Genomic DNA, 461373 nt, shown 5'->3' with positions numbered 1-461373 from the left:
GGCGGCCTGCGACCGACGACACCCGGATCGCACTGGCGGGAATCCTCGTCGGCCTCGTCGCGACCTCGCTTCTCGGCGTCACCATGTTGCGCCGCCCGCCGTGGCCGGACCTCTACGGCGAGGTGTCGAAGCGGATTTGAGGCCTACAGCGCCACCCGCAACGCATCCACCAGGTCGCCGCGCTCCCCCACCACCACGTCGGCGAGTCCGAGCCACGACGCCATCGAGCACAACTCGACGGCCAGCGCCGCGGCGACGTGCATCGCGTCCTGACCCGGCTCGGCGAAGGCGCCCACCACGTGCAACTCGCCACGCAGGCGCTCCGCCTTCAGGTCGACGCGACCCACCAGCCGTCCGTCGAGGAGGAAGGGCCACACGTAGTACCCGTACTGCCGCTTCGGAGCCGGCGTGTAGATCTCGATGCGGTAGTGGAAGCCGAACAGCCGCTCGAGCCGAGGCCGGAAGAAGACGAGCGGGTCGAACGGGCACAGCAGCGCCGTGCCACGGTCGCGGCGCGCCACCGTCTGGCCTGCCCGCAGGTACGCCGGTGCACTCCACCCGTCCACTTCGACCGGTTCGAGTTCGCCCTCGGCGACCAGCGCGGCGATGGCGGGCTTCGCCTGCTTGGCGCCCAGCCGGAAGTAGTCGCGGATGTCGGTCTCGGTGGCCAGGCCCAGCGCGGTGGCGGCGCGCAACGTCAACTCGCGCAGCGCCTCGTCGTCGCCGACCCCGCGCGCCACCACCTCTGCGGGGAGGACCCGTTCGGTCAGGTCGTAGTGCCGAGCGAAGCCGACGCGGGTCGCCGTCGTCAGCACGCCGGACGCCCACAGCGCCTCGGCGACCCACTTGGTGTCGCTGCGGTCCCACCACGGACCCTTGCGCCCCCGCGGTTCCGATTCCAGGTGCGCCTCGATCTGCCCTGCCGTCGCGGGTCCGAGTTCGGTGACGGCGGCGACGACGTCCTCGGCGAGTTTGGCGTTCTTCCGGACGATCTCGGTGCCCCACCGGCCGTGCTCGTACTCCCGCATCCGCCATCGCATCAGCGGCCAGTCGTCGACCGACATCAGCGCGGCCTCGTGCGCCCAGTATTCGACGAGCAGCCGCGGCGACCGCACGCTGTGGCTCCACGCCGCCCGGTCCAGGACGTCGCGGTCGTACGGGCCGAGGCGGCTGAAGACCGGCGCGTAGTGCGCGCGGACCGACACCGACACCGAGTCCAGCTGCAGCACCTGCAGGCGCGACACGAGTCGGCGCAGGTGCGCGCGGGTCACCGGTCCCGAGGGCTTCGGTTCGGCGAAGCCCTGCGCGGCGACGGCGGTGCGCCGCGCCGCGTCGGCACTGAGCCTCGTCATGCCCTGACGTAGCTGGAGAAGCGGTACCGCACGCCCGAGGCGCTGGTCAGCCAGTCGCCGTCGGTGCACACCCACTGTTCGTCGAGCACGGGTGCCACCGCGTCGTCGTCCTCGCGGGGCAGGTCGACGTCGACCTCGGTGACTTCGCACCGCGTCGCCCGTGGCAGCGCCGCCACGTAGATCCGTGCCCCACCGATCACCCAGGTGTCGGGTTCGGTCAACGCCGCCTCGAGGTCCCCCACCACCGTCGCTCCATCCGCCACGAAGTCACCCTGCCGCGTCACCACGACGTTCCTGCGTCCCGGCAGCGGACGCACCGTCGCCGGCAACGAGTCCCAGGTCAGCCGTCCCATGACCACGGTCTGACCGAGCGTCAGCTCCTTGAAGCGCGCCTGGTCCTCGGGCAAGCGCCAAGGAATGCCGCCGTCGCGGCCGATCACCCCGGAGGTGGACTGGGCCCAGATCAGTCCCACGTCACGCCCACCGCTCACACGGCCACCGGAGCCTTGATGCCCGGGTGCGGGTCGTAGTTCACGATCGCCACGTCGTCATAGGTGTAGTCGAAGATCGAATCACGTTGTGCGAGAACGAGTTTCGGATAGGGCCGAGGGTCGCGGCTGAGCTGCAGCGTCACCTGGTCGACGTGGTTGTCGTAGACGTGGCAGTCGCCGCCGGTCCAGACGAACTCGCCGACCGCGAGTCCCGCCTGTGCGGCCATCATGTGCGTCAGCAGCGCGTAGCTGGCGATGTTGAACGGCACGCCGAGGAACAGATCGGCGCTGCGCTGGTAGAGCTGGCACGACAGCTTCCCGTCGGCGACGTAGAACTGGAAGAACGCGTGGCACGGCGGCAGCGCCATCCGGGGGATCTCGCCGACGTTCCATGCCGAGACGATGTTGCGCCGCGAGTCGGGGTCGCGCCTCATCAGGTCGAGGGCGGCACTGATCTGGTCGATGTGCTCACCCGACGGCGTCGGCCACGAGCGCCACTGCACGCCGTAGACGGGACCGAGATCGCCGGTGTCGCTGGCCCATTCGTCCCAGATCGTGACGCCGTGCTCCTGCAGCCAGGCGACGTTGGAGTCGCCGCGCAGGAACCACAGCAGTTCGTAGATCACCGACTTGAGATGCACCTTCTTGGTGGTGATCAGCGGGAAGCCGGCGGTGAGGTCGTAACGCAGCTGGTGACCGAACAGGCTGCGCGTGCCGGTACCGGTGCGGTCCGCCTTGGGCGTCCCGGTCTCGAGGACGAGCCTCAGGAGATCCTCGTACGGAGTCGGAATCGGCGCGGCGTTCGGCACTCGATCAGCTTACGTCGGAGGCCGGGGAGTAGAACGGACAGCATGCCGACGATCAACGACGTCATCACCACGCCCGACGGGGCCTGCCCCGTCACCCTCAGCACCCCGGACGGCGACGGTCCGTGGCCCGGTGTCGTGCTCTACCCGGACGCCGGCGGTACCCGGCAGACGTTCGTCGACATGGCCGAGAAGCTGGCGGGACTCGGCTACGCGGTCCTCGTGCCCGACGTCTACTACCGCGACGGCGACTGGGCACCGTTCGACATGGAGACGGTGTTCAGCGACACGGACGAGCGCAAGCGCCTGTTCGGGATGATCGCGCAGATCACCCCGCAGATCATGGCGAGCGACGCCGGCGCGTTCTTCGGTTACCTGGAGGCACGGCCCGAGGTGAGCGGCACCAGCTTCGGCACGACCGGCTACTGCATGGGCGGCCGCACGTCGCTCGTCGTCGCGGGACGGCTCCCGGACCGGGTCGCCGCGGCCATGTCGTTCCACGGTGGCGGTCTGGTGACCGACGACGCCGACAGCCCGCACCTGTTCGCCGACGCGATCTCCGCGACGGTCTACGTCGGCGGCGCCACGGACGACGCGTCGTTCACCCCCGAGCAGGCCGAGACGCTGGACAAGGCGCTCACCGCTGCCGGCGTCGAGCACACCATCGAGTTCTACGATGCCGCACACGGATTCGCCGTCCCCGACAACGGTCCGTTCGACGAGGTCGCCGCCGAGCGGCATTGGCGCGCGATGGAGAGCGTGTTCGGCGCCGCGTTGCGCTGAGTGCGTTTCGACGACCTGTTTTGCCACGTCGTGGCCCGGTAGGCGACGATTGGCGCGTGTACGACCAGACGTTCTCCGAATCCGACGCTCACGACGCGGGTTTCCGCATCGATCCCGTGCTCGCCCGCAGCTGGCTGCTGGTCAACGGCGCGCAGTACGAGCGGTTCGCGCCCGCGGCGCACTCCCGCGCGGACATCGTGGTCCTCGACATCGAGGACGCGGTGGCGCCGAAGGACAAGGTGGCGGCCCGTGACAACGTCACGCGCTGGTTGGGCGAGGGCAAGTCCGACTGGGTCCGGATCAACGGCTTCGGCACCCCGTGGTGGGCCGACGACCTGGAGACGCTCGCGAGCACCTCCATCGGCGGCGTGATGCTGGCGATGGTCGAGTCGGTCGACCACGTCACCGAGACCGCGAAGCGCATCCCGGGTGTGCCGATCGTCGCGCTCGTCGAGACCGCCCGCGGGCTGGAGCGCATCACCGAGATCGCCGCCACGAAGGGCACGTTCCGCCTGGCGTTTGGCATCGGTGACTTCCGCCGCGACACCGGCTTCGGGGAGAACCCGGCGACGCTGGCCTACGCCCGTTCGCGTTTCACCATCGCGGCGAAGGCCGCGCACCTGCCCAGCGCCATCGATGGGCCGACGGTCGGGTCGAGCGCCCTGAAGCTCAGCGAGGCCACCGCGGTGTCGGCCGAGTTCGGCATGACCGGCAAGATCTGTCTGACGCCCGATCAGTGCTCCACCGTGAACGAGGGCCTGTCCCCGTCCCAGGAGGAGATCAGTTGGGCGAAGGAGTTCTTCGCCGAGTTCCAGCGCGATGGCGGCGAGATCCGCAACGGCTCGGACCTTCCCCGCATCGCGCGGGCGACGAAGATCCTCGAACTCGCCAAGTCCTACGGCATCCACGAGTCGGAGTTCGGCGACGACGAAGGTCACGTGGCCGCGCCGTCGGACACCTACCACTACTAGTCGCGGGCGCGGTTCACCGTGCGTAGCGCGCGCACGATGCCTCGACTGGCGTAGATCCCCGCCACCACCGACGCCAGGATCATCACGATGAACATGAGCAGCCAGTTGGTGCGGCCGTGCGGGACGTTCCACCACACGATGGTGAACAGGATGCCGCAGAGGAACAGCACGATGTCGCGCCAGTTGCCCTGATACGACGTCGCGATCTCGCGCATCGACCGGCTCTTGTCGATGCCGGCGATGATGTCGTCGATGCGGAGGTCGATGACCCGCTGCAGTTCCGCCCGGCGTTCGGTCTGCTCGGGCGGCAGGCTCTCGAGGAGTTCCATGTCCTTCTTGATGGTGCCGCGCAGGTCCGGCGGACGCAGGTTCCCGGCGGCCACGCCCAGCAGCGCGCCGCCGGCGATGGGCGCGCCGGCGAGGGCGAGTTCGGCAAATCCAGGCATGCGGCTCCTCCGTCAGTGCGGCGAGACTCGACCGTAGCGGAGACCAGCGTCCTCGACGGGCGCTACTGCGCGAGGAAGCCGCCGTCGACGGGTAAGACGGCACCGGTGATGAACGAGGCCTCCTCCGAGGCGAGGAACGCGATGGCGCGGGCGACCTCGGCCGGCTCGCCGAGGCGACCCATCGGGTGCTGGGCCCGAACCGTAGCCAGGTAGTCGGCGCCGCCGGGCTCGTCCTGCATCTGGACGACCCGCTCGGTTCGTATCGTCCCGGGGGCGACGGCGTTCACCCTGATGCCGTGGTCGGCCCACTCGACCGCGAGGTGCATGGTCAGGCCGGTCGCGACGAACTTCGCGGGACCGTAGGCCGCCTGCCGCTTCTGCCCGGCCATGCCGGAGATCGAGGAGAGGCAGACGATGGCGCCGCCCCCGGTCGTCACCATCGCGTCGATCGCGAACTTGCAGGTGAGGAACATGCCGCGCCCGTCGATGGCCATGATCTCGTCCCAGTCCGCAACCGTCACCTCCATCGCGTCGCCGAGGGAGATGATCCCGGCATTGGCGACCAGCACGTCGAGGCGGCCGAAGCGGTCGATGGCCGCGGCGATCATCCGTCGCGCGTCGTCCTCGATCGACACGTCCCCGACGACGGTCTCGACCTCGACCCCCTGTTCCCGGAGCCCGTCGGCGAGTGCGAGCAGCGGCTCCCGTCGGACGTCGGTCAGCACCAGCCGGGCACCCTCGCGCGCGAACTGTTCTGCGGTCGCACGTCCGATGCCCATGGCCGCGCCGGTGATCACCGACGACTTGCCCTGCAGGCGTCCCGGTTCTGCGGTCATGCGCGTTCCCCCATCGGCTCAGTCCATCAGTTGGGCGGCGACCGTCGCGCCGAGGTTCCAGCACGCGTCGACGTCGGCCGCGCTCGGCCTGCCGGAGACGACGACGTCGGCGGCCGCCCGGACCCAGCCCAACCCGGAGGTGATGCCGGTCAGGGCCCGCTCCGCGCCCTCGGTTCCCTCGTTGCCGTGCAGGTAGACCCCGAAGGGTCGCCCCCGACCCGCGTCGAGCAGCTGGTAGTACGACTGGTCGAAGGCGTGCTTGAGCGCGCCGCTGAGGTACCCGAGGTTGACCGGCGTGCCCAGCACGTACCCGTCCGCGGCGAGCATGTCGACGGGCGACACGGTGAGCGCGGGGCGGCGCATCACCTCGACACCCTGGATCTCGGGCGCGGTGGCGCCGGCGACGACCGCCTCGAGCATCTCCTGGCAGTGCGGGCTCGGGGTGTGGTGGACGACGAGCAGCGTCCGGTTCACTGCGGCGTCTCGCGCGCGGTGCGCTCCATCTCGACGGTCTTCTTCATCGTCTCCCTGGCCCGACCGCGGTCTCCGGCGTAGTCGTAGGCGCGGGCCAGCCGGTACCAGCGACGCCAGTCGTCGGGGGCCGCCTCGACCTCGGCCTTGACGTCTTGGAACAGGGCGTCCGCCGCGTCGCGCTCGATCCTCCCCGACGGTCTGCGCGGCAGCTCGCTGACGTCGAGTTCCAGGCCCTCCTCGCGCATCTGGCGTGCCAGTCGCTGGTGGGTGAACCCGGCGCGCAGCGTGGCCACCATCGCCCACAGCCCGATGAACGGCATGATGAAGATCGCGGCGCCCAGGCCGATCGCGGCCGGCTTGCCCGAGGTGACGAGCAGGACCCCCGCACGTCCGAGCAGGACGAAGTAGACGAGCAACGCCACACACATGAACGCGATGAAGATCTGGATGCGCAGGGCGCGTGCGCCGTCGGAGGTCGCCATGGGCTCAGAGGTCGAGCAGTGGCTCGATGCCGACGGTGAGGCCGGGCCGTTTCGCGACGTGCCGCACCGCGAGCAGGACGCCGGGTACGAACGACGTCCGGTCCAGGCTGTCGTGCCGGATGGTGAGCGTCTCGCCCCGAGTGCCGAACAGCACCTCCTGGTGGGCGACCAGGCCGGCGAGCCGCACCGAGTGCACGGGAACGCCGTCGACGTCGGCGCCGCGAGCGCCCTCGATGCCGGTGCTCGTCGCATCCGGGTTGGGCGGCAGCCCCTTTCGCGCCTCCGCGATGAGTCGAGCGGTGCGAGCCGCGGTGCCCGACGGCGCGTCCGCCTTCTGCGGGTGGTGCAGTTCGATGATCTCGACCGACTCGAAGAAGCGCGCCGCCTGCCTGGCGAACTGCATCGAGAGCACCGCCCCGATGGCGAAGTTGGGGGCGATGAGCACCGCCACGCCGGGCGCCGCCTCGAGCCACTCGCGCACCTGGGCGATGCGCTCGTCGGTGAACCCCGTGGTCCCGACGACGGCGTGGATGCCGTGATCGACGAGGAACTTCAGGTTGTCCATGACGACGCTCGGGTGGGTGAAGTCGACGACCACGGCGGTGTCGGTGTCGACGAACGCGTGCAGCGAGTCGTCCGCGTCGACACCCGCGGTGAACACCAGGTCTTCGGCGGACTCGACGCCGTCGACGATGGTGGCCCCGACCTTGCCCTTGGCGCCCAGCACTCCGACTCGCATGCGACGAGCCTAGTGGGCGCGGAGTCGGCATTCGCGAACCGCCGTCTACCACCGGGACAGGCCATAGCATCGCCTACGTGCACGATGCCAAGATCCTGATCACGGGGCCCACCGGCCAGGTGGCGGCTCCCCTCGCCCTCGCACTCGCCCGCGACAACGAGGTGTGGGGAATCGCCCGGTTCACCGACCACCGTGCGCGGGAGACGTTGCAGCAGGCCGGGATCCGTTGCGAGACGGTCAACCTCGCCGCGGGCGACTTCAGCGCGCTACCGGCCGACTTCGACTACGTGATCAACCTCGCCGTCGCGAAGAGCGGGCGATGGGACAAGGACCTGGCTGCGAACGCCGAGTCGGTCGGCCTGCTCATGGCGCACTGCCGGGAGGCGAAGGCGTTGCTGCACTGCTCGTCGGCCGCCGTCTACGACCCACCCGACGACGAGCCCCGCACCGAACGCTCGGCCCTCGGCGACAACCACAAGCCGATGCTCCCGACCTACTCGATCTCGAAGATCGCCGGCGAGGTCGTGGCGCGGACGATGGCGCGCGCGCTGGACCTTCCGACCGTCATCGCTCGGCTCAACGTGCCCTACGGCGACAACGGCGGCTGGCCGTTCTTCCACATGGAGATGATGCTCGCGGGCACCCCCATCCCGGTGCCGCCCGGCGGTCCGGCCCGCTACAACCCCATCCACGAGGACGACGTGATCGCCACCGTCCCGAAGCTGCTGGCCGCCGCATCGGTTCCCGCGACCACGGTCAACTGGTGCGGCGAGCAGACGGTGAGCCTGCAGGAGTGGTGCACGTTCATCGGCGAACTCGTCGGCCGCGAGCCGGAGTTCGTCGAGTCCGATCAGGCGCTGCGCGGCGGACCCACGGACGTCACGCTGATGAATGAACTCGTGGGCGGCACTTCCGTCGACTGGCGGGACGGCATCCGCCGCATGGTCGCCGCCTTCCACCCGGAACTCGTCCGCGCCTGAGCGTCCCCTTCTTCAGCGAGTGTCCACTTATGTGCGCCTTCCGGCTCGTGACCGTGACGTAAGTGGACACTCGAGGACTGGAAGAGCCTGAGCGACGACTCACCCGTCGAGTTCGGCCCGAGCGGATTCGGCCTCGGCGAGTTCGGCGTCGGCTGCCTGGAGGCGGTCGGCCGCGGCGGACGCCGCCTCCTCCGCGCTCTCCAATCTGGCGGTCGCGGTGTCGACTTCGTGTTCGGCCTCGCTGAGTTGCTCGAGCAGGCGCTCGTAGCGTCGTCGAGCGGTCGCCACGATGCGGCGGTGCTCGGCGGCCTCCTTGTCCGACCGGTCATGGTCCGAGCGTGCAGCCTTCGCCTCCTGGGTGGCCTCCTTGACGCGCTTGGCAGCGGCGCGGCGGTCGGCGGCTGACGGCCCCGCGGGCTTGGCGGGCTCGGCAGGCTTGGCGGGCTCGGCGGGCTTGGCGGGTTCAGGCTGAGGCACAGGCTTGGAAGCCTTCGGCGTCGCCCGCGACACCGGCTCGACTGTCGATGGCCCGAATCCGCCGAATCCCGAATATCGTTCGGCCTTCTCGAGCCGACCGAGCCTGGCGGCCACGTCGGGGTCGGCGATCGCAGCCTGCAGCGTGTCGGTCACGTCGTCGCGCAGCGCCGCGGCGGGGTCGTCCAGACCGGCCGCGTCGAATGCGGCACGGACCAACTCGTGCACCAGCTTTCGCTGCCGAGCCGTCAGGTCGCGGACGCGGGGCCCGTCCATCTCGGCGTGCGCGGACCGCAGCCCCTCGCTGAGGTCCGCCAGCCGGGGCGCCGCGGTCTCGTCGGCGCGGACGAGCCGGTTCACCACCCACGCCGCGGTCGTCGGACGTCGAGCGGCGGCGATCTCCTTGGCGGCCTCGGTGTCGCCGCGCTTCTTCGCCGCGGTCGACAGCTCCTTGCGCCGCGCGGTGAACTCCTCGGGCCGGACGCCGTACAGCTCGTTGAGTTCGTCGGTCACAGCGGTGAGGCCCCGCGCAGGTGTTCGAAGATCAGCGAGGTCTGGGTACCGGCCACGTCGCTGTCCGAGTTGAGGTTCTGCACCACGAAGGACCGCAGGTCGTCGGTGTCGCGTGCGGCCACGTGCAGGATGAAGTCGTCGGCGCCCGCCAGGAAGTAGACCTCCATGACCTGCGGCCGCCGCCGGATGTGCTCGATGAAGCCCTCGATCTTGCCGCGGGCGTTCGACTGCAGACTCACCGAGATCATCGCCTGCAGCGACAGACCGATCGCCGAGGGGTCGATGTCCGCGTGGAAACCACGGATGACGCCCACCTCCTGCAGGCGGCGCACCCGTCCGTGGCACGTCGACGCCGCGATGCCGACGAGGTCGGCGAGCGCGCTGTTGGAGATCCGGGCGTCGGCGTGCAGCGCGGTCAGGATGCGGCGGTCCACGTCGTCGAGGTCGACCGCTCGAACATTCTTCGGGGCGACGGCACGGTCGACGGCCGATGTCGATGATTTGATGACCACGACGCGACTTTATCGAATCATCGACGCATCCATTGCGCCTTTTCTTCCCTTTCTTCACAATTTGAGGAGTCGCAACGCCAATCAAGGAGCTAACGTGCGCGTCGGAGTCCCCGCCGAAATCAAGAACAACGAGTACCGAGTCGCCATCACGCCCGCAGGCGTGGCCGAGCTGAGCAATCGTGGTCACGAGGTGCTGATCGAGGCCGGCGCCGGTGCCGGCTCGGCGATCACCGACCAGGACTTCAAGGCCGCCGGCGCGCAGCTGATCGACACGGCAGACGAGGTGTGGGCCGAGGCCGACCTCCTCCTGAAGGTCAAGGAGCCCATCGAGGCCGAATACGGTCGCATGCGCACCGGCCAGACGCTCTTCACCTACCTGCACCTGGCGGCCTCCAAGCCGTGCACCGACGCCCTGATGACGTCCGGCACCACCTCCATCGCCTACGAGACCGTGCAGACCGCCGACCGCGCCCTGCCGTTGCTCGCACCGATGAGCGAGGTCGCGGGCCGACTCGCCGCGCAGGTCGGCGCCTACCACCTGATGCGCACCCACGGCGGCCGCGGCGTCCTCATGGGCGGCGTCCCCGGCGTCGCGCCGGCCAAGGTCGTCGTCATCGGAGGCGGCATGGCCGGCGACAACGCCGCAGCCGTCGCCAAGGGCATGGGTGCCCACGTCACCGTCTTCGACCTCAACGTGAACACCCTGCGCAAGATCGACGCCGAGTACGGCGGCAGCATCGAGACCCGCTACTCCTCGACGCTCGAACTCGAGGACGCCGTCAAGGCCGCCGACCTCGTGATCGGGGCGGTCCTGGTCCCCGGCGCCAAGGCGCCCAAGCTGGTCACCAATTCGACCGTGGCGCAGATGAAGTCCGGCGCGGTGCTGGTCGACATCGCGATCGACCAGGGTGGCTGCTTCGAGGACTCGCGTCCGACCACCCACGACGATCCGACGTTCGCGGTGCACGACACCGTCTTCTACTGCGTCGCCAACATGCCGGGCGCGGTGCCGCGGACGTCCACCTTCGCGCTGACGAACGCCACCATGCCGTACGTGCTCAAGCTCGCCGACAAGGGTTGGCGCGCGGCGTGCCAGGCCGACCCGGCGTTGGCGCGGGGACTCTCCACGCACGAGGGCGCCCTGCTGTCGGAGCAGGTCGCCTCGGATCTGGCGCTGCCCTTCACGGATCCGGCGAGCCTGCTCGCCTGACGCGAGCTTCTTCCCCCTCGCCCGGTCGGTGCACTCGTGCACCGGCCGGGCGATGACATTCTTGACGGGTGTCAAGTACGGTGGGCGCATGACTCTCGCCGACGTGCTCCCCGCCGCGCCGACCACCACCGCCGACGCCCTGGCACTCTTCGATGCGTCGTCCGCCGTCACGCCCGAGTTCATGATCGGGACCTGGCACGGTGACGAGGTGCCCACCGGCCACCCCCTGGACGGGATGCTCGAGGCGAGCGGCTGGTGGGGCAAGCAGTTCGTGGACTCCGAGACCGTGCACCCGCTGCTGTTCCCGACCAAGGATCGCGCCGCGCTGTGGGCACTCAACCCGCTGCTGGCCTTCGGCGGCATGGGCGTGGCCACCAAGATCCCGGCGCTGAAGAAGCAGAACCTGCGCGGCGTGATCAACGTGCTGGACCCCGTGCTGAGCACCCGCGCCCCGAAGGCCCGGCTGCGGACCACGCGCTACCGCGGCGTCGACACCGCGACCATGCTGTACGACCAGCTGCCCATCAACGACGTGTTCCGCCAGCTCGACGACCAGACCGTGCTGGGCGCAATGGACCTGCGCGGCCTGCGCCATCCGTACTTCTTCGTCCTGCGCCGCGACGACTCGCTGCGACTGCGCTAGACGGTCACGTACGGCACGATCAGGGTGGCCAGTTCCCCGATGAGGGGGCGCATCGCCTCGGCGTCCGGGTCGTCGGACCGGGTGCGCGTCATGAACGACAGCAGCAGCCGCTGCCCATCCGGACCGTAGGCGATGCCGACGTCGTTGGTGCTCCCGTAGTCACCGCTGCCGGTCTTGTCGGCGGTCGTCCACCCGGGTCCGAGGCCCGGACGCATGCTGGACGTCTGGTTGCCGCGCATCCATCGGTCGAGCGTGCGGCGCTCGGGCTCGGCCAACGCCTCGCCGGTCAGCATCGAGCGGAAGCCCGACCCGATCGCGCGTGGTGTGCTGGTGTCGCGCGGGTCGCCAGGGACCGCCGCGTTCAACTCCGGCTCCCAGCGGTCGAGCCGGGTCCGGTCGTCGCCGAGCGTGCGCGCGAAGTCGGTGATGCGTGACGGACCACCGATGATGCGCAGCAGCCAGTTGGCCGCGGCGTTGTCGCTGCGCTCGACCGCGGCGACGCACAACTCCTCGATCGTCATGTTCCGGCCGACGCGGGTCTCGGTGATCGGAGAGTTCGGCAGGATGTCGGACTGCTCGATCGTCACCGCATCGGTGAGGTTGAGTTCGCCTGCCGCCGCCTTCTGCAGGACCCGGCCCGCGGCGTACGCCTTGAACGTCGAGCACATCGCGAACGGGTCGTCCGCGCGGTGCGCGACCGACGTCTGCGTGTCGAGGTTCTCCGCGTAGACGCCGACGTACGCGCCGTACGTGCGCTCGAGGGCACCGATGCGGTCCTCGACCGGGGGCATCGGTGGCGCGACGGGCTCCGCCGGCGCGGGCGCCTCGGAGCACGCCGCCAGCGCGGCGAGCGCACCGGCGCCGATCAGCAGGCTGCGCCGCCGCATCAGACCGCCAGGGACTTCAGCGGCTTCGGCAGTGAGCGTCGCGACCGGTGCGGGCCCAGTACCGCGGCACCGAACGGCTGCGAGAGCAGTTGTCCGGCAATGCCGTTGACCTCCTCGAGGGTCACCGCGTCGATCAGGTCCAGCGTCTCGGCGATGGATCGGTGGCTGCCATAGTTCATCTCGCTGCGACCCAGCCGGTGCATGCGCGACGCGGAGTCCTCGAGGCCGAGCACCAGACCGCCACGCAGCGAGCCCTTCGCGATGCGGCACTCCTCCTCGGTGATGCCGTCACGCGCGACGTCGGCGAGCACCTCGGTGGTGACGCGGACGACCTCGTCGAACCGCTCCGGCAGGCAGCCGGCGTACACCGACAGCGCGCCCGCGTCGGAGAACGTGTCGATGGTCGAGTACACCGAGTACGCCAGCCCGCGGGTCTCCCGGATCTGTTGGAACAGACGCGAACTCAGCCCGCCACCGAGCGCACCGTTGAGCACGGCGAGCGCCCAGCGGTGGTCCCAGTGCCTGCCCGGTGTACGCACGCCGAGGAACATGTGGGTCTGCTCGGTGTCCCGGTTGACCAGCTGCAGGGTGGGCTCGGTCGTGATCCTGCCCGTGCCCTTGCGTGGCGGGGTGGGCGCGGTGTCCGCCGCCAACCGCTGCCCGAAGTGCTTGCGGGCCAGGCGCACGACCTTCGCGTGGTCGACGTTGCCCGCCACCGCGAGAACCATGCGTTCCGGCGTATAGCGCCGGACGTGGAACGAGTGCAGTTGCGCGCGAGTCATGTCGGCGACCGACTCGACGCTGCCGATCACCGGCCGCCCCACCGGGTGGTCGCCGAACATCGCCGACAGGAACACGTCGCCGAGGGTGTCCTCGGGATCGTCGTCACGCATGGCGATCTCTTCGAGGACGACGTCGCGTTCGACCTCGACGTCGTCGGCGGCGCACCTGCCACGCAGCACCACGTCGGCCACCAGATCGACCGCGAGTTCGAGGTCGTCGTCGAGCACGTGCGCGTAGTAGCAGGTGTGCTCGCGCGCGGTGAACGCGTTCAGCTCACCGCCGACGGCGTCGACCGCCTGGGCGATCTCGACCGCCGACCGCGTCGGCGTCGACTTGAACAGCAGGTGTTCGAGGAAGTGCGCGGCACCGGCCACGCTGCGTCCCTCGTCGCGTGACCCGACGCCGACCCACAAGCCGACCGACGCCGAGTGCACACCCGGGATGTACTCCGTGACGACGCGCAACCCTCCGGGGAGGGTTGTGCGCCGTACCGAGTCAGCTGTCCGCGGTCGCGGCATCGGCAGGCGCTGCAGCCGCATCCGGGGACGAGCCGTTGGCCGGGGCCTCGGCGGCCTCGTCCTCGGCGACGAGCACCAGCGAGATCTTGCCACGGTTGTCGATGTCGGCGATCTCGACGCGGAGCTTGTCGCCGACCTTCACCACGTCCTCGACCTTGTTGATCCGCTTGCCGCGGCCCAACTTCGAGATGTGGACCAGGCCGTCGCGACCGGGCAGCAGCGAGACGAACGCACCGAAGTCCGTCGTCTTGACCACGGTTCCGAGGAACCGCTCGCCGGTCTTGGGCAGCTGCGGGTTGGCGATGGCGTTGATCTTGTCGATCGCCGCCTGCGCCGCCTCGCCGTTGCTCGCACCGACGAACACCGTGCCGTCGTCCTCGATGGAGATCGACGCGCCGGTCTCCTCGGTGATCGAGTTGATCATCTTGCCCTTCGGCCCGATGACCTCGCCGATCTTGTCGATCGGGACCTTGATGGTCGTGATGCGCGGCGCGTACGGGCTCATCTCGTCGGGCTCGTCGATGGCCTCGGCCATGACCTCGAGGATGGTGATGCGGGCGTCCTTGGCCTGCGCCAGGGCACCGGCCAGCACGCTGGACGGGATGCCGTCGAGCTTGGTGTCGAGCTGCAGCGCGGTGACGAAGTCCTTCGTGCCTGCGCACTTGAAGTCCATGTCGCCGAACGCGTCCTCGGCGCCGAGGATGTCGGTCAGCGTGACGAAGCGACGCTCCGTCTTGCCGTCGACCTCGACGTCGTCGGACACCAGGCCCATCGCGATGCCCGCGACGGGAGCCTTGAGCGGCACGCCGGCGTTGAGCAGCGACAGCGTCGACGCACACACCGAGCCCATCGACGTGGAGCCGTTCGAGCTGAGCGCCTCCGACACCTGCCGGATCGCGTAGGGGAACTCCTCGATGGACGGCAGCACCGGCATCAGCGCACGCTCTGCCAGGGCACCGTGGCCGATCTCGCGGCGCTTGGGCGATCCGACGCGACCGGTCTCACCGGTCGAGTACGGCGGGAAGTTGTAGTGGTGCATGTAGCGCTTGGACGTCTCCGGCCCCAGCGAGTCGATCTGCTGAGCCATCTTGACCATGTCGAGAGTGGTGACGCCCATGATCTGGGTCTCGCCGCGCTCGAAGATCGCACTGCCGTGCGCACGCGGGATGACGGCGACCTCGGCCGACAGCGCGCGGATGTCGGTGATGCCGCGACCGTCGATGCGGAAGTGGTCGGTCAGGATGCGCTGGCGGACCAGCTTCTTGGTCAGCGAGCGGTACGCGGCGCCGATCTCCTTCTCGCGTCCGGCGTAGGTGTCGGCGAGACGTGAGAGCACCTCGGCCTTGATCTCGTCGGTGCGGTCGTTGCGCTCTTCCTTGCCCGCGATCGTCAGTGCCTTCGACAGCTCGTCGGTGGCGACCGAGGACACCGCGTAGAACACGTCGTCCTGGTAGTCGGGGAACAGCGGGTAGTCGGCGGTCTCCTTGCCGGCGGCGGCGGCCAGCTCGGCCTGCGCGTCGCACAGGGCCGCGATGAACGGCTTGGCCGCCTCGAGCCCCTCGGCCACGACGGCCTCGGTCGGAGCCTTGGCGCCACCGGCGACGAGCTCGATGACCCGGTCGGTGGCCTCGGCCTCGACCATCATGATCGCGACGTCGTCACCGGCCTTGCGACCCGCGACGACCATGTCGAACACGGCACCCTCGAGCTGCTCGACGGTGGGGAACGCGACCCACTGGCCGTCGATGAGCGCCACGCGTACGCCACCGACGGGGCCGGCGAACGGCAGACCCGAGATCTGGGTCGAGGCCGACGCCGCGTTGATCGCCAGGACGTCGTACAGGTCCTTGGGGTCCAGGCTCAGGATGGTGACGACGACCTGGATCTCGTTGCGCAGACCCGACACGAACGTCGGGCGCAGCGGCCGGTCGATCAGGCGGCAGGTCAGGATCGCGTCCGTCGAGGGGCGTCCCTCACGGCGGAAGAACGAGCCGGGGATGCGTCCCGCGGCGTACATCCGCTCTTCGACGTCGATGGTCAACGGGAAGAAGTCGAAGTGGTCCTTCGGCGACTTGCCGGCCGTGGTGGCCGACAGGAGCATGGTCTCGTCGTCGAGGTAGGCGACGACGGCGCCGGCGGCCTGCTTGGCCAGCCGACCGGTCTCGAAACGGATGGTGCGGGAGCCGAAGCTCCCGTTGTCGATGACTGCGGTGGCTTCGTAGACGCCGTCTTCGATTTCTACTGCTGACATACGTATGTCGTCCTCTTTGATTCGTGTTCGTCTGTTTCGCGACGTCACGCTCGAGGGACCCGCTGGACTTCGTGACGGCCGTCGATCGAAGCGGCCGGATCTCGGAGATCCGGCAGCCACTACCGAAGACCGCCCATGCGGTCGGGCTCTCGGGGTGACGCACTGGAACGGTCGCGCGGTCGTGCGCGAGACGCACCTTTCGTGCCTCGAGCCGATCGGATGCCGTACGGCTCAAAACAGGTCCATGTTACATGGCGGCAGGTCGCCGACCCGCGAGGTGGCGGTCTTCGGCCTGCTCTCAGCGCACGTCCTCGACGCACACCGTGAACTGACGTTGGTCGTAGGGGTAGCCGACGCCGCTGGCGCACTGGTCGGCGTCGGCCACGTCGGTCAGGATCTCCGTGGCGCGCTGCCGGTGTGGCGCCGAGGTGTCCGTGCAGTCCACCCGGAGGGGATCCGCGTCGTTCTCAGGGTCGATGCTCATGCAGCCGCCGACCACCCAGTCGACGTCCATGCAGATGGTGTTCCCCTCGCCGCTGAACGAACTCTTCGTCGAGTAGTACGAGTCCGCGTCGGAAGGGCAGTCATCGGTGTTCTCCGTGGTCGCAATGACACGGAAGTTCGATGCAGTGCTGCCACATTCGACTCTGGTCGCCTCGGGGCGGTCGGGCGGGCCGCCCACCTTCAGGCAGTCACCCACCCGAATGTCCGCGGCAGCCGCCGACGAACAGCCGGTGAGCAGAGCGCCGGCCACTGCGGCGACGACCACGGCCGCGCGGAGACGCCCGCGCACCACCAGCGTCAGCGACGCAGGCCGAGGCGCTCGATCAGCGAGCGGTAGCGGGCGACGTCGACGGCGGCGACGTACTTGAGCAGGCGGCGGCGACGGCCGACGAGCAGCAGCAGGCCGCGACGCGAGTGGTGGTCGTGCTTGTGCGTCTTCAGGTGCTCGGTGAGGTCGGAGATGCGCTTGGTCAGCATCGCGACCTGGGCTTCGGGCGATCCCGTATCGGTGTCGTGCAGGCCGTACTGGCCGAGGATCTCTTTTTTCTGCTCGGTGGTGAGCGCCATGAAGTTACTCCATCTGTTGGTCCGCGAAGGTGAATTTCTACGCACGGCCGCCGCGAACTGCAGCGCGTGCCGGGTCGCCGGAGAGTCTAACAGGGCGGCGACGCGAGGCGAATTCGTCGCGTCGGGCCGCTCAGAGGCTGTCGGCGAGGATCGCCCGAGCCCGACTCACGTCACCCTCCATCGCGGTGATCAGCTCGTCTACCGAGTCGAACTTCTCCTGCCCGCGCACCCTTGACACGAAGTCGACGGCGACGTGCTGGCCGTAGAGGTCGGCCTCGTTGTCCAGGACGAAGGCCTCGACGGTACGGGTCCGTCCGGAGAACGTCGGGTTGGTGCCCACCGAGACCGCGGACTGGTAGCGCTCCCCCGGCGTCACAGTGCCGACGACCGGGCCGTGGCCCAGCACCGTGAACCAGGCCGCGTAGACGCCGTCGGCGGGGATGGCGGAGTACATCGGCGGTGCGACGTTCGCCGTCGGGAAGCCCAGCACCCTGCCCCGTCCGTCGCCACGGACGACCACGCCCTCGACGCGGTGCGGCCGGCCCAGCGCCTCGCTGGCCGCGGCCATGTCACCGGCGTCCACGCAGGACCGGATGTAGGTGGACGAGAAGGTGACCGACTCGTCGCGGTGGTGTTCGGCGACCAGCGAGATGCCCTCGACGGCGAAGCCGAACCGCTCGCCCGCCTTGCGCAGCATCGCCACGTTGCCCGCGGCCTTCTTGCCGAAGGTGAAGTTCTCGCCGACCACCACCTCCACCACGTGCAGCCGCTCCACCAGGAGTTCGTGGATGTAGCGCTCGGGGGTGAGCTTCATGAAGTCGGTGGTGAACGGCATGACGAGGAAGACGTCGACGCCGAGTTCCTCTGCCAGTTCAGCGCGCCGGGTGAGGGTCGTCAGCTGGGCGGGATGGCTGCCCGGGAAGACGACCTCCATCGGGTGCGGATCGAACGTCATCAGCACCGCCGGGATGTCACGCGCCCGGGCCGCCTTCACGGCATGGCTGATCAGCTCTGCGTGTCCGCGGTGAACCCCGTCGAACACTCCGATGGTGACGACACATCGGCCCCAGTCCGTGGGGATCTCGTCCTGACCCCGCCAGCGCTGCACACCTCAAGCGTACGGCGCTCGGACTCCCGCGGGCGCGCTGGATCCCCGGTTGGGGTGATGAATGCCTAAACTCGATGACCGTGAGTCCTGACGAGAACCCCCGCGACCTGTCGTCGGTCGCCCAGGACTACCTCAAGGTCATCTGGACCGCCCAGGAGTGGTCGCACGAGAAGGTCAGCACCAAGATGCTGGCGGAGCGCATCGGGGTGTCGGCGAGCACGGCCTCCGAGTCGATCCGCAAGCTCGCCGACCAGGGGCTGGTCGACCACGAGAAGTACGGCGCCGTCACCCTGACCGACGCGGGTCGACGCGCCGCGCTGGGCATGGTCCGCAGGCACCGCCTGATGGAGACCTTCCTCGTCAACGAGCTGGGGTACGGCTGGGACGAGGTGCACGACGAGGCCGAGGTGCTCGAGCACGCCGTGTCCGACCGCATGCTCGACCGCATCGACGCCAAGCTCGGCTTCCCCACCCGCGACCCCCACGGCGACCCGATCCCGGCGGCCGACGGCAACGTCCCGACCCCGCCCGCGCGCCAGCTCTCGGTGTGCAACGACGGCGACGCCGGCATCGTCGCCCGGATCTCCGACGCGGACCCCGAGATGCTGCGCTACTTCGACAGCGTCGGCATCAGCCTGGACTCCCGCCTGCGGGTACTGGCGCGCCGCGACTTCGCCGGGATGATCTCGGTCGCGGTCGAGAAGCCGGAGTCGATCGACGACGACGACGTCACGACGGTGGACCTCGGAAGCCCTGCGGCAGAAGCGATCTGGGTCGTCGGCTAGATCACCGACCGCGTGGCAACCGGTCAGGCCGGAAGCGGATCGGGTTCGGACTCGGGTCGAACCTCGGGGTGGAGTTCGACGCGCTCCACGAGGGGTGCGGGCTCGGCGAGGGGTTCGGGCTCGGCGAGGGGTTCGGGTTCCGCGAGCGCGACGTGCAGGTCGCGACGGAAGCGTGCGCTCGCCCGATCCCACCGACGACGCGCGCGATCCGGGTCGTCGTCCACGAAGTCCGCGATGAGGATGCCCCGCAGCGCGTCCATCGCGGTGTAGAGCACGTGCCGCATGTCCCTGCGGGCGGCACGGTCGGAGAGCACCTGCCCGATGGCGGCGATCATCGCGCCGCTCACGACCGGTTCGACCCGCTGGATCTGAGCGGCGAGAACCGGATCGGTCCGGCCCGCGATCCACAGTTCGATGGTCGCCACGAACAGCGGGCCCTGGTGGGCCTCCCACAGGAAGTCGAGCACCGTGGCCGCGGGGTCCGGGCTCTCGCGTACGTCGGCCAGGTCGCGGGCCACGCTCTCCGCCCGCTGCTGCGCCAGATACTCGATGGCCGCCACCACCAGGTCCTCCTTGGCACGGAAGTGATGGATCTGCGCGCCGCGCGTCACGCCCGCCACCTCGGCGACGCGGTGGGTGGTCGTACCGGCGTAGCCGTAGGTCACCAGACAGTCGACGGTGGCGTCCAGCAGCCGCTGACGCATGGCGGCGCTGCGCTCGGCCTGGGTTCGCCGGGCGCCTGCCCCCTCCGTGCCATCACGTGCGCTGACCTGCGGCCCCCTTCCCCGTGCGGGTTCGTGACAGGTTACCTCCTGAACGGCATGTAACCGGGGGCTTCCGACGACGGGGGTGCCGTACGCCGGCGCGGCCCTACTATCCGTGCATGGCGAAACTGGAGCTGTCCCGGAAGTTGGCGTTGTCCCCCGACGAGGCCTGGGCACACGCGTCGAACCTGTCGACGCTCGGCGACTGGCTCTCCATGCACGAGGGCTGGCGCTCGGACCTGCCGGAGACCCTGGAGGTCGGCACGAAGATCGTCGGCGTCGCCGGCGCCAAGGGCATGCGCAACCGCGTCACGTGGACCATCAAGAAGGTCGATCCGCCGAAGCTGCTGGAGATCACCGGCGAGGGCGTGGGCGGCACCAGGTACGCGCTCACCATGAAGGTGTCGCCGTCTGCGGAGGGCTGCGCGTTCAGCGTGAAGGTCGAGTTGGGTGGGGCTCCCCTGTTCGGGCCCATCGGGATGGGGGCCGCGCGCGCCGTCAAGGGTGACATCGAGCGCTCGGTCAGGACCTTCGAGGAGCTGTACGCCTGAGGGCTACAGCGTCGCGGGCCGGATGACCACCACCGACGTGGTCTTCGCCCCGTCGTCGGCGAGCAGGGCCACGACGTCACCCGAGGGCGCGGTGGCCGCGTACGTTCCGTCGATCCCGGCCGGCGCCAGTGCCCTGCCGTGCGTGGCCGACTCCGCCTCCTCCACCGACAACTCCCGGCGCGGGAACGCCAGCAGGCACGCCTCGTCCAGGGACAGGCTCAGCCGCGGCTCGTCGGCCAGTTGCTCGAGGGTGCGTCCCACGTCGAGGCCGAAGCCCCCGACCCGCGTCCGGCGCAGGGCCGTCAGGTGGCCGCCCACGCCGAGCGCGGCGCCGACGTCGCGCGCCAGGGCCCGCACGTAGGTGCCCGACGAGCAGTCCACCTCGACGTCGACGTCGACGAGGTCGCCGGTGCGACGGACGGCCACGACGTCGAAGCGCGAGATCCGCACCGGTCGGGCGGCCAGTTCCACCGACCGGCCCTCCCGGGCCAGCTTGTAGGCGCGCTCGCCGTCGACCTTGATCGCGCTGACCGACGACGGCACCTGGTCGATGGCACCGCGCAGGCCCGCGACCGCGTCTTCGATGGCGGCGTCGGTGACGTGGCCCGCCGGGATCGACTGCAGCAGTTCGCCTTCGGCGTCTTCCGTGGACGTGGACTGGCCGAGCCGGACGGTGGCGGCGTAGGACTTGTCGGTGGCGGTGAGGAGTCCGAGGATCTTCGTGGCACGTTCGATGCCGATGACGAGCACCCCGGTCGCCATCGGATCGAGGGTGCCCGCGTGGCCGACCTTGCGCGTGCCGAACAGGCGCCGGCACCGCCCGACGACGTCGTGGCTCGTCATCCCCCCGGGCTTGTCGACGACGACGATGCCCGGCGCAGGAGGCGCCGTCACAGCACGATCGCCGTGAGGACGAGCCCGTCGCGCACCGACCATCGGCCCCGCAGCAGCTCGAGCGGCGGGCCGTGTTCGGCCGCGGGGTCGACGAGGATGCGCGACGCGAACGTGCCCGCCGACCCCGACCCGTCGACCTCGAAGGCGATGTGCGCGTCCTCGAAGCCGAGCCAGCGGTGCGTCAGCGGGAACCACGCCTTGTACGTCGCCTCCTTGGCGCAGAACAGGATTCGGTCCCAGTGCAGTCCGCGGGCGAGGCCCGCGATCGCGTGACGCTCGGCGGGCAGGCTGACGGCGTCCAGCACTCCCGTCGGCAGCACGCCGTGCGGTTCGGCGTCGATGCCGACCGACCGGACGTCGGTGGCACGTCCCACCACCGCGCCGCGAAACCCCTCACAGTGCGTGAGGCTGCCGACCACGCCCTCGGGCCAGCACGGTTCGCCCTTGTCGCCCTTGAGGATCGGCACCGGAGCCACGCCGAGTTCGTCGAGCGCCTGACGTGCGCAGTACCTCACGGTGACGAACTCGTTGCGACGCTTGGCCACCGCGCGCTGGATGAGCGCCTCCTCCTCCGGCAGCGGCACCAGACCGTCCGGATCGGAGTACAGCTCGGCCGATGCCACCCCGGCGGGCAGGACCGCCGACAGCAGCGCGCTCATCGGGACCGCCGGTCCTTGATCTTCTGTTCCATCTTCTGGACGCTCTCCCGCATCTCGGAGGTGATCTCGAAGTGCCCGCCGAAGTCGTTCAGGTAGCCGGGCGGGTACTGCGGGTCCGGCAGGATCTGCCGAAGCCAGCGATACGGCTTGCGGCGCCGCCACTCCCGCGGGTAGCCGACCGACACCTCTTCGAACCGGACGCCGTCGTACCAGGTGGTGCGCGGGATGTGCAGGTGCCCGTACACCGAGCAGATCGCGTTGTACCGGGTGTGCCAGTCGGCGGTCGCCGTCGTGCCGCACCACATCGCGAACTCGGGATAGAACATCGCGTCGCAGGGTTCGCGCACCAGCGGGAAGTGGTTGACCAGGATGGTCGGCGTCATCCAGTCGAGGTCCTCGAGCTTCTTGCGGGTGGCGCTGACCCGATCCCGGCACCAGGCGTCGCGGGTCGCATACGGCTCCGCGGAGAGCAGGAACTCGTCGGTGCCGACGACGTTGCGCTCCCGCGCGACGGCCAGCCCCTCCGCCTTGGTCGCCGTCCCCTCGGGCAGGAAGCTGTAGTCGTAGAGCAGGAACATCGGCACGATCGTCGCCGGGCCGCCCTCCGCCTCCCACACCGGGAACGGATGCTCCGGGGTCACGATGCCCATCTCGTCGCACATGTTGACGAGGTAGTCGTAGCGGCTGCGCCCGAAGATCTGCATCGGGTCCTTGTTGGTGGTCCACAACTCGTGGTTGCCGGGCACCCAGATGACCTTCGCGAACCGCTTGCGCAGCAGGTCGAGCGACCAGCGGATCTCGTCGGTGCGTTCGGCGACGTCGCCCGCGACGATCAGCCAGTCGTCCGGCGTGGCTGGATACAGCGACTCGGTGACCGGCTTGTTGCCCATGTGCCCGATGTGCAGGTCGCTGACCGCCCACAGCGTGGGTCGCCGACGGGGCGGCTCCGAGACGGATTCTCGATCTTTGGATGTTGGCGCAGACACAACCGTCCAGCCTACTTGCGCATCGGCGGTGGCCTCACCCGGCAACTAGAACCTGTTCTCGTTTACCGTCGTGATCGGGGTCACGGACTTGTACACTCCCGGCAGGCCCAACCATCGAGGGCCACACGACCGCGAGGAGCGCACCGAATGCGACTGACCGCCAGACTGCGGGTCCTGTCCGCGGCGTGCGCACTGGTGGTCGCCGTCGTCGTGGTCGCTCAGACCAACCCGCTGACCGGCGGGGCGGGCGAGCGGGTCGATCTGCGGTCGACGTCCGCGCCGCTCAGTGGGGTGTCGTCGACGATCAAGTGGCCGGTCATCGAGACCGTCGACCCCAAGCCGTTCGATCCGTGCGCCGAGATCCCCCTCGACGTCGTCAAGCGGATCGGCATCGGCTTCACCCCGCCGATCCCCGAGGACGGGTTGCGCTGCCACTACGACGCGGGCAACTACCAGATGGCCGTCGAGGCGTTCGTGTGGCGAACCTACGAGCAGACCCTGCCCGCCGACGCCGTCGAACTCGACGTCCAGGGACACCGCGCCGCCCAGTTCTGGATCATGAAGCCCACCGAGCGCAATAGCCGGTTCTGGATCACGTGCATGATCGCCTTCAAGACCAGCTACGGCGTCCTGCAGCAGTCGCTGTTCTACGCCCCGGTGTACTCCGCCGATGACGTCGACTGCCTGCAGACCAACCTGCAGCGCGCCAACGAACTGGTTCCGTACTACACGTTCTGAGCCGCGCCCGCGATCGCGGCGTGCGTAACCTGCAGACGTGTCCTCCACTCCGAGCGCGTCGACGAGCCGTCCGCCGCTGACGGCCAGGGTCCTCGCCCGCGCCCTGTCCATCCCGTCCCCCACGACGGGTCTCGAGGTCCACCGCGGCGTGCGCGTGCCCATGCGCGACGGCGTGGACCTGATCGCCGACCACTACGAGCCGCTGACGCCGTCGCCCGCGGGCACCATCCTGGTCCGCGCGCCGTACGGTCGCGGCTTCCCGTTCGCCGCCTTCTTCGGCTCGGTGTACGCCACCCGCGGCTATCACGTCGTGTTCCAGAGCGTGCGTGGCACTTACGGATCGGGCGGCGTCTTCTCCCCCATGGTCGACGAGGTCGCCGACGGCGCCGACACCGTCGAGTGGCTGCGCCATCAGCCGTGGTTCACCGGCACGTTCGCGACGATGGGGTTGTCCTACCTCGGGTTCACGCAGTGGGCGCTGCTGATGGACCCGCCGCCGGAGTTGTCGGCCGCCATCATCACCGTGGGCCCGCACGACTTCAGCCGGGCCACCTGGGGTACCGGCGCGTTCACCGTCAACGACTTCCTCGGCTGGAGCGACATGGTGTCGCGGCAGGAGGAGGTGGGCCAGGTCCGCCAGATCGTGCGCCAGGCACGCGCGAACGCGGTCGTGAAACGCACGGCGACACAGGCCCCGATCGGCGAGTCGGGCCGCACCCTGCTCGGCTCCGGCGGGGCGTGGTGGGAGTCGTGGATCACCGATCCCGATAGCGATCCGGAGTTCTGGAACCGGGTAAGCCTGGGCGACGCGCTCGACCGGGTGAACGTCCCGGTGCTGCTGATCGGCGGCTGGCAGGACCTGTTCCTCGAACAGACCCTCGCCCAGTACGCACACCTGCGCGACCGCGGGGTGCCCACCGCGCTCACGGTCGGGTCCTGGACGCACGCCCAGGTGATGACCAAGGGTGCGCCGATCGTGCTCCGGGAATCGCTGAACTGGCTCGACGAACACCTCGCGGGCCGGCCCGCCACGCCCCGTGCGCGGGTCCACGCGCACGTGCACCGCAGCGGCTGGATAGACCTGCCCGACTGGCCGCCGGCGACCACCGCGCAGACGCTGTATCTCACTCCCGCACATGGCCTCTCGGGCACCGCGCCCGACGACGGGGCGGCTCCCTCGACGTTCACCTTCGATCCGTCCGACCCCACGCCGACCATCGGCGGCCGGCTGCTCTCCCCGCAGGGCGGGTACCGCGACGACGGTGCGCTGGCGCTCCGCAGTGACGTCGCCGAGTTCACCGGCGCCGAACTGACCGACGACCTGTACGTCCTCGGCACCCCGGTGGTCGAACTGGCGCACTCCTGCGACAACCCCCACAACGACGTCTTCGTCCGCGTCAGCGAGGTCGACGCAGCGGGACGCTCGCACAACGTGACCGACGGCTTCCGGCGGCTGGTAGGCGATTCCGCGTCGTCGGGCACCGTCCGCCTCGAACTCGACGACGTCGCCCACCGGTTCACCGCCGGGTCGCGGATCCGGCTGCTGGTGGCCGGCGGTTCCCACCCTCGCTTCGTGCGCAACCTCGGCACCGACGAACCCGTCGCCACCGGGACGCGGATGGCGACGGCCACGCACACCGTCCATCACGGCGCGGGCGGGCTGTCGACCCTCGTACTGCCGGTGGGCAGTCCCTCAGCCGACTGACGACCGGACCTGCTCGGCGACGTCGGCCAGGCGTGCGTCGTCGACGACGGGATCGCCCCACTCAGGGTCGAGCGGCAGGCCCACCCAGCTGGTGCACCCGGCGTAGTCGGGCGTGCGCACCAGCGTCCTCGGCGTGACGAGTGGCCGCACCGCGACCACGAGGACGGTGAGTCGGTGTCGGGGCCGGAAGTCGAGGCGGTCGGCACGCACGGATTCGCTGGTCCAGATGTGGTGACCGGCGATCGCGTCCAGTCCCTCCGGGCGCTCGACGGCAACGGCGCCGACGACCCTCGCGCCCGCGCGAACGACGACGGCGGCCTCCGTACTGTCCGGGGCGGACGCGTCGAGCAGGTCGCGGTGTTCCGGACGCACGCGTTCGGCGTGACCGTGCGCGATGGTCGGGAAGAACACGAACTCCGATGCCGTCAGGTCGAAGCGCTTCTCGCCGATGCCGCCCTTGCGCAGCAGGACCGTCTGCCGACCGTCGAGCATGGCGTGGACGGCGGCGCTCCACTCCTTGAGCGCGGGTGTGCTCACTCCACCCTGGCCGCGCGGGCCTCGATGCGGGCGCGCACCTCGGGCCGGCGCAGCGGTGGCACGGTCTTGGGCGGCTGACGGCGCGGCGGCAGCGCCGAGAGCAGGCGCAGGGTGGTCGCGGTGACCTCGGCGACGGCGACCTCGAACACGTCTTCGTTGGCCGCCGTCGGGCGGGTGATCCCGCTGACCTTGCGGACGTACTGCCGTGCGGCCGCCTCGATCTCTTCGTCGGTGGCTGCGGGTTCGAGGCCGCGCAGCTCGGTGATGTTCCGGCACATGCCTCAACGATAGGTCGCTACGGTGGCCTCGTGCCCGACACCACCGACGTCCTGCTGATCGACACCACCGACCGCGTGCGCACGCTGACGCTGAACCGACCGCAGGCGCGCAACGCGCTGTCGTCGGAACTGCGGACCGCGTTCTACGCCGCGCTGCACGACGCGGAGGCCGACGACGACGTCGACGTGGTGATCCTCACCGGCGCGGACCCGGTGTTCTGCGCGGGTCTGGACCTCAAGGAACTCGGTGGCAGCACCCAGCTGCCCGACATCTCGCCGAAGTGGCCCTCGATGCGCACGCCGGTCATCGGCGCGATCAACGGCGCCGCCGTCACCGGTGGGCTCGAACTGGCGCTCTACTGCGACATCCTGATCGCCTCCGAGCACGCGCGGTTCGCCGACACCCACGCCCGCGTCGGCCTGCTGCCGACCTGGGGGCTGTCCGTGCGGCTGCCGCAGAAGGTCGGCATCGGCATGGCCCGCCGGATGAGCCTGACCGGCGACTACCTGTCCGCCCAGGAGGCGCTGCGTACCGGGCTGGTCACCGAGGTGGTGCCGCACGACGATCTGCTGCCCGCCGCGCGCCGGGTGGCCGCGTCGATCGTCGGCAACAACCCGCGGGCGGTCCGAGCGCTGCTCGAGTCCTACCACCGCATCGACGACGAGCAGACCGGCGCCGGGCTGTGGCTGGAGGCGCAGTCGGCGACCCGGTGGATGCGCGAGACCAGCGGCGACGACGTGGCCGAGAGCCGGGCCGCCGTGTTCGAACGGGGTCGCGCGCAGGTGCGCTGAGCCGCTCTCCCCTCTTCGGCGAGCGTGCGTGTCTGCGGGCGACACGCCGGGCTCGACGACGACTTCACGCACGCTCGCGGAGAACGTCAGGGGCGCTTGCTGGGCAGGACCCGGTCCTGTTGGCGCCGCTGTACGGTTTCGAGCGGAGCACGGCATCGCTCGCCCGAACGTCTTCGTCGAAGATCTCGACCTTGACGTCGAAGCGGTAGCCGGCGGTGGACATGGTCACGGGTCACGGATTGAACGATTCCCAGTCGACGAGCTGTGTGGCGGTCACCGGCACTCCGCCCCGGTGACTCCCTGCCTGCCGAAGGCATCGGACCCGCGAGCGTGCGCAGAGTCAGGTGCGGACGCGGCGTGTCGCCCGCAGACTGGGGCACCCCGCTTGCGGGGAGCACGCTCGCGGGAGGAGCGCTCACCACCTCAGGCGGTGCCGGCCACCAGCCAACGGCCGGAGACGGCGCGCCATCCGACGAACGCCAGGCGCAGCACCATGAACGTGGTGAGCCCGGACCAGATCCCGAGTAGCCCCCAGCCGAACACCAGCGACAACCAGATCAGCGGCAGGAACCCGACGAGCGCGCTGGCCAGCGTGGCGTTGCGCATGAACTTCGCGTCCCCCGCGCCGAGCAGCACGCCGTCGAGCGCGAACACGACTCCCGCGACGGGCAGCTGGGCGACCAAGAACCACCACGGCACCCCGATCTCGTCGAGGACGGCACGGTCGCTGGTGAACAGCGTCGGCACCACCGTGGCGCCCAGCGCGAACGACGCGGCGAGCAGCACCCCGGCCAGCGCGGAGAACACCGTCACCCGCCACGCCACCGACTTCGCATGCGCCAGGTGGCCCGCGCCCAGCGCCGCGCCGACGAGGGACTGTGCCGCGATCGCCAGCGAATCAAGTACCAGCGCAAGGAAACTCCACAGCTGCAGCACCACCTGGTGTGCCGCGACGGCGGCAGCACCGAAGCGCGCGGCGACCGCGGCGGCCGAGACGAAGCACGCCTGGAAGGCCAACGTGCGCACCATAAGGTCGCGGCCCATGACCACCTGGGCGCGCAGGATGCCGACGTCGACGCGCCGGGGCACCCGCTCCACGAGCAGCGCGCGGCAGAACAGCAGCGCCGCCCACCACTGTCCGACCAGGTTGGCCACCGCCGACCCGGCCAGCTCGAGCCGTGGCATGCCCAGCCAGCCGTACACCAGCAGCGGGCACAGGACCGCCGACACCGCGAACCCCGTCACGACGTAGCGCAGCGGTCGCACCGTGTCCTGCACGCCGCGCATCCAGCCGTTGCCCGCCAACGAGATCAGGATGGCGGGGGCGCCGAAGATCGCGATCCGCAGCCACGGCAGCGCCTCCGCGGCGATGTCGCCACCGTCGGCGATGACCGTCACGATCGGCGTCGCCGCCACCTGCACCACCGCGACGACGACCACCCCGATCCCCACCGCGAGCCAGGTGGCCTGCACGCCCTCCCGGATGGCCGACGTGCGGTCGCCCGCACCGAAGTAGCGCGCCGAGCGCGCCGTCGTCCCGTAGGAGAGGAAGTTCAGCTGCGAGGACACCAGCGACAGCACCAGGCCGCCGATGGCGAGACCCGCGATGGCGAGCGCCCCGAGGCGACCGACCACCGCGAGGTCGAACAGCAGGTAGAGCGGTTCTGCGGCCAGCACGCCGAGCGCGGGGAAGGCGAGACCGGCGATGCGGCGACCCGTCGCCGGCGGCAGGTCGGCGGGCTCAGCCAAGTCCCGGGTCAGCCGAGGGCATGGGTTAGCGCCTTGACGACGTCGTCCGCGGGCCCGGTGGCCGAGAAGCCGGCGGCCAGACGGTGCCCTCCGCCGCCGAAGCCGCTGGCGACCGCCGCGAGGTCGACTTCCGACTTGGCGCGCATCGACACCGACCACTGCTCGGGTTCGATCTCCTTGAGCACCGCGGCCACTTCGGCCTGGGAGGTGGTCCGCACGATGTCGACGATGCTCTCCACCTCCTCGGGCCGAGCGTTGGCCAGCTCCCGGTGGGGCACGACGGCGTAGACGAAGCCGAGGCCTCCGACGGCGGCGGGCACCAGGCACGCCGTCGCCAGCACCCGAGAGAGCAGCGGGAGCCAGGAGAACGGGTGGGTGTCGAGGAGGGTGCGACTGATCGACGCGTTGTCGACGCCGAGTTCGACGAGCCGAGCGGCCAGGCGGTGCGCCCGCGCCGAGGCCCAGCGGAACGACCCGGTGTCGGTGGTGAGACCGGCGTAGAGGCAGTGCGCGACGGGCCGGTCGATCGGCTCGTCCCAGGCGTCGAGCAGCTCCGCGACCATCATCGTCGTCGAGTCGGCCGACGAGTCGACGTAGTTGGCGGTGCCGAAGAGCCGGTTGGAGGCGTGGTGATCGATCACCAGGACCTCGCGGTCGGCGTCGGCCAGACCGGCCAGGGCGCCGAGCCGGTTCACGCTCGGGATGTCGACGGTCACGACGAGGTCGGGATCACCGCGCATCTCCGACGGCGCCACCAGGAGGTGGCCACCGGGCAGCGACTGCAGGGATTCGGGCAGGTCGGCGGGTGCGGCGAACGCCACCTGGACCGACTTGCCGGACCGCTCGAGGACCAACGCGAGCGCCAGCCCCGCGCCGATGGTGTCGGCGTCGGGGAAGACGTGGCAGACGACGGCCACGCTCGCGGCTGCCCCGAGGAGGGCCGCGGCCCCGTGCGCGTCGACGCGGTTCGCCGCAGCGGGCGACTCAGTCGTCGGTTCGATCGCGGTCACGGGCGTCCTCGGGGTCGAACTCAGCGGACATCTCTCGGTCAAGCACGTCTGCCTCCCCGTCCGATTCGTCTCCCCCGGACACACGGTACGGGTCGGCCTCGCCGGCCGGTGTGGCCCCCTCGCGGATCCGCGCGAGGTCCGCATCCGCGGCCCGCGCACGGGCCAGGAGTTCCTCCATGTGCGCCGAAGTCTCCGGCACCTTGTCGAGCACGAACGCCAGCGTCGGGGTGAACCGCACACCGGTGGCCGCACCGACCTTGCTCCGGAGGATCCCCCTCGCCCGCTCGAGGGCCGCCGCCGCACCCGCATAGTCGGGTTCGTCCTGCAGCGTCTCGCCGCGGACGGTGTAGTACACCGTCGCGTCGTGAAGGTCTCCCGTGACCTTCGTGTCCGTGACGGTCACGAAGGCCAACGGGGGATCCTTGATCTCGAACTCGATGGCCGAGGCCACGACCGTGCCGATGCGCTTGGAGAGCCTGCGGGCCCGTCCGACATCGACCATCAGGTACGTGCTTTCTCGACGAGTTCGTACGCCTCGATGACGTCGCCTTCCTTGATGTCGTTGTAGGTGAGCGTCAGACCACATTCGTAGCCGTCGCGCACCTCCGTGGCATCGTCCTTCTCGCGCTTCAGCGACGAGATGGTGACGGTCTCGGCGACCACGATGTTGTCACGCAGCAGACGCGCCTTGGCGTTGCGCCGCATGATGCCCGACGTGACGAGGCAACCGGCGATGTTGCCGACCTTCGAACTGCGGAAGATCGCGCGGATCTCGGCGCGGCCGAGTTCCTTCTCCTCGTAGATCGGCTTGAGCATGCCTCGCAGCGCACTCTGGATCTCGTCGATCGCCTGGTAGATCACCGAGTAGTACCGGATGTCCACGCCTTCGCGGTTGGCCAGCTCGGTGGCCTTGCCCTCGGAGCGCACGTTGAACCCGATGATGATCGCGTTCGAGGCCGACGCCAGGTTGACGTTGGTCTCGGTGACGCCACCGACACCGCGGTCGATGACGCGCAGCTCCACCTCGTCGTCGATCTCGATCCCGAGCAGGGCCTCCTCCAGCGCCTCCACGGTGCCGGAGTTGTCGCCCTTCAGGATCAGGTTGAGCTGGCTGGTCTCCTTCAGCGCGGCGTCCAGGTCGTCCAGGCTGATGCGCTTGCGCGTCCGTGCGGCGAGCGCGTTGCGCTTGCGTGCACTTCGGCGGTCCGCGATCTGACGGGCGATCCGGTCCTCGTCGACGACCAGCAGGTTGTCACCCGCACCGGGCACCGACGTGAAGCCGATGACCTGGACGGGACGGGACGGCAGCGCCTCGGCGACGTCCTCGCCGTGCTCGTCGACCATGCGACGGACGCGGCCGTAGGCGTCGCCCGCCACGATCGAGTCGCCGACACGCAGGGTGCCGCGCTGGATGAGCACGGTGGCGACGGGACCGCGGCCACGGTCGAGGTGTGCCTCGATCGCCACGCCCTGCGCCTCCATGTCCGGGTTGGCCCGGAGGTCCAGCGACGCGTCGGCGGTGAGGATCACCGCTTCCAGCAGGGCGTCGATGTTGGTGCCCTGCTTGGCCGAGATGTCGACGAACATCGTGTCGCCGCCGTACTCCTCGGCGACGAGGTTGTACTCGGTGAGCTGTGCCCGGATCTTGCTCGGGTCGGCGCCCTCCTTGTCGATCTTGTTGACCGCGACCACGATCGGCACGTCGGCGGCCTGCGCGTGGTTGATGGCCTCCACCGTCTGCGGCATGACGCCGTCGTCGGCCGCGACCACCAGGATCGCGATGTCGGTGGCCTTCGCACCACGGGCACGCATGGCGGTGAACGCCTCGTGGCCGGGGGTGTCGATGAAGGTGACGAGCCGCTCGTTGCCCTCCAGTTCGGTGAGGACCTGGTAGGCGCCGATGTGCTGGGTGATGCCGCCGGCCTCGCCCTCGCGGACGGTGGCGTTGCGGATCGTGTCCAGCAGGCGGGTCTTGCCGTGGTCGACGTGACCCATGACGGTGACCACCGGCGGACGGAACTCGAGGTCGTCCTCGCCGCCCTCGTCCTCGCCGTAGGTGAGGTCGAACGACTGCAGCAGCTCGCGGTCCTCGTCCTCCGGCGACACGACCTGGACGACGTAGTTCATCTCGCCGCCGAGCAGCTCCAGCGTCGAGTCGTCCACCGACTGCGTGGCGGTGACCATCTCACCGAGGTTGAACAGCGCCTGCACCAGCGAGGCCGGGTTGGCGTTGATCTTGTCGGCGAAGTCCACCAGGGACGCGCCGCGGGCGAGCCGGATGACCTCGCCGTTGCCGTGTGGCAACCGCACGCCACCGACGACCGGTGCCTGCATGTTCTCGTACTCGGCGCGTTTTGCCCGCTTCGACTTGCGGCCACGACGGACCGCGCCGCCGGGACGACCGAACGCACCGGCAGCTCCGCCGCGCTGGCCGGGACGACCACCGCCGCCACCGCCGCCGGGACGACCGCGGAATCCGCCGCCGGCACCAGCCGGGGCTCCGCCGCCACCGCCGGCGCCGCCGCCGCGGTAGTTACCGCCACCGCCGGCACCGGGAGGACCACCCGGGCGACCGCCACCGCCACCGGGACCACGGCCGCCGGGAGCGGGACGCGGACCACCGGGACGACCCATGGCACCGGGTCGTGCGCCGGGCGGGCGCGGGGGCATGTTGCCGGGCGTCGCGCCGGGACGGGGACCGCCACCGGGACGCGGACCACCGGGGCCCGCTGCGGGACGGGGCCCACCGGGGCCTGCCGCGCCGGGACGCGGAGCGGGCCGTTCGACCGGCTGCTGCGACGAGAAGGGGTTGTTGCCGACGCGCGGCGTGCGCGCGGCGGGCTTGGGCGCACCGGGCCGGGGACCGGGGGTCGGGCCTGCTGCGCGGGGGGCCTCGCCGGCGGCGGGCTGTGCGGCTGCCGCAGGTGCGGCGGGCGCGGCCGGTGCTGCCGGAGGTGCCGCGGGAGCGGGCGGAGCCGCCGGAGGGGCGGCGGGCGGTGCCGGGGGCGCCGCTGCGGTGGCCGGTGCCGGCGCAGCCGGCTTGGGGCCACCTGGCTTCGGGGCCGTGGAGACGGCGCCGTCCGAGGTGGGCCGGGGGGCTGCGGGCTTGGGCGACGAGGGTGTCGCGGGTGCTGCGGATCCGTTGCCCGACGGGGCCTTGGCGGGCTTGCCGCCGCCCAGCGCCTCACGTAGCCGGCGCGCGACGGGGGCCTCCACGGTGGAGGACGCCGACTTGACGAATTCGCCTTGCTCACTCAGACGAGCGAGTACTTCCTTGCTGGTGACACCGAGTTCCTTTGCCAACTCGTGCACGCGGGCCTTGCCTGCCACTACATCTCCTGTCTGGAGACACGGCGGTGGGTGGCCGCGCCTCGGGTTTAGCTATGACGCATGGTCATCGGAACTTCACGGTGTGCTCATGTTCTTCGCTACCTGTTCTGTTGCCGGGTGGACCGTTCCGTGCCGCCCTCGAACTCGACGGCGTAGTGCTGGACCACCGCGGATGTGTCCGGCGGACCGGTGATGCGCAACGCTCGGGTGAACGCTCGCCGTCGGATCGCGGTGTCGAGACACTGCTGGTCGGGATGCAACCACGCACCCCGCCCGGGCAGATTACCCGCTGAGTCAACGGTCAGGACGTATTCGCCATTCCCGTCCGACTCGGCGGTGACACGGAGCAAGTCGACGGCCAACTCTCGTCCCCGGCACCCGATGCACGTCCGGATCGGGCCCTGGGGCCGTCCGATCGGCGTCGAGGCAGAGGTCTCGCGCTGGATCACGTCTCAGTCTAGCCTCACCCGCGCCAGACACGGAATCGCCTGGGGCTACCCGTCCCGCGCGGCACTGCGGGCAGCCCCGGGAGCCGACGGTCCGTCCGAGTCCGACGGCGCGTCGCTGCGGATGTCGATGCGCCAGCCCGTGAGACGCGCGGCGAGGCGGGCGTTCTGCCCCTCCTTGCCGATCGCCAGCGACAGCTGGAAGTCGGGCACGATCACCCGCGCGGCCCGTAGCGCCTCGTCGATGACGGTGACCGACACCACCTTCGCCGGCGACAGCGCGTTGGCGACGAAGCGCGACGGATCCTCGTCGTAGTCGATGATGTCGATCTTCTCGCCGGACAGCTCACTCATCACGTTGCGCACGCGCTGGCCCATCGGCCCGATGCACGCGCCCTTGGCGTTGAGACCCGGCATCCGGGACGCGACGGCGATCTTCGACCGGTGCCCCGCCTCACGGGCCACCGCGACGATCTCGACCGACGCGTCGGCGATCTCGGGGACCTCGAGGGAGAACAGCTTGCGCACCAGATTCGGATGGGTGCGGGACAGTTCGATGCGGGGCTCGCGGACACCGCGCGTCACGCCGATCACGTAGCAGCGCACCCGGTCGCCGTGTTCGTAGCGCTCGCCGGGGGCCTGCTCGGCCGGCCGGATCGTGCCCTCGGACCCCTTCGCCTCGGTGCCCAGCCGCACCACCACGTTGCCGCGCGCGTTCTCCCGGGCGTCGCGCTGCACCACGCCGGCGACGATGTCGCCCTCCCGGGCGGCGAACTCGCCGTAGATCCGTTCGTTCTCCGCGTCGCGGAACCGCTGCAGCATCACCTGCCGCGCGGTGGTCGCCGCCACGCGCCCGAAGCCCTCGGGGGTGTCGTCCCATTCCTGGATCAACGTGCCCTCGTCATCGGTCTCGCGCGCCATCACCCGCACCACGCCGGTCTTCCGGTCGATGTCGATGTGGGCGTCGGCCTGGTGCCCCTCGGTGTGGCGGTAGGCGGTGAGCAGCGCGGTCTTGATGGTCTCGAGCAGCTCGTCGACCGCGATCCCCCGGTCGACCTCGATGGCGTGCAGTGCGGCCATGTCGATGTTCATCGGCCCGGCTCCTCTCCGAACTGGCCTGCCAGTTCGATCTCGTGCGGGTTCGGCGGTGAGAACTCCACCTGCACGACGGCTTTGGATACTTGGTCCAGCGGCAGCTTGCGAACACCGAGCCGGCCACGACCGCCCTCGGGGACCACGACGTCCACCGCGTCGCCGTGCAGTGCGCCGAGGCGACCATCCAGGCGCGAGCCGTCGGTGAGCGTGAACTCGATCTTGCGGCCCTGGGCCCTGCGGTAGTGGCGCCGCGCGGTCAGTGGCCGGTCGACCCCACGAGAGGTGATCTCGAGATCGTAGGGGGTGTCGTCGGCGGACGCGGAGTCGTGTTCGTCGAGCAGCGCCGAGGCCGACCGGGCCAGTTCGGCCACCGAGTCGAGGTCGAGTCCGTCGTGCTCGTCGTCCGGATCGGCGACGACGACGACGCGCTGCGGCCGTGCCGAGGCCACGACGGTGACGTCCTCGATGACGTAGCCCGCACGGGCGAACTCTGGCTCGAGCAGACTCGTCACCTCGGTCGGCGATGGCAGACCGGCGGACCGTAGCGGGGCATCCGATGCCACGGCGAGACTCCTCGTGTTGAGTTGTACGGACACGACCCAGGCAGCAGCCCGGGCCGGGTGTCCACGATACGCCAGCCGGCGGGGGTGGATCGTCGATCCGGCGGGCACCGACCCACCGTCGGGCACCGGGGCGGTCACGACGGGATGGCAGGATGTCGATGTGCCGACCGCCCTCCCGTCCGTCAGCAGGCGGCGCGTCCTGATCGGAGCCGCGGCCCTCGCGGTACTGGGCAGCACGTCGGCGGCCTGCGGTTCGCGCAGCGAGCCACCGGACGTCAGCACCCTGGTCGCCCAGCTCGAGCGGGCCCGGTCGGACGCCTCGCTCGCGGCCGGCGCCGCATCCGCAGCCGACCCGACTCTCGCGGCCGCGCTGTCGGCCGTCGCGACCGAACGGACGGCGCATGCCGAGGCCCTGAGCGACGAGATCACGCGGACGACCGGGTCGCCGCCCGCCACCTCGACGTCTACGACCACCACGACCCCCACCGGCGGGCCACTTCCCCCGCCCACCGCCTCGGCCGTCGTCGCCGCACTCGCGCAGTCGGCGACCGACGCCGCCCGGGACGCCGCGGCACAGTCCGGCTATCCGGCGGGCCTGCTCGGTTCGATCGCGGCGTCGTGCACCGCCGCCCAGACCGTCGCACTCGAGGGCGTCACCGCATGACCTCCCCCACGCCGGGCACGCCGACGACACCGGTACCCCCGACCACCCGTACGACCTCCAGCAGTTCGACGCCGACCACGTCGGTCAGCCGCACGCCCGATCCCGCGCGTCCCGAGGACGGGCCCGACGGCGCGCTGTACGACGCGGTCGCCACCGAGCACGGCGTGATCTACGGCTACGGGCTGGTGTCGGCGCATTCGACGCCGGACGTCAACGACGTCGTCGCCTCGGCGATGCGGGCACACCGCGCGCTTCGCGAGGACGGCATCGCCCTGCTCGAGGCCCGCAACGTGACGCCGCCGCTGCCCGCGGCCGGCTACCAGATCCCCACGCCGGTCGAGAACCCCACCGAGGCGGCGACGCTCGCCGTCCGCATGGAGGAGGACAGCGCGGTGGCCTGGCGGGCCGTGCTGGAGCAGGCCACCTCCGGCGAGGACCGGACGCTGGCCGTCACGGGACTCACCGAGGCCGCCGTCACCGCGGCGACCTGGCGACGCGTACTCGGCGTGCCGATCACCGTCGCCTTCCCCGGCGGCAACGAGTAGGTCTAGCCGGCTGCCAGCGCCGCGGCGATGTCGGTGGCCGCCGAGTCGACCGGGATCTCGCGGTTCTCGCCGGTGAACCGGTTGCGCAGCTCGACCACGCCGTCGCCCCAGCCGCGGCCGACCACCACGATCCACGGCACGCCCAGCAGTTCGGCGTCCTTGAACTTGACGCCGGGCGAGGACTTGCGGTCGTCGAGCAGGATCTCGAGACCCAGCCGGTCGAGGTCGCGGGCCAGGCCGGTGGCGCCGGTCCGGGCGTCCTCGTCCTTGTTGGCGATGACGACGTGGGCGTCGAACGGGGAGACCTCCGACGGCCACCGGAGTCCGATGTCGTCGTGCTGCTGCTCGGCGATCACCGCGACCATGCGCGAGACGCCGACGCCGTAGGACCCCATGGTCAGGCGCACCGGCTTGCCGTTCTCGCCCAGCACGTCGGCGCTGAACGCGTCGGTGTACTTGCGGCCCAGCTGGAAGATGTGGCCGATCTCGATGCCGCGCGCCGACACCAGCGGGCCCATGCCGTCCGGGGACGGGTCGCCGTCGCGCACCTCGGCGGCCTCGATCGTGCCGTCGGGCGTGAAGTCGCGGCCCGCGACCAGCCCCACGACGTGCTTGCCCTTCTCGTCGGCACCGGTGATCCAGGCCGTGCCGTCGACGATTCGGGGGTCGACCAGATAGCGAACGCCGTTGGCCAGCAGCCCCTTCGGGCCGATGTAGCCCTTCTGGAGGAACGGGTTGGCGGCGAAGTCCGCGTCGTCGAGCAGCGCGTACTCGGCCGGCTCCAGCGCGGCGCCGAGGCGCTTGTCGTCGACCTCGCGGTCGCCGGGCACGCCGACGGCGAGCAGTTCCCATTCGCCGCCGGGCACGCGGACCTTCATCAGCACGTTCTTGAGCGTGTCCGCGGCGGTGACGTCGCGTCCCTCGAACTCGGGTAGACCGGCGCCGTTGGCCCACTCGACCAGCGTGGCGATGGTCGGGGTGTTGCCCGTCTCGTGGACCACGGCGTCGGGCAGACCGTCGATCGGCGTCGCGGCCGGCGGCCGGGTGATCACGGCCTCGACGTTGGCGGCGTAGCCGGACTCGACGCACCGCACGAAGGTGTCCTCGCCGACCTCGCTCTCGGCAAGGAACTCCTCGGACGCGCTGCCGCCCATCGCCCCCGACACCGCCGAGACGATGACGTAGCGCACCCCCAGCCGGGCGAAGATCTTCTGGTACGCCTCACGGTGAGCGTGGTAGGCGTCCTTGAGTCCCGCGTCGTCGACGTCGAAGGAGTAGGAGTCCTTCATCACGAACTCGCGCCCGCGCAGGATGCCCGCCCGCGGCCGGGCCTCGTCGCGGTACTTCGTCTGGATCTGGTAGAGCCGCAGCGGGAAGTCCTTGTAGGAGCTGTACTCCCCCTTCACCGTGAGCGCGAAGATCTCCTCGTGGGTGGGGCCCAGCAGGTAGTCGTTGCCGCGGCGGTCCTTGAGCCGGAACAGGTTGTCGCCGTACTCGCTCCAGCGGTTCGACGTCTCGTACGGTGCGCGTGGCAGCAGTGCGGGCAGCAGGATCTCCTGGCCGCCGATCGCCGCCATCTCCTCGCGGATCACCCGTTCGATCTTGCGAAGGACCCGCAGACCGAGTGGCAGCCAGGAGTACAGGCCGGGGCCGACGGGACGCACGTAACCGGCGCGGATCAACAGTTTGTGGCTGGGGACCTCGGCGTCTGCCGGGTCGTCGCGGAGCGTGCGGAGGAACAGCTCGGACATGCGGGTGATCACAGGCGACCACCTTAGCCATGTACGCGGTCAGTCCCGTCCCTGCCACGTGCACACGCACGCCTCGTTGCCCTCGGGATCGGCCAGCACCCAGAACGACGGCGCGGCCCGGTCGTCGAGCAGCGTCCCGCCTGCCGCGAGCGCGGCGTCGATCCGCGCGCGGGCGTGCTCCGGCGGCACGTCGACGTCGAGGTGGATCCGGTTGCGCTGGGGTCTGGGCTCGTCCATCTGCTGAAACCAGATCGTCGGTCCGCGGCGCAGGGGGTCCTGCAGCGCGCCGGGCGGCAGGTCCGGCGGGTGCGGCTCGTCGACGTATCCGGTGACGGCCTGCCAGAACAGCCGCACACGCGGGACGTCGAGCGCGTCGATGGCGATCTCGATGGTCTGCGGCGCGACGGCGTCACCGGCGGTGGTGTGCAGCGACGCGTCGGCCAGCGCGGCCGTGATCCGTCCCGCGAGCGACAGGTCGAGGGGCGTGACGCGACCCGCGGCGACGGTGTGCAACCGCAGCACCAGCCGATCGGCGAGCAGTTCGGCGGTGAGGTGGCCCTCGCCCTCGGGGCCGGCGGCGCGGACGGCGAGGGTGGCGGCGCGGGCGGCGTGCTCGAGCGAGCCGACCGGAACGTGGGTCGTGACCACGCCCAGGATCAGCCGCCAGCCGAGCGGATCGACGGCCTCGGCGACCTGCCCGCGGGTGAGCGCCGCGCCGTCGGACGACGTCACAGCTCGCCTGCCTCCACGGCCTCCTTGGTGTGCTGGGCGCGAGCGATGTCCTTGGCGGAGAACCCGATCCAGAAGGCGGCGACGCCCACCAGGATCGAGACGCCCGCCACCCACAGCAGCGAGTACGTGTAGCCCTCCCCAAGGGCGTCGAGTTGGGTGGGCGACATGTTCTTCACCGGCCCGGTGGTGCCGCCGAGGTACAGCGTGCGCGACTGCTGGACGGCCATGATGGCGACCAGCACGAGTGGCCCGCCGAGGTTCTGCACCATCAGGGTGATCGCCGAGACGGGCCCGATCTCGCTGGGGCCCACCTTCGCCACCGCGCACAGTGGCAGGACCACCGAGATGATGCCGATGCCGAACCCGCCGATCACGATCGGTAGGAAGAGGTTCGGGAAGTACGGGATGGTGCGGTCCAGCGTCGAGCCGTAGAGCATGGCGGCGAGGACGAACAGGCCGCCACCGATGATCAGCCAGCGCGGTGCGTACATCGGCGCGAGCTTGGTCGCGAGCACGTTGCCGACGCCCACGGCGACCGCGAACGGCAGGAAGCAGATGCCGGCCCGCAGCGCCGAATAGCCGAGCACGTCCTGCGCCAGCAGACCCACCATGACGGTGACGGTCAGCAGCACGCCGCCGCCGAGGAACCAGGCTGTGAACGTCGCCACCCGGTTGCGGTCGCTGAACACCGAGAACGGCACCAGCGGGTTGTCGGCGGTGCGCTCGACGAGGAAGAACGAGACGAAGAACACGATCGCGGCGACGGCGGCGCCGATGACCCACGGGTCGACCCAGCCGCGCGGCGGGCCCTGGGTGAACACCAGCACCGCGGACGTGCAGCCGAGGGTGGCCAGCAGTGCGCCGGTGACGTCGAGTTTCAGCCGCTCGTGATTGGTCTCGGCGATCTTGAACACGGCGATGGCGATGATGACGATGCCGACGGGCACGTTGATGAGGAACGCGAGCCGCCACGAGATCACGGTGAACAGCCCGCCCAGCACCAGGCCCATCACCGACCCGATCGCCTGCATGCCCGCCGAGACGGCCATCGCCTGGTTGCGCGCTGCGCCCACGGCATAGGTGGTGGCGATCAGCGCCAGCCCCGTCGGAGCGGACACCGCCGCACCCACGCCCTGCAGCGCCCGCGCCGCGACCAGGGTGTACTCGTCCTGCGCCAGACCACAGACCAGCGACGCGAGGGTGAACACGCCGACGCCGGACAGGAACGCCCGCTTGTGACCGATGGCGTCGCCGATCCGTCCGCCCAGCAGCAGCAGGCCGCCGAACGCGAGGACGTAGGCGGTGATGACCCAGCTCTTGCCCGCGTCGCTGAGGTCGAGGTCGGCCTGCATCCGGGGCAGGGCGACGATGACGATGGTGCCGTCCAGCGTCGACATCAGCTGCATGCCGGTGATCGCGATGATCGCGACGCCCAGCACCGACGAGGACAGCGGCGCGGTACTGCGCTCGGCGGACATGCCTGGCACCCTACCGATGAGTAAGGACGCCGTGAACCGCAGTGCGGCGCGGGCGCTAGCCGATGTCCGCCGTCGCCGCGTTGTCGCGCTGCGGCTCGAGTTCGGCGAGTCGCCCCCGCAGTGCGTCGGTCACGAGGCGCCACGCGTCCGACCCGAGGACGAGCCGCCGCGGCGGATCCGCCGAGTGACCGGCACGGATCATGGCGGCCGCGGTCCGCTCCTGGCTGTCGACCATCTCCTCGACCGTCGTCGGCGGTGTGTCGGCGGGACCGCCGCGGTAGGGCTCGCTGAGCGGCACCCGCGTCGCCGCGTCGAAGAAACCGGTGCGGACGACGCCGGGTTCGACGAGGGTGGTGCGGATGCCGAACGGCGCGACCTCCTGGGTGAGCGCCTCGTAGAAGCCCTCGATCCCCCACTTGGTCACGTGGTAGAGCGAGAACGCCGGAAATGCGAGGTGGCCGCCCATGCTCGACATCTGCATCAGGTGTCCACCGCCGAGGGCGCGCAGGTGCGGGACGACGGCGCGCGCCAACTGAATGGAGGCGGTGAGGTTGGTGGCAATCATCCGGTCGACGTGGTCGTCGGAGAGGTCCTCGGCGGTGCCGAACACGCCGTAGCCGGCGTTCGCGACGACGACGTCGATGCGCTGGTGTTCGGCGAAGGCCTCGTCCACGGTGGCGCGCAGTCCGGCGGTGTCGGTGACGTCGAGGGACCGCCGCCACAGGCGCTCGCCGTGACGGGCCGCCAGATCGTCGAGAGCGGCCTCGTCGCGGGCGGTGGCGGCCACGCGATGGCCCGCGTCGAGCAGTTGTTCGGTCAGTTCCCGGCCGATGCCGCGGGAGGCGCCGGCGATGAACCAGGTGCGGGGTGCGTCGTGCCGTGTCGTGTCGGTGGTCATGGGACTCCTTCGGGATTGTCGTTCAGGGTGTGCAACGGCCGGCCCGCCCCCGATTGATCCATTCGCGCCATGACCGTTTCGGCCCGAAGGCATACGATCGGCGCATGGGTCATGCGCCTCGCCTGGACGAGCTGACGCTCGCGGGTCTTCGGGTGTGCCGCGAGATCGCCCTGCTCGGCTCGTTCACCGCGGCCGCGCGATCCCTGGGCTACTCGCAACCGGCGATCTCGCGGCAGGTGGCCGCCATGGAGGCGGCCGCGGGTGCGCCGCTGTTCGTCCGGGAGACCCGGGGCGTGCGCCTCAGCGCCGCGGGAACCACGGTCGTCGGCCACGCCGCCCGCATCATGGCCGACGTGGAGTCACTGGGCCGCGACCTCGAGGGTCTCGCGGACCAGCTGACCGGCACGCTGCGGATGGGCGTCTTCCCCAGTGCGGCAGCGGTGTTGGCGCCGCGGGCGATCGCCCACCTGGGGGCGGATCACCCGGGACTATCCGTCACGTTGAGCGAGGGGTCGACTCCGGCGCTCCTGCGCGACCTGCGGCGAGACCGCCTCGCCGTGGCCGTCATCGGGACGGGTTCGGGCCTGCCGCACTACGACCTCGACGGGCTGACGACCCGCCGGATCTCCACGGCCGACCTGTGCGTGGCGGTGTGGGCGGACCATCGATTCGCCGAGCACGCGCGGACGACACCGGTCCCCGTCGGCGAACTCGCCACCGAACGATGGGTGGTCGGTGACGGCGCTGCCGGGGACCCGCAGTTCGAGGCGTGGCCGACGCTGCGCGAACCCGTGATCGCACACCGCGCGAAGGGATGGCCATCCCGGCTGGGGATGGTCGCGGCCGGACTCGGCGTGTGTGTCCTTCCCGAACTCGCCGCGGCGTCCGTGCCCGCTGGGGTCGTCACGGTCCTCGTCGACGATCCGGGGTGGCTGGGTCGGGTCACGCTGGCGGTGACCCGTCCCGAACCGAGCGCCGAGGTGCGTGCCGTGCTCGACGCACTGGCGACCGTCGCGGACGGCCTCGACGCTGCGCGGGCTACAGCTCCCCGGCGTCGATCGCGTCCTTGACCTCCTGCGCGTGGGCCACCTGCTCGGCGGTGTAGCCGATGAAGAGCGCCACGACGCCGACGACGATCGCGACCGCGGCCACCCACAACAGGCCGTAGGTGTAGCCCTGGTCGAGTGCGTGCAGCTGCGCGGCGTCCATGTTCTTGACCGGTCCCGTCGTGCCGCCGAGGTACAGCGTGCGCGAGGTGATGACGGCCTGGATGATCGCCAGCACCACCGGGCCGCCCAGGCTCTGCAGCATCAGCGCGATCGCCGACACGGGTCCGATGTCGTCGAACCCGACGCCCGCGATGGCCGAGATCATCAGCGGCACCACGATCATGCCGATGCCGAAGCCGCCGATCGTGATGGGCAACACCAGGTTCGGGAAGTACGGGATGTCGCCGTTGAGCGTGGAGCCGTAGAGCATTGCGGCGAGCACCAGGACGCCACCGGCGATCACGAGTATCCGCGGCGGGAAGCGCGACGCGAGGAACGACGACAGTCCGAGACCGATGCCCAGCGCGACGACGAACGGGATGAAGCCGATACCGGCGCGCAGAGCGCTGTACCCCATGATGTCCTGCACGTACAGGCCGATCAGGACGGTCAGCGTGAACATCACGCCGCCGGCGAGGAACACCGCGGCGAAGGTGGCGACGCGGTTGCGGTCGCGAAACAGGCTGAACGGGACGACGGGGTTGACCGCGGTGCGCTCGACGACGACGAACGCCCCGAAGCACAGCACGGCCGCGAGGCCGGAGCCGAGCGTCAGCGGTGTCAACCAGCCCTTCTCGGGCCCCATCGAGAAGCCGAAGACCGCTGCGGTACAGGCGAGTGTCGCGAGGATCGCGCCGGTCGCGTCGAGCTTCATGCGCTCGCGATTGGTCTCCCGCAGCGTCTTGCGCGCGAGGTAGATCATCAGGATGCCGATGGGCACGTTCACCAGGAACGCCCAGCGCCAGGACACCTCGGTGAGCGCGCCGCCGACGACGAGGCCCATTACGGATCCGACGCCGGTCATCGCCGCGAAGACGGCGGTGGCGGCGTTGCGTGCGGGGCCCTTGGGGAAGGTCGTGGCAATCAGGGCGAGGCCGGTGGGCGACGCGATGGCGGCACCGACGCCCTGCAGCAAACGGGCGACGACGAGCGAACTCTCGTTCCAGGCGACACCGCACAGGATTGAGGCGAGCGTGAACACCGCGACGCCGACGATGAAGGTGCGCTTGCGGCCGATGGTGTCACCGAGGCGACCACCGAGGAGCATCAGGCCGCCGAACGTCAGCACGTAGGCCGTGATGACCCAGCTGCGTCCGGCGTCGGAGAGGTTGAGTTCGTCCTGGATCTTGGGCAGCGCCACGATCGCGACGGTGCTGTCCATCGTGGCGAGCAGCTGCATGCCGCCGATCGCGATGACGGCGGCGAGGAAGCGGCGTGACGGCAACCACGTTGGGTACCAACTGCTTCGGGTGATCTGCGTCGGGGTGATCGGCATGGGAAGCACCTCGTCGCCGGCGTCCTGCGACTTACGGCCGGCAACGGCGCGCTCCGCGTCGTTGAGAGCGGGCATGCTCGATTACCTTACAGTAATCTTAGAATTCGTTTAGGCGCCGAAGCCCGCCACGGGCCCGATCACGATGATCGCGGGTGGTCTGATGCCCTCCGCGCGGACGTGTTCCGCGGCGTCGACGAGCGTCGTACGCAGCGTCCGCTGAGCGGGCGTGCTGCCGTGCTGGACGACGATCACCGGCGTTTCCGCTGGTCGGCCGCCTTTGAGAAGCACCTTGGCGAACAATTCGATGCGCTCGACGGCCATCAGCAGGACGATCGTGCCCTGCAGCGCGGCCAGTGCATCCCAATTCACTAACGATTCGGCATGGTCTGGCGCAAGATGGCCGCTGACCACCACGAACTCGTGGTTGACCGCCCGATGCGTCACCGGGACGCCTGCCAGAGCCGGAACTGCTATGGCACTGGTCACACCGGGCACGACGGTCACCGGAATGCCCGCATCCGCGCACGCGATGACCTCTTCGTAGCCGCGCGCGAACACGAACGGATCGCCGCCCTTGAGGCGGACGACGAACTTCCCCTCGCGGGCCCGTTCGACGAGGACGGCGTTGATGGCGTCCTGCGCCATCGCGCGGCCGTAGGGGATCTTGGCGGCGTCGATCACCTCGACGTCCGGGGCCAGCTCGGCGAGCAGCTCCGGTGGCGCGAGGCGGTCGGCCACGACGACGTCGGCCTGGGCGAGCAGTCTGCGGCCGCGCACGGTGATCAGCTCCGGGTCGCCGGGCCCGCCGCCGACCAGGGCCACTCCCCCTCGCAGCGACTCGGTATTGGAGTCGGCGATCACGCCGCTCTGCAGGGCCTCGTTGATCGCCGAGCGGATGGCCGCCGAGCGGCGGTGTTCGCCACCCGCCAGCACGCCCACCGAGAGGCCGTCGTACTCGAAGGAGGCGGGCGTGACGGCGGTGCCGTCCTGCGCCATGTCGGCGCGCACGCAGAACACCCGCCTGCGCTCGGCCTCGGCGACGATCGCGGCGTTGACGTCCGGGTCGTCGGTGGCGGCCATCGCGTACCAGGCGCCGTCGAGGTCACCGTCGCGGTAGTCGCGCAGTTCGAGCGTGATGCCGGTGGTGGCCTCGACCGCCGGGGTGGCGGCACGGGTGATCACGTGCACGTCGGCGCCGTTGGCGAGCAGCAGGGGTAGCCGGCGCTGCGCAACGGTTCCGCCACCGATGACGACGACCTTGCGACCGGCCAGTCGCAGCCCGACGAGGTAGGCGTTCTCGGTCACCCGGTGAGCCTAGAGGTTTCCGAGGTCCGCACGAAGCCGGCCGGGCCCGCGTGATCGTCGATTGTGGCGTTCACCACTCGATGCCGCGCTGGCCCTTGCGGCCCGCGTCCATCGGGTGCTTGACCTTGGTCATCTCGGTCACCAGGTCGGCGGCGTCGAGCAGTGCGGCGGGTGCGTCGCGGCCGGTGATCACGACGTGCTGGGTCCCCGGCCGCGAGGCCAGGACGTCGACGACTTCGTGCACGTCCACCCATCCCCACTTCAGCGGGTACGTGAACTCGTCGAGCACGTAGAAGTCGTGCCGCTCGTCGGTCAGGCGCCGGGCGATCTCGGCCCAGCCGTCCGCGGCCGCCGCGGCGTGGTCGACCTCGTCACCCTGCTTGCGCGACCAGGACCAGCCCGACCCCATCTTGTGCCACTCGACCGCGCCGCCGACGCCGTGCTCGTCGTGCAGTCTGCCCAGTTCGCGGAAGGCCGACTCCTCGCCCACCTTCCACTTGGCGCTCTTGACGAACTGGAACACCCCGACGTCGAAGCGTTGATTCCAGGCGCGCAACGCCATCCCGAACGCCGCGGTCGACTTTCCCTTGCCGGGCCCGGTGTGCACCGCCAGCAGCGGCGCGTTGCGGCGCGCCCTGGTGGTCAGTCCGTCGGCGGGTACGGCGACCGGTCGTCCCTGGGGCATGCGGTTCCTCCTGAGCCGTCTCGTCCTACGCTGCTTCGTGCTTGACCAGTCGGGCCAGTCCGTCCGCACGCAACTCCGCGAGCCGGACCGCGGGCGCCCCGAGCTGGCGGGCCAGGTCCTCGGCCAGGTTCAGCCGGACGTAGGAGGTCTCGCAGTCCACCACGACCGCGGCGACGTTCTCCGCGGAGAGCAGGCCGGCGGCGGTCCTGGTGCGGCCCAACGGATCCGGCCCGCCCGTGGCACGGCCGTCGGTGAGGACGACGACGAGGCTGCGACGGGCGCGGTCCCGGGCCCGCTCCCGCAGCACCACGTCGCGCGCCTTGAGCAGGCCCATCGCCAGCGGCGTCTTGCCACCGGTGTCAAACGACGCGAGACGACGGCTCGCGATGTGCACCGACGTGGTCGGCGGGAGCACGACGTCGGCCCTGTCGCCGCGGAAGGTGATGACGGCCACCTTGTCCCGTCGCTGATAGGCGTCGCGGAGCAGCGACAGCGTCGCACCGCCCACTGCGGCCATCCTGTCGCGGGCGGCCATCGATCCGGAGGCGTCGACGAGGAACACGACGAGGTTGCCCTCCCGGCCCTCCCGCACCGAGCGCCGGACGTCATCGGCGACCACCGAGAGCCGGCCGCGCCCGCTCTGGTGACCGGCGGCCGCGAGCAGGGTGCCGAAGAGGTGGACGCCGTGCCCGGTCTGCGGGTCGTCCGTTGCGGCCACGGTGGTGCCCGTCCGGTTGCGTGCCCGGGACCGTCGGCCGGGCGCACCCTCGCCGACACCCGGTACCACCAGCGCCTTGGCCCGGAACGTCGCCGACGGCGGTGCGTTCTGACGGGTTCCCGGCGGAGCGGCCGACTTCTGTTGCGCCGAATCGCCGTTGGACGGTTCGGCGGCGCCACCGCCGCCGCCGGGCGGATCGGGCTCGGGCTCGGCGTCGGTCTCGGAGCCGGCGTCGGTCTCGGCGTCGGGATCCGGGCCTGCGTCGCCGGCGGCCTCCGCCGCGTCCGACAGCGCCTCGTCGAGGCGGTCGGGGTCCAGGCCCGGATCGTCGAACGGGTCGCGCCGACGACGGTGCGGCAGTGCCAGTTCCGCGGCGATGCGGATGTCCTCCTCGGCCACGGTGCCCGCGCCGCGCCACGCCGCATGCGCCACGGCCGTGCGCGCGACGACGAGGTCGGCCCGCATCCCGTCGACGTCGAACGCCGCGCACAGCGCTGCGATGCGGCGCAGTTCGCCGTCGGGCAGCACGACGTCCGCGACCGCGGCACGCGCCGCGGCGATGCGTCGCGCGAGGTCGTCGTCGTCGGCGACGTAGCGGTCGGCGAAGCCGCTCGGGTCGGCCTCGAAGGCCAACCGTCGCCGGATCACCTCCACCCGCACGTCGACCTCGCGGGAGGCACGGACGTCGACGGTGAGGCCGAACCGGTCCAGCAGCTGCGGACGCAGCTCGCCCTCCTCGGGGTTCATCGTGCCGATGAGGATGAAGCGGGCGTCGTGACTGTGCGAGACGCCGTCGCGCTCGACGTGCACGCGGCCCATCGCGGCGGCGTCCAGCAGGACGTCGACGAGGTGGTCGTGCAGCAGGTTGACCTCGTCGACGTACAGGACGCCGCCGTGCGCGCGGGCCAGCAGGCCGGGCGAGAAGGCGTGTTCGCCGTCGCGCAGGACGCGCTGCAGGTCCAGCGATCCGACGACGCGGTCCTCGGTGGCGCCGATCGGCAGCTCGACAAGTCGGGCGTCCTCGTCGATGGCCGTCAGCACGGCGGTCAGGGCGCGGACGGCCGTCGACTTGGCCGTGCCCTTCTCCCCACGGATCAGCACGCCGCCGATCTCGGGGCGCACCGCGCACAGCACCAGCGCGAGCTTGAGCCGGTCCTGCCCGACGAGTGCGCTGAACGGGTAGCCGGCGTCAGGCACCGGTCGACCCGCTCCGGAGCATCGGGACGTGCGGTATGCCGTCGTCGAGGAACTCGTCGCCGCTGCGGACGAAGCCGTGCTTGACGTACATGTCCTCGAGGTAGGTCTGCGCGTCGATGCGGCACGGGTAGTCGCCGACCTCGGCGAGTGCCGCCTGCATCAGCCGGCTGGTGTGGCCGTGGCCGCGTTCGGTCCGCTTGGTGCACACCCGGCCGATGCGGAACACCTTCTCCCCACCGGGGTGCTCCTCCATCAGCCGCAGCGTCGACACGACGACGCCGTCGGCGTCCTCGAGCCAGAAGTGCCGCGTCTCGGCGAGCAGGTCGCGTCCGTCGAGTTCCGGGTACGGCGTCGCCTGTTCGACGACGAACACCTCGACCCGGAGTTTGAGCAGTTCGTAGAGCGTCGTCGCGTCGAGATCCTTGGCCCAGCTGCGTCGTGAGGCGATCGTCACGGTCAGGTGACGGCGTCCGCCGCAGCGAGCTGCGCCTTGGGCTCGTCGAGCTTGAGCACCTCGGTGCCGTGCGCCCAGACCTCCTCGAACAGCTTCGGCTCCTTGGACAGTTCGACGCCCAGCGAGGGCACCATCTCCTTGAGCTTCGGCTGCCACGAGGCGTACCGGTCGGCGAAGCACCGCTCCATGACGTCCAACATGGCGGGCACGGCGGTCGATGCGCCGGGGGACGCACCGAGCAGGCCCGCGATCGAACCGTCCTCGGCGGCGAGCACGGTGGTGCCGAACTCCAGGACGCCACCGGCGCCCTTCTTCCGGATGACCTGCACGCGCTGGCCGGCGATGTCGAGTTCCCAATCGGAATCCCGTGCGCTGGGTGCGAATTCACGCAACGCCTCCACGCGGTCGGCCTCACTGAGTCGCAACTGGCCGACGAGGTACTTCACCAGGCTCATCTCGGTGAGTCCGACGCCGAGCATCGAGGCCAGGTTGTTGGGCTTGACCGAGAACGGGAGGTCGGTGACCTTGCCCTGCTTGAGGAACTTCGGCGACCAGCCGGCGAACGGGCCGAACAGCAGGTAGGAGCGGCCGTTGATGACGCGGGTGTCCAAGTGCGGCACCGACATCGGCGGGGCGCCCAGCGGGGGCGCGCCGTAGACCTTCGCCTGGTGGTCGGCCGCCAGCAGCGGGTTGCCGGTGCGCAGCCACTGCCCTCCGACCGGGAAGCCGCCGAACCCCTTGGCCTCCTTGATGCCCGACTTCTGCAGCAGCGGCAGCGCGCCGCCGCCCGCTCCGACGAACACGAATTTGGCGTTGATCTTGCGCTTGAGCCCCGTCCGACGGTTGGTGACCTTGAGGGTCCAGGTCCCGTCGGACTCCTTCTTCAGGTCGCGGACCTCGTGCCCGAACAGGGTCTCCATGCCGCGCTGGGCGGTGTAGCCGATCAACTGGCGCGACAGTGATCCGAAGTCGACGTCGGTGCCGTCCTGGGTCCAGTTCAAGGCGACGGGTTCGGCGAAGTTGCGGCCGGCCGCCATCAGCGGCAGCCTGCGGACGAACTCGTCCTCGTCGTCGATGTACTCCATGGACGCGAAGAGCGGGTTGGTGACGAGCGCGTCGTAGCGCGCCTTCAGGTAGCGGGTGCTGCCCTCACCGTGCACGAAGCTCACGTGCGGGATGGGGTTGAGGAAGCTGCGCACGTCCGGCAGCACGCCGTTCGACACGGCGTAGGACCAGAACTGGCGGGACACCTGGAACTGCTCGTTGACGTGGACGGCCTTGCTGATCTCCACCGTGCCGTCGCTGCGCTGCGGGGTGTAGTTCAGCTCGCACAGTGCGGAGTGCCCGGTGCCAGCGTTGTTCCACGGGTCGCTGCTCTCGGCGGCCGCGCCGTCGAGGCGCTCGATGAGCGTGATGTTCCAGTCGGGCTCCATCAGGTGCAGCAGGGCACCCAGCGTCGCGCTCATGATCCCCGCGCCCACCAGGACGACGTCGGTCTTCACTGTCTTCGACTCAGTCACCTGAACTTTGGTCCTTCGCACTCGCGCACCCGACTCACACGGCTAACCACTCCCCAGGTTATCGGGTACCCGGACTCGCGGCGACGGCGCACGTGCCGTTCGCCGGGGACGCCGGCCGGCGGGACCGGTCACCGTCCGTACGCGCGAACCGGTCGCCTCGCCCGACGGCGTCGAGCCACGCCGGATCCCGGCCTGCCCGACCCCGGGCTGCCGGCGGCGAGTCCGAATTGGGGCAGGTCAGCGGTCTGGCGCCGCGGGCGCCGGACCGCCGGTGGCCGGCGGGGCGGGCGACCGGCCCCCGGACCCGCGCTCGCCGCGCAGTGGCGTGGTGGGGACGGCGCGTTCGTTCCTGGTGACGAAGAACACCGCACCGCCGCGGTCCTCGCCGCTGGCGCGACCGGGTCCGGCCTAGAGTTGACGCCGTGAGTGGGTCACCGTCTACCTGGGAGCCCGACGTCCTGCCCGACTACTGGCAGCAGACCCTCCCGCTGGGGCCCGACCCCGACGGCGAGGGTGATCTGGTCGCGACCCTGGTGCGTCGCGGCGCCGGCGGGCCCGCCGATCTGGCCATCGTCGCGCTGCACGGTTACACCGACTACTTCTTCCACACCGAGCTGGCCGACCGCTTCGCCGCGCGAGGCTTCGCCTTCTACGCCCTGGACCTGCACAAGTGCGGACGCTCCCGACGAGCGGACCAGACGCCGCACTTCACCACCGATCTCGAGAGCTACGACGCCGAACTCCGCCTCGCCCTCGACGTCGTGGCCGCGGACACCGGCGGTGCCCAGGTGATCGTCTACGGCCACTCGGCGGGCGGCCTGATCGCGACGCTGTTCCTCGACCGGTTGCGCAGCCAGGACGACACGGCGGCCGCGAACGTCGGTGGGCTCGTGCTCAACAGCCCGTTCTTCGACCTGCACGGACCGGCGATCCTGCGGACGGCGCCGACCTCGGCCGCGCTGATGGCGCTGGGCAGGTGGCGCAAGACGACCGTCGTCCGCAAGCCCACCCCCGGCGGCTACGGCACCACCCTGCACCGCGACTACGCCGGCGAATTCGACTACAACCTCGACTGGAAGCCCCTCGGCGGGTTCCCCATCACCTTCGGCTGGATCAACGCGATCCGGCGCGGCCACGCGCGTCTGCATCGCGGCCTCGACGTCGGCGTACCGAACCTGGTCCTGCGATCCGACCGCAGCGTGCGCGAGGCCCCGGATCCCGAGGCGATCCAGCGCGGCGACGCGGTCCTCGACGTCGCGCAGATCGCGAGGTGGGCGGGATGCGTCGGCAACCACACCACCGTCGCGCCGATCGTCGACGCCAAGCACGACGTCTTCCTGTCCCTGGCCGAACCCCGCCGGGACGCCTACCGCGAACTCGACCGCTGGCTCGACCGGTTCGTCCCGTCGGCCACCTCCGATGCCACGTCCGACCCCACGGCCGACCCCGAGCCCACCACCACCCGATCCGAACGAGGCTGACACGCGTGGAGCATTACGACCTGACCATCATCGGCACCGGATCCGGGAACAGCATCCCCGACACCGCGTTCGATCCGCGTTACGGCGACATGCGGATCGCCATCGCCGAGGAGGGCATCTTCGGCGGAACCTGCCTGAACGTCGGCTGCATCCCCACCAAGATGTTCGTCTACGCCGCCGAGGTCGCCCAAACCATCAGGCACGGTTCGCGATACGGGGTGGACGCGCACGTCGACGGCGTCCGGTGGCGCGACATCGTCGACCGCGTGTTCGGGCGCATCGACCCGATCGGCCCGAGCGGCGAGGCCTACAAGAGCAGCCTGCCCAACATCGACGTCTACCGCAGTCACACCAGATTCGGACAGACCCAGGACGACGGCCGCTACCTGCTGCGCACCGCCGACGGCGACGAGTTCACCTCCGACCAGGTGGTGCTCGCCGCGGGCTCGCGCATCAACGTGCCGCCGGCCATCCTCGAGTGCGGGGTGCACTACGAGACCAGTGACACCGTCATGCGGATGCCCGAACTGCCCGAGCACATGGTGATCGTCGGCGGCGGATTCGTCGCCGCGGAGTTCGCCCACGTGTTCTCCGCACTCGGCGTGCGGATCACGATCGTGGTACGTGGCGACGGGCTGCTGACCCACTGCGACGAGGCGATCTGCCACACCTACACCGATCTGGCCACCCAGAAGTGGGACGTGCGGACCCACGAGAACGTGGTCGGCTCCCATCACGACGGCGACCGGATCGTCCTCGAACTGGACGACGGCAAGGAACTGAGTGCCGACGTCCTGCTGGTCGCCACCGGTCGAATCCCCAACGGCGACAAGCTCGATGCTCACCTGGCCGGCATCGAGGTCACCGACGGCGGAATGGTGGTGGTCGACGAGTACCAGCGCACCACGGCCCGCGGCGTGTATGCGCTCGGCGACGTGTCGTCGGCCTGGCAGCTCAAGCACGTCGCGAACCACGAGATGCGGGTGGTGCGGCACAACCTGCTGCGGGACTGGGACGACACCGCCGACATGGTGCGCAGTGACCACCGGTACGTGCCGTCGGCGGTGTTCACCGACCCGCAGATCGCCATGGTGGGGCTGACCGAGGCCGAGGCCCGCGACCAGGGCTACGACGTCGTGGTCAAGGTGCAGCGCTACGGCGACACCGCCTACGGCTGGGCGATGGAGGACCAGACCGGCATCGCCAAGGTGATCGGTGACCGTGCCACCGGCACACTCCTCGGCGCGCACCTGCTCGGGTACCAGGCGTCCACCCTCATCCAGCCGCTCATCCAGGGCATGAGCCTGGGTCAGACGGCGGCCGAGATAGCCAAGGGGCAGTACTGGATTCACCCGGCGCTCTCGGAGATCGTGGAGAACGCCCTGCTGGGCATCGTCTGACGCGGGGACCCTACGGCGTGCCGGTCCACCGCTGCTCGATGCGGCCGAACCGCCAGACGGCCACCGCGACCAGCCAGGTGCCGACGAACAGTCCGACGATCATGAACCCGACGGCCTCCAGGTCGGCCGAGCCGATGGCCGCGAGCGGGCCGGTCTGGACGTCGAGACGGTCGGCGAGCAGTCCGGCGAGCACGATGACGCCGATGACGAGTGCGACGAACACCGACAGCACCGTGACGGTGAGGTTGTAGTACACCTTGCGGATGGGTCGAAGGAACGCCCAGCCGTAGGCGCGGGACATGAAGACGCCGTCGAGCGCGTCGAACAGGCTCATGCCCGCCGCGAAGAGGACCGGCAGCACCAGGATCGCGTACCACGGCAGCGTGAACGCGGCGGTGCCCGCGGCCAGGACCAGCAGCGCGACCTGTGTCGCGGTGTCGAAGCCCAGGCCCATCAGCAGCCCGACCGGGTAGAGGTGCCACGGCTTGCTCACCCGTCGCATCACGCGTCCGAGCAGGCGGGCGAGGAAGCCGCGGTTGTGCAGATGACGCTCGAGTTCGTCCTCGTCGAGGTCACCGGAACGCATGCGCGCCACCACCTTCGCGATGCCGACGACGGCGAACAGGTTGGTCAGGCCGATGAGGATGAGGAACGTGCCCGCGACGACCGAGCCGATCAGCCCGAGGGTCTGCAACATCGGGGAGTCCTCGTCGGAGACCGGACCGGCGAGCGCGCGGACGCCGAGCGCCAGCAGCAGCGCCAAGGCGAACACGACGCTGGAGTGGCCCAGGGAGAACCAGAAGCCCGCCGACGCCGAGCGCCTGCCCTCCCCGACGAGCTTGCGGGTGGTGTTGTCGATGACGGCGATGTGGTCGGCGTCGAACGCGTGCCGGACCCCCAGCAGGTACGCCGTGACGCCGAGTCCGACGCCGAAGACGCCAGCCGATCCGAGGGTGATGTGCTGCGGGGCGACGCCGAAGACCAGCACACCCCAGCCGAACGCGTGCAGCGCGACCACGACGGCCGACATCATGGCGATCGACCGGAGGTCGGCGCGGTCGAAGCGGGCAGTCGGCGACGCCGCCGTGCTGGACTCGACGCTCATCGGTGGAGCGTAGGCGCACTCCTCGACATCTGTCCACGTGAACAGATGTCAGTCGGAGGCGTTCAGCGGGCGGTCGCGGTGACCACCAGATACTCGGCCTCCCAGGCGCCGTCGTCCTGCTGCCACTCGGTGAGGAAGGCGAGGAAGTCACGATCCAGTGCCGCCACCCGGTCCGCGTCGTCGGCGATGAACCCGTAGGCCGCGATGGTCGGGCCGTAGTTGCGCTTCCAGTACTCACGAAATTCCAGCGCGTCGGCGCAGTGATCGAGTCGCACCGTCCTGGCACGCATCGTCAGGGCGCTCACCCGATCGCCGAACAGTTCCCGCACGTGGTCCTCGTCGCCCCACAGTGGCGGCGGACTCGCGCCCGCCGGTGGCGGAGGTGCGTACGGCTTGATCGTGGCGAACAGTCGACCGATGAAACCGCCGGGTGTCCAGTTGATCATCCCGATCGTCCCGCCCGGGCGGCACACTCGCACCATCTCGTCGGCGGCGGCCCGATGGTGCGGCGCGAACATCACGCCGACACAGGACATCACGACGTCGAACGCGTCGTCCGCGAACGGCAGCGCCTCCGCGTCGGCCTCCGTCCACTCCAGGTCGACACCGCGAGCGGCTGCCGCCGTGCGGCCCGCGGCGAAGAGTTCGGGCGTCAGATCGCTCGCAGTCACCACGGCACCGGCCACCGCCGCCGGGATGGCGGCGTTGCCCGCGCCCGCGGCGACGTCGAGCACGCGGTCGCCGGCCCCGATCCCACACGCGTGCACCAGGTCACCGCCCAGCTCGGGAATCAGCTCCGATGCCACAGCCGGGTAGTCACCGGACGCCCAGAGTGCCCGGTGCCGGGCCTTGAGTGCCCGATCGGCCTCTCGATCCTCTGCAGTGGTCATCTCGACGACTGTTGCGCACACCCGCCGCCGACGGACGGCTTTCGACGAGAACGCCGCGCTCAACCGTGGCGCGCGCCGATCCAGTGCAACAGGTCGTGCACCGTCTCGTCGGCCAACCGGTAGGTCACCGATCTGCCCTGCCGGGTGCTGGTCACCCAACCCTGCTCGCGCAGCACGCGCAGCGCCTGCGACACCGCGTTCTCCGAGCGGTGCAGCGCCGCCGCGAGGTCACCGACGCGGATGCCGGGCGCACGGTGCAGCCCGAGCAGGATCTCGAGGCGGTGCGGGTCGGACAGCAGGTCGAAGCGCCGCGCCCACCCGGCGGTGTCGACGTCGGCGAGCGCCGACGCCGCCCGCTCCACCGCCGACTCGTCCTCCACGACGTGCAATCTAGCCGCTGCCGACCTCCGGCGAGCGTGCGTGTCTGCGGGCGACACGCCGCTTGCGGACCCGACAAAGCGCACGCTCGCCGAAGGGGTCGTCAGTCGAGGAAGCCGTGCAGCAGCGCCGCCGAGCCCCACACGTGCGCGGCCATCACCTCGGCGGACCCGTCGCCGTCACCGGCGAGGATCGCCATCACGATGGCCTCGTGCTGCTCGTCGGAGTGGGCGATGTTCAGCGACAGCAGCGGAATCTGGTCGAGCAGTTCGTTGATGCGCATCCGGTTGGCCGCGACCAGCGGCACCAGCGACGGTGCGCCCGCCGCCTCGGCGATCGCGAGGTGCAGCCGGGAGTCCAGGCGGCGGTAGTCCTCCGGCGCGGCGCCGCGGACGTCGCACAGCCTGCTCCACAGGGTCTCGCGCTCGGTGGCGGTCAGCGTGCGGCTGGCGGCCATCCGCGCCGCGCCGACCTCGAGGATCTCTCGCAGCCGCAGGGCGTCGTCGATGTCGGCGCGGTCGAACCGGATGCCGTCGGCGCGTGGTGTCGGCAACTCCTCGGCGAGGAACGTACCGCCGTAGCGGCCGCGCCGGGACACCAGGTAGCCCGCGTCGGCGAGCGACTTGATGGCCTCGCGCACCGTGTCGCGGCTGACCCCGAGCCGCGTCGCCAGTACCCGTTCCGGGGGCAGCGACTCCCCCGGCGCGAGCACTCCGAGGCGGATGGTCTCGAGCAGCCGCGCCACGGTGTCCTCGAACGCGTTGCCCAACCGCACCGGACGCAGCAGATCCGATGCCGGCGCCTTCGCGTCGGGGCGCTCGGATGCCGGCTGCGGGTCCGGTGCGGTGGTCATGGCGTCTACAGCGGTGTCACGTAGTGGCCGGTGATGCCACCGTCGACCAGGAACGTCGATCCGGTGATGAACGAGGCGTCGTCACTGGCCAGGAAGGCGATCGCCGCGGCGAGCTCCTCGGGCTCCGCGAACCGGCCCATCGGCACGTGCACCAGCCGCCGGGCCGCCCGCTCGGGATCCTTGGCGAACAGCTCCTGCAGCAGCGGGGTGTTCACCGGGCCGGGGCAGAGCGCGTTGACGCGAATACCCTGGCGCGCGTACTGGATTCCGAGTTCGCGGGACATCGCCAACACCCCGCCCTTGGACGCGGTGTACGAGATCTGCGAAGTCGCCGACCCGTTCACCGCCACGAACGACGCGGTGTTGATGATCGAGCCCTTCTGCGCCGGCACCATGTGCCGCAGTGCGGCCTTGCAGCAGAAGAACACCGACTTGAGGTTGATGTCCTGCACCCGGTCCCACGCGTCGATCCCGGTGTTCTCGATCAGGTCGTCCTCCGGCGGACTGATGCCCGCGTTGTTGAAGGCGATGTCCACCGAGCCGTGGGTGTCGGCGGCGGTGTCGAACAGCGCGTCGACCGCGACCTGGTCGGACACGTCGACGGCGACGAAGGTGCCGTTGAGGTCGTCGGCGACGGACTTGCCCGCCGTCGGGTCGATGTCACCGATGACGATGGTGGCGCCCTCGGCGCGCATCCGCTTCGCCGTCGCTAGGCCGATCCCGCTGGCGCCGCCGGTGATGACTGCCACCTTGCCGGCAAGGCGCTGAGTCAGATCCATCATGTCCTTTCTAGGTGCTCTCTGAGATGGCGAAGAAGACGTTCTTAGTCTCGGTGAAGTGCAGCGGTGCATCGGGTCCCAGCTCCCGGCCCAGACCGGACTGCTTGAAGCCGCCGAACGGCGTGGTGTAGCGCACCGAGCTGTGCGAGTTGACGCTGAGGTTGCCCGCCTCGACCGCCCGGGACACCCGCATGGCGCGCGACAGGTTCTCACTCCAGATGGACCCGGACAGTCCGTAGGGCGTGTCGTTGGCCAGGGCGATGGCATCGGCCTCGTCGTCGAAGGGCAGCACCGTCACGACCGGACCGAAGATCTCGTCGGTCACGGTGCGGTCGGTGCGCGCCGGGGTGAGCACCGTCGGCGCGAACCAGTAGCCGGCACCCGAGGGAGCCGATCCGCGGAAGGCGACCGGTGCGTCATCCGGCACGTAGGACGACACCGACTCCCAGTGCGGCTTGGCGACCAGCGGACCCATCTCGGTGCCGCGTTCGGTCGGGTCGCCGACCACGACGCCCTTGACCGCCGGCTCGAGCAGCTCCATGAACCTGTCGTACACGTTGCGCTGCACCAAGATTCGGCTGCGAGCGCAGCAGTCCTGGCCTGCGTTGTCGAAGACCCCGTACGGCGCGGTGGCCGCGGCCCGCTCCAGGTCGCAGTCGTCGAACACGATGTTCGCGCTCTTGCCGCCGAGTTCGAGGGTGACGCGCTTGACCTGCGCCGCCGCGCCCGCCATGACACGCGTGCCGACCTCGGTGGAGCCGGTGAACACGATCTTGCGGACGCCCTCGTGGGTGACGAAGCGCTCGCCGACCACCGAACCGCGGCCGGGCAGCACCTGGAAGAGGTCCGGGTCCAGACCCGCCTCGACGGCGAGTTCGCCGAGCCGGATGGTGGTCAGGGGTGTCCACTCGGCCGGCTTGAGCACGACCGCGTTGCCCGCCGCCAACGCCGGGGCGAATCCCCAGGCGGCGATCGTCATCGGGAAGTTCCACGGCGTGATGACGCCGACCACCCCGAGCGGTTCGTGGAAGGTCACGTCGAGCCCACCGGCGACCGGGATCTGCTGGCCGGACAACCGTTCCGGGCTGCCCGAGTAGAACTGCAGGACGTCGCGGACGTGGCCCGCCTCCCACTCCGCGTTGCCGATGGGGTGTCCCGAGTTGGCCACCTCGAGCGCGGCGAGTTCGTCGACGTGCGCGTCGACCGTCGCGGCGAACGCCCGCAACCCGGCGGCACGCTCCGCGGGAGCGAGTCTGGCCCAGCGCTTCTGGGCAGCCGCCGCGCGGGCGATGGCGTCGTCGACGGCCGGGACGTCGAGTTGCTCGACGGTGCGCAGCACCTCCTCGGTCGCCGGGTTGATCAGCGTGCTGGTGGTGCCTGTCATCGAACTCCTTCTCCTGCATATGCGGCCGCGGCGTGCACCACGCCGGCGAACAGCCTCAGATCGTCGAGCCGCTCCTCGGGATGCCACTGCACGGCGAGCGTCCAGGTGTCCGGGTGCGTGGCGCGATCGAGTTCGACCGCCTCGATCACGCCGTCGACGCCGTCCTGGGCGGAGACGACCAGTCCGTCGCCGAGCCGGTCGATCGCCTGGTGGTGGTAGCACTGCGCGTCCGACGACTCGCCGATCAGCTCGGCGAGCCTGGTCCCCGGCACGGTGCGCACCGACGAGGTGGTGAACACGGCGTTGCCCGCCTGGTGCCGGGAGTGCCCGAGCACGTCGGGCAGGTGCTGGTGCAGCGTCCCACCGAGTGCCACGTTCAGAACCTGTGCGCCACGGCAGATTCCGAGCACCGGCAGGCGTCGCGCCAGGGCGCCGCGGAGCAACGCGAACTCCCACGCGTCGCGGTCGCGGGCGGGATCGTCGGTGGTCGGGTGGGCGGCCTGCCCGTAGGCGGCGGGGTCGACGTCCTTGCCGCCGGTGACGACCAGCCCGTCCAGTCCGTCGAGGACGCGCTCGACGATCGACTCGTCGACCGGCTGCGGCGGCAGCAGGGTGGCGATGCCCCCTGCGAGCGTGACGCCCTCGATGTAGATGGCGGGCAGGAAGCTGGCCTTGACGTCCCACACGCCGGTCGCGGCCTGCTGCAGATAGGTGGTCAGACCGACGACCGGGCGGACGTGCCGCTCAGAGGCGCTCGAAGCCACGTCGCCTCTCCCAGTCCGTGACGGCCGCGCCGAAGGCCTTGAGTTCGACGCGCGCGTAGTTGAGGTAGTGGTCCACCACGTCGTCGCCGAAGGCCGCTCGCGCGATGGTGGAGCCGTCGAGCAGCTCGGTCGCCTCGGCGAGCGAGGTCGGAAGGCGCTCGGCGCCAGAGGTGTACGCGTTGCCCTGCGTCATCTCCGGCAGCTCGAGTCCCTGGTCGATGCCGTGCAGTCCACCGGCGATCAGCGCGGCGACGGCGAGGTACTGGTTGACGTCGCCGCCGGGCGCGCGGCACTCCATGCGCATGCCGGGTCCGTGGCCGACCACGCGCAGTGAGCACGTGCGGTTGTCCATCCCCCACGCGACGGCCGTGGGCGCGAAGCTACCGTCGGCGAACCGCTTGTAGGAGTTGACGTTCGGGGCGTAGAAGAGGCTGAACTCACGCAGCGTGGCGAGTTGGCCCGCGATGAAGCTGCGGAACATCGCCGACATGCCCAGTTCGTCGTCCTCGTCGGCGAACACGGCGGAGCCGTCCTCCCCGCGGAACGAGATGTGGATGTGGCAGCTGTTGCCCTCGCGCTCGTCGAACTTCGCCATGAACGTCAGGCTCTTGCCGTGCTGGTCGGCGATCTCCTTGGCGCCGTTCTTGTAGATCGTGTGGTTGTCGCAGGTGACCAGGGCCTCGTCGTAGCGGAAGCCGATCTCCTGCTGACCGAGGTTGCACTCCCCCTTGACGCCCTCGCAGTACATGCCCGCGCCCTCCATGCCGCGGCGGATGTCGCGCAGCAGCGGCTCCATCCGCGTCGACGCCAGCATCGCGTAGTCGATGTTGTAGTCGGTGGCGGCGGTCAGGTGGCGGTAGTCGGCCTTCCAGGCGTCGCGGTACGAGTCGTCGAACACCATGAACTCGAGTTCGGTGGCGGCGACGGCACCCATGCCGCGCTCGGCGAGCCGGTCGAGCTGGGTCCGCAGGATGGTGCGCGGCGCCTGCAGGACGGGGGTGCCGTCGGTCCACGACAGGTCGGCCATGACCAGCGCCGTGGCGGGCTGCCAGGGCAGCAACCGCAGCGTCGAGAAGTCCGGCGTCATCACCATGTCGCCGTATCCGGTCTCCCAGCTCGAGATCGCGTACCCGTCGACGGTGTTGTTGTCGACGTCGACGGCGAGCAGGTAGTTGCAGCACTCGGCGCCGTGGGCGGCGACGTCGTCGACGAAGAGCCGTGCCGAGATGCGTTTGCCGATGAGCCGGCCCTGCATGTCGGTGAAGCCCACGATCACGGTGTCCACCTCGCCATCGGCGATCAAGCGCTCCAGCTCGCTTTGCGGGAGCATGCCGGGGCGGGGGTTCGTGCTGGGCGTCATTGGCTCTCCCTCATCGGACGTGCCGGAAATTCAACCATTGGACCGCCGACGCTCCGGCGAATCTCCTCCAGATTTACACGACTGTCACCGCCAAAGGTAGGACAGCCGACCAATGCGGTCCTATTCTGCCTAGGCAGTGAGCCGCGTCAAGGACCGGCCCCGATGAGCTAGCGCTCTGGAGAAGGAGTACCACCGTGCCAGAGGGTCACGAATTACTGGACGACGACGAGAAGCACCTCGCGTCGCTGGGTTACACCCAGGAGCTGAACCGGTCCTGGTCGGGATTCAGCAACTTCGCCATCTCGTTCTCGATCATCTCGATCCTGGCGGGCTGCTTCACGTCCTTCGGCCTGGGCTGGAACAACGGCGGCCCCGCCGCCATCGCCTGGGGCTGGCCGATCGTCTCGATCTTCATCCTCATCATCGGGCTCTGCATGTCCGAGCTGGTGTCCGCGTTCCCGACGTCCGGCGGAATCTACTGGTGGGCAGCCAAACTGGGCGGGCCCAAGGCCGGCTTCTACACGGGCTGGCTCAACCTGATCGGCCTGATCGCGATCCTGGCGTCGGTGGCCTACGGCGCCGCGACGTTCCTCGACCTGACCCTCGGCACGTTCAGCGAGACGTGGCTGGCGGGCTACAGCCTGACGAGGACGTTCATCATCTTCGTCGTCATCCTGGCGCTGTCGGCGACGGTCAACATCTTCTCGTCGCACCTGCTGGCCGTCATCAACAACGTCTCGGTGTGGTGGCACGTCGCGGGCGCGTCGGCGGTCATCGGAATCCTGTGGCTGGTCCCCGAGCAGCACGCCAGCTTCGGCGACGTGTTCGCCAAGACCATCAACAACAGCGGCATGTTCGGCGGGGAGACCTCCGGCATCGGCTTCCTCCTGCTGGTGTTGCCGATCTCGGCGATCCTGACCCAGTACACGATCACCGGGTACGACGCCTCGGCGCACCTGTCCGAGGAGACCAAGAGTGCGGCCGACGGTGCGGCCAAGGGCATCTGGCGGTCGATCTTCTACTCCGCGATCGGTGGCTGGATCCTGCTGCTGACGTTCCTGTTCGCCGTCAACGACTCCGACGCGGTGTCCGCGGGTGGCGGCGCGGTGGCGGGCATCTTCGCTCAGGCGATGGACTCGCCGTGGGTCGGCGTCGTGCTGCTCATCTCGACGGCCGGCCAGCTGTTCTGCACCACGGCGTGCCAGACCAGCTCGTCTCGCATGCTCTTCGCGTTCAGCCGCGACCGTGCGGTGCCGGGCCACCAGCTGTGGTCCAAGGTCAGCAAGAACAAGATCCCGGCCAACGGCGTCATCGTGACGGCGGTGCTGGCCATGATCATCACGCTGCCCGCGCTCGTCGAGGTCGACATCAACGGCGCGCCCGTCCCGGTCGCGTTCTTCGCGGTGGTGTCCATCGGCGTGGTCGGCCTGTACCTCTGCTTCGCCGTGCCGATCTACCTGCGCTGGCGTGCCGGTGACGACTTCCCGGTCGGCAAGTGGAACCTGCGCGGGCACCATCGCTGGATGGCACCGGTCGCCGTGATCGAGATCGTCGTGACGTCGATCATCGCCATGTTCCCGACGTCGTCGGGCGGCGTGCCGTGGGGTGACGCGTTCGAGTGGAAGTTCGTCAACTACACCCCGTTGCTCGTCGGCGGCGTGCTGATCCTGCTCTACGTGTACTGGCACGCATCGGTGAAGAAGTGGTTCACCGGTCCGATCAAGCAGGTCGAGGTCACCGCGTCCGGCGAAGAGGTCGTCGTCGACGGGGCGTGAGCGACGGTCACCGGGTCAGTGCACCGAACAGAGTGTCGGCGAATGCACCGTGCGACAGCGACCGTCGCGACATCGGACCCGGTGCGCCGATCACGAGCTGATAGGCGCCCACGACGACGGTGATCGCGAGCGCCGCACGGCGCTGTGCCTCCGCCTCGTCGTGGCCCAGTTCCACCAGCAGGGCCGCCACGTAGTCGAGCCGACGGTCCACCACCCGTTCCACCGACTCCCGCACGCCCTCGCGCTCGGCCTCGAGGTACAGCATCAGCTCGCCCGGGGCCACGTCACCGTCGAAGCTGCGCGTCACGCGTGACACGAGGCGACGCAACTTGTCCGCAGCGTCCTCGCCACGCTCGGATTCGGCGATGATCGCCTCGGTGCTCTCTGCTTCCCAGGCCGCGATCGCCGTCTCCAGCAGCTCGCGCCGGTCGGCGAAGTGCCAGTAGAACGATCCCTTCGACACGCCCAACGTGCGGGCGATGGCCTCCACCCGCACCGCCGACGGCCCGCCCGCCCGCAGTGCGACCAGGGCCGCTGCCGCCCAGTCGGCACGGGTGACGGTGCCCGATGGGCCTTTCGTCGGCATGGCCCGTACGGTACCGTATGGTCCGAGTTCCATACGGTGGCGTATGGAGCCTAACTCGGAGGAGTTCCCATGGCAGTTCACCCATCCCGAGCATTGACGCGCATCGGCACGGCTGCCGTCGCCACGGGCATCGGGCACGATCTGCTGGGGGCGTGGCTCTACCGCCGCCAGCTGGCGGGGATTGCGCGCGACGGCCTCGTGGACGCGGTGGAGAACGCCGACCTCCCGGCGGCCGAGCGGCACCGGCGCGAGGTGGCGCTGTGGTTCCTGACGTCGGGCGCGGCGATCGGGACCGTGGGTGCTGCGCTTCGTGGTGCACGGGCGACCGACGGAGCGGTGGTGCCCATCGGTGCGGGGCTGACGGCGATGGGCGTCATCGGCGCGGCCGTGCTGCCCAGGTCTGGATTCTGGCTGTTGATCGGCCAGGGCGCCGCCGCGCTGTCGGTGGCCCGCCGCGCTCGGCGGTGAATCGCTACCAGGTACTGGTGCGCATCACGATCTCGGCGGCCAACTGCGCCGTGGACTCGTGGGCGTTACGCCGGCCGAGCAATTCCACCAGTCGGTAGTCGCCGTAGACGAAGCGCTGACTCGCCCGCGCCACGGCCTTCGCCGCCGGCGAACTGACGAGGGCGGTGACGTTGACCTCGACCGGCGGGCAGTCCGCATCGCGGACGATGCCGGCCTGATCGGTGACGCACGGGTGTCCCCTGTCGACGACCACCAGACCGATGAAGCGGTCCAGCCGCGTCGCCGCGAGTTCCCAGGCGAGTTCCCCGCCGATGCGGTCGCCGACGAGCAACGCCCAGCGGACGCCCAACGCGTCGAGGATGCTCACCACGACCTTGGCCGACAGCCGCGGATCGGGCGCGATGACGATGGTCTTGAGCGAGGCCGTGTGCAGGCGCTGACACACGCCCTCGTAGGCCGACGGGCCCTGATTGGCCGCGCCGAGCAGCACCACCACCGACCCCTGTTCGGGGCCGGAGACGTCGACGGTCGCGGCGAACCCGTCGACGGTGAGCACTGACGAAGGCATCAGCCAACGCTACAGGGATTGATCATGTGGGGGGCCGATTTCCCGGGCTCCGCACCGCTCTCGCACCCGACGGTCAGGCGCCTCCCAAGCGGTCGGTCTGGGTGACGGCGACGTCCATAAACGTCTGCGGCAATTCGGCTTTGACGCCGATCGTCGGGTTGGGCGTCGGGAACGCCACCGCGAAGACCGCCGACGCTCCGACGTTGCCGAACCAGAAGTAGACGCTGCTCTCGGCGCCACCCAGCCGCATCGTCTGGCGGTAGGCCAGCGCGTCGGGCCGCGGCGTGGGCAACGCGGTCGTCGTCATCGGTATGCCCGGCGACGTCGGGTCGAAGTACGCCTCGAAGGCGTCGCAGCGGTCCGCCTCCGCGGCGAGGCCGTCGAGATCGAGCGGCCAGGACAGCACCGTGACGAGGATGCGGGCCCCGTCGTAGGTCACCACGTATCGCACCGCGCTGCCCGGTCCGCGCTCGGCGGACGCGGCGATGACCTCGGTCAGTCCGTTGGCGCAACCGCGGGGCTCCGACAGCATCGCCGGTGGCCCACCGGGACCGTCGGACTCGGCGGGCGCGTCCTCCACGACGTCGTACCCGACGCCGGGCGGGAAGTCCGCCGCGCCCAGCACGCCCCGGTCGAGTCGCGCGCCCGGCCACGTCGCCGTCCCCTCGACGGCGGTCCCGCATCCGGCGAGCACCGCGACCGCGGCCACCAGTGCGAGCACGCGGATGCCTGGGCCGCCCACGGGTGTCAGTCCGCCAGCGTGAGGACGTCTGCGCCGTCGTCGGTGACCACGAGGGTGTGCTCGAACTGCGCGGTCCACTTCTTGTCGCGCGTCGCGACGGTCCAGCCGTCGTCCCAGATCTCGTAGTCCAGCGCGCCGAGATTGATCATCGGCTCGATGGTGAACGTCATTCCGGGCTCGAGGATCGTGTCGACCTCGGGCTGGTCGTAGTGCAGGACGACGAGCCCGTTGTGGAAGGTGGTGCCGATGCCGTGGCCGGTGAAGTCGCGAACGACGTTGTAGCCGAACCGATTCGCGTACGACTCGATGACGCGGCCGACGACGGACAGCGCCCGGCCGGGCTTGACCGCCTTGATGGCGCGCATCGTGGCCTCGTGGGTGCGTTCGACGAGGAGGCGGTGTTCCTCGGACACGTCGCCGGCGAGGAAGGTGGCATTGGTGTCACCGTGGACGCCGTCGATGAACGCGGTGACGTCGATGTTGACGATGTCGCCGTCCTCGACGACCGTCGAGTCGGGGATGCCGTGGCAGATGACCTCGTTGAGCGACGTGCAGCAGGACTTGGGGAAGCCCTTGTAGCCCAGCGTGGACGGGTACGCGCCGTGGTCGACCATGTACTCGTGCGCGATGCGGTCGAGTGCGTCCGTGGTGACGCCGGGTGCGACGGCGCGGCCCGCCTCGGCCAGCGCGTTGGCGGCGATGCGGCCGGCGACGCGCATCCGCTCGATCACGTCGGGTGACTGCACCCATGGCTCCGAGCCCTCGCGGACGGTCGACTTCCACGCGTATTCGGGACGGTCGATGGAGGCGGGGACGTGCAGCGTCGGGGACAACTCGCCGGAACGGAGGGCGGTGCGAACAGCCATTCGACCAGCCTAATCAGTCTGCTGACGGACGCCGACGCCAGCGGGTCACGAGCTGCGGTAATGGTGTTACCGTCGGGCGGTGAGTGATCAGGAACACCTGCTGCGGCGGCTGGGCATGCGCGACGTGGAGCAGTCCCTGGCGAAAGGTGCCGAGCGACTCGTCATCGAGATGGACAACCGGCCCGACCTCGTCAACGTGCGTGGCGCCATCCAGGGCGGGCTGGTCGCCACGCTCATCGACATCGCCGCGGGACGACTCGCGGGTGACGTCGCGGGCTGCGACGTCACGACCGCGGACATGAACGTGCACTTCCTCGCCCCGATCATCGACGGGCCGGCCAGGGCCGAGGCCACGGTCGTCCGGGCGGGGAGACGCCTGATCGTCACCGCGGTCGACGTGTTCGACGCCGGCCGCGACCGGCTCGCGGCGCGGGCCACGCTGACGTTCGCGGTGCTCGCGCCCCGTTAACCGCGGCGCAGGCGGCCGATCCCCGCACGGCGGGGGCCACGGATGTCGACCGATCCGCAGACGCTGCGCCCGGTGAGCACGACGTGTGGCCTGCCCTCGGCGGGCGCGTCCTTGCGGTGGTCGCGCGCGCTGCCGACGATGACCTCGAGATCGTCGATCGACGCGCTCGCGCCCTCGGGGAGCCGGATGTCCACCGAGCCGAACTTCATGTCGAGTTCGATGACGACGATGGGGCCGGCGAAGCGCGCCCGGGTGAGGTCGAGGTCGATCGACCCCATGCGGCGCACCAGCGCCAGCCGGGTTGGGACCACCCATTCGCCGTGGCGCTTCAGCGATCCCAGGACGCCGCGCAGTTCGACGCGGTCGGTGGCCGTGGTCACGATCGCCCCGGGGCCGGGAAGGTCGCCGACGAGTGCGGCGAGTTCGGACTGCAGCCGGGCGCGACCGACGGCCGCCGAACGCTCCTCGAACTCGTCGATGTCGATGAGGCCCAGCGCCACCGCGTTGTGGAGGCGGCGCAGCGTCCCGTTGCGGTCGGCGTCCGATATGCGTAGCCCGTCGGCGCCGACGGCCACCTGCATGTGCGCGGCGTCGCCATCCATCCCGTTCGCGTCCATCCCGTTCATCAGGACGTCAACGTTACCGCCGGGCGTCCGGTGCCGGTCGGCTCAGGCGAGGTAGTCGGGCGGCAAGCCGTTCAGCATGTCCCTGGTCATCCGCACGGCGTACTCCGAACTGCCGCCGCCCACGATGAGCGCCGCGAAGGCCAGGTCGCCCCGGTACCCGGCGAACCAGGCGTGTGAGCCGCCCTCGAACTCCGCCTCACCGGTCTTGCCCCGCACGTCGCCCACGCCGTTGAGGTCCTTCGCGGTGCCGTTGGTGACGACCAGTCGCATCATCGGGCGGAGCCCGTCGATCATCTTCGGCGAGATCGGTGCTCCCGCATCCTCGATCGCCGTGTTCCGGCCTTCGATGAGCTGCGGCACCGGCGTCTTGCCCGCGGCCACGGTGGCGGCGACGAGCGCCATGCCGAACGGGCTCACCAGCACCTTGCCCTGGCCGAAGCCGTCCTCGGTGCGCTCGGCGAGGTTCACGGTAGGAGGGACCGAACCGGTGACGGTCGTGATGCCGTCGACGACGTAGTCCGGACCGATGCCGTACTGGGCGGCGGCCGCGGTCAGCCCCCGCGGGGGCATCTTGCTGGCCAGTTCGGCGAACGTGGTGTTGCAGGAACTGGCGAAGGCCCGCGACAGCGGCACGGTGCCGAGGTCGAAACCCCCGTAGTTGGGCACCGTCCGGTGGCCGATGTCGAGCTGGCCGGGGCAGCCGAGAAGTGTGTTGGGCGTGGCCATGTCGCGGTCGATCGCGGCGCCGGCGGTGACGATCTTGAACGTGGACCCCGGCGGGTAGAGGCCCATGGTCGCGGTGGGACCGTCGGCGTCCGCGGCCGCGTTCTGCGCCACGCCGAGGATCTCCCCCGTCGACGGCTTGATGGCGACGATCATCGCCTTCCGGCCCACCATGTTCACCGCGTCCTGCGCAGCGTTTTGGACCGCTCGGTCCAGGCTGATCGTGATCGACGGGGCGGGCGCACCGGCGACCTCGTTGAGGACGTCGACCTCGGCGCCGTTCTGGTTGATGCTGACGATCCGCCAGCCGGCCTCGCCGTTCACCTGGTCGGTGACCGACTTCTTGACCTGGTCGATGATGGCCGGCGCGAACCGGTCGTCGGTCGCGATCAGGTCGGGCTGCGGCGTGACGACGACGCCGGGCCGGTTGCCGATCAACGCCTGCACGCGATCGTGGTCTGCCTGATTCAGGGTGACCAGGTTCAGCGGCCGGGTGGACGAACTGGCCGTCTCCGCGAGCCGCTGCGCGTCCATGGCGGGGTCGAACGGGCGCAGGGCGTCCGCGACGGCGGTGGCGGTGGCCATCAGGTCGCCGGCGGCTGCCCTGGCATCGAGGCCGTAGCCGTACCGGTAACCCGGGACGAGGACGTCGCTGCCGCCGTGCTCGTTGACCGACGCCCGTCGCGGCGGGTCGGACCGCAGGGCGAACATCTGGTGCTCGCCGAGGCTGGGGTGCAGGCCCGCGGCGCTCCACCGGACCTCCCAGCGGCCCTCGTCGCGGACCATGTTGAGTTGGCCGTCATAGGTCCACGTGCGGTCCTTGGGCAGGTGCCACGTGTAGCGGTAGGTGATGCTGCCGGTGTCCTCGGCGTAGCGGGAGCCGATCACCTGGGCGTCGAGTGCGGTCGCCTGCAACCCCTTCCACGCCTCGTTGAGCGCGGCGCGCGCGTCGGCGGGCTTGTCGGCGAGGTCGGCGGCCCGGGCGGTGTCGCCCGTCGCGAGTGCGGCGAAGAACGCCTCTGCGGTGGGCTCGGGGCCCTGCGGCTTGGGCGTGCACGCTCCGAGCGCGCTAGCGGCGAGGACGGTGACCGTCAGCAACGCGGCTGCCCGTGATACGAATGAGGTTAGCGATGCCATTGAGGCTGATGTTAAGAGTGTGACTCACGGTTTGGGCGGAGGCGCACCGGCGTCGTCGAGATCGGTCCGTGATCGGGTGTTGATCCGGGCGAGATCGCGCGGTCGTCCGCCGTGCGGCCCGCCGAGAGTGAATCCTGCGACGCCTCACCGGCGTGTCGCGTCGTCAGTTTCACACTCGAGCGGCCGGGCCGAGCCGAAGACCTCAGTCGAGCAGGACGGTCGCGAACGTGCCGACCTGAAGGAAGCCGATCCGGTCGTAAGTGGCGCGGGCCACGGCGTTGAATGCGTTGACGTACAGGCTCGCGATGCGGCCGCCGCGGACCACCGCACCGGCGAGGGTGGCCGTGCCGGCGGCGCCGATCCCGCGGCCGCGCCAGTCGGGGTGCACCCAGACGCCCTGGATCTGTCCGACGTCGGGTGATTGCGAGCCGACCTCGGCCTTGAACACCACCTCGCCGCGTTCGAACCGCGCCCATGCGCGTCCGGCGGCGATCAGCCCGGCGACACGCCTGCGGTAGCCGCGGCCGCCGTCGCCGAGCCGGGGGTCGATGCCGACCTCTCCGATGAACATGTCGATGGCGGCGACGAGGTAGGCGTCGAGTTCGTCCATCCGCACGGGTCGCACGTGCGCGTCGACCGCGCACTGCGGGTCGCGGTCGAGCGCCATGAGCGGCTGGTCGTCGCGGACGTCCCGCGCCGTTCCCCACGCGCCCTCGAGCCGTTCCCACATGGGCAGCACCAGCTCGGCGTGCCCCACCAGCGACGAGCACCGCCGCGGCGAACTCATGGCCTTGTCGGCGAAGGCGGTGACGTCGGATGCGCTGCCGCGCAACGGGATCAGGTTCGCGCCGGCGAAGCAGAGCGATTCCCCCGGCTCCCGGCGGGTCCAGAGTTCGCCGCCGATGGCCGTCGGATCCACCCCGTGGTCGGCGACGCGGGACGCCACCATGCAGGAACCCACCGGGTCGTCGGCGAACACCCGGCGCACCGCTGCGGCGTCGCGCACCACGGTGACGCGGCGCTCGTCGGCGAGGCGGAAGAGCGGAGGAGCCGACATGGTGCTTCTTTCGACGGACGTGCGACGTTCAGCGGCGTGCGGTGACCCGGCTCACAGGGTCCTCTTCAGCTTACGGTCACCACCGGCGAACCGCTGGCACTTGCCTCCGGACCCGAGCCGGTGTTCGATTCCTCGGCGATCCGCATGGCCTCCTCGATCAGCGTCTCGACGATCATCGACTCGGGCACGGTCTTGATCACCTCGCCGCGCACGAAGATCTGGCCCTTGCCGTTGCCGGACGCGACGCCGAGGTCGGCCTCGCGCGCCTCGCCGGGTCCATTGACGACGCAGCCCATGACCGCCACGCGGAGCGGGACGTCCATGCCCTCCAGGCCGGCGCTCACCTCGTTGGCGAGGGTGTAGACGTCGACCTGGGCGCGCCCGCAGGACGGGCACGACACGATCTCGAGACCGCGGGGGCGCAGGTTCAGCGACTCGAGGATCTGGTTGCCGACCTTGATCTCCTCGACCGGCGGCGCGGACAGCGAGACGCGGATCGTGTCGCCGATGCCCTTGGACAGCAGCGCACCGAACGCGACGGCCGACTTGATGGTGCCCTGGAAGGCGGGACCGGCCTCGGTGACGCCGAGGTGCAGCGGGTAGTCGCACTTCTCGGCGAGCATCTCGTAGGCGGCGACCATGATGACCGGGTCGTTGTGCTTGACGCTGATCTTGATGTCGCCGAAGCCGTGCTCCTCGAACAGCGACGCCTCCCACAGCGCCGACTCGACGAGCGCCTCCGGGGTCGCCTTGCCGTACTTCTTCATCAGCCGGGGGTCGAGCGAGCCGGCGTTGACGCCGATGCGGATGGGGATGCCCGCGGCTCCGGCCGCCTTGGCGACCTCCTTGACCCGGCCGTCGAACTCCTTGATGTTGCCGGGGTTGACGCGGACCGCCGCGCACCCCGCGTCGATCGCGGCGAAGATGTACTTCGGCTGGAAGTGGATGTCGGCGATCACCGGGATGTTCGCCTTCTTCGCGATGGCAGGCAGCGCATCGGCGTCCTCCTGCCGGGGGCAGGCCACCCGCACGATGTCGCAGCCCGACGCCGTCAGCTCGGCGATCTGCTGCAGCGTCGCGTTGATGTCGTGGGTCTTGGTGGTGCACATCGACTGCACGGCGATGGGGTGGTCGCTGCCGACGCCGACGTCGCCCACCATGAGCTGGCGGGTCTTGCGGCGCGGCGCGAGGGTGGGAGCCGGCGGTGCCGGCATGCCCAATCCGATGGACGTGGTCACGGCAGCTCCTACTGGAAGATCCTGATGGGGTTGACCAGGTCGGCGGTGACCGTCAACAGCATGTATGCGCCCACCACGACGAGGATGACGTAGGTGGCGGGCATCAACTTGAGGTAGTTGACCGGTCCGGCGGCCACCATCCCCCTCGCGCTGCGGAACATGTTCCGCAGCTTCTCGAACGTGGCGATCGCGATGTGGCCGCCGTCGAACGGCAGCAGCGGCAGCAGGTTGATCGCGCCGAGGACGAAGTTCAGCTGGGCCAGGAAGAACCAGAACATCACCCACACGCCGTGGTCGACGGTGTCCCCGCCGATGATGCTGGCGCCGACCACGCTGATCGGCGTCTCCTTGTCGCGCTCGCCGCCACCGATGGCGTCGAACAGCGCACCGATCTTGGTGGGGATCTTGGCGAGCGACTTGCCCAGCTCGACCGCGAGGTCGCCGGTGAACGCGAACGTCGCGGGCACCGCAGACAACGGGTTGTACTGCGTCGGCCCGAACGTCGCGGGAGCGATGCCGACGGCGCCGACCCGGGTGGGCTCGGCGGCGTCCTTGCTCGTGAACCGCTGCGTGGACGTGACGTCGACGGTGGTGGTGAACTCGCGCGCGGTGCCGTTCTCGTCGCGCTCGACGGTGAACGCAGTCGGGCCGTCGAGCTTGCGCACCGCGGCCACCAACTCGTCGAAGTTGGCGACGTCGGTGTCGCCGACCCTGGTGACGACGTCACCGGCCTGGATGCCCGCCAGCGCGGCAGGGCCGGGGCCCGCGCACTCGTCTACCCGATCCTTCGTGACCTGGCTTGCGACACAAGCGGTTTCGCCGACCATCGCATTGGTGGGCTGGTTCAGGTTGGGCAGGCCCCAGGCGATCGCGATGCCGTAGATGAGGACGAGCCCGATGATGAAGTTCATGCCGGGTCCGGCGAACAGGACGGCGACGCGCTTCCACACCTTCTGCCGGTACATCGCGTACCGGGTGTCCTCGGGCGCGAGTTCCTCGACGGCGGTCATGCCCGCGATGTCGCAGAAGCCGCCGAGCGGGACGGCCTTGATGCCGTACTCCGTCTGGCCCAGCCGGTTGGGCCGCATGGTCGACCAGACGGTGGGCCCGAAGCCGACGAAGTAGCGACGCACCTTCATGCCGGTCGCCCGCGCGGCCCACATGTGACCGCATTCGTGCAGGGCCACCGAGACGAGGATGGCCAGTGCGAACAGCACGATGCCCGTTGCGAACATCATCGGGTTCCCAAAACCTCCTGTGTGGTGCCGGCCTGGGCGCCGAGGGCGCGGCGTGCCCGGTCGCGGGCCCAGTCCTGTGCGTCGAGTACGTCGTCCACGGTAGCCGGTTCCGCGGCCCACTGACCTGCGGCGTGCAACACGTCACCGATGGTCCGCACGATCGCCGGGAAGCCGATCCGCCCGGCGAGGAAGGCGGCGGCGGCCTCCTCGTTCGCGGCGTTGTAGACCGCGGTGAGGCACCCGCCTCCGGTTCCCGCGTGCCGAGCCAGGTCGATCGCCGGGAACACGGCGTCGTCGACGGGCTCGAAGTGCCAGGTCGACGCGGTGCTCCAGTCGCAGGCGCTCGCCGCGCCGGGGACGCGGGCGGGCCAGCCCAGGGCCAGCGCGATGGGAAGTCTCATGTCGGGCGGGCTGGCCTGCGCGATGGTCGACCCGTCGCAGAACGTGACCATGGAGTGCACGATCGACTGCGGGTGGACGACGACGTCGATGCGGTCGTACGGGATGCCGAACAGGAGATTCGTCTCGATCAGTTCGAGGCCCTTGTTGACCAGCGACGCCGAGTTCAGCGTGTTCATGGGGCCCATCGCCCAGGTGGGGTGCGCGCCGGCCTGCTCGGGCGTGACGGACTCGAGGTCGTCGGCCGACCACCCGCGAAACGGTCCGCCCGACGCCGTCAGCACCAGGCGGGCGACCTCGTCGGCGGTGCCGCCGCGCAGACACTGCGCCAGCGCCGAGTGCTCCGAGTCGACCGGGACGATCTGCCCGGGCGCGGCGGCCTTCAACACCAGCGGACCGCCCGCGACCAGTGACTCCTTGTTGGCGAGTGCGAGACGCGCCCCCGACGCGAGGGCGGCCAGCGTCGGTCGTAGCCCCAGCGCGCCGACGAGCGCGTTGAGCACGACGTCGGCCTCGCAGTCCTCGACCAGCCGCGTCGCGGCGTCCGGCCCGACGTGGGTGACGTCGCCGATCCGCTCGGCCGCCGCGGGATCGGCGACGGCGACGTCGGTGACGCCGGTCTCGGCGCGCTGCCGGTCGAGCAGGTCGGCATTGCCGCCACCCGCGGCGAGGCCCACGACCTCGAAGCGGTCCGGGTTCGCGGCGATCACCTCCAGCGCCTGGGTGCCGATGGACCCGGTGCTACCCAGCACCAGCACGCGCAGACGGTCGGTGCTCACCCGTCCATTGTGCCGCGCCCGGACGACCGGCCGAAATGTGACGCGAATGTGACGCGCGGCGCCGTGACCCATCCGTGTCCCGCGTCACCCCGAATCCCACGCGTCAACGACCTTGGGCGGCGACACCGCCGTCCCAGACACATTGGAGTGCACACGACATGAACAGAGCTCATCGCAGGGCCGCCGCCGCCGCAGGCCTGAGCGCAGTGGCGGTCCTGACCGTCGCCGCGTGTTCGAGCGAGACCGCCACCGACGCTTCCAGCAGCGCGAGCAGCGTCTCCTCGAGCGTCGTCAGCAGCAGTTCCTCCTCGGCCGCTCCCTCGAGTTCCGCCATGGCCGATCCGGCCGCCGACCTGGTGGGCGCCAGCTGCGCCGCGTACGCCGAGCAGGTTCCCAGTGGTCCCGGCTCCGTTGCGGGCATGGCGATGGACCCGGTCGCGACCGCCGCCTCCAACAACCCGATGCTCAAGACCCTGACGTCGGCCGTGTCCGGCAAGCTGAACCCGGGCGTCAACCTGGTCGACACCCTCAACGGTGGTGAGTTCACGGTCCTCGCGCCGACCGACGACGCGTTCGCCAAGATCGACCCGGCCACCCTCGAGAAGCTGAAGACCGATGCACCGCTGCTGAGCAGCATCCTCACCTACCACGTCATCCCCGGTCAGCTGAGCCCCTCGCAGGTCGCGGGCAAGCACAAGACCGTCGAGGGTGGCGAGGTCACCGTGACCGGCGAGGGCGAAGCCCTCAAGTTCGACCAGTCCGGCCTGGTGTGCGGTGGCGTCAAGACCGCCAACGCGACCGTGTACATGGTCGACACCGTTCTGATGCCGCCTGCCAAGTAAGACCTCCGGGGTCCCCGTGACCCCGTGATCTCGCGGACGGCGCTCGGGTGCACCCATCCCCGTGCTCGCATCCGGGCGCCGTCCGTGACCCCCGCACCACACGCTCCACCCGTTCAACGAAAGGCTCCACCCATGAAGATCGGCACCAAGACCAAGCAGGCCCTCACCGGCGCATCGATCGCCGCGCTCGCCACGGCTGGACTCCTGACCTCGACGGGTGTCGCAGGCGCCGAGCCGCCTCCCGGCCCGTTCGGCACGGGCTGCGCCGGTTACGTCGAGACCGTGCCCAGCGGACCGGGTTCCGTGGCCGGCATGGCCAAGGACCCCGTCGCGACGGCCGCATCGAACAACCCGGTTCTGACCATGCTGACCAAGGCGGTCTCCGGCAAGCTCAACCCCGACGTCAACCTCGTCGACACCCTCAACGGCGGTGAGTTCACCGTGTTCGCCCCGACCGACGCGGCGTTCGCGAAGCTCCCGGCCGCCACGGTCGAGAAGCTCAAGACCGACGCCCCGCTGCTGACCAAGGTCCTGACCTACCACGTCGTTCCGGGACGCGTGACTCCCGCCGATCTCGACGGCATGAACAAGACCGTCGAGGGCCAGGACGTCGACGTCACCGGCGTCTACGACGCGCTGAAGGTCAACGACGCCAACCTCGTCTGCGGCAACGTGCAGACGGCGAACGCGAACGTCTACCTCATCGACACGGTTCTCATGCCGCCGATGATGTAACTAGCTCCCGCTCGACGCGAGGCGGTCCGGCCCATTGGCCGGGCCGCCTCGTGTCGTCTTGCGAGAAGTCGCCGGTGCGGGCGGCGTCGACGACCGCCGCCGGTGTTTCCCCAAAGCCGAATCGGGGCACGATCACTCCCATGCCCACGTTGCTGTGGTTCCGCCGGGACCTGCGCCTGCACGACCTGCCCGCGGCACTGGAGGCCGCCAAGGGCGACGGCGCCGACGGTGACGTCCTCGCCTGCTTCGTGATGGACCCGCGGCTGCACCAGTCCTCCGGCCAGCGGCGGCTGCGCTACCTCTACGACGCACTGACCGACCTCCGTGCCGTACTCGACGGCAGGCTGCTCGTCATCACCGGCCGCCCCGAGGACCGCATCCCCGACCTCGCGAACCGCATCGGTGCCACGTCGGTCCACGTCTCGGAGGACTTCACCCCGTTCGGCGTGCGGCGCGACACGGCGGTGCGCGAGGCGCTCGCCGCGATCGGAGACGGCATACCGCTGGAGGCGTCCGGATCGCCGTACCTCGTCTCCCCCGGACGGGTCACGAAGGACGACGGCACCCCCTACAAGGTCTTCAGCCCCTTCTTCACGGCCTGGAAGCAGCACGGCTGGCGCACACCCGCCAAGACAGGTCCGAAGACGGCGTCGTGGATCGATCCGTCGTCGGTCAAGGGCGTCACGAACGAGGAGATCCCGACGGTCGACGCCGAGATCGACATCCCCGCCGGCGAGACCGCGGCTCGCAAGGCGTGGAAGAAGTTCATCGCCGACCGCGTCGCCGGCTACGCCGACGACCGCAACCGCCCGGACGTCGACGGCATCAGCCGGATGTCGGCGCACCTCAAGTTCGGCGCCATCCATCCGCGCACCATGGCCGCCGACCTCGGCAGCGGCGAGGGCGCCCAGGCGTACCTGCGCGAGTTGGCGTTCCGCGACTTCTACGCGGGCGTCCTCAACGAGTGGCCGCACAGCGTGTGGTGGAACTGGAACAGGTCGTTCGACGCCATCGAGGTCGACGAGGGCCCCGAGGCCGAGAAGCGGTTCGAGACGTGGAAGGCGGGCCGCACCGGGTTCCCGATCGTCGACGCCGGGATGCGGCAGCTCTCCGAGAGCGGCTTCATGCACAACCGCGTGCGGATGATCACGGCGTCGTTCCTCGTCAAGGATCTGCACCTGCCGTGGCAGTGGGGTGCGCGCTGGTTCCTGGACCAGCTCGTCGACGGCGACATGGCCAACAACCAGCACGGGTGGCAGTGGACCGCGGGCTGCGGGACCGACGCCGCCCCCTTCTTCCGGGTCTTCAACCCCAATACTCAGGGCGACAAGTTCGATCCCGAGGGGGCGTACGTGCGGCAGTGGGTGCCCGAGTACGGCACCGACGACTACCCGGAGCCGATGGTCGACCACAAGGCGGAGCGACTCGAGGCGCTGCGTCGCTACGAACAGATCCGCTGACCGGCGAACCCAGCCGCTACGACGGCCCGTCGTATGTCAGAATCGAAGTCAACACCGACCATGAGGAGCAACCGTGGCCAACACCGAGGTCGAGCGGTACAACGGCGTCGACGTCGAGGACGTGCCGTCGGCGAACTGGGGCTGGTCCAAGGAGAACCCGCGGATCCAGCAGATCGGCGGCATCGTCGTCGGCCTGTTCCTGCTCGCCATGCTGCACGGCAACCACACCGGCAAGGTCGAGGACATCTTCCTGATCTTCTTCGCCGTCGTCGTGTTCGGCGTCGTCATCCGCTACCAGTGGCTGCGCAAGCGCGGCTTCTCCCGCTAGCAATCGTCAGACCGCGGGCAGCACCGCCTCGAGCGGCGTCAGCCCGCCCGTGATGCCCGCCGCCTTCCGCAGTTCGGTGAACGACCGCACCATCGCATCGGTGACCTCGTGCGGGTCGTCGGTCGTCAGGTCGTCGGTCAGCACCGAGACGTTGAGCTGGTCGACGTAGCTCCAGACGGTGACGTTCATGCCGCTGCCCAGGACCAGTGGACCCACCGAGTAGATCTCGGTGATGGTCGCGCCCTCGATCGATCCCCGCTCCCGCGGTCCCGGCACGTTCGACACGGTGAGGTTCATGATGGCGCTCGACTCCATCCGCTTCGACTGCCAGCGGAACGCTTCCGGCGCGACCGCCGGTGGCAGGTAGTTCATCCACGACGGGAGAAGGCTCGGCCCCAGCAGCTGATGGTTCTCCTTCGCGATCCGCGTGGCCGTCGCCGTCAACCGCACCCGCTCGATCGGGTCGGCGACGTGCACGGCCAGCGACGGCGTCATGTAGCTGAACTCGTTGCCCACCAGACGATCCGGCCGGCCGTAGCTGACCGGCACCCCGGCGATCAACGGGACGTCGGCGGTGCCGTCGTAGCGCAGCAGGAGTTCACGCAGCGCGCCGGCGACCGTCGCGAGCACCACGTCGTTGATGGTGACGCCGAGCGCCTTCGCGACCTCCTTGACGTCGCTCAGCGCGAGCGGGGCGGTGGCGAAGCGGCGCACCGGTGACACCACGTGATTGATGAAGCACGGTGGCGGGGCGAAGTTCGCCGCGAGTTCGGGGTGCCTGCCCCGTTCGCGGGCCCGGCGACGGACGCGGGAGACGCCCCTGCCGGTCTCGACGACCAGACCCGGCAGTCGTCCGATCTGGCGCGCGTGGTCGCGGCCCGCGGCCCTGACCAGACCCGCCCACGTGCGTTCGGCGTCGGCGGTCTGAATCGGTGGCGTCGCCAGTGCGGGTGGGTCCGGCTGGATGGCCCAGGCCATCTGGTTCGCCGATGCGACGCCGTCGGCGAGGACGTGGTGCACCTTGTGGATGATCGCAATCCTGTTGTACGCCAGGCCCTCCGCGACGTACATCTCCCACAGCGGCCGGGTCCGGTCGAGCGGGGTGCTGGCGATCTCACCGATCAGCTCGTCGAGTTCACGCCTGCCGCCCGGTGCGGCCACGCGGGCGCTACGCAGGTGGTAGTCGAAGTCGATGTCGACGTTCTCGGTCCACATCGGGTGGTGCAGGCGCAGTGGGATGTCGACGAGTTGGTAGCGCAGCGGCGCCATCGCCTGCAGTCGCGCCTCGGCGATGCGGCGGAACACCTCGAAGCTGAACGCCCCGGCCATCCCCGACACGTCGACGATGCCGATCTTCAGGGTGTGCATGTGGATCTCGGGGGCTTCGCTGTACAGCAGCAGCGCGTCCACACCGTTGAGCCGCCGCACCCGATCTCCCACCGTCGTCGTCCGGTGTCTGTGTACCTCATTTCGCGCGACTTTTCTCGCGACCTTCCCGGCGAGCGTTCCGCAAGCGGCTCCAGGGTCTGCGGGCGACGCGCCGGTCACACCCCTGAGTTCGCGCACGGTCGCCGCGGGACCGCCTCCGCGACGGATGCCACCGGTGTTGACAGTGCCATCGACCGCACGTGACACTCGAGGGGTGTTTTGTAAAGTATCGCAGCCGCGGGCCACCCGGTGAACCCCGTTCGCCTCGGCGGCGGGTTCCGCTTCGGCGAGGGCCCACGCTGGTTCGAGGGCATGCTGTGGTTCTCCGACGTGCTGGGCGAGGCAGTCCACACCGTCGACCTCACCGGCGCCATGACGACGCTGCCGCTGCCCGGCCGGGCGCCGTCCGGCCTCGGTTTCCGACCCGACGGCACCCTGCTCATCGTCTCGACGCGGGACCGTCAGGTGCTGCGCTACGACGGCGACGACGTCACGCCCGTGGCCGACCTCTCCGGGCTGGTGCCCGCCGACCTGGGCGACATGGTGATCGACGAGCGAGGGCGGGCCTACGTGGGATCGCAGGCGCGCGAGGGCGGCGTGATCGTCCGCGTCGACCTCGACGACACCGCCACCGTGGTCGCCGACCGGCTGGACCTGCCCAACGGCATGGCCATCACCCCGGACGGCCACACGCTGATCGTCGCGGAGTCCACCGGGAGGCGCCTGACCGCGTTCACCGTCGACGACGACGGAGGGCTCTCCGACCGGCGCGTCTTCGCCGACGGCCTCGAGGGTCCGCCGGACGGCCTGACCGTCGACGCCGAGGGCGGCCTGTGGGTGGCGATGACGGTGGCCCAGCGATTCGACCGCATCGTGGACGCCGGCGGCGGGCGGCACGAGGTCACCGACCGCATCGACGTCGCCGGTCGTACGGCGATCGCCTGCACGCTGGGCGGATCGGAGGGCCGGACGCTGTTCCTGCTGTCGTGCATCGACGCCCGCCCCGAGCGGCTGGCCGGCTCGAAGGACTCCCGCGTCGACGCGCTGCTGGTCGACGTGCCCGCGCCCGGCGCCCTCCACCACCACCACTGAGGCGTGCGGCCCTGACTCAGAGCCGACCGCGGCGGCGGGCCAGTTCCGCCCGGATCTCGTCGGTGTGCTGGCCGAGAGTCGGTGCGCCCGAACGCGGTTCCCACGGGGTGCCGTGGAAGTCCACGGGCGTCGCCACCATCGGTTGGCTGCCGCCGTCCCCGTCGGGAACGTAGACGATGCCGCCCGCGGCGTGGAACTGGTCGTCGGCCAGGACGTCGTCGAGCGAGTTCACGGGGGACCAGAAGAAGTCGGGTTCACCCGCGAAGACCTCAGCCCACGCGTCGAGTGGTCGGGTGGCGAAGACGGCGTCGAGTACGGCGATCAGCTCGACCGCGTTGGCGGCGCGCGCCCTGGCGGTGGCGTACCGGTCGTCGTCGAGCCAGTCGGTCCGTCCCACCGCGCGGCACAGCGCGGGCCAGTGCCGGTCGCCCTGCAGCCCCACGATCCAGAACCGCCGCCCGTCGGCGGTGGCGTAGTTGTTCATGCACGGGTTGCCCATCGTCTCGCGCCGGCCGATCGCGATCTGCTGACCCGTCAACAGCAGCGTGTTGAGGTCGAAGCTCACCGTGTACGCGCCCTGGCGGTACAGCGACGTCGTGACGAGCTGTCCCTCCCCCGTCTTCTGCCGGGCGACGAGCGCGGCACAGATCGCCGCCGCCAGCGTCATGCCCGCCGAATGGTCACCCATGCCGCCGCGCTGGAACGGCGGGACGTCACCGGGCCGGGTCAGCAGGTCGGCGATCCCCGAACGGGCCCAGAAGGCGGCGACGTCGTAGGCCGCGCGGTCGGCGTCGGGCCCCTCGGCGCCGTATCCGGTGATCAGCCCGTAGACCAGTCGTGGGTTGCGCTCGGCGAGCGTGCCGAAGTCGAAGCCGAGGCGCGCCAGTGCGCCGGGACGCACGTTGGTCACGAAGACGTCGGCGTCCGCCAGCAATTCCATCGCGACCTGCCTGCCGTCGTCGCTGCCGAGGTCGGCGACGATGCTGCGCTTGGATCGGTTGTCCATCTCGAACGGCGGGTTGACGCCGGACTCGATCTGCAGCATCCGACCGAACGTGCGGGCGGGATCACCCTGCGGTGGCTCGATCTTGACGACGTCGGCACCCCAGTCGGCGAGGATGCCGCCCGCCGCTGGTGCTGCCACCCACACGCCGAGTTCGACGACCCTGATGCCGTCGAGCGGTCCGGACACGTCTGCCCTCCCTCCGGTTCGCCATCACACCGTTCGGCCACCGTCGTGACCTCGGGATACCTTACGATCACCAGTGCGTCCGTAAACGTCCCGACGCTGAAAGCGAGTGCGCAGATGACCGCCGAGCGGGCCACCCCTGACTTCGGCGACGACACGTCGACGCGTCGGCGCATCCTGTCTGCCACCACCGAGGTGCTCGCCCGCAGCGGCCAGACCAAACTCAGCCTCTCCGACGTCGCCATGCAGGCCGGGGTCTCGCGGCCGACGCTGTACCGCTGGTTCGCGTCGAAGGAGGAACTGCTCGACGCGTTCGGGGCCTACGAACAGCACATGTTCGACTCGGGCCTCAGCACGGCGACCGCCGGACTGCGCGGCAACGAGAAGCTGGACGCCGCCCTGCGCTTCATCGTGCAGTTCCAGCAGTCCTACTCCGGCGTGCGGGTCATCGACATCGAGCCCGAGGTGGTGATCGCCCAGCTGACGCGCGTGATCCCGGTGATGAGAACCCGCCTCGAACGCCTGCTGCAGGGCCCCAACCGCAGCGTCAAGGCGGCGACGGCCACCCGGGTCGCCGTGTCGCACTACATCGTTCGCGCCGACGACGACGACGCGTTCCTGGCCCAGCTCAGGCATGCGGTCGGGATCAAGGCCCCGGCACGAGACTGACGGGCTCGCCGAAACCCCTGACACTTCGTCGACTATTTGTAAAGCTAGCCGTCATGACGACAGTGCAGAGTGAATCCGGGATCCTGGCCGGCGACGAGCGCATGCTCATCGACGGCGAGCTGCAGCATACCGGCGGCGGCGCGACCTTCGACGTCATCCACCCCGCCAGCGAACAGGTCGTCGGCCAGGCCACCGACGGCACCGTCGAGGACGTGTCGCGGGCCGTCGCGGCAGCCCGTCGGGCGTTCGACGAGACCGACTGGTCGCGCGACCTCGACTTCCGCCACCACTGCCTCGTGCAGCTGCACGACGCGTTCGAGCGCAACAAGGAGCGACTGCGCCGCATCCTGATCACCGAGGTCGGCTGCCCGGTGACGGTCAGCGGATCGCAGATCGAGAGCCCCATCGAGGAGGTCACCCACTGGGCCGAGCACGGTCGGGCGTTCGAGTACCTCGTCGACACCGGCGTGCACCCCACCCAGATGGGTCCGGCGCGACGCAAGATCCACTACGAGGCGATCGGCGTCGTCGGCGCGATCACGCCGTGGAACGTGCCGTTCTACCTCAACGTCGCCGAGACGGTGCCCGCGCTGATGGCGGGAAACACGGTCGTGCTCAAGCCCGCTCAGCTCACGCCGTGGTCGGGCACCGAGTACGGCCGCATCGTCGCCGAGGAGACCGACATCCCCGCCGGCGTCTTCAACGTCGTGGTGTCCAATGCCAACGAGGTCGGGGCCGCGCTGTCGGGAGACCCGAGGGTCGACATGATCACCTTCACCGGGTCGACCGCCACGGGCCGGGCCATCCTGGCCGCGGGTGCACCCACCGTCAAGAAGACACTGCTGGAACTGGGGGGCAAGTCGGCGCACGTCGTGCTCGACGACGCCGACTTCGGCTCGGCTCTGCCGATGGCGGCGATGATGGCATGCGTGATGTCGGGCCAGTCGTGCATCCTTCCGAGCCGAATTCTGTTGCCGCGCAGCAGGTACGACGAGGGCGTCGAGATCCTCAAGAGCAGCATGGAGAACTTCCCGTACGGCGATCCATGGGATCCGGGGAACATGCAGGGCCCGCAGATCAGCGACGGCCAACGCAAGAAGGTGCTCGGGCTGATCCGCTCCGGCATCGACTCCGGCGCCCGGCTGGTCACCGGCGGCGGCATCCCCGAGCACCTGCCGACCGGCTACTACGTGCAGCCGACCCTGCTCGCCGACGTCGACCCGGACTCCCAGGTCGCGCAGGAGGAGATCTTCGGGCCGGTTCTGACGGTGACCCCCTACGACACGGACGACGAGGCCGTCGCCATCGCCAACAACTCGATCTACGGCCTGTCCGGCGAGGTGTCGGGCGGCGACGTCGACCGGGCGTTCGACGTCGCGACCCGCATGCGCACCGGCAACGTCACCATCAACGGCAAGAGCCACTTCGGCATCACCAGCCCGTTCGGCGGCACCAAGCAGAGCGGCCTGGGTCGGCGCAACGGCGACGAGGGTTACCGGGAGTACCTGGAGGCCAAGACGATCGGCATGCCGGAGTGACGTCAGACCATGCCGAGATCACCGCACTGCTCTACCGGTATGCGCGCGCCGTAGACACCAAGGACTGGGACCTCTACCGGTCGGTGTTCACCGCCGACGCCCACATCGACTACTCGTCGGCGGGTGCGGTGGTCGGAACCCTCGACGAGGTGGTCGCGTGGTTCGCGTCGAACGTCGGACTGCTCCCGTGGAGCATGCACTACGTGACGAACGTCGAAGCCGACGTCCTCGGCGATACGGCAACCGTCAGGGCGATGTTCTTCAACCCGATGCAGCTGCCCGGGATGACCGAGACATCCTCGTGCGGCGGGTATTACCACCACGAGATGGTGCGGACGTCGGACGGCTGGCGTAGTCGGCGGCTTCGCGAGGAGAACGTCTGGTTCGTCAACGGTCCGGGCCGCTGACGCGCGAGATTGAAGCAGCCGTCACGAAGTGCGAGTGGCGAGCACGGTGGCGTCAATCTCGCGAGATCAACCCCTAACCCTCCGCGGCGAGTTGCCCGCAGGCGGCGGCGATCTCGCGGCCACGGGTGTCGCGCACCGTGCACGACACCCCGCGCTCGCGGATCCGCCGGACGAACTCGCGCTCCTGGGGCTTGGGGCTGGCGTCCCACTCGCTGCCCGGGGTCGGGTTCAGCGGGATCAGGTTGACGTGCGCGAGCGGTCCGAGCGTGGCGCGCAGCTTCTTGCCCAGCAGGTCGGCCCGCCACGACTGGTCGTTGACGTCGCGGATCAGCGCGTACTCGATGGACACGCGACGCCCGGTGACGTCGGCGTAGTACTTCGCGGCGTCGAGCGCCTCGCCGACCTTCCACCGATTGTTCACCGGCACCAGGGTGTCGCGCAGTTCGTCGTCGGGTGCGTGCAACGACAGCGCCAGCGTCACGCCCAGCTGCTCGTCGGCGAGCTTGCGGATCGCGGGCGCGAGCCCCACCGTCGACAAGGTCACCGAGCGGGCGGAGATGCCGAACCCGTACGGCGCCGGCGCGATGATGCGCTTGACGGCGGCCAGCACGCGGTTGTAGTTGGCCAGCGGTTCGCCCATCCCCATGAACACGATGTTCGACAGCCGGCCGTCGTGTTCGTCGCGCATCGTCGCCGCCGCCGAGCGGACCTGCTCGAGGATCTCGGCCGTCGACAGGTTGCGCGTCAGCCCGGCCTGCCCCGTTGCACAGAACGGGCACGCCATGCCGCAGCCCGCCTGCGAGGAGATGCACAGGGTGCTGCGCTGCGGATAGCGCATCAGCACGGACTCGAGCGTTGCGTTGTCGCCCGCGCGCCACAACGTCTTTCGCGTCTCACCGGCGTCGCACTGGACCGCGCGCACCACCTTCAGCAGGTCCGGGAACAGCGCGTCGGCCACCTGCGTGCGCACCGCGGCAGGCAGGTCGGTCATCTCGTGAGGATCGGCGATGAGGCGCCCGAAGTACTGGTTGGACAGCTGCTTGGCGCGGAACGCCGGCAGGCCCAGCTCGGTGACGGCGGCGGTGTGGCCGTCGGCGTCGAGGTCGGCGAAGTGCCGCGGGGGCATCCCCCGGCGCGGTGCTTCGAAGACGAGGTCCTGTGTCATGTCTCTTCCAGTATCAACGTTGTTCGGTCATGACGTCGCGCACCGCGCGTTCGACGGTGGCGAGCACGTCGGGGTCGACGCCGGTGCGTCCGCGGACGAACACCGAGGCGCGGTTGCTCGGGGGAAGCCCCTCCGCGGGGCAGAGGCCGTCCGGCAGCCTGCCGATCATCGGCAGGAGGGCCACCCCGAGCCCGGATCGGACGGCGGCGAACAGCCCGGAGAGGTCCGAACTCTCCGCGGCGATCCGGTAGGGCACGGTGAGGCGATCGAGTGCGGCGAAGGTGGGCTCACGCAGCGTGCACGGCTCCGAGAACATCACCACCGGCAGCGGCTCGCCGGCAGGCACGGAGAAGGTGCGCCCGCTGATCCACTTCAACGCGACCATGCCCGACGCGTTCGCCGGATCGAGTCCGGACCCGTCGAGCATGACGGCCAGGTCGATCACGCCGTGCTCAATGGCGTCGGCCAGCATCACGTTGCGGTCCAGCCGGAAGCGCAGCCGCCAGTCGCCGAGCCGCTCCCCCAGTGCCGCGGTGAGTCCCGGGAGCATGACGTCGGCGCCGTGTTCGGTGGCGCCGATCAGCAGCACCCGCTCCTCGGCCGCGCCCAGGTCGGAGAGCGCCGCGTCGTGCGCGGCGAGGATGGTGCGGGCATGGGTCAGGACCCGGTGGCCGAGTTCGGTGAACGCGACGCCTCGACCGGAGCGTTCGACGACCGGACCGCCCACGACGGCCTCGACCCGGCGCACGTGCTGGCTGACCGCCGACTGGGTGACGTGCAGGACGGCCGCGGCGCGGTGAAATCCGCCACAGTCGGCGACGGCCACGACACTGCGCAGCGGCGCGATGTCCAGCACCTGACTCATGCCGCCAAACTACTCCGATCAGTAGAAACGATCAAAGAAGGGACGATGCGGGGGTGATCCACGGCACGCCGGAGGAGACCGATCAGGAGTCGTGATCGAAGCTGATCACCGTTATTCGTTGGACTGCTCGCCGAACGGGCGCGGACGATGGCCCGGTGACCCCCACCCGTATGCCGCTGCGCACCGCCGCGGTCGTGACCGTCTTCTATGCGCTGGGCTACCCGATCGGCAACATGGCGGTACACGCCATGTCGCCGATGGCCGTTCTGGTCTTCCGGTTCGGTCTCGCGGGCCTGATCCTCGGCACCTGGGCCGTCCTCGCGAAGGTGGAGTTGCCGCGCGGGCGCAAGCTCGGCCACGTCGCCGTCACCGGGCTGCTCATGCAGGCCGTGCAGTTCTGCGCGCTGTACTTCGCGATCGAGCACGGCGCGCCCGCCGTCCTGTGCGCGGTGCTGATCGCCATGAATCCCGTCGCCACGGCGCTGCTCGCCGCGACGTTCCTGGGTGACCGGCTGACCCGGGGGCGGATCGTCGCACTCCTCTTGGGTGTCGCGGCGGTGCTCGCGGCCTCGGCCAGCAGGCTGATCGAGGAGGGCGGCGTCGACCCCGCCGTGCTCCTGCTGCTCGTCGCGCTGCTCGGCCTGGCCGCGGGCGGGGTGTACCAGCAGCGGTTCTGCTCCGACGTCGACTTCCGCGCGTCGACGGCGTTGCAGAACGTCGTGGCGTTCGTGCCGGCGTCGGCCCTGGCGCTCACCACCCCCTTCGAGGTGCACGACGTCACCAAGGCCGCCTTCGCGGTGACCGGCGTGGTCCTGCTGAACGCGGTGCTGGGCGTGTCGCTCTACGTGCGGGCGATCAACCTGCACGGGGCGTCGGCGGTGGCGATGCTGTTCTGCGTCATCCCCGCGGTGGCGGGGGTGATGTCCTACGTGATGCTCGGCGAGCGCGTCGACGTGGGCGTCGGCGTGGGCCTGGTGCTCGGCGCGGCGGCGTGCTGGCTGAATGCGCGGTCCGGGTCGGGAAGGCGCTCAGGCAAGAAGCGTGAGGACGATCCAGGTCGCGACGGCGGACGGCAAGACGGAGTCGAGGCGGTCCATCAACCCGCCGTGACCGGGTAGCAGCGTCCCCATGTCCTTGATGCCCAGGTCGCGCTTGACCTGGGATTCGATGAGGTCGCCGAGCGTGCCGGTGATGACGAGCATGAGGCCCAGCGGGATGCCCACCCACGCCGGCTTGTCGAGCAGGACGGCGACGGCGAACACCGATGCGGCGGTGCCGAAGATCAGTGACCCCACGAAGCCCTCCCAGGACTTCTTGGGGCTGATCGCCGGGACCATGGGGTGCTTGCCGAACAGGACGCCCGCGGCATAGCCGCCGATGTCGGAGAAGACGACGCCGAGCATCAGGCACAGGACGCGCCACCCACCGTCCTCGGGGTAGACGAGCAGCACGCCGAACGCGCCGAACAGCGGTATCCAGGCGGTCAGGAAGATCGTCGCGGTGACGTCGCGCAGATAGTTCTCCGGGGCCTTCTTCAGTCCGCCGGACAGCAGCCGCCAGATCATGCAGACGACCACGGTGCCGCCGAAGGCGCCGAGCGCGCCCTCCTCGCCATAGGGCCAGGTCAACCAGACGATCGCCTGCCCGCCGACGATGAGCGGGATGATCGGGATCGAGTAGCCGCCCTCGCGGAGGCGCCGCACCACTTCGAACGTCGCGACGGCCATCGCGACGGCGACGACGGGCACCCAGCCGAGCGGCGCCCACACCAGGATCGCGATGACGCCGAACCCGAGGAAGGCCCCCACCGCGACCGCGGCCGGTAGGTCGCGACCGGCTCGGCCGGGCTTCTTCTCGGTGGTGGGGATCGGCGGGTCTTCGGGAGACCCGTCGTCGGGAACGGTGTCGGTGGCCACGGGGTCGGTCGCTGCAGGTCGGCGGCGCGCCTAGACCTCCAGCAGCTCGCCTTCTTTGTGCTTGACCAGGTCGTCGATCTGGGCGGTGTAGGTGGCGGTGCTCTTGTCGAGCTCCTTCTCGGCGCGACCCACCTCGTCCTCGCCGGCCTCGCCGTCCTTCTTGATGCGGGCCAACTCCTCCATCGCCTTGCGACGGATGTTGCGCACCGTCACCTTGGCGTCCTCGCCCTTGCCCTTGGCCTGCTTGACGAGGTCGCGGCGACGCTCCTCGGTCAGCTGGGGAATGGAGATCCGGATGACGTTGCCGTCGTTGCCGGGGTTGACGCCGAGGTCGGAGTTGCGGATGGCGTCCTCGATGGCGCGCAGCTGGTTGGCCTCGTAGGGCTTGATGACGACGAGCCGGGCCTCCGGCACGTTGATGCTCGACAGCTGGGTGATCGGGGTGAGCGAGCCGTAGTACTCGATCTTGATGCGGTTGAACATGCCGGGATTGGCACGGCCGGTGCGGATGGCGGACAGGTCGTCGCGCGCCACCGACACGGCCTTGTCCATCTTCTCCTCGGCCTCGAAGAGGGTTTCGTCGATCACTGGGTGTTCTCCCGTCGCTGCCGCTCGTCCATGGCGTGCTCTTCCGTCGCCTGCTTCACCGGTCGTCCGCCCGTCGTCAGGTGGTGACCAGTGTCCCGATCTTCTCACCTGCGACCGCGCGGGCGATATTTCCGTCCGTCAGGAGGTTGAACACCAGGATGGGCATCTTGTTGTCCATGCACAGACTGAACGCCGTCGAATCGGCGACCTGCAGTCCGCGGTCGATGACCTCGCGGTGGGTGATGGCGGTCAGGAGCTCGGCGTTAGGGTCGGTACGCGGGTCGGCGGTGAAGACGCCGTCGACGGCCTTGGCCATCAGGACCACGTCGGCGCCGATCTCCAGTGCGCGCTGCGCGGCGGTGGTGTCGGTCGAGAAGTAGGGCAGTCCCATGCCGGCCCCGAAGATGACGACGCGGCCCTTCTCGAGATGCCTGCGGGCGCGGCCGGGGATGTAGGGCTCGGCGACCTGCCCCATGGTGATCGCCGTCTGCACGCGGGTGTCGATCCCCTCCTTCTGCAGGAAGTCCTGCAGCGCGAGGCTGTTCATCACGGTGCCGAGCATGCCCATGTAGTCGGACCTGCTGCGCTCCATGCCGCGCTGCTGCAGCTGCGCGCCGCGGAAGAAGTTTCCGCCACCGATGACGACGGCGACCTGCACCCCGTCGCGCACCACCTCGGCGATCTGGCGGGCGACGAGCGCGACGACGTCGGGATCGAGCCCCACCTGTCCGCCACCGAACATCTCCCCGCCCAGCTTGAGCAGCACGCGGGAGTAGCCGGATTCGCCGGCCGGGTCGGCTGCCAGGACCGTCTCCGCCATCTGACTCCTTCGGGTCCGCACCACCTCGACGACCAGGGGTGCCATCGGGTGCTCTCCACGCGACGGCGCCCCCAATCCTGCCAAACGGCTGGACCGGGGGCGCGGAGGGGTCGCGGCGGTTCCGCGTGTCAGCCGAGGTGGGCGGACAGCAGCCAGGCCGCCACTGTCATGCGGCCGCCGCCCAGGTCCTCCAGACTGTCGCCGGCGAACTCCCTGAACCCGTCGAAGCTGGTGGCCACCTGGACGTGGATGCGGGCCGGACGGATGTCGTCGATCGTCCAGTGCGGCGCGACCGCGTCCCGCAGCTCCTGCTCGGTGACGGCGTTCACCGTGCCCTTCGGCATGGTCGTGCCGTCGAAGACCAGGACGACGTACGACGCACCCGGCGCGGCCGCCCGCACGATGGACCGCTGGTAGCCCTCGCGCAGCTCGACCGGCATCGAGTGGAACAGCGTGCTGTCCACGATCGTGCCGAATCGCCCGTCGTATCCGGTGAAGTCGCTGATGTCGGCGACGTCGAAGCTCGCGGTGGTCAGGCCGCGGCGAGCCGCCTCGGCACGCGCGAGGTCGATGGCGGTGGCCGACTGGTCCAGGCCGACGACCGTGACGCCCCGTTCGGCGAGCGCCAGGGCCGTGGCGGCCTCACCGCAGCCGGCGTCGAGGACGTCACCGTGGAACCGCCCCGCGTCGATCAGCGCGGCGATCTCGGGCTGCGGCTCGCCGATGCTCCACGGCGGCTTGGCGCCGAATCCGATGCCGTCGGCCTCCCCCCGGTAGGCGGAGTCGAACATCTGATCAGTGGGACGTGTCATGTCATCCGGTATATCAATGTAGTTGATATGTGTCAAGATGGTTGACATGAACGGGTCCGAGGGTCAGCCGCTGGGCTACCTCCTGCACCGGGTTGCCACCGCACTGCGCTCGGAGGTGACGACGACCGTCCTCGATCCACTGGAACTGTCGTTCCCGCAGTACATCTGCATGCGGATGCTGTCGCACTCGCCCGGACTGTCGAACGCCCAACTCGCCCGCGACGTCAACGTCTCCCCACAGGCGATGAACATGGTCGTCCGGGTCCTGCAGGAGCGCGGTCTCGTCGCGCGACCCACGACCGTGGCGTCGGGGCGGTCACTGCCCGCAGAACTCACCCGGGAGGGCACGGCGCTGCTCGAGGCCATCGACGGCGGAGTGCGCGACGCCGAGGCCAAGGTGCTGGCCCCGCTCGACGACCGCGAGCAGCGCTCGCTACGCCGGCTCCTCGCCGACCTCGCCTAGGTGGGCGCGACCGTTTCCCCGCGAGCGTGCGTGTCTGCGGGCGACACACCGCTGCGAAACCCCACTCTGCGCACGCTCGCGGCGACGTCCGGTCACGACTCCCGGGCCCGCTCGGCCACCGGGTGACCGCCGCCGTGCGCGTGGCACGCCTTGGGCGGCGACGGCGGTAGGTCGAGTGCGGGGTTGCCGTCGAAGAAGCCCACCGGCTTGAGGTGGAAACCCGTGTAGGCGCAGGGCATCACGGGCCAGTCCTCGGGCCGGACGACGTGGTGTGCGCCCAGGGTGTACCAGAGCACGACGTCGGTGTCCTCGAGCGGCGCGTCGTCGGCCACGAACTCGGGGAGACCCTGGGCATCGGCCGACTGGTACATGTAGTCGCCCGACGCGAACTTCTCGGCCTCGTCGTACTTGGTCACCCACAGGTTGTGCTGCACGAACCGCGCCCGGTCGTAGATGTAGGAGCCCTCCTGCACCATCACCGGGACGATCTCCTTGGGCACCAACTTGTAGGCCACCGGGCTGCCGAGTTCGTTCTTCTTCGTGGGGTTGGCGATCTTCCAGTAGCGTCCGGTCTTCCACTCCCAGTCCCGCGCACCCTCGGCCTCCGACGCCACCAGCGTGTCGCGGGTGATCCACGCGTTGTGGTGCGGGTTGAGTTCCGGGTCTGGCTCCGGGATCGAATCCACTTCGTACACACTGTTTCCCGGGCCGTCGACGTTCATGTCCAGCCGGAAGTTGAAGAAGTGCTGATGGTTGGGGCCGTAGATGCCGGGCGCCACCATCTTGCCCCACCTCGGCTCCTCCCCCTCGGCGATGGAGCCGGTGGTGAGGACGCCGGACAGCTTGATCTCGACCTCGATCGAGGCGTCGTTGTAGAAGTACCAGAAGAACCCGTACTCGTAGTTGCCCACGGTGCAGATCATCGACACGACGAGGCGACGCGAGCGGCGCACCTCGACCTCCTCGGTGCGGAAGTCGGTGTGCTTCCACGAGATGCCGAAGTCCTCCTCGTGCATGCAGATGGCGTTCGGGATCGTCACGGCGTTGCCGCTGGAGTCGTTCACCGTGCCGTCGAAGTAGTGGATCTCGCCGAGGCAGTCGCAGCCGAGCGTCAGCGGGTTGGCCGAGAAACCCATCCCCACCTCACCCATGTCGAACACGTTCTTGTTCCAGTGCGTGGGCGAGGTGTCCCCGTAGGGCACCACCATCTCCGACAGCGACCCGCGGTAGAGGATCGGGCGGGTCTCGCCGCGGTCGGTGTAGGTCACCTCGTGCAGCGTGATGCCCTCGCGCGGGTTGAAGCCGATCCGCAGGGACCACTTCTGCCACTGCACGTTCCAGCCGTCGACGGTGAAGCTCGGACCGTCGGGCTGGGTGATCTCGATCGGTTTGACCCCCGTGCGGAACTCGGTGAACGCCGGGCGGTTGTTCGGGTCGAACATGAACGCCTCGGAGTAGTTGCCCGCCGTGGGCGGAAGCGGCACCACCCCGTGATCCTCGATGTCGACGACCGTCATCGTGTCGAGATCGAACGTCACGATCAGCCCTTCGACCGGCCGGGCGTAACCATGCTCGGACGGCGCCGCCCGCATGAACGTCAGCGGACGGCACACCAGCGGCGAGTTGTCGTGGTGGTCCTGTGCGCCGTAGTACCCGGCGGGCCAGGGATCGATCATGGCGAGGTCGAAGTCGGTGACGCCGCGCTTGCGCATCGCCTCCTGCCAGCGCGGGTCCTCCCGCACCTTCTCCTCCACGCCCGTCATGTGCTCGACGAGGTAGGACGGGAACCGACCCGGTATCGCCTTCCAGGAGTCGATCACGCGGGCGCCGAGGTCGACGACGGCCTCGTAGATCGACTTCGCCTCCGCGTCGTACATCGAGGCGAACGCGCACCGCGGTACGTCGAAGCCGGTGTAGGTGAGATCCGCGTTTTTCGCCGGCTCGGCGAGGTGGATCATCACGAACTTCAGTGTCGGCGTGGCGTACTCCGAAGCCATGACGACCGCGGCAGCCGCCTCGATCTCGGCGCCGTCGAGTGGGTCCAGTGGGTACCGCGACGCCGGTGCGCCGGTGGTGTCGAGAACCGTGTCTTCCATCGTCATCGTGCTACACCGCTTCCGTGTCGGACTTGGCGTCCTTGTTGAGATCGAAGACCGCCAGATGCGCCAGCGAATCCTCTTGGCTTACCTTGTGCGCGGATCGTCGTCCGAAGACGTAGACGACCAGACCGAGCGCGAACATGCCCAGGCTGATGCTGCCCACCCACGTCATCCAGGTGGCCTGCGGAACGTCGATCCACGGGGTGACGAACGAGTAGTAGATGCCGCCGACGGTCCCGATCGAGCCGACCACCACGACCAGCCACACGCCGACCATGCCGCCCGGGATGCGCCAGAACTTCTCGGTGTCGTAGCGGTCGGCGTACTTCTTGCGGGCGACGACCACCGGGATCAGGAAGAAGAAGCCCGACAGCAGCCAGACCGTGCTCAGCCCGCCCTGCAGGTAGATGGTCACGTTGGCCATGCTGCTCTGCGAGTACAGACCGACCAGGATCAACGACGAGATAACGCCCTGGATCAGGATGGCCGACACCGGGTTTCGCGTCCGCGGGTTGAGATGGGTGAAGATGCGCGGCAGGTGTCGCTCCAGCCCGGACACGAAGATGAGCCGTGAGTACGCCACCTGGTAGGTCATCAGCGCCACGATGATGATGCCGGCGAGCACGACGGCGGCGACCTCCATCAGACCGGGGAAGCCGGCCACGTCCAGCATGCCGATGATGCCGGTCACCGGATCGATCTCGTCACTGGGCAGGGCCATCATCGTGCCGAGCGTGGTCAGCAGGTAGATCGCCACCAGCGCAATCGAACCCCACAGGATCATCCGCGGGCCGCTGCGTCGCACCGACAGGAACTCCGCCCCCATGTTGTAGGGCGTCTCCACGCCGAGCAGGTACAGCAGCACCGTGCCGTAGAGGAAGCCGGCCACCGCGAAGTTCGGGATGGTGGCCTCGGCCCAGCTGAAGGGCGTCGCCGAGCCGTTCTCGACTGCGAAGAGCAGACCGCAGACGAAGATCGTCAGCGTCAGCACGCCGTAGACGACGAAGACGACGTTCATGATCTTCTGGTTCGCCGCGAGTTTCGCGAGCGCGAGCCCGATCACCGTCCACAGGATCACCAGCTGCAGGATGATGCTCGTTGTCAGGCCCAGCTCGGTGTGGAAGGCCAGCAGCAGGAACTGCAGGACGACGGCCGGCGAGGACGCCGCGTTGAGGATGACCGGCACCCACGACAGGTAACCGCCGATGAAGCCCCAGGTCTCCCCCATGGTCCGGTACGCCCAGATGTACACCCCGCCCTGCCCGGGCCACAGATTGCCGAGTTCGACGACGGCCATCCCGGCGGGCACCAGGAACGTGAGGATGCCGAGCACCCACATGGGAATCGCGGTCCAGCCACCGGCGGCCATGATGGAGGAGCCGGTGACCCAGCAGATGATGAACACGTAGGCGGCGGTGAGGCCGAACGTGCTCATGACCTTGGGCAGGATCTGCTCGGGGACCAGTTCGGTGGTCATGAGCTTGTCGCGGTCGGGTGGTGGTGTGGAAGGCGTTGCCGCCTCGACGTTCTGCGTCACGTGTTCTCCTTCAGGGCATCACGGGTGGTCAGTTGACGATCTGTCCGTCTTTCATGCGGACGACACGGGTCGCTTCGTCGGCCACCGTGGGGTCGTGGGTGCTCGCGACGACGGTCACGCCGAGCGTGGAGCACAGGTCGCGCAGCATCCGGACCACCGTCTCACCGGTGCGGTGGTCGAGGTTCGCGGTCGGTTCGTCGGCCAGCACGAGCGTCGGATTGCTGATCAGCGACCGCGCGATCGCCGTGCGCTGCTGCTCGCCGCCCGACATCTTGGTCGGCTGGTGGTTGATCCGGTGGCCGAGGCCCACCAGCTCGAGCAGTTCGGTGGCGCGCGTGCGCAACGCCTTGCGGTCGTAGGGCTCGAACATCAGTGGCAGTTCGACGTTCTCGACGGCGGACAGGAACGGGATCAGGTTGTAGCTCTGGAAGATGAACCCGATGGTGTCGTGCCGCAGCGCCGCGAACTGGCTCTCCGACAGCCGCGCGGTGTCCTGGCCGCCGACCTTGACGACGCCCTTGGTGGGACGGTCGAGTCCGCCGACGATGTTGAGCAGTGTCGACTTGCCGCTGCCGCTGGGGCCCATCAGGCAGACGAACTCACCTGGCACCACAGTCAGTTCGGCCGCGACGAGTGCCTTGACGACCTCGTCGCCAAGCTTGTGCAGCTTCCAGACGTCGGAGACCTCGATGACGGGTGCGGCGTCGGCGTCGGGGTGGAAGACGGGCGTCGGACGGATCGCCTCGGTGATCTCGCCCGCGTCGTCGATGGTGGTCATGTCAGCCTCCCGTGGAGAGTGATCGGATGGGTGGCCGCGACGCTGCGTTCCACGTGGGCAGGATGCTGGTGGCGAGCGCGGCGGCGATGCTCACCGCGACGGCGATGCCGGATCCGGCCAGCAGGCCGGTCATCGAGACGCCGGTGGCCACCAATCCCAGTGCACCGAGTGCGATCCCCACGACCGCCGCGAGAGCGGCACCCGCCACGGCGCCGAGGATCGCGGCGACCATCGGCTCGACGAGCAGCGCGGCGATCACCGGTCTGCGGGGAATCCCGTTGGCGCCCAGCACCCCGAGTTCCCTGGTGCGGTGCGCGACGGTACGGGTGGTCGCGACGGCGACCTCGACTACGCCGACGAGCAGCACCGTCACGGCGATCAGCATGACCGCCCTGCCGATCTCGTCGGCGTGGCCGAGCGACGCCGACTGCGCCCTGATGCCGTCCGCCATCCCGAACACGATCACGACGAGGAACGCGCCCGTCGCGGTCGTGATGACCGGCAGCACCATCTCGCCGAGCCGGCGGCGCGCCGACAGCCACCCGTAGGCCAGTCCCTTGGTCAGCACGTCACTTACGTCCCATTCTCTTCGCGCAGGCGCTCATCGGTGTTCTCGTCTCTTCGCGCAGGCGCTCATCGGTGTCCTCGTCTCTTCGCGCAGGCGCTCATCGGTGTTCTCGTCTCTTCGCGCAGGCGCTCATCGGTCACCCAGGAGGTCGACCGGCTTCTGCTGCAGCAGCTTGTGCACCGGCACGAGGGCGCCGACGATGGCCATCGCGGGCAAAAAGGCCGCCACCATCCCCGCCGCCTGCGCCCAGGCCAGCGGCGTGGCGATGCTCGGAATGACCAGGGCGACCGCCGCTCCCGCACCGAGCACGCCCACCAGGTAGGCGACGACGAACGTGATTGCCGACTCGACGAGGAAGAAGTAGAGGACCTCGTCGGCCAGGCCGATGCTCGACATGATCCCGAACTCGCGCTTGCGTTCGGCGACCGCGGCCAGGAACGAGGACAGCGCGATGACGAAGCCGAGCGCCAGGCCGATGATCGAGATCAGACCCAGCGTCGAACTGGTCACCTTGCCGGAGAACAGCGCCGAGAACTTCTGCTCGAACGTGAGCGGACCCGAGCCGCCCACGGTGTCGTAGACGAGCCCGGTCCCGGACGGGTCGGGCAGGACCGACGGGTCCGCCGTGGTCGGCAGATCCACCGCGGCACCGAAGCGCTGCGCGAGGTCGCGCCGGTTCTCCTCACCCGGTGGCGCGAAGACGGTCCACCATCCATTGGCGCCGACGACGTCCTGCGCGAGGCTCGACGAGACGGTGACGCCGTGCCCGCCGCCGGTGACATCCGCGACCAACGACTGGCCGCCGATCACGAGGGAGTCGCCCGTCGCCACGCCCAGACGATCCGCGAGCGACGGACTGACGACGACTGCGCCACTTGCGATGTCGTCGCTGCCGCGAAGCGACACGCGCGTGCCGTCGACGTCGGTGACACCCGACGGCGTGCGGACGGTGCGCCACCCGTCGGGTAGTACGAACGTAGGCGCGGGACCGTCGGCGACGAGCGCCTCGACGTCGGAGTCGTAGTGGACGCCGGCGGCGGGCACCGCCCACAGCTGGGCCCCGTCGAGGGCGTCGGTGACCGAATCAGCCCCGGTGATCGCGAAACTGGCCGAGATGGTCCGGACGATCGTCACGCACGCGATCGCCAGCGCAATGCCCAGAACGGACAGCGTGAATCGTTCGGGCCGCCGCCGGATGTTCGCCAACGCGAACCGGACGAGGCACATGACGGTGCTTCCCGACGCCGAGGCGGCGATGTCCGGCGACCGACCGGTGGTGAGCGTAGGTGTCTCCACGTGGGCAATCGTGAAATTGACGTGTTTCACAGAAAGCCGTCGCCGGTATCCGGCAGGTTAACGACACCGGGCTCCGGTTACCGGATCGTGTCAGTCGGACAACGGATTTCGTCGCCCCATCCCGAGCCGTCAATGAAACTGGCCCCGATCCAGGGTCGCCCGAAGCACGTGACCAGCGCACACGACCACGGGCGACGCCCTGGTCCACACGACGAATCCTGTACGCGCCGTTCGCGAACGACGTCGATGCGGGTGTGCGCCACCCGACGCCGACTAGCTGTACCGGGACATGACGTTGGTGTCAGGCGTGTCGGCTTGATGTAGGGAGAACCTCCGGGTGGGGTGTGGCTTGTCGAAGGCCCATCACCTATCCGGAGGTTCTCGTGTCCCACCGTAATGCCCGCACGACCTACCTAGGCCGACTGTTGATCGTCGAGCGGTTCCATGCGGGCTGGAACAAAGCCCACATCGCGTCGTCGATGGGTATTTCGCGCCAATGCGTGCACAAGTGGATCGACAGGTTCGACGCCGAGGGCGAGGCCGGACTGCACGATCGGTCCTCGCGGCCGCACACGACCCCCACTCGCACGCCCAACGCAGTGGAGGCCCAGATCGTCGCGTTGCGTCGGGCTCAGCGGATGGGCCCCGATGGCATCGGCGCCGAACTGTGCGTGCCGGCACGCACGGTGTCACGGGTCCTGGCCCGTCACGACGTCCCGCACCTGGCGATGTGTGACCCGATGACCGGTGACCTCATCCGCGCCTCGAAGCTGACCGCGGTGCGCTATGAACGCACACGGCCCGGTGAGCTGGTGCACATGGACGTGAAGAAGTTGGGCCGCATACCCGACGGCGGCGGGTGGCGTGCTCATGGTCGAGGGTGCGCACCGGATCGAGAACGCAAGCGAGGCAACGGGTTCGACTTCGTGCACTCACTCGTCGATGATTACTCGCGGCTGGCGTACTCCGAGGTCCTAGCCGACGAGAAGGGATTGACGTCCGCAGCGTTCCTGAGCCGTGCGGCAGCCTACTTCCGCACTAAGGGCATCCCCACGATCGACTGCCTCATGACCGACAACGCCTGGGCCTACCGCTACTCACTTCGCGAGGTGTGCGCCGAGATGGGAACCCGCCAGATCTTCATCAAACCGCACTGCCCATGGCAGAACGGCAAGGTCGAACGGCTCAACCGCACGCTGCAAACCGAATGGGCCTACCGCCAGGTCTTCACCAGCAACACCGACCGTGCCGCAGCCCTTGCACCGTGGCTCGAGTACTACAACACTCGACGACGTCACAGCGCACTCGACGGCCTCCCACCGATCAGCCGGCTGACACCAACCTCATGACTCGGTACAACTAGCCGGTGAGCTGCGGCAGGCGGAACGCGTCGGCCGCCTCCAGCTCGTAGGCCAGCTCGAGCAGCGTGGCCTCCTCCCCCCACCGTGCGGTGAACATCATGCCGATGGGAAGACCCGCGGTGGACACGCCGAGCGGCAGCGAGATCGCCGGGTCGCCGGTGACGTTCTGCAGCGGCGTGAACGCGACCCAGTCCACCAGCCGGTCGATGATCTGCGCGTAGTCGGCAGTCGGGTCCAGGTGACCGATGCGCGGCGGCGGCTCCGCCAGAGTCGGCGTGAGCAGCACGTCGTAGTCGGCCACCTTCGGGCGCATGCGGCGGCCCAGCGTCGAGAGCCGCGCGATCGCGAGCGGCAACCGGTGCAGGTTGCGGCTCGCGTGGCGGTCCAGGCCTAGGGTGAGGTTGTCCAGTCTGCTGCGGTCGAAGGTCGGCCCGAACCGCTTCCGGCCGCCGCGCACCAGGGCGAACGACAGCAGCGACCAGTACAGCAGAAAGTCGTCGATGAAGGACTGCGGCACCGGTGGCCGGTCGAGGTGGTCGACGTGGTGGCCCATCCGCTCCAGCAGCTCGGCCGTGGCCAAGGTTCGATCCCGCACCTCGGCACCCGCCTCGCGGATCACCGACGTGGTGAACACGGCGACGCGCAGGCGCGTGCGCCCGGGGCCGGTGACGTCGCCGATCGGCGCGAGTCTCGGGTTGCGCCAAGCCTTCTCCATCTCGCGGTAGAGCGCAGCGGTGTCGCGCACGCTGCGCGTCACGACGCCGTCGGCGACGATGCGGATCGGCATCTCGCGCATCGTCTCGTCCTGCGGCAGCCGCCCGCGGGTGGGCTTGAGCCCGACCAGTCCGTTGCACGAGGCGGGGATGCGGATCGAGCCGCCACCGTCGTTGGCATGAGCGATGGGGACGACACCCGCCGCCACGAACGCACCCGACCCGGACGACGACGCACCCGCGGTGTGGTCGGTGTTCCAGGGGTTGCGGACCGGGCCGAGTCTCGGATGCTCGGCCGACGCGCTGAAGCCGAACTCCGACAGCTGGGTCTTGCCCAGGGGGACGAGACCGGTGGCGAGGTACGCGCGGGCGAAGTCGCCGTCGGAAACCGCGGGCCGGGGCACCCAGGCGTCGGTGCCCTCCCTCGTCGGCATGCCCGCCACCGCGACGTTGTCCTTGACGAACGTCGGCACGCCGTCGAAGGCGCCGCCGAATGGGAAGGCGGCCGAGCCGCGCGCGCGGGCCCGATCGAACGCCGCGTAGGCGAGTCCGTTGAGAACGGGGTTGACCTTCTCCACGCGCGCGATCGCCGCCTCGACGACCTCGTGGCGGGACACCGAGCCCGCGGTGATCGCGGCTGCGACACCCACCGCGTCGAGGTCACCGAGTGCGTCGTCGCCGAAGGCGGAGATCTGGGTCATGCGCCGACGGTACCAATCCGTACCGGACGGTCGAGCACGCAGATGCGAGAAGACCCCGCGCCCAAAGTGCGGGCACGGGGTCCTTCGATGCGCGGTGGACGCCGCGCAGATGCCGACTAGGCCTGGCCGACCTCGAAGCGGACGAACCGCGTCACGGTCACGCCTGCCTCGTCGAGCAGTGCCTTGACCGACTTCTTGCTGTCGGACACCGACGGCTGGTCCAGCAGCACGACGTCCTTGTAGAACCCGGTGACGCGACCCTCCACGATCTTGGGCAGAGCCTGTTCCGGCTTGCCCTCCTCCTTGGCGGTCTCCTCCGCGATCCGGCGCTCGTTGGCGACGAGATCGGCGGGCACGTCGTCGCGCGTCAGGTACTTGGCCTTGAGCGCGGCGATCTGCAGGGCCACCGCGTGTGCGGCGCCCTTGTCCGAGCCGGTGTACTCGACCAGCACGCCCACGGCGGGCGGCAGATCGGCGGAACGCTTGTGCAGGTAGGTCTCGACCTGTCCATCGAAGTAGACCGCACGGCGCAGTTCGAGCTTCTCGCCGATCTTGGCGCTCAGGTCGGCGATGAGTTCCTCGACCGTCTTGTCGCCGGCCTTGGCCGCCTTCAGTGCGTCGACGTCGGTCGCCTTGGCAGCTGCGGCCGCCGTGACGATCTGGTCGGCGACGGACTGGAACTCGGCGTTCTTCGCGACGAAGTCGGTCTCCGAGTTCAGCTCGACGAGCGCGCCGTCCTTGGCCGCGACGAGACCCTCGGCGGTCGCACGCTCAGCGCGCTTGCCGACGTCCTTCGCGCCCTTGATGCGGAGCACCTCGACGGCCTTGTCGTAGTCCCCGTCGGACTCGGCCAGCGCGTTCTTGCAGTCCATCATTCCAGCGCCGGTCAGCTCCCGAAGTCGCTTGACGTCGGCAGCGGTGTAGTTCGCCATTCTCGACTCTCCTAGGAGGATTCAGTGGTCGTTTCGGTGGGTGCGGCCTCGGCGGCGGCAGGAGCAGTCGGCGCTGACGCGGTCGCGCCGGCCAGCAGTTCCTGCTCCCACTCGGCGAGCGGCTCGACGGCCTCGGCGTCGGGCTTGTCGCTCGCGCCTGCGCCGGATCGGGCCTTCAGACCCTCGGCGACCGCGGATGCGATCACCTTGGTGAGCAGTGCGGCAGACCGGATGGCGTCGTCGTTGCCCGGGATCGGGTAGTCGACCTGGTCCGGATCGCAGTTCGTGTCCAGGATGGCGATGACCGGGATGCCCAGCTTGATCGCCTCGCTGACGGCGAGGTGCTCCTTGTTGGTGTCGACGACCCAGATGGCCGACGGAACCTTCACCATGTCGCGGATACCGCCGAGGCTGCGCTCGAGCTTGGTCTTCTCGCGCGTCAGCATCAGGATTTCCTTCTTGGTGCGACCCTCGAAGCCACCGGTCTGCTCCATGGCCTCGAGCTCCTTCATCCGCTGAAGGCGCTTGTGCACGGTCTGGAAGTTGGTGAGCATGCCGCCCAGCCAGCGCTGGTTCACGTAGGGCATGCCGACGCGGGTCGCCTCGTCGGCGATGGACTCCTGCGCCTGCTTCTTGGTGCCGACGAACATGACGCTTCCGCCGTGGGCGACGGTCTCCTTCACGAACTCGTAGGCCGAGTCGATGTAGGTCAGCGTCTGCTGCAGGTCGATGATGTAGATGCCGTTGCGGTCGGTGAAGATGAACCGCTTCATCTTGGGATTCCAACGACGGGTCTGATGCCCGAAGTGAGCGCCGCTGTCGAGCAGCTGCTTCATGGTTACGACAGCCATGGTGGCCATGTCCTCTGGTTGATCGGTTGACGTCCGGAATCGGGTGATGCCGGACCCTGGCGTCTGCTGCGTGCCGGCCCGACCAGGGTCGGGACCGTCCGGCATGCGGTTTGCAGCCTCGTGAAGTACCGGGGGCACTACGGGGCTGCGCACAGGCGCGCGAAGTCAGTCCGCCGAAGCGAACTGCGGAGATGAGTTTACACCGTTGACATGCATGCTTTCGCCACGCGAAGGCGGTCCGGTCCGTCCACAGTGCCACCGTCGTCCCCAACCGGCGGTACCGGGGCTGGCGCGCGGGGTGGCGGGACGCTGAACTGGCGGTATGCGGTGGTTCGCGGTGCTGGTGCTCGTCGGCGCGATGCTCTCGGCGCCGGCGAGGGCCGACGACGGCAGACTCGACTGGCCGCTGCGGCCCCGGCCCGCCGTCCTGCGCGTCTTCGACGCACCGAGCCCCGACTGGCTACCCGGCCACCGCGGGGTCGACCTCGCCGGCGCCGCCGGGCAACCGGTGGTCGCGGCGGCGGCGGGAACGGTGGCGTTCGCCGGCCCGGTCGGCGGCAGACCGGTCGTGTCCGTCGCCCACCCGGGCGGACTGCGGACCAGCTACGAGCCGGTACGGGCGTCGGTTCGGGCCGGGACTCTCGTCGCGGCTGGAGGTCTCCTCGGCGAACTGATGGCCGGCCACCCGGGATGCGGTGCGACGGCGTGCCTCCACTGGGGTGCGATGTGGGGTCCGTCCTCACGGGCGGCGTACGTCGACCCGCTCGGTCTGCTCGCCTCGACCCCGGTGCGGCTCAAGCCGCTGCACGAGTGACCGCGCCGAAGGTGATTGACGACCCCGTCATGGTGGGAACACCACCCGCATGGACAGCCCAGCCGCGCGATCGCACCGCACCCGACCGCTGCGCTTCGGGCTGACCACCGCGCTGCCACGGGGGCCCGAGTTCGCGGACTACGCGCTGGCCGTCGAGGACCTCGGCGTCGACGTCATGACGTTCGCCGACCACCTGGTGCCCTCGCTCTCCCCCATCGTCGGAGCCGCGGCCGCCGCGGCAGCGACGACGCGGATGCACTCCGGGACGCTGGTGCTCAACAACGACTTCCGTCATCCCGTCGAGGTCGCCCGCGAGGCGGCGACGTTGGCGGCGGTGTCGGGCGGCCGGTTCGAACTCGGCCTGGGCGCCGGTCACATGAAGTCGGAGTACGACGCGGCGGGCCTGACGTTCGAGTGGAGTTCGACGCGGGTCGACAGGCTCGTCGAGTCGGTCGAAATCATTCGCGCCCTGCTGGCCGGTGAGTCGGTCGACGTCGACGGTGACCACTACCGGATGCATGCCGACGCGGGCCAACTGGTCGCGCCGCCCACGTCACCGGTTCCACTCCTGTTGGGCGGCAACGGAGATCGTGTTCTGCAGCTGGCGGGCCGGGTGGCCGACATCGCAGGTTTCGCCGGCATCGCCCACAGTCGGGACGCCACCGAGGTCCGGATGAGCCACTTCGACGATCGCGGGTTGACCGACCGCATCGACGTGGTGCGCCAGGCCGCCGGCGACCGGTTCGAGGCCATCGAACTGCAGGCCCTCATCCAATTCGTGGTGCCGACCGTCGACCGTGCCGCGGCGGCGACCGAACTGGCCACCACCGTCAGCGGACTCACGCCCGCGCAGATCCTGGATTCGCCTTTCGTCCTGCTCGGCACTCACGACGAGATGGCCGAGACGCTCGTCGACCGCCAGCGCCGCTTCGGCATCAGCTACTGGACGGTGTTCGACGAGTTGCCGGGACGGCCGTCCGCGTTGCCGGACATCGCGAAGGTGATGACGCTGCTTCGGGCGTGAGCGTTTGCGCTACGCCCGGGGGTGCGCCTGATCGTGCACGGCGCGCAGCCGCGCGACGGTCACGTGGGTGTACAGCTGCGTGGTGGCGAGCGTCGAGTGGCCGAGCAGTTCCTGCACCACGCGGAGGTCGGCGCCGCCTTCGAGCAGGTGGGTGGCGGCGCTGTGCCGCAGCCCATGCGGGCCGATGTCGGGGGCGCCGGCGACCGCGGACATCGTCTGGTGCACCACGGTCCGGGCCTGCCGGGGGTCGATGCGGCCGCCGCGGGCGCCGAGGAGCAGCGCGGGACCGGAGGCGGGCGTCGCGAGCGCGGGCCTGCCGTCGGTCGACCACGCGGCGAGGGCACGTCCGGCGGGCTCGCCGAACGGGACGGTGCGCTGCTTGTCCCCCTTGCCCAGGACCCGCACGACGCGGCGGGAGGCGTCCACGTCGTCGACGTCCAGTCCGCACAGCTCGCTGACGCGAATGCCCGTGGCATAGAGCATCTCGACGATCAGCCGGTCCCGCAGTGCCATCGGATCACCCTGTTCGGCTCCGAGGCCGGCGGCGTCCATCGCGTCGCGTGCCTGGTCCTGGCGAAGGACCGCGGGCAGCGTGCGGTGTGCCCTCGGGACCTGGAGACGGGTCGCGGGGTCGGCGTCCATCAGCCCCTGCCGCGATGCCCACGCCGTGAAGGTCTTGACTGCGGAGGTGCGGCGCGCCAACGTCGTTCGCGCCGCACCGGACGCGGCTTGCGACGACAGCCACGACCGCAGCAGCGGCAGCGTGAGGTCCCGGGGCTTCCCGTCCGGGATGCGCCGATCGACGAAGCCGAACAGCGATCTCAGGTCACCCAGGTACGCGCGGCGGGTGTGCTCCGACCGACCCCGTTGCAGGGCGAGGTACTCGTCGAACTCCTCGAGTACCGCCTCCACGTACGCCGCCACCGGACCACCGTGGCAGAGCGAGCGACGGATGCCGGGCAGGCCGCCGCCGGTGTGACCGATTCGATACCACCGCGGCCGTGCGGCCGGGGGTCAGAGCACCCGTCGCAGCGCGTCGGCGGTCAGGTCCTCGAGCGACGGGTACCCGTCGATGCCCATCGTCAGGTCCGCCTCGGCCAGCAGCGACCGCAGCACGTGCACGACGCCGTCGGTGCCGCCCAGCGCCATGGCGTAGGCGTAGGGCCGGCCGACACCGACCGCGGTGGCGCCGAGGGCGAGCGCCTTGACGATGTCGGCGCCGCTGCGGATGCCGGAGTCGAACAGGACGGGGACGCCGTCGGCCGCCTCGACGACACCGGGCAGACAGTCGATTGCGGGGATGCCGCCGTTGGCCTGCCTGCCACCGTGGTTGGAGCAGTAGATGCCGTCGACGCCGCCGTCGATGGCGCGCCGCGCGTCGTCGGGGTGGCAGATGCCCTTGACGAGCAGCGGGAGCGTGGTCAGCGACCGGAGCCAGGGCAGGTCGTCCCACGACAGCGAGTTGCCGAACGTCGAAACCCATTGCAGGACGGCACCTTGCGGGTTCTCCTCCGGCGACTGCGCCAACCGTGAGCGGAACACCGGGTCACTGGTGTAGTTCGACAGGCAGTGTCCGCGCAGCTGCGGGAAGTTCGACGTGGACAGGTCGCGTGGCCGCCAACCCGGTACCCAGGTGTCGAGGGTGACGACGATTCCCTTGTAGCCGGCGCCTTCCGCCCGCTGCACCAGGCTCGCGGCCAGGTCGCGATCCTTCGGCGTGTACAGCTGGAAGAACCCAGGGGTGTCCCCGAATTCGGCGGCGACGTCCTCGAGGGGATCCGAGGTCAGCGTCGACACCATCAGCGGTACGCCGGTGCGCGCCGCCGCACGGGCGGCGAGGACGTCGCCGTGCCCGCCGCGATCGCAGATCCCGATGACGCCGATCGGCGCCATGAACACCGGCGAGGGCAGCGACAGGCCGAACAGGTCCACGGACAGGTCGCGTTCCGTCGCCCCGGCGAACATGCGGGGCATCAGACCCCACCGCTCGAAGGCCGTCACGTTGACCTGCTGCGTCCGCTCGTCCCCCGCCCCTCCGGCCACGTAGGACCAGACCGACGGCGACATCGCCGCCTGGGCCTTCGCCTCCAGTTCGGCGAACGCCATCGGCAGGGACGGCACGACCCCGGAGAGGCCCTGCAGGTAGATCTCTAGCTGGTAGTCACCGAACGCCATGCCACCAGCCTGCCAGCCCGCGCCGACGGACGGCCACGGAGTCGCCAGGTCCGGGTCAGAAGCCGGCCTTCTCCTCGACCTTGGCGAGTTCGGCCTTCCACTCGCGGAAGGTCTCCTCGCTACGGCCCCGGCGCCAGTAGCCCGAGATCGACGTCCACTTGGCGTCGACGCCGCGCTCCTTGCGGATGTAGGGGCGCAGATTGTGCATCACGGCTTGGGCCTCGCCGTGGATGAACACCTGCACTTGTCCGGGCAGCCACTGCGCTTCCTTGACCGCAGCGACCAGGGGTGCGTTGTCCCCCGCCTGCTCCTCCGGCACCAAATCGGCACGACCGCCGCGGTACAGCCAGCGGACCTTGACGCCCTCCGGGGCGCTGAGTTCCACCTCGTCGTCGGGACCGCTCACCTCGATGAACACCTGACCGCAGGCGGTGGGCGGCATCGCCTCGATCGCAGCGCTGATCGCGGGCAGACCGGCCTCGTCGCCTGCGAGCAGGTGCCAGTCGGCGGCGTCGTCGGGCGCGTAGGCGCCGCTGGGTCCCATGAGGAACGCGCGCTGGCCGGGCTTCGCGGCCGCGGCCCACGGGCCTGCGACCCCCAACTCGCCGTGGACGACGAAGTCGATGCTGATCTCCCGGCGCTCGGCGTCGACCTTGCGCACCGTGTACGTGCGGACGACGGGCCTGCGCTCCTGGGGCAGGGCGTCGAAGCTGGCGACGGTCAGCGGCTGCTCGAGGGCGTCGGTGTCGACGTCGTCACGCACGATGACGAGCTTCACGTAGGCGTCGGTGTAGGCGTTCGGCGTGAACGTGTCGAAGCCGTTACCGCCCAGCACCAACCGGATCATGTGAGGCGTCAGCTGTTCACTGCGCACCACCTCGAACGTATGGATTGGGCGGCCTCCCACGGTGTCCTCCACTCTCGCGATGTCGTTTTCCGACGTCACCGACTATACGAGCGGCCACGGACCTGCGGCGGTCTACGGTGCCGGCCCCTGCCCTGCTCGCCCGCGGTCGGGCGTCGGGCGGTGCATGCCCGAATATCACTCGGCCACTCCTTCGAGCCGGGTGAGATCGCGCGAGATCTGCCACCGCCCGTTCCTGCGGGCCACCAGCCCGGCCAGTTCGAGGGCGGCGAGCGGGCCGAACACGCGCTCGACGGGGACGCCGGCGGCGACGGAGATCTGGTCCGCGGTCCGGGCTGCGCGCGCGGGAAGCGCCTCGTACACCTGGCGTTCGACGTTGGTGAGGTCGTCCAGCGGACCGGTGGGGCGGTGCGGCTCGATGCCCAGCTCGCCGATCCTGCCGACGAACTCGACGACGTCCGCGGCCCGGGTGACGAGGTTCGCGCCGTCGCGCAGCAGGACGTGGCATCCCGCCGACGAGGCGGACGTGATGGGCCCGGGCACCGCGCACACGGGTCGATTGAGTGACCTCGCCCACGCGGCGGTGCTCGCCGCGCCGCTACGCAGTCCCGCCTCGACGACGACCGTCGCGCCCGACAACGCCGCCACCAATCGGTTGCGGGTCAGGAACCGATACCGTGCAGGCCGCTCCCCCGGTGGGTACTCGGTGACCACCAGTCCTTCGCGTCCGATTCGCCGCAGCATCGCCGCGTGCCCCGCCGGGTAGGGGACGTCGATGCCGCAGGCGAGAACGGCGAGCGTGACACCGCCCGCGGCCAGGGCTGCCCGGTGTGCGACCCCGTCGATCCCGTACGCGCCGCCCGACACCACCGCGACGTCGCGCTCCACCAATCCCGCCGCGAAGTCCCCGGCGACGTACTCGCCGTAGGAGGTCGCTGCACGCGTTCCGACGATCGCGCACGCGCGTTCGGCGACATCGACCAGCCTCTCGGGTCCCATCGCCCACAGCACCAGCGGTGGCTGACTCTGGGAGGCGGGGCGTTCCTCGGCCACCGCCAACGTGGAGAGCGCGTAGTGCGGCCACTCAGCGGACTGGGAGGTCACCAGACGACCGCCCAGCTTGGCGAGTGTCTCGAGATCCTCTGCTGCGCAATCGAGGTCGCGGCGAGCGACCGTGAGCTTCACCAGCTCGTCGGCGACCTCGCCCCGGCGCACCCTCTCGGCGGCGTCCTCCGGCCCGAACGTCGCGACCAAGGCCGCCAGCAGGGCGCAGGGCGGCTCCGCCACCCGGGAGAGGTAGGCCCACGCTCTCGCTTCGGCGCCGGTCATCCCATCCCCGGTCACAGCCCAGCTCCGGCGTCGCGGAAGCTGAGCGCGTCGTTGACCTGGTCGAGGCCGGGAACCGAGAGGCCGCGGAGGTCGGCCAGCGTCCACGCGACGCGCAGTGTCCTGTCCATGCCCCGCACGCTGAGCCGGCCACGATCCAGCGCGGTGACCAAGGGCTTCATCGCCGCGGCGGCGGGCTTGTATCGCCGCCTCAGCAGGGACCCGCCCACCTCGGCATTGGTGCGGAAGCCGTGTTCGCACCACCGGGCGGCCGCTGCCTCTCGGGCGGCTGCGACGCGTGCGCGGACCGCCGACGTCGACTCCCCCGCCACCTGCATCGCGACCGCGCCGGACTTGATCGGATGCATCTGCACCCGGAGGTCGACGCGGTCGAGCAGCGGCCCGGAGAGCTTGCCGAGGTAGCGGCGCTTCGTCGCCGCGGGGCACATGCAGTCCTGCGGATCCGCCGGTGCGCAGGGGCAGAGGTTCGCCGCCAGCGCGAGCTGGAAGCGGGCGGGGTAGCGCGCGACGCCGTCCCGTCTGGCGAGTCGAATCTCCCCGTCCTCCAGCGGCGTTCGCAACGCCTCGAGGACGGCGACGCCGATCTCCGCGCACTCGTCGAGGAAGAGGACCCCGCGGTGGGCCCGGCTGACGGCTCCCGGACGCGCCATGCCGGACCCGCCGCCGACCATCGCCGCCACCGACGACGTGTGATGGGGTGCGACGAACGGCGGGCGCGTGATCAGCGGCGCCTTGCCGGACAGCAGCCCGACGACCGAGTGGATGGCCGTCACCTCGAGCGACTCGTCGGACGACAGGTCCGGCAGCAGACCGGGCAGGCGCTGCGCCAGCATCGTCTTCCCGATGCCGGGCGGCCCGGTCATCATCAGGTGGTGCGCGCCCGCGGCGGCCACCTCCACGGCGAAGCGGGCGTGCGGCTGACCGACGACGTCGGACAGGTCGGCGGGCACGTCCACGGTGGCCGGTGGCGAGTCGATCCGCTCGGCGAGCCGCGTCTTGCCCTCGACCCAATCCTGCAGCTGGCGTAGGTCCCGGGCACCGAACACGTCCACGCCGTCGACCAGGGACGCCTCGGCCAGATTGTCGATGGGTACGACGATCGACTGGATCCCCTCGTTCTTGGCGGCGAGGACCGCCGGCAGCACCCCGGCGATGGGACGGACGCGACCGTCGAGCGCCAATTCGCCCATCAGCACGGTCTTCTCGAGCCGCGGCCAGTGGGTCTTGCGTTCTGCGGAGAGGACGGCCATCGCGAGGGCGATGTCGTACACCGACCCCATCTTCGGCAACGTCGCCGGTGACAGCGCAAGGGTGAGCCGCGCCTGCGGCCACGTGTTCCCGCAGTTGGTCACCGCGGCCCGCACCCGGTCGCGTGACTCCTGGAGAGCCGTGTCGGGCAGACCCACGAGGTGTACGCCCGGCAGACCCGACGTGATGTCGGCTTCGATCTCGACGAGGTGGCCCTCGAGGCCGCGCACCGCGACCGAGAAGGCGTGACCGAGTGCCATCAGCCGACTCCCCGAAGGTGGGTGAGTTCCGGCTCGGTCCCCGGCGCCGCCTTGACCCCGACGACGTCGATGCGGATCTGCGACCAGTGTCGTGACTGGTCGGCGAGCCACAGTCCGGCGAGACGGCGCAGCCGCCGCACCTTGGTCGGGGTGACGGCCTGCGCGAGCCCGCCGAACCCGTCGCCACTGCGGGTCTTCACCTCCACGAAGACCACCGCGGACGCCGCCGGCTCGAAGGCGATGACGTCGAGTTCACCCCAGCGGCACCGCCAGTTGCGGGCCAGCACGCTCCACCCCAAGGCGGTGAGGTGATCCACGGCCAATTGCTCGCCGAGCGCCCCGAGCTGGGCGCGGGTCAGAGGTTTCGTCATGCCACCGACGATGAGCCGTCGGCCGGACAGGTCGGCGTGGTGCGACGCCGTTCATCCCCAGACGCGACGTCATCCACAGGGCATGCGCGCGCATGGCCGGGGTGGTGGACCGCATCGCCTCGAGGACGATGGCCTCACCGCGCCCAACGTGCGGCCGTGGCGGCGAAACCGCCGAAATCCCGCCGTATTCGCACGTACGAGGGGGCAAGCACAGGCGTCCGCCAGCGCCACGCGCGTCGTCCCGCGCCACCGCGAGCGGGCGGATACTCCGGTTTCCCATCGGCGTGTCGCCCGCAGACACGCACGCTCGCCGGGGGACGCGCCCCCCGGAGGACGCGCCCCTCACGAAACGAGGCCGCCGCCGCAGCCCCGGGGGACTGCGGCGGCGGGGTTGCGCTCGCTACCGGCTCACAGCGCGTCGAGGAGCTTCGACAGCTGCGCCGGCGACACGGTGACGCCGCACTGGCTGCGCAGGTCCTTCAGCGGCTGGACGATCCGCTGCAGGTCGAAGTACTCGTTGGTGTTGTTGGTGAAGTAGGCCCGCACGGATGCCTCCGCCTGGGCGTCCGACTGCGACGCCGCCCGGGTCAGGACGTCGTTCGCGCCGGGATGCGTGGCGAGGTAGCCGCCCGCGGCGCTCAGCACGCCGCTGGTGGTGTTCGCGTAACCGGCCGCGTCGCACGGGGCGGCGCTGGCCGTCGGCATGGCGACGGCGCCGACCCCCGCGCCCAGCGCGCAGGTGGCCAGAACGCCGGCGAGTCCGCGGCGGACGGTGGTGTTCTTCGATGTCATCAGGTGATTCCTCGGTTCTACTGGTTGGGCAGACCCCCCGCCCGGCAGCCAAGGTACCCACGCCGAGACGAGGGAATCGCGCTACCGAAGACCCGAATCGAGCGACCCGAAAGTGTTACGGCTCAGCGGGTGACGTTGGCCGCAATTCCGCCCTATTTCCTAAGCGGGTCATGAGACGACGGCACCGCGCCTAAGAAGGTGGACTGATTCGCTCACGAAATCGTGACGACTCCGTGACCCGCCGACACGCGCCCGCGGCCGGATGCGGCTGCCGCACGGCCACAGTCGATTTCGCGCTGAGCGTAGTCGGCAGGCCCATCGATCGTCAGCGCTCGTCTGCGTCCGCCACACAGCAGGACACGGGTGCTCGCGAGATCGGCCGGAAACTCGGCGGGACCGAGCCGGGCGCACGCCGCCGACGGCACCTCGAGTGGGCCGGAGGTGGATCCGGACGGGCTGATGACGGACCCGGGACGGTTCACCCGAGAGACTCCGAGCCTCCCAGGCCGACGGGGTAATGTTCGTTAGGCAATCCTCACCTGGCATAAGAAGGGCTGGTCGTTGTCACCTCGTCGGAATCGCTGGAGTCGCATCACCGCCGTCCTCGCCACGGTCGCACTCGCGGCGGGTCTCACCGCCTGCTCGTCGTCCGAGGAGGACGACGGCCTGCTGATCTACAACGCGCAGCACGAGTCGCTGACGAAGGAGTGGATCGACGCCTTCACCAAGGAGACCGGGATCAAGGTGACCTACCGCCAGGGCGGTGACACCGAGCTGGGCAACCAGCTGATCGCCGAGGGTTCCTCGTCACCCGCCGACGTCTTCCTCACCGAGAACTCCCCCGCCATGGCGGCTGTCGAGAAGGCCGGTCTCTTCGCCGACGTCGACCAGGCCACCATCGCGCAGGTGCCCGCGCAGTTCCGGCCCGCGACCAGCAAGTGGACCGGTGTCGCCGCACGCACCACGGTGTTCGCCTACAACAAGACCAAGCTCACCGAGGCGCAGCTGCCGAAGTCGATCATGGATCTCGAGCAGCCCGAGTGGAAGGGCCGCTGGGGAGCCCCTCCCGTGAAGCCCGACTTCCAGGCGATCGTCGCGGCGATGCTCGAACTCACCGGCGAACCGGCCACCAGCGCGTGGCTGGCGGGCATGAAGTCGGGTGCCGAGATCTACTCCGACAACATCGCCACCTTGCGCGCCGTCAACGACGGTCAGGTCGAGGGCGGCATCATCTACCACTACTACTGGTTCCGAGATCAGGCGGAGACGAAGGAGATCAGCGGCAACACCGCGCTGCACTACTTCCGCAACGAGGATCCGGGTGCGTTCGTGTCGATCTCCGGCGGCGGGATCCTGGAGTCGAGCAAGAAGAAGGACGACGCCCAGAAGTTCCTCACGTTCGTCACGAGCAAGGCCGGCCAGGAGGTCCTGGAGAACGGCACGTCGTTCGAGTACCCGGTCGCCAGCGGAGTGCCCGCCAACCCGGCGCTGGTGCCGCTCGACCAGCTGCAGGCACCCGCCGTGAACCCGTCGAACCTGGACTCGCAGAAGGTCACCGACCTGATGACGAAGGCGGGCCTGCTCTAGATGGGCGGCTGAGGTGGTCACCACCGAGGTCCTGCCGACCGTCGCGGTGCCGGCCGACCCGGAATCGCCGGCCGGCCGCACCTCCCGAAGTCGACCGGGACCGTTGGTCATCGCGGTCGTCGCCCTCCTCGTGGCGGCGACATTCGTGCCGATCGGCTACGTGGTGTTCTCGATGGTGTCCCTGGGACCGGCGCGCGTCTACGAGCTGATCGCCCGGCCGCGGGTGATGGAACTGCTGGTCAACACCGTCGGACTGCTCGTGGTGACCGTGCCCGTCTGCGTCGTGCTCGGCATCGCGGCGGCCTGGCTGGTGGAGCGATCCGACGTGCCGGGCCGAGCCGTGTGGCGGCCGCTGTTCGTCGCGCCACTGGCCGTGCCCGCCTTCGTCAACAGCTACGCGTGGGTCAGCGTCGTCCCCACCCTGCACGGCTTCGGCGCCGGCGTCCTGATCGCCACGCTGTCGTACTTCCCATTCGTGTACGTACCCGCAGCGGCGACGCTGCGCCGGCTGGATCCGGCGATCGAGGAGTCCGCCCGCGCCCTGGGTTCCAGTCCGGCCGGGGTGTTCTGGCGCGTCGTGCTCCCCCAGCTGCGGCTCGCGGTGCTCGGCGGCGGACTGCTGATCGGCGTGCACCTGCTCGCCGAGTACGGCGCGTTCGCGATGCTGCGCTTCTCGACGTTCACCACCGCGATCTTCGAGCAGTTCCAGGCGACCTTCAACGGCGCCGCGGGCAGCACGCTCGCGGGGATCCTCATCCTGCTGTGCCTGGTCCTGCTCGTCGGCGAGGCCCGCGTCCGGGGCACCGCGCGCTACGCCCGGCTCGGCTCCGGTGCGCAACGCTCGATGGTCACGCACCGCCTGGGCGCGATGACGGTCCCCGCCCTCGCCGGCCTCGCCACCCTCACCGTGCTGTCGCTTGGGGTGCCGGTGTGGACGGTGCTGCGCTGGCTCTGGATCGGCGGCGCGGCGGTGTGGACCGCCGACGAACTCGTGCCGTCGGTGCTGCAGACGGTGGCGCTGGCTGCCGCCGCCGCGGCGGTGACCACGGTGCTCGCCTTCCCGTTCGCATGGGTCGCCGTGCGCTACAGCGGGTTCTTCGCGCGCTTCGTGGAGGGCTCCAACTTCGTCACCAGCTCGATGCCCGGCATCGTCACCGCCCTGGCGCTGGTCACGGTCGCGATCCGCTACCTGCCGCCGCTGTACCAGACGGTGTCGCTGGTGCTGGCCGCCTACGTGCTGATGTTCATGCCGCGCGCGATGGTGAACATCCGGTCGGGTCTCGCGCAGGTGCCGCCGGGTCTGGAGGAGGCGTCGCGCTCGCTGGGGGTGTCGCCCACGCTCAGCTTCCTGCGGGTCACGTTGCGGCTCACCGCCCCCGCCGCCGCCGCCGGTGCGTCGCTGGTCTTCGTCGGTGTCGCCACCGAACTGACCGCCACCCTGCTGCTCGCCCCCACCGGCACCAACACCCTGGCAATGCGGTTCTGGTCGCTGTCCAGCGAGCTGGCCTACGCGGGCGCGGCGCCGTACGCGCTACTGCTCATCGTCCTGGCCATCCCGGTGACGGTCGTGCTGTTCCGCCAGTCGACGCGGGTGGCCGCGCTGTGACCGCCACCGCCCTCGAGGTGGCCGGTCTGGTCAAGTCGTTCGACGCCCACACCGTGCTGCACGGCGTCGACCTCGCGATGGCGCCGGGCACGATCACCGCCGTCGTCGGCTCGTCCGGCTGCGGCAAGACCACCCTGCTGCGCCTCGTCGCGGGCTTCGAGACGGCCGATGCCGGAACGATCTCCATCGGCGGCACCCAGGTCGTCGGGGCGGGCACCAACGTCCCGGCGCACCGGCGCGACGTCGGGTACGTGGCCCAGGACGGCGCGCTGTTCCCCCACCTGACCGTCGGCCAGAACATCGCCTACGGCCTCCCGAAGCGCACCCGCGACGTCAAGACCCGCGTCGCCGACCTGCTCGGCACGGTCTCGCTCGACGCGTCCTACGCCGCCCGGCGCCCTCACGAACTGTCCGGCGGGCAGCAGCAGCGCGTCGCCCTCGCCCGGGCGCTGGCGCGTCAACCCGTCCTGATGCTCCTCGACGAGCCGTTCAGCGCGCTGGACACCGGGCTGCGCGCCTCGACGCGCAAGGCCGTCGCGGCCCTGCTCTCCGAGGCGGGGGTGACCACGCTCATCGTCACCCACGATCAGGAGGAGGCGCTGTCCATCGCCGACCAGGTGGCGGTCATGCGCGACGGACGGTTCACCAGCGTCGGGACCCCGCAGGGCGTGTACCGCGAACCCAACGACCGCTTCACCGCCGAGTTCCTCGGTGACTGCGTCCTGATGGCCTGCCGCGTCACCGATGGCGTCGCCGAGAGCGCCCTGGGCCGACTCCCCGTGCGCGGCAGGCTGATCGACGGACCGGGCACGCTCATGCTGCGGCCCGAGCAACTCGATGCCACCACGGTGTCCGACGACGATCGCGGCGACGGCATCGCCACGGTGCTGGCGTCGGAGTTCCGCGGTCACGACGTGCTGCTCACCGTCGACCTCGGTGCCGATGCCGCACCCATCACCGTCCGGCAGCACAGCGTCTCGCCCCCCGGGGTCGACGCGAAGGTCCGCATCCACGTCTCCGGGTCCGCCGTCGTGTTCGGCGACCAACCCCACCACGGGTCGGGGACGGCTGCCGAGTCGTGATGTTCGAGCGTCTCGTCGACCACCTCGCGTGCCACGGCGACGACCCCGCGATCCTGACGCAGGACCGCACGGTGACCTATCGCGCGTTGGCCGACGAGGTCTCGGCTCGCGCAAGCGAACTCGGCACGCGACGCAAGCTGGTGCTGCTCGAGACCCGCAACGACCTGACGACACTGGTGACCTACCTCGCGGCACTGGCGGGCCACCACGTCGTGCTGCCGGTGCCCGACGGCGGCGACCACACCGCCGTCATCGACGCCTACCGGCCCGACGTGATCGTCCGCGACGGCGTGCTCACCCACCGCCACCGCGGCATCCACGACCTGCACCCGGACTTGGCGCTGCTGCTGTCGACCTCGGGGAGCACGGGATCGCCGAAGCTGGTGCGGCTGTCGCGGTTCAACCTCGCCGCCAACGCCGAGTCCATCGCCACGTACCTCGACATCGGCCGAAGTGACCGTGCCGCAACGACTCTGCCGATGTCGTACTGCTACGGCCTGTCGGTGATCCACAGCCACCTGCTCCGCGGCGCCGCGATCATCCTGACCGAACGCTCGGTGGTCGACGACGCGTTCTGGGAACTGTTCCGCGCTCACCGCGGGACGACGTTCGCCGGGGTGCCGCACACCTTCGACCTCCTCGACCGGATCGGGTTCGACGACACGTGCCGGTCCGGCGGGCTGCCCCACCTGCGCTACGTCACGCAGGCCGGCGGGCGACTGTCGCCCGAGCGGGTGCGCTCGCTCGCAGACCTCGCCGGTGCGACCGGTTTCGACTTCTTCGTCATGTACGGCGCGACGGAGGCCACCGCGCGGATGGCCTACCTGCCACCGCGCCTCGCGCGCGACCACCCGGAGTCGATCGGCGTGCCCATCCCCGGCGGGACGTTCCGCATCGAACCGGTCGACGGCATGCCCGACGGCACGGGCGAACTGTTCTACCGCGGCCCGAACGTCATGATGGGCTACGCGCACGGCCTGGACGATCTCGCGCTGGCCGGGGACGTCGACGAACTGCGGACCGGCGACATCGCACGACTGCGAGGGGACGGCCTCTACGAGGTCGTCGGGCGTCGCGACCGCTTCGTCAAGCTCTACGGCCTGCGGATCGATCTGCAGCGGGTCGAGGCCGCGCTACACACCGACGACGTGACCGCCATCTGCACCGATGGCGACGGGCTCCTGCTCGTCGCCGCGGCGCAGCGGCCCGACGGCTGCGACGTCGCGAGTGCGGCCGCCGAGGCGTCCGGGCTGCCCCGTGCGGCGGTCCGGGTCGTCGACGTGGACGAGATCCCGCGGCTGCCCACCGGCAAGCCCGACTACCGCTCACTGCGGGAGCTGGCCGCCGAACGCACCCCCGCCTCGGACGCCGCACTCGACCTGCGCGGGCTGTTCGCCGACGTCCTGCAGATCGACGCGGGAGACATCGATCCCGGGCAGAGCTTCGTCGACCTCGGCGGCAACTCGCTGTCCTACGTCGCCATGTCGGTGCGCTTGGAACAGGAGCTCGGACACCTCCCGGCCGACTGGCAGCGGCTGCCGCTGCGCGAACTGGAGTCCACCCAGAAGACGAGACGGTGGTGGGGCACGACGGTCGAGACCAGCGTGGCCCTGCGCGCCGCGGCCATCGTCCTGGTGGTGGGGTCGCACGCCGAACTGTGGGTGCTGTGGGGTGGCGCGCACATCCTGCTCGGCGTGGCCGGGTACAACTTCGGCCGCTTCTGCCTCGTGCCGCTACCGCGGGCCACCCGCGCCCGCCACCTACGCAGCACCATCGCGTGGATCGCCGTGCCGTCGATCGTCTGGGTGGCGTTCGCGCTCCTGGTGACCGACGACTACACCGCGTCGAACCTGTTGTTGGCCAACAAGTTCCTCGGGCCAGACGACAGCATGACCGCCGGCCGGCTGTGGTTCGTCGAGGTGATCGTCTGGGTGCTCGTGGCGCTGGCTCTGGTCTGCTGGTCCCCGCTGGGCGACCGCATGGAACGGCGCTGGCCATTCGGCTTCGCGGTCGCCTTCCTGGCGCTGGGCATGGCGTTGCGCTGGGACGTGTTCGGCCTCGGCCTCGGCCGCGCCGCGTGGTTCACGGTGCTGGCCTTCTGGTTCTTCGCGATCGGGTGGGCCGCGTCCAAGGCCACCACCGCATCGCAGCGGCTGGCCGTGACCGCGGTGCTCGCGATCGGCGTCGTCGGCTACTTCGGCAACCCAAACCGCGAGGCGCTGGTGTTCGTCGGCCTCGCACTGCTGATCTGGTTGCCCGCGATCCGGTGCCCGTCGGCGTGCACCGTCGTCGCGGGCCTGATCGCCGAGGCGTCGCTGTTCACCTATCTCACCCACTATCAGGTGTATCCGCTGTTCGGCGAGCACACGCTGGCGGGTGTGATCGCCGCCGTGGTCGTCGGCATCCTGCTCACCCGGCTGGTCACGTGGGCACGCCGCTGGATCCGGCTGCGCCTGCACGCGCCGGTCAGGACGGCCGCGGCTCCCGCTCGGCGATGAGCCCCTCCTGCGCCAGGGTCGCGGCGATGACCCCGTCGGCGCCGATCAGACTGCCGGTGATGACGCCGCGGCCACGCGCGGCGGCCGGTGAGCGGGTCTCCAGCAGGTTCCACCGATCCGCCCGCACCGCCCGGTGGAACCAGATGGACGAGTCGGTGGTGCCGCTGCGGTGGGTGCGCGCGGCCATCGAGTGACCGTGCACCGCGAGCGCGGGGTCGATCATGTACACGTCGCACACGTAGGCCGCGATCACGGCGTGCAGCGCCTCGTCGTCGGGCACGGGCACGGTGACCCGCCACCACATCCGCCGGACGAACTCCCCCGACGACCGGTCGTCGACCATCCGGATGTCGATCTCGTCGAGCGGCATCGACGGGGCCGGGCCTGCGGGACCGCTGCGCGGCAGCGTCTCCGGATCGCCGGGCAACGTCACCGTCCCGTGCTCGGGACCCGCCATCGGCGCGGCGAACGTCACGCTGGCGGTGGTGAGGAGCCGGCCCGCCTGGGTGGCGTCGACGCGGCGCGCGGCGACGGTCCGCCCGTCGTACACGGCGGTGACCGCGTAGTCGACGCTCTCGCCCGCCTCGCCGCCGCGCAGGAACTGCAGGTGCATGGTCGTGACGGGTTTAGCCGCGTCGACGGTGCGGGTGGCGGCCGCGAGGCTCTGCGCCATGAACTGGCCGCCGAACGCGCGCTTGCCCTCCGGCCCGCTGGCCGGTCCGATCCAGGTGCCGTCGCCGGGGCCGGGCCGCACGTCGAGGAGGGTCAGGAGTGTCGTCATGCCACGGTGCCCGCGTCGATCAGCGCCCGGACCTCGGCGTCGGACATCTCCAGGCGGGACCGGAGCACCGCCGCGGTGTGATCGCCCAGTTCGGGTGCCGGCACCGCCGCGGGGTACTCGCCGTCGATCGCCAGCGGCAGGCCTGGGGCGAGGTAGGTGCCGACCCTGGGCTGGTCCAGCAAGCTGAACAGCGGGTTGTCGGTGACCTTGGGATCGGTGGCGACCTCGGCGAACGTCCGGTAGCGCTCCCACAGGATCGACGTCGTCCTCAGCGCGGTCGCGATCTCGTCGGCCGTCCGGTCGACGAACCACGTGGTGAACAGCCCCGTGAGCGCATCCCGGTGCCGGTAGCGATCTCCCTCGACCGAGAAGTTCGCACCCAGCGAATCACCCAGTGCCGCAACGGCCCTGGTGGTTCCGGTCAGCTCGGTCAGGTCCCGGAAGTGCCGCCCGGTGAGCGCCACGACCATGAACGACCGACCGTCGGCGCTGGTGAACTGCTGACCGTACTGGCCGTAGATGGAGTTCCCGATCCGCTCACGGGCCGAACCGGTGACCATCGCCTCGGTGAGGAAGCTCAGGTTGCCCGCGGTGGCCAGCGCGACGTTCTCCAACGGGATCGACACGTGCTGACCCGCGCCGGCGACGTCACGGTGCCGGACGGCGGTGGCGACGGCGAGCGCGGCGTACACGCCGCAGGCGACGTCCCAGGCGGGCAGGACGTGGTTGACCGGATCCGACAGCGCGGTCGGACCCGTGACGAGGGGGAACCCGACGCCGGCGTTGACGGTGTAGTCCACGCCCGTCCCCCCGTCGGCGCGGCCGGACACCTCCACCTGGATCAGGTCCGGCCGCAGCCTCTCCAACGTCTCGTACGAATGCCATTCTCGACCAACGACATTGGTGATGAAGACGCCCGCGTCGGCGATGAGCCGCTGGATCAGGTCCTGGCCGCCGTCGGAGCGGACGTCGACGGCGACGGACTGCTTGCCCTTGTTGAGGCCGGCCCAGTAGATGCTGACGCCGTCATCGGTGACCGGCCACCGGTGGTAGTCGGCGGCACCGCCCACCGGGTCGATCCGGACGACCTCGGCGCCGAGTTGCGCGAGCGTCATGCCCGCCAGCGGCACCGCGACGAAGCTGGAGATCTCGACGATCCGGACGCCGGCCAGCGGTCGGGCGGGATCGGGTCGGTCGGTCATGCGATCACGATATGGGGCGCGGCGGCGCGCGGGGTCACCCCCGTCGGTTCAGACGAGTGCGACGACGTCGGCGATCGAGTCGAACACGCGGCTGGGCCGGAACGGATAGCGCTCGATGTCGTCGCGGGTCGTGGATCCGGTGAGCACCAGGATGGTCTCGAGACCCGCCTCGATGCCCGCCACCACGTCGGTGTCCATGCGGTCGCCGATCATCACGGTGTCCTCGGAGTGGGCCTCGATGCGGTTGAGGGCGCTGCGGAACATCATCGGATTGGGCTTGCCGACGAAGTAGGGTTCGCGGCCCGTGGCCTTGGTGATGAGCGCGGCGACCGAACCCGTCGCGGGCAGCGGCCCCTCCGCCGACGGACCGCTCACGTCGGGATTGGTCGCGATGAACCGGGCCCCGCCGAGAATGAGCCGGATCGCCTTGGTGATGGCCTCGAACGAATACGTGCGGGTCTCGCCAAGCACGACGAAGTCGGGGCCGACGTCGGTCAGCGTGTAGCCGACGTGGTGCAGCGCCGTCGTCAGGCCGGCCTCCCCGATCACGTACGCGGAACCGCCCGGCAACTGGTCGTGCAGGAAGGCGGCGGTGGCGAGCGCCGACGTCCAGATCGCCTCCTCGGGGACGATCAGACCCGAGCGGGCCAGCCGCGCCGCCAGGTCACGCGGGGTGAAGATCGAGTTGTTGGTGAGCACCAGGAACGGTCGCTGCTTCTCGGTGAGGGTCTGCAGGAATTCGGCGGCTCCGGGCAGGGCGTGGTCCTCGCGGACCAGGACGCCGTCCATGTCGGTCAGCCAGCACTGCGGTGTGGTGCGCATGCGCTCCAGTGTGTCAGGTGCCCGCCGGCGTCAGCGGACGACGACCGCCGACGGTTCGCGCGGGGCTCCGAGGGCGTCGCGGTGCGACGGGGGCCGGCGCCCACCCTCGTCGGTGATCCCGTAGCGCTGCGCCAATTCGGCGCCGACGTGCGTCCGACCACTCAGGTCGAGCAGGTCGGGGTCGCGGTAGAGGGCGTCGATGACGTACCCGGTGAACTCGGGGGTCTCGGCGTGCTCGGCGGTGCGCGCCAACGCGCCGGGGAGTCCGTCGAATGCGCGGCGGAACTTCTCGGTGAGCAGGATGCCCATCCAGATCGAGGCGGTCGCGACCGGCGTGCCCGCGAAGTCGACGGCCATGTCGGCGGCCATCTTGTCGACGCCCGCCTTCTGCGCTCCGTACGCGGGACCGTGCATGTAGCAGACCGATCCCGGGGACGACGTGAAGGCGATCAGCCCGCGCTCGCCCCGCACCATGAGGGGCGCCGCGTGCCAGGACGCCACGTACGCCGATCGCAGCCCGACGTCCAGGACGTCACCGAGGTGGCGTGGCTTCTCCCAGAACGGTGCCGCACCGGTCAGCTCGTCGTCGATTGCGGCGGCGTTGTTCACCAGGAGGTGCAGCGCCCCGGACTCGTCGGCGACCCGCTCGAACAGCGCGGCGACCTGGTCGTCGTCGCGGTGGTCCACCGCGACTGAAATCCCGCCGGCATCGTCGTCGACCGTGCGGCCCGTCCGGTAGACCCGCCAACCCGACCTCAGCAGTGCGGTGGCGATGCCGAGCCCGGCGCCCCGGCTCGCGCCGGTCACGACGGCGACTCGTTCGGGATGTGCGCGCACGTCTACTCGGGGAGGCGCAGTTCTGGCTTCTCGACCTCTTCGATGTTCACGTCCTTGAACGTGATGACCCGGACCTGCTTGACGAACCGGGCGGGCCGGTACATGTCCCAGACCCAGGCGTCGGCGAGCCGCAGTTCGAAGTACACCTCGCCGTCGGCGTTGCGGGGCACCATCTCCACGCTGTTGGCGAGATAGAACCGCCGCTCGGTCTCGACGACGTAGCTGAACTGCCCCACGATGTCCTTGTATTCGCGGTACAGCGAGAGTTCCATCTCGGTTTCGTACTTCTCGAGATCTTCGGCACTCATCTGTTCAGTGGTCCTTCGGTCGGTAGGGCTTCCATCTTCCCTCAGCTCGTTTCGGCGTGCTGCGTCGGCTCCTTGGCGACCGGCATCGCCTCGTCCCACCCGGGGTCGCCGTCGAGCAGCGTCACCTCGTTCAACCCCGAATTCTCGCCGTCGCTCCGCTCGCCCCCGGAACCAGCCCGGCGCACGTTGACGAACGAATACCGGTGCTCACTGCAGGGGCCCAGCTCCGCCAGCGCCGCGGTGTGGGTCGGCGTGCAGTACCCCTTGTGCAGCGCGAACCCGTAGCCGGGATGGGACTTCTCCATCTCGACCATCAGGCGGTCGCGGCTCACCTTGGCCAGCACGCTCGCCGCGGCGATGCAGGCGGCCGCGGCGTCACCACCGATCACCGGCAGCGACGGCATCGGCAGGCCGGGGACCCGGAAGCCGTCGCTCAGCACGTACCCGGGTCGCACCGGCAGACCCGCCACCGCTCGGCGCATGCCCTCGATGTTGGCGACGTGCACGCCGCGCCGGTCCACCTCGGTCGAGGGGATGAACACCACGTGGTAGGCCAGCGCGTAGCGGCGGATCAGCGGGAAGAGCCGCTCCCGCTCGCGCTCGGTGAGCTTCTTCGAGTCGTCGAGGGCGGCGAGGCTCTCCAGCCGGTTGGGTCCGAGCACGCACGCCGCGACCACCAGGGGTCCGGCGCAGGCGCCGCGGCCCACTTCGTCGACACCGGCGACGGGGCCGAGATTGCCGCGATACAGGGCGGATTCGAGCGTGCGCAGACCCGATGACTTCCGGATCACCGTCCGCGGGGGCCAGGTCAGAGCCACGGGAACGTCAGTGCGAGATCTGCGGATTCACGCTGGAGACGCCGCCCCACCGTCCCGGCGGCCACGCGATGAACCGCGCCTTTCCGATGACGTTGTCGACGGGAACCGTGCCCGACATCGGATCGCCGGTGCACAGCAGCCCGCGCTGCGCGTCGGCGGGAAGGTTGGTGCAGTGCGCACGGGAGTCGGCCGAGTGCGTGCGGTTGTCGCCCATGACCCAGAGCCTGCCATCGGGCACCGTCACGGGCCCGAACTCGTTGCCGAGGCAGGGGTAGACCGCGGGGTCGGCCATCATCGTCGTCGGGTCGAGGTACGGCTCGTCGAGCTTCTTGCCGTTCACCGTCAGGCCGGTGTCCGCGCGGCACTCGACGGTCTGGCCGCCGGTCGCGATGACGCGCTTGACGAGGTCGTTCTCGTCCGGCGGGACGAAGCCGATGAAGGACAGCGCGTCCTGCAGCACCTTGACCGCGGGATTGTCCGACCGGATCGACTTGTAGCCGATGTTCCAGGCCGGCGGACCCTTGAAGACGACGACGTCGCCGGGTTCCGGAGCGCCGAAGTGGTAGGAGACCTTGTCGACCATGATGCGGTCGCCGACACAGCCCGGGCATCCGTGCAGCGTCGGTTCCATCGACTCCGAGGGAATCAGGTACGGCCGCGCGATGAACGTGAGCATCACGTAGTACAGGACGATGGCGATCGTCAGGAGGATCGCCGCTTCCCGGAGGGCGCCGCGCTTCTTCTTCGGAGGATCCGGCTCGGTCGCGTCGTCGGTCTCTGGCGCGTCGGGAGCGTCGGCGGGTCCGGTCACGCCAACAGAGTAATCACGGAGGTGATCACGACGAGGAACCCGTGCAGGCGCGCGGATGACGCGCGCCGTGCCAGAGCACCCGTCGGGGTCAGCGCTTTTCCTTGATCTTGGCCTTCTTGCCGCGCAGCTCACGGAGGTAGTAGAGCTTGGCGCGACGCACGTCACCGCGGGTGACGACGTCGAGGTGGTCGATGTTGGGCGAGTGCACCGGGAAGGTGCGCTCGACGCCGACGCCGTAGCTCTCCTTGCGGACGGTGAACGTCTCGCGCACTCCGCCGCCCTGGCGGCGCAGCACGACGCCCTTGAAGACCTGGATGCGCTCCTTGGAGCCCTCGATGACCTTCACGTGCACGTTGACGGTGTCACCGGGGCCGAAAGTCGGAATGTCGTCGCGTAGCGACGTCTGGTCGACGAAGTCCAGCGTGTTCATCTACAGACTCTTCCTTAGCGTGTGGGCGTTGATGCGGCGGTCGCGTAGCGCGACGCAGCACCGAGCCAATCCTTGTGCGTACGTTTGAGGTGTATCCCGCGGCAGGCCCAGCCCGAATCGAACACGAGCCACCCGGCCTGCGCGGACAACTGCTCAATTGTGCCAGACCGCCCCCCGACGGGCGAAATCGCGTCGGCGACGGCGAGGTGACCGGCACGGGCCGGGGTCCGCTCGCGACGCGGGCCCTCCGCACGGAGGTTAGTCTGAGTAAGTACGGACATGGGCGTGCCGGTAGCCGTCCATCGACGACGAACACCCCTGATCCGATCGCTCGAGGAGGGTCTTTGTCTGCGCGGCAGTCGACGTCACCACTGGTCACGGCAGCGGCCGTGGCGGCCGTGCTGACCCTGGTGTCCGGCTGCGGGGCACGGACCTACGGCGATGCGCCGCCGGCGCCGGGTGCACCGCCGCAGCTGACCGTCGTCGCCCCGCTGGGCGACAGGGCACCCCTTCCGGAGGCGCCGCCGGATCAGCCCGCACCCACCTTCGCCGGCCTCGAGCAGCGCGAGCAGCAGGCCGTCGCCGATGCCTCCGCGGAGGGCGCGGACGTCAGCGTCGCGATCCTCGACCGCAACACCGGTCAGCTGGTCACCAACGAGGACGGGTCGACCATCGCGATCGCGTCGGTGGTGAAGCTGTTCATCGCCGACGACCTGCTGCTGCAGGTGGCCAAGGGCCAGACCCGACTGTCCCCCGCCGACCGGCAGATGCTCGACGTGATGCTGCGGTCCTCCGACGACAGTGCCGCCGAGGTCTTCTGGAACCGCAGCGGTGGCAGCGCGATCATCAACCGGGTGGTCGCCCGCTACGGCCTGGGCGCCACCCGTCCGCCGAACAACGGGCGGTGGTTCAACACCATCAGCACCGTCACGGATCTGGTGCGGTACTACGACATGATGCTGGCCGGTACGGGAGGACTGCCGCCGGAACAGGCCAGCATCATCCTGTCCAACCTGGCGAACTCGACCCCGACGGCACCGGACGGCATGGTGCCCGGCGGGGTTTACCCGCAGCGCTTCGGGATCCCCGAGGGGCTACCCGGTGACCGCGTGGCGGTGAAGCAGGGCTGGATGTGCTGCGTGGGCTCCGACTGGATGCACCTGTCCACCGGCGTCATCGGTCCGGACCGGCGCTACGTCATGGCGATCAGCTCGATGGAACCCGCGGACGCCGACGAGGCGCGCGCCACCATCACCCGGGCGGTGCAGACGATGTTCCCCCAGGGGCACGTCTAGTCGAGGAGGTCGGGCCTGCGTCGACGGGTGCGTTCCAGCGACTGCTCGTGCCGCCAGGCAGCCACCTTGGCGTGATCGCCGGACAGCAGCACGGCAGGCACGTCGAGGTCGCGCCAGCTCACCGGCCGGGTGTAGCTCGGGCCCTCGAGCAGCCCCTCGGAATGGGAGTCCTCCTGGTGCGACGCGGGATTGCCGATGACGTCGGGCAGCAGGCGGACGGTGGCCTCGATCATGACGAGCGCCGCGACCTCGCCGCCGTTGAGCACGTAGTCGCCGATAGACACCTCCTCGACCCGCATCCGACGCGCGGCGTCGTCCGCGACCCGCTGGTCGATGCCCTCGTAGCGGCCGCACGCGAAGACCAGGTGCTCCTCGGTGGCCCACCGCTGGGCGTCGGCCTGCCGGAACGGTCGACCCGCGGGCGTCGGGACGACGAGAAGCGTGTCCGCCGTGCAGATCTCGTCGAGGGCGTCACCCCACACCGGCGCCTTCATGACCATGCCGGGGCCGCCACCGTACGGCGAGTCGTCGACCGACCGGTGCACGTCGTGCGTCCAGCGGCGCAGGTCGTGCACGCCGAGTTCGATCAGGCCAGACTCGATCGCCCGGCCCGGTAGTGCCTGTCGCAGCGGTGCGAGGTAGTCCGGGAAGATGGTGACGACGTCGATCCGCACGTCGTCCTACAGCTCGTCGATGTTCAGCAGACCGTCGGGCGGATCGATGACGACCGTCTGATCGAACAGCGACACCGACGTCACGATGGCGCCGACGAACGGCACCAGGATCTCCGCGCCGGCCTCGGTGGTCACCGACAGCAGCTCCCCCGCGGCCGTGTGCAGCACCTCGGCGACCGTCCCGACGGCGTCGCCGCCGACGGTCTCGACCCGCAGACCCTCGAGCTGGTGGTCGTAGAACTCGTCGGGATCGTCGATGGGCGGCAGGGTGCCCGAGTCGACGAGGAACAGCGTGCCGCGCAGGGCGTCGGCGGCGTTGCGGTCGGCCACGCCGTCGAAGCGCACCAGCAGCCGGCCCGCATGGTCGCGGACCGACTCGATCTCGAACTCGCGCTCCGGTCCACCGCGACCGACCCTGCCGCGCAGGATCTTTCCGGGGCGGAAGCGCGAGTCGGGATCGTCGGTGCGCACGTCGACGACGACCTCACCGGTGACGCCGTGTGCCTTCGCGACCCGTCCGACGACGAGGTCCACTACCGTTCTCCTGCTGCCGGACCTACTGGTCGGTGTCGACCACGTCGACGCGGATGCCGCGGCCGCCGATGCCGGCGACCAGCGTGCGCAGCGCCGTGGCGGTACGGCCACCGCGACCGATGACCTTGCCCAGGTCGTCGGGATGCACGTGCACCTCGACGGTCCGGCCACGGCGGTTGGTCACGAGGTCGACGCGGACGTCATCCGGGTTGTCGACGATTCCGCGCACCAGGTGCTCGACGGCGTCGACGACGACCGTGCTCATTCGGCGGCGGGCGCGTCGGTCTCGGCAGGCGCGATCTCGGCGGCGTCGGCGGCGGCCTCGGGCGTCTCGCCTGCCGTCACGGGTGCATCGGCCTCGGCGTCGGCCTTCTTGGCCGGTGCCTTCTTCTTCTTCGGCGTGGTGGCGTCACCGGTCGGCGCGTCGTCGGCGGCGGCGAGGGCCGCGTTGAAGAGGTCCAGCTTCGACGGCTTGGGCTCCTTGACCCGCAGCGTGCCCTCGGCACCGGGCAGGCCCTTGAACTTCTGCCAGTCACCGGTGATCTTCAGCAGCGCGAGGACGGGCTCGGTGGGCTGTGCGCCGACGCTCAACCAGTACTGGGCGCGCTCGGAGTCGATCTCGATGAGGCTCGGCTCCTCCTTCGGCTGGTACTTGCCGATGACCTCGATGGCGCGACCGTCGCGACGGTTGCGCGCGTCGGCGACCGAGATGCGGTACTGGGGGTTGCGGATCTTGCCGAAGCGGGCGAGCTTGATCTTGACAGCCATGTCGAACTACTTCTCCTGTGATTGCCGCGCTTGCAATTCAGCGACTCGAGCAGGTTGCCCGGTCCGGTTTTGCACTGCGCGTGTGACCGCCGCGCGGCGCATCGACAGAGATCCAGCGAGGAGCTTGCGGATCGCGCATCGAACGGTGTCGCGGGGCAGACAGCCGCCCATTGTGCCAGAACGTGCAGGCCGGACGGAAATCGCGCGACGGGCCCTCAGACGACCTTGCCTCAGACGACCTTGTCGAAGCACTTGGTCTCGACGCGACGGGTCATCCGCCAGCCGTCGGCGGTGCGGGTGAACTCGTCGTCGTACCAGAGCCCGCAGAACAGGATCTGCCCGTCAGCGCCAAGCACCATCGGGTTGAAGCACAGGATCCGCGACGTGGCGGTGTCACCGGTGACCTTGACGTCGAAGTTGCCGATCAGGTGCGAGTACGCCGGGAAGTTCGGCAGTACCTCGGCGAGCCACGTCTTGACCTCGGGGAAGGACCCGTCGATCCCACCCATCGCGCGGTAGTCGATGTAGGCGTCCGGGGTGAACACCCGGTCGAGGTCGTCGAACCGGCGCGTGTCGATCGCCGTGGAGTAGTCGACCAGCAACTGCTGGATTTCGAGGCGGTCGGAGATCTCTTCGAGGCTCAGCACGCCACCAGTTGTACCGCCGGGCGCCCCCGCCCGGCTAGGCCTGCGGGCCCTCCGCCGGCGGCCAGTGCTCGCCGAGCGACGCGTTGCCGGGTTCGGTGTGGTCGCCGCGGGACAGCGGCACCCACTGCTCGCTGGGCGCCGGCTGCCGCGACGACGGGAAGTCGCGCAGCTTGCCCGTGGGCTGCGCGTCCCACTTGGCGAACGTCAGCGGCGTCTGCATCCAGCAATGCAGCAGGTTGTAGGTGGCCTCCAGCGAGTCCAGGTGCGTCCGCTCCCAGCCGTGGCTGCCGTCGAGCCCGAACCCGACCAGCGCGGCGCGGGTTCCGGCGCCCGCCTCGATGGCGGCGGCGGCATCGGACCGGTAGTAGCGGAAGACGTCGCGCGCGTACGGGATCTCGTGCTCGTCGGCGATCCGGCACAGCTTGCGGGTGAGGTGGTAGTCGAACGGACCGTGCAGGTCGGCCATCGGGATGGTCACGCCGTCCTCGATGGAGTGCTGCCCGGGCGCGCACACCGCGTTGTCGACCGAGATCAGCTCGGCGACGTCGGGCGGCAGGCCGTGGCTGGCGCCGTGACCGACCTCCTCGGTGATGGTCACCATGATCGTGGTGCGGTGGGGCAGCACCACCTTCTTCTCGGTGACGGACTTGGCGAGCGCCAGCGCGACGGCCACGCCCGCCTTGCCGTCGAGGTGGCGCGAGACGACGAAGCCGTCCTCGGTGAGTTCGGGGCTGGTGATGAACGCGACGAAGTCGCCGACGTTCAGACCCAGCTGCTCCAGGTCGGCGCGCGAGGACACCTTGCGGTCGACCCGCACCTCCACGTGCTCCCAGTCGGTCGGCTGCGTGTCGATCTCGTCGCCGAAGGCGTGCCCACTAGCCTTGAGCGGCATGATCGTTCCGGTGATGAACGACTCGGGGTCGTCGGAGAAGATGCGCACCCGTGCGCCGGCGGCGAAGCGGGCGGAGAACGTGCCCACGGGGATCAGCTCGAGGCGGCCGTTGTCCTTCAGCTCGCGCACCATGCAGCCGATGGTGTCGGCGTGCACCACGATCGCCCTGTCGATGGTCTCCGACTCACCGGGCAGTTCCGCGTTCAGCGCGCCGCGGCGGGTGAGCGTGAACGGCACGCCCATCTCGTCGAGGATGTCGCCGATCAGCTGCATCACCGCGTCGGTCCGTCCCGACGGGCTGGGCGTCTGCAGCAGCGCGAGCAGTGTGTCGACCATCCACGCGCGGTCGTCCGCGGGCATGGCGGCGATATCGGGCACGGTGCCTCCCTCTTCTTCTCAGAGTCGGTGACGTTACCCGTGCCCGGTCAGTCCTGCTCCACCGGTCCGGGTTGCCACGCCCACGGCGTGGCGGCGGTGCGCGGGAACAGCAGATCGACGAAAGCCTGTGCGGTGGGCCGAGGTTCGTGGTTGGCGAGCCCCGGACGCTCGTTGGCCTCGATGAAGACGTACTCCTCCCCCGTCACCGCGGGAACCATCAGGTCGATGCCGGTGACGGGGATCCCGATGGCGTCGGCGGCGTCCACGGCCACCTTGGCGAGCAGCGGGTTGATGTCGTCGGTGACGTCGACGATGGTGCCGCCGGTGTGCAGGTTGGCGGTGTGCCGCACGACCAGGCGCTCGTTGGACGGCAGTACGTCGTCGAGTTCCCATCCCCCGTCTCGGACGGTGTCCTCGGTGAGCGCGTCGACGGGGATGACCGACTCGCCGTGGGTCGCGGCCGACCGCCGCCGGCTCTGTGCCTCGACGAGCTGGCGGATGGTGTGCTTGCCGCTGCCGACCACCTCGGGTGGCCGCCGGATGGCCGCGGCGATGACCTTGCCGTTGATGACGACGAGCCGCAGATCTTCACCCTCGCAACGCTCTTCGATGATCACGTCGGCGCAGTGCTTGCCCGCCCAGGCCAGGGCGCGGTCCAGGTCCTCGGGCGTGCTCACGCCGACGGTGATGCCTGCGCCCTGCTCCCCTCGGGCCGGCTTGACCACCACCGAGCCGACCTCGGCCATGAACTCGTAGTCTGCGTCGTCGAACGTCGCGGTGCGCCCGAGCGGCACCCGGATGCCCGCGTCGGACACCACCTTGCGGGCCACCCGCTTGTCGTCGCAGCGGCTCATGGCGACGGCATTGGTCAACTCCGACAGCGACTCTCGGGTCACGATGCTGGTGCCACCGTGGGTCAGGCGCAGGTAGCCGCCCTTCCCGTCGAGCACCTCGACGGCGATTCCGCGCATGATGGCCTCGTCGGCGATGATGCGGGCGTAGGGGTTCAGTTCGGCGAGCCCCTCCCCCTCCTGCACCGGCGCGAACAGCTTCTCGTTGATGGCGTTCTTGCGCTTGATGCCCAGTGCGGGCACCCGCTCGAACCCCATCCGCTCGTAGAGCGCGATCGCGCCGGAGTTGTCGTGCAGCACCGACAGGTCCATCTGGGAGCGGCCGCGCGTCGCGAACTCGTCGACGAGTGACCGGACCAGCAGACCGCCGACACCGGGCCGGGAGATCGTCGGATCGACGGCCAGGCACCACAGGCTCGACCCGTTCTCCTCGTCGGCGAACAGGTCGGCGTGGTCGATCCCGGTGACCGTGCCCACGACGGCACCGGTCTCGTCGTCGGTGGCGACGAGGTAGATCATGTGCGGCTCGGAGTGGGCGTTGTTCCACATCAGGTCGACGTCGGCAGGAACCATCCGGCACTGGACGTAGATGTGGTTGATCGCCGCGCAGTCCTCCTTGCTCTGGACCGTCCGCACCGACAGTCCCGGGACGTCCGGGGGTCGGAACTCACCGGTCCGACCGAAGTCCAGCCGGTAGGTGAAGCTCGGGTCGATGAAGAACTCGTGCGGGTGCAGCGCGACGAAGACGTGCGGGGCGTCGAGGTACATCCCGATGTCGCGCCGCCCACTGGCCTCCGCGCGCAGGGCGTTGCCGAACTGGTCGGGGTCGGAGAAGGTCTGCCCGAAGACGAGCCTGCCCCATCCGAGGTCCTGCACCACGCCGTCCGCGGAGTCGCCGTGCGACGCGACGGTCATGACACGCCGTCGACGTGGCGGGCCAGCCACAACTCCAGTAATCCGATCTGCCACAGTGGATTACCGCGTAGCGGCGTGAGGTTCCCGTTCGGGTCGGCGAGCATCTGGTCGACGGCCCCGGTGGCGAACAGATCCCGTGAGCGCGCGGCCTGGCTGTGCAGGGCGTCGCGGACCAGGTCCAGGTAGGGCCCGGCCAGGTGCTTGAGCGCCGGCACCGGGAAGTAGCCCTTGGGCCGGTCGATCACCTCGGACGGGATCACCGTGCGCGCGGCCTCCTTGAGCACCCCCTTCCCGTCGAAGGCAGTCTTCAGCTCGGGCGGGCAGGTGGCGGCCAACTCGACGAGTTCGTGGTCCAGGAACGGCACGCGTCCCTCGAGGCCCCACGCCATGGTCATGTTGTCGACGCGCTTGACCGGGTCGTCGACGAGCATCACCGTGGTGTCCAGGCGCAGCGCGCGGTCGGTCGCCGTCCCCGCCCCCGGATGCGAGAAGTGCCGCAGCGCGTAATCGCCCGATACGTCGTCGTCGAGACGCCACTGCGGCTGCAGCAGCCGGTTGACCGCGGCGTGGTCGCGGTCGAAGAACGCGGTGCGGTAGCGGGACAGCGCGTCGGCGGGATCGTCGTCGCGGGCGTGGGCCATCGGCGGGTACCAGTGGTAGCCCGCGAAGATCTCGTCGGCGCCCTGGCCGGACTGGACGACCTTGACGTGCTTGCTGACCTCCTCGGACAGCAGGTAGAACGCGACGCAATCGTGGCTGACCATGGGCTCGGCCATCGCCCCGATCGCACCCGTCAGCGACGGCAGCATGCGTGCGGTGTCGATCCGGATCTGATGGTGGTCGGTGTCGAAGTGCCGGGCGATGACGTCGGAGTACTTGAACTCGTCGCCCTCCTCGCCACCGGCGGCCTCGAAGCCGATGGAGAAGGTCTGCAGGCCGTGCTGGCCGGCCTCCGCGAGCAACCCGACGATGAGGCTGGAGTCCAGGCCGCCGGACAGCAGACAGCCGACGGGCACGTCGGCGACCAGGCGTCGTTCGACGGCGGTGCGCAGCGAGGCGAGGATGGCGTCCTGCCAGTCGCGCTCGGACCAGCCGGCCCGTTCGGCCGAGCGCTCGAAGGCGGGCTCCCAGTAGGTCTTCTCGCTGCGCGAGCCGTCGGGTTCGATCCGCATCAGCGTGCCGGGCGGCAGCTTGCGCACGCCCTTGAGGATGGTGTGCGGTGGCGGCACCACCGAGTGGAAACTCAGATAGTGGTGCAGCGCAACGGGATCCAGGTCGGTGTCAACGCCACCGGCGGCGACCAACGCGGGCAGCGAGGAGGCGAAGCGCAGGGCGCCGGTGCCGTTGCCGTCGGCGACCTCCGACCAGTACAGCGGTTTGATCCCGAGCCGGTCGCGCGCCAGCAGAACCCGTCCGCTGTCGGTCTCGGTCACCGCGAACGCGAACATCCCGAAGAGGTGGTCGACGACCTTCTCGCCCCACTCCTTGTACCCCTTGAGCACCACCTCGGTGTCGCTGTGGGAGAAGAAGCGGTAGCCCTTGCCGAGCAGTTCGCGGCGCAGTTCCGGGTAGTTGTAGATGCAGCCGTTGAAGGCGACGGTCAGACCGAGGTCCGGATCGTGCATGGGCTGGTGGCCGTGGCTCGACAGGTCGATGATCGCGAGTCTGCGGTGCCCCATGGCGACACCATCGGATGCCCACATTCCCGAGCTGTCGGGTCCGCGCGGGACCATCGCGTCGGTCATGGCGGCCACTGCCGCGAGATTGGCCGGGCGCCCTCTGGCGATCTCGCCGGCGATGCCGCACATGAATTGGTCCACCTCTCGTCGTCGGGCGACGGGGGTTGAGTGAAATCAGACGTCGAACATCAAGATCGTCACCCGCGCCGCTCGAATAGCCGAAGATCGATTCCACCAAACACGACGTTCGTCACACGCGAATCGTCGGGTTAGGCTCCTGATCCCATGGGCAAGTATGCGACCGCGCTCCTCGGCTGTCTTGTCGGCATAGGCCTCGTGCTGGCGCCGGTGACGTACGCCGACGTCGACGTGGCACCCGTCGGCGCCGTCCCCATCCCGGACGGGCCGGCTCCCGCGTGGATCGTCGCCGACATGGACACCGGGCAGATCCTCGCTGGTCGGGACCAGTACGTGACGCACGCGCCTGCGAGCACGATCAAGACGCTGCTGGCCCTGGTGACCCTCGACGAGCTGCCGCTCGACGCCACGGTGGTCGCCGATGCGCACGACACCGACGTGGAGTGCAACTGCGCCGGCGTGGAGGCCGGCCGCACCTACACGACGCAGGACCTGCTCGACGGCCTGCTGCTGGTCTCCGGCAACGACGCCGCGAACACGCTGGCCCACATGCTGGGAGGCACCGACGCCGCCGTGGCGAAGATGAACGCCAAGGCGGCGGCGCTGGGCGCGACCGCGACGCGCGCCGGCTCGCCGTCCGGGCTCAACGGCCTGGGCATCGACGGCTACACGACGCCGCACGACCTCGCGCTCATCTTCCGCTCGGCGTTGCAGAACCCCGCGTTCGCGGCCATCACCGGTTCGCCGAGCGCACCGTTCCCCGGCAAGGCCGGCCCGGTGACGCTGGTCAACCAGAACGAGATGCTCTTCCGCTACCCCGGCATGCTCGGCGGCAAGACCGGCTTCACCGACGTCGCACGCAAGACCTACGTCGGCGCAGCCCAGCGGGACGGTCGCCGCCTCGTGGTCGCGATGATGTTCGGCCTGGTCAAGGAGGGCGGACCCACCTACTGGGATCAGGCCACCAGCCTGCTGGACTGGGGCTTCGCGCAGAACCCGTCGTCGAGCATCGGCGTCCTCTAGCGACTCGAGACGCGACGGAGACCTGATCGCGCGCTGTCCGAGTCCTGGGAACCGTAGCGTCGGCGACCGTGCCGTCCCGCGACCGAACCGAGCGCGGGCGGCGTCTCGTGGCGGCGACGGCGCTCGCGCTGACCGCCGCCGTCTGCGCCCCCACCACGTCGGCGTCGGCGCAGCCCGCCATCGAACCGGCAGCCGCGATCGCCGACGGCCCCGCGAAGGCCTGGCTGGTCGCCGACCTCGACAGCGGCGCCGTCCTGGCGGCCAAGGACCCGAACGGCTCGTACGCGCCGGCGAGCACGATCAAGGTGCTGCTGGCGATGGTGGTGCTCGACAACCTCCGGCCCGGCGACTTCGCCCGCGCCAACGCCTCCCACGGCACGGTCGAGTGCTCCTGCGTCGGGTTGACGCCCAGGCAGCCGTACACCACCCGGCAGTTGCTCGAGGCGCTGCTGATGGTGTCGGGCAACGACGCCGCGAACATGCTGGCCGACATGCTGGGGGGCCAACGCGTCGCGGTGGCGGCGATGAACCGCAAGGCCGCGAGCCTGGGCGCCAGGAGCACGCGGGCCTCGTCGCCGTCGGGCCTCGACGGGCCCGGCTGGGAGTCGATCACCTCACCGCTCGACCTGGCGACGATGTTCCGTGCGGCGCTGACGTATCCGCTGATCGCGCAGATCCTGCGCCAACCGTCCGCGCCGTTCCCGGGCAAGACGATCACCGCCCAGAACGAGCTGCTGACTCGCTACCCCGGCGATCTGGGTGGCAAGACGGGTTTCACGAACCTCGCCCGCAAGACCTATGTCGGCGCCGCCCAGCGCGGGAACCGACGGCTCGTCGTGGTGCAGATGTACGGCACGGGCGACCTCTACGGTCAGGCGGTCAGCCTGCTCGACTGGGGCTTCAGCCGGGGCTGACGGCGACCTCGGCGAAGGCCCGGACCGGGAACGTGCCGAAACCCTCGACCGCCGGCGGCGCCGCGGTGAAGCGGGCACCTCGCGGCGGCACCGCGCCCAGGTTGGTCAGGTGCTCGACGACGTGCACCTCCGCGCCGAGCAGCAGGGTGTGGGCGGGCCGCTCGCCGCCGGACTCGGTGTCGTCGATGTTCACCGAGTCGATGCCGACCAGGACCGCGCCGGCGTCGATCAGGTACCTGGCGCCTTCACCGGTGAGAAAGGGAGCGCCGGTGCCGTAGGCCGCGGTGCCGAACAGGCGGTCCCACCCCGTGTGCAGGAGCACCGCCGCGCCGTGCACGTCGCGGTCGGCGAAGGTCTCGGCCCCGATGCCGCGCCGCGCCGCGTCCCAGGCGTCGGTGAGATGAAACACCTCCGCACGCAGGCCCACGAGCGTGGCGAGGTCGAGGCCGGCGAGATCGGGGCCGTCGGCGTAGCGGTGGTAGGGCGAGTCGAGATAGGTGCCGGTGTTGCCGATCATCGTGATGACGTCCATCGCGAACTCGGTGCCCGGCGCGTACCTGGTGCGCGAGTCCGCACGGGTGAGGTGTGGGGAGATGACGGGCGCAGGCAGGCCGGGGTAGGTGATCAGACCGGCACGGATCGGGTGGCTGAGGTCGATCACCCGTCGCGCGGACGCGATGTCGGCGGGCGGGTCATGGGAGTCGACGTGGGCGCGGTCCGGCATGCCGACGAGCGTAGGGGCCGCTCCGCCGGCAAGGGAGGCCCCCATCGCAGTGGCCGCAGAACTAAGGTCACCCTAACCAAGCCACCGAGGAGGCGCACGTGACCGACCAGCGCGACCTGTCACTGATCGTCGCCTTCGGCACGGACATGGGCAACTCCGAGGATGCCGCCATGACGTTCGCCGAGGGCGCCACCGCCGCCGGCATCGCGGCGGAGGCCGTCGAACTCAACCAGGTCGACCTCGCCGAACTGCAGGCCGCCACGCACTTCGTCGTCGTCTGCTCGACGTTCGGCGAGGGCGAGTTCCCCGACAACGCACTGCTGTTCTGGGAGGCACTCTCCGCCGCTGACGCCCGACGCCTCGAGCACCTGAGCTTCGCCGTCCTGGCGCTCGGCGACACGTCCTACGACTTGTTCTGCAACGCAGGCAAGTTGATCGACGAACGACTCGAGGCACTCGGCGCCACCCGTCTGGTCGATCGCGTGGACGTCGACGGCTTCTACGACGAGCCGGCCGCTGCGTTCACCGGCGACGTCGTGAAGCACCTGCAGGCGGCACGGTCCGGTCCGGCACCCTCGGGCGGCGTCGTCGAGCCCGAGAGGACGGCCCGCGATCGACACCTGCCCGTCGACGCCCGACTGGCCGTCAACCGTCTGCTGAACTCACCGCGCTCCGACAAGGAGGTACGCCACTACGAGGTGGACGTGACCGGGCTCGGGATCGCCTACGACGCAGGCGATTCCCTTGCCGTCCACGCGACCAACGATCCCGCACTGGTGGACCTCCTGCTCACCGCGATGGCCGTCGGACCCGACGACACCGTCCCCGGCTACGACGAGCCCCTGGGCGTGCTTCTCGCCGAGCGCCTGGAGATCCGGTCGCCGTCACGGGCGCTGCAGGACGTGGCGGGGGTCGCCGGCCACGGCGAGGACGTCCTCGACCTCGTGGTCCGGGCCGGACTGCCGGCCGACGTCGTCGTGGAGGCGTTGCGGCCGTTGCAGTTCCGCGACTACTCCATCGCATCGAGTGCTCTGGTGTACCCCGACCACGTCCACCTGACGGTCGCCACCGTGCGCTACGCCGCCGGCGACCGCAGACACGGTGGGGTGGCGTCGACGTTCCTCGCCGAGCGAGGCGAGACCGTACGCGTACACCTACGGCCCAATCACCACTTCCGACTGCCGGCCGCCGACGTGCCCATCGTCATGATCGGCCCGGGCACGGGCATCGCGCCCTTCCGCGCGTTCCTGCAGGAACGCCGGGCGACGGGGGCATCCGGACGATCCTGGCTGTTCTTCGGCGATCGGCGACGCGACACCGACTTCCTCTACGGCGATGAGTTGGAGTCGTTCTCGGCGGACGGGACACTCACGCGAATGGACCTCGCGTTCTCGCGCGACGGTGCGCCCGGGGACGCGAAGACCTACGTCCAGCACCGCATGCGCGACCACGCGGGCGAGCTGTTCTCCTGGCTGGAGGACGGTGCGCACGTCTACGTCTGCGGGGACGAGAAGCAGATGGCGAAGGACGTCGACGCCACCCTGCGCGACGTCGTCGCCGGACACATCGGTCCCGACGCCGCCCACGCCTACGTCAACGACCTCATCAAGGGCCATCGCTACGTGCGGGACGTGTACTAGGGCCCGAACACGCGGCCGCGCAACATGATCAGGGTCGGATGGTCGAGCACGCCGGGCGTACGGGGGTCGTCGGCGTAGCACACCAGGTCGGCCGGACCGCCGTGCTGCAGGGCGGGTCGGCCGAGCCACGCGCGGGCGTCCCAGCACGCCGCGCCGAGCGCCTCGGTCGGGGTCAGCCCCACGCCGCGCAGGGCTGCCACCTCGTCGGCGATGCGGCCGTGGGCGATCATCCCGCCCGCGTCGGTGCCGGCGAAGATGGGCACGCCGGCGTCGTGCGCGTCCGCGACCCGCCGGTGGCAGGTCGCGTAGAGGTCCCGCATGTGCTTGGCGTACGTCGGGTACTTGGCGGCGCCGTCGGCGATCCCGGGGAAGTTCTCGATGTTGACGAGCGTCGGCACCAGCGCCGTGCCGTGCTCCAGCATCAGCGGGATGACGTCGGAGGTGATGCCCGTCCCGTGTTCGATGCAGTCGATTCCCGCGCCGATCAACCCGGGCAGGGCGTCCTCGCCGAACACGTGCGCCGTCACCCGCGCACCCTCGGCGTGCGCGGCGTCGATCGCGGCCCGCAGGACGTCGTCGGACCAGAGCGGCGCGAGGTCGCCCGCCTCGCGGTCGATCCAGTCGCCGACCAGCTTCACCCAGCCGTCCCCGAACCGGGCCTGCCGGGCCACGGCCTCGGGGAGCTGCGACTCGTCCTCGAGGTCGATGGGGACGCCCGGAAGATACCGCTTGGGCCGCGCGATGTGCCTGCCGGCGCGGATGATGCGCGGTAGGTCGTCGCGGTCGTCGAGGCTGCGGGTGTCCACCGGCGACCCGGCGTCGCGCAGCAGCAGCGCACCCCGGTCGCGCTCGGTCTCGGCCTGCGCGACGGCCTCGTCGAATTCGACCGCCCCGCCGGGCCCCAGTCCGACGTGACAGTGCGCGTCGACCAGGCCCGGGATGACCCACCCGTCGTCCCCGTCGGCCCCGAACACCGTCTCCGCACCGGCGATCGGCTCGGCGCTCAGGACGCCCTCGTGGACCCACCACTGCACGGGCTCCCCATCGGGCAGCCCCCGGCCTCGGACGTGGAGCCGGCTCACCGGTTACTTCTGGCCGGGAAACTTCAGCTTCGACAGGTCGAAGTCCGCCAGGCCCGGCGGCAACTCGTCGAGGCCCTTGGGCATGTTCGACAGGTCGGGGAAGCCGGCGGGCAGGCCACCGACGCCCAGCGGGCTCTGGACCTTCGGCGGCGTGGGCCCCCGGTTGCCCTTCTTCTTGCCCGCCTGCTTGTTCTTGCCCTTCGCCGCCTTGCGCGTCGATCCCTTGCGCCCGAACGGCATTCCCATCTGGCCGGCCATCTGGGACATCATCTTGCGGGCTTCGAAGAACCGGTCGACGAGCTGATTGACCTCCGAGACCGCCACGCCGGACCCGTTGGCGATGCGCAGCCGGCGGGAGGCGTTGATGATCTTCGGATCGGCACGTTCTTGCGGCGTCATGCCGCGGATGATGGCCTGCACGCGGTCGAGTTGGCTGTCGTCGACGGCGGCCAGCGCGTCCTTCATCTGACCCGCACCCGGCAGCATGCCCAGCAGGTTGCCGATGGGACCCATCTTGCGGATCGCCAGCATCTGCTCGAGGAAGTCCTCCAGCGTCAGCTCACCCGAGCCGATCTTGGCGGCGGCCGCCTCGGCCTGGTCCGCATCGAAGACCTGCTCGGCCTGCTCGATGAGGGACAGCACGTCGCCCATGCCGAGGATGCGGCTGGCCATGCGGTCGGGGTGGAAGACGTCGAAGTCCTCCAGCTTCTCACCGCTGGAGGCGAACAGGATCGGCACGCCGGTGACCTCGCGCACCGACAGCGCCGCGCCACCGCGGGCGTCGCCGTCCAGCTTGGTCAGCACCACACCGGTGAAGCCGACGCCCTCGCGGAACGCGTCGGCGGTGGTGACGGCGTCCTGGCCGATCATCGCGTCGAGGACGAACAGCGTCTCGTCGGGGTTGACGGCGTCGCGGATCGCGCCGGCCTGCCGCATCAGCTCCTCGTCGATGCCGAGACGTCCGGCGGTGTCGACGATGACCACGTCGAAGTGCTTGGCCTTCGCCTCGGCCAGGCCCGCGGCGGCGACGGACACGGGGTCTCCCGCGGCCATCTGCTCGATGGTCTCGCCGCCCGGGGAGACACCCGGGTGCGGCGCGAACACGGCCACTCCCGCGCGCTCGCCGACGATCTTGAGCTGGGTCACCGCGCCGGGGCGCTGCAGGTCACACGCCACCAGCAGCGGGGTGTGCCCGTGCGCCTTGAGCCACTTCGCGAGCTTGCCCGCCAGCGTCGTCTTGCCGGAGCCCTGCAGGCCCGCGAGCATGATGACCGTCGGCGGGGTCTTGGCGAACCGCAGCGTGCGGGTCTCGCCGCCGAGGATGCCGACGAGTTCCTCGTTGACGATCTTGACGACCTGCTGAGCGGGGTTGAGCGCGCCGGAGACCTCCGCGCCCTTCGCTCGTTCCTTGATGCGGGCGATGAAGTTTCGGACGACGGGCAGCGAGACGTCGGCTTCCAGCAGCGCGAGGCGGATCTCGCGGCCGGTGGCGTCGATGTCGGCGTCGGTGAGGCGCCCCTTGCCACGTAGGCCAGAGAGCGCCCCGGTCAACCGGTCGGAAAGCGATTCGAACACCCGACCAGACTAACCGGGTGCGGCCCCTCAGCCGGCCTCGGACAGCTTCTTGACGGGCGGCGGCATGGGCAGCACCGCGTACATCTCCCGCTCCAGCCGGTCCCTGGCCTCGAGGACGGCCTCGGGGTCGGTGTCCTGGTCGGCGGGGACGGCAAGCCCGAACACGTCGACGACCGACGATCCGAGCGTGGTGACCTTGGCCCACGCGATGTCCAGGCCGTCCCGCTCGATCACCGCCGTGAGACGGGCCAGTAGACCGGCGCGGTCGGTGCTGCGGATCTGCACCACCAAATCCGGGGTCGGCGACTCGTCGGCCGCACCGTCGAACCAGAGGATCCGGGGTGGGGCAAGCGCCGGATTGCCCGGTACGGCGGCGGGCACCTCGCCCGCGCGCGTGGTGGGCGTGGCCCCCGCGTCGGCGTCGCGCTGCTCGAGTGCGGCGATGACGTCCAGGTCGCCGGCGAGGGCGAGGATGAACTGCTGGCGGAGCAGCTCGGCGCCCGGCGGCTCTCCGAACCGGGGCGACACCACGAAGGTGTTGATGGCGGTGCCGTCGTGGCTGTTGACCGACGCCGAGTGCACGCGCAGCGAGCCGAGTGCGAGGATTCCCGCCGCCTTGGACAGCAGCCCGCGCTGGTCGGGGGCGATCATCGTCACCTGGTAGACGTGGGCGTCGGCGGCCACCAGGTCGACGTGCACCCCACCCTGGGCGGCGAGTTCGAGGTGGCGCGGATCGATGGGATCGGGCCGCGGTAGCGGCTCGCCCGCCATGACGAGGCGGCACCGCCGGACCAGGTCGCCGATGAGCGAGGCCTTCCACTCCCCCCACACCCCTGGCCCGGTGGCCAGGGAGTCGGCCTCGGCCAGCACGTGCAGCAGTTCCAGGAGCACCGAGTCGCCGCCGAGGGCGTCGGCGACGGCGGAGATGACGGCCGGATCGGCCAGGTCGCGCCGGGTTGCCGTCTCCGGCAGCAGCAGATGGTGGCGAACGACCTTGGACAGCAGGTCGACGTCGTGGTCCCACAGACCCAACCGGGTGCCGATCTGGACGGCCAGGTCCGCGCCGATCACGCTGTGGTCCCCACCGCGTCCCTTGCCGATGTCGTGACAGAGCGCCCCGAGCACCAGGAGGTCCGGCCGTGACACCCGGGTCGTGAATGCGCTTGCACGCGAGACTGTTTCGACGAGATGCCGGTCGACCGTCCAGATGTGCACGACGTCCCGGGGCGGCAGGTCGCGGACGGCGCCCCATTCGGGGAAGAGCCTGCCCCACAGTCCGGTTCGGTCGAGCGCCTCGATCGTCGACACCGTGGCGGGACCCGCCGCCAGCAGCACCAGCAGATCCTTGAGGGCCTGCCGCGGCCACGGGGTGCGCAGTTCCGGTGCGGCCTCGGACAGCCTGCTGAGCGTCGACGACGCCATCGGCAGCCCGGTGGTGGCCGACGCGGCCGCGACGCGCAGGATCAGGCCGGGGTCGCGCGCGGGCCGGGCGCCCTTGGCGAGGATGACCTCGCCGTTGAACTCGACGACGCCCTCGTCGAGGGGGCGACGGATCGGGCGGCGCAGCGCCGCGAAACCCCGGCGCGGCAGCGCGTTCGCCGCCGTCCGCAGGCCGGCGTCGACGTAGTAGCTGATGGTGCGCGCGGCATCGGAGAGCGTGCGCGCGAGGTCGAAGCGATCGCCGATGCGCAGCGCCGCGCCGATCTCGTCGGCGTACTGGGCGAGCAGCATCTCCCGTCCGCGCCGCGACGTCCGGTGCAGTTCGGTCCGGACGTTGAGCAGGGCCAGGTGGGCGTCGCCGAGGGTGCCGGTGGGCGAGGCGAGCAGCGTGCTGGGGTACACGTCGGCGAGCTGGGCGATCGCGAGCGCGTTGAGCAGCTGCACGTCGCGCAGACCGCCGCGGCCGTTCTTCAGGTCGGGCTCCGCCCGGTGGGCGATCTGCCCGCTGCGCTGCCACCGCGCCTCGGCATGGGCGACGAGTTCGTCGAACCGCGGGGCGATGCCGGTGCGCCACTGCCGGCGGGCGCCACCAACCAGCAGGGCCGAGAGGTCCGCGTCGCCTGCGATGTGTCTGGCGTCCAGCATGGCCAGGCCCGCAGAGATGTCCTCGCCGGCGACCTGCAGCGCCTCGGGGACGGTGCGGACGCTGTGGTCGATGTGAATGTTGGCGTCCCACAACGGATACCAGAGGAGTTCGGCCACCTGGGTGACGACGTCACGCGGCATGTCGTCGTGGATCAGGGTGAGGTCGAGGTCCGAGTACGGCAGCAGCTCGCCGCGACCCAGTCCGCCCGTCGCGACGATGGCGAAGCCACTGGTCGGGGTGATGCCGATCTCGGTGGCCTTGGTGCTCAGCCAGAACTCGTGCAGGTCGAGCAACGCGTCGCGCAGCGCCGCCGAGTCCAGTCGGTGTGCGCCGCCGTTCAGCAGCTGGTCGGCCGCCTTGGCGAGATCGTGCGCCGGACGCGACGAACCCGCCGCCGGAGCCTCCCAACGAGGGGCCCCGGCGGCGGGTTCTGGTGTCTGCTTGGTCATCTCGGCCTTCCCCGGACGTGCGGTCGGTTGTCGCTCTGTGCGCGTCCGGGAGACTGCGCTGGAGATTCAGCCATGCATCAGATGGCGTCGGTCCCCCGCTCACCCGTGCGCACGCGTACGACGGTGTCCACGGAACTGACCCAGACCTTGCCGTCACCGATCTTGCCGGTGCGCGCCGCCTGGACGATGACGTCCACCACCTTGTCGACGGCGGAGTCGTCCACCAGGACCTCGACCCGAACCTTCGGGACGAAGTCGACGGAGTACTCCGCGCCTCGGTAGACCTCGGTGTGACCCTTCTGACGTCCATAACCCTGGACCTCGCTGACCGTCATCCCGAGGATGCCGGTCTGCTCCAGACCGGTCTTCACGTCCTCGAGCGTGAACGGCTTGACGATCGCAGTGATCAGCTTCATTTAGTCGATCCTTCCAAAGACACAGTCGATTGTTCCCGATCAAGCGAGTTCATAAGCAGTTTCCGCATGCTCGGTCTCATCGATGCCGGTGTCCTCGGCCTCCCGGTCGACCCGCCAACCCAGCGGCTTGACGATGAAGGCGATGATCACGGTCATGATGCCGGTGAAGATCACCGCAGACAGTGCGATGACGATCTGCACCACGAGTTGCTTGAAGTCGCCCCCGTAGAACAGACCCGGTGACCCGTCGGCGGAGTAGGCGAGGAAGCCGATGCCGATGGTGCCCCACAGGCCCGCGACGAGGTGGACGCCCACGACGTCGAGCGAATCGTCGTACCCGAACTTGTATTTCAGCCCGATGGCCAGTGCGGACAGCACACCGGCGACGGCACCGAGGATCAGCGAGCCGACCGGCGTCAGCGCGCCACACGCCGGGGTGATGGCCACCAGGCCGGCGACCACGCCGGACGCCGCGCCCACGCTGGTGGCGTGGCCGTCGCGGATGCGCTCCACCACCAACCAGGACAGCATCGCCGCCGCGGTGGCCGCGGTGGTGTTGACCCACACCTGTCCGGCGATCATGTCGGCGGCACCCTCCGAGCCCACGTTGAAGCCGAACCAGCCGAACCACAGGATCGCGGCACCCAGCATGACGAAGGGGATGTTGTGCGGCCGGAAGGCCGTCTTGCCGAAGCCCGCTCGCTTGCCCAGCAGCAGCGCGAGCACGAGGCCCGCCATACCGGCGTTGATGTGCACCACGGTGCCACCGGCGAAGTCGATGGGCGGCACGTTAGCCGTGCCCTCGTCGTCGACGCCGAATAGTTTGGCCGCGATGCCCTTCTCGCTACCCGAGAGCAGTCCACCGCCCCAAACCATGTGTGCCAGTGGGAAGTACACGAGCGTCACCCAGATGCCGCCGAACAGCATCCAGGTTCCGAACTTCATGCGCTCGGCGACCGATCCGCTGATCAGTGCGACGGTGATCACGGCGAAGGTCAGCTGGAAGGCCACCCAGACGATCGCGGGTACGGACCCGAAGCCGCCGAGGACGTACCCCGTCTGCCCGTCGGCGAGTTCCTTGGTCTCGAGGAGCTGACTGACTCCGAAGAGCGAGAAGGGATTGTCGAAGATTCCCGCGATGTCGCTCTCGCCGGTGTGCGTCGAGGAGAAGGACATCGAGTAGCCCCACAGCACGTAGATGACGCTGACCAGGCCCATCGACCCGAACGACATCATCATCATGTTCAGGACGGACTTCTGGCGGGACAGGCCGCCGTAGAAGAACGCCAGGCCCGGCGTCATGAACAGCACCAACGCGGCCGAGGTGAGCACCCAGGCCGTATCGCCGGCACTCAGCATGCCGTCGCCCGCGCCGAATGGCGCGAACATCTCGTCAGGTAAGGCTAAGAGCACTTTGTGTGAACCTCCTCGGGAAGTGCGCCGACGTGAATCGGCCTCCCGAAGAGACTCTGACGCTGTCGTTTCATCGGTGAATCACCGGTGTTTCGCCGACGTGAACGGATCGGCCCCACCTGTTACACCTGTGTTTCCACTCGGCGGACGGTGGTTCAACCCGCGCGCTCGACGACCTATCCGAGCAGGGCGTCGACGAATGCGGCCGGCTCGAACGGGGCCAGATCGTCGGGGCCCTCGCCCAGCCCGACGAGCTTGACCGGAACCCCGAGTTCCTGCTGCACGCGAAACACGATCCCGCCCTTCGCCGTACCGTCCAGCTTGGTCAGGACCACCCCGGTGATGTCCACCACCTCGGCGAACACCCGCGCCTGCGGCAGACCGTTCTGGCCGATCGTCGCGTCGAGCACGAGCAGGACCTCGTCGACCTCGGCGCGCTTGGTGACGACGCGCTTGACCTTGCCGAGCTCGTCCATCAGGCCGGTCTTGGTGTGCAACCGGCCCGCGGTGTCGATGACGACCACGTCGGCACCCGAGGCGATGCCGCGGTCCACGGCGTCGAACGCGACCGACGCGGGGTCGGCGCCCTCGGGGCCGCGCACCACGTCGGCGCCCACCCGTGACGCCCAGCTCTGCAGCTGGTCGGCCGCGGCGGCGCGGAAGGTGTCCGCCGCGCCGAGGACGACGCGCCTGCCGTCGGCGACGAGAACACGCGCCAGCTTGCCGACGGTGGTGGTCTTGCCGGTGCCGTTGACGCCCACGACGAGCAGGACCGACGGCTTGTCGTCGTGCGGCAGCGCCCTGATCGAGCGGTCCATCTCGGGATACAACTCGGAGATCAGCACCTCGCGCAGGACCGCGCGGGCGTCGGCCTCGGTGCGCACGGTGCTGCTCGCCATCCGCACCCGCAGCGCCGCGACCACGTTCTGCGTGACGACGGGTCCGAGGTCGGCGATCAGCAGGACGTCCTCGACGGCCTCCCAGGAGTCCTCGTCGAGATCGCCGCCACCCAACAGGCCGAGCATGCTGCGGCCGAGCGCACCCTGGCTCTTGGAGAGCCGGCCGCGCAGGCGTTCGAGCCGCCCCTCGGCGGGCGCGATGCCCGACAGGTCGACGGCGGGCTCGGTGGGCGGCTCGGGTTCGACGGTCTCGGGCTCGACGACGTCGGGCTCGGCCACGTCGGGCTCGATTACGTCGGGCTCGGCGACCTCGGGGGTCGCGACGACGGGCTCGGCCGGGGCCGGCGGCTCGGGCTCGACCTCGACGGGGTCGGGCAGCCGCACGTCGGCGATGGGCCGCTTCGGTGCGTCGCGCGGGACGGTGGCGTCGTCGCCCACCGCGGGCAGACCGCTGGTGTCGAGACGCGGCCGTCGTGGCGGCGCGGGGCGCTCCGCGGGCGCGGTGGGGGCGGACTGGCTGAACGTGATCCCCGTCGATGCGGTGTAGCCGCCCGACTTGTCCAGCTGGGTGGTCGTGTCGGGCGCCGACAGGCTGATGCGCCGCCGCCGGTAGCGGATCAGTCCGACGACCAGGGCGACGATGAGCAGTATCGCGACGACCGCTATCGCGATCCACACGCCAAGGGGCAGTATCTCGGTCACGGCGTCATTGTCTCAGGGGACGCCGGTCGTGCCGACCACCGGTGACCCCCGGCCCGTGTCAGCCGCCGGCCGCGGTCAGCTCGTGACCCCGCATCCGCTGCGAGATCACCTGGGTGATGCCGTCTCCCTGCATCGTCACGCCGTACAGGGCGTCCGCGATCTCCATCGTCGGCTTCTGGTGGGTGATCACGATGAGCTGCGACCGCTCGCGCAGCTGCTCGAACAGCCCGAGCAGCCTGCGCAGGTTGACGTCGTCGAGCGCGGCCTCGACCTCGTCCATGATGTAGAACGGCGACGGCCGGGCCCGGAAGATCGCCACCAGCATCGCGACCGCGGTCAGCGACTTCTCGCCACCGGACAGCAGCGACAGGCGCTTGACCTTCTTGCCCGGCGGGCGGGCCTCCACCTCGATGCCGGTGGTCAGCATGTCGTCGGGGTTGGTCAGCAGCAGCCGGCCCTCGCCGCCGGGGAACAGCGACGCGAAGACGCCGGTGAACTCGCGCTCCACGTCGGCGTAGGCCTCGGCGAACACCTGCAGGATGCGGTCGTCCACGTCGGCGATCACGTCGAGCAGGTCCTTGCGGGCGGCCTTGACGTCCTCGAGCTGGGTCGACAGGAAGTTGTAGCGCTCCTCGAGCGCGGCGAACTCCTCGAGCGCCAGCGGGTTCACCCTGCCGAGTTCGGCGAGTTCCCGCTCGGCCTTCTTGGCGCGCCGCTCCTGGGTGGGCCGGTCGAACGGCATCGGCGCGGGCTCGGTGACCTGTTCGCCGCGCTCGCGGGCCTGCTCGTACTCGGCCATCTCGAGTTCGGTCGGCGGCAGCGAGGTCTGCGGGCCGTACTCGGCGACCAGGTCGGCGACCGCCATGCCGAACTGCTCGAGTGCCTGGGCCTCGAGCTGCTCGATGCGCAGTGCGGCCTGAGCCTTGGCGACCTCGTCGCGGTGCAGCGCGTCGGTGAGGGCGGTGAGGCGGGCACCGAGTTCGGTGGTCTCCGCGCGGGACCGGGTCAGCCCCTCCGCGCGGACCTTGCGCTCCTCGGCCAGGTGGTCGCGGGTGCGGGAGGCGACGGCGACCGCCTCGGCGAGCCGGGCGGCGACCAGCCGGCCCGACTCCTCGACGACCGCGGCCACCCGGGACGCGTGCTCGCGGGCCTGCTGCGCGCGCTGGGCGCGCACCCGGGCCTCGCGTTCGGCGGCGGCGGCTCGGCGCAACGAATCTGCCCGTCCACGAACGGCATTGGCGCGCTCCTCGGCGGTGCGCACGGCCAGCCGCGCCTCGACCTCGGCAGCACGCGCTGCGTCGACGGCGACCGTCGACGCCTGACGGTCGGCCGGCTCCTCCTCCATCGTCGGCATCTGCTGCGCGTTGTGCAGCCGGTCCTCGAGGTCGGCCAGTTCCTCGACCGTCTGCGCGCGACCCGTCTCGAGTTCGTCGCGCTGGCGGAGCAGTCGCTGCCACTCCTCCTCGGCGATGCGGGCCTCCTGGCCCAGCCTGCCCAGCTGCTCGTAGATCGACGAGATCGCGGCGTCGGACTCGTTGAGCGCGGCCAGCGCATGCTCGGCGGCGTCCTGGCGCGCCTGCTGCTCGCCGAGCGCCCCGGCCAGCGCCGCCGCGAGGTCGCCCACCTGACGCTCGACGTCGCGCAGTTCGTTCGTCGACTTCTGGATGTCGGACGCGATCTCCAGGGTGCTGATCTTGCGGTCGGACCCACCGCTCATCCAGCCCGCGCCGACCAGGTCCCCGTCGACGGTGACCGCCCGCAGGCGGGGCCGCTCGGCCACGAGTCGGCGCGCCGCGTCGAGGTCGGCGACCACCACGACCTGTCCGAGCAGCGCCACGAGCGCGCCGCGCAGCCGGGCCGGCGCGTCGACGAGGTCGAGCGCCCACGTCACGCCCTGGGGAAGGTCGACCGGCGCGCCGCGGTGGGCGTCGAGGTCCTCGGGCCAGTCGCCCAGGACGATGGCGGCCCGTCCCCCGTCGGCTTCCTTCAGCGCGGCGACCGCGGAACTCGCCGCGCCGAAGTCCTCGGCGGCCAGGGCGTCGGCGGCCGGGCCGAGCACGGCGGCGACCGCGGCCTCGTAACCCTCGCGCACCCGGACCAGCTTGGCGACCGAACCGAACAGCCACGTGCCGCCGTGGTTGTCCTGCAGCCAGGCGGCACCGTCCCGACGGTCCAGCCCGACGGACAGCGCCTCGATCCGGGCGCGCAGCGACGCCACCTGACGCTCGGCACCGCGCTCGGCGGCCTGCAGCTCCGAGACGCGCTCGTCGGCGAGGCGCAGTGCGGCGACCGTGCGGTCGTGGTTCTCGTCGAGGCCGGCCTCCCCGGCATCCAGTTCGCCCACCCGGCTCTGGACGGTCTCGAATTCGGCCTTGGCCTGTTCGGTGCGGGTGGCAGCGTCCTCGATCCCCACCGCGAGGCGGGCGATGCCCTCGTCGGTGGACTCGACGCGGGTGCGCATGGTGTCGACCTGGCCGGACAGCCGGGCCAGGCCCTCCCGGCGGTCCGCCTCCGCGCGGGCGGCGGCCATGTGGGCCCGCTCGGCGTCGGCGGCGGTCTGTTCGCGCTCGGCGAGTTCCTCGCGGGCGGTCTCGAGTCGCAGTCGGCACTCCTCGAGGTCTTCGAGGAGTGCGCGCTCCTCGTCGGCGACCTCCTCGGCCTCCGCGTCGAGTTCGTCGGGATCCCTGCCCTGCGAGGTCTGGACGTCGGCGTCGAGGAGCTGGGCGCGGTCGCGGGCGATGCGGACGGTGGCACTGACCCGCTCGGCGAGCGCCGAGAGCCGGAACCACGTCTGCTGGGCCGCCTCGGCCCGTTCGGAGAGCCCGCTGACCGCCGCCTCGTGGGTGGACAGTTCGAGGCTCGCCACCTCCAGTCGGGTGGTGATCTCGTCGTGCTCCCGGCGCAGCGTCGTCTCGGCCTGGTTCGTGTCGTCGAACTCGGTCTGGCGGGTGACGATGTCGTCGGCGGCCAGCCGCAGCCTTGCGTCGCGCAGGTCGGCCTGGATGGTCTGGGCGCGGCGGGCCATCTCCGCCTGCCGTCCGAGCGGCTTGAGCTGCCGCCGGAGTTCGGTGGTGAGGTCGGTCAGGCGCGCGAGGTTCGCCGACATGGAGTCGAGCTTGCGAACCGCCTTCTCCTTGCGCTTGCGGTGCTTCAGCACGCCCGCGGCCTCCTCGATGAAGGCCCGCCGGTCCTCGGGGCGGGACTCGAGGATCTCCGAGAGCTTGCCCTGGCCGACGATGACGTGCATCTCGCGACCGATGCCGGAGTCGCTCAGGAGTTCCTGCACGTCCATCAAACGGCAACTGCTGCCGTTGATCTCGTACTCACCGGCGCCGTCGCGGAACATCCGGCGGGTGATCGAGACCTCGGAGTACTCGATCGGGAGGGCGTTGTCGGAGTTGTCGATCGTCAGCGTCACCTCGGCGCGGCCCAGCGGCGCCCGCGACGACGTGCCGGCGAAGATGACGTCCTCCATCTTCCCGCCGCGCAGGGTCTTCGCGCCCTGCTCGCCCATCACCCACGTCAGCGCGTCGACGACGTTGGACTTGCCCGATCCGTTCGGCCCCACCACGCACGTGATGCCGGGCTCGAAGCGCAGAGTCGTCGGCGAGGCGAAGGACTTGAAGCCCTTCAGCGTCAGACTCTTCAGATGCATGGGGTGCCACCTTACCGGCAGGCACCGTCACGATCCGGCGCCTGCGGATTACCTCTCGGCGAAGCCCTCGAACGGCTCTCCCGGCGGTGTCCAGTCCTCGACGACGCGGTCGACGTGGCCCGGCGTGGTGTCGCCCCGCAGCAGGTCGAGCAGCCGTTCGCACGCAGATCGCGGTCCCCGGGCCACCACGTGCACGCGCCCGTCGGCCTTGTTGGCGGCGAAGCCGGTCAGGCCGAGTTCGAGTGCCCGCGCCCTGGTCCACCAGCGGAAGCCGACGCCCTGCACGTGGCCGTGCACCCAGGCGGTCAGGCGGACCGAACCGTCCGGGTCAGCCCCGTCCGACATCGGTGACCCCGAACCGCACCTCGGTACCGCTCTTAAGGGTGCGGCCCACCGTGCAGACCTTGTCGATCGACCGCTCGACGATGGTCGTCAACTTGGCGACCTCCTCGGGGGTGAGCGCGGACAGGTCGACCTCGAGGTCCTCCACGAGCAGCGGATAGCGCTCCTGGTCGCGGTCCGCGTCGCCGGACACCCGGATGGTGGTCTGGTAGTCGTCGCCGAGCCGGGCGCGCAACGGATGGTCGCTGGACAGTCCGCTGCATGCGGCGAGGGCGATCTTCAGCAGCTCGCCCGGGGTGAAGACGCCCTCGACGTCCTCGGACCCGACGAGTACCTCGGCTCCGCGCGAGCTGCGCCCGGTGTAGCGCCGCACCCCGGTGCGTTCGACCCACAGTTCGGTCATGACGATTCCTCTTCTCTGGTCATCCGGCGAGCGTGCGCGTCTGCGGGCGACACGCCGGGTCCAAGGCGAACAACGCGCACGCTCGGCGGTCTATTCGTCGCCGACTCGGGCTCGACTCCGTGGCCCCGATTGACGTGGCCTGGGCTGGCACCGCGGGCAGTAGAACGACGAGCGGTTCATGAACTTCTCCCGTCGCATCTCGGTGCCGCACCGCCGGCAGGGCTTGCCCTCCTGGCCGTAGGCGTCCAGCGACCGGTCGAAGTAGCCGGACTCGCCGTTGACGTTGACGTACAGCGAGTCGAACGAGGTGCCGCCCTGGCTCAGCGCGTCACGCATGACGTCGGCGGCGTGGTCGAGGATCTCGGCGAGCTTGGGCTTGGTCAGCGTCTCGGCCAGCCGGGCGCCGTTGACCTTGGCCCGCCACAGCGACTCGTCGGCGTAGATGTTGCCGATTCCGGACACCACGGTCTGGTCGAGGAGTTGTCGCTTGATCTCGGAGTGCTTGCGCTTCAACACCTTCACCACCGCGTCGCGGTCGAACTCCGGATCGAGCGGGTCTCGGGCGATGTGCGCGACCGGCTCGGGCAGGTCGGTGCCGTCGACGGTGACGAGGTCGGCGAGCATCCAGCCGCCGAAGGTGCGCTGGTCGATGAAGCTGAGCGCCGTCCCGTCGTCCAGCAGCGCCGCGATCCGCAGGTGATCGGTCTTCTCGATGGGGCCGAGCAGCATCTGTCCGCTCATCCCGAGGTGCACCACCAGTGCCTCGTCGGGCCGATCCGGGCCGCCGAGCACCAGCCACAGGAACTTGCCCCGCCGACCGGTGCCGAGCACCTCGGCGCCGAGCAGCCGTGCGGTGAGATCGGCGGGTCCGGGTTCGTGACGCCGGACCGCGCGCAGGTGATGCACGCGGACGGCGGTGATCGTCCTTCCGGTGACGTGCGCGTCGAGACCGCGCCGGACCACCTCGACCTCGGGGAGTTCAGGCATCGGACGAATCAGGCATCGTCGACCGGCGGCGGGATCTGCGCGACCTCCGAGTCGAGCGCCGTCCACGCCTGCGCCGCCGCCTTGATCTCGGCGTCCTTCTTCGTGCTGCCGATGCCGGTGCCGTACTCCACGCCGTCGACCAGCACGACCGCCGTGAACACCCGGTCGTGGTCGGGGCCGTCGGAGTCGACGACGTACCGGGGTACGCCGAGACCGCGGGCGACGGTGAGTTCCTGCAGGCTGGACTTCCACTCCAGAGCGGCACCGAGGCCTGGCGCGGCGTCGAGCAGGTCGCCGAACAGTCGTAGGACCACCGCGCGGGCGGCGTCGAAGCCGTGTTCGGAGTAGACCGCACCGAGGAGCGCCTCGACGCCGTCGGCCAGGATGCTCGCCTTGTCGGCGCCGCCGGTCACGATCTCGCCGCGTCCCAGCAGGAGGAACGACCCGAGTCCCGTGTCCGCGAGCGTGCGGCCGACGGTGGCGAGCGCCTGGGTGTTGACGATGCTGTTGCGCAGCTTCGCCAGTTCGCCCTCGGGGCTGTCGGGGTGGCGCGCGATGAGGATGTCGGCGATCAGCAGTCCGAGGACGGCGTCACCGAGGAACTCGAGCCGTTCGTTGGTGGGCAGCCCGCCGTTCTCGAACGAGTAGCTGCGGTGGGTCAGGGCGATGGTCAGCTTGTCGTCGGGGAGATCGATCCCGAGGGCGTCGAGCAGCCGGGTCCGATCCGCCGTCACGCGCGGTCCCCATCTGCGCCCGGGGCGTCGGAATCGGTGGGCAGCATGGCGGCGAGCTTGGCCCACCGCGGATCGATCTGGTCGTGATGGTGGTCGGCCTCGGCGTCCGCGAGCCGGGTGCCGCAGTCGGGGCACAGCCCCTGGCAGTCGTCGGTGCAGAGCGGGGCGAACGGCAGAGCCAGGCCGACGGCGTCGACGATCGGTTGGTCGAGGTCGACGGTGTCGTCGATGACGTGTCCCACCTCGTCGGTCTCGGTGGTGGCCTCGGTCGCGCTCTCGGGATAGGCGAAGAGTTCGGTGAGGTCGATCTCCACGTCCCCGGTCACCGGTGCCAGACACCGCGCGCACTCGCCCACGGTCGGCGCCGACACCGTCCCGGTGACGAGGACGCCCTCGGACACCGCCTCGAGTCGCAGGTCCAGTTCGACCGGCGCCCCGTCGGCGATCGCGATCAGGTCGAGGCCGATCCGGTGCGGCGCAGGCACGGTCTCGTGGATTTCGTGCATCGAACCGGGCCGTCTGCCGAGACGTGAGACGTCGACGACGAACGGGGATCGGTGGTCGGGCCGCGGATGCTGCCCCTTCGTCCCTGCCATGGCCGTCAGTCTACGACCGTTAGGTGGGCGTCGGTGCCGGGCGTGGCGGTGCGACTAACGCTGGGCGTAGTCGTGGGTGCCGGCCGCGGTGCGCAGCTGGTGCCGGCCCCGACCCACGGAGCGCAACGTTCCGTTGAGGTAGTCCTCGAACTCTGCGAGCTTGCTGTCGACGTAGATGTCGCACTCGCCGCGCAACCGGTCCGCCTCGGCGTGGGCGGAGTCGATCATCCTGGTCGCCTCCATGGTGGCGGTCTGGACGATTTCGGTCTGGGCCACCAGGCGCTGCTGCTCCTTGATGCCCTCCTGTACGGCCTTCTCGTAGGCCAGGTTTCCGCTCTCGATGAGTCGGTCGGCCTCGGCCTTCGCGCGGCCCGTGCTCGCTTCGTACTCCCGCTTCGCGGTGGCCGCAACGCGTTCCGCCTCCGACCGTGCGTCGCCGACCATGCGCTCGCTGTGCTGACGTGCCTCACCGACCATGCGGTCGGCCTGCGCCTTGGCGTCGGCGAGCAAGCGGTCGGCCTCGGCACGCGAGTGGTTCAGCAGCGAATCCGCCTCTGCGGTCGCGTTCCCCACCATCGTGTCGGCGTGCTCCTTGGCGTCGCGCAGCATCGCGTCGCGTGCGTCGAGCACGTCCTGGGCGTCGTCCAGCTCGCCGGGGATCGCATCCTTGATGTCGTCGAGGAGTTCGAGCACGTCGCCTCGCGGCACCATGCAGCCTGCCGTCATCGGCACGCCGCGGGCCTCTTCGACGATCGCCCCCAGCTCATCGAGCGCTTCGAAAACTCGGTACACGGCAACACCCTCCAGGCGTAGTTGTTGAGACCAGTGTGCCTGGTGTTACTCCTGTGACTGCGTAACGACGGCGGTGTGTCGCCCGTGGTTAGGCGCGCGGACCTACTTCAGCACGGAGTCGATCGCGTCCCTGGCTCGGTCGAGCACCGACGCGACGGGCCCGACGAGGAAGTTGCGCTTCGCGGATTCGACGCCGGGGTGTGGCCGGGTGGGCGCGATCGTCTGCGCCGCCACGACCGCGGCCGCCATGCGCTTCAGGTCGGCCGCGTCGACCTCCCGCTCCAGTTTGTCGAACTCCTCGATCTCCTCACGCTCGGCGTGGTCGATCACCGCGCCGCGGTACAGGACGAGGTCGGCGATGAACTCGTCGGATCCGACGTCCATCGCGTCCAGGGCCGAGAGGTGCTCCTTGGCGTCGTGCTCCTCCTTGAGGCGGGCGTCGACGATGAGGTCCCCGCCGTCGACCTCGCGCCGGACCACCGGGTGCACCACCATCTCCTCGGAGGTCTCGTGCACTACCAGCAACTGGCGCAGTTCGGTGAAGGCGGTCTCCCGCGCCCGGGTGGTGGACGCGGAGAACACCTCCTCGAACATGTCCCGGATCAGGTTGTGCTGATCCTTGAGGAACCTGACGACGTCGTCGGTGGACTGGACGAATGTCTCGACCATGGGGAGATCTCCGGTGTGGGTGTGGTGGGGCGCCGGGGGCTGCCGACGCATGCCCCCGTGATTCCCCTCCGGACGGATCTCAACCCTTGAGCTTGGCCCGCAGCCTGTCGTTCACGGGCTTCGGCAGCAGGTCGGAGACGTCACCGCCGAGCCCGGCGACCTCCTTGGCCAGAGACGACGACACGAACGAGTAGCGGGGATCGGCGGCGATGAAGAACGTGTCGACCCCGGCGACGTGGGAGTTCATCTGCGCCATCGGCAGTTCGTATTCGAAGTCGGTGCCGCTGCGCAGACCCTTGACGATCGCCGTCATTCCCCTGGCCTTCGCGAAGTCGACGACCAGGCCCTGCCCGGCCTCCACGCGCAGGTTCGCCAGGTGCGGGGTCGACTCCCGAATGAGTTCGATGCGTTCGTCGGCGGTGAACAACCCCTTCTTGTTGGGGTTCACCAGGACGGCGACGACGATCTCGTCGAACTGGGCGCAGGCCCGCTCGAACACGTCGACGTGGCCGAGGGTCACCGGGTCGAAGGAACCCGGGCATACCGCGCCGCTCATGCCCGAAGAGGCTACGCCGGGACGGGACGCTACGCGAAGCCGTACTCGCCGAACTCCAAGCGGGTGTCGCCGTACCGTCGGTCGGGCCAGGCCGCCCAGCCCGGTGGCCAGGTGACGGGTACCGCCGAGGTCGGCCGTTCGACGATCGCGACGGCACCGTCTCCGACCCAGCCCCCGGCCGTCAGCGTCGCGAGGACGGTCTCCACCTCGCCCGTCGTGACGTCGTAGGGCGGATCGGCGAAGACGATCCCGTACGGACGTGTCGCGCTGCCCGCGAGTGCGGCGTCGACGGCCGTCCGTCGCACCGATGCGCCATGGGCGCCCAGTGCGGCGACGTTCGCCGCGATCACGTCGGCCGCCCTGCGGTCCGCCTCCACGAACGTCGCCGTGGTCGCGCCGCGGGAGAGCGCCTCCAGGCCGAGTGCGCCCGAGCCCGCATACAGGTCGAGGACGTGCGCGCCGTCGAAGTCGATCCGCGCCGACAGCACGTTGAACAGCGATTCGCGGACGCGGTCGGTGGTGGGTCGCGTCCCGGTCCCAGAACGGCTCTGCGGGACGACGATTCGCCTGCCGCCGAATCGGCCGCCGATGATGCGGGTCAGGTCGAATCCCGGGTCGCTTCGCTTCTGCCCGCCGGACCGACCACCACCAGCAGGTCCCCACCCTCGACCTGTTCGGTCGCCGAGACGGCCACCCGCTCGACCGTGCCCGCCTTGGGTGCGGTGATCGCGGCCTCCATCTTCATCGCCTCTATGGTGGCGATGGTCTGCCCCGCCTCCACCGAATCCCCTTCGGCCACAGCGACGCTCACGACGCCGGCGAACGGGGCCGCGACGTGGTCGGGGTTGGACCGGTCGGCCTTCTCGGCGGCGGGAACGGTGTCGGCCACGCTGCGGTCGCGCACCACGACGGGCCGGAGTTGCCCGTTGAGGATGCACAGCACCGTGCGCATGCCCCGCTCGTCGGGATCGGAGATCGCCTCGAGCCCGATGAGCAGCTCGACGCCGCGCTCGAGCTGGACGCGGTGCTCGTCGCCGTGCCGCAGGCCGTAGAAGAACTGGTTCGCGCTCAGCGTCGAGGTGTCGCCGTACTGCTCGCGGTGCGCCTCGAACTCGCGGGTCGGGGCGGGGAAGAGCAGTCGGTTCAGCGTCGCCTGCCGGGTGACGCCGGGCTCGCGCAGCAGCGCGTCGTCCGCCTCGGACAACTGCGGGACGGGCTTGGCCTCGGCCCGGCCCTCGAGTGCCTTGGTGCGCAACGGTTCCGGCCAGCCGCCGGGCGGGTCGCCGAGTTCGCCGCGCAAGAATCCGATCACCGAGTCGGGGATGTCGAACCGGGCCGGGTCGGCCGCGAACTCGTCGGCCGTCGCGCCCGCGCCCACGAGCGCCAGTGCGAGGTCGCCCACCACCTTCGATGACGGGGTCACCTTCACGAGCCGGCCCAGGACGCGGTCGGCACCGGCGTAGGCGTTCTCGACGTCCTCGAACCGGTCGCCCAATCCCAGCGCCACGGCCTGGGTGCGCAGGTTGCTCAGCTGTCCGCCGGGGATCTCGTGGGTGTACACCCGCCCCGTCGGCGCGGGCAGCCCCGACTCGAACGGCGCGTAGACCCGCCGCAGCGCCTCCCAGTAGGGCTCCAGGTCGCACACCGCCGCGAGATCGAGGCCGGTGTCGTACTCGGTGTGTGCGGCCGCCGCCACGATCGAGGACAGTGCGGGCTGGCTGGTGGTGCCCGCCAGCGGTGCCGCCGCGCCGTCGACAGCGCTCGCGCCGGCCCGCCAGGCGGCCAGGTAGGTGGCGAGCTGTCCGCCGGGGGTGTCGTGGGTGTGCACGTGCACCGGGAGGTCGAACCTGCTGCGCAGGGCGGAGACCAGAGTCGCCGCCGCCGGAGGTCGCAACAGCCCGGCCATGTCCTTGATTGCGAGCACGTGTGCGCCGGCGGTGACGATCTCGTCGGCCAGCCGTAGCCAGTAGTCGAGCGTGTAGAGCGTCTCGGCCGGATCCGACAGGTCGCCGGTGTAGGACATCGCGACTTCGGCCACGGTGGAACCGGTTTCGCGGACGGCGTCGATGGCCGGGCGCATCGAGTCGACGTTGTTCAGCGCGTCGAAGATCCGGAAGACGTCCACCCCGGTGCGCGCGGCCTCCTCGACGAACGCACTCGTCACCGACTCCGGGTACGGGGTGTAGCCGACGGTGTTGCGGCCGCGGAGCAGCATCTGCAGGCAGATGTTGGGGATCGCCTCCCGCAGCGCCGCCAGCCGCTCCCACGGATCCTCCTTGAGGAACCGCAGCGCCACGTCGTAGGTGGCCCCGCCCCAGCATTCGATCGACAGCAGCTCGGGGGTGAGCCTGGCGATGTGGGGCGCGACCATCAGCAGGCCGTTCGTCCGCACCCTGGTGGCCAACAGCGACTGGTGGGCGTCGCGGAACGTCGTGTCGGTCACCCCGACCGCCGGTGAGTCGCGCAGCCATTCGGCGAAGCCCTCTGGGCCCAGCGTCGTCAGACGCTGCCTACTGCCCGGCGGCGGGGTGGCCGCCAGGTCGCACACCGGGAGCTTGTCGAAGGGGTACACCGTCGACGGCCGCTCGCCGTGGGGCTTGTTGACCGTGACGTCGGCGAGGTAGTTGATGATCTTCGTGCCGCGGTCGGCGGAGGCGTGCGCGGTGAGCAGCTGGGGCCGGTCGTCGATGAACGACGTGGTGACCCTGCCCGCCCGGAAGTCGGGGTCGTCGATGACGGCCTGCAGGAACGGGATGTTGGTCGACACGCCGCGGATGCGGAACTCCGCCAGCGCGCGCTTCGCCCGCGCGGACGCGATCGAGAAGTCGCGCCCCCGGCACGTCAGCTTCACCATCATCGAGTCGAAGTGCGCGCCGATCTCGGCGCCGAGAGTGGTGCCGCCGTCCAGCCGGATGCCCGCGCCGCCCGGTGAGCGGTAGCCGGTGATCCGACCGGTGTCGGGACGGAAGCCGTTCGCGGGGTCCTCGGTGGTGATCCGGCACTGGAGGGCGGCACCGCGGATGCGGATCGCGTCCTGACTCAGGCCGAGGTCGGCCAGCGACTCACCGGCCGCGATCCGCAGCTGCGAACCCACCAGGTCGACGTCGGTGATCTCCTCGGTCACCGTGTGCTCCACCTGAATTCGCGGATTGCACTCGATGAACACGTGATGCCCGCGCTCGTCGAGCAGGAACTCCACCGTGCCCGCGCAGAAGTAGTCGATCCCGCGGGCGAATGCGACGGCGTCGGCACAGATCCGATCACGCAGCGCACCATCCAGATTGGGTGCCGGCGCCAGCTCGATCACCTTCTGGTGGCGACGCTGGACGCTGCAGTCCCGCTCGTAGAGGTGGATCACCTCACCGCGGCCGTCGGCCAGGATCTGGACCTCGATGTGCCGCGGGTTGATCACCGCCTGCTCGAGGTAGACCATCGGATCGCCGAACGCCGACTCCGCCTCCCGCGACGCGGCCTCGATCGCCTCGGCCAGCCCGTCGGGGTCGGCGACCCGGCGCATGCCGCGCCCGCCGCCGCCCGACACCGCCTTGACGAACAGCGGGAAGTCCATCGACTGCGATGCGGCCACGAGGTCCTCGACCGACGCCGACGGCTCCGACGACGCCAGCACCGGCAGGCCCGCGTCCCGTGCCGCCGCGATCGCTCGCGACTTGTTGCCGGTCAGTTCCAGGACGTGCGCGCCGGGTCCCACGAACCTGATGCCGGCCTGCTCGCACGCCGACGCGAGTTCCGGGTTCTCCGAGAGGAACCCGTAGCCGGGATAGACGGCGTCCGCGCCGGAGTGGCGTGCCACGCGGATGATCTCGTCGACCGAGAGGTAGGCGCGCACGGGATGACCGAGTTCGCCGATCTGATAGGACTCGTCGGCCTTCAGGCGGTGCGACGAGTTGCGGTCCTCGTAGGCGTAGACCGCGACCGTCGCGATGTCCATCTCGTAGGCCGCCCGGAACGCACGGATGGCGATCTCTCCGCGGTTGGCGACGAGCAGCTTGGAAATCACGGGCTACCCTAACCCGCCGTCACCCGGCCCCGGACCTAGATCAGCGTGGACCAGTAGTTCCAGAACCGGACCAGGATCATCAGGATCAGCGCGGTGAACCACAGTGCGACCAGCGACCATCGCCACTGGTGGACGACGCGGGCGACGGCATTGCCCGCCAGCGGCCGCAGGGCGATCGAGGAGACCACCACGAAGAGCGGCACCGTCACCGCCCACACGACCATGCAGTACGGGCACAGGGCGCCGATGTCGTAGAGGCTCTGCCAGATCAGCCAGTGCACGAACACGACGCCCAGCAGCGATCCGACGGCGAGTCCGGCCCAATACCACTGGGGCAGGGACACTTTGGTGACGGCGAGGACGCCGGTGACCACGACCACCGCGAACGACGCGATGCCGATGAGCGGGTTCGGGAAGCCGAACAGCGCCGCCTGCGGGGTGACCATCACCGACCCGCAGGACAGCACCGGGTTGATGCTGCACGACGGCACGTAGGCCGGGTTGATCAGGAGTTCGATCTTCTCGACCGTGAGGGTGAACGCCGCGGTGAAGCCCACCGCGCCGGCGATCAGGATCCAGATGGCGCTGGCGCGGGACACGCGCACCGGGCCACCGGTCGCCGGTCGATCGGCTACCGGGGTGGCGTCGGGCGCGGTAACGGTCACGGTGCGGCCGGCGCCTGGCCGGGCAGCGGGGCGGCGGGCACCGGGGTGGCTCCCGGCACGTCGCCGACGATCTCCTTGACCTTCGCGACGAGCGCGTCGGGTGTGGAGAACTCGTAGTCCTCGCCGTTGATCCGGACCGTCGGGGTCGCATTCACGCTCGTCGCGCCGGCGAGGCCCTCGACGAGGTTGGTGTAGCGCCCGCTGTTGACGCACTCCGGAACCGTTCCGGCCGCTCCGGCCTGCCGGGCCGTCTCGATGAGCTGCGCGTTGGTGGGGAAGTTGGTCCCGACCTCGCTGGGCTGCTGGGCGTACAGGGCCGCGTGGAACCGGGAGAAGACCTCCTTGTTCGGGGTCTTGTCCTCGTCGGCGACGCAGTAGGCGGCGGCGCCGGCCCGCGACGAGTAGTTGTCGTTGGCGGGACGGTCGAGGATGGCCACCATGTTGTAGTCGACGGCCATGGCGCCACTGGTCACCAGCGAGGTGATCGTGGGGCCGAACTGCTGCTCGAAGCGGCCGCATACCGGGCAGAGGAAGTCCTCGTAGACGCCGAGCACGACCTTCGGGTCGGTGGTGCCCTCGTTGGTGATCACGTTGCTCGACGCGACGCGGATGGCCTTCGCCTCACCGGCGGCGGGCTTGTCCTTCGCGTTGGTCACGATCACCAGGACCAGGGCCACCGCGAAGATCACCACGATCGCGGTCAACCCGACCTGAATCAGCAGATTGCGCTTGCGGTCGGCTGCCTTGAGGTCGTAGCTGGGTGTCTTCTTGGATTTCTTGGCCACGGTTGACAGGGTACCGGCGACTTCTCGCCGGTCGTCAGGCCCGTTCTGCTTCTCAGCTGCGACTCAGGTGTGCCCGCAGCGCCGACACCATGTCGGCGGTAGCGGTGGCGCTGGCGCCGCCCAGCGGGAAGAAGTTCGCGAACGCGTGCACGACCGACCCGTACACCCGGTGGTCGACGGGGACGCCCGCCGCGGCCAGTGCCTCGGCGAACTGCCCACCCTCGTCGCGCAGCGGGTCGAACCCCGCCGTCAACACCAACGCGGGCGGCAGGCCGGCGAGGTCGTCGGCCAGCAGCGGGGAGATCCGCCAGTCGTCGCGGTCGAGGGTGGCGCCGACGACGTAGTTGTCCCGGAACCAATCCATGTGCGGCTTGGTGAGGAAGAACCCCTCGGAGAACAGCGTCTTCGAACGGGTCTCCGCGGCGAAGTTGGTGGCCGGGTAGAGCAGCAGCTGCAACGCGGGCAGCGGCACGTCCGCGTCGTCGCGCGCCATCATCGACACGATTGCCGCGAGGTTCCCACCGGCGCTGTCGCCGCCGACGGCGATGCGCGACGCGTCGACGCCCAGCTCGTCGGCGTGCTCGACGGCCCAGCGGTAGGCGGCGTAGCAGTCCTCCCCCGCCGCGGGCGCCTTGTGTTCGGGGGCGAGCCGGTAGTCGATCGCCAGCACGTGCACGCCGGCGTCGCGGCAGATCAGGCGGCACAGCCCGTCGTGGGTCTCCAGGTCACCGACGACGAAACCGCCACCGTGGAAGAAGACCAGCAGGGGGGCCGCGCCGGTCGCGCCGTCGGGCACGTAGTGGCGCGCCGGGATGGGTCCGGCCGGGCCGGGCAGCTCGAGGTCGCGGGTGCCGACCGAGATGCGGGCGTCGATGGTGGCCGACATCTTGCCGAGCTGCTCGCGGGCGACGGCGACGTCGTCGCTGGCGACCAGCCCACTGGTCCCCGACGCCCTCTGGATCGCGAGGACGAACTGCAGGGTGGTGTCGAGAGTGTTGCCGTCGAGCGTCACGCGGCGGTTGCGCAGGAGAGCGCGCTTGACCGGGTCGGGGATGCGTGCGATCAGCGGCATCATCACCGCGCTCGCCCGGTTGATGGTGGCCAGCTTCCGTCGGCTCGGACGGCCTGCGCCGGGGTCGGCGATCCGCCGTGCCTCGACGGCGACCGGACTGTCGGCTGGCAGACTCTCGGTCATGGCTGAACCCTCCACTCCTGCGAGTCCCTCGATACGACTCAACGACGGTAAGTCCATCCCCGCGGTGGGGCTGGGCGTGTGGCAGACGCCGCCCGACGAGACCGAGCGCGCCGTCGGCGCCGCACTCGCCGCAGGGTACCGCCACGTCGACACGGCGGCCGCATACGGCAACGAGGAGGGGGTGGGCCGTGCGCTGGCCGCCTCGGGTCTGCCCCGCGACGACGTCTACGTGGTGACCAAGCTGTGGAACGCCGACCAGGGTTACGACGCGACGATGAAGGCGTTCGACGCCAGCATGTCCAAGCTGGGCATCGACCGCCTGGACCTGTACCTGATCCACTGGCCGATGCCCGACAAGAGCACCTTCGTGGAGACGTTCACGGCGTTCGCCGAACTGCGGGCACAGGGCCGCATCACCTCCATCGGAGTGAGCAACTTCGAGCCCGAGCACCTGCGAATCCTGGTGGACGCCACGGGCATCGTGCCCGCCGTCAACCAGATCGAGCTGCACCCGCTCCTGCCCCAGCGCGAGCTGCGGGACGTCCACGCGACGATGGGCGTGGCCACCGAGGCGTGGAGCCCGCTGGGTCAGGGCTCGCTGCTCGAACACCCCACCGTCACGGGCCTGGCCGAGGCGCACGGCAAGACGCCCGCGCAGGTGCTGATCAGATGGCACATCCAGATCGGTAACATCGTCATTCCGAAATCGGTGAACCCCGAACGGATCGTGAGTAACTTCGACGTGTTCGACTTCGAGCTGAGTGAGCAGGACCTCGGGTCCATCGCGTCGTTGGAGGACGGCACACGACTGGGTCCCGATCCACGTACGTTCAACTTCACAGGGTAGGTGACATGACCTCGGCGGCGGCGATCCCCAACGCGAGCCTCAACGACGACAACACGATGCCGGTACTCGGCATCGGCGTCGGCGAACTATCCGAGAAGGAGGCCGAGCACGCGGTGTCGACCGCGCTCGAGATCGGCATCCGGCTCATCGACACGGCGACGGCCTACGGCAACGACGCGGCCGTCGGACGCGCGATCGCCGCGTCGGGCATCCCCCGCGCCGAGATCTTCCTGACGACCAAGCTGGCCACCGAGGACCAGGGCTTCCGGGCGGCGCAGGACGCCATCCAGGCGAGCCTGGAGCGGATCGGCACCGAGTACGTCGACCTGTACCTGATCCACTGGCCCGCGGGTAACCCGGACAAGTACGTGGACAGCTGGGGCGGGTTGATGAAGCAGCGCGACGTCGGCAGCACCAAGTCGATCGGCGTCGCCAACTTCACCGCCGAGGACCTGTCCAACGTCATCGACCTGTCCTACTTCGTGCCCGCGGTCAACCAGATCGAGCTGCACCCGCTGCTGAACCAGTCGGCGCTGCGGGAGGTGCACGCCGAGCACGGCATCGTCACCGAGGCCTACGGCCCGCTCGGTGTCGGCAGGCTGATCGAGAACCCGACCGTGGTCTCGGTCGCCGAGGCGTACGGCAAGACGCCGGCGCAGGCACTGATCCGCTGGAACGTGCAACTGGGCAACGTGGTGATCTCCCGGTCCTCGAAGGCGGAGCGCATCGCCGAGAACTTCGACGTCTTCGACTTCGAGCTGACCGACGAGCACATGACCGCGCTCAACGGGCTCGACGACGGCACCCGCTTCCGTCCCGACCCGGAGACCTACACCGGGACGTAGGCCGCTACGGCGTCGGCGGCTCGTCGTTGACGCGGCGCGGTGCGGCGCGCTGCGAAAGGCTGGCCCTCAGAGCCCCGCCTCGATTTTCGCCACGGCATCCTTGGCTTCCGGGCCGCATACGCTACGAAGGTCGACTGTTCCGGCGGCGATGTTCTTCTCGATGCGGCCTTGGAGATCGCCCGACTGGACGCGGGCGTATAGGTCTGCGCCTGGACAGGCAGTGGAGGCGAAGTCTCGGTGTCCACGCACCACGTCGTCGGAGATCTTGTACGTTTGGGCGGCCCACGCGAAGGCAAGCGCTGCGCTGTCGAGTTGCGCCTCGGTGACGACCTCTTGGTCGAAATCCCCCTCGCACAAGACCAAGAAGTGCCCCGTCGGGTTGTATTCCGTTGCGGTATCGCCCACGATTTCGGGTCGGCGCAACTCGTAAATGTTGCCATTGCGGTCGACGCCGACGTGGTAGGCGATGTCGATCCAACCGCGTTCACCTTGATGGAGTCGCTGATGCTGGCGAAGACGACCGGGCGCATTCTTGTTGTCACCTAGGACGGCGCCAGTGTGGTGAATCGTCATCCGACTGATCGAGTGCGCAACCCCGCCCGGGAGTTCTGGCTTCGCGCCCCAAGACTCACGGCAGAGCAGCACGCCGGACGGGCCCGCCGAAACCGGCGGCACCTCAGACGCCGGCGCCGGCGGTACGTCTAGCGGAACCGCTGGCGGTGCATTCGTTGAAGTCGAGGAAGCGCCGGAGACGTCCGCTTGAACAGCCGACTGCTTGGCGGACATGAGTGGCTCCGCGACAGTTGCCGCAGCCGCCCCGAGTCCGCCTGCGCCAGCGAGCCACAACAGGCGACGGCGGTTCATAAGTTCGCGCCGACCGCCGGGAGTAGGAGGGACATCCATCCTCGGCACCCTACGGAACGTCCGCACGGGAGCGCCGGCAAACGGTGGGTTGGTTCGGGCAACGGGACGCCGTTGGCTTTTGTACGATCACCCTTATGCCCATTGCCGATGGTGCGGAGTTTGCCGGATATTCCATCGAGCGCTTACTGGGAACTGGGGGAATGGGCGAGGTATATCTCGTGCGGCACCCACGGTTGCCACGCCGGGAGGCGCTAAAGATCCTCCCTCCTGGCGTAAGCGCCGATGCGGACTACCGGCAGCGTTTCGCGCGCGAAGCCGATATCGCTGCGTCTTTGTGGCATCCCCACATCGTCGGCATCCACGATCGCGGCGAGCACGACGGCCAGCTCTGGATCGCCATGGACTACGTCGAAGGTACCGACGCGGCCCAGTTGTTGCGATCGAGATATCCGCTCGGTATGCCCCCACGGGATGTGATCGAGATAATCGAGGCGATCGCAGATGCGCTCGACTACGCCCATGAAAGCTACATGCTTCATCGCGACGTCAAGCCCGCGAACATTCTGATCGCTGATCAACGAAGCGGTGCGCGTCGAACGCTACTTGCGGACTTCGGAATCGCTCGCGCGGCCCACGAAGACAGGGGCCTCACCGCAACCAACATGGCGGTGGGAACCGTCGCGTATGCAGCCCCTGAGCAACTGTTGGGGCGAACTCTTGATGGCCGCGCGGATCAGTACGCCCTCGCGTGCACCGCCTACCATCTGTTCACCGGAGAACCTCCGGTTGGCACCACGTCCTCGTTGGGACGGACGCGCGGGGACCTGGCCGCCTATGACTCGGCGCTCGCCAAAGCCATGGCGAAGGAGCCATTTGACCGTTTCAACACCTGCCGGGATTTTGCCGCCGCGTTGCGTAGCGGTAGAGACGGAGCCGCCGGGCATTACAGTTCCGACGAACCGACCCAAGTCGGACACGACGTTCCGCGATCTCCGCCGACGATCCCGACGCCGCAGCCTGAGTCCCGTCTCCCGGATATCCCTCATCGAGAAAAACGCTCGCGCACTGCACTCATGGTGGCTACCGGTTTGGCGGCGCTCCTTGCCGTGGGACTCGTCGCCTTCATCGGCGCACGCTTGGGGCAATCGGGCCCGTCTGACACCGAGGCGAGTTCAACGGTTCCGACTTTGATTCCACCCGAGCCAGAGTTCCCAGCCTCAAGACCCTCGCGAACGGTGACGCAGAGCGCTCCCACCGTAACCGTCACTCAGCCAGGCCTTCCCGTACCCATTCCGCCCGCTCGGCCCGTCCCGGCCACAGCCCCTAGGCCACCCGGCGACCTTGGTCTTCGTACGGTGATGAGTTCTCCGTACTGCAACGGGCAGGGAATCGTGGTGCTGGGAAACGTCACCACCCCTGGGATGTACGAATCGGGTGTCCAACGCTTGCTGGACTTGAATCCAGGTGCGTCGTACTTGCGAACTGATCAGAGTTGTCCGTCATTGCGTCAAGCGTCTGACGAGGGCAATCCAATATATGCGGTGTATCGAACGGCCGGGTCTTCCACCGCCCAAGTGTGCAGCGCGGTTCGTGCAGCAGGTGGGGACGCGTACGGGAAGTGGCTGGACACTACGACTGACCCAGCCGACTTGATGCGGTGTTGAACAGTCAGATGAAGCTCGATCAATTGACCGCTGAGCCTGCAAGTTCCACCTTCCAGTCCTTCGAATCGGTGGGGATGTCGTCCGCTGGCGACGTTGGCGCTGGGAGTTCGAAAGCGCAGGTTCGAACCCGGTCACTCAGGACCGGGGCGTGCGGCATCCACGTCATAGTTACGACGGACCCATAGAGGCTATTCGTGGCTAGCGTGGCCTCACGGCATCTCCTCGCTGCTCTTGTCTTGTGCGTCGTTGGATGCTCATCGACGGCGACTGCGCCGGGCCCTCCGGCGAAGGATTCTTCTCGCGCGTTCCTCGCAGGCGGTCTCCCAGTCACGCAGGGACCGAGCGGACTTCGCAGCGACGCGCCCGCCACGAGCCGCGATGCCCAGAATTCCGACGGCAGTCCTACAGATCAGCTCGTCCTCACTGCTGTCGACGACGTCGAGCAGTTTTGGAACTCGGCCTATCCACGCACCTTCGACGGATCTTTTGCACCTGTTGAATCGCTGGCTTCATACGATTCGGATGACCGCTACGGTCCAGACATTTGTGGGGCCGAGAGCTATGGCGAGGTCAACGCAATGTATTGCTTTCTCGCGGACACGCTGGCTTGGGACCGGGGGGTTCTGGTTCCCACCGGACAAAGCTACTTCGGCGACGCGTCCATCGCGGTATTAGTAGCGCATGAGTACGGACACGCCGTGCAGTACGGGTCGGGCCTGGCGGGCGTATTCACCGAAACGATAGTCAAAGAACAACAGGCGGACTGCTTCGCAGGTGCCTACAGTCGCTGGGTTGCAGAAGGCAACTCACCACGGTTTCAGCTGAGCACCGGGGATGGGCTAAACCGGGTGCTTGCTGGAGTGATTACCTTGCGAGACAGCGTCTTGACCGCCAACGAGGCGGACGAGCTGGAGGATGGGCACGGAACCGCACTCGATCGCGTAAGCGCTTTTCAAATGGGATTCACCGCGGGCGCAGGCGCATGTACTGGCATCGACCTTGACGAGATTGAGCAGCGTCGAGGAGACCTCCCGATGGTCCTCGGGACAGAAGAAAGTGGCAACGTCCAACCGGGTGAGATGGCAGTAGACCAGAACACGATCCTCACTCTCATGGAGCTACTGGACGTGATATTTCACCCGATGAGTCCGCCGGGCCTATCGATGACTTTGCAAGATTGTCCAGGGTTTCCAACGAGTCCGTCGGCGTCATATTGTCCGGCCAACAACACCATCTCCGTCGACCTCCCTGCGTTGCAACAAATGTCGATCGCAGCGGATCGTAACGATTACGTCCTTCCCCAAGGTGACAACACCGCGCTTTCTCTTGTGACCTCGCGGTATGCGCTTTCCATCCAGCACGCAAGGGGTGAACCACTCGACGCGCCGGTCACCGCGTTACGAACGGCATGCCTGACCGGCATCGCACAGCGCGCAATGGCCGATCAGGTCGAGCTTGCGAACGGCCAGCTACTCATGCTGGCCGCCGGCGACATGGATGAGGCTGTGGGCGGTCTGCTCACCAATGGGCTGGCCGCAAGCACGGTGGACGGATCGACTGTTCCTGCCGGTTTCACGCGTATCGAGGCGTTCCGCGACGGTTTATTTGGGACCGAGGAGGAATGCCTCCACCGCTATTGATCGAGGCACGACCTTCGATGCATTCTGCAGTGAAATACGACAGGGGTGGACGATGGGGGGTGGCTGGGGCATCGCGCGTCGGCACTGCGGCAGGCCGCGCACTTCGCTCGTCAATTGCCCTGCCTCCGCGCAGATTCCGTGCTCTCGCAAATGCAGCTCGTTGCTCCCGACCAGCAGTGGGGCTTCGCCGGCGATGCGGGTGTCGCGGCGAAAGGTGGCTGGGGACCGGAACCAGATGGTGTGTACCTGGTGCGCCAAATCGCTCTCCTCGGCGCGGGAGCCGATTCGTTGGGGGTGGCGATCGCCGCAAAACCGTCAGATGGCAGCTTCGCGACCGGAACCGCAGTACTTGACCAGCTCGCCAACTGGGTGGGCGACCACCGCGAAGAGCTACCCAAGGGCGACTGCGGCGGTTGAACTCGGACCTCGATCGAGACAGTAGCGCGCTGAATGTTGCAACCGACGCTTCCGAACTCAAGCACGAAGGCTACGGGTTCGGCGGCTCGTCGCCGCCGCGTCGCTTCCGGGACTGCCAGAACACGATGCCTCCCGCCAGCAGGAGCCCAGCGGCCCCCGCGGCGAGGATGGACGTCGTCGAATCGGCGCCGAGCGGGCCGGTCTCGTCGGCCGGCGCGGATTCCGGCGCCGGCGCGGGCGCCGCACTCGCGGTCGGCGCGCCCGGGGCGGCGGCGACGGTGAACCGAATCGACCCCGTGACGGGATGACCGTCGGCCGACACCACGCGGTACCCGATCGTGTACTCCCCGCCCGGCAAATCAGCGTCCACCGGGGCGCTCAGCCGGGGACCGTCGACCTTCGCCGGCCCGGACACCCGGTTGGCGCCGTCGGCGGCGCTGACGGCGATGTTCGCGAAGGCGGGATTGATGTCCTCGCTGAACGTCAGGGTGACGGTGCGCGGCGCGGTCGGCAGGGACGCGCCGTCGGCGGGGTCCGAACCGGCCAGCGTGGTGTGTGCTCCGGCGCCGGCGGCACCCCACATCCCCAGCGCGAGCGCCAGCATTGTGGCCGCGATCGTGCGCGCGATGACGTTCACGTCGTCAGTCCCATCGTTCGAAGAGGTGTTCTCGGTTCCCACGCTAGGTGGTGGATGCGGGTGGGTCCGTCACTCCGCGGTCGCGCCGGCGGGATTCGACGGGCGCACGGATTCCCGAGCTGACGATGACTTTTCGACGTCGAGCAAGCGCATGAACAGGATCACGATGTTGCAGATCACGATCACCGCAAGGAAGTAGCTCGCCGGTGACGGCATCCCCGGGATCAGCAGGATGCTCACACAGGCGAACGCCAACGTGATCTTCGGCCACGTCCGGGCGAACGTCCCACGCCGCGCCAGTGCCCACGCCAAGACCAGCAGCGCCATGACGGAGATGGCGGTCACCGGAATCCACCAGTACTCGATCCACCACTGTGTCACCACGATCAACCGCCGTCCCTAGTGATCACAGCCCGCGTCCATTGGTCCGTCTCATCGTGCCCTCAACCGCAGTCGTCGAACCTCGGACGCACCGATCGTCGCCCCCGTCTGCTTCCCCAGCCTTGGTGCCCAACGCTACCTCCGACGACACCATCGGACCGTCACCATGTGAAGAGTGGTGCTGGATGCCCCCTACCCCACCGGGCAGGTCGCGGCGCCCTCGCGCAGCGCGACGGCCGACCGCTGGTCGATCGGCAGCCCGTAGCCGCGCAACACGTCGGCGAACTGCACCGAGTACTGACACCAGAACACCCGGTTGGGCGGCATCCAGTCCGCCGGTTCGGAGTCGCCCTTGTCCTGATTCGCCCGTCCCTGAACGGCAATCAGGTTCGACGGGTCGTTGGCGAACCGCACCCGCAGGTCGTCCGGCCAGTCGCGCGCACCGAGGTCCCACGCCAGTGCCAGCGGCACCAGGTGGTCGATCTGCACCGCTGCGCCGACCTGGTTGCCGCGGGTGAAGTCGATGACCGCATTGGTGTAGGGGTCGTGCAGGATGCCCGTCGCGACGGCGTTCGGGCACCGCTTGATGGACACGTAGGTCTTGTCGACGAGGTCGCGTTCGAGGATGTCGTTCCTGGTGTCGCAGCCGTTGTGACCGCCCGGCGCGGAGGTGTCGTCGGTCCACGACTCGCCGAACGCCGCCCGCCGGTAGTCGTGCGAGCGCACCCGGGTCGGGATCTCGACGACCCCGGCGAGGACGTCGACACCGGGGGCGACGGTCGGCACGTCGGCCCTCGCGACGTAGGGCGCCTGATCGTGGCCCGAGGTGGTGACCTGGATGGCCACCAGCACCGCCACGACGACCGCGGCCGCGAGCGCCCACGTCCGCGTCATGCCTTGTCCAGGTAGGTCACGCGTTCGCCGACGACGAACGGCGACGCGAGGATCTCCAGACCGGCGCCGTCGCGCTCGTCGCCGTGCTCGTAGATCGCCTCGGCGTACTCACGGGCCAGTTCGATGACGTCGCGGTGGTCCTTGAGCGACAGCAGTTTGAGCGTGATGGGCCGTCCGCTCTGCGACAGGCCCAGCACGTCGCCCTCGCGCCGCTCCTCGAGGTCGAGGTCGGCGAGCCGGAAGCCGTCGAGCGTCGCCGCGACGGCCTTGAGCCGGACGCCGGCCTTGGACCCCTCGGGGAGGTTGGTCGCCAGCAGGCACAGGCTCGGGTGCTCACCCCGCCCGATCCGCCCGCGCAGCTGGTGCAGCTGGCTGATGCCGAACCGGTCGGCGTCCATCACCAGCATCACCGTGGCGTTCGGCACGTCGACGCCGACCTCGATCACGGTGGTGCACACCAGGACGTCGATCTCCCCGGCGCGGAACGCGGTCATGACGGCGTCCTTCTCGTCGCCGGACAGCCTGCCGTGCATGAGACCCATCCGCAGCCCGCTGAGTTCCCCGGTGCGCAGCCCTTCGTACATCTCGATGACCGTCACCGGCGGTGGTCCCGCGTCGTCCCCCTTGGCGTCCTTGTCGGACTCGTCGATGCGCGAGGCGACGACGTAGGCCTGCCGGCCCGCGCCCACCTCCTCGCGGATGCGCTGCCACGCCCTCGGCAGCCAGGACTTCTGCTCCCGGATGAAGATGGCGCTGGTGGCGATCGGCTGCCTGCCGCGGGGCAGTTCGCGCAACTCGGAGGTCGCGAGGTCGCCGTACACGGTGAGCGCCACGGTCCTCGGGATGGGCGTGGCGGTCATCACCAGCAGGTGCGGGACGTACCCGGTTGCCTTGGCGCGCAACTTGTCTCGCTGGTCGACGCCGAACCGGTGCTGCTCGTCGACGACGACGAGGCCGAGGTTGCGGAACTCGACGGTCTTCTGGATCAGCGCGTGGGTGCCGACGACGATGCCGGCCTCCCCGCTGGCGATCTCGTCACGCACCTGCCGCTTCTGCTGCGTCGTCATCGACCCGGTGAGCAGCGCCACCCGGGTCGCGTGCTCGACGCCGTCGAACTCGCCCGCCCTCGCCAGGGGGCCCAGCACGTCGCGAATCGAGCGGGCATGTTGCGCGGCAAGCACTTCCGTCGGCGCGAGCAGAGCGCACTGGTACCCGGCGTCGACCATCTGCGCCATCGCGAGCAGCGCGACGATGGTCTTGCCCGACCCGACCTCGCCCTGCAGCATGCGGTGCATCGGGGTGGTCGCGGCGACCTCCGTCCGGAGCACGTCGAGCACCGTCCGCTGCCCCTCGGTGAGGTCGAAGGGAAGCTGCTCGCGCAACGCGTCGGCGATGCCACCCGCGATCGGCGGCGCAGGCGGCGCCGCGACGCTCAGCTCACTGTTGCGGCGCGCCACCAGAGCCCACTGCAGGCCCATCGCCTCGTCGAACCGGAGCCGTTCCCGTGCCCGGTCGCGGTCCTCGGCCTTCTCGGCCATGTGGATCGCCCGCAGCGCCTCGTCCTGCGACATCAGGTGATGGCGTTCGACGATGGCCGCCGGGAGTGTCTCGGCGACCGGATCGAGCACGGCGAGCACCTGGCGGATGCAGGCGTACACGTCCCAGCTCTGGACCTTGCTGGTCGCCTTATAGATCGGGAAGAAGTCGCGGTTGAAGATGTCGAGGTTGACGTCGCCGTCGGTGCTCGTCGCAGCCACCATCGACGACAGCGACGCGGTCCCGCCGACGGGTCGGTTGCCGTCGAGGATGAGGAACGCCGGGTGCGTCAACTGCATCTTGTCGCGGAAGTAGCCCACCTCGCCGGACACCATCAGCTGGGTGCCCTCGACCAGGGTGCGCTTGAGGTAGTTGACGTTGAAGAAGGTGGCGGTGACGGGCCGGTGCCGCAGCGCGATGACCAGGAACTGCTTGCCCTGCTTGGTGCGGCGGAGGTCTGACTTCTTGATCTCGTCGATGAAGGTGACGTGCTCGCCCAGCTCGGGCGGTTCGACGTCGCCGTCCTCGAGCGCCAGGGTGGCCCGGTTGTAGGTCCGCGGGTAGTGCCGCAGCAGGTCGTCGACCGTGACGATGCCGAGCTGCTCCTCGAGCGGCGTGGCCGACTTGGCGCCGATCACGTGGATCAGCGAATCCGAGAGCGCGACCACCCCTACTCCACCCCGATCAGCAGTACGTCACCTCGGTGACCCGTGTGATAGGCGACGAGTTCGGCACCGAGGTGCTCCCGTCGCACGTGTTCGCGAAGCGCTTCTCCGACACCGGGTTCCGCGTCCTCACCGGTGAGCACGGTGACCAGTTCGCCGCCGGACAGCAGCAGCAGGTCGATCAGGCCGGCACCGGCGGCGGTGACGTCGGCGCCGACGATCAGCACCTCGTCCCCCGCTATGCCGAGCCCGTTGCCGGGCCTGCACGCACCCGCCCACGTGAGCGCCTGGTCGGTGGCGACCCGCACCGATCCGTGTCGCGCGCCGCCCGCCGCCCGCGCCATCGTGTACCCGTCGTCGACCGCCGACCGCGCGGGATCGTGCACCGCCAGCGCCGCCAGGCCCTGGACCATCGACGGCGTCGGCACTGGCACCACGTCGATGCCCCGCGCCATCGCCGCGGTGCACCCGGCGACGAGTTCCTCCGCCGCGACGTACCCGTTCGGCAGCACCATCACGTGCCGGGCACCGGTGTCGGTCACGGCGCCGAGGAGGTGCTGGGCCCGGACGGGCTCGTTCCCGTCGAGACGCACCACCGCGGCGCCCTCGCCGGCGAACAGCTCCCGCGCGCCGTCACCGTCGACGACTGCGACCACGGCGCGCTCGCGCCCGGACTCCGGGGTGCCGGCCACCCGACCGGCGGTGAGGGCGGTGATCTGGATGCGCCGCAGCGTGCCGAGTTCGAGTGCTGCTTCGACGGCGGCACCGGCGTCGTCGGCGTGCACGTGCACCGAGTAGTCGGCGGCACCCTCGGGCGTACCGACGCCGCCCGCGGCGATGACGACGGAGTCACCGAGCCGTTCCAGTCGCGCCCGCAGGGTCTCCACGGCCGCGGGGTCGCACCCGCCGAGCAGGTACATGACCTCGAACTGCGGCGGACTCGCGGACGGCGCCGGCCGCTCGAGGACCGCCGGGTCGTGGCGTCGGCGCTGCGGTGCACGGCCCACGAGGGTGAGCGTCAGGGCGTCGAGCAGCACCAGCAGTCCGCGCCCGCCCGCGTCGACGACGCCGGCCCGGGTCAGCACGTCGAGCTGCTCGCGAGTGCGGTCGAGGGCGGCCTCCGCCGCGTCGGATGCGGCGGCGACGGTGACGGCCAGGTCTGAGTCAGCCGACTCCGCTGCCGCTGCCGCCGCCTGCAGCACCGAGACGATGGTGCCGGGCACCACGTCGCCGACCGACGCCGCGATCAGGCCCACGGCGTGCCGCAACGCGGCGCCGAACGCCCGGGCACCGACGTCACCGAGGACACCGTCGCGTTCGTCCGCGGCCTGCGCCGTGACCTCGGCCAGGGCACGCAGGATCTGGGAGAGGATGACGCCGGAGTTGCCCCGGGCACCGTTCACGGCCCCCTCGAACAGCGCCGCGGACACCGCCACGACGTCCGAGTCGACGTCGGCGGCATCAGCCCCCGCGCAGGCGGAACGCATCGTGAACAGCATGTTCGTGCCGGTATCGGCGTCGGCGACGGGGAAGACGTTGAGACGGTTGATCTCGTCGGCGTGGGCGGCGAGGCCGTCGACGGCGGCGTGGGCCCACGCCCGCAGGGTGGTCGCGTCGAGCACAGCAGCCATCCCACCTCCAACCGTTCGCGGTGGCCGCTAGCCTAGCCATCGACCCCGACAGCGAGCTGCGCCGATCACACCTGGGGACGCCATTTTGGCGATAACCGTGGCTGTCGGTATTCTGGTCGGGTTGTCGGGTCACCCGCGCCGCGGTCGCTGGCCCCAAGTACTGATTGAGGAGTTTCATACATGGCTGCCGTCTGCGACCTCTGCGGAAAGGGCCCCGGCTTCGGCAAGTCGGTGTCGCACTCCCATCGCCGGACCAGCCGCCGCTGGGATCCGAACATCCAGGTCGTCCGCTCGGCGGACCGCCCGGGTGGCAACAAGAAGCGCGTCAACGCCTGCACGTCCTGCATCAAGGCCGGCAAGGTCGTTCGGGGCTAACTTCCCCCACTCTCTTCACCGAGACTGCGGTGAGGTCGCGTCGGTTCGCCGATTCGCGATCTCCCCGCAGTTTCGGCGTTTCTAGGGCAGTTTCCAGTCGACGGGTTCGGCGCCCAGCTCGGCGAGCATCTCGTTCGCCCGGCTGAAGGGCCGCGACCCGAAGAAGCCGCGCGACGCCGACAGCGGTGACGGGTGCACGGATTCGATCGTCCTGCACCGAACTCCTGTGAGCATCGGCTTGAGCGTCGCCGCGTCGCGGCCCCACAGCACGGCCACCAGCGGCTGCGGTCGCTCGACGAGTGCGCGGATGGCGCGTTCGGTCACCGCCTCCCACCCCTTCCCGCGGTGCGACGCGGGCGCGCCCGGCCGGACCGTCAGCACCCTGTTCAGCAGCATGACCCCGCGCTGCGACCACGGCGTCAGGTCGCCGCTGCTGGGCGGCGGATGGCCGAGATCGCTGGCGTACTCCTTGAAGATGTTGTCCAGGCTGCGGGGCACCGGCCGCACGTCGGGCGCCACGGAGAAGCTCAGACCGACGGCGTGACCCGGTGTCGGGTACGGGTCCTGCCCGACGATGAGGACGCGCACCTCGTCGAACGGAAAGGTGAAGGCCCGCAACACGTTGTCGCCGGCGGGGAGATACCGTTCACCGCCCGCGATCTCGGCGCGGAGGAACTCCCCCATCGCACCGACCTGCTCGGTGACGGGTTCCAGAGCGCGGGCCCAGCCCGCCTCCACGATCTCGGTGAGGGGACGCGCGGCCATGGTGGGTCAACCTATCGGACCCCCGAACGGTCAGTACGACTGCCAGCCGGCACTGCCGCGCCACTGCGCGCCGTCGACGAGCACCCGGGCCGGGCCGTCGACGACCGACCCGATGCGTCGCCATCCCGCGGGCGGCGCTGCGGGGAACGTGGCGACCAGCGCGTGATCCTCGCCCCCACCGAGCACCCAGTCCCACGGGTCGGCGCCGGCGGCCTCGGCGGCCGCGGCGACGACGTCGCGATCGGCCAGGAGCGCCGCCGTGGACAGCTCGACGGTCACCCCGGACGCGGCGGCCACGTGCCCCAGGTCGGCGACCAGGCCGTCGGACACGTCGGTCATCGCGGTGGCGCCGCCGTCGGCGGCCAGGCGGCCGGACCCGTAGGGCACCTCGGGCACGAGGTGCCTGCGATGTAGCTCGTCGAATCCTCGAATCTCACCGTGCCACAACGCATATCCCGCAGCCGAGGTGCCGAGGTCGCCGATCACCGCCACGACGTCACCGACGCGGGCTCCCGAGAGCAGGACCGGCGCCCGCCCCGCCAGGTCGCCGAGCACGGTCACCGAGACCACCCACTGCGGCGCTGCCACCAGGTCACCGCCGACGATGCCCGCCCCGGTGCGCCCGGCCTCCGCCCACATCCCGTCGGACAGTGCCGTCACCGCGTCGGCCGGTGTGTCCCCGGGCGCACCGAATCCGACGACGTACGCGGTGGGCGTGGCGCCCATCGCCTCGACGTCGGCGGCGTTCTGGGCGATCGCCTTGCGACCCACGTCGTGCGGGGTCGACCAGTCGAGCCGGAAGTGCCTGCCCTCGACCAGCATGTCGGTCGACACCACGGTCCGACCGTCGGGAGCCAGGACGACGGCGGCGTCGTCGCCGGGGCCGACCTCGACGAGGCGGGTCTGGGTCCGGCGGGCCACCAATTCCTCGATGACGGCGAATTCGCCGAGCCCTGCCAGCGTCGGCCGCTCGCGGTCCGCCATCGTCGATGTGCTCCTCGCCACCCGTCCGCTTTCGTGCCCTGAACACCGACGCGACCTGCGGTACCTTTGTGCCCTGCGGCGCAGAGTCTATGCAGCGCGGAGTCTGGTGCGGCGACAGGGAGGACACACCGGGTGGTCGAGGCCTTCATGCTCATTCAGACCGAGGTGGGCCGCGCCGAGGTCGTCGCCGAGCACCTCGCCACGTTGCCCGGCGTCCTCTCCTCCGAGTACGTCACCGGTCCGTACGACGTCGTCGCGCGAGTGGGCGCGACCAGCCTCGACGACCTCAAGGCCGAGGTCGTCCCCAGCGTGCAGCAGGTGGCCGGGATCACCCGCACCCTGACCTGTCCCGTCGCCGAGGCGAGCCGGCCCTAGAGTCTCCCGTGTGACCGATGCGGAACCCGACGGCCCGCCGCGCAGCCTGCTGATCGCGGCCCTGGTGATCGCGGCGCTGGCCGTCGTGGGACTCCTCGCCGTCGCAGCGGTGCGCCACACCCCCGATCGGCCGCGTCCCGTCGCCGTCGCATCGATCCCCGCGCCGCAGGCCGACGGCGACGCGTGCCGGGCGCTGGCCGAGGCGCTGCCGACGGACCTGGGTGACTACCGCCGTGCGACGCTGGCCGATCCGGCGCCCGCGGGCGCCGCGGCGTGGCAGGCCGAGGACCGACCCGACGACGCCGTGATCCTGCGCTGCGGCCTCGAGCGTCCGGTGGACTTCGTCGCCGGCACGCCCGTTCAGGTCGTCGACCAGGTCAGCTGGTTCCGGATCGCCGACACGGGCCGCAGCACGTGGATCACGGTGGACCGGCCGAGTTACGTCGCGCTCACGCTGCCCGACGGGTCCGGCCCGACACCCATCCAGGAGATCTCGACGGCCGTCGCACGGGCGATGCCCGCGGTACCGCCGAACCCGGGTCCGCCGCGCTAGCGCAGGCCCGTGCCGCGGGCGACCGCCGTCTCCACCATGGTGGCCAGCAGCGTCGGGTAGTCGACGCCGCTCGCCGCCCACATCCGCGGGTACATCGAGATGGTGGTGAAGCCCGGCATCGTGTTGATCTCGTTGATCACCGGGCCGTCGTCGGTCAGGAAGAAGTCGACGCGGGCCAGACCCTGACCGTCGATGGCGCGGAAGGCACGGACCGCCAGCCCGCGGATCTCGTCGGCGATCCCGTCGTCGACCTTGGCGGGGACGTCGAGTTCGGCGGCGTCGTCGAGGTACTTGGTCTCGAAGTCGTAGAACCCGTCCTCGCGTCCGCGGACGCCCGCCACGCGGATCTCCCCGACGGTGCTGGCCTCGATCGAGCCGTCCGGGAATTCCAGGACGCCGCACTCGAGTTCGCGTCCGGGCACCGCGGCCTCGACGATGACCTTCGGGTCGTGCCTGCGGGCGTTGTCGATCGCCTGCGGCAGCTGGTCCCACGCGGTGACGCGGCTGACCCCGATGGACGATCCCCCGCGCGCGGGTTTGACGAACGCCGGAAGCCCGAGCCGCTCACGGTCCTCGAGCGTCACGGTCGGCTCACCCGGTCGCAGCACGACCTGATCCCCGATCGGCAGTCCCTCGGCCGCGAGCAGCTTCTTCGTGAACTCCTTGTCCATGCCGGCCGCGCTGGCCAGCACGCCCGCACCGACGTAGGGCACCCCGGCGAGTTCGAGCAGACCCTGAATGGTGCCGTCCTCGCCGTAGGGACCGTGCAGCACGGGGAACACGACGTCGACCGCGGCCAGCATCTCCCCCGCTCCGCGGCCCAGGGACAGCAGTTGGCCGCGCCGGGCGGGATCGGCGGTCAACGCCAACTCGGTGCCGGAGTCGCCACTCACGGCGGGCAGTCGCCCGTCGGTGATGGCGAGCGTCTCCGGACGTCCGTCGGTCAGCACCCAGGACCCCTCCGGCGAGATGCCGACGGCGACCACCTCGAAGCGCTCGGGGTCGAGGTTGCGCAGGATGCTGCCTGCGGACACGCACGAGATCGCGTGCTCAGAGCTGCGTCCGCCGTAGACGACGGCGACGCGGATGCGGGCAGTCACAACCTGCAGAGGCTACCGTCCCGGTCCCGGGGCGCCGTCATCCGGCGAGCGCACGCTCGATGTCGGTCAGGACGTCGTCGGTGTCCTCGATGCCCATCGAGAGTCGCGCGAAGCCCGGGGACACCGGGTCTCCCCACCTGGCGCGGCGGTCCACCGACGTGTGGATCCCGCCGAAGCTGGTGGCGGCCACCAGCAGCGCACTGCGCTCGACCAGCGCGTGCACGGCGGCGGCGTCGGCGAGTTCGATGCTGAGCAGCCCTCCGAACCGCCTCATCTGCGCTGCCGCGAGGTCGTGGGCGGGATCGTCGGGCAGGCCCGGGTAGCGCACCGAGCGGACGGCGGGGTGCGCGCGCAGCATCAGCGCCGCCGCCATCGCGTTCTGGCACTGCCGTTCGAAGCGCAGTCCCGCGCTGCCGAGGCTGCGCAGCGCGAGCCACGCCTCCAGCGGCCCGAGGATCGCACCGGACAGCAGGCGTTCGCGCTCGACCGCGGCCATCAGGTCGCCGCGGCTGCCCGCGACGTAGCCGGCCAGGAGGTCGCTGTGCCCGGACAGTGCCTTCGTGGCGCTCGCCACGACGAGGTCCGCGCCGAGCGACAGCGGCCGCTGCCCGAACGGCGTCGGGGTGGTGTTGTCGACCACCAGTACCGCGCTCCGGCGACGGCAGACCGTCGCGAGCCGGTGCAGGTCGACGACGTCGAGGGTGGGGTTGACCGGTGACTCGGCCATCACCACGTCCGCGGTCTCGGCGGCCGCGCACATGTCGTGCGCCTCGGCCTCGACGATCGTGACACCAAGCGGCGCAAGCCTTTCGGCGGCGTAGCGACGCACCTGGTAGTACCCGTCGGCCGGCACCAGCAGGGTCGTGCCCGGTCCGACGAGGACCCGCAGCGTCGAGGTGATGGCCGCCATCCCGGAGCCGAACGCGAGCGCCGCCGTGGCGCCCTCCAGGTCGGCCAGCGCCGACTCCAGTTGCCGCCAGGTGGGATTCGACGCCCGGCCGTAGGTGTCCAGGCCGGCGTCCTCGTCGCTCGAGAGGTGGTAGGCCGCCGCGGGCACCGGCGGCGGCGTGACCGGTGCGCCCGGTTCGGCCGCGGAGCCCGCGGCCCTCACGCTGCGGGTGGAGTCGCCGTACTGGCCGTCCACGTCCACTACTCCGGCTTCGTGCTGCGGCCGAGCAGCAGGGCCACCGCGGATTCGACCGACAGCCCCCGGTGGCACACCCGGTGCACGGCGTCGGTCAGGGGCATCTCGACGTCGTAGCTCGACGCGAGTGCGAGCACCGACTGCGACGAGGTGACTCCCTCGGCGACGTGCCCGCCCGTCGCGGCGAGCGCGGTCACCATGCTGCTGCCGGTGCCCAACCGCTGACCGAAGGCCCGGTTGCGCGAATGCGGCGAGGTGCAGGTGGCCACCAGGTCACCGACGCCTGCCAGTCCGGCGAGCGTCGCGCCCTTGGCTCCCAGGGCGATTCCCAGCCGCATGATCTCGGCCAGCCCGCGGGTGATGATGGCGGCGGCGGTGTTCTCGCCCAGGCCGACGCCGGCGGCCATGCCGCAGGCGAGCGCGATGACGTTCTTGCACGCCCCGCCGATCTCGGCGCCGACGACGTCGCTGTTCGTGTACGGCCGGAAGTACCCGGTGGAGAAGGCGCGCTGCAGCGCGACGGCGCGACCGGAGTCCGAGCACGCGACGACGGTGGCCGCGGGCTGTTCGTCGACGATCTCACTGGCGAGGTTGGGACCCGTCACCACCGCGATGCGGGACGGGTTGACCCCCGAGACCTGTTCGATGACCTGGCTCATCCGCAGCAGCGTGTTGAGTTCGATCCCCTTGGCCACGTTGACCAGCGTCGCGTCGCCGTCGAGGTGGGGCACCCACGCCTCGAGGTTGGCGCGCAGGGTCTGCGACGGCACGGCGAGCAACACCGTGCACGAGCCGTCGAGCGCCTCGGCCGGATCGCTGGTCGCGCGGATCGACGCGGGCAGGTCGGCGTCACCCACGTACCCGACGTTGCGGTGGGTCCGGTTGATCTCGTCTGCCAGGTCCGGTCGGCGGGTCCACAGCGTCACGTCGTTGCCCGCGTCCGCGAGCACCTTCGCCAACGCCGTGCCCCAGGCACCGGCACCCATCACGGCCGCGTTCACCACGGGAATGAATCTAGCCTGCTGGAGCATTGCTCCTCGCGTGACCGCTCGACGCCGCACCGCGCCCGTCGCCCGAGCGCGCCACGTGGTCCTACTGGCAGGATGGCACCCATGAGCGGCAACTCGGCCCGCACGTCGACCGACGTCGCGCTGATCATTGCCGTCAAGCGGCTGTCGGCGGCCAAGACGCGGCTCGCCCCGACCTTCTCCGCGAGCGATCGCGCCGCGCTCGTCCTGGCCATGCTGATCGACACGATCACCGCGGCCTCGGCGGTTCCCGCGGTGGCCACGATCACCATCGTGACGCCCGACGAGGTGGCGGCCGAGACCGCCCGCAGGTTCGGCGCCCACGTACTCGTCGACCCCACCCCCGCCGGACACGTCGATCCGCTCAACGCGGCACTGGCCGCAGCCGAGGCGGCGGTAGGTGAACAGTCGGTGAACGTGGCGGTGCTGCAGGGCGATCTGCCTGCCCTGCAGTCCCGGGAGCTGGCACAGGCGGTGTCCGCGGCCCGGGCGCACCCACGCAGCTTCGTCGCGGACCGGCACGGCAGCGGTACGGTCGCCCTGTTCGCGTTCGGCACACCCCTCGAACCGAGGTTCGGCATCGAATCCGCACGGCGGCACCAGGATTCGGGGGCAGTACCCCTGCTGCGCGAGTGGCCCGGACTGCGCTGCGACATCGACACCCCCGACGACCTCGGTGCCGCGCTGCAGCTCGGCGTCGGCACCACCACGAAGCGGACGGTGGCCGACGTGGAGGTACCGGGCGCCGATCGCTGACCTCGGCCACCTAGCCCCCGGGTCCGGCGATGGGGGATGATCGTCGGGTGACCGAAGCCGAGACTCGAACGACCGAAGCCGAGTGGACGACGTCGAACGCCGCGCCGGAGTCTCCACCCGCGACCACCACGTCCTCCGACCCGGATCTGCCCGAGCCGCTGCCCGACGACAGGTACCTCAACCGGGAGCTGAGCTGGCTCGACTTCAACGCCCGCGTCCTGGCTCTCGCCGCCGATCCCTCGCTGCCGCTGCTCGAACGCGCGAAATTCCTCGCGATCTTCGCCTCGAACCTCGACGAGTTCTACATGGTCCGGGTCGCCGGCCTGAAGCGACGCGACGAGATGGGGTTGTCGGTGCGCTCCGCCGACGGACTGTCGCCGCGCGAGCAGCTGCGCCGGATCGGCGAACGCACCCAGCAGATCGCGACCCGGCACGCCACCGTCTTCGGCGAACTGGTCCGCCCCGCCCTCGCCGAACAGGGCATCGTCATCGTCACGTGGAGCGAACTCTCCGAACTCGAGCGCGACCGGCTCTCCACCTACTTCCACGAGCAGGTGTTCCCGGTCCTCACGCCACTGGCCGTCGATCCGGCCCACCCGTTCCCCTTCGTGAGCGGGCTGAGCCTGAACCTGGCGATCACCATCCGGCTCCCCGACGACGGCACGCAGCACTTCGCCCGAATCAAGGTGCCCGACAACGTCGACCGCTTCGTCGAGCTGGCGCCCCGCGACGACGACGGCGCGACCCGCTTCCTCCCCATGGAGGAGTTGATCTCCGCCTTCCTCACGGTCCTGTTCCCGGGGCTGGAGATCGTCGAACACCACGCCTTCCGCATCACCCGCAACGCCGACTTCGAGGTCGAGGAAGACCGCGACGAGGATCTGCTGCAGGCCCTGGAGCGGGAGTTGGCGCGACGCCGGTTCGGCTCGCCGGTGCGTCTCGAGATCGCCGGCGACATGACCGAGAACATGCTCGAACTGCTCCTGCGCGAGCTCGACGTCCACCCCGGCGACGTCATCGACGTGCCGGGCCTGCTCGACCTGTCGTCGCTGTGGCAGATCTACGGCGTCGACCGTCCGGAGCTGAAGGACCCACCGTTCGTGCCCGCCACGCCACCGGCCTTCGGCGAGCGCGAGACGCCCAAGAGCATCTTCTCCACGCTGCGCGACGGCGACGTCCTGGTGCACCACCCCTACGACTCGTTCTCGACGACGGTGCAGCGCTTCATCGAACAGGCCGCCGCCGATCCGAACGTGCTCGCCATCAAGCAGACCCTGTACCGCACTTCGGGTGACTCGCCGATCGTCAGCGCGTTGATCGACGCGGCCGAGGCGGGCAAGCAGGTGGTGGCCCTCGTCGAGATCAAGGCCCGCTTCGACGAGCAGGCCAACATCAAATGGGCGCGTGCGCTGGAACAGGCGGGCGTGCACGTGGTCTACGGCCTCATCGGGCTCAAGACGCACTGCAAGACGTGCCTGGTGGTGCGGCGAGAGGGTTCGGCGATCCGGCGGTACTGCCACATCGGGACGGGCAACTACAACCCGAAGACGTCACGGCTGTACGAGGACGTGGGCCTGTTGACCGCCTCCCCGGACATCGGCGCCGACCTGACCGACCTGTTCAACTCGCTGACGGGCTACTCGCGCAAGGTGTCCTACCGCAATCTGCTGGTCGCGCCGCACGGCGTGCGCCGGGGCATCGTGGAGCGGATCGACCGCGAGGTCGCCGCCCACCGCGAGGGCGCGGACGCCCGGATCCGGGTCAAGGCCAACGCGCTGGTCGACGAGCAGGTCATCGACGCGCTCTATCGCGCCTCGCAGGCGGGCGTGCCGGTCGAGGTGGTGGTGCGAGGGATCTGCGCGCTGCGACCCGGAGCACCGGGCTTCAGCGAGAACATCGTGGTGCGTTCGATTCTCGGCCGCTTCCTCGAACACTCGCGAATCATTCACTTCCGCGCCATCGACGAGGTCTGGATCGGCAGTGCCGACATGATGCATCGTAATCTCGACCGCCGCGTCGAGGTGATGGCACAGGTCAAGGATCGACGGTTGGCCAGCCAACTCAACGACGTCTTCGAGTCGGCCCTCGATCCCGCCACCAGGTGCTGGGAGCTGAGCGCCGACGGTCGTTGGACGGCGTTGCCGCACGCGGGAGAAACGGTTCGCGACCACCAGGTATCGCTGATGGAGCGCCACCGGCACCCGTAGGACACCGTCCGTCCGACGCGGCCACACGGGCGGCGAAGATGACCTGCAGGAGTTGACGTGTCGAAGAAGGGTCCGGCGACCGGCGGTGCGGCCAAGACGGTGCTCGCCGCGGGTGCGGTGTTGTGGCGCGCCGGGGACGACGACGCGGTCGAGGTCGCGATCGTGCATCGGCCACGCTACGACGACTGGTCACTGCCCAAGGGCAAGCTCGATCCCGGTGAGACCGAACCCGTTGCCGCGGTTCGCGAGGTACACGAGGAAACCGGCTTCGCCGCCGAACTGGGCAGGCGTCTGCCGTCGGTCGCCTATCCGATCGCCAACGGCACCAAGCTGGTGCGGTACTGGTCGGCGCGGGCGATAGGTGGGGAGTTCGCCCCCAACTCCGAGGTCGACGAACTTCTGTGGCTGCCGGTCCCGGCCGCGATGAAGCGGCTCCAGTACGCGGCCGACCGGAAGGTGCTGCGTCGCTTCGCCAAGAACACGGCCAAGCACGACGTCGACACCAAGACGGTCCTGGTCGTGCGACACGCGGTCGCGGGCAGCAAGTCCCGTTACAAGGGCGACGACCGCGCACGGCCCCTCGACAAGAAGGGGCGCGCACAGGCCGAGTCGCTGGTGGGTCTGCTCCTGGCGTTCGGCGCGACGGACCTGTACGCGGCGCCCCGTGCCCGCTGCCATCAGACCCTGGAGCCGTTGGCCGAGGAGCTCGGGGTACCGGTCGTCGACGAGCCGACGCTGACCGAGGAGGCGTACGCCGCCGACCACGATGCGGGCCGGGCTCGGTTCGCCGAGATCGCCCGGGCCGACGGCACGCCCGTGATCTGTACGCAGGGCAAGGTGATCCCCGACCTCATCGCCTGGTGGTGCGAGCGCGACGGCGTGAAGCCCGACAAGTCCAGGAACCGCAAGGGCAGCACGTGGGTGCTCTCCGTCGCCGACGGTGCGCTGGTGGCCGCCGACCACATCGGCAGCCCGCTCGCCCTCGCCTGACCGCCGCCCCCCACAGACGGAAACGCGCCCCGGATCGGATGATCCGCGGCGCGTCCGCTGCCCCGACTCGGGGCAGTACTCCTGATCTAGCGGCGGCCCTTCTTGGCCGGCGCCTTCTTGGCAGCCGGTGCCTTCTTGGCCGGAGCCTTGGTGGCGGCCTTCTTGGCGGCCGGTGCAGCAGCCTTCTTGGCAGGCGTGGCAGCCTTCTTCGCCGGGGTCGCAGCCTTCTTGGCGGCGGGTGCCTTCTTGGCCGGAGTCGACACCTTCTTCGCGGGCGTCGCAGCCTTCTTGGCAGGCGTGGCAGCCTTCTTCGCCGGCGTCGCAGCCTTCTTGGCGGCGGGTGCCTTCTTGGCCGGCGTCGCTGCCTTCTTGGCCGGCGTCGCTGCCTTCTTGGCGGGCGTCGCTGCCTTCTTGGCCGGAGCGGCCTTCTTGACGGCGGCCTTCTTGACCGCGGTCTTGCGTGCCGGCGCGGCGGTGGCGCCACGCTTCACGGCGGGGCCATCCGACGGGAGCTTCTGTGCGCCAGACACAACCGCCTTGAACTGTGCGCCGGGCCGGAATGCCGGGACCGACGTCGGCTTGACCTTGACGGTCTCACCGGTGCGCGGGTTGCGTGCGACACGCGCCGCACGGCGGCGCTGTTCGAACACGCCGAACCCGGTGATCGTCACGCTGTCGCCCTTGTGGACGGCACGGACGATCGTGTCGACGACGTTTTCTACCGCGGCAGTTGCCTGCCGGCGGTCGGTGCCCAACTTGTCCGTGAGGACATCGATGAGCTCTGCCTTGTTCATGCAAAACCTCCGGAGCCAGTGGTCCGCCTTGGACCGACTAATGCCCACGGTAAACCCTCGGGCTGCAGATATCCAAGAGCCACGCCGAATTTCAGGCGTTGCTGGGACCTCATTCGGCAATCCGATTGCCCCACATGGGCTGTGGTACGCCAGTCCTAGAACTGGTTGCGGAGAGCCGATTTCGGCCGGTCTCCGACGCCGCGTCAGGCGTTCAGGGTGCGCGGCTTCCAGCTCGGCCGGGAGGCCTCGAACGCCGTGATTTCGTCCTGTTTCCGCAGCGTAAGGCCTATATCGTCGAGGCCCTCGATGAGGCGCCAGGCGGTGTAGTCGTCAATCGTGAACGGCACCATGACCGTTCCTGCGGCGATCGTCCGATCCCGAAGGTTCACAGTCAGTTCCAGCCCGGGATTCTGCTCGATCAACTTCCACAGCAGTTCCACATCATCGTGATTCACTTCGGCGGCCAAAAGCCCCGCCTTGCCCGCGTTGCCGCGGAAGATGTCCGCGAAGCGCGACGAGATCACGACGCGGAAGCCGAAGTCCATGAGCGCCCAGACGGCGTGCTCGCGGGACGACCCGGTCCCGAAGTCGGGACCGGCGACCAGGACCGAGCCCCGGTCGAACGGCGCCAGGTTCAGGACGAAGGCCGGGTCGTTGCGCCAGGCGGCGAACAGCCCGTCCTCGAAACCCGTTCGGGTGACCCGTTTGAGGTAGACGGCCGGGATGATCTGGTCGGTGTCGACGTTGGACAGCCGCAGCGGAACGCCGATGCCGGTGTGGGTGTGGAACGCATCCATGGGGTACTCCTAGCGATTCGCGGCGGCGGGAAGGTCGGCCGGTGAGGACAGGGTGCCCCGCACCGCGGTCGCCGCGGCGACCGCCGGCGAGACCAGGTGCGTGCGACCGCCCTTGCCCTGCCTGCCCTCGAAGTTGCGGTTGGACGTCGAGGCGCATCGCTCGCCCGGGGCCAGCTGGTCGGGGTTCATGCCGAGGCACATCGAACATCCGGCCTGGCGCCAGTCGGCGCCTGCGGCGGTGAAGATCTCGCCGAGGCCCTCCGATTCGGCCTGTGCGCGCACCCGCATCGAGCCGGGGACCACCAGCATGCGGACGCCGTCGGCGACCTTGCGGCCCTGCAGGATGTCGGCCACGACCCTCAGATCCTCGATCCGGCCGTTGGTGCAGGAGCCCACGAACACCGCGTCGACCGGGACGTCGCGCATCGGCGTTCCGGCGGCTAAGTCCATGTACCTCAACGCCTTCTCGGCGGACTGCTTCTCGTCGTCGTCGAACAGGGACTGGGGGTCGGGCACCGAGCCGGCCAGCGGGACGCCCTGCCCCGGGTTCGTCCCCCACGTCACGAAGGGGCTCAGCTCGGCGGCGTCGAGGTAGACCTCGGTGTCGAATTGCGCGCCCTCGTCGGTGCGCAACGCGCTCCAGGCCTCGACGGCGGCATCCCAGTCGGCACCGGTGGGCGCATGGGGCCTGCCACGCAGGTAGGCGAAGGTGGTCTCGTCCGGCGCGACCATGCCCGCCCGTGCCCCGGCCTCGATGCTCATGTTGCAGATCGTCATGCGGCCCTCCATCGACAGCGATTCGATGGCACTGCCGCGGTATTCGATGACGTGCCCCTGGCCACCGCCGGTACCGATCTTGGCGATCACCGCCAGGATGACGTCCTTGGCGCTGACGCCCTCGGGCAGCACGCCGTCGACGTTGACCGCCATCGTCTTGAACGGCCGCAGCGGAAGCGTCTGCGTCGCAAGGACGTGTTCGACCTCGGAGGTACCGATGCCCATCGCCAGTGCGCCGAAGGCGCCGTGGGTCGACGTGTGACTGTCGCCGCAGACCACCGTGGTGCCGGGCTGCGTCAGCCCCAACTGCGGGCCGATGATGTGCACGATGCCCTGCTCGACGTCGCCCATCGGGTGCAGCCGGATGCCGAATTCCGCGCAGTTGCGCCGCAACGTCTCGACCTGGGTCCGCGACACCAGGTCGGCGATCGGCTTGTCGATGTCGACGGTGGGGACGTTGTGGTCCTCCGTGGCGATCGTGAGATCGGGCCGTCGCACGGGGCGGCCGGCGAGCCGCAGACCGTCGAACGCCTGCGGACTGGTGACCTCGTGGACGAGGTGCAGGTCGATGTAGATGAGGTCGGGTTCCCTGGCGGCCCCGTCGCCGGATCCGGCGACGACGACGTGGTCGGCCCACACCTTCTCCGCCATCGTGCGTGGGCTCGTGGTCGTGACGTCCGTTGTCATGGCATTCGTTCCTTCGAGTGGTCCGCAGAGGGCGCTGCGGGTATCTCACTGGTATCTCAGTATTCGGGAAGCTAGTATCTCCCTGTGAGACAGGATAGCGGCATCGGGGTCCTCGACAAAGCCGTGGGGGTGCTGCACTCGGTGGCCGAGTCGCCGTGCGGCCTCGCCGAACTCTGCGAGCGGACGGGCCTGCCGCGCGCAACGGCCCATCGGCTCGCCGCCGGTCTCGAAGTCCACCGCCTGCTGTCCCGCGACACCGAGGGGCGGTGGCGGCTCGGACCCGCACTCACCGAGTTGGCGGGCCACGTCAACGATCCGCTGCTGGCCGCGGGCACGGCGGTCCTCCCCAGGCTGCGGGAGATCACCGGTGAGAGCGTTCAGCTCTACCGCCGCGAGGGGACGTCGCGGGTCTGCGTAGCAGCACTCGAACCGCATGCGGGGCTGCGCGACACGGTGCCGGTGGGCACCCGGCTGCCGATGACCGCGGGCTCGGGGGCGAAGGTCCTGCTGGCCTACAGCGATGCGGCCACCCAGCAGACCGTGCTCCCCCACGCCATGTTCACCGACCGCACGCTCGCCGAGGTGCGCAAGCGCGGATGGGCCCAAAGCGCCGCGGAACGAGAGTCGGGTGTGGCGAGTGTCTCGGCACCGGTGCGCGACGGGCGCGGCACCGTCATCGCCGCCGTCTCGGTGTCGGGGCCCATCGACCGGATGGGCCGCAGACCGGGCGCTCGCTGGGCTGCCGACCTGCTCGCCGCGGCCGACGCGCTGACGCGGCGGCTCTGAGCCCAAGCCGATACACCCCGGAACGCAAGGGGCGCCCGATCCGTCGTGACGGATCAGGCGCCTCTGATGCGTACCCCCGATGGGATTCGAACCCACGCTACCGCCGTGAGAGGGCGGCGTCCTAGGCCGCTAGACGACGGGGGCTAGAACTTTCTGCGACGGTCAGCATATCTCAGGCGAGAATGTCGACCTAATCATCACGGCGCACGGGAACGTTCACCGCAATGGCTGGGGTACCAGGACTCGAACCTAGAATGGCGGTACCAGAAACCGCTGTGTTGCCAATTACACCATACCCCACTGGCTGCCCATCACCGCTGGTCACGGGCCTGTTCCGCGTCGAGAACGCTGCGACGTACGTCGTTGCGCGCCGTTCGCGGGCCGACGAGCAGACTACCAAAGATTCTGAGGCCGCTCGTCACGGCACCCGTCATACCGCCGCAGCGGCGTGGTCACGGCCGGCGCGCAGCCTAATCAGGCTGCGCTCACGGCCCAGCAGTTCGAGCGACTCGAACAGCGGCGGGCTGATCGACGCTCCGGTGGCGGCCACCCGGATCGGCCCGAACGCCTTCCTCGGCTTCAGCTCCAATCCGTCGATGAGCCCGGCCTTGAGCGCGTCCTCGATCTGGGGGGTGACCCAGTCCCGCACGCCCTCGAGGGCTGCGACGGCGGCCTCGAGGACCGGCACGGCGTCGGGCTTGAGTTCCTTCGCCGCGGCCTTCTCGTCCAACGCGAACGAGCGCTCGTCGAGGAACTTCAGCAGATCCCACGCGTCGCCGAGCACGACGATGCGGGTCTGGACGAGGGCGGCCGCCTCGGCGAAGCCCGCGTCGTCCAGTCCGGTGTCGTGGCCGTGGGCGACGAAGTAGTCACGCAACCGTGCGGTGAAGTCCTCCACCGACAGCCGCCGGACGTGTTCGGCGTTGATGGCGTCGGCCTTCTTCTGGTCGAAGCGCGCCGGATTGGAGTTGACGTCGCGGACGTCGAATGCCGCCACCATCTCGTCGAGGCTGAACAGGTCGTGGTCGTCGGCGATGCCCCAGCCCAGCAGCGCGAGGTAGTTCAGCAGTCCCTCGGGGAGGAAGCCGCGGTCACGGTGCAGGAACAGATTGGACTGAGGGTCGCGCTTCGAGAGCTTCTTGTTGCCCTCCCCCAGCACGCTGGGCAGGTGGGCGAACTCGGGCACGCGCTCAGCCACCCCGATCCGGATCAGCGCCTGGTACAGCGCTATCTGACGCGGCGTCGACGGCATGATGTCCTCACCACGCAGGACGTGGGTGATTCGCATCAGCGCGTCGTCGACCGGATTGACCAAGGTGTACAGCGGATCTCCGCTGGCGCGGGTGATGGCGAAGTCGGGCACCGAGCCTGCCGGAAAGCTCACGGGTCCGCGCACCAGGTCGGTCCAGCCGAGGTCCTCGTCGGGCATCCGCAGTCGCAGTACGGGTCGACGGCCCTCGGAGGCGAAGGCGGTCCGCTGTTCGTCGGTCAGCGTGCGGTCGTGATTGTCGTAACCCAGCTTCGGATTGCGGCCCGCCGCGACGTGACGGGCCTCCACCTCCTCGGGCGTCGAGTACGCCTCGTACACCTCGCCGGCGTCGACGAGTCGGGCGATGACGTCGCGGTAGATCTCGCCGCGCTGCGACTGCCGGTACGGCTCGTACGGACCACCGACCTCCGGACCCTCGTCCCAGTCGAGGCCCAGCCATCGCAGCGCGTCGAGGATGGCCGCATAGCTCTCGACGCTGTCCCGCGCGGCGTCGGTGTCCTCGATGCGAAAGACGAATTGCCCACCGGTGTGCCGGGCGTAGGCCCAGTTGAACAGCGCGGTGCGTACGAGGCCGACGTGCGGCGTGCCGGTGGGCGACGGGCAGAACCGCACCCTGACATCTCCGGCACTCATCACTTGCCCTTGCGCACAACGGGATTGGACAGGGTGCCGATTCCCTCGATCGTGATGCTCACGGTGTCACCGTCTTCGATCGGGCCGACGCCCTCGGGTGTGCCGGTCAGGATCAGGTCGCCCGGCAGCAGCGTCATGACCGCCGACACCCATTCGATGATCGCGCCCACGTCGTGGATCATCAGCGACGTCCTGCTGTGCTGTCGCACCTCGCCGTTGACCTCGGTCCGCAGGTCGAGATCGAAGGGGTCGACGTCGGTGTCGATCCACGGCCCGACCGGACAGAACGTGTCGTGGCCCTTGGCCCGCATCCACTGCCCGTCCTTCTTCTGCTGATCTCGGGCCGAGACGTCGTTGGCGATGGTGTAGCCCAGGATGTTCTCGGCCGCGCGCGCGGCGGACACGTCCTTGCACGGCCGCCCGATCACGACGGCCAGTTCACCCTCGTGGTGGACGGGGTGGGCGTCGGCGGGCAGTTGGATCGGGACGTGCGGGCCGACGATCGCCGTGTTGGGCTTGAGGAAGATCACCGGATCCTCCGGGGCGACGCCGCCCATCTCGGCGGCGTGGGCCGCGTAGTTCTTGCCCATGCAGATGACCTTGCTGGCCAGGATCGGGGCGAGCAGCCGGACGTCGGCGAGCGGCCACGTCCGGCCGGTGAACTCCGGCGTGCCGAAGGGGTGTTCGGCGATCTCGCGGACCGTGGCCCGCGCGGCGTTCTCGGGAGTGGAGACGTCACCCTCGATGGTGACGAAGGCAACACCGTCGGGACTGGCGATTCGACCTAGACGCATTCGACCAGCCTAGTGGCCCCGGCGGGCCGCGGTCCGATGGGTCCGCCGATTCGGCAATCCCACGATTCGGGAACGAGATTCACTAGGTGAGACGGTCGTGCCACGATGGGAGGCATGCCCACGGCTCAGATCGGCACCGCGCGGCGATGGTCGATGTTGGCCATCGCACTGACCGCCACCCTGTTCGCGAACGTGTTCATCAACGGTGTGGCCTTCCTGATCCCGACGCTGCACACCGACCTGGGCCTCGACCTGGCACAGGCGGGCCTGATGTCCTCGCTGCCGAGTTTCGGCATGGTCGTCACGCTCATCGCCTGGGGATGGGTGGTGGATCTGCTCGGCGAGCGATTCGTGCTCACCGTCGGCTCGGCACTGACCGCGGCGGCAGGGTTCGCCGCCGCGACGGCGGACTCACTGACGACCATCGGCGTCTTCCTCTTCCTCGGCGGAATGGCAGCCGCCAGCAGCAACGTCGCGAGTGGCCGCCTGGTGGTCGGATGGTTCCCACCGCACCGCCGCGGTTTCGTCATGGGCATCCGCCAGACCGCACAGCCACTCGGAGTCGGCCTCGGCGCGTTGGTGATTCCGCGACTGGCCGAGCAGCACGGCATCGGAGGGGCACTGCTCTTCCCCGCGATCGTGTGTGCAGCCGCCGCGGTCGTCAGCCTCGTCGGAGTCCTGGACCCGCCCCGGCCACCGCGGGCCGAGGCCCCGGCGGCGGACCTGGCCAACCCCTACCGGGGATCGTCGACACTGTGGCGGATCCACGCCGTCTCAGTGCTTCTCGTCGTTCCCCAGTCGGTGGTGTGGACCTTCGCACTGGTGTGGCTGATGAGCGACCGCGGCTGGACGGCAGCCGGGGCGGGTGGACTCGTCACGGCGGCACAGGTCCTCGGTGCCGCCGGCCGAGTGGCGGCCGGCCGTTGGTCGGACCGGGTGGGCTCGCGCCTGCGACCGGTACGCACGATCGCCGTCGCTGCGGCGTTGACGATGGGGCTGCTGGCCGTGACCGACGCGTTCGACTCGCCGGTCGCCGTAGCCCTCCTGGTGGTCGCCTCGGTGGTGACGGTGTCCGACAACGGGTTGGCCTTCACCGCGATCGCCGAGATCTCGGGTCCGTTCTGGAGCGGCCGGGCGCTGGGTACGCAGAACACCAGCCAGCTGTTCACCACCGGAGTGGTGCCGCCGCTGTTCGGCGTGCTGATCGCCGCGTTCGGCTACCCCGCGGCATTCGCGCTCTGCGCGTTGCTACCGCTCGTGGCCCTACCGCTGGTCCCCGTCGACGCCGACTCCACGACGACCACGCGCGGCGGCGTGGAACCACCCCGCTGACGTAGCGGTACGGTGAGGCCGTGACCGAGAACCCGCCGACGCTGTACATCTTCCCGCATGCTGGAGGGTCGGCGCAGTTCTACGTACCGTTCGCGAAGTCGTTCTCCAGCAACGTCAAACGTGTCGCCGTCCAGTACCCGAGTCGCCGGGGCAGCCATGACCTCGCCTCGTTCGCGAGCATCACCGAACTCGCCGATCAGGTGTGGGGCAAGTTGTCGGCCGCGCTGGACCGCGATGCGCGCGTGGCCTTCTTCGGTCACAGCATGGGCGCGCTGGTCGCGTTCGAGGTCGCGCGCCGCTTCGAACGCGTCCACCACCCCGTCGCGGCGCTCTTCGTGTCCGCGTGTGCCGCGCCGGGCCAGGTCGGTTATGAACACGTCACAGATGACGACAAGAGCCTGCTCGCGGCCGTCGCCGAGTTCACGGGTGTCAACCCGGAGTTCCTGCAGGACGAGGACTTCGCGGCGCACATCCTGCCGACGCTCCGGGGACTCAAGGCGATCGCGAACTACGACTGCCCGCCCGACGCGACGGTGTCGTGCCCCATCTACGCGTTCGTCGGCGACGAGGACGACGTCGCGACCCTCGACAAGGCCTCGGGCTGGGCGGAACGCACCACTGCGGAGTTCACCGCGAGGGAGTTCCCCGGCCACCACTTCTACCTGACCGACCAGCTCCGCCCGCTGGTCGACGACATCGAGGCCAAGCTCTGGTCCGGCCTCGGCGAGAGCCCCGTCCAAGCCTGACGTCGAGCCGTGGACCAGGAGTCCACCGCGTCACCGTCACCGCGGGCGCCCCTGGCACCATCGCCCGTCCGTGCGTTCTCGTGTCTCGGTCGAGCGCTGCCCGGTGCGTCGCCACCGGGGCGGCGACGACCCTTCTGCGAGCGCCCGTGCCGCCACCCTCGTTCGTTCGCGGTCACCGGCGTGAGCCGTCCTGCGTGTGAAGTTATTGAGAATTTGCTGTGACTTCTGCAGCAACATTTCGATGATTGCCACGCGAGAATCGGCCCCGGTCGGGGCCTCGCCGATCCGCCTGACGGCGTGCCTCGACGGGCACCAGGTGCGCGCGTTCCGCGCCGGTTCGTGCAACGTCGGGTGTGCTTCGTCTCGACGACGTGTCACGGTCCGTCGTGGCCAGCGTGAGGGCTGTTCCAGACGTTTCTCGGGGCCGTCGGCCCGCGAATTGACGATGCTGAAACCCTACTCGTCAGTAAGGAAGATGACACGTCTCTGACGTCGTATTTCGGCAGATTCGGCCACTTTGACGACCCCGGCGCACGTGACGCCCGCCACAGCTCGGCGCACGGACCCCGCGTAGGTCGGCTTTGCTGGGCGAAGGCATGGCCGCGGTCGACCTCGGGCACCCCATATGACGTCCTCCGCGTGCCGAATGAGCAAACGTCCCGCCCCAGGTAAGGCGTGTACCAGGCCCGTCTGCACCACTTCGGCAACCGCGCACCGGGACCGCGCTGCATGGCACCGGATCGAATGATTTGCGCAGAAGTGCTAGTTTCGAACTAGAAATTTGCTACGAACTCGTCATCGGGCGAGAAACCGGTAGCCCGCGAACCCGATGACCACACGTGGGAAAGTCAGTAGGAAGGGTCTTACACATGTCCGAGATCGCGTCGTCAATCCCAGCTGCGCTCCGTCAGAACGCCCAGCAGCAGCCCTCGGCCCCGGCCTTCACCTTCACCGATTACGAGTTCGACCCGAACGGCACCTCCGACACGCTGACGTGGTCGCAGGCGTACGGCCGGGTACGCGTCCTCGCCGCGGAGATCGCGCGGTACGGAACGCCCGGCGACCGCGTCGCGATCATCGCGCCCCAGGGTCTCGACTACATCGTCGGCTTCCTCGCCGCGATGGAGGCCGGCCGCGTCGCCGTACCCCTGTCGGTACCTCAGGGAGGCAGCCACGACGAACGGGTGTCGGCCGTCATCGAGGACTGCGCCCCGGCAGTCATCCTCACCACGCTGGCCGTCTCGGACGACGTCGCGAGCTACGCACGGGAGGACCCGGCCCAGGCCCCCATCGCCGTCATCGAGATCGACGCCCTGGATCTCGACGGGCCCCCGCCCGCCGTGGCCGACTCCGCACTAGCCGGCACCAAGATCGCGCTGCTGCAGTACACCTCGGGCTCGACCCGGCGCCCCGCAGGCGTCATGGTGACCCACCGCAACATCGTCGCCAACCTGGAGCAGGTCTTCTCCGACTACTTCGAGGAGTACGGCGGCTTCCCGCCTGCAGACACCTCGCCGGTGTCGTGGCTGCCCTTCTACCACGACATGGGCCTGCTGCTGGGAATCTTCGCGCCCGTCGCCGGATGCCTGCACGCTCACGTCATCTCGCCCATGGCCTTCCTGCAGAAGCCCGCGAGGTGGGTGCAGATGCTGGCCGACAACACCAAGACCTTCTCGGCGGCACCGAACTTCGCCTTCGAACTCGCGGCCAAGCGCACCACCGACGAGGACATGGACGGCCGCAAGCTGACCGACGTACTCGGCATCATCAGCGGCAGCGAACGCATCCATGCCGCCACGGTCCGCCGGTTCGACGACAGGTTCACTGGCTTCGGCCTGCCCGACAGCGCGCTCCTGCCGTCCTACGGATTGGCCGAGGCCACCCTTTACGTGGCATCGCTGGCCCCCGGGCGCGTGCCCGAGACCGCGTGGTTCGATCCCGAGAAGCTCTCCGCAGGGCACGCCGAGCGCGTGTCCGAGGGCGCGGGAACCGAATTGATCACCTACGGCCCGATGCGCGCCAGCATGCTGCGCATCGTCGATCCCGAGACCCACGCCGAGAAGCAGGCCGGCATGTTGGGCGAGATGTGGGTCCACGGCGACAACGTCGCCGCGGGCTACTGGCGCAACACCGAGGCCACGTCCCACACCTTCGGCGGCCGGATCACCGAGCCCAATCCCCACACGCCGCACGGACCGTGGCTGCGCACCGGAGATCTCGGCGTGATGTCCGAGGGCGAACTCTTCATCGTGGGACGGATCAAGGACCTGCTGATCGTCGACGGGCGCAACCACTACCCGGACGACATCGAGGCCACCGTCCAGGAGTTGACCGGCGGTCGCGCCGTCGCGATCTCGGTGACCCGCAACGAGACCGAGCAGCTGGTGGTCGTCGCCGAGGTGAAGGGCCGGGGTGACACCGAGGAGGAGATCCAGAGCCGCTTCGACCGCATCAAGCGCGATCTGGTGTCGGCGATCTCGCGCGTGCACAGCGTGCGCGTGTCCGACGTGATGCTGGTCGGCCCCGGTTCGCTGCCCATCACGACGAGCGGCAAGGTGCGTCGCGCGTCCTGCGCCGAGTACTACGGCCGTGGTGCGTTCAGCCGCCTGGACCTCTCCGAATGACCGATGCCCTCGACGCGGCCGACCTCCGGCACTGGCTGACCGACTATCTGGTCACCACCATCGGCTGCAGCCCGGACGACGTCGACCCGAATGCGTCCTTCAACGACCTCGGCGTCGGCTCCAGGGACTCGGTGGTGCTCTCGGGCGTTCTCGCCGAACGCATCGGCCGGGCAGTGTCGCCGGTGGAGTTCTGGGAACACCCCACGATCAACTCGCTGGCACGGTTCCTCACCGAGCCGGAGCCGGAACCGTCGCTGGAACCGGCGGCCCAGCGCGGCGGCGGCTCGATCGACGAGCCCATCGCCGTCATCGGGCTCGGTTGCCGCTTCCCGGCCGGCATCGACGGCCCCGAGGGCCTGTGGCGATTCCTCGACGACGGCGGTTCGGCCATCACCGAGGTCCCCGCGGACCGGTGGACGCCCTTCGACGACGGCTCGGCCGAGGTCGCCGCGCTGTTGAAGGACACCACCAAGTGGGGGTCGTTCCTCGACGACGTCGACGCCTTCGACGCGGAGTTCTTCGACATCATGCCGCGTGAAGCGGCGAAGATGGATCCCCAGCAGCGGCTCCTGCTCGAAGTCGCCTGGGAGGCACTCGAACACGCGGGCACCGCGCCGAACACGCTGCGCCACAGCCAGACCGGCGTCTTCATCGGCGCCTGCGTCAGCGAGTACGGGTACCTCGCCTCGGCGGACCTTCCCACCGTCGACGCGTGGAACAACACCGGCGGCGCGCTGAGCATCATCGCCAACCGGCTCTCCTACTTCCTCGACCTGCGCGGGCCCTCACTGACCGTCGACACGGCGTGTTCGTCCTCGTTGGTCGCGATCCACCTCGCCTGCCAGAGCCTGCGGACGGGCGACTCCGACGTCGCGCTCGCCGGCGGCGTGAACCTGCTGATGTCGCCCGCCGTCTTCCGCGGCTTCGACCAGGCCGCAGCGCTGTCGCCGACGGGTGCGTGCCACTCCTTCGACGCCGCCGCCGACGGTTTCGTGCGCGGCGAGGGGTGCGGCGTCGCCGTGCTCAAACGCCTCTCCGACGCCCAGCGCGACGGTGACCGCGTGCTGGCCGTCGTCCGCGGGTCCGCGGTCAACCAGGACGGCAGGTCCAACGGTCTGATGGCCCCCAATCCGGCGGCACAGATGGCGGTGTTGCGCAGGGCCTACGAGAACGCCGGTGTCTCGCCGCGCGACGTGGACTACGTCGAGGCGCACGGCACGGGAACCTTCCTCGGAGACCCGATCGAGGCCCGTGCGCTCGGGACCGTCCTCGGTCGCGGCCGCCCCGCCGACGCACCGCTGCTCATCGGAGCCGTCAAGTCCAACCTCGGGCACCTCGAGGCCGCCGCGGGCATCGCCGGGTTCATCAAGACGGTGCTCTCCGTCCAGCGCGCGCGGATCCCCGGCAACCACCACTTCGACACCCCCAACCCGCACATCGCGTTCGACAAGCTCAGGTTGCAGGTCGCCGCGGCCCATCAGGACTGGCCCACCCACGGCCGGGCCCGTCGCGCCGGGGTGTCGTCCTTCGGCTTCGGCGGCACCAACGCCCACATCGTGCTCGAGCAGGCCCCCGCCGGCGTCGCCGGTGCGGCGGTCGACCTCCCCGAGATCACCACGCTGCCGATCTTCGGCAAGACCGATGCCCGGGTGGCCACGACGGCAGCCGCACTCGCCGACTGGATGACCGGTGCAGGCGCGGGCGTGCCACTCGCCGACATCGCCCACACACTGCGTCACCACCGCGATCCGTCCAACCGGGTCGCGTCGATCTGCGCCAGGGACCGGGATCAGGCTCTCGCGGGACTGCGGGCGCTCGCCGCCGGCGAGCCGGCCGACACCGTCGTGGAACCGGGCGCCGGTCCGACGCGCTCGGGGACCGTGTTCGTCTACTCCGGGCAGGGCTCGCACTGGACCGGGATGGGCCGCCGCCTCCTCGCGGACGAGCCGGCCTTCGCCGCCGCGATCGCCGAGCTGGAGCCGACGTTCGTCGAGCGGGTCGGGTTCTCGCTGCATCAGGTGCTCAGTGAGGGCGAAGAAGTCCGCGGCGACGCACGGGTGCAGCCCGTGCTCGTCGGACTGCAGTTGGCGCTCACCGCGCTGTGGCGCTCCTACGGCGTGCATCCCGACGCCGTGATCGGCCATTCGGTGGGCGAGGTCAGCGCCGCCGTGGTGTCCGGAGCACTGAGCGTGGCCGACGGCCTGACCGTCGTCGCGCACCGCTCCCGGCTGATGTCCCGGCTCGCCGGGCAGGGAGCGGTGGCGCTGCTCAAGCTCGACTCCGACGCCACCGAGGTCGCGATCGCCGACTTCGCCGACGTGAGCATCGCCGGTCGCCTGGCGCCGAACCAGACCGTGATCGCGGGCCTGCCCGACCAGGTGGACGCGGTGATCGCCGCGGTGAGCGCGCAGAACCGGTTCGCTCGGCGCGTCAACATGGAGGTCGCCTCCCACACCGCACTGATGGACGAGGTACTGCCGGAACTGCGGACGCAACTGGCCGGCCTCAGCCCGAATTCGCCTGCCATCCCGTTCTTCTCGACGGTGCAGGACCCGATGGGCGCACCGGTGCACGACGCCGAGTACTGGGCGGCGAACGTGCGCCGGCCCGTTCTCTTCGCCGACGCGGTCGTGGCGGCAGCGCGCGACCACGGCACCTTCGTCGAGATCAGCGCGCACCCGATTCTCGCCTCGGCCGTCGCCGAGACGCTCGAGTCAGATCCGCACCTGAGCATCGGCACCCTGCGCCGCGATGGGGACGACACACTCAACTTCCATCTCGGCGTGGCGACGGTGAGTCCCCTGTCACCCACCGCACCGCACCCGCCGGAGCCGCATCCGCTGTTGCCGACCACTCCGTGGCATCACGGCCGCCACTGGATCAGCGTCGCCGCGCCACGACGCATCGCCGCCGCCGCCACCGACGGGGTCCCCGCCGAGTGGTTCAGCGAGATGACCTGGCCGCAGAAGGATCTGGCCACGCCGGCGCCGCAGACCGTGGGCTCGTGGCTAGTCGTCGGCGACGACGACGTGGTGGCGGAGGTCGTCGCGGCGCTCGGCCCTCGGATCCACGTCAACGCGCTGGCTCCCTCGGCTCTCGAGGACGCCGAGCCGGCCACCCTGGTCGACGTCCTGGCCGGCACCAGCCACGTGGTCTACGCGCCCGGCGTCACGTCGTCGGGCCTCGACGCCGAGACCGGCTACCGCCTGTTCGGTTCGGCCAAGGCGCTGACGACGGCCATCACACGGTTGATGTTGCCGCCCAAGCTGTTCCTGCTGACCCGGGATGCCCAACCGATCGCCGAGGGCGACGCCGCCAACCCCGCGCAGGCGGTGCTGTGGGGCCTCGGCCGCACGCTGGCCCTCGAGCACCCCGAGATCTGGGGTGCCGTCATCGACGTCGAGGCGACCACCTCGGCGCCGGAGATCGCGCGCATCGTGCTGGCCGAGGCCACCGGAAGCGACGGAGAGGATCAGGTCGTCCATCGCGGCGGGTCCCGGCACGTGCCGCGGCTGCGTCGTGTCACGCCCGACCTGGCTGACGCGATCCCCCTGGACGGCGATCACTGCCACCTCGTCATCGGGGCGACCGGCAACATCGGCCCATACCTCATCGCGCAGTTGGCCGACATGAAGGCGTCGACCGTCGTCGCGGTGTCCCGCAATCCCGGGGAGCGACTCGACGACCTGGCTGCGGCGCTGGCGGAGAAGGGCTCGACGCTGATCACCGTCGCCGCGGACGCCGCGGACGAGGGCGACATGCGGGCACTGTTCGACCGCTTCGGCGCGGACCTCCCGCCGCTCGGTGGGATCTATCTCGCGGCGTTCGGCGGCGGACCGGTCACCCTGGCCGACATGACCGACGAGCACGTCGCCGCGATGTTCCGTCCGAAGCTCGACGTGCTGGCGCTCCTGCACGAACTCTCGCTGTCGCATGCGGTGCAGCGGTTCGTGCTGTTCTCGTCGATCTCGGGCCTGCTCGGTTCCCGGTGGCTCGCGCACTACGCGGCGACCACCACCTACCTGGACACGTTCGCCTACGCCCGCCGCGCCGCGGGTCTTCCTGCGACGACGGTCAACTGGGGCTTCTGGAAGTCGCTGGCCGACCATCAGAGCCCGGAGGAACTGAACGTGACCGTGGCGTCCGGCCTCATCCCCATGAGCGACGACGTCGCGATCGCGGCGCTGAGCACGGTCACCGCTCCGACGGCCGCGGTGCGGTCGTGCGTGGTGGCGGCCGACTGGGATCTGCTGGCGACCGCCTACCGCACGCGTGCGTCGCTGCACGTCATCGACGACCTGATCGCGGGTGCGGACGCCCCGGTGTCGGACGTGTCCGGTGGCGGCGGTCCGGTGTCGGTGCCCAGCACCGACTTCCGCCAGTCGCTGCGGGAGCGTGAGCCCGAGGGCAGGCGCGCGCTGCTGACCCAGCACGTGACCGCGCTCGTCGCGACGGTGATGGGCCTTGATTCGCCGCACTCGCTGGATCCGAAGGCCGGGTTCTTCCACTTCGGCATGGACTCCCTCATGAGCGTCACGCTGCAACGGGCGCTCACCACGAGCCTGGGCATCTCGGTGCCGGCGTCGGTGGTGTTCGACTACCCCACCGTCGAGGCCCTCGTCGGGCATCTCGCCGACACCCTGCCCGAATTCGGCGACGACACGACCGGCCCGGCCGGCGACGACGACCGGGACTACGACCACCTGTCCGAAGACGAACTCTTCGCGCTACTCTCCGAAAGGTTGGGCTCTTCTCGATGACGGCCCCGTCACAGGATCGCCGCGCGATCATCACCGAGGCACTGCGCACGATCGATGATCTGACCGCGCGTCTCGAGGTCGCCGAACACGGCCAGACCGAACCGATCGCCGTGGTGGGCCTGGGATGTCGACTCCCCGGCGGGGTCCACGGGCCCGGCCGGTACTGGGACCTGTTGAAGAACGGCGAGAGCGGTGTCGTTCGCGTCCCCGCGTCGCGCTGGGACGCCGACGAGTACTTCAACGCCGACAGCTCCGTCCCCGGCACGATCTGCACCCGGGACGGTGGCTTCCTGACCTCGTGGGAGCCGGCCGAGTTCGACGCCGAGTTCTTCGGGCTGTCGCGCCGGGAGGCCGCGGCGATGGACCCGCAGCAGCGGCTGTTCCTCGAGGTCGCGTGGGAGGCCATCGAGGACGCCGGGCTGAACCCGGACACCCTGCGTGGATCGCGCACCGGCATCTACGTCGGCATGACCACCAACGACTACTCCCTGACCTTCGCCAACAAGCTGGCGCCCCAGGACATCGATCCGCACATCCCGTTCGGCAACGCCTCGAACTTCGCGGCGGGCCGGTTGGCCTACTTCCTCGGCGTGCACGGTCCCGCCATGGTCCTGGACACCGCCTGCTCCTCGTCGCTGGTCTCGATTCACCTCGCGTGCGAGAGCCTGCGCAGGCGGGAGAGCGACACCGCTCTCGCCGCGGGCGTCAACCTGATCCTGACTCCCGACAACAGCATTGCGTGCTCGCAGTGGGGAATGCTGTCTCCCGGAGGCCAGTGCAAGTCGTTCGACGCCGACGCCGACGGGTACGTGCGCAGCGAGGGTGCCGGCGTGGTCGTGCTGAAGCGGCTCGGCGACGCCATCGCCGCCGGTGACCGCGTGCTCGCCGTCGTCCGCGGCTCGGCGGTCAACCAGGACGGACCGAGCAGCGGCCAGACCGTGCCGAGCGGACCCGCGCAGCAGGCGCTGATCCGCCAGGCGCTGGCCACCTCCGGGTTGTCCCCCTCCGACATCGACTACGTCGAGGCGCACGGCACCGGAACGGCGCTGGGCGATCCCATCGAACTCGACGCGCTCAGCGGGGTGTTCGCCGACCGTGGCGACGCAGCACCCCTCGTCCTCGGTTCGGTCAAGACCAACCTCGGCCACCTCGAGTCGGCTGCCGGCGTCGCCGGGTTCATCAAGACCGTGCTCAGCCTGCACAACGGGTACATCCCCAGGCACCTCAACTTCGAGCAGCTCACCCCGCGCGCGGGCGAGGGCGCGGCACGGTTCACCATCGCCGCGGACGGCATGGAGTGGCCCGCTCACGACGGGCCGCGTCGCGCGGGAGTCTCGTCGTTCGGCGTCAGCGGCACCAATGCCCACCTCGTCGTGGAGCAGGCGCCCCACTCGACGGTCGAACCCGTTGCGCCGCAACCCGAGCCCATCGTCAGCACCATCGTCGTCTCCGGCAAGACCGCGGCTCGGGTCGAGGCCTCGGCCGCGGCGCTGGCCGACTGGATGTCCACCGCCGGCAGCGGCGTCGCCCTGTCGGAGGTGGCCCACACCGTCAACCACCACCGGGCGCGGCACGGTAAGTACGTCACGGTGACCGCACGCGACCACCGGCAAGCCGTCGCGAGCCTGCGCGCCGTGGCGGCCGGCGGGACCGCCGACGGCGTGACCTCGCTGCGGGACCGAACCCGCGCTCCCGGAACGGTCTTCGTGTTCTCCGGGCAGGGCTCGCAGTGGCACGGGATGGGCAGGCGACTGCTCGCCGACGAGCCGGCATTCGCGGCCGCGATCGCCGAACTCGACACCGACTTCGTCACCCAGGTCGGGTTCTCCCTGCGGGAGGCACTCGAGTCCGACGCGCCGCTGCAGGGCATCGCCCGCATCCAACCCGTCCTGGTGGGCGTGCAACTCGCGCTGGCCGCGCTCTGGCGTTCCTACGGCGTCGAACCCGACGCGGTCATCGGCCACTCGATGGGCGAGGTCGCCGCATCCGTGGTCGCCGGTGCGCTGAGCCCCGCCGACGGACTCCGGGTCATCGCCACCCGCTCACGTCTCATGGCACGGCTGTCCGGGCAGGGTGCCATGGCACTGCTGGAGATGGACGCCGAGTCCGTGACGGCGCTCATCGCCGACCATCCCGGCGTCTCGGTGGCCGTGTACGCGTCACCGCGCCAAACCGTGATCGCCGGACCGCCGGAGCAGGTGGACGCGGTGGTCGACGTGGTCAGCGCCGCGGACAGGCTGGCCCGCCGCGTCGAGGTCGACGTCGCCTCGCACCATCGCACGGTGGACTCCATCCTGCCCGAATTGCGTTCTCAGCTGGCCGGTCTCGCGCCGCGGACGCCGACCGTCCCCGTCTACGTCACGACGGGTGACGCGGTCGCCGACTCCTCCGGCACGCTGTTCGATGCGGACTACTGGGCGCAGAATCTGCGCAACCCGGTGCGCTTCACGCAGGCCGTCGCCGCGGCGGCGTCGGACCACGGCTCGTTCGTGGAGATCAGCCCCCATCCGGTGCTGACCCACGCCATCGCCGACACCCTCGCCGACGGCACGCATGCCATCCTGCCCACGCTGCTGCGCGACGCCGACGAGACGGTGACGTTCCACACGAACCTCAACTCGGTCGCCGTCCCTGCGCCGCCCCATCCGGCGGAGCCGCATCCCGAGCTACCCACCACCCCCTGGCACCACACCTCGCACTGGATCACCACCGAGGGACAGGCGTTGGCGACGAACCGGGCACCGGCACCGGGAACCCTGATGGGGGAACGGTTCAGCGTCTCGGGCACCTCCCCCACGCTGCTCTGGCAGGCCAGGCTGCACCCGGACGCGACGCCGTACCCCGGTGGGCACCGCGTCCACGGTGTCGAGCTGGTACCGGCATCCATTCTCCTGCAGACGCTGTCGCTCGCGGCGCGCGAGACCGGGACGCCCGCGCTCGCCGACGTGCGGTTCGACTACCCGATCGTCCTGGATCAGCCGCGGATCGTTCAGGTGGTCGCCGACGGCGAATCGGTCACCGTGTCGTCGCGGACCGCGACGGACACCGGTTCTCAGCACTGGACCCGACATGCCGGCGCCCGTGTCTCCCCACCCCTCGACGAGCCCGCGGTCGCGACCGATCGGGCCGTCGCCGGTGCCGTCACGAACTGGGACGCGGCGTCGGTCGCCGAACTGCAGCGCACGTGGAACGTCGAAGGCCACCCGTTCCCGTGGTCGATACCGTCGTGCGAGTCCACCCCGGACGGAGCACGCGCCCAGGTCGAGCTGCCCGAGGCGTCGGCCGCCGCACTGCTCGACGCCGGGATCAGCGTCGCCCGCCTCGCGGACGCCGCGAATCCGCGGATGATGGCGCCGGCCGGCCTGGAATCGCTTGCTGTTCACGACGACCGCCTGACGGCACGGGCCTCGATCGAGGTCCTCCGACGCACGAGAAGCGACGACGAACTGATCGTCGACGTCGTCGTGCGCACGCCGGAGGGCGCCGTCTGCATCGACGTGCGCGGTCTGCGGTACGCGAGCATCGACGCGACGGCCGACACCGGCGGCGGTGACCCCCACGCGCTGGTGCACGCCATCGACTGGCAGCCGTGGGCGGGGGCCGACGTCAAGGCCTCCGCGGAGGCGGCAGGCGCGGTCGCCATCGTGGGCGACGTCGCCGCCGCTGGTGCACTGGGAGACGGACTGGTCCGCGCCGGCTTCGCCGCGGGTGACGTCGGCACCGCCCGCTACGTCGTCTACGTGGCCGGTTCGGCCGTCGGCGAATCCGACGTCGACGCCGCGACGCGCCTGACCACGGAACTCGCCGATCTCGTCGGGAACCTCGCACGGCGGCCCGACGACCAGCCCGCCACGCTGTGGATCCTCACGCGCGGCGTCCGCGAGGCCCCGTCCGACGCCGTCCTCCCCCAGAGCGCGCTGTGGGGTCTGGCCGGAGTCATCGGCGCCGAGCAACCCGAACTCTGGGGTGGTCTGCTCGACCTGCCCGCCGACCAGGAGGTCGCCGACCACGCCGCCGCGCTGGCCGCGCTGCTGCCCGTCGCCGCGAAGTCCATTCTGGCGGCGCACGACGGCGCCCTGTTCGCCCCCGCGCTCGCACCGGTGACCGGCGATCCGGTCCGCGAACCACTGCGGTGCCGGCCCGACGCGTCCTACCTCGTCACCGGCGGCATGGGTGCGCTCGGCCTGCTCATCGCCGACTGGCTCGTCGACCGCGGTGCACGACGCCTGGTCCTCGCCGGTCGCACGCCGCTGCCGCCGCGTCGGACGTGGGACGGCGACGGCGTCACCGACGCGCAGCGCGACGTCATCGCCGCCATCCGGGCCCTGGAACGCCGGGGCGCCGCCGTCGACGCCGTCACGCTCGACGTCGGGTCCGCGCAGGAGGTCCGATCCCTGCTCGATCAGCGCGACGCGGCAGGCGCGCCGCCGATCCGCGGCGTCGTCCACGCCGCGGGTGTCACCGAGAGTCAGCTCCTCACCGAGGCGACCGACGAACGGGTGCGAGCCACGATGTGGCCCAAGGTCGCCGGCGCGCGGGTGCTGCACGACGCGTTCCCGCCCGCCGATCTCGACTTCCTGTACTTCACCGCGTCCGCGGGTGCGATCTTCGGCGTGCCCGGCCAGGCCGCGTACGCCGCCGCGAACGCCTACCTGGACTGTCTCGCCCGGGCGCGGCACCACCTGGGCGGGCACACGGTCAGCCTCGACTGGGTCGCCTGGCAGGACCTCGGGTTCGCCAAGGGTGCCCAGTTGGTCGCCGCGGAACTGGCGCGGGTCGGCTCGCGTCCGGTGCACCCGGCGGAGGCCTTCGCCGCCTGGGAGTACGTCAGCGGCCTCGACCTGGCCCAAGCCGCCATGGTCCCGATGCTGGACGACGATTCGGCCACCTCCGGCGATGCGGCACTGCCGGAACGGGACTGGTCGGCGATGTCGCCGGACGAGCTGCGCGACCACCTGCAGGTGGAGTTGCGCACGGTGCTCGCGCACGAACTCCGGCTCCCCGAAGCCGAACTCGAGGTGGACCGACCCTTCGCCGAACTGGGGCTCAACTCCGTCATGGCCATGTCGGTCCGGCGGGACGCCGAACGGCTGGTGGGCATCGAGCTGTCGGCCACGATGCTGTGGAACCACCCGACGATCGCGGCGCTCGCGGCATATCTCGCGAAGCGCGTGGCACCGCAACCACAGTCGGACGACCGCCCCGCCGAGGATCCCACCGGTGCGGCACCGCTCTCGGCACCCAACGACGACCTTCTGGCGGACACCGAGGGCAGCGTGCTGGACGCGCTGTTCGACAGCGTGGAATCCGCAGGGGCAACCAGTAGAGGCAGTATCTGATGACCACCACGTTCGACAGAGTCGCGGCCATGACGGCCGATCAGCGGGCCACGCTGGCCGATCGGTTCGACAAGGCGTCGCGGATCGCCACCGCGGAGCCGGTGGCCGTCGTGGGCATCGGCTGCCGATTCCCCGGTGGCGCAGTCGGACCGGAGGGCTACTGGAACCTCCTCGCCGACGGCGTCGACGCGATCGGCGAGATCCCCGGCGACCGTTGGGACGCGGAGGCGTTCTACGACCCGGACCCGGCGACCCCGGGCCGGATGTCGTCGAAGTGGGGCGGCTTCCTCCCCGACGTCGCGGGATTCGACGCCGACTTCTTCGGCATCTCGCCGCGCGAAGCCGAGGCGATGGACCCACAGCAGCGCGTACTCCTCGAGGTGGCGTACGAAGCCCTCGAGCACGCCGGCATCGCGCCCGAGAAGATCAGCGGCACGCGGGCGGCCGTCATGGTCGGGGTGTACTACACGGAGTACCAGGGCGTCTCGGCCGCCAACCCCGACACGATCGACGCCTACAGCGCGACGGGCAACGCGCACAGCGTCGCGGTGGGTCGTGTCGCCTACCTGCTCGGGCTGCGCGGACCCGCCATCGCCGTCGACACCGCCTGCTCCTCGTCGCTGGTGTCGGTGCACCTCGCCTGCCAGAGCCTGCGGTTGAGGGAATCCGACGTCGCCCTCGCCGGTGGCGTGAACCTCATCCTCCGCCCCGAAACCCAACTCGCGCTGTCCAAGTGGGGCATGCTCTCACCCCGCGGCCGCTGCCACTCCTTCGACGCGGGCGCCGACGGCTTCGTCCGCGGTGAGGGCGCGGGCATGGTGGTGCTCAAGCGGCTGACCGACGCCATCCGCGACGGCGACCAGGTGCTGGCCGTGGTGCGCGGCTCCGCCGTGAACCAGGACGGCCGGTCCAACGGGTTGACCGCCCCCAACGCCGGGGCGCAGGAGGACGTCATCACCCGCGCGCTGGGCTCCTCGGACGTGGCCGCACGCTCGGTCCACATGGTCGAGACGCACGGCACCGGCACCTCGCTCGGGGATCCCATCGAGTTCGACGCCCTCGCAAGCATGTACGGCACGGGCGACGCACCGTGCGCCCTCGGCGCGGTCAAGACCAACTTCGGCCACCTCGAGGCGGCCGCGGGCATCGCGGGCTTCATCAAGTCGGTGCTGGCCGTCAATCGCGGCAAGATCCCGCCGAACCTCCACTTCACCGAGTGGAACCCGTCCATCGACGCGTCGGCCACACGTCTGTTCGTCCCGACCCAACTCACCGACTGGCCGGAGACCGACGGCCCCCGGCGCGCCGCGGTGTCGTCCTTCGGCCTCGGGGGGACCAACGCGCACATCGTGGTCGAGCAGGGACCCGACCCCGCGCCCGCGGGTGCCCCGACCGACGGCGTCTCCACGCTGATCGTGTCGGCCAAGACGACCGAACGCCTCGCGTCGACGGCCGCGGCGCTCGCCGACTGGGTCGACGGCGACGGCAGCCGCGTCGCCCTGCCCGACGTCGCACACACCCTGACCCATCACCGGCCGCGCCAACGCGTCACGGCGTCGGTCAGCGCTCTGAACCGCGCCCAGGCGGTCGAGGGGCTCCGGGCCCTGGCGGCCGGACGGGCCGCCGCGGGGGTCGTGCCCGCCCACACCGGCGCCCAGCGGCACCGCACCGTCTTCGTGTACTCCGGTCAGGGCTCGCAGTGGGCCGGCATGGGTCGTCAACTCCTGGCCGACGAGCCCGCCTTCGCCGACGCCGTCGCCGCCCTCGAACCCGACTTCGTCGAGCAGACCGGCTTCTCGCTGCAGCAGGTGCTTCGCGACGGTGAGCAGGTCACCGGCATCGACCGCATCCAGCCCGTCCTGGTCGGGATGCAGCTCGCGCTCACGGCGCTGTGGCGCAGCCACGGCGTCGAACCCGACGCCGTCATCGGGCACTCGATGGGCGAGGTCGCCGCAGCGGTCACCGCGGGCGCGCTGACCCCGGCCGAGGGCCTGAAGGTGATCGCCACCCGGTCGCGGCTGATGGCGCGACTGGCCGGCCAGGGCGCCATGGCGCTCCTGGAACTCGACGCGAAGGCCACCGAGGACCTGATCGCCGACCGTCCCGACGTGACCCTCGCCGTCTACGCGGCACCGAACCAGACCGTCGTCGCCGGTCCGCCTGACCAGATCGATGCGATCATCACTGCCGTGCAGGCCCGCAACAGGCTGGCCCGGTCGGTCGAGGTCGACGTCGCGTCCCACCATCCGACGGTCGACCCGATCCTGTCCGAATTGCGTTCGGCCCTGGCAGATCTGGCGCCGCGCACACCGCGGATCCCGGTGCTCTCCACCACCGGCGGTGACACCGCTCCCGCGTTCGACGCGGCGTACTGGGTGGCCAACCTGCGCAACCCGGTGCGGTTCTCGCAGTCGGTGGCGGCCGCCGCCGCCGACCACGACACCTTCGTCGAGGTCAGCCCGCACCCCGTGCTCACCCACGCCCTCACCGAGTGCCTCGACGCCGCGCCCTCGCGCGGCGACCGGTTGGCCACCGGCACCCTGCGCCGCAACGAGCACGACACCCTGACGTTCCACGCTCAGCTGTCGCTGGTCGCTCCGCCGCAGAGGTCCGACGGGGCAGGCGCCGACCAGCCCGACGGCCACTTCGCCGACGTCCCGCCCACGCCGTGGCAGCACCGCCGCTACTGGCTCGGCAGCGGGTCCGTCGACCGCACGCTGGCCGGCTCCCATCCCCTGCTCGGCAGGCACGTCGAGTTGCCGAACGGACGGGATCACCTGTGGCAGGCCGACGTCGGCACCGACGTCCTGGGCTGGCTCGCCGATCATCAGGTACACGGCCGTCCCGTGCTGCCCGCAGCCGGCTTCGCCGAGATGGCCCTCGCCGCGGGGTGCGAAGCCCTCGCCGTCGAACCGGTCGCCATCACGGTCGAGAGACTGGACGTCGAGCAGATGCTGCCACTCGACGCCGAGACCCGGGTGACCACACAGCTCACCCGCGGCGCCGACGACACGATCCGCGTCGAGATCCACTCCCGGTCGGCACGGGACAACTGGACACGGCACGCCGTCGCGCACGTCTCGCGCACCACCGCCCCGCCCGCCACGGCACCCGTCGCGCCGAGCGACAGCGGCACCGAGGTCCCGGTCAGCGACTTCTACACCGCGCTGCGCCGCACCGGGGCACAGCACAATCGCGCCTTCGCAGCGCTGACCCGGATCGTCCGCACGCCGGGGACGTCCGCCGAAGCCGACATCGAGCTGCCCGACGAGGCCACGGCCAGTCGGGGTTTCCGCATCCATCCCGTCCTGCTCGACGCGGCGCTGCAGACGTTGGCGGCAGCGATGCCGACCCAGTCCGCCGCCGACGCCGCCGAGGCCACCTACCTCCCGGTCGCGTTCGCGACCATGCGCGTCTTCGGCGACCCCGGCAGGCACGCCCGCTGCCGGGCGGAACTCAGCAGTTCCGACACCGACGACGGCGGCAAGATCGGCCACCTCGTGATCATGGACGCCGAGGGCACCCCCACGGCCGAGGTGACCGGGGTGTACCTACGCCTCGTCGAGCGGCGCACCGTACCACTGCCGTTGTCGCAGAAGGTCTTCGACACGACGTGGACACCCGTCGACGCCGTCGGCGATGCCGACGCTGCGCCCGCGGGCAGCTGGTTGCTGCTGTCGGACGGGTCCGACACGGCGGCAGCCGACTTCGCGACGGCCTTCGCCGGACCGCGCCAACGGGTCATCACCGAACGCCTGTCCGACGAGTCCGCCGTGATCGACGCCTTCGCCAGGACCGCGGCCGACCCCGACCTGCCACCGCGTGGCGTCGTCGTCTTCGTCGGACCGTCCGGCACGGCGGCGTCGGACGCCGCACTCGACCGCATCCGCGGCACGATCTCGTCGATCGCAGCCACCCTGCGCGCGACCGTCGGCGGCTGGCACGGCGCCTCCCCGCGGCTGTGGCTCGCCACCCAGCGCGCCCTCGTCGTCGCCGACCGCGAGGAGGGCGATCCGGCCGTCGCGGCGCTCACCGGACTGGTCCGCGTGATCGCCTACGAACACCCCGACGTCCACGCCACCCTGGTCGACCTCGACACCGGCGGCCCGGACGCAGCGGCGGCGCTCACCACCGAACTGCTCACCCCGGGAAGCGATGACGTGATCGCCTACCGCGGCGGACGGCGCCACGTGCAGCGGCTGTCGCGGGCCGAGCTGGGCGCCGTCGACGGTGCCGGCGCACACGGCGTCAGGGCCGAGGGCGCCTACGTCCTCACCGGCGGACTTGGTGGCCTCGGCCTCGTGATCGCGCGCTGGCTGGTCGACCGCGGAGCGGGTCGCGTCGTCCTCAACGGCCGCTCCGGACCGACGGACGAGCAGGTCGAACTCCTCGCAGAACTGCAGAGCCGCGCCCAGGTGGTCTTCGTCCCAGGCGACATCGCCGCCGCGGGTACCGCCGAACGGCTCGTCGAGGCCGCCGAACAGACGGGGTTGGCCCTGCGAGGCGTCATGCACGCCGCCGCCGTCCTGGACGACGGTCTGGTGACTGCGCTCAACGGACCGAACCTGCAACGGGTGTGGGCTCCCAAGGCCACCGGCGCGCTGCGGCTGCACGAGGCCACGGCCAGCCATGCGCTGGACTGGTGGATCGCCTTCTCGTCGGTCGCGTCGCTCTTCGGTTCGCCGGGGCAGGCCGCCTACGCGTCCGCCAACGCCTGGCTCGACGCATTCGTCGCCTGGCGGCGCGCGAACGGTCTGCCCGCCACCACCATCAACTGGGGACAGTGGGCCGAGGTCGGGCTCGCGCAGGCACTGGTCTTCGGTGCGCTGGATCCGATCAGTCCCGCCGAGGGACTCGAGGCCATGGATGCCCTGGTCGGCGCCGACGTCGGCCGGGTCGGCGTGGCGCGCCTGCGCCTCGACCGTGCCGCGGCGGCATTCCCCGAGATCCGCGATCTCGGCTACTTCGCGGGCATGGTCGCCGAACTCGACTCGCTCGACGCCGGCTCCGACTGGGCGGGGGCGGCGGCACTGAGCGACGTCGACCCCTCCGAGGTCACCGCCGTCGTGATGACCCGCCTGCGCGAACGCATCTCGGCGATCATGGGCTACTCCGACCACTCCGCGGTCGGCGAACAACAGCCGCTCATCGAACTCGGGATGGATTCGCTCATGGCGGTCCGGATCAGGAACGCCGCACGCGCAGACTTCGGAGTGGAACCCTCCGTCGCACTCCTGCTGCAGGGAGCCACCGCACGCGACGTGGCGGCCGACCTCGTCGGCCAGCTCGGACTCGGCGCGCCCGAGGCCGACGAACGACCCAACGACCTGCGGAACCGGGCGCACAAGCGCGCCACGGCCCGTCAACGTGCCGCATCGCGGCGAAAGGCAGGACAGCACGGGTGAGTAGCACCACTGAGCCCTCGTCACTGGACTCACTCGACGCGATCGCCGTCGTCGGCATGGCGGGCAAGTTCCCCGGGGCCGAATCGCTCTCGGAGTTCTGGCGCAACCTGCGCGACGGCGTCGAGTCCATCGTCGGAGTGTCCGAGCGCGACCTCGTCGCTGCAGGCGTCACCGAGGCCGCACTGGCCAACCCCGCCTACGTCAGGCGCGCGCCGCTGATGAAGGGCATCGACGAGTTCGACGCCGAATTCTTCGGCTTCACGCCGCAGGCCGCCAGGATGATGGACCCGCAGCACCGGCAGTTCCTGCAGTGCGCGTGGCACGCACTGGAGGACGCCGGTTTCGACCCGAAGACGTTGGAGAGCACCGTCGGCGTCTACGGGACCAGCTCGGCGAGCGGCTACCTGCTGCACAACCTGATGTCGCATCACGATCCACACCGGATCATGGGCCAGGGCGCCAGCTTCGACATGATCAACCTGTCGATGCAGAACGACAAGGACTACCTCACCACCCGGGTGGCCCACCAGTTCGACCTTCGCGGACCGGCGATCTCGGTTCAGACGGCATGTTCCTCGTCGTTGGTCGCCGTGCACATGGCCTGCCAGAGCCTGCTGTCCGGGGAGACCGAGATCGCGCTTGCGGGCGCGTCGTCGATCCGCGTACCGCACGACGTCGGGTACTGGCACGAGCCGGGATCCATGGCGTCGGCGAGCGGTCACTGCCGGCCGTTCGACGTCCGCGCCGACGGCACCGTCTTCGGCAGCGGCGTCGCCATCGTCGTGCTCAAGCCGCTTCAGGCCGCACTCGAGGACGGCGACCGCATCCGCGCGGTCATCCGTGGCTCCGCGATCAACAACGACGGTTCGACGAAGATGAACTACGCCGCCCCCAATGCGGCCGGGCAGGCCGAGGTCATCGCCGAGGCACACGCCATCGCCGAGGTCGACGCCTCCACCATCAGCTACGTCGAGACGCACGGGACGGGCACTCCCCTCGGCGATCCCATCGAGATCGAGGGCCTGCGCCAGGCCTTCGAGCTGTCCACCGAGACACGCCAGGGGCCCTGCGTCATCGGATCCGTGAAGTCCAACATCGGCCACCTCGAGGTGGCATCGGGCATCGCCGGTCTGATCAAGGCCGTCCTGTGCCTCGAGCACGCGGCCATCCCCCCGACCCTGCACTACACGAGCCCCAACCCGGAACTTCACCTCGACCGCGGCCCCTTCCAGGTCGCCGGCGAACTGCGCGACTGGACCTGGGACGGTCCGCGCCGCGCCGGTGTCAGCTCGTTCGGCGTCGGCGGGACCAACGTCCACGTCGTGCTGGAAGAGGCGCCGCAGGCACCTCCCGCCCGCGACTCCGGCAAGCCCGCGGTACTGCTCCTCTCGGCGCGCAGCGCCGACGGCATCGACCAGGCGCGCCACGCGCTCGCCGCCGAACTGTCCGACCCACGGGACTCCCCCGCACTGCCCGACGTGGCGTACACCCTTCGCGAGCGCCGCACGGAACGCGTGCGGATGGCGGCCGTCGTCGCCGACCGAGCCGATGCAGCACGGGTTCTGGGAAGCGCCGAGCATGACGACTTCTTCGTCGGCGAGGCAGTGTCGGGAACCGAGGGCCAGGAGGACCGGGTGGCCTTCGTGTTCCCCGGTCAGGGCGCACAGCACGTCGGCATGGCACGTGGGCTCTACGATTCCGAGCCGGTGTTCGCCGCCCACTTCGACGAGTGCGCGGCAGGGTTCGGCGCCGAACTGGGCATCGACCTCCGCGCGGAGGTCTTCGACGGCACCGCGGCCAACCTGGAGCGCACCGACCGCACCCAGCCCGCGCTGTTCTCCGTGGAGTACGCGCTGGCCAAGCTGCTCGAGTCCTACGGCGTGGTACCGGACGCCCTGGCCGGGCACAGCGTCGGCGAGTACGTCGCAGCCACGCTCGCCGGAGTGTTCGACCTGCCGACCGCGATCAAGGCGGTCTCGCTGCGGGCCCGTCTGATGCACGCCGCGCCCCGCGGCGTCATGGTCGCGGTGGCGCGGTCCCACGCGGAGATCGCCGAATACATCGGCGACGACGTCGATCTCGCCACCGTCAACGACCCCGGTAGTTGCGTGGTCGCCGGCAGCGAGGACGCGATCCGCTCCTTCCAGGAGCGACTGACCCAGGTCGGCATCTCCGCGCGCCGGGTCCGGACGTCGCACGCCTTCCACTCCCGGCTGATGGACGGGGTGGTGCCCGAGTTCCGTGCCTTCATGTCCCGCCTGACGCTGAACGAGCCCCGGATCCCGTTGCTGTCCAACGTCACCGGGACCTGGATGACCGCCGCCGAGGCGACCGATCCGGCCACCTGGGCCACCCAGATCCGGTCCACCGTGCGATTCGCCGACGAGCTGGACGTGCTGCTGTCGCACCCCTCTCGCGTCGTCGTCGAGGTGGGTCCGAGCGGCACCCTCACCTCGTCGGCGGCCCGCCACACCCGGTGGTCCCCCGATCACCGTGCGGTGCGTCTCATGCGCCACCACGCGCAGGAGAGGAACGACCGGGACGTCTTCCTGCTCGGATTGGGAGCGCTGTGGTCGGCGGACGTCGAGGTCGACTGGTCTCCCCTGGCGGGAGACACCGCACCGCAACGGGTCTCGCTGCCCGGGTACCCGTTCGCGCGTGAGCGCCACTGGGTCGAGTACGCCGGTGCCGGCACCTGGGGCAACGGGTCGACCGTCGGCGGCGCGCCCGCGTCGGCGCCCGCCGCGCACACCGGCGCGGTCGACGGCGTCGGCAACATGGAGGCGACGCTGCAGCGCATCTGGGCGCAGTGCCTGGGTCTCGGCACCATCGACGCGGGCGCCAACTTCTTCGACATCGGTGGCGACTCCCTGGTCGCCATCAGCGTGGCGATGACCGCGTCCAACGAGGGCCTGGACCTCACGCCGCAGGACGTCTACGAGAACCAGACGATCGGTGGGCTCGCGAAGATGCTCACCGCACGCTACGAGGGTGGCCTCTCCAGGCAGACCGCGGGCGACTCCGGTCATTCCCCGGTCCCCCCGAACGTCGTGGCGTTCCTCGAGCACGGACTCCGCGAGCCGGACCGGTGGCGCATACCTCTGCTGCTGAACCTCGCACCGCACGTGACGAGCGACCACGTCCGGGCCGTCCTGGCCGCGGTGGTCGATCACCACGACGCACTCCGCGTGCGGGTGGTCGAGCAAGCGGGTACGTGGGAGCAGCGCGTCGTCGAGCCCGGAGAGTTCACCGCGCTGACCACCGCGTCCCTGCCGGCGGGGCTGGCGCCGGGCAGTCCCGAGGAGCGGCAGGCCGTTCGGGACCTCGTCGACGAGCACCTCCGTGCCGGCGACGGCGTCGCCGATCCGTTGCACGCCATCCTCGTCCAGAACCCGTCCGACGGGTCGAGCCACCTGGTGCTGTCCCTGCACGGCACGGTCGGTGACGCCGCGTCCCGTGACGTCCTGCTCGGCGATCTCTTCACCGCGTTCGGTCAGCGACTCGCCGGCCACGAGATCGAACTGGCCCGCGTGGCCACCTCGTGGGAGCAGTGGTCCCAGCGCTGTGCCGCGTTGGCCACCCACCCTGCCGTGATCGAGAGTCGCGACTACTGGCTGCGTGTCGCCGGGGGCGCCACCCTCGACGTCGCACGCGCACCGGACCGCAAGCCGGGTCTCGACGACCTGGCCCGGATCTCGACGGTGCTCACCGACCTCGACACCGAACGGCTCGACGATGCGCGGCGCGAACTGCGCATACCCGTGGGTGACGTCCTGCTCGCCGCACTCGGCCGCGTCCTCGCGTCCCAGTTCGGGGACGGGGTCGCCACCATCGACGTCGAAGGTCAGGGTCGGTCGGTGCTGAAGCCGGACGTCGACCTGCGTCGCACCGTCGGCTCGATCACCACGACCTTCCCGATGGCGCTCTCGTGTGACCGACGCATGGAGGCGCGCGAACTCCTCGACGGCGTGCGCGACGGGTTGACGGCCGTGCCGCACTACGGCATCGGCTACGGGCTGCTGCGCTACGTGTTCGCGCCCACCGCACGGCAGCTCGCGGCCACGCGTCCCGCCGACGTCCTGTTCACCCACGCCGGCGCCATCCCCGACCTGCCTCCCACCGAGGACAGCGCGGTAGCCCTCGACGCCGACACCGCGATGCCGGTGCGGGACGCACCACCGGGTCTTGGTCACGCACTGGAGTTGCGGGCGTTCCGTTCCGCGGGGGTGCTCCATCTCGACTGGTGGTACGACACCGGCCGGATCGAGCCCGCCGTCGTAGAGGCGCTCTCCGCGCACTTCCCCACCGCCCTCGCCGATCTCGTCATCGACGTGATGGCCCAGGCCGGCTTCGACGCCGGCGACGAATTGGAGCTCATCGACTTGTCCTCACCTGACATCGGCAGTGAACTGCATGCGTGACACGACGGCGGCAGTCACCGTAGAGGGACTGCGCAAGACATTCGGAACGGTGGAGGCCGTTCGCGGGATCAGCTTCGAGGTGGCGCGCGGCGAGGTGCTCGCACTGCTCGGGCCCAACGGCGCGGGCAAGACCACCACGGTCGACATGCTGTCCACGTTGACCACGCCGTCCGGCGGGCGGGCGGTGGTAGCCGGTCACGACGTCGCCAAGGACCCGGCGGGAGTGCGCCAGTCGATCATGCTGACCGGCCAGCACGTCGCCCTCGACGACATGCTCACGGGTCGGGAGAACCTGATCATGTTCGGCCGCCTGCAGGGGCTCCGCAAGGCCGTCGCACGGTCGAGGGCGGACGACCTGCTCGAGCAGTTCGACCTCGTCGAGGCCTCGACGCGCAAGGTCAGCACGTACTCGGGCGGCATGCGCAGGCGCATCGACATCGCCTGCGGTCTGGTGGTGCGCCCGCAGGTCGTCTTTCTCGACGAGCCGACGACGGGCCTCGATCCCCGCAGCCGGCAAGCGATCTGGGATCTGGTGTCGGCGTTCAAGGCGGCCGGCATCGCCACCCTGCTGACGACCCAGTACCTCGAGGAGGCCGATCAGCTCAGCGACCGCATCGTGGTCATCGACCACGGCACGATCATCGCCGAGGGCACCGCCGACCAACTCAAGGAACGGACCGGGGCGACCTACTGCGAGATCGTGCCGCGCAGCGCCAACGACATGCGGGCCACCGTCGCCGCGCTGGGCCCGCTGCTCCCGGCACGCAACCGGGCCGCGCTCACCGCGGAGTCGAACAAGATCTCGATGCCCGCGCCGGACGGCGCCAACACCCTGGCCCAAGCGCTGCACCGGCTGAACGCGGCCGGCATCGAACTGTCCGACATCGCTCTGCGACGTCCGTCGCTCGACGAGGTCTTCCTGTCGCTCACCAGTGGCAACACCGTCCGGTTCCCCGAGTCGGCCGCAGGGCGGCCGACGCAGGAGAAGGAAGTCTCGTGACCTCGGCCACCGCCGGGCTCGCCGAGGGCGCGGCAGACTCGACGTCGAACGCGATGTCCCACGCGATCCCCACCAGTGATCGGCCGCCGACCTCGACCGCCACGCAGTGGTGGGTCCTGACCATCCGGGTCATCACCCCCACCCTGCGCAACGGCGAAGTCCTCACGCAGATCGCCACGTCGATCATGTTCACCGTCGGGTACTACATCCCGCTCAAGAACATCATGGGCGCGTTCGTGGTCGGTATGAGCTACGGCCAATACCTGATGCCCCTGATCGCGCTGCAGGCCGTCGCCTTCGCCGCGGTGTCGGCGGCCTTCCGGTCGGCCACCGACTCGGTCGAGGGCATCAACAAGCGCTTCAAGGCCATGGCCATCGGCTCGCTGACGCCGCTCGCGTCACGCATGTCGGCCAGTACGTACCGCTGCGTGATCGCGCTGGCGACCGCGCTGGTGTGCGGCTACGTCATCGGCTTCCGGTTCTACGGCGGCTGGCTGCACACCGTCGGCTTCTGCGCGCTGATGCTGCTGGTCGGCGTGGCACTGTCCCTGCTCGGCGACCTCATCGGCGTCAGCAACGAGAATCCGGAGGCCACCGTCCCGGTGATGCTGGTGCCGCAGTTGTTCTTCGGGCTGCTGTCGGTCGGCATGCAGCCGGTCGAACGCTTCCCCGAGTGGATCCAACCCTTCGTGCGGAATCAGCCGGTCTCGCAGTTCGTCTACGCGCTGCGTGCGCTCGCGGGTGACAGTGCCGACGTCCCGGGAACGGTGACGTGGGCCAACGTGGGACCCGCGCTGGCGTGGATCGTCGGCCTCATCGCGGTGACCCTGGTCCTACACGCTCGCGCATCCACGAGGCGGAACTGATGGCCGCGGTGACACCGATCCACGACGCCCGCCTCCACGCCGACGTCATTCCTCCGGACCCGTGGAGCGACGCGGGGCAGTCCGGCAGGCACCGGCTGCGCAGACACTGGGAGAACTCACCGCGCAGGTTCTTCGCCCACACCTGGGTGATGACCGCCCGGGTGCTGCGACGCTGGATCCGCGACACCGCCACCCTGGTCGAGTCGCTCGTCATGCCCGTCGTCCTGCTCGTCACGCTGGACATCGTGCTGGGCGACAACATCAAGGCCGTCACGGGCGACTCCGCGCTGTACGGAAGCGTCCCCCTGATGGCCATGGTGGGGGCGATGACCGGGGCGATGGTCACCGGCATCAGCCTCATGCGCGAGCGGACCGACGGTGTGCTCGCGCGGTTCTGGGTGCTGCCCGTGCACCGGGCGGCCGGCCTGCTGTCCCGGATCGCCGCCGACGCCGTCCGGATCACCCTCACGACGCTGGTCGTCATGGGAGTGGGCATGGGCCTGGGCTTCCGGTTCCAGCAGGGCGTCGGGCCCGCGGTGCTGTGGGTACTCATCCCCACCATCCTGGGACTGGCCTTCACCGGAGCGGTGATCGCGCTGTCCCTGTACGCGGCGAGCACCGTCATGGTCGAACTCAGCGAGGGCATCTGGGCGGTGCTGATGTTCTTCAGCACCGGCTTCGTCCCCCTGGCCCAGTACCCGGAGTGGATCCGGCCGGTCGTCGAGCACCAGCCGGTCAGCTGTGCGATCGAGGCGATGCGCGGGTTGTCCATCGGCGGTCCCGTGATGCGGCCGTTCCTCGAGATGCTCGGCTGGTCGGCCGGCATCCTGCTGCTGTGCGCACTTCCCCTGGCGATCGGCTTCCGTCGGGCCAGCAAGCGCGGATGATCCCGCCGCGCACGACGATCCATGGATTGGAGGTTCGATGATGTTCGCGTCGTCGGAGATTCGCAAACTCGCACCCAGCGAGGAGTGGTACGCCCAGAGCATGACCTACGGGGCGATCACGCTCGACCTGACGGGTACGTTCGACACCGCGGCGATGTCCGCGGCGTTCGATGCCCTGCTGGAGTCCCACCCCGTCCTGGCGGGGCGGCTCGAACGGGATTCCGGTGGCCGGCACACGATCGTCACCGACGACCTGATGCACCAGGGGATCTGGATCGCCTCGGCCGACTCGGACGACGTCTTCCTCGACCCCGGTGCATCGCTGATCAACCTCACCGTCAAGGCCGTGGACGGGCACACCGAGGTCACGCTGTACGTCCATCACAGCCTCGCCGACGGGCACCACCAGGCGGCGCTGCTGTTCGAACTGTTCTCCCGGTACGCCGATGCCGTCGCCACCGGCGGAACCGGTCCCGGCGGGACGGCCCCGACGCCGCAGCCGCTCGAGACGGTGCTCGACCGCCGTGGCATCGCGAAGAATCAACGCTCGGGTCTCGAGCGCTTCATGCCGGCGATGTTCGCCTACGACCTGCCGCCCGCCGCGGTCTCCGGGGCGAGCAAGCAGCCGACGCGACCGGTCCCCGCGCCCACGGGACGGGGGCGGCTCACCGCGGCCGAGACGAACGCCGTGCTCGAGTTCGGCATGGCCAACCGGCTGTTCCTCAACCCGCTGGTCTCGGCGGCCGTCCTGCTGGCGGAGTGGCGGTTGCGCAGGACGCCCGAGATCCCGATTCCCTATGTGTACGTGGTGGATCTGCGCGGTCTGGTCGAACCCCCGGTGGGCGCCATGGAGGCCACCGACCCGCTGGGCATGGCCACGTACCTGGCCCACATCGACTCCCGCACCGACATCGTCGACCTGGCCCGGGACGTCGCCGACAACTTCGCCACAGACCTCGCGGACGGGGTCGTCCAGACGTCGATGCTGCACTTCAAGCCGCAGTACGACGATGGTCCCCGCGGGCTACCCGACGTCGTGTCGTCGACCAACCTCGGTCGTACGCCGCCGCTCCCCACCCCACCGGGGCTGAGCGTGACCGATTGGCGTACGACGATCTACCGCGCCTCGACGGTCGTCGACATGTACTCGGTCGGCATCTTCGGCGAGAACCTCGCCGTCGAACACCACACGTACGCACCGGAAGCCCAGCGCTCCGTGGACGAGGTCCTGACGATCCTGCGGGACGCGGCGCTGCAACTGCACCGCTGACGCCCTACCGGGCGGCCGGACCGAACGCGTAGCGGTGGTACTGCAGCGTGTTGCGCACCGGCGGTGCGAGACGGAGCAGCGGTTTGATGGCGCGAAAGGTCCTCGACGCCTTCGCGAAGGTGCTGGCGCCGAAGAGCGTCGTGGCGGCGAGCAACCGGATGCCGCGCACGGCGTTCAGCACCTCGCTGGGATCGTTCACCGCCCAGTAGAGGGTGGAACCCGATCGGCGAATCAACGTCTGCGACTTCTGCGTTCGAATGCCGAACCAGTTGTAGAAGTCGATCTGCAGCTCACCGGAGGGAAAGCGGTCGACGATGCGCTGCAGCAGTGCCACGCCGTCGTGCTCGGTGAGGTACATGCTGATGCCCTCGGCGAGCAGTAGCACCGGACGGTCGGCGGGGATCTGGTCCAGCCAGGTCGGGTCGGTCGCCGACGACGCCACGAGCTGGTACCCGGCGCGGGTGGGATAGATCTGCTCGCGGAGGGCGATCACCTCGGGGAAGTCGACGTCGAACCACGCGACGTCCGGACCGGGATCGAGCCGGAACACCCTGGCGTCCAGGCCGCAGCCCAGATGGATGACCGTCGAATTCGGGTGCGCGGCAAGGAATTGCGCGGCCCAGATGTCGTATTGCGCTGTGCGTACGGTGATCAGCGGTGCCCAGCGCTGCGTGATGCCGAGATCGGCCCAGTCGTAGTCGATCCGGTCGATGGCCGCCTTCGCGAAGCGGTCGGCCAGCACGGGCCGGCGGAAGTCGGCGTCGAGTGCCTTGAGATACAGCGTCGTCAGCATCGTCTGCGCTGCGCCGCTGAGATCGACGGAAACCTTGCTCGTCATGCCACGAAGCCTAGTGCGCCCGAAAGCCCCTGCCCAACGGCGCCCGCGAGGCGATGGGCGGGCCCGACGCTAGCCGTCCTTCGGGTCGCTCCCGTCCTTCGCGTCCTTGCTCGCCGACCCGGATGCGTTGAGCCCGCTCTTGCCAGTCGCCTGGCCCGTCCGGCGCGTCCCGGCATCGCCTGCGGATCCGGCGGCGCCCGGGCTCCCGGAGAGACCGGCCGTGCCGCCGCCCGAGCCGCCGGTGGGTGCGCCCGCGCCACGGGTGGCACTCCCCGGTCCGGGGCGGCCGATCCCTTGGTCACCGCGACCCGACAGGCCCGCCGTGGCGGACGACGCGGTGCCGCGCCGCGTCGAGGTGCTCGATGGCGTCGACTGCGCGGTGAGGGGCGCACCGACCGCGCCCTGGGTGCCGCCGGTCGACGACGAGGTCACGCCGGACCTGCCGGCGGTCAGCGATCCGGTGGTGGGCGACCCGGCCGCTGAGGTCCGGGCGTCCAGTCCGGCCACCGATGGCGAACCGCCTGCGGTCGCCGACGCGTCGACGGTGTCACCGGCCGGCGAATCGGCACCCGGCGACTCGACGGCGGAGAACGCGGCGCGCTGCTCCCCGACGGACGACGAGGACACGAGCCTGGCCGAGTCCTGTGTCGGGATGGCCGCCGGATCCGGGACGGGCTGGCCGGTGGCGGCCGCCGCGGAGTCCGTGGCCGCCGAGTCCGTGGCCATGGCGTTCGAGTCGTCGGACGGCGCCACGGCGTCGTTGCGGCTGTAGCCGGCGTCGATCATCGCCTTGAGGTCGTCCTGCATCGGCGCGAGGAACGGGAGCAGCGTGACCAGCGGCAGTTCCCGTGGCTTGAGGAAGTACCGGGTAGTGGTGCCGTTGGTGTCGGGATCGGTGACCACGCTCGTGGGCGCCTGCTTGGAGATGTCGGCGAAGAAGGTGGCGGTGTGCAGCACCAGCATTCCGGCAACGGCGTTGGCGACCGCCAGCAGGTTGAGCGGACGGTCGGGGAAGTCGGCGAAGCCGTCGTACTCGTAACTCACGACCGTCACGTCGTAGGGGGTGTCCACGGGCGACTTGTACGTGTAGCCACTCACCGTGGTGAAGATCGGTGAGTTGGTGAACGACTCCTGGCGACTGCCGTCGCCGATGACGATGAAGTTCACGAGGTTCGGATCGGGCGCTAGATCCGGGTGCTCCTTGAAGTACCGCAGCGCCTCGTCGACCACCAGCGAGCCCGCGGACGTCCCGACGACGGTGACCGGCCCGGTGCCGCTCTTCTGGGCCTCCGCGATCTGGGCGACCAGGTTCGCGGTGCCCGTCGCGACCGACTGGTCCAGCGTCACCACCCCCAGGAACGGGCCCGCCTGGGCGGGCCAGAACACGCTCTGCCGCACCCACGGCGTGCCGGAGGCCTCGTCGGTGCCGGTGAATTGGCCACCGAGCGCCTGGCTCATCATGAACTCGGGCACGTTCGGCGCCAGAATTCCGCCCACGAACAACGCGGTGGCGGCGGTGGCGGGGGTGGTTGCGGCCATTCCCATCGCGCCAGCAATCGCCATCGCGCCGATCGCACTCGCAACCCGACCCTTGCGATGAGCCTGCGGGCAACGCTGATTGAGGGTGTCGACTCGACCATTCATGTGCGCTTACCTCACCTTAGAAAGTCCGCGGAAACGACTGCAATATCCAAACTTCTACACGACCCAATTCGCAATGTCAGCAAAACATTTGTCATCCCTTTGGTTTTGTTTTTCCGCCCGGCGAGCTAACTCCGCCGCTCGTCGGTCATGGCCTCGTCCACGACGACCGACGGCACGTCCCGGCACCCGTCCGCCCGAGCCGTGAACCGCCGTCGCCTCCAGGTGTGACCGCACGGCGGGCATCGCAGAGGCGGTTGCTGGAGGCCGTGCGGCGCCGCCGCACCGCAGGCCGTCCTCCGTTCGGCGCGGCGGGACCGGTTCGTGCCGCGACGTATCTTCGGGAATGACAGCCCTTCACGCGCCGATTCCCGCGCGCACCACCAGGAGGTCCCGACGTGACTGACGTCTCGAACGACCCGACCGAATCCCAGCCGAAGCCCCGCGTCCTACTGGTCTATTACTCCTTCACCGGGCAATCCCGGGGCGTACTCGAGGCCGCGGGTGACGTGTTCCGTGAGCGCGGGTGCGAGGTGGACGCAGCGCCGATCGAATTCACCGATCCCCGGTTCGCGGACAATTTCAGCCGATTTCCCATGAAACGGGTCTGGCGGGACATGTTCTCGGTCCTGCCCGCGCAGTCGCGAAAGGTTAGCGGGGAGATCCGCACACCGGACGAGGTGAGGACCGGCGACTACGACCTCGTGTGCATCGGATCGCCCACCTGGTGGAAGGACGCGAGCATGCCGATCCGCTCGTTCCTCCAGTCCGATGAGGCAAAGACGACCCTCTCCGGCAAATCCTTTGCTGTTTTCGTCGTATGCCGTCGGTATTGGCGCGAGAACATGGATGCGGTACGCACGATGGGCGAGCAACGGGGCGGCCGGATGCTCGGCGGGATTCACTTCACCTACCCCGGCGGCCAGGTGCGCTCGATGCTGTCCCTGACGAGCTTCCTCGGTTCCGGGCAGTACCGCGAACGGTATCTCGGAGTTCGCATTCCCCCCACCAACGTGCAACCTCAGCAACTCGACGAAGCGCGACTTTTCGCAGCACAACTGTTGGATCAGTGGTCGGCTCAGACACAAGCAAACAACTAGTAATTCGCCGTCGCGTCAATTCGGCAACCAATCACGATTGTCGACACAGGGCAGCGAGCGACTACCGTCGGGTCCCATGGCACGGACTATCGACGCCTCCTTCACGTCGGAGGCCTCCGTCGAACAGGTCGGCAATACCTTTGGCCAACGGACGTATTGGCTGGATCGCATCGCCGCGTTCGGCGGCGGCATCGTCCTGGACACGTTCGATCGCGCCGACGACGGCTCCGTCACGGTGACCACCAGCCAGGATCTCCGCCGAGACGCACTGCCGGGGGTCCTGGGCAAGCTCTACCCCGCCGACCTCACCATTCACCGGTACGAACGGTGGCGACCGACCGGCCCTCGGGAGTTCGCCGGCGACATCGACGTCCGCGCGGTGGGTGCGCCCCTGACGGGGTCGGGCACGGCTTTCCTGGCAGCCGAGGGTGTGGGTTCCCGGCTAACGTTTGCCGGAACCGTGGCGTTCAAGTTGCCGGTGGTCGGCGGAAGGATCGAGGGGTACCTTGCGACGCAGATGCGTCAGGCCATCGCCGACCTCAACTCGTTCACGGCGGCATGGATCGCCGACAACCCCCAGAGTCGGAGCGCGACGTGAGTGAAGCACCGATCTCGTCGCCGCGTCCCGTGGGACCGCACGGTCGCGTGCCCGACGCCGCCGATGCCCTTGCGCGCCTGGACATGCCACTGGACGAGGCCATGGAGACGCAGCGGGCGATCCGCCGGGTCCTCCCCGATCCCGTCGACGACGAGGTGGTGCTGCGCTGCATCGAACTGGCTCTGCGCGCACCCACGGGCGCCAACGGTCAGAACTGGGAGTTCGTGGTCGTCCGGGATCCCCGCGTCAAGGCGCGACTGGCGCGCAAGTACCGGCAGGCGTGGAAGGTGTACTGGCTGACCGCTCTTCGGCGCATCGTCAAGAGGGACGAGTCGATGGCCAAGACGGCGCGAGCGGTGCAGTGGCAGGTCGATCACTTCACCGAGATCCCGGTCCTGGTCGTCGCATGCCTGCGGTTGCCGTTGCGCGAGGGCGGGGTGCCGTTCGGACTCATGCCGCACGCATCCCTGTCCGGCTACTGGGGTTCGATCTACCCCAGCGTGCAAAACCTGCTGCTGGCTGCGCGGGCGATGGGTCTCGGCGCCTCGCTGATCACCCTGCCCCTGTGGAGCAAGGGGTCTGCGCGACGGATCCTCGGGCTGCCGCGGTCGGTCACCCCGTGCGCCGTCGTGCCCCTGGGCTGGCCACGCGGGCGGTACGGACCAACGACGCGCCGACCGGTGGGCGACATCACCCACCTCGATTCCTTCGGCCACCGGCCGTGGGCTACCGACTGATCACCCGCGGGCACGCGGTCACCAACGCGACAGATTTGCCGGTAGTTCGGTCATAGTGTCCTGAAAGTTTGCTGAGGCCCTATTTTGACCCACTGGTCAGCGGGTTTACCGCAGTGAGAGAATTTGCCAGGACTGCAAACTGACGTATAGTTTGCCCTGCTAGGTTGAGCGGGTCGGGAACGCGAAGGAATATTGAGAGGGTTGACGATGGCGTCTAGTACCAATGGCGGCAAGCACCGCAAGAACCGGACCGCGCCGACGGCGGGCCGTGATCGCGCTGCTGACCGCCGCCCCAGCGCCCCGGCAGTCGCCGTGGACGCCGGTACCGGAACCACCGGCAAGCGATCGGTCAACCCCCTGCTCGCGGCGGGAGCCGCGATCGTCGCCGCGGCCAGCCTCACGACGGGTTCGGTGGCCGCCGCCCCGGTCGCCTCGTCCGCCGCGGTATCCGTCAAGGCCACCGACGCACCCCGGGTCGTGACGACCCGGATCATCCTCACCGCGGCGTCGAGCCCGTTCAACATCCCGATCAACATCGCCATCGACATCATCAACATCCCCAAGTACGAGGTCGACGCCGTCAACTACACGTCCGCGGCCTACCTGTTCACCGGCAGTTTCTGGGTCTCGAACGCGACCAACGTCTGGGGCTCCGACCCGGGCGATCCGCCGAAGTACCGGGGCCCCGCGATGCTCTTGCTGCCCAACCCCTACATCTCAGGGCCTGTCGGCGACACGCTCACCGCGCTCGCCATCACCGAGTTGCCGGCGAACAGCCTCTGTGGCACCACCGTGTGCGCCCCGTTCGTGCCCTTCGACGCCGAGAACGCCTTCCTCACGACCGTCGGGCTGAAGCCGCTGCCGATCGTCAACAACTTCTTCACCGTCCCGATCAGCGCGCTCTACCAGGGCTACTACTACGATCCCGCCGCCACCGGGCAGCAGAGCTTCGGCGGCTACGTGCCGACCAACCCGTACGTCGACGAGAACGGCAAGCCCTACGACCTCCCCGGTACCGTCACCGCCGAAGACGGCAGCTATCTGCAGCCGTGGGCCGGTCAGACCGTGAACCTCACCGATGTGACCGCCGACGGGTATCAGGCGTTCATCGACCACCTGCAGGCCGACCCGGCCGGCAACCCGATCCAGATCCCCACGGGACAGGAGCTCGGGCGGGCCGTGACGAACCTCTTCGCGGCGGCCGTCGTGGCCTTCAACCCCTTCGCTCCCGGCATGTCGTACTGCCCGAACTGCGTGTGGCCCAACGAGATCACGCCCGAGGGCATCGTCGGCGCGCTGTCGAAGGCGGACCCGGGCAACACGCTGATCAAGGGTTGGCTGGACAACCACTCCTGGCAGTACTCGCAGGGCGCGCCGGGCGACCCCACGCCCGTCCCGTCCACCGAGGAGAGCGTCAACGCCGGCATCGGCAGTTCTCAGCAGACGAACCTGCGGTTCGACCAGATCGTCGCGCACGACGTGAAGACGATCTTCGGACAGTTCTTCGGCGACTACGGCTCACCGGCCGTGGAGAACCCCACCACGACGACCGACACCACTGGCGCGACCCCGGAGCAACTGCGCGGACTCGACGCCCTGCGTTCGCTCAAGTCCACCGACGAAACGCTCGCCGAGAAGACACCCGAGACGACGCAAAAGCCCTCGGGCCAGACGCCTTCGGCTCAGGCAATCGACGTCGCATCCATCACGACCGCGCCGCAGACCACCGGGGGCACCCAGACCACCGGGACCCCGACGACGCCTGTGGCGTCGTCCTCGGGTCTCGGCACGTCCACGGTCGGCATCGGGCAGACGCCCAAGCCGGCGACGTCGACCGACCAGGGCACCACCCCGACCACCCCGACCATCCCGACCACTCCGTCCACGACGACGGGATCGACCGGGACCGGTTCGAACGGGTCCTTCTCCTCCCGTCTCCGCGACGCGGTCGAGAAGACCATCGGCGGCAATCAGGGCTCTGCCGTGGCCGACTCGCTCGGCCTCGGTAAGAACGGGACCAAGGACAAGGGCGGCGACGACAAGACCGGCCCCAACGCCGGTACGTCGGGCAGCGGCACCACCGGCAAGCCCAGTAACGCCACCGGCGGCACTGGCGCGTCGAGCGGCACCACCGGCGGCAGCACCACCGGCAAGCCCGGCAGCACCACCGGATCGGCGGCGAGCAACGCAGGCCAGTCCGGAACCGCGGGCAAGAGCGGCGACGCCGGCAAGGGTGGCGACACCGGCAAGTCCCGCACCAACGACAAGTCCGGCCATGGGTCGGGCGACAACTAAGGGGTCACACGACGCGTGAGCGTGGAACAGTTCGACGCCATCATCATCGGGGCGGGCTTCGGCGGGATGGGTGTCGCCATCCAGCTGAAGCAGCTCGGCCTCGAGAACGTGGCCATCCTGGACCGCGAGGACGACGTCGGTGGGACCTGGCACGTCAATCGATACCCAGGTCTCACCGTCGACGTTCCCTCGACCACGTACTCCTACCGGTTCGAGCCGAACCCGTACTGGTCGCGGCTGTTCCCGCCCGGTCACGAGTTGAAGCGCTACGCCACGCACGTCGCGGACAAGTACGACCTGCGTCGCTCGATGCGCTTCAACACGACCGTCGAGGGTGCGCAGTGGGATGAGGATGCCCGGCTGTGGCGGGTGAACATCGCCGGTGGCGAGACGTTGAGCGCGCAGTTCCTCGTCGCGGCAACGGGTTTCCTCTGTCAGCCCCGCATGCCGGACATTCCGGGGATCGACTCGTTCGAGGGCCGCGTACTGCATGCCGCACAGTGGCAGGACGGGGACTCCGTCGAGGGACGTCGGGCCGCCATCGTGGGGACCGGATCCACTGGCGTGCAGCTGATCCCCGAGCTGGCCAAGGTGGCCGACGAGCTGACTGTCTATCAGCGCACCCCCACCTGGGTGCTGCCCAAGTTCGACTTCGGCTTCCCGTCCGTGGTCCAGCGCCTCTTCGCGAAGCGGCCACGCTCGCAACGCATCCTGCGGTGGTTCACCGACAACGGCATGGACGTCATGATGCTGGTCGCGATGTGGAAGTACCGGTACTTCAAGATCGTGAACTGGTCGGCGATGAACTCGTCCAAGTTCAACCAGTTCATCTGGATCCGCGACCGCGAGTTGCGCCGCAAGCTGACGCCCGACTACGACTACGGCTGCAAGCGGCCGACGGTGTCAAACACCTACTACCGCGCGTTCAGCCGGCGGCACGTGCACCTCGAGACCGAGGGCATCGACCGGGTGGAGCCCGACGGCATCGTCACCCGTGACGGCCGCAAGCGCCTCGTCGACACGCTGGTCCTCGCCACCGGGTTCGACGTGTGGGAGTCCAACCTCCCCGCGATCGAGGTCATCGGCCGTGACGGCCGCAATCTCGGCAAGTGGTGGCGCGACAACCGGTTCCAGGCCTACGAGGGCCTCTCGGTACCGGGCTTCCCCAACTTCCTCACCTCGGCCAGCCCGTACGCCTGGGTGGGCCTGTCGTGGTTCAACACCGTCGAGTACCAGATGCGCCACATCGAACGACTGATCGGCGAACTGCAGCGGCGCGACGCGACGGTCTTCGAAGTCACCGAAGCGGCGAACACCCGCTTCCTGGAACAGATGGACGAACTGCTCGAGGACTCGGTGTTCCGTCTCGGCCAGTGCACGGGGTCGCGTTCCTACTGGTTCAACCACAGTGGCGACGCCCCCCTGTTCCGGCCGACGTCGGCCCGCCGCGCCATGAAGGAGCAGGAGCGGTTCCCGCTGAGCGATTACGAATTGGCCTGACGGCCGGGTCGTCTCGTGCTCGAGGTCATCGACAAGGGAAGCGTCACCGACAGCCATCCGGTCCCGCTGCTGTTCGTGCACGGGGCGTGGCACGCGGCGTGGTGCTGGGACGAGCACTTCCTGGACTTCTTCGCCGACGCCGGATACCGCGCCGTCGCGCCGAGCCTGCGTGGCCACGGTGCCAGTACGTCGCCGAAACCGCTGCGCGCCTGCTCGATCGACGACTTCGTCTCCGACGTCGCCGAGGTCGCCGATGGCATGCCGACTCCCCCCGTCATCATCGGTCACTCACTGGGCGGTCTCGTCGTCCAGAAGTACCTGGAGTCGCACGACGCTCCGGCAGGCGTCCTGCTGGGGTCGATACCGCCCCGGGGCTCCGGTGGCTCGGCCGTGCGTTGGCTGCGCCGCCATCCGTGGCACTTCGCGAAGCTGTCGCTGACCGGTAGATCACTCCCCTACGTCAGCACCCCGAAACTCGCCAGGGAACGGTTCTTCTCACCGGACACGCCGGCCGACGTGGTCGACCGCTACGCATCCCGCCTCCAAGAGGCCAGTACGCGTGCGGGTTTCGAGTGCTTCGCCGCGGCCCGGCCCGATCCCGCGCGGATCGGCACCCCACTGCTGGTGCTGGGCGCAGAACACGACGGCGCCACGTCGCGCGGCGAGGTGCTGGCCACGGCGCGCGCCTACGGCACCCAGGCCGAGTTCCTGCCCGGGCTGGGGCACGACGTGATGCTCGAACCGGGATGGCTCGCCGCCGCCGAACGCATCGACTCCTGGCTGACGGGACGACACCTGTGACGACGCGCATCGCCCTCGTGACCGGTGCGACGAGCGGCATCGGCGAGGCGACCGCCCACCGGCTGCACGCGCGGGGGTACCGGGTGATCGCCACCGGCCGCAATCCCGACGCACTCGAACGACTCGCCGCGCGGGGCCTGGACGCGCGTTCGCTCGACGTCACCGACGAGGACGCGGTCGACCGCCTCGTGGAGTCCATCGACGCCGATCACGGCGGCGTGGAGGTGCTCGTCAACTCGGCCGGGTTCGGCCTGGCCAGTCCGCTGGAGCAGGCTGCACTCGCCGACGTCCGAGACGTCTTCGAGGCCAACGTCTTCGCGGTGCTGCACCTGTGCCAGGCGGTCCTCCCGTCGATGCGGGCGCGTGGCGGAGGCAGGATCGTCAACGTCGGCAGCACCGGCGGGCGCTTCACCTCGCCCGGCGCCGGGGTGTATCACATGACGAAGTACGGCGTCGAGGCGTTGTCGCTCGCGTTGGCGGCCGAGGTCAAGCCGTTCGGGGTGCGGGTGGTCCTGCTCGAACCGACGGGTGTGCGGACCGGGTTCTCCGCCGCGCAACTCGGGGCACGGCCCGCGGACGGATCCGACGATCCGTACCGCGACTTCAAGCGTCGCTACGCGGAGACCACGCACGCACTCGCAGAGAACCGAGCCGTCACGATCAGCGCCGACACGGTCGCGCGGGCGGTGATGAGGGCGATCGACGCCCGGAATCCCAAGGCCCGCTACGTCGTCGGCGCGTCGGGGCACGCCACCGTGCTCGCCCGGCGGCTGTTGAGCGACAGGATGTGGGACGAGGTCACCATGCGCGGCCTACGTCCCTGACATCCTCCGTCGCTCAGTCCTTGGTGAACAGGTAGATCCGGTAGGAGATCTTGCCGGTCTCCAGATCGTGGTAGACACCCGAGCCCGGCACGCCGGCGAACTGCTTGCCGAACGGACGCAGGAAGCTCGGGAGCACCCGTCGGATCAGCTCCAGTGACCGGTCGGCGTTGCGCTCCATGCCGCGCACCACGTCACCGTTGATCTCACGGCACGCCAGCTGCCGCAACGGCGCGTCGGCCAGCGTGGCCTCCCACCCCGGGACCTCGTCACGGCCACGGAAGTCGGTGTACAGGAAGTGTCCACCCGGGCGCAGCACCCGGGCCACCTCGGTCAGGAAGCGGGGCAGCTGACCGTAGGCGTGCGAGGCTTCGATGTTGACGACCGCATCGATCGAGCCGTCCGCCATCGGGAGGTCCTCGGCGTCGCCGTGCACGAAGTCGAGGCCGGGCATCTGGTGGCGGCGTTCACAGAACTCGATGCCCTCGGCGTTGAAGTCGAGGCCCGTGTAGGAGGCGGGACGCTGGGTGCGCATCAGGTACGAGGCGCCTCCCCCGTGGCCGCAGCTGACCTCGAGCACGCGTTCGCCCGCGAGGTCCACCTGGGTGGCGGTGGCGTGGTACATCTGGATCCAGTACCGGTTGTCCTCGTCGTCGGCGTCGAGCGGGATGCCCATCGCCGGGTCTTCCTCGTACCCGTAGTTGAGGAAGACGACGTCGTCGCCGTGCAGCTTGCGCGTCAGGAGCGGATACCAGTATCCGTTCATGAACTTCTTGAACACCGACGAACCGCCGATGCGGTGTGCGATGTTCGGCCGGCTCGCTTGAGTGGTCAACGGTCCTCCAGGGAATTCGGGGTGGGGGTGTCGGTGGATTCGGGGCGCGATGCGGCGCCGACGACGTGCAGCGCGCGACGTCCGAGAGGCGCTCGGCGATGCACCACCGCGCGTCCGCCGCGACCGGGAACGATCGCCACGCCGCGGTTGAGCCGACGCTCGGGTCGAGCGTCGGTGGGTTCGAACGTGAACTCGCGCAGCAGCACCCGCAGCACGACGTCCATCTCCGCGGTCGCCAGTGCAGCGCCCACGCAACGGTGTGAACCACCGCCGAAGGGGATCCACGCGTACGGCTTGGGTGCGTTGCCGACGAACCTATCGGGGTTGAAGGCGCCGGCGTCGACGAAGCTGGCTTCTTGCGCGCTCGCCAGCTGGATGCTGACGATGATGCGGGTGTTCTCGGGAATGACCCACTCCCCGAGCCGGATTCGCTGCTTGGTGATGCGCATCGTCGCGTCCAGTGCCGGCCGCGTGCGCATCACCTCCTGAATCGTGGCCTGCCGCAGTTCCGATCCCCCGGCATCGACTTCCTCGACGAGCCTGTCGAGGTACCGAGGGTGTCGGCGCAGCCGCTCGACGGCCCATGCCAACTCCGAGCCCGTGGTCTCGTGGCCCGCCGAGAGCAGGGTCAGCAGTTCGTCGGCGATGTCCTGGTCGGCGATGGGCGAACCGTCGTCGTGGCGCGCGTCGAGCAGTTTGGCCAGCACGTCGGTGCGGCTGCCCGCGTCCGCGTCGGCTCGCGCGGTAGCGATGAGCGAGTGGATGACCTCGTCGATCTCGCGACGGATCCGAGCCAACTTGGGACCGGGACTCCACCTGCCGAAGTCGCGACGCGCGATCTTCGGGAGGAAGTGCAGCGCAGATCCGATGGTGATGGCCTGCGGCACGAGTCGGCGCAGCGTCTCGAGTTCGGGTCCGTCGGCGCCGAACACGGCGCGCAGGATCGTGTTGAGCGTGATGCGGTTCATCGGTTCGAGGAGGGCGAACTCCTCGCCGTCCTGCCAGGAGGCGATCTCGCGCATCGTCTCCTCTTCGATGATGCGCTCGTAGTTGACCACCCGCTTGCCGTGGAACGGCGGGAGCACCAGCTTTCGGCGCTTCAGCTGTGCCTCGCCGGTCAGGCTGAACGTCGAACCGGGGCCGAACACCTCACCGAGGTCGGTGGGACGCTCCGCCAGATCGGCGCCCGTGCTGAACAGGTCCTTGACGGTGACGGGATCGCTGATCACCACCGTGGGGCCCCAGATCGGCAGGTTGAAGGTGTAGGCGTTGCCGTACCGCCGCCCGGCGGCGGCGATGACCTCGCACTGGGCGCCCACCAGCGCGAGTCCCTGCACCAGCTTCGGCACGGGAACGGTGGGCGGAAGCCGCACCGGTTCCGTCGTGGCCGTGGCCACCGGTCAGTCCTTGACGAAGTGGTAGATCCGGTAGGAGAGGCCGCCGCGCTCCAGTTCCCGGTACATCAGCGAGCCCGGGACCCCGGCGAACAGACGCCCGAACGGCCGGAAGACGAAGGGCAGCTTGCCGTTGACCAGTTTCAGGTAGCGATCGGAGTTGCCGTCGAGTCCGCGCAGCACCTGCGGGTTGATGATCCTCTTGGACTCCACCCGCAGCGGGGACTCGGCCAGCGCCCGCTCCCACTCCGCGAACTCGTCCTTGCCGCGGAAGTCGGTGTACAGGAAGTGACCGCCCGGGCGGAGGACGCGCTCGACCTCCTTGAGGAAGCGCGGGAAGTCCGGGTAACCGTGCGACGCCTCGACGTTCAGGATCGCGTCGTAGCTCGCGTCCTCGAACGGCAGGTCCTGCGCGTCACCGTGGACGAAGTCCAGGTTGGGGAGCTGGTGGCGCGTGCGGCAGAACGCGATGCCGTCGGGGTTGATGTCGAGTGCGGTGTACGCCGCCGGCTTCAAGGTCCGCATGACGTAGGAGGAGCCGCCTCCGTGCCCGCAGCTGACCTCGAGCACCTTCTTGCCGGTGAGGTCCACCTGGGTGGCCGTCTGGTGGTAGAGCTGGACGCTGTAGCGGTGCGGCTCGTCAGTGGGTTCGAGGGGCAGCCCCATCGGGGGGTCCTCTTCGTAGCCGTAGTTGATGAGCAGCACGTCCTCGGCGTCCCACCTGCGGCTCAGGAACGGGTACCAGTACTTGCTCATCGCCTTCTTGAACAGCGACGTCGTGCCCAGCGGCTTGATGCGCGGGGTGTTGGTGGTGGTGGTCATGAGCGGTGAACCTGCCTCGGGTGATTGAAGAGAACGACGGAAGACCTTGGCGCGCCCACCGCGCCCCGGAGCGGTGGCGACACCACGCCAGTGGCGCCGCTCGTCGGGAGCGGTGGTGGGGCTGAAACGGAACTCGCGCAGGAGGATGCGCAGGACGACGTCCATTTCCATGTGGGCGAACGCTGCGCCGATGCACCGGTTGATGCCGCCCCCGAACGGGATCCAGCCCGCAGGTGACGCCGACCCGGTCAGGAACCGGTCCGGGTTGAACGACGTGGCGTCGTCGAAGTTGTCGTCGGAGTCGTGCGCGAGTCGGATGCTGAAGACGACCGTGGTGCCCTCGGGGATGACCCACTCGCCCAGCTGCATCCGCTGTTGGACGCGCCTCATGGAGCCGTCCAGCACCGGCCGGACGCGCTGGACCTCGCGGATGGTCGCCGCGCGCAGTTCCGAACCGCCCTGATCGACCTCCTCGGTCAGTCGATCGAGCAGATCGGGATGGCGACAGAGCCTTTCGATGGCCCAGGCCAACGACGACGCGGTGGTCTCGTGACCGGAGGCGACGAGCGTCAGCAGTTCGTCGGCGATGTACTCGTCGGAGAGCACGTCACCGTCGTCATAGCGTGTCTGCAGCAGCAGCGCGAGTACGTCGCTGCGATTCTCGAGGTTCGGGTCGGCCCGCGCATCCGCGATCAGCTCGGCGACGAGTTCGTCGAAGCGCCGGCGCTGCGCGAGGAAGCGGCCACCGGGACTCCACCGGCCGAGGTTCCGTCGCATCACCTGCGGCGCGACGACCACCTGCGCGGCGAGGACCACGAGCGGCGGCAGCAGTTCGCGCAGTTCCTCGAGGATGGGTCCCTCCGCGCCGAACACGGCTCGCAGGATGGACCCGAGCGTGAGGCGCAGCATCGGCTCGAGGGTGGCGAACTCCTCGCCCTCGGGCCAGGTGGCGATCTCGCGCATCACCTCGGCCTCGAAGATGTCCTCGTAACTCCGCATGCGCTTGCCGTTGAACGGCGGCACCAGGAGTTTGCGGCGGGCCACCAGCTCGTCGCCCGCCAGGCTGAACGTGGACCCCGGGCCGAAGGCCTCGCCCAGCGAACCCGTGCCGGACGCCGGCCGCTGCGCGATGCCGGGGCTCGTCGAGAAGAGTTCCTTGACCAACGCCGGGTTGCTGATCACCACTGCCCGACCGAGAAACGGCATCTCGATGGTGAATGCTTCGCCGTAGCGGCGCGACATGGCAGCAAACATGCCTGAGTTTGCTATGAGGAAGCCAATGCCCTGGATGATCTTCGGAATCGGCGGTGCAGGTGGTAGCCGGACCCCCTCCACAGTCGCCGTCGTCATCCGTTCCTCTCGTTGATTCTTCGAAACAAAGCCGTTGTCAGCGCAGTTTACTCATGGACAACCTACCCTCTACGGGTCGGACGACGCTCGTCGCCCGGTGATCGCTCAGCCAGTTCACAGATCTGCGTCGCCGAACGCGTACATCAGGACGCGCGCCTTGCGGGCGATCGCTGGCATTCGTCGCGACATCCTTGCCGCCATTCGCCACGTCGACGGAAACGCGGCAATCTCGGGTTCGTGCAGGGCACTGGCGTCCTCGATGAGCCGGAGTCGGGGGTTCCAGCCCTCGAGATGGCGGGGGTCGGTGAAGCCGTCGAATGCCCAGGCATCCGCGAGCAGGCGGGCCATGCGCTTCTTGCTGGGCAGCCTGCCCGGCAGACGGCTCAGGCGCGACACCCTGCCGTAGTCGTAGAAGGCGAGGACGCCGGAGTGGAAGTGCTCGGCGATCCCGTCGACCACGGCTCTGAACGACGACTCGGTCAGGAAGGCGAAGAGTCCGTCGGCCACGACGAACGTCGGCCTGCCGGATGGGATGGCCTCGACCCAGCGGCCGTCGGCCAGCGACGCCGCGATGCAGTGCGAGGACGCCCGTTCCTGGAGCACCGCGTTGCGCAGCGCGATGACACGTGGGAGGTCGACGCTGTACCAGTCCACCGTGGACGGCGGACCCACTCGGGACGCGGCGCTGCTCAGGCCGGCGCCCAGGTCGACGATCACGGCGTCGGGATGGCGGGCGACGAAGGCGCCGATGCGGTCGTCGAGCATCTTGGCCCGCAGGGCGACGAATCGTTCCGTGCTGCCCAGCACGCCCAGCCCGGCGAAGTCGTAGTCGACCTGGTCGACGACCCGCCGAGCGACCTCGTCACCAAGGATCGGATGTGGTCGATCGAAGTCCAGTGCACGCGCGTACACCGTGAGAAGCGACGTCTCCTCGACGGGTGTGAGACGTCCGGGTTCCATGTCGTCAGCTAAGCACACGAAACCGAGGAGACCCCGTGCGGCGCCGTGAGGGACCGCCTAAAAGGGGTATCGACATGGCCGGAGAGGGCATCTCGCGAGACTGCATGCCCCCAATCGGGCATCCGCGGCGACGGTCACCACCGAAAACTGGCCCACTTGGTAGTCCCGCTCCGGCCATGTCGACGCCAGCCACGGTAACGGAGATCGGAGTTCTTGTAAACAGTCGTTCACCAGTGTTGGTCGTCACAGTCGTCGCGCGGCGGGCAGCAGCAGTAACGCCGCCACCAGAAAGCACAGCGCACCGACGAACGTTCCCGCCGCGGCCACGGCCGGGTCGACCGCAGCCCCGGCCGCCGTGACGAACGCCGACACCGCACTGACCGCGAAGGCGACACAGCCGGCCAGGTTGATCCACCCCGACTGCCACTCGACGCATCCCGGCGCCCAGCGCCCGACGCCGGCGTTCACCACGACCACGGCGAGGACGCCGCTCAGCAGGAACGCCGCGGACCCCGTCGCGTCCGGTGCCCAGACCAGGCCTCGCTCGGGAAGCACGGCACGGGCCCAGACGGCCGCTCCAGTACTCACGTTGAACAGCACCGTCCCACCGAACTGCGTTGCCGCCGAATACCATTCGACGGTGCCCTCGGGGGACGACCGAACCAGCTGGATCCACGCGGCGCAGGTGAAGAACCACGATCCGACGAAGCACAGCACGTTGGCCAGGGTCGCTGACGTAGGCAGGCCGGGCACCGTCGCGACGGCGAAGAACGTCGAACCCACGGCGAACGACCAGCACTGGTGTTCCAGCGTCACGGCGTCACGAAGGCGGCTCACACGGGCCCTGCCTCGAGATTGTTCGCACACCGGGTCAGCAGATCTTCCAACCGGCGGCGGTCGCCATCGACCAGTCCGTCGACCATCGACTCCTCGATGCGTAGCACCGCGTCGTGACTCGCCGCGAGACGCGACCGCCCGCCATCCGTCAGAGCCAGCGCCGTGGCCCGCCCGGACGTACGTTCGGCGTTGCGCACCAGACCCTCCGCGCGCAGCCCCGCGAGCACGTCCTGCAGCGACTGGCGCGTGACGAAGCACAGTCGCGACAGTTCCGATGCCGACGCGTCGGGATGGTCGGCCAGCGCCCGCAACGCCGTGTACTGCGCCATCGTGAGGCCGGTGGGCCGAAGTGCGGCATCGCAGTGTCGTCGCAGCGACTGTTGAACGCGCTTGATCAGGTACCCCGCACCGGACTCGACGCCATCCTTCGACATGACAGGAACCTTACATCGCGCTACGGTGCGACAGTAAGGAACCTGACAAAGGAGAACAGATGACCACCATCACGCCCCACGCCGAGCACGCCACGCTGATCAACGTCTTCACCGTCCGACCGGACCGCGCCCACGAGCTGGCCGCGCTGCTCGTCGACGCCACCGAGAAGGTCATGCAATTCGTCCCCGGCTTCATCTCGGCCAACATCCACGTCAGCACCGACGGCACCCGGGTGGTCAACTACGCGCAGTGGCGGAGCGTGGAGGCGTTCGTCGCGATGCAGTCCGACCCGACCGCGCAGATACACATGCGCGCCGCCGCGGAGGTGGCGGAGGGCTTCGACCCGCACGTCTACACCGTCGAGTCGGTGCACGAGCGGGTCTGATCAGCTCCCGAGCAGGCCGACGATCCGGTCGCCCACCGCCGAGGTCGACAGCTTCTGGTCACCGCGGGTCGCGAGGTGCTCGCCGACGGCGCGATCGACGCGGGCCGCCGCAGCGTCCTCCCCGAGGTGCTCGAGCAGCAGCGCCACCGACATGATGGCCGCGGTCGGGTCCGCGATGCCCTGGCCCGCGATGTCGGGCGCACTGCCGTGGACGGGCTCGAACATCGACGGGTTGGTCCGCGTGGCGTCGATGTTGCCGCTGGCCGCGAGTCCGATGCCGCCGGACACCGCCGCAGCGAGGTCGGTGACGATGTCGCCGAACAAGTTGTCGGTGACGATCACGTCGAACCGTCCGGGGTCGGTCACCAGGTGGATCATCGCGGCGTCGACGTGCTGGTAGGCCACCTCGACCTCCGGGTACTCGCGCCCCACCTCCTCGACGATGCGCGACCACAGCCTGCCGGCGAAGCTCAGCACGTTGGTCTTGTGGACGAGGGTGAGGTGCTTGCGACGTTTGTCCGCCCGAGCGAACGCGTCACGGACGACCCGTTCCACGCCGAAGGCCGTGTTGAGGCTGACCTCGGTGGCCACCTCGTGCGGCGTGTTCACGCGGATCGCGCCACCGGTTCCGGTGTAGGGCCCCTCGGTCCCCTCGCGCACCACGACGAAGTCGATCGACGGGTTTCCCGACAGCGGGCTCTCGACCCCGGGCAGAAGACGGGACGGACGCAGGTTCACGTGGTGGTCGAGGGCGAAGCGCAGCGTGAGCAGCAGACCACGCTCCAGGACACCGCTGGGCACGGACGGGTCGCCGATCGCACCCAGCAGGATGGCGTCGTGGCCCTTGAGTTCCTCGACCATGCCGTCGGGCAGCGTCTCCCCCGTCGCGTGATAGCGACGGGCGCCCAGGTCGTACTCGGTGCGTTCGACGCCGGGCAGGACGACGTCGAGAACCTTGAGCGCCTCGGCGATGACCTCGGGACCGATGCCGTCGCCGGCGATCACGGCCAGCTTCGTCGTCACGACAGATCCACCAGTTCCAGGGTGGACGCGTCGACGTCGCTGCGGATCGCCTCCTGGACCTCGGCGGGGACCTCGCGGTCCAGCCTCAGCATGATCGTCGCTCCGTCGCCGTCGGCGTCCTGGCTGAGCTGCGCGGCGAGGATGTTCACGCCGGCGCTGCCGAGCAGGGTGCCGATCTTGCCGAGCGCACCGGGCTTGTCGTCGTAGTTGACGATCAGGTTGTCGCCTTCGGCCCGCAGGTCGAGGTTGCGTCCGTTGACCTGGACGATCTTCTCGACGAGCTGCGGTCCCGACAGGGTGCCCGCGACGTTGACGGTCGTCCCGTCGGCGGCGACCGCACGCACGTCGACGACGCTGCGGTGGTTGGGGCTCTCGGGCTCGGTGTCGATCGTGGCCTCGACGCCGCGCTCGGCGGCCAGTGCGGGCGCGTTCACGAAGGTGACCTGATCCTCGATCACGGCGGAGAACAGGCCGCGCAGCGCGGAGAGGCGCAGCACCTCGACCTGCTCGGAGGCCAGTTCGCCCCGGACCTGGATGCACAGGTTGGTGGGCAGTTCGGCGGACAGGGCGCCCACCAGCAGTCCGAGCTTGCGGACCAGGTCGAGCCACGGCGCGACCTCCTCACCGACCACGCCGCCGCCGACGTTCACCGCGTCGGGCACGAACTCGCCCGCGAGCGCCAGACGCACGCTGGCCGCGACGTCGGTGCCGGCCCGGTCCTGCGCCTCGGCCGTCGACGCGCCGAGGTGCGGGGTCACCACGACCTGCGGCAGCTCGAACAGCGGGCTGTCGGTGCAGGGTTCGGTGGAGAAGACGTCGAGACCGGCTCCGCGCACGTGTCCGCTGGTGATCGCGTCGGCCAGGGCCTGCTCGTCGATGAGGCCACCGCGCGCGGCGTTGACGATGATCACGCCCGGCTTGGTCTTGGCGAGCGCGTCGGTGCCGATCAGCCCCGCCGTCTCCTTGGTCTTGGGCAGGTGCACCGAGATGAAGTCGGCCCGGCCCAGCAGCTCGTCGAGGGTGAGCAGTTCGATGCCGAGTTGGGCGGCGCGCGCCTGCGACACGTACGGGTCGTAGGCGGTGATGTGGGCGCCGAACGCGGCGAGCCGCTGGGCCACGAGCTGGCCGATGCGGCCCAGGCCCACGACGCCGACCGTCTTGCCGAAGATCTCGGTCCCCGAGAAGGACGAGCGCTTCCAGGTGTGGGCGCGCAACGTGGCGTCCGCGGCCGGGATCTGGCGCGCCGCCGACAGCAGCAGCGCCAGCGCGTGTTCGGCGGCACTGTGGATGTTGGACGTGGGTGCGTTGACGACCAGGACGCCGCGCGCGGTCGCCGCGTCGACGTCCACGTTGTCCAGACCGACACCGGCGCGGGCGACGATCTTCAGCTTCGGCGCGGCCGCGAGGACCTCGGCGTCCACGGTGGTCGCCGAGCGCACCAGCAGCGCGTCGGCCTCGGGGACGGCAGCGAGCAGCTTGGGCCGGTCCGGGCCGTCCACCCAGCGGACTTCTACCTGGTCGCCGAGTGCGGCGACGGTGGACTCGGCCAGTTTGTCGGCGATCAACACCACGGGGAGACTCACGCGGTCAGCCTAGTGGGCTGTAATGGAGGTCCCAAGCCGCCCTACGGAGGAGTGCACGTGGACGTCGACGTCACCGTCGTGGGCAGCGGACCGAACGGGCTCAGCGCCGCGGTCGTCCTCGCCCGCGCCGGATTGTCGGTACGGGTCGTGGAGGCGCAGCCCACCGCGGGCGGTGGAGCCCGCACACTGCCCGATCCCGAGTTCACCGGCGTCAGCCACGACATCTGCTCGGCGGTGCATCCGCTGGCGCTGGCCTCGCCGTTCTTCGCCGAATTCGACCTGCGGGCCCGGGGTGTGCGCCTCGAGGTGCCGGAGATCTCCTACGGCAATCCCCTACCCGGGCGGCCGGCGGCCATCGGTTACCGCGACATCGAGCGGACGTGCGCCGAGTTGGACGACGGCGCCTCCTGGCGGCGGCTGCTCGGCCCGCTGGCGGCGGACTGCGACGGCGTGGTGGGTCTGCTGCTCGGGGACAAGCGGTCGATCCCCCCGTCCATCCCCGCGGCGCTGCGGGTCGCTCCCCGGCTGCTGGCCCAGGGCACGCCGCTGTGGCGCACCCTGATCGGCGAGGATGCGCGAGCGCTATTCAGTGGCGTTGCGGCACATACGATCTCGCAGATGCCGTCGCTGGTGTCATCGGGTGCGGGCCTGATGCTGTCGACCCTCGCGCACGCAGTCGGCTGGCCGATCCCCGTCGGTGGCTCGCAGGCCATCCCGGATGCGTTGATCGCCGATCTCCGCGCCCACGGTGGGGAACTCGTCATCGGCGAGGAGGTGACGCGTCCACCGGGTGGCGTGGTCCTCTACGACACGGCTCCCACCGCCCTGCTCGGCATCTACGGCGACGCGCTTCCCCCGAGATACTCGAAGGCGTTGCAGCGCTACCGGTTCGGGCCGGGCGTGGCGAAGGTCGACTTCGTGCTGTCCGGCGAGATCCCGTGGACCGACCCCAGACTGGCGTCGGCGCCCACGCTGCACCTCGGCGGGACGCGCGCGCAGATGTCGCACGCGGAGGCCGAGATCGCGCACGGCAGGCACGCCGAGTGGCCGATGGTGCTCGCCGCCCTGCCACATCTGGCGGATCCCGCCCGGATCGACGACGCCGGTCGCCGCCCGCTGTGGACCTACGCTCACGTGCCCGCGGGCTCCACCCTCGATGCCGCCGAGGCGGTCACCGGGATCTTCGAACGCTTCGCGCCCGGATTCCGAGATCTGGTGGTCGGCGTCCGCAGCATCCCCGCCGCCCGGCTCGCCGACCACGACGCCAACCTCGTCGGAGGCGACATCGGAGTCGGCGGCAACAACATGGTCAGCGCGCTGACCGGCCCGACGCCGCGGATCGACCCGTGGAGCACGCCGATCCGCGGTGCCTACCTCTGCTCGTCGGCGACGCCACCGGGCGGTGGCGTGCACGGCATGGCCGGCTACTACGCCGCCCGCACGGTGTTGCGACGCGAGTTCGGGGTCAGGAGGATGCCCTCGCTCGCGCCGGGGACCGACGGGGACGGGCGGAACTGACGTCGCCGCAGAGAGCAGCGTCGCCGGAGGGTGTCACCGTGCGGTTCGTCACACCCATCCTCGGCGCTTGTCGTACCGAATGATGGGTATGTTCCGCGACGTGCCCATTCGTGCAACGGCAGACCGATGAGCGTGGCGAGCCGGACCGCGCTAGCGCGCACCCTGACCACCGCACCCGTCGCGACGCTCGGCCTCGTCACGGAGAGCGACTTCGAGACCTGGCGTCTCGCATTCCGCGACGCCGTCCTCGACAACGTGGGTGAATTCTTCGCGACCCGCTGCGCTCCCGGCCTCGTCGACACCACCGTCGACGTCACGCGCGACGTGCTCGCCGGGTTCCTGGACAGCGGCAAGTGCGTGCGCTCGACCTTCATGTACATCGGGTGGCTGTGCCGCGCCGACGACGACGAGGCCGCACTGTCCGCGGCCGGCAGCCTCGAGCTGCTGCACGTGTTCGCCCTCCTGCAGGACGACGTGATGGACGCGTCGCCGCTGCGCCGAGGCCGACCGTCGGCGCACGTCCAATTCGCCGACTGGCACCGCGGCCGCGGACTGTCGGGCTCACCGGAACGCTTCGGCGACTCGGCGGCGGTGCTCCTGGGCGACCTCTGCCTGGTCTGGGCGGAGCAGATGCTGCGCGAGAGCGGCGTGGGCGACGACGCCCTGCGGCGGGCCTGGCCCCGCTACGACCACATGCGTGCCGAACTGGCCATCGGGCAGTTCGCCGATCTGGTCAACGATGCCGCGGAACTGCCTACGCTCGAACACGTGCTCGAAGTCGCGCGCCGGAAGTCCGGCAACTACACCGTGCGCCGGCCACTCGAGGTCGGCGGGGCGATGGCCGACTGCAGTCCGCGGGTGATGACCCGCCTCGGCGCATATGGCGACGCCCTCGGCGAGGCCTTCCAGATGCGCGACGACCTACTCGGTGTCTTCGGCAGCCCCGACGTCACCGGAAAGCCGGCGGGTTCGGACCTGTCGGAGCGGAAGGCGACCAGCGTGGTCGTCGCCGCACACCAGCTCGCCGACACCACCACCCGCGCCGAGATGTCGGCGCTGATGGATGCCGACGAACTCCACGATGGTGACGTCGAACGCTGGCGCACCCTGATCGCCGCCACCGGCGCGGCGGAATGGATCGAGCAGTTGATCGACGAGAGAATCACCCGCGCACTGGACCGGATCGACACCGACCAGATCCCCGACGCCGCCCGGACCGCCCTGCTCAACATGGTGGCCGTCTGCACGGATCGGGCCGCCTGATGCGTACCGTCACCGGCGCCACCGACCACGTCGTCGTGGTGGGCGCAGGCCTGTCGGGACTGTCCGCCGCGATGCAGCTCGCGGGCCGCGGCCGGCGGGTCACCGTGCTCGAACGCGGATCACATCCCGGGGGCCGCGTGGGCCGCGCCGACGTGAACGGCTACAAGATCGACACCGGACCGACCGTCATCACCATGCCCGACATCATCGACGACGCGTTCGCCGCCGTCGGGGAGACGATGGCGCAGCGGCTCGAACTCGACCAGGTCGACCCCGGCTACCACGCGCGCTTCGCCGACGGCAGCCACCTCGTCGTCCGCAGTGACGCCGACGCGATGGCCACGGAGATCGAGAGGTTCGCCGACCGGCGTCAGGCCGACGGCTACCTCGAGATGCGCAAGTGGCTCACCAAGCTGTACGAGGTAGAGTTCGACGGCTTCATCGGGTCCAACTTCGACTCCCCCCTGTCCCTGCTGACACCGCAGCTCGCGCGACTCACCGCGATGGGCGGCTTCCGGCGCTGGGAGACCATGGTCGGCAAGTTCGTCTCCGACGAACGCCTCAAGCGCGTCTTCACGTTCCAGGCGCTCTACGCGGGCGTGCCGCCGCAGCGCGCGCTGGCCGTGTACGCCGTCATCGCCTACATGGACACCGTGGCGGGCGTGTACTTCCCGCGTGGCGGCGTACGCGCGCTGCCCGACGCGATGGCCGCGGCCGCATCGGATGCCGGAGTCGAATTCCGTTACGACACGACGATCGACTCGCTCGACGTGTCCGGTGGCCGCGTCCGCGCGGCGGTCACCGACGGCGGCGAGCGGGTGACCGGCGACGCGTTCGTGCTGACGACGGAGCTGCCCCAGACCTACCGGATGCTGGGCCACACCCCGCGCCGCGTCGTGAAGTTGCGACCGGCACCGTCGGCGGTGATCGCGCACGTGGGCTGCAAGGCGGTCGACGACCAGACGGCCGGACACCACAACATCCTGTTCGGCGACGCGTGGGACCAGACCTTCCGCGACATCATCGACGAGGGTCGTGTGATGGGTGACCCCTCGCTGCTGGTCACCCGGCCGACCGCGAGCGATCCCACCCTGGCGCCCGAGGGTCGCGACCTGCTCTACGTGCTGGCGCCGGCACCGAACACCTCCCTGGGCAAGATCGACTGGGCGGCAACGGGTTCGGAGTACGTCGAGGGCATGCTCGACACGATGCGCGATCGCCTCCCCGGTGTCGGCGAGGACGCCGAGATCCTGCACGTCGTGGATCCCTCGGACTGGGCCCGCCAGGGCATGATCGACGGAACGCCCTTCGCGCTCGCGCACAACTTCGGCCAGACCGGGCCGTTCCGTCCCGCCAACACCGTGCGCGGCGTCGACAACGTGGTGCTCGCGGGGTCGTCCACCGTTCCCGGCGTCGGCGTGCCCACCGCGATCATGTCGGGACGCCTTGCGGCGGACCGCATCACCGGGCAACCGGTCCGGCGCGCCGCCATCGAGGCGGTCCGGGGATGATCTCGTCGGAACTGGACGCCGCGGGGGTGCGGGATCCGGAGTTGCGCGAGGCCTACCGGCAGTGCCGGCAGATCAACGCCCTCTACGGGCGGACGTTCTTCCTGGCGACCCGTCTGCTGGCGCCGGAGCAGCGCCCCGCGGTGCACGCGCTGTACGGCTTCGCACGGCAGGCCGACGACATCCTCGACGACGTCGAGTCCCCGCTCACCCTCGCCGAGCGGGGCGACCACCTGCAGTCGCTCGCCACCAAGCTGTTCAACCACCTCGGTCAGGGCGACGGACAGAGCGACGATCCGGTGCTCACGGCCGTCGTGCACACCGCACGGCGCTACGACATCCCCTGGGAGTACTTCGACGACTTCCTCGGCTCGATGCGCATGGACCTCACGGTGTTCGACTACCCGGACCGTGCCCAGCTGGACCGCTACATGTACGGCTCGGCCGAGGTGATCGGTCTGCAGCTGCTGCCGGTGCTGGGCACCGTCGTGCCCCGCGAGGAGGCCGGGAAGTACGCCGCCGCACTGGGGACGGCGTTCCAGCTCACCAACTTCCTGCGCGACGTCGACGAGGACCTCGGCCGGGGCCGCGTGTACCTGCCCGCCGACGAACTCGCCGCGCACGGCGTGGACCGCGAGCTGCTGAGCTGGTGCCGTGAGAATCGCCGAACCGACGTCCGGGTGCGCAACGCATTGGCCGAGCAGCACGCCGCCACCCGGCGCATCTACGCGTTCGCCGGTCGCGGCATCGACACGCTCGCCCCGCGGTCCCGGCCGTGCGTCGCGGCCGCGCTCGACCTCTACTCGAAGATCCTGGACCGCATCGAGGAGATCGAGTTCGAGGTCTTCACGCAGCGGGCCACCGTGTCGAACCCGCGGCGCCTCGGCGTGGCCGCCACGGGCCTTACGAAGGCGTGGTGGGCGCGGGCACGAGGCGGGCGGGCCTGAGGTGTTCCGCGGGACCGGATACTGGACGACGATGGTCATCGCGGCGCTTCCCTCCCGGGGGTGTCGGCGGACCCGTACTGAACGGAGAGATGCCACGTGAGTAGAGCGACCAACGACGTCCCGGCCTCGTTCGACGCCGGCGCCCGCGCGTACGACGGACTGGTGGGTGCCAATCCCGGCTACAACGAGCACCTCCGGCTGTCCGCCGACAGGATGAACATCCCCGACCGCGGGCGCGGCCTGCGCCTGCTGGACGCCGGCTGCGGCACCGGACTGTCGACGGCGGCCCTGCTCGCCGCCGCGCCCGAGGCAGAGATCATCGGAGTGGACGGCTCGGAGGGCATGCTCGTCGAAGCCCGCGCCAAGTCGTGGCCGTCATCGGTGCGCTTCGTGCACAGCTACATCGAGAACCTGGCCGAGGCCGGGGTGGACGGTCGGTTCGACGGCATCTTCGCCGCGTACCTCATCCGCAACGTCGCCGACAGGGACGCACAGTTGCGCGAGTTCCTGCGGCTCCTCCAGCCCGGCGCCACGCTCGCCATCCACGAGTACTCGGTACGCGACTCGAAGGTCGCCGCCGTGACGTGGAACCTCGTCAGCACCGCCATCATCATCCCGTTCGGTCGTCTTCGCACCGGCGACGGCGGGCTGTACCGCTATCTCCGCCGCAGCGTCAACGAGTTCGACGGAGCGACGCGATTCGAGCAGCGGCTGCGTGACAGCGGATTCACCAGCGTCCGGAGCGAGACGATGCCCGGCTGGCAGAAGAACGTCGTGCACACCTTCCTCGGTGAGGCACCGTCGTGAACGGCCCGCGTGACGGAAGGTCCTCGGCATGAGTGCATTCCAGGAGATCAAGGCCCGCGCAGCGAAGGCTTCGCCGTTCGAGGTACTGCCGAAGCTCCCCTGGGCCGGGCAGCGGCCGACATACGGCGAGGCGTCCCCCGCACTGATCCGGTCGGCCCTGCGGCGATCGCAGGCACGGCCCAGCGGCAACTGGTACGTCCTCGCAGGCAGCGCGCAAGTGACGCGAAAGCCCCTCAGCGGCACGGTCGCCGGGGTCGAACTGGTGGCGTGGCGCGGCGAGGGCTCGGCGCTGCACGTCGGCCCGGCCGCGTGTCCGCACCTCGGCGCGGACCTCTCGACGGGCACCATCGACTGCGGTGCGCTCGTCTGCCCCTGGCACGGGTTGCGACTGTCCGGCGGACGCGAGCACGGCTGGCGCCCGTACCCGGCCCACGACGACGGCGTCCTGGTCTGGGTGCGACTGGACCGCGTCGGCGGCGAGGAGCCCACCGACGCGCCGATCCTGCCGGAACGCCCCGACCTGCCGCACATCTCGGCGGTTGCGGATCTGGTGGGCGTCTGTGAACCGTCCGACGTGATCGCCAACCGGATGGACCCGTGGCACGGATCGTGGTTCCACCCCTACTCGTTCACCCGCCTCGACGTCCTCAGCAGCCCGCCGGTCGACGACGACGACGTGCCGGAGGAGCTCGACCGGTTCCTTGTCGCCGTGACGTTCCGTCTCGGCAGGCTGGGCGTGCCCGTGATCGCCGAGTTCACCAGCCCCGAACCGCGGACGATCACCATGCGGATCGTGGAGGGCGAGGGTGTCGGCAGTGTCGTCGAGACCCACGCCACCCCCCTGGGCCCCGGACCGGACGGCCGACCGCGCACCGCGGTCATCGAAGCGGTCGTCGCGCACTCCGACCGGCCCGGCTTCGCGTACGCGCTGCGCGCCACCCCGCTGATCACGCCGCTCATGCGTCACACTGCCGCGCGGCTGTGGAAGGACGATCTGGTCTACGCCGAACGCCTGTACGCGTTGCGCAGCAAGACGTCCGGGACCTAGCCGACCAGGCTCGGCAGGCCGGCGGCGGCCAGCAGCGGAACCTGCTCCACCGCCCACGGACTGATGGCCCACCCGAGGCGGGCGGCTGCGGTCAACTCGTCCCAGTCGACCCAGCGGTGATCCATGATCTCGTCGGCGACCGGACGCACCGGCCCCTCGACGCGGGCCCAGAACACGGGGCAGATCTCGTTCTCCACCGTCCCGTCCGCGGCGACCGCGCGATACCGGAAGTCGGGCAGCACGCACACCGGATCGCTCGTGGCCACGCCGAGTTCCTCGACGGCGCGCCGGCGTACGGCGTCGGCGGGATCCTCTCCGGGCGCGGGATGTCCGCAGAAGGAGTTGGTCCACACCCCCGGCCAGGTGCGCTTGCCCAGCGCGCGTCGGGTCAGCAGCACGCGGCCACGAGCGTCGAAGAGATAGCAGGAGAAGCCGAGGTGCAGCGGGGTGTCCACGTGGTGCACGGTCGACTTGTCCGTGGTGCCGATGGAGCGGCCCGAATCATCGAGTAGAACAACCAATTCGTCGCGGGTAGCGGTCATCGACACCCCTCCTACATACCCCATGGCCTCGACCTCATGCATCTCGGCGACGAGTTCGGCGCACTCGGGAGCGTGTTGACTCCCGAGTGCGCCGACGTCGATCGCGTGACTAGGCCGTCTCGGTGATCGGCCGGTCGACCCAGCTCATCAGGTCGCGCAGCTTCTTGCCGGTGACCTCGATCGGGTGCTCGGCGTTCTGCTTGCGCAGGTCCTCGAGTTCCTTGTTGCCGCCCTCGACGTTGGCGACGAGCCGCTTGACGAAGGTGCCGTCCTGAATGTCCTTGAGGATGGCGCGCATCCGGTCCTTGGTGCCGGCGTCGATGACGCGCGGACCGGAGATGTAGCCGCCGAACTCCGCGGTGTCGGAGACGGAGTAGTTCATCCGAGCGATGCCGCCCTCGTACATGAGATCGACGATCAGCTTCAGTTCGTGCAGCACCTCGAAGTAGGCCATCTCGGGGGCGTAGCCCGCCTCGACCATGATCTCGAAGCCGGCCTTCACCAGCTCCTCGGTGCCGCCGCACAACACGGCCTGCTCGCCGAAGAGGTCGGTCTCGGTCTCTTCCTTGAACGTCGTCTTGATGACGCCCGCACGGGTGCCGCCGATGCCCTTGGCGTAGGACAGCGCGAGCGCCTCGCCCTCACCCTTGGGATCCTGGTCGATGGCGATGAGGGCGGGAACGCCCTTGCCGTCGACGAACTGCCGGCGCACCAGGTGGCCGGGACCCTTCGGGGCGACCATGCCGACGGTCACGTTGGCGGCCGGCTTGATCAGGTCGAAGTGGATGTTGAGGCCGTGGCCGAAGAACAGCGCGTTGCCGTCCTCGAGATGCGGCTCGATCTCCTTGGTGAAGATCTCGGCCTGAGCCGTGTCGGGAGCGAGCAGCATGATGACGTCGGCCCACTTGGCGACCTCTTCGGGCGTGTCGACGCCGAGGCCCTGCTCGGTCACCTTCTCGCGGCTCTTGCTGCCCTCGCGCAGGCCGACCTTCACGTCCACGCCGGAGTCGCGCAGGCTCAGCGAGTGCGCGTGCCCCTGGCTGCCGTAGCCGATGACGCCGACCTTGCGGCCCTGAATGATCGACAGGTCCGCGTCGTCGTCGTAGTACATCTCAACTGCCACTTGTCATTTCCTCTTCTCTTGTCTGGGTCTGGAGAGTTACTTGGCGGTGACCATGCCGCGCGGACCGCGGGCGAGTGTCACCATGCCGGACTGGGCGATCTCACGAATGCCGTACGGCTCGAGCAGGTTCAGCAGTGCCTGCAACTTGCCCGGGGTGCCGGTGGCCTCGACCACCAGGGACTCGGCGGACACGTCGACCACCTTGGCGCGGAACAGGTTCACCGTCTCGATGATCTGTCCGCGGGTGGCCGCGTCGGCGCGCACCTTGATCAGCGCGAGTTCCCGCGACACCGAGTTGTCCTCGTCCTGCTCGACGATCTTGATCACGTTGATCAGCTTGTTGAGCTGCTTGGTGATCTGCTCGAGCGGGAAGTCCTCGACGGCGACGACGATCGTCATGCGCGAGAGGTGCTTCTGCTCGGTGGCCCCGACCGCGAGGGACTGGATGTTGAACCCGCGCCGCGAGAACAGCGACGAGACGCGGGCCAGCACGCCCGGCTTGTCCTCGACGAGGACCGACAGTGTGTGAATGGTCGTCGTCATGCCCTACACCTGATCCACGTTGTCGAAGAGCGGCCGGATGTCACGCGCCGCCATGATCTCGTCGTTGCCGGTGCCCGCGGCGACCATCGGCCACACCTGGGCGTCGGCGCCGACGATGAAGTCGATCACCACGGGGCGGTCGTTGATCGCCCGCGCCTGATTGATCACGTCCTCGACGTCTTCGGCACGCTCGCACCGCAATCCGACGCAGCCCAGTGCCTCCGCGAGCTTCACGAAGTCCGGGATGCGGTGGCTGTGCGTCGAGAGGTTGGTCTGGCTGTACCGCTCCTTGTAGAACAGCGTCTGCCACTGCCGGACCATGCCCAGGTTGCCGTTGTTGATGAGCGCGACCTTGATCGGCGCACCCTCGACGGCGCACGTCGCGAGTTCCTGATTGGTCATCTGGAAGCAGCCGTCGCCGTCGATGGCCCACACCTCGGCCTCCGGGCGGGCGAACTTGGCGCCCATCGCCGCGGGCACCGCGTAGCCCATGGTGCCCAGACCGCCGGAGTTCAGCCACGTGCGCGGCTTCTCGTACTTGACGAACTGCGCGGCCCACATCTGGTGCTGGCCGACGCCCGCGACGTACACGGCCTCCGGGCCGGCGATGCGGCTCAGCGTCTCGATGACGTACTCGGGGCTGAGGCTGCCGTCGCTCTGCGGGTCGTAGCTGAGCGGGTAGGTGTCCCGGACGCCGTTCAGGTACGTCCACCACTCGTCCATGTCGAGCGTCTGGCCGTCCACGCCGTCCTTGCGCAGCGCACCCAGCAGCTCTGTGATGACGTTCTTGACATCACCCACGATCGGCACGTCGGCGTTGCGGTTCTTGCCGATCTCCGCGGGATCGATGTCGGCGTGGATGACCTTCGCGTCCGGGGCGAACGACGACAGCTGGCCGGTCACCCGATCGTCGAAGCGGGTGCCGAGCGCGATCAGCAGGTCGCTCTTCTGCAGGGCGCCCACCGCCGCGACGGTGCCGTGCATGCCGGGCATGCCGAGGTTCTGCCGGTGGCTGTCGGGGAACGCGCCCCGCGCCATCAGGGTGGTGACGACGGGAATGCCGGTCAGCTCGGCCAATTCGAGCAGCTGCTCGCTCGCCTCGCCGCGGATGACGCCGCCACCCACGTAGAGGACCGGCTTGTGTGCGGCCGCGATGAGCTTGGCGGCCTCACGGATCTGGCGGCTGTGCGGCTTGGTGTTCGGCTTGTAGCCCGGCAGGTCCATCACCGGCGGCCAGGCGAACGTGCACTCCCCCTGCAGGATGTCCTTGGGGATGTCGACCAGCACGGCACCGGGGCGCCCCGAACTCGCGATGTGGAACGCCTCGGCGAGCACCCGGGCGATCTCGTCGCCGTCGCGGACCAGGAAGTTGTGCTTGGTGATCGGCATCGTGATGCCCGAGATGTCGGCTTCCTGGAACGCATCGGTGCCGATCAGTCCACGGCCGACCTGTCCGGTGATCGCGACCACGGGGATCGAGTCCATCTGCGCGTCGGCCAGCGGCGTGACCAGGTTGGTCGCACCCGGACCGGACGTCGCCATCATCACGCCGACCTTGCCGTTGGCGTGGGCGTACCCGCTCGCCGCGTGCCCGGCGCCCTGCTCGTGGCGGACCAGCACGTGGCGCAGCTTGACCGAGTCGAACAACGGGTCGTAGACGGGCAGCACGGCACCGCCGGGGATGCCGAAGATCACGTCGACGTCGAGTTCCTCGAGTGAGCGGATGACGGCCTGTGCGCCGGTCATCCGTTCCGGGCCAAGCGTTGTCGGCAGCGGGGTCGACGTCGTCGAGCCGGGCCGGGATTCGGTCTCGACGACGGCCGCTGTGGGGTCGTTCGCCTGGTGCGGTGCCGGCGGCCGCGTGGTTGGTGCGCTCACGGTGTCCTCTTCAGTCCTGATCCGTATGTCTTCTGATGTTCCGGGGCAACAAAAAACCCCCGTCAGCTTTCGCTGTACGAGGGTGCGCGTCGGTGCTCGTAGTTCCCGACTGTCAGTCAGCCTGGTTACGCACCAACGCGCGAACCAATTACTACGAGGAAGCCGATGCCTTGCATGCACGCGACGGTAGTCCCTGCTCGGGTGGCAGGTCAAATTCGTCGCGATGGGAGGATGGAGGGATGAAATCGCGGTCGACCGAACCCACCGACCCGCGGACCGTCATCCGCATCTCGCCGATGGCGCTGGTCGCCGTCGGGTTCCTCACCCTCGCGCAGATGTCGCTGGTCCTCGCCGAACCCAGGTGGTTCACGGCCACCCTCGTCATCCCGCTGATCGCGGCCGTGGCCATCTTCCGCTACCGGACCGTCGCCGACGCCGAGACCGTGACCGCCCGGGGTTTCTTCAGCACGCGCACGGCCCCGTGGACCGAGATCGACGGGCTGCGCTTCGACAAGAAGTCCTGGGCGCTCGCCCGCCTGAAGGACGGGTCCGAGTTCCGGCTTCCCGCCGTCACCTTCGTGACGCTGCCGGAACTGACCGAGGTGAGCGGCGGCCGGGTCCCCAACCCCTACGTCTGACGTCGTGCGGCCCGTCAGGCCAGCGGGTTGATCCCGTTGAGCAGCGCCCAGATCGCGACGCCCGCACCGATGCCGAGGAGCAGGGCGGCCAGCGAGCCGACGAACGGCCTGCGGGCCCAGCCGCGGCCCGCGTCGAAGCCGTAACGTCCCGGCCCGGTCAGGCACAGCGCGGCGGCGACGACCAGCAGCGTGACCTGGTACTCGTGCCCGTCGGGCAGGAAGAAGGGGAACCACCCGGACTCGGGCTGCGCGACGACGGCCGCCAGTAGCGCGTTCACCAGGTAGGCCACGGCGGCAGCCGCTGCCAGCGGCGTGAACAGCCCGAGCACGAGCAGCAGGCCCGCGGCGATCTGGCCGCCGGCGCCGACGTAGGTCAGTATTCCCGAGTGCTGGTAGCCCAGGTCCGCCAGCGACTCCTGGAACCCGTCCAGACCAGATCCGCCCCACAGGCCGAGCGCCTTCTGCAGGCCGTGCGCGATCAGCAGGGCGCCGAGCCCCACGCGGATCAGCATGAGGCCGAGGTCCTGCGTGCCCCGCTTGCCCGCGGCGCGAACCCGGTCGTCGGTCAGCGGGTCGTAGCCCACCTCGGCGGGCTCGGCCTGACCGTCGTGCCGGCCACTGGGCTGTACGTAGGGCAGCGGTTCCGGGTCGCCGAGTAGCCCGTAGGCCGGCTGCGACGTCGGGGTGGAGTCGTAGCGCGGGATCGCCGTGGTGGCGGCCTCGCCGGTGTAGGTGTTCGTGGGCACGTCGTCCTCCGGGTCGACCAGGCGCGCCGACGCCGGCCGGACGGCAGAACCATCGCGGTCTTCGGGCCGTTGCCAGGCACGCGGGTCGTGTGAGGTACTGGTCACGAAACCCAGCGTAAGTGCTCCTCACCCCCGAGACGTGGATTGGCGCGGGTTGAACGGGCGCCGTTGCACACCCGTGACACGCGCGCGCCCGGTCGTCTCCCCCGTCGCTCCGCTCGCTCCGCTCGCCCCGGCGTGGCGCGTACCGCCGAACGATCCGTAACCTGGCTCGCATGAGACTGCGCCGGCCAATGCGGGGTGTGCTGGTGCTGCTGTGCGGCGCGCTGCTGATCGTGCCGGGGTGCGCGCGGTTCGACGCCGCGCAGTCCGAGCCGTTCACCACCGAGCCCCAGTTCGAGCCGCCCTCGAGCACACCGCCTCCCCCGCCGCCACCGCTACCGGGCACCCCGTTCAAGAAGGTGTGCCCGGCGCCGGGCGTCATGCAGGGCTGCCTCGACACGACGAGCGGCCTGATCATGGGCCCCGACAGCAAGTCGGCTCTGGTCGCCGAGCGACTGACCGGTGTCATCAAGGAAGTGGCGACCAACGCCGAGCCCAAGGTGAAGCTGGTGCTTCCCGTCGACCCGACGGGCGACGGCGGGCTGCTCGACATCGTGCTGTCCCCGACCTACGCGCAAGACCGGCTGATGTACGCCTACGTCAGCACGCCCACCGACAACCGGGTCATCCGGATCGCCGACGGCGACGTCCCCAAGCCCATCCTCACCGGCATCCCGAAGGGGCCCGTCAACAACGCCGGCGCACTCAAGTTCACCAGCCCCACCACGCTGATGGTCCTCACCGGCGACGCGGGCAACCCCGCGCAGGCCGCCGACCCGGCGTCGCTGGCGGGCAAGCTGTTGCGGATCGAGCAGCCCACCACCGTCAACCCCGCGCCGGAGACCACCGCGCTCAGCGGCATCGGCGGCGCGGGCGGCATGTGCACCGACCCGGCCGACGGCTCGCTCTACATCACCGACCGTGCCGCCAACGAAGACCGGTTGCAGCGCATCACCAAGGACTCCAAGGTGTCGACCGTCTGGTCGTGGCCGGCCCGGCCTGGCGTCGCGGGGTGTGCGGCCCAGGAGGGCACCGTCCTCGTCAACCTCGTCAACACCAAGCAGACCGTCGCCGTCCGGATGGCTCCCGACACCGGCGCCGTCACGGGCGAGCCGGAGGTGCTGCGCCAGGACACCCGCGGTCATGTCTGGGCGCTACAGCTGTCCCCGGACGGAAACGTGTGGGGCGCCACCATCAACAAGACCGCGGGCGACGCCGACAACTTCGACGACGTGGTCTTCCCGCTGTTCCCGCAGGGCGGGTTCCCCCGCAGCAGCGACGAGAAGACCTAAGAGGGGCCGGATCCCGGCAACCGCAGCATGAGTCGGGTCCCGCCCATGGGACTCACCTCCAGTACCGCCGTGCCACCGTGCAACTCGGCCTGCTGCGCCACCAGCGCGAGCCCGAGACCCGATCCCGACCGGGATGCCGTGGTGCCGCGGTGGAATCGGCCGAAGACCTCGGCGCGCTCCTCCTCGGGGACGCCGGAACCGTCGTCGTCCACCGTGATCTCGACACCCGACGCGGAACTGAGCACGCTGAGCCGGACCTGGGTCGCGTCACCGTGTTTGACGGCGTTCGCGATCGCGTTGTCGATCACCAGCCGCAGCCCCGCGGGCAACCCCAACATCAGCACCGTCGTGGACGACGCCAGCGACACGTCCAGACCCGGGTAGTTGCGCATCGCGTCGTGCGCGGCACGGTCCAGCAGCTCGGTGACGTCGACCGGCACGAAGTCATCGGCGGTGGTGAGCTCGCCCTGTGCCAGCCGCTCGAGTGCGGTCAGCATCGCCTCGATGCGGCCCTGGGTCCGCATCACGTCGTCGATGACCTCAGTGCGCTGTTCGGGTCCCAGGTCGAGCGTGGACAGCACCTCGAGGTTGGTGCGCATCGCGGTCAGCGGCGTGCGCAGCTCGTGGGACGCGACCGCCGCGAAGTCGCGTGCCGATTCCAGCGCGGCGCGCGTGCGCTGCTGCTCGTCGCCGATGCGCGCCAGCATGCCCTCGACCGCCTCCGAGATCTCGACCGCCTCCCACACCCCGCGCACCTGGACCTCGTCGGGGTTGGACTGCGCGTTGATCGCGCGGGCCTGCTGCGCCAGCATGCGGAAGGGGTTGACCATGATCAGCGAGATCACCCAGCCGATCAGGAGGGTGCCGAGGATGACGCTCGAGCAGATCCAGAACACCCGCCAGTGCAGCGAGTCGATCCGCGCCTGGGTGGCGGCCGTCGAGGCGCCGAGCGCGATCGAGGCGATGCCCGTGGAGATGGTCCGTACGCGGTACTCGACGCCGTCGATGGTGGTGGTGGCGTAACCGGGCGCCAGTTCGGGCAGCACGACGTCGGGCGGGATCGACACCGTGGTGGGACCGATGCGGGCGGTGCGGAAGAACCCGTCCTCCGCGGCCTCGTCACCGGGGCTGTCCAGCTGGGCGCTGCGGATCAGGGTGTTGACGTCGCCGAGGCTGCTCAGTGAGTCGAGCCGGCGGTCCAACTGACTGTTCTGGTCGTTCGTCACGCCGGTCCAGACCCACACCCCCAGGACCAGCACCAGGATGATCACGCCCACCTGGCCGACGATGACGATGGACCGCAGCGACAGCAGTCGCAGGGGTTGCCGAAGCAGGCGGTAGACCAGGTCCTGCGGCCGCAGCGACACGCGCACCCGTCCTAGCTGCAAGCCGCGATGACCATGTCGCGCACCTGCGCGGCGTCGGCCTGGCCCTTCGTCGCCTTCATCACCGCGCCCACGATCGCGCCCGCGGCAGCCACCTTGCCGCCGCGGATCTTCTCGGCGACGTCCGGGTTGGCCGCCAGCGCCTCGTCCACGGCGGCCTTGATCACCGAGTCGTCGCGCTCGACCGCCAGGCCGCGGTCGGCCACGACCTGGTCGGGCTCACCCTCACCGGCGAGCACGCCCTCGATGACCTGGCGCGCCAGCTTCTTCGACAGCGTGCCGGCCTCGACGAGCGCGATCACCGCCGCCACCTGGGCCGGCGTGATGGCCAGCGCGTCGAGTTCGACGCCGGCCTCGTTCGCCTTCTGCACCAGGAAGTTCCCCCACCAGGCGCGCGCGTTCTCGCTCGACGCACCGTGGGCGACCGTGGCCGTGACGAGTTCGACCGCACCGGCGTTGACGAGGTCGCGCATCACCTCGTCGGAGATGCCCCAGTCCTGCTGAATCCGGTTGCGGGTCAACCACGGCAGCTCCGGGATGGTGGCCCGCAGCCGTTCGACGAGGTCGGCCTCCGGCGCGACGGGCTCGAGGTCGGGCTCGGGGAAGTACCGGTAGTCCTGCGCGGTCTCCTTGCTGCGGCCCGCAGTCGTGTACCCGGCCTCGTTGAAGTGCCGGGTCTCCTGCGTGATGTGGCCACCCACGTCGAGAATCGCTGCCTGACGGCGCATCTCGTAGCGGACGGCGACCTCGACGCTGCGCAGCGAGTTCACGTTCTTGGTCTCGGTGCGCGTGCCGAACTCGGTCACGCCCTTGAGGCGCAGCGAGAGGTTGGAGTCGCAGCGCATCGAGCCCTGATCCATGCGAACGTCGGATACACCCAAGCCGCGCAACAGGTCTCGCAACGCGGTGACGTAGGCGCGCGCGATCTCCGGCGCCCGCTCGCCGGTGCCCTCGATGGGCCGGGTGACGATCTCGACGAGCGGCACGCCCGCCCGGTTGAAGTCCAGCAGCGACGTCGTCGCCCCCTCGATGCGGCCGGTGTCACTGCCCAGGTGGGTCAGCTTGCCGGTGTCCTCCTCCATGTGCGCGCGCTCGATCTCCACGCGCCACGTGGTGCCGTCCTCCAGCGGGACGTCGAGGTAACCGTCGATGGCGATCGGCTCGTCGTACTGGCTGATCTGGTAGTTCTTGGGCTGATCGGGGTAGAAGTAGTTCTTCCGCGCGAACCGGCCCCAGGGTGCGATGTCGCAGTTGAGCGCCAGCCCGATGCGGATCGCGGACTCGACGGCGGCCTGGTTGAGCACGGGCAGCGAGCCGGGCAGTCCGAGGCAGGTGGGGCACACCTGGGTGTTGGGTTCGGCGCCGAACCGGTTGGCGCAGCCGCAGAACATCTTGGTCTCCGTCGACAGCTCGACGTGGACCTCCATGCCCATGACGGGGTCGTACCGGGCGACGACGTCGTCGTAGTCGAGCAACTCGGCGGAGGCGACAGTCATGATCTCGATCCTAGTGATTGGGTCATCGTCCCCGGCGAGCAGACGTCAACTCCCCTGAACCGGCTGTGATGAGGGGAGTTGGCGTCTGCTCGCGGGGAGAACTCAGCCGAAGAACTCCGCGGCGTCGTCGTAGCGGCTCTGCGGCACCAGCTTCAGCTGGCGCACGGCGTCGGCGAGCGGCACCCGGCCGATGTCCTGGCCGCGCAGCGACACCATCGTGCCGTACTCGCCGGCGTGTGCGGCGTCGGCGGCGTTGACGCCGAACCGCGTCGCGAGCACGCGGTCGTACGCGGTGGGCGTGCCGCCGCGCTGCACGTGACCGAGCACGGTGGTCCGCACTTCCTTCTTGATCCGCTTCTCGATCTCGACGCCCAGCTGGTGGGCGACGCCGGTGAACCGGACGTGACCGAATTCGTCGATGCCGCCGTCGCGCAGCATCATCGACCCCTCGGCCGGTTTGGCTCCCTCGGCGACCACGCAGATGAAGTGGCTGTCGCCGCGGACGAACCGCTGCTTGACCAGTCGGCAGACCTCTTCGACGTCGAAGGGCTGCTCCGGGATGAGCGTCATGTGCGCACCCGACGCCAACCCGGCGTTGAGCGCGATCCAGCCGGCGTGGCGGCCCATCACCTCGACGAGCATCACCCGCTGATGCGACTCGGCGGTGCTGTGCAAGCGGTCGATCGCCTCGCTGGCCACCTGCAGGGCCGTGTCGTGGCCGAACGTGACGTCGGTGCAGTCGATGTCGTTGTCGATGGTCTTGGGCACGCCGACCACCGGCACGTTCTCCTCGGACAGCCAGTGCGCCGCGGTGAGCGTGCCCTCGCCGCCGATCGGGATGAGCACGTCGATCCCGTTGTCCTCGAGGGTCTGCTTGATCTGGTCGAGGCCGGCCCGCAGCTTGTCGGGGTTGACCCGGGCGGTGCCGAGGATGGTGCCGCCCTTGCCGAGCAGCCGGTCGTTGCGGTCGTCGTTGGCCAGCTGGATGCGTCGGTCTTCGAGCAGTCCACGCCAGCCGTCGAGGAAGCCGACGACCGTCGAGCCGTACCTGACGTTGCTGGTCCGGACGACCGCGCGGATGACCGCGTTCAGGCCGGGACAGTCGCCGCCGCCGGTGAGAACTCCAATGCGCATGCGCCCATCCTCCCCCGTCAGATCGCCGTCGGCAGCGTTCCGCGAGCCGCCTCGTAGGCGGCGCCCACGCGGTAGAGCCGATCGTCGGCCAGCGCGGGGGCCATGATCTGCAGTCCGACGGGCAGCCCGTCGTCCTCCGACAGCCCCGACGGGACCGACATCCCGCAGTGGCCGGCCAGGTTCAGCGGCAGCGTGCAGAGGTCGAACAGGTACATCGCCAGCGGGTCGTCGACCTTCTCGCCGAGGGGGAACGCGGTGGTCGGCGTCGCCGGGGACACCAGCACGTCGGCCTGCTCGTAGGCCCTGTCGAGGTCGCGGGCGATCAGCGTCCGGACCTTCTGCGCCTGGTTGTAGTAGGCGTCGTAGTAGCCGGCCGACAGGGCGTACGTCCCGATCATGATGCGGCGCTTGACCTCGGGGCCGAATCCGGCCGCGCGGGTCAACGCCATCACCTCCTCGGCGCTGTGCGTCCCGTCGTCGCCGACCCGCAGGCCGAAGCGCATCGCGTCGAAGCGCGCCAGGTTCGACGACACCTCCGAGGGGAGGATCAGGTAGTAGGCCGCCATCGAGTAGTCGAAGTGCGGGCAGTCGACCTCGACGACCTCGGCACCGAGCGCCGTCAGCTGGTCGACCGCGGCGGTGAACGACGACAGCACCCCCTGCTGGTAGCCCTCGCCACTGCGCAGCTGCTTGACGACGCCCACCCGGACGCCCTTCAGGTCTCCGGTGGCGCCGGCGCGCGCGGCACCCACGACGTCGGGAACCTCGGCGTCCACCGACGTGGAGTCACGCGCGTCGTGCCCGGCGATGACCGCGTGCAGCAGGGCGGTGTCGAGCACGGTCCGGGCGCACGGCCCGCCCTGATCGAGCGACGATGCGCACGCGATGAGCCCGTAGCGCGACACCGTGCCGTAGGTGGGCTTGACGCCGACGGTCGCGGTCAGGGCCGCGGGCTGGCGGATCGAGCCGCCGGTGTCCGACCCGATCGCGAGCGGCGCCTGAAACGCGGCGAGCGCCGCGGCACTGCCACCGCCCGACCCGCCGGGCACGCGATCGACGTCCCACGGATTGCGCGTCGGCCCGTAGGCCGAGTTCTCCGTCGAGCTGCCCATGGCGAACTCGTCCATGTTCGTCTTGCCGAGGATCGGGATGCCCGCGGCACGCAACCGGGTGGTCACCGTCGCGTCGTACGGGGAACGCCAGCCCTCGAGGATCTTCGACCCGCAGGTGGTCGGCATGTCGGTGGTGGTGAACACGTCCTTGAGTGCCAGCGGCACACCGGCCAGCGCCGACGGGAGCGTCTCGCCTGCCGCGACCGCGGCGTCGACGCGCTCCGCGGCGGCGAGCGCCTCGTCCGAACCGACGTGCAGGAAGGCGTGGTACCGGTCGTCGGTGTCGGCGATCTGGTCGAGGTGGGCCTGGGTGACCTCGACCGAGGACAGCTCGCCCGCGGCGATCCGGCCGGCCAGTGTCGCCGCGTCCAGGCGGGTCGGCTCGCTCATTCCGACTCCCCCAGGATCCGCGGGACGGCGAAGCGGCCGTCGACCGCGTTCGGCGCGGCCGCCAGCGCCTCGTCCTGGGCCAGCGACGGCAGCACCGTGTCCGGCCGCGTCACGTTCAACTCCTTGAGTGGATTGTCCGTCGTCTCCACCCCCGTCACGTCGACCGCCTGGATCTGGCCGACGTGGGCCAAGATGGCGTCGAGTTGGCCGGCGAAGCTCATCAGTTCGCCGTCGGTCAGGGAGAGCCGGGCGAGACGCGCCAGGTGGGCGACGTCATCCCGGGATATCTGCGACACGTCTACGAAGACTAGTGGGCGGCCTCGAACGCCACTCTCCCGAGTCGCTCCGCTCCCGCCCTCCGTCACATCTCCCGAGTCGCTCCGCTCCCGCCCTCCGTGAAACAGTGTGCGCGTGCCGTCATACCTACTTCGGGTCGAACTCGAGGACCGACCGGGCCGGCTCGGTTCGCTCGCGGTGGCGCTCGGATCGGTCGGCGCGGACATCCTGTCCCTCGACGTCGTCGAGCGGGCGGCCGGCTACGCCGTCGACGACCTGGTGGTGGAACTCCCGGCCGGCGCCATGCCGGACTCCCTGATCACCGCGGCCGAACGCATCAGCGGCGTGTACGTCGACAGCGTGCGCCCGCACACGGGGCTGCTGGAGGCGCACCGCGAACTCGAGTTGATCGACCACATCGCCGGCGCCGGGCCCACCCCCGCCAAGCTGCAGGTGCTCGCCGACGAGGCGCCGAAGGTGCTGCGGGTTGGCTGGTGCACCGTGCTCCGGCTCGAGGGCTCGCAGCTGCATCACGTCACGAGCAGCGGCGGTGCCCCCGAGACCCAGGCGGTCGCAGCGCCGTGGCTGCCACTCGAACGCGCCGAGGCGCTCGACGGCGATGCCGAGTGGCTGCCTCAGGTGTGGCGCGACATGGACACCGCGCTGGCCGCCGCACCGCTCGGCGACCCGTTCACCGCCGTGGTGCTCGGCCGGCCGGGCGGGCCCGCGTTCCGGCCGTCCGAAGTCGCGCGCCTGGGCTACCTCGCGGGCATCGTCGCCACGATCCTGCGGTAGCGCTACTCCCCGGCCGCTTGCTCGGCGCCGGATTCCGCGGCCGTTTCCTCGGGGACCGGCTCCGGCCCCTCCTCCAACAGACGGCGGAAGCCGTCCTCGTCGAGCACCGGCACCCCCAGTTCGATCGCCTTGTCGTACTTCGACCCTGGCGCGTCGCCGGCGACCACGTAGGCCGTCTTCTTGGACACCGATCCCGCCGCCTTGCCGCCGCGGACCAGGATCGCCTCCTTGGCCTCGTCGCGCGAGTAGCCGGCCAGCGACCCCGTCACGACGATCGACAGCCCCTCCAGCGTGCGGTCGATCGAGGCGTCCCGCTCGTCGGCCATGCGTACACCGGCGGCGCGCCACTTCTCGACGATCGCCCGGTGCCAGTCGACGGTGAACCACTCGACGACGGCGGCCGCGATCGTGGGACCGACCCCCTCGACGCCGGCCAGCCGCTCCTCGGACGCCTCCTCGATGGCCTCGAGGCTGCCGAACTCGCCGGCGAGCGCGCGGGCCGCGGTCGGACCGACGTGGCGGATCGACAGTGCGACGAGCACCCGCCACAGCGCCTGCTGCTTGGCCTTGCCGAGGTTGGCCAGTAGCCGCTTGCCGTTGGCGGACAGCTCGCCCTTCTGGGTCGTGAACAGCTGGGTGCGCAGCAGGTCGTCCTCGGTCAGGGTGAACAGGTCGCCCTCGTCGGTGATGACGCCCGCCTGCAGCAGGGCGATGCCGGCCTCGTAGCCGAGGCCCTCGATGTCGAACGCACCGCGTCCCGCGACGTGGAACACGCGCTCCCGCAATTGCGCCGGGCAGGACCGGGCGTTCGGGCAGCGGATGTCGGCGTCGCCCTCCTTCGCCGGTTTGAGCGTGGTGCCGCACTCCGGGCACTCCGTGGGCATGACGAACTCGCGCTCGGAACCGTCGCGGGCGTCGACCACCGGTCCGAGCACCTCGGGGATGACGTCACCCGCCTTGCGGATCACGACGGTGTCGCCGATCAGGACGCCCTTGCGCTTGACCTCCGAGGCGTTGTGCAGCGTGGCCAGCCCGACGGTCGAGCCCGCCACCTTGATCGGTTCCATGTACGCGAACGGCGTGACCCGGCCGGTGCGGCCGACGTTGACCCGGATGTCGAGGAGCTTGGTGGTGGCCTCCTCGGGCGGGTACTTGTAGGCGATCGCCCACCGCGGGGCACGCGAGGTGGCGCCGAGGCGGCGCTGCAGGTTGACGTCGTCGACCTTGACCACGAGGCCGTCGATCTCGTGCTCGACGTCGTGGCGGTGTTCGCCCCAGTAGGTCACCCGCTCGGCGGCCGCCGCGATGCCGGTGACCCGCGTGGTGTGGTCGGACACCGGCAGACCCCACGACTTGAGGGCGAGGTAGGCGTCGTGCAGCGTGGCCGGCGTGAACCCCTCGGTGCGGCCGAGGCCGTGGCAGATCATGTGCAGTCGGCGGCGCGCGGTGATGGCCGGGTTCTTCTGCCGCAGTGAGCCGGCGGCGCTGTTGCGCGGGTTGGCGAACGGCGCCTTGCCCTCGGCGACCAGCCCGGCGTTGAGGTCCTCGAAGTCGGCGACCCGGAAGAAGACCTCGCCGCGGACCTCGAGGACGCGCGGCACCGGGTACTCGCCGCCGGCGGTGAGACGCTCGGGGATGTCGGAGATGGTGCGGGCGTTGAGCGTGACGTCCTCACCGGTGCGTCCGTCACCGCGGGTGGCCGCGCGCTCGAGCTTGCCGTCGCGGTACACCAGCGCCAGCGCGACGCCGTCGATCTTCAGCTCGCAGAGGAACTCCGGGTCGTCGCCGATCTCACCGGTCAGCCGGGCCGCCCAGGCGGTCAGCTCGTCGGAGTCGAAGACGTTGTCCAGACTCAACATTCGCTCGAGGTGGTCGGCCGCCCCGAACTCGGTCGCGAAGCCCGCGCCACCGACCAGCTGGGTCGGCGAGTCGGGGACGCGCAGTTCGGGGTGGGCCTCCTCCAGCGCGGTCAGCTTCCCGAGGAGCGCGTCGAACTCGCCGTCGGAGATGACCGGCGCGTCCTTGACGTAGTACCGGAACTGGTGGCCGCGCACCTCGTCGGCCAGTTCCTGCCAGGCGCGGCGGACGTCCGGCGGGACGGGGTCACCCTCGGTTGCGCTCACCACGGCAGGCTAACCGAGCGCACCGACGCCAAACCCGCACCACGGAGGATCAGCGCGGCACGAGCGGCGGCGGAAGCCGTCCGGGTCGGGAAGGCTACCCTAACCAACGTCGACGAGTTCTACACTGGCTCCGTGCCGCATCCGAAGATGTTCCACGACGACGACTTCGGGCTCGCCGAGGTCCGGGAGATCGCGCTGGGCTTCCCCGAGGCGTTCGAGAAGGTGTCGCACGGCCGTCCCGTGTTCTGCGCCCCGAAGATGTTCGCGATCTACGGCGGCAGCACCCGGGAGTCGGGTGAGATGGTCACCGTTCCCAGCTGTCTGCTGTTCAAGGCCGACGACGCCGACCGGACGGCACTCGAACGGGACGAGCGCACGTTCCATCCCGCCTACCTCGGGCCCTACGGGTGGCTGGGCCTCGACTTCAGCGTGGCCGAGGTCGACTGGGAGGAGGTCGGCGAGCTGGTCGACGCGTCGTTCCGCCTCGTCGCGTCGAAGAAGCTGATCGTCCGACTCGACGAACGCTGACCCGGCGCCGACCGCGGCATGGTTCGATCGGAGGCGAGATGAGTTTCGCGAGCCCCTTCCCCCAGGTCCACGTCCCGACGACCAATCTGTACGACTACCTGTTCGGCGACCTCGCCGACGACGACGCCGACCGCGTCGCACTCGTCGACGCCAAGACCGGTGCCGAGACGACCTACCGCGAGATGGTCGTCGAGATCGACGCCTTCGCGGGTGCTCTGGCCGACCGCGGGGTCGGCGTGGGCGACGTGGTCGGATTGTTGTCGCCCAACAGTTCTGCGTTCGCCATCGCCTTCCACGGCATCCTTCGCTCCGGTGCGACCGCGACGACCATCAACGCCCTGTTCACCGCGAAGGACATCGCCAAGCAGCTCACCGACTCGAAGGCCACCGTCCTCGTCACGGTGTCCGCGCTGCTCCCCCAGGCCGCCGAGGCCGCGGAGGCGGTGGACCTCGACGCCTCCCGGGTGTTCGTGCTCGACGGCCCCGGCGCCGCCGCGGACGGTCATCCCAACGCCGAGGACCTGCTCGCCCCGGGGCTGCCGGCACCGGACGTCGAGTTCGACCCGCAGGCACACCTGGCCGTCCTGCCGTACAGCTCGGGGACCACCGGAAACCCCAAGGGCGTCATGCTCACCCACGCCAACCTGACGGCGAACGTCGCCCAGATCCGACCCCTGCAGGGGATGGCCGCCGACGATCGCATCCTCGCCGTGCTGCCGTTCTTCCACATCTACGGCATGACCGTGCTCCTCAACGCCGCCGTACACGCGCGGGCGCAACTCGTCATCATGCCCAGCTTCGACCTCGAGGGATTCCTCCAGAACATCGCCGACCGCCGGTGCACCCATGCCTTCATCGCGCCGCCGGTCGCGGTGGCGCTGGCCAAGCACCCCCTGGTCGAGCGGTACGACCTGTCCAGCCTGCGCGGCATCATGTCCGGCGCCGCACCGCTGGACGAGGACCTCGGCCGCGCCGTCGCCGACCGGCTGGGGTGCGCGGTGATCCAGGGCTACGGCATGAGCGAACTGAGCCCCGTCAGCCACGTCGCACCGTTCGACGGCGGCCGGGAGCTGGTGGGCTCGGTGGCACCGTTGAGTTCCTGCGGGTGGACGGTCCCCAATTCGGTCAGCAAGATCGTCGACGGCGAGACCGGCACCGAGATCGATCCTCCCGCATCGGGATTGAGCGACACCGGCGAACTCTGGTTCAAGGGCCCGAACGTGATGGCCGGTTACCTGAACAACGACTCGGCGACCAGGGAGACCATCGACGACGACGGGTTCCTGCACACCGGCGACCTCGCGCGGGTGGACTCGACGGGCTGCGTCTACATCGTCGACCGCCTCAAGGAGCTGATCAAGTACAAGGGCTACCAGGTGCCGCCCGCCGAACTCGAGGCCGTGCTGCTGTCACACCCCCAGATCGCCGACGCGGCGGTGATCGGCGTGCGTGACGCCGACTCCGGCGAGGAGGTGCCGAAGGCCTTCGTCGTCGTCCAACCCTCGGAGGGCGCCGCCGATCTGACGGAGGAGGCCGTGATGGAGTTCGTCGCCGGACAGGTCGCGCCGTACAAGAAGGTGCGTCAGGTCGCGTTCATCGACGCCATCCCGAAGTCGGCCGCGGGCAAGATCCTGCGCAAGGATCTGCGCACCGCGTAGCGATCACTCCCCCGCCGGGACGGGCTTGCCCGCGCCGATGAGTTCCTCGCCACGGTCGTAGTCGTCGTCCGCGTTGTAGGTGAGGACGCCCACGGCCGTGCCCGCCGAGGAGTACCAGACGGTGAAGCCGCCGTCGCGTTCCACGAACCGGCTGTCGTCGTAGCCGTCGCCCCATGCGTGGTACTTGACTGCGGCATCGCCGATCTCGGTCCAGAACCCGGGAACGGCCGACCATCGGGCCTGCTGGCCTGCGGCGGATGCGCCCGCGACCTCGCCCTGGTCCGCCGCGTCCTGCCAGTGTTCGATGACCAGCGCGCGCCCGGCGCCGTCGTTGAACGTCTTGGTGACGTCGCCCGCCGCGTACACGCGCTCGACGTTGGTGCTGGCGTCGGCGTCGGCCACGATGCGTGAGTCCTCGACGGAGATTCCGGCCTTCTCGGCGACCTCGCTGTTGGGCGACACTCCCGTCGCAGCCAGGATCAGGTCCGCGGTGATGGCCGTGCCGTCCTCCAGGCGAACGGTGTCGCCGTCGATCGACGCGACGCCGGTACCGCCGCGGTAGGTCGCCCCCGTGGCTTCGACGAGGTCCTTGATCCGCCGGCCGGCCTCGGCGCCGAGTCGCTTCTCCTGCGGTACCTCGCTGGGCGCCACCAGCGTGACGGACAGCCCGCGCATCGCGAGGGACGCCGCTGCCTCGCAGCCGATGAAGCCGGCACCGATGATCACGGCCGACGTGGCGGACCCGGCCGAGTCGCGCAGCCGGGTCGCGTCGGACAGCGACCGGAGTTGCAGGGCGCGTTCCCCGCCGGGGACGTCGAGCGGGGTGGGGCTGGCACCGGAGGTGATGACGAGCGCGTCGTAGCCGTACTCCTCGCCCGCGGCGGTCACGACGCGTCGCGCGGTGTCGATGTCGCTCACCGGCGACGCGAGGGTCAGTTCGATCGCCTGCTCGTCAAACCACTCGCGTGGATGGAGGTCCACGTCGTCGGTGTCGCCGCGCAGGAAGTCCTTGCTCAGCGGCGGCCGCTCGTACGGCGCACGGTCGTCGGCGGTCAGGATGCGGATGTGGGCGTCCGGCTGGTGCTTGCGGTAGGTCTCGGCGGCACCGATTCCCGCGGGCCCACTGCCGATCACGATCAAGCGGAGGTTCGTCATGTCGGCGGCATACCCCGGTCCGGCCGACGCGGAACCCCCGTCAGGCGGAGTCCGGATCGGCCGCGATGCCGTCGGCGACCTTCTGCGTCAACTCGGTCGCCGTGCGTGCCCACTCGACGGTGGCGGCCGCGAGACCGCATGCCGGCGTGATCCCGATCCGCTCCCGCAGGACCCGACGCGGGAAGCCCAGCCGGTCGGTGATGGATGCGGCCGCGGCCGCGACCTCCTCGGGAGCCGGGGTTCGGTCGGGTGCCGTCGTCGGCACGACGCCCAGCATCGCGGTCCGTCCGGACTCGACCCATTCGCCGATGCCGTCCAGATCGGCGGCCACGAGACGGGCCGCGTCGAACGAGACGGCGGCAAACGTGCTCTGCAGCAACAACTTCCACGGTACGTCCGCCGCACAGCAGTGCAGTGCGACGTCGCCACCGACTGTCTCGACGCACTGGTCGAACAGCCCACCGGCGAAGGTCTCGTCGATCGCCCGAACCGACGACAGGCTGGTGACGCCGGTCAGCCGGCCGGCCAGCGCGGCGGGCAGGGTGGGCTCGTCGAACTGCACGACGACGTCGGTCTCGAGCCTGCGCGAGATCTCCGAACGGTGGACCTTGACCCCCTCGGCGAGCGAGGCGGCGATGTCGCGGATCGCGCCGAGGTCGGTGATCGCCCGGTGGCCGCCCCCGAGTTCGATCTGCGCGGCCAACGTGATCGGTCCGCACGCCTGCACCTTGACGGGTCGGCCGCTGCCGCGCAGGCCGGCTTTCTCCCACGCCTCCTCGAGCGCGTCGACGTCCTCGTCGAGGAAGCTGATGGCGCGTCGCGACGCGGCACTTCGGCCCGCCGCGATGCGGTAGCCGCGAGGCACGGTGTCGACGTGGAGGTCGACCAGCAGGGCCGCCGCTCGGCCGATCATGTCCGCGCCGACCCCGCGAGCGGGCAGCTCGACCAGGTGGGTCAGACCGGTCAGTTCGCCGACGACCACCCCGGCCGCATCCCTCGCCGATACGCCGGGCCAGGAGCCGACGCCGGTCGCCGTCCCGAACACACTCATGCGTTGACGTCCACGCCGTCGACACTATTCGATGAGCCCGCAGAACGCGTTATCCTCGACCATGCCCGCCATGGTCTGCCGGCGTGCGCTCTGCCTCGCCGCGGCGCTCGTCCTGATGACGAACGTCGCGTGCACGCAATCGATCTCGGGCTCGGCGGTTCGCTCCGCGCCCGGCATCGACGACGACTCGCGGTCGCCGGTCGACGTGGACACCGTGCTGCTGGCGCAAGCTCGGATGCGGGCGATCACCGGGGGTGGCGACGACCTCACCGTCATCCCCTCGATGGACGGCAAGCAGCCCGTCGACATCGACGTGCTGGCGGACACCGCACCGCCGCCGTGCCGCTGGTACTACGTCGAGACCGAGACGTTCGGCCCGGACGTCGAGGAGTTCCACAAGACGACGTACCAGCACCCACCGAAGGGCGCGCTGATCTCCCAGGGCGCCGCCGGCTACCGCGACGCCGAGACCGCCCGCCGCGCCTTCGACGGCCTGACGGGCCGGGTGGACCTGTGCGGGGCGACGCCGTCGGGGTCGGCCTTCGTCGGCGACTGGACGGCCTCGGCCGACTCGCTCCAGACGCGCACCGGCGGCTGCGGCCGGGACTACCGCGTCAAGTCGGCTGTCATGGTCGAGGTCACGTTCTGCGGCTATCCGTCGACGGTGCCCGACATCGTGCTGTCCAACATGGTGGCCAACGTCCCGGGCTGAGACCGATGGTCAGCGGGCGACCGTCGCGATCGTGGCGCTGGCCAGCACCTCGTCGCCGTCGGGGTCCGGGCGGTACAGGACCATCGTCTGACCCGCGGCGACCCCGCGCAGCGGCGTGCGGAGGTTGGCGACCAGCCGACCGTCCCTGACCTCGACGACGGCCGGGGCCAGGCCGCCGTGCGCCCGCACCTGCACGTCGCATTCGACCGGACCGTCGAAGGGCCGGCCCGAGGTGAACACCGGCCGGTCGCCGTCGAGACGGCGGACGTCGAGGTCGGCGGCGGCGCCGACGTGCACCGTCTGGGTGTCGGCGTCGATCTTGGTGACGTAGCGCGGGGCCCCGTCGGGTCCCGGGCCCGCGATGCCGAGGCCCTTGCGCTGACCGACCGTGAAGCCGTGCACCCCGTCGTGTTCGGCGAGCACCGTGCCACCGGAGTCGACGACCGCGCCGCGCCGCACGCCGATGCGCGCGCCGAGGAACGCCTGGGTGTCCCCTGACGGGATGAAGCAGATGTCGTGGCTGTCCGGCTTGTCGGCGGTGGCCAGCCCGCGTCGGGCGGCCTCCGCGCGGATCTCGGGCTTGCCGGTGTCGCCGATCGGGAACGCGGCACGTGCGAGTTGAGCCGCCGTCAACACCCCGAGCACGTAGGACTGGTCCTTGTCGGCGTCGACGGCGCGCCGCAGCCGGCCCCCGGACAGGCGTGCGTAGTGGCCGGTGGCCAGCACGTCGAAGCCGAGCGCGACTGCGCGTGCGGCCAGCGCGGAGAACTTGATCTTCTCGTTGCAGCGCACGCACGGGTTGGGCGTCTCGCCCCTGGCGTAGGAGTCGACGAAGTCGTCGATGACGTCCTCGGCGAAGCGCTCGGCGAAGTCCCACACGTAGAACGGGATGTCGAGGATGTCGGCGACCCGACGGGCGTCGCCGGCGTCCTCCTTCGAGCAGCAGCCACGCGAACCGGTGCGCAGCGTGCCGGGGGTCGTGGAAAGGGCGAGGTGCACGCCCACCACCTCGTGGCCGGCGTCGACCATCCGTGCGGCGGCGACCGAGGAGTCGACGCCGCCGCTCATCGCGACCAGGACCCGCATCAGGAGCCGTGCCCAGCGCTGGCGAGGGCGGCCTGACGAGCACGCTCGACGGCCGCGGGCAGCACCTCCAGCGCGGCGGCCACGTCGGCCTCCACGCTGGTGTGCCCCAACGACAGCCGCAGGGATCCGCGCGCGCTGGCCGGGTCGGCACCCATCGCGGTGAGGACGTGCGACGGTTGCGCGACGCCCGCGGTGCACGCCGAACCCGTCGAACACTCGATTCCCTTGGCGTCCAGCAGCATCAGCAGGGAGTCGCCCTCGCAGCCGCGGAACGTGAAGTGGGTGTTGCCGGGCAGTCGGTCGTCGCCGGACGCGCCGTTGACCACGACGTCGTCGATGGCGGCGAGGACCCCGTCGATCAGCGCGTCGCGCAGTCCCGACACGCGGGCGCGGTAGGCCTCGAGGCCCTCCACGGCGACCTTGGCCGCAGCCGCCATCGAGACCGCGCCGGCGACGTCGGGCGTGCCCGATCGCACGTCGCGCTCCTGGCCGCCGCCGTGCAACAGCGGCACGCAGGCGGTGTCGCGGCGCAGCAGGAGCGCACCGACGGCCATCGGGCCGCCGAACTTGTGCGCGGCGATGCTCATGGCCGACAGGCCGCTCGCGGCGAAGTCGACGGGGATCTGACCGACGGCCTGCACGGCGTCGCTGTGCATCGGGACGTCGAACTCGGCGGCCACCGCGGCGAGTTCCGCGATCGGCATCACCGTGCCGACCTCGTTGTTGGCCCACATGACGGACACCAGCGCCACGTCGTCGTGCCCGTTCAGCGCCTCGCGCAACGCGGCCGGGGTCACCGACCCGTCGGCGTTCACCGGCAGCCAGGTGACCTCGGCGTCCTCGTGGTCGGCGAGCCACTGCACCGCGTCGAGCACGGCGTGGTGCTCGATCGGGGTGGTGACGATGCGGCGGCGGCGCGGATCGGCGTCCCGGCGGGCCCAGTAGATGCCCTTGACCGCGAGGTTGTCGCTCTCCGTGCCGCCCGCGGTGAAGACGATCTCCGACGGCCGGGCGCCGAGCAGGCCGGCCAGGGCCTCGCGCGCCTCCTCCATCCGGCGTCGCGCCGCCCGACCGGAGGTGTGCAGCGACGATGCGTTGCCGACCGTGGCCAGGGCGCCCGCCATGGCCTCGATCGCAGCGGGGTGCATCGGGGTGGTGGCGGCGTGATCCAGGTAGACGGCGGTCATGACCCACCCAGGATACCGGCAGGCCAGGTCACACCTAGGCGACCAGTGCGTGACCCCCCGCGGAGTGCCTGCGTGCGGCCTCCGGGCCGCCGGTGCCGCGGACCTCCGCCTCGCACCGCAGCGCGAGGTCACGGCGGTGGCCGGTGGGCAGCTGCAGGGACTGCACGCGCACGTGCGCGACGGTCCGCTGCGCGGTGATCACGCGACGGATCGACGTGAGCAGGCTGTCGTCGCCGATGAACGCGGGCACGGTCGACGCGGCGCCGTCGCGGTGGTGATAGCTCAGCCGCAGTGGCTGTACGGGGCGTCCCGCGTCGATCGCGCCCTGGAACATCGCGGGCCGGAACGAGCCGTAGCCGACGCCGCACCAGGTGGTGCCCTCCGGGAAGGCGACGACGGTGTGGCCCGCGCGCAGACGGTCGGCGACGGTGCGCACGACGTCCGGCAGCCGGCGCAGGTTCGCCCGGTCGATCGGGATGATCCGCATCAGCCGGGTGACGACCCCCAGCACCGGCCAGTCGGCCAGGTCGGCGCGGGCGACGAACGAGCCGGGCAGCACCGAGCCGATCACGAAGACGTCGACCCAGGACACGTGGCCGCTGACCACCAGCACCCCGCTCAGGTTGCGAATGGGGCCGCCGGACAGCGTGATTCGTACGCCGAGGCAGCGCAGCATCAGGCGGCAGTACACGCGCTGCACGCGCGACCTGCCGGGCATCGGGATCGCGAGCAGCGGCACCGCGGTGAAGATCAGCACGGCGCACAGCACGCGGAGGGTCGTGCGCGCCGCCACGATCGTGGGACGCGAGGCGCGTGCCGGGTCGGCGGCGACGCAGGATGCACTGCACGACGCCCGCGGCAGCCAGGGGGTGTCGATCGTGCCGTGGCTGCTCACCGGGTGGCTCCGTCGGCCATGTCGCTCACGGCGGACACCGAGCGCAATCGCTTCAGGTAGCGCACGTCGGCCTCCCGCTTGCCGAGCAGTGCGGGGAAGTCGCCGACCCCGAACTCCGGATCGTGCGCGGGGTCCCCGCACACGCGGGCGCCCAGTCGCAGGTATCCGCGCATCAGCGGCGGCAGCATGACGCGGGACGGTGGTTCGACGTCGTCGAGGCCGCGTCCGTCGATCACGACCGGACGGAAGGGCCGTACCTGGTACGGCGAGGCGTGCCGCCTGCGGACGACGTCGCGGACGCCCCGGATCTGGGCTCCCGGGGTCTCCTCGGGGCTGCCCTGCACCGGCACGGACACGCAGCCGGTCACGTAGTCGTAGCCCTGGCGGTCGAGGTAGGCGAGGATGCCCGCCCACATCAGCAGGACGACACCGCCGTTGCGGTGGTCTTTGCGTACCACCGCACGGCCCATCTCGACCATCTCGGGACGGATGGGGTCCAGTGCGGCGACGTCGAATTCCGTTGCGGTGTAGAGCCCTCCGGCGGCGATGGCACCGGGCGGGGGCAGCATGCGGTAGCACCCGACCAGTTCGCCGGAGCCGTCCTCGCGGACCAGCAGGTGGTCGCAGAACTCGTCGAACCGGTCGGCGTCGCGGCGCTGCGGGTCGCCGTCGTCCGCCAGTGTGAAGCCCGGCTCGGAGGCGAACACCTCGTGCCGGAGCCGTTGGGCGGCATCAATCAGGGTGTCGTCGGTGGACAGCAGGAGTGTGTAGCGCGGTGTGGACGGCCCGGAGGCGGCGCACGAAGTCTCGTCGGCGGCGATGAGTACGGATGATGCAGTGCTCATGGGTTGCACGGTCGCCGAGCAGTCGGGCGGGACGCCTACGACGGCGTGACGCGTCGGTGCACGCTGGATGACGAGTGGGTGCGGTCCCGCTCAGCCGACCCGCCGGTCCTTGCGCGCCTCGAGTTCGTCGTCGTCGACGATGACCAGCATCTGCTGGCCGGGCACGCACAGCATGGTCACCACGAACCGAAGCCACGAGTCGGTCCGGTTGTTGGCGTCCGAATAGTGAATGACGTCGCCGCCGGGCTCCCAGAACGCCTCGCCGGCCGTGATCACGCGGGGCGCCTCACCCTCGAGTTCGAAGAGCATCTCGCCCTCGAGGACGTACCCGAACGCGGGACCCGCCGGGTGCCGGTGCGGCGGGGCGCCGGGGTCGCCGGGCGGCCATTCGATGATCGCGGTCATCACCTCGGCGTCGGTCGGGATGAAAGGCGGGGTGACGCTCTGGATCACCGACATCGCCTTCATCAGGGCGTCGGTGCGTTCCTGGGACACGGGCACGGTTGCTCCTCCTGTCGTGGGTGGTGGTGTCGGGTCGCTGCGCCGCCGCCGTCGGCGAACGGCGTGGAACCGGTCACGAAGCTGGACCGGTCAATTCGCCTCTCACGACCGTGCGCCCAGCCAGTCGGCGAACCGGGTGGGGGCCAGCGTCGCGTCCTCGCCGGTGACCAGGCTGTCCTGTCCCACCCGGGTGCCGAAGTAGGTGGCGGTCGGGTCGACGACGACGGGGGTGTCGGCGCCCTGGGCGGCGAGTACCGCCCGGGCCATGTCGGCGAACGACATCTTCTCCGGCCCACCGAAGTCGACGGTGCCGTCGACCGGCTCGGCGACGGCGACGCGGGCCACCTCGGCGGACACGTCCGCGGCCGCGACCGGCTGGATCCTGGCGTCCGGTGCGCGCACCTCACCGTCCACCACCAGGGCCCCCGTGATCGCTTCGGTGAACTCGTGGAACTGCGTAGCGCGCACGATCGTGTGGGGGAGCCCGGAGCCGGCGATCGTGTTCTCCTGCACGACCTTCGCCCGCATGTAGCCGCTGTCGGGAAGTAGATCGGCGCCGACGATCGACAGCGCCACGTAGTGGCCCACACTGGCCTCCGTCGCGGCGGCGACCAGATTGGCCGACGAGGCGGTGAAGAACTCCAGCACCGGGTCATCCTCGAAAGACGGCGAATTGACGACGTCGATCAGAACCTGGGCACCGGCCAGTGCCTCGGCGAGGCCGTCGCCGGTGACGACGTCGGCCCCCGTGCTGCGGGATGCCGCGACGACGTCGTGGCCTGCGGCAGTGAGCAGTTCGACCACCGCGGAGCCGACGAGACCCGTGGCTCCGACGACGGTGATCTTCAGTGAATCGGTCATGTCAGTACCTCTTTCATCGTGGTGATGGCCAGGTCGATGGCCGTGCCGGCGGCGACGGTTCCCCTGACGGGGTTGAGCATCATGACGTCGTGGATCGCGTCGGCGACGCGGACGACGGTGGTCGGTACCCCGGCGTCGACGAGTGCGCGGGCGTAGGCCTCGCCCTCGTCGCGAAGGACGTCGTGTTCGGCGACGATGATCAGGGCCGGCGGGACCCGCGCGAGGTCGTCGGCGGTCGCCCGCAGGGGTGAGGCGGTGGCGTCGGCGCGCATCGCCACCTCGGGCAGGTAGCAGTCCCAGAACCACGCCATGGCCGCCGCCGTGAGGTGCGGCCCGTCGGTGAACTCGCGATAGCTGACCGTGTCCTGACCCGCGTCGGTCACCGGGTAGTACAGGGACTGGTGGACGAACGCGACGTCGCCGCGGCGGCCGGCGAGGATCGTCACGGCGGCCGCGACGGCGCCCCCGGCGCAGTCCCCGGCGATGGCGAGCCGGTCGGCGTCCAGTCCGTGCTCGACACCGTGGCGGGTGATCCAGCGGGCGGCGGCGTAGGTCTGTTCGATCGCGACGGGGTACTGGCTCTCGGGTGAGCGGTCGTAGTCGACGAAGGCGACGGCCGTCCGCGCGCCGACCGCGAGTTCCCGGACCAACCGGTCGTGGGTGGCGGCACCGCCCACGACCCAACCACCGCCGTGCACGTACAGCACCACCGGCAGCTCGTCGGTCGCACCGGCCGGCCGGATCAGGCGCACGCGGACGTCACCGTGGTCGCAGGCCACGTCGATCCACGCGTCGTCCACCGCGGGCAGCACCACCGGGCCGGCCTGGACCGCCTCGAGCGCCTCCCGCGCACCGGCGACGGCGCGTGCGGCGGGTTCGAAGGTCACCCCCGAACGGTCGCATCCCCAACCCGTGGTTCGAACCCCGGAGAGTCCGTAGTCCTTCGGGTGGCTACGGCAGACGGAGGCTGCGCAACTCGCGACGCGAGCGGATCGCCAGCTTGGCGAACACCTTGCGCAGGTGCCACTCCACGGTGTGCGCGCTGATGAACAGCTGGGCGCCGATCTCCGGATTGGTCAGCCCGACGGCGACGAGTTCGGCGATCTGACGTTCCTGCGCGGTGAGGGCCTCACCCGGACCGGCCGAGCGCTTGGCCGCCTTCTCGCCGGTGGCGAGCAGCTCCCGCCGGGCGCGGTCCGCGAAGGCGCCGGCACCCATCGCCGTGAACATCCGGTGTGCGTCGCGCAGCTGGACACGCGCATCGGTGCGGCGGTTCTCCCGGCGCAGCCACTCGCCGTAGAGCAGCCGGGCGCGCGCCAGGTGCACCGCGATGCGGGTACGGCCGAGACGGTCGATGGCCTCCAGGTATCCGTCCTCGGCCTCGGCGCCGACACCGAGCAGCGCCCGTGAGCGCGCCAGCATCCCCAGCGCCCAGTCGGTTCCCGCGGGGACGGTGCGCTCCCCGAGGAGTTCCAGGCCCTCGGCGGCGGTGGCGTCACGCCCGGCCCGGGTCGCCGCTTCGACCAGTTCGACGAGGGTCCAGCCGAGCAGGCCGATGTCGTCGAACTCGCGGGCGCGCATCGACGCGTCGAGGGCCACCTGATAGCGGCCCAGCCCGTTGTACAGCACGGCCGAGGTGTATCCGACGAGGCCGGCGATGCGGCCCTCGCCGCGACCGTCGCCGTCGCGCGTGGCCGCGTCGAGGAGCGCGGTGGTGGCCGCCTCGTCGCCGGTCCACGCGGCCAGCGCCAACCCGTGGTAGCGGATGGGCAGATGACCAGTCGCGCGGGCGATCTCGTCCGCCTCGGCGACGAGTGCGCCCGCCGTCGCGAACTCACCCTCCTGCAGGTGCAGCCCCGCCCGGCTCACCAGTGCCGACGGCAGGACGGCGAGGGCGCCGGACTCGGTGGCGATGCGTACCGCGTCGACGGCGATGCGGTGCCACGCGGCGTCGTCCCACGCCTCGTGCGCGAGCGCCTCGTGCGCGAGGGGGAAGGCCTGCCAGGACCAGGTGTCGGCGCGCACCGCGTCCAGTGCCACTGCCATCGCCCGCTGCGCCGTCGGCCCGGGACCCGCCAGCCGGGTCACCAACGCATCGGTGAGGAGGCCGCCGGGCCTGGTTCCCGTCGTGAGTCGGGCAGCCGCCACGGCGGTGTCGGCGAGCAATCCGCCACCCGCGCGACCGACGTACATCGCCGCGGCGACGGCATCGAGGTAGGTCTCGGTGGCGAGGGCCTCGTCCGTCCCGCGGACTGCCTCCGCAGTATCGACGAACCGCGTCACCGACTCGAGGAGCAGTGCCGCACTGCCCATTCCACGGCTGCGGGCAAAGGTCAGCCGAGCGCGCAGTCGAGCCACCCGCGCCCGGTCGACCACGTCGAGGGGCCCGAGGGAGGCGGCCGCGAGCAGGTCCTCGGCAGCCTCGGGTGCCGCGGCCTCGGACTTCGCCTCGGCCGCCGCGAGCGCCCGTACGCCGCGCGTGGCGGGATCCGGCGTCAGTTCGGTGGCACGGGTGAGGAACGCTGCGGCAGCGGCGATCCCGCCACGCACGCGGGCGCGGTCGGCCGATCGTTCCAGCTCCGCCGCGATGGCCTCGTCGGGTTCGCCCGCGCCGTGGGCGCGGTGCCAGGCCCGGCGGTCGGGGTCGCGGTCGGCGTCGGTCACCTCCGCCAGCGCGCGGTGTGCGGCTCTGCGCTCGTCGGCGGTCGCCGACCGGTAGGCGGCGGCGCGCACCAGCGGGTGCCGGAACCGCACCCTGGTGTCCACGTCGAGGAGCCCGGCCGACTCTGCCGAGGTCAGCTCGGCGGCGTCGAGGCCGAGTGCGTCGGCGGCGCCGAACAGCAGGGTGGGATCGCCGACCGGCTCGACCGCCGCGATCCCCAGCAGCCTGCGGGTGACGTAGGGCAGGGCGGCGATCCTGCGGAGGAAGCGTTCCTCGACCTGACCGACGACGGCTCCCGTGCCGGGTTGGTGATAGCCGCCCGCCAGCTCGGCGGGAGTCATGTCGCGGGGAAGCTCCCACAGCGCCAACGGGTTCCCGTTGGTCTCGGTGACGATCCGGTCGCGCACGCTCTCGTCGAGTCGCACCAGCGTGGCCGAGCCCAGCAGGGCGCGCGCGTCGACGTCGGCGAGGCCCGTGACCGCGATGTCGGGCAGGCCCGCCAGGTCGGTGACCGGGTCGCGCTGGGCGAACACCACGCCCACCCGCTCGGCGAGCAGTCGGCGGGCCACGAAGCTCAGCGTCAGGGCCGACGCACGGTCGAGCCACTGGGCGTCGTCGACGACGCACAGCACGGGGCGGTCCTCCGATGCCGCGGCGAGGAGACCCAGCACGGCCAGCCCGACGAGGAAGCGGTCGGGCGCCGCCCCCGACCGCAGCCCGAACGCGATCTCGACGGCCTGGCGCTGCGGCTCCGGCAGGACGACCGCCCGGTCGAGGACGGGCGCGCAGAGCTGCTGCAGCCCGGCATAGGCCAGTTCCATGTCGGACTCGACCCCGACGGTGCGTAGGACCAGACACTCAGCCGCAGAGCCGATCACGTGCTCCAGGAGCGCGGTCTTTCCGATGCCCGCCTCGCCGTGCACGACGAGAACTCCACTGGCACCGGACCGCGCCGTCACCAGCAGGTGATCGAGAGCGGCGATCTCCGCGTCCCGGCCGTACAGCCGGGTGGCCGGGTCACTCATGCGCAAGCACCCAGACGACACGAAACCCCGGCGTCACGGGACGCCGGGGTTCCGCACTGTGTCGTGTCGACCGTCGGGTCAGCCCTTGCGAGCCTTGACCGCGTCGGTCAGCTGCGGGGTGACCTTGAACAGGTCGCCCACGATGCCGAGGTCGGCGATCTCGAAGATCGGCGACTCCTCGTCCTTGTTGACCGCGACGATCGTCTTGGACGTCTGCATGCCGGCCCGGTGCTGGATGGCGCCGGAGATGCCCAGGGCGATGTACAGCTGCGGCGCAACGGTCTTGCCGGTCTGGCCGACCTGGAACTGGCCCTCGTAGAAGCCGGAGTCGACCGCAGCACGCGAGGCGCCCACGGCGCCACCGAGTGCGTCGGCGAGATCCTCGACGACCGAGAAGTTGTCCTTGCTGCCGACGCCACGACCACCGGCGACGACGACCTTGGCCTCGGTGAGTTCCGGCCGCGCGCTCTTCTGCGCGGGCTGGCGGGAGACGATCTTGGTTGCGTTCTCCGGGATCTCGGGGACCTCGACGGTGACCAGCTCGCCGGCGCCCGCCTCCGGAGCGGCCTCGACCGCGCCGGGACGCAGGGCGATGATCGGGGTCTCACCCGCGGTCGCCTCGACGGTGTAGGCACCACCGAAGACGGAGTGCACGCCGATGCCGCCGTCCTTGACGCCGACGACGTCCCACAGGACGCCGAAGCCGGTCTCGGCGGCGAGCCGTCCCGCCACTTCCTTGCCCTCGGCGGTGGAGGCCACCAGAATGCCTGCCGGACCGGCCGACTCGGCCAGCGCGGCCAACACGGCGACCTTCGGCACGACCAGGAACTGGTCCGCGGTGTCGGATTCGGCGACGTAGATCTTCGCCGCGCCCGACGCCTTCAGTCCCTCGGCGAGCTTGTCCGCGGTGCCGGGGGCGCCGACGACGACCGCCGACGGTTCGCCCAGCGAGCGCGCCGCGGTGATCAGCTCGTTGGTGATGGTCTTGAGATTTCCTTCGGCGTGCTCGACGAGCACGAGTACTTCAGCCATTGCCTGTCTGCCTCTTGTCGATTCGGTGACGTGTGAGTGGGGGGTGGGACGATCCGTTAGACCAGCTTCTGCGCGACGAGGTACTCGGCGATCTTCTGACCACCCTCGCCCTCGTCGGTGATCTTCTCGCCCGCGGTCTTCGGCGGCTTCGGAGCGACGTTCTGCACTTTGGACTCCGAGACGTCGCCACCCACGATGCCGTCCTCGACGCCGATCGCGTCGAGGGTCAGCGGGGTCACGGTCTTCTTCTTGGCGGCCATGATGCCCTTGAAGGACGGGAACCTGGCGTCCTCGACGATCTTCTCGCTGACGCTGACCACGGCGGGCAGGGTCGCCTCGAGTTCGAAGACACCGTCGTCGGTCTCGCGCTCACCGGTGATCTTGCCGTCGGCGATCTCGATGCTGCGCATGTGCGTCAGCTGCGGGACGCCGAGGTAGTAGCTCAGGATCGAGGGCAGCGAACCGCCCACGCCATCGCTGGACTCGTTGCCCGCGACGACGAGCTGAACGTCCTCGATCTGTCCGAGGGCGCTGGCGAGTGCGTACGAGGTCTGCACGATGTCGGAGCCGTGCAGCTTCTCGTCGGAGAGGTGGTAGGCCTCGTCGGCACCCATGGAGAGCGCCTTGCGGATGGCCGTCTCGGCGCCCGAGGGACCCGCGGTCAACACGACCACGTTGTACCCGGCGTCGGCGTGCTTCTCCTTGAGCTGGAGAGCGACCTCGACGGCCTTCTCGTTGATCTCGTCGAGCACCGCGTCGCTGCCGGCACGATCCAACGTGTGGTCGTCGGCGAGCTTGCGATCCTCGTAGTCAGGGACCTGCTTGATCAGGACCACGATGTTTCCCATGAGTCTGGTTCGTCCTCCTCGATGAGGCCGGCCTGCGGCCTGTTACCACGTATTTCGCGACTATTAACATATTACTCAGAAGTAAGTTGGGTAGTCGCGTAGCTTCACCATAGCTTGTCGAACTTTGCCGTTTGACCAGCCCCGAGCTGGGCTGACCATCGTGAACCCGTGACGAACGCCACCACTGGGTTAGCCTGCCTTCCAATGAGCGCGTTTTCTCCCCACCAGCCACCGGCCGCGTCGTCGCCCGAGGCGGCGCTGCCGCTGACCGGCGAACGCACCGTGCCCGGACTTGCCGAGGAGAACTACTGGTTCCGCCGCCACGAGGTCGTCTACGAGCGTCTCGCCGCACGCTGCGCGGGACTCGACGTCCTCGAGGCGGGCAGCGGCGAGGGCTACGGAGCCGACCTGCTCGCCGGCGTGGCCCGCAGGGTGGTCGGACTCGACTACGACGAGTCGGCCGTTGCGCACGTGCGGGCCCGCTACCCGCGCGTGGAGATGGTTCGGGGCAACCTCGCCGAGCTGCCGCTGCACGACGGCGAGGTGGACGTCGTCGTCAACTTCCAGGTCATCGAACATCTGTGGGACCAAGGCCAATTCGTGGCCGAGTGTGCGCGCGTGCTGCGGCCGGCGGGCGTACTGCTGATGTCGACGCCCAACCGCATCACCTTCTCCCCCGGCCGCGACACCCCGATCAACCCGTTCCACACCCGCGAACTGAACGCCGCCGAACTCACCGAACTGCTGACCGCCAACGGCTTCGAGATCGAGGCGATGCTCGGCGTCTTCCACGGCGACCGGTTGCGCGAACTGGACGCGCGCCACGGCGGCTCGATCATCGACGCGCAGATCGAGCGCGCGCTCGCCGACGCTCCCTGGTCCGACGCCCTGCTCGCCGACGTGGCGTCGATCGGCACCGACGACTTCGACCTGATCGACGCCGCCGACCGCGACGTCGACGACAGTCTCGACCTGGTCGCGATCGCGGTGCGCCGTGACTGAGCAGCCGGTGCCGGCACCCGGGATGTTCACCCTGGTCCTGCACACCCATCTCCCGTGGCTCGCCCATCACGGCCGCTGGCCGGTGGGCGAGGAGTGGCTCTACCAGTCGTGGGCGGCGGCGTACCTGCCGCTGCTGCGGGTGCTGCAGACGCTCGCCGCCGAGGACCGCAGCCACCTCGTCACGCTCGGCATGACCCCGGTCGTGACGGCGCAGCTCGACGACCCCTACTGCCTGACCGGAATGCACCACTGGCTGGCCAACTGGGAGCTGCGCGGCCGTGAGGCCGCCACCCGCCGGTCCGGTGCCGACACCGGCTACACCGAGCCGGAGGCGTTGCGCGCGTTCGGCATTCGCGAGCAGGCCGAGGCACGGCTGGCACTGGAGGACTTCGAGGTCTCCTGGCGGCACGGCGCGAGCCCGCTGCTGCGGGGGCTGATCGACACCGAGACCATCGAACTGCTCGGCGGACCGCTGTCCCACCCGTTCCAGCCACTGCTCAACCCTCGACTGCGGGAGTTCGCGCTGCGCGAGGGGCTGGCCGACGCCCACGCGCGGTTCGCCCACACCCCGCGCGGCATCTGGGCACCGGAGTGCGCCTACGCGCCCGGCATGGAGAACGGCTACGCCGCAGCGGGTGTGACGCACTTCATGGTCGACGGCCCGTCGCTGCACGGGGACACGTCCCTCGGCCGGCCCGTCTCGGGCACCGACGTCATCGCCTTCGGCCGCGACCTCCGGGTGAGTTACCGGGTCTGGTCGCCGAAGTCGGGCTACCCCGGCCATGCGGCCTACCGCGACTTCCACACCTACGACCACGTGACGGGGCTCAAACCCGCACGCGTCACCGGCCGCAACGTCCCGTCGCAGGACAAGGCGCCGTACGACCCGGAGCGCGCCGACCAGGCGATCGACGCCCACGTCGCCGACTTCGTCGAGGTCGTGCGCCGACGCCTAGTCTCCGAGTCCGAGCGCATCGGCAGGCCCGCGCACGTCGTCGCGGCGTTCGACACCGAACTGTTCGGCCACTGGTGGTACGAGGGCCCGGTCTGGCTGGAACGCGTGCTGCGCGCCCTGCCCGAGGCGGGTGTGCCCGTCGGCACCCTGTCCGACGCCATCGACGGCGGCTTCATCGGCGCGCCCGTCGACCTGCCGCCCAGTTCGTGGGGGTCCGGCAAGGACTGGCAGGTGTGGTCCGGAGATCGGGTCGCCGACCTCGTCGCTTTGAACACCGAGGTCGTCGACACCGCGCTCGCGACCGTCGACAAGGCGCTGGCGCAGGCGGCGGTGGGCTCGGCCTGGTCGCCCCGCGACGCCGTCGCCGACCAGATCCTGCGCGAGACCCTGCTGACCGTGTCGAGCGACTGGCCGTTCATGGTCAGCAAGGACACCGCCGCCGAGTACGCCCGCTATCGCGCGCACCTGCACGCCCACGCCACCCGTGAGATCGCCGACGCGCTCGCCGCGGGCCGCCGCGAGCACGCCGAGCGGCTGGCCGACGGCTGGAACCGCGCCGACGGCCTGTTCGGTGCACTCGACGCCAGGCGCTTCCCCCGATGAGCGGGCCCTCCTCTTTCGGCGAGCGTGCGTGTCTGCGGGCGACACGCCGCTCGAGAACCCGACTCCGCGCACGCTCGCGGTACCGGAGACCATCCCGATGAGAATCCTGCTGGTGTCGTGGGAGTACCCGCCGGTCGTCGTCGGCGGGTTGGGCAGGCACGTCCACCACCTCGCCACCGCGCTCGCCGAAGCCGGCCACGAGGTCGTCGTGCTGGCCCGCCGCCCCACCGGCACCGATCCCAGCACCCACCCGTCGACCGACGACGTCGTCGAGGGCGTCCGTGTGATCGCCGCGGCGCAGGATCCGCACGAGTTCGACTTCGGCACCGAGATGATGCCGTGGGTGCTGTCCATGGGGCACGCGATGGTGCGCGCGGGCCTCGGCATCAAGGTCGACGGCAGGCGCTGGCATCCCGACGTCGTGCACGCCCACGACTGGCTGGTCGCCCATCCCGCGATCGCGCTGGCCGAGTTCTACGACGTGCCGCTCGTCTCCACCATCCACGCCACCGAGGCAGGCAGGCATTCGGGCTGGGTCTCGGGCACCATCAGCCGGCAGGTGCACGCCGCCGAGTCCTGGCTGGTGCACGAATCCGACTCCCTCATCACGTGTTCGGCGTCGATGAGCGACGAGATCGAGGAATTGTTCGGGCCCGGTCTCACCGAGACCCGCGTGATCCGCAACGGCATCGACGCCGCGCTGTGGCCCTACGCACCCCGTCGGTCACGGAGCGGTCCGCCCCGTCTGCTCTACCTCGGCCGACTCGAATACGAGAAGGGCGTCCACGAGGCGATCGCCGCGCTCCCCCGCATCCGCCGCACCCATCCCGGCACCACCCTCACGATCGCCGGCGACGGCACGCAGGAGGACTGGCTCGTCGAGCAGGCGCGCAAGCACAGGGTGGTCAAGGCCGTCTCGTTCGTCGGCAAGGTCGACCATCGGCAACTCGTCACACTGCTGCACGGCACCGACGCAGCGGTCCTGCCCAGCCACTACGAACCCTTCGGCATCGTCGCGCTCGAGGCCGCCGCGACCGGTGCGCCGTTGGTGGTCTCGGACGTCGGCGGCCTCGGCGAGGCGGTGATCGACGGCCAGACCGGTCTGTCGTTCCCGCCGCGTGACGTCGCCGCTCTGGCGTCGGCGGTACGCGCCGTCCTCGACGACCCGGCCGCGGCCCAGCGCCGTGCCGTCGCCGCGCGGGAGCGCCTCACGTCGGACTTCGAGTGGCACACCGTGGCCGCCGAGACCGCCCAGGTGTACGAGGCGGCGAAACGTCGGGAGCGCGAACCACATCGGCGACGACCGATCGTCGAGCACGCCCTCCCCGACCGGTAGTCCCCGCCGCGAGCGTGCGCGAACTCAGCTCCCCACCCGGCGAGTCGCCCGCAGACTGGGGTACCCCGCTTGCGGGGAGCACGCTCGCCGGAGGAAGGGACGGGACTAGCGCGCGGCCTTCTTGCGTTCGATGTCGGCGAGCGCGGCGGCGAGTTCGGCACGTTCGGCCGCCGAGGTCTCCCACGCCAGCTTGCGGTTCTTGACCACCTTCGCCGGTGCGCCGACGGCGATGGAGAAGTCCGGGATGTCGCCCTTGACCACCGCATGGGCGCCGAGCACGCACCCCCGTCCCACCGACGTCCCCCGCAGCACCGTCACCTTCGCCGCCACCCACGTGTCCGGTCCGATGCGGACCGGGCCCTTGATGATCCCCTGGTCCTTGATCGGCATCTCGACGCTGTCCATCCGATGGTCGAAGTCGCACACGTAGCACCAGTCGGCCATCAGCACGGAGTCACCGAGTTCGATGTCGAGATAGGTGTTGATGACGTTGTCGCGACCGAGCACCACCTTGTCGCCGAAGCGAAGCGACCCCTCGTGGCACCGGATGGTGTTCTTGTCGCCGATGTGCACCCACCGGCCGATCTCCATCGTCGCCAGTTCCGGCGTCGCCTCGATCTCCACGCCCTTGCCGAGGAAGACCATGCCGCGGGTGATGATGTGCGGGTTGGCCAGCTTGAACTTCAGCAGCCGCCAGTAGCGCACCAGGTACCAGGGTGTGTAGGCCTTGTTGGCCAGGACCCACTTCAGCGACGCCGCGGTGAGGAAGCGCGCCTGGCGGGGATCGCGCAACCGCGATCCTCGCCACCGGACGTGAATCGGCGCTCCCCACATCGACGTCATGGCCGGACAGCCTACGCGAGCGCGCGAGTGGGTCCGACTAGTCTCGGGACTCGATGTCTGCCCCACGAACGACCCTGCGCCGGATGGTCGCCGCCTCGGCCGTGGCGGTTCTGACGTGGGCGGCCACCGCGTGCGGATCGACCGACGCGTGGGTTCGGCCCCAGGCGTCCGACGGCTGGCCCGCGCAGTACGGCGACGCCTCCAACAGCAGCTACAGCCCGGTCGCGGGCGCCAACGCGCTTCGCCTGGAGTGGATCCGCTCGGTGAAGGGTGAACTCGGCGCACAGGTGGCGCTGGGCTCGGCCGACTACCTCGCCGCCAACGGGCAGACCGCGGGCGGATGCTCGCTGATGGTCTGGGAGTCCGACAACCAGGCCCGGCAGCGCTGGTGCACCCGGCTGTGGCAGGGCGGCGGTGTGTCCGGCCCGCTGTTCGACGGCTTCGACAACCTCTACGTCGGTCAGCCCGGTGCGATGCTGTCGTTCCCGGTGACGCAGTGGATCCGCTGGCGCAAACCGGTGATCGGGCTGCCCCTGACGCCGCGCTTCGTCGCCCCGGGACAGCTGCTGGTCGTGACCCACCTCGGCCAGGTCCAGGTCTTCGACGCCCACCAGGGCACCATCTCCGGCACGCCCATCGATCTGGTCGAGGGCGTCGATCCCACCGACGCCGACCGCGGTCTGGCCGACTGCCAGCCCGCGCGGCCGCGCTGCCCGATCGCCGCGGCCCCGGGCTACTCCGCCGAGACGGGGATGATCGTGATCGGACTGTGGGAGCCCGGCGCGCAGGCCCCCGTGCTGGTCGGCCTGCGGTACCGGGAGGGACAGACCCCGCTGCTGACCCGCGAGTGGACGAGCACCGCCGTCACCGGCGGGCCGATCGCGAGCCCCGTGCTGTCCGCGGACGGCTCGACCGTCTACGTCAACGGCCGCGACCGCAGGCTGTGGGCGCTCGATGCCTCGGACGGCACGGCGAGGTGGTCGGTCGACCTCGGGTACCAGCCGCAGACGCCGCCGTCCGTCTCGCCGGACGGCCTGGTGGTGGCCGGCGGCGGACCCGACGCGACTCTCACCGGGATCCGCGACGACGGCGACCGCGGCGAAGTGGCGTGGACCCGCGACGACGTCGAACCCCTGACCTCGTCGAGCCGCGCGGGCGACGACGTCGCGTACGCCGTGGTGCGCGAGGGCGAATCGGGGATGACGCTGGTCGCGTTCGATCCCGCCGACGGCCGCACCCTCGAGGCCCATCCGTTACCGAACGCCGGCGGATTCCCGGTGGGGGTGTCGATCGGTCACGATCGGCGGGTCGTCGCCGCCACCAGCGACGGCCGGGTGTACGGGTTCGCTCCGGCCTGACGTCAGGCGATCATCGCGTCGATCGGCCCGCGGGGCACGGTGACCTCGACGGCGCCCGCCGATTCGGGGAGCATCTCGCCCTGCCCGAAGAAGAAGATCAGCGAGTCGTCGAGGATCGCGAAGTTCTGGTACTTCTGCGGGTCCAGCCCCACCGACGGCGGAATGGACACCGGCTGCCCGGACTGCTTCTGCAACTCCGCGGCCACGATGGGCAGGAGCACGGGGAACGGCGCCGCGCCCTCGCGGAACAGGGTGTCGATCGTGATGGGCTTGCGGTACCCCTCGTCCCAGCTGAACGACCGGTAGAAGGTCTGCGGACGCGCGCCGCCGACGTCCTGGAAGGTCTTGAGCACCAGGCTCCGGGTGCCGCGCGGGGGCACTGCGGAGCTGAACTCCCGCGCGGTGGTGTCCAATTCGTAGGGCGTCAGGTGCATCCCCGGCGCCTTCGCCACGTTGAGGAAGCCGTCCCGCGTCTGCTTGACGTAGTCGAACACCGCCTGCTGCTCGGGATAGTCGACCGGGTAGGCGAGGTCGAGCGAGTACGCGGGATCGGTCGCCTGAATCCGGCAGGTCTGGTCGGCGTCGAGGACTCCGGAGAGTTCGGCGCACTTCGGCGGCGATGCCGACGCCACCGCCGCCGTGGCGGTCGAGGCGACGATCATGGCCGCGCACGCGAGTGCGGACAGGCGCATGTGGAGGGACCCTTCGACGACGCGGGACGGCACGGCGCCACCATACCTGCGCGAATCAGTGGGTCGGTCTGCACAGGTAGGCGACCGCGCGGCTGTCCCGGCCGGCACCGAGCCTGGTGATGACGACGCTGATCCGATGCGGCCCATGCACCCTCAGCTTGCGGCGCAGCACGTCGGGGTCGACGTCGACGCCGCGGACTAGGATCTCGACCGCACCGACCTCCCTCGCCGACAGCGCCTGCCGGAGACGGCGTTCGTTGAAGTCGATCTGTTCGAGGACCTCGAAGGCGCGCACCCCGGCGGGACGCTCGTCACCCGAGAGGTACGCGATCTCGGGGTCGAGCTGCCACAGTCCGTGCCGGGCGGCGTAGTGCCGCACCAGCCCCGCACGCACGACGGCACCGTCGGGGTCGACGATCCAGCGACCCGCCGGAGCGACCTCGCAGTCGTCGGCGTCGGCGTCGGTCAGCGTCTCGTCACGGTCGAGCACGGTGGCGCGGCGCGTCACTCCGGGTTCGGCGAGGCCTGCCGACCACAGGCATGCCTCGCGCACGCTCCCCGCCAGCGACGTGACCTCGACCTCGCCCGCGAACCCGAGCCTCGGCAGGGACGTGAAATCGATTCCGGGAGCGCACTTCACGACGACGTCGCGGCCGGCGTACACGTCGAACAGCGCGTCGAGGGCCGGCGTGTAGTCCCGCGGGTCGAACCGGCGGCGTCCGCCGGCGCGCCTGGCAGGATCGGCGACGACGACCGTGCCACGCGTCACGGGCCGGAGCGCGTCGGCGACGAGGACGTCGACACCCGCGACGTTGTGACGCGCCATCGCGACCCGCACGGGATCGAGGTCGCTGCCCACCACCTGGGCCGCCACCGAACGCAGGGATGCGAGTTCGGCGCCCACCGAGCACGTCACGTCGTGCACCACCGCACCGGCCAGGCGCCGGGCACGATGTGCGGCAACGGATTCCGGCGTGGCCTGCTGCAGGGCCTCGTCGGTGAAGAGCCAGGCCCGGGGGTCGGCGAACTTGGCCGCGGCGCGTCGGCGCAGCAGCACGGTCTCGATCAGGACGGGAGCCCGGTCGCCGAATCGCCTGCGCGCGGTGTCGACGTCGGCGATCCGGGTGGCGTCGGACAGCAGCAGCGCCGCCACGGCCGCGAGGGCGTCGCGCCCGTCGTCGCCCCCGAGGTAGTCGACGTCGGCGGCGGTGAACCGCAGTCCCGAACTCAAGACAGCGGCTTGACCCCGGTCACCATCACGTTGTAGAACCAGCCCTTCGGCACCACGCGGCGCCACACGTTGGCGTCCACCCAGCTCAGCGAGGTCCAGCTCTTGAACGCGAATCTCGCCCAGCCCCAGCCCAATCGACCGGGCGGGACGGATGCCTCGAAGGTCCGCACCGGCCAGCCCAGCATGGCCGCGGTGAATTCCTCACTGGCAGTGCGTACGTCGACGGCACCGGCGTTCGTGGCCATGCGCTCGAGGTCGCTGGGCTCGAAGGTGTGCAGGTCGACGACGGCCTCCAGCGCAGCGGCGCGGGAGGACTCGTCGAGTTCCTCCTGCGGGCGGCGCCAGCCTTCGAGGCCCGGCAGCTTGGTGACGGTGGTCGCCACACGCCACGTCAGCGTCGACAGGTTGCGTGCGTAGACGTTGCCCGTGGTGGTCGGCTCGCCGGCGAAGACGAAGCGGCCGCCCGGCTTGAGCACCCGGACCACCTCGCGCAGGGACAGTTCCACGTCGGGGATGTGATGCAGCACCGCGTGCCCCACCACCAGATCGAAGGTGTCGTCGTCGTAGGGGATGCCCTCGGCGTCGGCGACCTTGCCGTCGATGTCGAGTCCCAGCGACTGGCCGTTGCGGGTCGCGACCTTCACCATTCCCGGGGACAGGTCGGTCACCGAGCCACGTCGCGCCACTCCGGACTGGACGAGGTTGAGCAGGAAGAAGCCGGTGCCGCAGCCCAGTTCCAGGGCGCGGTCGTAGGGCAGTTCACGCTGGATCTCGTCGGGCACGATCGCGTCGAACCGCCCGCGTGCGTAGTCGATGCAGCGCTGGTCGTAGCTGATCGACCACTTGTCGTCGTAGCTCTCCGCCTCCCAGTCGTGGTAGAGCACCTGGGCGAGCTTGGTGTCGTGGCGCGCGGCCTCGACCTCTTCGGCGGTGGCGTGCGGGTTGGGCACGGGAGCCGCCCCGGCGGCGACCTTGGACTCAGGTGCGGTGCGGTCAACACTCATGAAGGGCAGCCTAACGGGCGGGGTCAGCCGAGTGCGAACGTCGCCTTCGCAGCGGCCAGGGCCGCCGGGGGCGAATCGGCGAACCTGCCCGCCCACCGCAGCGCGGCGTCGTAGACGTGGTCGGGTGCGACGAGTTCGTCGACGAGGCCGATGGCGCGGGCCTCATCGGCGCCGACGAACCGGCCGCTGAACACCAGGTCCTTGGCTGCGCTTTCGCCGACCGCGCGGGTCAGACGGGCCGTCGCGGCGTCGGTCGGGGCGAGGCCGTCGAGGATCTCGGTGGCGCCGAGGCGCACGTTGTCGCCGCTGGTGCGCCAGTCCGCGGCCAGCGCCAGCGTCAGGCCGCCACCCAGGGCGTACCCGGTCAGCGCGGCGACGGTGGGCCGGGTGATCGCCGCGACGGCGGCGACGGCGCGCGCCGCGGCCTCGTCGGCGAGCCGGTCCTCGGCGGCGGTCAGCGTTCGACGTTCGGGCAGGTCCGCGCCCGCCGAGAACACCTCGTGGCCGCCGTAGAGGATCACCGACGTTACGTCGTCGCGGCCGGTGAGCGCGCGCGCCCCGGCTTCGATCTCGCGGTTGAGCTGCCTGGTGAGGGCGTTCGTGGGAGGACGCGACAGCGTCAGCGTGGCGATCCGGTCGTGGACGTGGAGGGCGACGAACTCTCCGACGACGTCGGTCATCGGGGCGGGGCGCCCGCGTAGCCCTGCGGGCCGCGGCGGTTGCGGGCCGCGTTGTAGCGCTCGCCGTCGAAGAACTCGATCTCCCAGTTGCCCGTCACCTGGTCGGCGGCGAGGCTGGGCTCGATGGCGACGATCGTGCGTTCGACGGCCAGCACCTCTGCCACGGTCCGGCCGTTGAGCGAGTCGAGCTGCGTCCACGTCGGCGGCAGCAGGAACGACCGACCCTCGGCGAACTCGTCGAGCGCGGCCTGCGGGGTCGACCAGAAGGCGCGGTCGGTCTCCGTGTTGTCCCCGTCGGCGCGCTGGCCCTCCGGCATGGCGCCGACGAAGAAGTACGTGTCGTAGCGGCGGGTGCGCTCCTCCTTCGGCGTGACCCAGTTGGCCCACGGGCGCAGGAGGTCGGCCCGCAACACCAGCTTCTCGGCGCGCAGGAAGTCGGCGAACGACAGCGAGTTGTTGGCCAGTGCCGCCCGTTGCTCGCGGTACACCGACGCGTCGTCGACCAGGACGTCGGAGTCGTCGGCGGAGCCGGCGAACAGCACGCCGGACTCCTCGAACGTCTCGCGTGCGGCCGCGCAGACCAGTGCCTCGGCGAGGTCCACGTCGACGCCGAGGCGTTCGGCCCACCAGGCGGGCTCGGGCCCGTACCAGGCGGTCCCGGTCCCGCGGTCCCGCTCGTCGACGCCGCCGCCGGGGAACACCATCACCCCGGCGACGAAGTCCATCGCCGAGTGCCTGCGCATCAGGAACACGTCGATGCCCTCGCTGGTGTCCCGGACGAGCATCACCGTGGACGCGGGCCGGGGCACCAGGGGATCGGGCTCGCTCGATGTCATGCACGCCTCCTGTGCGCTGCGCGGGTGCGGGTCCGACGGGCGAAGTAGCGTCCGTCGATCAGGTCGAGTGCGATCGACTGCCCGAAGGCCGTCGACAGGTTGGCCGACGTCAACACGTCGTCGAGCAGGCCTGCCGCGACGACGGCTCCCTCCGACAGCAGCAGGCAGTGGCTGAAGCCCGGCGGGATCTCCTCGACGTGGTGGGTGACCAGCACCATGGCGGGTGCGTCGGGGTCGGCGGCGAGGTCGGCGAGTCGTGCGACGAGTTCCTCGCGTCCGCCGAGGTCGAGACCGGCCGCGGGTTCGTCGAGCAGCAGCAGTTCGGGGTCGGTCATCATCGACCGGGCGATCAGCACGCGCTTGCGCTCCCCCTCGGACAGCGTGCCGTAGGTGCGTTCGGCGAGGTGTTCGGCGCCGATGCTCTCGAGCATGTCGACGGCCTGCTCGTAGTCGACGTCGTCGTACTTCTCGCGCCAGCGGCCCAGCACGGCGTAGCCGGCCGACACCACCAGGTCGCGGACCACTTCGTCATCGGGAACCCGTTGCGACAGAGCCGAACTGCTCAGTCCGACGCGCGCACGGAGTTCGGCCATGTCGGTGCGGCCCAGCCGCTCTCCGAGGACGTACGCGGTGCCGGACGAGGGGTGCTCCATGGCGGCGGCGATGCGCAGCAACGACGTCTTGCCGGCGCCGTTGGGGCCGACGACGACCCAGCGCTCGTCGAGTTCCACGGCCCAGGTGACGGGTCCCACCAGGGTCTTGCCGCCGCGCCGCAGCGTGACTTTCGCGAAGTCGATCAGCAGGTCTGGGTCGACCGACTCGTCTGGCTCGTCTCCGGCTCTGGGCACTCGCCCATCGTAGACAGGCGGGATGGCACGAACGCCCATCCGCTGACGGCGAGCCATCTCCGCGGCGTCACCCGCAGCACCAGTTGCACGAGCGGTCCGATGCCGAGTGCGTAGACGACGGTGCCCACGCCGACGGTGCCGCCGAGCAGCCAGCCGACGGCCAGCACCGTCGCCTCGATCGACGTCCGGACGAGCCGCACCGACAGTCCGGTCCTCGCGACGAGTCCGGTCATCAGTCCATCGCGCGGACCCGGCCCCAGCCCGGCGCCGATGTAGAGCACCGTGCTGATCGCGTTGAGCAGGACGGCGCCTAGCATCATCGCCACCCGGATCCACGTCGCGTCGGGTGCGGGCAGCACGGCGACGCCCAGGTCCACGACCACGGCGATCACGACGACGTTGGCGACGGTGCCGATGCCCGGCCGGTTGCGCAGCGGGATCCATGCGAGGAGGACGACGACGCCGACCAGTGCGGTCGCGGTGCCGAGGGTCATCCCGGTGCGCTCGGCCAGTCCCTGATGGAAGACGTCCCACGGGTCGAGGCCGAGGTTGGCCTGGACCATGACCGCCATCGAGAAGCCGTAGCCGGCGAGCCCGACGAGCAGGGCGGACCCCCGTGCGATGCCGCGCCTCACGAGTAGTCGGGGAATCGGGCGCGCAAGGCGTCGAGGTCGGCACGTGACCGGCGCGCGTCGGCGTCCTCGGCCCAACCGGTCGAGCCGGCCTTGCGCGGTGCGGTGCGGAAGACACCGCCCAACCTGCGGGCAGAGTGAGTCATCCGAGAGGTCCACTGGTGTGCCATGCCTCGATAGTGGACCCCGTTGAGCCGGCCATCAATAGCCAGTTGCCCATAAGTGGCACACTTTCATCCCACTTTGAGGGCCAGTTAGGGCCAACCGCCGCCTCGCCCTCTATAGACACGCCGATTTGCTTGCCGAATGGGGCCAGTTCAAGGAAACTGGCCTGATGATCGAGGACCTGAACGGCCGCCGGCTCGACGTGGACCTCCTCGTCCGCGAGCTGGGCAACTGGCGTACCGCGGCGGCCAGCGGACCCGCCTACCAGGGTCTGTCCGACGGGCTGCGCCTGCTGATCATCGACGGCCGACTGCCCGTGGGCGCACAACTGCCGAGCGAGCGGACCCTCGCCGACGCGCTCCGGGTGTCGCGGACCACGGTCACCGCGGCGTACACCCAGATGCGCGACGACGGCTACCTCAACGGCAGGCGGGGCGCGCGCAGCACGACCGCACTGCCGGTGTCACGCCCGGATGCCCCGCCGGCCGTTCCGGCGACGGTCAACCTCGCGGCGGCGACGATCGCCGCACCGGTGGCGGCGGCTTCTCGGGCCTTCGCCCGCGCCGCCGACCAGGTGACCCCGTATCTGCACGACCTCGGCATCGAACTGACGGGGGTGGCTCCGCTGCGCGCGGCGCTGGCCGAAAGGTACAGCGCGCGTGGGCTTCCCACGCACCCCGACGAGATCCTGGTGACGACGGGTGCGCTGCACGCGATCGGCCTGATCCTGGCGACGTACACCCAGCCGGGTGACCGCGTTCTCGTCGAGCAGCCGACGTATCACGGCGCGTTGTCGGCAATGGCGACGCGCGGACTGCGTCCTGTGCCCGTCGCCGTGACCAGCGACGGCTGGGACATCGGGGCGATCGAGGCCGCCATGCGCCAGCTCGCGCCGAGCCTGGCGTACGTGATCCCGGACAACCAGAACCCCACCGGGCTCGCCATGCCCGAGGCGGAACGACACGAGCTGTCCCGCGTCATCGCCGAGACCCGCACCCGGACGGTCGTCGACGAGACGATCACCGACATGTGGCTCGACCAGCCCGTGCCCGCTCCGCTGGCCGCATCGATGACGACTCGGCGAGACCTGGTGCTGACGGTGGGCTCGATGTCCAAGTCGTTCTGGGGCGGCCTGCGGATCGGGTGGATCCGCGCCGAGCGCAGCACACTGGCCACCATTGCCGCGCTCCGCCCGTCCATCGACATGGGCACCCCGATCGTGGAACAGCTCGCCGCAGCGGAACTCCTCGCCGACGCCGACGAGATCCTCCCGGAGCGACGCGACATCCTGCGGCGGCGTCGGGCACTGCTGCTCGCGCTGCTCACCGAACTGCTCCCGGATTGGCAGCCCTTGCCCGGGACGGGCGGCCTGTCGCTGTGGATCCGGTTGCCGGCCCCGATGAGTTCGGCGCTGTCGGCGGCGGCATCGCGGATGGGACTGGAGATTCCGCCGGGCCCTCGGTTCGGCGTCGACGGGACGCTCGAGCGGTTCATCCGGGTGCCCTACGCGCTGCCCGAGGAACGCCTCACCGAGGCCGTCGAAATGCTTTCGCGCGCCTGGTATTCGGTGACGGGGACCGGCACGGGCGACTACGGCGCGGTGGTGGTGTAGGCCCCTATTCGGGGATGTCGACGCGCCGGTAGGTGCCGTCGCTGGCGTCGGCGGCCTCGATCTCGCCGCGGGTCACCCCGAGCAGGAACAGCACCGTGTCCAGGTAGGGGTGGCTCAGTGACGCGTCGGCCACCTCGCGCAGCGCAGGCTTGGCGTTGAACGCCACACCGAGCCCGGCCGCGGCCAACATGTCGATGTCGTTGGCGCCGTCCCCGACGGCGACGGTCTGCTCCATCGGCACACCGACCTGCTGAGCGAAGTCGCGCAGCGCCTTCGCCTTTCCGGGCCGGTCGACGATCTGCCCGATCACGCGGCCGGTCAGCTTGCCGTCGACGATCTCGAGTTCGTTGGCGGCCACGTAGTCCATCATCAGCTCGTGGGCGAGCGGCTCGATCACCTGGCGGAACCCGCCGGACACGATGCCGCAGTGGTATCCGAGCCGGCGCAGCGTCCGGATCGTGGTTCGCGCACCCGCGGTCAGCTCGATCTGGTCGGCGACGTCGTCGAGGACCTCGGCGGGCAGACCGGCGAGGGTCGCCACCCGGCGATGCAGTGATTCGGCGAAGTCGAGTTCGCCGCGCATCGCCGCCTCGGTCACCTCGGCCACGGCCGCCTCGGCACCGACTCGTGCGGCGAGCATCTCGATGACCTCACCCTGGATGAGCGTCGAGTCGACGTCGAACACGATGAGGCGCTTGGCTCGACGCGACAGGCTGTAGTCCTCGAGCGCGATGTCGACGCTCTCGGCGACCGCGACGCGTGCCAGCGCCTGCTGCAGCTGTCCGTAGGCGGCGCCCGGAGGCACCGACACCCGCAGTTCCAGACCGGTCACCGGGTAGTCGGACACACCCCGGATGGTGTCGATGTTCACGCCGAGTGCGGCGACCTCGCGGGCCACCACGCCGAAGCCCTCCGCGGTGATCGGCCGGCCCAGCACGACGATGCTGTGGGTGGACGGCTCGCGGAGCACGGCGAGGTCGTCGCTGCGCTCGATGGTGACGTCCAGTCCGACGCTGCGGATGGCCGTGCTCACCTCGTCACGCAGGGCCGCGCCGCCCGCGATCTCGGCGGCCCCCGCGACGAGCACGGCCAGCGTCAGCCGACCGCGGACGACCACCTGTTCGACGTTGAGCAGTTCGACGTCGTGACGCGACAGCACCTCGAACAGTGCCGACGTGACGCCCGGCTGATCGACACCGGTGACGGTGATGAGAACCGACACCTTCGACGAGTTCACCCCAGCGAGTCGCGCTCGACTCAGCTGCGGACCTTGACGTCGTCGGACTCGGTGACGTCACCGCCCGACGGGTGCGGTCCGCCGCCGATGTGGGCCTCGGCCCGCATCCGCTCCACCATGTGCGGGTAGTGCAGCTCGAATGCCGGACGCTCCGAACGGATTCGGGGCAGCTCGGAGAAGTTGTGCCGCGGCGGCGGGCAGCTGGTCGCCCACTCCAGGGAGTTGCCGTAACCCCACGGGTCGTCGACCACGACGGGCTCGCCGTAGCGCCAGCTCTTGAAGACGTTCCACACGAACGGCAGCGTCGACAGGCCCAGGATGAACGATCCCGCGGTCGAGATGACGTTGAGGGTCGTGAAGCCGTCCGAGGCCAGGTAGTCGGCGTAGCGGCGTGGCATGCCCTCGTCACCGACCCAGTGCTGGACCAGGAACGTGGTGTGGAAGCCGATGAACGTCAGCCAGAAGTGCAGCTTGCCCAGCCGCTCGTCGAGCAGGCGGCCCGTCATCTTGGGGAACCAGAAGTAGATGCCGGCGTACGTGGCGAACACGATGGTGCCGAACAGCACGTAGTGGAAGTGCGCGATGACGAAGTAGCTGTCCGTGACGTGGAAGTCCAGCGGGGGGCTGGCCAGCAGCACGCCGGACAGACCACCGAGCAGGAACGTGACGAGGAAGCCGACCGAGAACAGCATCGGTGTCTCGAACGTCAACTGCCCCTTCCACATCGTGCCTATCCAGTTGAAGAACTTGATACCCGTGGGCACGGCGATGAGGAAGGTCATGAAGCTGAAGAACGGCAGCAGCACCGCACCGGTGGCGTACATGTGGTGCGCCCACACCGCGACCGACAGCGCCGCGATGGCCAGCGTCGCGTAGATCAGCGTCGTGTAGCCGAAGATCGGCTTGCGGCTGAACACCGGGAAGATCTCACTGACGATGCCGAAGAACGGCAGCGCGATGATGTACACCTCGGGGTGGCCGAAGAACCAGAACAGGTGTTGCCACAGCAGGACGCCGCCGTTGGCGGGGTCGTAGACGTGGGCACCGAGGTGGCGGTCGGCGGCGAGGCCGAACAGCGCGGCGGTCAGCAGCGGGAAGGCCAGCAGCACCAGGATCGACGTCACCAGGATGTTCCAGGTGAAGATCGGCATCCGGAACATCGTCATGCCGGGGGCGCGCATGCAGACCACGGTGGTCACCATGTTCACGCCACCGAGGATGGTGCCGAGACCACCGACTGCCAGGCCCATGATCCAGAGGTCACCGCCCGCGCCGGGTGAGTGGACCGCGTCGGTCAGCGGTGAGTAGGCGGTCCACCCGAAGTCGGCGGCGCCGCCGGGGGTGATGAACCCGCCGATCGCGATCAGGGCGCCGAATAGGAACAGCCAGAACGAGAACGCGTTCAACCGGGGGAACGCGACGTCGGGTGCGCCGATCTGCAGCGGCAGTACCAGGTTCGCGAAGCCGAACACGATGGGCGTCGCATAGAACAGCAGCATCACCGTGCCGTGCATGGTGAACAGCTGGTTGTACTGCTCGTTGCTCAGGAACTGCAGGCCGGGCAGCGCGAGTTCGGTGCGCATGAACAGCGCCATCAACCCGCCGATGAAGAAGAAGATGAAGCAGGCGACGCAGTACATGATGCCGATCACCTTGTGATCGGTCGTCGTCACCAGCTTGTAGATCAGGTTGCCCTTGGGACCCAGGCGCGCCGGGAACGGACGCCGTGCCTCGAGTTCCCCGATCGGGGGCGCTTCGGCTACCAACAGATCCTCCAAGAAAGTCGATCGGGTGACCCCGGGTGCTCCGTTGAATCGTAACCCTCTCCCGGGGGTCTGGCGCCAGGGGTCCTACAAACTGTCGTATTTCCCTCAGTCGTGGCCTCGCCACCGCCCTGACCGCTGGGAAGCGGCTGTGGGTCGACCCGGCTGTTACGTTTTACGCGTGTCGTTCCGACGCCCCCGACCGGGCCCGATCGTCGCCGGCGCGGCAGTGCTGGCGGCCACCGTGACCACCGCGCTGAGCGGATGTGGCGGCGATTCCGAGCAAGCAGGCCCGATCCCGGGGGACGCGCCCGTCACCAGCACGACGAAGGTGGCCGGCGCCAACGTCCTGGGCAACCTGCGCCGTCCCGACGAGTCGTGCGCGCCTGAGCCAGCGCCGGTCGACGAGGGCCCGGAGCGCCGGGAGGTGCGGCACGCCGCCGGCACCACGGACGTGGCCGCTGACCCGCAGCGCATCGTCGTACTGTCCGGCGACCAGCTCGACGCCCTGTGCGCGCTCGGTCTGCAGTCCCGCGTCGTCGCGGCCGCGCTGGCCGACGGCGCCCAGACCCAGCCGTCCTACCTCGGCCGGGTGATCCACGACGTCCCCGCTGCCGGGACCCGCACCGACCCGGACCTGGACGCCGTGCGCGCCGCGAAGCCGGATCTGATCCTCGGCTCCGAGGCGCTCTCGGCTCGGGACTTCGGTCCCCTGTCGGGCATCGCACCGACCGTGTTCAGCGGTCCGCCCGGCGCCGGATGGCAGGACACCTTACGCACCGTCGCCGAGGCCACCGGACGAGCGGGCGCGGGCACGCGACTGCTCGAGGGCTTCGAGTCCGACGCCAAGGACACCGGGGTGCAGAACGACGCCACGCACTACCAGGCCTCGGTGGTGCGGCTCGGCGAGGACACCATGCGGATCTACGGCGTCGACGACTTCGCGGGCAGCGTGCTGCGTTCCGTCGGGGTGGAGCGACCGCCCGGGCAGCGGTTCACCGACAAGCCCTACCTCGAGGTGGGCACCGCGGATCTGGGTGGCGCGGACTTCTCCGCGGCCGAGGGCGACATCGTCTACGTGTCGTTCGACTCGCCCGCGGCCAGGGACGGCGCGGCCCGGGTGCTGGACAGCGACGCGTGGCGGCGTCTGTCGGCGACGCGCGACAACCGCGTGTTCGTCGTCAACGACGAGGTGTGGCAGTCCGGCGAGGGCATCGTCGCCGCCCGCGGGATCCTCGACGACCTCCGCCTGCTCAACGCGCCGATCAACTAGGGCCCGGCTCAGCCGGCCGCCTCGTGCAGCGCCTGCTGACCGAACTGCCCGAGCCCCAGCGACCCGTCGGGCAGCACCAGTTCCCCGCTGTCGAGGCGGCTGCGCAGGTAGGCGAACGACTGCGCGGTCTGCGCGAAGAGGTGTTCACCCGCGCGCAGCGGCGGCCGGATCGATCCGCCGGGCGGGGTGAATTGCGGCAGCGGCTTCACCTCGGTGTCGTAGTCCACGTTGAAGAACAGCGGGAACGAGTACCGCTCCTCGACCACCTTGCGCACGCGGTGGCTGGTGGCGACGAACGTGCCGTTGGTCCAGAGTTCGAGAAGGTCGCCGATGTTCACCACGAACGTCCCCGGGACGGGTGGGACGTCGATCCACTCCCCTGCGCCGTTCATCACCTCCAGGCCGGGTGCGGTGGGCTTGAGCAGGGTGAAGCACTCGTAGTCGGTGTGTGCGCCGATGCCGATGGCGTCCTGGGCGTCCGGGTTGTAGGGGTAGTGCACGAGCCGCAGTTGGCTGGGCGTCTTGGTGGCGTGCCGGGAGAACACGTCGGGGTCCTCGCCGAGCGCGACCGCGAACGCCCACAGCAGCCGCCCGCCCACCTCGAGGACGGCGTCGTAGTACGCGGTGACGGCGTCGGCGAACCCCGGCAGATCCGGCCACGCGTTGGGACCGAGCATCGGATTGCCCGCGAGGTGGTCGGGGTCGTCGGCGGGCAGGTCCAGCGCGGTGTCGAACGCCTCCTTGAGGTCGGGCGTGCCGTGTTCGACGCCCTCCTCGCCCACCGGCACGTACCCGCGGTGGCACCTCGACAGCCCGATGTAGCTGCGCATCTTCTCCTCCAGCGGGAGGGCGAAGAACGCCGTGGTGGCATCGAGCATGCGATCGAACAGCGCGTCGTCGACGCCGGAGCCGCTGACGTACAGGAAGCCCACCTCGCGGGCCGCACGGCCGATCTCCGCCGCCACGCGCTCCCGTTCTGCGCGGTCGGTCGACCGGAGCCCGCTGATGTCCACGATCGGCACCGTGGTGAAAGAGGTTACGCCGCTCATTGATTGACCGTCCCTTCGTACTCGTCGATGATCCAGCGCACGCCATTGGCCCGAATCTGGTTGTCCGCGAAGCGAAGATCGGCCCAGCGCGGGCTGCCGACGTCGTCGATGACGACCGCCCCGCCTCCTGCCCAGCCGAAGAGCCGACCGGAACGCACGACCAGGCCGCGACTGCCGTCGGGGCCGCGTACGAACATCGCGCCGCACGGCGTCGTCGGACCCGGGACGCGCTGCCAGTGCTCGACGTAGTCCTCGTGCACCCCCGTCTCGACGAGGACGTCGCCGTCCCAGTGCATCGCACCGGCGTCGGGATGCGGTCCCGGCGGCTCGATCTCGACGTCCCGGTGCCACTCGAAGACGTCACCGCGCTGGTGCAGCCTGCCCGCGAAACCACGCGAGTCCACGTATGCCGTCGGGCCCTGCAGCCACCGCACGCCGGTGCTGGTGTCCCGGGAGCCGTCGGCGCCGACGAGCAGCGTGCGTCGCCAGAGTCCGGTGCAGTCCGCAGCCACGACCGACGTCACGACGCCTCCTCCCACCGCGTGCGCAGCCGGGTCCACCCGTCGGGTGTCGGGATGCCGAGCGCCCGTATCCGCGCGATGCCGCCGTCGGGGTAGGCCTGCACCCGTAGGGCGGTGACGCCGCGCACGTCGACGGTGAACACCTGCCGCGCATCGGTGGCCAGCCGCGTGCGGGGCAGCACGTCGACGTCGAACGGGACCAGCGCCCAGCCGTGGTCGCCGTCGGGGCCGCCCCTGCTGCCGAGGACCGAGACCTCCGGAGAGGCGTTGAACACGAAGTAGGACGTGTCGACCTCGATGCGCCGGAGGTCGGCGGCGGCGGCGAACGAGATCAGGACCGCGTCATGGGTGTCCGGTCCGACGTCGCGGCGCCTCCGGGTCTCCCAGCCGTCGCCCATGTTCGCCGGACGGCCGGGCGCGATGAGCGCTCCCGCGTCGGAGTAGAAGCCGTCGCTGCACCATTCGACGCGGCCGCCCTGCTCCAGGCCCGACACCTCGACGGTGAGGTCGGCCCACGCCCGGGGGTCGGGGATCACCTCGCCGTGGACGCGCAGCCGTGCGACGCCGCCGTCGGACGAGAGCCGCAGCCGCACGTGCGTCCACCGTCGTCGGTCGGACACCGTCAGCGCGTTGTGTGAGTCGGCCTTCAGCACCGTCTCGTCGACCAGACCGGTCCACGCGACACCCGTGGCCGTCGCGTCCGCCGTCGGCGCGAGCACGCACGCGTCGACGCGGCAGGCCGTCGGGTGGTTGCCGGAGAAGAAGCGGGTGTCGACGTCGACCGAGCGGATCCGGCCCGGGGCGCCCAGCCTGATGATCGCCCAGTCGCCGTCGACGCCGGCGTGCCTGCGGGTCTCCCACCCGTCGACCACCTCGCCGCGCAGGTCGTAGGTACCCGGCACGAACGCCGGTTCGGCGGGATCGATCAGCCGCTCCTTGACCCCGAACGACTCGTCGCTCGCGGCGATCACGCTGCCGCCCAACGCTCGAGACGCCAAGTCCACGTCCGTCACGGCACGCTCCCCGCCGGTTGCCCCATCCGGGCGTACACGGCTGCGCCCGCCACCCAGGTCCCGTGCACCGCGCCGCGCAGGACGACGCCGTCGTACGGACTGACGGGATGCCGGTGGTGCAGTGCCGCCGCGTGCACCGTCTCCTCTGCGTCGGGGTCGAAGGCGCAGAGGTCGGCGCGCATCCCCACCGCGATCCGGCCGCGGTCGGTGAATCCGGCGAGGGCCGCGGGCCGCTCGGAGGTCCAGCGGCTCAGCTCCGCCAGCCCGACGCCGCGCGCCGACGCCTCCGTCCACGTCGCCCGCGGGCTCACCTGCAGCGAGCTGATCCCGCCGAACACCGCGCCGAAGTCAACGTCGCCCTTGAGGTCCGGCGCGCACGGCGAGTGATCGGACACCACCAGGTCGAGGGTGCCGTCGCGCAGGCCGGCCCACAGCAGGTCGCGATTCGCCGCCGTCCGGATGGGTGGGCACGCCGCGTACTCGACGCCGCCGTCGGGGACCTCCTCGGCCGTGAAGGCGAGATAGTGCGGGCAGGTCTCGGCGGTGATCGACACCCCGGCGCGCTTGGCCGCCGCGAGCGCGGGCAATACGTTCGCGCTCGAGACGTGGACGACGTGCACCCGTGCGCCGGTGTCCCGGGCCGCGTCGATCACGAGGGCGACGGCGTCCTCCTCGGCGGCGTCCGGTCGGGACCGCAGGAACGACGCGTAGTCGGTGCCTCTCGGCGGTGGACTCGCCTCGATCACGCGGTGACTCTCGGCGTGCACCAGGAGGACCGACCCGAGATCGGCGACCTCTGCCATCGCCGCGCGGAACTCCCCCGGACGCAGACGGGGGAAGTCCGGGTTGCCCGAGTCGGTGAGGAAGCACTTGAAGCCCCGCACGCCCGCGTCGGCCAGCGGCGCGAGGGCACCGACGTTGCCGGGCACCACGCCGCCCCAGAACGCGACGTCGACGTGGCAGTTGCCCTGCGCGGAGCGGCGTTTCGCCTCCAGCGCGGCGACGGTGGTGGTGACAGGCACCGAGTCGAGCGGCATGTCCACCAGGGTGGTGATGCCGCCCGCCGCCGCGGCGGCGGTGGCGGTCGCGAACCCCTCCCAGTCGGTGCCGGGATCGTCGACGTGCACGTGGGTGTCGACGAAGCCGGGCAGCAGCACCACCTCGTCCGGCAGTTCCACCTCGACGTGGGCGAGGCGTGGAGAGTCGAGGGGCCCGATCTCGACGACGACGCCCTCCGCGACCGCGACGGACGCCGCCCGCACCTCACCGTCGAGCAGTACGCGCCTGGCGCGCAGCACCAGATCCACTCAGGCCCCGAACCGGTCGTGGAAGTGGGTGGTCATCTCCGGCCACACGTGTGGGTCGTGGCCGGGGATCAGCGGGTAGCCCTTGTCGGCGGCCAGCTTCTTCAGCCTGCGGATCGGCTCGATCGTCTCCTCGGGTTGCACGTCGATGAATCCGCCGATCGCCCTCTCGTGCTCGATGTTCTCGGTCAGGTCGGCGGCGTCGAACGCGAAGACGTAGCCGTCCGGGCCGTCCGGTCCGTCCTCGCCGGTCACCGACTCGTCGAGCTGGACCACGAAGCTCTGGTGGCCCGGGGTGTGTCCGTAGGTCGGTACCGCCGTGATGCCGGGCGCGACCTCCGATTCGCCGTCGGCGAGCTGCCAGTCGATGGCCGGATCGTCGAAGTCCACACGGAAGATGGCGTGCTTCTCCGGTTCCGGGTGATTCGACAGGCCGTACTCGAGTTCGCGGCGCTGCGCGTGCACGGGCACCTTGCCGGCGAACAGCTTGAGCCCGCCGGCGTGGTCGGTGTGCAGGTGGGACACCGCGACCAGGTGGATGTCGTCGACGTCGACGCCGATCTCGGCCAGCGACTCCTCGATCGGTTCCCCGGGTCCGGGCAGCACCGGCTGGTACTCCACGCTCGGGTAGTACCGCCGACGGAGGTACGGGTCGCGGATCAGTGCGGTGTTGAATCCGGTGTCGAGCAGTACCCACCCGCCGTCGGTCTGCAGCAGCACGCCCGGGACCGGCTCGCGCATCGTCTCACCGGCGGGTGCACCGTGCACCGACACCGCCTTCGGGAGGTCCTCCCACCCCAGGGTGAGCAGGACGATGCGGCGCACGCCGCTGCGGTGGACCAGGGTCGCCATCAGCCTGCCGACAGTTCGAACAGCCGCAGCGAGTTCGGGTTGGTGACGACGTGGGCCTGCTCGACGCCCTTCAGCCACGGCTGGGCGACGACGAAGTCGTCGACGTCGGCCATGTTGAGCCAGCAGCCGGTCTTGGTGGCTTCCTCCGCGGCGGTCGAGAAGGGTTGCGGCTCGCCGGTGTTCAATCCCTCGGCGAGTGCGGCGGTCACGGGTGGCGCCGAGCAGCCGAGGTAGTTGAGGCCGCCGTCCGGGTCGAACGAGATGTGCCCCCAGGTGTAGGGCGACGGGGCATCCGGCCACGCGGTGGCGGAGAAGATCTCGGGCGCGGACTGCCCGTCGGTGCCGATCCAGCCGTAGATCTCCGAGGTCGGGTAGCTCTGCACCTTGGCGGTGAGACCTGCTGCGGCGAGCTGGGTCTGGATCAGGTTGCTGATCAACTGGTTGTCCGGGTTGGACGAGTCGTAGCCGATGGTGATCGACTTCTGGTCCGCGGGCAGACTCGCGGCGAGTCCGGACAGCACCGACGGATCGTGGGTGACGTTCTGCTTGGCGAACTCCGCCGCCATCATGTTCGGCGGGTAGACCTGCTCGGCCTTCTTGCCGCGGCCGAAGTAGGTCTGCTTGACCAGGGCGTCGACGTCGATGGCCTGCATCACCGCGTTGCGCTTGGCGACGTCGGTCATCATCCCCTTGTGCGGGTTCAGGTACAGGTAGTTCGACATCATCGTCGGCAGTGAGTAGTGCGCGAACTTGTCGTCGTTCAGGTACTGCTCGACGGCAGAGGACGGCAGGTCGTGCATGATCGCGGCGATCTGCCCGTTGTTGAACTGCAACTGCTGGGCGGAGACGTCGGTGATCACGGGGATCTCGACCTTCTCGAAGTAGGGCTTGTCACCCCAGTACTGCGGGTAGGACGCCAGCGCGTAGCGCGAGCCCACCTCGGCCGCGGTCAGCGTGTACGGACCGGTGCCGAGGTCGTGGTTGGTGAGGTACCCCTGCGCGTTGTCACCGCCGGCGTTCTTCTTCAGCCCCTCGGGGCTGACCATCCGCGGACCGTAGGGCGAGGCGATGTAGTCGAGGAACGCCGAGTTGGGCGCCTTGAGGGTGATGGTCGCGTCGTAGTCACCCTGCGTCGTCACCGATTCGACGTCCTTGACCATGTAGGCCGGGCCCTGGTCGACCGCCACGCGACGGTCGAAGGAGGCCTTGATCGCCGCGGAGGTGAACGGCGTGCCGTCGTGGAAGGTGACGCCCTGGCGCAGCTTGAACGTGAACACCCGGTGATCGGGTGACTCGGTCCACTCGGTGGCCAGCAGCGGCTCGATCTCGGGTTTCTCGGTGCCGCCCTTGTACTGCAGCAGCCCCTCGTAGAGGTTGGTGGTGAGCAGCAGCCCCTGGCCGGCGTAGAAGATGTCGGGGTCCGGCGGCTGTCCCGGGTCCTGCAGGAACGACACGTGCAGCACCTTGTCGGTCGGCGCGGCGTTCGGCGTGCCGCCGCCGGAATCCGCACCACCGCAGGCGGTGAGCGCCAACGCGGCGACGGCCCCCGCCGCGGCGAGGGTTCTGAGGCGACGGATCATCGGGTGGCTCCTTGGAGGACGGGGGCGGTGAGGGACCGGAACGCCTCGAGGATCTCGTCGGTGGTCCGCATCGCACCGGTCTGCAGGTACTCCATCGCGTCCAGTGCCGCATCGTGGCGGTACTGCGTCGAGCCACCCACGCAGTCGGTCACGACGCGGACGTAGAAGTCGCGCTGGTGTGCGTCGGCGAAGGTGTAGTGCACGCAGACGTCGGTGAGACCGCCGACGAGGATCAACGTCGAGGCCTTCAGACCCGACAGCACGATCTCGAATTCTGTTCCGATGAAACCGGAGTAGCGACGCTTGACGATGTGGAACTCGTGGTTCGGACCGTCGAACTTCGGCAGCAGCGCCGGGTGCAGCGGCGTGCCGGGCCGCCCGTCCACGCAGTGTTCGCCCTCCACGCCGTCGAGTTCACGCCCGAAGTCGATGCCGCTGGGCCGGTGGACCTCCTGGAAGAACACGATCGGCAGTTCCGCAGCCCGTGCCGCTTCGATCAGGCTCTGGGCCCGCTCGATTCGTCCGTCGTACCCCGGCATGTGCTCGATGCCGACCTCCTCGGCGGGCATGTCACCGGCTTCCTGCATGTCGACGACCACCAGAACGGGGTTGCCCACGATGAGCGGTTGTTTCGGCACTTATCCTCCTGTGACTGCGATGCGTGCATCAGCGGCCGCCTGGAGCAGGTCGACCGCCGTGTTGATGAACACGTAGAGGGCGCCGAGCATCAGCGTGACGCCGGCGATGGCCGGGAAGTCGGCGACGGGGATGCTCTGCGCGATGTACTGCCCGATGCCCGGCCAGCCGAACACCTGCTCGACGACGAGGACGCCCGAGAACATCAGGCCCACCTGCAATCCCGTCATCGACAGGGCGGCACCGACCGAGTTGCGCAGGATGTGGCCCGCCATGATGCGGCCCTCCGAGAGTCCCTTCGCCCGCGCGGTGCGGGCGTAGTCGCTGTCCATGTCGCCGATCAGGCTGCTGCGCAGCACCCGTCCGATGGCCACGGCCGGCCCGATCGCGATGACGAACCCCGGCAGCAGCAGGTGGTGGATCGCGTCGGCCACGACGTCGAAGCGGAAGTGCAGCAGGCCGTCGACGGTCAGCAGCCCCGTCGGTCCGTCCGGGAGATCCGCGATCGCACTGCGGCCGTTGGCCGGCACCCAGCCCAGCTGCTGGTAGAAGACGATCAGGCCGAGGATGCCGAGGAGGAACATCGGCGCCGACGATCCGGTGAACAGCACCGCCCGCAGGATGCTCGCGCCGCGCCACCGCAGTGTCGTGCTGAAGGCGAGCAGGACGGCCAGCAGGATCGCGATCGCCAGTCCGAACATCGCGAGTTCCAATGTGGCGGGGAAGAAGTCGCCGAGGTCGCTCAGCACCGAGTGCCGGGTGCGGTACGACGTGCCCAGGTCGCCGCTCACGGCGCCGGTCAGGTAGTTCCAGAACTGGGTGAGCATCGGCTCGTTGAGGCCGAGGGCCTCCCGCCGCGCCGCGACCGCCTCGGCGGAGGCCTGCGCGCCCAGCTGCGCCTTCACCGGATCGAGCGGGGAGATGTGCTGCAGGACGAACATCACGCCCGTGAGTGCGACGAGGATCGCCAGCATCGCGCCCAGTCGGGTCGCCACGAAGGTCTTCATGCCCGCCCTCTCCTCTTCGCGCAGGCGCTCATCGGCCGCTCCCCTTCATGAGATTCCGCAGGCAGTCCCCCGCGACGTTCCCGATCAGTGCGAGCACCAGCACGCCGAGACCCGGCATCACGGGGATCCACCACTGCTGCAGGAAGTAGCTCAGGTTGCGCGCGGAGTCGGCGCCCAGTTCCGGCGCGGGTGCCGCGGCACCGAGGCCGAGGAACGACAGGGCCGCCAGGGTCAGGATCAGCGTGCCGATGTCTAGGCTCGCCGCGACGACGGCGTTGGGCACCGCACCGGGGAGCAGGTGCCGGCCGGCGAGCCGCGTTCGGCTGACGCCGGCCAGGCGGGCGGCCTCCACGTGGGGACGGGCGGCCAGCCGAACGATCTCGCCACGCACCAGCCGGGCGTAGAAGGGCCACCAGACGATCGACACGGCGATCAGGGTGTGCAGGAAGCTCGGACCGAGCGCGGCGACCACCGCGATCGCGAGAACCGGTGCGGGAAGGGACAGGAAGGCGTCGGTGATGCGCATCAGCACGGTGTCGACCCAGCCGCCGACGGTGCCCGCGACGAGCCCGACGAGACCGCCGAACAGCAGACCGATCGCCACCACCGCGAGTGCGGCGAACCAGCTGGAGCGCGCACCGTAGAGGACACGGGACAGGATGTCGCGGCCGATGCTGTCGGATCCGAGCAGGAAGCCGTCCTTGCCGGGCGCCTGCAGCGGCATGCCCACGGGCAGCAGCGGGTCGTGGGGGGCGATCAGGGGTACCGCGACGGCGATCAGCGTCACCAGGATCACCAGCGAGAAGCCCACCCAGTTCACTAACGCGGACGTCGACTCGGGCAGCGCCAGCACGCGTCGCCCCGCGCGGCGGCGCAGCAGGGGGGCGGCGGGTAGTGCAATCGCCATCTAGACGGCCCTCCGTTCGATGCAGGCCACCTGGTGCGGGTTGGCCGGGATGCCTTCGAGCCGGACGTCGAGATCCGCACCGCCGCAGGCGTCGACGGCGATCGGGCAGCGCGGGTGGAAGGCGCAGCCGGCCGGGGGCGACAGTGGGCTGGCGGGTTCGCCCGCCAGGATGCGGGATTCGCGTCCGATGTCGGGGATCGAGTCGACGAGGGCCTGCGTGTACGGGTGGGCGGGGTCGCCGATCACGCGCTCGGCGGGCCCGACCTCCACGATGCGGCCGAGGTACATCACCGCGATGCGGTCAGCGACCACGCGGGCCACCGAGAGATCGTGGGTGACGAAGACGACGGACATGTCGAGGCTGCGGCGGAGGTCGCCGATCAGGTTGAGCACCGACGCGGCGAGCGAGACGTCGAGCGCGCTGGTCGGCTCGTCGCACAGCAGGACCGAGGGCGGGACCACCGTCGCCCGCGCCAGCGAGACACGTTGGCGCTGACCGCCGGAGAGTTGGCCGGCGCGCGACTTCGCGATCTCCGCGGGCAACCCCACCCGCTCGAGCACCTCGATGACGGCGGCCCTGCGTTCGCTGCGCGACATCGACGTGCGGCGCAGGCGTTCGGCGATCAGTTCGCCCACCGAGAGCCACGGGGTGAGGGAGGCCCCGGCGTCCTGGAACACCATCTGCGGGCGCTCGCCCGCGGCGAGTTCGACGGTTCCCGACGTCGGTTTTTCGAGTCCGGCGATGACCCGCAGCAGCGTCGACTTGCCCGATCCGCTCTCGCCGACCAGCGCCACCGACTCGCCGTGTCCCACCCGCAGCGTCACACCGCGCAGGGCCTGCAGCTTGCCGTCGGTGCCCGAGCGGTCGAGCCAGCGACGGGCCACCGTGAAGGACTTCGTGACGTCCCGAAGGACGACCGACGGCGGCTGTTCGGCCCGCTTCGACTCGGGGTAGGGCTCGTCCGTCGTGGTCGACGCCGCACCGAGGCGATCGGCCACCGTGTCCAGCGGGCGGATGCAGGCGCTGACCCGGGCGGGCCCGACCGGGACGGGTGCCGGTGGCGCGGTGGCGCAGTCGTCGGTGGCGAGCGCGCAGCGCGGCACGAACGCGCAGCCGGGTAGCGGGGTCACCGCGCTGGGGACCGACCCCGCGAGCGCGGCCAACTTGCGATCGCGCGCCGTGTCCAGCGTCAGCCGCGATCGTAGGAGGCCGTGGGTGTAGGGGTGCGCGGAACTACCGAGGACCTCGGCGGTGGGGCCGATCTCGGCGATGCGCCCTGCGTAGAGCACGGCGATGCGATCGGAGATCTGGGCGGCGACGCCGAGGTCGTGGGTGATCAGCACGATGCTGCAACCGATCTCGTCGCGCAGCCGCTGCAGCAACCGGAGCACCTGCGCCTGAACCGTGACGTCCAGGGCGGTGGTCGGCTCGTCGGCGATGATCAGTTCGGGATCGCCGGCGATGGCGATGGCGATCATCACGCGTTGGCGCAGCCCGCCGGAGAGTTCGTGCGGGAAGGCGCGCATCCGGCGCTTCGGGTCGGGGATGCCGACGGCGGTGAGCAGACGCAGCGCCTCGGCGTCGCTGCCTGCCGCCTCGGCGACCTGCCTGCCGATGCGCATGGTCGGGTTCAGCGATGTCATCGGGTCCTGGAACACCGCGCCCAGATCGAGGCGGCGGACCTTGCGCTGCGCCTTGGCGTCGCCGTCCACCATGTCGGAGCCGACCACCGACACGGTGCCGTCCACCCGGGCGCTCGAGGGCAGCAGGCCGAGCATCGTGAAGCCCAGCACGCTCTTGCCGGATCCCGATTCGCCGACCAGGCCGAGGATCTCCCCCGGCGCCACGTCCAGCGACACCCCTCGCAGCGCGTGGACGTCGCGACCGTCGCGGCGGAACGTGACCCGCAGATCGGCGACGGTCGCCACGGGATCGGAGATCGGCGGCACCGCAGCGGCCGCCACGGCGGGCGCGTCGACTGCGGAAACGGCGATGCCCATCGAGCACTCCCGGGGGTGAGTTCGGTTGCCTGCGCTGAACGACGCCGTCCGCTGGCCTGTCAGTTGACAGTTTTCCCGGGGCGACGGCGCGGTGGGTGTCGCTGGCGTAACCAATTGACGACCCACGTAACCGATGCGTATCGCGCGTTTCTGTCGTGTGACAGAAAGGAGGGAGCTTTCCCATCGGGGCGTCGATGGTCCACGATGGGTGAATGTCGCTGACCCGGGCCGGGCGTCCCAGACTGCACACCCAGCGGCGCCCGGGCACGACCGCACGCGACGAGATCCTCGACGCCGCAGGCGAATTGTTCACCACGCTGGGATACACCCGCACGTCGACGCGGTCGATCGCGGAATCGGTCGGGGTCCGACAGGCGTCGCTCTACCACTACTTCAAGACCAAGGACGACATCCTCTGCGCCCTGTTGAGCCAGACCGTCACTCCCACAATGGCATTCATTCCTACGCTGCTCGGTGCGGAGCCGGCCCTGACCGCCGCCGAGCACCTGCACGCGCTGGCGACCTTCGACGGCGACCAGCTGCTGTCGGGTCAGTGGAACCTCGGCGCGCTGTACCTGCTCCCGGAACTGCGCGACGCCGGACTGGAGCCCTTCTGGTCGGACCGTGAGCGCCTGCGTCTGCACTACCTCGCGCTGAGCAGCGCGGTGGTCGACCAGACGGGCGTGCATCAGGCGGCCGCGGATCTTCCGTTCCGCCTCGTCGAGTCGTTGGTGAACATGTGGACGGCGCCGAACGGCCCCGAACGCGCGGAGTTGCCCATCCACGTGGCCGACGCATGCCTGCGGGTGCTCGGCATCCCCGACGACGTCACCCCCGCGCTGCGGGAGCGCAGCCTGCGCGAGGTGGAGCGCTACACCCGCGAGGCGTCCGACGCCTGATCCGCCAGGTAGGCGGGCCAGTCCCCGAAGTGCGAGATGTCGGCCCCGTCGCGCCAGGCGTCGAGGGCGCAGCCGAACCCGACCACCTCCGAGCCGTCCTCGAGCGTCACCCGGCCCAGTGCCATCGGGGACGGTAGTGCGGCCAGGAACTCGCCCAGCATTGCGGTGCCGACCAGCCACAGTTCGCCGCCGATCGACGTGCCGTCCTCGGGCCCGACCCGCATCAGTCCCGGCTTGGGTGGCGCCGTGTCGAGCCGGGCGAACCGGTACAGGGGCGCGGTGCGTGCCGGCCCGACCCATCGGGCGCCGCGATCGGTGAGCTGCCACGCCAGCGGTTGACCACGCAGGTGCGCCCCGACCACCATCAGTAGGGTCGCGGAATGGCCTGCGCGCGTGGGCCAGGGTGCGGGCGGGGCGGCGGCACTCGCAGCCCCCGGCGCGGCCACGGACGGCACGGGTTCCGTGACCAGCCGTGCGACGTCGAGCGCGACGGCGTCGGCTCCGGAGCGCGCCACCACCGTCACCCCGAACTGGTCGTCGCCTGCGGTGCTCGACGGCACGGCGACCGCGCAGAGGTCCATCAGGTTGCAGAAGTTGGTGTAGACGCCGAGCCGGGAGTTCGCGGCGATGGGGTCGGCGTCGACCTCGGCGATGGTGGGGTGTCCCGTGGTGGTCGGGATCAGCAGTGCGTCGCAGCCGTCGAGTTGGGCGAGCGCGATGGCCGCGAGATCGGCGAGCCTGCGGCGATCGCGAAGCAGCGTGGTCGCGGACACCGCCCCTGCGGCCGCGATGATCGAACCCACCGTCGGGTCGACGTCGTCGCGGTGCCCGTCGACGAATTCGCCCACGGCATCGTGTCTCTCGGCCACCAGTCCACCGTCGTAGAGCAGTCGTGCGGCGTCGAGGAAGGGGCCGAGGTCGATCTCGCGCAGGGTCGCTCCTCGGTCGGCGAGCCTGTCCCGGGCCGTGCGGAACGCGGCGCGCCAGGTGTCCGAGAGCGCGGGCAGGTCGCGCGGGACGGCGACCACCGGCACCTCCGGCGCGGCCAGCGGCGCAGTCGGAGGGAACGGGCGGGTGCCGGCGCCGCCGGCCATCACTCCCATCGCCACGTCCGCGGTGTCCAGGTCGCGCGCGAAGATCGTCACGCAGTCGTACGAGCGGCAGGCGGGCACGACGCCGTCGGTGGAGACGACGCCGTACGTCGGCTTGATGCCGACGATGCCCTGCAGTGCCGCGGGCACGCGGCCCGATCCGGCGGTGTCGGTCCCGATGGCGACGTCGACGAGGCCGAGCGCTACGGCCACGGCGGATCCCGCGCTGGATCCGCCGGAGATGCGGTCGGGACGCCGGGCGTCCCGTACGGCGCCATGGGGACTACGCGTGCCCACCAGACCGGTGGCGAACTGGTCGAGGTTCGTGGCGCCGACGACGACCGCGCCCGCGCGTCGCAGCCGATCGACGGCGGTGGCGTCCGCGGTCGCGGGCGTCGTGGCATACGAGGGACAGCCCGCGGTGGTGGGCAGTCCTGCCACGTCGACGTTGTTCTTCACCGCGGACGTCAGTCCGGCGAGCGGACGGTGCTCGCCGGCGGCAACCGCGGCGTCGACTGCCTGCGCGTCGACGAGCGCGTCGGCCAACGGACGCAGGAAGATCCAGATCTCCGGCCGGTCCGCAGCGTCGATCGCGGCGTAGGTGGCGCGCACCCGGTCGACGGCGCTCACGCGGGGATCCCGGTGACCTCGGCGGTGGGCGGTCCGACGACCACCAGCGGCGCCCCCGGGTCGACCTGGTTGCCCGCCCGGACCAGGACCCGCGCCACCGTGCCGTCGGCCGGGGCGGTCAGCACGGTCTCCATCTTCATGGCCTCCAATGCCAGCAGTGGCTGCCCGGCCACGACGTCGTCGCCCACCTCCACGTCGACGCGCCAGACGCTGGACGCGAACGGCGCGTCCACCCGCTGCTCACCGTCACGGAGTTCGAGGTCGGACGTCATCGGAACAGCCTGCGCCTGAGCACGTTCGGCGCGATCGAACTCGCCTGCCGCGGCCCAGGCGGCACGCTCGGCACCGAACGCCGCGCCCTGCCGAGCGCGGAACTCCGCGATCGACGTCGCGTTCGCGGCCAGGAACCGTTCGTGGTCGGCCAGTGAGAAGGTGCCGTCGGTGACGTCCACCGACCCCCGGCCCGCCGCGAGATCGGCTCGCAGGTCCAGCAACTCCTCGGCCGACACGGGGTACCAGGAGATGCGGTCGAAGAAGCGCAGCAGCCACGGCGTCCCGGGCTCGAACGGCGGGCTGTGCCGGTAGCGGCTCCATACCTGAGTGGTGCGGCCGACGAACTGATAGCCGCCGGGCCCCTCCATGCCGTAGATGCACAGGTAGGCGCCACCGATCCCCACCGAGTTCTCCGCGGTCCACGTGCGGGCCGGGTTGTACTTGGTGGTGACCAGGCGGTGCCGCGGATCGAGCGGGGTGGCCACCGGGGCGCCGAGGTAGACGTCCCCGAGTCCGAGGGTCAGGTACTCGGCGGCGAACACGACGTCCATCACGTCCGCCTGCGACTCCAGACCGTTGATGCGCCGGATGAATTCGATGTTCGACGGGCACCACGGGGCGTCGTCGCGCACGCCCGAGGTGTACCGCGCGATGGCCTCGCGCGTCGCCGGGTCGTCCCAGGACAGCGGGAGCCGGACCGAGCGGCTCGGGACCACCAATTCGGACGTGGCCGGAAGCTCGTCCTCCAGGTCCGACAGCAGGCCGAGCAGCCGGTGGATCGGCAACCGGTCCGGGTCGACGTGCACCTGCAGCGAGCGGATGCCGGGCGTCAGATCGAGGATGCCCATGACCGTTCCGTCGACGAGCGCCGAACGCAGCCGCTGGTGCAGGGCGTGCACGCGGGCGCGCAGCGCGAGGTCGAGCACCATGTCGCCGTACTCGATCAGCACGTTGTCGTCGCCGTTGCGCCGGTAGGTGACGTCGGGTGCACCCGCGCTCGACCGACGACCGAGTACGCCGTCGTCGCCGTCGCCACCGGAACGCGGTACGAACGGCGATGCGGCGCGGGATGTTTCGAGGGTGCTGCGTGACGGCGCGTCGGCGGCGCGGATCGGCACGAACCGCACCGTGTCGCCGGGACGCAGCTGTCCGAGCTTCCACCGGTCGGATCCGACGACGGTGACCGGGCAGGTGAAGCCGCCGAGGCTCGGTCCGTCGGGTCCGAGCAGGATCGGTGTGTCGCCGGTGAAGTCGAGCGCGCCCACCGAGTACGCGGTGTCGTGGATGTTGGAGGGGTGCAGCCCCGCCTCTCCGCCGTCGGGTCGCGCCCATTCGGGTCGTGGACCCTCGAGGCGCACGCCGGTGCGCGCGGAGTTGAAGTGCACGCGGTAGCGGGCGTCGTAGAGCGTCTCCACGTCGGCGCGGGTGAAGAACTCCGGGGCGCCGTGCGGTCCCTCGGTGACGGCGAGTTCCCACTCCGACGGCATCGCGGGTCTCGTCGTGACGGGGATGGCGGCGCGGCCCCCGTCGACATCCGTTGCGGCGCGCAGGACATCGCCGACCACGAGCTGACGGCCGCCGTGGCCGCCGAAGCGCCCGAGGGTGAACGTCGATGCGCTGCCGAGATACTTCGGCACGTCGAGGCCGCCCGCGACCAGCACGTAGGTCCGCAGGCCCGACGTCTCGGCGGCTCCGACGTCGAGCAGTCCACCCGCGGGGACGTCGATGGGTTCCCACATCGGCACGGGCGCACCGTCCACCGTGACGACGCAGTCAGCCCCGGTGATGCAGAACGTGGTCGGATGCGTCACGCGCAGCGAGGGTCCCGACGCCGTGCACTCCAGACCCGGCGAGCCCTCGCGGTTGCCCAGCGCACGGTTGCCGAGCCGGAACGACAGATCGTCCATCGGCCCGCTGGGGGGGACGCCGACGTCCCACATGCCGATACGGCCGGGCCAATCCTGGACGGTCGTGAGCAGACCGGGGCGTTCCACGGTGATCCGCGGCCGCGGGTCGACGACGTCGGCGAGGGTGGCCGTGCTGTGCGTCACCGCGCGCACGTCGGGCAGATTCATGGCGGCGCGCAGCATTCCGACGTTCACCTCGATGCCCTGCAGCACCGTTTCGTCCAGGGCGTCACCCAGGGCGTCCAGTGCCCCGTCTCGGTCGGCGCCCACGGTGATCACCTTGGCGAGCAGCGGATCATAGGACGCCGATACCTCGGTGCCCTCCTCCACCCACGTGTCGACGCGCACCGCGTCGCCCGACGGTAACGTCACCGCCGTGAGCGTGCCGGTGCTCGGCCGGTAGTCGCGGGACGGGTCCTCGGCGTAGATCCGAGCTTCGACGGCGTGGCCGACGACGGGGACCGCACCGCCGGGATGGCCGGCCAGCAGGTCGCTCTCGCCGCAGGCGAGCCGGAACATCCAGCCCGCGAGGTCGACGCCGGTCACGGCCTCGGTCACCGGGTGCTCGACCTGCAGCCGCGCGTTGACCTCCAGGAACGACGCCTCGCCGCGACGCGCGTCGTACACGAACTCGACGGTGCCCGCGGAACGGTAGGCGACCGACTCCGCCAGCGCGCGCGACGACGAATGCAGCTGCGCGCGAACGCCGTCGGGCAGTGCGGGTGCAGGTGCTTCCTCGATCACCTTCTGGTTGCGGCGCTGCAGTGAGCAGTCGCGGTCGCCGAGCGAGACGACGCGGCCGGTCCCGTCGCCGAAGATCTGCACCTCGACGTGGCGGGCTCGTTCGACGAATCGTTCGACGAACACCCCGGCGGAACCGAAACTGCGCTCGGCGAGGCGCGTGACGCGGTCGAAGGCGGCGCGCAGGTCGTCGGCCGAGCGGCAGACCTGCATGCCGATGCCGCCGCCGCCGCCGGTGGCCTTGAGCATCACGGGATAGCCGATGAGGTGCGCTGCGGCGACGGCGTCGTCGGCGCCGTCGAGCAGGTCCGAACCCGCGAACACCGGGACGCCCGCGGCGATCGCCGCCGCGCGGGCGGTGTGCTTGGTGCCGAACACGCGGAGCTGGTGTGCGGTCGGACCGACGAAGGTCAGGCCGGCGCGCTCGACGGCCTCGGCGAAATCGGCGTCCTCGGAGAGGAATCCGTAGCCGGGGTGGATCATGTCGGCACCGGTCGCGAGGGCGGCCTCGACGATGGCGTCGGCGCGCAGGTAGCTCTCGCTCGGTGCGGCCGGACCCAGCCGGACGGCGTCGTCGGCGAGGCGGACGTGGGGTGCGCCGCGGTCGGCGTCGGAGAACACCGCCACCGTCCGCAACCCCAGCACGTGGGCGGCGCGCACCAACCGCACGGCGATCTCGCCGCGGTTGGCGACGAGCACCGTCGCGGTCACGTGGGCGCGCCCGGTCGGGTCACGATCATGCGCACGGGGGTGGGATCGAAGGCGTTGCACGGGTTGTTGATCTGTGGACAGTTCGACACCAGCACCAGGGTGTCGACGTCGGCCCGCAGGGCGACGCGCTTGCCGGGGCCGGACAGTCCGTCGACGATGCCGAGCGCGCCGTCGGGGTCGACAGGGACGTTCATGAACCAGTTGATGTTGCTCGCGAGGTCGCGCGCGCCGAGACCGTGTCTCGCACCCTCGATGAGGAAGTTCTCCATGCAGCCGTGCTGAGCGCGGGTGTGCTGGCCGTAGCGCAGCGTGTTCGACTCCTTCGAGCAGGCGCCGCCGAGCGTGTCGTGCACGCCGACCTCGTCGTCGACGACGGTCATCAGCGCCTCGCCGGTGTCGGCACGCAGCACCGAGCCCGTGGTGAGCGCGATCCGGCCCTGCCGCGCGATCGTCTCCTGCGCGGAGTAGCGCACCGAGGTGTCGGCCGCGGCGTAGAGCAGGCAGTCCACCGCCTGGTTGCCGTGCAGGTCGACGATCGTGAGCACGTCACCGGCGACCACCACGGTCGACCACGGAGCGCGGGCGGCAACGTGCTCGTCGAGCATCACCGGCCCCTCGGCGAGCGCGGTCACAGTGCGCCCCGGGCCGCGAGGTCGGCGTCGGTGTTCGCCACGGCCTGAAGGTGTTCGGGCCCGAGCGGACCGACGAGGTCACCCGCAATCAGCTGGTCGAGGTCCGCGGGGGCGGGCCAGGCGTGGACCCGCAGCGGTGAGCAGGTGAACTCCGGTCGCGGATCCAGGGGGTGGGCGGTGTTCGCGAGCAGGACGACGGCGTCGACGTGCAGGAGGAGGTCGACCGTGCCACCCGGTCCGGCGGACCCGGTCCAGCGCAGGGCCCCGTCGGCGTCGACGCGGACGCCCTTGAAGAAGGACACCGTCCCGGGGAGGTCGCGTCGTCCCAGGCCGTGCTTGAGCGCGCCCAGCAGGAGGAGTTCGCGTCCCGCCGGTGCGGGTGACTCCGGCTCCGCGGCGCCGTACCTGGCCTCGTTGCCCGACCGGGTGGTGGTGCCGGCGAGGGCGTCGTGCGCGGTGGAGGTGTCGGCCACGACGGTCGCCAGCACGCGGCCGAAGCCGCTGAGCAGCGGATGTCCGGCGCCGAGGTACGCCTGCCACGGGACCTTGACCGTGTCGGCGACGTTGAGCCGTTCGTGGGGTGCGTCGGCGCGGTGCAGCATCAGGTGGGCGCAGGCGTCACCGTCGACGTCGGTCAGTCGAATTCGAGTGCCGCGGGCCAGCACGGCCGTCGAATAGCCGCCTGCGGCAATCGTTTCCGACCACGTGAGCACGTCACTCGGGACACCGGGCGGCACGGTCGGGCTCGTCGTCGCGGGCACGTGCCGCATCTCGTCGGCGACGAGTCCGTGCTGAGCGCGCGCATGAGCCTTGGCGCCCGCCGTGGTGGCGGTCGCCGACTGGCTGGTCACATCGCTGGTCACGACACCTCCGCTTCCCGTGCAATCGATTTCTGTCACTCGATAGTTTTCGGGTTTCCCGGGCCTTCGTGGTTGCCCGCGTGTAACCGATCCCGGGGGCCTCGTTAACAACGCGCGACGGGTGTGTCTGTCATGTGACAGGTATTCGGTCGGGTTCGTGGTGCCGGGCTAGCGTGGCGGTGTGTTCCACGCTCTCGTGCTGACCTATCTACAGCCCCTCGACGTCGTCGATCAGACGCGGCCGGCGCACGTCGCCTGGATCGGAGAAGAGATCGCGGCGGGACGGCTGATCCTCGCCGGGCGCCGGGAGACGGGCACCGGCGGCGTCCTGATCACCGGTGACGTCGATTCTGACACCGCAGACGACCTCATCGCCGCCGATCCGTACACCGTGGCGGGACTCGTGTCGTACGAGAAGCTGAGTTTCAACGCGTCGCTGCGCGCGCCCGGTTTGTAGCCGCCGACGCGCGCGACCAGCAGGAACGAGCGAGAATGTGGTTGCGGGACTAAAACGCCTGCAACCTGCCGTTGAAAGACGTACGGGGCTCGATGCTGCGCCCTATTTCATTACCTTCGCTAACAGTGTGGCGAAGATCCCGTTTGAAGATGGAAGCGAAGAGGCACGTAGAAGACATGACCACGACCGTTAACGCATACGCCGCCACCGCCCCCTGGGGCTCCGACGCACCCTTGACGCGCACCACCGTCGAGCGCCGCGACGTCGGACCGGCCGAGGTGGCCATCGACATCAAGTTCGCCGGCATCTGCCACTCCGACCTTCACACCGTCAGCGGTGAGTGGGGCGACGTCACCTACCCGATCGTCCCCGGCCACGAGATCGCCGGCGTCGTCACAGAGGTGGGCTCCGACGTCACCAAGTACGCCGTCGGCGACCACGTCGGCGTCGGCTGTTTCGTCGACTCCTGCCGCGAGTGCGACAACTGCAAGTCGGGCGAGGAGCAGTACTGCACCAACCCCGGCATGATTGGCACCTACAACGCGATCGGCCGCGACGGCAAGCCCACCCAGGGCGGCTACAGCGACGCCATCGTCGTCGACGAGAACTACGTCATGCGCATCCCGGATTCGATCCCGCTGGACAAGGCCGCGCCGCTGCTGTGCGCAGGCATCACCACCTACTCGCCGCTGCGCCACTGGGGCGCGGGCCCGGGCAAGCGCGTCGCCGTGATCGGCCTCGGCGGCCTCGGTCACCTCGCGGTCAAGATCGCCAAGGCGCTGGGCGCCGAGGTCGCAGTTCTGAGCCAGTCGCTCAAGAAGATGGAGGACGGCCTCCGCCTCGGCGCGTCCGAGTACTACGCGACGAGCGACACCGACACCTTCAAGAAGCTGCGCGGATCGTTCGACCTCATCATCAACACCGTGTCGGCGAACCTCGACATGTCCGACTACCTCGGTCTGCTGAAGCTCGACGGCACGCTCGTCGAACTCGGCATGCCCGAGAAGCCGATGCCGGTGCCCGCGGGCGCATTGATCTTCGGACGCCGGAGCCTCTCGGGTTCGTTGATCGGCGGCATCGCGCAGACCCAGGAGATGCTGGACTTCTGCGCCGAGCACGACGTCACCCCGGAGATCGAGGTCATCGACGCGTCCTACGTGAACGAGGCCTACGAGCGGATGCTCGCGAGCGACGTGCGCTACCGCTTCGTGATCGACAACTCGACCATCTAGTCCTCTCGACTACCGTGCGGGCGGGGTTCCTCCGGGAACCTCGCCCGCGTCGTCGTTGCGGGGGCGCGTGTCGGACTTCCGATGTAGAATCGAACACATGTTCGACATGCTGGGACTTCGACCCCACCACGGTGGACGAAGCCGGCCTGATCGAGCGCATCGAAGCCCTCGAAAAGTTCAAGTGCACCGCCGCCGCCGCGCAGGCCCGCATGACCGCCGCCCTCGACGGCATGCGACGTTCCGCCGAAGCCGACCGCGGCGTCCCCGCCCACAAACGCGGCAAGGGGTTGGCCTCGGAGATCGCACTGGCCCGCCACGACTCCCCCACCATGGGCGGCCGCCACCTCGGATTCGCCCGCGCCCTGATCCACGAAATGCCCTGCACCCTCGCAGCCCTGGAGCAGGGCGCGCTGTCGGAGTGGCGGTGCACCCTCATCGTTCGCGAATCCGCCTGCCTCGACGTCGAGGACCGCCGCACCCTGGACCGAGAGATGTGCGGCGATGTGGCGGCGTTGGCGGGCAAGGGCGACACGCGGATCGCCGCCGAGGCCAAGAAGATCGCCTACCGCCTCGACCCGCACGCCGTCGTCGACCGGGCGAAGAAGGCACCCGGCGAGCGCGGGTTCTGGATCCGGCCCGCCGCCGACGGCATGGTCTGGGCCACCGCCCTGCTCCCCCTCACCCAGGGCGTGTCGGTCTACGCCGCCCTCAAACGCGAAGCCGACATGTGTGGTGACGGCCGGGGACGTGGTCAGGTCATGGCCGACACCCTCGTCGAACGCATCACCGGGCGCCCCGCCGACGTCCCCGTCCCCGTCACCGTCGACCTGGTCATCACCGACGAGACCCTGCTCGGCGGGGACACCGAACCCGCCTGGATTCCCGGCCACGGACCCGTCCCCGCCGCCGTCGCCCGACACTTGATCAAAGACGCCATCGACGACCGGCGCTCCACCGCCGCCCTACGCCGGCTCTACCGCCACCCGAGTAGCGGGGCACTGGTCGCGATGGAATCCCGCGCCCGCCACTTCCCCACCGCACTGGGGAAGTTCATCGACCTGCGCGACGACACCTGCCGCACCCCGTACTGCAACGCCCCCATCCGCCACCACGACCACATCACCCCCGCCGCCCGCGGCGGCCCCACCACCGCCACCAACGGCCAAGGCCTCTGCGAAGCCTGCAACTACACCAAGGAAGCACCCGGCTGGCGCACCAGCACCCAGACCGACGAAAACGGCCAGCACACAACCGAACTCACCACACCCACCGGCGCCACCCACCACTCACACGCACCACCACTACCCGGACGCATCACCACCGACCTCCGGTACACGGACGTCGTCCGGTTCCGCGTCGCCACCCGCCGCGCGGCGTGAGCTTTGCGACGTCGTAGCCAGCGGGCCGCAGGCCGAAGGCCGTCGCTCTCGCTGTCACGTTGACAGAGACTCTCGTGATCAGAAGACTCATCTGGGAGCCGGACCGACGGAAGCGAGGTGAGCGTGCCCATCACCCCGAAAGACGCTGCTCCCGCTCCACTGCCGCTGCGCGAGCGGCAACGCGTCGCATTGCGAGCCGAGATCCAGCAGGCCGCGCTACGACTCTTCGCCGCAGAGGGTTTCGACAACGTCACGACTGAGGCGATCGCGGGCGAGGTCGGCATCTCGCCGAGCACTTTCTTCCGGCACGTCCCGAGCAAGGACCACCTCCTTCTGGGAGCGACGGAGCGGGGACGGGCTCGGATCGTCGCCAACTTCCGCATGCGGCCCGTCGACGAGGACGTCGCCGACTCGTTGGCTGCGGCCATCCTCGCCCGCACATCGCAGTTCGTGGACGATGACGAAACGCTCGAGTTATGGCGGCGCGCAATGGCATCGGCCCCGGTAGAACTACGCCGCGCCTCCCTGCTGAGCCGCGACGAGTCCGATGAACTGATCGACGCGGTCGCGGCTCGCCTGAAGGACGCGGACGTCGCATCAGACATGCGGGCCGGCGTCCTGGTTCGCAGCGCCGTCGCCGCCGTCGAGTACGCCTACGAGTGGTGGCTGACGTACGGCCAGAGCGAGTCCTTGCACGCGCTCACCGCGCAAGCCCTCGATCAGGTCAGTCGCGGACTCGCGGGTCCGACCCCCCGTCGGCGTCGGCGCACCTGACCACTGTCAGGAACTGGGCCGCAACCGCGGAACGGGCACGTCCATCGCGGGGCGTTCGCAGCCACCGTCGACGTGGAGCAGCTTGCCGGTCACCCATGCCGAGGCCGGTGAGGCCAAATAGAGGGCGGCACAGGCGATGTCCCGCGGGGTCCCCGGTCGGCCCATCGGGGTGTTGGCCACGAACTGGGCACGCAACTCGTCGTTGGTCAGCACGACCTCGAGGCCCTGGGTGGCGACGCCGCCGACGATGATCCCGTTCACCCGCACCAGCGGCGCGAACTCGCCGGCGAGGTTCCGGGTCATCTGATTGAGAGCGGCCTTACCGGCTCCGTAGGCAGTGAATGCGCCGAGCACCATGTCGGACGCACGCGAGGAGACGTTGACGATCGCGCCGCTGCCCGCGGTGTCCACCATCGCCTGCGCGGCGAGCTGACTCATCAGGAACGGCGAGGTCACGTTGAACTTCATCGCCATGTCGAAGAACCGCTCCGAGGTCGCCATCGCGGGCCGCGGGCCGGTACCGCCCGCGTTGTTGATCAGGACGTCGAGGCGGCCGTACTGCTCGACAGCGGATTCCACGAGGCGGCGCCGATCCTCGTCGACGAGGACGTCGGTCACGACGGCCGTCGCGCTGCCTCCGACCGCTTCGATCTGAGCGACCACCTCGTCGAGGTCGGCCTTGGTGCGCGCGCCGACCACGACGCGTGCGCCGGCCTCCGCGAGTCCGATGGCGATGCCGCGACCGATCCCCTGGCCGCCACCGGTGACGACCGCGACGCGGCCGTCGAGTCGGAAGTCGTCGAGGATCACGTCGTACGACCCCGCCCGAATTGCGGCGCCGCACGGCCGGCCAGCAGGGGCAGGTCGAGGTAGGTCTTGATGCCCGGCTCGGCCGCGACCACGTAAGGGATCGCGCTGACACAGTGATTGGCGGTGACCACGATGCCGGGGTTGCGGATCAGCCCCTCCTCGATGGTGTCGGGCTGCAGGCCCTTGAAGGTGAGCTTGACGTCGGGTTCACCGCTGATCTCGATCTCGAATCGCTCGCCCTCCGGCCCGAAGCCCCACGCGGGGTCGAAGTGCTCCTCGCCCATGAACCAGTTGACGCTCGCGGTCACGACCGGGGTGCCGTCCACGAGCGCGCGCCAATGGAACTTCCGAGCAGCCACCTGACCCGGCTCGATGATGCCGACCGGCGTGTCGATCGGTTCGGTCGCGACGGCGACCTCCTGCACCGTGTCGAGTTCGGGGTCGACGTCGAATCCCATCTCCGTCACGATCATCCGCACCGAGGCCTTGAAGCCGGCGCCCAGCAGACCGACGATGGGACCCGCCATCGCCTCCTCGGGCGTCACGCCGAAGCCCATGATGTGCCGCACGACGTCGGGCGCGTTGTAGGTACGGATGTCGCTGAACTCCTCGGAGCGCACGTGGGTGACCCCGGCTGTCAGCGCAGACACCATCAGCGGGAACCGCTCGGTGATGCCGCCGGGATGGATTCCCGTGCCGTGCAACGTGCTGCGCCCCTCGGCACAGGCGTCGAGGATGGCGCCACAGTTCGCCAGGTCGGGGTAGACCCAACCCACGGGAGTGACCACGTTCTTTCCGGATCGGAGAAGGGCGACCACCTCGTCCTCGTTGGGCAGGAGTGGGCTGTAGACCACGCAGTCGGCGTCGAGCGCGAGTATCTCGTCCGCGCTGGTGGTCGCGGTGACGCCGATCGGATCAAGGCCTACGAGTTCGCCGACGTCCTTGCCGTTCTTGGCATCCGAGTGCACCCACGCGCCCGCCAGTTCGAGGTCGGGGTGAGCGAGCACCGCCTCGATGGCCGCCTTGCCGACCCCACCCGTCGCCCACTGCACCACTCGAATCGCCATGGGTCATTCAAAGCCCATGTGAGAGTGACTGTCAAGATCACTGTCTATGTCACGCGGTGCGGCCGACCCGCCACGCTCACGGCGACGGGAGGCGTGGCGGGGTGATGTTCCGGTCGGGGTGCGCACCGGGGATGGACATGCCCGGGCCCGGCATCCACGCGGATTCGACGATGAGTTCGCCGATCTCGGCGATGTTCAGCACGTCCAGCTCGTAGTCGAAGAGGCCGTCACCCGCGTAGTGGAGCAGGGAGAACGCGGGTGCCTGATAGTCCGATCCGTCGGCGCGGCGGCCGGGTAGACGGTTCCACCAGTAGGTCACCAGCCGGTCGCCGTCGACCATCGTCCACTCCTCGGGGAAGGTCCATCCTCCGAAGCCGGCCATCGAGTGGTCGAGGTACCGGGTGATCTCGTCGCGACCCTGGACCCGACCCCATGCCGGATCGATGAAGACCGCGTCCTCGGTGAACCAGGCGCCGATGGTCGACCACGGCGCCTCCCCCGTCACGCAACGCTCGCGTTGCAGGACGTATCTCCGGTACGACTGCAGGGCTTCGCTCTCGCGCTCGTTCAGCTCGGCCATCGTCGCTCCTCGAGGTCACCTGACAGTGACTATCAAGATACAAGTAGCAGTCACCGGATCACCCGGTTTGCGCACTACAACCCGGTCATGTCCAGGCTGAAGCGGAACTCGACGTCGTTGCGGGCCAGGCGGTCGAAGGCGTCACCGACGGCGGACGCCGGCAGCACCTCGACGTCGGCGGTGATGCCGTGCTTTCCGCAGAATTCGAGCATCCGCTGGGTGGCCGGCCGCCCTCCGCCACCTGCGACGGTGAGGTTGCGGCCGAGCATCGTCAGCGGATTGATCGACGTCTCGTCCAGCGCGCCGACCATGCACAGCGTGCCGCCGAACCTCAACGCGAGCGAGTACCCGGACAGATCATGCGCCACGGCCACCGTGTCGATGATGAAGTCGTACGTGCCTCGGGCCTCCGCCATCTGGTCCTCGTCGGTGGACACGACCACCCGGCGCACACCGAGCCGCCGTGCGGCGTCGGCCTTCCCGGGTGACGTCGTGAAGAGATCGACCTCGGCGCCGAGGGCGACGGCGAACTTGACGGCGAGATGGCCGAGGCCGCCCAGACCGACGACGCCGACCGACGTTCCCGGCCCGATCTTCCACTGCTCCAGCGGTTCCCACACCGTCACGCCGGCGCACATCAGCGGCGCGACGCCGGCGGGATCGAGACCGTCGGGAAGGTGGTAGACGAACTTCTCGGTCACCACGTACTCCGTCGAGTAGCCGCCGTAGGTGGTGCTACCGTCGCGGCTGTCGACGCCGCCATAGGTCAGGGTGGGAAACTCGACGCAGAACTGCTCGTGCCCGCCCACGCACATGTCGCACACTCCGCAGGAGTCGACGATGTTGCCGACCGCAACCGCGTCGCCGACGGTGAAGTCACGTACGTCGGCACCGATCGCGGCGACCTCGCCGACGAACTCGTGGCCGGGAACGAGCGGAAAGAGGTTGCCGTAGCTGGGTTCTCCGTGCCAGGCGTGCAGATCGGTATGGCAGACACCGCAGTAGGCGATGCGCACCGCGACGTCGTCGGGCCGCAAGTCGCGCCGCTCGAACTCCCACGGCTCCAACGGCTGGTCGGCTGCCGCCGCAGCCAGTCCTCGTATTCGTCTCGCCATCGTCACTCCCTCTAATAAACCAACTAGTCTGTTTATAGCATGCCGTGAACGACCCGGCAGACCGACCAGTCGGTTTACACTCCGTGCATGGAGACGGCACCGACCGCCCGTGGCGAGGCGACGCGTCAAAGGTTGATGGACGCCGCTGCCATCGAGTTCGCCGAACGAGGGATCGCCGGCGCCCGGGTGGACAGGATCGTGTCGGCCGCCCGATCGAACAAGGCGCAGTTGTATCAATACTTCGGGAGCAAGGACCGTCTATTCGACGCCGTCTTCGAGAGCCACATCGCGTGGCTGGTCGACGAGGTGCCGTTGGACGCCCGCGATCTACCCGCGTATGCCGTCGCGCTGTACGACAACTGCCTCAAGCGGCCCGCCATGGTGCGGCTGGCCGCGTGGATGAGGTTGGAGCGCAACCCGGTTGGCGAACTGCTCCCCGGCGGACGGGATGCCGAGAAGGCGGCGCTCATCGCGTCCGCTCAGGCAGCGGGTGACGTCGATCCCTCGCTGGATCCGATGGACGTGCTGTCCATGCTCACCGCGATCGCACTCAGTTGGTCGCCGGCGTCACTCCAGGTGACTGCGTCGTCGCGGGAACAACGCAAGACGCACGACCGCCGCCGGGCCGGATTGGCCCGAGCGGTCGGCCGTGCGTTTGGAGATTCGAGCGACTCCTAGAAGTCCCAGTCCTCGTCCGTGGTGTTCACGGCCTTGCCGATCACGTAGGACGAACCCGAGCCGGAGAAGAAGTCGTGATTCTCGTCTGCATTCGGCGAGAGTGCCGACAGGATGGCGGGGTTCACGTCGGTCTCGTCCTTCGGGAACAGCGCCTCGTAGCCGAGGTTCATCAACGCCTTGTTGGCGTTGTAGCGCAGGAACTTCTTGACGTCCTCGGTCAGACCGACCCCGTCGTATAGATCCTGGGTGTACTCGACCTCGTTGTCGTACAGCTCGAACAGCAGCTCGTAGGTGTAGTCCTTGAGTTCGGCCTTGCGGGCGTCGTCGGCGAGCGCCAGCCCCTTCTGGAACTTGTAGCCGATGTAGTACCCGTGCACGGCTTCGTCACGGATGATCAACCGGATCATGTCGGCGGTGTTGGTGAGCTTCGCGCGGCTGCTCCAGTACATCGGGAGGTAGAAGCCCGAGTAGAACAGGAAGCTCTCGAGCAGCGTCGAGGCGACCTTGCGCTTGAGCGGATCGTCGCCCTTGTAGAAGTTCATGACGATCTCGGCCTTGCGCTGCAGGTTGGGGTTCTCCTCCGACCAGCGGAACGCCTCGTCGATGTCCACCGTCGAGCACAGCGTCGAGAAGATGTTGCTGTAGCTCTTGGCGTGCACCGACTCCATGAACGCGATGTTGGTGTAGACGGCCTCTTCGTGCGGCGTCAGCGCGTCGGGGATCAGGCTGACCGCGCCGACGGTGCCCTGGATCGTGTCGAGCAGCGTCAGGCCCGTGAACACGCGCATCGTCAGCTGCTTCTCGTGGTCGTTGAGCGTGCCCCAGGACGGGATGTCGTTGGACACCGGGACCTTCTCGGGCAGCCAGAAGTTGCCGGTGAGCCGTTCCCAGACCTCGGCGTCCTTGTCGTCCTGCAGGCGGTTCCAGTTGATGGCCGATACGCGGTCGATCAGCTTGATTCCCTCAGACACCACGAACCCCATTTCACCTGCGGAAGAGTTGCTCCCGGCCCTCTCGGCCGGATGAGCCCGACACTACCCCTGGTGTCCGACATCGCGGGGCAACACAACAACTTGTGGTGGCGTGTCGCATCCGCGGGCGCGTCACCGCCCGCTGAAGGTGAACTCCGAACGGCGCAATCGGCGCGTCGCCAGCCAGTACTGCCACGTCATGCCGCCCCACAGGATGCGGTTCCTACCGTGCTCGTCCATGTAGTAACTGCGGCATCCACCGGTGCTCCACACGGCCCGATCCAGGTCGGCGTGCAGGTCGCGGTTGAAGTCGTCCTGGGCGCTGCGACGCGGGCTGATCGCCGTGACGCCCGCGTCGTCGACGGCCGCGATGGCCTGCGCGACGTAGCGGATCTGCGACTCGATCATGAACACGACGGAGTTGTGGCCCAGGCCGGTGTTCGGGCCGAGCAGGAAGAACAGGTTCGGCATGCCGGCGACGGCGATACCCCGGTGCGCCTGGACTCCCTCGCGCGTCCAGCGGTCGACCAACTCCTCGCCGTCAGGACCCGTGATGCGTACGTAGGTGTAGGAGTCCGTCACGTGAAAGCCGGTCGCGAACACGACCACGTCGACGGGACGCTCGCGGCCGTCCTCCGTGACGATGCCGTCGGCGGTGAATCGGACGATGCGGTCGGTGATCACCTCGGTCCGCGGATTCGCGATGGCGGGATAGTAGATGTCCGAGTTGAGGATTCGCTTGCAGCCCGTCCGGTAACTCGGCGTCAGCGCGCGGCGCAGAGCGCGGTCCTTGACGCTGCGCCGGATGTTCCACTGCCCCAGCAGCCGTCCGACCCGCAGCAGGCCGGGTTGCTTGGTCATGCCGAAGCCGACCACCTCGTGGGCCCAGTAGATGGCCAGCCTCGCCAACGCCCTCGTGCCGGGGACGTCGGTGAACACCCGCCGAAGCCATTGCGGCAGAGCGTTGTTGGGCCGCGGCATCACCCACGGTGGGGTGCGCTGATACACCTGCAGTTCGGCGACCTCGTCCACGATGGCTGGTACCAGCTGGATGGCGCTGGCCCCCGTGCCGATCACCGCGACGCGCTTGCGGGTGATGTCGACGTCGTGGTTCCACCGGGCGGAGTGGAACGCGACGCCGCCGAAGTCCTCGAGCCCCTCGAACTCTGGGGTCAGCGGAACGTGCAGGGCGCCTGCACCGGAGATCAGGAACTGCGCCAGGTACTCGTCACCGTCGGCGGTGTGGACGTGCCACATCGACTCGCCCTCGTCCCACCGGGCGTGCTCGACACGAGCCCCGAATCGCACGTATCGGCGGAGGCCGTACTTGTCGGCGACACCCCGGAGGTAGTCGAAGATCTCGGGTTGCAGCGACCACATGTGCTGCCAGTCGGCCTTCGGCTCGAAGGAGAACGAGTACATATGCGACGGGATGTCGCACGCGCATCCGGGGTAGGTGTTGTCCCGCCAGGTGCCGCCGATGTCGTCGGCCTTCTCGAGGATGACGAAGTCGACGCCTTGACGCTGCAGGGCGATGGCCATGCCGAGTCCGGAGAAGCCGGTGCCGATGATCAGTGCGCGCGTCCGCACGGGCTCGGCGTGGGCGGCAGCGTCACCCGACCGTTCGGCGGTGTCGGTCATGCGCCGAGAATACCGGGACCGTGGGTACCGGCCGTCAGGCGACGGATTCGCTCCGCTGGACGCCCTCGTGCAGCGGCAGCTCTGGGTCGATCTTGATGCCGATCAGCTCGCAGGTCCCGTTGATCGAGCTGAGCATGATCGTGGTCATGTAGCCGATGAACGACTCGGCGGGCATCCGGCGCGGGCTGTCGACCTGCGGTCCGAGCCACCAGTCCGTGGCCGCCGCGGCGGACCCGAAGGTCGTGTAGGCCGCCAGTTCTATGGCGTTGCCGTCGAGTTCCATCTCGCGCAGCTCATTGTTGAACATCGTGGCCATGGCGAGCGTGACCTCGCGGCCCTCGTTGAGCGCGCGCATGGTCGACTCGGTCTGCTCGGCGAAGCGACCCTGGATGAGGAAGCGGCAGACGTTGGGGTGCTCATCCACCATCAGCACGTACTGCTCGACGCTGCGGCGGATCACCTCGCGCGCTGGGTCGGTCGCGATGTCGATGTGTGGGAAGATCGCCGCCCACAGCATGTCGCGGAGGCGCTCGCCGATCGCCTGGAAGAGGTCCGACTTGTCGGTGAAGTGGCGGTAGATCTTCGGCTTGGCCGTACCCGCCTCTTCGGCGATCTCGCGCAGGCTGACCTCGGGTCCGAGTCGATCGATCGCCCGGAATGCGGCGTCGACGATCTCCGCCCGTACCTTCTTGCGGTGCTCGCGCCACCGCTCGCTGCGCGCATCGACCTTCACCCCCGGCTGGGGCGCCGGACGGGGCATGGACGGTCTACGCACGGGTTTACTGTACCCGCTGGTACCGCCTTGACCGGCAGACCACGCATGGCGCGCTGACCAGCGCATCACCCGCGGACTGCCAGGGCTACAGCTCGTCGTAGAGATGTACGAGGCGTGTCAGCACGGTGGCCGCGGTACGCACCTGCGCGAGGTCGAGATCGGCGGTGATCCGGGCGAGTGCGCGATCGAGGTGGCGTTGACGCTCGGCATGGCGGGCGCGGCCGGCGCTGGTCAGTGCGACGGTGGCGGTCCGTCGGTCGCCGGACAGCGCCCGCACGCGCGTCACATAGCCCGCGCGCTCTAGTCCCGTGACCAACTGGGTCACCGCCGCACTCGTGGTCTCGACGCGTTCAGCCAGCGCGCCGACGGTCAGCGGACCATCGGCAAGACTCTTGAGCGCGCGCGCGTGCGTCAACGACAGCGCCTCGGGGTCGCGCGTCGCCCTTCCCCGCAAACGGGCATCAGCCGCACTGAGCGCGTATGCCGCGCCGGCGAGTTCGCCGATCGCCGAGCCGCGGGGCCTAGTCGCCACGACTGCCCGGTGAAGATGTTGCAGCTGGCCGGTATTGCCGCTCGGCGTTCATGGGTCGTACTCTACATAAGTGCTTAATCAATAAGTACTTATCTAATGGAGGTCGACATGACGACGCGCTTCATCGACCAGACCTGGTCTCTGGACATCGCTCTGGCGCAGGGCGGTTTCGACGCGCTGCACCCCGGAGGCAAGGCGACCCTCGAGCAACTCGGCCACGACACGACCGACTTCGACGACGTGTTCGCACGCGTTGCCAGCGGCGCGATGCTGCCGAAGGCCTGGGCGACCGTTGCGGCGCAGGCCGAGACACGCGCGCGCCATCACGAGGCGCACGGCTTCGCGCGCACCGCGTCGGACCTCTACCTGCGCGCCGCCGTCATGTTCGGGCGGGCGCAGTATTCGATCTACGACGACGCCGACCCCCGCAAGGCCGCGTTCCGCACACGCTGCGACGCCTGCGTCGACCGACTCTCCGCACTCCGCGACGACACCGTGCGACGGGTCGAACTCGACTTCGACGGCAAGACGTTGTTCGGACTCCTACACCTACCGGCCGGTGACGTCGTCGATGCGCCGGCCGTGATCCTGGGGCCCGGCATGGACATGATCAAGGAGGACTACATCCAGGCTGCCGAGCGCTACTACACCTCCCGCGGTGTCGTGGCGCTGTCGATCGAGGGGCCCGGGCAGGGCGCGACGCGGACCGGCGGCCTGACCGTCGGACTGACCAACTACGAGCGCGCCATCGACACGTATGCGACCTACCTCGCGGCCCTTCCCGAGGTGGATTCGACTCGAATCGGCATGTTCGGCATCAGCATGAGTGGTTACTGGGCGCTGCGAGCGCTCGCCTCCCCCGACACGCGTCTGCGCGCGGCCGCCACGTTCGAAGCGGTGTCCGGTGACTTCCGGACGATCTTCGATGCCGCGCAGCCCACCTTCAAGAAGAATTACATGTACATGGCCGGTTACACGGACGAGTCAGCCTTCGACCGCGACCTCGTGGCGCACATGCCGCTCGGCGACCTGGTCCGGAACATCACTCGACCGGTCCTGCTCGGCATCGGCGAATTCGACGAACTCACACCGGTGGAGGATGCGCTGGCCACCTATGAGCGCATCACCGCGCCCAAGGAGATGCGCGTCTACGAGGGCCAGTTCCACCCGTTGGGCGGGGTCGCCGCCGAGGTGTTCGCCTTCGGGGCCGAGTGGGTCGTGCGCGCCATGCACGGCGACTTCGACCGACCCGGCTACGACGAACGACACTTCATGAGCGCCGACGGTGCGGCCACCGAGGGCTGCGCCGACCCCCAATGGTGGTTGGGCGCGACCCCTACCGCACTGGACCGGGTGCGGCGCGCGGAGGCCGTCGCGGGTGCCTGAACGGCCGCCCCGCTGTCAGCCGGGAATGGCCGGCCGGGTCCCGGTGACGACCGTCAGCAGCAGCACCGAGTCCTCGAGCGCGTCCACGTTGTGTCGCTCCAGCGGCAGGATCAGGAAGTCACCCTGCTCGCACTCGACGGCGTCGGCGTCATCCGCGGAACCCGCAACGCGCACGCGACCCCGCAGCACCAGCAGCGTCGCCTCGCCCGGGCTCTCGTGGTCGTCGAGGCGTTTGCCCTCGGCCACCGCGATCAGGGTCTGGCGCAGCTCGTGCTCGTGGCCGCCGTACACCGTGCGCGCGGACCGCCCGGCACGAGCGCCGCGCGCGGCCTCGAGTTGGTCGTCGGCAAGCACCGACAGCGACACCGTATCCATGGTCGGCCGCCTACCCGCGCTCGTGGCGGCGAAACCGCACGGGTCAGCGTCGACCGCGCTTGGTCGGGCCCGGTGCCCGCGCGACCTTTCCCGCGGCGGCACGCGCAGCCTGCTTCGCGAGGGTCTTCTCGCGTGCGGTGCGCTTGGGCGCCGGCTCGGCGCGGCCTCGCGACGAACTGGGCTTGCGGCCGCGCACGACGCCGATGAACTCCTCCACCAGTTCCGACTGCTCGCCCTCGGGAATCGCGAGGGCGACCGGACAGCCGGGCGCCTCGGAGATCGGACGGTACACGAGGTCCCTGCGGTGGTACAGCCGCGCCAGCGACTGCGGGACGATGAGCACGCCCATCCCCGCGGCCACGAGTTCCGTTGCGGCCTGTGTGCTTTCGGGCCGATGCTCGACGGGGACGCCGGGAGCGGACGGCCAGGCCACGACGTCGTCGAGCGGGAGCAGGATCGGTTCGTCGACGAGGTCCGCGACGGCGACCTCGTCGGCGGCACCGAGCAGGTGGTCCGCCGGTACGACGACGACGGTCGTCTCCTCGTACAGACCGATCAGCGCGACCCCCGACACGTCACCCGGCGGCCGGAGCAGCGCGACGTCGACGGTGCCGTCCCGCACCGCATCGACCGCGTCCGCGGCGGCGACGGAGTACAGACGCAGGGGCGCCTCGGGACGACGTTCCGCCCAGGTCCGCGCCCACTTCGCGGGTGTCACGCCGGGGACGTATCCGACGGTGAGGCGGGACGGGGTCACCGCCCCAGGCTACCGATAGGCTCATGCCATGAGCAGGCCGAACGCGCAGTCCATGAAACCCGCCACGGCGGCGAAGAAGCTGGACGTGTACCTGCCGGCGACGCCCGCGGAGTTCCAGGAGAACGCGATCACCCGCTCCGAACTCGCTGCGCTGCAGGCCGACCCGCCGCAGTGGCTCAAGGACCTCCGCAAGGACGGGCCGCACCCCAAGAACCTCGTCGCGGCCAAGCTGAGCATCTCGATCGCCGGCCTCGCCCGCGGCGGAGTGACCGAGGCACTCACCACCGGGCAGATCGCGCAGCTGCTCGAGGAGATGCCCGAGTGGCTGGTCGCGGAGCGCGAGAGCTACCAGGCCGTGCTCCGCGAGGAGCGCCGCCTCAAGGCGCAACAGGAGGATCGCGCTCGCGACAGCTGAGCCGGCCCCGAACGTGAAAATGGCGACGCAACTCGCGAGAGTCGCGTCGCCAGATTCACGATCGGCGGCGGGGCGTCATAACATGCAGCTGACGCAACCCTCCACCTCAGTCCCCTCCAACGCCATCTGGCGCAGGCGGATGTAGTACAGCGTCTTGATGCCCTTGCGCCACGCGTAGATCTGCGCCTTGTTCACGTCGCGCGTGCTCGCGGTGTCCTTGAAGAACAGCGTCAGCGACAGACCCTGGTCCACGTGCTGGGTGGCCGCGGCGTAGGTGTCGATGATCTTCTCGTAGCCGATCTCGTACGCATCCTGGTAGTACTCCAGGTTGTCGTTGGTGAGGTACGGCGCCGGGTAGTAGACGCGGCCGATCTTGCCTTCCTTGCGGATCTCGATCTTGGACGCGACCGGGTGGATCGACGACGTCGAGTGGTTGATGTAGGAGATCGAACCGGTGGGCGGGACGGCCTGCAGGTTCTGGTTGTAGATGCCGTGCGTCTGCACCGACTCCTTCAACCGCTTCCAGTCCTCCTGCGTCGGGATCCGAATGTCCGCCTGGGCGAACAGTTCCCGCACCCGCTCGGTCGCCGGCTCCCACGTCTGGTCGGTGTACTTGTCGAAGAACTCGCCCGACTTGTACTTGGACCGCTCGAAACCGCCGAACGCCGTGCCCCGCTCGATGGCGATGCGATTCGACGCCCGCAGCGCGTGGTACAGCACCGTGTAGAAGTACATGTTGGTGAAGTCGATGCCCTCGTCGGAGCCGTACATGATCCGCTCGCGGGCCAGGTAACCGTGCAGGTTCATCTGCCCCAGCCCGATGGCGTGAGAGTCGTTGTTGCCCTGCTCGATCGACGGCACCGACCAGATGTGCGTCTGGTCGCTGACCGCCGTCAGCCCGCGGATCGACGTCTCGATCGTCTGCGCGAAGTCCGGTGAGTCCATCGCCTTGGCGATGTTGAGCGACCCGAGGTTGCAGGAGATGTCCTTGCCGACCTTCGAGTAGCTGAGGTCCTCGTTGAACAGCGACGGGGTGGACACCTGCAGGATCTCCGAGCACAGGTTGCTGTGGGTGATCTTGCCCTCGATCGGATTCGACCGGTTCACGGTGTCCTCGTACATGATGTACGGGTAGCCCGACTCGAACTGCAGCTCCGCGAGCGTCTGGAAGAACTCGCGCGCCTTGATCTTCGTCTTGCGGATCCGCGCGTCGTCGACCATCTCGTAGTACTTCTCGGTGATCGAGATATCGGCGAACGGCACGCCGTAGACGCGCTCCACGTCGTACGGCGAGAACAGGTACATGTCCTCGTTGCGCTTGGCCAGCTCGAAGGTGATGTCCGGGATCACGACGCCCAGCGACAGCGTCTTGATGCGGATCTTCTCGTCGGCGTTCTCGCGCTTGGTGTCGAGGAACCGGTAGATGTCGGGGTGGTGTGCCTGCAGGTACACCGCACCGGCACCCTGGCGGGCACCGAGCTGGTTGGCATAGGAGAACGAGTCCTCGAGCAGCTTCATGATCGGGATGACGCCCGAACTCTGGTTCTCGATGTTCTTGATCGGCGCGCCGTGCTCGCGAATGTTGCTCAGCAGCAACGCCACTCCACCGCCGCGCTTGGACAGCTGCAGCGCCGAGTTGATGGAGCGCCCGATGGACTCCATGTTGTCCTCGATGCGCAGCAGGAAGCACGACACGGGCTCGCCGCGCTGCTTCTTGCCCGAGTTGAGGAAGGTCGGGGTGGCCGGCTGGAACCGGCCGTCGATGATCTCGTCGACGAGCCTCTCGGCGAGCAGCGTGTCACCGGCGGCCAGCGTCAGCGCGACCATGACGACGCGGTCCTCGAAGCGCTCGAGGTAGCGCTTTCCGTCGAACGTCTTCAGCGTGTACGAGGTGTAGTACTTGAACGCGCCGAGGAACGTCGGGAAGCGGAACTTCTTGGCGAACGCCCGGTCGATCAGCGTCTTCACGAAGTTGCGGCTGTACTGGTCGAGCACCTCGCGCTCGTAGTAGTTCTCCTTGACCAGGTAGTCGAGCTTCTCGTCCTGGTTGTGGAAGAACACCGTGTTCTGGTTGACGTGCTGCAGGAAGTACTGGTTTGCGGCTTCCCGGTCCTTGTCGAACTGGATCTTGCCGTCGTCGTCGTACAGGTTCAGCATCGCGTTGAGCGCGTGGTAATCGGTCTCCCCCGGCAGTGCGTGGGGTGCGATCACAGGTTCTGCAGTGACGGTTGGTGACACGTCTTGTCCTTCCAGAAGTCGGCGAGCCCCTCGCGGACGGCGAAGACGTCGTCGGTGGTGCCCATCAATTCGAAGCGGTACAGGTAGGGAACGCCGCACTTGCGGGAGACGACGTCGCCGGCATAGCCGAATTCGGCGCCGAAGTTGCTGTTGCCCGCGGCGATGACGCCGCGGATCAGCGATCGGTTGTGTTCGTTGTTGAGGAAGGCGATCACCTGCTTGGGGACGTATCCCCCGGCTTCGGGATCGGGACCGTTCGCGTGTCCACCGCCGTAGGTGGGCAGCACCAGCACGTAGGGCTCGTGGACCTCGATGCGCTCACGGAGCGGGATGCGTATCGCGGGCAGTTCCAGCTTCTCGACGAAGCGGAGCGTGTTCTCCGAGACGCTGGAGAAGTAGACCAGATTGGTCATGGCGCTCCCTCCCTCCCCGCGCCGCTATCCGTGCCTCTAGGCCGTGACCGCGATGGAACCGGCGAGCGTCTTGATGCGATCGGGACGGAAGCCCGACCAGTGCTCGGTGCCGGCGACGACGACCGGCGCCTGCAGGTAGCCCAGCGCCATGACGTAGTCGCGGGCCTCGGGGTCGACGCTGATGTCGATGACGTCGTACTCGACGCCCGCCTTGTCGAGAGCCTTGTAGGTGGCGTTGCACTGGACGCATGCCGGCTTGGTGTACACGGTGACGCTCATCTTGGTGCAACTCCTCTACGTACGGATTGACTGGCTACCGGTTCCCACTGAGTTTCAGCGAGCAGACGACCTCGGAAATTCCGTCGATCCACGGGCGAGCGGGGCGACGAATCCACCGGGCCGAGGCCCGCTGACTACCGGTTCGTGCGCTCCGGCCGACCTCTGAAGCGGTGGGAACCGTTGGGGCCTGTCGGTCTGCAGAACACTACACCTAGTGGCCGACGATCGATACGGATACAAGATGTTCTGAACGACATTCGTGGAATTCCCAGGTGGTAACCGGATCCGGCCCCGCCGCACCGGCGTGTCGCACGTCACATTCCCGCCGTGTCGCGCTACGAGCACAGGTCTACCACCGCGCACCGACGGTCCCGGGCCGCCCGTCCGCAGACAGCAAAGCCGCCGAGGGCCCCTGACGTGGGCCCCTCGGCGGCTCGGCTCAGACCGTGGTCAACCGACCTCGGCGACCAACTTCTCGATGGCCTCGCGGACACTGCCCGCGACCTCGGAGTTCTCCCTCGGGTGCTTGCCGTCGAAGGTGGCGGACGGGATGGAGAGCTTCACGTCCTCGATGACCGCCGGCCCCGCGACGCCGAACGACTTACGGGTCTCGTCGTGCGCCCACACCCCGCCGTACTGCCCCAGCGAGGATCCGATGACGACGGCGGGCTTGTCCTTGAGCGCGCTGTTGCCGAAGGGGCGCGACAGCCAGTCGATGGCGTTCTTCAAGACGCCGGGGATGCTGCCGTTGTACTCGGGGGTGACGACCAGGGTGGCGTCGGCGTCCGCGGCGACGGCGCGCAGCGCGCGCACCGGCTCGGCGACGTCGTCGCCGTCCTCGTCCTCGTTGTAGAAGGGCAGTTCACCGAGGCGATCGAACAGCTCCAGCGTCACGCCCTCGGGTGCGACCTCGGTGGCCAGCTCGGCCAGCTGGCGATTGACCGACTCCTTGCGCAGGCTGCCCAGCAGGACCAGTACCTTGACGTCCGACATCTTCATCCCTTTCCTCGAGTTCCCGTGATGCTCGCACAGTTTAACCGGACCGTGGTCCGATTGATTCCCGTTGAGTTAAACTTTGAGTGTGACCGGCATCGATCGATCCGACGGATTCGTCGGGCTCCCGGTCACCGACCCGTCACCGTCCGAACGGGGTGACGCCGCCCGCAACCGCGCACTGCTGCTCGACGCGGCCCGCCGTCTCATCACCGAGCGCGGCACCACCTCGGTGACGATGGACGACGTGGCCACCGCCGCCGGCGTCGGCAAGGGCACGCTGTTCCGCCGCTTCGGCAGCCGTTCCGGGCTGATGATCGTGCTGCTCGACGAGGACGAGAAGGAGCAGCAGCACGCGTTCATGTTCGGTCCGCCGCCGCTCGGACCGGGCGCCCCGCCGATCGACCGCCTCATCGCCTACGGCCACGAGCGCCTGTCGTTCGTCTGGGACCACCGCGCACTGCTCAGCGACGCGGGCCGAGACCCGCAGACCCGCTTCAACGCGCCGTCGACACTGCACCGGATCCACGTCCGGATGCTGCTCGCGTCGGCGGGCACCACCGGCGACCTCGACGCCCAGACCGACGCCCTGCTCGCCCTGCTCGACGCCGAGTACGTCACCCATCAGGTGACCGACCTCGACCGCAGCCTCGAGCAGCAGGTCCGGGGGTGGGAAGACGTCGTCCACAAGCTCTGTGGCGTCTGAGCCGATGGCCTGGATCCTGCACGTCGACCTCGACCAGTTCCTGGCGTCGGTCGAACTGCGCAGGCACCCCGACCTGGTGGGCCTGCCGGTCATCGTCGGCGGGAGCGGTGACCCGACCGAGCCCCGCAAGGTCGTGACGTGCGCCTCCTACGAGGCGCGAGAGTTCGGCGTGCACGCCGGGATGCCGCTGCGCGCAGCGGCCCGCAAGTGCCCCGACGCCACCTTCCTGCCGTCGGACTCGGCGGCCTACGACGAGGCCTCCGACCAGGTGATGGGACTGCTGCGCGATCTGGGTCATCCCGTCGAGGTGTGGGGCTGGGACGAGGCGTACCTGGGTGCCGACGTCGCGGACCCCGTCGCACTCGCCGAGCGCATCCGGTCGGTGATCGCCGCCGAGACCGGGCTGTCCTGCTCGGTCGGGATCAGCGACAACAAGCAGCGCGCCAAGGTCGCGACGGGGTTCGGCAAGCCTGGCGGGGTGTTCACCCTCACCGACGAGAATTGGATGACGCTGATGGGCGACCGCGGGGTGGATGCGCTGTGGGGCGTCGGACCCAAGACGGCGAAGCGTCTCGCCGGGCTGGGCATCACCACGGTCGCCGACCTCGCCGCAGCCGACGCAACACTGCTCACCGAGACGTTCGGACCGTCCACCGGCCTCGGCGTCCTGCTGCTGGCCAAGGGCGGTGGCGACGAGACGGTCAGCCCGCAGCCGTGGGTGCCGCGGTCGCGCAGCCACGTGGTCACGTTCCCCACCGACCTGACCGACCGCACCGAGATGACCGCAGCCGTCACGCGATTGGCCGTCCAGACGCTCGCCGAGGTCGTCGCCGAGGGCCGGGTCGTCACCCGGGTCGCGGTCACGATGCGCACCGCGACGTTCTTCACCAGGACGAAGATCCGCAAGCTGCCCGCCCCCGGCGTCGACGAACCGACGATCGTCGAGACGGCGCTCGCCGTGCTCGATCGGTTCGACCTCGACCGTCCGGTGCGGCTACTCGGCGTGCGGCTGGAACTCGCCATGTCTGACGACGCCGTCGGTGCCGGGCGTTAGCGTCGGAACGTGCTGCACACCATCGCCGTCCGCGGCTATCGCTCACTGCGCGAGTTCGTGATGCCGCTGTCGGGCCTGACCGTCGTCACGGGCGCCAACGGCACCGGCAAGTCATCGGTGTACCGGGCGCTGGGCCTGCTCGCCGACTGCGCCCGCAATGAGGTGGTCGGCTCCCTCGCTCGCGAGGGTGGTCTCGAGTCGGTGCTGTGGGCCGGACCGGAGGATCTCGGCGGTGCGCGCCGCACCGGCCGCGCGGAGGGCACCACCAGGACCCGCTCGGTGTCGCTCGAGATGGGCTATGCCGCAGACGACTTCGGCTACCTCGTCGACCTCGGACTGCCGCAGCACGCGGGGAAGGGCTCACTCTTCGCGCGCGATCCGGAGATCAAGCGCGAGGCGGTGTTCGCCGGTCCGCGGCTTCGGCCGAGCGCGACCCTGGTGTCGCGCGGCGCCGCATACGCTGAGGTGGCGTCCGACACGGGTCGCGGCTTCGACGAACTCACGAGGGCGCTGCCGACCCACCGCAGCGTGCTCGCCGAGTACGCTCACGCCGGCGCTCTACCCGAACTCGCCGCGGTGCGAGACCGGTTGCGCGGGTGGCGGTTCTACGACGGCTTTCGCGTGGACGCCGATGCCCCGGCCCGGCAGCCGCGGGTGGGCACCCGCACCCCGGTCCTCGCCGCCGACGGCGCCGATCTCGCGGCCGCCGTGCAGACCATCGTCGAGGCCGGTTTCGACGATCTCGCCCGCGCGGTCGCCGATGCCTTCGACGGCGCGACGCTCGGGGTGTCCGTCACCGACGGACTGTTCGACCTGACGCTGCGGCAGAGCGGCATGCTGCGGCCACTGCGCACCGCCGAACTCTCCGACGGCACACTGCGTTTCCTGCTGTGGGGCGCCGCGCTGCTGAGCCCGTCACCGCCGTCGCTGATGGTGCTCAACGAGCCCGAGACGTCGCTGCACCCCGATCTCGTCGCGCCCCTCGCGGCGATGATCCGGTCGGCCGCCACCGGCACCCAGGTCGTCGTGGTCACGCACTCGGCTCCCATGCGCGCCCACCTCGCCGAGGCAGGTGCGACGGAGGTCGAGTTGTACAAGGACTGGGGCGAGACCCGGATCAGCGGTCAGACGAACCTGACGGCGCCGCCGTGGGAGTGGGGCCGCCGGTGAGGATCACTTCGTCGAGGGCCGCAGGGCGCGGGTGAAGATGACGTTGACCCGCCGCATCGCCACGCTGTAGGGCCACCAGGCCGCGCGCTTGAACATGTAGAGCGCGCGGATGTCCGGCGAGGTGTAGACCAGGTAACGGTTGCGCGCGACCCCGCGCAGGATGCGGTCGGCGACGTGCTCCGGCGACACCGCGTGCCCACCGAACCGGTCGACCCACTTGCGCACCTGCGGGTGGTCCCGATCGACGCCGGCGATCTCGACGGTCTGCACTAGCGGCGTCTTGACCGCTCCCGGCACCACCAGGGACACGCCGATGCGGTGGCGTGCCAGGTCGAACCGGAGGACCTCGCTGACGCCGCGCAGTCCGTACTTGCTCGCGCTGTACGCGGCGTGCCAGGGCAGTGCGACGAGGCCCGCCGCCGACGACACGTTGACGAGGTGTCCGCCGCGCTTGGCCGCCACCATCGGCGGGACGAAGCACTCGATGACGTGGATCGGCCCCATCAGGTTGACCGACACCATGGTGTCCCAGTGCCGGTGCTCGAGCGTGCTGACGGTGCCCCATGCCGAGACCCCGGCGATGTTCATCACGACGTCCATGGCCGGGTGCGAGGCGTGGACGTCGGCTGCGAACGCGGCGACCTGGTCGTAGTCCGAGACGTCGAGCGCGCGATGGGCGCTCACCACTCCGCCCAGCGCACGGGCGTCCGCGACGGTCTCGTCGAGACCCTCCGCGTTGCGATCGGTGAGGAACAGTTCGGCACCCTCGGCCGCCAGTCGCAACGCCGTCGCCCGGCCGATGCCGCTGGCGGCTCCGGTGAGGAAGCACCTCTTGCCCGCATATCCGTTGCGCTGTGCCATGCGGGTGACCCTACCGGCGGACCTCAGCGGTCCTGGCCACCCCACAGCGCGTTCAGCCACAGTCGCTCGACCACGTCGACCGCCCGGACCGGATCGGCGTCGCGGCCGACGAAGCCGGTGTCGTGCGACAGCGTCATCGCCGTCGTCGCGGTGAGCATGCGCACCAGCGCCGGGAGGTCGTCGGTGATGGGCCGGGCACCGGAGTCCTGCCGGACGAGACCGACGATCTTCTCGATGACGGTGTCCTCGAAGTCGTTCATGATCTCGCGGATCTGCCCGTCGGTGTTCTGCGCCAGCGTGAACGCCCGCATGACGGGGTCGCGACTGCCGAACACCGCGGCGGCACTGCCGACCATGCGCTTGGCGAACTCGGCCGGCGTCTCGTCGGGCTCGCGCGGCGCGTAGTCGTGGGTGAGCGTCTCCAACTCGTCCATGGCCTCGGCCACGATGACGGCGAGCACCGCGTACTTGGAGTCGAAGTAGAAGTAGAACCCCGACCGCGCCACCCCGGCCCGCTCGCTGATCATGCTGACCGACAGGTCGGCGAACGACTTGACCTCGAGCAGTTCGCGGACGGCGTTGATGATCGCCTCGCGCTGCCGGTCACCACGACTGCGACGACTGGCGCCGCCAGCGGGGACCGGTTCGACGCTCATGGTCGACAACCATTGCACCGTGGCACGCCCGGGACAAACTTGACAGGCGTCAAGTCGCCTCGGCAGGATGGCGTTCGAGTGAGATCGACCACACGAACTCAGCCCAGGAGAATCATGGCGACCATCAACACCCCGGAGTACCTGCTCGGCGAGGCGAAACGACGTCTCACTCCCTCGATCAACAACTTCCCCGGGATGGGCGCCATCGAGAAGCGGCTGCGCGCCAAGGAGTGGGAGCAGTTCCCCCTGGCGGAGCCGCCCCCGGGCAGCGGCCTCAAGCCGGTCCTGGGCGACGCCGGCCTGCCGGTGCTGGGCCACATGATCGAGACGTTCCGGGGCGGCCCCGCCTTCGCACTGGACATCTATCGCAAGCACGGCCCGGTGCACTACACGCACTCGGCGGCGCTGCCCGCGGTCACCGCCCTGGGTCCGGACGCCACGCAGACGGTGTTCTCCAACCGCAACAAAGACTACTCGCAGCAGGGCTGGCATCCCGTCATCGGCCCGTTCTTCAACCGCGGCCTGATGATGCTCGACTTCGAGGAACACATGTTCCACCGGCGCATCATGCAGGAGGCCTTCATCCGCAGCCGGCTCACCGGCTACGTGGAGCACATCGACCGGGTGGCCTCCGAGGTCGTGAGCAACGACTGGGTGGCCAACGACTCACGCTTCCTCTTCTATCCCGCCGTCAAGGAACTGACCCTCGACATCGCGTCGGTGGTGTTCATGGGCCACGAGCACGGCGGCGACAAGGAGTTGGTCACCAAGGTCAACGACGCCTTCACGATGACCACCCGTGCGGGCGGGGCGATCATCCGGACGGCCGTGCCGCCGTTCAAGTGGTGGCGCGGGCTGCAGGCCCGCAAGGTGCTCGACGACTACTTCGTCGCCCGCGTGAAGGAGAAGCGCGGCACCGAGGGCACCGACATGCTGAGCGTGCTGTGTCAGACCGCGGACGAGGACGGCAACGCCTTCTCCGACGCCGACATCGTCAACCACATGATCTTCCTGATGATGGCCGCGCACGACACCTCGACGTCGACGCTGACGACGATGGCCTACAACCTGGCCGCCAACCCGGAGTGGCAGGACCGGGTGCGCGACGAGTCCGACCGCCTCGGCGACGGTCCGCTCGACATCGACGCGCTGGAGAAGCTCGAGACACTCGACCTCGTGATGAACGAGTCGCTGCGCCTGGTGACGCCGCTGCCCTTCAACGTGCGAATGACGGTGCGCGACACCGACCTCTGCGGCTACCACATCCCGGCCAACACCTCGGTGATCACCTGGCCGTCGATGAACCACCACCTGCCGGAGCTGTGGACCGACCCGGAGAAGTTCGACCCGGCGCGGTTCGCCGAACCGCGCAACGAGCACAAGCAGCACCGGTACGCGTTCGCGCCGTTCGGTGGCGGCGCCCACAAGTGCATCGGCATGGTGTTCGGCCAGCTCGAGATCAAGACCGTCATGCACCGCCTGCTACGCAAGTACCGCCTGGAGCTGGCCCGGCCGGGATACAAGGCGCACTGGGACTACGGCGGCATGCCCATCCCGATGGACGGCATGCCCATCATCCTGCGCCCGCTGCGCTGACCGTGGCGCGGGCTGAGGGACTGGCCGACGCGGGCATCGTCGCACTGGCGGGCATGCGGATCGGGATCGGCGCACTGGCGTGGGCCAACCCGGAGCTGACCTCGCGGCTGTTCGGCTTCCCCGCACCCGACGCGCAGGGCCGCTACCTGTGGCGGCTGTTCGGCGTGCGCGACCTCGCAGTCGGACTCGGCACGGTGACCAGTTCCGGTGACCGGCGCCGGACCTGGGCTCGCGTCGGCATGGCCTGCGACGTCGCCGATGGTGCGGCCGGCGTCCTGGGCCGGGGCGGCGTGTCCCCGGCCAGCGCGGCCGCCATGATCGGCGTCCCGGCCGCCGCGGTGGGCTTCGGGGCGTGGGCGCTGCGCCCGCGCGGCTGAGCCCTCCCGGTCCCTCGGGTCAGGACCGGCCGACCACGATTCGGCGCCGCGGCCAGGAGTAGTTGGCGTACCCCTTCGGATTCCACAGCGCCGCAGTGGATTCCGACTGCAGCCCACCCCTGTCGTCCCAGGCCCTGGCCACGACGTCGACCGTGCCGTCGACGAGGTCGACGGTGAACGACCAGAACCGCCACGCCCACGGACCACGGGATGCCGACAGCTCGGCGGGCCGCCACGTCGCACCACCGTCGGCCGAGACGTCGACGCGTGCGATCTCGCGGTCGTCGCCGCCTAGTGCGTAGCCGCTCACCGTGACCGGACCGGGCGGCAGTACCGCCCCGTCGGCCGGACACAGGATCGCCGAGTTCAGGCCGATGCTCGACAGCGGGATGCCCTCGCCCGCGCCGGCGCCGGGATCGGCGTCCGCGGGCAGCAGCCGGTAGGCGCTCGCCTGAAAGTAGTTGTCCGACGGGCTGTCCCGCACCGTGATCCGATGCACCCACTTGACGCTGCGGGCGCCGATGAACCCCGGCACGACGACCCGCACCGGCCCACCGTGCAGACGGGGCAGCGGTTCGTCGTTCATGCGCCAGGCCAGGAGCACCTCCCGCGACAGCGCCTTGCGCAGCGGGATCGAACTGCCGTACGCCTGCGCGGGTGACGCGTCCGCGGCGACGTCGGGGGCGGTGAACTCGACGTGCAGGTCGTCGGCGTCGGTGACGCCCGCCGACGCGAGCACGTCGGCCAGCCGGGCGCCGTGCCACCGAGCGGTCGAGGTGGCGCCCGGTCCCCACGGATCCTCGCCGGGGATCGGCCGTATCGCGACGAACTCGTCGCGCCGGTTGCCCGCGCACTGCAGCGTGGCCGTCACCTCGTGCTCGGCGAACTCGGAGGTCAACCGGTCGAGCGACAGGTCAAGTTCCGCGTCGACCAGTCCGTCGACCACGAGCCGCCAGTCGTTCGCGGCCACATCGGGGATGGGGCCGTGGTTGCGGGCGTAGAAGACGTCGACCGGCGTGATCTCCTCGTCGGCGAGCGCGGCCGCCGCCGCTTCGGCGTTGAACGGCACCGCCTCCTGCACCACCGTGCCGGGCCGCTTGCCCCAGGTCCGCACCGACGTCATAACAGCTCATTGTGCAGCGCCCGAGCCCGTCGGCGCTCGGGTTGCGCTCGGTCGGATCGCAACGGGGGTTTTCGATCACCACGAGCACGAGTCTTGCCTTCACCGCGACGGTAGGGCTATGTGGAGTCACGTGACGCCAACGGACACCTCGACGGACGCCGGAACGGCGGCCGATCCACCGGCGAACCTCCGCACGCCGCTGCTGGCGAGCCTCGTGGGCACCACGATCGAGTGGTACGACTTCTTCCTCTACGCCACGGCGGCGAGCCTCGTGTTCAACCGCGCGTTCTTCCCCGACGAGAGTTCACTGGTCGGCACGCTGCTGTCCTTCGCGACCTTCGCCGTCGGCTTCGTCGTCCGCCCGATCGGTGGCTTCGTGTTCGGGCACATCGGTGACCGCATCGGCCGCAAGCGCACCCTCGCGGCGACCATGTTGCTGATGGGAGGCGCCACCGCGCTGATGGGCGTGCTGCCCACCGCAGCACAGATCGGGATCCTCGCGCCGATCCTGCTGCTGGTGCTGCGCATCGTGCAGGGCTTCGCGCTGGGAGGTGAGTGGGCGGGTGCGGTCCTGCTCGCCGTCGAGCACAGCCCGCCCAACCGCCGCGGCCTCTTCGGCAGCATCCCGCAGGTCGGCCTCGCGCTCGGTCTGGCGCTGGGCACGGGGGTGTTCGCGCTGCTGCAGGTGGTGATGAGCGACGAGGCGTTCCTCGCCTACGGCTGGCGGATCGCGTTCCTGGGGAGCATCGCGCTCGTGATCGTCGGTGTCGTCGTCCGCCTCAAGGCCACCGAGACGCCCGAGTTCGAAAAGGTGCGCCAGTCGGGCGAGACGTCGACGGTGCCGGTGCGGGAGGTGTTCCGCCCGCCCGCGCTGCGGTCGACGGTGCTCGGCATGCTGTCGCGCTGGGGCGAGGGTGCCGCGTTCAACACCTGGGGTGTGTTCGCCATCTCCTACGCCACCGGCACCCTGCACCTGGCCAAGGTGCCGACGCTGGTGGTGGTGACGGTCGCGGCGCTGCTGATGGCGGCGCTGCTGCCGGTGTCGGGTCTGCTGGCCGACCGCTTCGGGCCGAAACGCGTGTACGCCAGCGGGATCGCCGCCTACGGGATTCTGGTGTTCCCGGTGTTCGCGCTGTTCTCCGTCGGGACGCTCACCACGTACGCGGTGGGCATGATCCTGGTGTTCGGGGTCGTGCACGCCTGGTTCTACGGCGCGCAGGGCACGCTGTACGCGTCGCTGTTCCCCACCCGCATCCGCTACACCGGGCTCTCGACGGTGTATCAGCTGTCGGGGGTCTACGCGTCGGGTCTGACGCCGCTGATCCTCGTCGCACTGATCGCGGCGACGGACGGCTCACCGTGGTTGGCGTGCGGATACCTCGTCGCGACGGCGGCGATCAGCGTGGCGGCGACGCTCGCGCTGAAACCGCTCGATCAGGTGCAGTCGGCGTAGAGCCGGTTCGCGCAGGCGATGATCGCCCGCAGCGCCGAACTGGTCGCGTCGTCGGCCAGCCCCATGGCCCAGCTCTCGTGGAACCCGTCGGTGCCGCGCACGTAGGTCGCGGTCGCACCGTCGGCTGGCAGCTGGTGGAATTCGCGGACCTCGACGGCGATCCCGCGCGCGTGCAGCATCTCGGTCAGTGCCCCGATCGGCCCGCTGGCCGAGGCGGTCGAGGTGCCGATCCGGTCGCCGACGGCGATGGTCGCCTGGTAGTTGCGGGCCTGCGGACCGAGGCTGCCGCCCGGACGTTCGGCATCGGTGCACTCCCAGTTGCCCAGCCGCAGTGGACCGGAGGTCGGTGCGTAGGTCTCCTGGAATGCGTCGAACGACATCGATCCGGCTTCCTCGCGAAGGCCCCGCGGGAGGACACCCGCAGTCCGTGGCGCAATGGCCGTGGTGGGGGCGGTGGTGGGTGCTGCGATGGCGCTGAGCGCCGAGGATGAGGTGAGCACGTGCCGGTCTTCTCTACTGGAGAGGGAAAACGACCGACGGTGCAGCGACCCACAGCGAGGGGTCGGTCTGGATCAGACCCCGCTGCGGGTGACTACTACGAGTCGCTTCGGCACGTCCGTGACTGTAGGCCCACCCCGGCCGCCATGCAAGCGACTTCGCGGACGGCTAGGGTTCATCGCCGATGGCGGCGCTCGGGTGGTGGGAGATGGCGCTGCTGTTCACCGCGGGCATCGCGGGCGGACTGACCGGCAGCATCGCAGGGCTGGCGTCGGTGGCCACGTATCCGGCCCTGCTCCTGGTCGGCCTGCCTCCCGTGGCGGCCAACGTGACCAACACCGTCGCCCTGGTGTTCAACGGCGTCGGTTCGGTGTGGGGATCGCGGCCCGAGCTGGTCGGTCAGCGGGCCACGTTGCTGCGACTGGTGCCGATGGCGGCGCTCGGCGGTGTCGCCGGCGCCGTGCTCCTCCTGTCCATCCCCACCGAGGGCTTCGAGAAGGTGGTGCCGGTCCTGCTGGTCACGGCGTCGGTGGTCATCCTCCTGCCGCGTCGCGCCCAGCCCGACGGCGTCCGGTCGGTCCACAGCGTCCCGATCGGCCTGGCCGTGCTCGCGATCGGCGTCTACGGCGGATTCTTCGGCGCCGCGGCGGGCGTACTGCTGCTGGCTCTCTTCCTCCGCCTGGGCGCGGAGTCACTCGCGCACGCGAACGCCGTGAAGAACGTCGTCCTCGGCGTCTCGAACGGCGTTGCGGCCCTTGTCTTCGTGGTGGTCGCACCCGTGCACTGGGCGGCCATGGTCCCGATGGCCATCGGTTGCCTGATCGGTGCACGGCTCGGTCCGATCATCGTGCGGCGGGCACCCGCCACGCCGCTGCGGATCGCGATCGCGGTGGCCGGCATCCTGCTGGCGATCGACCTGGGGTTGGACGCCTACCGCTGACCGTCGGCGAACGGGTCCCGGCCCCTGGCCACCCGAACGCCGAGGTCGATCAGGTGGGCGGCCGACTCGTGCAGCCGCTCCCCCGCCTCCCGACTCGCCCGGCCGGCCAGGTACCGCGACCAGGTGCCCTCGATGACGATGCCGAGCTTGAAGCACGCCAGCGCCACGTACCAGTCCAGCCGGTCGGAGCGACGGCCACCCGCGGTCCGGTAGGCCTCGAGGAGTTCGGCACGGGTGGCCAGGCCGCCGAGCGCCGCGAGTTCGGCGCCCGCGTTGATGGTGTCGGGTCCGGTCGGCCAGCAGACCAGCATCCAGCCGAGGTCCAGCAGCGGGTCACCGACCGTGCACATCTCCCAGTCGATGAACGCCGCGAGTTCGGCGCGGTCCCGGCGCAGTAGGACGTTGTTCAGATGGGCGTCGCCGTGCATGATCCCCGGCTGCGCGTCCTCGGGTTGTTCGTCGCGCAACCAGGTGGCGAGGTCGTCGACACCGGGCAGCGACGCGGGGTCGTAACCCTCGTGGCGGTAGCTCTCCAGCAGACCCAGGAACTGCGGGACCTGGCGTGCGAGAAAGGATCCCGGCCGCCGGAGTTCCGCGAGCGGGCTGCCCTCCCAGGCCACGTTCCCCAGTTCGGCGAGACTGGCCGCATAGGACAGGCAGACGTCGTGGCGCATCGCCGGATGGTCGACGTACGCGCGTGCCACCTCCTGCCCCGGGTTGAATCCGTCGACCTCCTCCATCAGGTAGAACACGACGCCGAGCACGTCGAGGTCGTCGCATCCCGCGATGAACCCCGGATGCGGCACCGCGGACCCCGCGAGCGTGCGCAACACCGCGATCTCCCGCAGCATCGTCTTGTCGCTGGTGGGCCGCGGGTGCAGCGGCGGACGACGCAACACCATCGGCCTGTCGTCGACCCGCAGGTGCACCACGATGTTCTGGGTCCCTCCGGTCAGCGGTGCGACGTCGGACACCGTCTCGCCGAGACCGCGCTCGTGCACCCAGCGCTGCACCGCCTGCCGGGCGTCCTCGTCGAGGCTGGGCAGCTCGGCCGTCATCAGAGACCGAACTGGTCGTCGACGACGCCCAGCCAGATCTGCGCCGCGTCGATGGCGATCTTCTCGCTGATGAACGCGTGCTGCGTGCCGGTGTAGAGGTCGCGGAAGGCGCGTTCCAGCCGGCTGCCCTCGCGGATCGCCGTGGTGCCCGCCGCGAGGTGCGCCCACTCCGCGCACTGGCGCGACACGTCCGTCGCGTACACCGCGGCGACGCGCATGTCCGCCCGCAGCGTCGGGGTCAGGTCCGCACCGGCCGCCACGGCCGACTCCGCGGTGGTGAACGCGTCGACCACCAGCAGGCGCGCCGCGCGCCAGGCCGCGACGTGGTGGGCCAGTCCCCTCTGGAACGTGGGGCGGCTGGCCAGGGACGCCATGTCGCTCATCCGGAACTTCGTGGCGGCCAGGTCGGCGACGTCGTCGAGCATGCTCTTGGCCACGCCGAGTGCCCAGGACGCGTGGCCCGCCGCGGTGACGGGCATCATCCCCATCCGGGTGGCCGGTGACGTGCCGCGGCGCGGTGCGCGCTCGAAGAGTGCGAACGTGCGGTGCTCGGGCACGAACACGTCGTCGACCGCGTAGTCGTAGGACCCCGTCGCCTTGAGGCCCTGGACGTGCCAGCCGTCCTTGAACTCGACGTCCTGGCGCGGGAGCACCGCCACCCGCATGTCGGGGACGCCCTCGCCGGCCCACCGCATCTCGCCGTCGTCCATCGGCAGGAAGCCGGCCGCGACGTACTCGGCGTGTCCGGTGCCCGAGCCGAAGCTCCAGGCGCCCGTCAGCCGGTAGCCGCCGTCGACCGCGACGCCCTGACCGTTGGGGAAGAACTGGCCGCCCATGGTGACGCGGTTGCCGTGGGCGGTGAACACCTCGTCGAAGCCGGCGTCGGGAAGGTAGGTGGCCGCGGCGAACGACGACGGCAGGTTGGCGATGCCCACCCACCCGAACGAGCCGTCCTGCCAGGCCATTTCGATCCAGGTGTCGATCATCTCGGCGAAGCCGGGCTCTCGGCCGCCCGCGGGCACCGGGTTGAACGACGACATCAGTCCCGACGACCACATCTCGTCGACGACGGTGGACGTCAGCGTGCGCAGGCTCTCGCAGTCGGCCGCCTCGGCACGCACGAGGTCGCGCATGCCCCGCGCCAGGTCGACGATGGGGTGCTGATCGATCGATGTCCGCGTGTCGGTGACCATGGCAGACATCGTCGCGGCGACAGCGGTGTTCGCGCGGGAAAACGCGCCATCCCGCCGCCGCGCGTCAGTCCAGCAGCCGCCGTGCCACGTTGGTGGTGACGAGGTCGAGCAGCTCGTCGCCGCGGCCGGCGAGGATCGTCCGGATGGCGTAGAGCGAGAACCCCTTCGCCTGCTCGACGGTGATCGCCGGCGGGATCGACAGCTCCTGGCGTGCGGTGACGACGTCGATGACCGCGGGGCCGTCGTGGGCGAAGGCGTCGGTGACGGCCTGTTCGAGGTCGCCTGCCCGCTCGACGCGTCGCCCGAACATCCCCATGGCCTGGGCGACCGCGGCGAAGTCCGGGTTGATCAGCTCGGTGCCGAAGTTCACGATGCCCGCGGCCTTCATCTCCAGCTCGACGAAGTTGAGCGACGAGTTGTTGAACACGACGAGCTTCACGGGCAGGCGGTTCTGCATCAGCGTGATGAGTTCGCCGAAGCTCATCGCGAGGCCGCCGTCACCCGCGAACGCCACCACCTGCCGCCCGGGGTAGGCCGTCTGCGCGCCGATCGCGTGCGGCAGCGCGCACGCCATGGTGCCGTGGTTGAACGAGCCGACCAGTCGCCGCGTCCCGTTCATCTTCAGGTAGCGCGCCGCCCACACCACGGGTGACCCGACGTCGACGGTGAAGACGGCGTCGTCGGATGCCAGCCGGTTGACCAGTCCGGCAACGTATTCCGGCCGGATGGGGCTCTTGTCGCGATCGTTGACCGCCAGCGCGTCCAGGTTCGCCCTGGTCTTGCGGTAGTGGCGCAGCGAGCGGTCGAGGTGCTCCCGGCCGGGCTTCTGAACCAGCAGGGGCTTCAGGGCGGCGAGGGTGTCGGCGACGGTGCCCACCAGACCGAGGTCGATCGGCGTCCGTCTGCCTAGGTGACCACCGCGGACGTCGACCTGGATGATGCGGGCGTGCTCGGGATAGAACTGCTGGTAAGGAAAGTCCGTACCGAGCATCAGCAGGACGTCGGCCTCCTTGATGGCCTTGTAGCCCGACGAGAAGCCGAGCAGTCCCGTCATGCCGACGTCGTGCGGGTTGTCGTACTCGATGAACTCCTTGCCGCGCAGCGCGTGCACGACGGGGGCGTTGAGCGTGCCCGCCAGCTCGACGAGCGCGTCGTGGGCGCCTGCCACCCCGGCACCGCCGAGGATCGTGACGTTCTGCGCGGAGTTGAGCATGTCGGCGGCGCGGCGCAGCGACTCGTCGTCGGGCCGGATGACCGACCGCGTGGCCTCGATCGCGTGCTTCAGCCAGCCCGACTCTCCCGCCTGCGCCAGGAACACCTCGCCGGGGATGACGACGACGGCGACGCCGTTCTCCTCGACGGCGGCGCGCATCGCCATCTCGAGGATGCGCGGCGCCATCTCGGGGGTGCTGACCAGCTCGCAGTAGACGCTGCACTCGCGGAACAGGTCCTGGGGGTGGGTCTCCTGGAAGTAGCCCGAGCCGATCTCCGAGCGCGGGATGTGCGCGGCGATCGCGAGGACCGGCACGCGGCTGCGCTGAGCGTCGAAGAGTCCGTTGATCAGATGCAGGTTGCCCGGTCCACAGCTGCCCGCGCACACCGCCAGCTTGCCCGTCAGTGCGGCGTCCGACGCCGCGGCGAACGCTGCCGTCTCCTCGTGCCGAACGTGCTCCCACGACACGTCGTCGGACCGGCGGATCGCGTCGGTGAAGCCGTTCAGGCTGTCGCCGGGCAGGCCGTAGACGTGCCGGACGCCGCTGCGCGCCAACGCCTCGATGACTCTGGTGGCGACGGTTGCCATGGACGGCCTCTTCTCCTGCGTCGTCGGCGCGGTCGTCCACACCGAGCGCGGCTCAACGCGCCGGAGTCACCTTACTGATTCTGGCGCGAAGCGCTCGTCGAGCTATTTCGGCGCGAAACGCTGGCCGGCGTCGAGGCGGATGCACTGACCGTTCAGCATCGGATTCTCGACGATCGCCAGCGCGAGCTTGGCGTACTCCTGCGGCTTGCCGAGTCGCTTGGGGAACGCGGCGTCCTTGGTGAGCGCCTTGGCGAACTCGTCGGGGATGCCCTGGGTGAGGCCGGTGGCGAACAGGCTCGGCGCGATCGCGGTGACGCGGATGCCCAGGCTGCCGAGGTCGCGGGCCATGGTCAGACACATGCCCGCGATAGCGGCCTTGGAGGCGGTGTAGGCGACCTGTCCGATCTGGCCCTCGAACGCGGCGATCGACGCCGTGTTGATGATGACGCCGCGCTCCTCCGCCTCGTCGTCGACGGGTTCCTGCTGGCTCATCTGCCAGGCGGCGAGCCTGCTGATGTTGAAGGTGCCGATCAGGTTCAGGTCGATGCAGGACCGGAAGCTGTCGAGGTCGTGCGGACCGGTCTTGGTGATGGTGCGCTCGCCGATGCCGCCGCCTGCGGTGGTCACGATCACGTGCAGGGCGCCGAGGTCCGCCACGGCGGCCGCGAGGACGCTCTCGGTCCCGGCGAAGTCGGTGACGTCCACCTCGTGGAAGCTGCCGCCGATCGCCGAGGCGACGTCCTTGCCGTTCGACTCGCCGCGGTCGAGGATCGCCACGTCGGCGCCGCGCTGAGCCAGCGACTCGGCGGTCGCCTTCCCGAACCCGGATGCGCCTCCGACGACGATCGCCTTCTTCCCCGAGATTTCCATGCGGCTCTCCCACGTGTCAGATTGAGGCCAGACTGTAACGCCCCTGGCGAGCGTCACCCTACGGTAAGGCTTTCCGAGCGCCCAGTGGGTACGTTGGCGGGCATGGCCGATGTGGCTTCCCGCCCCCGCGCGTTGACGGGCGTGGCCGCTGCGGCGGTCGCGCTCGGCGTCACCCAACTCATTGCCGTGCTGTTCGGCCCCGGTGCCGACGCACGGACTGCCGTCGGCTCGGCGGTGATCGACCTGACGCCCGGCCCGGTCAAGGAATCGGCGATCCAGCTGTTCGGGACCGCCGACAAGCTGGTGCTCACCGTCGCGGTGCTGCTGGTGATCGGCGTGATCGCCGGCGTCACCGCCCGCTTCGAGACCAGCCGGGTGCCGCTCGGCAGCATCGCGATCGGACTGGCCGGGATCGCCGGCGCGGTGGCGGTCATGTCCCGCGCGGGCGCCACCCTCGTCGACGTCGTTCCCGCGCTGGTGGGCGCCGCGTGTGGCATCGCGGTGCTGCGGTTCCTGGTCTCGGGACGCTTCACCGATCCCGCGCCGCCCAAGCCGCCGTCGGCGCGCAGCGGCGGCACCGTCATCCCGGCGGCCGGCCCGCCCCCCGACCCGGGACGCCGGTTGTCGCTGCTGACCCTCGGCTTCCTCACCGTCGGTGCCCTGACGGGCGTCGCCGGCGCGGTGCTGGCCCGGATGCGCTCGTCTGTGGCGGCCGATCGCAACGCGTTCGCCGCACCTCCCCCGCTGTCGAAGGCGCCGCCCATTCCCCCCGGCGTGCAGCCGGCGGGCGTCACGCTGCCCCCGTTCATCACTCCGAGCGCCGACTTCTACCGCATCGACACCGCCCTGTCGGTCCCGCAGCTGAGCCGCGAGGAGTGGAAGCTGCGCATCCACGGCATGGTGGACGACGTCGTCACGTTCCGCTTCGACGACCTCGCGCAGTTCGAGGTCGTCGAGAAGGTCGTGACGCTCACCTGCGTGTCGAACCCGGTGGGCGGCGACCTGATCTCGAACGCCACCTGGACCGGCTACCGGGTGCGGGACCTGCTGGCCAAGGCGGGGGTCAGATCCGAGGCCGACATGGTGCTGTCGACGTCCATCGACGGCTTCACCGCGGGATCCCCGGTCGAGGCCATGACCGACGACCGCGACTCGCTGCTGGCCATCACCATGAACGGCGCCCCGCTGCCCACCGAGCACGGCTACCCGGCGCGGCTGGTCGTGCCGGGTCTGTACGGCTACGTGTCCGCCACCAAGTGGGTGGTGGACCTCGAACTCACGCGCTTCGATCGCGCCGAGGCCTACTGGACCCGGCTGGGCTGGGGTGCGCGCGGCCCCATCAAGACGCAGTCCCGCATCGACGTGCCGCGCAGCGGACAGGACGTCCCCCGCGGCGCGGTCACCTTCGGCGGCGTGGCCTGGGCGCAGGGCCGCGGGGTCAAGGCCGTCGAGGTGCGCATCGACGGCCCGGACGGCGGCGAGGGACAGTGGCAGCCCGCCACGCTCGGCGCCTCGTACTCCAAGGACACCTGGCGGCTGTGGAGTTTCCCGTGGCAGGCCGATCAGCCGGGCGACCACCGGATCTCCGTGCGCGCCACCGACGACACCGGTGCGGTGCAGACCTCCCAGCTCGCCGACGTGCTGCCCGACGGCGCCACCGGGTGGCACGACGTCTCGTTCACGGTGACCTGACAGGCTGGCACGGTGCTGCTCGTCGACGTCGCCACCGCCTCCGCCGACGTGGGCGCGGTCCCGGGCCGGCTCGCCAAGACCGCCCGCATCGCCGACCTGCTCGCGGCGACCGACGGGGATCCCCGGCTGGCCGCGGTGATCGTGTCCTGGCTCTCGGGTGAGCTGCCACAGCGTCAGATCGGCGTGGGCTGGGCGGCGCTACGCGCCCTGCCGGCACCCGCCTCGGATCCCACGCTGACCGTCGCCGAGGTCGACGCCACGTTCAGCGAGATCGGCGGCGTCTCCGGCAAGGGGTCGCAGACCCGGCGCGCCGAACTGCTGGCCGGGATCTTCGGCGCCGCCACCGCCGTCGAGCAGACCTTTCTGCGCCGTCTGCTCGGCGGTGAACTCCGCCAGGGCGCACTGATCGGGGTGATGGTCGACGCCGTCGCCAAGGCTGCCGGCGTACCGGCCCCGGTGGTGCGCCGGGCGGCGATGCTCGGCGGCGATCTGCCCGCGGTCGCCGCCCAGGCGTTGTCGGGGGGCGAGGCGGCGCTGGCCGAGTTCACGCTCGTCGTCGGGCGACCCGTCGGCCCGATGCTGGCGCAGACCGCCACGGGTGTCGCCGCGGCACTCGAGAAGCTCGGCGGCACGGCGGTGTTCGAGGCCAAGCTCGACGGCGCCCGCGTGCAGATCCACCGGGACGGCGACCGGGTGTCGGTCTACACGCGCACCCTCGACGACGTCACCGACCGGCTGCCCGAGGTCGTGGCCGCCACCCTCGCCCTGCCGGTGCGGACGCTGATCGCCGACGGCGAGGCCATCGCGCTGCGGCCCGACGGCAGACCGGACCGCTTCCAGGTGACGGCGTCGCGGTTCGGGTCCCGGGGCACGCGGGACGCCGCGACGCAGCCGCTGTCGGTGTTCTTCTTCGACGTGCTGCACGTCGACGGCACCGACCTCCTCGACGCGCCCGTCACCGAGCGGTTGGAGGTGCTCGACTCGATCGTCCCCGCGTCCCAGCGGGTGGACCGGCTCGCCACCGCCGACGCGGGAGCGGCCGCGGAGTTCCTGGCGGCCACGCTCGCCGCCGGACACGAAGGCGTGATGGCGAAGTCGCCGACCTCGCCGTACGAGGCGGGCCGACGCGGGGCGGGCTGGCTGAAGGTGAAGCCGGTGCACACACTCGACCTGGTGGTGCTCGCCGTCGAGTGGGGGTCGGGCCGACGCACGGGCAAGCTCTCGAACATCCACCTCGGCGCGCGGGACGACCGGACCGGCGGGTTCGTGATGCTGGGCAAGACGTTCAAGGGCATGACCGACGAGATGCTGGCCTGGCAGACGGAGCGGTTCCTCGGGTTGGCCGACGGTCCGACGGACGGGTACGTGGTCACGGTCCGGCCCGAGCAGGTCGTGGAGATCGCGCTGGACGGGGTGCAGGGGTCCACCCGCTACCCGGCCGGAATGGCGCTGCGGTTCGCCCGCGTCGTCCGCTACCGCGACGACAAGCGCCCGGACGAGGCCGACACCGTGGAGACGGTGCGCGCGCTCTACGAGCGCTGACCCGACGCGCCGCACCAAAGGCGGGCGTTCTCACCAATCGTCCCCGCGAACGGTGACAGGATCGGACCATGGCTTCGACCCCATCCTCATCTCCCCCGACACCATCGGCGTCCGCGCGCACCGAGGAGACGAAGGGCGACGTCACCTACGTCCGCACCGACCCCGACCTCCCGCCGGTCGCCGTCGTCGACCGCTCTCCCATCACCACCAGACACAAGGTGATCTTCGGCGTCATCGCCCTCCTGGGCGCCATCGCCTGGGCGATGATCGCGTTCTTCCGCGGTGAGACCGTCAACGCGGTCTGGTTCGTCATCGCGGCCATCTGCACCTACGTGATCGGCTACCGCTTCTACGCCCGGCTGATCGAGACGAAGATCGTCCAGCCCAAGGACGAGAATGCAACGCCCGCAGAGGTGTTCGAGAACGGCACCGACTACATGCCCACCGACCGGCGGGTGCTGTTCGGCCATCACTTCGCCGCCATCGCCGGCGCGGGGCCGCTGGTGGGCCCGGTCCTCGCCATGCAGATGGGCTACCTGCCCGGCACCATCTGGATCATCGTCGGCGCGCTGGTCGCGGGCTGCGTGCAGGACTACCTGGTGCTGTCGATCTCGGTGCGCCGCCGCGGCCGCTCCCTGGGCCAGATGGCGCGCGACGAACTAGGCACGATCGGTGGCGTCGCCGCGATCGTCGGCGTGCTCGTCATCATGGTGATCCTGCTCGCCGTGCTCGCGCTGGTGGTGGTCAACGCGCTCGCCGAGAGCCCGTGGGGCGTCTTCTCCATCTCGATGACCATCCCGATCGCCCTCTTCATGGGGCTCTACTTGAGGTTCCTGCGGCCCGGCCGGGTGTCCGAGGTGTCGCTGATCGGCGTCGTCCTGCTGCTGCTCGCCGTGGTGTCCGGCGGCTGGGTCGCCGAGACCGCCTGGGGCGTCGACTGGTTCACGCTGTCGAAGGTCACGCTGTCGTGGTGCATCATCGCCTACGGCCTGGCCGCGTCGGTGCTGCCGGTGTGGCTGCTGCTCGCCCCGCGCGACTACCTGTCGACGTTCATGAAGGTCGGCACCATCGCGCTGCTCGCGGTCGGCATCCTGCTCGCCCGCCCCATCATGGAGGCACCGGCGGTCTCGTCGTTCGCGTCGAGCGGCACCGGGCCGGTGTTCGCCGGCTCGCTGTTCCCGTTCCTGTTCATCACGATCGCCTGCGGCGCACTGTCGGGCTTCCACTCCCTCATCTCCTCGGGCACCACGCCGAAGCTGCTGGAGAAGGAGAGCCAGATGCGGCTCATCGGCTACGGCGGCATGCTGACCGAGTCGTTCGTGGCGATCATGGCCCTCATCACCGCGGCCATCCTCAACCAGCACCTCTACTTCACGATGAACGCTCCCGCGGCCTCCACGGGGACGACCGGTGAGACCGCGGCCGCCTACGTCAACGGCCTCGGCCTGTCGGGTCCGCCGATCACCGGCGCCGAGATCGACGCCGCCGCGGCGAGCGTCGGCGAGGAGTCGATCGTCTCGCGCACCGGCGGCGCCCCCACGCTGGCGTTCGGCATGTCCGAGGTGCTGCACCAGGTGTTCGGCGGTACCGGCCTCAAGGCGTTCTGGTACCACTTCGCGATCATGTTCGAGGCGCTGTTCATCCTCACGACCGTCGACGCGGGCACCCGGGTCGCGCGGTTCATGCTGTCCGACGGCCTCGCCAACCTCGGCGGCCCGTTCAAGAAGCTGCAGAACCCGAGTTGGCGTGTGGGCGCATGGATTTGCAGCATCGTCGTGGTGGCCGCGTGGGGCAGCATCCTGCTGATGGGCGTCACCGATCCCCTCGGCGGCATCAACACCCTCTTCCCGCTGTTCGGCATCGCCAACCAGTTGCTCGCCGCGATCGCCCTGACCGTCGTCACCGTGGTGATCATCAAGCGCGGCCTGCTCAAGTGGGCGTGGATCCCCGGCCTCCCGCTCGCCTGGGACCTGATCGTCACGATGACGGCGTCCTGGCAGAAGATCTTCTCCGGCGACCCGAAGGTCGGCTACTGGACGCAGCACTTCCAGTACCGCGACGCCAAGGACGCGGGCAAGACGGCATTCGGCGCGGCCAAGGACGCCGGCCAGCTCGACGCCGTCATCCGCAACACGTTCATCCAGGGCACCCTGTCGATCCTGTTCGCGGTCCTGGTCGCCATCGTGTTCGTGGCCGGCGTCATCGTCGCGCTGCGCGCGATCCGCGGCACCGCCGGACCGCTGTCCGAGGACGAACCCGTGCCGTCGCGGATCTACGCGCCGTCGGGTCTACTCACCACCGCAGCCGAGAAGGAGGTGCAGAAGCAATGGGACGCACTACCGGACTCGCAGACCAGATCGGTTCGTACTGGCGCGCATTGAGTGGGTACTCCGCAGCACTGATGGGCGACGACCACTACCGTCGCTACGTCGAGTTCCGCGGCCGAGCCCACCCGGGCGAGCCGGTGCTCACCGAGCGGGAGTACTGGCGCATGCGCCACGCGGCGACCGAGGCCAACCCGCAGACCCGCTGCTGCTGACCTCTCAGAGGATCGCCGCGGCGGTGATGAGGCCCATGCCGACGTGCGCGCCCACGACCACGAGCACCTCCGGGGTGAAGCGCTCGGCGGCCAGCACCGCACCGATGTCGATCCCGGTGACGAGTTCGATGACGCGCACCGAGATCGCCTGCGCCAGAATGCCCAGCACGCCGAACACCAGCGTCTTGATCAGCCCGTCGAGTAGGTCGCCCGACGAGGTGAAGATGGCCATCACCACCACGAACGACAGTGACACCAACCCCGACGCGGCGATGGCGGCGGCATTGGGGCGGCGCGCCTGGACCAGGGTGCGTAGCGGCCCGGGCGTCGTCCAGTCGAGCACGAAGAAGCCGAGCACGATGAGCGCGAGACCGACGATGGCGTACAGCGCAATCGCGGCCACGCCGTGGCCGAGGACGGACCAGTAGTCTTCTCCGAGCGCGACGATGGTCATGGGGCGGGTGGATTCCTCTCGGTCAGGACAGCGGAATGCGGTGCGGGACGAAGGCGGCGCCGTCGTCGGTGACGAGCCCGGAGGTCTCCCGGATGCCCAGGCCCGCGGACTCGTCGCCGACGATCCACGCGCCGAGCGCCGGCCGCATGTCGTCGAACTGCGGTAGCGGGTCGAAGAGTTGGTACACGAACCCCTCCTCGCCGTAGACGCCGCCGGTCTGGGTCTCGTGCCCGTCGGCCACGATGGTGACGTTCGCACCCTCCCGGCCGAGCTTCGGCTTGCGCACGTAGTCGACGAGTTCGTGCGGATCGTCCACGTAGGCGGGAAGCAGGTTCGGGTGACCCGGATGCATCTCCCACAGCACGGCCAGGATGGCCTTGTTACTGAGCAGGGTCTTCCACATCGGTTCCACCCACATGGTCTGCGGCAGCGATTCGACTGCGCGACGGCCGAAGTCGTCGTCGATGAGCCACTCCCACGGGTACAGCTTGAAGATGGAGGCGATGGGCGCCTCCTCGAGGTCGACGAACCGGTTCAGGTCGCGGTCGAAGCCGATGTCCTCGATCGCGAGGCCGACGGTGCTCAGCCCGGCCTCGGCAGCACACTCCTGGATGTAGGCCAGCGTGACGTTGTCCTCGCCGGTGGGGTCGGCCGACGACCACGTGAAGTGCGTCTCGGCGCCGGGCAGCAGGTCGCGGATCTCCGCCCAGCGGGCGACGAGCTTCTCGTGGAGCGAGTTCCACTGGTCGTCCTCGGGGAACACCGCGGTCTTCCAGTGCCACTGCAGGATCGCGGCCTCGAGCAGCGAGGTCGGGGTGTCGGCGTTGTACTCCAGCAGGACCGGTGGGCGGCGCCCGTCGTAGCGGAGGTCGAAGCGGCCGTACAGGTGCGGGTCGCGCCGGCGCCACGACTTCTCGACGTGCTCCCACGACCACTCGGGCAGCCCGAATTCGCGGTACCGCTCGGTCAGGACGACGTGCTCGACCGCGTCGAGGCACATCGAGTGCAGCACCTCGACCGACGCCTCGATGGACAGCACCTCGTCCATGTCGAAGACGTAGTGCACCGACTCGTCCCAGTAGGGGCGCTCGGCGCCGGTGGAGTCGCGAGCAGGCGTGCCGTAACACATGCCCTGCTCGCCGACGATGCGCTGCCAGTCGGCGCGCGGGGCATGGCGTTCGCGCCTCACGTCAGCTGCCCGACCCGCCCGCGCTGCTCGACCCGAAGCCGCCGCGCGTGACCGACCCGGAGTCGGCGCCGCCGCCGCGCGAGATCGACTGTCCCGCGGAGGTGCGTCCGGTGGCCCCCTTCGGCAGTTCGAGGGTGCCGCCCCTCGCCGTGGTGCCGACGCCTCCGTTGTTGCCACCGTAGTAGTAGCGGTAGGGCGACCCCGCGAAGATGAACAGCCCGCCGCCGCCCCCGGAGCCCGACGAGCAGTACTGCTCGGGAACGACCTCGTTGGTGCCGTCCCGCACGCACGTCGCGGAGACCTCGTCGTCGTCGTTGAGGACGTGGTAGCCCAGGGCGACTGCACCGACCAGGCCGATCACGGCGATCGATCCCATCATGAGCTTGCGCCCGGACGCCGAGCTGGCTTCCTGCCTGCGCCTCTGGTCCTCGGCGAAGAGTTCGGCCGCCTCCCGGGCCTTCTGCGCCTTGTCCCGCTGGCGCGCCTCGGCGACCGTCGGCGGCCGCGGGCGGGTGGTGGCGGCGTCCTGCCAGCGGATCGAACCGGCGCTGTGACTCTGCGGAGCCGGCTCCGTACCCTCCGGCCCTCCGGCTGAATCGCTCGTCCCGTCGTCGCGCACGATGTCCTCCCCGTTCGAACTCCTCCGCCAGCATAGAGAAGGCCGTTCGGCGGGCGAGGCTCAGACGTCGGTCGCGCGGTACTGCGCGACGATGGGTTCCAGTTCGTCGGGGGTGGCGCCGTGCATGATCAGGGCGTCGGCGCCGTGGTCGAACTCCTGGCGTATCCGCTCGACGCACTGCTGCGCAGAACCCGTCGCAGACGGTTCGAGCCACTCGTCGGGGATCAGGGTCGCGATGTGCTCGATCTGCTCCGCGCTGGCCTCGTGGTCGATCCCCCCGGGGATGGAGGTGACGACCGCGTCCTCGCGGAAACGCCGGAGCACGGCCGGGTCCCAGCCGTTGGTCGTGACCAGCAGGTCGCCGTACCCCTGCAGGTAGGTGGCGAGGCGGGCGACCGTCTTCTTCAACCGGAGGTCCTCGGGCAGGTGGTCACCGACGGTCGCGAAGCACGACCACACGCGCACGCTCGCCGGGTCGCGGCCGGCCCGCTCGGCGGCGTCCTTGACGGTCCTGACGGCGCGCTGGAGCGTCTCGGGGGTGAAGTAGGTGTGCAGGATGACGTCGTCGAACTCCCGGCCGCCGAGGGAGAGTGTCTGCGGTCCGAACGCGACGATCGCGAGCCGGATGTCCTCGTCGAAGTCGCGGTCGAGGAACAGCACCGGGTACGTGCCCAGGGATCCGTCGTGGCCGATGATCACCTCGCCGTGCCACAGCCTGCGCATGACCCGGGCGAAGTCCTCCATCTGCGCGGTGGTCACGGCGGGCACCCCGAAGGCGTCGTACATCGCCGCGATGCCACGGCCGATGCCGAGGGTGAAGCGGCCGCCGGAGAGCCGGTGCATCGTGGTGGCGTAGGACCCGGTGATCAACGGGTGGCGCGTGTTGTGATTCGTTGCGGCCGTGGCGATCCGCATGGTGGAGGTGACGGCGAGCGCCGCACCCGTCAGCGACGACGCCTCCTTGACGTTCCACCGCTCGGAGATGAAGCCCGTCCCGAAGCCGAGTTCCTCGCCGCGGCGGGCCTCGTCCATCAGCGTGGCGGGGCCCTCGCCCCCGGCGCCGGCAAGCAGGTAGTAGCCCAGTTCGTCGAGCACCCTCACGCCCACACTCCTTGCTTGTAGCCACAGTTCCAGACCTCGGTGATCCGGCCGTCGACGACGCGGAAGACCTCCATGCTCCCGATCGTCGTCTCCGTGCCGTCCTCGAGCGTCATCGGTGACTCGTACACGATCGCGACGTGCTCGCCGTCGTCGCCGGCCACCACCAGTCGAAGGTCGAACCGGATCGATTCGAACATCTGCAGGTGGTTCACGATCCGGGCCACGGCCTCGTCGTGGCTCAACGTGTGCACCGAACCGACGTCGTGGCGAATCACGGTGTCGCCCATCAACTCCTCGGCGAGTGCGACGTCCCGCTGGTTCCACACCACGAGGTTGTAGGCCTCCACCACCTCGCGGGCGGACCGCGTCACCGCACCACCTCCAGTGTCCCGACACGAAGTTAATTGTCGAGCGTCTAATATGCAAGGGTGCCCTCCCCCGCCAAGGGGCTGACCCAACCCGAGCGCGTCGAGCTGTCCGCACGCAGGCTCGTCGAGGCAGCCGCCGCGCTGATCGTCGAGAAGGGTTGGGAGACGACGACTGCCGCGGAGATCGGCCGTCGGGCGGGGTACAGCCGGGCGATGGTGCACGCCCGCTACGGGAGCAAGGACGCCATCCTCGACACCCTCTTCCGCGACGCCTACGACGCGCGGGCCAACACCGCGCCGGCCGGCGACGCCGACGGACTGAGCGTCGCGCTGCGTCACGTCGACCGGATCGTCGACCTGTACCTCGCGGATCCCGTGTTCACCCGTGCGCTGTTCGTGTTGGCCTTCGAGGCCGTGCCCGCGACCTCCGCGCTGCGGAGCCGCATGCAGGCCTGGCTGGCGGGCGGAGCGGACACCGTCGAGGCGGGCCTGCGCGCCGGGATCGTCGACGGCTCCGTCCGGGCCGACGTCGACGTGGCCGCAGCCACGCTCGACGTCAGCACCGCGGGCCTCGGGATCGTGCACCGGTGGATGCTGTTCGGCGACGAGCCTCCCCTCGATGCCGGCCTGACCGCCCTGCGCGACCGCATCCGCCGCGACTACGGTGCGCCTGCGCGCTGACCGGTCGCCCCCTGGTTTGCAGGCCGGGACGCCGGGTACCGGTCCCGTGCCGGAGCGTCGCAGCCCTCGACTCTTCGCAAGAAGGGAGAGTCGTGACCCGAAACGTGGCCGAAGGTGGCGTCGACGAGGCTCTGCGGCTCGTGGCCGCGCAGGCCACCCGTCGGGCCGGCGACGGGTGCGGCGTCATCCTGCTCACGCGCGGCGGACGACGGATCACCTCCGTCGGTACCGACGCACTCGCCGAAGGCCTCAACGCGCTGTACGACCACTTCGTCGAGAACCCCTGCCGCTCGGCGTGGAACGGTCGTACGACGATCCGGGCCGAACTGCCCGGCGACGGCACCCCGGTCCCGGAGTGGATGGCGGCGGCCGGCAGGCTGGGCGCCCGGTCCATCCTCACCGCTGCGATGTCCACCGACGACCGGCTGCTGGGAGTCGTCACGCTGCACTCCGGCCGCCCGGGCGCCTTCACCGCCGCCGACGAGGAGGCGTTGCACGCGTACGCGCGTCGGGCCGCCGCATTCATCGACGACGTTCAGACGATCCGCAGCGCCGCCTACGCCGCGTCCCGCGCCGCGGGCTGACGAACCGGGGGAAAGCTGAGCTCACCCGGCAGTGGAACCGAATCGAGGGCCGTAGTCCTGCGCGGATCGCAGCCTCTGGCGCAGTCGTGCGGTGGCGTGAGGGCCCACGCGATCGGCGCTACGCGAATGTGCGCGTCAGGGTCGTGGATTCTGCATCCCATGGCGAGAACCACGACCATGGCTCGTGGGATCCGCAAGCAGCGATGAGGACACCCGGCCGTCAGGCACCCGTCCAGTTGGGCTTGCGCTTCTCGGCGAACGCCGTCGCCCCCTCGATCGCGTCCTTCGAGGAGAAGACGGGCATCACCAATTCGCCCTGCTTCTTCCACATCTCGGCCTCGGACCAGCCCGCCGACTTGGCGATGATCTCCTTGGTCACCGCGACCGCGAGCGGACCGTTGGCGGTGATGCGGTCGGCGAGGGCCAGCGCACCGTCGAGCGCACCGCCGGATTCGGTCAGCACGTTGACGAAGCCCCACTGCGAGGCCTCCTCGGCGGTGAAGCTGTCGCCGGTGAGGGCCAGTTCGAGCGCCTTCTGATACGGAATGCGGTGCGGCAGCCGGAGCAGCCCGCCACCCGCGGCGACCAGGCCGCGCTTCACCTCGGGGATGCCGAACTTGGCATCCTTCGCCGCCACGACGAGGTCGGTGGCGAGCACGATCTCGGTCCCGCCTGCGAGCGCGTAGCCCTCGACGGCTGCGATCAGCGGCTTGCGCGGCGGGCGCTCGGTGAAGCCGATGCCGCGTCCCGGGATGGTCGGCACCTCGCCCGCCACGAAGGCCTTGAGATCCATGCCCGCGCAGAAGTTGCCGCCGGCGCCGGTCACGATGGCGACGGACAGCTCCGGGGTGTCGTCGAGTTCGTCCATCGCGTCGGCGAGGCCCTGAGCGACCGCGAGGTTGAACGCGTTGCGCGCCTCGGGCCGGTTGATCGTGATGACGAGCGTGCGCCCCTGGCGCTCGCGGAGGACTACATCGGACACGCTGGCCCCTTCGCCGAGTGGGTCTTGCCGGACGGATGTCGTGCCGGCTCGTGCTCCTGCACGGTGCCCACCACTATAGGTTCCTCTCGCGAACGTTGGTTACCGCCACGCGAAACGCGAAAGACCATGACACGAGCCCACACTCGACGCGAAGGAGGTCGGCTAGACCTCGACGACGACCGCACCGCCCTGGCCGCCGCCCGCACACATCGCCGCGACTCCGATGCCGCCACCGCGCCGGCGCAGTTCGTAGACCAGCGTCGTGACCATGCGTGCGCCGGACGCGGCGATCGGGTGCCCGAGGCTGCATCCGCTGCCCGAGAAGTTCACCCGCTCCTCGTCGAGGCCGTACTCCTTGCACGCCGCGATGGGCACCGAGGCGAATGCCTCGTTGATCTCCCACAGCGTGACGTCGGAGGCCGACAGGCCGGCGCGCTCGAGCACCTTGCCGATGACCCGGACACCGCCGAGACCGGTGTCGCGGGGCGCCACGCCGATCGACGCCCACGCCTTGACCGTCGCGAGCACGTCGAGGTTGGCGCCCTCGGCGTAGTCCCGCTCGGTCAGCGCGACGGCCGCGCAGGCGTCGTTGGTGCCGCTTGCGTTGCCCGCTGTGATCGAGAAGCCCTCGATCTCGGGGTGCAGCACCTTGAGCCCCGCGAGCTTCTCGACGGTGGTGTCCCGGCGCGGATGCTCGTCGACCGCGAATTCGGTGATGGATCCGTCGAACTGGGTGATCTTCAGCGGCAGGATCTCCTCGTCGAACTTCCCGCCGTCCTGCGCGGCGACGGCGCGCTGGTGCGACCGCGCGGCCCACGCATCCATCTCCTGGCGCGAGATGCCGGCGGCCTGCGCGGTGTTCCAGCCGACGGTGATGGACATGTCCTTGGCGGGCGCGTCCGGGGTCTCGACGTGGGTCGGTGGCATCCACCGCTCCTCGAACTTCAGCTCGGGTCCCGGGATGCGCCAGTTCACCAGGGGTGTCATCGACAGCGACTGCACGCCGCCGGCGATGAGGGCGCGCTCCATGCCGGAGCCGATCTGGGCGGCGGCGTTGCCGATCGCGGTGAGGCTGCCGGCGCAGTGGCGGTTCACCGACTGGCCGGGGACGTGCTCCAGACCGGTGGCGGTGGCCGCGTACCGTGCGAGATCACCACCGCCATAGTGTGATTCGGCGAAGATGAGGTCGTCGATGTCGGCGGGGTCGATGCCGGAACGGCGGACGACCTCGGGCAGGACGGCGGTGATCAGCGTCTCCGGAGGGGTGTTGACCAGCGTGCCCTTGAAGGACCGACCGATGGCCGTCCGGACGGCACCGACGATGACGGGTGTGGACATGTCTTCGGACCTCGCTTCGACAGGGTGAGACTCTGCTCCGTCTCGACGTTACAAAACTAGCAGTAACTGTTGCGCTCCCGTCAAGTGGGCACGGGAGTTGCTCACGCCCCGCCCGAGGCCTCGGCACAGGCGTCGGGCGCGATCACGCCGCGTTCGATCAGGTGGTCGGTCAGTGGCGCGACGCCGACGGTGAAGTGCTCGGCCATCGCCGTCCGCGCACGGGCGGCGTCGCGGCGCTCGAATGCGGCGATGACCCGTCGGTGGTCGCTGATCGACTGCTTCGGCCACCCGGCCAGGGTCGGGAACACCGACTCCGGCGCGTACCGCGTGATGGCCGACATCACGTGCGTCAGCTTGGGCGAGTCTGCGGCGACGTTGACGGCGCGGTGGAAGTCGTGGTTGAGCCGCACCGTCCGCTCGAGATCATCGGTCTCGTACGCAGATTCGAGATCGTCCTGGATCGCGACGAGGTCGGCCAGCTGCTCGTCGGTGATGTTCGCGGCCGCCCGCGCCGCCAGCTCGCCGCCGATGAACGCCTGCACCGACGCCACGTCGACGATGTCGCGGGCGGTCACCTCGAGCACCATGAAGCCGCGTCGGGGATGTTGGACCAGCAGGCCCTCGGCGCGCAGGTTGAGCAGGGCCTCGCGCACCGGCGTCACGCTGATGCCCAGTTCGGCGGCGAGTTGGTCGAGGCGCAGATACTCGCCGGCAGGGAACGCCCCGGTGAAGATCCGCCGCCTCACGTAGCGGGCGACGTCGTCCGACAGCTGCGGGCGGGGCGTGAAACCGCGTTCAGAGTCGGTACTCATCGATCAGGTTCCTGCTGATGATGGTCTTCTGGATCTCGCTGGTGCCCTCGCCGATCAGCAGGAACGGCGCATCGCGCATCAGCCGTTCGATCTCGTACTCCTTGGAGTAGCCGTAGCCGCCGTGTATCCGGAAGCTCTGCTGGGTGACCTCGGCACAGAACTCGCTGGCCAGGTACTTCGCCATGCCCGCCGCGACGTCGTTGCGCTCGCCGGAGTCCTTGAGCCGAGCGGCGTTCACCATCATCAGGTGCGCCGCCTCGACCTTGGTCGCCATCTCGGCGAGTTGGAAGGCGATGGCCTGGTGGTCGGCGATCGGCTTGCCGAACGTGCTGCGCTGCTGGGCGTACCGCACGGCGAGTTCGAAGGCCCGCAGTGCGACGCCGCACGCGCGGGCCGCCACGTTGACCCGGCCCACCTCGACGCCGTCCATCATCTGCGCGAAGCCACGCCCCGGCGCGTTGCCGAGCACGTCGTCGTCCGCGGCGACGTACCCGTCGAAGATCAGCTCGGTGGTGTCGATGCCCTTGTAGCCGAGCTTGTCGAGCTTCCCGGGAATCGTCAGCCCGGGCGCGACCTCGCCGAAACCGGTCGGCTTCTCGACGAGGAACGCGGTCAGGTTGCGGTGCGGTTTCTCCGCTCCCTCGTCCGTCTTCACCAGAGCGGCAACCAGACTCGAGCTGGCGCCGTTGGTGAGCCACATCTTCTGGCCGGTGATGGCGTAGCCGCCGTCGGGGTTGCGGACACCCCTGGTGCGGATCGCGGCGACGTCGGAGCCCAGCTCGGGCTCCGACATCGAGAAGGCGCCGCGAACCTCGCCCGTCGCCATCCGCGGCAGGAAGCGCTGCTTCTGGGCGTCGGTGCCGTGCTGGCGGATCATGTAGGCGACGATGAAGTGGGTGTTGATGACGCCGGACACGCTCATCCAGCCGCGGGCGAGTTCCTCCACGCACAGCGCGTAGGTCAGCAGCGACTCGCCGAGCCCGCCGTACTCCTCCGGGATCATCAGTCCGAACAACCCCATGTCGCGCATCGCGTCGACGATGGCCTGCGGGTAGGCGTCGGCGTGCTCCAGTTCCTGCGCGTTCGGGATGATCTCCCGATCGACGAAGTCCCGCACCGTCGAGACGATCTCGGTCTGCACGTCGGTCAGGCCGACGGTCTGCGCAAGTCTGGTCATGCCGTGCCCACCCTCTCGAACACCGCGGCCAGTCCCTGCCCGCCGCCGATGCACATCGTCTCCAGGCCGTACCGACCGCCGCGCCGGTGCAGTTCGCGCGCCAGGGTGGCCAGCATCCGGCCACCCGTCGCGCCCACGGGGTGCCCCAGCGAGATACCGGATCCGTCGACGTTGGTGCGGTCGAAGTCGGATGGCGCGAACCCCCACTCCCGCGTCACGGCCAGCGCCTGGGCGGCGAAGGCCTCGTTCAGTTCGATCAGGTCCATGTCGGCGAGGCTCAGACCGGCCTTGCCCAGCGCCGCCTCGGTGGCGGGAACCGGCCCGATGCCCATGACGTTCGGCGGCACTCCCGCCACGCCCCAGGAGACGAGGCGCACCAGCGGCGTCAACCCCAGTTCGGCGGCCTTCGACTCGGTGGTCACGATGCACATCGACGCGGCGTCGTTCTGGCCGCTCGAGTTGCCTGCGGTGACGGTGGCATCCGGGTCCTGTGCGCGCAGAACGGGTTTCAACTTCGCGAGCGCCTCCACCGAGGTGTCGGCTCTCGGGTGCTCGTCGACGTCGACGACGGTGTCGCCGACGGCGACCGGGATGATCTGCTCGGCCAGCCTGCCCTCGCGCTGAGCAGCCACCGCGCGCTGGTGGGACCGGACGGCCAACTCGTCCTGCTCGTCGCGCGGAATGCCGTACTGGCGGCGCAGGTTCTCCGCGGTCTCGAGCATGCCGCCGGGAACGGGATGGTCCCGCCCGCCCGCGGTGCTGCGGCCACGCGACAGTGCGTCGTGGACGGTCACGCCGCCCCGGGCGCCGCCCCAGCGCATGTCGGTGGAGTGGAACACCACGTTGCTCATCGACTCGGCGCCACCGGCCACCACGAGGTCGTTCTGTCCGGTCGAGACCTGCATGGCCGCCTGAACGACCGCCTGCAGGCCCGAGCCGCAGCGCCGGTCGAGTTGCATGCCCGGCACGGTCACCGGCAGACCCGCGTCGAGCGCGACGACCCGACCGATCGCCGGCGCCTCCATGCTCGGGTAGCAGTGTCCCAGGACGACGTCCTCGACGTCGGTCGGTGCGATCCCCGTGCGGTCGAGCAGACCACGCAACGCCGCGACCCCGAGGTCGACGGCGGTGAGGCGCGTGAACATGCCGCCGTAGCGGCCGATGGGAGTGCGTACCGGCTCGCAGATCACGGCGTCCCGGGTCATCTAGACGTGCCTCCCGCCGGTCACCTCGAGCACGGTGCCGGTCATGTACGACGACAGGTCCGACGCCAGGAACAACGCGACCGACGCGACCTCGCTGGGCTCCCCCGCCCGTGCCATGGGAATCTCGGCCAGCTTCGCGTCCCAGATGCGTTGCGGCATGGCCTCGGTCATCGCGGACCGGATCAGGCCGGGCTGGATCGCGTTGATCCGCACGCCGAGGTGCGCGACCTCCTTGGCCGCGGCCTTGGTCAGGCCGACGATGCCGGCCTTGGCCGCGGAGTAGTTGGTCTGGCCGATGAGTCCGACCTTGCCGGAGATCGACGAGATGTTGACGATCGCGCCGCTCTTCTGCTCGCGCATGACGTCGGCGGCCTTGCGGGTGCCGTTCCAGGATCCCTTGAGGTGCACCGAGATCACCTGGTCGAATTGTTCCTCGGTCATCTTGCGCATGGTCGCGTCGCGGGTGATGCCCGCGTTGTTGACCATGACGTCGAGGCTGCCGAAGGCCTCGACCGCGGCGGCCACCAGTGCCTCGACCTCGGCGGCGTTCGTGACGTCGCACCGCACGGCGCGGGCCACGTCGCGTCCACCGAGCCGGGTCACGGCGGCATCGGTGGCGTCGGGGTCGAGGTCGCCGAGGACGACTCGGGCCCCCTCGGCGACGTAGCGCTCGGCGATCGCGAAGCCGATCCCCTGTGCGCCACCGGTGACGACGGCGGTGCGTCCCTCGAGCAGTCCCATCGATTGTCCAGCCTCTCAGTCGGGTCAACGGCAAACATAAAATATGATCTCCGTCGACCGCACCTCACCCCCCGACCCGGAGCTTGGAGGCGACATGGCCGACACGACGGACGACACCGTCAGCGACGAGGACTTCGCCGACGTACTGTCCGCGACCCGCGACTTCGTGCGGAACGTGGTGGTGCCGAGGGAGTCGGAGATCATGGCCGACGACCGGGTTCCCGACGACGTCCGCGAGCAGGCTCGCAAGATGGGACTGTTCGGCTACGCCATCCCGCAGGAGTGGGGCGGACTCGGCCTGAACATCACCCAGGACGTCGAGATGGCGATGGAGTTCGGCTACACCACTCTCGCCCTGCGGTCGATGTTTGGCACCAACAACGGCATCGCCGGGCAGGTCCTGGTCGGCTTCGGCACCGACGCGCAGAAGGCGCGGTGGCTCGACGGCATCGCTTCGGGCGACGTGGTCGCGTCCTTCGCCCTCACCGAGCCGGGCGCGGGTTCGAACCCGGCGGGATTGCGGACCAAGGCCGTGCGGGACGGCTCCGGAGACGAGGTGGCATGGTCGATCAGCGGGCAGAAGCAGTACATCACCAACGCGCCCACCGCCGATCTCTTCCTCGTCTTCGCCCGCACCCGTCCCGCCGACGACGACGGCCAAGGCATCGCCGTCTTCCTGGTGCCCGCGGACGCGCCCGGCGTGACGGTCGGCCCCAAGGACGCGAAGATGGGACAGGAGGGCGCCTGGACGGCCGACGTCGGGTTCGACGAGGTGCGGGTCGGCGACGACGCGCTCGTCGGTGGTGCCGTGGACATCGGCTACCGGGCGGCGATGACGTCGCTGGCGCGCGGACGCATCCACATCGCGGCGCTGTCGGTCGGCGCCGCCCAGCGCGCTCTGGACGAGTCGGTCCGCTACGCGGCGACCGCCACCCAGGGCGGCACGCCGATCGGTGAGTTCCAGCTCGTCCAGGCCATGCTCGCCGACCAGCAGGCCGGCGTGATGGCCGGTCGCGCGCTCGTCCGCGAGACGGCTCGACTGTGGCTCTCCGGTGAGGACCGGCGCATCGCGCCGTCGACGGCGAAGCTGTTCTGCACCGAGATGGTGGGTACGGTCGCCGACCTCGCCGTGCAGGTCCACGGCGGCGCCGGCTACATCCGCGGGGTCCCGGTCGAACGCATCTACCGCGAGGTCCGATTGCTCCGCCTCTACGAGGGCACCAGCGAGATCCAGCGGCTCATCATCGGCGGCGGGCTGGTCAGGGCGGCCCAGCGCGAACGCTGACGCTCAGGCGATGTAGCGGACGATCGACTCCGCGACCGCGGCCGGCTTCTCCGAGCCCTCGATCTCCACGGTGATCGTGGTGGTCGCCTGCACGGCGCCGTCGAGCTGCTTGATCTCGGTCACCTCGCCGCGCGCCCGGATCCTCGCACCGACCTTGACCGGCGTGATGAAGCGGACCTTGTTGTAGCCGTAGTTGACGGCGAGCGTGATGCCCTCCACCCGATAGAGGTCGTGCGAGAAGTGCGGCAGCAGCGACAGCGTCAGCAGCCCGTGCGCGATCGTGCCCCCGAACGGGCCGTCCGCGGCCCTCGCCGGGTCGACGTGGATCCACTGATGATCATCGGTGGCGTCGGCGAACAGGTTCACGCGGTCCTGGCTGATCTCCATCCAGTCGGTGGGCCCGAGTTGGCTGCCCAGCGCCGCTGCAAACTCATTCAGATCCTTGAAGACCTTCACACCCGCTCCTCTCGATCGCGTCGCGCCGTCGCGCACCGCCCGTAATACATCTAGTCGTTGTGAGTTCCGAACACAATCGCCCATTTGCTGAAAAGCGGGGAATTGGTTTGTTTCGCGCGCGAATTTTGCCGGGATGGTTCATACGCTGGGACAACGCCCGTTACCGGCATTGCAGTGTTTTGACGGTCGTGCACATTCTCCGCGCTTAGCCGTGTGACCTGCAAAGAACCGGTCGGTAACCACGCCCGATGGCTTGGAAACGGGCATCGCACGGCCCGATACTGAGTTTGCGGTTCGCATTCGAACCGATGCGAATGACGGCAGCCAGAGGCGCCGTAGATCGGCGCCGACTGCTCTAAGAATGGGGCGAAAAATGAGCGTTCCGTGCGCGGAATTCGAGCACTATGCATCCTTTCGGATGACGGAGAACATCAGTTGGTGGGACTCCGATTCCTCGGCGACGATGGTGTTGTCGACACCCGAACTCGACCGGACCCTCTGGTCGGACTACCTCGCGGGCGCCGAGCGGAGTTATCAGCGTTACGGCGTGCAGGCCGCGCTCGACGTGGCGGCCATATGCGACGGCGCGGACACGGCGATGTTCTGGGCGATTGTCGACGACGGGGGGCACGTCATCGGTGGGGTGCGGGCCAAGGGACCGCTCACCGGCGCCGACGATTCCCACGCCGTCGTGGAGTGGGCGGGCCATCCGGGTCTGCCCATGGTGCGCAAGATGATCGACGACCGCACCCCGTTCGGCATCCTGGAGATGAAGTCCGCCTGGACGACCGACGCCCGCGATCGGGCCCGTTCGGTGTCGACCGCACTGGCGCGTAGCGGCTTCCACGCCATGGAGTTGATGGGGGTCCAATTCTGCATGGCGACGTCGGCGCCCCACGTGCTCGAACGGTGGGGGTCGTCCGGTGGTGTGGTTGCCCACATCCCTGCCGCTCCGTACCCGGATGAGCGCTACCGTACGAAGATGATGTGGTGGGACAGGCGGACGTTCGCCAACTACGCGGATCCCGAACAGGTGTCGAAGATCATCCGGGAGACCTCTGCGATCTCCACGGTGGCGGCGATCGCCCTGTGAGTCGACGCTCCGACGATCTGGGGTTCAGCGCGGTACTGCTCGACACGTCCGACGACGCGGACGGCGCCGCGCTCGACCGCCTTCGGTCCGACCCGACCATCGAGGCGCTCGACTCGTTCGCGGCGCAGCACGCTGCGATCGCGGACATGACCGACGACGCCGGACTCCTCGGCGAGGCGCCGCGGTGGGCGTACTACCCGTGGCGTCGGTCGATCGTCAAGATCCTTGGCCCGCAATCGTTTCGACGGCTCCGGCTCGACCGCAACCGCAACCTCATCACCGCCGGGGAGCAGGACCACCTGGGCACGCTCGTGGTCGGCGTGATCGGGCTCAGCTCCGGACACGTGATCGCGCACACGCTGGCGGCCGAGGGGCTGTGCGGGGAGTTGCGTCTCGCCGACTTCGACGAACTCGAACTGTCGAATCTGAATCGCGTGCCCGCGAGCGTCTTCGACCTCGGGGTCAACAAGGCCGTCGCCACCGCGCGCCGGATCGCCGAACTCGACCCCTATCTGACCGTGCATCCGTGGCCGTCGGGAGTCACCGCCGACACCGTCGACGCGTTCCTCGACGGCATGGACGTCGTCGTGGAGGAGTGCGACTCGCTCGACGTCAAGGCGCTGGTGCGCGAGGAGTCGCGGCGCCGGCGGCTGCCGGTCGTGATGGCCACCAGCGACCGCGGCCTGATCGACGTCGAGCGGTTCGACCTCGACCCGCACCGACCGCTCTTCCACGGACTGCTCGGGGACGTCGACGTTGCCGAATTGGCCACCTTGAGCAGCCAGCAGAAGGTGCCGCAGGTGATGCGTCTGGTCGACGTCGCGGGTCTCACGGCCCGTGCCGCGGCGTCGCTGCTCGAGGTGGGTCACGAGCTGGCGACGTGGCCGCAGTTGGCCGGGGACGTCACGCTCGGGGCGGGCGGCGTCGCCGAGGCCGTCCGTCGCATCGGGCTCGGACTCGCGCTCGGATCGGGGCGGGCGCGTCTGGACGCGGGCGCCGCGCTGGACCGGCTCGAGGAGCCGGTCGTCGTGGTCACGCACGATCCCGCCGATCCGGCCGAGCCGGCTCCCCCGACGTCACCGCTGGCCGCGATCGTCGCAGCGGCCCACAGGGCCCCGTCGGGCGGCAATTCACAGCCGTGGGCCATCGAGGCCGACGGCGACACCGTCGAGATCGTGCTGACCCCTGAACTGACCTCGACGATGGACGTCGGCTTCCGTGGCAGTGCGGTGGCCGTCGGCGCCGCCGTGTTCAACGCCGAGGTCGCCGCCGCCGCATCCGGCGACGTGGTGGCCCGCGTCCGCTACTCCGAGCCCGACGAGCGGTGGCCGCTGAAGGCCACGATCACCCTGGAGCCGGGGACCGATCCCGATCGTGCGCGGCTGTACCCCGCCGTGCTGCGGCGGGAGACCAACCGCCACCGCGGCGACGCCACCGCGCTGAGCGGTGCCATCGTCGGCGCCCTCACCGACGCCGCCGTCCGCGAGGGCGCGGGGCTGCGCATGCTGTCGTCGCCTGCGGAGATCGCCGCCGCCGCCGAGATCCTGGGCGCCGCCGACAGGATCCGGTACCTCACGCCTCCCCTGCACGCCGAGATGGCCTCGGAGCTGCGCTGGCCCGGCAACGACTCCCTGCAGTCCGGCATCGACGTCCGCAGCCTGGAGCTGGACCCCGGGACGCTGCTCGCCCTCGACATCCTCAAGCGGCCGGAGGTGATGGAGACGCTGGCGTCCTGGGACGGCGGGCGGATCCTCGGCGCGGACACCTCGTCGCGGGTGCAGTCGAGCAGTGCCCTGGCCGTCGTCACCGTCGACGGCGCCCGGCTGTCGGACTACGCCCGGGGCGGCGCGGCGGTCGAGGCAGTGTGGGTCACCGCCGAGGAGTTCGACCTCTCGGTGCAACCCATCTCACCGGCCTTCCTGTACGCCCGTTCCGACGGCGACCTCCGCGAGGTGTCGGCCACCCACGTGGATGCGCTGGCGGATCTGCGACGGCGCTTCGCCGAGCTCGCGGGGCTGGCCGACGAGGTGCCCGCGCTGATCCTGCGGTTCGCCGTCACACCCCCGACATCGGTCCGGAGCCGACGGCGACACGTCAATATCGACGACCAGCGATATTCTGAGTTCGATGTCCGCTCAGACGCCGCGCGTAAGCCTTGATCGACTGGTGACCAACGTCGCCGTCGATCTGATGGCGTCGAGCGCCGCCACGTCGAAGTCGGTGGCGCGGGGCGTGCTCGGGATGATGGTCGAGTACTTCGACGTCGACGTCAGCTTCCTGCGGTACAACGACCATTCGATCCGTGCGTCGGTCCTCGTCGCCGAATGGCCCGAACGACCCGGCGTGCCCGACCCGGACCCGCTGGGGACGGTGTACTTCGCCGACGCCGACCCCGTCTTCGCCCAGTCCGAGCACGGCAAGAAGCCGCTCGTCTTCCGTCCGGAGAATCAGGACTACCAGCGCCGCATCGAAGAGGGGCGCAACGTCCCGCAGACGTCGATGGCGGCCGCTCCCCTGGTGTCCGGCGACGTCACAACCGGCATCATCGGCTTCGTCAAGTTCGGCGACCGCGAGTGGCGGCCCGAGGAACTCAACGCCCTCGAGGCGATCGGCTCGCTGTTCGCGCAGGTGCAGGCACGTGTCGCGGCCGAGGAGAGGTTGCGCCACCTCGCCGAACACGACGACCTGACCGGGCTGTACAACCGCCGGGCACTGCTCGATCACCTGGAGAAGCGGCTCGCGCCGGGCAGTGACGGGCCGGTGGCCACCCTGTTCTTCGACCTCGACCGGCTGAAGACCATCAACGACTACCTGGGCCACACCGCGGGCGACTGGTTCATCCGCGTCCTCGCCGATCGCCTGCAGCAGGGCACGAAGCGGTCGAGCCTCATCGCCAGGCTCGGCGGCGACGAGTTCGTCGTGGTGCCCGCGGAGCCGACCTCGGCGGCCGACGCGGAGGAACTCGCCACGCACCTGCTGGGAGTGCTGCGCGAACGGGTGGCGATCGACGGCGAGATGCTGAACCGCACCGTGAGCATCGGCGTCGCCGTCGGAACGCCGGGCCGCGACACCACCAACGAACTGCTGCGCCGGGCCGACCAGGCCGTGATGACCGCCAAGGCCGAGGGCGGCAACCAGGTGGCGATGGCCACCGACGCGATGGCACTCGAGTCGGAGTTCCGCAACGACATCGAGTTGCACCTGCAGAACGTCATCGAGAACGGCGCGCTGTTCCTGCGGTACCTGCCCGAGGTCGACATGCGCACCGGACGGGTGCTGGCCACCGAGGCGCTGGTCCGCTGGGAGCATCCGACCCGCGGGCTGCTCTCCCCCGCGTCGTTCATCGCGGTGGCCGAATCGATCAATCTCGCAGGCGAACTCGGCCGGTGGGTATTGCGGACGGCGTGCGCCGACTTCGCGCGGTGGCGGTCCACCGTGGCGGGGCTCGACGTCGAACTGCGGGTGAACGTCTCACCGGTGCAGCTGGTCACCTCCGGCTTCGTGGAGACGGTGGCGGGCATCCTGGCCGAGTTCGACCTGCCGCCCGGATCCGTCTGCGTGGAGATCACCGAGAGCGTCGTCGTCCAGGACCTCGAGACCACGACGATCACCCTCAACGGGTTGCGGGACGCCGGAGTGCGCGTCGCGATCGACGACTTCGGCACCGGGTACAGCGTCTTCTCGCACCTGAAGTCGCTACCGGTCGACGTGTTGAAGGTCGACCGCAGCTTCGTCACCGACCTCGGCAAGAGCCAGGACGACCTCGCGATCGTGCGGGCGATCATCGCGCTCGCCGACGCGTTCGGACTGCAACTGGTGGCCGAGGGCGTCGAGACCGAGGCGGCGGCGTTGACGCTGCTGCACCACGGCTGCCGACGCGCGCAGGGCTTCCTGCTGTCGCAGCCCCTGTCGAGCGAGGACATGCTGGCGCTGCTGGCGCAGGGCCGGGTGTCAGTTCACTTTCCGGCAGAGCCCGAGGCCTGAGCGCAGCGCGCGGGCCTCGTGCAGGCCGGTGCGTAGCGACTGCCGGGTGGCCGGGCACGTCGCGGGGCGGACGGCGGCGGTAGATGCGCCCGCGGTCGTGAGGAGTTCGACCCGACCGAACCGGCTGGCGGTGCGCCCGACGAGGCACACCTGCCGTGACTCGCCGTCCTGCGGCGCCCAGTCGCCCGCCGCCTCCCAATCCTGGTCGGCCGGTGCCACGGTGACGCCGCGTCGGGCGCGCACGGCGCGCGGCCCCGACGGAGTGTGGAAGACAGCCCCCACCACTCGGCGGTCCTCGAAGACGAGCCGATCCAGCGGCGAGTCGGTGAGGACCTCGATGCCGAGGTCGCGTGCCCGGTCGGTCAACCAGCTCCGCAGCGCGGACGCACCTGCGCCCTGACCCCAGTTCACGGTGCCGATGGGGACGACCTCGATGGTCCCGCCGGTGGACGCGCGCATCGTGGTGCGGCCCCAACCGAAGACATTGGAGTAGAGCATCCCGTAGGGCGAGGTGAGGCAGGTGGCGGCCCAGTCGGCCAGTCGTCGCCCGAGGAACGGTTCGGCGATTCCGTTCGACATGGGGCTCGCGACGCGCATCGGGACGGGCACGTCCGGCGTGACCAGGGTGGACTCCGGCACCCACTCCGCGAATCCAGCGAAGTATTCCGCCGTCTCGGGATCGGCGGTCGCGGCGTGCATCCACCCCCGGCGCGAGCCCACCCGCCGACGCGTCGCCACGCCGGAATCGCCGCGGCCGACGGCCGGTGCGGCATCGACGACGAGAACCTCGTCACCTGCGTCGACGGTGGCGACGGCCCCGGCGAGTCCGCCGATTCCGGCGCCGATCGAGATTAGGTCGACCTCGTGATCCCACATGCGCGTCATGTACCTCGGGGTTGCCGTGAAGGGAGACAGGGCGGACGCAGTGCAGTCAACGGCCCACGTCCGACGCCACGACGACCTCTCGTCGTAGTGGCGTCCGGATTTGCCGTGTCCGTCAAAAACGACCGGTTGGCTCCCGCGGGGAGCCGTCCGGTCCGGTGCGACGATCGCGAGCGTCCATCGACGTCGTCCCGGAGGTCGATGGCCGAGACGAAGGCGTCCCGACGCATCAGACCATGAGTCATCACGTTCCGTACTTTACATACTTTTGGAATGTACCGCTTCCTCGGAATTGACCGATGGTTCGTAGCAAAATCAGGGGCGGTCGGAGTGGGTCGGTAGGAGTCGACGTGGCCGGGTCGCGCGTGCCGTCTTCCGGCCACGAGCGCAACGGCCCCGGGATCGGGGAGCGGTGATGAGGGCACCACGCGCCATGGTCTGCGCCCCGCTGACCCGCGCCGCCGGACACCAGCGGACCGGGCCCGAGCCGTGACCGACGCACCGGACGTGCGCACCGAGCCGGACCGGCCGGCGGACGGCACTCGCCTGTCGATACTGCAATCCGCGGCCCACCAGTTCGCGAACAAGGCCTACAGCCAGGTCAACCTCGACGACATCCTCGACGACGCCCACGTGACCAAGGGTGCGCTGTACTTCCACTTCCGCTCCAAGCACGAACTCGCCTCGGCGGTCGTCGAGTACCGGGCGGACGAGGCCACCGACCTGTTCGCCCAGCCGCACTTCCAGTCGCTGCCTGCGCTGGAGTCCATGGTGGAGATGTGCTTCGTCATCGCCGTCGACGACATCGGGTCGCAGATGGCCCGTGCGGGCTTCAACCTCCTCGAGGCACTGGGCAGGTTCGACGGCCTCCAGGCCCGGCTGGTGGCCAGCTGGGTGACGTCATTCGCCGAGTTGGTCGGTCGTGCCGCCGCCGAGGGCGACGTCGACACCGACGTCGACCACACCGACGTCGCCAAGTTGGTCGTCTCGCTGTACATGGGCCTGCGGCAGGCGAGCGACCTGGACGATCCGACGACGTACCTGCACGACCTGGCGGCCATGTGGCGGCTGGTGATGCCAGGGTTCGTCGACGCCCGCAGACTCGACTACCTCACGGCTTTCGTCCGACGCCGCACCGCGCTCGCGATCAGGAATGCGGTACCGTTCCGGGCCGACGAACTATGATTGCGGTTCTAATCGAATCGCACGTCAATTGCGATGACGACCGACGGAGGTAGCCGAAGTGGTGCGCCAGGCAAGATCCGAGGCGACCCGTCGGAGGATCATCGACTCCGCGATCGATCTCATCAACGAGATCGGTTATCCCGCAGCCGGTTTGGCCGACATTATCGAACGCGCCGAGCTGACCAAGGGCGCGCTGTACTACCACTTCGATTCCAAGGAAGCCCTCGCGACCACGATCATCGAGGAGGGCGCCACGACGGTCCTCGATGCGTTCCGGGCTGCGGGACGCTCGAGTTCACCCGCGATGGAGAACATCGTGCACGGCCTCTTCGTCGTGACCGACGTCCTCGGCACCGACCGGGTGGCCCAGGCTGCGGGGCGGCTGCTGCGCACGTTCGGCGGCTTCAACCCCGCCGCGAAGCAGACCTATGCGACGCTGCTCGACGAGATGACGCGCCTGACCACCAGCGCGATCACCGAGGGCGACCTCCGGGACGACATCGACCCGGAGGATGCGAGCAACGCCATCATCGGCGCGCTTCTCGGCGCCGAGCTGCTCAGCAGTGCGCTGGCCGACAGCACGGACCTCCGTGTGCGGTTCGGCAAGGTGTGGGCGGTCATGCTGCCGGCGTTGATCTCCGAGGACTCCCTGGGCTACTACCGCGAGTTCCTGGCCCGCCAGTCCCTGCGCGCACCCCGGACACCGGAGTCCTCGACCGTGGACGGTGCAAGCCCCGCCGGCTAGATCCCCGGTAGGGCACCATCGCCCGTCCGACTCGGTTTACTGTCCTCGACAGCAGTGCTGCGACGACGGGATGACGACATGGACCTGAGCTGGTCGCCGGCCGACCTCGAGTTCCGCGACGAGGTGCGGGCCTTCCTCGACGAGAAGCTGACCCCGGAGCTGCGACGCGCCGGCCGCCTCATGACCAGCGTCTATAGCGATCACGACGCCGGGCTCGCGTGGCAGTCGATCCTGCACGAGCGCGGCTGGGCGGCGCCGGCGTGGCCCGTCGAGCACGGCGGCTGCGACTGGAGCCTCACCCAGCGCTACGTGTTCAGCCGGGAGTCGACGCTCGCCGGGGCTCCGGCCCTGTCCCCGATGGGCATCCGCATGGTCGCGCACGCGATCATCGCCTTCGGCACGCCCGAGCAGAAGGAGTACTTCCTCCCGCGCATCCTCACCGGTGAGGTGTTCTTCTGCCAGGGCTACTCCGAGCCCGAGTCCGGATCGGACCTGGCGTCGCTCTCGATGGCGGCGGTGGCCGACGGCGACGACCTGGTGTGCACCGGAAGCAAGATCTGGACCACCCACGCCCGCGAAGCGAACTGGATGTTCGCCCTGGTCCGCACGTCCCGCGCGGCGAAGAAACAGCAGGGCATCACGTTCCTGCTGATCGACATGACCACGCCGGGAATCGAGATCCGTCCGCTGGTGATGACCTCGGGCGAGGAGATCCAGAACCAGGTGTTCTTCGACGACGTCCGCGTCCCGCAGGATAACGTCATCGGCCGGATCGACGACGGCTGGACGGTCGCGAAGTACCTGCTCGAGTTCGAGCGCGGCGGCGAGGCCACCGCGCCGGCACTGCAGGTCGTCGCCGACGAGGTGGCGACGGCCGCGGCCACCCAGCCCGGACCGTCGGGCGGCAGGCTGATCGACGACCCCGGCTTCGCCCGGCGACTGGCCGACGCCAGGATCCGCACCGACGTCCTCGAGATCCTGGAGTACCGCGTGCTGGCCGCGCTCGAGGGTGGCGGCCATCCGGGCTCGGACTCGTCGATGCTGAAGGTCCTCAGCACCGAGTTGAGCCAGGTGCTCACCGAGCTGTCGATGGAGGCGGCAGGTCCACGCGGCCGGGTCTACCAGCCGCACGCCACGTGTCCGGGCGGTCCCGTCGCCGACTTCGAGCCGCCGGCCGACGGTTACGTCAGCGGCGAGCCGTGGCAGGCGGTCGCTCCCCTGCGCTACCTCAACGACCGCGCCGGCTCGATCTATGCGGGCAGCAACGAGATTCAACGCAACATCCTCGCCAAGGCAGCTCTCGGACTCTAGGGAGGACATCTCGTGGACTTCACCCTCACGGCCGAACAGACGCTGCTGCGCGACGGGCTGACCAGATTCCTCGCGACGCGCTACGACCTGGCCGCGAGCCGCGTCGCCGCCAGGACCGGTGGTCGGCCGGATATCTGGCGGGCCTTCGGCCAGGACCTCGGCCTCCTGGGCGCAGCGCTGCCCGAGGAGGTCGGCGGGACCGGTGGTGGTCCGGTCGAGGTGATGATCATCGCCGAGGCGCTGGGCCACGCGCTCGTGGTGGAACCGTTCGTGGACACCGCCGTGGTCGCCGCCGGACTGCTGCGCCGCGCAGGCGGAGGCGTCGCAGCCGCCCTGCTCGAGCGCATCGCGGCGGGTGACGCCGTCGTCGTGCTCGCGGCGGCAGAGGCTGAGACCGGAGACGACTGGCGTACGCCCGCGACCACCGCGGTGCGCGACGGGGACGACTGGGTGCTCGACGGCTCGAAGATCGTGGTCGTCGGCGCGCCGACGTCCAACTACCTGATCGTGACCGCGACGACGGCCGCCGGTCCGTCGGCGTTCCTGCTCGACGTCGACGCGGTGGGCGGCGCGGTGGGCGGCGCGCTGACGATGCACCCCTACCGCACCGTCGACGACCGCTGGGCCGCCGACGTCGACCTCGTGGGCGCGCGGGTGCCCGCGGACGCACTCCTGGGCGAGGATGGCGGCGCGTGGCCGTCGATCGAGCAGGCGCGGGACGAGGGGGCGGCCGCCGTGTGTGCCGAGGCCGTCGGCTGCATGCGAAAGGTGTTGGCGGACACGGTCGAGTACTGCAAGCAGCGTTACCAGTTCGGGCAGCCCATCGCCGCCTTTCAGGTACTTCAGCACCGCATGGTCGACATGTACATGGAGGTCGAGCAGTCGGCGGCGGCGGTGCAGCTCGCGGTGCTCAACCTCGACGGCGACGCGGCCACCCGCGCGCGGGCCGTGTCCGCGGCGAAGGCGACGGTGGGCCGTGCCGCCCGCTTCGTCGGCCAGAGCGCGGTGCAGTTGCACGGCGGCATGGGCATGACCGAGGAACTCGCGATCGGGCACTACTTCAAGCGCCTCACCACCATGCAGTACGAGTTCGGCAGCACCGACGCGCACCTCGCGCGCCATGCCCGGATCACGGCGCCCCGGTAGCGCTGGACAGTTGTCCGACCACGCCGCCACCCGCGCGCTCGATCCCCCGGTGCGACCACTCACCGGTGGCCGCCACCACGCTTAACCCGCGGTCGATCAATCAGATTGGCGGGGTCATTGCCATGGCACTACGGCTCGGATAACTTGGACACATGTCCAGTTCACGGGTGGCCCACGTCACTCGGATCCGAGACCCGCACGCACGGCACGCGTCGACGCACCGGCGCGTGCTCGGGGCTGCGGCGCAGCTGCTCGACGAATCGGCGCGACCCGACGTGTCGGTCCCCGAACTTGCGGCCAGGGCGCGCGTCGCGCAGACCGCGGTGCGCGCACACTTCCCCTCGATGGACGCGGTGTTCGCCGAGCTGTACCTGCAGCAGGTGACGGCGCTCCCGCTGACCGTCGACACCTCTGCGCCCGTCGCCGACCGGGTCGCAACGCAGCTGAGCGCCGTCGCGTTGATCCTCGCGGACCGGCCGGGCCTGGCCCACGCCAGCACCGCCGCCCTGCTGTCGACCGGCGATCCGGCCGTCGCCGCGGCACGGGCGAGGATCGCCGCCGAGGTGCGCCGCCGCCTCGGTGCGGCGCTGGGCACCGGCGCCTGGCCCGAGGTGCTGGACACCCTCGAGACGCTGTTCTGGGGCGCCCTACTTCGGGCCCAGTCCCGCGAGATCGACTACCGCGCCATGGCCGAGCGACTGGCCACGATGGTCTCACTCGTCGTTCCGGAGGACGATGACTGAGACCGCCGAGCACAAGGTGACCTGCCCCCTGTGTGAAGCGATGTGCGGCCTCGTCGTCCACACCGCCGGCACCGACGTGACGTCGGTTCGCGCGAACCCCGCCGACGTCTGGTCGCGCGGCCACCTGTGCCCCAAGGGCGCGTCGCTGGGCGCCGTGCACCACGACGCCGACCGCCTGCGAGAACCGTTGGTGCGCAATGCTCGTGGCGAGCACGTGCCCGTGTCGTGGGACGACGCCTTCGCGGAGTGCGAGCGGGTGCTGCGCCCCGTCCTCGACCGGTACGGCGCCTCCGCGCTGACCACGTACATCGGCAACCCCGTCGCCCACAACATCGGGCTGAGCCTGCACGTGGGCGCCCTGATCGGCTTCGGTCAGGCAGCGGGCATGCAGGCCTACTACTCGCCCGGCACGGTGGACCAGTGGCCGCTCAACGTGGTCAGCGCTCTGCTCTTCGGCGGCATGTGGAACGGCCCCATCCCCGACCTCGCCCACACCGATCACCTGATGATCCTGGGCGCCAACCCCTCCGCGTCCCAGGGGTCCATGCTGTCCGCGCCCGACGTGATGGGTTCGATCCGGGAGATCACCCGACGCGGCACCGTGGTCGTCGTGGATCCACGGCGCACCGGTACCGCGGCGCGCGCCTCGGAGTGGGTGCCGATCCGGCCCGGCACCGACGCGCTGCTGCTGTTCGCGATCCTCCGGGTCCTGGCCACCAACGGGTGGGTCCGCCGTCCCGATCACCTGCGCGACCGGGTGACCGGACTCGACGAGGTGATCGCGCTGTCGGAACCGTTCACCCCCGAGCGGGTCGCCGAGGCGACCGGCATCGGTGCGGACACCATTCACCGGTTGGCGCACGACCTCGCCCACGCCCGCAACCCGGTGCTGTACAGCCGGATCGGCGCATGCACGCAGGAGTTCGGCACCCTGTCCACGTGGCTGGTGTTCGTGGTCAACACCGCGCTCGGTGCCCTCGACCGCCGCGGCGGTGCGGTGTTCCCCCGTCCGGCCGCCTGGTCGCAGATGTTCGCCAAGCCGCCCGACCAGACCGAGCCGGGCTGGACCTTCGGCCGGTTCCGCAGCCGGGTGCGCGGTGTCCCGGAGGTGCTCGGCCAGTTCCCCGTCAGCTGTCTCGCCGAGGAGATCGACACCCCCGGCGACGGACGCATCCGCGGATTGATCACCGTCGCGGGCAATCCGGTCGTCTCCGCGCCCGCGTCCCGCCGGCTCGAGGACGCCCTGCCACGGCTCGACGCCATGATCTCGATCGACAACTGGCTCAACGAGACGACCCGGCATGCCCACGTGGTGCTGCCCGGTCTCTCCCCGTTGGAGCGACCGCACTCCGACGACCTCTACTGGGCGTACTCGACGGCGTCGTGCCTGAAGTGGTCGGACCCGGTGTTCGCGGCGCCGCCCGACCGTCCGGCGGAGTGGGAGATCCTGGTACGTCTGGCCGGGTCGATGTTCGGCACGCCCGTCCCCGACGTGGACGTCGACGCCGTCGACGACCTCTACGTGGGCGGCATGATCGCCATGCTCGGCGCGCGGCCGGAGTCGCCCCTGCACGGACGCGAACCCCTCGAGGTGCTCGCCGAGCTGTCCGGCCGCGGTCCCGAGCGCCTCGTCGACCTCGGCATTCGCCTGGGCCCCTGGGGTGACGGCGTCGGTGTGCGGCCGGATGGCCTGACGCTGGCCGAGGTGCGACGCCATCCCGACGGACTGCGCCTCGAGGAACTCGACGGCGGCCGACTCACCGAGGTCGTGACCACGCCGTCGGGCACGGTCGAACTCTTCCATGCGCACCTCGCCGACGACGTGCCGCGACTCGTTGCCCGCATGGACCGCCCCACGCCGGACCTCGTCCTCACCAGCCGACGGCATCTGCGCTCCAACAACTCCTGGCTGCACAACGTCCCGGGGCTGGTGCGCGGCCGGGAGCGCTGCACACTGCTGATGCATTCGGCCGATGCGGACCGCATCGGGCTGCGATCGGGCGACGTCGCCGAGATCTCCACGACCGAAGGCGAACTCAGCGTCGCCGTCGAGGTCGGCGACGAGATGATGCCCGGTGTGGTGAGCCTGCCGCACGGGTGGGGACACGGCCGGTCCGGTACGCGGTTGGCCGTCGCGAACGATCATCCGGGCGTCAACGCGAACCTGCTCAACCCGCCCGATCTCGTCGACGTGCCGAGCAACACCCAGGTGGTCAACGGCGTGCCCTGCCGGGTACGCCGCGCGGCCGCCCCGATCCGATGACGATGCCGACGACGAAGGGAGACGGCCATGGGCCTACGCGGTGAGGCGGCGATCGTCGGGTACACGGAACTGCCCGCCACCAAGCGTCCCACCGGTCCGCTCGAGTTCAACCTCGAACAGTGGGCCAGGCTCGCGGCGGCGACGCTCGACGACGCGGGACTCGATGCGTCCGATGTCGACGGCATCTGCACCGGCCACCTGCAGGAGTCGCAGATCTTCGTTCCGTCCACGATCGTCGAATACCTCGGCATCCGAGCGAACTTCGCCGAACTCGTCGACCTCGGCGGGGCCAGCTCGGCCGCGATGGTGTGGCGCGCCGCCGCGGCGATCGAACTGGGCATCTGCAACGCCGTGCTGTGCGTGGTGCCCGCCACCCCGCTCACGCCGGTGAGCGAGTCCAAGCCCGTGGACTTCGGCGACATGCTGTACTTCGGCGCCTCGAGCAACCGGTACGGCTCACCGCAGGCCGAGTTCGAGATTCCCTACGGCAATCTCGGGCAGAACGGCCCCTACGGTCAGGTCGCGACGCTCTACGCAGCGACCTACGGGTACGACGAGCGGGCCATGGCGAAGATCAGCGTCGACCAGCGCGTCAACGCCAATCACACACCGGGGGCCATCTTCTCGGACGTGCCGCTCACCGTCGAGGACGTACTCGCCAGCCCCGTCATCGCCTCCCCGCTGCACATGCTGGAGATCGTCATGCCCGTGCTCGGCGGGGCAGCCGTCCTGGTGGCGAGCGCCGACCTGGCTCGCCGCAGCCGCAACCGGCCGGTGTGGATCAAGGGCTTCGGCGAGCGGGTGCCCTACAAGACGCCGACCTACGCCGAGGACCTCCTGCAGACGCCGATGATCAAGGCGGCCGGTTCGGCATTCGGCATGGCGGGCCTCGCGCCGACCGACATGGACATGGTGTCGATCTACGACTGCTACACGATCACCGCGCTGCTGAGCCTCGAGGACGCCGGCTTCTGCCGCAAGGGCGAGGGTCAACGCTTCGTCGCCGACCACGACCTGACGTTCCGCGGCGACTTCCCCATGAACACCGCGGGCGGTCAACTCGGATACGGGCAGCCGGGCACCGCGGGCGGCATGCACCACGTGTGCGACGCCACTCGTCAGATCATGGGCCGTGCCGCCGCCGCGCAGGTACCGGACTGCCACCGCGCCTTCGTCTCCGGCAACGGCGGCATCCTGTCCGAGCAGACGACACTGGTCCTGGAGGGTGACTGAGCAATGAACGCCATGACCCGGCCGATGCCGGTCCCGACCCCGACCAGCCAGCCGTTCTGGGATGCGTTGGCCGAGCGCCGGATTCGCATCCAATACTCGCCCTCGGCGGGACGCTACGTCTTCTATCCCCGCGTGCTCGCGCCGGGCACGCTCGCCGACGACCTCGAATGGCGCGAGATCAGCGGCGCCGGAACGCTGTACACGTTCACGGTCAGTCACCGCCCGGTGTCGCCGCACTTCGTCGACGCGGTGCCGCAGATCCTCGCGGTCGTCCGGTGGGACGAGGGCCCGCACTTCTCGACCGAGATCGTCAACGCGTCACCCGACGACGTCCGGGTCGGGATGGCGGTGCGGCCGGTGTTCACCGATCACCCCGAGGCCGGGGTGACGATGCTGCGGTACGAACCGGCCGGGTAGGGGCGCCCTCAGCGACCGTGTGAGTCGAAGAACTGCCACGATGCCTCCGACGCGTCGAAGGCGTTCGTGGTCGGCCCGACCGATCCGGGTCCCGCCGGCGCCCCGGGCCAGGTGTGCCCGCCCCCGTCGACCCGGCTGAAGACGACCGCCGTCCCGGCGGCGCACGGCGCCGACGTGGAGCGCTGCACCTGCGTGCCGTACCCGACCGCGAACAAGGTGTCGTCGACGGGTGGTGGGCAGCCGTCGACCTGCCGCCAGCGGTCCACCATCGTCGGCGCGCCGAGGACCGTACTCGTTCCTCCCCGGCCCGTCATGCCGCCTCCCCCGTAGGGCACGATCGGGTCGGCCGAGCCATGGGTCTCGAACACCGACACCGGTCGGGACGGGTTGCACGGGACACCGGCGCCCAGCGTTCCCGCCACCGGGGCCACGGCAGCGAACAGGTCGGCGCGGTCGCATGCCAGCCGGTTCGCCATGAATGCCCCGGCCGACAGACCGGTGACGAAGACGCGGCCGGGGGCGATGCCGAGGTCGGTGACCAGCCTGCCGACCAGGGCGGAGAGGAAGCCGACGTCGTCGACCCGCTGCCGGTCGGGCACCGACGCGCCGCGGCCGTCGGCCCAGCTCGCGTCGATGCCATCCGGGTAGACGACGGCGAAGCCGTGCGCGTCGGCGACCGCGTCGTAGTGCGTCAGCGCAGCCTGTGCGCCGCCGTTGGCGCCCGCTGCGTGCAGGTTGACCACCAGAGCCGACGGCCGCTCCACTCCGGCCGGCACGTGCAGGACGTAGGTGCGCGCCGCGCCGCCGAAGTCGAACGAGGCGGCCGACGCGACGGGGGCCGGCGCGGCCGCGAGAAGCGTCAGTCCGCACGCCAGCAGGGTCGCGATCCTGGCCCGCGGGCGCGTCGAGAGTGTGAGCACCCGCGGATGGTAAGTGCGACAGGCGAACTGTCGCCCAACGACGAGTGTCCGTCCGACGTCGCGCGAGCCGGTCGGCGATTCCCGGCATTCGGGTGGCCCGCGTTGTACTGTGTGTTCGCCCGATCGGGCTCGTGGACCCAGAGCGAAGGCAGTTCACCGTGCGACTGATCCGTGAACTCATCCGCCCTTACGCCTGGCCCGTGGCGGGGATCTTCGCGGTGCTCGTCGTCCAGATCGCGATGAGCCTGGCCGCGCCGTGGCCGTTGAAGATCGTCCTCGACAGCGTGGTGGGCGACCGTCCCCTGCCGCCCTGGCTCAAGGGGCTGCTGCAGCCGATGCTGGGCGGCGAGGGCCGGATGCACGTCGCCGGACTGGCCGCCATCATGCTGGTGGTGATCGCCGTCATCGCGGCCATCGCGACCTACATCGCCAACTACCTCACCGAGACCGTCGGCCAGCGCATCGGCAACGACCTGCGTACCCGCGCCTATCACCACATCCAGCAGCTGTCGCTCAACTTCTTCGACACCCACCGGGTCGGGCCCATCCTGAGCACGCTGACCGACGACGTCGACACCATCCAGGACTTCGCCTCGGCCTCGACGCTGGGCATCGCCACCGACCTGCTGACCATCGTCGGCATGCTCTCCCTGATGCTGTGGCTGCAGTGGGACTTCACCCTCGTCGCACTGGCCATCGCCCCGCTGCTGCTGTTGTTCGTGTCCCGCATCCGCAAGGCCGTCAAGGCGGCGACGCACGAGGTGCGCAAGCGTGAGTCGGACATCGTGGCCGTCGCGGAGGAGGGCCTGCAGTCGATCCGCGTCGTCAAGGCGTTCGACCGCGAGGAGCTGCAGGAGCGCCAGCTCGCGATCGCCGGACAGGCCGCCGTGGACGCCGCGCTCAACGCCCGCCGGGTGAAGTCCGTGGTGTCGCCCGTCGTCGCGGTCGTGGTGGCGGTGTGCACCGCGCTGGTGCTGTGGCGCGGGTCGGCGCTGATCCTCGCGGGCGTCATGACCGCGGGCACGCTCACGGTATTCATCAGCTACCTGGCCTCCTTCTTCAAGCCCGTGCAGGACCTCGCGAAGCTCACCAACACCATCGCGATGGCGTCGGTCGGCGTCGAGCGCGTGAGCGCCCTGCTCGACGCCGAGACGGGGATCGAGGAGAAGGTCGGCGCGGTCGACCCGGACACGCTGAAGGGCGCGCTGAGCTTCGATCGCGTGGCCTTCAGTTACGACGGCGAGAAGCCCGTCCTGCGCGACGTGAGCTTCGACGTCGAACCCGGACAGCAGGTCGGCATCGTGGGCCACACCGGCAGCGGCAAGTCGAGCCTGGTCAGCCTCATCCCACGCTTCTACGACCCCAGCGTGGGCTCCGTTCGCATCGACGGCGTCGACGTCCGCGACTACAAGCTGCACGAGATGCGCAGGCAGATCGCCTACGTCCTGCAGGACACCGTGCTGTTCCGGGGCACCGTGCGCGACAACATCGCCTTCGGCCGTCCCGATGCCAGCCACGACGAGATCGTCGAGGCGGCCAAGCTCGCCAACGCGCACGAGTTCATCTCCGACATGCTGCAGGGCTACGACAGCGCGGTCGGCGAGCGCGGCATGACGCTGTCGGGCGGCCAACGGCAGCGCATCGGCATCGCCCGGGCCATCCTGCGCGACAGTCCCATCCTCATCCTCGACGAGCCGACCGCCGCACTCGACGCGGAGTCCGAGCACCTGGTGATGTCGGCGATGCGGCGGCTGATGAAGGGCCGGACCGTCATCACCATCGCCCACCGGCTGAGCACGATCCGCGAGTCACACAAGATCGTGGTCCTGGAGGAGGGTCGGGTGGTCGAGGAGGGCACGCACGGCGCGCTCCTCGCACTGGGTGGCAGATATGCTGAGCTGCACCGCATCCAATACGACGCCGAGGATTCATGAGTCGCTCGCTGATCATCCTTCCCGACGACTCGGCCCGTCCGGTACTCGACGCCATCCACGCGGCCACCCGCTCGGTGCGCATCAAGATGTTCGCGTTCTCCCATCGGCCACTGCTCGACGCGGTCGTGGCGGCCCATCGCCGCGGCGTCACCGTCCAGGTCATGCTCAACCCGGAGCGCCGCGACGGCGAGACCGACAACGACGCGGCACGGGACGCGCTGCTGGAGAACGGCATCGACGTGCGGGAGAGCAACCCCGCGTTCGACCTCACCCACGAGAAGTCGATGGTGATCGACGATGCCCACGCCTTCGTCGAATCGCTGAACTGGACCGACGAGAACTTCAGTCTGACAAGGGATTACGCCGTCGTGACGCCCAGCGTCGCAGAGGTCTCCGAGATCACCGACTGCTTCGAGGCGGACTGGCACCGCGAGACCTTCGACCCGGGACACGACGCCCACCTCATCTGGTGTCCGACCAACGGCCGGACCCGGATCTGCGAGTTCATCGACCGCGCCGAGAAGACCCTGTTCGTCCAGAACGAGCGCTACCAGGACCCCGTGGTCATCGAACGACTGGTCCGGGCAGCGCGACGCGGGGTGAAGGTCCACGTGATGGCCAGGACCGCGCACCACCTCAAGCCCAATAAGTTGCTGGAGGGCGTGAGCGGCCTACGCATCCTCGACGACGTCGGCATCAAGATCCACGAACTCAAGCACCTCAAGTTGCACGCCAAGATGATCCTGGCCGACCACGAGCGTGCCATCGTCGGATCCATCAACCTGTCGCCGGGCAGCTTCGACCACCGCCGGGAACTGGCCATCGAGGTCAGCGACCACCACGTGCTCAAGCCGCTGACCGAGGTCGCACACCACGACTGGAAGCACTCCGCTCCGATGGACCTCACCGACGCCGGCCTGCTCGCCGATCTCGCGAAGAGCACGTCGGACCGGGTGAAGGAACTGGGCCTGCACCCCGAGTAATTGACGGCGAGCAAACGTAATTCGCTGACGGTGCACGTCGTGGTCCACGACACACTCGGTCGCCTCCGCCGTGGCACGTCACTGTCAGCGCCTGCCAGAAACGTCGCTGGACGTGCGACGACGGTGACCAATATGACCATTAGTTGACGCGGAGGTGAACTGGCAGCACGATGATCAGGTGATCGATTTGAAGGAACAGGCGATCATCGAGCAACTCGCTCAGCGCCTGGCATCCAAGTTCGCCGAGGTGCCGCCGACGACCGTCGAGGACGTCGTGAGGGCGCAGTACGCGCGCTTCGACGGACGGCCGGTGCGAGACTTCGTGCCGCTCTTCGTCGAGCGCCGCGCGAGCAGTGAACTCAGCGGGCGGGCCTAGCTCGACAAGCACTCCCGCGGCGCTGCTCGCTGGTGCTCCGGGCTTGTCGGACCCCCCTGCGATAATGGTGTCATGTCCACCGCCGCAGCCACTTTGGCCGATGAGCGACGCCCCGTGGACCGACTCGACGCGTTCTTCGAGGAGATCGCCGAACTGACCGGACAACGCAACGCCATCGACGGCCGACTCGTCGACATCATCGCCGAAATCGACCGCGACGGACTCTGGGGATCCACCGGCTGCCGCTCCATCGCCGCCCTCGTGGCCTGGAAGACCGGCATCTCCGCCCGCAACGCCGAGACCGTCGTCGCCGTCGCCCAACGCGCCGACGACTTCCCCCGCTGCACCGACGGCCTCCGGGAAGGCCGACTGTCCCTCGACCAGGTCGGCGTCATCGCCGAACGCGCCGCCGACGGCTCCGACGACCACTACGCCGACCTGGCCGAAGTCGCCACCGTCAACCAGTTGCGCAAAGCGGTGAAACTCGAACCGCGACCCGACCCCACCCCGTCGCCGCAACCCACCAGCTTCATCACCAAGACCGTCGGACCCGGCGAGGACTACACCACCTGGAAGATCCGACTCCCCCGCCTCGACGCCTCGAAGTTCGAAGCCGCCCACCAATCCCACCTCGACGCGCTCATCGCGGACTGGAAGGCCGACCAGCACGGCGACGACGAGACCTTCCCCGACGGCGTCGACGCGTTCACCAGCCTGGTCGAGGCGGGCTGGGACACCGAGGTGGCCCGCCGCCCCCACGGACAACGCACCACCGTCGTCGTCCACGTCGACGCCGACAAACCCGTCGCCGCACTGCACCTGGGCCCACTGCTGGCCGACGACGAACGCCGCTACCTCACCTGCGACGCCACCTGCGAGGTGTGGTTCGAACGCCACGGCCGCGTCATCGGATCGGGCCGGACGATACGGACGGCCAACCGGCGGCTGCGTCGCGTCCTCGAACACCGCGACCGAAGTTGCGTGGTCCCCGGCTGCGGATCGACCCGCGGCCTGCACGCCCACCACCTCGTGCACTGGGAGGACGGCGGCCTCACCGAACCCTCGAACCTGGTCCTGCTGTGCCCGTTCCACCACCGCCAACACCACCGCGGCGCCATCACCATCACCGGACCCGCCGACCACCTCGTCGTCACCGACGCCGACGGCCGAGAACTGAGCAGCGCATCACTGGCGCGTGCACCCAGCACACCCCCACCCGACGTGCCGCCCTGCCGCGGACCACTCGGCGAACGCGCCCAATGGTGGTGGTACACACCCTTCGAACCACCACCGACCAACGACTAGGCCGCCGCCTACGTCGCGGTGAGCTGCTTCTCCTCGTAGAGCCGCGCCCACTCCTTGCGCGGCCTGATCGACACGTCGACGTCGGTGGCGGTGGCGCGCAGCGCGCCGACGGTTGCCTGCTCACGAGGCGTGTGCTTGAACGGATCCCAGTCGAAGAACCGGCACGAGTTCTGCCAGGTGATCTTGTTGATGTCGGTGTCGTCGGCGCCCGCTCCGTTGAGTTCCGCCAGCACCTGCTCGGGCGCATCCGGCCAGAAGCAGTCCGAGTGCGGGTAGTCGCACTCCCACGCGATGATGTCGATGCCGATCTCGTGGCGCAGCCGCAGCGACGTCTTGTCGGTGACGTAGCAGGCGAGCGAGTGCTCGCGGAAGACGTCGCTGGGCAGCTTGTCGCCGAAGTCCCGGCGTAGCCACTTCTGGTTGGTGTAGTGCCGGTCACTGCGGTCGAGGTAGAACGGGATCCACCCGATGCCACCCTCGGAGAACGCGAACTTCAGGTCCGGGTAGTTGCGCATCGCCGGCCCCCACAGCAGGTCCTGGGCGCACATCGCCGACACCTGGGTCGCCAGGATGATCAGGTTGTCGATCGGGGCGTTGGGCGCCATGCTGATCGCGCCGAACCCGGTGCCGATGTGCAGGCACATCACCACGTTCTCCTCCGACAGCGTGCGGAAGACGGGACCCCAGTACTCGTCGTCGTGGTAGCTCGGAAGTCCTTCCAGATGAGGAAGTTCCGGCATCGTCACCGCGCGGCACCCCTTGGCGGCGACGCGCCGGATCTCGGCGCACATGGCCTCGGGGTTCCACGTCGGGAGCACGGCGATCGGGATGAACCGGTCGGGATAGCTGCCCGCCCACTCGTCGATGTGCCAGTCGTTGTAGGCCGACACCATCACGAGGGTGACGTCCTCGCGGTGCATGTTGAGGTGCCGGGCGGAGAAACCGGTGAAGGTGGGGAAGCACATCGAGGCGAGGATGCCGTTGCGGCTCATGTCGCGCACGCGGGCGTGCACGTCGTAGACGCCGGGACGCATCTCGGCGAACCCGGCGGGATCGCGTCCCCACTCCTCGGCCGGCCACGACACCACCGCGTTCAGTCCACTGACGCCCTGGGGCCTGCCCTGGTACATCCACTGGTCGACGCCCTTCTCGTCGGTCACGACGATCGGTGCCTCGGACTTGTACTTCTCGGGGACGTGATTCAGGAACATGTCCGGGGGTTCCACCACGTGGTCGTCGATGCTCACCAGGATCAGGTCGTCGGTCTGCATGATTCAACTAGTACCCTCGGATTCCGTGACCGTCTCTGCACCTTCGGACAAAGGTTTGTCACTTTCGGCCACGGCCGCCGCACCGGAACGCCCGGTCATCGAGCTGCGCCGGGGTGGCCGCGCGATGGCGGGTAGCTACCTCTACGAGGGCGACGGCCTCATCACGGGGTGGCACTCCCACGAGGTGCACCAGATCGAGTACGCGCTGCACGGCGTCGTCGAGGTCGAGACCGATTCCGCGCACTACCTGCTGCCACCGCAGCAGGCGGCCTGGATCCCCGCCGGCCTCGAGCACCAGGCCGTGATGAACCCCGACGTCAAGACCGTCGCGGTCATGTTCGCCCCCGACCTCATCCCTGGCCCCGAGGCCAGGGCGCGCATCATCGCCGTGTCACCGCTGATCCGCGAGATGATGGTCTACGCCCTGCGCTGGCCGATCGACCGGACCGACGGCTCCACCCTGGACGAGGCAACTGCCGACGACTTCTTCCGCACCCTCGCGGCCCTCGTCGTCGAGGCGCTCGATCACGAGGCGCCCCTGAGCCTTCCGACGTCCGACCACCCGATCGTGGCGGCCGCGCTGGACTACACCAAGAGCCACCTCGACTCGGTCACCGCCGACGACGTGGCACGCGCGGTCGCGGTCTCCGAACGCACCCTGCGCCGACTGTTCTCCGACGAGGTCGGCCTGTCGTGGCGCACCTACCTCCTGCACGCACGCATGCTGCGGGCGATGGCGCTGCTGGCCGGACCCAACCAGTCGGTGCAGGCCACGTCGTCGTCCGTGGGCTTCGAGAGCATCAGCTCGTTCACGCGGTGCTTCACCCAGTTCTGCGGCGAGACACCATCGTCCTACCGGCGCCGGGTGACGGCGCGCTGACGTGATGACCGCGACGACGCTCCTGCACGAACTGGTGTCGTCGGCGGCCGCCGACGTCCCCGACCGGCCCGCCGTCATCGCGCCGGACGGCACGGTGACCACGTTCGCCGAGTTCGACCGCCAGATCGCCTCGGTGGCCGCCTGGCTGTGTGAGCGGACCCGGCTCGGCGACCGGGTGGCCGTGATCGCCGACAACGGCGCCGAGTACGCGCGGCTCTACTACGCCGTGCCGCGCAGCGGCCGGCTGCTCGTGCTGATCAACCAGCGCCTGAGCGTCCCCGAGCAGGTCGCACAGCTCGAGGCCACCGGCCCCGCGCTGGTCGTCGGCGACGGCCGGTTCCTCGAGTGCCTGCCGGCCGTCGCTCCGCGCATCGCCTTCGATTCCGCGGAATGGCTTGCAGCCGAGCGGTACTCACCCGGGACGGAGGTGCCCTCGAGGCCGGACGACCCGGCGTGGCTGATCTTCACGAGCGGCTCGACCGGCATCCCGAAAGGCGTGCTGCACACCCACCGCTCGATCATCGCGGCGGTGGCCGGCACGGTGGCCGGCAGATCGGTGCGCTCCGGCGGCGTCTACCTCCTACCGTTCCCCATGTGCCACGTCGCGGGCTACAACGTGCTCGTTCAGCACCGGACGCAGTCGACGGTGCTGCCCATGCCCGCATTCCGCGCCGACGCGTTCGTCGAGGCGGTCCAGGCGCACGGGGTGACCTCCTGCTCACTGGCCCCGACGATGCTCCACGCGCTGCTGGCCCATCTCGACGAGACCGGTGCCCGGCTACCGAGCCTGCGCGACGTGGCCTACGGATCCGCGGCCATCCCAGCCGATCTGCTGCGCCGGGCGCTGAGCACGCTCGACGTGAACTTCCATCAGGGCTACGGGATGACCGAGACCGCGGGCAACGTCACGTTTCTCGGGCCTGCGGAGCACCGTGCCGGCGCCGACGGCGACGCCACCGCACTCGCGAGCGCGGGCCGTCCCCACGACGGCGTCGAGGTGCGGATCGACGGGACCGACGTCGGCGAGATCCTCGTCCGCGGCGCGCAGGTGACGGTCGGTCTCTGGCCCGGCGGCCGACCGCCGACCACTGACGGCTGGCTGCGGACCGGCGACGTCGGCCGCATCGACGACGAGGGGCGCCTGGTCGTGCTGGACCGCATCAAGGACGTCATCATCACCGGTGGTGAGAACGTGTCGTCGCGCGAGGTCGAGGACGCGCTGTCGATCCACGACGCCGTCGAACACGTTGCCGTCGTGGGCGTTCCGGACGACTACTGGGGTGAGGCGATCTGCGCGGTGGTGGTCGCCCGACCCGGCTCCGACCCGGCCGCGGAGGACCTGATCGCCCACGTGCGCGCGCGGATCGCCCCGTTCAAGCGGCCAAGGCACGTGCTGTTCGTCGATGCGCTGCCGACGACGAGCAACGGGAAGATCGCCAAGCAGGCCGTCCGGGAGTATGCGCGAGACCTGTTGCGCCGCAGCACCGGCTGACGACTCAGACCGCGATGGCCGACTCGATCTTCGCGGAGATCGCCGACGCCTGTGTGATCACGGGTATGGGTGGCCGGCAGGCCTCGACGTCGATCACGACGTTGGATCGCACGGTCAGAACGTGCTGGCACACTCGACTCTGCGCGCCGTCCCCCCGGGCGATCGGCATGGCGAGTTGGTTGTCGGTGCGGCTGAGGTCGCCGCTGAGCCACTTCGGTAGCGGCTTGTCGTTCAGCGTGATGTTGACGTGGTGATTGGTGCAGTTCGTCCACCGCTCCGCGGACTGTTCGAAGAACCTACGCGCCGCATCCGCCGACGGATACGACACGACGGATTGCGCCACCGACGTCGACCAGTCGTCGGTGTCGGGCTCGCGCAGCACCTGCTGACGCATGGCACGCCACCCGCCGTCCGTGCCCCGATCGCCGTAGATGGCCGCCTGATCCGGCTGCCAGACGCCGAGACAGTTCATGTTGGTCAGGAGGTGCCGGTCGTCGTTCATCACGTCCGTCACCGGGCGCGGCGTCAACGTGGACACGCCCATCACCGTGCCGATGTCGCCGGCGGCGACGAGGAGGTTGACCAGATCGGAGTCCTCGACGACCCGCGGAGCCGTCGTCGCAGCGGACTTCTCGGTCGAGCAGCCTGCCAGCACGGCGACGAGGCAGGTCACCACCGTCACGACACGCGCGACGAGGCGACGGTCAGGCATGGGTTCCCGCCGCGGCGCAGGCCGTCTGGACGTTCCCGGCGTCGGTGTTCATCTCGGTGGCCGTCGTGTTCATCGCGTCCCCGCTGGTGCGCACCGCCATCTTGACCAGGAGCTTCGTCGCACCCCAGGACCACGACCGCATCGGGGCGGCGATGTCGGGCGACAGTCCCGGCGTGTTGGCGCTCGACATGGCGACACTGGCGCCCTGGCGCAGGGCGGTCCGGCCGACCTGATTGCTGCTGGAGATGGCCGGATCGCTGTAGTCGGGATTCGAGTACGACTCGATCTCCTCGGCGAAGTCGCCGTAGTAGTGGGACGTGGCGTCGAGAACCTCGGCGAACTGCCCGCACGCCGCCACCGCTGCCGGGTCGGCGTCGGCGGAGGTCTGCGATTCGACGGCGACCGGCCCGCCCGGCGCGTCCTCGGGGTCGGCGGTGGCCAGCGGCGCAAGGGTCAGCGCTGCCACGAGGGCGCACAGGGCTGCCGTAGACGCTCGTCCTGCAGCGGTGGACGTTGCCACATCTTCTCCCTGGGGGTTGACGCGAATGCGACGGTCGGCACTCGGAGTCCTACGGTCGGGTGACGACGTGTCCGGTAGGTGAACGGCGACCCATGGTCCGGTGGATCACCGCGGTCCATTGGGGTGGCGTGCGCTGTGAATGTCCTGTGGCCGAGTTTTATTCGCGCAGAACGGAATTGCGCCACCAGCGACACGCACTCGTTCGATCGCGACGCGGTTGCCAACGTTCGCCGTCCGTTCACCGTTCGGAAACCCGTGCCATGGAAGCTCCCTCGCGACACATCCGTCGACCCCGCCGGATTCGAACCACGAGAGGCGTCCTCAGCCCTATGTCCATTCGCTTCGCCACCGTCGCTGCAGTCTGCGTGCTGGCTTCGGTCGGCACCGCACCCCTCGCCTTCTCCGAACCCGCACCGGCACCGGCCGACCCGGCGATCGTCCCGGTGTCGGCCCCGCTCCCACCGGAAGGCGCGGTCCCGTCGGCCGCGCCGGGAATCCTCGACACCCCCGATGGCTGGCACCTCGAGGTCGTCGGCACCAACGAGACCCAGCTGCCGGTCGCTCCCCTCACCACCGCCATCTCGTCACGCGAGTACCTCATCGCGGGCACGTTCACCGGCAAGATCACCGGCGGCGGGAAGACGAAGCTCACCGGCGGCACGCTGGAGGCCGGCGAGCAGATCGGCTGCGGCATCATCTCCGACGAGGTCGAGATCAACCCGGGTGCCAGCTTCACCCCCGGCATCGGAATCCCGTTCACCGGCAACGCGACCGCCGGCTTCGGCGTCAGCCTGCAGGGCAAGGTGTACCTCAAGCCCGGCACCGTGACGAGCGTCGCGCTCGACAAGAAGTCGTTCAAGGGTTCGTCCACGCGCGTCTCGATCACCGGGGTCCGGGTCAAGACCGACCAGTGCGCCGGCCAGTCCTTCATCCGCTCGTACGCGACGCTGACCGCCTCCACCGACAACACCGACGACGTCGTCACCTACATCGGTGTCACCAAAGCAGTTTGACCACCAGCCGACTTCGAACGAGAGAACCCCATGAACCGCTATGCCCTCGCCGCAGCAACTGCGTGCATCGCCATTCCCCTGATCGTCACCTCCCCGATCGCCCTCGCGGAGCCGCCTGCCGATCCCGTCGGTGACGCCGCACCTCCGGTCGACACCGGTGTCGTCGCCTCCGCACCGCCCGGGGTCGTCACGACGCCCGACGGCTGGACGCTCACCGTCGTCGCAGGCAACGAGACCCAGCTGCCGATCGCGCCGCTGACCACCGCGGTGTCGTCCCGCGAGTACCTGGTGGGTGGCACCTTCGGTGGGACCGTCACCGGCAACGGCACCACGACGCTCGCCGGCGGCGTCCTCGAGGCCGGCTACCAGATCGGCTGCGGCATCGAACTGGGACAGGTCCGCCTCATCGGTCAGGCGGGCATCAGCACCTCGGGCTCGTCGATCACCGGCGGCATCGTCCCCACCGGCGTGACGTTCCCCATCTCGGGCACCATCGAGATCCACGCCAAGCCGGGCACCGTCACCCAGATCGCCGTGGACAAGAAGACGTTCAAGACCGCACCGGTTCGCGTGACCCTCAAGGACACCCACGTCAAGGTCGACGGCTGCGTCGGACAGTCGTTCCTGCGCTCCTACGCCACGCTGACGAGTTCGACCACCGACACCGACGACATCGTCGCCTACTACGGCGTGACCAAGTCGGTCTGACCGAGAAGGACCGGGACACACCCATGATCGTGCGAAACACGTTCTGCCGCAGCAGGACCGCGGCAGCCACGGTGCTCGCGCTCGGCGCCCTGGCATGCGCGGCGGCGGTCGCCCTCCCGGGCACCGCCGCCGCGGAGCCGCCACCGCCGCCCGTACCGGCACCCGGCGACCCCGGGCCGGCACCCGGGGACGCCGCACCACCCCCCGCCCCCACCGTGCCGATCATCGGTCAACCGCTGACCAACGGCCTCGGCGTCCTCGGTCAGACCGGTGAGCCGAGCGTCCCCGGGGCGCTCGGGGCGCCGAATCTGTCCGGACTGGACCGGAGTTCGGTGCTCGGCCTGAACTCCGTGCCGTCGGCGCCGGGGGCCGGGCCGGGCGCATCGCCCAACCTCAACGTGTTCAACAACGCGTACGGGCTGCCGCAGAACGAGGTGCCTGCCGCGCCGGGCCAGGGCCAGCAGTTCGACGTGGCACCGGGCCAGGAGAACGCCGACGTCTCCAAGCGGGAATGGCTGGGTCGGTACGTCGACCTGTACCGCGACGGGCGACTCAGGGGTGGGCTGCTCGGCCGGATGCCGCAGCAGCAGCTCGGCGAACCGCTGCCGGGCACGGCACCGCCACCCGGCACCGTGATCTCTCCCGGTCTGGCGCAGTACCTTCCGCCCGCGCCGGACGACGGCACGCCGCCTCCGCCGCCGGGACTGATCCTGCCGCCGCCGCCGCCCTAGCCGGCGTCAGGGGCGTGACTCCTCGAGGTGCCGGCGAACCTCGAGGCGGCGCAGCTTGCCCGACGACGTGCGTGGCAGTGATCCGGGCCGCACGAACGTCACGTCGGCGGGCACCACGCCGCACTCGGAGGCCACCTGGGCGATCAGGTCGACCCTCGCCTGCGCCTCGTCGCGTCCCCGGAACTCGGCGACCACGGCCAGGCCCGGGCGGATCGACCGCTCTCCGATGCCCACGGCGACGACCGCGCCCTCCCGCACCCCGGGGACGGTCGCGGCGACGCGTTCGACCTCGGCAGGGAAGACGTTGCGTCCGGCGATCGTGATGATCTCCTTCGCGCGCCCGCACACGACGAGCCCACCGTCGACGACGTAACCGAGATCCCCGGTGGCGAACCAGGTCTCGGGATCCCGAACCGCGTCACCGACGTAACCGGACATCATCGACGAGCCACGGATCAGCACCTCGCCGATCTCGCGCTCGCGGTCTCCCGACGTGACGGCGTCGGTGGGTTCGATGCGCACGCTGGTGCCGGGGATCGCCTCGCCGAGCACCGCCTGCCGACGGGTCGTGACGCCGTCCTCGGTCCCGATCACCGCCTCGTCGACCAGCAGGCCCGTTCCGGGCCGGGGAACCGTTACCGCGCAGGTCGATTCGGCCAGACCGTAGGACGGCGCCAGCGCGCCGGCCGAGAAGCCGAAGCGGGCCATCTCGGTGGCGAAGCGCTCCGTGAGGTCGCAGTCCACGGGTTCGCCGCCGTTGAGCGCGAACTCGAGTGCGCTCAGGTCGACGTCGGTGACGCGCCGCGAGTACTTGCCGATCATCCCGTAGGCCATGTTGGGCGCGGCCGTGACGGTGGCGCCGCTCTCTGTCAGCCAGGTGAGCCAGCGGAACGGCGACGCCTGGAACGCCGCGGTCGGCGCCTGCCAGACGTCGGTGCCCGCGACCGCACCCGAGAGCAGGAAGCTCAGACCCATGTCGTGGTACAGCGGCAACCACGAGCATCCGACGGTCGACGTACTCACCCCGATGCGGGTGTTGAGGCCGGTGAGGTTCGCCAGCACCGCCTCCGGTGACAGTCGCACGGTGCGTGGACTTCCCGTCGAGCCGGCCGTGCCCTGCAGGATGGCGATGGGCGAGTCGACCTCGGGCGGCGTGAAGCCGCCCGAGCGGTGCGCGGTGGCGACGTCGGTCAGCGCGCCGACCGCCGGTCGGCCACCCACCGTCGAGAGCTTCTCGAGGTACCCGCCGTTGCTCCACACCCGCTGGACGCCGATCCCGTCGAAGCGCGCCAGGGTCGCGTGCGCCCACTGGTCCGCGTCGGCGCCTCGGATGGGGCCGGGCAGGATCGACACCGCCGAGCCGGCGAGGAAGGTGCCCACCACTGTCGCGACGAACTCCACGGTGGGTTCACCGACCAGTCCGACTCCCGTGACGCCGTCGTCCAGGAGGCGTTCGGCGACGTTCTGCGCGCGGGCGAGCACCTCGGGCCACGGATGGTGCTGCCACGTGCCGTCGGTGAGGACGACGAGGTGGTTGTCGCTGGCACCGAGAGCGGCGGTGAGCGCGGCGGCGAGTGGGTTCATCGCGGGGCCGACCCTACCCGTCGAATCGGAGTCGTGGTCGGCTACGTTCTCGTCGAACCGGAGCGCGTCGCGGCAAACGGCGCCGTGAGGGGCCACGCCGTGCAAGGGTCCGCAGATGGCTCGTGACGTGGCGGTGATCGGCGCCGGCCCCGGCGGCCTCGTGGCGGCACGGTGGCTCGCCGCCCAGGGGTTCGAACCGACGATCTTCGAGCGCAGCCCGGTGCTCGGCGGCCAGTGGGCGGGGATCGCCGGCCGCAGTGGGGTGTGGCCGACCATGCACACCAACACCAGCAGCGTCCTCACCGCGTTCAGCGACCTCGACCACGACGGTCCCGCGGTCCACCCGTCGAACCGCGACGTCCTGACCTATCTCGAGCGCTACGCGAGGACATTCGCGCTGACCGAGCGCATCCGGTTCGACTGCCCGGTGCACCGCGTCGGCCGAGACGGCACGGGCTGGCGGATCGACCACGCGGGCGGGACCGATCACGTCGAGCGGGTCGTGGTGGCGAGCGGACGGTTCCAGTCACCCACCCGCCCAACGATTCCCGGGCTGGCGTCCTTCACCGGCCGGGCCGGTGTGACGTCCACGTTCGACTACCGCGGAGCCGATCCGTTCCGCGGGGCACGCGTACTCGTCGTCGGTGGCGCGATCAGCGCCCTGGAGATCGCGTCGGAACTCGCGGTGCTCGGCGCGGAACGCGTGGTCGTCACGCAGCGGCGGCAACGCTACGTGCTGCCGAAGTTCGCTGCGGGCGTGCCGTCGGATCACCGGATGTTCACCCGGTACGGCGTGCTCGCCGGGGAGACGCTCCCGCCGGCCGAGGTCGACGCACAGGTCCTGCGGATCGTCCTCGAGGCCGGCGGCAGCCCCGACCAGTACGGCGCCCCCACGCCAGACCCGTCGCCGTCGGTCGCCGGCGTCACGCTGTGCCAGCAGTACCTGCCCCTGGTGGCTGAGGGCCGCATCGCGGTGCGACCGTGGCCGACGTCGGTGTCCGGACGGAGCGTGCGGTTCTCCGACGGCCGGTCCGAGGACTTCGACGCCATCCTGTTCGGTACCGGGTTCGAGGCGACGCTGCCCTTCCTGAGCGAGGACGTCCGGGAGGTGCTCGGCGCCGACGGCGAACACCTCGACGTCGACCGGTATACGTTCCATCCCGATCTGCCCGGTCTGGCGTTCGCGGGCATGTGGGACCAATCTGGCGGCTACTTCGTCCCGCTGGAGCTGCAGGCCCGGTGGATCGCCTACGCGTGGGGTGGGGCTGTCCGGGCCCCCGACGTCGGCGAGCAGCGTGCCGCGGTGGCGACCTGCCGCGCGCGACGGGGCACACCGCAGAAGACCCGGATGAATGCTGCCGCACTCGGATTCGCCCGAGCCGCCGGCGTCGAACCCCATCTCGAGAGGTGGCCCGATCTGCGACGGGCACTCCTCTTCGGACCGCTCGCCCCGAGCCAGTTCCGCCTCGAGGGGCCGGACGCGCTCCCCGGCGCGGCCGAGCGGTTCGCGCGCGACGCCTCGACGTTCGGGTGCATCACCACCGGCGACTTCACCGATCTGGAGCGGCGCCACCTCGAGGCCATCGGAGCCCCCGCACCGGCTTAGGCTAGCCTAAGATCGATGTCCTTCTCGTTCGCCACCGTGGTTCGCGCGGCCCAGGTCGGTCCACGAATACGACGCATCAGCCTCCGGATCGACGACCCCGAGGCCCTTGACGTGCAGGTCGCCGGGGACTCGGCGGTGGGCGTCTACTTCCCCACCGGGACCCCGGACGGACCGTCGGACGTCGACCCGTCGTCGGAGGGTCGCAACTACTCGGTGCGGGCCCACCGCGGCGACCAGGTCGACCTCGACGTCGTCCTGCACGCACGCGGGCCGGGCACGCAGTGGGCCTCCACCACGGCGCCCGGTGAACGGGTCGGACTCGATCACGCCCGGTCCTGGTACCGGCCACCGGCCGACAGCGCGTGGCAGCTCCTCGTCACCGACCTGTCCGGGCTTCCCGCCACCGCGCGGATCATCGAGGAACTGCCCGCCGGCACACCGACGATCGCAGTGGTCGAGGTGGCCGGCGACGACGACCTCGACTACCTGCCGCGGCACCCGGACGTCACCGTCGTCCCCAGCGTCGGCACCGGCAACGGTCACGCTCCCAGCCGGCTCGCCGAGCTGGTCCGTGACCTCGCGCTGCCGGACGGCCACGGCTACTGCTGGTTCGCCGGCGAGGCCGCCGAATCCCGCACCGTCCGCAAGCACTTCCGCGGCCGGGGATGGACGGTCGACCAACTCGACGTCACCGGATACTGGCGGTTCGACAGCGAGACCTGGGATGCGCGGTTCGCCGACGTCGAGGACGAGGTCGTCGCCGTCTACACCCGCGCCCTCGCCGAGGGGAAGGGCGACAAGGTCGCCTCGGAGGAATTCGACGAGGCCCTCGAACAAGCCGGCCTGTGACGTGACGGCGCAGGCCCCGGCTCCCCCCTCGGCACCGCCGCGCACCCCACCCCGACACCTCACCGGGCGGGGCAGACTCGTCGGCCTCCTCGTCGGCGCGGCGATCCTGGCGCTGGCGTGCGTGGCCAGTCTGGCCATCGGCACCGAGACCGTCTCCCTGCCGACCGTGTGGCAGGCCCTGACCGACTACCGAGACGTCGGCGATCAGTGGATCGTGCACGACTTGCGCATCCCCCGTACCGTCCTCGCGCTCCTGGTCGGGCTCGCGCTGGGCCTGTCGGGCACGCTCATCCAGGCGGTCGGGCGCAACCCGCTGGCCGACTCGGAGATCCTCGGAATCAATTCCGGCGCAGCGCTCTTCGTGGTCTGCGCGATCACCTTCCTCGGACTGACCGGCATCTGGACCTACATCTGGTTCGCGTTCGCAGGAGCCCTGTTCGCGATGGTGCTCGTCTACCTGGTGGGCATGACCGGACGGGCCACGGTGACGCCGGTGCGCGTGCTGCTGGCCGGGGTCGCCGTCGGCGCGGTGATGGACGGCATCGGGTTCGCGGTCCGTCTGCGCAACCCGCGGGCCTTCGACAACATGCGCTTCTGGGACGCGGGCGCACTCGACGAGCGCTCACTGGAGGTCGCGGGGGCCATCGCCCCGTTCATCGTCGTCGGCGCCGTCCTCTGCCTGATCGTCGCACGCTCGCTCAACGTGACCGCGCTCGGCGACGACCTCGCCAAGAGCATGGGCGGGAACGTCGCACGTACCCAGGCGATCAGCCTGGTCGCCGTGACCCTGCTGGCGGGAGCGGCCACCGCCGGTGCGGGGCCGATCGGGTTCGTCGGGCTGATGGTGCCCCATGCGGTCCGTCGACTGACCGGGCCGGACTGGCGCTGGATCCTGGCCTACGCCTGCGTGTTCGCGCCCGCGCTGCTGCTCGCCGCCGACATCGCCGGACGCGTGGTGATCCGGCCGTCCGAACTACCCGCGGGCATCGTGACCGCGTTCATCGGCGCCCCCGTGCTGATTTGGCTGATCCGCAAGCGCGGGGCGGACCGGTCGTGACGGCGACCGACCTGGCCGGCGGGCCCGCGCACGTCGACTTCGGCAGGCGGCAGTGCGTCGTCCGGATCGGCGGCGTGTCCGCGCGGGCGTCGTGGCGGGCGATCCTGGTCGTCGCCGCATTGCTCGTCGGCGCGGTCGTCGTCGCGGTGCTGGCGATCGGCGTCGGCACCTACACGGTCGCGCCCGGCGACGTGCTGGGCGTCCTGCTCGGCAGCAACACGTCATTCGACCGGGTGGTCGTCATGGAGTGGCGCATGCCGCGCATGCTCATGGCCCTGCTCGTCGGCGCCGCACTCGGGGTGTCGGGGGCGATCTTCCAGGCGCTCACCCGAAACGCCCTGGGCAGTCCCGACATCATCGGCGTCAACTCCGGCGCCTACACCGGCGCCCTCGTCGTCATCGCCGGCGTCGGCGGCGGGTACTACGCGGTCGCCGCGGGGGCGCTGATCGGCGGTCTGGTCACCGCGGTCGTCGTCTACGCGCTGTCGTACCGCAACGGTCTCGCGGGCTACCGGTTGATCGTGGTCGGCATCGCCGTCGGCGCGGTCCTCAACTCGGTCAACCAGTGGATCGTCATCAAGCTCGACTTCCACACCGCCGTGACGGCGGCCATCTGGCAGCAGGGCAGCCTCAACGGCCTCGGCTGGGCCCAGGTGCTGCCCATGACGGTGTGCCTGGCGGTCGCCACGGCACTCCTCGTCGCCCTCGGCCCGCTGCTGCCGGTGCTGCAGATGGGCGACGACGCCGCCGGGGCGCTCGGCGTGCACCCGGACCGAGCGCGCCTGGCGTACCTGGTGATCGGCGTCGGACTGGTGGCGCTCGCCTGCGCCGCGGCGGGCCCGATCACCTTCGTCGCGCTGGCCGCGCCGCAGATCGCGCGGCGGCTCACCGCGAGCCCCGGGGTGGGGTTGATCCCGTCGGCGGCGATGGGTGCCGTCCTGCTACTGGTGAGCGACGTGCTCGCGCAACGACTGTTCGGGGGAAGCGAACTGCCGGTGGGTGCGGTGACGGTGTCGCTGGGCGGCCTGTACCTCATCTACCTGCTGATCTCACAATCGAGGAAACGATGACCGAAACCCGCCTGCGCACCGAGCGACTCGTCATCGGCTACGAGGGCACCGCCGTCATCGACGGCCTCTCGGTCGACATCCCCGACGGCCGCGTCACCGCCATCGTCGGCCCCAATGCGTGCGGCAAGTCGACCCTGCTGCGCGGACTGGCCCGGCTGCTCAAGCCGTCGGACGGTCAGGTGATTCTCGACGGCCACGACATCGGCACGCTGCACACCAAGGAGGTGGCCCGGCGCCTGGGCCTGCTCCCCCAGACCTCGATCGCACCCGAGGGCATCAGCGTCTCGGACCTGGTGTCGCGCGGCCGCTTTCCGCACCAGAAGGTGCTGCGCCAGTGGTCCGCCGACGACGCCGCGGCCGTGGCCGAGGCGATGCGGTTCGTCGGCGTCACCGACCTCGCCGGGCGACTGGTGGACGAGTTGTCCGGCGGTCAGCGCCAACGGGTCTGGGTCGCCGTGGTGCTCGCCCAGCAGACGCCCCTGGTCCTGCTGGACGAACCCACCACGTACCTCGACATCGCGCACCAGGTCGAGCTGCTCGACCTGTTCGCCATGCTCAACCGGGAGCAGGACCGGACCGTCGTGGCGGTCCTGCACGACCTGAACCACGCCTGCCGCTACGCCGATCACGTGATCGTCATGAAGTCCGGCGCCATCGTGGCCCAGGGCGACCCAGGCTCGGTCGTGACCGAGGACCTGGTCGAGTCGGTATACGGCCTGCGGTGTCAGATCATCGACGACCCGCAGACGGGCACGCCGCTGATCGTGCCGCGCGCCTCACCGCACCTCGCGCGGAGGTAGCCGTTCAGGAGTCCGACAGGTCCGCTACCGGGCGTCCGTTGAGGGCGTTGGCGAGTTGCGGCGTCAGGACGTCGAGCGCGTAGGTCAGGCTGTCGGGACCGGCGTAGGTGAGCGCATCACTGAGGTTCGAGGCGAAGGACGTGTACAGCGTCCGGTCGTCACGCACCACGCCCAACCGCGCGAACGCCGGCGACGCGAGCATCTGGGCCTTGGTGGCGCCGTTGACGAACAGCACGTCCCGATCGAGCAGCCCCAACTTCTCCTCGCTGACGTCACCGACCACGTCCTGGGTCGCGAAGCCCAGCGCCGTGAAGAGCGAACGCCGAGGGTCGTTCTCGCCGAGCAGGTAGTGTCCGCCGCTCTCGGGCCCGAAGTCCACCACGAGGGTCTTGCCGTCGAAGTCGGGATTCGCCTTCTTCGCCTCGTCGATCCGGCCCTGCACCCCGTCCACGAGACCTCTGGCCTCGGACTCCCTACCCAATGCCTTGCCCGTGGTGAGGAGTTGGACGTCCCACGGCGTCTCCTCGTCGGCGTAGTCGGAGGATTGGATCACCGTCGGCGCGATCTGCGACAGACGGTCGTAGGTCTCCTGGTCGATGGATTCGTAGATGGCGAAGATGAGATCGGGCTTCTGCGCTGCTATCGACTCGAAGTCGATTTCGTCTGCGCCCCAGGTGGGTAACTCCTTGCCCCCGGTCGCCTTCTTGACCCAGGGCAGGTCGTCGTAGTTCTCGGAGAACTCGCGCGTACTGACGGGGACGACGCCGAGGGGCAACACGAAGTCCTGGTCGGTCCAGCCGACCGTGACCACGCGCTGCGGATTCGCGGGGACCCTGGTCTCACCGAACTTGTGCTCTATGGTGACGGTGCCCGTCGGCCCGGCGGCGTCCTGCTGTGAGGATCCGCAGGCGACCAGAGCGCCGACGGTGATCATCACGGCCGCGCACGACATCGTGACCCGGCGCCACCCTCCTGGTGTCCGCTCCATGCGTCCGTCCCCCTGTCTCTCGTCCGATGTTCCGAGTAGGTTAACTTAGGCTCACTTAACTAAGCCGGACGGGCCGGGCCACCGACGCGCCAGGATCCCGACCCGCCCGGGGCGTACCGTCAGCGGCATGACCGACGGCCTGCGGATCACGGTGATCGGCAGCGGTGTCAGCGGACTCACCACTGCCGTCACGCTTCTCGACGCCGGACACTCGGTTCGCGTGGTCGCCGCCGAACCGAGTGGGTCGACGACGTCGGCGATCGCCGCGGCGGTGTGGTTCCCGACGCACGTCGGCCCGTGGGAACGCGTGCGCGACTGGGGCGCGGACACCCTCGCCGTCCTCGCCGAGCAGGCGGCACGGCGGGTGCCGGGGGTCGTCATGCGGGAGTCCCTCAGCCTGTACCGGCGGCCGCCGGGCGAGCCGGCATGGGCGGCCGCCGTGGGGAACGTGCGCGCCGCGCGTTCCGACGAGTTGCCGCCCGGCTACGCGCACGGGTTGCGCTACGCGGTCCCGCTGGCGGAGATGCCGGTGTACCTGCCCTGGCTGACGACGCGGGTGCGCGACCTCGGGGGCGACTTCACCCGCCGACGACTGCGCACCCTCGACGAGGCCGCCGACGGCGCCGACGTCGTCGTGAATTGCTCGGGGCTCGGCGCACGCGACCTGGTGGACGACCTCGAGGTGCACCCGGTGCGCGGACAGGTCGTTCGGGTCGCCAATCCCGGTCTGACACTGTCGGTCCGGGACGAGGACCATCCCGGCGGCCGCGCCTACGTACACCCGCGCACCGACGACTGCATCCTCGGCGGCACGCTCGACGTGGAGCAGTGGGACACGGCCGTCGACGAGGCCGTCGGAGCAGCGATCCTCGCGCGCTGCCGCGACCTCGTCCCCGCCCTGCGCGACGCTCGGATACTGGCTCAGGTGGTCGGCCTACGGCCGGCCCGGGCGACCGTCCGGCTCGAGGAGGACACGCCCCTGCGCTCGGGCGCGCGGGTGCTGCACAACTACGGTCACGGGGGTTCCGGCATCACCCTGAGTTGGGGCTGCGCGCGGGAGGTGGCCGCGCTCGTTGCGGGCTGACGACGCGCGTTTACGGTGAGGGTCATGACCGCTGACGCCGACCTGCAGAAGATGCTCGACGAGTTCGCGCTCCGTCGCCTCGTCACCAGGTACTGCCGGCTCGTGGACCGCGGCGACTTCGCCCGGCTGGCCGACCTGTACCACCGCGACGCCGAGGACTCCCACGGCGGCTTCTCCACCGGATCGGCCGGCGGGTTCATCGATCGGCTCGCCGCTGCCCTGCCCGTCATCCGGCAGATGCACCACAACGTCACGACGACGAACTTCGCGATCGACGGCGACCGGGCCGAGGGCGAGATCTACACCATCGCCGTGCACACGTTCGACGCGGGCGGACGCGACGTCGACGTCACGGTCGGCGGACGCTACCTGGACCGGTACGAGAAGCGCTCGGGGACATGGCGATTCACCGAGCGCTCCATCGTCACGGACTGGTCCCGGGTCACCGACCCGTCGACGATGGACTACTCCCACCCGATCACCCGGGACACCCCGCGCGGCACCCTGGGACCCGACGATCCCTCCCGCCGGTTCCTCTCGCTGTTCGACTGAGCGGCTACTCGTCCGCGTCGTCGGGCTCGTTGACCTCGACCAGCAGCGACATCCCGTGGTGGGCGGGCATCTCGACGGCGAAGCTGTTCAGGTCGTCGACGGTCGCCACCGGGTGGCCGGTGAACATGTCCGTCACCGATGCCCCGGCCGGGATGGCCTCCGAGCGAACCGTGCCAGCGATGTCCTCGTTCGCGAAGTTGAGGACGGTCAGCTGGTAGCGGCCCTCGTCGGCGAGCTGATGCACGAGCACCAGCATGCCCCGGTGGGACACCTCGGGGATGTCGAGCTGGCGGCTCGTCGCGATCCCGAAGTGCGACCGGACCTTCAGGATCGCCTGCAGCTGCCGGGCGAAACTGGTGTCGTCGGCCAGCTGTTCGGGTAGCGAGCCGTAGAGGCTCCGGCCGCGCGGCATCCCTGCCGCCGAGCTGGTGGCGCCGGGATTGGTGCCCATCAGATCGTGTGCGGCCCTGTGGATCCAGCGGGTGTCGCCCTCCCGCAGGAGTTGGGTGATCTCGGCGGGATCGAGCGTCAGCATCCCGCACAGGTCCCAGCCCGAGAGCGCGAAGACGCCGGGCTGCAGGGCGTTGAACATCACCAGCAGCAGGTGCGCCCGGCGGATCCGGTCGAGGTCGTCGTGCGAGATGGAGTCCAGCTCGCGGAACCCGAGCGTGGCGGCGATGACGGTGGCCGTGGTGCAGGCGATTCCGTTCGTGGTGAACACCAGATTGTACGGCGCGTTCTCGCCGGTCAGCTTCTCGGTCAGGTCACTGCGGACGCTCTCCCCGAGCGCCTCGCCGGTGATCTCCTGGCCCTTGTAGGTGTAGACGTCGTCACGGTGCCCGTTCGACCAGTGCACCAGCTCGTAGGTGAGTTCGTCGTGGTTCTGCATGGCGTGCACCAGCGAGGCGGGGTCCACCCCGAGTTCCAGCGTGGTGCGCAGCGTCAGCCGGAGGAACTCGGTGTCGGCGGTGGCCAGCGCGTGCTGGTAGGCCGGTCGGTTGATGAAGTCGTAGGACAGGTCCGCCCCGGCCTCGCCGATCTCGCGGATGTCGTCGATCGTCAGGTTGAGTTCCTGGAAGGTGAACCCGCCGACCTTGCGGACCATGCTGGCGATCAGGTGGTTCGCGGCCTCCGAGAGCGGGTGGCCCTCCGACCAGCCGACGCTGTCCTCCGCGGCGGTCTTCTCGGCGCCCAGGAACCCGTTGGCGTCGAGGCGAAGACCGCCGGTGCCGAGGTCGGCGAGCGAGTGCAGGGCGTCGCCGATCACCAGGCGCATGCCGGCGAAGGACGGATCCAGCCAGTTGATCGACGGCTGCCCGTCCTTGAAGTAGTGCAGGTACACCCAGCGACGCTCGACGCCGTCGACGCCGACCACCGGCCGGGTGACGCTCCAGTTGGTCTCCTTGATGCCCTCCGCGTAGAAGATCACGCGCTGCAGTCGCCCGATGATGTAACCGGCCTTGTCCAGCCATTCCTCGGTCGCCGGGTCGATGTTGACCGAGTCGCTACCGGGCGGCACGTCGGGCAGGTGATCCCAGTCGAGCGGGTCGATCTCCACCATGTGGTAGATGCCGGGGTAGTCGGCGTACTTCATCTCGGCGAGGCGGAAGTCGGCGCCCTTGCCGGTGTGCCCGGGCACGATGTCGTCGATGATCGTGCCGCCGTACCAGTTCGCCGTCCCGCACATCTGGCGGAACTCGTCCTCGGTGCCGAACGCCGGGTCGATCTGGGTGCTGATCCGGTCGAAGTGACCGTCGACGCTGGGGGTCAGTTCCCAGCCCGCGATGCCGCCTGCCCGCTTCACCGGGCCGGTGTGCACGCCGTCGATGCCGATGTCGGCGAACGCCTTCCACATCGCCTCGTCCGCCATCGCCTTCAGGAACGAGTCGTTGGACGGCGTGATCAGTGACAGCGGGTAGGCCGTGAACCACACCGATGCCGTCTCGACCGCGCCGCGGGGACTGGGCGTGGCATACGGGTTCTGCCACATCGACCCCTGGCCGGAGAACTGCTGGCTGATCTCGTTGGCGTCGGCGAGCATCGACTGCGACAGCAGCCACGACACGTAGGCGGGGTTCTCCGCCGTCGCCGGCCCGTCCTGCGAGAGGGAGCGCCGACTGAAGGGAGCCTTGACGCGCGGTCGATAGCGCAGCGACCTCGGGCGGGCCGGGTGCAGGTGCTCGTCATAGGTGATGTCGGTCGGCTCGTTCGACTGATCACCCGAGACGGATTCCTCCGCCGCCTGAGACATGGATCTCCTTCATCGGTTCGATGCGCGAGTGGTGCTCCGGCTGCATGCCAGACCACGTATTGCCGAATCAGTCCGAGAGTAACCACCGCGCGTGGGTCGCCGCCCGTCGAGCGGCCCGTCCACGGCGTCAGCCCCCTTGTACCGTCGGCGGTCCTCCGTAAGCTGGCCAACGTGGAACAACGCTCCTCACTCGAACTGGCCTCGGTCCTCGGCGACCTCGCCGTTCAGATGCAGGCGGACGCCGCCGACACCGCCACCTTGCTGCGGACGGTCGTGGCGGCCAGCGTGGACATCCTCCACGGCATCAGCTGGGCGGGCGTGGCGCTGATCGACGGGGTGCGCGTCACCTCGGCGGCACCGACCGACGACGTCGCCCGGTCGCTCGACGAGTTGCAGGACCGCCTCGGCGAGGGGCCCGCGATCAGCGTCGCAGGCGAGGAGGGGGCGTTCATCGTTCCCGACCTCGGCCAGGAGCAGCGGTGGCCGGAGTTCGTCGGTGCGGCCGTCCGCGTCGGCGTGCAGTGCCTGATGTCGTTCCGCCTCTTCGCCGAGGGGGGCGAGGTCGGCGTGCTGACGCTCTACGGCCCGCTGCCCAATCACTTCTCCCAGGACGATCTGGCCGTCGGGGAGATCCTGGCCCGCCACGTCACGGTGGCGATGGCCGGCGCCGCCGCGCAGGAACAGCTGCAGCGAGCCGTCGCCAGCAGGGACCTGATCGGCCAGGCCAAGGGGATCCTGATGCACCGCGACCGGCTCACCGGCCTGCAGGCCTTCGGCACCCTGGTCCGGGCATCCCAGGAGACGAACATCAAGCTGACCGAGGTGGCGAACGTGCTCGTCACCGATTTCGAGGCCACCCTCACCCGGTAGCGCCGAGCGCATGACCGACATCCGGATCAGTCTGTTCGGGCCGTTGACCGTGCGCGTCGACGGTGACGTCGTCGAACTCCGGGGTCCGCAGACGCGCGCCGTCCTCGCTCGTCTCGCGCTGGCCGGCGGTCAGGTCGTGTCGACCGATCGGATCATCGACGACATCTGGGCCGGAGAACCGCCACCCAAGGCGCTCGGCGGCCTGCAGGTGCACGTCTCGCACCTGCGCCGCGCCCTCGAACCCGGCCGCGTCCGTCGCGCCCCGGCCACGGTGCTCGTCAGTTCGCCGCCCGGGTACGCACTGCGGCTTCCCACCGACGCCGTCGACGCATGGCGGTTCGAGGCCCTGCTGCGCACCGCCCCCGACGTCGCGGACGCCGCCGCACGGGCCGACGTCCTGCGCGATGCGCTGGACTGCTGGACCGGCCCAGTGCTCCCGGAGTTCGGCGACGAGGACTGGGCCGTGGCCGAGTCGGTGCGCCTCGCCGGTCTGCGCGGTGCCGCGCTCGAGCAGTACGCCGACGTCGCCCTCGGCCTCGGCAGGCACGGCGCCCTCATCCCGGAACTCGAACGCCACCTCGAGGCCGACCCCCTGCGCGAGGAGGCGGTGCGGCTGCTGTCGATAGCGCTGTACCGCGCGGGCCGACAGAGCGATGCGCTGGCGCGTCTGCGAGACGCCCGCCGCCGCCTCGCCGACGAACTCGGCATCGAGCCCGGTCCTGCGCTGCGCACGGTGGAGGCCGACATCCTCGCCCACTCCGACGTCCTGCTGCACCGCGCGCCCGTCGAGCGGCACGCCGAACCCTCGCCACCGGAAGCGTTGCCGCCGAGGGATTCTCGGCATCACGCGACCATGATCGGACGCGTCGACGAGTTGGCACGGATCGACGGGGCGGCCGCAACCGTCGCCGTGGACGGGCTGCGGACGGTCTGGATCGGCGCCGAGGCCGGCGGCGGCAAGACGACGCTCGCCGGCGTCGCCGCCCAGCGGCTGTCACTGCGGGGGTGGGCGGTGGCCCGCGGACGCTGCCCCGAGGTGGACGGTGCGCCGCCGGCCTGGGCCTGGGTGGAGGTCGTCCGGTCCCTCGGCGGCGACGCACCGGCGCCGCGAACGGCGTTCGAGCTGGCGGTCGTCGTGCGCGATGCGGTGCGCGCGGCCACCGCGGACGGGCCGCTGCTGGTGGTCCTCGACGACCTGCACCGCGCCGACGGCGCCACCCTGCAGCTGCTCCGCAGTCTCGCCCACGACGTCACCGATCGACCCGTCCTCGTCCTCGGCGCGCACCGTGGCACCGAGTCGGGCCCGGACCTCCTGGCCACGTGGGCGGCTCTGGCACCCGTCACCGCCGAGCGTCTGGAACTCGGCGGGCTCAGCCGGGCCGGCGTGGTGGCACTGGTGGCCGAACACACGCCCGAGGGGACGGCCGGGCTCGATCCCGACGTCGTCGACCGGCTCATCGAACGGACCGACGGCAACCCGCTGTTCGTGGCGGAGTTCGCCCGTCTCATCGCGTCCGAGGGACGCGCGGCGGCGGCCGCCGAGGTGCCCGCCGGGGTACGGGACGTGCTGCGCCGCAGACTGTCCCGGCTCCCCGGATCGGCGCGCACGGTGCTCCAGCAGGCGGCGGTCCTGGGGCGCGAACTCGACGTCGACCTGCTGCTGCAGGTCGCGAGGCGCGACGAGGACGAGGTGCTCGACGGTCTCGAGGCGGCCGTGCTCGCCGGACTACTGGGCGAACCGGGACCCGGCCGGGTGCGGTTCACCCACGCCCTGGTCCGCGACACTCTGTACGACGACACCCCCGCACTGCGCCGCGCCCGCTGGCACGCAGCCGCACTCACCGAGCTGCGGGCACTGCCGTCCCCCGACGTCGCCGCCCTGGCCCATCACGCCCTCGCCGCGGCGACCCCGGCCACCGCCGCCGAGGCGGCCGGTCTCGCCGCCGCCGCGGCCCGGCAGGCGCTGGAACTCAACGCACCCGCCGAGGCGATGGGGCTGGCGTCGTCCGCGGTGCGGATGGCCGACCTGGCAGCGGGTGGCGTGCCCGCCGGCGAACTGGTCGGCATGCTCGTCGCGCTGACCCGCGCGGCGGCCCAGTCGGGTGCCGCCGATCGGGCGCGGCCGGCGCGGGCCAGGGCGGTCGCCGTCGCGACCGCCGCGGGCGACGACGAGCTGCTGCTCGCGGCGTTGACGGCGTATCGGGCGCCGATCTCGTGGACCGTCTCCGGCATCGGTTCCGACGCCGCCAGCATCGAGCAGCCGCTGCGCCATGCCCTCGCGGCGCACCCGGACGTCGACCCCGTGACCCGGGTGTGGCTGCTCGTCGCGCTCGTCTTCGAGACGGAGAACGACGCCGCCGCGTACGGCATGGACGAGGTGCTGGCCTGGTCCCGGGAGGCCGTCATCATCGCCCGCCGCCACGGCGACCCCGTGGCGTTGTGCGCCGCGCTGAACGCCCGCGTCTACCTGTCGCTCGGGCCCGACCTGGCCGACGAACGGGAGGGGCTCGCCGCCGAACTGCTGTCCGTCGCTCAGCAACACGGCCTGCTGGGCTACGAGGCGCTCGCCCACTGGCTGCTGTTCCTCTGCGCGTCGGCCCGCACCGACCTGACGGAGGCGATCCGGCAGGCGGACCTCGCGGTCGAGCGGTCGACCAGCGGCCAGCTGGCCGCACTGGTCCAGGTCGTCGAGGTGTACCGCGCGGTGCTGGCCGTCCTCGCCGGCCGCGTCGACGACGCCGCCGCCGAGTACCGGCGACTCGCGCGCCAGATGGCGGAGACGGGCATGTCGAGCGCGGCGGAGGCGGCCCTGGTGTTCGAGCTCGTGCTCGCGTTCGCCCGGGGCGACACGTCCGGTCTGGCCGACGTGATGGTCGGGCTGCACGACGTCCATCCCGACGCGATGAACGAGGCACTGGTGCTCTGCCTGCTGGACGCCGGCCGGGTCGAGGAGGCCCGGGCGCGGTGGTCGACGCGAACTCCCGTGCGCCGCAACTACTACTGGCTCGCACGCATGGCGCTGCACGCGCGCGCCGCGGCACGCCTGGGCGACGTCGAGGCCTGCGCCACCACCTACGGGGAGTTGCTGCCGTGGGCGGGCCGGGTCGCGGGGATCGACTCCGGCTCGGTGGCGTTCGGCGTGGTCGACGACGCGCTGGCGCTGCTCGCCGAGGCGACCAGCCGCCCGGACGACGCCGCCCGGCACCGGCGCGACGCCAGGTCGGTCGACGCCGCGGTGACGGCTCAATTGGCGACGGCGGGCCTCACCCCCAGATCGCCCTCTCCATCCGGCGGTAGCCCGGCCTGACGAGCAGCAGCAGGACGTCGATCACCGGCCCGGCGTCCTCCTTGAGGCGCGCCAGTTCGGCGGACGAGACCGCGGCGGCGATGCGGGGCAGCTCGAACGTCATGCGCGCCGCCCGTCGGATGCGGTTCTCGACGTCGCGCCAGTCGGCGACCGAGAGGTAGCACTCGATGACCGGGAACGTGTCGCGCTCCTCCTCGGCGACGTGCTCGACGAGCATCGCGCGGACGTCGACCAGCCGGGCCGCCGTGACCGCGGCGCTACGGGGAGACGGGTCGGCGGCGAACCGGTCCACCGCGGCGGACAGCACCTCCAACTTGGGGCCGAGCGCGGCGTGGTCGTCCGAGAGTGCGGTCAGGTCGACGAGCGCGCCCGCCCGCTGATCGATGACCGGCCAGAGGATCTCGTCCTCGGCACGATGGTGATGGTGGATCGACTCGGCCATCAGTCGCAGGTACCGAACCAGCGCCCTGGTCCGCCGGCGGGTGACCGGCACTCCGCCGTCGGCCATGGCCATCGCCACACCCGTCGTACGGTCGAGGTCGCGCAGCATGACCCGGTGGGCGATGCGCATGCCGAGGACGTCCGGGACGTCGGTGGGGGTCGCGTGGTCGGCGGCCATCGGGGGCTCCTTCGTCGAGGGGTGTTCCGTCGGGACACACCCTGCTCGTGCCCGCTTGCGAGCGACTCGTGAACGACTTGGCACGGCAGTCGCCTGACGGAGGCGTAAGTGACGTCCGAGGCGGGTACGGGATCGGGAGAACGATGTACGCAACGATGCGAGGACCACAGATCATGCCGGACTGCCCAGGTAGCCACCTCGAACTCGCCACCGACCCGCCGCCCAACTCCGCGGCCACGTGCCCGACCTGCGGTCGTGCCGTCGCGGTCGAGCCGCGCCACTCCGTCCGCGGGATGACGTTCGCCGTCGCGCGACACCAGACGATCGGGACCCCCGCCCGGGGCTGAGTGCCGGGCCTGCGCGCCGTCGACGGACAATCGGGCGGTGCGCAGACGCAGACGGGTGCCGGTGATGGCGTTCGATCCCGACCGCGACCGCTGGGTGGACGCGCCCCTGCCCGCCACCGGCGGCCACCCGTGCGACCACGTGACGCTCACCACCTACAACGTCTGGTTCGACGACTTCCACGCCGCGCGGCGGCACCGGGCGATCACCGACCTGCTCGAACCGATCCGCCCCGACGTCATGGTGTTCCAGGAGGTGACGCCCGCGGCGCTGGCCACGCTGCTGAGCCGGCCCTGGATCAGGGCGCACTACCGGTCGGCGTCGGTCGTCGGCGGTGACGCCGGGAACTACGGGATGGTGCTCCTCACCCGGCTGCCCGTCACGGCGGTCACGTACGTCCCGCTGCCCACGCAACTGTCGCGCGGGATCCTCGTGGCGGACGTCGACGTCGGCGCATCGGTGCTTCGCGTGTGCTCGGCGCACCTCGACAGCGGCAAGCGGCGCGACCGCCTGCGTGCCCGGCAGTTGCGCCGCATCTTCGGGCTGCTGCGCCCGGCGCCCGACGCGGTGATCCTGGGCGACTTCAACATGCGCAACGCGGAGGACCGTCGCATCGTGGCGCCGTACCGGGACGTGTGGCCGTCGCTGCACCCGAAGGAGCCGGGGTACACGGAGGACACGACGATCAACCACATGCGCTACGACATGAAGGACAAGCACCGCCACGTCCGCTTCGATCGCGTCCTGGTCAAGGGCGGCGCGTGGTCGGCCACGGAGATCGACCTGCTCGGGACCGAGCCGGTGTCGCCGGACCTGCCGCGGGTCTTCCCGTCGGATCACTTCGGCATCCGCTGCCGGCTCGACCACCGCCCCGGCGCCGTTCGGGCGCCGCGCCGCCGCTGGTACTCCTCGCGGCGAGCCGCCGGGGCGACCTTCTAGCTAGTCGTCGGGCTCGGTCAGTTCGGGAGCGTTCTCGCGCGTGGCCATCCCGCCCTGGCGACCGTGGTCTGCCGGTCCGGGGCGTCCGCCCTTCGGCTCGTCCTCGCGGCCGTCGTCGTCCGTGTCCGGGGAACCGTTCACCGTGGACCTCCTTCGTCCACCGTCGGGTACCCGCAACGGCCTATGTCGTCACGCGTGCGGCCACCCGGGTCAGCAGGCGATTCATCCGGTCGGAGACGTACACGCTGACCAGGCCGTTGAAGAAGTCCATCCGGAGCCGGGTGAGCGTCGAGGTCGAGATTCGCCAGGTGCCGTCGGCCTTCTCGTAGGTCTCGCTGTAGTGGCCGTAGCCGCGCAGGTTGACGCCGGGCCCGAGCCGCACCACGTCCTCCAGCGCCCACACCCCGCGGGCGGTGGTAGCCGACGTCACCTCGATCTCGGGCGCGTGCACCTGGTGGACCGTGGGCTGCGCCCGCAGACTCCTGCGGGTGAAGGCGACGAACTCGTCGGCACCGACGATCACCTTCCCACCGGAACTCGAGGTGTCGCTGACGAAGTCGTCGGTGAACAGGTTGCGCCACCCCGCCCAGTCCTTGGTGTCGAGGAGGCGGCAGTAGCGGGCCTTGAGCCGGGTGATGGCCTCGACGTCGAGCAGGCGGGCGTGGTCGTCCATGCCGAGTACCGTGACACCTTCGCGCGACGACGTAAAGCGGCCGGCGCCGCCCACGGTGGACGTCGACGGCCGGCCGGGACGTGTAACCCGTCTCACAGTGGCGACGCGCAGTGGGCAGCATCATGGACGAGCGGATTGCGCTCCCACTGTTTAGCCGTACTATTCAATCAGCCGAGCAGCGCCAGACCGTCGCACGCCGCACTTACGCGATGCCGACGCCGTTCTGAGCCGGCTCACACCGGCATCCCCGGTGCCAACGCGACGAACGGTGACACAGTGACACGCGGCTTCATGCCACGCGCCCCCCGACGGGAACGACCCTCGTCGACGCTCCGCCCGACCCCGACCGTGCGTGACGTGACCGCCCGATGAGCAACCACGCCAAGGACGTCGACACCGACCGCTTCCCCAACGCCCGCGACGCGGCACGGCCCTTCGTCCCTCGGACCATCCGGTCCTTCGCGATCGTGGTCATCCTGGCCTGGGTCGCGGTCATCGCGGTCCTGAACACCGCGGTGCCGCAGCTCGAAGAGGTCGGCAAGATGCGGTCGGTCTCGATGACGCCCGAGTCGGCGCCATCGATGATCGCCATGAAGCACGTCGGCGAGGTCTTCGAGGAGTTCGACTCGAACAGCTCGGCGATGGTCGTGCTGGAGGGTCAGGACGCCCTCGGCGACTCTGCACATAGGTACTACGACCAGATCGTCGCCAAGCTGCAGGCCGACGACGCCCACGTCGAGCACGTCCAGGACATGTGGAGTGATCCGCTGACCGCGTCCGGCTCGCAGAGTTCGGACGGCAAGGCCGCCTACGTGCAGATCTATCTGCGGGGCAACCAGGGCGAGACGCTGGCCAACGAGTCCGTCGAGGCCGTCCAGAAGATCGTCGACAGCGTGCCCGCGCCCGACGGCGTCACGGCCTACGTCACCGGCGCCGGAGCACTCGCGGCAGATCAGATCGCCGCCGGCGACCAGAGCATGCGGACCATCGAGGCGGTCACCTTCACGGTGATCATCGTGATGCTCCTGCTGGTCTACCGGTCGATCGTCACCACGGTGATCGTGCTGGTGATGGTGGTACTCGAACTGCTCGCGACCCGCGGCGTGGTGTCGTTCCTGGGGTTTCACGAGATCATCGGACTCTCGACGTTCGCGACCAACCTGCTGGTGACGCTCGCGATCGCGGCCGCCACCGACTACGCGATCTTCCTGATCGGGCGATATCAGGAGGCACGCAGCGCCGGCGAGGACCGGGAATCGGCCTACTACACGATGTTTCAGGGCACCGCCCACGTCGTGCTCGGCTCCGGTCTCACCATCGCGGGCGCGACCTTCTGCCTGCACTTCACGAACCTGCCCTACTTCAACACGATGGGCATCCCGCTCGCCATCGGCATGGTGACGTGCGTGTTGGCCGCGCTGTCCCTCGGCCCGGCGGTGGTCACCGTGGCCAGCCGGTTCGGCAAGATCCTCGAGCCCAAGCGGGCCCTCAAGGTCCGCGGCTGGCGCAAGGTCGGCGCCGCCGTCACCCGCTGGCCCGGCCCCATCCTCGTCGCCACCATCGGACTGGCGCTGATCGGCCTGATCGTGCTGCCCGGGTACCGGACCAACTACAACGACCGCAACTACCTGCCCGAGACGATGCCCGCCAACGCGGGGTACGCGGCGGCCGAGCGGCACTTCTCCCCCGCCCGGATGAATCCCGAGCTGCTGCTCATCGAGAGCGACCACGATCTGCGCAACTCGGCGGACTTCCTGGTCATCGACAAGATCGCCAAGGCCGTGGTGAAGACGCCGGGCATCAGCCAGGTGCAAGCGATCACCCGTCCCGAGGGCAAGCCGCTCGAGCATTCGACGATCCCGTTCCAGATCTCGATGCAGGGCACGACGCAGAAGATGAACGAGAAGTACAACCAGGACCGTGCGGCCGACATGCTGAAGCAGGCCGCGGACATGGACACCACGATCGGCACGCTCGAGAAGATGTCGGCGCTGACCGAGCAGATGGCCGACGTCACCCACGAGATGGTCGCCAAGACCAAGGGCATGGCGGTCGACATCGGCGAACTGCGGGACAGCATCGCCAACTTCGACGACTTCTTCCGGCCGATCCGCAGCTACTTCTACTGGGAACCGCACTGCTACGACATCCCGGTCTGCTGGTCGATCCGGTCGGTGTTCGACACCCTCGACGGCATCAACACCACCAGCGACGACGTGCAGGAGCTGGTGCCGGAGCTGGAGAAGCTCGATGCCCTGATGCCGCAGCTGACCGCCCTGATGCCTCAGCAGATCACGACGATGAAGTCGATGAAGCAGATGATGCTGACGCAGTACGCGACCCAGAAGGGTCAGCAGGACCAGCAGGCAGCGGCGTCGGAGAACTCGACGGCGATGGGTGAGGCGTTCGACGACGCCCGCAACGACGACTCGTTCTACCTGCCGCCGGAGATCTTCGACAACGAAGACTTCAAGCGCGGCATGAAGAACTTCATCTCCCCGGACGGGAAATCGGTGCGCTTCATCGTCTCCCACGAGGGCGACCCCTTGACCCCGGAGGGCATCGAGCGCATCGACGCGATCAAGACCGCGGCGAAGGAGGCGATCAAGGGCACGCCGCTGGAGGGTTCGAGGATCTATCTCGCCGGTAGCGCGGCGACGTTCAAGGACATGTCGGACGGCGCCAATTGGGACCTCATCATCGCGGGCATCGCGGCCATGGCGCTGATCTTCATCATCATGTTGATCATCACCCGCGCAATCGTGGCGGCGGCGGTGATCGTCGCGACCGTCGCCATCTCGCTCGGTGCGTCCCTGGGGTTGTCGGTGCTGATCTGGCAGCACCTGATCGGGATCGAACTGCACTGGATGGTCCTGCCGATGTCGTTGATCATCCTGTTGGCCGTGGGCGCGGACTACAACCTGCTGCTCGTCGCGCGCTTCAAGGAGGAGATCCACGCCGGCCTGCACACCGGCATCATCCGGTCGATGGGTGGCACGGGCTCGGTGGTCACGTCGGCCGGACTGGTCTTCGCCTTCACGATGATGTCGATGGCCGTCAGCTCGCTGACCGTGATCGGTCAGGTCGGCACGACCATCGGCCTGGGTCTGCTGTTCGACACACTGGTGGTCCGGTCGCTGATGATGCCGTCCATCGCCGCCCTGCTCGGCAAGTGGTTCTGGTGGCCGCAGATCGTCCGACCCCGCCCCGTCCCGTCGGCGTGGCCCTCGCCACCACCGCCGGCGGGCCGTGAACCCGAACCCGTGGGCACCGGGTCGTAGATATTTTGCATTGATGACATCGGCCCGGGAAGCCGGTCCGACCGCCACGCGAGTGGAAGGATGTCAGGATGAAGTGGGGTGGCGACACGTCGACGAACCGAATCATCCTGGTGTCCGCCGTGGCCGGCGGCGTACTTGCGGCGGCCGCGTTCTATTACTACGCGTGGCGCAGCGACGTCCGGCAACTGGTCCGCGAGACCGAGGAGTTCCTGGCCGAGCAGCCGCTTCCCAGCAGGTAGCCGGGGACCGCTACGTCCAGTAGAGCGTGCGTGCCGCGGGCAGCGTCGACTCCAGCTCGGCGGCGAACCAGGTACGCAGATCGGCCATGACGTCCTTCGGGTAGACGTACTTCGCCGAGCCGTACTTGCCGAACTTGCGCGTGCGGGCCGCCTCGTCCATCTCGAGCTTGGTCCGTGGGTACCAGCCGACCAGCACGTCCTTGCTGGCCGCCGTGAACCGGTGCGTGATGCACTCGACGGTCAGGTCGAGGCCGGGGACGTCGTCGAGCGCGCCGGCGACGTCGCGCAGCATCTGGCCGTACGCCTCCCGCCACTGCGGGATCGGCATGATCGGCGCGATGGTCAGGCCCACCCGGTAGCCGGCGAGCGCGAGGCTGCGCAGGGCTGCGATCCGCCGCGGCAGGCGGGCGGTGCCTCCTTCGAACCGGGACGCGACCTCGTCGGCGTTCACGGACACCCGCACCCGCGCGCGACCCCCGTGCGGCAGGTCGAGCAGCGGGGCCACGCCGTCGTACTTGGTGGTGAACCGCAGTCCGACCGGCGAGGCCCAGTCGTGCGTCCCGACGTGGCTGATCGTGGTCGACAGCGAACCCGTCAGGTGCTCGAGCGCCAGCGGATCCGTGTAGCAGGAGGCCTCGAACGTCGTTCCCTCGTCCGACCTCTCGGCCGTGCCCGACGTGATGGTGCCCTTGCCGACGTGCTCGTCCATCCCGGCCAGGATCTCGGGAAGGTTCGCGTAGACCCGGGTGATCGGCGGGCCACTCAGGGACCCGGCCAGGTAGCAGTACTGGCAGTGTCCGGGGCAACCCTGGGCGAGGTCGATCCGCCAGTCCGCACTGGGCGGGATGGGTTGGAGGCGACGCTTGCTCGGCGGTGCCACGACCACCGCGAGGGTGCGCTTGGCGAGGGCGTAGGCGGCGCGGTCGTTCTCGGCGCGAAGGGGTGGCAGGCGGTCCCCGGACAGGACGTCGATGTCTGCGACCCCGGCGGCCTCGCAGCGGGCGACGATGTCGGCGCCGAGGGGAAGTTCTGCCGCCGACCGGGTGACCAGTACGCGGGCGGGTGTCCACAGCGTGCCGGCATCCGAGGATGGGGAGGAGATGGGAACGGATGAAGAAGTCATGACGAGTGGTCCAACACGGTGTGGGAGAGGCGGATTCCGGGCATAGAGTGACCGAGGGTGCAGTGATTACCGGCATCGATCCAGGTGAAACGTGGTGTGGTTTTTCATGCATCGCGACCGTGTTGGGCATGTCACACGGAAAACCGACCATTTCCCCGTTTTAAGGTGGACTGGCATACCTTTGGTCAGCTAACGTTCTCACCATGCCTCGCAGTTCACGCCAGACCCATGACTCCTCGTTCGACGATCTCCTGGATCTCGAACTCGAGTCCATGTGCGAGTGCGGACACCGCAACCCCGAGCACAGCCTGTCCGGGCAGTGCCACGGATGCCACGAATGCGACACCGATGGCGCCCACGACGATCACCCGTACGAGCGGTGCCGCTGCACCGCCTTCTCCCTCGCCGAGGATCCCTGCCCCGACCGCATCGCCTCGCTCGCCTGCTAGCCGCGCGGTTCAGCCCACGGCGGCGGTCCGGAACCGGTCGCGATACGCCTTGGGCGACACCCCCAGCGTGCTGACGAACACCCGGCGGAAGGTCTCCGGGCTCCCGAAGCCGGCCAGCCTCGCGCTCTCACCCACGCTGTGCCCCGCGTCGAGCGCGGCGCGACCGAGGTCGACCCGCACGCTCTCCACGTAACGCGCCGGCGTGGTGCCCAATTCGGCGTGGAACAGCCTCGTCAACTGCCGCGTGCTCAAGGCGGCATGCGCGGCCAGCACCTTGACCCCGTGATCCCCCGCGGGGTCGGCGGTGATCGCGTCGGTGACCCTGCTCAGCACCGACTGTGGCGGCGGGCTGGCCTCGACCAGGACCGAGAACTGCGATTGACCGCCCGCCCGCTTCAGGTAGACCACCAGCGACCGGGCCACGTCGCGAACCAGCGGGCTCCCGTGGTCCATCTCGACCAGCGCCAGCGCGAGGTCGATGCCCGCGGACACCCCTGCCGAGGTGAAGACGGTGCCGTCCTGGACGAAGATCGCGTCCGGTTCGACCGTCGTCAGGGGAAAGGCCTTCGCCAACAACCGGGTATGCCGCCAGTGCGTGGTGGCCCGGCGGCCGTCGAGCACGCCGGCCTGGGCGAGGACGAAGGCGCCGGTGCAGATCGAGGCCAACCGTCGCGTGGTCGTCGCCACCGCCCTGACGGCATCGACGAGGTCGGGATCGATCGGGCGTCCGACCAACCCGTCCCCGCCCGCCACGAGCACGGTGTCGACGTCGTGGATCGCCGAGATCCGGTCGGTGACGGCGAACGTCGCCCCGATGGATGTCGTCACGTCCCGGCCGTCGACCGACGCGAACCGCAGGCGGTAGTCCGCCCCGAACCGGTTGGCTTCGGCGAACACCTCCGCGGGTCCGACCGCGTCGAGCAGTTTCACGCCGTCGAACACGATCACGACGACCTCGCGCGAACCCCGATCCGCTCCCATCGGTCCATTGTGTCCGAATCCATGGGATGGACGGCAGATCCGCCACAGCATTCCTGGTCGCGGGACGCGCACGCTGGAGTCACCTCGACGACCGAGGCCGCGCCCGACTGAAGGAGCCACCATGACCGCCACACTCCCGAACCGCATCGCCGGCATCGACATCCCCGACACGCCCCTGGTGCGCGCCACGACCGCCCTCGTCCGCGAGGCCGAGGACGATCTGCTCTTCGACCACTCCCGGCGGGTCTTCCTCTTCGGTGCGCTGCAGGGGCGCCGCCGCGGATTGACCCCCGACCTCGAACTGCTCTACGTCGGCGCGATGTTCCACGACCTGGGTCTGACCGAGCGCTTCCGCACGACGTCCACGCTCCGGTTCGAGGTCGACGGGGCGAACGCCGCGCGGGACTTCCTGCTCGAGCACGGCGTCAGCGCGGCCGACGCCCGCAAGGTGTGGCTCGGCATCGCGCTGCACACCACCCCGGGGGTACCGGAGTTCCTCGATCCCGAGGTCGCGCTGGTCACCGCCGGCGTCGAGACCGACGTACTCGGCATCGGCCGGGACGACCTGCCGGTCGAACTGCTGGACGCCGTCACGGCGGCTCACCCACGCCCGGCGTTCAAGGACCGGATCCTGCACGCCTTCACCGAGGGGGTTCGGCACCGTCCGGACAGCACGTTCGGCACCGTCAACGCCGACGTCCTCGAGCGCTACGACGAGTCATTCGTACGGGAGAGTTTCGTCGACGTCATCCTCGGCAACGGCTGGCCCGAGTGACCCGGCGCGAAATGCGTTGCGCAAACGGCTGATCGGAGCTGGTTCGACCGAAACGAAGCCCCGTCGGAGATCCGGTCGCGCTCCTGTCTGAACGCGCCGGCGACGGGACTTCGCCGCACCACTGCCGCGTCCGTGACGCCGAGTGGGCCTCGTCGTGATGCCCCGGTCCGTGGGTCGGCAAACCCCTGGGTCACGCCAGGCCCTTGAGGATCAGGTTCCAGTACGTGACCGGCAACCCGTACCGGTCGAGGGCCCACGTGAACCCATGGGCCTTGAGCGGATCGATGAAGGCGGGCAATGACGACGCCGGCTCACCGCTGCGATCGAACTCACCGAACACCAGGTGTCTGCGGTCCGTCGTGACCGGCGCGACGGTGTAGCCGTCGTACTCGGTGAGCGACGTCGCGCCGCCGCGGGCGGCGAGCAGGTTGTCGACGAGGATTGAGGTCTGGCGTCGAATGGCACCGCCGGACGGATCGGTGTCGACCGTCGCGCAGTCCCCCACCGCCCATACGTCCGGATGCACCCGGTGCCTGAAGGTCCGCGAGTCCACGTCGACGAGACCGTGGCTGCCCGCCGCCTCGAGATGCGACTCCGTCACCCACTCGGGTCCGCGGAACGGCGGAACGAGGTGCAGCATGTCGTACCGGATCGGGCCTCGTGTTCCGTCCGCGTCGGTGACGGTGATCTCCCGGCGCTCGGGATGTAGCGCGGTGACCGCGGTGTCGTAGGAGACCTGCACGCCGACGTCCGTCAGGTAGCGGTTCAGGCTCTCGTCGAGCGCGGGAGCGCCCAGGAGCGACGGCCGGTCGATCAGCAGCGTCATCGTGACGCCGGGCAGCAGACCCGAGCGCTTCCAGTGCGCCGCGGCGAGGAACACGGGTTTGATCGTGGTCCCCGAACAGCTCACGGGGGGCCTGGGGACGGTGAAGACGGCGTGCCCACCCCTGGGCATCGTCCGGACGAGTTCCCAGGTCTTCTCGGCCCGGTCCACGTAGTTGCTGGCCACCCCGGCGTGGTCGAGGGCGGCGAACGTCCCGGGCAGTGCCTCCTCGTCCGGGACGAGACCAGCGGCGAGGATCAGGTCCCGGTAGCCGTAGGTCAGTCCATCCGCGCACCGGACCGTCCTGGCGTCGGCGTCCACGGCAACCGCGGGTTCGCGAAGCCACGTGCACCCGCGGGGCGTCACCGAGCGCTGGGTGCGCTCGGCGCTGCGCATCGACGCAGCACCCCCTCCGACGTACGACAGGAGGGGCCGGTAGGTGTGGACGGCCTGCGACTCGATCACCGCCACGTCGTCGATGCCGCGCCGGATCAGCCGTGCCGCGGCGCTGATCCCGGCGTTGCCGCCGCCGATGATGAGGACGTCGAATACCCGCTCGGCGGAGGTCGTTGGCTTCACCTCGCAGTGCTACCCCTTCTGACGAGGCGGAACCGGTTCGCGGGCTGCCCCGGGACGGTCGCTCCATCGCGCGGGGCATAGTCGACACCACCTAGCGGAATCGTCGGGTGCGCGGTCGGCATATCATCGACCGGCCGACGCGGTGTCCCCTCCACGCGCGACGTCGTCTCGGCCGTCAGGGTGCAGAAGGCCGCCCGCCGGTCCTGTCTCGACGAAGAATTGTGGGGTGGCCCCAATGGCCTCCAAACGCCGCTCGGGCGCCAGCGGACTGGACGTGTCGACGTCGACCACGGATGGCGTGGCCATCCTGTCCGTGTCGGGGACCGTGGACCTCCTGACGGCCCCGGACCTCGCACGACACATCGAGACCGCACTCGCCGAGGCGCCGCGCGCCGTCGTCGTCCGACTCGACGACGTCGACCTGCTGGCGTCGTCTGGCCTGCGGGTTCTGATCCAGGCGCACCGCTCCGCGGAACCCACGCGGATGATCGTCGTGGCCGACGGACCCGCCACCAGTCGCCCGATGGAGATCACCGGCGTACACCGGATCGTGCCGCTCTACCCGACGCTCGACGACGGCCTCGCGGCGCTTCAGGAGTAGTCGTCCCGCGCGGTGGGTAACCACCAGCCATCATGCAGACGAACACGTTGGACAGTCCGACCATCACGGTCAGCGGTCCCGCCGAGCCCGTCGAAGTGGCGCGGCTGCGCGCAGCCGTGAGTGACTGGGTCGACGACGTGGTCCCGGTGTCGGCGGAGCGGCGGGCCGACATCCTGCTGGCAACCGACGAGGCGATGTCGAACTGCGCAGACCACGCCTACCAGGACCGGCGTGATCCCGGATCGATGAGCGTCGAGGTCACCTACCACCACGACGCGGCCAGGCTGACCGTGTGCGTCACCGACGACGGGGCCTGGGTCGAACCGGCGCCGCGAACGTCCACCGCGCTGCGCGGGCGGGGCATCACGTTGATGAACGCGCTGGCCGACGACGTGACGATCGACGGACGCCTCGACGGAACGTCGGTCTACCTGCGCTTCTCGGCCGCCCGCGACGTCCTGGGCTGAGGCGTCAGCCACCCGGACAACGGCGATTGCCCCCGCTGGATCTACGCGCTACCCGCGGTATGAGATATTTGTCGTCGCAGGGTGCAGACGGTCGCCCTCCGCTGATCACTGGGCGACGAGAATGCAGGTGCTGCGCGATGGCTTCCGATAACCCGTCCGACGTGCGCGGTGCACACGTCGACGTCTCCGTCGTTGACGACGTCACGGTCATCGCGGTGTCGGGTGTCGTCGACATGCTGTCCGCACCGGACCTGACCGAGACCGTCGCCGGCGCGCTGGCGGCCCGCCCGGCGGCCCTGCTGATCGACCTGACGAAACTGGACTTTCTGGCCTCGGCGGGACTCGAGGTCCTGGTGAAGGCGCACCGGCAGGCCGAGGGACACACCCGTCTCGCCGTGGCCGCCGACGGACCCGCCACCAGTCGGCCCATCAAGATCACCCAGGTCGACCAGTTCGTACCCTTATACGCGACGGCGCCGGACGCCATCAACGCACTGCGAGCGCCCACCGATCGGTAGCGGGTCAGCGGCGATCCGCCACCGACTGCTCCGGCTCGGGGTCCCCGACCTCGGACGTGTACGCGGTGAGGTGGAGAAACGGTTCGATGAGCGCGTCGAACAGCGTCGGCAGGTACCGGTAGGCGGCGATGGCGGGCCGGTTGAACCACCCGACCTGACGCTCGCTGGAGTGGCGACGATTCGTGGCGCGGACGATCGAACTCGCTATCCTCGCCGCGGAAACGGAACTGGGTGGCACGACGGGGGTCTTTCCCAGGTAATTGTCGGCCGTCCCGTAGACCGGGGTGTCCACCGGCCCGGGGTAGATGCCGTGCACCCGCACGCCCGGCAGGTCCCCGTTCTCCTGCCGTAACGCTCGCACCAACCCGTTGATCGCGAACTTGCTTGCGACGTACGCTGATTGGTTCGGCACGGCGACGGTGCCCAGCAGGGACCCGACCAGTACCAGGTGCCCGACACGCTTGGCGCGGAACTCCGCGAGCGCCGACCGCGCCACGTTGGCCGACCCGAGCAGGTTGGTGCGGATGATCATCTCGAAGGCGTCTGCCGGGAGGTCCTCGAACCTGCCGAAGGCCGTGTTCGCAGCAGACTGCACCGCGACGTCCACCCGCCCGTACCGATCGACCGCCATGTCGAACAGCCGCTGCACCTGATTGGATTCGGCGATGTCGGTCGATTGAAGGACGACGTCGGCGGCACCGGCGTCTCGACATTCCCGGGCCACCTCACGCAGTGGCCCCTCGGACCTCGACGCGAGCACGATGCGGGCGTGATCGCGCGCGAAGCGCAGCGCGGTCTCGCGGCCGATGCCGCTGGACGCGCCCGTCACCACGACGACGCGCGAATCATTTACTGGCACAGGCATGATCACTGGATCGCCTGTCGAGCGCCGCGACGGATCTCCGACGCGCGGAGCCCACCGAGCGCGACGGTGGCCGCCACCGGCGCCCACCCGCCTCGCAGCGTCGCCAGGATGCCGGCGCCGACGGCAGCCGGTGCAAGCAGTGCCACCGGGTCACGGCGCCGCTGCCGCACCCGCTCGAGTGCCGCGGGCGTACCGGCCGCCAGGTTCCCGGCCACGGCGACGGCCGTGAGCGGTCCCAGGCGACGACGACGTGCGGCGGCCACGACGGCCGAGGCGCCCCAGAGCGCCAGTGTCCCGTCGTGCACCCAATCCAGCGTGGTTCGTGACGTCATCGAGTCCTCCTTCCATCCCATGGCCGCACTGGTTCCCACGACGCCTTCGGCGAGGCCGTCGATGAGTTCCCGCGCCGCCTCGGTCGACGAACGGGTAGGGGTCCAACCCAGTTCGCGTCGAGCCTTGGTCGTGTCCATCAGCGGCGACTTGGTCGCCACGTCGTACCAGCCCGGCGTGACCGCCACCACCCGAAGTCGATGCAGGGCAACGACTGCGCGACGGAACAGGCCGGGGTCGACGCCGACGGGCCGTCCGCCGACCAGATCGGCGAGGGCTGCCGAGTCGAGCGGGTCGGCCGCCACGTTGAACGATCCCCGCACCCGTCGAAGCATCATGCGCGCCACGGCATCGCCGACGTCGTCGGAGTGGACGAACTGCAGGCTCAGCCCCCTGGGCAGGGGAAGCACCGGAAGCACCCTGCGGCGCAACAGCTTCAGCGCCGCACGCGGGATGACCGGGCCGATGTAGAGGGACTGGATCTCCGACGCCGCCTCCCGCTGCACCACCACGGTTGGCCGGAACCTGGACACCACGGTGTCGGGGCGCTCTGCCTCGAAGCGGTCCAGCAAATCCTCCACCATGACCTTGTGCCGGCTGTAGGTGGAGGTGGATTGTCCGGCGGTCGACCAGGTCTCGGTGACGGGGCCCGTGGCTCCGGCGGCATAGATGCCGAGGCTCGACGCGTACACCAGCTGCGGGACACCGGCGGTCGCCATGGCGTCCAGGACGGCCTGGGAGCCAAGGACGTTCGCGCGGTACAGGTAGTCCTCGTCGTACAGCGGCTGGATCGCGAGCGCCAGATGGATGACCACGTCCGCATCACGCATCGCCGGCGCCAGGGCGGTGGCCGCGTCCGGCGACGACAGGTCGACCGAGTGCCAGCGCACGCGTTCGTAGGGTGCACCGCTCGCCGGTGGGCGCCGGCAGACGCCGACCACCTCGGCGTCGGGCACGGTGCGGGCCAGCGCGCGCAGCACACCGGCGCCGACGTTGCCCGACGCGCCGGTGACGACGATTCGCCGCGGTTCGGTCATCGCCCGCACCCGTGCGGTATCGGGAAGGCATCTGGAGACATGCCCACCTGATACACCGTCGCCCGATTCTGAAACCCGTTCGAGCGCACGCGTTCGCGATCCGTCATACGACGACCTCGATTGGGCCCGTCGACCTTGACAACGGCGGCGATCGTTGCCACTGTTCCTGATCGATCGATCAAATAATGCGCCCGCTCCGGGCGCCCGAGGCGAGGTGGGACGAATGGCTGGTCGGGTCGAGGGCAAGGTCGCGTTCATCACGGGCGCAGCACGCGGACAGGGCCGCAGTCACGCCGTCCGCCTGGCGCAGGAGGGTGCCGACGTCATCGCGGTCGACGTGTGCCGCCCGGTCAGCAGCAGCAGCGCGATTCCGCCGGCCACGTCGGACGACCTCGCCGAGACCGCCGGGCTGGTGAAGGACCTCGGGCGGCGAGTCGTGACGGCGGAGGTCGACGTCCGTGACTACGCCGCCCTCAAGGCGGCCGTGGACGGCGGCGTCGAGGAACTCGGCAGGCTCGACGTCATCGTGGCGAACGCCGGCGTCGGCAACGGCGGCAACACCCTGGACAAGACCAGCGAGCAGGACTGGCAGGACATGATCGACGTCAACCTGTCCGGCGTGTGGAAGACGGTGAAGGCGGGGGTTCCGCACCTCCTGGCCGGCGGACGCGGTGGGTCGATCGTGCTGACCAGTTCCGTGGGCGGCCTCAAGGCCTACCCGCACACCGGGCACTACATCGCCGCGAAGCACGGCGTGGTCGGCCTGATGCGCACCTTCGCGGTGGAGCTGGGGCAGCACTCGATACGGGTGAACTCGGTCCATCCCACGAACGTGAACACCCCGATGTTCATGAACGAGGGCACGATGAAGCTCTTCCGCCCCGATCTGGAGAACCCCGGTCCCGACGATCTCGCACCCGTCGCCCAGATGATGCACGTGCTGCCGGTCGGGTGGGTGGAACCGGTGGACATCAGCAACGCGGTGCTGTTCCTGGCCTCCGACGAGGCCCGCTACGTCACCGGGCTTCCCGTGACGGTCGACGCGGGCAGCATGCTGAAGTAGCCGCTAGCGGCGCCGGCGCGCCGTGGCGTCCCCGGCGGGGGCCGCGTCGTGCCGCGCGCCGAGGAGACGGTCGACGACGGCCAGCATCGCGTCGTGCCCCTCGGTGACGCCGATGGCACTCTCGGCGCACACGCTTCGCGACAGCTGCGCGAGCACCATCGCGACGACGACCGGCGGGTACGCCTCGAGGTCGACGCCTCGCGCCCGCAGTCCGATCGTCGCGGCCGCGGTCTCGATGTCCCGGACGCGTTCGGCGTAGGCGCGCAGCTCCGCGCCGATCGGCTTGCGGTGGTTGGCCAATGCCGTGAACTCGGTGTTGAGGATCGTCAGCCGCGAGTCCGCGTTGACGTCCCAGAGCGCGCGCAGCGGGTCGTCGGCGGTCAGCGCCTCGCGCATCCGGGCCAGAGAGGCGTCGGCACCCGCGCGCAGGACCGCGACGAACAGGTCGTCCATCGTGTCGAAGTAGTAGTAGACCAGTGCGGACCTCACGCCGGCGCGCTCGGCGACGCGTCGCGAGGTGGCGGCGGCGTACCCCTCCTCGCGCATGAGCGCCGCGGTCGCCTCGATGAGACGGGTCCGCGCGTCGACGTCCTTGTCGCGCGGCTTGCGGGTGGCGGCCATCCTCGACATTGTCCACGCTCCGGGCCCGCGCGTGCGCACCCGCATCTCCTTGACCGCGACCGCGGTGCGTGCTTCCATGTTCGAGGCTTGATTTGATCGATCGATCAAACGACGATCGCGGGAGCGCGACGCCGGACCGAAAGGATGGACGTGACGGACCTCGCCCTGGTCGACTACTTCTCCGATGCCGCGGTGGCGCAGGATCCCTACGACTACTTCGAGAATCTGCGCAGCCGCGGCCCCGTGTTCAGGGAGCCGCATCACGGCGTCGTCGCGGTCACGGGCTACGCGGAGGTCATGGCCGCGTTCAAGGACGTCGAGTCCTTCTCGGCGGTCAATGCGATCGGTGGCCCCTTCCCTCCCCTGCCCTTCGAACCCGAGGGCGACGACATCAGCGCCCAGATCGAGGCGCACCGCCACCTGTTCCCGATCTTCGAGCACATGGTGGTGATGGACCCACCCCGGCACGAACGTGCGCGGTCGCTGCTGAGCAAGTTGCTGACGCCGCGCCGGCTCAAGGAGAACGAGGAGTTCACGAGGCAGCTGGCCGACGACCAGCTCGACGAGTTCATCCACAACGGCACGTGCGAGTTCCTGTCGGAGTACGCCCGGCCGTTCGCCACCCTCGCCATCACCGACCTGCTCGGCGTCCCGGCCGACGACCGTGCGGAGTTCCGCCGGGCGCTGGGCGCCGACAAGCCGGCGGGCAATCAGGTGGGCGCACTCGACGGCGCACCCGTCGGACTCAATCCGCTGGAGTACCTGGAGGACAAGTTCAGCGGATACATCGCCGAGCGACGGCGGGAACCGCGCAACGACGTGCTGGGCGGCATGGCGTCGGCCACCTACCCCGACGGGTCGACACCGGAGCCGATCGAGGTCGTGCGTCCGGCGACGTTCCTGTTCGCCGCGGGACAGGAGACCGTCACGAAGCTCCTGAGCGCCGCGGTGCAGACCCTCGGTGACCGACCGGAGTTCCAGCGCACGCTGCGCGAGAACCGTGACCTCATCCCGGCGTTCATCGAGGAGTCGCTGCGGACGCAGAGCCCCACGAAGGTGGACTTCCGGTTGGCGCGACGGACCACCACCCTGGGCGGAGTGCTCGTCCCGGCGGGCACCGTCCTGATGCTGTGCCTCGGCGCCGCGAACCGGGATCCCGCCAAGTTCGAGGATCCGCACGAGTTCCGCGTCGACCGGCGGAACGTCCGCGAACACATCGCGTTCGGTCGCGGGATCCACACGTGCGCCGGCGCGCCCCTGGCTCGCGTCGAGGGGCTCATCACGGTGCACCGGCTGCTCGACCGCATGCGCGACATCACCATCAGTGAGCGGTCGCACGGGCCGATCGACGCGCGGCGCTACGCCTACGAACCGACGTTCCTGCTGCGCGGGCTCACCGAGTTGTTCATCGACTTCGAGGCGTCGTAGCCCGCGGTCATCCAGTAGATCGCCCGCTCCAGGCTGGGAACGATGTCGGTGATCGCGATCTCGCCTGCCGCGAACCGGCCGAGGAGTCCGTAGACGAGGCTCGAGATGACGGCGTCCAGGTCCGCGATGAACCTCTCGTCGACGCCTGCCAGCGCGTCCATGGCGGCGGGGACGACGACGTCGAGACCGCGGTGCAGCAGTGCGCTTCCCGTCGTCGACGACCGCGCGCGATGGTAGGCCACCAGCATCTCGGGGTGCCGCTCCCACGGCTCGAAGATCGTTCGGAACAGCCCCGCCATCGCCTCGTACACCGTCTCGTCCGGGGCCCGCTCGCGGCGGGACACCTTCGCATAGCGGTTCTCGTCGAGCCACGCCTGCAGTGCCGCGAGGATCAGGTCGTCGCGGGTCGGGTAGCGCTTGTAGATCGTCGCCAGCGAGGTGCGGGACCGCTTCGCGACCTCGCGGAGTTGGACGGCGTCGTAGCCGTCGGTCTCGAGCATGCGCACGACGATGCCGAGGATGCGGTCGTCGGAGGATCGCGAGTCGCCCTCGCGGTCAGTCGAACTCATCGCCGTCCCACCCTTGCCCGTCACGGGTAACCAGGTTACTGTACCGGCAGTAACCGTGTTGCTCAGGTCACGTCCGTGACGAGAGCACGACGACGAAGCGAGGAACGATGGGGTCACTCGAGGGCAAGGTCGCCTTCATCACCGGGGTCGCGCGTGGCCAGGGACGCAGCCACGCCGTCCGGCTGGCAGCCGACGGCGCCGACGTCATCGGCGTCGACATCTGCGCCGACATCGGCTCCAACGGCTACCCGATGGCGTCGCGCGACGAACTCGAGGAGACGATCGCACTCGTCGAGGCCCAGGGCGGCAAGATGCTCGGCTCGGTGGCGGACGTCCGCGACTACCACTCCCTCAAGGCCGCACTCGACGCCGGCGTCGAGCATTTCGGTCGCCTCGACATCGTGCTCGCCAACGCCGGGATCGCGACGATGGCCTTCCGCGAGTTGACCATCGAGGAGGAACTCGAGCAGTGGACCGACGTCCTCGACGTCAACCTCGTTGGCGCCTTCCACACCGCGAAGGCCGCGGTCCCCCACCTGCTCGCCGGCAACCGCGGCGGATCGATCGTCTTCACCAGTTCGACGGCGGGACTGAAGGGCTTCGGTGGCACCCAGGGTGGCGGACTGGCCTACGCTGCGTCCAAGCACGGCATCGTCGGCCTGATGCGGACGTTCGCCAACGCGCTTGCCGCGCAGAGCATTCGCGTGAACACCGTGCATCCCACGGCGGTCAACACGATGATGGCGACGAACCCCCAGATGCAGGACTTCCTGAAGAACTTCCCCGACGGCGGCGGACCCCACCTGCAGAACCCGATGCCGGTGGGGATGCTCGAGCCCGAGGACGTCAGCGCCGCCATCGCCTACCTCGTCTCCGACGAGGGCAGGTACGTCTCGGGTGTCACGTTCCCCGTCGACGCCGGCTTCTGCAACAAGCTGTGACCGGCCGCGTCGAGGGCAAGCGCGTCGTCGTCACCGGCGCAGCCCGGGGCATGGGGCGCAGCCATGCGGTGCGCCTCGCGCAGGAGGGCGCCGACGTCGTCCTGATCGACGTCTGCGCGTCGATGCCCGAACTCGAGTACCCGCTCGCGACCGTCGAGGACCTCGAGGAGACCGCGGAACTCGTCCGAGCACTCGGCCGCCGCGCCGTCACCGCGGTCGTCGACGTGCGCGACGAGGTCGCGATGCAGGATGCCGTCGCCTCGGGCGCAGCCGAACTCGGCGGCCTCGATGCGGCGGTGGCCAACGCGGGCGTGCTGACGGCGGGCACCTGGGACACGACCACCGCCGCGCAGTGGCGACTCGTCCTCGACGTCAACCTGATCGGCGCCTGGAACACCTGCGCGGCGGCGCTGCCCTTCCTGCTCGAGCAGGGCGGCGGCAGCCTGATCAACATCAGTTCCGCCGCCGCGATCAAGGGCAATCCGCTGCACATCCCGTACACCGCGTCCAAGCAGGGCATCGTCGGGATGAGCGTGGCACTGGCCAACGAGCTTGCGGCGCAGAGCATCAGGGTCAACACCGTGCACCCGACCGGCGTCGCGACCGGCATGGCGCCGGTGACGATGCACACCCTGCTCGCCGAGACCAGGACCGACCTCGCCCCGTTGTTCGGCAACGCGCTGCCCACCCAACTGATCGACCCCATCGACGTCAGCAACGCGGTGCTCTACCTCGTCTCCGACGAGTCGCGGTACGTGACCGGCATGCAGTTCAAGGTCGACGCCGGCGTCACCATCAGATAGGAGTGTCCGTGACCACCACCCAGGAACGACGGCAGACGGGGCTGCGGCACTACGCCGAGGTGATGACCGTCGACGCCCCGGACGACACCGGTCCGCTGATCGCGGACGGGCTGATCGACTTCGTCTTCGCCGAGATCTGGTCCCGCCCCGGGCTCAGCCGCCGGGACCGCCGCTTCGTGACGCTGGCCTGCGTCGCCGCCGCGGACGCCGACGGCCCGCTGGAGGACCACGTGTACGCCGCACTCAAGAGCGGTGACGTCGGCATCGTCGAGATGCGCGAGACCGTCCTGCACTTCGCGGTCTACGCCGGGTAGCCCAAGGCGTCGCGGTTCAACATCGTGGTCGACCAGCAGTGGGCCCGGATCACGGCCGACGGCGGTACACCCGCGCCGGATCCCGTGCCGCTGCTGCCGCTGAGCACGGCGAGCGATCCGGAGTTGCGCCTGCAGGGCGGCGAGAAGTCGTTCAAGGAGATCAACTGCATTCCCTTCGCGCCGGTGCGTGACAACCCGTACTCCGGGGCGGGCATCCTCAACTTCGTGTTCGGCGAGATGTGGCTGCGGCCGGACCTCGGCATGAAGGAGCGACGACTCGTCACCGTGGCGTGCGTGGCGTTCCAGGACGCCGACCTGCCGATCCAGTCGCACGTGTACGCCGCCCTGAAGAGCGGCGACGTGTCGTTCGACGAGATGGACGAACTCGCACTGCACTTCGCCGCCTACTACGGCTGGCCGAAGGCCTCGCACCTGAACCAGGCGATCGGCGCGCAGAAGCGGCGGGTGCTCGACGAGGCCGCCGCCGACGCCGAGGAGGCGTCGTGACCTCCGGAACCGACCTTCGACCTGCCCCGCCCGCCGGGCCGGTGGGCCTGCTGATCGGTGGCGACCGGATCACGGTCACCGCCGCGGGATCCGCTCACCAGCACGTGTATCCGGCGACCGGACAACCGAATACGACGGTCGCGCTGGCCTCGGAGGTCGAGATCGACCACGCGGTCCGGGCCGCGTGGACGGCCCAGCGCGAGTGGGTCTCGCTCACCGTCGACCGGCGTCGCGACCTGCTCGTCGACCTCGCCGACGTGGTGCACGACCACCTCGACGAGCTGGCCGCACTCAACGTGCACGACTACGGGGTGCCGGTGTCGTATGCGGGCACCGCCGTTCTGCTGGAACGCTTCCTGCGCCACTTCGCCGGATACGTGGACAAGCCGCACGGGTCCAGCACCCCGGTCAACGGTTCGTTCGACCTCAACCTCGTCGAGCGCGAGCCCTACGGCGTGGTCGCCGTCATCGCACCGTGGAACGGCGCGCTGGCGGTGGCGGGCAGCTGTGTCGCGCCCGCCCTCGCGGCCGGCAACGCCGTCGTGTTCAAGCCATCCGAGCTGGCACCCCTGGCGGCGCTCCGCTTCGGCGAGCTGTGTCTCGAGGCGGGACTGCCCGCCGGCCTGGTCAACGTGGTTCCCGCCGGCGCCGACGGTGGGGACGCGCTGGTGCGTCATCCGGGCATCCGCAAGGTCCACTTCACCGGTGGCGGCACCACCGCCCGCAGCGTCATCCGCGCCGCGGCGACCAACCTCGTGCCGGTGGTGGCAGAACTCGGCGGCAAGTCGGCGAACCTCGTCTTCGGCGACGCCGACCTCGACACGGCGGCGGTGCTGTCGGCCCACCAGGGTCCGCTGATGCAGTCGGGGCAGAGTTGCGCATGCGCCAGCCGCCTCCTGGTCCACGACTCGGTGTACGACGCGTTCGTCGAGAAGTTCGTCGCGGTGGTCGAATCCGCCGTGATCGGCGACCCGTTCGATCCCGGGGTCGGCTTCGGACCGGTGATCAGTCAGGGTGCGGTCGACCGGATCCTGCGGACCGTCGACGATGCCGTCGACCGGGGCACCGGCCGGTTGCTCACCGGCGGCCGACGCATCGGCGGGGATCTCGCGCAGGGCTTCTACGTGGAGCCGACCGTGCTCACCGACGTGGACAACTCGTCGGACCTGGCACAGATCGAGACGTTCGGCCCCGTGGTGTCGATCATCCGGTTCCACGACGACGCCGACGCCGTCCGACTCGCCAACGACACGCCCTACGGGCTCAACGCCTTCGTGCACACGCGGGACCTCCGCCGCGCCCACGGCGTCGCGCGCGAACTCGAGGCAGGCTCGGTGTGGGTGAACACGTTCAGCGACATCTCGCCGCAGGGACCCTACGGCGGCTACAAGCAGAGCGGCTTCGGCCGCACCGGCGGCATCGACGGGCTCAACGAGTTCCTGCAGATCAAGAACATTCGCATCGCCATGGGGTGAGGGTCACCGGCGGACGCGGACGCGGACCCGGCATTCGGCGGCGAGGCGTTCCTCACGGGCGTACAGCAGGCCGAAGGTGAAGCCGTTCTCGCGCGGCGCGATGCCCGCGGCAGCACCCATCCGGCGCAACAGCTCCCTGGCCACCACCGTGTCCTGGTGGTCGCCGAGCACCGATTGCACCACCTTGTGGCGCTTCATCGTTCGAGCGGCCGACGAGTCGATCGGCGTCACGGCCTCCGCGGCGTAGCGGGCCCGCTTGGCGGCCTTGCGTGCACGATGCAGCAGGGCCGGGTCGTCGCCGTCGAGCGCCGTCGCAAGGCGTCGATCGGCCTTGCGACTCGCCTTGCGCGCCAACGCGCGGAACGCCCGTGCCGACGGCTCGACGGGCACGGGTGACCTGTCGCGCCAGTGCCGGAGTGCCGCCAGCATCGACCGGTACCGGTCCGACGTCATCGCGTCGTCGACCGCCCGGCGGGCAGGCAGCTCGAGACCCGCGAGGTCACTGCGGATGCGCGACCGCACGGGTCCGAGGACCAACTCGTCGGGGACGTCGTCGAGCGCCTCGATGAAGCGCTCCTGCTGGACCTGCGGATCCCGCACCTCGCCGAGAAGTGCTGCGAACCACTTCAGTTCGGGTTCGAGGCCCGCGGCCGCCGGGTCGAGGACGTCGCCGAACACGCGAATCACGCTGCGCAACCGCCGGATGGCGACCCGGGTGTCGTGGATGGGGTCCAGGCCACGGCGCAGGTTCACGTCACCGAGCATCACCTGGTCGAGTTGCGTGGTCACGTAGTCCGCGAGGGCCGCGCCCGCATCGGAGCGCCCGACCGGTGGCGATTCACCGATCGCATGGGCCAGCTTGGACGGGTACGTGGACGGGACCGCTCCCGCGGCACGCAGTCGCTTGCGCAGCTTCTTCGGCACGGCCGTCACGTCGGGGCCCAGTTCCACCTCGACCTCCCGCCACGCCAGCAGAGTGTCGCCGACCGAGGCACGGACGTGGTCGTCGGCGATCTCGAACCGGAGAACCCCCTCCGAGGTCACCTGGTGGCGATCCCGGCGGGTCCGGATCGTCGCGGTCTCGGTCAGCGCGCCGCCGAGCGCAACGCCCCAGAGCGCCCGAACCATCGCCCCGGGTGGCTCGTCGGCGAGCGGCCAGTGCAGTTCGAGTCGCCCGTCACCGGTGGGGACCTTCACCTGCCACCCGGTGTCGTCGTCGCCGTCGCGGCGCCGCATCACGATGCCGTGCGCCAGGAGGTCGCCGTCCGCCGTGTCGTAGTAGGTGCTCGTCAGGTCGACGGTGTCGGTCGACACGTCGCCATGCGCCGCGAGGTCCCCGGCGTCCGGCAGGCGAAAGTCCGCGCCGACGCTCCACTTCCGTTCGCGTTCCAGGTGGTCGCCCATGCCCGTGGCATTGCCCGGCACGCACCCGCCAAACCAGGCGGGCGGGTCACCTAGCATCGGGCGGATGGGCATACCCGAGGTCGATCCGACGGCCGGTTCACCGATGCTGCGCCACGGCGCACGCCTGACGGGCAACAAGCCCGGCCGCTGGCTCGCTCGACGGGTGGCACCACGCATCGATCGCCGGTTGCTCCGGATCAGCAGGGGCCGGGTGTCCACGGCGATGGTCACGCCCGAACTGCTGCTCGTCACCACGGGAGCCAGAACGGGTGCGCGACGGACCACGCCGCTCACCTACTTCACCGACGGCGGCCGTGCCGTCGTCGTGGCGTCCAACTACGGCAGCTCCCGGCATCCGGCCTGGTACTACAACGTCCTCGCGCATCCCACCGTCACGATCTCGGCCGGCGGACATACCGGCACGTTCGTCGGACGGGAGGTGTCCGGGCCCGAGCGGGACCGGCTGTGGGACCTGGCCACCACCTTCATCCCCTCCTACGCGCAGTACGAGGAACTGGCCGGGAGCCGCACGATCCCGATCGTCGCGTTCACGCCAGACCCGATGACCGGTTGAGTCCAACCGTGGCGCCCGGCGCACGGGTAGGCGATGATGCCGCCCATGCGCAATGAACTCTGGTGCCTGCTGGCGGCGGCCACCCTCACCGCTGCCGGCTGTGCCCCCGCGGACGAACCGTCGTCGAGCAGCCCGTCCCAGCCCGCCACCGCCGCGGACTGCACGAAGGACTCGCTGGCCACGTTGACTCCGGGCAGGATCACCTTCGGCACCGACCAGCCCGCCTATGCGCCCTGGTTCGTCGACGACGACCCGGCCAACGGCAAGGGCTTCGAGTCCGCCGTCGCCTATGCGGTCGCCGACCGGCTGGGGTACGCCAAGGAGGACGTCACGTGGGTGCGCGTCCCGTTCAACGCCGCGATCGCACCGGGTCCGAAGACGTTCGACGCGAACCTCAACGAGTTCTCCATCACCGACGAACGCAAGCAGGCCGTGGACTTCTCGTCCCCCTACTTCAACGTCACCCAGGCCGTCGTCGCCATCGCGTCGTCCCCCGCGGCCGGAGTGACCACGCTGGACGGACTGAAGGGCCTCAAGCTCGGCGCCCAGGTGGGGACCACCAGCTACACCGCCGCCCAGGCCATCGATCCGGGCGTCGCGGTGTTCAACAACAACGACGACGGGAAGGCGGCACTGTCGAACGGGCAGATCGACGGGCTCGTCGTCGACCTCCCGACGGCCTTCGCGGTGCAGGCCGAGTTGCCGGGCGGCGTCATCGTGGGCCAGCTCCCCGCGGGCACCGAGAAGGAGGAGCAGTTCGGGATCGTCCTCGACAAGGGCAGCTCGCTGACGCCGTGCGTGTCCAAGGCCGTCGACACCCTCGGCGACGACGGCGAGCTGTTCAAGCTGCAGAAGGTGTGGCTCACCGGGGCGGGCAACGCACCGGTCCTGTCGTGACGACGGTCGACCCCGTCCTCATCGACCGGGCCGCGTACCGACGGTCGCGCGCACGCCGGTCCACGCTGATCGCGTTGCTCTCGACGGTGGTGTTCGCAGCGGTCTTGCTCGTCGCCGTCACGTCGGCGCCGGGATGGTCCCGGGTCCGCGACTCGTTTCTCAATCTGCAGGTCGGGTGGGCCAGCCTGCCCGCCCTCCTGGACGGTCTGTGGCTGAACGTCCGCGTCCTGGTGGTGTGTCAGATCCTGGTCCTCGCCATCGGTCTGGGCCTGGCCGCACTGCGGACGCTGCGCGGACCGGTGTGGTTCCCGGTGCGGGCCTTGGCAACCGGGTACGTCGACCTGTTCCGCGGACTGCCGTTGCTGATCTGCCTCTACCTCGTCGGGTTCGGTCTGCCGGGTCTGCGCCTGACGGGGCTGCCGACGAGTCCGGTGGTGCTCGGCGGTCTCGCGCTCGTCCTCGTCTACTCGGCGTACGTCGCCGAGGTGTTCCGTGCGGGCATCGAGTCCGTCCACCCCAGCCAGCTGGCGGCCGCGAAGTCGCTGGGCCTGAACCATCGGCGCACCATGCGGCTGGTGGTGCTGCCGCAGGCGACCCGCCGGGTGACGCCCGCACTGCTGAACGACTTCGTCGCCCTGCAGAAGGACTGCGGCCTGATCTCCGTCCTCGGCGCCGTGGACGCCGTACGGGCCGCGCAGATCCAGTCGGCCACGACCTACAACTTCACGCCCTACGTCGTAGCCGGACTGCTGTTCGTGGCGCTCGCGGTGCCCTCGGCGAGACTGGCCGACTGGGCGGCGCGGCGCTCGGCGGTCCGGCAGGGGGCGATGTGACGCCGATCCTCTCGGTCCGCGGTCTCACCAAGGCGTACCACGGCACACCCGTGTTAGCCGGCGTGGACCTCGACGTGTCCGAGCACGAGGTGGTGGTCCTGATCGGCGCGTCGGGGTCGGGGAAGTCGACGCTGCTGCGGTGCATCGACCTCCTCGAGGAGATCGACGACGGTCAGATCCTGCTCGACGGCCGGGACATCAGCGACCCCCGCATCGACGCGGACGGAGCGAGACGGGCGATGGGCATGGTGTTCCAGTCGTTCAACCTCTTCCCGCATCTGACCGCGCTCGGCAACGTCGCGCTGGCACCGCGGGTGGTGCACGGCACCGCCCGCCGGGCTGCGCAGGACCGCGGCCGCGAACTCCTGGCGCGGGTCGGGTTGGCCGACCTCGCCGACGCCTACCCGGACAAGCTGTCCGGCGGGCAGCAGCAGCGGGTGGCCATCGCCCGGGCACTCGCCTACGAGCCCCGGTTGCTGCTGCTCGACGAGATCACCAGCGCCCTGGATCCCGAACTCGTCGGTGAAGTCCTGACGCTCGTCGGCGAGCTGGCGGCTGGCGGCGCCACCATCGTGATGGCGACCCACGAGATGGCGTTCGCGCGCGACGTCGCCGACACCGTCTGCTTCCTGGACGGCGGCCGGATCGTCGAAGCGGGGACCGCCGCCCAGGTGTTGACCGACCCCGTCGAGGACCGCACGCGCCAGTTCCTGCGGCGGTTCACCGCCGGCCGTTGACGGTCGCGTCAACCCGACCCTCGCAAAGTTTGCTGTGGCACGTACTGTGGGGTGAGTCGCCCGTGCCACCGTCGGTACGGGCACCGCAGAACGGGCAGGGGGCGGGATGTCGCGATCGAGGCTGCACCTCGCGCTCGCGGTCTGCGGCCTGGCGTTCGCCGTGTTCGCCGCCTGGTTGATCGGCGGCTGGGGCGGCCCCTCGACCGTCGCGGCGGTCAGCGACGTCGGATCGGTGGCCGCCGGAGTGACGGCGGCGACGTTCGCGGCCGTCACCGCGTGGCGATGCCGTGGCCGTCAGCGCAGGGCCTGGGCCGCGCTCACGGTGGCATTGACGGCATGGTTCTTCGGCGACATGGTGTGGGCGTACTACGAACTCGTGCTGGGCGTCGGCACTACGCCCTTCCCGTCGCCGGCCGACGCCGGGTACCTGATCTTCCCGGTCGCCGCGTGCGTGGCGCTGGTACTGCTCCCGATCGGCACCGTGGGTCAATCGCAGCCACGCCTGCTCCTCGACGGCCTGATGGTCGGCGTCTCGCTGTTCGTCATCTTCTGGACACTGGGACTCGAGGCCGTGTTCCACCGGGGCGACGACTCGCTGTTCGCCTTCGCCGTGTCGGTGGCCTACCCGATCGCCGATCTGGTGCTGCTCACGGTGGCGGCGCTGATCCTCACCCGGGCACGCTCGGGCCAACGCGCGGTGGTCACCGTCCTCACCCTGGCCATGGGCGTGATGGCGGTGGCGGACGGCACCTTCGTCCTCGTCAACGCGGACGACGACTACGTCAGCGGCGGCCTCATCGACGTGGGGTGGGCGGCGGGCCTGCTCCTGCTCGCAGTTGCCGCCATGCTCGGATCACGGTCGAGCCACATCGAATTCGGGTTGGCGAGGGCACCGTCGCGGGTGGCCTTCTGGCTGCCCTACGTGCCGTTGCCCGTCGCGATCGTGTGCATCGTGCTGAGCGAGGGCTCCGCGACGCTGGTGGTGGCGTCCATGCTGTTGGTGATCGGCGTGGTGGTCCGCCAGTTCCTGATGGCCGAGGAGAACCGGCGCCTCCTGGCGACGGTCGCCGACCAGGCCTTCCGGGACCCGCTGACCAGGCTGGCGAACCGGGCCCTGTTCCAGGACCGGCTCGGTCACGCGGTGGCCCTTCGCCTCCGGGACGGTCGCCGCGTCGCCGTGCTGTCGGTGGACCTCGACGACTTCAAGCTGGTGAACGACTCCCTGGGACATCCGGCCGGGGATGCTCTGCTCAACGCGGTGGCCGAGCGGATCGTGGGCTGCGTGCGAGCGGGTGACACGGTGGCCCGGGTCGGTGGCGACGAGTTCGCCGTTCTGCTCGAGGACGGCCCCGACGGGCCACTCGTCATGGCGCACCGCATCTTCGACGCGTTCGACGACCCGTTCCCGGTCGACGGGCACGAGGTGTTCATGCGACCGAGCGTGGGGGTGGCGGGCATCACCGACGGTGACGCCGACGCGTCCGCGGAGACCCTGCTGAAGCAGGCGGATCAGGCCATGTACGCGGCGAAGCGCAGTCAGCACGGCGGGGTGGCGACGTTCACCCCGGACATGCAGCTGATCGACCAGCGCGAGGTGGACCCTCCGACCGACCGCGACTTCACCACCCGGCGTAGCGGTTCCGCGGGCCTGCAACTCTTCGCGCAGCTGCGCCGCGCGATCGACCGCGGTGAACTGAGCGTGGTGTATCAGCCGAAGTTCACCGTGTCGACCGGACTCGTGGAGGGCGTCGAGGCACTGGTCCGGTGGGAGCACCCCGACCGGGGGTTGATGATGCCCGGCGACTTCCTACCGCTGGCCCGCCAGAACGGACTCATGGGCGCGCTCACCGAGGCGGTGATCGACCAGGCGGCGCGCGACGCCGGCGGGTGGCGTGCCGCGGGCACCGACGTTCCCTTCGCGGTCAACCTGTTCCCGCCGTCGCTCACCGACCTGGAACTGCCGGGCCGCATCACGAGGATCCTCGACTCCGGGGGGCTGAGCAGCGACTGCCTGACCGTCGAGATCACCGAGGACTTCCTGCTCGGCAACACCCGGCGGGCGCGGACGGTGCTGGACATGTTGCGCGCGTCGGACATCCGCATCTCGATCGACGACTTCGGCAGCGGCTACTCGGCGCTGAGCTACCTGCGGGAGCTGCCGATCGACGAGGTGAAGCTCGATCGCGAGTTCATCGCGCCGATGCTCACCGACGAGCGGGCGGAAGCGATCGTGTGCGCGATGATCGACCTTGCGCACCGACTCGAGATGACCTGCGTCGCAGAGGGAGTGGAGGACGCGGCCACCGCGGCCCGGCTCACCGAGCACGGCTGCGACATCATCCAGGGCTACTGGTGCAGTCCCCCGGTCGCCGCATCGAGCGTGCTCGACGTGGCGCCGCTGTGGCTCACCGCGGCCGCAGGTCGACGGGCAGACCGTCGGCCGGAATAGGTGAACCGACGCAGCCGTCGTGACGGTCATGTCCGCGAACTGCTGACCGATGCACTCGTGCGCGCCACCGCCGAAGGGCGCGAACGCACGAACTGACTACGCTCGGCGTCGTGTCCCTCCCCCAGCCCGCACCGGTGATCCGGGAGGCCGGCGATCCGAGCACGTCGGTGCTGGCCGCGCTGCGGTCCCCCCGACGGTTGAAGACCGAGGTGCTGGCCGGGCTTGTCGTGGCACTGGCGCTCATCCCGGAGGCCATCTCGTTCTCGATCATCGCCGGCGTCGACCCGCGGGTGGGTCTGTTCGCGTCCTTCACGATGGCGGTGACCATTGCCATCACCGGAGGCCGGCCGGCCATGATCTCGGCGGCGACCGGCGCCGTCGCCCTGGTGATCGCACCCTTGGTCCGCGAGCACGGACTCGACTACCTCATCGCCACGGTGCTCCTCGCGGGTGTACTGCAGATCGCGCTGAGCGCCGCGGGCGTGGCTCGACTGATGCGCTTCGTCCCCCGCAGCGTCATGGTGGGTTTCGTCAATGCGCTGGCGATCCTCATCTTCGCCTCGCAGCTGCCCTACCTGATCGGCGTCCCCGCGCTGGTCTATCCGCTGGTGGCCGCCGCGCTGCTGGTGATGGTCCTGCTGCCCAGGCTCACCACGGCGATACCCGCCCCGCTGATCGCCATCGTGCTCCTCACCTCGGTGGTCGTGATCTTCCACTTGCACGTCCCCAACGTCGGCGACGAGGGCGAGCTGCCGTCCAGCCTCCCGCAGTTGCTGCTCCCCCAGGTTCCGCTCACCGCCGCGACGCTGGCGATCATCGCTCCCTATGCGTTGGCCATGGCGCTGGTCGGCCTGCTCGAGTCCCTGATGACCGCCAAGCTGGTCGACGACATCACCGACACCCACAGCAACAAGACCCGCGAGGGGTGGGGGCAGGGTGTCGCGAACGTCGTCACCGGGCTGTTCGGCGGCATGGGTGGGTGCGCCATGATCGGCCAGACGATGATCAACGTGAAGGTGTCGGGGGCACGCACCCGCATCTCGACGTTCCTGGCCGGGCTCTTCCTGCTGGGGCTGGTGGTGGGACTCGGCGACGTCGTCGGGACCATCCCGATGGCGGCCCTCGTCGCGGTGATGATCATGGTGTCGGTGGGCACCTTCGACTGGCACAGCGTGCACCCGTCCACCCTGCGCAGAATGCCGCGCAGCGAGACGCTGGTGATGGTCGCCACCGTGGTGGTGACCGTGGCCACCAGCAACCTCGCCTACGGCGTGATCGTCGGATCCGTCACCGCGATGGTCCTGTTCGCCCGCCGCGTCGCCCACCTCGTCACCGTCGAGAAGGTCGACACACCCGAGACCGACGACGACACCGTCGTCTATCGAGTTACCGGCGCGCTCTTCTTCGCCTCGAGCAACGATCTCGTCTACCAGTTCGACTACACCGGCGACCCACACCACGTCGTCATCGACATGACCGACTCGCACATCTGGGACGCCTCGACCGTCGCCGCCCTGGATGCGGTCACGACGAGGTACCGGGCCCGGGGCAAGGAGGTCGAGATCGTCGGCCTCGACGCCGACTCGGCCGACCGGCGGGACCGCCTATCGGGACGGCTCGGCGCGCCCGAGTGACCTACTGCTCGTCCGGGGTCTGCAGCGTCATCAGGTAGTGGTCGACGGGAACGCGTGCGCCGTCCGGCACCTTCAGCAGTCCGGGCAGTTCCGCGACGAGCTTCTCGGCGATGACCAGGAGCTTGACGTTGGTCTCCTGCGACCGCCACCGGAGCACGCTGAACGCGGCGTCGGCATCCAGGTCGTACAGCAGCTGAAGCATGCCCTTCGCCTGGTCGATGACCTCCCGATGGGCGACGATCACCGAGAGTTCTTCGCTGACGGTCTGCTGGATCTCGGAGTCGACGCTGGCGGTGATGTCGATGTAGAAGCCGCGCGTCGCGGTCGTCTCACCGTCGGGTCCGGTGACGGCCTCCCCGACGACGACGACGCTGCGGGTGTCGCCGCCCGTGGTGATGATGCGATGCCTGCTGCTGAACGGTGCGGCGGACTGCACGAGCAGTCCCTTCACCTTGGCCAGGTCGTCGGGGTGCTTGTGGCCTAGCACGAGTTCGGTGGTGGGCGTGACCTCGCCGGGCTCGTACCCATGCATCCGGGCGACGGTGTCCGACCACGTCCACGTGTCGGTGGCGTAGTGGTACTCGAACCGGCCGACGCGCTGCGGCGCGCCGCCCTGGAGGGCCTGGTCGATGGGCTGGACGGCCACCCCGTCGGTCGAGGGCAGTTCGTCGTGCACGACGATCTCGCCCGGGACGTCGTCGTCATCGGGGATCGACGGGGTGTGTTCGAGGACCACGGGCAGAGATTATCGCGCGCGTCAGCGCCGGAGCCGACGCCGCCTAGGTGACCGGGCCGAGGTCCTCGGGACGTTCCGGGGTCCCGGTGCTGATCTGGAGGGACAGCCGCCGGTGCCGGACCACCGTCCAGGCGATGCCCGCGACCATGGCGATCACCGCGACGGTGAGCGCCCCGGCGGCCGGACCACCGTGGCCGGTGGCCAGCGCCGTCAGACCCGACGCGAGGGCGAACAGGCTGAGGACGATCAACCCGTAGCCCGGCCAGCTGGTCCGGTCCTTGAGCGTCTCACCGGCGACGGGCCCCGCGCCCACGAGGGATCCTGCCGAGTCGTGTCCGTTGTTGTTCGTCATGTTGGTTGGACGCGGCCGGCGGCCGATAACGCACGCCCGGACCCCTGTCTCGTACGTCACACCATGGGAACCCGCCGGTCAGCGCACCAGCGCGACCCGCGTCCGGTCAGTCCTCCCGGGGCGGGGCCAGCACCGTCAGTGCGGGGTCGATGGCGTCGCGCGTCTGGTTTCCGCCGGCCCGGCGCGCCTCGAACATGGCCGAGATGGCGATGTTCAGCAGTTCCTCGACGACGTCGTCGGTGGGCACCGCGGCCAGCGGTTCGAGTGGCGTGCACACCACGCCCACGCTGGCGGTCAACCCCGAGCGCGAGTTCGCGACGGCTCCGCGGATGCGCTCGGCCAGCGGATGCGGGTCGCGGGTGGTGAACAGATCGGCGACCCAGAACTCGGCGTCGCCGGGGTGTGCGATGACCGCGTCCCGGCGGGCGGTCTCACGGAGGGCCCTGGCGACGCCGACGCGTGCGCCGTCGGCCTCGGCCCGGCCCCGCACGTCCACCATCAGCGAGTACCCGTCGAGGTTGACCACGACGACGACGAGCTGGCGGTCGTCGTCGCGGGTGCGGGCCCCGATCAGACCCGACACCCTCTCGAAGAAGGCGTGCCGACCGGGCAGGCCGGTGACCGGCTCGAGGTCGCCGTAGGGCGTGTCGTTGGCGATCAGCCGGACCACCATGCGGCAGGCGAAGACGGCGAACACGTTCACCAGGACGATCAACAGCACCGTGGCCACCGCCATGGACACGTCGTCCTCGGCCAGGCGCACCGCCAGGTACGCCAGCGCGCCCGCCCCGACGGTCCACGTGAAGATCAGCAGTCGCAGCGAGTGGAACACCACGACGAAGGACCCGAGCACCGCGTACGTCGTGACACCCAGGATGCCCAGGGAGTGCGACGGGACGACGATGGACGACGCCGCGATGCACACGGTGCCCACGACCACGCAGGCCCACGAGACGCGCCGGCTCGGCCAGCCCGGCCGCAGCCACAGCAGCGCCATCACGACGCAGCACGACGACACCCCGGCCATGACGACCATCCCCGCGGCGCTGCCGGGCCCGAGCACGCCGAGCGAGAGGATCGGACCGATCGCACCGAGACCGAAGATGCTCGCCGCGACGGCGCGGCACGTCCGCCTCTGCAGGTCGTGGGCGGCGAGGAAGGCGGTCAGCCAGTAGTAGTGGTCGCCGCCGCGCCGCCACCCGCTCGCGTTCATCACCCGTCACCGTTCGTCGCTCGTACGTCGATCCGCCCGTGGGTCCACAGTCTCTCGTGGACGGGTTTGAACGACGGTTGCCGGTGGCACTCCGGACCTCGGGCGCGCACCGGGGAGGTCGGGATGGCATCTGGAGTCGAACTCGGTCGGATCGAGACCGACATCCCGGCGCGCATGGATCGGCTGCCGTGGGCGCGATGGCACTGGCTCGTGGTCATCGGCCTGGGCACCGTGTGGATCCTCGACGGCCTCGAGGTGACCATCGTCGGGTCGATGTCGGACGCCTTGAAGTCGACCGACACCGGACTCGGGCTGAGCAGCTCGCAGATCGGTCTCGCCGGTGCGGTGTACGTGGCGGGCGCATGCGTCGGCGCGCTGTTCTTCGGCCAGCTCACCGACCGCTTCGGCCGCAAGAAGCTGTTCCTCGTCACTCTCGGCGTGTACATCTTCGCGACCGTGCTGACCGCGTTCTCGATGAACCCCATGTGGTACTTCGCGGCGCGGTTCCTGACCGGGGCGGGGATCGGTGGGGAGTACGCCGCGATCAACTCCGCCATCGACGAACTGATCCCCGCGCAGTACCGGGGCCGGGTCGACGTCGTCATCAACGGCTCCTTCTGGATCGGCGCGGCGGGTGGTGCGCTGCTGACCATTCCACTGCTCGACCCGACGGTGATCGACGCCGAGTGGGGCTGGCGACTGGCGTTCGGTCTCGGGGCGATACTCGGCGTCGGCGTTCTGCTGGTGCGCCGCCACGTCCCCGAGAGCCCGCGCTGGTTGTTCATCCACGGCCGGGAGGACGAGGGTGAGCGCATCGTCGCCCAGATCGAGGACGGCATCACCCGCGAGAAGGGGCCTCTGGCGGAGGTGTCGGACACCATCACGATCCGGCAGCGCAAGACGATCGGCATCGCCCTCATCGCCAAGACGGTGTTCACAATGTATCCCCGGCGGACCGTGCTGTGCTTTGCCCTGTTCGTCGGCCAGGCCTTCCTCTACAACGCCTTCTACTTCACCTACGGCGACACCCTTTCGACCTTCTTCGGCGTCGAGCAGACCGGCTACTACATCGCGATCTTCGCCGCCAGCAACTTCATCGGGGCGTTGGCGCTGAGCCCGTTGTTCGACACCGTGGGCCGGGTCCGGATGATCGCGGGCACCTACATCCTGTCCGGTGTCCTGCTCGCCGTCGTCGGCTTCTTCCTCGGCTCGGTCACCGCGGTGACCCTGACGCTGTTCGGCGCGATCATCTTCTTCTTCGCCTCGGCGGGAGCGAGTTCGGCGTATCTGACTGCCAGCGAGGTGTTCCCGATGGAGACACGCGCGCTCTGCATCGCGTTCTTCTATGCGATCGGCACCGCGGTCGGCGGCATCACGGGTCCGCTCCTGTTCGGCGTCCTGATCGAGAACGCGTCCGGAAGTGGCGACATCACCGGGATCGCACCCGGATACTTCCTCGGGGGTGCTCTGATGGTCATCGCGGGCGTCGTCGAGATCTTCTTGGGCGTCAAGGCCGAAGGGCAGAGTCTCGAGTCCATCGCCCGACCGCTGACCGCCGACGACGACGCACCCGCACCGGCCTGACGGCCCCGACCACCCATCAGGAGACACCGCAATGGCCGATGCCGACGCCGCAGCCATCCGAGCCGAAGTCGGCGACTGGACTCGGCAGCACCTGAACACCTACCTGCGATCCGGTGGCGCCGAGGGGCACGTCGTCGACATCAGTTCGGTGGGTGGGCACGCGATGACGACCCACTGCCTGATCCGGTGCGCCGGGCGCAAGTCCGGCACACCGCGAGTCACCCCGCTGATCTACGGCAACGTCGCCGGGGAGATCGTGATCGTCGCGTCCAAGGGCGGCGCCGACGACCATCCCCAGTGGTACCTCAACATCCTCGACAGCGAGACGATCGACGTTCAGATCGCCACCCAGGCGTTCGAGGCCACGTGGCGGGAACCCGTCGACGACGAGCGGCACTCCGTCTGGTCCTACATGACCCATCTCTACCCGCCCTACCTCGCCTACCAGTCGTCCACGACCCGCCACATCCCGATCGTGATGCTGAAGACGGTGCGGGCCATCGACGTGTTCCGCGCGCACGGCGAGCCGTGAGGGCATGGCGCGCGGCGGTCCGGTGAATACGATGGGGTGATGTCCGAAGACCTCGCCATCGCAGACGTCCCCTTCACCAACGACCCCTGGGTGGCGGCGCGAGACCGCTACGACGCGATGCCCTATCGCCGGGTGGGCACGTCCGGCCTGCTGCTGCCCGCGATGTCGCTGGGACTCTGGTACAACTTCGGCGACAACCGCCCCTTCGACGGGCAGCGCGAGATCCTGCGCTATGCCTTCGACCACGGCATCACGCACTTCGACCTGGCCAACAACTACGGCCCGCCCTACGGGTCGGCCGAGGAGAACTTCGGCCGGATGCTGCGACGCGACTTCAAGCCGTACCGCAACGAACTGATCATCTCCACCAAGGCCGGCTGGGACATGTGGCCGGGCCCCTATGGACAACTCGGCGGACGGGCGTATCTGCTTGCGAGCCTTGATGCCTCGCTCGATCGTCTCGGCCTGGACTACGTCGACGTCTTCTACTCGCACCGCATCGACCCGGTGACCCCCCTCGAGGAGACCATCGGCGCACTCGACACGGCCGTGCGGTCGGGCAAGGCCCGCTACGTGGGCATCTCGTCCTACTCGGCGGCCAAGACAGCCGAGGCGGCGGCGATCGCGAGCCGGCTGGGGACACCGCTGGTGATCCACCAGCCGTCCTACTCCCTGCTGAACCGGTGGATCGAGGGCGGGCTCACCGCCGAACTCGGCAAGGCCGGCATGGGGGCCATCGCGTTCACCGCACTCGCGCAGGGCCTGTTGACCAACCGCTACCTCGAGCAGCCGGCCGGCGACGTCGACCGCGCGACGGCCCGACCCACCTTCGACGACGAGCTGGTCACCGACGAGGTGCTCGGTCGGCTTCGCGGGCTCGCGGGCATCGCCGAACGTCGCGGACAGTCCCTGGCGCAGCTCGCGTTGGCCTGGGTGCTGCGCGATCCCGCGGTGACCTCCACGCTGATCGGGGCGTCGAGCGTCGCGCAGCTGAAGGAGAACCTGGCCGCGCTCGACAACCTGGAGTTCTCGCCGAAGGAACTGACCGAGATCGACCGTTACGCCTCGGATTCCGGCATCGACCTGTGGCGGGAGAGTTCCGACGTCTGACGGCCGACGAAATACCCGGCGCGCCCGCGTGGTTGGGCCCGGGGAAGGAGGACGACCGTGAAGGTACTGGTACCCGACGACCTGGGTCTCGAGGCGCTGGCGGATTCGACGACGATCGAGGCGGTCCGCTACGAGCCCGGCGAGCCGTGGCCCGCCGACCACGTCGACGCGCCGGTGGTGGTCGTCGGCTTCGAACACGCCGACGCCATCGGGGCGAGGTTCGCCGAGCTGACCGACCTGCGCCTGGTGCAGACCCTCAACGCCGGCTACGAGCAGTGGCTCCGCCATCTTCCCGACGGCGTCATGCTGTCCAACGGTCGTGGCGCGCATGGTGGTTCGACGGCCGAGTGGACGGTCGCCGTGCTGCTCGCGATCTACCGCGAGCTGCCCACGTTCGCCGCGGACCAGGCCGAGGGCGTCTGGCGGCCACGACACACCGAGACCCTGATCAACAAGCGCGTGGTCGTGCTGGGCGCTGGTGATCTCGGCGCCAACCTGGCCGCGAGGCTCGCGCCGTTCGAGGCTGAGGTGACCCTGGTCGGGCGGAGCGCACGGCCGGGTGTCGTCGCGCTCAGAGAAGTCGACGCGCTCCTGCCGACTGCCGACGTCGTGGTCGCGATGCTGCCCGACAGCGACGAGACGCGCCACCTCGTCGACGCCGGGTTCCTGGCCAAGCTGGGCGACGGCGCCGTCGTGGTGAACGCGGGGCGTGGCAGCGCGGTCGATCCCGAGGCGTTGCTCGCCGAACTGGTCTCCGGGCGATTGCGCGCCGCCCTCGACGTCACCGAACCAGAGCCTCTGCCGGCCGGCCATCCGCTGTGGTCCGCGCCCGGATTGATCCTCACCCCGCACGTCGCGGGCAGCACCGCGGGCGCCTGGGAGCGGGCATGGCAGGTGGCCCGCCGCCAGATCGACGCCTATGTCGCAGGCGGGACACCACCCAATCTGGTTGCCGGACAACCGCACTGAAGGGACCGATGATGACCATCACCGATCGGACGGACTTCGCCGCCGAGTGGGCGCAGTGGCACGAGGAGCGCGAACGCTACTACGCCGAACCTCTGGGCTGGGTGGCCATCACCGGCCTGCACTGGCTCTCCGAGGACTTCGAGACCATCGCCGACCTCCCGGGTCGGTGGCGCGCCGACGCCGACGCGGTGTACGTCGAGGGCATCGAGGGGACGACGCGGCTCGAACCCGTCGAGGGGGCACCCGGACTGCTCGTCGAGGACGGTCGCCGTCGCATCGAGGTGATCCGCCGAACCGGTTCGGTGGCCCTGCGGGTGCACGACCCCGAGTCGCCGCAGCTGGCCGCGTTCGAGGGCATCCCCGCCTATCCGCCGAGCGAACGGTGGCGGGTCGAGGGCAGGTTCACCCCGTATGCGGAGCCGTCGACGGTGACGACCGGTGCGGTCGTCGAAGGTCTCGAGCACCACCACAGTGCCGTCGGCGTCGTCGACTTCGAGGTCGACGGGTCGACCCACCGGCTCGTTGCGTTCGTCGGGAAGCAGGGCGGCCTGCAGGTGCTGTTCACCGATGCCACGAGCGGCGTGACCACCTATCCGGCCGCCAGGTCGCTGGCGGTGAGCGCCCCCGAGCCCGACGGCGTCGTCGTCCTCGACTTCAACCGGGCGGCCAACCTGCCGTGTTCGTTCACCGACTATGCGACGTGCCCGGTGGCACCCGCGGAGAACAGGTTGGGCGTCGCGGTGGAGGCCGGGGAGAAGAACCCCCGCTGAGAATCCCGTCGAGTTTTTCCGCCCCGCCGCCGTCGCATACGTGATCGACTCAGCACATGAGTGAGCACACCTACCGCGTCATCGAGATCGTCGGCACGTCACCCGACGGGATCGACACCGCCATCCGCAACGGGATCAGCCGCGCCGCACGCACCACCCGCAACCTCGACTGGTTCGAGGTCGCGTCGGTGCGCGGCGAGATCGAGGACGGCGCCGTGGCGCACTTTCAGGTGTCCCTGAAGGTCGGCTTCCGCATCGAGGACTGACGGGCGCGAATCCTCAGCAGCTGGTACGGATCTCGAACTTCGCGGTTCCGGGTGTCCGCGAGGTGCCGTCGTCGAAGGTGCCCTCGGCGGACCCCGAGATGGTGACCGTGTCGTTGCGGATCTCGGCCTTCGCGTTACCGAAGGTCGCGGTCGAGAACCCGCCGGTGAAGCCGTCGAGACCGGTGAGCTGTACCGACAGTGGGGTCACCTCGCCGCCGGTCTGCACCTGCGCGGTGAATCCCGGGGACTTCTCCTCGGTCTCGATGAACCAGACCCACCCGGTCTGGTTGCACGTGATCGTCGGTTGCTCGCCGAGCGCCTTCCCGTCGATGGTCACGCGCGCGGTGTGCACGCCGAGTGCCGACGCGCTGGCCGCGCACCCCGTGAGCAACACTGCGGCGGCGAACAGGGCGGCGACCGCCGGCGTTCGCCGGGCCGACCGACCATCACGACTGATGTGCGCGCCCTCGCGCGTCGTGCTCTGGGAAGGTTCCATGCCGCAGGATACCCACCAGCGTGACGCCACTGCGGGAAAACACGTCCTCCGTCGCAACCACGTCACGTTCGCGGGGACTGCTCCGATCTCCGGCGCCGCGACACAGAACCGGCCCGGGTGCGCCGACGGTTCCGTATCCTTCCGCGGATGACCGATGCGACTGAAAGCCCCCTCGCGCCCAGCGGTCCGACTCGCGCGCCGACGACCACGCGCCGGGCGGTTCTGAACACCGTACGAGGATCGGCCGGCAACCTGGTCGAGTGGTACGACGTCTACGTCTACACCGTCTTCGCCACGTACTTCGAGGCGCAGTTCTTCGATCAGGACGACGAGAACTCGACGCTCTACATCTACGCGATCTTCGCGGTCACGTTCCTCATGCGACCGGTCGGCTCGTGGTTCTTCGGCCGCTACGCCGACCGGCGCGGACGCAAGTCCGCCCTGATGCTGAGCATCACGATCATGTCCGCGTGTTCCTTCCTGGTCGCGATCATGCCGACCCGTGACGTCATCGGATACTGGGCGGCCATCGTCCTGATCGCCGCGCGGCTCGTGCAGGGCTTCGCGACCGGCGGCGAGTACGGCACGTCGGCGACGTACATGTCCGAGGCAGCCACCGCGAACCGACGGGGCTTCCTATCGTCGTTCCAGTACGTCACGCTCGTCGGCGGTCACGTCCTCGCGCAGTTCACGCTTCTGATCGCGCTCAGCGCGCTCGACGTCGACGCCGTCACCGACTGGGGTTGGCGTATCGGCTTCTTCATCGGCGGCATCGCCGCGCTCGTCGTGCTGTGGTTGCGCCGGTCGATGGACGAGTCGCTGAGCGAGTCGCACCTCGACGCCATCCGCGCCGGCAAGGATCAGGCGGCGGGTTCGCTCAAGACGCTGTTCACCGTTCATTGGCGACCACTGCTGATGGTCTTCCTGATCACCGCGGGCGGCACGGTCGCGTTCTACACGTACACGATCAACGCACCGGCGATCGTCAAGTCGACGTTCGGCAAGGACCAGGCGCTGACGGGTACGTGGATCAACCTGCTGGGGCTGATCTTCTTGATGCTGCTGCAGCCCCTCGGCGGACTGCTCAGTGACCGGGTCGGCCGCAAGCCGCTACTGGTGTTCTTCGGCATCGGCGGCGTGCTCTACACCTACGTCCTCCTGACGTACCTGCCGCAGACCCATTCGCCGCTGGTGGCGTTCGCGCTGACGGCGGTCGGGTACGTCATCCTGACCGGATACACGTCGGTCAACGCGATCGTGAAGGCGGAGCTGTTCCCCGCGGAGATTCGGGCGCTGGGCGTCGGATTGGGTTACGCGCTGGCCAATTCGGCGTTCGGCGGCACCGCACCGCTGCTATATCAGGGCGCGAAGTCGGGCGGCAACGTCGGCTGGTTCATCGTCTACGTCACCGTGGTGATCGCGGTGAGCCTGTCGGTCTACGTGTTCTGGCTCAAGAACAAGAGCCTCACCGTGCTGGACCGCGAGCAGGGCAGCGCCTGGGCGCTCCCCCACTCCCGAACCGGCTAGGCCCGCACGCGAACCGGCCCGCCGCGACGGATCGCTGGCGGGCCGGAGTGGTCGTGCGGAACGGGTTAGCGGTGGTTTCGGTGAATGATGATGAACTGCGGGTAGATCTGCACGTGCGGGGCGACGGCCGTCAGTTGGCTGTTGCCCGGCGAGGTGCACTGGGTGGCCGAACCGACGTCGGCGCAGGAGAGCGGGGTTGCGGCCGCGGCGGGAGCCGCGACGATCGCTACCGCGGCTGCTCCTGCCGCGAGCAGCGGGGTCATGAGTCGAACTATGGCGCGCATGGGAAAACAGGTCCTTCGTGATCGTGAAGCCAAGCGATCTGCTGGTGCTACACGATGTCCAACGCCGGACCTGGTCAGCGCATTCCGCTACGCCGTGGCGGCAGCGTCGAAGCCGGCGAGCTTCACGGCGAGGTAGGCGTTGAAGGCCTCCGAACCGTCACTGAGGCGGGACTTGACGTCGAGGGAGTCGTCGTCGGCGAGGACTTCGAATGCGCCGGTGGCGACACCGTCGTACGCCTGACCCACGACACTCTCGGCGCTGACCTTCGGCACGTCCCAGCGGGTCGTCATGGGCGTGTCGATCATCCCCACGATCACGCCGGTGACCACGGTCCCGGCGGGTGCCAGCTCCGCCCGCAGCGCATTGGTCGCCGACCACATCGCCGCCTTGGACGCGGCGTACACCGTGGGCAGCGGAAGCCACGCGGCCAGGGACAGCACGTTGAGCAACCCGCCGCCGCCGTTGGCGGCCAGCACCGGTGCGAACGCCTTCGCGACGCGCAGGTTGCCGAAGTAGTTGGTCTCGAAGACGCGGCGCGCCACGTCCTCGTCGCCCGTGAGCACCGAAGCGTCGTCGGCCGGAGCGATCGCGGCGTTGTTCACGACGAGGTCCACGTCGGTGGCGGCCTCCGCCACTGCGGCCACCGAGGCCCGGTCGGTCAGATCGAGCGCGAGCGGCACGATGCGGTCGTCGCCCCAGACCTTCGGGTTCCGCGCGGTGGCGTACACCCGACGAGCCCCACGCTCGAGGGCCTGTCGCACGAACTGGTCGCCGAGTCCGCCGTTGGCGCCCGTCACGAGCACCGTCCGACCATCGAGTCGCTCTGCCATCGTCACTCCTGCGGTAGGGTTCAGCCTAAGTGGGGTAACTCCCCAGTTCGAGTATGTGGGGACACTCCCCACTTTGTCGAGGCGCGGAGGTGTGACCGTGACCACACAACCGGCGCGACCCCTCCGGGCGGACGCGCGACGCAACCGGGATGCGATCCTCCACGCTGCTCAGGCGGTCTTCGAGGTCGAGGGCATTTACGCACCCATCGACGGAATCGCCACCGCCGCAGGCGTCGGCAACGCCACTCTGTATCGCAACTTCCCCACCCGCAATGACCTCCTCGCCGCGGTGATCGAGACGAGCATCGGCGAACTGCTCGACGACTCGGCGGAACTCGAGCGCGCGACGGCGGCGGACGACGCCCTGCGCGAGTGGCTCGGCCGTCTCGCGTGGCAGCTGCGCATCTGGAACGACCTGCCCACGTGCATCGCCACGTCCATCGAGGACTCGACCTCCCCCGTGCAGAGCGTCGCCACCCGTCTCACCAATCGCACGGGCGACTTCCTCGACCGTGCCCGACGCGACGGGACGGCATCCGAGGCCGTCACGGCCGACGAACTCTTCGAACTCGTCACCGCGATCTCCTGGGCCATCGATCGCTTCGGCGACGACAGGGAGCGCGCACACCGCCGGGTGGCGCTGGCCACCGCCGGCGTGTTCCGCCCGCGCTGACCGTCAGCGGCGCTCCTCCGCGATCGCGGCCGCCACGTCGGCCTGCGTCTCGGCCAGGAAGGTCTGGAATTCGTCGCCGACCATGAAGGTGGTGGTGAACTGACTGCGTTCGGCGATGTCGCGCCAGGTGGGCGTGAGCACCATCTCGCCGAGCACCCGCTGCCAGTACGCGACGGCGACCGCAGGCATTCCGGGCGGCCCATAGAGACCGCGCCAGTTGGAGAGGGTGACGTCCAGCCCCTGCTCCCTGGCCGTCGGAGCGTCGAGACCGGGGAGCCGGTCTTCGGCCAACACTCCCAGCGCCCGAAGGTCTCCCGCCTTCAGCGGGTCCACGAATTCACTGACGCCGGAGATCGCCACGGCTGCGCGTCCGTCGCGCAGCGCCGAGGTCTGGTCGCCGCCACCCTCGAAGTCGGCGTAGTCGACCGAGGCGGGGTCAGCACCCGCTGCGGCGACGAGGAGGTCGAACGGGGCGTGGTCGTCACCCGCAGCGGCGACGGCGACGCGCGACGGGTCGGACCTGATGGCGGCCATCAGGTCGGTCAGATTCGCGAAGGGCGATCCCGCCGGGACGACCACGACGAAGTACTCCGTCATCAGACGGGCGATCATGGTGACGTCGCGGTATCCGTACGGCGACACGCCGCGCAACTGGTTGAGCATCATCGACAGCGATGTCACCGATACCTGGTCGTCGGCGCCGCGGTACTGGTCGATCATCGTGGCGAGGAAGTCGGCGCCGGTGGCTCCGGGCCTGTTCTGAACGGGCAGAGGCACGTTCACGAGCCCCTCCCTCTGGAGGGTGTCGACGACGGAGCGGATCGTGAGGTCGAATCCGCTTCCCGGATTCGCACCGGCCGTCATGGTCACCGGCCCCGTGGGATAGGCGTCGGCGTGCGAATTGGGCACCTCACCGACGGTGCCCGACGTGGCGACGACCAGTGCTGCAATGGCCACGCCGATGGCAGTCCTGATGGTCACGCGTGCGCTCCTCCGTCGTGGGGTCGTCCCCGCGCCCACTGCGCCGGGAGCAACACTTCAGGAATCTGTACACCGGATCTCGGTCGGTGTCTCGACGTTGACGCAGTCGGTGGCGCCACGGATCTTGGGATCGGTAGCCGCGACGCCCGGATGTACTCATCCCGTGCCGACGCCACCAGGGCCTCGCGAAGAAGGGAAGCAACCGATGAACACCGTTCTCACTCGTGTCCAGGAGCAGGTCAGCCGCGTCGATCGCTCACGGAGCCTGCTGATCGGCATCTCCGCCGGGCTCACTGCGCTGTGGTCGCTGTACCGCGTCTTCTGGCTGTTCTACTCGATGTCCGTGCTCTCGGGCGTCGGGTATTCGTCCGGCTCGCTGATCTTCTCGACCGTCTTCTGGGGCGCGATCGCCGTCGTCGCGGGGGGCGTGTCGGCGGTGTTCCTCATCCGCTACCTCAAGACCACCTGACGGGTGCCGACACGGGCCGCTGGGAACAGCGGCCCGTTGCCCCGTTCCGGTTCAGAGCCGAATCAGGTTCTCGCTGCACTGCTTTCCGCGCGTGCGTCGTCGAACTACGACGTTCCCGCAGACGTCGACGTCCGATCGCCGGGCAGGTCGGCCGCCGCGTCGGGCTGGGCACGCAGGACCGCCGGCCGCAGTCGTGCCGGCAGGATGCGCAGGACGAGCGCGAACACCGCCACGGCCGCGACGGCCGACCCGACGATGACCGCGACGGGAGCCGTCGGAACGGAACCCTCGACGAGCATCGCCACGCCGAATGCGATGAACAGCGCGGCGGCGCCGATCTGGATCGTCCGCTCCGGCAGTCGCTTGCCCAGCACCGCGCCCACCAGGATTGCCAGACCGTCCGCGGCGACCATCCCGAGGGTCGATCCGATCCACACGCCCACCCAGTCGTTGTCCGCCGCCAGCGTGATCGTGGCGAGCATGGTCTTGTCCCCGAGTTCGGCGAGCATGAAGGCGGACGTCACGACGAAGAAGGCGGGTGCGCTCGCGCGCTGCGCACGGGTCCGCTCCTCGTCGGTGAGCGAGTCCCCGCGCAGTGTCCAGAGCCCGAAGAAGACGAACATGAGTCCCGCGATGATCCCCAGCAGTCCGGTGGGCAGCGCGGCGCCCACGAAGTGCCCGATGGCCACGGACAGCACGTGGACTGCGGTGGTCGCGACCGTGATGGCGCCGAGCACGACCCACCAGCGGTAGCGCAGCGCGAACATCATCGCCATGAGCTGGGACTTGTCGCCGAGTTCGGCGATGAATATGACGCCGAAGCTCAGCAGTAGAGCAGCGAGCACGTCGACTCCTCGATCTCGGGGCGCCGCTCGGAAGTGTGATCACCTCCGGCCGACGACCTCGCGGTCCGTGGCCGAAGGTCTCGCCCACCGGCCGTGGCCGGTTCGGATGACCGGGCCGGTGCCCGAGGGCGTGGCCAGTATGTCGATCATCCGATTGGGGGCTACTCCCCTTCGCTTCGCTCACCATAGCCGCCACCCCCGTGTCGCCGCAACTCGTCTGCCGCGAATATGGCTATGCGCCAGTACTTTTGGGTTGGGTACACCAGAAGTTCGGGTTACCGGAAACGGGCGCTCAGCGTTGCCCAAACCTTCAGGAGGGACGCCCGCACGCCCGAGGGGCCGTGCAACGACGCGAGATCTGCCCGATCGTCGTCGAGCGACCGGATGCACGACGCTCTCGCAGATCTCGGCGAGTACGTTGCTCAGCGGCGAGAATTGATCGAATCCAGCAGCGCCTGAACGTCATCGGCGGAGACACCACCTCCGCCGAAGCTGCGCACCGCCCGGCCGATCGGGATCGATGCGGCCATGCGAACCATGTCGATGCCCAGCGACTCGCCGCCGTCCTCGCCCAGCGGCCCGAACGACGCGAGGACCTCCTCGAGCACCTTCGCGCCGACCGGGTCGGACATCAGCTCACCGATCGTCGACTCGGCGTCGAAGTCCTGGCGCACCGAGTCGCCGACGATCTCGACGTCCGCCTCGATCCGGAGATCACGGCTCGACGCACCTGCCGCGATCCGGTAGGTGCCGCCCTCGACCACCCACCGGTCCAGCCGGTCGTGCCAGTAGGCCAGGTCGCGACGCTCGACGCGCACCGACACCGTCGCACTGTCTCCGGCGGCGAGGTCGACGGAGCCGAAGCCGACGAGTTCGCGTGGGGCCCGGCTCGTGGACGACTCCGGAACCGAGGCGTAGATCTGAACCACCTCGCGACCCGCGCGCCGCCCGGTGTTGCGCACGGTGACGACGGCGTCGACGCCGTCCGGATCGGCGGACAGCGCGATGTCCGAGTACTCGAACGTCGTGTAGGACAGCCCGTGCCCGAACGGGTAGAGCACGTCCTGGTCGCGGACGTCGTAGCCCCGGTAGCCGACGAAGATCCCCTCGCCGTAGCGCACCCGCGAGTGCTCGCCGGGGAAGTGCGGGTAGCTGGGCGCATCCTGAAGTCGCAGCGGGACCGTCTCGGCGAGGCGGCCCGACGGGTTCACCACGCCGGTGAGGACGTCGGCGATCCCACCACCCCCGGCCTGCCCGAGCAGCGCGCCACCCAGGATCGCGCGGGCCGCCTCGTGCACCGGCGCGAGGTGCAGCACCCCGCCGGCCGAGAGAATGACGACGGTGTTGGGTTGTGCCGAAGCGACTTCCGCGATCAGGTCGAGTTGGTCGGCGGGCAGGTCGATGTCGTCGCGATCGAAGCCCTCCGACTCCTGGCTCGCCGCCAGTCCCGCGAAGATCACCGCCACGTCGGCGGCGCCCGCCACGCGGACGGCCTCGGCGCGCAGCGCGGCACCGTCGTCGGCTGAGGCGTCGGCCGACCCGTCGGCGTGGAGGCGGAACCCCTCGGCGAACGTGACCCGCCCGTCGATCCGGGCTCGGATCTCGTCGAGCGGTGAGTCGACCCGCGTCGGGGTCACGTGCGAGCTGCCGCCACCCTGGAAGCGCGGCGACCGGGCGAACGGACCGAGGACGGCCACGTCGCGGCTCGGGTCGAGCGGCAGCAGGGCGTCGTCGTTCTTGAGCAGGACGATGCTGCGGCCGGCCGCCTCGCGGGCGAGCCGGTGGTGGGCGTCGACGTCGACGGTGACCTCGCGCCGGCCCGCCGCGACCCGGGCCGACAGTCGGGCGACGGCGTCCGCCGCTCGGGTCACCGCCGCCTCGGTCAGCCGACCGTCGGACACGGCCGCCACGACCGCGGCATCGTCGCCCGCGGTGTCACCGGGCATCTGCAGATCCAGACCGGCGTCGACGGCGGCCACGCGGTCGGCCACGGCGCCCCAGTCACTGACCACCAGGCCGTCGAAGCCCCACGCGTCGCGCAGCACGTCGGTGAGCAGCCACCGGTTCTGCGAGGCATAGACGCCGTTGATCCGGTTGTAGGAGCACATCACCGTCCACGGCCGGGCATCGCGGACCACCCGCTCGAAGGCGCGGAGGTAGATCTCGTGCAGTGTCCGCTCGTCCACCTCGGCGCTCGTACGCATCCGGTCGTGTTCCTGGTTGTTCACCGCGAAGTGCTTGAGCGACGCCCCCACCCCACCGGACTGCAGGCCACGCACCCACGCCGCGGCGAGCACCCCGGACAGGTGCGGGTCCTCGCTGAAGTACTCGAAGTTGCGCCCGCAGCGCGGGTCGCGCTTGACGTTGATGCCCGGCCCGAGCAGGACGCCGAGACCGGCAGCCTGCGCCTCGTCGGCGAGCGCCCCACCGATGCGGTGCGCCAGGTCGGGGTCCCAGCTCTGCGCCAACCCGACGGCCGGCGGGAAGCACGTGGCCGGGTCGCTGGCACCGAAGCCGAGGTGGTCACCCGCACCCGATTGGTAGCGGACGCCGTGGGGTCCGTCCGACATCGCCACCGCCGCGACGCCCGGCGCGGACTTCGTCCGCCAGAACGACGCCCCGCCACCCAGGGCGGCACGCTGATCGAGGGGAAGGAGAGACGTGTCGGCGGAGGAGGCGTCCATGGGAGTCATCGCCATCCGGTGTACCACCGGATTCGTCACACGGCCGTCGTGCTTCGAACGCCCCGCCGCGGGGCATCCCCCTCCGATGTCCACGAACTCTTCAGACCCGACGTCCTCGCCGCTGACCGACGACGCGAAGGCGATGCTGTCGAAGCCGAATCCCGCGGTCATCGCCACCGTCCGCACGGACGGGCACCCGGTGTCGGCCGCCACCTGGTACCTCCTGCGCGACGACCAGGTGCTGGTCAACATGGACGTCGGACGCAAGCGCCTCGACCACCTGCGCAGAGACCCACGCGTCTCGCTCACGGTGATCGACGGTGACGACTGGTACACCCACGTCACGGTCATCGGGCACGTCACCGAGATCTACGACGACGAGGGCCTCGCCGACATCGACGCGCTGTCCCGGCACTACCAGGGCAAGGAGTACCCCGACCGCAAGCGGCCGCGGGTGAGCGCGCTGATCGCCGTCGACCGGGTCCACGGCTGGGGTGCGCAGAAGAACAACGACCAGCCCGACGGCCGGGGCTAGGCGGCGGTGACCTCGACCTCGACCGAGGCGGTCGGATTCCGGTCCGAACGCGGACCGGTGCTCATATCGGTGATGCTGAGCACCGGACTGGTGGCCATCGACGCGACGGTCCTCGCCACGGCGGTCCCCTCCATCGTCGGTGAACTCGGTGGCTTCAACCAGTTCCCGTGGCTGTTCTCGGCCTACCTGCTGGGCCAAGCCGTCACGACGCCGATCTACGCCAAGCTGTCGGACGTCTTCGGCCGCAAGTCGATCCTGCTACTGGGCATCGGCGTGTTCCTCCTCGGCTCGATCCTGTGCGCGGTCGCGTGGAACATGCTTGCGCTTATCGCCTTTCGCGCGATTCAGGGGATCGGGGCCGGTGCCGTGCAACCGACTGCGATGACCATCGTCGGCGACATCTACACGGTGGCCGAGCGGGCGAGGGTGCAGGGCTACCTGGCGAGCGTGTGGGCGGTCTCGTCGGTCGTCGGGCCGATGCTGGGCGGCACCTTCTCGCAGCTCGGCATCTGGCGCGGGGTGTTCCTCATCAACATCCCGCTGTGCCTCGTCGCGGCGTGGATGTTCAACCGGCACTTCACCGAGAACGTCACGCGGGAGGATCGCAGTGTCGACGTCGCCGGCGCGCTACTGCTGGCGGCGGCGATGACCTCGCTGGTGCTGGCCATCCTCGGCGGCGGCCAGACCTGGGCCTGGACGTCCGTGCCGAGCATCACGGCGTTCGCGGTCGGCGCGGTCTTGCTGGCCGCCTTCCTCGTCGTCGAACGTCGCGCCCGAGAACCGATCCTGCCGATGTGGGTGTTCTCGCGACGACTGCTGTGCGCGACGACCGTGGTCGCCCTCGGCGTCGGCGCCATCCTCATGGGCCTCACGTCCTACGTTCCGACCTACCTGGAGGGTGCGCTTCGGGTCACGCCGATCGTCGCCGGTCTCGCGCTGGCGGCGCTGACGCTGGGCTGGCCGGCGACCGCGGCGATCGCCGGCAAGTTCTACCTGAGGTGGGGGTTCAAGCGGACCTCGATGCTGGGCGCCGTGCTGGTCATCGCGGGAGCCTCCGTGCTGGCCGCCACCGCCCACCGACCGAACGTCGCGACGGTGGCCGTGGCGTGCTTCGTGATCGGCGGCGGGATGGGCCTGCTCGCCGTGCCGACGCTCATCGCCGCTCAGGCGAGCGTGGGCTGGAACGAGCGCGGCATCGTCACGGGCACCAACATGTTCGCCCGCTCCCTCGGCAGTGCCGTCGGCGTCGCGATCTTCGGCGCCATCGCCAACTCGATCTTCGGCGCGGGCGACGTCACCTCGCTCGGCCCCGCTCTGATCCAGTCGGGGTCGGCCGCGGTGTTCCTCGGCGTGCTGGTGGCCGCCGTGGCGACTGCGGCGGCCGTGGTCGCGATGCCGCGTACGCGACCCGCTCCCGTCGCGGTGACGCCCGAGCCGCACGCCGTCTGAGGCCCGAACGCACGCCACCCAGTCGCGAATCGCGACTGGGTGGCGGTGTTCTCGGTGCGGAAGCGGCTATGCCGCGGCAGTGGCGTGCTGCCGCTGTGGCTCACTGCGGTAGCGGCTCGGCGGGCCACCGATCCTGCAGAGCCGCCAGATGAACTTGGCGACGGGATTCATCAGTCCGGTGTCGTGGCACAGCATCCGCACGTCGGCGAACATGTCCCGCAGCATCGACTTGGACTCCGACGAACCGAAGAACAGGTCCTTCTTGACCGACTTCGGAATGTCGTACTCCTTCCAGAAGCTCCTGGGCGGCACCACGATCGCCTGACACAGCAGCCGCATGATCACCGGCACGTAGAGCGACAGTGCGAACTTCTTGACCCGCCCCATGCCGGGCACCCGCTTGTGCAGGTACTCGTGGGCGAACGAGATGTGCCGGGCCTCCTCGGCCACGTGGATCGCCATCACGCGTTCCATGATGGGGTGCAGGTTCTTGCCCTCGCGCAGCACGTTCTTCTGGGTGTGGTCGATCGGTTCCTCCCCGGCCAGGACGCCGAAGAAGAACGGGATGGGCAGCGGGCCGGCGACGAGCGGGATGAACGGCGCCGCCCACTTCAGCACCCGCGGCATCCCGGGGACGTCCATGCCGATGGCGTTGACCATCTCCTGGAACATCATCGTGTGGTTGCACTCTTCGACCGACTCGTGCAGGCAGTAGCGGTATTCGGGTGAGCCGTTGGGCACCCAGAACGCGTAGTTGGTGAGGCCGCGGATCAGGATGAGCTCGAACTGCAGACCCACCTTGGCCACGTTCGACTGGCGCCACATCCCGATCTCGATCTGCCGCTGCACGGGCTGACCCTGGTACCAGGGATGCCTGCCCAGCGGATCGGTCTTCGGCAGGATCCACCGCGGGTCGTCCCGGGTGACGGCCAATTCGATGGCGTGCCAGTCGATGTCCGTATAGGGGTCGAAGTTCCGTCGCACCGAGCCCTCGGACAGAGTGGTCAACTTCTCGACGTACTCGGTGTCGTCGCCGACGTCCATGTTGCGACGCCAGCTCGTCATCCAGGTGAACAACTTCATGGGTACCTCCTTCGCATTCGACGATCGGCGTGTCCCGACCTTCGAACGGTACCGCAGGTACCGGGTACTTGGGGTACAACCGTCGACCCGCGCCGAGACGCGCTCAGACGTCCTCGTCGAAGACCGCCCTGATCCGGTCCGCCAGGGCCATGCCGAGGTCGCGGTTGTTCTGCTCGGTGAAGTGGACGCCGTCGACGCCGCCGGTGGCGATGACCGATCCCGCATCGAAGAACGGCACCTTCATGAAGGACGCGAGCGACTCGTAGACGTGCGCCAGGCGGGCCGACTTCTCCTGAGCACCCTCGAAGATCAGCTGAAACCACGGGTGCGGCGTCTCCGCCAGTGGCGGCGGCGCCATCAGGAGGACTCGCGGTGCGGGATACGACGTGCCCACCCCGCCGCCACTGGAGAGCACCTGACCGATCAGGACGCTCGCGCCGAGGCCGATGTCGGTGGGCGTCCGACGGAAGTAGGCCTTGGTGTCGTTGGTGCCGAGCATGACGACGACCAGGTCCAGCGGGAGGTGACTCGCCAGGCACGACGGCAGGTAGGCGGCACCGTTGAGGCGGGGATCCGCGGGGTCGTCGAGGTTGGTGGTGCGGGCGCTGAGCCCCTCCTCGATCACCTCGAAGCCCCCGCCCAGCGTCGCGGCGAGGACCCCCGTCCACCGGACGTCCGGTGCTAAGCGATCGGTGGGCGCTCCGTCGGCCGACGGCACCCACCCCCAGGTCAGCGAGTCACCGAAGCAGAGGATGCGGCGGACGGTCACGGGGTCTCCTTCGCGGTGGTTCCTCACTGAGTCAGGCGTAGGCGCCTGACCCCTTCATACCCCCGGTGACGACTCGGTGGCGATGGGCCGGATACATCTATGTGCTATGCATATTCGATGCCGCACTTCCCGTCCGATCGCCTGACGTGGCGGTTCGAGGGCGCGTCGTGCAGGTGAGCACCGGCGCCGTCTCACCGCCACGGCCACGCGGGGCACTCGGCCTGATGTTCGACCCGGTGTTCGGTGCGCTGTTCTGGGGCAAGATGTTCGCCGTCGTCGCCGTGTGGACCCACGGCATCGTCGCCGCGATCGTCATGTACGACGCGACCCACTCGGCGCTCATGGTGGGCCTCGTCGGCGTCGTGCAGTTCGGGCCGCAGCTCGTCCTGACCCCCACCAGCGGCAAGTGGGCCGACACCGGCGATCCGGCCCGGCAGATCCTGCTCGGTAGAGCGCTGTGCGTCATGGGATCGGGACTGGTGGCGGCGTGGCTCCTCGTCGACTCCGACCTGGAGGGGCTGGCGACTGCCGTCCCCATCCTCACCGGCTCGCTGCTCGTCGGCCTCGGCTTCGTGGTGGGCGGGCCGGCGATGCAGTCGATCGTGCCGAACCTGATCCGTGACGGTGAGCTGTCGACGGCCATGGCGCTCAACAGCATTCCCATGACGATCGGCCGCATCGTCGGGCCCGCGGCGGGCGCCTACATCGCGGCGCACCTCGGCGCGGCGGCCGCGTTCGCCACCGCGGCGGGCCTGCACCTGATCTTCGCGCTCTTCCTCGTCGCCGTCCGCTTCCCCGCGCCGCCGGAGCGCCGCGCCAGTACGGACTACCGCGTCCGCACCGCCGTTCTGTACGTGTGGCGCGACCGTCCACTGCTGCTCGCGCTGGTGGCGGTCGCCACCGTCGGCATCGCCTCGGACCCGTCGATCACGCTGGCGCCCTCGCTCGCCGACTCGCTCGGCGGTGACAGCCGGCTGGTCGGACTGCTGTCGGCGGTCTTCGGCGTCGGCGCCGCGGTCGGCATGGGGACGCTCGCGCTGATGCGCGGACGCATGGCGTCGGCGAAGGTGTCCTCGATCGGACTGGTCGGGCTCGCCGCGGGCAGCGCCGTCCTGGTGGCCGGCGTGGTGCCCGCCGTCGCCCTGGCCGGCTTCGCGGTGGCCGGGCTCGGCTTCGGGTGGGCGATGACCGGGCTGAGCACGGTGGTGCAGGAGCGCGCGCCCGAGGAGCTGCGCGGCCGCATCATGGCGCTGTGGCTCGTCGGTTTCGTCGGCTCCCGTCCAATTGCCGCGGCCGTGCTCGGCGGCGCCGCCGACCTGTTCAACGTCCAGGTGGCGTTCGCCGTCGCCGCCGCACTGACCGTCGTCGTGGTGCTGATCTGCCGGCCGTCGAAACTGGCGGGGCCACTTCCGGTCTCGGGCTGAGAGATCCCCGACGGCTACGGCTCGATGCGGAGGACCCGCTCGGCGTTGCGGTGGGCGATCGCCTCGCGCTGGTCGTCGTCGACGTCGGCGCGGTTCAGGAACTCCGAGACGTCGTCGCGGACGACGTAGGGGAAGTCCTCGGAGTAGATGATCCGGTCGGCACCGACCTCGGCGAGGTAGTAGTCGAGCTGGTTTTGGCTGAACATGCCCGACGGCGTGATCCACACGCTGTGGCGGTAGTACTCGCTCACCGGTCGCTCCAGCGCCTTCGCCCAGCCGAACACCTCGTCGAAACGGTCCAGCCAGCCTGCCGCGAGTTCACCCCAGTGGCCACTGAGCAGCTTCAGGTTCGGATGCCGGTCCAGGGCGCCCGAGAGGATCAGCCGCAGCACGTGGATGCCCGCCTCGGCATGCCAGCCGAAGCCGGGTCCGGAGAACAGCATCTGCACCGCTGCCGGCCACGCACCCGCGTAGTAGGCCGTCGACACCGGCGCCTGCGGCATCCCCGGATGGACGTA

428 protein-coding genes, 2 tRNA genes and 2 pseudogenes (2 of these 432 only partly in view) are annotated in these 461373 nt (G+C 69.9%); 173 read left to right on the top strand and 259 right to left on the bottom strand.

The genetic code is table 11. The features are described from left to right. Nucleotides 1-140, top strand: partial view of a hypothetical protein gene (locus tag G6N64_RS17430; protein WP_163798206.1) — the 3' end only. 145 nt of this gene lie to the left of the window's left edge; the window shows 140 of its 285 coding nt (coding positions 146-285); its start codon lies beyond the left edge, outside the window; the stop codon is at nt 138-140. A gap of 3 nt (nt 141-143) precedes the next feature. Here G6N64_RS17430 and G6N64_RS17425 read toward each other — a convergent pair whose 3' ends face one another. Genes G6N64_RS17425 through G6N64_RS17415 form a run of 3 tightly spaced genes read right to left on the bottom strand, consistent with a single transcriptional unit; the run spans nt 144 to nt 2652 of the window. Next, nucleotides 144-1352 carry a winged helix-turn-helix domain-containing protein gene (locus G6N64_RS17425; RefSeq protein ID WP_163798204.1) on the bottom strand — a complete coding sequence of 403 codons (1209 nt, stop codon included), beginning with the start codon at nt 1350-1352 and terminating at the stop codon, nt 144-146. After that, entirely contained in the window at nt 1349-1825 is a 477-nt protein-coding gene (locus tag G6N64_RS17420; protein WP_246230691.1) for a dihydrofolate reductase, read from the bottom strand. The genes G6N64_RS17425 and G6N64_RS17420 overlap by 4 nt, the downstream gene beginning before the upstream one ends. A gap of 14 nt (nt 1826-1839) precedes the next feature. After that, nucleotides 1840-2652: a thymidylate synthase gene (locus tag G6N64_RS17415; protein ID WP_163798199.1), complete on the bottom strand. Its 813-nt coding sequence runs from the start codon at nt 2650-2652 to the stop codon at nt 1840-1842. Nucleotides 2653-2694: 42 nt separating this feature from the next. Between G6N64_RS17415 and G6N64_RS17410 the strand changes: the two genes are divergently transcribed. Next, nucleotides 2695-3432, top strand: coding sequence for a dienelactone hydrolase family protein (locus tag G6N64_RS17410; protein ID WP_163798197.1), 738 nt, complete (start codon nt 2695-2697; stop codon nt 3430-3432). A 56-nt stretch (nt 3433-3488) separates the two neighbouring features. Then, complete coding sequence (locus G6N64_RS17405) at nt 3489-4403, top strand: HpcH/HpaI aldolase/citrate lyase family protein (RefSeq protein ID WP_163798195.1); 915 nt, start codon at nt 3489-3491, stop codon at nt 4401-4403. Here G6N64_RS17405 and G6N64_RS17400 read toward each other — a convergent pair. From G6N64_RS17400 to dapB, 5 genes are all read right to left on the bottom strand, one after another. Continuing rightward, on the bottom strand, nt 4400-4849 hold the full coding sequence (locus tag G6N64_RS17400; protein WP_163798193.1) for a hypothetical protein: 450 nt from the start codon (nt 4847-4849) through the stop codon (nt 4400-4402). The genes G6N64_RS17405 and G6N64_RS17400 overlap by 4 nt on opposite strands. A gap of 62 nt (nt 4850-4911) precedes the next feature. Then, entirely contained in the window at nt 4912-5685 is a 774-nt protein-coding gene (locus tag G6N64_RS17395) for an SDR family NAD(P)-dependent oxidoreductase (protein ID WP_163798191.1), read from the bottom strand. Between the two features lie 18 nt (nt 5686-5703). Continuing rightward, nucleotides 5704-6159, bottom strand: coding sequence for a flavodoxin family protein (locus G6N64_RS17390; RefSeq protein WP_163798189.1), 456 nt, complete (start codon nt 6157-6159; stop codon nt 5704-5706). After that, nucleotides 6156-6641, bottom strand: coding sequence for a hypothetical protein (locus tag G6N64_RS17385; protein WP_163798186.1), 486 nt, complete (start codon nt 6639-6641; stop codon nt 6156-6158). The genes G6N64_RS17390 and G6N64_RS17385 overlap by 4 nt, the downstream gene beginning before the upstream one ends. Before the next feature lie 4 nt (nt 6642-6645). After that, on the bottom strand, nt 6646-7380 hold the full coding sequence (dapB, locus tag G6N64_RS17380; protein WP_163798184.1) for a 4-hydroxy-tetrahydrodipicolinate reductase: 735 nt from the start codon (nt 7378-7380) through the stop codon (nt 6646-6648). Between the two features lie 77 nt (nt 7381-7457). Here dapB and G6N64_RS17375 point away from each other — a divergent pair, with 77 nt between their 5' ends. Continuing rightward, the gene (locus G6N64_RS17375) at nt 7458-8360 is read left to right on the top strand and encodes an NAD-dependent epimerase/dehydratase family protein (RefSeq protein ID WP_163798183.1); all 903 of its coding nucleotides are present in this window, start codon (nt 7458-7460) and stop codon (nt 8358-8360) included. A 99-nt stretch (nt 8361-8459) separates the two neighbouring features. On the opposite strand, the gene G6N64_RS17370 is transcribed toward G6N64_RS17375, so the two are convergent. Further along, the gene (locus tag G6N64_RS17370) at nt 8460-9347 is read right to left on the bottom strand and encodes a hypothetical protein (RefSeq protein ID WP_163798181.1); all 888 of its coding nucleotides are present in this window, start codon (nt 9345-9347) and stop codon (nt 8460-8462) included. After that, nucleotides 9344-9853: an HTH-type transcriptional regulator AldR gene (gene aldR, locus G6N64_RS17365; RefSeq protein ID WP_409370749.1), complete on the bottom strand. Its 510-nt coding sequence runs from the start codon at nt 9851-9853 to the stop codon at nt 9344-9346. Before aldR ends, G6N64_RS17370 begins: the two co-directional genes overlap by 4 nt. A gap of 100 nt (nt 9854-9953) precedes the next feature. On the opposite strand from aldR, the gene ald reads away from it, so the two are divergent. Further along, on the top strand, nt 9954-11069 hold the full coding sequence (ald, locus tag G6N64_RS17360) for an alanine dehydrogenase (protein WP_163798177.1): 1116 nt from the start codon (nt 9954-9956) through the stop codon (nt 11067-11069). Between the two features lie 88 nt (nt 11070-11157). Next, a complete protein-coding gene (locus G6N64_RS17355) occupies nt 11158-11712 on the top strand; it encodes a DUF4334 domain-containing protein (protein WP_163798175.1) in 555 nt (184 codons plus the stop codon). On the opposite strand, the gene bla is transcribed toward G6N64_RS17355, so the two are convergent. The 6 genes from bla to G6N64_RS17325 all read right to left on the bottom strand — a co-directional run bounded on the left by bla (nt 11709) and on the right by G6N64_RS17325 (nt 18330). Beyond that, the gene (bla, locus tag G6N64_RS17350) at nt 11709-12599 is read right to left on the bottom strand and encodes a class A beta-lactamase (RefSeq protein WP_163798173.1); all 891 of its coding nucleotides are present in this window, start codon (nt 12597-12599) and stop codon (nt 11709-11711) included. The two genes, G6N64_RS17355 and bla, sit on opposite strands and share 4 nt — an antisense overlap. Next, complete coding sequence (locus tag G6N64_RS17345) at nt 12599-13921, bottom strand: M16 family metallopeptidase (protein ID WP_246230690.1); 1323 nt, start codon at nt 13919-13921, stop codon at nt 12599-12601. Before G6N64_RS17345 ends, bla begins: the two co-directional genes overlap by 1 nt. Beyond that, entirely contained in the window at nt 13878-16151 is a 2274-nt protein-coding gene (locus tag G6N64_RS17340; RefSeq protein ID WP_163798171.1) for a polyribonucleotide nucleotidyltransferase, read from the bottom strand. Before G6N64_RS17340 ends, G6N64_RS17345 begins: the two co-directional genes overlap by 44 nt. 298 nt (nt 16152-16449) lie before the next feature. Then, nucleotides 16450-16944, bottom strand: coding sequence for an LppU family putative lipoprotein (lppU, locus tag G6N64_RS17335; RefSeq protein ID WP_163798169.1), 495 nt, complete (start codon nt 16942-16944; stop codon nt 16450-16452). A gap of 8 nt (nt 16945-16952) precedes the next feature. Next, the gene (gene rpsO / locus G6N64_RS17330; protein WP_163798167.1) at nt 16953-17222 is read right to left on the bottom strand and encodes a 30S ribosomal protein S15; all 270 of its coding nucleotides are present in this window, start codon (nt 17220-17222) and stop codon (nt 16953-16955) included. Between the two features lie 130 nt (nt 17223-17352). Continuing rightward, nucleotides 17353-18330: a bifunctional riboflavin kinase/FAD synthetase gene (locus G6N64_RS17325; protein ID WP_163798165.1), complete on the bottom strand. Its 978-nt coding sequence runs from the start codon at nt 18328-18330 to the stop codon at nt 17353-17355. Between the two features lie 80 nt (nt 18331-18410). Between G6N64_RS17325 and mntR the strand changes: the two genes are divergently transcribed. Then, on the top strand, nt 18411-19115 hold the full coding sequence (mntR, locus tag G6N64_RS17320) for a manganese-binding transcriptional regulator MntR (protein ID WP_163798163.1): 705 nt from the start codon (nt 18411-18413) through the stop codon (nt 19113-19115). Nucleotides 19116-19279: 164 nt separating this feature from the next. On the opposite strand, the pseudogene G6N64_RS17315 reads toward mntR, so the two are convergent. Then, nucleotides 19280-19819, bottom strand: a pseudogene (locus tag G6N64_RS17315) (TetR/AcrR family transcriptional regulator); the annotation flags it as partial. Nucleotides 19820-19998: 179 nt separating this feature from the next. On the opposite strand from G6N64_RS17315, the gene G6N64_RS17310 reads away from it, so the two are divergent. Continuing rightward, a complete protein-coding gene (locus G6N64_RS17310; protein ID WP_163798161.1) occupies nt 19999-20430 on the top strand; it encodes a type II toxin-antitoxin system Rv0910 family toxin in 432 nt (143 codons plus the stop codon). A 3-nt stretch (nt 20431-20433) separates the two neighbouring features. Here the strand turns inward: G6N64_RS17310 and truB are convergent, their stop codons facing one another. Genes truB through G6N64_RS17295 form a run of 3 tightly spaced genes read right to left on the bottom strand, consistent with a single transcriptional unit; the run spans nt 20434 to nt 22969 of the window. Continuing rightward, nucleotides 20434-21366 carry a tRNA pseudouridine(55) synthase TruB gene (gene truB / locus G6N64_RS17305; RefSeq protein ID WP_163798159.1) on the bottom strand — a complete coding sequence of 311 codons (933 nt, stop codon included), beginning with the start codon at nt 21364-21366 and terminating at the stop codon, nt 20434-20436. Beyond that, nucleotides 21321-21983, bottom strand: a complete 663-nt coding sequence (gene pptT, locus G6N64_RS17300; RefSeq protein WP_163798157.1) for a 4'-phosphopantetheinyl transferase PptT — start codon at nt 21981-21983, stop codon at nt 21321-21323. The genes truB and pptT overlap by 46 nt, the downstream gene beginning before the upstream one ends. Continuing rightward, nucleotides 21980-22969, bottom strand: a complete 990-nt coding sequence (locus G6N64_RS17295; RefSeq protein ID WP_409370735.1) for an ACP phosphodiesterase PptH — start codon at nt 22967-22969, stop codon at nt 21980-21982. Before G6N64_RS17295 ends, pptT begins: the two co-directional genes overlap by 4 nt. A gap of 153 nt (nt 22970-23122) precedes the next feature. Here G6N64_RS17295 and G6N64_RS17290 point away from each other — a divergent pair, with 153 nt between their 5' ends. Together G6N64_RS17290 and G6N64_RS17285 are read left to right on the top strand one after the other, a co-directional pair. After that, entirely contained in the window at nt 23123-23707 is a 585-nt protein-coding gene (locus G6N64_RS17290; protein WP_163801892.1) for a DUF3558 domain-containing protein, read from the top strand. 37 nt (nt 23708-23744) lie between these two features. Next, nucleotides 23745-25412: a CocE/NonD family hydrolase gene (locus G6N64_RS17285; protein WP_246230689.1), complete on the top strand. Its 1668-nt coding sequence runs from the start codon at nt 23745-23747 to the stop codon at nt 25410-25412. On the opposite strand, the gene G6N64_RS17280 is transcribed toward G6N64_RS17285, so the two are convergent. Continuing rightward, nucleotides 25401-25949, bottom strand: coding sequence for a DUF1802 family protein (locus G6N64_RS17280; RefSeq protein ID WP_163798155.1), 549 nt, complete (start codon nt 25947-25949; stop codon nt 25401-25403). The genes G6N64_RS17285 and G6N64_RS17280 overlap by 12 nt on opposite strands. Continuing rightward, on the bottom strand, nt 25946-26227 hold the full coding sequence (locus G6N64_RS17275; RefSeq protein WP_163798153.1) for a DUF2277 domain-containing protein: 282 nt from the start codon (nt 26225-26227) through the stop codon (nt 25946-25948). The genes G6N64_RS17280 and G6N64_RS17275 overlap by 4 nt, the downstream gene beginning before the upstream one ends. A gap of 30 nt (nt 26228-26257) precedes the next feature. On the opposite strand from G6N64_RS17275, the gene G6N64_RS17270 reads away from it, so the two are divergent. Continuing rightward, the gene (locus tag G6N64_RS17270) at nt 26258-27019 is read left to right on the top strand and encodes an enoyl-CoA hydratase (RefSeq protein WP_163798151.1); all 762 of its coding nucleotides are present in this window, start codon (nt 26258-26260) and stop codon (nt 27017-27019) included. Nucleotides 27020-27083: 64 nt separating this feature from the next. On the opposite strand, the gene G6N64_RS17265 is transcribed toward G6N64_RS17270, so the two are convergent. From G6N64_RS17265 to rimP, 8 genes are all read right to left on the bottom strand, one after another. Continuing rightward, nucleotides 27084-27248 carry a hypothetical protein gene (locus tag G6N64_RS17265; RefSeq protein WP_163798149.1) on the bottom strand — a complete coding sequence of 55 codons (165 nt, stop codon included), beginning with the start codon at nt 27246-27248 and terminating at the stop codon, nt 27084-27086. A 194-nt stretch (nt 27249-27442) separates the two neighbouring features. Further along, nucleotides 27443-28768, bottom strand: coding sequence for an MATE family efflux transporter (locus G6N64_RS17260; protein ID WP_163798147.1), 1326 nt, complete (start codon nt 28766-28768; stop codon nt 27443-27445). An 8-nt stretch (nt 28769-28776) separates the two neighbouring features. Next, entirely contained in the window at nt 28777-29778 is a 1002-nt protein-coding gene (locus tag G6N64_RS17255; protein ID WP_163798145.1) for a DHH family phosphoesterase, read from the bottom strand. Next, nucleotides 29753-30280: a 30S ribosome-binding factor RbfA gene (rbfA, locus tag G6N64_RS17250; RefSeq protein ID WP_163798143.1), complete on the bottom strand. Its 528-nt coding sequence runs from the start codon at nt 30278-30280 to the stop codon at nt 29753-29755. The genes G6N64_RS17255 and rbfA overlap by 26 nt, the downstream gene beginning before the upstream one ends. Then, nucleotides 30280-33108 (bottom strand): translation initiation factor IF-2, encoded by a 2829-nt coding sequence (infB, locus tag G6N64_RS17245; RefSeq protein WP_163798141.1) that lies wholly within the window; start codon nt 33106-33108, stop codon nt 30280-30282. The genes rbfA and infB overlap by 1 nt, the downstream gene beginning before the upstream one ends. A gap of 98 nt (nt 33109-33206) precedes the next feature. After that, nucleotides 33207-33557, bottom strand: coding sequence for a YlxR family protein (locus G6N64_RS17240; protein ID WP_197748278.1), 351 nt, complete (start codon nt 33555-33557; stop codon nt 33207-33209). A gap of 45 nt (nt 33558-33602) precedes the next feature. After that, nucleotides 33603-34646 carry a transcription termination factor NusA gene (gene nusA / locus G6N64_RS17235; protein ID WP_163798139.1) on the bottom strand — a complete coding sequence of 348 codons (1044 nt, stop codon included), beginning with the start codon at nt 34644-34646 and terminating at the stop codon, nt 33603-33605. Continuing rightward, nucleotides 34643-35212, bottom strand: coding sequence for a ribosome maturation factor RimP (rimP, locus tag G6N64_RS17230; protein WP_163798138.1), 570 nt, complete (start codon nt 35210-35212; stop codon nt 34643-34645). The genes nusA and rimP overlap by 4 nt, the downstream gene beginning before the upstream one ends. Nucleotides 35213-35372: 160 nt before the next feature. Between rimP and G6N64_RS17225 the strand changes: the two genes are divergently transcribed. Together G6N64_RS17225 and G6N64_RS17220 are read left to right on the top strand one after the other, a co-directional pair. Further along, on the top strand, nt 35373-35876 hold the full coding sequence (locus G6N64_RS17225) for a hypothetical protein (RefSeq protein ID WP_163798137.1): 504 nt from the start codon (nt 35373-35375) through the stop codon (nt 35874-35876). After that, nucleotides 35873-36421, top strand: a complete 549-nt coding sequence (locus G6N64_RS17220; RefSeq protein ID WP_163798136.1) for a ferritin-like domain-containing protein — start codon at nt 35873-35875, stop codon at nt 36419-36421. The genes G6N64_RS17225 and G6N64_RS17220 overlap by 4 nt, the downstream gene beginning before the upstream one ends. A 2-nt stretch (nt 36422-36423) precedes the next feature. Here G6N64_RS17220 and G6N64_RS17215 read toward each other — a convergent pair whose 3' ends face one another. From G6N64_RS17215 to G6N64_RS17200, 4 genes are read right to left on the bottom strand one after another with little or no spacing between them, the layout of a single operon-like run. After that, nucleotides 36424-38184 (bottom strand): proline--tRNA ligase, encoded by a 1761-nt coding sequence (locus tag G6N64_RS17215; RefSeq protein ID WP_163798135.1) that lies wholly within the window; start codon nt 38182-38184, stop codon nt 36424-36426. Between the two features lie 27 nt (nt 38185-38211). Continuing rightward, the gene (locus G6N64_RS17210; protein WP_163798134.1) at nt 38212-38904 is read right to left on the bottom strand and encodes a VOC family protein; all 693 of its coding nucleotides are present in this window, start codon (nt 38902-38904) and stop codon (nt 38212-38214) included. Further along, a complete protein-coding gene (locus G6N64_RS17205; protein WP_163798133.1) occupies nt 38901-40382 on the bottom strand; it encodes an MFS transporter in 1482 nt (493 codons plus the stop codon). Before G6N64_RS17205 ends, G6N64_RS17210 begins: the two co-directional genes overlap by 4 nt. A 55-nt stretch (nt 40383-40437) precedes the next feature. Next, nucleotides 40438-41280, bottom strand: a complete 843-nt coding sequence (locus G6N64_RS17200; protein WP_163798132.1) for an SDR family oxidoreductase — start codon at nt 41278-41280, stop codon at nt 40438-40440. A 104-nt stretch (nt 41281-41384) separates the two neighbouring features. Between G6N64_RS17200 and G6N64_RS17195 the strand changes: the two genes are divergently transcribed. Further along, entirely contained in the window at nt 41385-42350 is a 966-nt protein-coding gene (locus G6N64_RS17195) for a LysR family transcriptional regulator (RefSeq protein WP_246230688.1), read from the top strand. On the opposite strand, the gene G6N64_RS17190 is transcribed toward G6N64_RS17195, so the two are convergent. From G6N64_RS17190 to mqo, 6 genes are all read right to left on the bottom strand, one after another. Then, nucleotides 42319-43899 (bottom strand): MFS transporter, encoded by a 1581-nt coding sequence (locus G6N64_RS17190; protein WP_163798131.1) that lies wholly within the window; start codon nt 43897-43899, stop codon nt 42319-42321. The genes G6N64_RS17195 and G6N64_RS17190 overlap by 32 nt on opposite strands. Before the next feature lie 33 nt (nt 43900-43932). After that, nucleotides 43933-45129 carry a uroporphyrinogen-III C-methyltransferase gene (gene cobA / locus G6N64_RS17185; RefSeq protein ID WP_163798130.1) on the bottom strand — a complete coding sequence of 399 codons (1197 nt, stop codon included), beginning with the start codon at nt 45127-45129 and terminating at the stop codon, nt 43933-43935. Between the two features lie 70 nt (nt 45130-45199). Further along, nucleotides 45200-45814 (bottom strand): cob(I)yrinic acid a,c-diamide adenosyltransferase, encoded by a 615-nt coding sequence (gene cobO / locus G6N64_RS17180; protein ID WP_163798129.1) that lies wholly within the window; start codon nt 45812-45814, stop codon nt 45200-45202. A gap of 25 nt (nt 45815-45839) precedes the next feature. Beyond that, nucleotides 45840-47729: a magnesium chelatase subunit D family protein gene (locus G6N64_RS17175; RefSeq protein WP_163798128.1), complete on the bottom strand. Its 1890-nt coding sequence runs from the start codon at nt 47727-47729 to the stop codon at nt 45840-45842. After that, nucleotides 47722-48183, bottom strand: coding sequence for a GNAT family N-acetyltransferase (locus G6N64_RS17170; RefSeq protein WP_163798127.1), 462 nt, complete (start codon nt 48181-48183; stop codon nt 47722-47724). The genes G6N64_RS17175 and G6N64_RS17170 overlap by 8 nt, the downstream gene beginning before the upstream one ends. A 2-nt stretch (nt 48184-48185) precedes the next feature. Continuing rightward, nucleotides 48186-49703: a malate dehydrogenase (quinone) gene (gene mqo / locus G6N64_RS17165; RefSeq protein ID WP_163798126.1), complete on the bottom strand. Its 1518-nt coding sequence runs from the start codon at nt 49701-49703 to the stop codon at nt 48186-48188. Nucleotides 49704-50125: 422 nt separating this feature from the next. Between mqo and G6N64_RS17160 the strand changes: the two genes are divergently transcribed. Both G6N64_RS17160 and mtr read left to right on the top strand, forming a co-directional pair. After that, complete coding sequence (locus tag G6N64_RS17160; RefSeq protein ID WP_163798125.1) at nt 50126-51184, top strand: alpha/beta hydrolase; 1059 nt, start codon at nt 50126-50128, stop codon at nt 51182-51184. Nucleotides 51185-51189: 5 nt separating this feature from the next. After that, complete coding sequence (gene mtr, locus G6N64_RS17155; RefSeq protein WP_163798124.1) at nt 51190-52584, top strand: mycothione reductase; 1395 nt, start codon at nt 51190-51192, stop codon at nt 52582-52584. A 10-nt stretch (nt 52585-52594) separates the two neighbouring features. Here the strand turns inward: mtr and nicT are convergent, their stop codons facing one another. From nicT to G6N64_RS17115, 8 genes are all read right to left on the bottom strand, one after another. Beyond that, the gene (nicT, locus tag G6N64_RS17150) at nt 52595-53689 is read right to left on the bottom strand and encodes a Nickel transporter NicT (protein WP_163798123.1); all 1095 of its coding nucleotides are present in this window, start codon (nt 53687-53689) and stop codon (nt 52595-52597) included. A gap of 62 nt (nt 53690-53751) precedes the next feature. Continuing rightward, nucleotides 53752-54579 (bottom strand): class I SAM-dependent methyltransferase, encoded by an 828-nt coding sequence (locus tag G6N64_RS17145; RefSeq protein ID WP_163798122.1) that lies wholly within the window; start codon nt 54577-54579, stop codon nt 53752-53754. A gap of 59 nt (nt 54580-54638) precedes the next feature. Then, on the bottom strand, nt 54639-54959 hold the full coding sequence (locus tag G6N64_RS17140; RefSeq protein WP_246230687.1) for an ArsR/SmtB family transcription factor: 321 nt from the start codon (nt 54957-54959) through the stop codon (nt 54639-54641). Nucleotides 54960-55060: 101 nt separating this feature from the next. After that, nucleotides 55061-55810, bottom strand: a complete 750-nt coding sequence (locus G6N64_RS17135; RefSeq protein ID WP_163798120.1) for a FadR/GntR family transcriptional regulator — start codon at nt 55808-55810, stop codon at nt 55061-55063. A 5-nt stretch (nt 55811-55815) separates the two neighbouring features. After that, nucleotides 55816-56592, bottom strand: a complete 777-nt coding sequence (locus G6N64_RS17130; RefSeq protein WP_174266832.1) for a 3-oxoacyl-ACP reductase — start codon at nt 56590-56592, stop codon at nt 55816-55818. 7 nt (nt 56593-56599) lie between these two features. After that, the gene (locus G6N64_RS17125; RefSeq protein ID WP_163798118.1) at nt 56600-57973 is read right to left on the bottom strand and encodes an aldehyde dehydrogenase family protein; all 1374 of its coding nucleotides are present in this window, start codon (nt 57971-57973) and stop codon (nt 56600-56602) included. Then, complete coding sequence (locus tag G6N64_RS17120) at nt 57970-58737, bottom strand: gamma-glutamyl-gamma-aminobutyrate hydrolase family protein (RefSeq protein WP_197748277.1); 768 nt, start codon at nt 58735-58737, stop codon at nt 57970-57972. Before G6N64_RS17120 ends, G6N64_RS17125 begins: the two co-directional genes overlap by 4 nt. After that, nucleotides 58718-60097 carry a glutamine synthetase family protein gene (locus G6N64_RS17115; RefSeq protein ID WP_163798117.1) on the bottom strand — a complete coding sequence of 460 codons (1380 nt, stop codon included), beginning with the start codon at nt 60095-60097 and terminating at the stop codon, nt 58718-58720. Before G6N64_RS17115 ends, G6N64_RS17120 begins: the two co-directional genes overlap by 20 nt. A 194-nt stretch (nt 60098-60291) precedes the next feature. Between G6N64_RS17115 and G6N64_RS17110 the strand changes: the two genes are divergently transcribed. After that, nucleotides 60292-61872 carry an amino acid permease gene (locus tag G6N64_RS17110; RefSeq protein ID WP_163798116.1) on the top strand — a complete coding sequence of 527 codons (1581 nt, stop codon included), beginning with the start codon at nt 60292-60294 and terminating at the stop codon, nt 61870-61872. Nucleotides 61873-61879: 7 nt separating this feature from the next. Here the strand turns inward: G6N64_RS17110 and G6N64_RS17105 are convergent, their stop codons facing one another. Continuing rightward, nucleotides 61880-62458 carry a TetR/AcrR family transcriptional regulator gene (locus tag G6N64_RS17105; protein WP_163798115.1) on the bottom strand — a complete coding sequence of 193 codons (579 nt, stop codon included), beginning with the start codon at nt 62456-62458 and terminating at the stop codon, nt 61880-61882. Between the two features lie 69 nt (nt 62459-62527). Between G6N64_RS17105 and G6N64_RS17100 the strand changes: the two genes are divergently transcribed. Continuing rightward, nucleotides 62528-62926 carry a DUF6463 family protein gene (locus G6N64_RS17100; RefSeq protein WP_163798114.1) on the top strand — a complete coding sequence of 133 codons (399 nt, stop codon included), beginning with the start codon at nt 62528-62530 and terminating at the stop codon, nt 62924-62926. 4 nt (nt 62927-62930) lie between these two features. Here G6N64_RS17100 and G6N64_RS17095 read toward each other — a convergent pair whose 3' ends face one another. From G6N64_RS17095 to map, 3 genes are all read right to left on the bottom strand, one after another. After that, a complete protein-coding gene (locus G6N64_RS17095) occupies nt 62931-63494 on the bottom strand; it encodes an alpha/beta fold hydrolase (RefSeq protein ID WP_163798113.1) in 564 nt (187 codons plus the stop codon). Nucleotides 63495-63567: 73 nt separating this feature from the next. Next, nucleotides 63568-64236, bottom strand: a complete 669-nt coding sequence (locus G6N64_RS17090; protein WP_246230686.1) for a hypothetical protein — start codon at nt 64234-64236, stop codon at nt 63568-63570. A 5-nt stretch (nt 64237-64241) separates the two neighbouring features. Then, nucleotides 64242-65102: a type I methionyl aminopeptidase gene (gene map / locus G6N64_RS17085; RefSeq protein ID WP_163798112.1), complete on the bottom strand. Its 861-nt coding sequence runs from the start codon at nt 65100-65102 to the stop codon at nt 64242-64244. A 115-nt stretch (nt 65103-65217) separates the two neighbouring features. Here map and G6N64_RS17080 point away from each other — a divergent pair, with 115 nt between their 5' ends. Then, on the top strand, nt 65218-65571 hold the full coding sequence (locus G6N64_RS17080; protein WP_163801887.1) for a PaaI family thioesterase: 354 nt from the start codon (nt 65218-65220) through the stop codon (nt 65569-65571). Here the strand turns inward: G6N64_RS17080 and G6N64_RS17075 are convergent. From G6N64_RS17075 to dxr, 6 genes are all read right to left on the bottom strand, one after another. Further along, a complete protein-coding gene (locus G6N64_RS17075; protein ID WP_163801886.1) occupies nt 65568-66152 on the bottom strand; it encodes a DUF1707 SHOCT-like domain-containing protein in 585 nt (194 codons plus the stop codon). The genes G6N64_RS17080 and G6N64_RS17075 overlap by 4 nt on opposite strands. 87 nt (nt 66153-66239) lie before the next feature. Then, the gene (locus tag G6N64_RS17070) at nt 66240-68057 is read right to left on the bottom strand and encodes a penicillin-binding transpeptidase domain-containing protein (protein WP_163798111.1); all 1818 of its coding nucleotides are present in this window, start codon (nt 68055-68057) and stop codon (nt 66240-66242) included. A gap of 202 nt (nt 68058-68259) precedes the next feature. After that, on the bottom strand, nt 68260-69114 hold the full coding sequence (locus G6N64_RS17065) for a GNAT family N-acetyltransferase (protein WP_163798110.1): 855 nt from the start codon (nt 69112-69114) through the stop codon (nt 68260-68262). A gap of 65 nt (nt 69115-69179) precedes the next feature. Continuing rightward, nucleotides 69180-70328: a flavodoxin-dependent (E)-4-hydroxy-3-methylbut-2-enyl-diphosphate synthase gene (gene ispG / locus G6N64_RS17060; RefSeq protein ID WP_163801885.1), complete on the bottom strand. Its 1149-nt coding sequence runs from the start codon at nt 70326-70328 to the stop codon at nt 69180-69182. Nucleotides 70329-70360: 32 nt separating this feature from the next. Next, the gene (locus G6N64_RS17055) at nt 70361-71590 is read right to left on the bottom strand and encodes a M50 family metallopeptidase (protein WP_163798109.1); all 1230 of its coding nucleotides are present in this window, start codon (nt 71588-71590) and stop codon (nt 70361-70363) included. Further along, nucleotides 71587-72768, bottom strand: a complete 1182-nt coding sequence (dxr, locus tag G6N64_RS17050) for a 1-deoxy-D-xylulose-5-phosphate reductoisomerase (protein ID WP_246230685.1) — start codon at nt 72766-72768, stop codon at nt 71587-71589. Before dxr ends, G6N64_RS17055 begins: the two co-directional genes overlap by 4 nt. Nucleotides 72769-72926: 158 nt before the next feature. On the opposite strand from dxr, the gene G6N64_RS17045 reads away from it, so the two are divergent. The 4 genes from G6N64_RS17045 to G6N64_RS17030 all read left to right on the top strand — a co-directional run bounded on the left by G6N64_RS17045 (nt 72927) and on the right by G6N64_RS17030 (nt 76133). Then, the gene (locus tag G6N64_RS17045) at nt 72927-73610 is read left to right on the top strand and encodes a fasciclin domain-containing protein (protein ID WP_163798107.1); all 684 of its coding nucleotides are present in this window, start codon (nt 72927-72929) and stop codon (nt 73608-73610) included. Between the two features lie 132 nt (nt 73611-73742). After that, a complete protein-coding gene (locus G6N64_RS17040; RefSeq protein WP_163798106.1) occupies nt 73743-74345 on the top strand; it encodes a fasciclin domain-containing protein in 603 nt (200 codons plus the stop codon). 140 nt (nt 74346-74485) lie between these two features. Further along, nucleotides 74486-75805, top strand: coding sequence for a cryptochrome/photolyase family protein (locus tag G6N64_RS17035; protein WP_163798105.1), 1320 nt, complete (start codon nt 74486-74488; stop codon nt 75803-75805). 73 nt (nt 75806-75878) lie between these two features. After that, entirely contained in the window at nt 75879-76133 is a 255-nt protein-coding gene (locus tag G6N64_RS17030; RefSeq protein ID WP_163798104.1) for a DUF2631 domain-containing protein, read from the top strand. Between the two features lie 6 nt (nt 76134-76139). Here G6N64_RS17030 and G6N64_RS17025 read toward each other — a convergent pair whose 3' ends face one another. Then, the gene (locus G6N64_RS17025) at nt 76140-77561 is read right to left on the bottom strand and encodes a WS/DGAT/MGAT family O-acyltransferase (RefSeq protein ID WP_163798103.1); all 1422 of its coding nucleotides are present in this window, start codon (nt 77559-77561) and stop codon (nt 76140-76142) included. A gap of 228 nt (nt 77562-77789) precedes the next feature. Between G6N64_RS17025 and G6N64_RS17020 the strand changes: the two genes are divergently transcribed. After that, nucleotides 77790-78653, top strand: coding sequence for an SMP-30/gluconolactonase/LRE family protein (locus tag G6N64_RS17020; protein ID WP_409370750.1), 864 nt, complete (start codon nt 77790-77792; stop codon nt 78651-78653). Nucleotides 78654-78669: 16 nt separating this feature from the next. Here G6N64_RS17020 and G6N64_RS17015 read toward each other — a convergent pair whose 3' ends face one another. Continuing rightward, nucleotides 78670-79845 carry a CaiB/BaiF CoA transferase family protein gene (locus G6N64_RS17015; RefSeq protein ID WP_163798102.1) on the bottom strand — a complete coding sequence of 392 codons (1176 nt, stop codon included), beginning with the start codon at nt 79843-79845 and terminating at the stop codon, nt 78670-78672. A gap of 114 nt (nt 79846-79959) precedes the next feature. Between G6N64_RS17015 and G6N64_RS17010 the strand changes: the two genes are divergently transcribed. From G6N64_RS17010 to G6N64_RS17000, 3 genes are read left to right on the top strand one after another with little or no spacing between them, the layout of a single operon-like run. After that, a complete protein-coding gene (locus tag G6N64_RS17010) occupies nt 79960-80511 on the top strand; it encodes a TetR/AcrR family transcriptional regulator (RefSeq protein ID WP_163798101.1) in 552 nt (183 codons plus the stop codon). Between the two features lie 53 nt (nt 80512-80564). After that, nucleotides 80565-82049 carry an aldehyde dehydrogenase family protein gene (locus G6N64_RS17005; protein ID WP_163798100.1) on the top strand — a complete coding sequence of 495 codons (1485 nt, stop codon included), beginning with the start codon at nt 80565-80567 and terminating at the stop codon, nt 82047-82049. Then, complete coding sequence (locus tag G6N64_RS17000; protein ID WP_163798099.1) at nt 82046-82456, top strand: nuclear transport factor 2 family protein; 411 nt, start codon at nt 82046-82048, stop codon at nt 82454-82456. Before G6N64_RS17005 ends, G6N64_RS17000 begins: the two co-directional genes overlap by 4 nt. 73 nt (nt 82457-82529) lie before the next feature. Here the strand turns inward: G6N64_RS17000 and rlmN are convergent, their stop codons facing one another. Then, nucleotides 82530-83621 (bottom strand): dual-specificity RNA methyltransferase RlmN, encoded by a 1092-nt coding sequence (rlmN, locus tag G6N64_RS16995; protein WP_163798098.1) that lies wholly within the window; start codon nt 83619-83621, stop codon nt 82530-82532. Between the two features lie 13 nt (nt 83622-83634). Further along, nucleotides 83635-84486, bottom strand: a complete 852-nt coding sequence (locus tag G6N64_RS16990) for a LysR family transcriptional regulator (RefSeq protein WP_163798097.1) — start codon at nt 84484-84486, stop codon at nt 83635-83637. Nucleotides 84487-84656: 170 nt separating this feature from the next. Here G6N64_RS16990 and G6N64_RS16985 point away from each other — a divergent pair, with 170 nt between their 5' ends. Then, nucleotides 84657-85604, top strand: coding sequence for a DMT family transporter (locus tag G6N64_RS16985; RefSeq protein WP_163801883.1), 948 nt, complete (start codon nt 84657-84659; stop codon nt 85602-85604). On the opposite strand, the gene G6N64_RS16980 is transcribed toward G6N64_RS16985, so the two are convergent. From G6N64_RS16980 to G6N64_RS16965, 4 genes are all read right to left on the bottom strand, one after another. Next, nucleotides 85515-86402 carry a phosphatidate cytidylyltransferase gene (locus tag G6N64_RS16980; protein ID WP_197748276.1) on the bottom strand — a complete coding sequence of 296 codons (888 nt, stop codon included), beginning with the start codon at nt 86400-86402 and terminating at the stop codon, nt 85515-85517. The two genes, G6N64_RS16985 and G6N64_RS16980, sit on opposite strands and share 90 nt — an antisense overlap. A gap of 30 nt (nt 86403-86432) precedes the next feature. After that, the gene (gene frr / locus G6N64_RS16975; RefSeq protein ID WP_163798096.1) at nt 86433-86990 is read right to left on the bottom strand and encodes a ribosome recycling factor; all 558 of its coding nucleotides are present in this window, start codon (nt 86988-86990) and stop codon (nt 86433-86435) included. A gap of 76 nt (nt 86991-87066) precedes the next feature. After that, nucleotides 87067-87810, bottom strand: coding sequence for a UMP kinase (gene pyrH, locus G6N64_RS16970; protein WP_163801881.1), 744 nt, complete (start codon nt 87808-87810; stop codon nt 87067-87069). A 128-nt stretch (nt 87811-87938) separates the two neighbouring features. Beyond that, nucleotides 87939-88622: a class I SAM-dependent methyltransferase gene (locus tag G6N64_RS16965; RefSeq protein WP_163798095.1), complete on the bottom strand. Its 684-nt coding sequence runs from the start codon at nt 88620-88622 to the stop codon at nt 87939-87941. 37 nt (nt 88623-88659) lie between these two features. Here G6N64_RS16965 and G6N64_RS16960 point away from each other — a divergent pair, with 37 nt between their 5' ends. Then, nucleotides 88660-89085, top strand: coding sequence for a MarR family winged helix-turn-helix transcriptional regulator (locus G6N64_RS16960; RefSeq protein WP_163798094.1), 426 nt, complete (start codon nt 88660-88662; stop codon nt 89083-89085). 92 nt (nt 89086-89177) lie between these two features. Here the strand turns inward: G6N64_RS16960 and G6N64_RS16955 are convergent, their stop codons facing one another. The 5 genes from G6N64_RS16955 to G6N64_RS16935 form a co-directional block, all read right to left on the bottom strand. Then, the gene (locus tag G6N64_RS16955; protein ID WP_163798093.1) at nt 89178-91187 is read right to left on the bottom strand and encodes a primary-amine oxidase; all 2010 of its coding nucleotides are present in this window, start codon (nt 91185-91187) and stop codon (nt 89178-89180) included. A 4-nt stretch (nt 91188-91191) separates the two neighbouring features. Then, on the bottom strand, nt 91192-92661 hold the full coding sequence (locus tag G6N64_RS16950; RefSeq protein ID WP_163801880.1) for an APC family permease: 1470 nt from the start codon (nt 92659-92661) through the stop codon (nt 91192-91194). An 88-nt stretch (nt 92662-92749) separates the two neighbouring features. Continuing rightward, entirely contained in the window at nt 92750-93499 is a 750-nt protein-coding gene (locus G6N64_RS16945; RefSeq protein WP_246230683.1) for an ABC transporter ATP-binding protein, read from the bottom strand. 1 nt (nt 93500) lies between these two features. After that, nucleotides 93501-94067 carry an FtsX-like permease family protein gene (locus G6N64_RS16940; RefSeq protein WP_163798092.1) on the bottom strand — a complete coding sequence of 189 codons (567 nt, stop codon included), beginning with the start codon at nt 94065-94067 and terminating at the stop codon, nt 93501-93503. 129 nt (nt 94068-94196) lie between these two features. Continuing rightward, complete coding sequence (locus G6N64_RS16935) at nt 94197-95294, bottom strand: ABC transporter permease (protein WP_246231264.1); 1098 nt, start codon at nt 95292-95294, stop codon at nt 94197-94199. 452 nt (nt 95295-95746) lie between these two features. Here G6N64_RS16935 and G6N64_RS16930 point away from each other — a divergent pair, with 452 nt between their 5' ends. Continuing rightward, nucleotides 95747-96712, top strand: coding sequence for an IS481 family transposase (locus G6N64_RS16930; RefSeq protein ID WP_163797048.1), 966 nt, complete (start codon nt 95747-95749; stop codon nt 96710-96712). 10 nt (nt 96713-96722) lie between these two features. Here the strand turns inward: G6N64_RS16930 and G6N64_RS16925 are convergent, their stop codons facing one another. The 3 genes from G6N64_RS16925 to rpsB all read right to left on the bottom strand — a co-directional run bounded on the left by G6N64_RS16925 (nt 96723) and on the right by rpsB (nt 99921). Beyond that, the gene (locus tag G6N64_RS16925) at nt 96723-98138 is read right to left on the bottom strand and encodes an amidase (protein ID WP_163798091.1); all 1416 of its coding nucleotides are present in this window, start codon (nt 98136-98138) and stop codon (nt 96723-96725) included. 116 nt (nt 98139-98254) lie between these two features. Then, a complete protein-coding gene (gene tsf / locus G6N64_RS16920; protein WP_163798090.1) occupies nt 98255-99070 on the bottom strand; it encodes a translation elongation factor Ts in 816 nt (271 codons plus the stop codon). 11 nt (nt 99071-99081) lie between these two features. Then, on the bottom strand, nt 99082-99921 hold the full coding sequence (gene rpsB / locus G6N64_RS16915) for a 30S ribosomal protein S2 (protein WP_163798089.1): 840 nt from the start codon (nt 99919-99921) through the stop codon (nt 99082-99084). A 322-nt stretch (nt 99922-100243) separates the two neighbouring features. On the opposite strand from rpsB, the gene G6N64_RS16910 reads away from it, so the two are divergent. Then, nucleotides 100244-100735: a M23 family metallopeptidase gene (locus G6N64_RS16910; protein WP_163798088.1), complete on the top strand. Its 492-nt coding sequence runs from the start codon at nt 100244-100246 to the stop codon at nt 100733-100735. Between the two features lie 49 nt (nt 100736-100784). After that, on the top strand, nt 100785-101759 hold the full coding sequence (locus G6N64_RS16905; RefSeq protein WP_163798087.1) for a TIGR03621 family F420-dependent LLM class oxidoreductase: 975 nt from the start codon (nt 100785-100787) through the stop codon (nt 101757-101759). Nucleotides 101760-101768: 9 nt separating this feature from the next. Here the strand turns inward: G6N64_RS16905 and G6N64_RS16900 are convergent, their stop codons facing one another. From G6N64_RS16900 to G6N64_RS16870, 7 genes are all read right to left on the bottom strand, one after another. Then, nucleotides 101769-102671, bottom strand: coding sequence for a tyrosine recombinase XerC (locus tag G6N64_RS16900; RefSeq protein WP_163801877.1), 903 nt, complete (start codon nt 102669-102671; stop codon nt 101769-101771). A 102-nt stretch (nt 102672-102773) separates the two neighbouring features. Continuing rightward, nucleotides 102774-103934, bottom strand: a complete 1161-nt coding sequence (locus G6N64_RS16895) for a lactate 2-monooxygenase (protein ID WP_163798086.1) — start codon at nt 103932-103934, stop codon at nt 102774-102776. A 55-nt stretch (nt 103935-103989) separates the two neighbouring features. Further along, complete coding sequence (locus G6N64_RS16890; RefSeq protein WP_163798085.1) at nt 103990-104841, bottom strand: siderophore-interacting protein; 852 nt, start codon at nt 104839-104841, stop codon at nt 103990-103992. A 135-nt stretch (nt 104842-104976) separates the two neighbouring features. Next, nucleotides 104977-106128, bottom strand: coding sequence for a DNA-processing protein DprA (gene dprA, locus G6N64_RS16885; RefSeq protein WP_163798084.1), 1152 nt, complete (start codon nt 106126-106128; stop codon nt 104977-104979). Nucleotides 106129-106139: 11 nt separating this feature from the next. Continuing rightward, nucleotides 106140-107654, bottom strand: coding sequence for a YifB family Mg chelatase-like AAA ATPase (locus G6N64_RS16880; RefSeq protein ID WP_163798083.1), 1515 nt, complete (start codon nt 107652-107654; stop codon nt 106140-106142). Next, entirely contained in the window at nt 107654-108025 is a 372-nt protein-coding gene (locus G6N64_RS16875; RefSeq protein ID WP_163798082.1) for a YraN family protein, read from the bottom strand. Before G6N64_RS16875 ends, G6N64_RS16880 begins: the two co-directional genes overlap by 1 nt. Before the next feature lie 408 nt (nt 108026-108433). Further along, complete coding sequence (locus G6N64_RS16870) at nt 108434-108817, bottom strand: heme-binding protein (RefSeq protein WP_163798081.1); 384 nt, start codon at nt 108815-108817, stop codon at nt 108434-108436. Nucleotides 108818-109378: 561 nt separating this feature from the next. Here G6N64_RS16870 and G6N64_RS16865 point away from each other — a divergent pair. From G6N64_RS16865 to G6N64_RS16850, 4 genes are read left to right on the top strand one after another with little or no spacing between them, the layout of a single operon-like run. Continuing rightward, a complete protein-coding gene (locus G6N64_RS16865; RefSeq protein ID WP_163798080.1) occupies nt 109379-110404 on the top strand; it encodes an iron ABC transporter substrate-binding protein in 1026 nt (341 codons plus the stop codon). A 31-nt stretch (nt 110405-110435) separates the two neighbouring features. Beyond that, complete coding sequence (locus G6N64_RS16860; RefSeq protein ID WP_163801876.1) at nt 110436-112010, top strand: ABC transporter permease; 1575 nt, start codon at nt 110436-110438, stop codon at nt 112008-112010. Continuing rightward, nucleotides 112007-113092 carry an ABC transporter ATP-binding protein gene (locus G6N64_RS16855; protein WP_163798079.1) on the top strand — a complete coding sequence of 362 codons (1086 nt, stop codon included), beginning with the start codon at nt 112007-112009 and terminating at the stop codon, nt 113090-113092. The genes G6N64_RS16860 and G6N64_RS16855 overlap by 4 nt, the downstream gene beginning before the upstream one ends. Beyond that, nucleotides 113092-115590, top strand: a complete 2499-nt coding sequence (locus tag G6N64_RS16850; protein ID WP_163798078.1) for an AMP-binding protein — start codon at nt 113092-113094, stop codon at nt 115588-115590. Before G6N64_RS16855 ends, G6N64_RS16850 begins: the two co-directional genes overlap by 1 nt. Here the strand turns inward: G6N64_RS16850 and G6N64_RS16845 are convergent. From G6N64_RS16845 to rplS, 8 genes are all read right to left on the bottom strand, one after another. Next, nucleotides 115559-116371 carry an acyl-CoA thioesterase gene (locus G6N64_RS16845; RefSeq protein ID WP_163798077.1) on the bottom strand — a complete coding sequence of 271 codons (813 nt, stop codon included), beginning with the start codon at nt 116369-116371 and terminating at the stop codon, nt 115559-115561. The two genes, G6N64_RS16850 and G6N64_RS16845, sit on opposite strands and share 32 nt — an antisense overlap. Beyond that, a complete protein-coding gene (locus G6N64_RS16840) occupies nt 116368-117573 on the bottom strand; it encodes a CoA transferase (RefSeq protein ID WP_163798076.1) in 1206 nt (401 codons plus the stop codon). The genes G6N64_RS16845 and G6N64_RS16840 overlap by 4 nt, the downstream gene beginning before the upstream one ends. A gap of 48 nt (nt 117574-117621) precedes the next feature. Beyond that, on the bottom strand, nt 117622-118395 hold the full coding sequence (locus tag G6N64_RS16835; protein WP_163798075.1) for an HAD-IIA family hydrolase: 774 nt from the start codon (nt 118393-118395) through the stop codon (nt 117622-117624). Nucleotides 118396-118425: 30 nt separating this feature from the next. Further along, complete coding sequence (locus G6N64_RS16830; protein WP_246230682.1) at nt 118426-119202, bottom strand: SDR family NAD(P)-dependent oxidoreductase; 777 nt, start codon at nt 119200-119202, stop codon at nt 118426-118428. A 32-nt stretch (nt 119203-119234) separates the two neighbouring features. Continuing rightward, nucleotides 119235-119540: a DUF2469 domain-containing protein gene (locus G6N64_RS16825; RefSeq protein WP_066983311.1), complete on the bottom strand. Its 306-nt coding sequence runs from the start codon at nt 119538-119540 to the stop codon at nt 119235-119237. A gap of 41 nt (nt 119541-119581) precedes the next feature. Continuing rightward, nucleotides 119582-120358 (bottom strand): ribonuclease HII, encoded by a 777-nt coding sequence (locus G6N64_RS16820; protein WP_174266829.1) that lies wholly within the window; start codon nt 120356-120358, stop codon nt 119582-119584. A gap of 7 nt (nt 120359-120365) precedes the next feature. After that, a complete protein-coding gene (lepB, locus tag G6N64_RS16815; RefSeq protein WP_220100555.1) occupies nt 120366-121169 on the bottom strand; it encodes a signal peptidase I in 804 nt (267 codons plus the stop codon). An 88-nt stretch (nt 121170-121257) separates the two neighbouring features. After that, on the bottom strand, nt 121258-121599 hold the full coding sequence (rplS, locus tag G6N64_RS16810; RefSeq protein ID WP_163798073.1) for a 50S ribosomal protein L19: 342 nt from the start codon (nt 121597-121599) through the stop codon (nt 121258-121260). A gap of 344 nt (nt 121600-121943) precedes the next feature. Between rplS and G6N64_RS16805 the strand changes: the two genes are divergently transcribed. After that, complete coding sequence (locus G6N64_RS16805) at nt 121944-122894, top strand: serine hydrolase (RefSeq protein WP_163798072.1); 951 nt, start codon at nt 121944-121946, stop codon at nt 122892-122894. Here G6N64_RS16805 and trmD read toward each other — a convergent pair. The 8 genes from trmD to G6N64_RS16765 form a co-directional block, all read right to left on the bottom strand. Next, nucleotides 122891-123568 (bottom strand): tRNA (guanosine(37)-N1)-methyltransferase TrmD, encoded by a 678-nt coding sequence (trmD, locus tag G6N64_RS16800; RefSeq protein ID WP_163798071.1) that lies wholly within the window; start codon nt 123566-123568, stop codon nt 122891-122893. The two genes, G6N64_RS16805 and trmD, sit on opposite strands and share 4 nt — an antisense overlap. Before the next feature lie 6 nt (nt 123569-123574). Next, a complete protein-coding gene (gene rimM, locus G6N64_RS16795; protein WP_163798070.1) occupies nt 123575-124102 on the bottom strand; it encodes a ribosome maturation factor RimM in 528 nt (175 codons plus the stop codon). Nucleotides 124103-124124: 22 nt separating this feature from the next. Further along, nucleotides 124125-124367: an RNA-binding protein gene (locus G6N64_RS16790; protein ID WP_056548932.1), complete on the bottom strand. Its 243-nt coding sequence runs from the start codon at nt 124365-124367 to the stop codon at nt 124125-124127. After that, nucleotides 124364-124870 carry a 30S ribosomal protein S16 gene (gene rpsP / locus G6N64_RS16785; protein ID WP_163798069.1) on the bottom strand — a complete coding sequence of 169 codons (507 nt, stop codon included), beginning with the start codon at nt 124868-124870 and terminating at the stop codon, nt 124364-124366. The genes G6N64_RS16790 and rpsP overlap by 4 nt, the downstream gene beginning before the upstream one ends. Nucleotides 124871-125100: 230 nt before the next feature. Then, complete coding sequence (locus G6N64_RS16780) at nt 125101-125517, bottom strand: nuclear transport factor 2 family protein (RefSeq protein ID WP_163798068.1); 417 nt, start codon at nt 125515-125517, stop codon at nt 125101-125103. A 34-nt stretch (nt 125518-125551) separates the two neighbouring features. Continuing rightward, complete coding sequence (locus G6N64_RS16775; RefSeq protein ID WP_409370759.1) at nt 125552-126787, bottom strand: osmoprotectant NAGGN system M42 family peptidase; 1236 nt, start codon at nt 126785-126787, stop codon at nt 125552-125554. A gap of 47 nt (nt 126788-126834) precedes the next feature. Continuing rightward, nucleotides 126835-128553, bottom strand: a complete 1719-nt coding sequence (ngg, locus tag G6N64_RS16770) for an N-acetylglutaminylglutamine synthetase (RefSeq protein ID WP_163798067.1) — start codon at nt 128551-128553, stop codon at nt 126835-126837. Continuing rightward, nucleotides 128550-130361 (bottom strand): N-acetylglutaminylglutamine amidotransferase, encoded by a 1812-nt coding sequence (locus G6N64_RS16765; RefSeq protein WP_163801873.1) that lies wholly within the window; start codon nt 130359-130361, stop codon nt 128550-128552. The genes ngg and G6N64_RS16765 overlap by 4 nt, the downstream gene beginning before the upstream one ends. 156 nt (nt 130362-130517) lie before the next feature. Here G6N64_RS16765 and G6N64_RS16760 point away from each other — a divergent pair, with 156 nt between their 5' ends. Both G6N64_RS16760 and G6N64_RS16755 read left to right on the top strand, forming a co-directional pair. Beyond that, nucleotides 130518-131393 carry a D-alanyl-D-alanine carboxypeptidase family protein gene (locus G6N64_RS16760; protein ID WP_163798066.1) on the top strand — a complete coding sequence of 292 codons (876 nt, stop codon included), beginning with the start codon at nt 130518-130520 and terminating at the stop codon, nt 131391-131393. 68 nt (nt 131394-131461) lie between these two features. Continuing rightward, entirely contained in the window at nt 131462-132307 is an 846-nt protein-coding gene (locus G6N64_RS16755; RefSeq protein WP_163798065.1) for a D-alanyl-D-alanine carboxypeptidase family protein, read from the top strand. Here G6N64_RS16755 and G6N64_RS16750 read toward each other — a convergent pair. After that, nucleotides 132294-133031, bottom strand: coding sequence for a cyclase family protein (locus tag G6N64_RS16750; RefSeq protein ID WP_197748275.1), 738 nt, complete (start codon nt 133029-133031; stop codon nt 132294-132296). The two genes, G6N64_RS16755 and G6N64_RS16750, sit on opposite strands and share 14 nt — an antisense overlap. A gap of 98 nt (nt 133032-133129) precedes the next feature. Here G6N64_RS16750 and G6N64_RS16745 point away from each other — a divergent pair, with 98 nt between their 5' ends. Next, nucleotides 133130-134671 carry a diflavin oxidoreductase gene (locus G6N64_RS16745; protein WP_163798064.1) on the top strand — a complete coding sequence of 514 codons (1542 nt, stop codon included), beginning with the start codon at nt 133130-133132 and terminating at the stop codon, nt 134669-134671. On the opposite strand, the gene G6N64_RS16740 is transcribed toward G6N64_RS16745, so the two are convergent. The 20 genes from G6N64_RS16740 to G6N64_RS16645 all read right to left on the bottom strand — a co-directional run bounded on the left by G6N64_RS16740 (nt 134668) and on the right by G6N64_RS16645 (nt 158690). Beyond that, nucleotides 134668-135753, bottom strand: a complete 1086-nt coding sequence (locus G6N64_RS16740) for an amidohydrolase family protein (RefSeq protein WP_163798063.1) — start codon at nt 135751-135753, stop codon at nt 134668-134670. The genes G6N64_RS16745 and G6N64_RS16740 overlap by 4 nt on opposite strands. Nucleotides 135754-135756: 3 nt before the next feature. Further along, nucleotides 135757-137328: a signal recognition particle protein gene (gene ffh, locus G6N64_RS16735; RefSeq protein ID WP_163798062.1), complete on the bottom strand. Its 1572-nt coding sequence runs from the start codon at nt 137326-137328 to the stop codon at nt 135757-135759. 27 nt (nt 137329-137355) lie between these two features. Continuing rightward, entirely contained in the window at nt 137356-139863 is a 2508-nt protein-coding gene (locus G6N64_RS16730) for a [protein-PII] uridylyltransferase (RefSeq protein ID WP_163798061.1), read from the bottom strand. A gap of 77 nt (nt 139864-139940) precedes the next feature. Continuing rightward, nucleotides 139941-140279: a P-II family nitrogen regulator gene (locus G6N64_RS16725; RefSeq protein WP_163798060.1), complete on the bottom strand. Its 339-nt coding sequence runs from the start codon at nt 140277-140279 to the stop codon at nt 139941-139943. Between the two features lie 39 nt (nt 140280-140318). Continuing rightward, nucleotides 140319-141692, bottom strand: coding sequence for an ammonium transporter (locus G6N64_RS16720; protein WP_163798059.1), 1374 nt, complete (start codon nt 141690-141692; stop codon nt 140319-140321). Nucleotides 141693-141868: 176 nt separating this feature from the next. Further along, nucleotides 141869-143293, bottom strand: a complete 1425-nt coding sequence (gene ftsY / locus G6N64_RS16715) for a signal recognition particle-docking protein FtsY (RefSeq protein ID WP_163798058.1) — start codon at nt 143291-143293, stop codon at nt 141869-141871. A 58-nt stretch (nt 143294-143351) separates the two neighbouring features. Beyond that, entirely contained in the window at nt 143352-146948 is a 3597-nt protein-coding gene (gene smc / locus G6N64_RS16710; RefSeq protein WP_163798057.1) for a chromosome segregation protein SMC, read from the bottom strand. Between the two features lie 48 nt (nt 146949-146996). Further along, nucleotides 146997-147293, bottom strand: coding sequence for an acylphosphatase (locus tag G6N64_RS16705; RefSeq protein WP_163798056.1), 297 nt, complete (start codon nt 147291-147293; stop codon nt 146997-146999). Further along, nucleotides 147277-147693, bottom strand: a complete 417-nt coding sequence (locus G6N64_RS16700; protein ID WP_163798055.1) for an OsmC family protein — start codon at nt 147691-147693, stop codon at nt 147277-147279. The genes G6N64_RS16705 and G6N64_RS16700 overlap by 17 nt, the downstream gene beginning before the upstream one ends. A gap of 90 nt (nt 147694-147783) precedes the next feature. Further along, nucleotides 147784-148680: a bifunctional DNA-formamidopyrimidine glycosylase/DNA-(apurinic or apyrimidinic site) lyase gene (mutM, locus tag G6N64_RS16695; RefSeq protein ID WP_163798054.1), complete on the bottom strand. Its 897-nt coding sequence runs from the start codon at nt 148678-148680 to the stop codon at nt 147784-147786. 8 nt (nt 148681-148688) lie between these two features. Then, on the bottom strand, nt 148689-149414 hold the full coding sequence (gene rnc, locus G6N64_RS16690) for a ribonuclease III (RefSeq protein WP_163798053.1): 726 nt from the start codon (nt 149412-149414) through the stop codon (nt 148689-148691). Next, nucleotides 149411-150010 (bottom strand): YceD family protein, encoded by a 600-nt coding sequence (locus G6N64_RS16685; protein ID WP_163798052.1) that lies wholly within the window; start codon nt 150008-150010, stop codon nt 149411-149413. The genes rnc and G6N64_RS16685 overlap by 4 nt, the downstream gene beginning before the upstream one ends. Before the next feature lie 54 nt (nt 150011-150064). Beyond that, complete coding sequence (sepIVA, locus tag G6N64_RS16680) at nt 150065-150802, bottom strand: cell division protein SepIVA (protein WP_163798051.1); 738 nt, start codon at nt 150800-150802, stop codon at nt 150065-150067. Between the two features lie 102 nt (nt 150803-150904). Continuing rightward, nucleotides 150905-151471: a hemerythrin domain-containing protein gene (locus G6N64_RS16675; RefSeq protein WP_163798050.1), complete on the bottom strand. Its 567-nt coding sequence runs from the start codon at nt 151469-151471 to the stop codon at nt 150905-150907. A 79-nt stretch (nt 151472-151550) separates the two neighbouring features. Next, nucleotides 151551-152027 carry a pantetheine-phosphate adenylyltransferase gene (gene coaD / locus G6N64_RS16670; protein WP_163798049.1) on the bottom strand — a complete coding sequence of 159 codons (477 nt, stop codon included), beginning with the start codon at nt 152025-152027 and terminating at the stop codon, nt 151551-151553. 29 nt (nt 152028-152056) lie between these two features. Next, nucleotides 152057-152629, bottom strand: coding sequence for a 16S rRNA (guanine(966)-N(2))-methyltransferase RsmD (gene rsmD, locus G6N64_RS16665; RefSeq protein ID WP_163801871.1), 573 nt, complete (start codon nt 152627-152629; stop codon nt 152057-152059). Further along, entirely contained in the window at nt 152626-156045 is a 3420-nt protein-coding gene (locus tag G6N64_RS16660) for a pyruvate carboxylase (protein ID WP_163798048.1), read from the bottom strand. The genes rsmD and G6N64_RS16660 overlap by 4 nt, the downstream gene beginning before the upstream one ends. A 35-nt stretch (nt 156046-156080) precedes the next feature. After that, a complete protein-coding gene (locus G6N64_RS16655) occupies nt 156081-156710 on the bottom strand; it encodes a vitamin K epoxide reductase family protein (RefSeq protein WP_163798047.1) in 630 nt (209 codons plus the stop codon). Beyond that, nucleotides 156707-157495, bottom strand: a complete 789-nt coding sequence (locus tag G6N64_RS16650; protein WP_163798046.1) for a DsbA family protein — start codon at nt 157493-157495, stop codon at nt 156707-156709. The genes G6N64_RS16655 and G6N64_RS16650 overlap by 4 nt, the downstream gene beginning before the upstream one ends. Nucleotides 157496-157547: 52 nt before the next feature. After that, complete coding sequence (locus tag G6N64_RS16645; RefSeq protein ID WP_163798045.1) at nt 157548-158690, bottom strand: alpha/beta hydrolase; 1143 nt, start codon at nt 158688-158690, stop codon at nt 157548-157550. Between G6N64_RS16645 and G6N64_RS16640 the strand changes: the two genes are divergently transcribed. Together G6N64_RS16640 and G6N64_RS16635 are read left to right on the top strand one after the other, a co-directional pair. Beyond that, nucleotides 158689-159537 (top strand): aldo/keto reductase, encoded by an 849-nt coding sequence (locus G6N64_RS16640; protein ID WP_163798044.1) that lies wholly within the window; start codon nt 158689-158691, stop codon nt 159535-159537. The genes G6N64_RS16645 and G6N64_RS16640 overlap by 2 nt on opposite strands. 5 nt (nt 159538-159542) lie before the next feature. Further along, nucleotides 159543-160382, top strand: coding sequence for an aldo/keto reductase (locus tag G6N64_RS16635; protein WP_163798043.1), 840 nt, complete (start codon nt 159543-159545; stop codon nt 160380-160382). 66 nt (nt 160383-160448) lie between these two features. Here G6N64_RS16635 and G6N64_RS16630 read toward each other — a convergent pair whose 3' ends face one another. Continuing rightward, nucleotides 160449-161168: a peptidoglycan recognition protein family protein gene (locus tag G6N64_RS16630; protein WP_174266828.1), complete on the bottom strand. Its 720-nt coding sequence runs from the start codon at nt 161166-161168 to the stop codon at nt 160449-160451. 212 nt (nt 161169-161380) lie between these two features. On the opposite strand from G6N64_RS16630, the gene G6N64_RS16625 reads away from it, so the two are divergent. The 3 genes from G6N64_RS16625 to G6N64_RS16615 all read left to right on the top strand — a co-directional run bounded on the left by G6N64_RS16625 (nt 161381) and on the right by G6N64_RS16615 (nt 164967). Continuing rightward, a complete protein-coding gene (locus tag G6N64_RS16625) occupies nt 161381-162910 on the top strand; it encodes a serine/threonine-protein kinase (RefSeq protein ID WP_163798042.1) in 1530 nt (509 codons plus the stop codon). A 194-nt stretch (nt 162911-163104) separates the two neighbouring features. Beyond that, on the top strand, nt 163105-164550 hold the full coding sequence (locus G6N64_RS16620) for a neutral zinc metallopeptidase (RefSeq protein ID WP_163798041.1): 1446 nt from the start codon (nt 163105-163107) through the stop codon (nt 164548-164550). 150 nt (nt 164551-164700) lie between these two features. Beyond that, entirely contained in the window at nt 164701-164967 is a 267-nt protein-coding gene (locus tag G6N64_RS16615) for a hypothetical protein (RefSeq protein ID WP_163798040.1), read from the top strand. Nucleotides 164968-165037: 70 nt separating this feature from the next. On the opposite strand, the gene G6N64_RS16610 is transcribed toward G6N64_RS16615, so the two are convergent. The 5 genes from G6N64_RS16610 to G6N64_RS16590 form a co-directional block, all read right to left on the bottom strand. Beyond that, nucleotides 165038-165604, bottom strand: a complete 567-nt coding sequence (locus G6N64_RS16610; protein WP_246230681.1) for a copper resistance CopC family protein — start codon at nt 165602-165604, stop codon at nt 165038-165040. A 69-nt stretch (nt 165605-165673) separates the two neighbouring features. Further along, nucleotides 165674-165985, bottom strand: coding sequence for a hypothetical protein (locus G6N64_RS16605; RefSeq protein WP_163798039.1), 312 nt, complete (start codon nt 165983-165985; stop codon nt 165674-165676). Nucleotides 165986-166177: 192 nt separating this feature from the next. Beyond that, nucleotides 166178-166879 (bottom strand): HNH endonuclease family protein, encoded by a 702-nt coding sequence (locus G6N64_RS16600; RefSeq protein ID WP_163798038.1) that lies wholly within the window; start codon nt 166877-166879, stop codon nt 166178-166180. Next, complete coding sequence (recG, locus tag G6N64_RS16595; protein ID WP_163798037.1) at nt 166876-169083, bottom strand: ATP-dependent DNA helicase RecG; 2208 nt, start codon at nt 169081-169083, stop codon at nt 166876-166878. Before recG ends, G6N64_RS16600 begins: the two co-directional genes overlap by 4 nt. A gap of 2 nt (nt 169084-169085) precedes the next feature. Then, on the bottom strand, nt 169086-170711 hold the full coding sequence (locus G6N64_RS16590; protein ID WP_163798036.1) for a fatty acid kinase ATP-binding subunit FakA: 1626 nt from the start codon (nt 170709-170711) through the stop codon (nt 169086-169088). 180 nt (nt 170712-170891) lie between these two features. Between G6N64_RS16590 and rpmB the strand changes: the two genes are divergently transcribed. Continuing rightward, nucleotides 170892-171086: a 50S ribosomal protein L28 gene (gene rpmB, locus G6N64_RS16585; protein ID WP_163798035.1), complete on the top strand. Its 195-nt coding sequence runs from the start codon at nt 170892-170894 to the stop codon at nt 171084-171086. 81 nt (nt 171087-171167) lie between these two features. On the opposite strand, the gene G6N64_RS16580 is transcribed toward rpmB, so the two are convergent. Next, entirely contained in the window at nt 171168-171851 is a 684-nt protein-coding gene (locus G6N64_RS16580; protein ID WP_163798034.1) for a uracil-DNA glycosylase, read from the bottom strand. A gap of 30 nt (nt 171852-171881) precedes the next feature. Continuing rightward, on the bottom strand, nt 171882-172835 hold the full coding sequence (locus tag G6N64_RS16575; RefSeq protein WP_163798033.1) for a thiamine-phosphate kinase: 954 nt from the start codon (nt 172833-172835) through the stop codon (nt 171882-171884). 132 nt (nt 172836-172967) lie between these two features. On the opposite strand from G6N64_RS16575, the gene G6N64_RS16570 reads away from it, so the two are divergent. Both G6N64_RS16570 and G6N64_RS16565 read left to right on the top strand, forming a co-directional pair. Next, the gene (locus G6N64_RS16570; protein ID WP_163798032.1) at nt 172968-173210 is read left to right on the top strand and encodes an Lrp/AsnC ligand binding domain-containing protein; all 243 of its coding nucleotides are present in this window, start codon (nt 172968-172970) and stop codon (nt 173208-173210) included. A gap of 10 nt (nt 173211-173220) precedes the next feature. Continuing rightward, on the top strand, nt 173221-173763 hold the full coding sequence (locus G6N64_RS16565; RefSeq protein WP_163798031.1) for a DUF3515 domain-containing protein: 543 nt from the start codon (nt 173221-173223) through the stop codon (nt 173761-173763). Here the strand turns inward: G6N64_RS16565 and G6N64_RS16560 are convergent. From G6N64_RS16560 to G6N64_RS16550, 3 genes are read right to left on the bottom strand one after another with little or no spacing between them, the layout of a single operon-like run. Continuing rightward, nucleotides 173760-174863 carry a D-alanine--D-alanine ligase family protein gene (locus tag G6N64_RS16560; RefSeq protein ID WP_163798030.1) on the bottom strand — a complete coding sequence of 368 codons (1104 nt, stop codon included), beginning with the start codon at nt 174861-174863 and terminating at the stop codon, nt 173760-173762. The genes G6N64_RS16565 and G6N64_RS16560 overlap by 4 nt on opposite strands. 37 nt (nt 174864-174900) lie before the next feature. Continuing rightward, complete coding sequence (locus G6N64_RS16555; RefSeq protein WP_163798029.1) at nt 174901-176007, bottom strand: cystathionine gamma-lyase; 1107 nt, start codon at nt 176005-176007, stop codon at nt 174901-174903. Between the two features lie 5 nt (nt 176008-176012). After that, the gene (locus tag G6N64_RS16550) at nt 176013-176993 is read right to left on the bottom strand and encodes an NAD(P)H-dependent glycerol-3-phosphate dehydrogenase (RefSeq protein ID WP_163801868.1); all 981 of its coding nucleotides are present in this window, start codon (nt 176991-176993) and stop codon (nt 176013-176015) included. Between the two features lie 126 nt (nt 176994-177119). Here G6N64_RS16550 and cofC point away from each other — a divergent pair, with 126 nt between their 5' ends. The 3 genes from cofC to mutT1 are packed head-to-tail and all read left to right on the top strand — an operon-like array spanning nt 177120 to nt 180988. Continuing rightward, nucleotides 177120-177791, top strand: coding sequence for a 2-phospho-L-lactate guanylyltransferase (gene cofC, locus G6N64_RS16545; RefSeq protein ID WP_246230680.1), 672 nt, complete (start codon nt 177120-177122; stop codon nt 177789-177791). Nucleotides 177792-177838: 47 nt separating this feature from the next. After that, nucleotides 177839-179998 carry an RNA degradosome polyphosphate kinase gene (locus G6N64_RS16540; protein WP_174266827.1) on the top strand — a complete coding sequence of 720 codons (2160 nt, stop codon included), beginning with the start codon at nt 177839-177841 and terminating at the stop codon, nt 179996-179998. Between the two features lie 57 nt (nt 179999-180055). Next, nucleotides 180056-180988, top strand: a complete 933-nt coding sequence (mutT1, locus tag G6N64_RS16535; RefSeq protein WP_163798026.1) for an 8-oxo-(d)GTP phosphatase MutT1 — start codon at nt 180056-180058, stop codon at nt 180986-180988. A gap of 86 nt (nt 180989-181074) precedes the next feature. Here mutT1 and G6N64_RS16530 read toward each other — a convergent pair whose 3' ends face one another. The 3 genes from G6N64_RS16530 to leuC all read right to left on the bottom strand — a co-directional run bounded on the left by G6N64_RS16530 (nt 181075) and on the right by leuC (nt 184043). Then, nucleotides 181075-181782, bottom strand: a complete 708-nt coding sequence (locus tag G6N64_RS16530; RefSeq protein ID WP_163798025.1) for an HU family DNA-binding protein — start codon at nt 181780-181782, stop codon at nt 181075-181077. A 203-nt stretch (nt 181783-181985) separates the two neighbouring features. Continuing rightward, nucleotides 181986-182579, bottom strand: coding sequence for a 3-isopropylmalate dehydratase small subunit (gene leuD / locus G6N64_RS16525; RefSeq protein ID WP_163798024.1), 594 nt, complete (start codon nt 182577-182579; stop codon nt 181986-181988). A gap of 9 nt (nt 182580-182588) precedes the next feature. Further along, on the bottom strand, nt 182589-184043 hold the full coding sequence (leuC, locus tag G6N64_RS16520) for a 3-isopropylmalate dehydratase large subunit (protein ID WP_163798023.1): 1455 nt from the start codon (nt 184041-184043) through the stop codon (nt 182589-182591). 84 nt (nt 184044-184127) lie between these two features. On the opposite strand from leuC, the gene G6N64_RS16515 reads away from it, so the two are divergent. Next, on the top strand, nt 184128-184829 hold the full coding sequence (locus G6N64_RS16515; protein WP_163798022.1) for an IclR family transcriptional regulator: 702 nt from the start codon (nt 184128-184130) through the stop codon (nt 184827-184829). A gap of 71 nt (nt 184830-184900) precedes the next feature. Here the strand turns inward: G6N64_RS16515 and G6N64_RS16510 are convergent. The 4 genes from G6N64_RS16510 to G6N64_RS16495 form a co-directional block, all read right to left on the bottom strand. Continuing rightward, nucleotides 184901-184973, bottom strand: a tRNA-Glu gene (locus tag G6N64_RS16510). An 81-nt stretch (nt 184974-185054) separates the two neighbouring features. Next, nucleotides 185055-185129: transfer RNA gene (locus G6N64_RS16505), tRNA-Gln, on the bottom strand. A gap of 130 nt (nt 185130-185259) precedes the next feature. Next, entirely contained in the window at nt 185260-186732 is a 1473-nt protein-coding gene (gene gltX, locus G6N64_RS16500) for a glutamate--tRNA ligase (RefSeq protein WP_163798021.1), read from the bottom strand. Continuing rightward, the gene (locus G6N64_RS16495; RefSeq protein ID WP_163798020.1) at nt 186732-187526 is read right to left on the bottom strand and encodes a fumarylacetoacetate hydrolase family protein; all 795 of its coding nucleotides are present in this window, start codon (nt 187524-187526) and stop codon (nt 186732-186734) included. Before G6N64_RS16495 ends, gltX begins: the two co-directional genes overlap by 1 nt. A 114-nt stretch (nt 187527-187640) precedes the next feature. Here G6N64_RS16495 and G6N64_RS16490 point away from each other — a divergent pair, with 114 nt between their 5' ends. The 11 genes from G6N64_RS16490 to G6N64_RS16440 all read left to right on the top strand — a co-directional run bounded on the left by G6N64_RS16490 (nt 187641) and on the right by G6N64_RS16440 (nt 216176). Next, nucleotides 187641-188858: an MFS transporter gene (locus G6N64_RS16490; protein WP_163798019.1), complete on the top strand. Its 1218-nt coding sequence runs from the start codon at nt 187641-187643 to the stop codon at nt 188856-188858. A 20-nt stretch (nt 188859-188878) separates the two neighbouring features. Then, complete coding sequence (locus G6N64_RS16485) at nt 188879-189604, top strand: thioesterase II family protein (RefSeq protein WP_163798018.1); 726 nt, start codon at nt 188879-188881, stop codon at nt 189602-189604. A gap of 869 nt (nt 189605-190473) precedes the next feature. Beyond that, nucleotides 190474-192228, top strand: a complete 1755-nt coding sequence (locus tag G6N64_RS16480; protein WP_163798017.1) for an AMP-binding protein — start codon at nt 190474-190476, stop codon at nt 192226-192228. Continuing rightward, nucleotides 192225-196988, top strand: coding sequence for an SDR family NAD(P)-dependent oxidoreductase (locus tag G6N64_RS16475; RefSeq protein ID WP_163798016.1), 4764 nt, complete (start codon nt 192225-192227; stop codon nt 196986-196988). The genes G6N64_RS16480 and G6N64_RS16475 overlap by 4 nt, the downstream gene beginning before the upstream one ends. Continuing rightward, nucleotides 196985-202327: a type I polyketide synthase gene (locus tag G6N64_RS16470; RefSeq protein ID WP_163798015.1), complete on the top strand. Its 5343-nt coding sequence runs from the start codon at nt 196985-196987 to the stop codon at nt 202325-202327. Before G6N64_RS16475 ends, G6N64_RS16470 begins: the two co-directional genes overlap by 4 nt. Beyond that, nucleotides 202327-207732, top strand: a complete 5406-nt coding sequence (locus G6N64_RS16465) for a type I polyketide synthase (protein ID WP_246230679.1) — start codon at nt 202327-202329, stop codon at nt 207730-207732. Before G6N64_RS16470 ends, G6N64_RS16465 begins: the two co-directional genes overlap by 1 nt. Further along, nucleotides 207729-212153, top strand: a complete 4425-nt coding sequence (locus G6N64_RS16460; protein ID WP_264002293.1) for a type I polyketide synthase — start codon at nt 207729-207731, stop codon at nt 212151-212153. The genes G6N64_RS16465 and G6N64_RS16460 overlap by 4 nt, the downstream gene beginning before the upstream one ends. Continuing rightward, on the top strand, nt 212146-213153 hold the full coding sequence (locus G6N64_RS16455) for an efflux ABC transporter ATPase subunit, DrrA-related (RefSeq protein ID WP_163798014.1): 1008 nt from the start codon (nt 212146-212148) through the stop codon (nt 213151-213153). The genes G6N64_RS16460 and G6N64_RS16455 overlap by 8 nt, the downstream gene beginning before the upstream one ends. Before the next feature lie 53 nt (nt 213154-213206). Next, the gene (locus G6N64_RS16450) at nt 213207-214019 is read left to right on the top strand and encodes an ABC transporter permease (protein ID WP_163801865.1); all 813 of its coding nucleotides are present in this window, start codon (nt 213207-213209) and stop codon (nt 214017-214019) included. Further along, complete coding sequence (locus G6N64_RS16445) at nt 214019-214906, top strand: ABC transporter permease (RefSeq protein WP_163798013.1); 888 nt, start codon at nt 214019-214021, stop codon at nt 214904-214906. Before G6N64_RS16450 ends, G6N64_RS16445 begins: the two co-directional genes overlap by 1 nt. Before the next feature lie 37 nt (nt 214907-214943). Further along, nucleotides 214944-216176, top strand: coding sequence for a phthiocerol/phthiodiolone dimycocerosyl transferase family protein (locus G6N64_RS16440; protein WP_163798012.1), 1233 nt, complete (start codon nt 214944-214946; stop codon nt 216174-216176). 4 nt (nt 216177-216180) lie between these two features. On the opposite strand, the gene G6N64_RS16435 is transcribed toward G6N64_RS16440, so the two are convergent. Together G6N64_RS16435 and G6N64_RS16430 are read right to left on the bottom strand one after the other, a co-directional pair. After that, nucleotides 216181-217014: a class I SAM-dependent methyltransferase gene (locus G6N64_RS16435; RefSeq protein WP_163798011.1), complete on the bottom strand. Its 834-nt coding sequence runs from the start codon at nt 217012-217014 to the stop codon at nt 216181-216183. Nucleotides 217015-217083: 69 nt separating this feature from the next. Continuing rightward, the gene (locus tag G6N64_RS16430; RefSeq protein ID WP_163798010.1) at nt 217084-218577 is read right to left on the bottom strand and encodes a PE-PPE domain-containing protein; all 1494 of its coding nucleotides are present in this window, start codon (nt 218575-218577) and stop codon (nt 217084-217086) included. A 476-nt stretch (nt 218578-219053) separates the two neighbouring features. Between G6N64_RS16430 and G6N64_RS16425 the strand changes: the two genes are divergently transcribed. From G6N64_RS16425 to G6N64_RS16395, 7 genes are all read left to right on the top strand, one after another. Further along, the gene (locus G6N64_RS16425; protein WP_163798009.1) at nt 219054-219755 is read left to right on the top strand and encodes a flavodoxin family protein; all 702 of its coding nucleotides are present in this window, start codon (nt 219054-219056) and stop codon (nt 219753-219755) included. Nucleotides 219756-219831: 76 nt separating this feature from the next. Next, a complete protein-coding gene (locus G6N64_RS16420) occupies nt 219832-220353 on the top strand; it encodes a DUF2505 domain-containing protein (RefSeq protein WP_163798008.1) in 522 nt (173 codons plus the stop codon). Between the two features lie 83 nt (nt 220354-220436). Continuing rightward, nucleotides 220437-221090 (top strand): nitroreductase family protein, encoded by a 654-nt coding sequence (locus G6N64_RS16415; protein ID WP_163801864.1) that lies wholly within the window; start codon nt 220437-220439, stop codon nt 221088-221090. 207 nt (nt 221091-221297) lie between these two features. After that, nucleotides 221298-223385, top strand: a complete 2088-nt coding sequence (locus G6N64_RS16410) for a hypothetical protein (RefSeq protein WP_163798007.1) — start codon at nt 221298-221300, stop codon at nt 223383-223385. Between the two features lie 15 nt (nt 223386-223400). Next, entirely contained in the window at nt 223401-224885 is a 1485-nt protein-coding gene (locus G6N64_RS16405) for a flavin-containing monooxygenase (protein ID WP_163798006.1), read from the top strand. A 15-nt stretch (nt 224886-224900) separates the two neighbouring features. After that, a complete protein-coding gene (locus G6N64_RS16400; protein ID WP_163798005.1) occupies nt 224901-225686 on the top strand; it encodes an alpha/beta hydrolase in 786 nt (261 codons plus the stop codon). Beyond that, nucleotides 225683-226510: an SDR family oxidoreductase gene (locus G6N64_RS16395; protein WP_246230677.1), complete on the top strand. Its 828-nt coding sequence runs from the start codon at nt 225683-225685 to the stop codon at nt 226508-226510. The genes G6N64_RS16400 and G6N64_RS16395 overlap by 4 nt, the downstream gene beginning before the upstream one ends. Before the next feature lie 13 nt (nt 226511-226523). On the opposite strand, the gene G6N64_RS16390 is transcribed toward G6N64_RS16395, so the two are convergent. The 6 genes from G6N64_RS16390 to G6N64_RS16365 all read right to left on the bottom strand — a co-directional run bounded on the left by G6N64_RS16390 (nt 226524) and on the right by G6N64_RS16365 (nt 233139). Next, complete coding sequence (locus G6N64_RS16390) at nt 226524-227342, bottom strand: phthiotriol/phenolphthiotriol dimycocerosates methyltransferase (RefSeq protein ID WP_343044032.1); 819 nt, start codon at nt 227340-227342, stop codon at nt 226524-226526. Continuing rightward, a complete protein-coding gene (locus G6N64_RS16385; protein WP_163798003.1) occupies nt 227339-228739 on the bottom strand; it encodes a cytochrome P450 in 1401 nt (466 codons plus the stop codon). Before G6N64_RS16385 ends, G6N64_RS16390 begins: the two co-directional genes overlap by 4 nt. 3 nt (nt 228740-228742) lie before the next feature. Next, entirely contained in the window at nt 228743-230908 is a 2166-nt protein-coding gene (locus tag G6N64_RS30640; protein WP_163798002.1) for a phthiotriol/phenolphthiotriol dimycocerosates methyltransferase, read from the bottom strand. A gap of 114 nt (nt 230909-231022) precedes the next feature. Then, nucleotides 231023-231868, bottom strand: a complete 846-nt coding sequence (locus G6N64_RS16375) for a class I SAM-dependent methyltransferase (RefSeq protein WP_163798001.1) — start codon at nt 231866-231868, stop codon at nt 231023-231025. Nucleotides 231869-232111: 243 nt separating this feature from the next. Continuing rightward, nucleotides 232112-232684 carry a hypothetical protein gene (locus G6N64_RS16370; RefSeq protein ID WP_163798000.1) on the bottom strand — a complete coding sequence of 191 codons (573 nt, stop codon included), beginning with the start codon at nt 232682-232684 and terminating at the stop codon, nt 232112-232114. A 17-nt stretch (nt 232685-232701) separates the two neighbouring features. Then, nucleotides 232702-233139 (bottom strand): MarR family winged helix-turn-helix transcriptional regulator, encoded by a 438-nt coding sequence (locus tag G6N64_RS16365; RefSeq protein WP_163797999.1) that lies wholly within the window; start codon nt 233137-233139, stop codon nt 232702-232704. A gap of 59 nt (nt 233140-233198) precedes the next feature. On the opposite strand from G6N64_RS16365, the gene G6N64_RS16360 reads away from it, so the two are divergent. Beyond that, nucleotides 233199-233525 carry an antibiotic biosynthesis monooxygenase family protein gene (locus G6N64_RS16360; protein WP_163797998.1) on the top strand — a complete coding sequence of 109 codons (327 nt, stop codon included), beginning with the start codon at nt 233199-233201 and terminating at the stop codon, nt 233523-233525. Here the strand turns inward: G6N64_RS16360 and G6N64_RS16355 are convergent, their stop codons facing one another. Both G6N64_RS16355 and serA read right to left on the bottom strand, forming a co-directional pair. Continuing rightward, nucleotides 233526-234548, bottom strand: a complete 1023-nt coding sequence (locus G6N64_RS16355) for a 3-isopropylmalate dehydrogenase (protein WP_163797997.1) — start codon at nt 234546-234548, stop codon at nt 233526-233528. Beyond that, nucleotides 234545-236131 carry a phosphoglycerate dehydrogenase gene (gene serA, locus G6N64_RS16350; RefSeq protein ID WP_163797996.1) on the bottom strand — a complete coding sequence of 529 codons (1587 nt, stop codon included), beginning with the start codon at nt 236129-236131 and terminating at the stop codon, nt 234545-234547. Before serA ends, G6N64_RS16355 begins: the two co-directional genes overlap by 4 nt. A 57-nt stretch (nt 236132-236188) precedes the next feature. Between serA and G6N64_RS16345 the strand changes: the two genes are divergently transcribed. From G6N64_RS16345 to G6N64_RS16320, 6 genes are all read left to right on the top strand, one after another. Then, nucleotides 236189-237649 (top strand): phytoene desaturase family protein, encoded by a 1461-nt coding sequence (locus G6N64_RS16345; RefSeq protein WP_174266826.1) that lies wholly within the window; start codon nt 236189-236191, stop codon nt 237647-237649. Between the two features lie 126 nt (nt 237650-237775). Continuing rightward, the gene (locus G6N64_RS16340) at nt 237776-238912 is read left to right on the top strand and encodes a polyprenyl synthetase family protein (RefSeq protein WP_163797994.1); all 1137 of its coding nucleotides are present in this window, start codon (nt 237776-237778) and stop codon (nt 238910-238912) included. Then, nucleotides 238912-240423: a phytoene desaturase family protein gene (gene crtI, locus G6N64_RS16335; protein ID WP_163797993.1), complete on the top strand. Its 1512-nt coding sequence runs from the start codon at nt 238912-238914 to the stop codon at nt 240421-240423. Before G6N64_RS16340 ends, crtI begins: the two co-directional genes overlap by 1 nt. Further along, nucleotides 240420-241367 (top strand): phytoene/squalene synthase family protein, encoded by a 948-nt coding sequence (locus tag G6N64_RS16330; RefSeq protein ID WP_163797992.1) that lies wholly within the window; start codon nt 240420-240422, stop codon nt 241365-241367. The genes crtI and G6N64_RS16330 overlap by 4 nt, the downstream gene beginning before the upstream one ends. A 96-nt stretch (nt 241368-241463) precedes the next feature. Then, nucleotides 241464-242174 carry a class I SAM-dependent methyltransferase gene (locus G6N64_RS16325; protein WP_163797991.1) on the top strand — a complete coding sequence of 237 codons (711 nt, stop codon included), beginning with the start codon at nt 241464-241466 and terminating at the stop codon, nt 242172-242174. A gap of 28 nt (nt 242175-242202) precedes the next feature. Beyond that, nucleotides 242203-243222 carry a DUF5914 domain-containing protein gene (locus tag G6N64_RS16320; protein ID WP_163797990.1) on the top strand — a complete coding sequence of 340 codons (1020 nt, stop codon included), beginning with the start codon at nt 242203-242205 and terminating at the stop codon, nt 243220-243222. On the opposite strand, the gene idi is transcribed toward G6N64_RS16320, so the two are convergent. The 4 genes from idi to G6N64_RS16300 all read right to left on the bottom strand — a co-directional run bounded on the left by idi (nt 243219) and on the right by G6N64_RS16300 (nt 247308). Continuing rightward, the gene (idi, locus tag G6N64_RS16315; RefSeq protein WP_163797989.1) at nt 243219-243764 is read right to left on the bottom strand and encodes an isopentenyl-diphosphate Delta-isomerase; all 546 of its coding nucleotides are present in this window, start codon (nt 243762-243764) and stop codon (nt 243219-243221) included. The two genes, G6N64_RS16320 and idi, sit on opposite strands and share 4 nt — an antisense overlap. Before the next feature lie 109 nt (nt 243765-243873). Next, the gene (gene ilvC, locus G6N64_RS16310; RefSeq protein WP_174266964.1) at nt 243874-244875 is read right to left on the bottom strand and encodes a ketol-acid reductoisomerase; all 1002 of its coding nucleotides are present in this window, start codon (nt 244873-244875) and stop codon (nt 243874-243876) included. A 48-nt stretch (nt 244876-244923) separates the two neighbouring features. Continuing rightward, on the bottom strand, nt 244924-245430 hold the full coding sequence (gene ilvN / locus G6N64_RS16305) for an acetolactate synthase small subunit (protein ID WP_163797987.1): 507 nt from the start codon (nt 245428-245430) through the stop codon (nt 244924-244926). A 3-nt stretch (nt 245431-245433) separates the two neighbouring features. Then, nucleotides 245434-247308: an acetolactate synthase large subunit gene (locus G6N64_RS16300; protein WP_163797986.1), complete on the bottom strand. Its 1875-nt coding sequence runs from the start codon at nt 247306-247308 to the stop codon at nt 245434-245436. A gap of 239 nt (nt 247309-247547) precedes the next feature. Between G6N64_RS16300 and G6N64_RS16295 the strand changes: the two genes are divergently transcribed. Continuing rightward, nucleotides 247548-247946: a PH domain-containing protein gene (locus G6N64_RS16295; RefSeq protein ID WP_197748274.1), complete on the top strand. Its 399-nt coding sequence runs from the start codon at nt 247548-247550 to the stop codon at nt 247944-247946. Nucleotides 247947-247960: 14 nt separating this feature from the next. Here G6N64_RS16295 and G6N64_RS16290 read toward each other — a convergent pair whose 3' ends face one another. Beyond that, a complete protein-coding gene (locus tag G6N64_RS16290) occupies nt 247961-248797 on the bottom strand; it encodes a DoxX family protein (protein ID WP_163797985.1) in 837 nt (278 codons plus the stop codon). Nucleotides 248798-248985: 188 nt separating this feature from the next. On the opposite strand from G6N64_RS16290, the gene G6N64_RS16285 reads away from it, so the two are divergent. Next, entirely contained in the window at nt 248986-250086 is a 1101-nt protein-coding gene (locus tag G6N64_RS16285) for a PQQ-dependent sugar dehydrogenase (protein ID WP_197748383.1), read from the top strand. Here the strand turns inward: G6N64_RS16285 and G6N64_RS16280 are convergent. The 5 genes from G6N64_RS16280 to gatC all read right to left on the bottom strand — a co-directional run bounded on the left by G6N64_RS16280 (nt 250083) and on the right by gatC (nt 255899). Continuing rightward, entirely contained in the window at nt 250083-251453 is a 1371-nt protein-coding gene (locus G6N64_RS16280; RefSeq protein WP_409370760.1) for a sensor histidine kinase, read from the bottom strand. The genes G6N64_RS16285 and G6N64_RS16280 overlap by 4 nt on opposite strands. 11 nt (nt 251454-251464) lie before the next feature. Further along, nucleotides 251465-252967, bottom strand: a complete 1503-nt coding sequence (gene gatB, locus G6N64_RS16275; protein ID WP_163797984.1) for an Asp-tRNA(Asn)/Glu-tRNA(Gln) amidotransferase subunit GatB — start codon at nt 252965-252967, stop codon at nt 251465-251467. A 102-nt stretch (nt 252968-253069) separates the two neighbouring features. After that, nucleotides 253070-254101: an ATP-dependent 6-phosphofructokinase gene (locus G6N64_RS16270; protein WP_163797983.1), complete on the bottom strand. Its 1032-nt coding sequence runs from the start codon at nt 254099-254101 to the stop codon at nt 253070-253072. 17 nt (nt 254102-254118) lie between these two features. Further along, nucleotides 254119-255603, bottom strand: a complete 1485-nt coding sequence (gene gatA, locus G6N64_RS16265; protein WP_163797982.1) for an Asp-tRNA(Asn)/Glu-tRNA(Gln) amidotransferase subunit GatA — start codon at nt 255601-255603, stop codon at nt 254119-254121. After that, nucleotides 255600-255899 carry an Asp-tRNA(Asn)/Glu-tRNA(Gln) amidotransferase subunit GatC gene (gatC, locus tag G6N64_RS16260; RefSeq protein ID WP_163797981.1) on the bottom strand — a complete coding sequence of 100 codons (300 nt, stop codon included), beginning with the start codon at nt 255897-255899 and terminating at the stop codon, nt 255600-255602. The genes gatA and gatC overlap by 4 nt, the downstream gene beginning before the upstream one ends. Nucleotides 255900-256014: 115 nt before the next feature. Here gatC and G6N64_RS16255 point away from each other — a divergent pair, with 115 nt between their 5' ends. Next, nucleotides 256015-256674 carry an ACT domain-containing protein gene (locus G6N64_RS16255; protein ID WP_163797980.1) on the top strand — a complete coding sequence of 220 codons (660 nt, stop codon included), beginning with the start codon at nt 256015-256017 and terminating at the stop codon, nt 256672-256674. Nucleotides 256675-256676: 2 nt separating this feature from the next. Here G6N64_RS16255 and ligA read toward each other — a convergent pair whose 3' ends face one another. Next, nucleotides 256677-258797 (bottom strand): NAD-dependent DNA ligase LigA, encoded by a 2121-nt coding sequence (gene ligA / locus G6N64_RS16250; protein ID WP_246230676.1) that lies wholly within the window; start codon nt 258795-258797, stop codon nt 256677-256679. Between the two features lie 132 nt (nt 258798-258929). Here ligA and G6N64_RS16245 point away from each other — a divergent pair, with 132 nt between their 5' ends. Beyond that, nucleotides 258930-259325 carry an MmcQ/YjbR family DNA-binding protein gene (locus tag G6N64_RS16245; RefSeq protein WP_174266824.1) on the top strand — a complete coding sequence of 132 codons (396 nt, stop codon included), beginning with the start codon at nt 258930-258932 and terminating at the stop codon, nt 259323-259325. A 38-nt stretch (nt 259326-259363) separates the two neighbouring features. Then, nucleotides 259364-260983, top strand: coding sequence for an AMP-binding protein (locus G6N64_RS16240; protein WP_163797978.1), 1620 nt, complete (start codon nt 259364-259366; stop codon nt 260981-260983). A gap of 3 nt (nt 260984-260986) precedes the next feature. Here the strand turns inward: G6N64_RS16240 and G6N64_RS16235 are convergent, their stop codons facing one another. Together G6N64_RS16235 and G6N64_RS16230 are read right to left on the bottom strand one after the other, a co-directional pair. After that, a complete protein-coding gene (locus G6N64_RS16235; protein WP_163797977.1) occupies nt 260987-262138 on the bottom strand; it encodes an NAD(P)/FAD-dependent oxidoreductase in 1152 nt (383 codons plus the stop codon). 40 nt (nt 262139-262178) lie between these two features. Next, a complete protein-coding gene (locus tag G6N64_RS16230) occupies nt 262179-263189 on the bottom strand; it encodes a methionine synthase (protein WP_163797976.1) in 1011 nt (336 codons plus the stop codon). 61 nt (nt 263190-263250) lie between these two features. On the opposite strand from G6N64_RS16230, the gene G6N64_RS16225 reads away from it, so the two are divergent. After that, a complete protein-coding gene (locus G6N64_RS16225) occupies nt 263251-263901 on the top strand; it encodes a sensor domain-containing protein (RefSeq protein ID WP_163797975.1) in 651 nt (216 codons plus the stop codon). A 9-nt stretch (nt 263902-263910) separates the two neighbouring features. Here G6N64_RS16225 and mnmA read toward each other — a convergent pair whose 3' ends face one another. From mnmA to G6N64_RS16175, 10 genes are all read right to left on the bottom strand, one after another. Further along, nucleotides 263911-264987, bottom strand: a complete 1077-nt coding sequence (mnmA, locus tag G6N64_RS16220; protein ID WP_163797974.1) for a tRNA 2-thiouridine(34) synthase MnmA — start codon at nt 264985-264987, stop codon at nt 263911-263913. After that, nucleotides 264987-266174, bottom strand: a complete 1188-nt coding sequence (locus tag G6N64_RS16215; RefSeq protein WP_163797973.1) for a cysteine desulfurase family protein — start codon at nt 266172-266174, stop codon at nt 264987-264989. The genes mnmA and G6N64_RS16215 overlap by 1 nt, the downstream gene beginning before the upstream one ends. A gap of 34 nt (nt 266175-266208) precedes the next feature. Then, entirely contained in the window at nt 266209-267069 is an 861-nt protein-coding gene (locus G6N64_RS16210) for a lysophospholipid acyltransferase family protein (protein WP_174266823.1), read from the bottom strand. After that, a complete protein-coding gene (locus G6N64_RS16205; RefSeq protein ID WP_163797972.1) occupies nt 267066-267914 on the bottom strand; it encodes a GNAT family N-acetyltransferase in 849 nt (282 codons plus the stop codon). The genes G6N64_RS16210 and G6N64_RS16205 overlap by 4 nt, the downstream gene beginning before the upstream one ends. Nucleotides 267915-268004: 90 nt before the next feature. Then, nucleotides 268005-268382, bottom strand: coding sequence for a cupin domain-containing protein (locus tag G6N64_RS16200; RefSeq protein WP_163801857.1), 378 nt, complete (start codon nt 268380-268382; stop codon nt 268005-268007). 135 nt (nt 268383-268517) lie between these two features. Then, on the bottom strand, nt 268518-269264 hold the full coding sequence (locus tag G6N64_RS16195; RefSeq protein WP_163801856.1) for an SDR family oxidoreductase: 747 nt from the start codon (nt 269262-269264) through the stop codon (nt 268518-268520). An 8-nt stretch (nt 269265-269272) separates the two neighbouring features. Further along, the gene (locus G6N64_RS16190) at nt 269273-270163 is read right to left on the bottom strand and encodes an alpha/beta hydrolase (RefSeq protein ID WP_163797971.1); all 891 of its coding nucleotides are present in this window, start codon (nt 270161-270163) and stop codon (nt 269273-269275) included. Nucleotides 270164-270227: 64 nt separating this feature from the next. Continuing rightward, complete coding sequence (locus G6N64_RS16185) at nt 270228-272963, bottom strand: ATP-binding protein (protein ID WP_163797970.1); 2736 nt, start codon at nt 272961-272963, stop codon at nt 270228-270230. Between the two features lie 78 nt (nt 272964-273041). Next, complete coding sequence (locus G6N64_RS16180; RefSeq protein ID WP_163797969.1) at nt 273042-273995, bottom strand: electron transfer flavoprotein subunit alpha/FixB family protein; 954 nt, start codon at nt 273993-273995, stop codon at nt 273042-273044. A 56-nt stretch (nt 273996-274051) separates the two neighbouring features. Next, nucleotides 274052-274843, bottom strand: coding sequence for an electron transfer flavoprotein subunit beta/FixA family protein (locus G6N64_RS16175; protein ID WP_163797968.1), 792 nt, complete (start codon nt 274841-274843; stop codon nt 274052-274054). Between the two features lie 204 nt (nt 274844-275047). Here G6N64_RS16175 and G6N64_RS16170 point away from each other — a divergent pair, with 204 nt between their 5' ends. The 3 genes from G6N64_RS16170 to G6N64_RS16160 all read left to right on the top strand — a co-directional run bounded on the left by G6N64_RS16170 (nt 275048) and on the right by G6N64_RS16160 (nt 278739). Further along, the gene (locus G6N64_RS16170; RefSeq protein WP_163797967.1) at nt 275048-275845 is read left to right on the top strand and encodes a class I SAM-dependent methyltransferase; all 798 of its coding nucleotides are present in this window, start codon (nt 275048-275050) and stop codon (nt 275843-275845) included. A 22-nt stretch (nt 275846-275867) separates the two neighbouring features. After that, entirely contained in the window at nt 275868-277403 is a 1536-nt protein-coding gene (locus tag G6N64_RS16165; RefSeq protein ID WP_163801855.1) for a 1,4-alpha-glucan branching protein domain-containing protein, read from the top strand. A gap of 97 nt (nt 277404-277500) precedes the next feature. Next, entirely contained in the window at nt 277501-278739 is a 1239-nt protein-coding gene (locus G6N64_RS16160) for a glycosyltransferase family 4 protein (RefSeq protein ID WP_163801854.1), read from the top strand. A 105-nt stretch (nt 278740-278844) separates the two neighbouring features. Here G6N64_RS16160 and G6N64_RS16155 read toward each other — a convergent pair whose 3' ends face one another. After that, nucleotides 278845-279582, bottom strand: a complete 738-nt coding sequence (locus tag G6N64_RS16155) for an acyltransferase (protein ID WP_163797966.1) — start codon at nt 279580-279582, stop codon at nt 278845-278847. A gap of 83 nt (nt 279583-279665) precedes the next feature. Here G6N64_RS16155 and G6N64_RS16150 point away from each other — a divergent pair, with 83 nt between their 5' ends. After that, entirely contained in the window at nt 279666-280940 is a 1275-nt protein-coding gene (locus G6N64_RS16150) for a BamB-related PQQ repeat family beta-propellar protein (RefSeq protein ID WP_163801853.1), read from the top strand. A 2-nt stretch (nt 280941-280942) separates the two neighbouring features. Here the strand turns inward: G6N64_RS16150 and G6N64_RS16145 are convergent, their stop codons facing one another. Genes G6N64_RS16145 through G6N64_RS16110 form a run of 8 tightly spaced genes read right to left on the bottom strand, consistent with a single transcriptional unit; the run spans nt 280943 to nt 287009 of the window. Then, a complete protein-coding gene (locus tag G6N64_RS16145; RefSeq protein WP_322791085.1) occupies nt 280943-281665 on the bottom strand; it encodes an esterase in 723 nt (240 codons plus the stop codon). A gap of 22 nt (nt 281666-281687) precedes the next feature. Next, entirely contained in the window at nt 281688-282905 is a 1218-nt protein-coding gene (locus tag G6N64_RS16140; RefSeq protein WP_276018115.1) for a THUMP-like domain-containing protein, read from the bottom strand. After that, nucleotides 282860-283867, bottom strand: a complete 1008-nt coding sequence (locus G6N64_RS16135; protein WP_163797964.1) for a class I SAM-dependent methyltransferase — start codon at nt 283865-283867, stop codon at nt 282860-282862. Before G6N64_RS16135 ends, G6N64_RS16140 begins: the two co-directional genes overlap by 46 nt. Nucleotides 283868-283890: 23 nt before the next feature. Then, nucleotides 283891-284547 carry an enoyl-CoA hydratase-related protein gene (locus tag G6N64_RS16130; protein ID WP_163797963.1) on the bottom strand — a complete coding sequence of 219 codons (657 nt, stop codon included), beginning with the start codon at nt 284545-284547 and terminating at the stop codon, nt 283891-283893. After that, on the bottom strand, nt 284544-285383 hold the full coding sequence (locus G6N64_RS16125; protein ID WP_163797962.1) for an NUDIX hydrolase: 840 nt from the start codon (nt 285381-285383) through the stop codon (nt 284544-284546). Before G6N64_RS16125 ends, G6N64_RS16130 begins: the two co-directional genes overlap by 4 nt. Beyond that, nucleotides 285380-286270, bottom strand: coding sequence for an ABC transporter ATP-binding protein (locus tag G6N64_RS16120; RefSeq protein WP_409370761.1), 891 nt, complete (start codon nt 286268-286270; stop codon nt 285380-285382). Before G6N64_RS16120 ends, G6N64_RS16125 begins: the two co-directional genes overlap by 4 nt. Beyond that, on the bottom strand, nt 286180-286866 hold the full coding sequence (yczE, locus tag G6N64_RS16115; RefSeq protein WP_163797960.1) for a membrane protein YczE: 687 nt from the start codon (nt 286864-286866) through the stop codon (nt 286180-286182). The genes G6N64_RS16120 and yczE overlap by 91 nt, the downstream gene beginning before the upstream one ends. Further along, nucleotides 286863-287009: a hypothetical protein gene (locus tag G6N64_RS16110; protein ID WP_163794994.1), complete on the bottom strand. Its 147-nt coding sequence runs from the start codon at nt 287007-287009 to the stop codon at nt 286863-286865. The genes yczE and G6N64_RS16110 overlap by 4 nt, the downstream gene beginning before the upstream one ends. Nucleotides 287010-287197: 188 nt before the next feature. Between G6N64_RS16110 and yczR the strand changes: the two genes are divergently transcribed. Beyond that, nucleotides 287198-288640: a MocR-like transcription factor YczR gene (gene yczR / locus G6N64_RS16105; protein WP_163797959.1), complete on the top strand. Its 1443-nt coding sequence runs from the start codon at nt 287198-287200 to the stop codon at nt 288638-288640. 4 nt (nt 288641-288644) lie between these two features. Here yczR and serB read toward each other — a convergent pair whose 3' ends face one another. Next, on the bottom strand, nt 288645-289877 hold the full coding sequence (gene serB, locus G6N64_RS16100) for a phosphoserine phosphatase SerB (protein WP_163797958.1): 1233 nt from the start codon (nt 289875-289877) through the stop codon (nt 288645-288647). Nucleotides 289878-289897: 20 nt separating this feature from the next. Next, nucleotides 289898-291643: an aa3-type cytochrome oxidase subunit I gene (gene ctaD / locus G6N64_RS16095; protein ID WP_163797957.1), complete on the bottom strand. Its 1746-nt coding sequence runs from the start codon at nt 291641-291643 to the stop codon at nt 289898-289900. Between the two features lie 178 nt (nt 291644-291821). Here ctaD and G6N64_RS16090 point away from each other — a divergent pair, with 178 nt between their 5' ends. Beyond that, nucleotides 291822-292913, top strand: coding sequence for an iron-siderophore ABC transporter substrate-binding protein (locus G6N64_RS16090; RefSeq protein ID WP_246230674.1), 1092 nt, complete (start codon nt 291822-291824; stop codon nt 292911-292913). Between the two features lie 8 nt (nt 292914-292921). Here G6N64_RS16090 and G6N64_RS16085 read toward each other — a convergent pair whose 3' ends face one another. From G6N64_RS16085 to G6N64_RS16040, 10 genes are read right to left on the bottom strand one after another with little or no spacing between them, the layout of a single operon-like run. Then, on the bottom strand, nt 292922-293962 hold the full coding sequence (locus tag G6N64_RS16085) for an isopenicillin N synthase family dioxygenase (RefSeq protein WP_163797956.1): 1041 nt from the start codon (nt 293960-293962) through the stop codon (nt 292922-292924). Continuing rightward, entirely contained in the window at nt 293959-294486 is a 528-nt protein-coding gene (locus tag G6N64_RS16080; protein WP_163797955.1) for a hypothetical protein, read from the bottom strand. The genes G6N64_RS16085 and G6N64_RS16080 overlap by 4 nt, the downstream gene beginning before the upstream one ends. After that, the gene (alc, locus tag G6N64_RS16075) at nt 294483-295496 is read right to left on the bottom strand and encodes an allantoicase (RefSeq protein ID WP_163797954.1); all 1014 of its coding nucleotides are present in this window, start codon (nt 295494-295496) and stop codon (nt 294483-294485) included. Before alc ends, G6N64_RS16080 begins: the two co-directional genes overlap by 4 nt. After that, complete coding sequence (gene allB, locus G6N64_RS16070) at nt 295493-296803, bottom strand: allantoinase AllB (protein ID WP_163797953.1); 1311 nt, start codon at nt 296801-296803, stop codon at nt 295493-295495. The genes alc and allB overlap by 4 nt, the downstream gene beginning before the upstream one ends. Continuing rightward, the gene (locus G6N64_RS16065; RefSeq protein ID WP_163797952.1) at nt 296804-297652 is read right to left on the bottom strand and encodes an N-acyl homoserine lactonase family protein; all 849 of its coding nucleotides are present in this window, start codon (nt 297650-297652) and stop codon (nt 296804-296806) included. It abuts the gene before it with no gap. Next, on the bottom strand, nt 297652-299232 hold the full coding sequence (locus G6N64_RS16060) for an ABC transporter substrate-binding protein (RefSeq protein WP_163797951.1): 1581 nt from the start codon (nt 299230-299232) through the stop codon (nt 297652-297654). The genes G6N64_RS16065 and G6N64_RS16060 overlap by 1 nt, the downstream gene beginning before the upstream one ends. Next, the gene (locus G6N64_RS16055; protein WP_163797950.1) at nt 299229-299870 is read right to left on the bottom strand and encodes a cysteine hydrolase family protein; all 642 of its coding nucleotides are present in this window, start codon (nt 299868-299870) and stop codon (nt 299229-299231) included. The genes G6N64_RS16060 and G6N64_RS16055 overlap by 4 nt, the downstream gene beginning before the upstream one ends. Beyond that, a complete protein-coding gene (locus tag G6N64_RS16050) occupies nt 299871-300875 on the bottom strand; it encodes an ABC transporter permease (protein ID WP_163797949.1) in 1005 nt (334 codons plus the stop codon). Nucleotides 300876-300903: 28 nt separating this feature from the next. Next, nucleotides 300904-301782: an ABC transporter permease gene (locus G6N64_RS16045; RefSeq protein ID WP_163797948.1), complete on the bottom strand. Its 879-nt coding sequence runs from the start codon at nt 301780-301782 to the stop codon at nt 300904-300906. Next, entirely contained in the window at nt 301783-303783 is a 2001-nt protein-coding gene (locus G6N64_RS16040) for a dipeptide ABC transporter ATP-binding protein (RefSeq protein ID WP_163797947.1), read from the bottom strand. A gap of 212 nt (nt 303784-303995) precedes the next feature. Here G6N64_RS16040 and G6N64_RS16035 point away from each other — a divergent pair, with 212 nt between their 5' ends. Then, nucleotides 303996-304682: a TetR/AcrR family transcriptional regulator gene (locus G6N64_RS16035; protein ID WP_163797946.1), complete on the top strand. Its 687-nt coding sequence runs from the start codon at nt 303996-303998 to the stop codon at nt 304680-304682. On the opposite strand, the gene atzF is transcribed toward G6N64_RS16035, so the two are convergent. The 4 genes from atzF to G6N64_RS16015 are packed head-to-tail and all read right to left on the bottom strand — an operon-like array spanning nt 304655 to nt 311530. Further along, nucleotides 304655-306403: an allophanate hydrolase gene (gene atzF / locus G6N64_RS16030; protein ID WP_163797945.1), complete on the bottom strand. Its 1749-nt coding sequence runs from the start codon at nt 306401-306403 to the stop codon at nt 304655-304657. The genes G6N64_RS16035 and atzF overlap by 28 nt on opposite strands. Next, nucleotides 306400-310035 (bottom strand): urea carboxylase, encoded by a 3636-nt coding sequence (uca, locus tag G6N64_RS16025; RefSeq protein ID WP_163797944.1) that lies wholly within the window; start codon nt 310033-310035, stop codon nt 306400-306402. Before uca ends, atzF begins: the two co-directional genes overlap by 4 nt. Further along, nucleotides 310032-310640, bottom strand: a complete 609-nt coding sequence (locus G6N64_RS16020; protein ID WP_163801850.1) for an urea amidolyase associated protein UAAP2 — start codon at nt 310638-310640, stop codon at nt 310032-310034. The genes uca and G6N64_RS16020 overlap by 4 nt, the downstream gene beginning before the upstream one ends. A 23-nt stretch (nt 310641-310663) precedes the next feature. Next, nucleotides 310664-311530 carry an urea amidolyase associated protein UAAP1 gene (locus G6N64_RS16015; protein ID WP_174266822.1) on the bottom strand — a complete coding sequence of 289 codons (867 nt, stop codon included), beginning with the start codon at nt 311528-311530 and terminating at the stop codon, nt 310664-310666. Nucleotides 311531-311708: 178 nt separating this feature from the next. Here G6N64_RS16015 and G6N64_RS16010 point away from each other — a divergent pair, with 178 nt between their 5' ends. The 4 genes from G6N64_RS16010 to G6N64_RS15995 all read left to right on the top strand — a co-directional run bounded on the left by G6N64_RS16010 (nt 311709) and on the right by G6N64_RS15995 (nt 315369). After that, nucleotides 311709-311984, top strand: coding sequence for a YciI family protein (locus tag G6N64_RS16010; protein WP_163797942.1), 276 nt, complete (start codon nt 311709-311711; stop codon nt 311982-311984). A 176-nt stretch (nt 311985-312160) separates the two neighbouring features. Next, nucleotides 312161-313216, top strand: coding sequence for an NAD(P)-dependent alcohol dehydrogenase (locus tag G6N64_RS16005; RefSeq protein WP_163797941.1), 1056 nt, complete (start codon nt 312161-312163; stop codon nt 313214-313216). A gap of 131 nt (nt 313217-313347) precedes the next feature. Beyond that, entirely contained in the window at nt 313348-314595 is a 1248-nt protein-coding gene (locus tag G6N64_RS16000) for an HNH endonuclease (RefSeq protein WP_246230673.1), read from the top strand. A gap of 117 nt (nt 314596-314712) precedes the next feature. Continuing rightward, a complete protein-coding gene (locus tag G6N64_RS15995) occupies nt 314713-315369 on the top strand; it encodes a TetR family transcriptional regulator (RefSeq protein ID WP_163797940.1) in 657 nt (218 codons plus the stop codon). A gap of 6 nt (nt 315370-315375) precedes the next feature. Here G6N64_RS15995 and G6N64_RS15990 read toward each other — a convergent pair whose 3' ends face one another. From G6N64_RS15990 to G6N64_RS15975, 4 genes are all read right to left on the bottom strand, one after another. After that, a complete protein-coding gene (locus G6N64_RS15990; protein ID WP_163797939.1) occupies nt 315376-316179 on the bottom strand; it encodes a glucose 1-dehydrogenase in 804 nt (267 codons plus the stop codon). Beyond that, a complete protein-coding gene (locus G6N64_RS15985; RefSeq protein ID WP_163797938.1) occupies nt 316176-317246 on the bottom strand; it encodes an NAD(P)H-dependent amine dehydrogenase family protein in 1071 nt (356 codons plus the stop codon). Before G6N64_RS15985 ends, G6N64_RS15990 begins: the two co-directional genes overlap by 4 nt. A gap of 76 nt (nt 317247-317322) precedes the next feature. Then, nucleotides 317323-317826 (bottom strand): nuclear transport factor 2 family protein, encoded by a 504-nt coding sequence (locus G6N64_RS15980; protein ID WP_163797937.1) that lies wholly within the window; start codon nt 317824-317826, stop codon nt 317323-317325. Nucleotides 317827-317900: 74 nt separating this feature from the next. Then, a complete protein-coding gene (locus G6N64_RS15975; protein WP_163797936.1) occupies nt 317901-318941 on the bottom strand; it encodes an NAD(P)-dependent alcohol dehydrogenase in 1041 nt (346 codons plus the stop codon). 87 nt (nt 318942-319028) lie between these two features. Between G6N64_RS15975 and G6N64_RS15970 the strand changes: the two genes are divergently transcribed. Further along, on the top strand, nt 319029-319619 hold the full coding sequence (locus G6N64_RS15970; protein ID WP_163797935.1) for a TetR/AcrR family transcriptional regulator: 591 nt from the start codon (nt 319029-319031) through the stop codon (nt 319617-319619). Here the strand turns inward: G6N64_RS15970 and nrdF are convergent. The 4 genes from nrdF to G6N64_RS15950 all read right to left on the bottom strand — a co-directional run bounded on the left by nrdF (nt 319616) and on the right by G6N64_RS15950 (nt 323538). Then, nucleotides 319616-320602, bottom strand: coding sequence for a class 1b ribonucleoside-diphosphate reductase subunit beta (gene nrdF / locus G6N64_RS15965; protein ID WP_276018085.1), 987 nt, complete (start codon nt 320600-320602; stop codon nt 319616-319618). The two genes, G6N64_RS15970 and nrdF, sit on opposite strands and share 4 nt — an antisense overlap. A gap of 120 nt (nt 320603-320722) precedes the next feature. Then, on the bottom strand, nt 320723-322231 hold the full coding sequence (locus tag G6N64_RS15960) for a flavin-containing monooxygenase (protein WP_163797934.1): 1509 nt from the start codon (nt 322229-322231) through the stop codon (nt 320723-320725). A 34-nt stretch (nt 322232-322265) separates the two neighbouring features. After that, nucleotides 322266-322991, bottom strand: coding sequence for a TetR/AcrR family transcriptional regulator (locus G6N64_RS15955; protein ID WP_163801847.1), 726 nt, complete (start codon nt 322989-322991; stop codon nt 322266-322268). A 100-nt stretch (nt 322992-323091) separates the two neighbouring features. Next, nucleotides 323092-323538, bottom strand: coding sequence for a MarR family winged helix-turn-helix transcriptional regulator (locus G6N64_RS15950; RefSeq protein WP_163797933.1), 447 nt, complete (start codon nt 323536-323538; stop codon nt 323092-323094). A 108-nt stretch (nt 323539-323646) separates the two neighbouring features. Here G6N64_RS15950 and G6N64_RS15945 point away from each other — a divergent pair, with 108 nt between their 5' ends. Continuing rightward, nucleotides 323647-324924, top strand: a complete 1278-nt coding sequence (locus G6N64_RS15945) for an alpha/beta hydrolase (RefSeq protein ID WP_163797932.1) — start codon at nt 323647-323649, stop codon at nt 324922-324924. A gap of 15 nt (nt 324925-324939) precedes the next feature. Here G6N64_RS15945 and G6N64_RS15940 read toward each other — a convergent pair whose 3' ends face one another. Both G6N64_RS15940 and G6N64_RS15935 read right to left on the bottom strand, forming a co-directional pair. Continuing rightward, nucleotides 324940-325299: a cupin domain-containing protein gene (locus G6N64_RS15940; RefSeq protein WP_163797931.1), complete on the bottom strand. Its 360-nt coding sequence runs from the start codon at nt 325297-325299 to the stop codon at nt 324940-324942. A gap of 43 nt (nt 325300-325342) precedes the next feature. Then, nucleotides 325343-326056, bottom strand: a complete 714-nt coding sequence (locus G6N64_RS15935) for a LysR family substrate-binding domain-containing protein (protein ID WP_163797930.1) — start codon at nt 326054-326056, stop codon at nt 325343-325345. A 28-nt stretch (nt 326057-326084) separates the two neighbouring features. On the opposite strand from G6N64_RS15935, the gene G6N64_RS15930 reads away from it, so the two are divergent. After that, nucleotides 326085-326471: a DUF5997 family protein gene (locus G6N64_RS15930; protein WP_163797929.1), complete on the top strand. Its 387-nt coding sequence runs from the start codon at nt 326085-326087 to the stop codon at nt 326469-326471. Between the two features lie 75 nt (nt 326472-326546). On the opposite strand, the gene nrdE is transcribed toward G6N64_RS15930, so the two are convergent. From nrdE to G6N64_RS15910, 4 genes are all read right to left on the bottom strand, one after another. After that, nucleotides 326547-328709 (bottom strand): class 1b ribonucleoside-diphosphate reductase subunit alpha, encoded by a 2163-nt coding sequence (gene nrdE, locus G6N64_RS15925; RefSeq protein ID WP_163797928.1) that lies wholly within the window; start codon nt 328707-328709, stop codon nt 326547-326549. Then, nucleotides 328679-329122, bottom strand: a complete 444-nt coding sequence (gene nrdI / locus G6N64_RS15920; protein WP_163797927.1) for a class Ib ribonucleoside-diphosphate reductase assembly flavoprotein NrdI — start codon at nt 329120-329122, stop codon at nt 328679-328681. Before nrdI ends, nrdE begins: the two co-directional genes overlap by 31 nt. A 36-nt stretch (nt 329123-329158) precedes the next feature. Further along, nucleotides 329159-329401, bottom strand: a complete 243-nt coding sequence (locus G6N64_RS15915; RefSeq protein ID WP_163797926.1) for a redoxin NrdH — start codon at nt 329399-329401, stop codon at nt 329159-329161. A gap of 450 nt (nt 329402-329851) precedes the next feature. Next, nucleotides 329852-330394: an NADPH-dependent FMN reductase gene (locus G6N64_RS15910; protein ID WP_163801846.1), complete on the bottom strand. Its 543-nt coding sequence runs from the start codon at nt 330392-330394 to the stop codon at nt 329852-329854. A gap of 97 nt (nt 330395-330491) precedes the next feature. Here G6N64_RS15910 and G6N64_RS15905 point away from each other — a divergent pair, with 97 nt between their 5' ends. The 3 genes from G6N64_RS15905 to G6N64_RS15895 are packed head-to-tail and all read left to right on the top strand — an operon-like array spanning nt 330492 to nt 333324. Next, a complete protein-coding gene (locus G6N64_RS15905) occupies nt 330492-331100 on the top strand; it encodes a TetR/AcrR family transcriptional regulator (protein ID WP_409370764.1) in 609 nt (202 codons plus the stop codon). A gap of 4 nt (nt 331101-331104) precedes the next feature. Further along, nucleotides 331105-332154 carry a DNA polymerase IV gene (locus tag G6N64_RS15900; RefSeq protein ID WP_163801845.1) on the top strand — a complete coding sequence of 350 codons (1050 nt, stop codon included), beginning with the start codon at nt 331105-331107 and terminating at the stop codon, nt 332152-332154. Nucleotides 332155-332163: 9 nt separating this feature from the next. Continuing rightward, complete coding sequence (locus G6N64_RS15895; protein ID WP_163797924.1) at nt 332164-333324, top strand: AAA family ATPase; 1161 nt, start codon at nt 332164-332166, stop codon at nt 333322-333324. Between the two features lie 3 nt (nt 333325-333327). On the opposite strand, the gene G6N64_RS15890 is transcribed toward G6N64_RS15895, so the two are convergent. Then, entirely contained in the window at nt 333328-334185 is an 858-nt protein-coding gene (locus tag G6N64_RS15890) for an SDR family oxidoreductase (protein WP_163797923.1), read from the bottom strand. Nucleotides 334186-334208: 23 nt separating this feature from the next. Then, entirely contained in the window at nt 334209-334841 is a 633-nt protein-coding gene (locus G6N64_RS15885) for a TetR/AcrR family transcriptional regulator (RefSeq protein WP_163797922.1), read from the bottom strand. 111 nt (nt 334842-334952) lie between these two features. Here G6N64_RS15885 and G6N64_RS15880 point away from each other — a divergent pair, with 111 nt between their 5' ends. Further along, a complete protein-coding gene (locus G6N64_RS15880) occupies nt 334953-336437 on the top strand; it encodes a cytochrome P450 (protein ID WP_163801844.1) in 1485 nt (494 codons plus the stop codon). A gap of 2 nt (nt 336438-336439) precedes the next feature. Continuing rightward, on the top strand, nt 336440-336814 hold the full coding sequence (locus G6N64_RS15875) for a DUF4267 domain-containing protein (protein ID WP_163797921.1): 375 nt from the start codon (nt 336440-336442) through the stop codon (nt 336812-336814). Nucleotides 336815-336833: 19 nt separating this feature from the next. Here G6N64_RS15875 and G6N64_RS15870 read toward each other — a convergent pair whose 3' ends face one another. Beyond that, on the bottom strand, nt 336834-337937 hold the full coding sequence (locus G6N64_RS15870; RefSeq protein ID WP_163797920.1) for a sulfite oxidase: 1104 nt from the start codon (nt 337935-337937) through the stop codon (nt 336834-336836). A gap of 118 nt (nt 337938-338055) precedes the next feature. Here G6N64_RS15870 and G6N64_RS15865 point away from each other — a divergent pair, with 118 nt between their 5' ends. Further along, nucleotides 338056-339390: an MFS transporter gene (locus G6N64_RS15865; RefSeq protein WP_163797919.1), complete on the top strand. Its 1335-nt coding sequence runs from the start codon at nt 338056-338058 to the stop codon at nt 339388-339390. Here G6N64_RS15865 and G6N64_RS15860 read toward each other — a convergent pair. Further along, the gene (locus tag G6N64_RS15860) at nt 339372-339860 is read right to left on the bottom strand and encodes a 2-isopropylmalate synthase (RefSeq protein WP_246231258.1); all 489 of its coding nucleotides are present in this window, start codon (nt 339858-339860) and stop codon (nt 339372-339374) included. The genes G6N64_RS15865 and G6N64_RS15860 overlap by 19 nt on opposite strands. 212 nt (nt 339861-340072) lie before the next feature. On the opposite strand from G6N64_RS15860, the gene G6N64_RS15855 reads away from it, so the two are divergent. Next, complete coding sequence (locus tag G6N64_RS15855) at nt 340073-340828, top strand: sulfite exporter TauE/SafE family protein (protein WP_246230671.1); 756 nt, start codon at nt 340073-340075, stop codon at nt 340826-340828. Here the strand turns inward: G6N64_RS15855 and G6N64_RS15850 are convergent. From G6N64_RS15850 to G6N64_RS15835, 4 genes are all read right to left on the bottom strand, one after another. Further along, nucleotides 340819-341886 carry a phosphotransferase family protein gene (locus G6N64_RS15850; RefSeq protein ID WP_163797918.1) on the bottom strand — a complete coding sequence of 356 codons (1068 nt, stop codon included), beginning with the start codon at nt 341884-341886 and terminating at the stop codon, nt 340819-340821. The genes G6N64_RS15855 and G6N64_RS15850 overlap by 10 nt on opposite strands. Beyond that, nucleotides 341886-343079 carry an acyl-CoA dehydrogenase family protein gene (locus G6N64_RS15845; RefSeq protein WP_163797917.1) on the bottom strand — a complete coding sequence of 398 codons (1194 nt, stop codon included), beginning with the start codon at nt 343077-343079 and terminating at the stop codon, nt 341886-341888. Before G6N64_RS15845 ends, G6N64_RS15850 begins: the two co-directional genes overlap by 1 nt. A gap of 64 nt (nt 343080-343143) precedes the next feature. Then, the gene (gene poxB / locus G6N64_RS15840) at nt 343144-344880 is read right to left on the bottom strand and encodes a ubiquinone-dependent pyruvate dehydrogenase (protein WP_163797916.1); all 1737 of its coding nucleotides are present in this window, start codon (nt 344878-344880) and stop codon (nt 343144-343146) included. Between the two features lie 102 nt (nt 344881-344982). Further along, a complete protein-coding gene (locus tag G6N64_RS15835) occupies nt 344983-345750 on the bottom strand; it encodes an SDR family NAD(P)-dependent oxidoreductase (RefSeq protein ID WP_163797915.1) in 768 nt (255 codons plus the stop codon). Nucleotides 345751-345852: 102 nt separating this feature from the next. Here G6N64_RS15835 and G6N64_RS15830 point away from each other — a divergent pair, with 102 nt between their 5' ends. From G6N64_RS15830 to G6N64_RS15815, 4 genes are all read left to right on the top strand, one after another. Further along, nucleotides 345853-347442 carry a molybdopterin-dependent oxidoreductase gene (locus G6N64_RS15830; RefSeq protein ID WP_163797914.1) on the top strand — a complete coding sequence of 530 codons (1590 nt, stop codon included), beginning with the start codon at nt 345853-345855 and terminating at the stop codon, nt 347440-347442. A 12-nt stretch (nt 347443-347454) separates the two neighbouring features. Next, a complete protein-coding gene (locus G6N64_RS15825) occupies nt 347455-348984 on the top strand; it encodes an ATP-dependent DNA ligase (RefSeq protein WP_163797913.1) in 1530 nt (509 codons plus the stop codon). A 68-nt stretch (nt 348985-349052) separates the two neighbouring features. Beyond that, nucleotides 349053-351365 (top strand): carbon starvation CstA family protein, encoded by a 2313-nt coding sequence (locus G6N64_RS15820; RefSeq protein ID WP_163797912.1) that lies wholly within the window; start codon nt 349053-349055, stop codon nt 351363-351365. Further along, nucleotides 351362-351523, top strand: a complete 162-nt coding sequence (locus G6N64_RS15815) for a YbdD/YjiX family protein (RefSeq protein WP_409370762.1) — start codon at nt 351362-351364, stop codon at nt 351521-351523. Before G6N64_RS15820 ends, G6N64_RS15815 begins: the two co-directional genes overlap by 4 nt. 4 nt (nt 351524-351527) lie before the next feature. Here the strand turns inward: G6N64_RS15815 and G6N64_RS15810 are convergent, their stop codons facing one another. From G6N64_RS15810 to G6N64_RS15790, 5 genes are all read right to left on the bottom strand, one after another. Then, on the bottom strand, nt 351528-351977 hold the full coding sequence (locus G6N64_RS15810; protein ID WP_163797910.1) for a DUF350 domain-containing protein: 450 nt from the start codon (nt 351975-351977) through the stop codon (nt 351528-351530). A 22-nt stretch (nt 351978-351999) separates the two neighbouring features. Continuing rightward, nucleotides 352000-353166, bottom strand: coding sequence for a glutathionylspermidine synthase family protein (locus G6N64_RS15805; RefSeq protein WP_163797909.1), 1167 nt, complete (start codon nt 353164-353166; stop codon nt 352000-352002). A gap of 1 nt (nt 353167) precedes the next feature. Beyond that, entirely contained in the window at nt 353168-353704 is a 537-nt protein-coding gene (locus G6N64_RS15800; RefSeq protein ID WP_163801841.1) for a hypothetical protein, read from the bottom strand. A gap of 141 nt (nt 353705-353845) precedes the next feature. Next, nucleotides 353846-354892, bottom strand: a complete 1047-nt coding sequence (locus G6N64_RS15795; protein ID WP_163797908.1) for a TIGR03857 family LLM class F420-dependent oxidoreductase — start codon at nt 354890-354892, stop codon at nt 353846-353848. Further along, nucleotides 354883-355257: a nuclear transport factor 2 family protein gene (locus G6N64_RS15790; RefSeq protein WP_163797907.1), complete on the bottom strand. Its 375-nt coding sequence runs from the start codon at nt 355255-355257 to the stop codon at nt 354883-354885. The genes G6N64_RS15795 and G6N64_RS15790 overlap by 10 nt, the downstream gene beginning before the upstream one ends. Before the next feature lie 57 nt (nt 355258-355314). On the opposite strand from G6N64_RS15790, the gene G6N64_RS15785 reads away from it, so the two are divergent. Beyond that, complete coding sequence (locus tag G6N64_RS15785; RefSeq protein ID WP_163797906.1) at nt 355315-355935, top strand: TetR/AcrR family transcriptional regulator; 621 nt, start codon at nt 355315-355317, stop codon at nt 355933-355935. Between the two features lie 92 nt (nt 355936-356027). Further along, nucleotides 356028-356519, top strand: coding sequence for a GAF domain-containing protein (locus tag G6N64_RS15780; RefSeq protein ID WP_163797905.1), 492 nt, complete (start codon nt 356028-356030; stop codon nt 356517-356519). A 220-nt stretch (nt 356520-356739) separates the two neighbouring features. Here the strand turns inward: G6N64_RS15780 and G6N64_RS15775 are convergent, their stop codons facing one another. The 6 genes from G6N64_RS15775 to fabG form a co-directional block, all read right to left on the bottom strand. Beyond that, on the bottom strand, nt 356740-357501 hold the full coding sequence (locus tag G6N64_RS15775; RefSeq protein ID WP_163797904.1) for a crotonase/enoyl-CoA hydratase family protein: 762 nt from the start codon (nt 357499-357501) through the stop codon (nt 356740-356742). Between the two features lie 162 nt (nt 357502-357663). Continuing rightward, nucleotides 357664-358839 carry a thiolase family protein gene (locus G6N64_RS15770; RefSeq protein WP_163797903.1) on the bottom strand — a complete coding sequence of 392 codons (1176 nt, stop codon included), beginning with the start codon at nt 358837-358839 and terminating at the stop codon, nt 357664-357666. Nucleotides 358840-358940: 101 nt separating this feature from the next. Beyond that, on the bottom strand, nt 358941-359651 hold the full coding sequence (locus tag G6N64_RS15765; protein WP_163797902.1) for a GntR family transcriptional regulator: 711 nt from the start codon (nt 359649-359651) through the stop codon (nt 358941-358943). Then, nucleotides 359635-360828, bottom strand: a complete 1194-nt coding sequence (locus tag G6N64_RS15760) for an acyl-CoA dehydrogenase family protein (protein ID WP_163797901.1) — start codon at nt 360826-360828, stop codon at nt 359635-359637. The genes G6N64_RS15765 and G6N64_RS15760 overlap by 17 nt, the downstream gene beginning before the upstream one ends. Beyond that, entirely contained in the window at nt 360825-362033 is a 1209-nt protein-coding gene (locus tag G6N64_RS15755; RefSeq protein ID WP_163797900.1) for an acetyl-CoA C-acetyltransferase, read from the bottom strand. The genes G6N64_RS15760 and G6N64_RS15755 overlap by 4 nt, the downstream gene beginning before the upstream one ends. Further along, the gene (gene fabG / locus G6N64_RS15750; protein ID WP_163797899.1) at nt 362034-362774 is read right to left on the bottom strand and encodes a 3-oxoacyl-ACP reductase FabG; all 741 of its coding nucleotides are present in this window, start codon (nt 362772-362774) and stop codon (nt 362034-362036) included. 94 nt (nt 362775-362868) lie between these two features. Between fabG and G6N64_RS15745 the strand changes: the two genes are divergently transcribed. Next, on the top strand, nt 362869-364059 hold the full coding sequence (locus G6N64_RS15745; RefSeq protein WP_163797898.1) for an acyl-CoA dehydrogenase family protein: 1191 nt from the start codon (nt 362869-362871) through the stop codon (nt 364057-364059). 3 nt (nt 364060-364062) lie between these two features. Here G6N64_RS15745 and G6N64_RS15740 read toward each other — a convergent pair whose 3' ends face one another. Next, nucleotides 364063-364515, bottom strand: coding sequence for a MaoC family dehydratase (locus G6N64_RS15740; RefSeq protein WP_163797897.1), 453 nt, complete (start codon nt 364513-364515; stop codon nt 364063-364065). 373 nt (nt 364516-364888) lie between these two features. On the opposite strand from G6N64_RS15740, the gene G6N64_RS15735 reads away from it, so the two are divergent. The 3 genes from G6N64_RS15735 to G6N64_RS15725 are packed head-to-tail and all read left to right on the top strand — an operon-like array spanning nt 364889 to nt 369592. After that, on the top strand, nt 364889-365608 hold the full coding sequence (locus G6N64_RS15735) for a hypothetical protein (protein WP_163797896.1): 720 nt from the start codon (nt 364889-364891) through the stop codon (nt 365606-365608). Then, the gene (locus tag G6N64_RS15730) at nt 365605-367767 is read left to right on the top strand and encodes an Rv1355c family protein (RefSeq protein WP_163797895.1); all 2163 of its coding nucleotides are present in this window, start codon (nt 365605-365607) and stop codon (nt 367765-367767) included. Before G6N64_RS15735 ends, G6N64_RS15730 begins: the two co-directional genes overlap by 4 nt. Continuing rightward, nucleotides 367736-369592, top strand: a complete 1857-nt coding sequence (locus G6N64_RS15725; RefSeq protein ID WP_163797894.1) for a bifunctional diguanylate cyclase/phosphodiesterase — start codon at nt 367736-367738, stop codon at nt 369590-369592. Before G6N64_RS15730 ends, G6N64_RS15725 begins: the two co-directional genes overlap by 32 nt. On the opposite strand, the gene G6N64_RS15720 is transcribed toward G6N64_RS15725, so the two are convergent. Further along, entirely contained in the window at nt 369560-370477 is a 918-nt protein-coding gene (locus G6N64_RS15720) for an FAD-binding protein (RefSeq protein ID WP_163797893.1), read from the bottom strand. The two genes, G6N64_RS15725 and G6N64_RS15720, sit on opposite strands and share 33 nt — an antisense overlap. Nucleotides 370478-370963: 486 nt before the next feature. On the opposite strand from G6N64_RS15720, the gene G6N64_RS15715 reads away from it, so the two are divergent. The 8 genes from G6N64_RS15715 to G6N64_RS15680 all read left to right on the top strand — a co-directional run bounded on the left by G6N64_RS15715 (nt 370964) and on the right by G6N64_RS15680 (nt 379517). Further along, the gene (locus G6N64_RS15715) at nt 370964-371659 is read left to right on the top strand and encodes a TetR family transcriptional regulator (protein WP_246230668.1); all 696 of its coding nucleotides are present in this window, start codon (nt 370964-370966) and stop codon (nt 371657-371659) included. Between the two features lie 58 nt (nt 371660-371717). Beyond that, nucleotides 371718-372404, top strand: coding sequence for a ScbR family autoregulator-binding transcription factor (locus G6N64_RS15710; RefSeq protein ID WP_163797892.1), 687 nt, complete (start codon nt 371718-371720; stop codon nt 372402-372404). Between the two features lie 78 nt (nt 372405-372482). Continuing rightward, nucleotides 372483-373715, top strand: a complete 1233-nt coding sequence (locus G6N64_RS15705; RefSeq protein WP_163797891.1) for an acyl-CoA dehydrogenase family protein — start codon at nt 372483-372485, stop codon at nt 373713-373715. A 12-nt stretch (nt 373716-373727) separates the two neighbouring features. Beyond that, nucleotides 373728-374861, top strand: coding sequence for an acyl-CoA dehydrogenase family protein (locus G6N64_RS15700; protein WP_163797890.1), 1134 nt, complete (start codon nt 373728-373730; stop codon nt 374859-374861). Nucleotides 374862-375013: 152 nt separating this feature from the next. Next, entirely contained in the window at nt 375014-375604 is a 591-nt protein-coding gene (locus G6N64_RS15695; protein ID WP_163797889.1) for a TetR/AcrR family transcriptional regulator, read from the top strand. Continuing rightward, nucleotides 375597-377867 (top strand): molybdopterin-dependent oxidoreductase, encoded by a 2271-nt coding sequence (locus tag G6N64_RS15690; RefSeq protein WP_163797888.1) that lies wholly within the window; start codon nt 375597-375599, stop codon nt 377865-377867. Before G6N64_RS15695 ends, G6N64_RS15690 begins: the two co-directional genes overlap by 8 nt. 27 nt (nt 377868-377894) lie before the next feature. Next, on the top strand, nt 377895-379100 hold the full coding sequence (locus G6N64_RS15685) for a thiolase family protein (protein WP_163797887.1): 1206 nt from the start codon (nt 377895-377897) through the stop codon (nt 379098-379100). A 3-nt stretch (nt 379101-379103) separates the two neighbouring features. Next, entirely contained in the window at nt 379104-379517 is a 414-nt protein-coding gene (locus G6N64_RS15680) for a Zn-ribbon domain-containing OB-fold protein (RefSeq protein WP_163797886.1), read from the top strand. 8 nt (nt 379518-379525) lie between these two features. Here the strand turns inward: G6N64_RS15680 and G6N64_RS15675 are convergent, their stop codons facing one another. Further along, nucleotides 379526-380437, bottom strand: a complete 912-nt coding sequence (locus G6N64_RS15675) for an extracellular catalytic domain type 1 short-chain-length polyhydroxyalkanoate depolymerase (RefSeq protein ID WP_163797885.1) — start codon at nt 380435-380437, stop codon at nt 379526-379528. Between the two features lie 158 nt (nt 380438-380595). Between G6N64_RS15675 and G6N64_RS15670 the strand changes: the two genes are divergently transcribed. From G6N64_RS15670 to G6N64_RS15655, 4 genes are all read left to right on the top strand, one after another. Beyond that, nucleotides 380596-382371: an ABC transporter ATP-binding protein gene (locus G6N64_RS15670; protein WP_163797884.1), complete on the top strand. Its 1776-nt coding sequence runs from the start codon at nt 380596-380598 to the stop codon at nt 382369-382371. Beyond that, nucleotides 382368-383354, top strand: a complete 987-nt coding sequence (locus tag G6N64_RS15665; RefSeq protein ID WP_163797883.1) for a phospholipase D-like domain-containing protein — start codon at nt 382368-382370, stop codon at nt 383352-383354. The genes G6N64_RS15670 and G6N64_RS15665 overlap by 4 nt, the downstream gene beginning before the upstream one ends. 178 nt (nt 383355-383532) lie before the next feature. Next, entirely contained in the window at nt 383533-383730 is a 198-nt protein-coding gene (locus tag G6N64_RS15660) for a three-helix bundle dimerization domain-containing protein (protein WP_246231370.1), read from the top strand. A gap of 72 nt (nt 383731-383802) precedes the next feature. Further along, nucleotides 383803-385035, top strand: coding sequence for an HNH endonuclease signature motif containing protein (locus G6N64_RS15655; RefSeq protein WP_163797882.1), 1233 nt, complete (start codon nt 383803-383805; stop codon nt 385033-385035). An 8-nt stretch (nt 385036-385043) separates the two neighbouring features. Here the strand turns inward: G6N64_RS15655 and G6N64_RS15650 are convergent, their stop codons facing one another. After that, complete coding sequence (locus G6N64_RS15650) at nt 385044-386306, bottom strand: amidohydrolase family protein (RefSeq protein WP_163797881.1); 1263 nt, start codon at nt 386304-386306, stop codon at nt 385044-385046. A 25-nt stretch (nt 386307-386331) separates the two neighbouring features. Between G6N64_RS15650 and G6N64_RS15645 the strand changes: the two genes are divergently transcribed. Both G6N64_RS15645 and G6N64_RS15640 read left to right on the top strand, forming a co-directional pair. Further along, a complete protein-coding gene (locus tag G6N64_RS15645) occupies nt 386332-387186 on the top strand; it encodes an AraC family transcriptional regulator (protein WP_163797880.1) in 855 nt (284 codons plus the stop codon). A 4-nt stretch (nt 387187-387190) separates the two neighbouring features. After that, complete coding sequence (locus G6N64_RS15640) at nt 387191-388678, top strand: AMP-binding protein (protein ID WP_163797879.1); 1488 nt, start codon at nt 387191-387193, stop codon at nt 388676-388678. 4 nt (nt 388679-388682) lie between these two features. Here the strand turns inward: G6N64_RS15640 and G6N64_RS15635 are convergent, their stop codons facing one another. Together G6N64_RS15635 and G6N64_RS15630 are read right to left on the bottom strand one after the other, a co-directional pair. Further along, nucleotides 388683-389390 carry a sensor domain-containing protein gene (locus G6N64_RS15635; protein ID WP_163797878.1) on the bottom strand — a complete coding sequence of 236 codons (708 nt, stop codon included), beginning with the start codon at nt 389388-389390 and terminating at the stop codon, nt 388683-388685. Next, nucleotides 389383-389910, bottom strand: a complete 528-nt coding sequence (locus G6N64_RS15630; RefSeq protein ID WP_246230667.1) for an Rv2240c family protein — start codon at nt 389908-389910, stop codon at nt 389383-389385. Before G6N64_RS15630 ends, G6N64_RS15635 begins: the two co-directional genes overlap by 8 nt. A gap of 329 nt (nt 389911-390239) precedes the next feature. Here G6N64_RS15630 and G6N64_RS15625 point away from each other — a divergent pair, with 329 nt between their 5' ends. From G6N64_RS15625 to G6N64_RS15615, 3 genes are read left to right on the top strand one after another with little or no spacing between them, the layout of a single operon-like run. Beyond that, nucleotides 390240-390923 (top strand): MspA family porin, encoded by a 684-nt coding sequence (locus G6N64_RS15625; protein ID WP_163797877.1) that lies wholly within the window; start codon nt 390240-390242, stop codon nt 390921-390923. A gap of 30 nt (nt 390924-390953) precedes the next feature. After that, the gene (locus G6N64_RS15620) at nt 390954-391631 is read left to right on the top strand and encodes an MspA family porin (protein WP_163797876.1); all 678 of its coding nucleotides are present in this window, start codon (nt 390954-390956) and stop codon (nt 391629-391631) included. A 23-nt stretch (nt 391632-391654) separates the two neighbouring features. Further along, the gene (locus G6N64_RS15615) at nt 391655-392362 is read left to right on the top strand and encodes a hypothetical protein (protein ID WP_246230666.1); all 708 of its coding nucleotides are present in this window, start codon (nt 391655-391657) and stop codon (nt 392360-392362) included. Nucleotides 392363-392368: 6 nt separating this feature from the next. On the opposite strand, the gene mbtM is transcribed toward G6N64_RS15615, so the two are convergent. Next, nucleotides 392369-393946: a long-chain-fatty acid--ACP ligase MbtM gene (gene mbtM / locus G6N64_RS15610; RefSeq protein WP_163797875.1), complete on the bottom strand. Its 1578-nt coding sequence runs from the start codon at nt 393944-393946 to the stop codon at nt 392369-392371. A gap of 115 nt (nt 393947-394061) precedes the next feature. Here mbtM and G6N64_RS15605 point away from each other — a divergent pair, with 115 nt between their 5' ends. From G6N64_RS15605 to G6N64_RS15585, 5 genes are read left to right on the top strand one after another with little or no spacing between them, the layout of a single operon-like run. Next, nucleotides 394062-395552 (top strand): flavin-containing monooxygenase, encoded by a 1491-nt coding sequence (locus G6N64_RS15605; RefSeq protein ID WP_163797874.1) that lies wholly within the window; start codon nt 394062-394064, stop codon nt 395550-395552. A gap of 15 nt (nt 395553-395567) precedes the next feature. Further along, the gene (locus G6N64_RS15600) at nt 395568-396401 is read left to right on the top strand and encodes a siderophore-interacting protein (protein ID WP_163797873.1); all 834 of its coding nucleotides are present in this window, start codon (nt 395568-395570) and stop codon (nt 396399-396401) included. A gap of 1 nt (nt 396402) precedes the next feature. Beyond that, complete coding sequence (locus G6N64_RS15595) at nt 396403-397458, top strand: iron chelate uptake ABC transporter family permease subunit (RefSeq protein ID WP_174266819.1); 1056 nt, start codon at nt 396403-396405, stop codon at nt 397456-397458. Next, nucleotides 397455-398528 carry a FecCD family ABC transporter permease gene (locus tag G6N64_RS15590; RefSeq protein WP_246230665.1) on the top strand — a complete coding sequence of 358 codons (1074 nt, stop codon included), beginning with the start codon at nt 397455-397457 and terminating at the stop codon, nt 398526-398528. The genes G6N64_RS15595 and G6N64_RS15590 overlap by 4 nt, the downstream gene beginning before the upstream one ends. After that, complete coding sequence (locus G6N64_RS15585) at nt 398525-399328, top strand: ABC transporter ATP-binding protein (RefSeq protein ID WP_163797872.1); 804 nt, start codon at nt 398525-398527, stop codon at nt 399326-399328. The genes G6N64_RS15590 and G6N64_RS15585 overlap by 4 nt, the downstream gene beginning before the upstream one ends. A gap of 4 nt (nt 399329-399332) precedes the next feature. Here the strand turns inward: G6N64_RS15585 and G6N64_RS15580 are convergent, their stop codons facing one another. Then, nucleotides 399333-400262, bottom strand: coding sequence for an ABC transporter substrate-binding protein (locus tag G6N64_RS15580; RefSeq protein WP_409370811.1), 930 nt, complete (start codon nt 400260-400262; stop codon nt 399333-399335). 181 nt (nt 400263-400443) lie between these two features. Here G6N64_RS15580 and G6N64_RS15575 point away from each other — a divergent pair, with 181 nt between their 5' ends. Both G6N64_RS15575 and G6N64_RS15570 read left to right on the top strand, forming a co-directional pair. Beyond that, nucleotides 400444-401400: an FAD-dependent oxidoreductase gene (locus G6N64_RS15575; RefSeq protein WP_163797870.1), complete on the top strand. Its 957-nt coding sequence runs from the start codon at nt 400444-400446 to the stop codon at nt 401398-401400. A gap of 24 nt (nt 401401-401424) precedes the next feature. Beyond that, a complete protein-coding gene (locus G6N64_RS15570) occupies nt 401425-401952 on the top strand; it encodes a nuclear transport factor 2 family protein (RefSeq protein WP_163797869.1) in 528 nt (175 codons plus the stop codon). A 4-nt stretch (nt 401953-401956) separates the two neighbouring features. Here the strand turns inward: G6N64_RS15570 and treS are convergent, their stop codons facing one another. Beyond that, nucleotides 401957-404203, bottom strand: coding sequence for a maltose alpha-D-glucosyltransferase (treS, locus tag G6N64_RS15565; RefSeq protein WP_163797868.1), 2247 nt, complete (start codon nt 404201-404203; stop codon nt 401957-401959). A gap of 171 nt (nt 404204-404374) precedes the next feature. Here treS and G6N64_RS15560 point away from each other — a divergent pair, with 171 nt between their 5' ends. Next, entirely contained in the window at nt 404375-405073 is a 699-nt protein-coding gene (locus G6N64_RS15560) for a GAF and ANTAR domain-containing protein (protein ID WP_163797867.1), read from the top strand. A 10-nt stretch (nt 405074-405083) separates the two neighbouring features. Continuing rightward, nucleotides 405084-408380 (top strand): ATP-binding protein, encoded by a 3297-nt coding sequence (locus tag G6N64_RS15555; RefSeq protein ID WP_163797866.1) that lies wholly within the window; start codon nt 405084-405086, stop codon nt 408378-408380. Here the strand turns inward: G6N64_RS15555 and G6N64_RS15550 are convergent. Then, on the bottom strand, nt 408337-408999 hold the full coding sequence (locus tag G6N64_RS15550; protein WP_163797865.1) for a hemerythrin domain-containing protein: 663 nt from the start codon (nt 408997-408999) through the stop codon (nt 408337-408339). The two genes, G6N64_RS15555 and G6N64_RS15550, sit on opposite strands and share 44 nt — an antisense overlap. A 173-nt stretch (nt 409000-409172) precedes the next feature. On the opposite strand from G6N64_RS15550, the gene G6N64_RS29940 reads away from it, so the two are divergent. Further along, on the top strand, nt 409173-409346 hold the full coding sequence (locus G6N64_RS29940) for a hypothetical protein (RefSeq protein WP_174266818.1): 174 nt from the start codon (nt 409173-409175) through the stop codon (nt 409344-409346). A 37-nt stretch (nt 409347-409383) separates the two neighbouring features. Further along, entirely contained in the window at nt 409384-410283 is a 900-nt protein-coding gene (locus G6N64_RS15545; RefSeq protein ID WP_246230664.1) for an endonuclease/exonuclease/phosphatase family protein, read from the top strand. On the opposite strand, the gene G6N64_RS29935 is transcribed toward G6N64_RS15545, so the two are convergent. Both G6N64_RS29935 and G6N64_RS15540 read right to left on the bottom strand, forming a co-directional pair. Then, nucleotides 410284-410424, bottom strand: coding sequence for a hypothetical protein (locus tag G6N64_RS29935; protein ID WP_174266817.1), 141 nt, complete (start codon nt 410422-410424; stop codon nt 410284-410286). Nucleotides 410425-410464: 40 nt separating this feature from the next. Then, complete coding sequence (locus G6N64_RS15540) at nt 410465-410956, bottom strand: nuclear transport factor 2 family protein (RefSeq protein WP_163797864.1); 492 nt, start codon at nt 410954-410956, stop codon at nt 410465-410467. A gap of 368 nt (nt 410957-411324) precedes the next feature. Between G6N64_RS15540 and G6N64_RS15535 the strand changes: the two genes are divergently transcribed. Both G6N64_RS15535 and G6N64_RS15530 read left to right on the top strand, forming a co-directional pair. Beyond that, complete coding sequence (locus G6N64_RS15535) at nt 411325-414237, top strand: MMPL/RND family transporter (protein WP_163797863.1); 2913 nt, start codon at nt 411325-411327, stop codon at nt 414235-414237. A gap of 68 nt (nt 414238-414305) precedes the next feature. Then, entirely contained in the window at nt 414306-414476 is a 171-nt protein-coding gene (locus G6N64_RS15530) for a hypothetical protein (RefSeq protein ID WP_163797862.1), read from the top strand. Nucleotides 414477-414486: 10 nt separating this feature from the next. On the opposite strand, the gene G6N64_RS15525 is transcribed toward G6N64_RS15530, so the two are convergent. Then, nucleotides 414487-415599: a spore photoproduct lyase family protein gene (locus tag G6N64_RS15525; protein ID WP_163797861.1), complete on the bottom strand. Its 1113-nt coding sequence runs from the start codon at nt 415597-415599 to the stop codon at nt 414487-414489. A 203-nt stretch (nt 415600-415802) separates the two neighbouring features. On the opposite strand from G6N64_RS15525, the gene G6N64_RS15520 reads away from it, so the two are divergent. Further along, nucleotides 415803-416048 carry a hypothetical protein gene (locus tag G6N64_RS15520; protein ID WP_163797860.1) on the top strand — a complete coding sequence of 82 codons (246 nt, stop codon included), beginning with the start codon at nt 415803-415805 and terminating at the stop codon, nt 416046-416048. Nucleotides 416049-416057: 9 nt separating this feature from the next. Here G6N64_RS15520 and G6N64_RS15515 read toward each other — a convergent pair whose 3' ends face one another. Then, nucleotides 416058-417029 (bottom strand): GlxA family transcriptional regulator, encoded by a 972-nt coding sequence (locus G6N64_RS15515; RefSeq protein WP_163797859.1) that lies wholly within the window; start codon nt 417027-417029, stop codon nt 416058-416060. 121 nt (nt 417030-417150) lie between these two features. Here G6N64_RS15515 and G6N64_RS15510 point away from each other — a divergent pair, with 121 nt between their 5' ends. Continuing rightward, on the top strand, nt 417151-417804 hold the full coding sequence (locus G6N64_RS15510; protein WP_163797858.1) for an HD domain-containing protein: 654 nt from the start codon (nt 417151-417153) through the stop codon (nt 417802-417804). A gap of 190 nt (nt 417805-417994) precedes the next feature. On the opposite strand, the gene G6N64_RS15505 is transcribed toward G6N64_RS15510, so the two are convergent. Next, nucleotides 417995-419206: an NAD(P)/FAD-dependent oxidoreductase gene (locus tag G6N64_RS15505; RefSeq protein WP_163797857.1), complete on the bottom strand. Its 1212-nt coding sequence runs from the start codon at nt 419204-419206 to the stop codon at nt 417995-417997. 235 nt (nt 419207-419441) lie between these two features. On the opposite strand from G6N64_RS15505, the gene G6N64_RS15500 reads away from it, so the two are divergent. The 3 genes from G6N64_RS15500 (at nt 419442) to G6N64_RS15490 (ending at nt 420792) form a co-directional block, all read left to right on the top strand. Continuing rightward, on the top strand, nt 419442-419807 hold the full coding sequence (locus G6N64_RS15500) for an STAS domain-containing protein (protein ID WP_163797856.1): 366 nt from the start codon (nt 419442-419444) through the stop codon (nt 419805-419807). A 32-nt stretch (nt 419808-419839) separates the two neighbouring features. Next, nucleotides 419840-420274 (top strand): ATP-binding protein, encoded by a 435-nt coding sequence (locus G6N64_RS15495; RefSeq protein ID WP_163797855.1) that lies wholly within the window; start codon nt 419840-419842, stop codon nt 420272-420274. Nucleotides 420275-420411: 137 nt separating this feature from the next. After that, nucleotides 420412-420792 (top strand): STAS domain-containing protein, encoded by a 381-nt coding sequence (locus G6N64_RS15490; protein ID WP_163797854.1) that lies wholly within the window; start codon nt 420412-420414, stop codon nt 420790-420792. Nucleotides 420793-420796: 4 nt separating this feature from the next. On the opposite strand, the gene G6N64_RS15485 is transcribed toward G6N64_RS15490, so the two are convergent. Both G6N64_RS15485 and G6N64_RS15480 read right to left on the bottom strand, forming a co-directional pair. Beyond that, the gene (locus G6N64_RS15485; RefSeq protein ID WP_163797853.1) at nt 420797-421657 is read right to left on the bottom strand and encodes an SDR family NAD(P)-dependent oxidoreductase; all 861 of its coding nucleotides are present in this window, start codon (nt 421655-421657) and stop codon (nt 420797-420799) included. Nucleotides 421658-421659: 2 nt separating this feature from the next. Next, complete coding sequence (locus G6N64_RS15480) at nt 421660-423024, bottom strand: NAD-dependent epimerase/dehydratase family protein (RefSeq protein ID WP_163797852.1); 1365 nt, start codon at nt 423022-423024, stop codon at nt 421660-421662. 223 nt (nt 423025-423247) lie between these two features. Here G6N64_RS15480 and G6N64_RS15475 point away from each other — a divergent pair, with 223 nt between their 5' ends. After that, the gene (locus tag G6N64_RS15475) at nt 423248-424087 is read left to right on the top strand and encodes a mycofactocin-coupled SDR family oxidoreductase (RefSeq protein ID WP_163797851.1); all 840 of its coding nucleotides are present in this window, start codon (nt 423248-423250) and stop codon (nt 424085-424087) included. A 3-nt stretch (nt 424088-424090) separates the two neighbouring features. On the opposite strand, the gene G6N64_RS15470 is transcribed toward G6N64_RS15475, so the two are convergent. Beyond that, complete coding sequence (locus tag G6N64_RS15470) at nt 424091-424708, bottom strand: TetR/AcrR family transcriptional regulator (RefSeq protein ID WP_163801833.1); 618 nt, start codon at nt 424706-424708, stop codon at nt 424091-424093. Between the two features lie 150 nt (nt 424709-424858). Here G6N64_RS15470 and G6N64_RS15465 point away from each other — a divergent pair, with 150 nt between their 5' ends. Then, nucleotides 424859-426136, top strand: a complete 1278-nt coding sequence (locus tag G6N64_RS15465) for a cytochrome P450 (protein WP_163797850.1) — start codon at nt 424859-424861, stop codon at nt 426134-426136. On the opposite strand, the gene G6N64_RS15460 is transcribed toward G6N64_RS15465, so the two are convergent. Then, a complete protein-coding gene (locus G6N64_RS15460; RefSeq protein ID WP_163797849.1) occupies nt 426073-426705 on the bottom strand; it encodes a TetR/AcrR family transcriptional regulator in 633 nt (210 codons plus the stop codon). The two genes, G6N64_RS15465 and G6N64_RS15460, sit on opposite strands and share 64 nt — an antisense overlap. Nucleotides 426706-426812: 107 nt before the next feature. Between G6N64_RS15460 and G6N64_RS15455 the strand changes: the two genes are divergently transcribed. From G6N64_RS15455 to G6N64_RS15440, 4 genes and pseudogenes are all read left to right on the top strand, one after another. Further along, a complete protein-coding gene (locus G6N64_RS15455) occupies nt 426813-427646 on the top strand; it encodes a mycofactocin-coupled SDR family oxidoreductase (RefSeq protein ID WP_163797848.1) in 834 nt (277 codons plus the stop codon). Next, a complete protein-coding gene (locus G6N64_RS15450) occupies nt 427643-428449 on the top strand; it encodes a mycofactocin-coupled SDR family oxidoreductase (protein WP_163797847.1) in 807 nt (268 codons plus the stop codon). Before G6N64_RS15455 ends, G6N64_RS15450 begins: the two co-directional genes overlap by 4 nt. A 62-nt stretch (nt 428450-428511) precedes the next feature. Next, a pseudogene (locus G6N64_RS15445) lies at nt 428512-429270 on the top strand (carboxymuconolactone decarboxylase family protein). Beyond that, entirely contained in the window at nt 429267-430745 is a 1479-nt protein-coding gene (locus G6N64_RS15440) for an aldehyde dehydrogenase family protein (RefSeq protein WP_163797846.1), read from the top strand. The pseudogene G6N64_RS15445 and the gene G6N64_RS15440 overlap by 4 nt, the downstream one beginning before the upstream one ends. 3 nt (nt 430746-430748) lie before the next feature. Here G6N64_RS15440 and G6N64_RS15435 read toward each other — a convergent pair whose 3' ends face one another. Next, nucleotides 430749-432170: a CYTH and CHAD domain-containing protein gene (locus G6N64_RS15435; protein ID WP_246230663.1), complete on the bottom strand. Its 1422-nt coding sequence runs from the start codon at nt 432168-432170 to the stop codon at nt 430749-430751. Nucleotides 432171-432213: 43 nt separating this feature from the next. On the opposite strand from G6N64_RS15435, the gene G6N64_RS15430 reads away from it, so the two are divergent. The 6 genes from G6N64_RS15430 (at nt 432214) to G6N64_RS15400 (ending at nt 439273) form a co-directional block, all read left to right on the top strand. Next, the gene (locus G6N64_RS15430; protein ID WP_163797845.1) at nt 432214-432723 is read left to right on the top strand and encodes a nitroreductase/quinone reductase family protein; all 510 of its coding nucleotides are present in this window, start codon (nt 432214-432216) and stop codon (nt 432721-432723) included. Nucleotides 432724-432768: 45 nt separating this feature from the next. Further along, nucleotides 432769-433620, top strand: a complete 852-nt coding sequence (locus G6N64_RS15425; protein WP_163797844.1) for an ABC transporter substrate-binding protein — start codon at nt 432769-432771, stop codon at nt 433618-433620. Then, nucleotides 433617-434453 carry an amino acid ABC transporter permease gene (locus G6N64_RS15420; protein ID WP_163797843.1) on the top strand — a complete coding sequence of 279 codons (837 nt, stop codon included), beginning with the start codon at nt 433617-433619 and terminating at the stop codon, nt 434451-434453. The genes G6N64_RS15425 and G6N64_RS15420 overlap by 4 nt, the downstream gene beginning before the upstream one ends. Next, nucleotides 434450-435190, top strand: a complete 741-nt coding sequence (locus tag G6N64_RS15415; RefSeq protein ID WP_197748273.1) for an amino acid ABC transporter ATP-binding protein — start codon at nt 434450-434452, stop codon at nt 435188-435190. Before G6N64_RS15420 ends, G6N64_RS15415 begins: the two co-directional genes overlap by 4 nt. Before the next feature lie 106 nt (nt 435191-435296). Continuing rightward, entirely contained in the window at nt 435297-437639 is a 2343-nt protein-coding gene (locus G6N64_RS15410) for a putative bifunctional diguanylate cyclase/phosphodiesterase (RefSeq protein WP_163797842.1), read from the top strand. Between the two features lie 110 nt (nt 437640-437749). Beyond that, complete coding sequence (locus G6N64_RS15400) at nt 437750-439273, top strand: SulP family inorganic anion transporter (RefSeq protein WP_246230662.1); 1524 nt, start codon at nt 437750-437752, stop codon at nt 439271-439273. A 1-nt stretch (nt 439274) separates the two neighbouring features. On the opposite strand, the gene G6N64_RS15395 is transcribed toward G6N64_RS15400, so the two are convergent. From G6N64_RS15395 to G6N64_RS15385, 3 genes are all read right to left on the bottom strand, one after another. Continuing rightward, nucleotides 439275-440009 carry a PAS and ANTAR domain-containing protein gene (locus G6N64_RS15395; protein WP_163797841.1) on the bottom strand — a complete coding sequence of 245 codons (735 nt, stop codon included), beginning with the start codon at nt 440007-440009 and terminating at the stop codon, nt 439275-439277. A 43-nt stretch (nt 440010-440052) separates the two neighbouring features. After that, on the bottom strand, nt 440053-440322 hold the full coding sequence (locus G6N64_RS15390) for a DUF1129 domain-containing protein (RefSeq protein ID WP_163797840.1): 270 nt from the start codon (nt 440320-440322) through the stop codon (nt 440053-440055). A 145-nt stretch (nt 440323-440467) separates the two neighbouring features. Continuing rightward, complete coding sequence (locus tag G6N64_RS15385) at nt 440468-441574, bottom strand: GGDEF domain-containing protein (protein ID WP_163797839.1); 1107 nt, start codon at nt 441572-441574, stop codon at nt 440468-440470. 123 nt (nt 441575-441697) lie between these two features. Here G6N64_RS15385 and G6N64_RS15380 point away from each other — a divergent pair, with 123 nt between their 5' ends. The 6 genes from G6N64_RS15380 to G6N64_RS15355 are packed head-to-tail and all read left to right on the top strand — an operon-like array spanning nt 441698 to nt 446805. Further along, nucleotides 441698-443158, top strand: coding sequence for an MFS transporter (locus tag G6N64_RS15380; RefSeq protein ID WP_163797838.1), 1461 nt, complete (start codon nt 441698-441700; stop codon nt 443156-443158). A gap of 31 nt (nt 443159-443189) precedes the next feature. Further along, nucleotides 443190-443690 (top strand): nitroreductase/quinone reductase family protein, encoded by a 501-nt coding sequence (locus tag G6N64_RS15375; protein ID WP_163797837.1) that lies wholly within the window; start codon nt 443190-443192, stop codon nt 443688-443690. A gap of 39 nt (nt 443691-443729) precedes the next feature. Then, on the top strand, nt 443730-444800 hold the full coding sequence (locus tag G6N64_RS15370) for an aldo/keto reductase (protein WP_163797836.1): 1071 nt from the start codon (nt 443730-443732) through the stop codon (nt 444798-444800). 57 nt (nt 444801-444857) lie between these two features. Next, nucleotides 444858-445769, top strand: a complete 912-nt coding sequence (locus G6N64_RS15365; protein ID WP_163797835.1) for a 2-hydroxyacid dehydrogenase — start codon at nt 444858-444860, stop codon at nt 445767-445769. Nucleotides 445770-445777: 8 nt separating this feature from the next. Continuing rightward, nucleotides 445778-446539: a DUF1684 domain-containing protein gene (locus G6N64_RS15360; RefSeq protein ID WP_409370807.1), complete on the top strand. Its 762-nt coding sequence runs from the start codon at nt 445778-445780 to the stop codon at nt 446537-446539. Nucleotides 446540-446595: 56 nt separating this feature from the next. Continuing rightward, nucleotides 446596-446805: a dodecin gene (locus G6N64_RS15355; protein ID WP_163797833.1), complete on the top strand. Its 210-nt coding sequence runs from the start codon at nt 446596-446598 to the stop codon at nt 446803-446805. A 13-nt stretch (nt 446806-446818) separates the two neighbouring features. Here the strand turns inward: G6N64_RS15355 and G6N64_RS15350 are convergent, their stop codons facing one another. After that, nucleotides 446819-447301, bottom strand: a complete 483-nt coding sequence (locus G6N64_RS15350) for a lipoprotein LpqH (RefSeq protein WP_163797832.1) — start codon at nt 447299-447301, stop codon at nt 446819-446821. 147 nt (nt 447302-447448) lie between these two features. Between G6N64_RS15350 and G6N64_RS15345 the strand changes: the two genes are divergently transcribed. Then, nucleotides 447449-448828, top strand: a complete 1380-nt coding sequence (locus G6N64_RS15345) for an MFS transporter (protein ID WP_163797831.1) — start codon at nt 447449-447451, stop codon at nt 448826-448828. Nucleotides 448829-448893: 65 nt separating this feature from the next. On the opposite strand, the gene G6N64_RS15340 is transcribed toward G6N64_RS15345, so the two are convergent. Further along, the gene (locus G6N64_RS15340; RefSeq protein WP_163794992.1) at nt 448894-449091 is read right to left on the bottom strand and encodes a hypothetical protein; all 198 of its coding nucleotides are present in this window, start codon (nt 449089-449091) and stop codon (nt 448894-448896) included. A 108-nt stretch (nt 449092-449199) separates the two neighbouring features. After that, nucleotides 449200-449943: an SDR family oxidoreductase gene (locus G6N64_RS15335; RefSeq protein ID WP_163797830.1), complete on the bottom strand. Its 744-nt coding sequence runs from the start codon at nt 449941-449943 to the stop codon at nt 449200-449202. Between the two features lie 97 nt (nt 449944-450040). Between G6N64_RS15335 and G6N64_RS15330 the strand changes: the two genes are divergently transcribed. Further along, on the top strand, nt 450041-450616 hold the full coding sequence (locus G6N64_RS15330) for a TetR/AcrR family transcriptional regulator (protein ID WP_163797829.1): 576 nt from the start codon (nt 450041-450043) through the stop codon (nt 450614-450616). A gap of 3 nt (nt 450617-450619) precedes the next feature. Here G6N64_RS15330 and G6N64_RS15325 read toward each other — a convergent pair whose 3' ends face one another. Continuing rightward, complete coding sequence (locus G6N64_RS15325; RefSeq protein ID WP_163797828.1) at nt 450620-451597, bottom strand: tripartite tricarboxylate transporter substrate binding protein; 978 nt, start codon at nt 451595-451597, stop codon at nt 450620-450622. A 205-nt stretch (nt 451598-451802) separates the two neighbouring features. On the opposite strand from G6N64_RS15325, the gene G6N64_RS15320 reads away from it, so the two are divergent. Next, nucleotides 451803-452066 carry a hypothetical protein gene (locus G6N64_RS15320; RefSeq protein WP_163797827.1) on the top strand — a complete coding sequence of 88 codons (264 nt, stop codon included), beginning with the start codon at nt 451803-451805 and terminating at the stop codon, nt 452064-452066. A 104-nt stretch (nt 452067-452170) separates the two neighbouring features. Here G6N64_RS15320 and G6N64_RS15315 read toward each other — a convergent pair whose 3' ends face one another. Continuing rightward, on the bottom strand, nt 452171-452911 hold the full coding sequence (locus G6N64_RS15315) for a TMEM165/GDT1 family protein (protein WP_163797826.1): 741 nt from the start codon (nt 452909-452911) through the stop codon (nt 452171-452173). A 422-nt stretch (nt 452912-453333) separates the two neighbouring features. Further along, entirely contained in the window at nt 453334-455604 is a 2271-nt protein-coding gene (locus tag G6N64_RS15310; protein WP_163801829.1) for a glycoside hydrolase family 3 C-terminal domain-containing protein, read from the bottom strand. A 76-nt stretch (nt 455605-455680) separates the two neighbouring features. Here G6N64_RS15310 and G6N64_RS15305 point away from each other — a divergent pair, with 76 nt between their 5' ends. Together G6N64_RS15305 and G6N64_RS15300 are read left to right on the top strand one after the other, a co-directional pair. Then, entirely contained in the window at nt 455681-456130 is a 450-nt protein-coding gene (locus tag G6N64_RS15305) for a PPOX class F420-dependent oxidoreductase (protein WP_163797825.1), read from the top strand. A 6-nt stretch (nt 456131-456136) separates the two neighbouring features. Then, on the top strand, nt 456137-457579 hold the full coding sequence (locus tag G6N64_RS15300; protein WP_246230661.1) for an MFS transporter: 1443 nt from the start codon (nt 456137-456139) through the stop codon (nt 457577-457579). A gap of 66 nt (nt 457580-457645) precedes the next feature. Here G6N64_RS15300 and G6N64_RS15295 read toward each other — a convergent pair whose 3' ends face one another. Together G6N64_RS15295 and G6N64_RS15290 are read right to left on the bottom strand one after the other, a co-directional pair. Continuing rightward, nucleotides 457646-458662 (bottom strand): AurF N-oxygenase family protein, encoded by a 1017-nt coding sequence (locus tag G6N64_RS15295; RefSeq protein WP_163797824.1) that lies wholly within the window; start codon nt 458660-458662, stop codon nt 457646-457648. 103 nt (nt 458663-458765) lie between these two features. Continuing rightward, on the bottom strand, nt 458766-459431 hold the full coding sequence (locus tag G6N64_RS15290) for an SGNH/GDSL hydrolase family protein (protein ID WP_163797823.1): 666 nt from the start codon (nt 459429-459431) through the stop codon (nt 458766-458768). 224 nt (nt 459432-459655) lie between these two features. Between G6N64_RS15290 and G6N64_RS15285 the strand changes: the two genes are divergently transcribed. Further along, nucleotides 459656-460855 (top strand): MFS transporter, encoded by a 1200-nt coding sequence (locus G6N64_RS15285; protein ID WP_163801827.1) that lies wholly within the window; start codon nt 459656-459658, stop codon nt 460853-460855. Between the two features lie 14 nt (nt 460856-460869). On the opposite strand, the gene G6N64_RS15280 is transcribed toward G6N64_RS15285, so the two are convergent. Continuing rightward, nucleotides 460870-461373, bottom strand: the 3' portion of a protein-coding gene (locus G6N64_RS15280; RefSeq protein ID WP_163797822.1) for an amidohydrolase family protein. It continues 498 nt past the right edge of the window; only the last 504 of its 1002 coding nucleotides appear in the window; its start codon lies off the right edge, out of view; the stop codon is at nt 460870-460872.

Origin of the sequence: Mycolicibacterium sediminis (genome assembly GCF_010731735.1) — a bacterium.
GTDB lineage: Bacteria > Actinomycetota > Actinomycetes > Mycobacteriales > Mycobacteriaceae > Mycobacterium > Mycobacterium sediminis.
The sequence above is the reverse complement of the archived record's forward strand: the minus strand, read 5'-3'. Positions and strand labels throughout refer to the sequence as shown.

Coding starts and splice junctions, on each gene's coding strand:
- G6N64_RS17425 (WP_163798204.1), bottom strand. CDS start 1,352: ATGACGAGGCTCAGTGCCGACGCGGCGCGGCGCACCGCCGTCGCCGCG.
- G6N64_RS17410 (WP_163798197.1), top strand. CDS start 2,695: ATGCCGACGATCAACGACGTCATCACCACGCCCGACGGGGCCTGCCCC.
- G6N64_RS17400 (WP_163798193.1), bottom strand. CDS start 4,849: ATGCCTGGATTTGCCGAACTCGCCCTCGCCGGCGCGCCCATCGCCGGC.
- G6N64_RS17395 (WP_163798191.1), bottom strand. CDS start 5,685: ATGACCGCAGAACCGGGACGCCTGCAGGGCAAGTCGTCGGTGATCACC.
- G6N64_RS17385 (WP_163798186.1), bottom strand. CDS start 6,641: ATGGCGACCTCCGACGGCGCACGCGCCCTGCGCATCCAGATCTTCATC.
- dapB (WP_163798184.1), bottom strand. CDS start 7,380: ATGCGAGTCGGAGTGCTGGGCGCCAAGGGCAAGGTCGGGGCCACCATC.
- G6N64_RS17355 (WP_163798175.1), top strand. CDS start 11,158: ATGACTCTCGCCGACGTGCTCCCCGCCGCGCCGACCACCACCGCCGAC.
- bla (WP_163798173.1), bottom strand. CDS start 12,599: ATGCGGCGGCGCAGCCTGCTGATCGGCGCCGGTGCGCTCGCCGCGCTG.
- G6N64_RS17345 (WP_246230690.1), bottom strand. CDS start 13,921: ATGCGGCTGCAGCGCCTGCCGATGCCGCGACCGCGGACAGCTGACTCG.
- G6N64_RS17340 (WP_163798171.1), bottom strand. CDS start 16,151: ATGTCAGCAGTAGAAATCGAAGACGGCGTCTACGAAGCCACCGCAGTC.
- rpsO (WP_163798167.1), bottom strand. CDS start 17,222: ATGGCGCTCACCACCGAGCAGAAAAAAGAGATCCTCGGCCAGTACGGC.
- G6N64_RS17310 (WP_163798161.1), top strand. CDS start 19,999: ATGGCGAAACTGGAGCTGTCCCGGAAGTTGGCGTTGTCCCCCGACGAG.
- truB (WP_163798159.1), bottom strand. CDS start 21,366: ATGGTCGGTGCGCGACGGGCTCGTCCTCACGGCGATCGTGCTGTGACG.
- pptT (WP_163798157.1), bottom strand. CDS start 21,983: ATGAGCGCGCTGCTGTCGGCGGTCCTGCCCGCCGGGGTGGCATCGGCC.
- G6N64_RS17275 (WP_163798153.1), bottom strand. CDS start 26,227: ATGTGCCGGAACATCACCGAGCTGCGCGGCCTCGAACCCGCAGCCACC.
- rbfA (WP_163798143.1), bottom strand. CDS start 30,280: ATGGTCGATGTCGGACGGGCCCGCAGGCTCTCCAAGCGCATCGGCACG.
- nusA (WP_163798139.1), bottom strand. CDS start 34,646: ATGAACATCGACATGGCCGCACTGCACGCCATCGAGGTCGACCGGGGG.
- G6N64_RS17220 (WP_163798136.1), top strand. CDS start 35,873: ATGACCTCCCCCACGCCGGGCACGCCGACGACACCGGTACCCCCGACC.
- G6N64_RS17205 (WP_163798133.1), bottom strand. CDS start 40,382: ATGTCCGCCGAGCGCAGTACCGCGCCGCTGTCCTCGTCGGTGCTGGGC.
- G6N64_RS17200 (WP_163798132.1), bottom strand. CDS start 41,280: ATGACCACCGACACGACACGGCACGACGCACCCCGCACCTGGTTCATC.
- G6N64_RS17195 (WP_246230688.1), top strand. CDS start 41,385: ATGGGTCATGCGCCTCGCCTGGACGAGCTGACGCTCGCGGGTCTTCGG.
- G6N64_RS17190 (WP_163798131.1), bottom strand. CDS start 43,899: ATGCCCGCTCTCAACGACGCGGAGCGCGCCGTTGCCGGCCGTAAGTCG.
- cobO (WP_163798129.1), bottom strand. CDS start 45,814: ATGCCCCAGGGACGACCGGTCGCCGTACCCGCCGACGGACTGACCACC.
- nicT (WP_163798123.1), bottom strand. CDS start 53,689: ATGAGCGTCGAGTCCAGCACGGCGGCGTCGCCGACTGCCCGCTTCGAC.
- G6N64_RS17145 (WP_163798122.1), bottom strand. CDS start 54,579: ATGACCACTGCAGAGGATCGAGAGGCCGATCGGGCACTCAAGGCCCGG.
- G6N64_RS17135 (WP_163798120.1), bottom strand. CDS start 55,810: ATGACCACCGCACCGGACCCGCAGCCGGCATCCGAGCGCCCCGACGCG.
- G6N64_RS17130 (WP_174266832.1), bottom strand. CDS start 56,592: ATGATGGATCTGACTCAGCGCCTTGCCGGCAAGGTGGCAGTCATCACC.
- G6N64_RS17125 (WP_163798118.1), bottom strand. CDS start 57,973: ATGACAGGCACCACCAGCACGCTGATCAACCCGGCGACCGAGGAGGTG.
- G6N64_RS17115 (WP_163798117.1), bottom strand. CDS start 60,097: ATGACGCCCAGCACGAACCCCCGCCCCGGCATGCTCCCGCAAAGCGAG.
- G6N64_RS17105 (WP_163798115.1), bottom strand. CDS start 62,458: ATGCCGACGAAAGGCCCATCGGGCACCGTCACCCGTGCCGACTGGGCG.
- G6N64_RS17100 (WP_163798114.1), top strand. CDS start 62,528: ATGGCAGTTCACCCATCCCGAGCATTGACGCGCATCGGCACGGCTGCC.
- G6N64_RS17095 (WP_163798113.1), bottom strand. CDS start 63,494: ATGCCTTCGTCAGTGCTCACCGTCGACGGGTTCGCCGCGACCGTCGAC.
- map (WP_163798112.1), bottom strand. CDS start 65,102: ATGGCTGTTCGCACCGCCCTCCGTTCCGGCGAGTTGTCCCCGACGCTG.
- G6N64_RS17080 (WP_163801887.1), top strand. CDS start 65,218: ATGCGCGACGTGGAGCAGTCCCTGGCGAAAGGTGCCGAGCGACTCGTC.
- G6N64_RS17075 (WP_163801886.1), bottom strand. CDS start 66,152: ATGCAGGTGGCCGTCGGCGCCGACGGGCTACGCATATCGGACGCCGAC.
- G6N64_RS17070 (WP_163798111.1), bottom strand. CDS start 68,057: ATGGCATCGCTAACCTCATTCGTATCACGGGCAGCCGCGTTGCTGACG.
- G6N64_RS17065 (WP_163798110.1), bottom strand. CDS start 69,114: ATGTCGGCTCCTCCGCTCTTCCGCCTCGCCGACGAGCGCCGCGTCACC.
- ispG (WP_163801885.1), bottom strand. CDS start 70,328: ATGCCGGCACCGCCGGCTCCCACCCTCGCGCCGCGCCGCAAGACCCGC.
- G6N64_RS17055 (WP_163798109.1), bottom strand. CDS start 71,590: ATGATGTTCGCAACGGGCATCGTGCTGTTCGCACTGGCCATCCTCGTC.
- G6N64_RS17045 (WP_163798107.1), top strand. CDS start 72,927: ATGAACAGAGCTCATCGCAGGGCCGCCGCCGCCGCAGGCCTGAGCGCA.
- G6N64_RS17040 (WP_163798106.1), top strand. CDS start 73,743: ATGAAGATCGGCACCAAGACCAAGCAGGCCCTCACCGGCGCATCGATC.
- G6N64_RS17035 (WP_163798105.1), top strand. CDS start 74,486: ATGCCCACGTTGCTGTGGTTCCGCCGGGACCTGCGCCTGCACGACCTG.
- G6N64_RS17010 (WP_163798101.1), top strand. CDS start 79,960: ATGACCGCCGAGCGGGCCACCCCTGACTTCGGCGACGACACGTCGACG.
- G6N64_RS17005 (WP_163798100.1), top strand. CDS start 80,565: ATGACGACAGTGCAGAGTGAATCCGGGATCCTGGCCGGCGACGAGCGC.
- rlmN (WP_163798098.1), bottom strand. CDS start 83,621: ATGACACAGGACCTCGTCTTCGAAGCACCGCGCCGGGGGATGCCCCCG.
- G6N64_RS16990 (WP_163798097.1), bottom strand. CDS start 84,486: ATGAGTCAGGTGCTGGACATCGCGCCGCTGCGCAGTGTCGTGGCCGTC.
- G6N64_RS16985 (WP_163801883.1), top strand. CDS start 84,657: ATGCCGCTGCGCACCGCCGCGGTCGTGACCGTCTTCTATGCGCTGGGC.
- pyrH (WP_163801881.1), bottom strand. CDS start 87,810: ATGGCGGAGACGGTCCTGGCAGCCGACCCGGCCGGCGAATCCGGCTAC.
- G6N64_RS16965 (WP_163798095.1), bottom strand. CDS start 88,622: ATGACACGTCCCACTGATCAGATGTTCGACTCCGCCTACCGGGGGGAG.
- G6N64_RS16960 (WP_163798094.1), top strand. CDS start 88,660: ATGGTTGACATGAACGGGTCCGAGGGTCAGCCGCTGGGCTACCTCCTG.
- G6N64_RS16955 (WP_163798093.1), bottom strand. CDS start 91,187: ATGACGATGGAAGACACGGTTCTCGACACCACCGGCGCACCGGCGTCG.
- G6N64_RS16950 (WP_163801880.1), bottom strand. CDS start 92,661: ATGACCACCGAACTGGTCCCCGAGCAGATCCTGCCCAAGGTCATGAGC.
- G6N64_RS16945 (WP_246230683.1), bottom strand. CDS start 93,499: ATGACCACCATCGACGACGCGGGCGAGATCACCGAGGCGATCCGTCCG.
- G6N64_RS16935 (WP_246231264.1), bottom strand. CDS start 95,294: ATGTGCCTCGTCCGGTTCGCGTTGGCGAACATCCGGCGGCGGCCCGAA.
- G6N64_RS16925 (WP_163798091.1), bottom strand. CDS start 98,138: ATGACCCAGATCTCCGCCTTCGGCGACGACGCACTCGGTGACCTCGAC.
- tsf (WP_163798090.1), bottom strand. CDS start 99,070: ATGGCGAACTACACCGCTGCCGACGTCAAGCGACTTCGGGAGCTGACC.
- rpsB (WP_163798089.1), bottom strand. CDS start 99,921: ATGGCTGTCGTAACCATGAAGCAGCTGCTCGACAGCGGCGCTCACTTC.
- G6N64_RS16910 (WP_163798088.1), top strand. CDS start 100,244: ATGCGGTGGTTCGCGGTGCTGGTGCTCGTCGGCGCGATGCTCTCGGCG.
- G6N64_RS16905 (WP_163798087.1), top strand. CDS start 100,785: ATGGACAGCCCAGCCGCGCGATCGCACCGCACCCGACCGCTGCGCTTC.
- G6N64_RS16895 (WP_163798086.1), bottom strand. CDS start 103,934: ATGGCGTTCGGTGACTACCAGCTAGAGATCTACCTGCAGGGCCTCTCC.
- dprA (WP_163798084.1), bottom strand. CDS start 106,128: ATGACCGGCGCCGAAGCGAGAGCGTGGGCCTACCTCTCCCGGGTGGCG.
- G6N64_RS16880 (WP_163798083.1), bottom strand. CDS start 107,654: ATGGCACTCGGTCACGCCTTCTCGGTCGCGGTGCGCGGCCTCGAGGGC.
- G6N64_RS16875 (WP_163798082.1), bottom strand. CDS start 108,025: ATGACGAAACCTCTGACCCGCGCCCAGCTCGGGGCGCTCGGCGAGCAA.
- G6N64_RS16870 (WP_163798081.1), bottom strand. CDS start 108,817: ATGACATCGAAGAACACCACCGTCCGCCGCGGACTCGCCGGCGTTCTG.
- G6N64_RS16850 (WP_163798078.1), top strand. CDS start 113,092: ATGTTCGAGCGTCTCGTCGACCACCTCGCGTGCCACGGCGACGACCCC.
- G6N64_RS16845 (WP_163798077.1), bottom strand. CDS start 116,371: ATGACGACACTCCTGACCCTCCTCGACGTGCGGCCCGGCCCCGGCGAC.
- G6N64_RS16840 (WP_163798076.1), bottom strand. CDS start 117,573: ATGACCGACCGACCCGATCCCGCCCGACCGCTGGCCGGCGTCCGGATC.
- G6N64_RS16835 (WP_163798075.1), bottom strand. CDS start 118,395: ATGCGCACCACACCGCAGTGCTGGCTGACCGACATGGACGGCGTCCTG.
- G6N64_RS16825 (WP_066983311.1), bottom strand. CDS start 119,540: ATGAGTGCCGAAGATCTCGAGAAGTACGAAACCGAGATGGAACTCTCG.
- rplS (WP_163798073.1), bottom strand. CDS start 121,599: ATGAACACGCTGGACTTCGTCGACCAGACGTCGCTACGCGACGACATT.
- G6N64_RS16790 (WP_056548932.1), bottom strand. CDS start 124,367: ATGAGCACGGTCGTCGTCGACGCCGTCGAGCACCTGGTGCGCGGAATC.
- rpsP (WP_163798069.1), bottom strand. CDS start 124,870: ATGGCTGTCAAGATCAAGCTCGCCCGCTTCGGCAAGATCCGCAACCCC.
- ngg (WP_163798067.1), bottom strand. CDS start 128,553: ATGACCGTCGCGTCGCACGGCGACTCCGCGGACGGCGTGGTGCAGGAC.
- G6N64_RS16765 (WP_163801873.1), bottom strand. CDS start 130,361: ATGTGCGGCATCGCCGGCGAGATCGCCAGAGGGCGCCCGGCCAATCTC.
- G6N64_RS16760 (WP_163798066.1), top strand. CDS start 130,518: ATGGGCAAGTATGCGACCGCGCTCCTCGGCTGTCTTGTCGGCATAGGC.
- G6N64_RS16750 (WP_197748275.1), bottom strand. CDS start 133,031: ATGCCGGACCGCGCCCACGTCGACTCCCATGACCCGCCCGCCGACATC.
- G6N64_RS16730 (WP_163798061.1), bottom strand. CDS start 139,863: ATGACCAAGCAGACACCAGAACCCGCCGCCGGGGCCCCTCGTTGGGAG.
- G6N64_RS16725 (WP_163798060.1), bottom strand. CDS start 140,279: ATGAAGCTGATCACTGCGATCGTCAAGCCGTTCACGCTCGAGGACGTG.
- smc (WP_163798057.1), bottom strand. CDS start 146,948: ATGCATCTGAAGAGTCTGACGCTGAAGGGCTTCAAGTCCTTCGCCTCG.
- G6N64_RS16705 (WP_163798056.1), bottom strand. CDS start 147,293: ATGTCGGACGGGGCTGACCCGGACGGTTCGGTCCGCCTGACCGCCTGG.
- G6N64_RS16700 (WP_163798055.1), bottom strand. CDS start 147,693: ATGACCGAACTGTGGGTCGAACGCACCGGGGTGCGGCGCTACACCGGG.
- mutM (WP_163798054.1), bottom strand. CDS start 148,680: ATGCCTGAACTCCCCGAGGTCGAGGTGGTCCGGCGCGGTCTCGACGCG.
- G6N64_RS16685 (WP_163798052.1), bottom strand. CDS start 150,010: ATGGCAGGGACGAAGGGGCAGCATCCGCGGCCCGACCACCGATCCCCG.
- G6N64_RS16675 (WP_163798050.1), bottom strand. CDS start 151,471: ATGGTCGAGACATTCGTCCAGTCCACCGACGACGTCGTCAGGTTCCTC.
- coaD (WP_163798049.1), bottom strand. CDS start 152,027: ATGAGCGGCGCGGTATGCCCGGGTTCCTTCGACCCGGTGACCCTCGGC.
- G6N64_RS16640 (WP_163798044.1), top strand. CDS start 158,689: ATGGCTGAACCCTCCACTCCTGCGAGTCCCTCGATACGACTCAACGAC.
- G6N64_RS16645 (WP_163798045.1), bottom strand. CDS start 158,690: ATGACCGAGAGTCTGCCAGCCGACAGTCCGGTCGCCGTCGAGGCACGG.
- G6N64_RS16635 (WP_163798043.1), top strand. CDS start 159,543: ATGACCTCGGCGGCGGCGATCCCCAACGCGAGCCTCAACGACGACAAC.
- G6N64_RS16630 (WP_174266828.1), bottom strand. CDS start 161,168: ATGTCCGCCAAGCAGTCGGCTGTTCAAGCGGACGTCTCCGGCGCTTCC.
- G6N64_RS16625 (WP_163798042.1), top strand. CDS start 161,381: ATGCCCATTGCCGATGGTGCGGAGTTTGCCGGATATTCCATCGAGCGC.
- G6N64_RS16615 (WP_163798040.1), top strand. CDS start 164,701: ATGCAGCTCGTTGCTCCCGACCAGCAGTGGGGCTTCGCCGGCGATGCG.
- G6N64_RS16600 (WP_163798038.1), bottom strand. CDS start 166,879: ATGACGCGGACGTGGGCGCTCGCGGCCGCGGTCGTCGTGGCGGTGCTG.
- G6N64_RS16590 (WP_163798036.1), bottom strand. CDS start 170,711: ATGGCTGCTGTGCTCGACGCGACCACCCTGCGGGCGTGGGCCCACGCC.
- rpmB (WP_163798035.1), top strand. CDS start 170,892: ATGGCTGCCGTCTGCGACCTCTGCGGAAAGGGCCCCGGCTTCGGCAAG.
- G6N64_RS16580 (WP_163798034.1), bottom strand. CDS start 171,851: ATGGCCGCGCGTCCCCTCACCGAGATCGTGGAGGCGGGCTGGGCCCGC.
- G6N64_RS16575 (WP_163798033.1), bottom strand. CDS start 172,835: ATGGCGGACCGCGAGCGGCCGACGCTGGCAGGGCTCGGCGAATTCGCC.
- G6N64_RS16550 (WP_163801868.1), bottom strand. CDS start 176,993: ATGGGTGCCGGTGCCTGGGGCACGGCGTTGGCGAAGGTGCTCGCGGAC.
- cofC (WP_246230680.1), top strand. CDS start 177,120: ATGAGCGGCAACTCGGCCCGCACGTCGACCGACGTCGCGCTGATCATT.
- G6N64_RS16530 (WP_163798025.1), bottom strand. CDS start 181,782: ATGAACAAGGCAGAGCTCATCGATGTCCTCACGGACAAGTTGGGCACC.
- leuD (WP_163798024.1), bottom strand. CDS start 182,579: ATGGATGCGTTCCACACCCACACCGGCATCGGCGTTCCGCTGCGGCTG.
- leuC (WP_163798023.1), bottom strand. CDS start 184,043: ATGACAACGGACGTCACGACCACGAGCCCACGCACGATGGCGGAGAAG.
- gltX (WP_163798021.1), bottom strand. CDS start 186,732: ATGAGTGCCGGAGATGTCAGGGTGCGGTTCTGCCCGTCGCCCACCGGC.
- G6N64_RS16495 (WP_163798020.1), bottom strand. CDS start 187,526: ATGCGTCTAGGTCGAATCGCCAGTCCCGACGGTGTTGCCTTCGTCACC.
- G6N64_RS16490 (WP_163798019.1), top strand. CDS start 187,641: ATGCCCACGGCTCAGATCGGCACCGCGCGGCGATGGTCGATGTTGGCC.
- G6N64_RS16480 (WP_163798017.1), top strand. CDS start 190,474: ATGTCCGAGATCGCGTCGTCAATCCCAGCTGCGCTCCGTCAGAACGCC.
- G6N64_RS16475 (WP_163798016.1), top strand. CDS start 192,225: ATGACCGATGCCCTCGACGCGGCCGACCTCCGGCACTGGCTGACCGAC.
- G6N64_RS16470 (WP_163798015.1), top strand. CDS start 196,985: ATGACGGCCCCGTCACAGGATCGCCGCGCGATCATCACCGAGGCACTG.
- G6N64_RS16465 (WP_246230679.1), top strand. CDS start 202,327: ATGACCACCACGTTCGACAGAGTCGCGGCCATGACGGCCGATCAGCGG.
- G6N64_RS16455 (WP_163798014.1), top strand. CDS start 212,146: ATGCGTGACACGACGGCGGCAGTCACCGTAGAGGGACTGCGCAAGACA.
- G6N64_RS16450 (WP_163801865.1), top strand. CDS start 213,207: ATGTCCCACGCGATCCCCACCAGTGATCGGCCGCCGACCTCGACCGCC.
- G6N64_RS16445 (WP_163798013.1), top strand. CDS start 214,019: ATGGCCGCGGTGACACCGATCCACGACGCCCGCCTCCACGCCGACGTC.
- G6N64_RS16440 (WP_163798012.1), top strand. CDS start 214,944: ATGATGTTCGCGTCGTCGGAGATTCGCAAACTCGCACCCAGCGAGGAG.
- G6N64_RS16435 (WP_163798011.1), bottom strand. CDS start 217,014: ATGACGAGCAAGGTTTCCGTCGATCTCAGCGGCGCAGCGCAGACGATG.
- G6N64_RS16430 (WP_163798010.1), bottom strand. CDS start 218,577: ATGGCGATTGCTGGCGCGATGGGAATGGCCGCAACCACCCCCGCCACC.
- G6N64_RS16420 (WP_163798008.1), top strand. CDS start 219,832: ATGGCACGGACTATCGACGCCTCCTTCACGTCGGAGGCCTCCGTCGAA.
- G6N64_RS16415 (WP_163801864.1), top strand. CDS start 220,437: ATGCCACTGGACGAGGCCATGGAGACGCAGCGGGCGATCCGCCGGGTC.
- G6N64_RS16410 (WP_163798007.1), top strand. CDS start 221,298: ATGGCGTCTAGTACCAATGGCGGCAAGCACCGCAAGAACCGGACCGCG.
- G6N64_RS30640 (WP_163798002.1), bottom strand. CDS start 230,908: ATGACGACGGCGACTGTGGAGGGGGTCCGGCTACCACCTGCACCGCCG.
- G6N64_RS16375 (WP_163798001.1), bottom strand. CDS start 231,868: ATGGAACCCGGACGTCTCACACCCGTCGAGGAGACGTCGCTTCTCACG.
- G6N64_RS16365 (WP_163797999.1), bottom strand. CDS start 233,139: ATGTCGAAGGATGGCGTCGAGTCCGGTGCGGGGTACCTGATCAAGCGC.
- G6N64_RS16360 (WP_163797998.1), top strand. CDS start 233,199: ATGACCACCATCACGCCCCACGCCGAGCACGCCACGCTGATCAACGTC.
- G6N64_RS16340 (WP_163797994.1), top strand. CDS start 237,776: ATGAGCGTGGCGAGCCGGACCGCGCTAGCGCGCACCCTGACCACCGCA.
- crtI (WP_163797993.1), top strand. CDS start 238,912: ATGCGTACCGTCACCGGCGCCACCGACCACGTCGTCGTGGTGGGCGCA.
- G6N64_RS16330 (WP_163797992.1), top strand. CDS start 240,420: ATGATCTCGTCGGAACTGGACGCCGCGGGGGTGCGGGATCCGGAGTTG.
- G6N64_RS16320 (WP_163797990.1), top strand. CDS start 242,203: ATGAGTGCATTCCAGGAGATCAAGGCCCGCGCAGCGAAGGCTTCGCCG.
- idi (WP_163797989.1), bottom strand. CDS start 243,764: ATGACCGCTACCCGCGACGAATTGGTTGTTCTACTCGATGATTCGGGC.
- ilvC (WP_174266964.1), bottom strand. CDS start 244,875: ATGTACTACGACGACGACGCGGACCTGTCGATCATTCAGGGCCGCAAG.
- ilvN (WP_163797987.1), bottom strand. CDS start 245,430: ATGACGACGACCATTCACACACTGTCGGTCCTCGTCGAGGACAAGCCG.
- G6N64_RS16295 (WP_197748274.1), top strand. CDS start 247,548: ATGAAATCGCGGTCGACCGAACCCACCGACCCGCGGACCGTCATCCGC.
- G6N64_RS16285 (WP_197748383.1), top strand. CDS start 248,986: ATGCGGGGTGTGCTGGTGCTGCTGTGCGGCGCGCTGCTGATCGTGCCG.
- gatB (WP_163797984.1), bottom strand. CDS start 252,967: ATGACTGTCGCCTCCGCCGAGTTGCTCGACTACGACGACGTCGTCGCC.
- G6N64_RS16270 (WP_163797983.1), bottom strand. CDS start 254,101: ATGCGCATTGGAGTTCTCACCGGCGGCGGCGACTGTCCCGGCCTGAAC.
- gatA (WP_163797982.1), bottom strand. CDS start 255,603: ATGAGCGAGCCGACCCGCCTGGACGCGGCGACACTGGCCGGCCGGATC.
- G6N64_RS16240 (WP_163797978.1), top strand. CDS start 259,364: ATGAGTTTCGCGAGCCCCTTCCCCCAGGTCCACGTCCCGACGACCAAT.
- G6N64_RS16235 (WP_163797977.1), bottom strand. CDS start 262,138: ATGACGAACCTCCGCTTGATCGTGATCGGCAGTGGGCCCGCGGGAATC.
- G6N64_RS16230 (WP_163797976.1), bottom strand. CDS start 263,189: ATGAGTGTGTTCGGGACGGCGACCGGCGTCGGCTCCTGGCCCGGCGTA.
- G6N64_RS16225 (WP_163797975.1), top strand. CDS start 263,251: ATGCCCGCCATGGTCTGCCGGCGTGCGCTCTGCCTCGCCGCGGCGCTC.
- mnmA (WP_163797974.1), bottom strand. CDS start 264,987: ATGCGGGTCCTGGTCGCGATGAGCGGCGGCGTCGACTCCTCGGTCGCC.
- G6N64_RS16215 (WP_163797973.1), bottom strand. CDS start 266,174: ATGACCGCCGTCTACCTGGATCACGCCGCCACCACCCCGATGCACCCC.
- G6N64_RS16205 (WP_163797972.1), bottom strand. CDS start 267,914: ATGAGCACTGCATCATCCGTACTCATCGCCGCCGACGAGACTTCGTGC.
- G6N64_RS16200 (WP_163801857.1), bottom strand. CDS start 268,382: ATGAAGGCGATGTCGGTGATCCAGAGCGTCACCCCGCCTTTCATCCCG.
- G6N64_RS16185 (WP_163797970.1), bottom strand. CDS start 272,963: ATGAGTGACCCGGCCACCCGGCTGTACGGCCGGGACGCGGAGATCGCC.
- G6N64_RS16180 (WP_163797969.1), bottom strand. CDS start 273,995: ATGGCTGAAGTACTCGTGCTCGTCGAGCACGCCGAAGGAAATCTCAAG.
- G6N64_RS16175 (WP_163797968.1), bottom strand. CDS start 274,843: ATGGGAAACATCGTGGTCCTGATCAAGCAGGTCCCTGACTACGAGGAT.
- G6N64_RS16170 (WP_163797967.1), top strand. CDS start 275,048: ATGAGCGCGTTTTCTCCCCACCAGCCACCGGCCGCGTCGTCGCCCGAG.
- G6N64_RS16165 (WP_163801855.1), top strand. CDS start 275,868: ATGTTCACCCTGGTCCTGCACACCCATCTCCCGTGGCTCGCCCATCAC.
- G6N64_RS16160 (WP_163801854.1), top strand. CDS start 277,501: ATGAGAATCCTGCTGGTGTCGTGGGAGTACCCGCCGGTCGTCGTCGGC.
- G6N64_RS16155 (WP_163797966.1), bottom strand. CDS start 279,582: ATGACGTCGATGTGGGGAGCGCCGATTCACGTCCGGTGGCGAGGATCG.
- G6N64_RS16150 (WP_163801853.1), top strand. CDS start 279,666: ATGGTCGCCGCCTCGGCCGTGGCGGTTCTGACGTGGGCGGCCACCGCG.
- G6N64_RS16135 (WP_163797964.1), bottom strand. CDS start 283,867: ATGAGTGTTGACCGCACCGCACCTGAGTCCAAGGTCGCCGCCGGGGCG.
- G6N64_RS16130 (WP_163797963.1), bottom strand. CDS start 284,547: ATGACCGACGTCGTCGGAGAGTTCGTCGCCCTCCACGTCCACGACCGG.
- G6N64_RS16125 (WP_163797962.1), bottom strand. CDS start 285,383: ATGACATCGAGCGAGCCCGATCCCCTGGTGCCCCGGCCCGCGTCCACG.
- G6N64_RS16120 (WP_409370761.1), bottom strand. CDS start 286,270: ATGGGCGTTCGTGCCATCCCGCCTGTCTACGATGGGCGAGTGCCCAGA.
- G6N64_RS16110 (WP_163794994.1), bottom strand. CDS start 287,009: ATGACTCACTCTGCCCGCAGGTTGGGCGGTGTCTTCCGCACCGCACCG.
- yczR (WP_163797959.1), top strand. CDS start 287,198: ATGATCGAGGACCTGAACGGCCGCCGGCTCGACGTGGACCTCCTCGTC.
- G6N64_RS16085 (WP_163797956.1), bottom strand. CDS start 293,962: ATGAGCGGCGTAACCTCTTTCACCACGGTGCCGATCGTGGACATCAGC.
- G6N64_RS16065 (WP_163797952.1), bottom strand. CDS start 297,652: ATGGCGACCCTGGTCCACCGCAGCGGCGTGCGCCGCATCGTCCTGCTC.
- G6N64_RS16060 (WP_163797951.1), bottom strand. CDS start 299,232: ATGATCCGTCGCCTCAGAACCCTCGCCGCGGCGGGGGCCGTCGCCGCG.
- G6N64_RS16050 (WP_163797949.1), bottom strand. CDS start 300,875: ATGAAGACCTTCGTGGCGACCCGACTGGGCGCGATGCTGGCGATCCTC.
- G6N64_RS16045 (WP_163797948.1), bottom strand. CDS start 301,782: ATGGCGATTGCACTACCCGCCGCCCCCCTGCTGCGCCGCCGCGCGGGG.
- G6N64_RS16040 (WP_163797947.1), bottom strand. CDS start 303,783: ATGGGCATCGCCGTTTCCGCAGTCGACGCGCCCGCCGTGGCGGCCGCT.
- G6N64_RS16035 (WP_163797946.1), top strand. CDS start 303,996: ATGTCGCTGACCCGGGCCGGGCGTCCCAGACTGCACACCCAGCGGCGC.
- G6N64_RS16020 (WP_163801850.1), bottom strand. CDS start 310,640: ATGCTCGACGAGCACGTTGCCGCCCGCGCTCCGTGGTCGACCGTGGTG.
- G6N64_RS16005 (WP_163797941.1), top strand. CDS start 312,161: ATGACCACGACCGTTAACGCATACGCCGCCACCGCCCCCTGGGGCTCC.
- G6N64_RS15985 (WP_163797938.1), bottom strand. CDS start 317,246: ATGGCGATTCGAGTGGTGCAGTGGGCGACGGGTGGGGTCGGCAAGGCG.
- G6N64_RS15980 (WP_163797937.1), bottom strand. CDS start 317,826: ATGGCCGAGCTGAACGAGCGCGAGAGCGAAGCCCTGCAGTCGTACCGG.
- G6N64_RS15975 (WP_163797936.1), bottom strand. CDS start 318,941: ATGGCGAGACGAATACGAGGACTGGCTGCGGCGGCAGCCGACCAGCCG.
- G6N64_RS15970 (WP_163797935.1), top strand. CDS start 319,029: ATGGAGACGGCACCGACCGCCCGTGGCGAGGCGACGCGTCAAAGGTTG.
- nrdF (WP_276018085.1), bottom strand. CDS start 320,602: ATGGGGTTCGTGGTGTCTGAGGGAATCAAGCTGATCGACCGCGTATCG.
- G6N64_RS15960 (WP_163797934.1), bottom strand. CDS start 322,231: ATGACCGACACCGCCGAACGGTCGGGTGACGCTGCCGCCCACGCCGAG.
- G6N64_RS15955 (WP_163801847.1), bottom strand. CDS start 322,991: ATGCCCCGTCCGGCGCCCCAGCCGGGGGTGAAGGTCGATGCGCGCAGC.
- G6N64_RS15945 (WP_163797932.1), top strand. CDS start 323,647: ATGACGACGCGCTTCATCGACCAGACCTGGTCTCTGGACATCGCTCTG.
- G6N64_RS15940 (WP_163797931.1), bottom strand. CDS start 325,299: ATGGATACGGTGTCGCTGTCGGTGCTTGCCGACGACCAACTCGAGGCC.
- G6N64_RS15930 (WP_163797929.1), top strand. CDS start 326,085: ATGAGCAGGCCGAACGCGCAGTCCATGAAACCCGCCACGGCGGCGAAG.
- nrdI (WP_163797927.1), bottom strand. CDS start 329,122: ATGACCAATCTGGTCTACTTCTCCAGCGTCTCGGAGAACACGCTCCGC.
- G6N64_RS15915 (WP_163797926.1), bottom strand. CDS start 329,401: ATGAGCGTCACCGTGTACACCAAGCCGGCATGCGTCCAGTGCAACGCC.
- G6N64_RS15910 (WP_163801846.1), bottom strand. CDS start 330,394: ATGTCGGACGTCAAGGTACTGGTCCTGCTGGGCAGCCTGCGCAAGGAG.
- G6N64_RS15900 (WP_163801845.1), top strand. CDS start 331,105: ATGGCCTGGATCCTGCACGTCGACCTCGACCAGTTCCTGGCGTCGGTC.
- G6N64_RS15890 (WP_163797923.1), bottom strand. CDS start 334,185: ATGGCACAGCGCAACGGATATGCGGGCAAGAGGTGCTTCCTCACCGGA.
- G6N64_RS15885 (WP_163797922.1), bottom strand. CDS start 334,841: ATGAGCGTCGAACCGGTCCCCGCTGGCGGCGCCAGTCGTCGCAGTCGT.
- G6N64_RS15870 (WP_163797920.1), bottom strand. CDS start 337,937: ATGACGTCGGTGCGGACCTGGGGCAAGCGGCCCGGCACGGTGGTGCAG.
- G6N64_RS15865 (WP_163797919.1), top strand. CDS start 338,056: ATGTGGAGTCACGTGACGCCAACGGACACCTCGACGGACGCCGGAACG.
- G6N64_RS15855 (WP_246230671.1), top strand. CDS start 340,073: ATGGCGGCGCTCGGGTGGTGGGAGATGGCGCTGCTGTTCACCGCGGGC.
- G6N64_RS15850 (WP_163797918.1), bottom strand. CDS start 341,886: ATGACGGCCGAGCTGCCCAGCCTCGACGAGGACGCCCGGCAGGCGGTG.
- G6N64_RS15845 (WP_163797917.1), bottom strand. CDS start 343,079: ATGGTCACCGACACGCGGACATCGATCGATCAGCACCCCATCGTCGAC.
- poxB (WP_163797916.1), bottom strand. CDS start 344,880: ATGGCAACCGTCGCCACCAGAGTCATCGAGGCGTTGGCGCGCAGCGGC.
- G6N64_RS15835 (WP_163797915.1), bottom strand. CDS start 345,750: ATGGAAATCTCGGGGAAGAAGGCGATCGTCGTCGGAGGCGCATCCGGG.
- G6N64_RS15830 (WP_163797914.1), top strand. CDS start 345,853: ATGGCCGATGTGGCTTCCCGCCCCCGCGCGTTGACGGGCGTGGCCGCT.
- G6N64_RS15820 (WP_163797912.1), top strand. CDS start 349,053: ATGGCTTCGACCCCATCCTCATCTCCCCCGACACCATCGGCGTCCGCG.
- G6N64_RS15810 (WP_163797910.1), bottom strand. CDS start 351,977: ATGACCATCGTCGCGCTCGGAGAAGACTACTGGTCCGTCCTCGGCCAC.
- G6N64_RS15770 (WP_163797903.1), bottom strand. CDS start 358,839: ATGTCCACACCCGTCATCGTCGGTGCCGTCCGGACGGCCATCGGTCGG.
- G6N64_RS15765 (WP_163797902.1), bottom strand. CDS start 359,651: ATGAGTACCGACTCTGAACGCGGTTTCACGCCCCGCCCGCAGCTGTCG.
- G6N64_RS15760 (WP_163797901.1), bottom strand. CDS start 360,828: ATGACCAGACTTGCGCAGACCGTCGGCCTGACCGACGTGCAGACCGAG.
- G6N64_RS15755 (WP_163797900.1), bottom strand. CDS start 362,033: ATGACCCGGGACGCCGTGATCTGCGAGCCGGTACGCACTCCCATCGGC.
- fabG (WP_163797899.1), bottom strand. CDS start 362,774: ATGGGACTGCTCGAGGGACGCACCGCCGTCGTCACCGGTGGCGCACAG.
- G6N64_RS15745 (WP_163797898.1), top strand. CDS start 362,869: ATGGCCGACACGACGGACGACACCGTCAGCGACGAGGACTTCGCCGAC.
- G6N64_RS15735 (WP_163797896.1), top strand. CDS start 364,889: ATGAGCGTTCCGTGCGCGGAATTCGAGCACTATGCATCCTTTCGGATG.
- G6N64_RS15725 (WP_163797894.1), top strand. CDS start 367,736: ATGTCCGCTCAGACGCCGCGCGTAAGCCTTGATCGACTGGTGACCAAC.
- G6N64_RS15720 (WP_163797893.1), bottom strand. CDS start 370,477: ATGACGCGCATGTGGGATCACGAGGTCGACCTAATCTCGATCGGCGCC.
- G6N64_RS15705 (WP_163797891.1), top strand. CDS start 372,483: ATGGACCTGAGCTGGTCGCCGGCCGACCTCGAGTTCCGCGACGAGGTG.
- G6N64_RS15695 (WP_163797889.1), top strand. CDS start 375,014: ATGTCCAGTTCACGGGTGGCCCACGTCACTCGGATCCGAGACCCGCAC.
- G6N64_RS15690 (WP_163797888.1), top strand. CDS start 375,597: ATGACTGAGACCGCCGAGCACAAGGTGACCTGCCCCCTGTGTGAAGCG.
- G6N64_RS15685 (WP_163797887.1), top strand. CDS start 377,895: ATGGGCCTACGCGGTGAGGCGGCGATCGTCGGGTACACGGAACTGCCC.
- G6N64_RS15680 (WP_163797886.1), top strand. CDS start 379,104: ATGAACGCCATGACCCGGCCGATGCCGGTCCCGACCCCGACCAGCCAG.
- G6N64_RS15665 (WP_163797883.1), top strand. CDS start 382,368: ATGAGTCGCTCGCTGATCATCCTTCCCGACGACTCGGCCCGTCCGGTA.
- G6N64_RS15655 (WP_163797882.1), top strand. CDS start 383,803: ATGTCCACCGCCGCAGCCACTTTGGCCGATGAGCGACGCCCCGTGGAC.
- G6N64_RS15650 (WP_163797881.1), bottom strand. CDS start 386,306: ATGCAGACCGACGACCTGATCCTGGTGAGCATCGACGACCACGTGGTG.
- G6N64_RS15640 (WP_163797879.1), top strand. CDS start 387,191: ATGACCGCGACGACGCTCCTGCACGAACTGGTGTCGTCGGCGGCCGCC.
- G6N64_RS15635 (WP_163797878.1), bottom strand. CDS start 389,390: ATGCCTGACCGTCGCCTCGTCGCGCGTGTCGTGACGGTGGTGACCTGC.
- G6N64_RS15625 (WP_163797877.1), top strand. CDS start 390,240: ATGTCCATTCGCTTCGCCACCGTCGCTGCAGTCTGCGTGCTGGCTTCG.
- G6N64_RS15620 (WP_163797876.1), top strand. CDS start 390,954: ATGAACCGCTATGCCCTCGCCGCAGCAACTGCGTGCATCGCCATTCCC.
- G6N64_RS15615 (WP_246230666.1), top strand. CDS start 391,655: ATGATCGTGCGAAACACGTTCTGCCGCAGCAGGACCGCGGCAGCCACG.
- mbtM (WP_163797875.1), bottom strand. CDS start 393,946: ATGAACCCACTCGCCGCCGCGCTCACCGCCGCTCTCGGTGCCAGCGAC.
- G6N64_RS15605 (WP_163797874.1), top strand. CDS start 394,062: ATGGCTCGTGACGTGGCGGTGATCGGCGCCGGCCCCGGCGGCCTCGTG.
- G6N64_RS15600 (WP_163797873.1), top strand. CDS start 395,568: ATGTCCTTCTCGTTCGCCACCGTGGTTCGCGCGGCCCAGGTCGGTCCA.
- G6N64_RS15585 (WP_163797872.1), top strand. CDS start 398,525: ATGACCGAAACCCGCCTGCGCACCGAGCGACTCGTCATCGGCTACGAG.
- G6N64_RS15580 (WP_409370811.1), bottom strand. CDS start 400,262: ATGATCACCGTCGGCGCTCTGGTCGCCTGCGGATCCTCACAGCAGGAC.
- G6N64_RS15575 (WP_163797870.1), top strand. CDS start 400,444: ATGACCGACGGCCTGCGGATCACGGTGATCGGCAGCGGTGTCAGCGGA.
- G6N64_RS15570 (WP_163797869.1), top strand. CDS start 401,425: ATGACCGCTGACGCCGACCTGCAGAAGATGCTCGACGAGTTCGCGCTC.
- treS (WP_163797868.1), bottom strand. CDS start 404,203: ATGTCTCAGGCGGCGGAGGAATCCGTCTCGGGTGATCAGTCGAACGAG.
- G6N64_RS15555 (WP_163797866.1), top strand. CDS start 405,084: ATGACCGACATCCGGATCAGTCTGTTCGGGCCGTTGACCGTGCGCGTC.
- G6N64_RS15550 (WP_163797865.1), bottom strand. CDS start 408,999: ATGGCCGCCGACCACGCGACCCCCACCGACGTCCCGGACGTCCTCGGC.
- G6N64_RS29940 (WP_174266818.1), top strand. CDS start 409,173: ATGCCGGACTGCCCAGGTAGCCACCTCGAACTCGCCACCGACCCGCCG.
- G6N64_RS15540 (WP_163797864.1), bottom strand. CDS start 410,956: ATGGACGACCACGCCCGCCTGCTCGACGTCGAGGCCATCACCCGGCTC.
- G6N64_RS15535 (WP_163797863.1), top strand. CDS start 411,325: ATGAGCAACCACGCCAAGGACGTCGACACCGACCGCTTCCCCAACGCC.
- G6N64_RS15530 (WP_163797862.1), top strand. CDS start 414,306: ATGAAGTGGGGTGGCGACACGTCGACGAACCGAATCATCCTGGTGTCC.
- G6N64_RS15525 (WP_163797861.1), bottom strand. CDS start 415,599: ATGACTTCTTCATCCGTTCCCATCTCCTCCCCATCCTCGGATGCCGGC.
- G6N64_RS15520 (WP_163797860.1), top strand. CDS start 415,803: ATGCCTCGCAGTTCACGCCAGACCCATGACTCCTCGTTCGACGATCTC.
- G6N64_RS15515 (WP_163797859.1), bottom strand. CDS start 417,029: ATGGGAGCGGATCGGGGTTCGCGCGAGGTCGTCGTGATCGTGTTCGAC.
- G6N64_RS15510 (WP_163797858.1), top strand. CDS start 417,151: ATGACCGCCACACTCCCGAACCGCATCGCCGGCATCGACATCCCCGAC.
- G6N64_RS15500 (WP_163797856.1), top strand. CDS start 419,442: ATGGCCTCCAAACGCCGCTCGGGCGCCAGCGGACTGGACGTGTCGACG.
- G6N64_RS15495 (WP_163797855.1), top strand. CDS start 419,840: ATGCAGACGAACACGTTGGACAGTCCGACCATCACGGTCAGCGGTCCC.
- G6N64_RS15490 (WP_163797854.1), top strand. CDS start 420,412: ATGGCTTCCGATAACCCGTCCGACGTGCGCGGTGCACACGTCGACGTC.
- G6N64_RS15485 (WP_163797853.1), bottom strand. CDS start 421,657: ATGCCTGTGCCAGTAAATGATTCGCGCGTCGTCGTGGTGACGGGCGCG.
- G6N64_RS15480 (WP_163797852.1), bottom strand. CDS start 423,024: ATGACCGAACCGCGGCGAATCGTCGTCACCGGCGCGTCGGGCAACGTC.
- G6N64_RS15475 (WP_163797851.1), top strand. CDS start 423,248: ATGGCTGGTCGGGTCGAGGGCAAGGTCGCGTTCATCACGGGCGCAGCA.
- G6N64_RS15470 (WP_163801833.1), bottom strand. CDS start 424,708: ATGGCCGCCACCCGCAAGCCGCGCGACAAGGACGTCGACGCGCGGACC.
- G6N64_RS15460 (WP_163797849.1), bottom strand. CDS start 426,705: ATGAGTTCGACTGACCGCGAGGGCGACTCGCGATCCTCCGACGACCGC.
- G6N64_RS15455 (WP_163797848.1), top strand. CDS start 426,813: ATGGGGTCACTCGAGGGCAAGGTCGCCTTCATCACCGGGGTCGCGCGT.
- G6N64_RS15430 (WP_163797845.1), top strand. CDS start 432,214: ATGGGCATACCCGAGGTCGATCCGACGGCCGGTTCACCGATGCTGCGC.
- G6N64_RS15425 (WP_163797844.1), top strand. CDS start 432,769: ATGCGCAATGAACTCTGGTGCCTGCTGGCGGCGGCCACCCTCACCGCT.
- G6N64_RS15410 (WP_163797842.1), top strand. CDS start 435,297: ATGTCGCGATCGAGGCTGCACCTCGCGCTCGCGGTCTGCGGCCTGGCG.
- G6N64_RS15385 (WP_163797839.1), bottom strand. CDS start 441,574: ATGAACGCGAGCGGGTGGCGGCGCGGCGGCGACCACTACTACTGGCTG.
- G6N64_RS15380 (WP_163797838.1), top strand. CDS start 441,698: ATGGCATCTGGAGTCGAACTCGGTCGGATCGAGACCGACATCCCGGCG.
- G6N64_RS15375 (WP_163797837.1), top strand. CDS start 443,190: ATGGCCGATGCCGACGCCGCAGCCATCCGAGCCGAAGTCGGCGACTGG.
- G6N64_RS15370 (WP_163797836.1), top strand. CDS start 443,730: ATGTCCGAAGACCTCGCCATCGCAGACGTCCCCTTCACCAACGACCCC.
- G6N64_RS15360 (WP_409370807.1), top strand. CDS start 445,778: ATGATGACCATCACCGATCGGACGGACTTCGCCGCCGAGTGGGCGCAG.
- G6N64_RS15355 (WP_163797833.1), top strand. CDS start 446,596: ATGAGTGAGCACACCTACCGCGTCATCGAGATCGTCGGCACGTCACCC.
- G6N64_RS15350 (WP_163797832.1), bottom strand. CDS start 447,301: ATGGAACCTTCCCAGAGCACGACGCGCGAGGGCGCGCACATCAGTCGT.
- G6N64_RS15345 (WP_163797831.1), top strand. CDS start 447,449: ATGACCGATGCGACTGAAAGCCCCCTCGCGCCCAGCGGTCCGACTCGC.
- G6N64_RS15340 (WP_163794992.1), bottom strand. CDS start 449,091: ATGACCCCGCTGCTCGCGGCAGGAGCAGCCGCGGTAGCGATCGTCGCG.
- G6N64_RS15335 (WP_163797830.1), bottom strand. CDS start 449,943: ATGGCAGAGCGACTCGATGGTCGGACGGTGCTCGTGACGGGCGCCAAC.
- G6N64_RS15320 (WP_163797827.1), top strand. CDS start 451,803: ATGAACACCGTTCTCACTCGTGTCCAGGAGCAGGTCAGCCGCGTCGAT.
- G6N64_RS15310 (WP_163801829.1), bottom strand. CDS start 455,604: ATGACTCCCATGGACGCCTCCTCCGCCGACACGTCTCTCCTTCCCCTC.
- G6N64_RS15305 (WP_163797825.1), top strand. CDS start 455,681: ATGTCCACGAACTCTTCAGACCCGACGTCCTCGCCGCTGACCGACGAC.
- G6N64_RS15295 (WP_163797824.1), bottom strand. CDS start 458,662: ATGAAGTTGTTCACCTGGATGACGAGCTGGCGTCGCAACATGGACGTC.
- G6N64_RS15285 (WP_163801827.1), top strand. CDS start 459,656: ATGTTCGACCCGGTGTTCGGTGCGCTGTTCTGGGGCAAGATGTTCGCC.